Source organism: Peribacillus sp. B-H-3 (genome assembly GCF_048572925.1).
In the GTDB taxonomy this organism is placed as follows: Bacteria; Bacillota; Bacilli; order Bacillales; family DSM-1321; genus Peribacillus.
In genome coordinates, this window is record NZ_CP183879.1 from 3,583,046 (window position 1) to 4,044,418 (window position 461,373).

At 40.3% G+C, this 461,373-nt stretch carries 461 protein-coding genes, 1 other RNA gene, 23 pseudogenes, 5 riboswitches and 1 other annotated feature (2 of these 491 only partly in view); of the genes and pseudogenes, 101 read left to right on the forward strand and 384 right to left on the reverse strand.

The features are described 5' to 3' along the window. From ACN6MY_RS17825 to ACN6MY_RS17840, 4 genes are all read right to left on the reverse strand, one after another. Nucleotides 1–971: the 5' portion of a M14 family metallopeptidase gene (locus ACN6MY_RS17825; protein ID WP_419881383.1), read on the reverse strand. Its footprint begins 190 nt before the window's first position; the window shows 971 of its 1,161 coding nt (coding positions 1–971); it begins with the start codon at nt 969–971; its stop codon lies beyond the left edge, outside the window. Between the two features lie 77 nt (nt 972–1,048). Next, the gene (locus tag ACN6MY_RS17830) at nt 1,049–2,890 is read right to left on the reverse strand and encodes an LTA synthase family protein (RefSeq protein ID WP_419881384.1); all 1,842 of its coding nucleotides are present in this window, start codon (nt 2,888–2,890) and stop codon (nt 1,049–1,051) included. 154 nt (nt 2,891–3,044) lie between these two features. Further along, nucleotides 3,045–4,013 carry an ROK family glucokinase gene (locus ACN6MY_RS17835; protein WP_419881385.1) on the reverse strand — a complete coding sequence of 323 codons (969 nt, stop codon included), beginning with the start codon at nt 4,011–4,013 and terminating at the stop codon, nt 3,045–3,047. Between the two features lie 11 nt (nt 4,014–4,024). Continuing rightward, the gene (locus ACN6MY_RS17840) at nt 4,025–4,231 is read right to left on the reverse strand and encodes a YqgQ family protein (RefSeq protein ID WP_419881386.1); all 207 of its coding nucleotides are present in this window, start codon (nt 4,229–4,231) and stop codon (nt 4,025–4,027) included. Nucleotides 4,232–4,399: 168 nt separating this feature from the next. Between ACN6MY_RS17840 and ACN6MY_RS17845 the strand changes: the two genes are divergently transcribed. After that, nucleotides 4,400–5,269 carry a hypothetical protein gene (locus ACN6MY_RS17845; RefSeq protein ID WP_419881387.1) on the forward strand — a complete coding sequence of 290 codons (870 nt, stop codon included), beginning with the start codon at nt 4,400–4,402 and terminating at the stop codon, nt 5,267–5,269. Here ACN6MY_RS17845 and ACN6MY_RS17850 read toward each other — a convergent pair. From ACN6MY_RS17850 to ACN6MY_RS17890, 9 genes are all read right to left on the reverse strand, one after another. Beyond that, nucleotides 5,248–6,912, reverse strand: coding sequence for a rhomboid family intramembrane serine protease (locus ACN6MY_RS17850; protein ID WP_419881388.1), 1,665 nt, complete (start codon nt 6,910–6,912; stop codon nt 5,248–5,250). The genes ACN6MY_RS17845 and ACN6MY_RS17850 overlap by 22 nt on opposite strands. A gap of 300 nt (nt 6,913–7,212) precedes the next feature. Next, nucleotides 7,213–9,552 (reverse strand): EAL domain-containing protein, encoded by a 2,340-nt coding sequence (locus ACN6MY_RS17855; protein WP_419881389.1) that lies wholly within the window; start codon nt 9,550–9,552, stop codon nt 7,213–7,215. A gap of 270 nt (nt 9,553–9,822) precedes the next feature. Further along, complete coding sequence (locus ACN6MY_RS17860) at nt 9,823–11,445, reverse strand: methyl-accepting chemotaxis protein (protein WP_419881390.1); 1,623 nt, start codon at nt 11,443–11,445, stop codon at nt 9,823–9,825. Then, nucleotides 11,415–11,900 (reverse strand): hypothetical protein, encoded by a 486-nt coding sequence (locus ACN6MY_RS17865; RefSeq protein ID WP_419881391.1) that lies wholly within the window; start codon nt 11,898–11,900, stop codon nt 11,415–11,417. The genes ACN6MY_RS17860 and ACN6MY_RS17865 overlap by 31 nt, the downstream gene beginning before the upstream one ends. A 325-nt stretch (nt 11,901–12,225) precedes the next feature. Beyond that, on the reverse strand, nt 12,226–12,411 hold the full coding sequence (locus ACN6MY_RS17870) for a hypothetical protein (protein ID WP_419881392.1): 186 nt from the start codon (nt 12,409–12,411) through the stop codon (nt 12,226–12,228). A gap of 311 nt (nt 12,412–12,722) precedes the next feature. Then, nucleotides 12,723–13,517 (reverse strand): DUF92 domain-containing protein, encoded by a 795-nt coding sequence (locus tag ACN6MY_RS17875; protein ID WP_419881393.1) that lies wholly within the window; start codon nt 13,515–13,517, stop codon nt 12,723–12,725. Further along, nucleotides 13,507–14,079 (reverse strand): 5-formyltetrahydrofolate cyclo-ligase, encoded by a 573-nt coding sequence (locus tag ACN6MY_RS17880; protein ID WP_419881394.1) that lies wholly within the window; start codon nt 14,077–14,079, stop codon nt 13,507–13,509. The genes ACN6MY_RS17875 and ACN6MY_RS17880 overlap by 11 nt, the downstream gene beginning before the upstream one ends. Nucleotides 14,080–14,181: 102 nt before the next feature. Then, a complete protein-coding gene (rpmG, locus tag ACN6MY_RS17885; RefSeq protein WP_071351274.1) occupies nt 14,182–14,331 on the reverse strand; it encodes a 50S ribosomal protein L33 in 150 nt (49 codons plus the stop codon). Nucleotides 14,332–14,776: 445 nt separating this feature from the next. Next, a complete protein-coding gene (locus ACN6MY_RS17890; protein ID WP_419881395.1) occupies nt 14,777–15,370 on the reverse strand; it encodes a hypothetical protein in 594 nt (197 codons plus the stop codon). A 388-nt stretch (nt 15,371–15,758) separates the two neighbouring features. Here ACN6MY_RS17890 and ACN6MY_RS17895 point away from each other — a divergent pair, with 388 nt between their 5' ends. The 4 genes from ACN6MY_RS17895 to ACN6MY_RS17910 all read left to right on the forward strand — a co-directional run bounded on the left by ACN6MY_RS17895 (nt 15,759) and on the right by ACN6MY_RS17910 (nt 17,811). Next, nucleotides 15,759–16,148, forward strand: a complete 390-nt coding sequence (locus tag ACN6MY_RS17895) for a hypothetical protein (RefSeq protein WP_419881396.1) — start codon at nt 15,759–15,761, stop codon at nt 16,146–16,148. Continuing rightward, entirely contained in the window at nt 16,141–16,608 is a 468-nt protein-coding gene (locus tag ACN6MY_RS17900; RefSeq protein ID WP_419881397.1) for a hypothetical protein, read from the forward strand. The genes ACN6MY_RS17895 and ACN6MY_RS17900 overlap by 8 nt, the downstream gene beginning before the upstream one ends. 252 nt (nt 16,609–16,860) lie before the next feature. Beyond that, nucleotides 16,861–17,331: a DUF4362 domain-containing protein gene (locus tag ACN6MY_RS17905; RefSeq protein WP_419881398.1), complete on the forward strand. Its 471-nt coding sequence runs from the start codon at nt 16,861–16,863 to the stop codon at nt 17,329–17,331. Between the two features lie 102 nt (nt 17,332–17,433). Then, nucleotides 17,434–17,811, forward strand: a complete 378-nt coding sequence (locus tag ACN6MY_RS17910) for a ribonuclease HI family protein (RefSeq protein WP_419884205.1) — start codon at nt 17,434–17,436, stop codon at nt 17,809–17,811. 441 nt (nt 17,812–18,252) lie between these two features. Here the strand turns inward: ACN6MY_RS17910 and phoU are convergent, their stop codons facing one another. Then, the gene (phoU, locus tag ACN6MY_RS17915; protein ID WP_071351270.1) at nt 18,253–18,903 is read right to left on the reverse strand and encodes a phosphate signaling complex protein PhoU; all 651 of its coding nucleotides are present in this window, start codon (nt 18,901–18,903) and stop codon (nt 18,253–18,255) included. Nucleotides 18,904–18,927: 24 nt separating this feature from the next. Beyond that, nucleotides 18,928–19,755, reverse strand: coding sequence for a phosphate ABC transporter ATP-binding protein PstB (gene pstB, locus ACN6MY_RS17920; RefSeq protein WP_419881399.1), 828 nt, complete (start codon nt 19,753–19,755; stop codon nt 18,928–18,930). Between the two features lie 368 nt (nt 19,756–20,123). Between pstB and ACN6MY_RS17925 the strand changes: the two genes are divergently transcribed. Both ACN6MY_RS17925 and ACN6MY_RS17930 read left to right on the forward strand, forming a co-directional pair. Then, complete coding sequence (locus ACN6MY_RS17925) at nt 20,124–20,414, forward strand: hypothetical protein (protein ID WP_419881400.1); 291 nt, start codon at nt 20,124–20,126, stop codon at nt 20,412–20,414. Next, nucleotides 20,398–20,604 carry a hypothetical protein gene (locus ACN6MY_RS17930; protein ID WP_419881401.1) on the forward strand — a complete coding sequence of 69 codons (207 nt, stop codon included), beginning with the start codon at nt 20,398–20,400 and terminating at the stop codon, nt 20,602–20,604. The genes ACN6MY_RS17925 and ACN6MY_RS17930 overlap by 17 nt, the downstream gene beginning before the upstream one ends. Nucleotides 20,605–20,706: 102 nt before the next feature. On the opposite strand, the gene ACN6MY_RS17935 is transcribed toward ACN6MY_RS17930, so the two are convergent. The 6 genes from ACN6MY_RS17935 to ACN6MY_RS17960 all read right to left on the reverse strand — a co-directional run bounded on the left by ACN6MY_RS17935 (nt 20,707) and on the right by ACN6MY_RS17960 (nt 27,085). Further along, nucleotides 20,707–22,887, reverse strand: a complete 2,181-nt coding sequence (locus ACN6MY_RS17935; protein ID WP_419881402.1) for a peptidoglycan D,D-transpeptidase FtsI family protein — start codon at nt 22,885–22,887, stop codon at nt 20,707–20,709. A gap of 624 nt (nt 22,888–23,511) precedes the next feature. Next, nucleotides 23,512–23,742 (reverse strand): hypothetical protein, encoded by a 231-nt coding sequence (locus ACN6MY_RS17940; RefSeq protein WP_419881403.1) that lies wholly within the window; start codon nt 23,740–23,742, stop codon nt 23,512–23,514. A 113-nt stretch (nt 23,743–23,855) separates the two neighbouring features. Next, nucleotides 23,856–24,008: a hypothetical protein gene (locus tag ACN6MY_RS17945; RefSeq protein ID WP_419881404.1), complete on the reverse strand. Its 153-nt coding sequence runs from the start codon at nt 24,006–24,008 to the stop codon at nt 23,856–23,858. A gap of 405 nt (nt 24,009–24,413) precedes the next feature. Next, nucleotides 24,414–25,637, reverse strand: a complete 1,224-nt coding sequence (locus ACN6MY_RS17950) for an MFS transporter (protein ID WP_419881405.1) — start codon at nt 25,635–25,637, stop codon at nt 24,414–24,416. 164 nt (nt 25,638–25,801) lie between these two features. After that, nucleotides 25,802–26,410: a superoxide dismutase gene (locus ACN6MY_RS17955; protein ID WP_090989129.1), complete on the reverse strand. Its 609-nt coding sequence runs from the start codon at nt 26,408–26,410 to the stop codon at nt 25,802–25,804. 189 nt (nt 26,411–26,599) lie between these two features. Then, nucleotides 26,600–27,085 (reverse strand): DUF456 domain-containing protein, encoded by a 486-nt coding sequence (locus tag ACN6MY_RS17960; RefSeq protein WP_419881406.1) that lies wholly within the window; start codon nt 27,083–27,085, stop codon nt 26,600–26,602. A 241-nt stretch (nt 27,086–27,326) separates the two neighbouring features. Between ACN6MY_RS17960 and ACN6MY_RS17965 the strand changes: the two genes are divergently transcribed. The 3 genes from ACN6MY_RS17965 (at nt 27,327) to ispG (ending at nt 29,895) form a co-directional block, all read left to right on the forward strand. Continuing rightward, nucleotides 27,327–28,100, forward strand: a complete 774-nt coding sequence (locus ACN6MY_RS17965) for a DUF1189 domain-containing protein (RefSeq protein WP_419881407.1) — start codon at nt 27,327–27,329, stop codon at nt 28,098–28,100. A 155-nt stretch (nt 28,101–28,255) separates the two neighbouring features. Continuing rightward, nucleotides 28,256–28,603, forward strand: a complete 348-nt coding sequence (locus ACN6MY_RS17970) for a LysM peptidoglycan-binding domain-containing protein (RefSeq protein ID WP_419881408.1) — start codon at nt 28,256–28,258, stop codon at nt 28,601–28,603. Nucleotides 28,604–28,782: 179 nt separating this feature from the next. Further along, entirely contained in the window at nt 28,783–29,895 is a 1,113-nt protein-coding gene (ispG, locus tag ACN6MY_RS17975) for a flavodoxin-dependent (E)-4-hydroxy-3-methylbut-2-enyl-diphosphate synthase (RefSeq protein WP_419884206.1), read from the forward strand. 58 nt (nt 29,896–29,953) lie between these two features. Here the strand turns inward: ispG and ACN6MY_RS17980 are convergent, their stop codons facing one another. Further along, entirely contained in the window at nt 29,954–30,514 is a 561-nt protein-coding gene (locus ACN6MY_RS17980; protein ID WP_419884207.1) for a DUF4190 domain-containing protein, read from the reverse strand. A 158-nt stretch (nt 30,515–30,672) separates the two neighbouring features. On the opposite strand from ACN6MY_RS17980, the gene ACN6MY_RS17985 reads away from it, so the two are divergent. After that, a complete protein-coding gene (locus ACN6MY_RS17985; RefSeq protein ID WP_419881409.1) occupies nt 30,673–31,245 on the forward strand; it encodes a 5' nucleotidase, NT5C type in 573 nt (190 codons plus the stop codon). A gap of 56 nt (nt 31,246–31,301) precedes the next feature. On the opposite strand, the gene ACN6MY_RS17990 is transcribed toward ACN6MY_RS17985, so the two are convergent. From ACN6MY_RS17990 to ACN6MY_RS18000, 3 genes are read right to left on the reverse strand one after another with little or no spacing between them, the layout of a single operon-like run. After that, on the reverse strand, nt 31,302–31,715 hold the full coding sequence (locus tag ACN6MY_RS17990; protein ID WP_419881410.1) for a Fur family transcriptional regulator: 414 nt from the start codon (nt 31,713–31,715) through the stop codon (nt 31,302–31,304). A 16-nt stretch (nt 31,716–31,731) separates the two neighbouring features. After that, entirely contained in the window at nt 31,732–32,571 is an 840-nt protein-coding gene (locus ACN6MY_RS17995; RefSeq protein WP_419881411.1) for a metal ABC transporter permease, read from the reverse strand. Nucleotides 32,572–32,589: 18 nt separating this feature from the next. Further along, nucleotides 32,590–33,351, reverse strand: coding sequence for a metal ABC transporter ATP-binding protein (locus tag ACN6MY_RS18000; RefSeq protein WP_419881412.1), 762 nt, complete (start codon nt 33,349–33,351; stop codon nt 32,590–32,592). A 640-nt stretch (nt 33,352–33,991) separates the two neighbouring features. Here ACN6MY_RS18000 and ACN6MY_RS18005 point away from each other — a divergent pair. After that, entirely contained in the window at nt 33,992–34,249 is a 258-nt protein-coding gene (locus ACN6MY_RS18005; RefSeq protein WP_090989121.1) for a DUF2624 family protein, read from the forward strand. A gap of 79 nt (nt 34,250–34,328) precedes the next feature. Here the strand turns inward: ACN6MY_RS18005 and ACN6MY_RS18010 are convergent, their stop codons facing one another. Together ACN6MY_RS18010 and ACN6MY_RS18015 are read right to left on the reverse strand one after the other, a co-directional pair. Further along, nucleotides 34,329–35,222: a deoxyribonuclease IV gene (locus ACN6MY_RS18010; protein WP_419881413.1), complete on the reverse strand. Its 894-nt coding sequence runs from the start codon at nt 35,220–35,222 to the stop codon at nt 34,329–34,331. A gap of 200 nt (nt 35,223–35,422) precedes the next feature. Next, nucleotides 35,423–36,748, reverse strand: coding sequence for a DEAD/DEAH box helicase (locus ACN6MY_RS18015; RefSeq protein WP_419881414.1), 1,326 nt, complete (start codon nt 36,746–36,748; stop codon nt 35,423–35,425). 344 nt (nt 36,749–37,092) lie between these two features. Here ACN6MY_RS18015 and vrrA point away from each other — a divergent pair, with 344 nt between their 5' ends. Both vrrA and ACN6MY_RS18025 read left to right on the forward strand, forming a co-directional pair. Continuing rightward, nucleotides 37,093–37,749 (forward strand): VrrA/YqfQ family protein, encoded by a 657-nt coding sequence (gene vrrA / locus ACN6MY_RS18020; protein WP_419881415.1) that lies wholly within the window; start codon nt 37,093–37,095, stop codon nt 37,747–37,749. Between the two features lie 182 nt (nt 37,750–37,931). Then, the gene (locus ACN6MY_RS18025; RefSeq protein ID WP_419881416.1) at nt 37,932–38,891 is read left to right on the forward strand and encodes a 4-hydroxy-3-methylbut-2-enyl diphosphate reductase; all 960 of its coding nucleotides are present in this window, start codon (nt 37,932–37,934) and stop codon (nt 38,889–38,891) included. 78 nt (nt 38,892–38,969) lie between these two features. Here the strand turns inward: ACN6MY_RS18025 and ACN6MY_RS18030 are convergent, their stop codons facing one another. The 26 genes from ACN6MY_RS18030 to rpsU form a co-directional block, all read right to left on the reverse strand. After that, entirely contained in the window at nt 38,970–40,088 is a 1,119-nt protein-coding gene (locus ACN6MY_RS18030; RefSeq protein ID WP_419881417.1) for a Nif3-like dinuclear metal center hexameric protein, read from the reverse strand. Continuing rightward, a complete protein-coding gene (locus tag ACN6MY_RS18035; protein WP_419881418.1) occupies nt 40,085–40,795 on the reverse strand; it encodes a tRNA (adenine(22)-N(1))-methyltransferase in 711 nt (236 codons plus the stop codon). The genes ACN6MY_RS18030 and ACN6MY_RS18035 overlap by 4 nt, the downstream gene beginning before the upstream one ends. 200 nt (nt 40,796–40,995) lie before the next feature. After that, a complete protein-coding gene (cccA, locus tag ACN6MY_RS18040) occupies nt 40,996–41,364 on the reverse strand; it encodes a cytochrome c550 (RefSeq protein WP_419881419.1) in 369 nt (122 codons plus the stop codon). A 186-nt stretch (nt 41,365–41,550) separates the two neighbouring features. Continuing rightward, entirely contained in the window at nt 41,551–42,090 is a 540-nt protein-coding gene (locus tag ACN6MY_RS18045) for a hypothetical protein (RefSeq protein ID WP_419881420.1), read from the reverse strand. Nucleotides 42,091–42,293: 203 nt separating this feature from the next. Next, entirely contained in the window at nt 42,294–43,430 is a 1,137-nt protein-coding gene (gene rpoD, locus ACN6MY_RS18050; protein ID WP_071353052.1) for an RNA polymerase sigma factor RpoD, read from the reverse strand. Nucleotides 43,431–43,463: 33 nt separating this feature from the next. Continuing rightward, on the reverse strand, nt 43,464–45,269 hold the full coding sequence (dnaG, locus tag ACN6MY_RS18055) for a DNA primase (RefSeq protein ID WP_419881421.1): 1,806 nt from the start codon (nt 45,267–45,269) through the stop codon (nt 43,464–43,466). A gap of 28 nt (nt 45,270–45,297) precedes the next feature. Continuing rightward, a complete protein-coding gene (locus ACN6MY_RS18060) occupies nt 45,298–45,801 on the reverse strand; it encodes a YaiI/YqxD family protein (RefSeq protein WP_256213030.1) in 504 nt (167 codons plus the stop codon). A 772-nt stretch (nt 45,802–46,573) separates the two neighbouring features. After that, nucleotides 46,574–47,383 carry a pyruvate, water dikinase regulatory protein gene (locus ACN6MY_RS18065; protein WP_419881422.1) on the reverse strand — a complete coding sequence of 270 codons (810 nt, stop codon included), beginning with the start codon at nt 47,381–47,383 and terminating at the stop codon, nt 46,574–46,576. Nucleotides 47,384–47,413: 30 nt separating this feature from the next. Then, on the reverse strand, nt 47,414–48,043 hold the full coding sequence (locus tag ACN6MY_RS18070) for a helix-turn-helix transcriptional regulator (RefSeq protein WP_083392035.1): 630 nt from the start codon (nt 48,041–48,043) through the stop codon (nt 47,414–47,416). Nucleotides 48,044–48,223: 180 nt separating this feature from the next. Beyond that, the gene (glyS, locus tag ACN6MY_RS18075; RefSeq protein ID WP_419881423.1) at nt 48,224–50,293 is read right to left on the reverse strand and encodes a glycine--tRNA ligase subunit beta; all 2,070 of its coding nucleotides are present in this window, start codon (nt 50,291–50,293) and stop codon (nt 48,224–48,226) included. Then, nucleotides 50,293–51,177, reverse strand: a complete 885-nt coding sequence (gene glyQ, locus ACN6MY_RS18080) for a glycine--tRNA ligase subunit alpha (protein WP_419884208.1) — start codon at nt 51,175–51,177, stop codon at nt 50,293–50,295. The genes glyS and glyQ overlap by 1 nt, the downstream gene beginning before the upstream one ends. Nucleotides 51,178–51,499: 322 nt before the next feature. Next, on the reverse strand, nt 51,500–52,252 hold the full coding sequence (gene recO, locus ACN6MY_RS18085) for a DNA repair protein RecO (protein ID WP_071350113.1): 753 nt from the start codon (nt 52,250–52,252) through the stop codon (nt 51,500–51,502). Between the two features lie 36 nt (nt 52,253–52,288). Next, nucleotides 52,289–52,432 carry a YqzL family protein gene (locus ACN6MY_RS18090; protein ID WP_071350114.1) on the reverse strand — a complete coding sequence of 48 codons (144 nt, stop codon included), beginning with the start codon at nt 52,430–52,432 and terminating at the stop codon, nt 52,289–52,291. A 101-nt stretch (nt 52,433–52,533) separates the two neighbouring features. After that, complete coding sequence (gene era, locus ACN6MY_RS18095) at nt 52,534–53,463, reverse strand: GTPase Era (protein WP_419881424.1); 930 nt, start codon at nt 53,461–53,463, stop codon at nt 52,534–52,536. Further along, nucleotides 53,456–53,854, reverse strand: coding sequence for a cytidine deaminase (locus tag ACN6MY_RS18100; protein ID WP_419881425.1), 399 nt, complete (start codon nt 53,852–53,854; stop codon nt 53,456–53,458). Before ACN6MY_RS18100 ends, era begins: the two co-directional genes overlap by 8 nt. Before the next feature lie 171 nt (nt 53,855–54,025). After that, a complete protein-coding gene (locus tag ACN6MY_RS18105; protein ID WP_419881426.1) occupies nt 54,026–54,412 on the reverse strand; it encodes a diacylglycerol kinase family protein in 387 nt (128 codons plus the stop codon). Continuing rightward, entirely contained in the window at nt 54,384–54,860 is a 477-nt protein-coding gene (ybeY, locus tag ACN6MY_RS18110) for an rRNA maturation RNase YbeY (protein WP_419881427.1), read from the reverse strand. Before ybeY ends, ACN6MY_RS18105 begins: the two co-directional genes overlap by 29 nt. Before the next feature lie 4 nt (nt 54,861–54,864). Continuing rightward, entirely contained in the window at nt 54,865–57,030 is a 2,166-nt protein-coding gene (locus tag ACN6MY_RS18115) for an HD family phosphohydrolase (RefSeq protein ID WP_419881428.1), read from the reverse strand. Between the two features lie 673 nt (nt 57,031–57,703). Then, on the reverse strand, nt 57,704–58,666 hold the full coding sequence (locus ACN6MY_RS18120; RefSeq protein ID WP_419881429.1) for a PhoH family protein: 963 nt from the start codon (nt 58,664–58,666) through the stop codon (nt 57,704–57,706). 3 nt (nt 58,667–58,669) lie between these two features. After that, nucleotides 58,670–59,857, reverse strand: coding sequence for a sporulation protein YqfD (gene yqfD, locus ACN6MY_RS18125; RefSeq protein WP_419881430.1), 1,188 nt, complete (start codon nt 59,855–59,857; stop codon nt 58,670–58,672). An 18-nt stretch (nt 59,858–59,875) separates the two neighbouring features. Next, complete coding sequence (gene yqfC, locus ACN6MY_RS18130) at nt 59,876–60,160, reverse strand: sporulation protein YqfC (protein WP_419881431.1); 285 nt, start codon at nt 60,158–60,160, stop codon at nt 59,876–59,878. Between the two features lie 62 nt (nt 60,161–60,222). Further along, a complete protein-coding gene (locus ACN6MY_RS18135; protein ID WP_419881432.1) occupies nt 60,223–60,705 on the reverse strand; it encodes a hypothetical protein in 483 nt (160 codons plus the stop codon). Nucleotides 60,706–60,718: 13 nt separating this feature from the next. Then, nucleotides 60,719–61,705, reverse strand: coding sequence for a flotillin-like protein FloA (floA, locus tag ACN6MY_RS18140; protein ID WP_419884209.1), 987 nt, complete (start codon nt 61,703–61,705; stop codon nt 60,719–60,721). 43 nt (nt 61,706–61,748) lie between these two features. Continuing rightward, a complete protein-coding gene (locus ACN6MY_RS18145; protein WP_419881433.1) occupies nt 61,749–63,041 on the reverse strand; it encodes an NfeD family protein in 1,293 nt (430 codons plus the stop codon). A gap of 653 nt (nt 63,042–63,694) precedes the next feature. After that, entirely contained in the window at nt 63,695–64,141 is a 447-nt protein-coding gene (locus ACN6MY_RS18150; protein ID WP_419881434.1) for a GatB/YqeY domain-containing protein, read from the reverse strand. 14 nt (nt 64,142–64,155) lie between these two features. Beyond that, a complete protein-coding gene (gene rpsU, locus ACN6MY_RS18155; protein ID WP_028391853.1) occupies nt 64,156–64,329 on the reverse strand; it encodes a 30S ribosomal protein S21 in 174 nt (57 codons plus the stop codon). A 215-nt stretch (nt 64,330–64,544) separates the two neighbouring features. Between rpsU and ACN6MY_RS18160 the strand changes: the two genes are divergently transcribed. Beyond that, nucleotides 64,545–65,471 carry a Na/Pi symporter gene (locus ACN6MY_RS18160; protein WP_419881435.1) on the forward strand — a complete coding sequence of 309 codons (927 nt, stop codon included), beginning with the start codon at nt 64,545–64,547 and terminating at the stop codon, nt 65,469–65,471. A 136-nt stretch (nt 65,472–65,607) separates the two neighbouring features. Here the strand turns inward: ACN6MY_RS18160 and deoC are convergent, their stop codons facing one another. The 13 genes from deoC to gpr form a co-directional block, all read right to left on the reverse strand. Then, a complete protein-coding gene (gene deoC / locus ACN6MY_RS18165; protein WP_071350719.1) occupies nt 65,608–66,279 on the reverse strand; it encodes a deoxyribose-phosphate aldolase in 672 nt (223 codons plus the stop codon). 210 nt (nt 66,280–66,489) lie between these two features. Next, nucleotides 66,490–67,842, reverse strand: coding sequence for a tRNA (N(6)-L-threonylcarbamoyladenosine(37)-C(2))-methylthiotransferase MtaB (mtaB, locus tag ACN6MY_RS18170; RefSeq protein ID WP_419881436.1), 1,353 nt, complete (start codon nt 67,840–67,842; stop codon nt 66,490–66,492). A 5-nt stretch (nt 67,843–67,847) separates the two neighbouring features. Continuing rightward, nucleotides 67,848–68,597, reverse strand: coding sequence for a 16S rRNA (uracil(1498)-N(3))-methyltransferase (locus ACN6MY_RS18175; RefSeq protein ID WP_419881437.1), 750 nt, complete (start codon nt 68,595–68,597; stop codon nt 67,848–67,850). 63 nt (nt 68,598–68,660) lie between these two features. Beyond that, nucleotides 68,661–69,602 carry a 50S ribosomal protein L11 methyltransferase gene (gene prmA, locus ACN6MY_RS18180; protein WP_419881438.1) on the reverse strand — a complete coding sequence of 314 codons (942 nt, stop codon included), beginning with the start codon at nt 69,600–69,602 and terminating at the stop codon, nt 68,661–68,663. A 17-nt stretch (nt 69,603–69,619) separates the two neighbouring features. After that, nucleotides 69,620–70,759: a molecular chaperone DnaJ gene (dnaJ, locus tag ACN6MY_RS18185; RefSeq protein ID WP_419881439.1), complete on the reverse strand. Its 1,140-nt coding sequence runs from the start codon at nt 70,757–70,759 to the stop codon at nt 69,620–69,622. A gap of 360 nt (nt 70,760–71,119) precedes the next feature. Next, entirely contained in the window at nt 71,120–72,955 is a 1,836-nt protein-coding gene (gene dnaK / locus ACN6MY_RS18190; protein ID WP_419881440.1) for a molecular chaperone DnaK, read from the reverse strand. A gap of 47 nt (nt 72,956–73,002) precedes the next feature. Then, nucleotides 73,003–73,584 carry a nucleotide exchange factor GrpE gene (grpE, locus tag ACN6MY_RS18195; RefSeq protein ID WP_419881441.1) on the reverse strand — a complete coding sequence of 194 codons (582 nt, stop codon included), beginning with the start codon at nt 73,582–73,584 and terminating at the stop codon, nt 73,003–73,005. 84 nt (nt 73,585–73,668) lie between these two features. Further along, the gene (hrcA, locus tag ACN6MY_RS18200) at nt 73,669–74,700 is read right to left on the reverse strand and encodes a heat-inducible transcriptional repressor HrcA (protein ID WP_419881442.1); all 1,032 of its coding nucleotides are present in this window, start codon (nt 74,698–74,700) and stop codon (nt 73,669–73,671) included. Between the two features lie 102 nt (nt 74,701–74,802). Beyond that, nucleotides 74,803–75,933 carry a radical SAM family heme chaperone HemW gene (gene hemW, locus ACN6MY_RS18205; protein ID WP_419881443.1) on the reverse strand — a complete coding sequence of 377 codons (1,131 nt, stop codon included), beginning with the start codon at nt 75,931–75,933 and terminating at the stop codon, nt 74,803–74,805. Between the two features lie 87 nt (nt 75,934–76,020). After that, nucleotides 76,021–77,856 (reverse strand): translation elongation factor 4, encoded by a 1,836-nt coding sequence (gene lepA / locus ACN6MY_RS18210; RefSeq protein ID WP_419881444.1) that lies wholly within the window; start codon nt 77,854–77,856, stop codon nt 76,021–76,023. Between the two features lie 713 nt (nt 77,857–78,569). Beyond that, the gene (locus ACN6MY_RS18215; protein ID WP_090989086.1) at nt 78,570–78,905 is read right to left on the reverse strand and encodes a YqxA family protein; all 336 of its coding nucleotides are present in this window, start codon (nt 78,903–78,905) and stop codon (nt 78,570–78,572) included. 21 nt (nt 78,906–78,926) lie between these two features. Continuing rightward, entirely contained in the window at nt 78,927–80,126 is a 1,200-nt protein-coding gene (gene spoIIP / locus ACN6MY_RS18220) for a stage II sporulation protein P (RefSeq protein ID WP_419881445.1), read from the reverse strand. 93 nt (nt 80,127–80,219) lie between these two features. Next, nucleotides 80,220–81,338: a GPR endopeptidase gene (gpr, locus tag ACN6MY_RS18225; protein ID WP_419881446.1), complete on the reverse strand. Its 1,119-nt coding sequence runs from the start codon at nt 81,336–81,338 to the stop codon at nt 80,220–80,222. A 279-nt stretch (nt 81,339–81,617) separates the two neighbouring features. Here gpr and rpsT point away from each other — a divergent pair, with 279 nt between their 5' ends. Together rpsT and ACN6MY_RS18235 are read left to right on the forward strand one after the other, a co-directional pair. After that, the gene (gene rpsT, locus ACN6MY_RS18230; protein ID WP_419881447.1) at nt 81,618–81,881 is read left to right on the forward strand and encodes a 30S ribosomal protein S20; all 264 of its coding nucleotides are present in this window, start codon (nt 81,618–81,620) and stop codon (nt 81,879–81,881) included. A 318-nt stretch (nt 81,882–82,199) separates the two neighbouring features. Continuing rightward, nucleotides 82,200–82,666 (forward strand): annotated as a pseudogene (locus ACN6MY_RS18235) (DUF2691 family protein). A 281-nt stretch (nt 82,667–82,947) separates the two neighbouring features. On the opposite strand, the gene holA reads toward ACN6MY_RS18235, so the two are convergent. Beyond that, nucleotides 82,948–83,961 (reverse strand): DNA polymerase III subunit delta, encoded by a 1,014-nt coding sequence (holA, locus tag ACN6MY_RS18240; protein WP_419881448.1) that lies wholly within the window; start codon nt 83,959–83,961, stop codon nt 82,948–82,950. A 337-nt stretch (nt 83,962–84,298) separates the two neighbouring features. Between holA and ACN6MY_RS18245 the strand changes: the two genes are divergently transcribed. Continuing rightward, entirely contained in the window at nt 84,299–84,433 is a 135-nt protein-coding gene (locus ACN6MY_RS18245; RefSeq protein ID WP_071350737.1) for a YqzM family protein, read from the forward strand. Between the two features lie 118 nt (nt 84,434–84,551). On the opposite strand, the gene ACN6MY_RS18250 is transcribed toward ACN6MY_RS18245, so the two are convergent. From ACN6MY_RS18250 to ACN6MY_RS18260, 3 genes are all read right to left on the reverse strand, one after another. Beyond that, the gene (locus ACN6MY_RS18250; protein ID WP_419881449.1) at nt 84,552–86,852 is read right to left on the reverse strand and encodes a DNA internalization-related competence protein ComEC/Rec2; all 2,301 of its coding nucleotides are present in this window, start codon (nt 86,850–86,852) and stop codon (nt 84,552–84,554) included. A gap of 12 nt (nt 86,853–86,864) precedes the next feature. Continuing rightward, nucleotides 86,865–87,428 carry a ComE operon protein 2 gene (locus ACN6MY_RS18255; RefSeq protein WP_090989079.1) on the reverse strand — a complete coding sequence of 188 codons (564 nt, stop codon included), beginning with the start codon at nt 87,426–87,428 and terminating at the stop codon, nt 86,865–86,867. An 84-nt stretch (nt 87,429–87,512) separates the two neighbouring features. Continuing rightward, the gene (locus ACN6MY_RS18260) at nt 87,513–88,196 is read right to left on the reverse strand and encodes a helix-hairpin-helix domain-containing protein (protein ID WP_419881450.1); all 684 of its coding nucleotides are present in this window, start codon (nt 88,194–88,196) and stop codon (nt 87,513–87,515) included. 91 nt (nt 88,197–88,287) lie between these two features. On the opposite strand from ACN6MY_RS18260, the gene comER reads away from it, so the two are divergent. Then, nucleotides 88,288–89,115 carry a late competence protein ComER gene (comER, locus tag ACN6MY_RS18265; protein WP_419881451.1) on the forward strand — a complete coding sequence of 276 codons (828 nt, stop codon included), beginning with the start codon at nt 88,288–88,290 and terminating at the stop codon, nt 89,113–89,115. A 78-nt stretch (nt 89,116–89,193) separates the two neighbouring features. On the opposite strand, the gene ACN6MY_RS18270 is transcribed toward comER, so the two are convergent. The 8 genes from ACN6MY_RS18270 to ACN6MY_RS18305 are packed head-to-tail and all read right to left on the reverse strand — an operon-like array spanning nt 89,194 to nt 94,210. After that, nucleotides 89,194–89,940, reverse strand: a complete 747-nt coding sequence (locus ACN6MY_RS18270; RefSeq protein WP_419881452.1) for a class I SAM-dependent DNA methyltransferase — start codon at nt 89,938–89,940, stop codon at nt 89,194–89,196. Further along, complete coding sequence (gene rsfS, locus ACN6MY_RS18275; protein ID WP_419881453.1) at nt 89,937–90,293, reverse strand: ribosome silencing factor; 357 nt, start codon at nt 90,291–90,293, stop codon at nt 89,937–89,939. Before rsfS ends, ACN6MY_RS18270 begins: the two co-directional genes overlap by 4 nt. Further along, on the reverse strand, nt 90,293–90,865 hold the full coding sequence (gene yqeK, locus ACN6MY_RS18280) for a bis(5'-nucleosyl)-tetraphosphatase (symmetrical) YqeK (RefSeq protein WP_419881454.1): 573 nt from the start codon (nt 90,863–90,865) through the stop codon (nt 90,293–90,295). Before yqeK ends, rsfS begins: the two co-directional genes overlap by 1 nt. Continuing rightward, nucleotides 90,855–91,424: a nicotinate-nucleotide adenylyltransferase gene (locus ACN6MY_RS18285; RefSeq protein WP_419884210.1), complete on the reverse strand. Its 570-nt coding sequence runs from the start codon at nt 91,422–91,424 to the stop codon at nt 90,855–90,857. Before ACN6MY_RS18285 ends, yqeK begins: the two co-directional genes overlap by 11 nt. An 11-nt stretch (nt 91,425–91,435) precedes the next feature. Next, entirely contained in the window at nt 91,436–91,729 is a 294-nt protein-coding gene (gene yhbY / locus ACN6MY_RS18290; RefSeq protein ID WP_419881455.1) for a ribosome assembly RNA-binding protein YhbY, read from the reverse strand. After that, the gene (gene aroE, locus ACN6MY_RS18295) at nt 91,723–92,565 is read right to left on the reverse strand and encodes a shikimate dehydrogenase (protein WP_419881456.1); all 843 of its coding nucleotides are present in this window, start codon (nt 92,563–92,565) and stop codon (nt 91,723–91,725) included. The genes yhbY and aroE overlap by 7 nt, the downstream gene beginning before the upstream one ends. 17 nt (nt 92,566–92,582) lie before the next feature. Then, on the reverse strand, nt 92,583–93,674 hold the full coding sequence (yqeH, locus tag ACN6MY_RS18300) for a ribosome biogenesis GTPase YqeH (protein WP_419884211.1): 1,092 nt from the start codon (nt 93,672–93,674) through the stop codon (nt 92,583–92,585). A 14-nt stretch (nt 93,675–93,688) separates the two neighbouring features. Beyond that, a complete protein-coding gene (locus ACN6MY_RS18305; RefSeq protein WP_071350749.1) occupies nt 93,689–94,210 on the reverse strand; it encodes a YqeG family HAD IIIA-type phosphatase in 522 nt (173 codons plus the stop codon). Between the two features lie 656 nt (nt 94,211–94,866). Between ACN6MY_RS18305 and ACN6MY_RS18310 the strand changes: the two genes are divergently transcribed. Beyond that, nucleotides 94,867–95,007 (forward strand): sporulation histidine kinase inhibitor Sda, encoded by a 141-nt coding sequence (locus tag ACN6MY_RS18310; protein ID WP_071353594.1) that lies wholly within the window; start codon nt 94,867–94,869, stop codon nt 95,005–95,007. Between the two features lie 46 nt (nt 95,008–95,053). Here ACN6MY_RS18310 and ACN6MY_RS18315 read toward each other — a convergent pair whose 3' ends face one another. After that, on the reverse strand, nt 95,054–95,857 hold the full coding sequence (locus tag ACN6MY_RS18315; RefSeq protein ID WP_419884212.1) for a phosphatidylserine decarboxylase: 804 nt from the start codon (nt 95,855–95,857) through the stop codon (nt 95,054–95,056). Nucleotides 95,858–95,968: 111 nt separating this feature from the next. Here ACN6MY_RS18315 and pssA point away from each other — a divergent pair, with 111 nt between their 5' ends. After that, nucleotides 95,969–96,508 (forward strand): CDP-diacylglycerol--serine O-phosphatidyltransferase, encoded by a 540-nt coding sequence (pssA, locus tag ACN6MY_RS18320; RefSeq protein ID WP_419881457.1) that lies wholly within the window; start codon nt 95,969–95,971, stop codon nt 96,506–96,508. Between the two features lie 82 nt (nt 96,509–96,590). Here the strand turns inward: pssA and ACN6MY_RS18325 are convergent, their stop codons facing one another. Continuing rightward, complete coding sequence (locus ACN6MY_RS18325) at nt 96,591–98,399, reverse strand: M3 family oligoendopeptidase (RefSeq protein WP_419881458.1); 1,809 nt, start codon at nt 98,397–98,399, stop codon at nt 96,591–96,593. Between the two features lie 154 nt (nt 98,400–98,553). Between ACN6MY_RS18325 and ACN6MY_RS18330 the strand changes: the two genes are divergently transcribed. Beyond that, a complete protein-coding gene (locus ACN6MY_RS18330) occupies nt 98,554–98,895 on the forward strand; it encodes a hypothetical protein (protein WP_419881459.1) in 342 nt (113 codons plus the stop codon). 269 nt (nt 98,896–99,164) lie between these two features. Here ACN6MY_RS18330 and sigK read toward each other — a convergent pair whose 3' ends face one another. The 16 genes and pseudogenes from sigK to ACN6MY_RS18410 all read right to left on the reverse strand — a co-directional run bounded on the left by sigK (nt 99,165) and on the right by ACN6MY_RS18410 (nt 113,707). After that, the gene (gene sigK, locus ACN6MY_RS18335; protein ID WP_071350542.1) at nt 99,165–99,878 is read right to left on the reverse strand and encodes an RNA polymerase sporulation sigma factor SigK; all 714 of its coding nucleotides are present in this window, start codon (nt 99,876–99,878) and stop codon (nt 99,165–99,167) included. A 166-nt stretch (nt 99,879–100,044) separates the two neighbouring features. Continuing rightward, nucleotides 100,045–100,660 (reverse strand): annotated as a pseudogene (gene wrbA / locus ACN6MY_RS18340) (NAD(P)H:quinone oxidoreductase). 379 nt (nt 100,661–101,039) lie between these two features. Continuing rightward, a complete protein-coding gene (locus ACN6MY_RS18345; RefSeq protein WP_419881460.1) occupies nt 101,040–101,579 on the reverse strand; it encodes a PadR family transcriptional regulator in 540 nt (179 codons plus the stop codon). Nucleotides 101,580–101,628: 49 nt separating this feature from the next. Next, nucleotides 101,629–102,822 carry a YhgE/Pip domain-containing protein gene (locus ACN6MY_RS18350; RefSeq protein ID WP_419881461.1) on the reverse strand — a complete coding sequence of 398 codons (1,194 nt, stop codon included), beginning with the start codon at nt 102,820–102,822 and terminating at the stop codon, nt 101,629–101,631. A 728-nt stretch (nt 102,823–103,550) separates the two neighbouring features. Next, a complete protein-coding gene (locus tag ACN6MY_RS18355; protein WP_419881462.1) occupies nt 103,551–103,685 on the reverse strand; it encodes a YrzI family small protein in 135 nt (44 codons plus the stop codon). Nucleotides 103,686–103,787: 102 nt separating this feature from the next. Beyond that, nucleotides 103,788–103,928, reverse strand: a complete 141-nt coding sequence (locus tag ACN6MY_RS18360) for a YrzI family small protein (RefSeq protein ID WP_419881463.1) — start codon at nt 103,926–103,928, stop codon at nt 103,788–103,790. Nucleotides 103,929–103,992: 64 nt separating this feature from the next. Next, nucleotides 103,993–104,130, reverse strand: coding sequence for a YrzI family small protein (locus ACN6MY_RS18365; protein WP_419881464.1), 138 nt, complete (start codon nt 104,128–104,130; stop codon nt 103,993–103,995). 417 nt (nt 104,131–104,547) lie between these two features. Continuing rightward, nucleotides 104,548–104,787, reverse strand: a complete 240-nt coding sequence (locus ACN6MY_RS18370) for a YrhC family protein (RefSeq protein ID WP_419881465.1) — start codon at nt 104,785–104,787, stop codon at nt 104,548–104,550. A gap of 351 nt (nt 104,788–105,138) precedes the next feature. After that, nucleotides 105,139–106,107 carry a sugar phosphate isomerase/epimerase family protein gene (locus ACN6MY_RS18375; protein ID WP_419881466.1) on the reverse strand — a complete coding sequence of 323 codons (969 nt, stop codon included), beginning with the start codon at nt 106,105–106,107 and terminating at the stop codon, nt 105,139–105,141. 20 nt (nt 106,108–106,127) lie between these two features. Continuing rightward, on the reverse strand, nt 106,128–107,168 hold the full coding sequence (locus ACN6MY_RS18380; RefSeq protein WP_419881467.1) for a Gfo/Idh/MocA family protein: 1,041 nt from the start codon (nt 107,166–107,168) through the stop codon (nt 106,128–106,130). A 23-nt stretch (nt 107,169–107,191) separates the two neighbouring features. After that, nucleotides 107,192–108,220 carry a Gfo/Idh/MocA family protein gene (locus ACN6MY_RS18385; RefSeq protein WP_419881468.1) on the reverse strand — a complete coding sequence of 343 codons (1,029 nt, stop codon included), beginning with the start codon at nt 108,218–108,220 and terminating at the stop codon, nt 107,192–107,194. A 36-nt stretch (nt 108,221–108,256) separates the two neighbouring features. Further along, a complete protein-coding gene (locus ACN6MY_RS18390; protein WP_419881469.1) occupies nt 108,257–108,982 on the reverse strand; it encodes a ThuA domain-containing protein in 726 nt (241 codons plus the stop codon). A gap of 52 nt (nt 108,983–109,034) precedes the next feature. Continuing rightward, nucleotides 109,035–109,862, reverse strand: a complete 828-nt coding sequence (locus ACN6MY_RS18395; protein WP_419881470.1) for a carbohydrate ABC transporter permease — start codon at nt 109,860–109,862, stop codon at nt 109,035–109,037. 26 nt (nt 109,863–109,888) lie between these two features. Further along, on the reverse strand, nt 109,889–111,169 hold the full coding sequence (locus tag ACN6MY_RS18400) for an ABC transporter permease subunit (RefSeq protein WP_419884213.1): 1,281 nt from the start codon (nt 111,167–111,169) through the stop codon (nt 109,889–109,891). 203 nt (nt 111,170–111,372) lie between these two features. After that, nucleotides 111,373–112,686: an ABC transporter substrate-binding protein gene (locus tag ACN6MY_RS18405; RefSeq protein WP_419881471.1), complete on the reverse strand. Its 1,314-nt coding sequence runs from the start codon at nt 112,684–112,686 to the stop codon at nt 111,373–111,375. 31 nt (nt 112,687–112,717) lie between these two features. Beyond that, nucleotides 112,718–113,707 carry a LacI family DNA-binding transcriptional regulator gene (locus ACN6MY_RS18410; protein WP_419881472.1) on the reverse strand — a complete coding sequence of 330 codons (990 nt, stop codon included), beginning with the start codon at nt 113,705–113,707 and terminating at the stop codon, nt 112,718–112,720. A 290-nt stretch (nt 113,708–113,997) separates the two neighbouring features. Between ACN6MY_RS18410 and ACN6MY_RS18415 the strand changes: the two genes are divergently transcribed. Beyond that, nucleotides 113,998–114,780 (forward strand): putative protein N(5)-glutamine methyltransferase, encoded by a 783-nt coding sequence (locus ACN6MY_RS18415; protein ID WP_419884214.1) that lies wholly within the window; start codon nt 113,998–114,000, stop codon nt 114,778–114,780. A gap of 96 nt (nt 114,781–114,876) precedes the next feature. On the opposite strand, the gene ACN6MY_RS18420 is transcribed toward ACN6MY_RS18415, so the two are convergent. The 4 genes from ACN6MY_RS18420 to ACN6MY_RS18435 form a co-directional block, all read right to left on the reverse strand. Next, nucleotides 114,877–116,010, reverse strand: a complete 1,134-nt coding sequence (locus ACN6MY_RS18420; RefSeq protein WP_419881473.1) for a bifunctional cystathionine gamma-lyase/homocysteine desulfhydrase — start codon at nt 116,008–116,010, stop codon at nt 114,877–114,879. 2 nt (nt 116,011–116,012) lie between these two features. Next, nucleotides 116,013–116,936 (reverse strand): PLP-dependent cysteine synthase family protein, encoded by a 924-nt coding sequence (locus ACN6MY_RS18425; protein WP_419881474.1) that lies wholly within the window; start codon nt 116,934–116,936, stop codon nt 116,013–116,015. A gap of 92 nt (nt 116,937–117,028) precedes the next feature. After that, nucleotides 117,029–117,724, reverse strand: a complete 696-nt coding sequence (mtnN, locus tag ACN6MY_RS18430) for a 5'-methylthioadenosine/S-adenosylhomocysteine nucleosidase (RefSeq protein ID WP_419881475.1) — start codon at nt 117,722–117,724, stop codon at nt 117,029–117,031. 14 nt (nt 117,725–117,738) lie between these two features. Then, complete coding sequence (locus ACN6MY_RS18435) at nt 117,739–118,377, reverse strand: class I SAM-dependent DNA methyltransferase (protein WP_419881476.1); 639 nt, start codon at nt 118,375–118,377, stop codon at nt 117,739–117,741. Between the two features lie 243 nt (nt 118,378–118,620). Here ACN6MY_RS18435 and ACN6MY_RS18440 point away from each other — a divergent pair, with 243 nt between their 5' ends. Beyond that, nucleotides 118,621–118,827, forward strand: a complete 207-nt coding sequence (locus ACN6MY_RS18440) for a DUF2536 family protein (RefSeq protein ID WP_071350559.1) — start codon at nt 118,621–118,623, stop codon at nt 118,825–118,827. A 63-nt stretch (nt 118,828–118,890) separates the two neighbouring features. Here ACN6MY_RS18440 and ACN6MY_RS18445 read toward each other — a convergent pair whose 3' ends face one another. From ACN6MY_RS18445 to cymR, 20 genes are all read right to left on the reverse strand, one after another. Continuing rightward, a complete protein-coding gene (locus ACN6MY_RS18445; protein ID WP_419881477.1) occupies nt 118,891–119,574 on the reverse strand; it encodes a YrrS family protein in 684 nt (227 codons plus the stop codon). A 97-nt stretch (nt 119,575–119,671) separates the two neighbouring features. Further along, nucleotides 119,672–121,432, reverse strand: coding sequence for a peptidoglycan D,D-transpeptidase FtsI family protein (locus tag ACN6MY_RS18450; protein WP_419881478.1), 1,761 nt, complete (start codon nt 121,430–121,432; stop codon nt 119,672–119,674). An 83-nt stretch (nt 121,433–121,515) separates the two neighbouring features. Further along, nucleotides 121,516–122,067 carry a hypothetical protein gene (locus ACN6MY_RS18455; RefSeq protein ID WP_419881479.1) on the reverse strand — a complete coding sequence of 184 codons (552 nt, stop codon included), beginning with the start codon at nt 122,065–122,067 and terminating at the stop codon, nt 121,516–121,518. Between the two features lie 364 nt (nt 122,068–122,431). Then, nucleotides 122,432–122,908 carry a transcription elongation factor GreA gene (gene greA, locus ACN6MY_RS18460; RefSeq protein WP_090989045.1) on the reverse strand — a complete coding sequence of 159 codons (477 nt, stop codon included), beginning with the start codon at nt 122,906–122,908 and terminating at the stop codon, nt 122,432–122,434. Between the two features lie 324 nt (nt 122,909–123,232). Continuing rightward, on the reverse strand, nt 123,233–123,868 hold the full coding sequence (gene udk, locus ACN6MY_RS18465; protein WP_419881480.1) for a uridine kinase: 636 nt from the start codon (nt 123,866–123,868) through the stop codon (nt 123,233–123,235). A gap of 291 nt (nt 123,869–124,159) precedes the next feature. Further along, nucleotides 124,160–124,798 carry an O-methyltransferase gene (locus ACN6MY_RS18470; RefSeq protein ID WP_419881481.1) on the reverse strand — a complete coding sequence of 213 codons (639 nt, stop codon included), beginning with the start codon at nt 124,796–124,798 and terminating at the stop codon, nt 124,160–124,162. A gap of 155 nt (nt 124,799–124,953) precedes the next feature. Further along, nucleotides 124,954–126,096: an endolytic transglycosylase MltG gene (gene mltG, locus ACN6MY_RS18475; protein WP_419881482.1), complete on the reverse strand. Its 1,143-nt coding sequence runs from the start codon at nt 126,094–126,096 to the stop codon at nt 124,954–124,956. 269 nt (nt 126,097–126,365) lie between these two features. Then, a complete protein-coding gene (locus ACN6MY_RS18480; protein ID WP_071350569.1) occupies nt 126,366–126,650 on the reverse strand; it encodes a DUF1292 domain-containing protein in 285 nt (94 codons plus the stop codon). 10 nt (nt 126,651–126,660) lie between these two features. Then, on the reverse strand, nt 126,661–127,086 hold the full coding sequence (gene ruvX / locus ACN6MY_RS18485; protein WP_071350570.1) for a Holliday junction resolvase RuvX: 426 nt from the start codon (nt 127,084–127,086) through the stop codon (nt 126,661–126,663). 3 nt (nt 127,087–127,089) lie between these two features. Beyond that, nucleotides 127,090–127,359: an IreB family regulatory phosphoprotein gene (locus ACN6MY_RS18490; protein WP_419881483.1), complete on the reverse strand. Its 270-nt coding sequence runs from the start codon at nt 127,357–127,359 to the stop codon at nt 127,090–127,092. Between the two features lie 78 nt (nt 127,360–127,437). After that, nucleotides 127,438–130,077 carry an alanine--tRNA ligase gene (gene alaS, locus ACN6MY_RS18495; protein ID WP_419884215.1) on the reverse strand — a complete coding sequence of 880 codons (2,640 nt, stop codon included), beginning with the start codon at nt 130,075–130,077 and terminating at the stop codon, nt 127,438–127,440. Nucleotides 130,078–130,447: 370 nt separating this feature from the next. Then, the gene (locus ACN6MY_RS18500; RefSeq protein ID WP_419881484.1) at nt 130,448–131,539 is read right to left on the reverse strand and encodes an AI-2E family transporter; all 1,092 of its coding nucleotides are present in this window, start codon (nt 131,537–131,539) and stop codon (nt 130,448–130,450) included. 117 nt (nt 131,540–131,656) lie between these two features. Then, a complete protein-coding gene (locus tag ACN6MY_RS18505) occupies nt 131,657–131,845 on the reverse strand; it encodes a hypothetical protein (RefSeq protein WP_419884216.1) in 189 nt (62 codons plus the stop codon). Nucleotides 131,846–131,861: 16 nt separating this feature from the next. Further along, on the reverse strand, nt 131,862–132,341 hold the full coding sequence (locus tag ACN6MY_RS18510) for a PRC-barrel domain-containing protein (protein ID WP_419881485.1): 480 nt from the start codon (nt 132,339–132,341) through the stop codon (nt 131,862–131,864). A 288-nt stretch (nt 132,342–132,629) separates the two neighbouring features. Next, complete coding sequence (locus tag ACN6MY_RS18515; RefSeq protein WP_419881486.1) at nt 132,630–135,044, reverse strand: ATP-dependent RecD-like DNA helicase; 2,415 nt, start codon at nt 135,042–135,044, stop codon at nt 132,630–132,632. Nucleotides 135,045–135,072: 28 nt separating this feature from the next. Then, complete coding sequence (locus ACN6MY_RS18520; RefSeq protein ID WP_419881487.1) at nt 135,073–135,744, reverse strand: tetratricopeptide repeat protein; 672 nt, start codon at nt 135,742–135,744, stop codon at nt 135,073–135,075. Between the two features lie 322 nt (nt 135,745–136,066). Continuing rightward, nucleotides 136,067–136,249, reverse strand: a complete 183-nt coding sequence (locus ACN6MY_RS18525) for a hypothetical protein (RefSeq protein WP_419881488.1) — start codon at nt 136,247–136,249, stop codon at nt 136,067–136,069. Nucleotides 136,250–136,496: 247 nt separating this feature from the next. Beyond that, complete coding sequence (gene mnmA, locus ACN6MY_RS18530; protein ID WP_419881489.1) at nt 136,497–137,612, reverse strand: tRNA 2-thiouridine(34) synthase MnmA; 1,116 nt, start codon at nt 137,610–137,612, stop codon at nt 136,497–136,499. A gap of 20 nt (nt 137,613–137,632) precedes the next feature. Beyond that, nucleotides 137,633–138,775, reverse strand: coding sequence for a cysteine desulfurase family protein (locus tag ACN6MY_RS18535; protein WP_419881490.1), 1,143 nt, complete (start codon nt 138,773–138,775; stop codon nt 137,633–137,635). A gap of 66 nt (nt 138,776–138,841) precedes the next feature. Further along, entirely contained in the window at nt 138,842–139,261 is a 420-nt protein-coding gene (gene cymR / locus ACN6MY_RS18540; RefSeq protein WP_419881491.1) for a cysteine metabolism transcriptional regulator CymR, read from the reverse strand. 179 nt (nt 139,262–139,440) lie between these two features. Here cymR and ACN6MY_RS18545 point away from each other — a divergent pair, with 179 nt between their 5' ends. Further along, entirely contained in the window at nt 139,441–140,727 is a 1,287-nt protein-coding gene (locus ACN6MY_RS18545) for a replication-associated recombination protein A (protein WP_419881492.1), read from the forward strand. Between the two features lie 42 nt (nt 140,728–140,769). On the opposite strand, the gene ACN6MY_RS18550 is transcribed toward ACN6MY_RS18545, so the two are convergent. Beyond that, complete coding sequence (locus tag ACN6MY_RS18550; RefSeq protein WP_419881493.1) at nt 140,770–141,690, reverse strand: DMT family transporter; 921 nt, start codon at nt 141,688–141,690, stop codon at nt 140,770–140,772. Continuing rightward, nucleotides 141,687–142,100, reverse strand: a complete 414-nt coding sequence (locus ACN6MY_RS18555) for a MerR family transcriptional regulator (protein WP_419881494.1) — start codon at nt 142,098–142,100, stop codon at nt 141,687–141,689. The genes ACN6MY_RS18550 and ACN6MY_RS18555 overlap by 4 nt, the downstream gene beginning before the upstream one ends. 627 nt (nt 142,101–142,727) lie before the next feature. On the opposite strand from ACN6MY_RS18555, the gene ACN6MY_RS18560 reads away from it, so the two are divergent. Then, nucleotides 142,728–142,976: a hypothetical protein gene (locus ACN6MY_RS18560; protein ID WP_419881495.1), complete on the forward strand. Its 249-nt coding sequence runs from the start codon at nt 142,728–142,730 to the stop codon at nt 142,974–142,976. Between the two features lie 262 nt (nt 142,977–143,238). Here ACN6MY_RS18560 and ACN6MY_RS18565 read toward each other — a convergent pair whose 3' ends face one another. The 4 genes from ACN6MY_RS18565 to ACN6MY_RS18580 all read right to left on the reverse strand — a co-directional run bounded on the left by ACN6MY_RS18565 (nt 143,239) and on the right by ACN6MY_RS18580 (nt 145,025). Beyond that, nucleotides 143,239–143,790 carry a hypothetical protein gene (locus tag ACN6MY_RS18565; RefSeq protein WP_419881496.1) on the reverse strand — a complete coding sequence of 184 codons (552 nt, stop codon included), beginning with the start codon at nt 143,788–143,790 and terminating at the stop codon, nt 143,239–143,241. A 97-nt stretch (nt 143,791–143,887) separates the two neighbouring features. Further along, nucleotides 143,888–144,058 carry a hypothetical protein gene (locus tag ACN6MY_RS18570; RefSeq protein WP_419881497.1) on the reverse strand — a complete coding sequence of 57 codons (171 nt, stop codon included), beginning with the start codon at nt 144,056–144,058 and terminating at the stop codon, nt 143,888–143,890. After that, nucleotides 144,055–144,240 (reverse strand): T7SS effector LXG polymorphic toxin, encoded by a 186-nt coding sequence (locus ACN6MY_RS18575; protein ID WP_419881498.1) that lies wholly within the window; start codon nt 144,238–144,240, stop codon nt 144,055–144,057. The genes ACN6MY_RS18570 and ACN6MY_RS18575 overlap by 4 nt, the downstream gene beginning before the upstream one ends. Before the next feature lie 422 nt (nt 144,241–144,662). Next, nucleotides 144,663–145,025, reverse strand: coding sequence for a DUF5412 family protein (locus ACN6MY_RS18580; RefSeq protein ID WP_419881499.1), 363 nt, complete (start codon nt 145,023–145,025; stop codon nt 144,663–144,665). 145 nt (nt 145,026–145,170) lie between these two features. Here ACN6MY_RS18580 and ACN6MY_RS18585 point away from each other — a divergent pair, with 145 nt between their 5' ends. The 3 genes from ACN6MY_RS18585 to ACN6MY_RS18595 all read left to right on the forward strand — a co-directional run bounded on the left by ACN6MY_RS18585 (nt 145,171) and on the right by ACN6MY_RS18595 (nt 148,137). Continuing rightward, a complete protein-coding gene (locus ACN6MY_RS18585) occupies nt 145,171–145,899 on the forward strand; it encodes a ZIP family metal transporter (protein ID WP_419881500.1) in 729 nt (242 codons plus the stop codon). Between the two features lie 312 nt (nt 145,900–146,211). Further along, complete coding sequence (locus ACN6MY_RS18590) at nt 146,212–146,952, forward strand: class I SAM-dependent DNA methyltransferase (protein WP_419881501.1); 741 nt, start codon at nt 146,212–146,214, stop codon at nt 146,950–146,952. A gap of 201 nt (nt 146,953–147,153) precedes the next feature. Beyond that, nucleotides 147,154–148,137 (forward strand): DUF3231 family protein, encoded by a 984-nt coding sequence (locus ACN6MY_RS18595; protein ID WP_419881502.1) that lies wholly within the window; start codon nt 147,154–147,156, stop codon nt 148,135–148,137. 94 nt (nt 148,138–148,231) lie between these two features. On the opposite strand, the gene ACN6MY_RS18600 is transcribed toward ACN6MY_RS18595, so the two are convergent. The 7 genes from ACN6MY_RS18600 to ACN6MY_RS18630 all read right to left on the reverse strand — a co-directional run bounded on the left by ACN6MY_RS18600 (nt 148,232) and on the right by ACN6MY_RS18630 (nt 155,877). Then, complete coding sequence (locus ACN6MY_RS18600) at nt 148,232–148,594, reverse strand: VOC family protein (RefSeq protein ID WP_419881503.1); 363 nt, start codon at nt 148,592–148,594, stop codon at nt 148,232–148,234. Nucleotides 148,595–148,765: 171 nt separating this feature from the next. Beyond that, complete coding sequence (locus ACN6MY_RS18605; protein WP_419881504.1) at nt 148,766–149,293, reverse strand: YitT family protein; 528 nt, start codon at nt 149,291–149,293, stop codon at nt 148,766–148,768. A 523-nt stretch (nt 149,294–149,816) separates the two neighbouring features. Next, nucleotides 149,817–151,259 carry a glycoside hydrolase family 1 protein gene (locus ACN6MY_RS18610; protein WP_419881505.1) on the reverse strand — a complete coding sequence of 481 codons (1,443 nt, stop codon included), beginning with the start codon at nt 151,257–151,259 and terminating at the stop codon, nt 149,817–149,819. Nucleotides 151,260–151,339: 80 nt separating this feature from the next. Further along, the gene (locus tag ACN6MY_RS18615; protein WP_419881506.1) at nt 151,340–153,178 is read right to left on the reverse strand and encodes a beta-glucoside-specific PTS transporter subunit IIABC; all 1,839 of its coding nucleotides are present in this window, start codon (nt 153,176–153,178) and stop codon (nt 151,340–151,342) included. A 135-nt stretch (nt 153,179–153,313) separates the two neighbouring features. Then, nucleotides 153,314–154,153: a BglG family transcription antiterminator LicT gene (gene licT / locus ACN6MY_RS18620; RefSeq protein WP_419881507.1), complete on the reverse strand. Its 840-nt coding sequence runs from the start codon at nt 154,151–154,153 to the stop codon at nt 153,314–153,316. A 358-nt stretch (nt 154,154–154,511) separates the two neighbouring features. Further along, complete coding sequence (locus ACN6MY_RS18625; RefSeq protein WP_419881508.1) at nt 154,512–155,603, reverse strand: NAD(P)-dependent alcohol dehydrogenase; 1,092 nt, start codon at nt 155,601–155,603, stop codon at nt 154,512–154,514. 25 nt (nt 155,604–155,628) lie between these two features. Continuing rightward, nucleotides 155,629–155,877: a DUF2798 domain-containing protein gene (locus ACN6MY_RS18630; RefSeq protein WP_419881509.1), complete on the reverse strand. Its 249-nt coding sequence runs from the start codon at nt 155,875–155,877 to the stop codon at nt 155,629–155,631. 274 nt (nt 155,878–156,151) lie between these two features. Between ACN6MY_RS18630 and ACN6MY_RS18635 the strand changes: the two genes are divergently transcribed. Further along, entirely contained in the window at nt 156,152–157,036 is an 885-nt protein-coding gene (locus ACN6MY_RS18635) for a LysR family transcriptional regulator (protein WP_419881510.1), read from the forward strand. Between the two features lie 304 nt (nt 157,037–157,340). Further along, nucleotides 157,341–157,874, forward strand: coding sequence for a hypothetical protein (locus ACN6MY_RS18640; RefSeq protein WP_419881511.1), 534 nt, complete (start codon nt 157,341–157,343; stop codon nt 157,872–157,874). 428 nt (nt 157,875–158,302) lie between these two features. Here ACN6MY_RS18640 and ACN6MY_RS18645 read toward each other — a convergent pair whose 3' ends face one another. From ACN6MY_RS18645 to hmpA, 10 genes are all read right to left on the reverse strand, one after another. Continuing rightward, entirely contained in the window at nt 158,303–158,905 is a 603-nt protein-coding gene (locus ACN6MY_RS18645; protein WP_419881512.1) for a cysteine hydrolase, read from the reverse strand. A gap of 132 nt (nt 158,906–159,037) precedes the next feature. Then, nucleotides 159,038–159,871 carry a radical SAM protein gene (locus ACN6MY_RS18650; RefSeq protein ID WP_419881513.1) on the reverse strand — a complete coding sequence of 278 codons (834 nt, stop codon included), beginning with the start codon at nt 159,869–159,871 and terminating at the stop codon, nt 159,038–159,040. A 175-nt stretch (nt 159,872–160,046) separates the two neighbouring features. Next, nucleotides 160,047–160,925 carry a zinc-binding dehydrogenase gene (locus ACN6MY_RS18655; protein WP_419881514.1) on the reverse strand — a complete coding sequence of 293 codons (879 nt, stop codon included), beginning with the start codon at nt 160,923–160,925 and terminating at the stop codon, nt 160,047–160,049. Nucleotides 160,926–161,037: 112 nt separating this feature from the next. Next, nucleotides 161,038–162,564: an osmoprotectant update ABC transporter permease/substrate-binding subunit OpuFB gene (opuFB, locus tag ACN6MY_RS18660; RefSeq protein ID WP_419881515.1), complete on the reverse strand. Its 1,527-nt coding sequence runs from the start codon at nt 162,562–162,564 to the stop codon at nt 161,038–161,040. A 4-nt stretch (nt 162,565–162,568) separates the two neighbouring features. Next, a complete protein-coding gene (gene opuFA, locus ACN6MY_RS18665) occupies nt 162,569–163,513 on the reverse strand; it encodes an osmoprotectant update ABC transporter ATP-binding subunit OpuFA (RefSeq protein WP_419881516.1) in 945 nt (314 codons plus the stop codon). Nucleotides 163,514–163,607: 94 nt separating this feature from the next. Further along, nucleotides 163,608–164,030, reverse strand: a complete 423-nt coding sequence (locus tag ACN6MY_RS18670) for a MarR family winged helix-turn-helix transcriptional regulator (protein WP_419881517.1) — start codon at nt 164,028–164,030, stop codon at nt 163,608–163,610. A gap of 448 nt (nt 164,031–164,478) precedes the next feature. Next, a complete protein-coding gene (locus ACN6MY_RS18675; RefSeq protein WP_419881518.1) occupies nt 164,479–165,723 on the reverse strand; it encodes a TrkH family potassium uptake protein in 1,245 nt (414 codons plus the stop codon). A gap of 928 nt (nt 165,724–166,651) precedes the next feature. Further along, nucleotides 166,652–166,846, reverse strand: a complete 195-nt coding sequence (locus ACN6MY_RS18680) for a hypothetical protein (RefSeq protein ID WP_419881519.1) — start codon at nt 166,844–166,846, stop codon at nt 166,652–166,654. 229 nt (nt 166,847–167,075) lie between these two features. Continuing rightward, complete coding sequence (locus ACN6MY_RS18685; protein WP_419881520.1) at nt 167,076–167,264, reverse strand: hypothetical protein; 189 nt, start codon at nt 167,262–167,264, stop codon at nt 167,076–167,078. Between the two features lie 91 nt (nt 167,265–167,355). Further along, complete coding sequence (gene hmpA / locus ACN6MY_RS18690; protein WP_419881521.1) at nt 167,356–168,576, reverse strand: NO-inducible flavohemoprotein; 1,221 nt, start codon at nt 168,574–168,576, stop codon at nt 167,356–167,358. 444 nt (nt 168,577–169,020) lie between these two features. Here hmpA and ACN6MY_RS18695 point away from each other — a divergent pair, with 444 nt between their 5' ends. Both ACN6MY_RS18695 and ACN6MY_RS18700 read left to right on the forward strand, forming a co-directional pair. Beyond that, nucleotides 169,021–169,560: an MEDS domain-containing protein gene (locus ACN6MY_RS18695; RefSeq protein ID WP_419881522.1), complete on the forward strand. Its 540-nt coding sequence runs from the start codon at nt 169,021–169,023 to the stop codon at nt 169,558–169,560. Nucleotides 169,561–169,912: 352 nt separating this feature from the next. Then, nucleotides 169,913–170,065: a hypothetical protein gene (locus tag ACN6MY_RS18700; RefSeq protein WP_419881523.1), complete on the forward strand. Its 153-nt coding sequence runs from the start codon at nt 169,913–169,915 to the stop codon at nt 170,063–170,065. 41 nt (nt 170,066–170,106) lie between these two features. Here ACN6MY_RS18700 and ACN6MY_RS18705 read toward each other — a convergent pair whose 3' ends face one another. The 12 genes from ACN6MY_RS18705 to ACN6MY_RS18760 all read right to left on the reverse strand — a co-directional run bounded on the left by ACN6MY_RS18705 (nt 170,107) and on the right by ACN6MY_RS18760 (nt 184,611). Then, a complete protein-coding gene (locus tag ACN6MY_RS18705; protein ID WP_419881524.1) occupies nt 170,107–170,421 on the reverse strand; it encodes a hypothetical protein in 315 nt (104 codons plus the stop codon). A 504-nt stretch (nt 170,422–170,925) separates the two neighbouring features. Continuing rightward, complete coding sequence (manA, locus tag ACN6MY_RS18710) at nt 170,926–171,870, reverse strand: mannose-6-phosphate isomerase, class I (protein ID WP_419881525.1); 945 nt, start codon at nt 171,868–171,870, stop codon at nt 170,926–170,928. 15 nt (nt 171,871–171,885) lie between these two features. After that, on the reverse strand, nt 171,886–172,758 hold the full coding sequence (locus ACN6MY_RS18715) for an ROK family protein (protein WP_419881526.1): 873 nt from the start codon (nt 172,756–172,758) through the stop codon (nt 171,886–171,888). A 330-nt stretch (nt 172,759–173,088) separates the two neighbouring features. Continuing rightward, nucleotides 173,089–174,309, reverse strand: a complete 1,221-nt coding sequence (locus ACN6MY_RS18720) for an MFS transporter (RefSeq protein ID WP_419881527.1) — start codon at nt 174,307–174,309, stop codon at nt 173,089–173,091. Between the two features lie 82 nt (nt 174,310–174,391). Next, on the reverse strand, nt 174,392–175,384 hold the full coding sequence (locus tag ACN6MY_RS18725) for a zinc-dependent alcohol dehydrogenase family protein (RefSeq protein WP_419881528.1): 993 nt from the start codon (nt 175,382–175,384) through the stop codon (nt 174,392–174,394). Between the two features lie 5 nt (nt 175,385–175,389). Then, nucleotides 175,390–177,903, reverse strand: coding sequence for a beta-mannosidase (locus ACN6MY_RS18730; protein ID WP_419881529.1), 2,514 nt, complete (start codon nt 177,901–177,903; stop codon nt 175,390–175,392). 70 nt (nt 177,904–177,973) lie between these two features. After that, entirely contained in the window at nt 177,974–179,035 is a 1,062-nt protein-coding gene (locus tag ACN6MY_RS18735) for a glycoside hydrolase family 130 protein (protein ID WP_419881530.1), read from the reverse strand. Nucleotides 179,036–179,048: 13 nt separating this feature from the next. After that, on the reverse strand, nt 179,049–179,987 hold the full coding sequence (locus ACN6MY_RS18740) for an MTP-1 family protein (protein WP_419881531.1): 939 nt from the start codon (nt 179,985–179,987) through the stop codon (nt 179,049–179,051). Beyond that, complete coding sequence (locus tag ACN6MY_RS18745; protein WP_419881532.1) at nt 179,988–181,571, reverse strand: alpha-glucosidase; 1,584 nt, start codon at nt 181,569–181,571, stop codon at nt 179,988–179,990. It abuts the gene before it with no gap. A 22-nt stretch (nt 181,572–181,593) separates the two neighbouring features. Further along, complete coding sequence (locus ACN6MY_RS18750; protein ID WP_419881533.1) at nt 181,594–182,424, reverse strand: carbohydrate ABC transporter permease; 831 nt, start codon at nt 182,422–182,424, stop codon at nt 181,594–181,596. Further along, on the reverse strand, nt 182,411–183,289 hold the full coding sequence (locus tag ACN6MY_RS18755; protein WP_419881534.1) for a carbohydrate ABC transporter permease: 879 nt from the start codon (nt 183,287–183,289) through the stop codon (nt 182,411–182,413). Before ACN6MY_RS18755 ends, ACN6MY_RS18750 begins: the two co-directional genes overlap by 14 nt. Then, nucleotides 183,289–184,611, reverse strand: coding sequence for an extracellular solute-binding protein (locus ACN6MY_RS18760; protein ID WP_419884217.1), 1,323 nt, complete (start codon nt 184,609–184,611; stop codon nt 183,289–183,291). Before ACN6MY_RS18760 ends, ACN6MY_RS18755 begins: the two co-directional genes overlap by 1 nt. A 416-nt stretch (nt 184,612–185,027) precedes the next feature. Between ACN6MY_RS18760 and ACN6MY_RS18765 the strand changes: the two genes are divergently transcribed. Continuing rightward, entirely contained in the window at nt 185,028–186,068 is a 1,041-nt protein-coding gene (locus ACN6MY_RS18765; protein ID WP_419881535.1) for a LacI family DNA-binding transcriptional regulator, read from the forward strand. 832 nt (nt 186,069–186,900) lie between these two features. On the opposite strand, the gene ACN6MY_RS18770 is transcribed toward ACN6MY_RS18765, so the two are convergent. After that, nucleotides 186,901–187,455 (reverse strand): histidine phosphatase family protein, encoded by a 555-nt coding sequence (locus ACN6MY_RS18770; protein WP_419881536.1) that lies wholly within the window; start codon nt 187,453–187,455, stop codon nt 186,901–186,903. A 268-nt stretch (nt 187,456–187,723) separates the two neighbouring features. Then, nucleotides 187,724–188,416 (reverse strand): alpha/beta hydrolase, encoded by a 693-nt coding sequence (locus ACN6MY_RS18775; RefSeq protein ID WP_419881537.1) that lies wholly within the window; start codon nt 188,414–188,416, stop codon nt 187,724–187,726. Between the two features lie 276 nt (nt 188,417–188,692). On the opposite strand from ACN6MY_RS18775, the gene ACN6MY_RS18780 reads away from it, so the two are divergent. The 7 genes from ACN6MY_RS18780 to ACN6MY_RS18810 all read left to right on the forward strand — a co-directional run bounded on the left by ACN6MY_RS18780 (nt 188,693) and on the right by ACN6MY_RS18810 (nt 195,621). Then, nucleotides 188,693–189,001, forward strand: coding sequence for a transposase (locus ACN6MY_RS18780; RefSeq protein ID WP_419881538.1), 309 nt, complete (start codon nt 188,693–188,695; stop codon nt 188,999–189,001). After that, a complete protein-coding gene (locus ACN6MY_RS18785; RefSeq protein ID WP_419884218.1) occupies nt 188,938–189,909 on the forward strand; it encodes an IS3 family transposase in 972 nt (323 codons plus the stop codon). Before ACN6MY_RS18780 ends, ACN6MY_RS18785 begins: the two co-directional genes overlap by 64 nt. A 288-nt stretch (nt 189,910–190,197) precedes the next feature. Continuing rightward, nucleotides 190,198–191,715, forward strand: a complete 1,518-nt coding sequence (locus ACN6MY_RS18790) for a spore germination protein (RefSeq protein WP_419881539.1) — start codon at nt 190,198–190,200, stop codon at nt 191,713–191,715. A 21-nt stretch (nt 191,716–191,736) separates the two neighbouring features. Further along, nucleotides 191,737–192,822: a GerAB/ArcD/ProY family transporter gene (locus ACN6MY_RS18795; RefSeq protein WP_419881540.1), complete on the forward strand. Its 1,086-nt coding sequence runs from the start codon at nt 191,737–191,739 to the stop codon at nt 192,820–192,822. Beyond that, the gene (locus ACN6MY_RS18800; protein ID WP_419881541.1) at nt 192,815–193,903 is read left to right on the forward strand and encodes a Ger(x)C family spore germination protein; all 1,089 of its coding nucleotides are present in this window, start codon (nt 192,815–192,817) and stop codon (nt 193,901–193,903) included. The genes ACN6MY_RS18795 and ACN6MY_RS18800 overlap by 8 nt, the downstream gene beginning before the upstream one ends. A 45-nt stretch (nt 193,904–193,948) precedes the next feature. Beyond that, nucleotides 193,949–194,989 (forward strand): tetraprenyl-beta-curcumene synthase family protein, encoded by a 1,041-nt coding sequence (locus ACN6MY_RS18805; protein ID WP_419884219.1) that lies wholly within the window; start codon nt 193,949–193,951, stop codon nt 194,987–194,989. Nucleotides 194,990–195,171: 182 nt separating this feature from the next. Next, on the forward strand, nt 195,172–195,621 hold the full coding sequence (locus ACN6MY_RS18810; RefSeq protein ID WP_419881542.1) for a hypothetical protein: 450 nt from the start codon (nt 195,172–195,174) through the stop codon (nt 195,619–195,621). 1,014 nt (nt 195,622–196,635) lie between these two features. Here ACN6MY_RS18810 and ACN6MY_RS18815 read toward each other — a convergent pair. From ACN6MY_RS18815 to copZ, 5 genes are all read right to left on the reverse strand, one after another. After that, nucleotides 196,636–197,127, reverse strand: a complete 492-nt coding sequence (locus tag ACN6MY_RS18815) for a DUF2716 domain-containing protein (protein WP_419881543.1) — start codon at nt 197,125–197,127, stop codon at nt 196,636–196,638. 103 nt (nt 197,128–197,230) lie between these two features. Continuing rightward, nucleotides 197,231–198,526 (reverse strand): VTT domain-containing protein, encoded by a 1,296-nt coding sequence (locus tag ACN6MY_RS18820; RefSeq protein ID WP_419881544.1) that lies wholly within the window; start codon nt 198,524–198,526, stop codon nt 197,231–197,233. Between the two features lie 399 nt (nt 198,527–198,925). After that, a complete protein-coding gene (locus ACN6MY_RS18825) occupies nt 198,926–199,795 on the reverse strand; it encodes an STAS domain-containing protein (protein ID WP_419881545.1) in 870 nt (289 codons plus the stop codon). A gap of 160 nt (nt 199,796–199,955) precedes the next feature. After that, complete coding sequence (locus tag ACN6MY_RS18830; protein ID WP_419881546.1) at nt 199,956–202,394, reverse strand: heavy metal translocating P-type ATPase; 2,439 nt, start codon at nt 202,392–202,394, stop codon at nt 199,956–199,958. Between the two features lie 130 nt (nt 202,395–202,524). After that, nucleotides 202,525–202,731 carry a copper chaperone CopZ gene (gene copZ, locus ACN6MY_RS18835; RefSeq protein WP_419881547.1) on the reverse strand — a complete coding sequence of 69 codons (207 nt, stop codon included), beginning with the start codon at nt 202,729–202,731 and terminating at the stop codon, nt 202,525–202,527. A 333-nt stretch (nt 202,732–203,064) separates the two neighbouring features. On the opposite strand from copZ, the pseudogene ACN6MY_RS18840 reads away from it, so the two are divergent. Further along, nucleotides 203,065–203,245 (forward strand): annotated as a pseudogene (locus tag ACN6MY_RS18840) (winged helix-turn-helix domain-containing protein); the annotation flags it as partial. Nucleotides 203,246–203,278: 33 nt separating this feature from the next. Here the strand turns inward: ACN6MY_RS18840 and ACN6MY_RS18845 are convergent. Then, nucleotides 203,279–203,821 carry a YdhK family protein gene (locus tag ACN6MY_RS18845; protein ID WP_419881548.1) on the reverse strand — a complete coding sequence of 181 codons (543 nt, stop codon included), beginning with the start codon at nt 203,819–203,821 and terminating at the stop codon, nt 203,279–203,281. Between the two features lie 358 nt (nt 203,822–204,179). On the opposite strand from ACN6MY_RS18845, the gene lepB reads away from it, so the two are divergent. After that, nucleotides 204,180–204,725, forward strand: coding sequence for a signal peptidase I (gene lepB / locus ACN6MY_RS18850; protein WP_419881549.1), 546 nt, complete (start codon nt 204,180–204,182; stop codon nt 204,723–204,725). Nucleotides 204,726–204,890: 165 nt separating this feature from the next. On the opposite strand, the gene ACN6MY_RS18855 is transcribed toward lepB, so the two are convergent. Then, entirely contained in the window at nt 204,891–205,115 is a 225-nt protein-coding gene (locus ACN6MY_RS18855; RefSeq protein ID WP_419881550.1) for a DUF2188 domain-containing protein, read from the reverse strand. Between the two features lie 167 nt (nt 205,116–205,282). Here ACN6MY_RS18855 and ACN6MY_RS18860 point away from each other — a divergent pair, with 167 nt between their 5' ends. After that, nucleotides 205,283–205,693, forward strand: a complete 411-nt coding sequence (locus tag ACN6MY_RS18860; protein WP_419881551.1) for a hypothetical protein — start codon at nt 205,283–205,285, stop codon at nt 205,691–205,693. A gap of 120 nt (nt 205,694–205,813) precedes the next feature. Here ACN6MY_RS18860 and ACN6MY_RS18865 read toward each other — a convergent pair whose 3' ends face one another. The 15 genes from ACN6MY_RS18865 to ACN6MY_RS18935 all read right to left on the reverse strand — a co-directional run bounded on the left by ACN6MY_RS18865 (nt 205,814) and on the right by ACN6MY_RS18935 (nt 216,380). Beyond that, nucleotides 205,814–206,881 carry a PD-(D/E)XK nuclease family protein gene (locus tag ACN6MY_RS18865; protein ID WP_419881552.1) on the reverse strand — a complete coding sequence of 356 codons (1,068 nt, stop codon included), beginning with the start codon at nt 206,879–206,881 and terminating at the stop codon, nt 205,814–205,816. Nucleotides 206,882–207,812: 931 nt separating this feature from the next. Continuing rightward, nucleotides 207,813–208,463: an HAD family hydrolase gene (locus tag ACN6MY_RS18870; RefSeq protein WP_419884220.1), complete on the reverse strand. Its 651-nt coding sequence runs from the start codon at nt 208,461–208,463 to the stop codon at nt 207,813–207,815. Nucleotides 208,464–208,621: 158 nt separating this feature from the next. After that, nucleotides 208,622–209,074, reverse strand: a complete 453-nt coding sequence (locus ACN6MY_RS18875) for a GNAT family N-acetyltransferase (protein WP_419884221.1) — start codon at nt 209,072–209,074, stop codon at nt 208,622–208,624. 31 nt (nt 209,075–209,105) lie between these two features. Beyond that, nucleotides 209,106–209,546 carry a hypothetical protein gene (locus tag ACN6MY_RS18880; protein ID WP_419881553.1) on the reverse strand — a complete coding sequence of 147 codons (441 nt, stop codon included), beginning with the start codon at nt 209,544–209,546 and terminating at the stop codon, nt 209,106–209,108. 52 nt (nt 209,547–209,598) lie between these two features. Then, the gene (locus tag ACN6MY_RS18885) at nt 209,599–209,952 is read right to left on the reverse strand and encodes a VOC family protein (protein ID WP_419881554.1); all 354 of its coding nucleotides are present in this window, start codon (nt 209,950–209,952) and stop codon (nt 209,599–209,601) included. A gap of 143 nt (nt 209,953–210,095) precedes the next feature. Beyond that, complete coding sequence (locus ACN6MY_RS18890; RefSeq protein ID WP_419881555.1) at nt 210,096–210,614, reverse strand: DinB family protein; 519 nt, start codon at nt 210,612–210,614, stop codon at nt 210,096–210,098. A 234-nt stretch (nt 210,615–210,848) separates the two neighbouring features. Then, nucleotides 210,849–211,196, reverse strand: coding sequence for a hypothetical protein (locus tag ACN6MY_RS18895; protein ID WP_419881556.1), 348 nt, complete (start codon nt 211,194–211,196; stop codon nt 210,849–210,851). Between the two features lie 320 nt (nt 211,197–211,516). After that, nucleotides 211,517–211,936, reverse strand: a complete 420-nt coding sequence (arsC, locus tag ACN6MY_RS18900) for an arsenate reductase (thioredoxin) (RefSeq protein WP_419881557.1) — start codon at nt 211,934–211,936, stop codon at nt 211,517–211,519. Between the two features lie 24 nt (nt 211,937–211,960). Continuing rightward, nucleotides 211,961–213,259 (reverse strand): arsenic transporter, encoded by a 1,299-nt coding sequence (locus ACN6MY_RS18905; RefSeq protein ID WP_419881558.1) that lies wholly within the window; start codon nt 213,257–213,259, stop codon nt 211,961–211,963. 13 nt (nt 213,260–213,272) lie between these two features. Further along, nucleotides 213,273–213,623, reverse strand: coding sequence for an ArsR/SmtB family transcription factor (locus ACN6MY_RS18910; protein WP_419881559.1), 351 nt, complete (start codon nt 213,621–213,623; stop codon nt 213,273–213,275). A 214-nt stretch (nt 213,624–213,837) separates the two neighbouring features. Further along, nucleotides 213,838–214,251 (reverse strand): ArsI/CadI family heavy metal resistance metalloenzyme, encoded by a 414-nt coding sequence (locus ACN6MY_RS18915; RefSeq protein ID WP_419881560.1) that lies wholly within the window; start codon nt 214,249–214,251, stop codon nt 213,838–213,840. Between the two features lie 47 nt (nt 214,252–214,298). Further along, nucleotides 214,299–214,472: a hypothetical protein gene (locus ACN6MY_RS18920; protein WP_419881561.1), complete on the reverse strand. Its 174-nt coding sequence runs from the start codon at nt 214,470–214,472 to the stop codon at nt 214,299–214,301. 105 nt (nt 214,473–214,577) lie between these two features. Next, on the reverse strand, nt 214,578–215,030 hold the full coding sequence (locus ACN6MY_RS18925; protein ID WP_419881562.1) for a MarR family winged helix-turn-helix transcriptional regulator: 453 nt from the start codon (nt 215,028–215,030) through the stop codon (nt 214,578–214,580). A gap of 51 nt (nt 215,031–215,081) precedes the next feature. Further along, entirely contained in the window at nt 215,082–215,294 is a 213-nt protein-coding gene (locus tag ACN6MY_RS18930; RefSeq protein ID WP_419881563.1) for a hypothetical protein, read from the reverse strand. Nucleotides 215,295–215,426: 132 nt separating this feature from the next. Next, nucleotides 215,427–216,380, reverse strand: coding sequence for an NAD(P)-dependent alcohol dehydrogenase (locus ACN6MY_RS18935; RefSeq protein ID WP_419881564.1), 954 nt, complete (start codon nt 216,378–216,380; stop codon nt 215,427–215,429). Nucleotides 216,381–216,705: 325 nt separating this feature from the next. Between ACN6MY_RS18935 and ACN6MY_RS18940 the strand changes: the two genes are divergently transcribed. Beyond that, complete coding sequence (locus ACN6MY_RS18940) at nt 216,706–217,002, forward strand: hypothetical protein (protein WP_419881565.1); 297 nt, start codon at nt 216,706–216,708, stop codon at nt 217,000–217,002. Nucleotides 217,003–217,056: 54 nt separating this feature from the next. On the opposite strand, the gene ACN6MY_RS18945 is transcribed toward ACN6MY_RS18940, so the two are convergent. Then, nucleotides 217,057–217,905, reverse strand: a complete 849-nt coding sequence (locus tag ACN6MY_RS18945; RefSeq protein ID WP_419884222.1) for an alpha/beta fold hydrolase — start codon at nt 217,903–217,905, stop codon at nt 217,057–217,059. A 268-nt stretch (nt 217,906–218,173) separates the two neighbouring features. Here ACN6MY_RS18945 and ACN6MY_RS18950 point away from each other — a divergent pair, with 268 nt between their 5' ends. After that, the gene (locus tag ACN6MY_RS18950; protein ID WP_419881566.1) at nt 218,174–219,631 is read left to right on the forward strand and encodes a SulP family inorganic anion transporter; all 1,458 of its coding nucleotides are present in this window, start codon (nt 218,174–218,176) and stop codon (nt 219,629–219,631) included. 46 nt (nt 219,632–219,677) lie between these two features. Here the strand turns inward: ACN6MY_RS18950 and ACN6MY_RS18955 are convergent, their stop codons facing one another. The 3 genes from ACN6MY_RS18955 to ACN6MY_RS18965 all read right to left on the reverse strand — a co-directional run bounded on the left by ACN6MY_RS18955 (nt 219,678) and on the right by ACN6MY_RS18965 (nt 222,234). Beyond that, complete coding sequence (locus ACN6MY_RS18955) at nt 219,678–220,781, reverse strand: threonine aldolase family protein (protein ID WP_419881567.1); 1,104 nt, start codon at nt 220,779–220,781, stop codon at nt 219,678–219,680. Between the two features lie 230 nt (nt 220,782–221,011). Next, nucleotides 221,012–221,656 (reverse strand): Type 1 glutamine amidotransferase-like domain-containing protein, encoded by a 645-nt coding sequence (locus tag ACN6MY_RS18960; RefSeq protein ID WP_419881568.1) that lies wholly within the window; start codon nt 221,654–221,656, stop codon nt 221,012–221,014. A 14-nt stretch (nt 221,657–221,670) separates the two neighbouring features. Next, nucleotides 221,671–222,234, reverse strand: a complete 564-nt coding sequence (locus ACN6MY_RS18965; protein ID WP_419881569.1) for a GNAT family N-acetyltransferase — start codon at nt 222,232–222,234, stop codon at nt 221,671–221,673. Between the two features lie 916 nt (nt 222,235–223,150). Here ACN6MY_RS18965 and ACN6MY_RS18970 point away from each other — a divergent pair. Next, nucleotides 223,151–223,384: pseudogene (locus tag ACN6MY_RS18970) on the forward strand (AraC family transcriptional regulator); the annotation flags it as partial. A gap of 139 nt (nt 223,385–223,523) precedes the next feature. Here ACN6MY_RS18970 and ACN6MY_RS18975 read toward each other — a convergent pair. From ACN6MY_RS18975 to ACN6MY_RS19010, 8 genes are all read right to left on the reverse strand, one after another. Next, entirely contained in the window at nt 223,524–224,324 is an 801-nt protein-coding gene (locus ACN6MY_RS18975) for an aminoglycoside adenylyltransferase domain-containing protein (RefSeq protein WP_419881570.1), read from the reverse strand. 25 nt (nt 224,325–224,349) lie between these two features. Beyond that, complete coding sequence (gene maa, locus ACN6MY_RS18980; protein ID WP_419881571.1) at nt 224,350–224,910, reverse strand: maltose O-acetyltransferase; 561 nt, start codon at nt 224,908–224,910, stop codon at nt 224,350–224,352. Between the two features lie 33 nt (nt 224,911–224,943). Then, nucleotides 224,944–226,149, reverse strand: a complete 1,206-nt coding sequence (locus tag ACN6MY_RS18985; RefSeq protein ID WP_419881572.1) for an MFS transporter — start codon at nt 226,147–226,149, stop codon at nt 224,944–224,946. Nucleotides 226,150–226,166: 17 nt separating this feature from the next. Next, on the reverse strand, nt 226,167–227,129 hold the full coding sequence (locus ACN6MY_RS18990) for an ROK family protein (protein ID WP_419884223.1): 963 nt from the start codon (nt 227,127–227,129) through the stop codon (nt 226,167–226,169). 264 nt (nt 227,130–227,393) lie between these two features. Then, nucleotides 227,394–227,993 carry a hypothetical protein gene (locus ACN6MY_RS18995; RefSeq protein WP_419881573.1) on the reverse strand — a complete coding sequence of 200 codons (600 nt, stop codon included), beginning with the start codon at nt 227,991–227,993 and terminating at the stop codon, nt 227,394–227,396. 54 nt (nt 227,994–228,047) lie between these two features. Then, nucleotides 228,048–228,860, reverse strand: coding sequence for a hypothetical protein (locus ACN6MY_RS19000; protein ID WP_419881574.1), 813 nt, complete (start codon nt 228,858–228,860; stop codon nt 228,048–228,050). Between the two features lie 181 nt (nt 228,861–229,041). Then, nucleotides 229,042–229,569 carry an AAA family ATPase gene (locus ACN6MY_RS19005; RefSeq protein WP_419881575.1) on the reverse strand — a complete coding sequence of 176 codons (528 nt, stop codon included), beginning with the start codon at nt 229,567–229,569 and terminating at the stop codon, nt 229,042–229,044. Between the two features lie 325 nt (nt 229,570–229,894). Next, nucleotides 229,895–230,059 (reverse strand): hypothetical protein, encoded by a 165-nt coding sequence (locus ACN6MY_RS19010; protein WP_419881576.1) that lies wholly within the window; start codon nt 230,057–230,059, stop codon nt 229,895–229,897. Nucleotides 230,060–230,684: 625 nt separating this feature from the next. Here ACN6MY_RS19010 and ACN6MY_RS19015 point away from each other — a divergent pair. Both ACN6MY_RS19015 and ACN6MY_RS19020 read left to right on the forward strand, forming a co-directional pair. Next, nucleotides 230,685–231,470, forward strand: coding sequence for a GNAT family N-acetyltransferase (locus tag ACN6MY_RS19015; RefSeq protein WP_419881577.1), 786 nt, complete (start codon nt 230,685–230,687; stop codon nt 231,468–231,470). Between the two features lie 107 nt (nt 231,471–231,577). After that, nucleotides 231,578–231,709: pseudogene (locus ACN6MY_RS19020) on the forward strand (cytidine deaminase); the annotation flags it as partial. A gap of 220 nt (nt 231,710–231,929) precedes the next feature. Here ACN6MY_RS19020 and ACN6MY_RS19025 read toward each other — a convergent pair. The 5 genes and pseudogenes from ACN6MY_RS19025 to ACN6MY_RS19045 all read right to left on the reverse strand — a co-directional run. Next, nucleotides 231,930–232,196, reverse strand: coding sequence for a hypothetical protein (locus tag ACN6MY_RS19025; protein ID WP_419881578.1), 267 nt, complete (start codon nt 232,194–232,196; stop codon nt 231,930–231,932). Between the two features lie 84 nt (nt 232,197–232,280). Continuing rightward, nucleotides 232,281–232,703, reverse strand: coding sequence for an SMI1/KNR4 family protein (locus ACN6MY_RS19030; protein WP_419881579.1), 423 nt, complete (start codon nt 232,701–232,703; stop codon nt 232,281–232,283). A 104-nt stretch (nt 232,704–232,807) separates the two neighbouring features. Further along, nucleotides 232,808–233,518 (reverse strand): VOC family protein, encoded by a 711-nt coding sequence (locus ACN6MY_RS19035; RefSeq protein WP_419881580.1) that lies wholly within the window; start codon nt 233,516–233,518, stop codon nt 232,808–232,810. A gap of 115 nt (nt 233,519–233,633) precedes the next feature. Next, nucleotides 233,634–234,405 (reverse strand): annotated as a pseudogene (locus ACN6MY_RS19040) (Cof-type HAD-IIB family hydrolase). Between the two features lie 702 nt (nt 234,406–235,107). Then, nucleotides 235,108–235,359, reverse strand: a pseudogene (locus ACN6MY_RS19045) (carboxymuconolactone decarboxylase family protein); the annotation flags it as partial. Here ACN6MY_RS19045 and ACN6MY_RS19050 point away from each other — a divergent pair. Continuing rightward, nucleotides 235,355–235,636: pseudogene (locus ACN6MY_RS19050) on the forward strand (Lrp/AsnC family transcriptional regulator); the annotation flags it as partial. The pseudogenes ACN6MY_RS19045 and ACN6MY_RS19050 overlap by 5 nt on opposite strands. Nucleotides 235,637–235,806: 170 nt before the next feature. On the opposite strand, the gene ACN6MY_RS19055 reads toward ACN6MY_RS19050, so the two are convergent. Both ACN6MY_RS19055 and ACN6MY_RS19060 read right to left on the reverse strand, forming a co-directional pair. Next, the gene (locus ACN6MY_RS19055) at nt 235,807–236,427 is read right to left on the reverse strand and encodes a hypothetical protein (RefSeq protein ID WP_419881581.1); all 621 of its coding nucleotides are present in this window, start codon (nt 236,425–236,427) and stop codon (nt 235,807–235,809) included. Between the two features lie 272 nt (nt 236,428–236,699). Next, a complete protein-coding gene (locus ACN6MY_RS19060; RefSeq protein ID WP_419881582.1) occupies nt 236,700–237,038 on the reverse strand; it encodes a hypothetical protein in 339 nt (112 codons plus the stop codon). Nucleotides 237,039–237,604: 566 nt separating this feature from the next. On the opposite strand from ACN6MY_RS19060, the pseudogene ACN6MY_RS19065 reads away from it, so the two are divergent. Then, nucleotides 237,605–238,186: pseudogene (locus tag ACN6MY_RS19065) on the forward strand (transposase); the annotation flags it as partial. Between the two features lie 168 nt (nt 238,187–238,354). Here the strand turns inward: ACN6MY_RS19065 and ACN6MY_RS19070 are convergent. After that, nucleotides 238,355–238,900, reverse strand: coding sequence for a GNAT family N-acetyltransferase (locus tag ACN6MY_RS19070; RefSeq protein ID WP_419881583.1), 546 nt, complete (start codon nt 238,898–238,900; stop codon nt 238,355–238,357). Between the two features lie 251 nt (nt 238,901–239,151). Further along, a complete protein-coding gene (locus ACN6MY_RS19075; RefSeq protein ID WP_419881584.1) occupies nt 239,152–240,015 on the reverse strand; it encodes an SDR family oxidoreductase in 864 nt (287 codons plus the stop codon). 203 nt (nt 240,016–240,218) lie between these two features. Here ACN6MY_RS19075 and ACN6MY_RS19080 point away from each other — a divergent pair, with 203 nt between their 5' ends. After that, on the forward strand, nt 240,219–240,653 hold the full coding sequence (locus ACN6MY_RS19080) for an Rrf2 family transcriptional regulator (RefSeq protein ID WP_419881585.1): 435 nt from the start codon (nt 240,219–240,221) through the stop codon (nt 240,651–240,653). A gap of 55 nt (nt 240,654–240,708) precedes the next feature. Here ACN6MY_RS19080 and ACN6MY_RS19085 read toward each other — a convergent pair whose 3' ends face one another. The 30 genes and pseudogenes from ACN6MY_RS19085 to ACN6MY_RS19230 all read right to left on the reverse strand — a co-directional run bounded on the left by ACN6MY_RS19085 (nt 240,709) and on the right by ACN6MY_RS19230 (nt 267,932). After that, complete coding sequence (locus ACN6MY_RS19085; protein WP_419881586.1) at nt 240,709–242,142, reverse strand: DHA2 family efflux MFS transporter permease subunit; 1,434 nt, start codon at nt 242,140–242,142, stop codon at nt 240,709–240,711. A gap of 691 nt (nt 242,143–242,833) precedes the next feature. Further along, the gene (locus tag ACN6MY_RS19090; protein ID WP_419881587.1) at nt 242,834–243,259 is read right to left on the reverse strand and encodes a MarR family winged helix-turn-helix transcriptional regulator; all 426 of its coding nucleotides are present in this window, start codon (nt 243,257–243,259) and stop codon (nt 242,834–242,836) included. A 197-nt stretch (nt 243,260–243,456) separates the two neighbouring features. Continuing rightward, on the reverse strand, nt 243,457–244,026 hold the full coding sequence (locus tag ACN6MY_RS19095; RefSeq protein WP_419881588.1) for a GNAT family N-acetyltransferase: 570 nt from the start codon (nt 244,024–244,026) through the stop codon (nt 243,457–243,459). A gap of 438 nt (nt 244,027–244,464) precedes the next feature. Further along, nucleotides 244,465–245,136 (reverse strand): DNA alkylation repair protein, encoded by a 672-nt coding sequence (locus ACN6MY_RS19100; RefSeq protein ID WP_419881589.1) that lies wholly within the window; start codon nt 245,134–245,136, stop codon nt 244,465–244,467. A gap of 150 nt (nt 245,137–245,286) precedes the next feature. Further along, complete coding sequence (locus ACN6MY_RS19105) at nt 245,287–245,964, reverse strand: DUF3885 domain-containing protein (RefSeq protein WP_419881590.1); 678 nt, start codon at nt 245,962–245,964, stop codon at nt 245,287–245,289. A gap of 165 nt (nt 245,965–246,129) precedes the next feature. After that, a complete protein-coding gene (locus ACN6MY_RS19110; RefSeq protein WP_419881591.1) occupies nt 246,130–246,546 on the reverse strand; it encodes a hypothetical protein in 417 nt (138 codons plus the stop codon). Between the two features lie 95 nt (nt 246,547–246,641). Further along, nucleotides 246,642–246,827 (reverse strand): hypothetical protein, encoded by a 186-nt coding sequence (locus ACN6MY_RS19115; RefSeq protein ID WP_419881592.1) that lies wholly within the window; start codon nt 246,825–246,827, stop codon nt 246,642–246,644. Between the two features lie 51 nt (nt 246,828–246,878). Beyond that, nucleotides 246,879–247,031, reverse strand: a complete 153-nt coding sequence (locus ACN6MY_RS19120; RefSeq protein ID WP_419881593.1) for a hypothetical protein — start codon at nt 247,029–247,031, stop codon at nt 246,879–246,881. Between the two features lie 128 nt (nt 247,032–247,159). Next, nucleotides 247,160–247,900, reverse strand: a complete 741-nt coding sequence (locus ACN6MY_RS19125; protein WP_419881594.1) for a class I SAM-dependent methyltransferase — start codon at nt 247,898–247,900, stop codon at nt 247,160–247,162. Nucleotides 247,901–248,271: 371 nt separating this feature from the next. Continuing rightward, nucleotides 248,272–248,685, reverse strand: a complete 414-nt coding sequence (locus ACN6MY_RS19130; RefSeq protein WP_419881595.1) for a MarR family winged helix-turn-helix transcriptional regulator — start codon at nt 248,683–248,685, stop codon at nt 248,272–248,274. A 46-nt stretch (nt 248,686–248,731) separates the two neighbouring features. Continuing rightward, a complete protein-coding gene (locus tag ACN6MY_RS19135; protein ID WP_419884224.1) occupies nt 248,732–249,811 on the reverse strand; it encodes an RNA-guided endonuclease TnpB family protein in 1,080 nt (359 codons plus the stop codon). Nucleotides 249,812–249,817: 6 nt separating this feature from the next. Beyond that, nucleotides 249,818–250,215: pseudogene (gene tnpA / locus ACN6MY_RS19140) on the reverse strand (IS200/IS605 family transposase); the annotation flags it as partial. Between the two features lie 67 nt (nt 250,216–250,282). Next, entirely contained in the window at nt 250,283–250,408 is a 126-nt protein-coding gene (locus tag ACN6MY_RS19145) for a hypothetical protein (RefSeq protein ID WP_419881596.1), read from the reverse strand. A gap of 59 nt (nt 250,409–250,467) precedes the next feature. Further along, nucleotides 250,468–250,971, reverse strand: a complete 504-nt coding sequence (locus ACN6MY_RS19150; protein WP_419884225.1) for a GNAT family N-acetyltransferase — start codon at nt 250,969–250,971, stop codon at nt 250,468–250,470. A 738-nt stretch (nt 250,972–251,709) separates the two neighbouring features. After that, nucleotides 251,710–251,955 carry a hypothetical protein gene (locus ACN6MY_RS19155; protein WP_419881597.1) on the reverse strand — a complete coding sequence of 82 codons (246 nt, stop codon included), beginning with the start codon at nt 251,953–251,955 and terminating at the stop codon, nt 251,710–251,712. A gap of 143 nt (nt 251,956–252,098) precedes the next feature. After that, nucleotides 252,099–252,503 carry a VOC family protein gene (locus ACN6MY_RS19160; protein ID WP_419881598.1) on the reverse strand — a complete coding sequence of 135 codons (405 nt, stop codon included), beginning with the start codon at nt 252,501–252,503 and terminating at the stop codon, nt 252,099–252,101. 186 nt (nt 252,504–252,689) lie between these two features. Next, nucleotides 252,690–253,637: a helix-turn-helix transcriptional regulator gene (locus ACN6MY_RS19165; protein WP_419881599.1), complete on the reverse strand. Its 948-nt coding sequence runs from the start codon at nt 253,635–253,637 to the stop codon at nt 252,690–252,692. 388 nt (nt 253,638–254,025) lie between these two features. Then, nucleotides 254,026–254,643, reverse strand: coding sequence for a TetR/AcrR family transcriptional regulator (locus tag ACN6MY_RS19170; RefSeq protein WP_419881600.1), 618 nt, complete (start codon nt 254,641–254,643; stop codon nt 254,026–254,028). Beyond that, the gene (locus ACN6MY_RS19175; protein WP_419881601.1) at nt 254,597–255,868 is read right to left on the reverse strand and encodes an MFS transporter; all 1,272 of its coding nucleotides are present in this window, start codon (nt 255,866–255,868) and stop codon (nt 254,597–254,599) included. The genes ACN6MY_RS19170 and ACN6MY_RS19175 overlap by 47 nt, the downstream gene beginning before the upstream one ends. A 305-nt stretch (nt 255,869–256,173) precedes the next feature. Next, nucleotides 256,174–256,641 (reverse strand): hypothetical protein, encoded by a 468-nt coding sequence (locus ACN6MY_RS19180; RefSeq protein ID WP_419881602.1) that lies wholly within the window; start codon nt 256,639–256,641, stop codon nt 256,174–256,176. Between the two features lie 389 nt (nt 256,642–257,030). After that, nucleotides 257,031–258,275: a DUF4153 domain-containing protein gene (locus ACN6MY_RS19185; protein ID WP_419881603.1), complete on the reverse strand. Its 1,245-nt coding sequence runs from the start codon at nt 258,273–258,275 to the stop codon at nt 257,031–257,033. A gap of 48 nt (nt 258,276–258,323) precedes the next feature. After that, nucleotides 258,324–258,539 carry a helix-turn-helix domain-containing protein gene (locus tag ACN6MY_RS19190; protein ID WP_017153334.1) on the reverse strand — a complete coding sequence of 72 codons (216 nt, stop codon included), beginning with the start codon at nt 258,537–258,539 and terminating at the stop codon, nt 258,324–258,326. A gap of 11 nt (nt 258,540–258,550) precedes the next feature. Then, on the reverse strand, nt 258,551–259,033 hold the full coding sequence (locus tag ACN6MY_RS19195; protein WP_419881604.1) for a DUF2975 domain-containing protein: 483 nt from the start codon (nt 259,031–259,033) through the stop codon (nt 258,551–258,553). Between the two features lie 277 nt (nt 259,034–259,310). After that, nucleotides 259,311–260,639: a group II intron reverse transcriptase/maturase gene (ltrA, locus tag ACN6MY_RS19200; protein WP_419881605.1), complete on the reverse strand. Its 1,329-nt coding sequence runs from the start codon at nt 260,637–260,639 to the stop codon at nt 259,311–259,313. Between the two features lie 1,377 nt (nt 260,640–262,016). Next, the gene (locus tag ACN6MY_RS19205; protein ID WP_419881606.1) at nt 262,017–262,673 is read right to left on the reverse strand and encodes a GNAT family N-acetyltransferase; all 657 of its coding nucleotides are present in this window, start codon (nt 262,671–262,673) and stop codon (nt 262,017–262,019) included. A 76-nt stretch (nt 262,674–262,749) separates the two neighbouring features. Next, nucleotides 262,750–263,976: an MFS transporter gene (locus ACN6MY_RS19210; RefSeq protein ID WP_419881607.1), complete on the reverse strand. Its 1,227-nt coding sequence runs from the start codon at nt 263,974–263,976 to the stop codon at nt 262,750–262,752. After that, complete coding sequence (locus ACN6MY_RS19215) at nt 263,973–265,019, reverse strand: helix-turn-helix domain-containing protein (RefSeq protein WP_419881608.1); 1,047 nt, start codon at nt 265,017–265,019, stop codon at nt 263,973–263,975. The genes ACN6MY_RS19210 and ACN6MY_RS19215 overlap by 4 nt, the downstream gene beginning before the upstream one ends. Nucleotides 265,020–265,217: 198 nt before the next feature. Beyond that, on the reverse strand, nt 265,218–266,228 hold the full coding sequence (locus ACN6MY_RS19220) for an aldo/keto reductase (RefSeq protein WP_419884226.1): 1,011 nt from the start codon (nt 266,226–266,228) through the stop codon (nt 265,218–265,220). A 373-nt stretch (nt 266,229–266,601) separates the two neighbouring features. Then, complete coding sequence (locus ACN6MY_RS19225) at nt 266,602–266,904, reverse strand: ArsR/SmtB family transcription factor (protein WP_419881609.1); 303 nt, start codon at nt 266,902–266,904, stop codon at nt 266,602–266,604. A gap of 185 nt (nt 266,905–267,089) precedes the next feature. Continuing rightward, a complete protein-coding gene (locus ACN6MY_RS19230) occupies nt 267,090–267,932 on the reverse strand; it encodes an alpha/beta fold hydrolase (RefSeq protein ID WP_419881610.1) in 843 nt (280 codons plus the stop codon). Nucleotides 267,933–268,578: 646 nt separating this feature from the next. Between ACN6MY_RS19230 and ACN6MY_RS19235 the strand changes: the two genes are divergently transcribed. Both ACN6MY_RS19235 and ACN6MY_RS19240 read left to right on the forward strand, forming a co-directional pair. Then, nucleotides 268,579–269,373 (forward strand): hypothetical protein, encoded by a 795-nt coding sequence (locus tag ACN6MY_RS19235; RefSeq protein WP_419881611.1) that lies wholly within the window; start codon nt 268,579–268,581, stop codon nt 269,371–269,373. Nucleotides 269,374–269,467: 94 nt separating this feature from the next. Further along, nucleotides 269,468–269,968, forward strand: coding sequence for a hypothetical protein (locus ACN6MY_RS19240; RefSeq protein WP_419881612.1), 501 nt, complete (start codon nt 269,468–269,470; stop codon nt 269,966–269,968). 235 nt (nt 269,969–270,203) lie between these two features. Here the strand turns inward: ACN6MY_RS19240 and ACN6MY_RS19245 are convergent, their stop codons facing one another. Next, the gene (locus ACN6MY_RS19245) at nt 270,204–270,851 is read right to left on the reverse strand and encodes a 2OG-Fe(II) oxygenase (RefSeq protein ID WP_419881613.1); all 648 of its coding nucleotides are present in this window, start codon (nt 270,849–270,851) and stop codon (nt 270,204–270,206) included. A 142-nt stretch (nt 270,852–270,993) separates the two neighbouring features. Next, on the reverse strand, nt 270,994–271,191 hold the full coding sequence (locus ACN6MY_RS19250) for a JAB domain-containing protein (RefSeq protein WP_419881614.1): 198 nt from the start codon (nt 271,189–271,191) through the stop codon (nt 270,994–270,996). A gap of 687 nt (nt 271,192–271,878) precedes the next feature. Here ACN6MY_RS19250 and ACN6MY_RS19255 point away from each other — a divergent pair. Continuing rightward, nucleotides 271,879–272,577 (forward strand): VIT1/CCC1 transporter family protein, encoded by a 699-nt coding sequence (locus tag ACN6MY_RS19255; protein WP_419881615.1) that lies wholly within the window; start codon nt 271,879–271,881, stop codon nt 272,575–272,577. 236 nt (nt 272,578–272,813) lie between these two features. Here ACN6MY_RS19255 and ACN6MY_RS19260 read toward each other — a convergent pair whose 3' ends face one another. Continuing rightward, a complete protein-coding gene (locus ACN6MY_RS19260; RefSeq protein WP_419881616.1) occupies nt 272,814–273,359 on the reverse strand; it encodes a response regulator in 546 nt (181 codons plus the stop codon). Between the two features lie 310 nt (nt 273,360–273,669). Beyond that, nucleotides 273,670–274,701, reverse strand: a complete 1,032-nt coding sequence (locus tag ACN6MY_RS19265; RefSeq protein ID WP_419881617.1) for a fatty acid desaturase — start codon at nt 274,699–274,701, stop codon at nt 273,670–273,672. 276 nt (nt 274,702–274,977) lie between these two features. Between ACN6MY_RS19265 and ACN6MY_RS19270 the strand changes: the two genes are divergently transcribed. Continuing rightward, nucleotides 274,978–275,178 (forward strand): cold-shock protein, encoded by a 201-nt coding sequence (locus tag ACN6MY_RS19270; RefSeq protein ID WP_090991097.1) that lies wholly within the window; start codon nt 274,978–274,980, stop codon nt 275,176–275,178. Between the two features lie 434 nt (nt 275,179–275,612). On the opposite strand, the gene ACN6MY_RS19275 is transcribed toward ACN6MY_RS19270, so the two are convergent. Both ACN6MY_RS19275 and ACN6MY_RS19280 read right to left on the reverse strand, forming a co-directional pair. After that, nucleotides 275,613–276,137 (reverse strand): cysteine hydrolase family protein, encoded by a 525-nt coding sequence (locus tag ACN6MY_RS19275; protein WP_419884227.1) that lies wholly within the window; start codon nt 276,135–276,137, stop codon nt 275,613–275,615. Nucleotides 276,138–276,273: 136 nt separating this feature from the next. Then, on the reverse strand, nt 276,274–276,528 hold the full coding sequence (locus ACN6MY_RS19280; RefSeq protein ID WP_419881618.1) for a hypothetical protein: 255 nt from the start codon (nt 276,526–276,528) through the stop codon (nt 276,274–276,276). A gap of 261 nt (nt 276,529–276,789) precedes the next feature. Here ACN6MY_RS19280 and ACN6MY_RS19285 point away from each other — a divergent pair, with 261 nt between their 5' ends. Next, the gene (locus ACN6MY_RS19285; RefSeq protein ID WP_419881619.1) at nt 276,790–277,239 is read left to right on the forward strand and encodes a YfmQ family protein; all 450 of its coding nucleotides are present in this window, start codon (nt 276,790–276,792) and stop codon (nt 277,237–277,239) included. 101 nt (nt 277,240–277,340) lie between these two features. On the opposite strand, the gene ACN6MY_RS19290 is transcribed toward ACN6MY_RS19285, so the two are convergent. Together ACN6MY_RS19290 and ACN6MY_RS19295 are read right to left on the reverse strand one after the other, a co-directional pair. After that, nucleotides 277,341–278,210, reverse strand: a complete 870-nt coding sequence (locus tag ACN6MY_RS19290) for a permease prefix domain 1-containing protein (protein WP_419881620.1) — start codon at nt 278,208–278,210, stop codon at nt 277,341–277,343. A gap of 2 nt (nt 278,211–278,212) precedes the next feature. Beyond that, nucleotides 278,213–278,548: a PadR family transcriptional regulator gene (locus tag ACN6MY_RS19295; RefSeq protein WP_419881621.1), complete on the reverse strand. Its 336-nt coding sequence runs from the start codon at nt 278,546–278,548 to the stop codon at nt 278,213–278,215. A 173-nt stretch (nt 278,549–278,721) separates the two neighbouring features. After that, a riboswitch (TPP riboswitch) is annotated at nt 278,722–278,824 on the forward strand. A 151-nt stretch (nt 278,825–278,975) separates the two neighbouring features. On the opposite strand from ACN6MY_RS19295, the gene thiW reads away from it, so the two are divergent. Further along, entirely contained in the window at nt 278,976–279,464 is a 489-nt protein-coding gene (gene thiW / locus ACN6MY_RS19300) for an energy coupling factor transporter S component ThiW (protein WP_419884228.1), read from the forward strand. Nucleotides 279,465–279,686: 222 nt separating this feature from the next. On the opposite strand, the gene ACN6MY_RS19305 is transcribed toward thiW, so the two are convergent. The 5 genes from ACN6MY_RS19305 to ACN6MY_RS19325 are packed head-to-tail and all read right to left on the reverse strand — an operon-like array spanning nt 279,687 to nt 283,425. Next, complete coding sequence (locus tag ACN6MY_RS19305; protein WP_419884229.1) at nt 279,687–280,634, reverse strand: ABC transporter permease; 948 nt, start codon at nt 280,632–280,634, stop codon at nt 279,687–279,689. Next, nucleotides 280,631–281,548: an ABC transporter ATP-binding protein gene (locus tag ACN6MY_RS19310; RefSeq protein WP_419881622.1), complete on the reverse strand. Its 918-nt coding sequence runs from the start codon at nt 281,546–281,548 to the stop codon at nt 280,631–280,633. The genes ACN6MY_RS19305 and ACN6MY_RS19310 overlap by 4 nt, the downstream gene beginning before the upstream one ends. After that, a complete protein-coding gene (locus ACN6MY_RS19315) occupies nt 281,549–282,259 on the reverse strand; it encodes an ABC transporter ATP-binding protein (RefSeq protein ID WP_419881623.1) in 711 nt (236 codons plus the stop codon). Continuing rightward, nucleotides 282,256–282,636, reverse strand: coding sequence for a GntR family transcriptional regulator (locus ACN6MY_RS19320; protein WP_419881624.1), 381 nt, complete (start codon nt 282,634–282,636; stop codon nt 282,256–282,258). The genes ACN6MY_RS19315 and ACN6MY_RS19320 overlap by 4 nt, the downstream gene beginning before the upstream one ends. A gap of 3 nt (nt 282,637–282,639) precedes the next feature. Then, nucleotides 282,640–283,425 (reverse strand): hypothetical protein, encoded by a 786-nt coding sequence (locus ACN6MY_RS19325; protein ID WP_419881625.1) that lies wholly within the window; start codon nt 283,423–283,425, stop codon nt 282,640–282,642. Nucleotides 283,426–283,636: 211 nt separating this feature from the next. Here ACN6MY_RS19325 and ACN6MY_RS19330 point away from each other — a divergent pair, with 211 nt between their 5' ends. Continuing rightward, nucleotides 283,637–284,569, forward strand: a complete 933-nt coding sequence (locus ACN6MY_RS19330) for a LytR family transcriptional regulator (protein WP_419881626.1) — start codon at nt 283,637–283,639, stop codon at nt 284,567–284,569. A gap of 287 nt (nt 284,570–284,856) precedes the next feature. Here the strand turns inward: ACN6MY_RS19330 and ACN6MY_RS19335 are convergent, their stop codons facing one another. The 7 genes and pseudogenes from ACN6MY_RS19335 to ACN6MY_RS19365 all read right to left on the reverse strand — a co-directional run bounded on the left by ACN6MY_RS19335 (nt 284,857) and on the right by ACN6MY_RS19365 (nt 288,693). Continuing rightward, on the reverse strand, nt 284,857–285,402 hold the full coding sequence (locus tag ACN6MY_RS19335; RefSeq protein WP_419881627.1) for an SMI1/KNR4 family protein: 546 nt from the start codon (nt 285,400–285,402) through the stop codon (nt 284,857–284,859). Between the two features lie 98 nt (nt 285,403–285,500). Next, nucleotides 285,501–285,899, reverse strand: a complete 399-nt coding sequence (locus ACN6MY_RS19340; protein ID WP_419881628.1) for a YybH family protein — start codon at nt 285,897–285,899, stop codon at nt 285,501–285,503. Between the two features lie 186 nt (nt 285,900–286,085). Continuing rightward, nucleotides 286,086–286,295: pseudogene (locus ACN6MY_RS19345) on the reverse strand (response regulator transcription factor); the annotation flags it as partial. A 28-nt stretch (nt 286,296–286,323) separates the two neighbouring features. Next, a complete protein-coding gene (locus ACN6MY_RS19350; RefSeq protein WP_419881629.1) occupies nt 286,324–286,848 on the reverse strand; it encodes a DinB family protein in 525 nt (174 codons plus the stop codon). A 425-nt stretch (nt 286,849–287,273) separates the two neighbouring features. Then, the gene (locus ACN6MY_RS19355) at nt 287,274–287,492 is read right to left on the reverse strand and encodes a helix-turn-helix domain-containing protein (RefSeq protein ID WP_419881630.1); all 219 of its coding nucleotides are present in this window, start codon (nt 287,490–287,492) and stop codon (nt 287,274–287,276) included. Nucleotides 287,493–287,502: 10 nt separating this feature from the next. Continuing rightward, nucleotides 287,503–287,988, reverse strand: a complete 486-nt coding sequence (locus ACN6MY_RS19360) for a DUF2975 domain-containing protein (RefSeq protein ID WP_419881631.1) — start codon at nt 287,986–287,988, stop codon at nt 287,503–287,505. A 357-nt stretch (nt 287,989–288,345) separates the two neighbouring features. Next, nucleotides 288,346–288,693 carry a hypothetical protein gene (locus ACN6MY_RS19365; RefSeq protein ID WP_419881632.1) on the reverse strand — a complete coding sequence of 116 codons (348 nt, stop codon included), beginning with the start codon at nt 288,691–288,693 and terminating at the stop codon, nt 288,346–288,348. Between the two features lie 369 nt (nt 288,694–289,062). Between ACN6MY_RS19365 and ACN6MY_RS19370 the strand changes: the two genes are divergently transcribed. Both ACN6MY_RS19370 and ACN6MY_RS19375 read left to right on the forward strand, forming a co-directional pair. Next, complete coding sequence (locus ACN6MY_RS19370) at nt 289,063–289,497, forward strand: N-acetyltransferase family protein (protein WP_419881633.1); 435 nt, start codon at nt 289,063–289,065, stop codon at nt 289,495–289,497. Between the two features lie 208 nt (nt 289,498–289,705). Continuing rightward, on the forward strand, nt 289,706–289,900 hold the full coding sequence (locus ACN6MY_RS19375; protein ID WP_419881634.1) for a hypothetical protein: 195 nt from the start codon (nt 289,706–289,708) through the stop codon (nt 289,898–289,900). A gap of 180 nt (nt 289,901–290,080) precedes the next feature. On the opposite strand, the gene ACN6MY_RS19380 is transcribed toward ACN6MY_RS19375, so the two are convergent. Together ACN6MY_RS19380 and ACN6MY_RS19385 are read right to left on the reverse strand one after the other, a co-directional pair. Beyond that, complete coding sequence (locus ACN6MY_RS19380) at nt 290,081–290,293, reverse strand: DUF3006 domain-containing protein (protein ID WP_419881635.1); 213 nt, start codon at nt 290,291–290,293, stop codon at nt 290,081–290,083. Between the two features lie 12 nt (nt 290,294–290,305). Further along, a complete protein-coding gene (locus ACN6MY_RS19385) occupies nt 290,306–291,646 on the reverse strand; it encodes a ComEC/Rec2 family competence protein (protein WP_419881636.1) in 1,341 nt (446 codons plus the stop codon). A gap of 332 nt (nt 291,647–291,978) precedes the next feature. Between ACN6MY_RS19385 and ACN6MY_RS19390 the strand changes: the two genes are divergently transcribed. Beyond that, nucleotides 291,979–293,208: an MFS transporter gene (locus ACN6MY_RS19390; RefSeq protein WP_419881637.1), complete on the forward strand. Its 1,230-nt coding sequence runs from the start codon at nt 291,979–291,981 to the stop codon at nt 293,206–293,208. A gap of 255 nt (nt 293,209–293,463) precedes the next feature. Here ACN6MY_RS19390 and ACN6MY_RS19395 read toward each other — a convergent pair whose 3' ends face one another. The 15 genes and pseudogenes from ACN6MY_RS19395 to ACN6MY_RS19465 form a co-directional block, all read right to left on the reverse strand. Continuing rightward, a complete protein-coding gene (locus tag ACN6MY_RS19395; protein WP_177201283.1) occupies nt 293,464–293,610 on the reverse strand; it encodes a hypothetical protein in 147 nt (48 codons plus the stop codon). Nucleotides 293,611–293,729: 119 nt separating this feature from the next. Then, nucleotides 293,730–293,914, reverse strand: a riboswitch (Lysine riboswitch). A 366-nt stretch (nt 293,915–294,280) separates the two neighbouring features. Then, nucleotides 294,281–295,035, reverse strand: a pseudogene (locus tag ACN6MY_RS19400) (transposase); the annotation flags it as partial. Nucleotides 295,036–295,118: 83 nt separating this feature from the next. Then, complete coding sequence (locus ACN6MY_RS19405) at nt 295,119–295,442, reverse strand: hypothetical protein (RefSeq protein ID WP_419881638.1); 324 nt, start codon at nt 295,440–295,442, stop codon at nt 295,119–295,121. A 90-nt stretch (nt 295,443–295,532) separates the two neighbouring features. Next, nucleotides 295,533–296,072 carry a GNAT family N-acetyltransferase gene (locus tag ACN6MY_RS19410; protein WP_419881639.1) on the reverse strand — a complete coding sequence of 180 codons (540 nt, stop codon included), beginning with the start codon at nt 296,070–296,072 and terminating at the stop codon, nt 295,533–295,535. 415 nt (nt 296,073–296,487) lie between these two features. After that, complete coding sequence (locus tag ACN6MY_RS19415; RefSeq protein WP_419881640.1) at nt 296,488–297,306, reverse strand: carbohydrate ABC transporter permease; 819 nt, start codon at nt 297,304–297,306, stop codon at nt 296,488–296,490. Next, on the reverse strand, nt 297,306–298,169 hold the full coding sequence (locus tag ACN6MY_RS19420; RefSeq protein WP_419881641.1) for a carbohydrate ABC transporter permease: 864 nt from the start codon (nt 298,167–298,169) through the stop codon (nt 297,306–297,308). The genes ACN6MY_RS19415 and ACN6MY_RS19420 overlap by 1 nt, the downstream gene beginning before the upstream one ends. Before the next feature lie 70 nt (nt 298,170–298,239). Beyond that, nucleotides 298,240–299,481, reverse strand: coding sequence for an ABC transporter substrate-binding protein (locus ACN6MY_RS19425; RefSeq protein ID WP_419881642.1), 1,242 nt, complete (start codon nt 299,479–299,481; stop codon nt 298,240–298,242). Nucleotides 299,482–299,498: 17 nt separating this feature from the next. Next, nucleotides 299,499–301,178, reverse strand: a complete 1,680-nt coding sequence (locus ACN6MY_RS19430; RefSeq protein WP_419881643.1) for a glycoside hydrolase family 13 protein — start codon at nt 301,176–301,178, stop codon at nt 299,499–299,501. Nucleotides 301,179–301,255: 77 nt separating this feature from the next. Further along, nucleotides 301,256–302,266 (reverse strand): LacI family DNA-binding transcriptional regulator, encoded by a 1,011-nt coding sequence (locus ACN6MY_RS19435; protein WP_419881644.1) that lies wholly within the window; start codon nt 302,264–302,266, stop codon nt 301,256–301,258. A 425-nt stretch (nt 302,267–302,691) separates the two neighbouring features. After that, the gene (locus tag ACN6MY_RS19440) at nt 302,692–303,246 is read right to left on the reverse strand and encodes an MEDS domain-containing protein (protein ID WP_419881645.1); all 555 of its coding nucleotides are present in this window, start codon (nt 303,244–303,246) and stop codon (nt 302,692–302,694) included. Nucleotides 303,247–303,630: 384 nt separating this feature from the next. Then, the gene (locus tag ACN6MY_RS19445; protein WP_419881646.1) at nt 303,631–304,899 is read right to left on the reverse strand and encodes a PTS ascorbate transporter subunit IIC; all 1,269 of its coding nucleotides are present in this window, start codon (nt 304,897–304,899) and stop codon (nt 303,631–303,633) included. 24 nt (nt 304,900–304,923) lie between these two features. Beyond that, on the reverse strand, nt 304,924–305,193 hold the full coding sequence (locus ACN6MY_RS19450; protein ID WP_071352060.1) for a PTS sugar transporter subunit IIB: 270 nt from the start codon (nt 305,191–305,193) through the stop codon (nt 304,924–304,926). A gap of 15 nt (nt 305,194–305,208) precedes the next feature. After that, the gene (locus tag ACN6MY_RS19455) at nt 305,209–305,475 is read right to left on the reverse strand and encodes a PTS sugar transporter subunit IIB (RefSeq protein ID WP_090991063.1); all 267 of its coding nucleotides are present in this window, start codon (nt 305,473–305,475) and stop codon (nt 305,209–305,211) included. After that, entirely contained in the window at nt 305,472–307,538 is a 2,067-nt protein-coding gene (locus ACN6MY_RS19460) for a BglG family transcription antiterminator (RefSeq protein WP_419881647.1), read from the reverse strand. The genes ACN6MY_RS19455 and ACN6MY_RS19460 overlap by 4 nt, the downstream gene beginning before the upstream one ends. Before the next feature lie 813 nt (nt 307,539–308,351). Further along, a complete protein-coding gene (locus ACN6MY_RS19465; protein ID WP_419881648.1) occupies nt 308,352–308,768 on the reverse strand; it encodes a hypothetical protein in 417 nt (138 codons plus the stop codon). An 84-nt stretch (nt 308,769–308,852) separates the two neighbouring features. Between ACN6MY_RS19465 and ACN6MY_RS19470 the strand changes: the two genes are divergently transcribed. Further along, a complete protein-coding gene (locus tag ACN6MY_RS19470; RefSeq protein WP_419881649.1) occupies nt 308,853–309,266 on the forward strand; it encodes a transposase in 414 nt (137 codons plus the stop codon). A gap of 656 nt (nt 309,267–309,922) precedes the next feature. Here ACN6MY_RS19470 and ACN6MY_RS19475 read toward each other — a convergent pair. The 3 genes from ACN6MY_RS19475 to ACN6MY_RS19485 form a co-directional block, all read right to left on the reverse strand. Then, on the reverse strand, nt 309,923–310,396 hold the full coding sequence (locus ACN6MY_RS19475; protein ID WP_419881650.1) for a hypothetical protein: 474 nt from the start codon (nt 310,394–310,396) through the stop codon (nt 309,923–309,925). Between the two features lie 23 nt (nt 310,397–310,419). Then, entirely contained in the window at nt 310,420–310,923 is a 504-nt protein-coding gene (locus ACN6MY_RS19480) for a hypothetical protein (protein ID WP_419881651.1), read from the reverse strand. Between the two features lie 61 nt (nt 310,924–310,984). After that, the gene (locus tag ACN6MY_RS19485) at nt 310,985–311,902 is read right to left on the reverse strand and encodes a DUF2935 domain-containing protein (RefSeq protein ID WP_419881652.1); all 918 of its coding nucleotides are present in this window, start codon (nt 311,900–311,902) and stop codon (nt 310,985–310,987) included. A gap of 227 nt (nt 311,903–312,129) precedes the next feature. On the opposite strand from ACN6MY_RS19485, the gene ACN6MY_RS19490 reads away from it, so the two are divergent. After that, a complete protein-coding gene (locus ACN6MY_RS19490) occupies nt 312,130–312,999 on the forward strand; it encodes an STAS domain-containing protein (RefSeq protein WP_419881653.1) in 870 nt (289 codons plus the stop codon). A gap of 72 nt (nt 313,000–313,071) precedes the next feature. Here the strand turns inward: ACN6MY_RS19490 and ACN6MY_RS19495 are convergent, their stop codons facing one another. Both ACN6MY_RS19495 and ACN6MY_RS19500 read right to left on the reverse strand, forming a co-directional pair. Further along, entirely contained in the window at nt 313,072–313,986 is a 915-nt protein-coding gene (locus ACN6MY_RS19495) for a VOC family protein (protein WP_419881654.1), read from the reverse strand. A gap of 249 nt (nt 313,987–314,235) precedes the next feature. Continuing rightward, nucleotides 314,236–314,745, reverse strand: a complete 510-nt coding sequence (locus ACN6MY_RS19500; protein ID WP_419881655.1) for an N-acetyltransferase family protein — start codon at nt 314,743–314,745, stop codon at nt 314,236–314,238. Between the two features lie 735 nt (nt 314,746–315,480). On the opposite strand from ACN6MY_RS19500, the gene ACN6MY_RS19505 reads away from it, so the two are divergent. Both ACN6MY_RS19505 and ACN6MY_RS19510 read left to right on the forward strand, forming a co-directional pair. Next, nucleotides 315,481–315,621: an immunoglobulin-like domain-containing protein gene (locus ACN6MY_RS19505; RefSeq protein ID WP_419881656.1), complete on the forward strand. Its 141-nt coding sequence runs from the start codon at nt 315,481–315,483 to the stop codon at nt 315,619–315,621. A 56-nt stretch (nt 315,622–315,677) separates the two neighbouring features. Next, a complete protein-coding gene (locus tag ACN6MY_RS19510; protein ID WP_419881657.1) occupies nt 315,678–315,911 on the forward strand; it encodes an immunoglobulin-like domain-containing protein in 234 nt (77 codons plus the stop codon). 17 nt (nt 315,912–315,928) lie between these two features. Here ACN6MY_RS19510 and ACN6MY_RS19515 read toward each other — a convergent pair whose 3' ends face one another. After that, the gene (locus ACN6MY_RS19515) at nt 315,929–316,132 is read right to left on the reverse strand and encodes a DUF1272 domain-containing protein (RefSeq protein ID WP_419884230.1); all 204 of its coding nucleotides are present in this window, start codon (nt 316,130–316,132) and stop codon (nt 315,929–315,931) included. Next, nucleotides 316,122–316,696 (reverse strand): annotated as a pseudogene (locus ACN6MY_RS19520) (cysteine hydrolase family protein). Before ACN6MY_RS19520 ends, ACN6MY_RS19515 begins: the two are co-directional and overlap by 11 nt. 149 nt (nt 316,697–316,845) lie before the next feature. On the opposite strand from ACN6MY_RS19520, the pseudogene ACN6MY_RS19525 reads away from it, so the two are divergent. Next, a pseudogene (locus ACN6MY_RS19525) lies at nt 316,846–317,132 on the forward strand (Lrp/AsnC family transcriptional regulator); the annotation flags it as partial. 795 nt (nt 317,133–317,927) lie between these two features. Here ACN6MY_RS19525 and ACN6MY_RS19530 read toward each other — a convergent pair. Together ACN6MY_RS19530 and ACN6MY_RS19535 are read right to left on the reverse strand one after the other, a co-directional pair. After that, nucleotides 317,928–321,038 carry an efflux RND transporter permease subunit gene (locus ACN6MY_RS19530; RefSeq protein WP_419881658.1) on the reverse strand — a complete coding sequence of 1,037 codons (3,111 nt, stop codon included), beginning with the start codon at nt 321,036–321,038 and terminating at the stop codon, nt 317,928–317,930. Between the two features lie 317 nt (nt 321,039–321,355). Further along, complete coding sequence (locus ACN6MY_RS19535) at nt 321,356–324,109, reverse strand: alkaline phosphatase family protein (RefSeq protein ID WP_419881659.1); 2,754 nt, start codon at nt 324,107–324,109, stop codon at nt 321,356–321,358. Nucleotides 324,110–324,612: 503 nt separating this feature from the next. On the opposite strand from ACN6MY_RS19535, the gene ACN6MY_RS19540 reads away from it, so the two are divergent. Further along, nucleotides 324,613–324,825 carry a DUF5316 family protein gene (locus ACN6MY_RS19540; protein ID WP_419881660.1) on the forward strand — a complete coding sequence of 71 codons (213 nt, stop codon included), beginning with the start codon at nt 324,613–324,615 and terminating at the stop codon, nt 324,823–324,825. A gap of 198 nt (nt 324,826–325,023) precedes the next feature. Further along, entirely contained in the window at nt 325,024–325,779 is a 756-nt protein-coding gene (locus tag ACN6MY_RS19545; RefSeq protein ID WP_419881661.1) for a hypothetical protein, read from the forward strand. 366 nt (nt 325,780–326,145) lie between these two features. Here ACN6MY_RS19545 and ACN6MY_RS19550 read toward each other — a convergent pair whose 3' ends face one another. Then, the gene (locus tag ACN6MY_RS19550) at nt 326,146–327,693 is read right to left on the reverse strand and encodes a phospholipase C (protein ID WP_419881662.1); all 1,548 of its coding nucleotides are present in this window, start codon (nt 327,691–327,693) and stop codon (nt 326,146–326,148) included. Nucleotides 327,694–327,959: 266 nt separating this feature from the next. Here ACN6MY_RS19550 and ACN6MY_RS19555 point away from each other — a divergent pair, with 266 nt between their 5' ends. Continuing rightward, nucleotides 327,960–329,645 carry a glycoside hydrolase family 13 protein gene (locus ACN6MY_RS19555; protein ID WP_419881663.1) on the forward strand — a complete coding sequence of 562 codons (1,686 nt, stop codon included), beginning with the start codon at nt 327,960–327,962 and terminating at the stop codon, nt 329,643–329,645. A 683-nt stretch (nt 329,646–330,328) separates the two neighbouring features. Continuing rightward, nucleotides 330,329–330,411, reverse strand: a riboswitch (cyclic di-GMP riboswitch). Between the two features lie 366 nt (nt 330,412–330,777). On the opposite strand, the gene ACN6MY_RS19560 is transcribed toward ACN6MY_RS19555, so the two are convergent. After that, on the reverse strand, nt 330,778–331,044 hold the full coding sequence (locus ACN6MY_RS19560) for a phage holin (protein ID WP_071352079.1): 267 nt from the start codon (nt 331,042–331,044) through the stop codon (nt 330,778–330,780). 494 nt (nt 331,045–331,538) lie between these two features. Between ACN6MY_RS19560 and ACN6MY_RS19565 the strand changes: the two genes are divergently transcribed. Next, complete coding sequence (locus ACN6MY_RS19565) at nt 331,539–332,189, forward strand: C40 family peptidase (RefSeq protein WP_419881664.1); 651 nt, start codon at nt 331,539–331,541, stop codon at nt 332,187–332,189. Nucleotides 332,190–333,703: 1,514 nt separating this feature from the next. On the opposite strand, the gene ACN6MY_RS19570 is transcribed toward ACN6MY_RS19565, so the two are convergent. Together ACN6MY_RS19570 and ACN6MY_RS19575 are read right to left on the reverse strand one after the other, a co-directional pair. Next, nucleotides 333,704–334,087 carry a VOC family protein gene (locus ACN6MY_RS19570; protein ID WP_419881665.1) on the reverse strand — a complete coding sequence of 128 codons (384 nt, stop codon included), beginning with the start codon at nt 334,085–334,087 and terminating at the stop codon, nt 333,704–333,706. A 24-nt stretch (nt 334,088–334,111) separates the two neighbouring features. Next, nucleotides 334,112–334,783 carry an AlkZ-related protein gene (locus ACN6MY_RS19575; RefSeq protein WP_419884231.1) on the reverse strand — a complete coding sequence of 224 codons (672 nt, stop codon included), beginning with the start codon at nt 334,781–334,783 and terminating at the stop codon, nt 334,112–334,114. A gap of 442 nt (nt 334,784–335,225) precedes the next feature. Here ACN6MY_RS19575 and ACN6MY_RS19580 point away from each other — a divergent pair, with 442 nt between their 5' ends. Both ACN6MY_RS19580 and ACN6MY_RS19585 read left to right on the forward strand, forming a co-directional pair. Then, on the forward strand, nt 335,226–336,296 hold the full coding sequence (locus tag ACN6MY_RS19580; protein ID WP_419881666.1) for a beta-carotene 15,15'-monooxygenase: 1,071 nt from the start codon (nt 335,226–335,228) through the stop codon (nt 336,294–336,296). After that, nucleotides 336,289–336,450 (forward strand): hypothetical protein, encoded by a 162-nt coding sequence (locus ACN6MY_RS19585; protein ID WP_419881667.1) that lies wholly within the window; start codon nt 336,289–336,291, stop codon nt 336,448–336,450. The genes ACN6MY_RS19580 and ACN6MY_RS19585 overlap by 8 nt, the downstream gene beginning before the upstream one ends. A gap of 296 nt (nt 336,451–336,746) precedes the next feature. Here ACN6MY_RS19585 and ACN6MY_RS19590 read toward each other — a convergent pair whose 3' ends face one another. Together ACN6MY_RS19590 and argH are read right to left on the reverse strand one after the other, a co-directional pair. Continuing rightward, a complete protein-coding gene (locus tag ACN6MY_RS19590) occupies nt 336,747–337,205 on the reverse strand; it encodes a VanZ family protein (RefSeq protein WP_419881668.1) in 459 nt (152 codons plus the stop codon). A 103-nt stretch (nt 337,206–337,308) separates the two neighbouring features. Then, a complete protein-coding gene (argH, locus tag ACN6MY_RS19595; RefSeq protein ID WP_419881669.1) occupies nt 337,309–338,799 on the reverse strand; it encodes an argininosuccinate lyase in 1,491 nt (496 codons plus the stop codon). Between the two features lie 169 nt (nt 338,800–338,968). Between argH and ACN6MY_RS19600 the strand changes: the two genes are divergently transcribed. The 4 genes from ACN6MY_RS19600 (at nt 338,969) to ACN6MY_RS19615 (ending at nt 341,776) form a co-directional block, all read left to right on the forward strand. Further along, nucleotides 338,969–339,850 (forward strand): PdaC/SigV domain-containing protein, encoded by an 882-nt coding sequence (locus ACN6MY_RS19600; protein WP_419881670.1) that lies wholly within the window; start codon nt 338,969–338,971, stop codon nt 339,848–339,850. A 97-nt stretch (nt 339,851–339,947) separates the two neighbouring features. Beyond that, the gene (locus ACN6MY_RS19605) at nt 339,948–340,412 is read left to right on the forward strand and encodes an SAM-dependent methyltransferase (RefSeq protein ID WP_419881671.1); all 465 of its coding nucleotides are present in this window, start codon (nt 339,948–339,950) and stop codon (nt 340,410–340,412) included. A gap of 317 nt (nt 340,413–340,729) precedes the next feature. Next, nucleotides 340,730–340,912, forward strand: a complete 183-nt coding sequence (locus ACN6MY_RS19610) for a hypothetical protein (RefSeq protein WP_419881672.1) — start codon at nt 340,730–340,732, stop codon at nt 340,910–340,912. A gap of 324 nt (nt 340,913–341,236) precedes the next feature. Beyond that, a complete protein-coding gene (locus ACN6MY_RS19615) occupies nt 341,237–341,776 on the forward strand; it encodes a GNAT family N-acetyltransferase (RefSeq protein ID WP_419881673.1) in 540 nt (179 codons plus the stop codon). A gap of 227 nt (nt 341,777–342,003) precedes the next feature. On the opposite strand, the gene ACN6MY_RS19620 is transcribed toward ACN6MY_RS19615, so the two are convergent. After that, entirely contained in the window at nt 342,004–342,348 is a 345-nt protein-coding gene (locus tag ACN6MY_RS19620; protein ID WP_419881674.1) for a DUF6176 family protein, read from the reverse strand. Nucleotides 342,349–342,541: 193 nt separating this feature from the next. Here ACN6MY_RS19620 and ACN6MY_RS19625 point away from each other — a divergent pair, with 193 nt between their 5' ends. Continuing rightward, nucleotides 342,542–343,501 carry an aldo/keto reductase gene (locus tag ACN6MY_RS19625; protein WP_419881675.1) on the forward strand — a complete coding sequence of 320 codons (960 nt, stop codon included), beginning with the start codon at nt 342,542–342,544 and terminating at the stop codon, nt 343,499–343,501. A 169-nt stretch (nt 343,502–343,670) separates the two neighbouring features. Here the strand turns inward: ACN6MY_RS19625 and ACN6MY_RS19630 are convergent, their stop codons facing one another. Together ACN6MY_RS19630 and ACN6MY_RS19635 are read right to left on the reverse strand one after the other, a co-directional pair. Further along, entirely contained in the window at nt 343,671–344,723 is a 1,053-nt protein-coding gene (locus ACN6MY_RS19630; protein WP_419881676.1) for a serine hydrolase domain-containing protein, read from the reverse strand. 32 nt (nt 344,724–344,755) lie between these two features. After that, a pseudogene (locus tag ACN6MY_RS19635) lies at nt 344,756–345,198 on the reverse strand (IS1595 family transposase); the annotation flags it as partial. Between the two features lie 272 nt (nt 345,199–345,470). Here ACN6MY_RS19635 and ACN6MY_RS19640 point away from each other — a divergent pair. Beyond that, on the forward strand, nt 345,471–345,887 hold the full coding sequence (locus tag ACN6MY_RS19640) for a DUF1284 domain-containing protein (protein ID WP_419881677.1): 417 nt from the start codon (nt 345,471–345,473) through the stop codon (nt 345,885–345,887). A 55-nt stretch (nt 345,888–345,942) separates the two neighbouring features. Here the strand turns inward: ACN6MY_RS19640 and ACN6MY_RS19645 are convergent, their stop codons facing one another. Beyond that, nucleotides 345,943–347,136: a YhgE/Pip domain-containing protein gene (locus ACN6MY_RS19645; protein WP_419881678.1), complete on the reverse strand. Its 1,194-nt coding sequence runs from the start codon at nt 347,134–347,136 to the stop codon at nt 345,943–345,945. Between the two features lie 168 nt (nt 347,137–347,304). Between ACN6MY_RS19645 and ACN6MY_RS19650 the strand changes: the two genes are divergently transcribed. Continuing rightward, nucleotides 347,305–347,922, forward strand: coding sequence for a TetR/AcrR family transcriptional regulator (locus ACN6MY_RS19650; protein ID WP_419881679.1), 618 nt, complete (start codon nt 347,305–347,307; stop codon nt 347,920–347,922). Between the two features lie 328 nt (nt 347,923–348,250). On the opposite strand, the gene ACN6MY_RS19655 is transcribed toward ACN6MY_RS19650, so the two are convergent. The 9 genes from ACN6MY_RS19655 to ACN6MY_RS19695 form a co-directional block, all read right to left on the reverse strand. Beyond that, complete coding sequence (locus ACN6MY_RS19655) at nt 348,251–348,712, reverse strand: GNAT family N-acetyltransferase (protein ID WP_419881680.1); 462 nt, start codon at nt 348,710–348,712, stop codon at nt 348,251–348,253. Nucleotides 348,713–349,073: 361 nt separating this feature from the next. Beyond that, nucleotides 349,074–349,493, reverse strand: coding sequence for a VOC family protein (locus ACN6MY_RS19660; RefSeq protein WP_419881681.1), 420 nt, complete (start codon nt 349,491–349,493; stop codon nt 349,074–349,076). A 104-nt stretch (nt 349,494–349,597) separates the two neighbouring features. Beyond that, nucleotides 349,598–349,987, reverse strand: a complete 390-nt coding sequence (locus ACN6MY_RS19665; protein ID WP_419881682.1) for a hypothetical protein — start codon at nt 349,985–349,987, stop codon at nt 349,598–349,600. Between the two features lie 224 nt (nt 349,988–350,211). Continuing rightward, entirely contained in the window at nt 350,212–350,409 is a 198-nt protein-coding gene (locus tag ACN6MY_RS19670; protein WP_419881683.1) for a hypothetical protein, read from the reverse strand. A gap of 78 nt (nt 350,410–350,487) precedes the next feature. Further along, nucleotides 350,488–350,946 (reverse strand): GNAT family N-acetyltransferase, encoded by a 459-nt coding sequence (locus tag ACN6MY_RS19675; RefSeq protein WP_419881684.1) that lies wholly within the window; start codon nt 350,944–350,946, stop codon nt 350,488–350,490. A 39-nt stretch (nt 350,947–350,985) separates the two neighbouring features. Next, nucleotides 350,986–351,675 carry an HAD family hydrolase gene (locus ACN6MY_RS19680; protein WP_419881685.1) on the reverse strand — a complete coding sequence of 230 codons (690 nt, stop codon included), beginning with the start codon at nt 351,673–351,675 and terminating at the stop codon, nt 350,986–350,988. A 41-nt stretch (nt 351,676–351,716) separates the two neighbouring features. Continuing rightward, nucleotides 351,717–352,490 carry a hypothetical protein gene (locus ACN6MY_RS19685; RefSeq protein ID WP_419881686.1) on the reverse strand — a complete coding sequence of 258 codons (774 nt, stop codon included), beginning with the start codon at nt 352,488–352,490 and terminating at the stop codon, nt 351,717–351,719. Between the two features lie 75 nt (nt 352,491–352,565). Continuing rightward, nucleotides 352,566–352,784 (reverse strand): DUF2922 domain-containing protein, encoded by a 219-nt coding sequence (locus ACN6MY_RS19690; protein WP_419881687.1) that lies wholly within the window; start codon nt 352,782–352,784, stop codon nt 352,566–352,568. A gap of 33 nt (nt 352,785–352,817) precedes the next feature. Further along, on the reverse strand, nt 352,818–353,033 hold the full coding sequence (locus ACN6MY_RS19695) for a DUF1659 domain-containing protein (protein WP_419881688.1): 216 nt from the start codon (nt 353,031–353,033) through the stop codon (nt 352,818–352,820). 386 nt (nt 353,034–353,419) lie between these two features. On the opposite strand from ACN6MY_RS19695, the gene ACN6MY_RS19700 reads away from it, so the two are divergent. After that, entirely contained in the window at nt 353,420–354,577 is a 1,158-nt protein-coding gene (locus ACN6MY_RS19700; protein ID WP_419881689.1) for a M20 metallopeptidase family protein, read from the forward strand. A 349-nt stretch (nt 354,578–354,926) separates the two neighbouring features. Then, nucleotides 354,927–355,009, reverse strand: a riboswitch (cyclic di-GMP riboswitch). A gap of 422 nt (nt 355,010–355,431) precedes the next feature. Here the strand turns inward: ACN6MY_RS19700 and ACN6MY_RS19705 are convergent. The 3 genes and pseudogenes from ACN6MY_RS19705 to shc form a co-directional block, all read right to left on the reverse strand. After that, a pseudogene (locus ACN6MY_RS19705) lies at nt 355,432–355,795 on the reverse strand (IS110 family transposase); the annotation flags it as partial. A 248-nt stretch (nt 355,796–356,043) separates the two neighbouring features. Then, nucleotides 356,044–356,589, reverse strand: coding sequence for an HXXEE domain-containing protein (locus ACN6MY_RS19710; protein WP_419881690.1), 546 nt, complete (start codon nt 356,587–356,589; stop codon nt 356,044–356,046). 137 nt (nt 356,590–356,726) lie between these two features. After that, on the reverse strand, nt 356,727–358,631 hold the full coding sequence (gene shc / locus ACN6MY_RS19715) for a squalene--hopene cyclase (RefSeq protein WP_419881691.1): 1,905 nt from the start codon (nt 358,629–358,631) through the stop codon (nt 356,727–356,729). Nucleotides 358,632–358,747: 116 nt separating this feature from the next. Here shc and ACN6MY_RS19720 point away from each other — a divergent pair, with 116 nt between their 5' ends. Next, the gene (locus ACN6MY_RS19720; protein WP_419884232.1) at nt 358,748–359,884 is read left to right on the forward strand and encodes a DUF2515 family protein; all 1,137 of its coding nucleotides are present in this window, start codon (nt 358,748–358,750) and stop codon (nt 359,882–359,884) included. Nucleotides 359,885–360,408: 524 nt separating this feature from the next. Here the strand turns inward: ACN6MY_RS19720 and plsY are convergent. Further along, on the reverse strand, nt 360,409–361,032 hold the full coding sequence (plsY, locus tag ACN6MY_RS19725) for a glycerol-3-phosphate 1-O-acyltransferase PlsY (protein WP_419881692.1): 624 nt from the start codon (nt 361,030–361,032) through the stop codon (nt 360,409–360,411). 136 nt (nt 361,033–361,168) lie between these two features. Between plsY and ACN6MY_RS19730 the strand changes: the two are divergent. Together ACN6MY_RS19730 and ACN6MY_RS19735 are read left to right on the forward strand one after the other, a co-directional pair. Next, nucleotides 361,169–361,731 (forward strand): annotated as a pseudogene (locus ACN6MY_RS19730) (recombinase family protein). Between the two features lie 118 nt (nt 361,732–361,849). After that, nucleotides 361,850–362,003 (forward strand): annotated as a pseudogene (locus ACN6MY_RS19735) (IS110 family transposase); the annotation flags it as partial. Between the two features lie 230 nt (nt 362,004–362,233). Here ACN6MY_RS19735 and ACN6MY_RS19740 read toward each other — a convergent pair. The 4 genes from ACN6MY_RS19740 to ACN6MY_RS19755 all read right to left on the reverse strand — a co-directional run bounded on the left by ACN6MY_RS19740 (nt 362,234) and on the right by ACN6MY_RS19755 (nt 365,292). Then, nucleotides 362,234–363,010 carry an SDR family oxidoreductase gene (locus tag ACN6MY_RS19740; RefSeq protein ID WP_419884233.1) on the reverse strand — a complete coding sequence of 259 codons (777 nt, stop codon included), beginning with the start codon at nt 363,008–363,010 and terminating at the stop codon, nt 362,234–362,236. 43 nt (nt 363,011–363,053) lie between these two features. Next, a complete protein-coding gene (locus ACN6MY_RS19745; RefSeq protein ID WP_419881693.1) occupies nt 363,054–363,254 on the reverse strand; it encodes a hypothetical protein in 201 nt (66 codons plus the stop codon). A gap of 42 nt (nt 363,255–363,296) precedes the next feature. After that, a complete protein-coding gene (locus tag ACN6MY_RS19750; RefSeq protein ID WP_419881694.1) occupies nt 363,297–364,661 on the reverse strand; it encodes a cytochrome P450 in 1,365 nt (454 codons plus the stop codon). A gap of 493 nt (nt 364,662–365,154) precedes the next feature. Then, nucleotides 365,155–365,292: a DUF5348 domain-containing protein gene (locus tag ACN6MY_RS19755; RefSeq protein WP_419881695.1), complete on the reverse strand. Its 138-nt coding sequence runs from the start codon at nt 365,290–365,292 to the stop codon at nt 365,155–365,157. Between the two features lie 471 nt (nt 365,293–365,763). On the opposite strand from ACN6MY_RS19755, the gene ACN6MY_RS19760 reads away from it, so the two are divergent. Next, entirely contained in the window at nt 365,764–366,069 is a 306-nt protein-coding gene (locus ACN6MY_RS19760; RefSeq protein ID WP_419881696.1) for a hypothetical protein, read from the forward strand. On the opposite strand, the gene ACN6MY_RS19765 is transcribed toward ACN6MY_RS19760, so the two are convergent. The 16 genes and pseudogenes from ACN6MY_RS19765 to istA all read right to left on the reverse strand — a co-directional run bounded on the left by ACN6MY_RS19765 (nt 366,060) and on the right by istA (nt 380,562). Further along, the gene (locus tag ACN6MY_RS19765; protein ID WP_419881697.1) at nt 366,060–366,287 is read right to left on the reverse strand and encodes a hypothetical protein; all 228 of its coding nucleotides are present in this window, start codon (nt 366,285–366,287) and stop codon (nt 366,060–366,062) included. The genes ACN6MY_RS19760 and ACN6MY_RS19765 overlap by 10 nt on opposite strands. A 232-nt stretch (nt 366,288–366,519) precedes the next feature. Then, nucleotides 366,520–366,845, reverse strand: a pseudogene (locus ACN6MY_RS19770) (GNAT family N-acetyltransferase). A 286-nt stretch (nt 366,846–367,131) separates the two neighbouring features. Continuing rightward, nucleotides 367,132–367,905: an alpha/beta fold hydrolase gene (locus tag ACN6MY_RS19775; RefSeq protein ID WP_419881698.1), complete on the reverse strand. Its 774-nt coding sequence runs from the start codon at nt 367,903–367,905 to the stop codon at nt 367,132–367,134. A 369-nt stretch (nt 367,906–368,274) separates the two neighbouring features. Further along, nucleotides 368,275–368,409, reverse strand: a pseudogene (locus ACN6MY_RS19780) (VOC family protein); the annotation flags it as partial. Beyond that, nucleotides 368,396–368,905 (reverse strand): VanZ family protein, encoded by a 510-nt coding sequence (locus ACN6MY_RS19785; RefSeq protein ID WP_419881699.1) that lies wholly within the window; start codon nt 368,903–368,905, stop codon nt 368,396–368,398. The pseudogene ACN6MY_RS19780 and the gene ACN6MY_RS19785, both read right to left, overlap by 14 nt. A 181-nt stretch (nt 368,906–369,086) precedes the next feature. Continuing rightward, the gene (locus ACN6MY_RS19790) at nt 369,087–369,965 is read right to left on the reverse strand and encodes a DUF4352 domain-containing protein (RefSeq protein ID WP_419881700.1); all 879 of its coding nucleotides are present in this window, start codon (nt 369,963–369,965) and stop codon (nt 369,087–369,089) included. A gap of 273 nt (nt 369,966–370,238) precedes the next feature. Beyond that, a complete protein-coding gene (locus ACN6MY_RS19795; RefSeq protein ID WP_419881701.1) occupies nt 370,239–370,385 on the reverse strand; it encodes a hypothetical protein in 147 nt (48 codons plus the stop codon). 172 nt (nt 370,386–370,557) lie between these two features. Further along, entirely contained in the window at nt 370,558–372,357 is a 1,800-nt protein-coding gene (locus tag ACN6MY_RS19800; protein ID WP_419881702.1) for an ABC transporter ATP-binding protein, read from the reverse strand. A gap of 156 nt (nt 372,358–372,513) precedes the next feature. Next, entirely contained in the window at nt 372,514–372,981 is a 468-nt protein-coding gene (locus ACN6MY_RS19805) for a lasso peptide biosynthesis B2 protein (RefSeq protein ID WP_419881703.1), read from the reverse strand. Between the two features lie 35 nt (nt 372,982–373,016). Next, nucleotides 373,017–373,316, reverse strand: coding sequence for a lasso peptide biosynthesis PqqD family chaperone (locus ACN6MY_RS19810; RefSeq protein WP_419881704.1), 300 nt, complete (start codon nt 373,314–373,316; stop codon nt 373,017–373,019). Further along, nucleotides 373,313–374,251, reverse strand: coding sequence for an HPr kinase/phosphorylase (locus ACN6MY_RS19815; protein WP_419881705.1), 939 nt, complete (start codon nt 374,249–374,251; stop codon nt 373,313–373,315). Before ACN6MY_RS19815 ends, ACN6MY_RS19810 begins: the two co-directional genes overlap by 4 nt. Nucleotides 374,252–374,410: 159 nt before the next feature. After that, nucleotides 374,411–374,545, reverse strand: a complete 135-nt coding sequence (locus ACN6MY_RS19820; protein ID WP_419881706.1) for a paeninodin family lasso peptide — start codon at nt 374,543–374,545, stop codon at nt 374,411–374,413. 15 nt (nt 374,546–374,560) lie between these two features. Then, entirely contained in the window at nt 374,561–376,501 is a 1,941-nt protein-coding gene (locus ACN6MY_RS19825) for a lasso peptide isopeptide bond-forming cyclase (protein ID WP_419881707.1), read from the reverse strand. 281 nt (nt 376,502–376,782) lie between these two features. Beyond that, nucleotides 376,783–377,955, reverse strand: coding sequence for a nucleotidyltransferase family protein (locus ACN6MY_RS19830; protein ID WP_419881708.1), 1,173 nt, complete (start codon nt 377,953–377,955; stop codon nt 376,783–376,785). A gap of 592 nt (nt 377,956–378,547) precedes the next feature. Then, nucleotides 378,548–379,309, reverse strand: coding sequence for an IS21-like element helper ATPase IstB (gene istB / locus ACN6MY_RS19835; RefSeq protein ID WP_419880522.1), 762 nt, complete (start codon nt 379,307–379,309; stop codon nt 378,548–378,550). Beyond that, complete coding sequence (gene istA, locus ACN6MY_RS19840; protein ID WP_419884159.1) at nt 379,306–380,562, reverse strand: IS21 family transposase; 1,257 nt, start codon at nt 380,560–380,562, stop codon at nt 379,306–379,308. Before istA ends, istB begins: the two co-directional genes overlap by 4 nt. Before the next feature lie 186 nt (nt 380,563–380,748). Here istA and ACN6MY_RS19845 point away from each other — a divergent pair, with 186 nt between their 5' ends. Further along, nucleotides 380,749–380,943, forward strand: a complete 195-nt coding sequence (locus ACN6MY_RS19845; RefSeq protein ID WP_419881709.1) for a hypothetical protein — start codon at nt 380,749–380,751, stop codon at nt 380,941–380,943. Nucleotides 380,944–380,980: 37 nt separating this feature from the next. Continuing rightward, complete coding sequence (tnpB, locus tag ACN6MY_RS19850) at nt 380,981–381,280, forward strand: IS66 family insertion sequence element accessory protein TnpB (protein WP_419881710.1); 300 nt, start codon at nt 380,981–380,983, stop codon at nt 381,278–381,280. Between the two features lie 962 nt (nt 381,281–382,242). Here the strand turns inward: tnpB and rfbB are convergent. The 21 genes from rfbB to ACN6MY_RS19955 all read right to left on the reverse strand — a co-directional run bounded on the left by rfbB (nt 382,243) and on the right by ACN6MY_RS19955 (nt 405,365). Beyond that, complete coding sequence (gene rfbB, locus ACN6MY_RS19855) at nt 382,243–383,262, reverse strand: dTDP-glucose 4,6-dehydratase (protein WP_419881711.1); 1,020 nt, start codon at nt 383,260–383,262, stop codon at nt 382,243–382,245. A gap of 1 nt (nt 383,263) precedes the next feature. Continuing rightward, nucleotides 383,264–384,118: a dTDP-4-dehydrorhamnose reductase gene (gene rfbD, locus ACN6MY_RS19860; protein ID WP_419881712.1), complete on the reverse strand. Its 855-nt coding sequence runs from the start codon at nt 384,116–384,118 to the stop codon at nt 383,264–383,266. A 4-nt stretch (nt 384,119–384,122) separates the two neighbouring features. Next, nucleotides 384,123–384,683 (reverse strand): dTDP-4-dehydrorhamnose 3,5-epimerase, encoded by a 561-nt coding sequence (gene rfbC / locus ACN6MY_RS19865; protein ID WP_419881713.1) that lies wholly within the window; start codon nt 384,681–384,683, stop codon nt 384,123–384,125. Between the two features lie 24 nt (nt 384,684–384,707). After that, nucleotides 384,708–385,586, reverse strand: coding sequence for a glucose-1-phosphate thymidylyltransferase RfbA (gene rfbA / locus ACN6MY_RS19870; protein WP_419881714.1), 879 nt, complete (start codon nt 385,584–385,586; stop codon nt 384,708–384,710). A gap of 150 nt (nt 385,587–385,736) precedes the next feature. Next, nucleotides 385,737–387,257, reverse strand: coding sequence for a lipopolysaccharide biosynthesis protein (locus tag ACN6MY_RS19875; protein ID WP_419881715.1), 1,521 nt, complete (start codon nt 387,255–387,257; stop codon nt 385,737–385,739). Between the two features lie 156 nt (nt 387,258–387,413). Further along, nucleotides 387,414–388,445 (reverse strand): glycosyltransferase family 2 protein, encoded by a 1,032-nt coding sequence (locus ACN6MY_RS19880; protein WP_419881716.1) that lies wholly within the window; start codon nt 388,443–388,445, stop codon nt 387,414–387,416. Nucleotides 388,446–388,616: 171 nt separating this feature from the next. Then, the gene (locus tag ACN6MY_RS19885) at nt 388,617–389,723 is read right to left on the reverse strand and encodes a glycosyltransferase family 4 protein (RefSeq protein ID WP_419881717.1); all 1,107 of its coding nucleotides are present in this window, start codon (nt 389,721–389,723) and stop codon (nt 388,617–388,619) included. 62 nt (nt 389,724–389,785) lie between these two features. Then, the gene (locus ACN6MY_RS19890) at nt 389,786–391,060 is read right to left on the reverse strand and encodes an O-antigen ligase family protein (RefSeq protein WP_419881718.1); all 1,275 of its coding nucleotides are present in this window, start codon (nt 391,058–391,060) and stop codon (nt 389,786–389,788) included. A gap of 259 nt (nt 391,061–391,319) precedes the next feature. Beyond that, the gene (locus ACN6MY_RS19895; RefSeq protein ID WP_419881719.1) at nt 391,320–392,195 is read right to left on the reverse strand and encodes a glycosyltransferase family 2 protein; all 876 of its coding nucleotides are present in this window, start codon (nt 392,193–392,195) and stop codon (nt 391,320–391,322) included. Between the two features lie 63 nt (nt 392,196–392,258). Then, on the reverse strand, nt 392,259–393,380 hold the full coding sequence (locus ACN6MY_RS19900) for a glycosyltransferase (RefSeq protein WP_419881720.1): 1,122 nt from the start codon (nt 393,378–393,380) through the stop codon (nt 392,259–392,261). A gap of 23 nt (nt 393,381–393,403) precedes the next feature. Continuing rightward, nucleotides 393,404–394,381, reverse strand: coding sequence for an SDR family oxidoreductase (locus tag ACN6MY_RS19905; protein WP_419881721.1), 978 nt, complete (start codon nt 394,379–394,381; stop codon nt 393,404–393,406). Nucleotides 394,382–394,383: 2 nt separating this feature from the next. Then, nucleotides 394,384–395,763 (reverse strand): nucleotide sugar dehydrogenase, encoded by a 1,380-nt coding sequence (locus ACN6MY_RS19910; protein WP_419881722.1) that lies wholly within the window; start codon nt 395,761–395,763, stop codon nt 394,384–394,386. Further along, entirely contained in the window at nt 395,738–396,865 is a 1,128-nt protein-coding gene (locus tag ACN6MY_RS19915; RefSeq protein WP_419881723.1) for a glycosyltransferase family 4 protein, read from the reverse strand. Before ACN6MY_RS19915 ends, ACN6MY_RS19910 begins: the two co-directional genes overlap by 26 nt. A 4-nt stretch (nt 396,866–396,869) precedes the next feature. Further along, the gene (locus tag ACN6MY_RS19920) at nt 396,870–397,487 is read right to left on the reverse strand and encodes an acetyltransferase (RefSeq protein ID WP_419881724.1); all 618 of its coding nucleotides are present in this window, start codon (nt 397,485–397,487) and stop codon (nt 396,870–396,872) included. Further along, nucleotides 397,484–398,128 (reverse strand): sugar transferase, encoded by a 645-nt coding sequence (locus tag ACN6MY_RS19925; RefSeq protein ID WP_419881725.1) that lies wholly within the window; start codon nt 398,126–398,128, stop codon nt 397,484–397,486. Before ACN6MY_RS19925 ends, ACN6MY_RS19920 begins: the two co-directional genes overlap by 4 nt. Continuing rightward, nucleotides 398,128–399,243: a DegT/DnrJ/EryC1/StrS family aminotransferase gene (locus ACN6MY_RS19930; RefSeq protein ID WP_419884234.1), complete on the reverse strand. Its 1,116-nt coding sequence runs from the start codon at nt 399,241–399,243 to the stop codon at nt 398,128–398,130. Before ACN6MY_RS19930 ends, ACN6MY_RS19925 begins: the two co-directional genes overlap by 1 nt. An 838-nt stretch (nt 399,244–400,081) precedes the next feature. Beyond that, nucleotides 400,082–401,917 (reverse strand): polysaccharide biosynthesis protein, encoded by a 1,836-nt coding sequence (locus ACN6MY_RS19935; RefSeq protein WP_419881726.1) that lies wholly within the window; start codon nt 401,915–401,917, stop codon nt 400,082–400,084. Nucleotides 401,918–401,935: 18 nt separating this feature from the next. Continuing rightward, nucleotides 401,936–402,823 carry a UTP--glucose-1-phosphate uridylyltransferase GalU gene (gene galU, locus ACN6MY_RS19940; RefSeq protein WP_419881727.1) on the reverse strand — a complete coding sequence of 296 codons (888 nt, stop codon included), beginning with the start codon at nt 402,821–402,823 and terminating at the stop codon, nt 401,936–401,938. Nucleotides 402,824–403,089: 266 nt separating this feature from the next. Then, nucleotides 403,090–403,857: a tyrosine-protein phosphatase gene (locus ACN6MY_RS19945; protein WP_419881728.1), complete on the reverse strand. Its 768-nt coding sequence runs from the start codon at nt 403,855–403,857 to the stop codon at nt 403,090–403,092. 85 nt (nt 403,858–403,942) lie between these two features. Beyond that, nucleotides 403,943–404,635 carry a CpsD/CapB family tyrosine-protein kinase gene (locus tag ACN6MY_RS19950; protein WP_419881729.1) on the reverse strand — a complete coding sequence of 231 codons (693 nt, stop codon included), beginning with the start codon at nt 404,633–404,635 and terminating at the stop codon, nt 403,943–403,945. After that, nucleotides 404,625–405,365, reverse strand: a complete 741-nt coding sequence (locus ACN6MY_RS19955) for a YveK family protein (RefSeq protein ID WP_419881730.1) — start codon at nt 405,363–405,365, stop codon at nt 404,625–404,627. The genes ACN6MY_RS19950 and ACN6MY_RS19955 overlap by 11 nt, the downstream gene beginning before the upstream one ends. 207 nt (nt 405,366–405,572) lie before the next feature. Between ACN6MY_RS19955 and ACN6MY_RS19960 the strand changes: the two genes are divergently transcribed. Continuing rightward, nucleotides 405,573–406,331: an SGNH/GDSL hydrolase family protein gene (locus ACN6MY_RS19960; protein ID WP_419881731.1), complete on the forward strand. Its 759-nt coding sequence runs from the start codon at nt 405,573–405,575 to the stop codon at nt 406,329–406,331. Between the two features lie 43 nt (nt 406,332–406,374). Here the strand turns inward: ACN6MY_RS19960 and ACN6MY_RS19965 are convergent, their stop codons facing one another. After that, entirely contained in the window at nt 406,375–406,509 is a 135-nt protein-coding gene (locus ACN6MY_RS19965; protein ID WP_419881732.1) for a hypothetical protein, read from the reverse strand. 22 nt (nt 406,510–406,531) lie between these two features. Then, nucleotides 406,532–406,619, reverse strand: a riboswitch (cyclic di-GMP riboswitch). A gap of 539 nt (nt 406,620–407,158) precedes the next feature. On the opposite strand from ACN6MY_RS19965, the gene ACN6MY_RS19970 reads away from it, so the two are divergent. Together ACN6MY_RS19970 and ACN6MY_RS19975 are read left to right on the forward strand one after the other, a co-directional pair. Beyond that, nucleotides 407,159–407,920, forward strand: a complete 762-nt coding sequence (locus tag ACN6MY_RS19970) for a tyrosine-protein phosphatase (protein ID WP_419881733.1) — start codon at nt 407,159–407,161, stop codon at nt 407,918–407,920. Nucleotides 407,921–408,416: 496 nt separating this feature from the next. Continuing rightward, entirely contained in the window at nt 408,417–409,598 is a 1,182-nt protein-coding gene (locus ACN6MY_RS19975) for an MFS transporter (RefSeq protein ID WP_419881734.1), read from the forward strand. 294 nt (nt 409,599–409,892) lie between these two features. Here the strand turns inward: ACN6MY_RS19975 and ACN6MY_RS19980 are convergent, their stop codons facing one another. The 9 genes and pseudogenes from ACN6MY_RS19980 to ACN6MY_RS20020 all read right to left on the reverse strand — a co-directional run bounded on the left by ACN6MY_RS19980 (nt 409,893) and on the right by ACN6MY_RS20020 (nt 418,538). Continuing rightward, nucleotides 409,893–410,207, reverse strand: a complete 315-nt coding sequence (locus ACN6MY_RS19980; protein WP_419881735.1) for a hypothetical protein — start codon at nt 410,205–410,207, stop codon at nt 409,893–409,895. Between the two features lie 499 nt (nt 410,208–410,706). Further along, nucleotides 410,707–411,570 carry an aminoglycoside phosphotransferase family protein gene (locus tag ACN6MY_RS19985; RefSeq protein ID WP_419881736.1) on the reverse strand — a complete coding sequence of 288 codons (864 nt, stop codon included), beginning with the start codon at nt 411,568–411,570 and terminating at the stop codon, nt 410,707–410,709. Nucleotides 411,571–411,667: 97 nt separating this feature from the next. Next, nucleotides 411,668–412,165 carry a GNAT family N-acetyltransferase gene (locus ACN6MY_RS19990; protein WP_419881737.1) on the reverse strand — a complete coding sequence of 166 codons (498 nt, stop codon included), beginning with the start codon at nt 412,163–412,165 and terminating at the stop codon, nt 411,668–411,670. A 146-nt stretch (nt 412,166–412,311) separates the two neighbouring features. Next, entirely contained in the window at nt 412,312–412,818 is a 507-nt protein-coding gene (locus ACN6MY_RS19995) for a MarR family winged helix-turn-helix transcriptional regulator (RefSeq protein WP_419881738.1), read from the reverse strand. A 414-nt stretch (nt 412,819–413,232) separates the two neighbouring features. After that, nucleotides 413,233–414,698: pseudogene (locus ACN6MY_RS20000) on the reverse strand (amidase family protein). Between the two features lie 167 nt (nt 414,699–414,865). Next, nucleotides 414,866–415,567, reverse strand: a pseudogene (locus tag ACN6MY_RS20005) (tyrosine-type recombinase/integrase). A gap of 574 nt (nt 415,568–416,141) precedes the next feature. Next, nucleotides 416,142–416,957, reverse strand: a complete 816-nt coding sequence (locus ACN6MY_RS20010) for a hypothetical protein (RefSeq protein WP_419881739.1) — start codon at nt 416,955–416,957, stop codon at nt 416,142–416,144. Further along, on the reverse strand, nt 416,947–417,471 hold the full coding sequence (locus ACN6MY_RS20015; RefSeq protein WP_419881740.1) for a sigma-70 family RNA polymerase sigma factor: 525 nt from the start codon (nt 417,469–417,471) through the stop codon (nt 416,947–416,949). Before ACN6MY_RS20015 ends, ACN6MY_RS20010 begins: the two co-directional genes overlap by 11 nt. Nucleotides 417,472–417,821: 350 nt before the next feature. Then, on the reverse strand, nt 417,822–418,538 hold the full coding sequence (locus ACN6MY_RS20020) for a GNAT family N-acetyltransferase (RefSeq protein WP_419881741.1): 717 nt from the start codon (nt 418,536–418,538) through the stop codon (nt 417,822–417,824). A 565-nt stretch (nt 418,539–419,103) separates the two neighbouring features. On the opposite strand from ACN6MY_RS20020, the gene ACN6MY_RS20025 reads away from it, so the two are divergent. Beyond that, nucleotides 419,104–420,342: an IS110 family transposase gene (locus tag ACN6MY_RS20025; RefSeq protein ID WP_419880509.1), complete on the forward strand. Its 1,239-nt coding sequence runs from the start codon at nt 419,104–419,106 to the stop codon at nt 420,340–420,342. A gap of 167 nt (nt 420,343–420,509) precedes the next feature. Here the strand turns inward: ACN6MY_RS20025 and ACN6MY_RS20030 are convergent, their stop codons facing one another. Together ACN6MY_RS20030 and ACN6MY_RS20035 are read right to left on the reverse strand one after the other, a co-directional pair. Further along, nucleotides 420,510–420,713 carry a GrpB family protein gene (locus ACN6MY_RS20030; protein WP_419884235.1) on the reverse strand — a complete coding sequence of 68 codons (204 nt, stop codon included), beginning with the start codon at nt 420,711–420,713 and terminating at the stop codon, nt 420,510–420,512. Between the two features lie 330 nt (nt 420,714–421,043). After that, nucleotides 421,044–421,430, reverse strand: a complete 387-nt coding sequence (locus ACN6MY_RS20035; RefSeq protein ID WP_419881742.1) for a hypothetical protein — start codon at nt 421,428–421,430, stop codon at nt 421,044–421,046. 406 nt (nt 421,431–421,836) lie between these two features. On the opposite strand from ACN6MY_RS20035, the gene ACN6MY_RS20040 reads away from it, so the two are divergent. Beyond that, nucleotides 421,837–422,712, forward strand: a complete 876-nt coding sequence (locus ACN6MY_RS20040) for a DMT family transporter (protein WP_419881743.1) — start codon at nt 421,837–421,839, stop codon at nt 422,710–422,712. 429 nt (nt 422,713–423,141) lie between these two features. Here the strand turns inward: ACN6MY_RS20040 and ACN6MY_RS20045 are convergent, their stop codons facing one another. Then, nucleotides 423,142–423,597 (reverse strand): GNAT family N-acetyltransferase, encoded by a 456-nt coding sequence (locus tag ACN6MY_RS20045; protein ID WP_419881744.1) that lies wholly within the window; start codon nt 423,595–423,597, stop codon nt 423,142–423,144. Between the two features lie 226 nt (nt 423,598–423,823). On the opposite strand from ACN6MY_RS20045, the gene ACN6MY_RS20050 reads away from it, so the two are divergent. Continuing rightward, complete coding sequence (locus ACN6MY_RS20050) at nt 423,824–424,054, forward strand: phosphatidylinositol alpha-mannosyltransferase (protein WP_419881745.1); 231 nt, start codon at nt 423,824–423,826, stop codon at nt 424,052–424,054. A 117-nt stretch (nt 424,055–424,171) separates the two neighbouring features. On the opposite strand, the gene ACN6MY_RS20055 is transcribed toward ACN6MY_RS20050, so the two are convergent. Beyond that, nucleotides 424,172–424,411, reverse strand: coding sequence for a hypothetical protein (locus ACN6MY_RS20055; protein ID WP_419881746.1), 240 nt, complete (start codon nt 424,409–424,411; stop codon nt 424,172–424,174). Between the two features lie 109 nt (nt 424,412–424,520). On the opposite strand from ACN6MY_RS20055, the gene ACN6MY_RS20060 reads away from it, so the two are divergent. Both ACN6MY_RS20060 and ACN6MY_RS20065 read left to right on the forward strand, forming a co-directional pair. Next, nucleotides 424,521–425,006 (forward strand): Hsp20/alpha crystallin family protein, encoded by a 486-nt coding sequence (locus tag ACN6MY_RS20060; protein WP_419881747.1) that lies wholly within the window; start codon nt 424,521–424,523, stop codon nt 425,004–425,006. 28 nt (nt 425,007–425,034) lie between these two features. Then, nucleotides 425,035–425,799 (forward strand): hypothetical protein, encoded by a 765-nt coding sequence (locus ACN6MY_RS20065; protein ID WP_419881748.1) that lies wholly within the window; start codon nt 425,035–425,037, stop codon nt 425,797–425,799. A gap of 226 nt (nt 425,800–426,025) precedes the next feature. Here the strand turns inward: ACN6MY_RS20065 and ACN6MY_RS20070 are convergent, their stop codons facing one another. The 5 genes and pseudogenes from ACN6MY_RS20070 to ACN6MY_RS20090 form a co-directional block, all read right to left on the reverse strand. Then, entirely contained in the window at nt 426,026–426,844 is an 819-nt protein-coding gene (locus ACN6MY_RS20070; protein ID WP_419881749.1) for an MBL fold metallo-hydrolase, read from the reverse strand. A 903-nt stretch (nt 426,845–427,747) separates the two neighbouring features. Then, nucleotides 427,748–428,350 carry a class D sortase gene (locus ACN6MY_RS20075; RefSeq protein WP_419881750.1) on the reverse strand — a complete coding sequence of 201 codons (603 nt, stop codon included), beginning with the start codon at nt 428,348–428,350 and terminating at the stop codon, nt 427,748–427,750. Continuing rightward, nucleotides 428,350–429,503: pseudogene (locus ACN6MY_RS20080) on the reverse strand (processed acidic surface protein). The gene ACN6MY_RS20075 and the pseudogene ACN6MY_RS20080 overlap by 1 nt, the downstream one beginning before the upstream one ends. A gap of 163 nt (nt 429,504–429,666) precedes the next feature. Then, the gene (locus ACN6MY_RS20085) at nt 429,667–429,867 is read right to left on the reverse strand and encodes a hypothetical protein (RefSeq protein WP_419881751.1); all 201 of its coding nucleotides are present in this window, start codon (nt 429,865–429,867) and stop codon (nt 429,667–429,669) included. Between the two features lie 124 nt (nt 429,868–429,991). Continuing rightward, entirely contained in the window at nt 429,992–430,699 is a 708-nt protein-coding gene (locus ACN6MY_RS20090; RefSeq protein ID WP_419881752.1) for an MgtC/SapB family protein, read from the reverse strand. A gap of 242 nt (nt 430,700–430,941) precedes the next feature. On the opposite strand from ACN6MY_RS20090, the gene ACN6MY_RS20095 reads away from it, so the two are divergent. Continuing rightward, nucleotides 430,942–431,097 (forward strand): hypothetical protein, encoded by a 156-nt coding sequence (locus ACN6MY_RS20095; protein WP_170846174.1) that lies wholly within the window; start codon nt 430,942–430,944, stop codon nt 431,095–431,097. 78 nt (nt 431,098–431,175) lie between these two features. Here ACN6MY_RS20095 and ACN6MY_RS20100 read toward each other — a convergent pair whose 3' ends face one another. Further along, nucleotides 431,176–431,427: a hypothetical protein gene (locus tag ACN6MY_RS20100; RefSeq protein ID WP_419881753.1), complete on the reverse strand. Its 252-nt coding sequence runs from the start codon at nt 431,425–431,427 to the stop codon at nt 431,176–431,178. Nucleotides 431,428–431,480: 53 nt separating this feature from the next. Then, nucleotides 431,481–432,746: a sugar efflux transporter gene (locus tag ACN6MY_RS20105; protein ID WP_419881754.1), complete on the reverse strand. Its 1,266-nt coding sequence runs from the start codon at nt 432,744–432,746 to the stop codon at nt 431,481–431,483. A 403-nt stretch (nt 432,747–433,149) separates the two neighbouring features. Between ACN6MY_RS20105 and ACN6MY_RS20110 the strand changes: the two genes are divergently transcribed. Further along, nucleotides 433,150–433,593, forward strand: coding sequence for a DUF7662 domain-containing protein (locus ACN6MY_RS20110; protein ID WP_419881755.1), 444 nt, complete (start codon nt 433,150–433,152; stop codon nt 433,591–433,593). Between the two features lie 84 nt (nt 433,594–433,677). Here ACN6MY_RS20110 and ACN6MY_RS20115 read toward each other — a convergent pair whose 3' ends face one another. From ACN6MY_RS20115 to ACN6MY_RS20175, 13 genes are all read right to left on the reverse strand, one after another. After that, on the reverse strand, nt 433,678–434,385 hold the full coding sequence (locus tag ACN6MY_RS20115) for an ABC transporter ATP-binding protein (protein WP_071352463.1): 708 nt from the start codon (nt 434,383–434,385) through the stop codon (nt 433,678–433,680). Then, nucleotides 434,385–435,164 carry an ABC transporter ATP-binding protein gene (locus ACN6MY_RS20120; protein WP_419881756.1) on the reverse strand — a complete coding sequence of 260 codons (780 nt, stop codon included), beginning with the start codon at nt 435,162–435,164 and terminating at the stop codon, nt 434,385–434,387. The genes ACN6MY_RS20115 and ACN6MY_RS20120 overlap by 1 nt, the downstream gene beginning before the upstream one ends. Further along, a complete protein-coding gene (locus tag ACN6MY_RS20125; protein ID WP_419881757.1) occupies nt 435,139–436,113 on the reverse strand; it encodes a branched-chain amino acid ABC transporter permease in 975 nt (324 codons plus the stop codon). Before ACN6MY_RS20125 ends, ACN6MY_RS20120 begins: the two co-directional genes overlap by 26 nt. A gap of 13 nt (nt 436,114–436,126) precedes the next feature. After that, nucleotides 436,127–437,005, reverse strand: coding sequence for a branched-chain amino acid ABC transporter permease (locus tag ACN6MY_RS20130; protein WP_071352466.1), 879 nt, complete (start codon nt 437,003–437,005; stop codon nt 436,127–436,129). A 486-nt stretch (nt 437,006–437,491) separates the two neighbouring features. After that, nucleotides 437,492–438,661 (reverse strand): ABC transporter substrate-binding protein, encoded by a 1,170-nt coding sequence (locus ACN6MY_RS20135; protein ID WP_419881758.1) that lies wholly within the window; start codon nt 438,659–438,661, stop codon nt 437,492–437,494. 370 nt (nt 438,662–439,031) lie between these two features. Continuing rightward, nucleotides 439,032–439,793 (reverse strand): tRNA threonylcarbamoyladenosine dehydratase, encoded by a 762-nt coding sequence (locus ACN6MY_RS20140; protein WP_071350007.1) that lies wholly within the window; start codon nt 439,791–439,793, stop codon nt 439,032–439,034. A 695-nt stretch (nt 439,794–440,488) separates the two neighbouring features. Further along, nucleotides 440,489–440,950, reverse strand: coding sequence for a VOC family protein (locus tag ACN6MY_RS20145; protein ID WP_419881759.1), 462 nt, complete (start codon nt 440,948–440,950; stop codon nt 440,489–440,491). Nucleotides 440,951–440,974: 24 nt separating this feature from the next. Next, nucleotides 440,975–441,328: a DUF3147 family protein gene (locus ACN6MY_RS20150; protein ID WP_419881760.1), complete on the reverse strand. Its 354-nt coding sequence runs from the start codon at nt 441,326–441,328 to the stop codon at nt 440,975–440,977. Next, nucleotides 441,319–441,735, reverse strand: coding sequence for a MarR family winged helix-turn-helix transcriptional regulator (locus ACN6MY_RS20155; RefSeq protein WP_419881761.1), 417 nt, complete (start codon nt 441,733–441,735; stop codon nt 441,319–441,321). The genes ACN6MY_RS20150 and ACN6MY_RS20155 overlap by 10 nt, the downstream gene beginning before the upstream one ends. Before the next feature lie 167 nt (nt 441,736–441,902). Further along, nucleotides 441,903–442,089: non-coding RNA, 6S RNA (ssrS, locus tag ACN6MY_RS20160), on the reverse strand. Nucleotides 442,090–442,150: 61 nt separating this feature from the next. Then, entirely contained in the window at nt 442,151–443,926 is a 1,776-nt protein-coding gene (aspS, locus tag ACN6MY_RS20165) for an aspartate--tRNA ligase (protein WP_419881762.1), read from the reverse strand. A gap of 12 nt (nt 443,927–443,938) precedes the next feature. Next, nucleotides 443,939–445,219, reverse strand: a complete 1,281-nt coding sequence (hisS, locus tag ACN6MY_RS20170) for a histidine--tRNA ligase (protein WP_419881763.1) — start codon at nt 445,217–445,219, stop codon at nt 443,939–443,941. Between the two features lie 67 nt (nt 445,220–445,286). After that, nucleotides 445,287–445,523: a binding site (T-box leader), on the reverse strand. 72 nt (nt 445,524–445,595) lie between these two features. After that, nucleotides 445,596–445,763 (reverse strand): hypothetical protein, encoded by a 168-nt coding sequence (locus tag ACN6MY_RS20175; RefSeq protein ID WP_419881764.1) that lies wholly within the window; start codon nt 445,761–445,763, stop codon nt 445,596–445,598. A 145-nt stretch (nt 445,764–445,908) separates the two neighbouring features. On the opposite strand from ACN6MY_RS20175, the gene ACN6MY_RS20180 reads away from it, so the two are divergent. Continuing rightward, nucleotides 445,909–447,651, forward strand: coding sequence for an SH3 domain-containing protein (locus ACN6MY_RS20180; protein WP_419881765.1), 1,743 nt, complete (start codon nt 445,909–445,911; stop codon nt 447,649–447,651). Nucleotides 447,652–447,756: 105 nt separating this feature from the next. Here ACN6MY_RS20180 and dtd read toward each other — a convergent pair whose 3' ends face one another. The 7 genes from dtd to ACN6MY_RS20215 all read right to left on the reverse strand — a co-directional run bounded on the left by dtd (nt 447,757) and on the right by ACN6MY_RS20215 (nt 457,517). Further along, nucleotides 447,757–448,206 (reverse strand): D-aminoacyl-tRNA deacylase, encoded by a 450-nt coding sequence (dtd, locus tag ACN6MY_RS20185; RefSeq protein WP_419881766.1) that lies wholly within the window; start codon nt 448,204–448,206, stop codon nt 447,757–447,759. A gap of 13 nt (nt 448,207–448,219) precedes the next feature. Further along, complete coding sequence (locus ACN6MY_RS20190; protein ID WP_419881767.1) at nt 448,220–450,415, reverse strand: RelA/SpoT family protein; 2,196 nt, start codon at nt 450,413–450,415, stop codon at nt 448,220–448,222. A gap of 714 nt (nt 450,416–451,129) precedes the next feature. Further along, the gene (locus ACN6MY_RS20195) at nt 451,130–451,642 is read right to left on the reverse strand and encodes an adenine phosphoribosyltransferase (RefSeq protein WP_419881768.1); all 513 of its coding nucleotides are present in this window, start codon (nt 451,640–451,642) and stop codon (nt 451,130–451,132) included. Continuing rightward, complete coding sequence (recJ, locus tag ACN6MY_RS20200) at nt 451,633–454,002, reverse strand: single-stranded-DNA-specific exonuclease RecJ (RefSeq protein ID WP_419881769.1); 2,370 nt, start codon at nt 454,000–454,002, stop codon at nt 451,633–451,635. The genes ACN6MY_RS20195 and recJ overlap by 10 nt, the downstream gene beginning before the upstream one ends. Nucleotides 454,003–454,058: 56 nt before the next feature. After that, complete coding sequence (locus tag ACN6MY_RS20205) at nt 454,059–454,394, reverse strand: LapA family protein (RefSeq protein ID WP_419881770.1); 336 nt, start codon at nt 454,392–454,394, stop codon at nt 454,059–454,061. A gap of 77 nt (nt 454,395–454,471) precedes the next feature. Next, the gene (gene secDF, locus ACN6MY_RS20210; protein WP_419881771.1) at nt 454,472–456,718 is read right to left on the reverse strand and encodes a protein translocase subunit SecDF; all 2,247 of its coding nucleotides are present in this window, start codon (nt 456,716–456,718) and stop codon (nt 454,472–454,474) included. A gap of 496 nt (nt 456,719–457,214) precedes the next feature. After that, a complete protein-coding gene (locus ACN6MY_RS20215; RefSeq protein ID WP_419881772.1) occupies nt 457,215–457,517 on the reverse strand; it encodes a post-transcriptional regulator in 303 nt (100 codons plus the stop codon). 131 nt (nt 457,518–457,648) lie between these two features. On the opposite strand from ACN6MY_RS20215, the gene spoVB reads away from it, so the two are divergent. Beyond that, complete coding sequence (gene spoVB / locus ACN6MY_RS20220) at nt 457,649–459,211, forward strand: stage V sporulation protein B (protein ID WP_419881773.1); 1,563 nt, start codon at nt 457,649–457,651, stop codon at nt 459,209–459,211. Here the strand turns inward: spoVB and ACN6MY_RS20225 are convergent. Then, nucleotides 459,205–459,858: a DUF421 domain-containing protein gene (locus tag ACN6MY_RS20225; protein WP_419881774.1), complete on the reverse strand. Its 654-nt coding sequence runs from the start codon at nt 459,856–459,858 to the stop codon at nt 459,205–459,207. The two genes, spoVB and ACN6MY_RS20225, sit on opposite strands and share 7 nt — an antisense overlap. 194 nt (nt 459,859–460,052) lie before the next feature. Between ACN6MY_RS20225 and ACN6MY_RS20230 the strand changes: the two genes are divergently transcribed. Together ACN6MY_RS20230 and ACN6MY_RS20235 are read left to right on the forward strand one after the other, a co-directional pair. Then, nucleotides 460,053–460,418: a TIGR04086 family membrane protein gene (locus tag ACN6MY_RS20230; protein WP_419881775.1), complete on the forward strand. Its 366-nt coding sequence runs from the start codon at nt 460,053–460,055 to the stop codon at nt 460,416–460,418. Nucleotides 460,419–460,439: 21 nt separating this feature from the next. Further along, on the forward strand, nt 460,440–460,589 hold the full coding sequence (locus ACN6MY_RS20235; protein ID WP_419881776.1) for a hypothetical protein: 150 nt from the start codon (nt 460,440–460,442) through the stop codon (nt 460,587–460,589). A 183-nt stretch (nt 460,590–460,772) separates the two neighbouring features. Here the strand turns inward: ACN6MY_RS20235 and yajC are convergent, their stop codons facing one another. After that, a complete protein-coding gene (gene yajC, locus ACN6MY_RS20240; RefSeq protein ID WP_071350028.1) occupies nt 460,773–461,060 on the reverse strand; it encodes a preprotein translocase subunit YajC in 288 nt (95 codons plus the stop codon). A 32-nt stretch (nt 461,061–461,092) separates the two neighbouring features. Continuing rightward, nucleotides 461,093–461,373 carry the 3' portion of a tRNA guanosine(34) transglycosylase Tgt gene (gene tgt, locus ACN6MY_RS20245; protein ID WP_090989575.1) on the reverse strand. Its footprint extends 859 nt past the window's final position, so the window shows 281 of its 1,140 coding nt (coding positions 860–1,140); its start codon lies off the right edge, out of view — the gene reads right to left on this strand; the stop codon is at nt 461,093–461,095.

Consider the following 461,373-nt stretch of genomic DNA (forward strand, 5'->3'; position numbering starts at 1 on the left):
CGCTCGAACTCACTGGCAATGCAATAAGAGTAATCCGGCTCTTTCGATTCATAGCCCCAGTAAAACTCCTTTCCCTGGGTGTGCAGCGCGATAACCTTGTCAAAGCTGCTTTCCTTGGCCAGTTTCCACATTGCCACGGCTTCAGGTTCCGTTAAGAAGCGATCTCCCGGATAATCGCGGAATGAAGGGGCCTGCGGGGCATTGCGGACCTTTTCAATATCCCAGCCTGCCGGGAACTGATTATTCAAATCAACCCCCCGGATATTTGACTTCCATGCCAAATATTCCCCTGATCCTTTATTCATGGCAGCTACATCATATTTGCCCTCGGCTGCGGTTTCTCCTTTATGGACGAGTTCTACTCCATCGGGATTAACCATTGGCACGATGGAGATTGTTACGTCATCATAAAAGGGAAGGGACCGCAAACCAAAAAGCGGAGTGTTATTCGCCATGGACAGGAGAAGCTCGTTCAGCCACTTCATAAGTATGGCAGATGTAATCCACTCGTTGGCATGAAAAGCCCCGTTATAGTGGATGACCTTAGGCCCCCTGCCCAGGCGGACTTCGAATATTTCACGCTTCAGCACACTTTTCCCAATGGCCTTTATTTTAAGAAAAGGATAGAGCTCCTTCAATGCTTTTAAGTCTGATATCAAAAGCTCATAATCATAAGGTTTTTTGGTCATGATTGCAGGTTCCCTGATTCTTTCGGGAATGTATATGCCAGCTTCTTTTTTCCCTTCATTCACAGCGAGCAGCGCATCAAGTGAAAGCTGATTAGCGGCTGCTGCCTCCCTCATGCTTTGACTGGCAGTCCTTCTCACTGTATAGCCCGGAATGACCAGGCCATCTCTAGAGGAGCCGCCGTCTCCAAGCCCCGGATTGGCATCTTCAATTAATTGTGCAGGAACTCCAAAAAGGAGCTGATAATACTCTGACGCATCGTCTGGCCTTCCCATGATTTTCATGAATATCCCCTCCGCTTTTCCTTAATAACATATGAAACAGGAAAGCGAAAAATGTTGGAACAGGCCTGGCATAGCAGCTATTGATCAAAACGCAGCAGATCGCCGTAAATGATCCTGTCTGAATACTGCAGCTCCTGCTTTGCTTTGTCTTCAAATAGCCCGCAGTCATCATGCTTTAAAACTCCGCCGCTGCTTCTGTCATAGCAGATATCCTTTGTAAACACGTATCGGTCCGTAATGAAACTGCTGTCGCGGAGGATTGCCATCCTTCCATCATGATTAGCTGAAAACAAGTCATTTCCAAATGAGATATTATGATTTGTTTCAATGCCCAAAAGGTGCAAAAGAGTAGGCTGAATATCAATTTGCCCGGCAATGGCATCCATGATTTTCCCTTCTTTTCCTGGTATGCGGATAAGCAATGGCACCCTCTGCAGCTGGATGGACTCATATGGTGTGATTTCCCGGCCAAGAAACTGTTTCATGGCTGCACGGTGATTCTGTGAAATCCCATAATGGTCACCGTATAATATGATCAGCGATTTATCATACAGTCCCGAGGCCTTCAGGTCTGTTATAAACTGGCGGAGAGCTTCATCCGCATAGCGGACAGACATGATATAGCGATTAAGGGTTTTCGAATCTGTCCCGATATCACCGATGGATTGATCCTCTTTCCCGAGTGTAAAAGGATAATGGTTGGTCAGCGTGATGAATTTTGCATAAAAGGGCTGCGGCATTCCTTTCAGATGCGGTATGGACTGCTTGAAGAATTCCTTATCCTTCAGGCCCCAGTTGACAGAATTAGCATCATTGATCACATAATCCCGGCTATGATAAAACCGCTGGTAGCCTAAAGATTTATACATGATATCGCGATTCCAGAAGCTCTTATTATTAGGATGCAAAGAAGCGGTGTAATATCCGTTATGGTTCAGAATGGACGGAGCTGCTTTATAGGTGTTCTGTGAATTGGTAAAAAAAACTGCTCCTCTGCCCAGCGGATACAGAGAATTTTCTGCGATAAATTCTGAATCAGAGGTTTTTCCCTGGCCAGTCTGGTGATAAAAATTATTGAAATAGTAGCTTTCCTTGATGAATTGATTAAGGAAAGGGGTGATTTCCTCTCCATTCGCCTTTTCATTGATCACAAAGCTTTGCAGGGACTCCATTGAAACGCAGATGACATTTTTTCCTTTCGCAATCCCGAAAAAATCCTGGCTGCTCTTCTTTCTATTTGCATCAAGGTAATTTTTGACTTCAGCCAGCTCACTGCCATCTGCAAGTGCCCGCTGTGCGGAGGACTTAGACTGAAGATACACATCATATAAATGGTAATTATAGGTTCCAATGTTCTTAACGAGGATTTTTCTGTCAAATGTTCTTGAAAGCAGCTGCGGACGCTCTGTTTCAGCAAGAATTAAATTCAAAGCACTAATCGACAATGCAAAAACCAAGTAGCTCTTTCCGGTCATCGCCGGGAATTTCAAAATAGCAGATACTTTGTACTTTTTCATCACAGCAAAAAATATAATATCCAAAAAATATAGTAAATCCCAAGGTTCGGCAAGTTCAGTAACACTGCCGCCAAGATCGCTCATATTGCTTGTTTGAAATAACACCGGAAGTGTTAGGAAGTCATTAAAAAAACGATAAAAAACAATATTGGCCAGTAAAATCCCTGTCACGGCCACATTCATCAGAAGCAGATATATGTTCTTCCTTTTATCTTTTAAAAAGAAACTTGCCCCGGCAGCAAGCAGCAGAAAGCTCAAAGGATTAATAAGTAAAATGAATTCCTGAATCATGCTGTCAATATCGATATTAAAGCTGGTTTTATAGGCAATATATGTTTTTATCCATAAAGTGAAAACAGTGAGCCATAAAAACGATGAATAGCGCATAATGAAATTCTTCATGGATGCCTCCTCCTTTCTGTTGCACTTATTGAAACAAGGCTTCTTCCCTTTTTTTCGATTCCAGGTTTACTGAGGGCCATAAACAAAAACAAAGAAGCTTTCCATATTAACGGAAAGCTTCTTTATTATTTTCTCCTTATAGCGGAGCTCTATTCTATTCAATATAAGCATTTTTGACGAGCCAGGCAGCACCGATCACTCCTGCATCATTGCCAAGGGTAGCCGTAGTAATCTCCGCCGATTCACGCACCCTTGTAAAGGCATGGCGCTTGAAGGCTTCTCTTACAGGCGCGATCAGCACTTCACCAGCTTTCGAAACACCGCCGCCAATCACAATTTTCTCAGGGTTCAGCACATTGGCTACATTAGCAAGAGCCAGTCCAAGATAGCCTGCTACTTTATCCACCACCGCAAGGCTAAGCTGATCTCCTTTTTCTGCACAATCGAAAATTAATTTAGATGAAAGGATTTCGCCATTTTTAATTTTTTCTGCAGCCAGAGATGTTCCGTCTGATGCTTTAATTGCTTCTGCTGCAAGACGGACAATGCCTGTTGCGGAAGTAACGGTTTCCAGGCATCCTGTTTTGCCGCAATTACAAGGTGCGCCACCATCAGGAACAACTGTAATATGCCCGATCTCGCCTGCAGCTCCTGAAATCCCGTGGATCAGCATGCCATTGGCGATTACTCCGCCGCCCACTCCCGTTCCCAGAGTGACACAGACAATGTCCTTGGCGCCTTTCCCGGCACCCTTCCACATCTCGCCGACCGCTGCCAGGTTTGCATCGTTATCGATCACAGCCGGCAGGGAGGTTTCAACCTCGAGCAGGTCCTTCAGCGGATAATCTGTCCAGCCGAGATTGACTGCTTCATAAATGGAGCCTGTCACATAGTTTACAGGTCCAGGGGCACCCATGCCGATTCCCACAACTTTACTCTTAGACTCGCCCAGTTCACTGAGCTTATCGTCAATCGCTTTGGCAATATCTATTGTGATGTGTTTTCCATTTTCAGATATATCCGTAGGAATTTCCCATTTGTGAACGATTTCACCATATACGCTGATGAATGCAAGCTTTATTGTCGTACCGCCTAAGTCTATCCCCATAATCCACTTGTTCATTTCCTTCACCCCTATTGTTTCTCTTTGTCTCTTTCAATCTGGATCTGCTGCCTGAGCAGCAGGAGAGCCATTTGGTAATCTTTTGTGTCCATCATCTGAGACCGGTAAATTTCCCTGATTTCCGTCTCCATCAGTTCAAGCTCTGCCACTCTATTTCCTATATAAATAAAGGTGCCAAACCTTTTTAAAAACTGCTGAATATCATAAATTGTTTTCATAAAATCCCTCTTTGCTTCTAGCGATTTCCTCTTAAAAGTATATCGGAACACTCTATAACTCACAAGTCTAGATAACGATATTCTTTTTTTTAGCGAAAATTCAAATTCCAACATACTTGTCCCTCTGTACTCATACATATCAATATCTCTTGTAAACGGAGGATTTCTATGAAAAGACAGCTAAAAACCGCAGCATTCATCCTGATGGCTTCGCTTTTTTCAGTCCTTTATCTTTTTCATAGCCAGCAGGCAAAGGAAACGATTCTATTTTTCCCGATCGATCCTTCGCTGAGCTTTGATTATGCAGGTACACATCTCCTATCTGAAAAAGCCGGAAAAAGCTCCTTCACTGTCCGGCTGAAATCTTCCTCCCAATTAAATCATTCAGCCTATATAAGGCAGGATGTCTCCCTGCTTTATCGGAATGGCAGGCTTCAGGGAGTGCTCAAGGAGTGGAGGCAAAATAAAAAAACCTTAGATCAGGAGGGCACCTGGAAGGAAAAAGATAGTTCCCTATTGCAGGCGATTACCTTTCATTATGCCGAGGTGCATAAGGGTTCAGACTATAGAAGCGCCCAGGAAATGAGCCATAGCAGCCTATATGTAATACTGCCTCCATTCGCAGGATATCAATATTTCGAAAAGCCATTATCATCAAAACAGGTCCGGTGGAAGGACACACTGGATAAAGCTGCATACATGGAAGCAGAAAAAAACCTGAATCAAAATCTAAAGGCTTTCCATATCAATGAAAATCTCTATACAACATTATCCCTAACCGATCTGCCGCAGCAAAAAAATGTCTTTTTCTCCGCTTTTCCTTCCTCCAAACGGGAAGAAATAATCGGAAAGCTATGGGAAGGCATTTATAAAAATATTGCCCTCGGAATAAAAAAAGAGGATGGCACTGTTATCAGCCCTGAAGGCAGCACCATTCCCCAATTGCTTCTTTCTAAAAATAAAAGTGAATTGCTTGTTTTATTGACTGCCCCCGACGGAACACCAGTACTTCTCCGTCAGGAATTATCAAGCAGATGATCGATATTTTCTTCAAGCTTCTTATAGGAAGCTTCCGAAGGCTTCCTTTCAACTGCTTTTCCGGCAGCTTTTTTTGCTTCCTGAAATTGATTTAATTTGGTATAGCTAAGCGCCAGGTTATAGTAAGCCTCAGACATATCAGGGTTCTGCTGTGCCGCTTTGAGGTATTCTTTCTTTGCTGCTTCATAATTCCCTTTGCCAAAGCTTATGTTGCCCAGCATAAAATGGGAATATGGAGCCTCATCATAGCTATTCACATAGCCTTCCAGCAGCTTTTTCGCTTCTGTTTCATTTCCTTTTTTCACTTTATCGCTTGCCATCTGTACAGCTGCCATGTCATTCTCAGGAGAACTTTCCTGATGCTGGTATCCATATTGAAGAAGGAAATAAATCAGCCATGCAGCTGCCGCGGCAAATAATATCTGCCTAAGCGGCTGCTTATCCTTTGGCAGGTGAACTATGCCTGCCGCAAAAAAGCCGCCGATCAAACCGCCGATATGTGCTGCATTATCAATGCCTTCATTTGAAAACCCGTAGCCAAGATTGATAATGATTAAAATGAAAACATTAAGCCCCATTGTCCTGAAAAACAGTCTTGGGTTGCTGATGCCAAAATAAAGAAGAGCACCGAACAAACCAAATATGGCTCCGCTTGCACCTGCAGATAAAGCAGGGTTAAGCAAAAAGCTGCCCAGCGTCCCAGAGAAACCAGCTAATAAATAGATGAACAAAAATCTGCTGCTTCCATACATTTTCTCAACAGCAGGACCGATTAAATAAAGTGAAATAGTGTTCATGATCAAGTGAATCATTCCGATATGGATAACCATTGGCGTAAAAAAACGCCACCACTCCCCCTGCAGAATAAGAGGTGAGTACTTGGCACCAAAATCAATCAATGTATCAGTCCTGGTGCTTGAACCCGCCCACTCCATCAAAAAGTATACAGCAATTCCAATTGCTATAAAAATGTAAGTGAAAACAGGTTTTCCCCGCTCAAATATCATTTGCTCTTCTTTGGCCTTTTTGACCGCTTCTGCCAGAGCACTCTGCTTTATGGAAGAAATGTCATCTTCTTCAGCTGCCGCCATTTTTGGTTCCTCGATATCCAGATGCATGCCAGTCAGCTCTTCAAGCTGCCTCCATCTATCTCCAAAAGAATCCGTATTCAAAATAAACGTTTCCGCTTCTGTTTTACGGTGCACAAATGGTTTACCTGCAAAGTCATAATCATCCACAGGAACATGTGATGTGATATAGATATTCAAAACCTTAAGAGGCTTATGATACAGCTTCTTCCTGATTTGCTCCCCATTCAGCACGGTCCGTTCAATATCCCTTTTCAGCCAGCTCGCCCAGTCCAATTCACGGAGCATAAGCCTGATGACAGGATAATTTTTTTCTTTCGAATTTTCGAGCCAGATTTCCTGATGATTGTCAGAGATGGTGATAACCCGATAGTTATATTGAGACGAAAGATTTTTAACCGCGGACCAAAATAAATAATCCTCTTGAAATCCCAATACCTTCCCCACTTTCTTCTTTACAGCTGTAAATAGTAAATAGCCTGCCATGCAGACTTTACGGAATGCCTGTATGAACATAAACAGGGTAGTATCCTGTTTTTTAATAAATGAATGCATTAAAACTGCGCCGCCTGGCTTTCCTGTCTAGCTAAGTGTATCCGATTATCTGATCTTTTTCCAAACTTTATTTACATGTAACGCTCTCAGTATCGGTCGAATTTGGCTGATTTAACAATAAAATTATTAAAAGAAAAGAGCTTAAATAAAAAAGCCAGAAGCACGTCTGCAGGCAGCTATATCAGTCCTTCAAGAAGGATATGTGTACTTAAAAGCCTTTATTCTCATTTTCCCAATTCTTCTATGTCACATTTTCCCTTATTCCTATGTTTAAAACACAAAAGCAGGCCGCAGCCTGCTTTAATGAAAATAAGACGATTCGAAATCTTTCAAGGGGATAGGCGGAGAATAATAGTAGCCTTGAACATCTTCACAGCCGAGTTCCTTAAGCAGCTGAATCTGTTTCTTGGTTTCGACTCCCTCAGCAATCACTTTCATTTTCAGGCTTTTCGCAAGGAAGATGATTGCTGTAATAACTTCCCGGTTGCTTTCAATATTTCTGATAAAGGACTGATCAATTTTCAGGATATCTACATTTAATTTATCAATATAGCTTAGAGAACTGTAGCCTGTCCCAAAATCATCAATGCTGATATGTATGCCTTTTTCCCTTAGCGTTTGCAGGATACAGTTCACATCCTCCTCATTTTTCATCACAATTCTTTCAGTGATTTCAAGCTCGAGGAAATGTCCTTCTATCTTGTAATCCTCCAGTGTGTTAATGATATAGGAAGCAAAATCTTCCTGCAAAATGGAAATCAAGGATATATTTATCGAAACTCTCTTAATATCCTTTCCGCTTTCCTTCCATCCCGAAAGAACCTTGCACACCTCATTAAAGACAAACTTTTCCAAAAAGACAATCATCCCGCTTTCCTCTGCAATAGGAATAAACACATTAGGAGGGATAAAGCCCTTTTCTGGATGATTCCACCGAAGCAAAACCTCTGAACCTGTCAACTTGTCTTCCGCAGTATGAACCTTTGGCTGAAAATAAAGCAGAAGCTCCCTGTTTTCCAAAGCTTTTTGCAAATCGGACTCCAGGCCAAGTTTATTCAGGGTCTCTTCAGCCATTTCTTCATTATAAACAGAGAAGCTATTAGCACCATTCTCTTTGGAATGATACATGGCAATGTCGGCAAATTTGTAGAGATCATTAGGATTTTTCGAATGCTCAGGATAGGAAGCAATTCCCATGCTTGCTGTTAGCAGGACTTCATAGCCATTAACAGAAAGTGGACTTCTAAAGGTCTCGATAATTTGCTCTGCCAGGGTTTTCACATCAGTAGCCGGAATCAGGATTAAAAATTCATCTCCCCCTAGCCTTGATGTGATTCCAGATTCATTGATGATATTCTGAAGTTTTTTGCTGACCTCAATCAATAGCTTATCGCCAAAAGAATGCCCAAATGTGTCATTAATTCGTTTAAATCTGTCGAAATCAAGAAGCATGATGCAAAAAGCACTATGTTTTACTGTGAATTCCTTCATAAGCATCCTTATTCTTCTTCTGTTAGGCAAATTAGTCAATTCATCATGGTAGGCCATATATTGAACCTGAAGCTCAGCTTTTTTTCTGTCAGTGATATCTTCTAAAACGCCGAAAACTCCGATGAGCTTGTTATTTATATGGGTTCTGACTGCTGTGATTCTGACGTACCTATATGTTCCCTCTTTGCCAAGTATCTGTGTTTCTATATTAGAAACATTTCCCTGCAGGACATTTTGCAGATATTCAAGCACCGCTGACTTTTCAGCGTCACTGAAAAATATCCGGATATGCTTACCCTTCAATTCTTCCTTACTGTAACCGGTAATTTCCGTGGCCACAAGGTTGGTGTCCAGGATGTTCCCCTCCAGATCAACGGAAAAAACAGCCGCGGGATTGTTATTAAAAAGCGAGGTATATGACTGTATATTGTTCAGCAGGATTTGACTTCCAAATAGGTTTGGCACCAGCATCATAATGATATTTGCAATCATTACTATGAGAAATGGAAGAATTTCCTCGAAAAATGATGGATCGTACGCATCAAAGCTTAACATAGATACAATTGTGATATATGGAATGCCTGAAAATGAAATACCGGCCACAGCCGAGCCTATATACTTCCATTTTCTCGGGAGATTAAACGAATCTTCATGAGTGATTTGAATCAGAAAACGAAAAATAGATAAAGATACATTGATAGTTAAAATTAATGTTATCACAAAGAACACTGGTTTGATATCGACTAAATCCCCGAATAGCACAAGGAATCCGCTGATATTTGCACTCAAAATCACGATGGCAATAAATAAGCCGCCCAAAATATGCTGTATTTCATTCTCAATGCGGAATTGTGCCATTTTCAAAGCAATGAGAGAACCTATAAAACATATCAAAAAATTCAAAGCAACATAAAGCTGGTAATTATCTACGGAAAATGGCAAATCTACCGATACAGAAACAAAGAAATGGGTTAGCCAAAAAGAAACAGCCAGCAATACAGAACACGCAGCGAGGGTTCTCCAGTTCATTCCTTCCTTCCGGATTTTCCTGCTCGCCTCTATTCCGATAATACAGCTGATGACCGAAAATAGGACAGTCATCAAAAGATATCGATAATCAAATAAACCAAAACTTGAAAAAGAATACACAGCTTCCTCCTGTCTGCCCTAGATGAGGGTTTTTATTGCCTGTTCATACCACTGATTTTGCAGTGGTCTTATTTAATGTATTTTGGTGATATATATTGTATCGGCCTTATGTCCCGATACTTTATACTCATATTACGGCGTAATAAAATTTCCGTATATATGTTCCTTGACGGATTTATTTCTTATCAAAAGCCCGCAAAGAAAAAAATACAGCCCATGTTATGCCGAATCAGGAACGGCATGATTATGAACTGTATTTTAATATGGATATTAAGAATGTATTTTGAACTCAACCATGGCATTTTCCAGATTTTCCAGGAGCTCTGCCAAATTAACCGTGTACTGTGCCAGATCATTAGATGATGCTGCCTGTTCTTCCATAGAGGAAGCAATTTCTTCTGCTGATGCGGCCGTTTGCTGGGATATGGCTGAAATTTCTTCCATTGTTTGAAGCACATTTTCTTTTTGGCCCCGGATGTTTTCAATGGACTTTGCTTCAAGATTCATGGCAGCTATTACTTCTTTCATAGATCCGTCCATCTCTGTCATCGATTTGCTGACGGATGAGACTGCACCATGCTGCTCTTTGGAGATTTCATTGGTTTCTTCCATGGTCTTAACAAGCTTGTCTGTGTCTATCAGTACGCTGTTAATGATTTCCTGGATATTTAAGGCTGCTACTTTGGAATCGTCTGCCAGGTGTCTAACTTCATTTGCCACAACAGCAAAACCCTTTCCGTGTTCTCCTGCCCTGGCTGCTTCAATAGAAGCATTTAATGACAAAAGATTCGTTTGTTCAGCAATATTGGCAATGGCTTGCGTGACATTCGCTATGTTTTTCGACTTATCTGCAAGGCTTGCTATCATACTTGTCACTTTCCGGAATGCCTCTTCTAGCTGAGAATATGAATCTTTCAATTGATCCACCTGATCCATTCCTGCTTTTGCCTCATCAGAAGCTTTACCGAGTTTAGCTTGGCTGCTGCTTGATTGCTGCAGAAGTTCATCAATCTCCATGCTTAATTTTCGAGTGGCATCAGCACCTGTTTCTACCTGAAAAGTTTGATTTGATGCACCGCCTGCTATTTCTTCAATCGCACTAGATACTTCTGAAATAGATGTATTATTTTCTGCCGCAATAACGGTCAGACCCTTGACCGCTGTATTTACACTCGCTACATTGCCCTTGACCGTTTCAATCAGCTGCCGCAATTTGGCGAGCATTGTGTTATAACTCTTAGAAAGGTCACCGATTTCGTCATTGGATGAAACAGAAATTCCGCTGACAAGATCTCCTTTGGCAGTTTTTGCAAGAACAGCCTGAAGGGAACCAATGATTTTATTTAGCTTTCCAACCAGGAAGATGGCACAGCACGCACCAATTAATAATCCGATTATCGCTGAAATAATCGCCCTGTTTGCAATATCCTTCAGTTTTGATTGCAGATGCTCATTGGGCGTAAAAGACAGCACCTTCCAATTCAGCTTCTTAATGTTTGCTGCTTCTCCTGTATACGGCTGCCCGCTATAATCCAGAGACTGGGAAGAAAAATACTTATCCTGATACAATTCTCCAACCCAGTTGAATTTCTTATTAAATTGGCTTTTGTTTGCGACTAGATCACTTACACCTTCTTCAACATGGCTTTTTGCCGGATTCATGTTTTTTCCATCAGCATTTTTCATAAAAGAACTGACAACAAATCCTTGTGAGTCGAGGATAATGAGTTTGCTGTTTGAGTAATGCTCAATACTTTTTCTTATCTCTCCAATGGAGGACAGATCGATATCATATCCCAGTGCTCCAGTCATAACCCCTTTAGTAAAAACAGGCGTGACAACTGAAGTCATAATTTTCACTGTCACACTGTCCCGGTATACACATCCATCCATTGTGTTTTGGGGCTCGCAGTCAAATCCTTGTAAGTCATGGTATCCCGTACGTCTTTGTCAAATGCCATTTTCGGGAATATATGGAGCTTTCCGCTATGCCCGTCCATATAATAGGCTGAAAGCAAGTTTCCATTTTGTTTTTTTACTGTTTCCAGGTTCTTTTCAACTTCCGTCATTGATTTTCTTCCAGCAAGCTCGATGGATACTAGAGATGATAGCTGTTCAAGGGATCCTTCATAATTTTTCAGTTCAGCCTGAATTTGGCCTGAAGCGTTTTTTGAACTTATTTTATTTGAGGCTGTGTTATCTTTTTCAATAATCTTTGCAACAGTGCTATTCATCGAAATCGCTGTGACTGCAATTGCAATCAGGACTGCTGTACATATAAACAGCATCCATTTGACCTTTAAAGAAATTCTCCATTTCACCTTATTTTTTTCTTCAGAATTCTTCATATTTTATACAGCTCCCTTGGACATTTTTGCAGGTATCTTTTGGTGTTTAGAACTGGTAATTTTGTTGCCCCGGCACATCTCCCTTAAAACATTTTGGTGAATTTGGACTCGTATGAACTCAGTCTTTCATACCAGACCAATTTATCTATCTATCGGATACTTTTTTTAGTTTTACAGCGGTAAATTGCGGAAAAACCGATAAAAGAAAAGTAAATGAATTAAAAATAATCATTCTATTTATGCTGGCGGATTAGGAAGGAATCTTCAGGACACCTTTTCTTTTGTGCATAGAAAAAACCTTGCCGGATGACAAGGCTTTTTCCTATTATTTAGTTCGGCCAAACATGTTCTGCATCATTTTCTCACGCATGCCAGGCATATTCAATGAGCTAGAAACAAGGAACTTCCTGAGAAAACTGTTTGAAAGAAACACATTCAATAAACGGTAGCGATACTGAAAACCCAGGTAAATGACTGAGCCTATGGCAATAATCCGTATTAATAATTTCATGGCTATCCCTCCTTTTGTTAGTTTGCTGACAAAAGGAGAATTTATGAATATTCTTTTTAAAAAAATAGCTGTTTTCGTAAACTTCTGCTTTGGAACAAGGTGATTGATTTCCGCTCCAGGATGCTCGCATTCCGCTGGGCGGGCGGTGAGCCTCTCTGTTGCGCCTGTGGGGTCTCCCCTGTTCCGCTAATCCCGCAGGAGTCTCGCACCTTACACTCCAATAACCTGGCTTAACAATGGGATTGCCTCGCAGAACTTATTAAAAAACAACAATCTATAAAAAAGAGCCTTAAGAAAAGAGCCACAATAATTCACACCGCGATACGCGTGCTGATAATAAAAAGGCATAAAGCCGCAATCATGACAGATGCTGCATTAACCACATCATTATTCACCCAGGAAATCCCCTTATCTAGAATAGTCTTTTCTCCGCAATGGAACGTTTTTTCCGTCCTGCCCCCGCATTCATGGCAAATATACTCTGCCTGGACCGCTCCTCCAAGCAAGGTATCTGCCAGACATCCGATAAAGCCTGATAGAGCTATCTTAAGCGTCTGATCTATCATCAGTTCTTTAAACAGCACTATTGAGAGTAAGGCAATAAAAAGAGACCCTGACATAGCTGCAATAGTTCCAGGCAAGGATACTGCACCGGAAGTTCCACGTTCAGCCTTTTTAAAATTCAGCAGATGCCAGGGACGTTTTTTGCTTAATACGCCTATTTCTGAGGCCCATGTATCCGAATTGGCCGCTGCCAGACAAACGATAAACAAAAGCAAAAACAGCTGTGACGGATGCAGCCAATACAATAAGGAAAAAACAGCCGAAGCCCCGCCATTCGCCAGGACCTGTACAGCGTCTCTCCTGCTCCCTTTTTCCGATATTTCTTCTGCTTTTCTCTTTTTCTTAGATTTAATTTTGGAAAGAAGGCTTGAGCTGACAAAAAAAGCCCCAAGCAAAAGCAGCCCGGGCAAATGAAATCCAAGCTCAACAGAAATTCCGACAGCAATCGCTGCAATCATGCCTGATTTTGACAAGGCGGCAGCGGCGCATGCCGCTATAGCTGCTGCTGCAATGCCAGCCATATATATAAGATCAATCAGCATGGCAGTCTATTTTTCCAGACGGGGTAATCAGCATCTTGACGGGTATGTCATGTGTCTCTGCCGGGAGCTGCCCCCTGACCTGGAATTGGAAAGCAAGAGAAATTGAAAGACCTTTATAACCAATAAGAAAACGGTCATAATACCCGCCGCCGACGCCTAAGCGATTACCGGTTTTTGTAAAAGCCAGTCCCGGCACAATCAGCAGATTAATATCAGAAGGCTGAACGGCCCTGGTGCTTTCTACAGGTTCCTGGAGTCCAAAGTAGACGGTCTCAAGCTGGGAGAAGGAGCTGATTTCTTTAAAGACCATGCTTTTAGTATCAGGAATACATTTAGGCACAGCCACCTTTTTGCCTTCCTGCCATGCCCTCTCAATGATTTTCTTTGTATCTATTTCAGGGTAAATGGAGATGGTTATTCCAATCGTCCCGGCACTTTTCCATTCATCCATTTCAAACAGGGCGCCAGCAATTTGGCCGGAAAGGATTTCATGCTCCACTCCGTCAAGCTGCGCAAGTCTGCTCCTTACTTCCCTTCGCAGATTAATCTTTTCTTCAAGCATATGTATTCACCCCTGAGTTCCTTTCTGTATCAGAAAAGGAAGATACCAAAATATTATATTATTTTTAGATATAAAAAAAACAACAGGAAAAACTCCTGTTGCTTACTTTGTTTCACGGTGAGCTGTGCTGCGTTTTTCTCTTGGGCAGTACTTTTTAAGCTCAAGACGATCTGGATTGTTACGTTTATTTTTTTTAGAAATATAGTTACGGTCTCCACATTCAGTGCAAGCTAACGTAATATTCACGCGCATGTGTATTTCCCTCCAAACATATTGACTTTTTCACATAGGACTTTTCTATAATAGCACTATTCACTACTAAATGCTAGTCCGATTTCGGGGGAAATTTAAGAAAAAAAGCGTAAGCTCCTGTTCAGCTTGCGAAGCAAATAGGGTTTTGGCCTTGGAAGGTGCTCTTTGCCTTCTGAGGACAAAACCTCTTTTGCACAGCAAGCTAGGCGCTGGTGCTGGATTAGAAAAAAAGCGCAAGCGCCTGTTCAGCCTCAACTAGCATAAGGCGCGTAAGAATTGAAGGCGCTCTTTGCCTTCTCTTCTTGCGTGACTTATGACCTCGAGAGGCTAGGCGCTGGTGCTGGATTAAAAAAGCGCAAGCGCCAGAATGTGGAACAAAGACGCTGCGTCCTTCCGCAGCGTCTTTGTAAATCATCCTTCCGGAAAGTGCATCTTCTGAGGCGTGCTACAGCGTTCTCAGAAGGCCTTCATTCAATCCCCGAGCTTCTTCCTTTGTCGGCGTATGGATAACCCATGCCATGGCTTCTGCGCATTCTCCTGGGCCTATTTCGGCTTCAAGAGAGAATATGCTGCTCACTTCTCCCTTTGCCAAAGGAGAATACGACAGAATTCCATCCTTAAGGGATTTGAAACACCCATTCTTATATAAGTTTCCTTTTCCCTGGATGCAGTACTGAGAGATTCCCTGCCCTTTTAACGTGCCGCCAAGCAACGAGATGGAGCCTTGGGACATATGCAGAATGGCACGCTCTGGAGGGCTATAAAAGGCCACAGCCTGTCTCTCTAATATATTTTCATATTGGAATACAAATTTAGGATATTTGAAAGCCCTTCCATTATTCTTGATGGTGCATGTCACAAATGATACTTGGCTTTTGGTAAAGGATTGAATAAGTGTGCGAACCTCTCCAGCATGATTTGTAAAAGAATCCTGCTCCGAATGCCAATCAAACGTGCCATCCATCCATACCCCTGCCTTCAAGCCCTTACGCGGACCCTCTTGGACTGCATGCGGTTTATATGCCGACATTGTATTCATAAATATCCTCCCTTTTTAGATGCTTCTCTTTTTATAAATGGCACATGGACGGCTGCTCTTCGTTTATACGTATTTTTAAAAACCGGGTATTCCTTTTCTTCTATTTTAGCTATTCTTATCGTAGCATTGAATGGGCACATGGACAATAAACGCATTTTGTCGATATGTGCCAGCCTTATCAGACAGGGCTAAAAGAGTGAAAAATAATTTTGCTGACTTTATTTACAGTCTGAATTTTCAGATAATATATCTGGTCAAGTATTTATTTTAGACAAATCTCGTTTTTGTTTTTAAAAACTCCATATAAGATGCAGGAATTTCAACCATATTTTTTAAAAAATGTGTATAGTAGAAATATATGCAGAAATTTAGTTTTCGAGGTGAAATCATGGAATATACCATCATAGGACTTTTAGCACTTTCGATCATGTTTATCGTTTTATCCTTCTTTAAACGCGATCGCGTCTCGAAGCTTGAGGATGATCTTGAACAAATGACCCTGTCACATATGCAGGATATGTATGTATTGAAAAAGAAGATAAAAGTCCTGGAAGAGGAGCTTCTGCTCCAGGATCCGCCTGCAGCCATGCTGAAGCCCTCCGCTCCAGCAGCTTCTAAACGCAGTTTGCCCATAAATGAAATCCTGAGGAGCCAGGTTCTCTCACTCTTCCAGCAGGGACTTTCCCTAGAACAGATTGAAAGGCAGTCTGCCCTTTCCAGAGAAGACATCATGACTGTAATTGAGGAACAGGGATCGAGGGGTTACTTACATGAGTAGAATAGCACTCAGGGCATTTGCAGCAGGAATCATCTTTGCATGTGCTGTCCTCTCTGGAGCTTATTACCTTTTTGATCAAAAGGAAGCAAGAGGAACCGGCACACAAGAGACGGCGAAACTTCCTGAGAAAAATGGCAATGCAGAAATACGGAAGCCGGATAAAAAGCAAGCAAGTTCTGTAAAGCCCGTTACTCCAGGCAAAGGGAAAGAAACAAAAAAACAGGCTCATGACCCAATTCAGGACAAAACCAGCCCTTCTTCCTACTCGCTTGAAATCAAATCAGGCATGACGACAGAGGACATCTCCAACCTTTTAGCTGCAAATAAGATAATAAAAGACAAAAAGCAATTTGAAGACTATATGGAAAAAAATCATTTGAGCGGGCGCATCCAAATTGGCACCTATGTACTGACAAGCGTCATGCAGCTCTCACAGGTTGCCAAAACGATTACAAACTAACCGGGGCTATTATTTGCGCCCGGTTTGTATGACCATGTAATGATAAAAAATGATAAGACTGATAAAATAATCCCAAGGACGGTAACGGGCAACCACCGATAATGCAAATAGGAGACTGTTCATCTTCTCTTTTGGGAAGAACCTATTGCCTTTGAAACATTCCGTAAGAATGTCCCAATTAATATTGTCGAAGATATTCTTCGAGTTGAATAAATCTCTTTAACTGTGCATGTATGAATGGGAGGTTAATATGTGAGAAAAGTTATTTGTCTATCTTTTATTGGGATCATGGTATTATCGGGATGCACGAAGCCAGAAGAAGAATCATTAGGCTCAGGCTATAACTCAGAAGAAGCTACTAAAAGAGGCGATGTTGTTTTTACGCCATCGGGAATTAAGAACTTTAATCGATTTCAAGATTTCTTAGATAACATGAAAATTCATCAAAAAGATAAAGTCCGGATAACTGCTTACACAAAAGAAGGCGACCCAATCTTTAGTGACTTAGATTATGACGGGAAGAACATAAAATACAGTCATGACAGCTCGAATGACAAGTTTGGCGGTGACCCCAGTGTTTTTACAAACACCTGCTCAAAGGTAATTACAAAAGAAACAGTTGATAATGGTATCGATTACCACTTAAGTGATTGTGTAAAAGCCCCCGAAGATGCTATTGTGGAATTAGGTGAAGAACCTTATCTATTTACAAAGAATAAGTAGTGTGAAAAATAAATAATAGTAGGGAGAAATACACACATACGAAAATTAATCCTCAAGTTTGATGGAAGCTGTACGGATACTAAACACGATGGTGATTTAGGAATTGGTGTTCATGCTTTCTATGAAGACACTCCGGAAACAAACATCTTTGAAATCTCCGAAAGTGCTGGAATCGGCACCAATAATGAAGCTGAATACTTTGCCCTGTTAAAAGGAATGAACACCCTTATCAAACTTGGTTTGACTGAGAATGTTGAAATTATGGGTGACAGTCAAGTCGTGATAAAACAGATGACAAAAGAATATAAGTGTAAGGATTTCCATTTACAGCGACTTTATGTAGATGCTCATAAACTGGCAACAAAATTCACAAACCTTAAATTTATCCACGTAAAAAGAGAGTACAATGAGTTGGCGGATGAACTGAGTAAGCGAAATGTGAAGCGCACATTGGTTGATTATTATAACTACAAATTTTAACTCTTAAGTTTATCGACAGTGGCTCTAATGTTAAAATTAGCATGGACATTGACGAAATAGATTCAGAACACTTCAAGGTTGAATCTTAATTGATTCAACCTCTTTTTATGTCATAACGAAACACAAGAAAAATCTCCTCAAATTAAATTATAAAATTTTTGGTATATTCTATTAAATAAGAATGAGGAGAGAATAGTTTGGGACAATCTCTAAATATTGGAACTGTTGTCGGTAATTACTCAGAATTTGTGATTGAATGCAAAGAATTAAACCATCAGGAAATAACCAATAAATTTGCTTTTCTCTATAATATCAATCAGGTAAAGAGACAATTCCATACGACATCTTGAAAGATGAATGGATAAAAGATGAAATTGAAATGGTAACTGTCAAATGAATGAACAAAGAAATCCCGGACTGTAAGCATCCGGGATTTCTTTGTTATTCATTTAAGTCGAGATGGCGGCCGCGCACTAAATAATAAATATTTTCAGCAATATTCGTCGTATGATCTGCCGTTCTTTCAAGATAGCGGGCAACGAAAGAAAGCTGTGTGACCTGCTGCAGGTTTTCGTTTGATAGCTGGAGCAGGCTTTTAATACTTTCTCCGTACAAGCGGTCCACTTCATCATCCATTAATGCAATTTGCCGTGCCAAAACGATATCATCTTCTTCAAATGCCTTCATGGATAGCTCAATCATCTCAAGAGCTATGGAATGCATGTTTTTAAAGTGTGTAAGCGGCACAATGAAAGGCTTCTCGCCAATCCTGATGGCAGACTTTGCAATGTTCACTCCGAAGTCCGCAATTCTTTCAATATCAGAGGCAATCTTAATGGCAGCGACTATCCGGCGCAAGTCGATGGCAACCGGCTGCTGTTTCGCTATGAGCAGGATCGCAAAATCGTTAATTTCTTCTTCAAGCATATCTGCTCTCGTATCTTCTTCAATAATTTCAACTGCAAGTTCAAGATCTTGGTTCTCGAGAGCCGCAAACGATTTTGAAATGGCCAGTGAGGCATATTCTGAAAGCTGTATCAGTTTACTTTTAAGTTCTTTTAACTCCAGTTCGAATTTCTCGCGTACAACCATCTTTATTCACCCTTTCCTGAAGTATTATCCAAAACGGCCGGTAATGTAGTCTTCTGTACGCTGATCGGCTGGATTTGAAAAGATTGTATTTGTTTCTTTATATTCAATAACCTCTCCATTCAGGAAGAAAGCCGTTTTATCCGAAATCCTTGCAGCCTGCTGCATGTTATGGGTCACAATAATGATGCTGAACTGCTTCTTCAGTTCTTGCACCAATTCTTCCACTTTCAGTGTGGATATTGGATCAAGTGCAGAAGTCGGCTCATCCATCAAGATTACATCAGGCTCAATAGCAAGACAGCGTGCAATGCAAAGACGCTGCTGCTGACCCCCCGATAGCCCATAGGCGCTTTCATGGAGCCGGTCTTTGACTTCATCCCACAAAGCTGCTCCGCGCAAGCTCTTTTCAATAAGTTCATTCAGCTCTTTTTTATTTTTGATTCCGTGAAGCTTAGGTCCATATGCGACATTTTCATAAATGGATTTAGGAAATGGATTAGGCTTTTGGAAAACCATGCCTACATGTGTGCGCAATTCCTCCACTGCATACGATTTATCAAGGATATTTGTGCCCCTGTATTTAATTTCGCCAGATGTTTTCACACCCGGGACAAGTTCAATCATACGGTTAAGGGTTTTAATATACGTAGACTTCCCGCAGCCTGAAGGACCGATAATGGCTGTAACCTCGTTTTGGAAAATATCCAGATTGATATTTTTCAGGGCATGATTTTCCCCATACCACAAGTTAAGCTGTGATGATTGGTAAACCAATGGCTGACTTGGCTGGGAATTAATGTCTCGTGCTTCTTTTTCTATATTCGGCTGCTGCTTCATCACTGTAAGATTCACTAAGTATTCCTCCTTGTTTCGTATCAGGGAACAAGCATATATTAAAGCGCCCATCCATACACGGCACCTTGTCCTTAAATTCGGGCAATCGCTAAAGTTTGTGCTGACTAGTTGTTTTGTCCTGCATATTCAGATTAAACTCCTACTGTAAATGCTGTTTTAACCTTTTGTAAATTTTGCGTTAAGACCTGTTGGAGTATTGTAAAATTCTTTATCATTATTCTGTATTTCCTGAAGCTATCATACAAACCACATTTAATTTCCCTCATCTTGCTTCAGAAATGATAGCCTCCCCTGTCCATATCACAGCACTGCTCCCTGGCAGTATGTATTGTTATAATGAATATTAACAGGAGGAGTATTATTTAATGAATGATCAACAAAGAAATAGATTCGCTGAATTATTGCAAAAACAAAAACAGAAAAGTGAAAAGCAAAAACGTCATTGGTTGGAGGCTGAGCTATTAAATATATTTGACATAAGGCAGGATGTCTTTTGTTTAAGTAAAACAGAGGAAGAACTTATTATGGATGAATTTGTTTCAGCCTTTCCCGTCACAGAGTGGGGCAGAATGGATTGGAAACAAATTAAAAACAAGTGCTTTATTGAGAATGGGCAGACAAACTTAATCATGGATGTTGGTGGCAGCAGGGCTTGAGATTTCACACGATGTTTATGTATTGTTCGGATATGGAGATTACCCCTCCATTCGCACCAATATAAAAAGAATTCTGGTCAATATAGAAGAACTGAGCTGGATGGGCAGCGATTTTTTCATCTTTTGTCCAGCTTCAAGGTATGCGGTAGAATACTTTCATAATGGAGACATTACAATCAGCTGGTATTAGCGTATCGGCTTATAAAGTAAAAATACATCTAAAGCTGTGATACAATTCGCCTTACTTACAAAAAAGACCAAATCACAAGTGATTTGGTCTTTTGCCGTGCTATTAATTTCCTGTTTTTTGGCTTTTTCTGATGGCAGCCTGCTCTTTTTTAATAGCAGGGCTGTTTGCGATTCGTTCGTCAGTCGCTGTATCAGCTTTCTTGCCTTGGGCCTTTTCACGTTCTTTCTTCAATTTAAAGTACGTATCAAGAACCTTTTCTGCAATTTCCTTATTCATTGTATGTCCGGTATGCCCTTGGTAAGCCCAAGGAACAACAGTAGCAAATGCTACCTCTGGATGGTTGTATGGTGCGTATCCTACCAGTGTGATGTTCATGGTATCCACCGGTTTAGAATACTTGGCACGGTCAGGCCCGTCATAGAAAGACTGGGCGGTACCGGTTTTACCTGCAGGCTTATAGCTTTTGTGTGCAAAGAATGGGGCAGCTGTTCCCCCATTTTCCTGCATAACTCTTCTGAAGCCTTCATGCACCCTGTCAATCCAGCTGGATTTCATATCAATCCTGTTCATCACTGTTGGAACGATTTCTTTCACAACCGGTCCAAGCTGATCATTATTATTTACCGGGTCGTGAATCTCTTTAACGAGATGCGGCTTCATCCTGTTACCGCCATTTGCAATGGTGGAAACATATTGCGCCATTTGCATAGGCGTGTAGGTATCATACTGCCCGATAGCAAGATCAAGCAGTTTACCAGGTGTAGTTTCGGAGCCTTTAAAACCGACCATTTCATTTGGCAAATCGATGCCTGTGCGGACACCAAGGCCGAATTGCGCGAAAGAATCACGAATGGTTGAAAATGCTTTAGGATTAAGATCCAATGGTCCATTATACACATAATGTCCGCCGCCGATATTGATTGCTGTACGGAACATATAAACGTTCGATGAATGCTTTAAGGCATCCAGGTCATTCAGCCAGCCATAATTATGGGAAGATCCCTTCGGCTTTGTTCCTTTGAATTTGAGCTTCGTATCAAAGAAGGTAGTTCCCGGCTGGATAGCCCCTGTCTGGTATCCGGTCAGAACTGTTGCTCCCTTAACCGCAGATCCCATATTATAAGAGGTTGTAATATTTCCAAGTGCAAAATCCTCAACGGTATGTTTGCCGGTCTTTTTATCTTTTACATATCTTTTGCCCGCCATTGTCAGGATTTCCCCTGTATTCGGGTCCATGACTACCATGAAGGCACGGTCAAGAAGGGCTGTGTTTGGCATGCTTTTGTATTTCAGCAGCTCTTCTTCAATAATTTTTTCAGTGGCAAGCTGCAGGTCCATATCAATGGTCAGAACAAGGTCTTTACCCCGCTGCCCTTCCGTAATCACCTTAGAATCCACGATATTACCTGATTTATCTGTTACGTTTTTCACTTTTGCCTTTTGTCCATGCAGGACATCTTCATATTCTTTTTCAAGATAGCTTTTTCCTACCCTGTCATTCCGGCTGTAATCGCGTGCCAGGTAATAATCGAGCTGCTCGCTGGGCAGTCCCTCATCTGATGAAGATACTTTCCCAAGCACTGTCTGAAGTGTTTTGTTGTAAGGATAAGCCCTGTCCCAGTCAGTTGTAATATTGACACCAGGCAGTGAGCTAAGATTCTCGCTCACCTTGGCAAATTCAGCCTTTGTCACACCTTTATTTTTTACGGTTTGCGGTGTCAGCGCATAACCGCCGGTGAATTGCCTGAAAATTGCCAGCACCTTCAAATCATGAGGGCTGAATGAGTTCAGCTCCTGATCGGTAATTCTGTCTAATTGAAGTTTGTATAAATCTTTTTCTTCCAATTTCTTCTGCTCTACAAGCTTCCTGTCATGAGCTGTAATTTTCTTTTCTGCCAGCTTTGGATGCTTGAGAATCCAAAAATCTTTTTTATCACGCTCTGTAATTTTCTTTGGGCTCACAGTGATCAGCTTTGATAATTTTTCTGCGGTATCAAGCATCTCCTGCGGCTTAGTGGATTGATATCTTGTATAGGTAATTGCGTCAAGAGGCACGTTATCCACCATTACCTTTAAATTCCTGTCATACATCTTTCCGCGCGGGACCGGGTTATTGACCGTTACATCCTCTGTCCTTGCAATTTCACGGCGATAATCGTCTCCATATACAATTTGGACAAAGCCCAATCGCAAAATCAATATAGAAAACAACACAAACACGAAAAAGAAAAGAAAATTAAGCCGAAAAGGAACGTGCGTCTTTTTCTTTTTTCCTTTTTTCACTGAAGCTACACACCCTTTATCATTTCTCAAAAACACTCTAGTCCTCATTTTATAGAAGATTGCCCTTTTTTTCTACATTTGTGTTCTCTTTTTTTAAAAAATCTATGTTAATGAATGATGTCGTTTTTATATTAGAAAAAGGGAATTCCTTAATTCAAAAAAGTTCCCTTTTAATAAGCACTATTTATATAATCATTTAATATTGGCAAATCAGGTGAATTAATATTCTGAGGAAGTTTATTTAATTTAGGCTCTGTTAAACTTATCTGTTGATTTCCGCTCCAGCCGCTTGCTTTCCGGGGGCGTTCGCCGAGCCTCCTCGTCGCTATCGCTCCTGTGGGGTCTCGCCTGTAACGCAAATCCCCCAGGAGTCAAGCGGCTTCCGCTCCAATCAACCTGGCTTAACAATGGGATCGCCTCGCAGAACTTATTAAAAAACAATAATCTTTACTATAAAATTTCACTTAAGATAACAAAATATTGCTATTCCTACGATTAATGATATTGCAAATTGTATTTTGGGAATCTTTTTCTTTTTTTTGAAAGTAAGGACTAGGACACTAATAGTAAGCAACTTAATATTGAATTAATCATTAGTAAATTCAATATTCCCACCTCCTTTTTTTATTGAGGCTCCATGTTAAAGAATGCAGCATAAGTAATTCCTACATATATTCCTTTTCCTTCATTGTTAGAATAAGCTTGAGATGACATTAATGCTGCATACCCACCAATAACTCCTCCAGCAATACCAACTACAGTGAACCAGTATGCAGCTACCAGACCTCCTGTTCCATAACCAGCTGCAACAGATGCTAAGTCTGCTCCGAATTTATTTGCTTCGCAGTTATTCATATAATGGCTAATCCCCCCCACCAATGATAAGCTAATTTAGTATTCTTTTCTGCACATTTAGATAAGGTTAAGGACACGTTATCGGTTGTAGGAGATTCATCTAATGAGATAATTTATAAATTGCTTTCTGTCTTTAGTTTACCATATTTCAACAAATACTCTTCTTGCATTTTAACTAATTCTTCATTTTGGCCATCATTTATAGCTGAATTTGAGCCCAAATTAAATAAGCCATTTTCAATGGAAATATAAGGCTCTAATTCCATAATATCTTCAAAGGCAAATTCACTAGCTTCTAGTGACAGTTTGCCATTATCTTGGAGTACTTTTAGTACTTAAAAGCGTTCTAACACCTTTCTCCCTTTTTAATTTTGGTTCTTTTCTCAAATATGGTTGTTTTTTAATTTGTTCTGTGAGGCGATTCCATTGTAAATTCAGGTTGATTGGAGCGCAAGGTGTGAGACTCCTGCGAGATTAGCGGGAAGAGAGCATCCTGGAGCGGAAATCAACACCTGTTTCATCGCAACGAAGTTTACGAAAATAGCCTTATTTTTCACTTAAATCTGGGTTGATTTTGATATCAACAGATAATTAACATTTCTTTTTAATAAAGCGTAAATGCCTATTATTCGAAGCCAGAACCACAAAAAAGGAGATTCATTCCATCTCCTTTAAGCGGTTTTCTCATCCAGATTTATTTTCCTGACAAACAGGTAAATACAGGTGTGTCCTATTCCCACAATCATCAGGAAGATGGGGAGGCTTTGAGAGGGATTGAAAAATGACACGGAGAAGATGAAGCCGGCAATCGATATAATTCTGCCAGTATGTATAAACACTTCCCGGACTACAATATATTCAATCCTCATTTCTGCTGCATTCCATGACTGTCCAATTACATCATATGTCAGTGAAACGTAAGGCACCAATAATATCGGATAGGCAAGTGCAATGGTCGCTGCGTACAAAAGAAGCTTTCCATAGGTTACATCAAATGTGATCAGAAACACGCCCGCGTACAGCAGCAGGCCGCCAATCAATATGGCCTTTTTCCGCATAGGCTTCTTAATGAATCTGGATGCTATAAGGTAGGCAACGAAGGATACCGCTGCATTAAGCAGGCCGAAGTTTCCGATGGCCATTTCACTTCCTGTCTTGATAAAGACAAAAATGGAAATGACAAACATAAATGTCCCTTCCCTCAGTCCCTGAAAAATGTGGGCATTGGTAATGAGCCTCCAATTAACATTCTTTTTTCTTTCTTTCAATATGGCCGGGAAGAAATATTTTCCGTGTGCAGGCCGTCTCTTTATGGAAAAGCTTAGAAAAACGGCAACCGAAAATAAAAAAAGTGATAACCCGAAAACGATGGGATATCCTGATGATTTTTCAAGTCTTGAAATAATGAATCCTGCCAAAATGGGTCCGACCATTCCTCCAAAAGAAGATAGAAGGCCCATAAACCCATTAAAGAAATCCCTTGTCTCAGGCTCCGTGATTTCGAAGGTGAGCACATTAAAAGCCAGCCAGTAAAAACCGTAGCCGATCCCGAGAAGCCCTCCTAATACCATTAAGAAATCTGTCGCTCTCCCTCCGGCAAAGAGGACACTCAAGTAAAACATTGACAAAAAAATAACACCAAGCCTCAGAACGATAATGCGGTCGACCTTTTTGGCAAGCCTCCCTGCGAATATGAAGGTCAGAGGCTGAATAACAACCACAGATAGGTTATAAATACCGATATCCAGGAACTTACCCGATTGTTTCCATAGAAATATGTTCACAAATGTATTGGATAAACCGACACTGATGCTGTATAAACCGCCAATCAGCAAAAGAAACCGCAAATCCTTGTTGATTTCCATATCCCCAGTCCATTTTTTTAACATACTCATTGTTCTCTCTCCTTTATAATCTCTTCTAGTGTTTGAAAAAACAATGCCATTTATGTAATGGATGGAAAATGCCAGCGGTTTCCACAGAAAAACGGCCATTATAGCAAAAAAAAGCAGAAACCCCATTTCGAGGGTTTCTGCTTTTTAACAAGAAAATAATAAGATTATTTAGCTTGGCTGTAACGTTTTGATACTTCATCCCAGTTAACTACATTCCAGAAAGAGTTGATGTATTCTGGACGGCGGTTCTGGTAGTTAAGGTAGTAAGCGTGCTCCCAAACATCAAGGCCAAGAAGAGGCGTTTTGCCTTCCATGATTGGAGAGTCCTGGTTAGGAGTGCTTGTAACTTCAAGGCTGCCATTGTTAACAGCAAGCCATGCCCAGCCAGATCCAAATCGAGTTGTTGCAGCTTTAGCGAATTCTTCTTTAAAGCTGTCAAAGCTGCCGAATTTTGAAGTGATGGCATCAGCCAATTCGCCAGTAGGCTGTCCGCCGCCGTTTGGTGAAAGGATTTGCCAGAACAATGAATGGTTAGCATGTCCGCCGCCATTGTTGCGTACTGCTGTACGTGCAGATTCTGGAACTGCATCAAGGTTTGCAATTACTTCTTCAACGCTTTTTCCTGAAAGCTCTTCATTTCCTTCAAGAGCTGCGTTTAAGTTTGTAACATAAGTATTGTGATGCTTAGTGTGGTGGATATTCATTGTTTCCTTGTCGATATGAGGCTCCAATGCGTCGTATGCGTACGGTAATTGTGGAAGTTCAAATGCCATAATAAATTTCCTCCCTATGTAAATTAGTTTTTACAGGCCTAAGAGGCAATTGCCATTCTTTGGCTCGTTATTTTAAGATTATCAGAGTTCAACTCTCGTTTCAAACGTTATGCTTTGTAATTGCCAATTTTATATTCATTATTTTTAAAAAAAAGGAAAAATTTTGCAGCAGCTGCGAGAATCGCCATGCTAATGCAGCACAACAATCAGAAAATAGCCGATCATCCCAAGCTGGATGACTGCTTTAGTTATTACGCTGCTGATAAAGCCGACGACTGATCCCAGCCCAATTTTCATGGCAGTTTTAAAATCCTTTCGATGAAAAAGGATTTCTGCCAAGGCAGCACCGATAAAGGGGCCAACCAGAATTCCTGCAAAAGGAATGACAAATGGGCCAATAATCAGTCCAAGGGTGCTTCCCCAAATCCCAGCCTTTGAGCCGCCGTACTTCTTTACTCCAAACATATTGGCGGCATAATCTGCAGTAAACAGCAGGATCACGAATAAAATCTGAATTGTCCAAAACACCCAGTTAAATGGCTCGAATGAATAAAAAACCCCATATAATAATATTCCGCCAATAATGAACAAGACACTTGGGACAACGGGGAAAACCAGCCCGATAAATGCGATAATAAATAACAGGATAATGACGCTCCAATAAATGGCCTCCACAGATTTTCCTCCTTTCAAAATAAAATCGATCCTTCCTGCTATAAGAATTCCCTTTAACATAAAAAAAAAACACTGCCAAAAGTCCCTGTATGGCACCCAGGCTGCCGAATTCGGTTTTTAATGGCCCCCATCCCGGGAAATCCTGATAAAGGTTGTTTTCTTCGGCAGGGATAGATAAAATAAAATAGATATTTCCGCAGGAACCGATAATTACCATAAAAATCTAAAGGGTGCTGAACCGATGAATATTTTCAAACAACTAATTACAAGCCTATATTCTCCGAAGGATATTGCCACTTTCCGGAATCAGGGCTTCGGCAAAACCATTTTATATGTGTTTATGCTCATGCTCCTCACAATCATTCCAACATCCATCTATTTCGGCAGCTTCATTACACATGCTTTTCAATCCGTCGAGCAGGCTGTGGCAAATGAAATGCCTTCTTTTCAAATAAAGGACGGCGAGCTAAGCGTCAAAGGAAAGCAGCCGCTAGTTTTGGATAAAGATACATTCCAGATTTACCTGGATGATTCGGGCAAACTGTCTCCTGATGATGTAAGCAGCCAGTCTAACGGCGCAATTGCCCTGCTTCAACATGATTTCGTAATAGTTGCGGGCGGCGAGACGCAAACGACTCCCTACAGCGTTTTAAGCAGCACGCCTATTACTAAGGATGATCTTGCCAATGTACTGAAATCTGCCGACTCTATTCTGCCAATTGCCATAACCATCCTTGTGCTTTTGATGTATATCTTCGCACTTGTGACAGCATTTATTAAAATTTCCATCCTGGCCCTCATCGGGATTGCCATTAAAGGCTCTCTCGGCAGAAACCTTTCTTACCGCCAAACATGGAAATTAGCAGCCTACAGCATCACACTTCCGGCCATTTTCTTTACAATCATGGAAGCCTTCCAGACTGCAGTTCCATTTAGCACGCTGGTCAGCTGGTTTACAGCGCTGATTATCCTTTACCTATCCATTAAGGAAGTAAGGTCTTACGAGGAAATATAGGAAGTTCGCAGGAAGCAGGTTACACTGCTTCCTTTTTTCGCGATCAAAAGAAGCATGACAAATTCGGTACTCTCAAAAAAAGTGCCGAATTCTTGGCATATAATAAAATCCCCCGCCATATATATAGATTAAGCCAAGCCCAGGGGGATGTTTTTATGAAGAGATTAGTCGCTTTTATTGTAGTTATATTTATTGCATTCATTATTTATTTCGACCTGACAACCGGAACAATCCCCGCTGACGCAGGTGCCAGAGGGCCGGCAGAAGCTGCAGCAGGTGCCGTCTATACCGGCGGGACAGCAGAAAAAGTGGACACAAGTACCGCCCCCTTTGTGGAATCAGTCATCAAACCTGGAGATACCCTTCTTTCGCTTCTAGAGCAAAACGAAAATAAATCGTATTCCATTGAAACGGCAATTGCAGACTTTCAAAAACTGAATAATGGAATAAAACCAGAAAACATTCAAATCGGTAAAACCTATAAAATTCCCGTTTATAAATAAGGCTGCGCTTTCAGGGAAAAATATAGAGGAGAAAACCCCGCGATTTTAACAATATAGGGTAAAAACTATGCATTTCCTTGTCAATTACCCTTTAAAATTGATACAATATTTCTGTGATCTAAAAGGATCATGAAAGAAAATCGGTTTTTTCCTAAAGGAGAGAATTCCACGTGAGTGAAATTATACATCGCACCAAAACACGCCCCATTAAAGTTGGAAACTTGACAATTGGCGGCAGTAATGAAGTAATCGTCCAAAGCATGACAACAACAAAAACGCATGATGTGGAAGCTACCGTTGCTGAAATCAAGCGGCTCGAAGAAGCAGGATGCCAGATCGTACGTGTTGCATGTCCCGATGAAAGGGCAGCAAATGCCATTTCCGAAATAAAAAAACGGATTAACATTCCGCTTGTAGTGGATATTCATTTTGACTATAAACTGGCATTAAAGGCTATTGAAGGCGGAGCAGATAAAATCCGCATCAATCCAGGCAATATCGGCCGCCGCGAAAAGGTTGAGGCGGTTGTCAGAGCTGCCAAGGCAAAAGGGATCCCTATCCGTATTGGCGTAAATGCCGGATCTCTGGAAAAGAAAATCATCGAGAAATACGGTTTCCCGACTGCGGACGGCATGGTTGAAAGTGCCCTTCATCACATCAAGATTCTGGAGGACCTGGATTTTCATGATATTATCGTCTCCATGAAAGCATCCGACGTTACCCTGGCCATTGAAGCATATGAAAAAGCAGCCAAAGCTTTTGATTACCCGCTTCACCTTGGGATCACAGAATCCGGAACTCTGTTTTCCGGCACCGTTAAAAGTGCTGCCGGCCTTGGAGCCATCCTCAGCAAAGGCATCGGAAATACCGTGCGCGTCTCCCTGAGCGCCGATCCTGTTGAAGAGGTCAAAGTCGCACGCGAAATTCTGAAATCATATGGACTGGCTTCCAATATGGCCACATTGATTTCCTGCCCGACATGCGGCAGAATCGAGATTGACTTAATCAGCATCGCCAATGAAGTTGAAGAATACATTCAAACCATTAAAGCGCCGATCAAGGTTTCTGTTTTAGGCTGTGCCGTAAACGGTCCTGGAGAAGCAAGGGAAGCTGATATTGGAATTGCCGGAGCACGCGGTGAAGGACTCCTGTTCAGAAAAGGGCAAATCGTCCGCAAGGTTCCTGAAGAAACAATGGTAGAAGAACTTAAAAAAGAAATCGATAAAGTGGCAGAAGAATATTTTGCCAAGCAAGCAGCAGAAGCAGCTGCCGCCCCTGCTCCTACAGTATAAAAAGAAATGACATACAAAAAGAGCTTGGTTCCAATCGGAGCCAAGCTCTTTTGCATGTCTAGAAAAACGGCATGATAAAAATGCCGATGATGATGGAAAGTGCCCCGATTCCAATTGACCAGGCACCAAGACTTAGCGCACCTTTTCTTTGGGCAATGAACCCCAGGATGATTCCTGCTGCCCCGAAAAGAATCGGCATGGTAAACAGCGAGAGAAGCGACAAAACCAAGGCAGCTATTCCTATGCCTGTGCCCGCTGTTACACTGTCGCTGTCTGTATCCTCAACAGGCACGCCAGCATCAACTGTTCTCCTGAAGGGAGTGGGAGGAGCGATTTCAGCAGCTGTTTCCTCTTTATAAACATCTGAAGCTTCAGCATCTCCATATATAGCCGCAGAAGGAGTGATTTCAGCCGAGGTTTCCTCATTATACCTAATGGAGGCTCCACGGTCTCCTTCTCGGGAATCTGCCTTAGAGGCACCGGCATCTCCATAAACAGCCGCTGTAGTTTCTCCGTTATCATAACCCACCTTTTGTTCTTCAGGCTTATGCTTCGGTGTAATCATCATTTCATCATCCACACTTGAATAGCGGTCATCATCCATTCCTGCATCCCTCACTTTCAAAATAGGAGCCTCTTTAGTGTATGTAAAAATCAAAAAAACACGTGAGAAAGAATTTGCGCAGAATGGATAATTTATCCGTTTAACGGAATTTTTTTAAACAACTTTTATATGGTACACTTAAAAATGGATTCTTAATTAGGAGCTGTACCCTTATGAAAAAACGTTTTGGCATTGATATTGACGGAACTGTCACAAGGCCGGATGCTATGGTTCCATTTATCAATAAGGATTTTCAGATGAACTTGGCATATGAAGATATAACAGAGTATGATTTAACCCCCTTTGTGCATGTTCCACCAGAAGATTTCTCAAAGTGGTTCAGTGAAAATGAACCGCTCATATATGCAGAATCACCGATTGCAGAAGGGGCCAAGAAGGTTCTTGGCGAGTGGATGCATTCTGCAGATCTTTATTTTATCAGCGCACGGCATAGCAAATTGCTTCAGATTACAGAAGAGTGGTTCAAAGCCCAAGGTCTTGGCTATCATCAAATAGAACTGATCGGCTCTCATGATAAAGTTGAAACGGCCAAAAGATGCAAAGTGGATTTATTTTTGGAAGATAAACACGATAATGCTGTTGCCATTTCGGAACAATGCAAAATTCCGGTGATTTTATTCGATACGCCTTATAACAGGCTCCCAGTCCCGGATTCTGTCATCCGGGTACACACTTGGCTTGAAGCGGAACAATGGGTGAAAAATTGGATGAAGCAATCCTGCTGAGAAAGTATCCGAATAGACAAAAAAACCATTGCGCAGTGCGGCAATGGTTTTATCTTTCAGTGCAGGCAATCCGGACAGTGTCCGTACACCTCGAATTTATGTCCTGATATATCATAGTTCTCCAGGTTTTCTTCAATGCCAGCCATCGGACAGGCCTTGATTTCTTTGGTTTTCCCGCATTTCATGCAGATAAAGTGATGATGGTGGCTATCATGCCCGCATGTAAAGCGGAAATGCTTCTCTCCTGCCAGTTCAGTGCTTTCAAATATGCCGAGCTCAGCAAATAGAGAAAGGTTCCGGTATATGGTATCAAAGCTTAACCCGGGGTAGTTATTCTTCATGTTTTCCAAAACATCTTTCGCAGTTAAATATTTTTCGCTCGAGGAAAAAAGCTGGAGCATTTCTTCTCTTTTCCCTGTATGCTTAAATCCATTTTCCTTCAACAGCTTCATTGCGGCTGAAACGTTCAAAGTATCACCTCTCCCCTCACGCAAAGCGAGACTTAATTTTATCCTTCAAAATAGACAGAATTAATATGATAACAGCGATCATGACAATGGTTCCGCCTGGCGCCAAATTAAGATAATAGGAAAAAAATAATCCCCCTACAACAGATATTTCGCCAAACAAAATGGAAAAAGAAATCATTTGCTTGAATCCCTTTGCAAACCGCAGGCTCGCTGCCACTGGTATGGTCATCAAAGAGGAGACAAGCAGAATACCGACAATCCTCATAGAAGCAGCAATGACCAGCGCCACCATAACAATGAATACAAAATGAATGAATTTAGCAGGAATCCCGGAAGCTTTAGCATGCTCCTCATCGAATGACAGAAGGAAAAGCTCTTTAAACAAAAGAAGCAGAACAATAATAACAACGAGCCCCACTGCTATTATCAGCCATAGATCCATCCGGCTGACCGCACTGACGCTTCCGAACAAGTAGCCATACAGATCAGCATTAAAGCCATTGGCAACCGAAATAAAGATTACACTTAAACCGATTCCTCCAGAAAGGATAATCGGAATGGCCAGCTCCTGATAATGCTTGTACACATTTCTCAGTTTTTCAATGAACAGAGAACCGAATACAGAGAAAGCCATCCCCATATACATGGGATTGAGACCGGCAAGCGCTGCGAATTTTTTTTCAAGAAGCAGGCTGAAAGCAATTCCCGCAAGCGCAACATGGCTCAGTGCATCGGCAATCATCGACATTCTCCTTACCACAACAAACACACCTAGCAGCGGTGCCAGGACACCGATGATGATGCCCGTAAGAAAGGCATTTTGTAAAAACTCAAATTGAAATATACCCGAAATCATGGGTTATCCTCCACAACATTAATGATTATGATTTAACATTTGTACGCCCGGCCCATACACGTCTGAGAGTTCTTCTTCATTTAGCGCCTGATATTCCCCCGCATTTCCATGAAAATGCAGTTTTTTATTCAGGCATGCCACATGGGTGACTTTGTCAGTGACTGTACCAACATCATGCGTGACTAAAAGAAGGGTAATTCCCAAATCCTTATTCAGCATTTCCAGCATCTCATAAAACTGGTGGACATTTTGAGCATCCACACCGACAGTCGGCTCATCGAGAATCAGCATATCCGGTTCACTGACAAGGGCGCGGGCAATGAATACCCTTTGCTGCTGCCCTCCGGACAATTCACCAATGTTTCTCTGCTGAAAAGACAGCATTCCTACGGAGTCCAGTGCTTCTAATGCCCTTTTTTTATGCTCGCTTTTTGCAAATCTAAAGAGGCCGATTTTTTTGGTCAATCCGCTCAGCACAACTTCCAGCACGGTTGCAGGAAATCCTGAGTTGAAGGAATTGGCTTTTTGGGATACAAAACCCACCCTTTGCCAGTCCCTGAAATTCCTGATATCCTGGCCAAAAAGCTCAATCGATCCTTTTTGGAGCTTTAGCAGTCCCAGCAGGAGTTTCAATAGTGTAGACTTTCCCGACCCATTAGGTCCGACAATAGACAAAAAGGCGCCTTGCGGAACGGACAGGGTTACATCCTCTAGTACAGTATCTTTTGCATATTTATAAGAAAGATCTGTGACCTTGATAACCGGTTCTTTTTTCATCATTTCCAAAGATATCACCTATTTTATAAGAATCATTACGATTTACCTTTCGTAGTATAAAGGAATTATATTCAATTGTAAAGAAAACGCTCTGTTCTTTTTAAGGGCACTGAAAACATTCTTTACAGGATAGTGTTTGATAAATTGAGCGGAGAACAGTTGACTCTCGTTCCAGGATGATTCCCTTTCCGCAGGGGCTAGAGGTGACTCGCACCTTACATCCCAACCCTCCTTAGTGCGATTAAACCAACTTCTGGGGAGGGAATCCATTTTAAAACGACTCTTTTCTTTTGGCTCTTTTTTTAAGGCTCTTTTCTTAAAGATTGTTGTTTTTTTAATTTGTTATGTGAGGCGTTCCCATTGTCAAGTCAGGTTGATTGGAGCGTAAGGTGCGAGACTCCTGCGGGATTAGCAGAACAGATGAGACCCCGCAGGCGCAGCCGAGGAGGCTCACCGCCTGCCCGCGGAAAGCGAGAATCCTGGAGCGGAAATCAACCACCCTGTTCCATAGCAGCAAAGTTTATGAAAACAGCTTTTTAAATATTTATAATGGAGGCCATCTTTTCTTTCTTCGATCAATCTTTTCATTTTACCTGTTCACATACCCATATTTTCCTCATATGTTACATTGAGGAGGAATGGCATGAAACTATTAGAAATGATGGTCAACCATAAGATTAACAACATGAACCCGGACGATTTAATTTCCATAGGCAGGCAGTATGGAGTTCAGCTGAACCAAACCCAGGCTAAAGGAATCACTCAGCTGCTGGCCGGGAAAAACATCAATATCTTTGATCTATCTCAAAGGCAGCAGGTCCTGCAGCAAATCTCCGCAATTACTGGTACCGAAACTTCAAAAAAAATCGAATCTATATTCAAGCAGCTGACAAACAGCTGACAGTCTTGCTTAAGCTATCATTCATAGGAAAAACGCCGGCCTGATTCAGGACGGCGTTTTTCTGATTAAAACTGACTATTCAGCTGCCAAGAATTTTATCCAGCAGATTGCTGTCGAATTCTTTGCTTTTCAGCATGTCAATTTCATGTTTATACGGGGCTTTCTTGTTGTTCTTATCTTCGCCGACAAATGGGGTTTCAAGGATTTTCGGTACATCCATTAACTGAGGGTGGTGAATGATATAGCTTAATGCATCAAACCCAATGTATCCGAAACCGATATTCTCGTGGCGGTCCTTCCTCATGCCCCTGTCATTTTTACTGTCATTAATATGAAGAACCTTGATCCGGTCGATCCCGACAATTTTGTCGAACTCATTGAGCACTCCATCGAAATCTTCCTTGATATTGTAGCCAGCATCATGTGTGTGGCAAGTATCAAAGCAAACGGAAAGCTTATCGCTTAAATTCACACCATCTATAATCATGGCTAACTCTTCAAAGCTTTTTCCGCATTCAGAGCCTTTGCCGGCCATCGTTTCAAGTGCAATCTGCACATCCTGTTCTTCTGTCAGCACTTCATTTAAGCCTTCGATAATTCTCTTGATTCCTGCCTCAGTCCCTGCCCCCACATGTGCACCAGGGTGAAGGACAATCTGCCTTGAACCCAGCGCAGCTGTCCGTTCAATTTCACTGCGTAAAAAATTCACGCCAAGTTCGAATGTATTGGGATTTTCAGTATTGCCGATGTTTATGATATAAGGAGCATGCACTATGATTTCATCAATGCCATTTTCCTGCATATGCAGCAAACCTGATTCTATATTCAAATCCTCGATTTTTTTCCTTCTGGTGTTTTGAGGCGCACCCGTATACACCATAAACGTATTAGCGCCATAAGAAACAGCTTCCCTGCTAGAAGCAAGCAGCATATCCTTGCCGCTCATCGAAACATGTGACCCAATCTTAAGCAAACTCCTCAACTCCTATCTGAAATGCGTAATCGCCCTGAAAGCCTCGACCAGCATAATACAGCATGCAAAAGAGAGCGATCTTCCTCTCTATTGCAGGATGGCTTATGACCTCGAGAGGCTGGGCGATGCAGCTGGACAACCTGAAATGCGTAATCGCCCTTTTAATAACGAAAGACTAAGAACGCCGCGTCCTGCGGGCCTTATTTAGATTTATTTTTCAAACGGCGCTCGCGTTTTTTAATGTCTTCCACTTGACGCTGAAATTTCTTTTTATAGCCTGGCTTGACTTTGGCATGTTTCTTATTTGTTGAAGCGAGGCTTTTCGCTTTTGTATCAATGGATGATTCTTGTCTTTTGCGATTTTTCCGTTTGTTCCGCTCATCGATTTCCATCCATTCCCCGTTTTGCAAATCCACGTCTTTAAATACAACGCCCATCTTTTCCAAACGGTTTAAAGCATCTTCGTCTGAAATATCATAAATGGTAGCCGCAATGCCAGAATAGCCAGCCCGTGCTGTTCTTCCTGTTCTGTGGATGTAAAAATCAAGATCTGATGGAAGCTCGTAGTTGATGATATGGCTGACACCTTCAATATCGATTCCCCTTGCAGCAAGGTCTGTTGCTACAATATATTGATAATCAAGACTATTGATCTGCTTCATCATTTTTTTACGGTCACGCGGGCTTAAATCGCCGTGTATGCGTCCCACACGCAGTCCCTTTTCAATCAGTGCGTCTGCAACCTTATCGGCCATCTTCTTTGTGTTAGTGAAAATGATGGCTAAATAAGGATTGTACTGTACAGCCAAGTCATGAAGAAGCTGGATTTTATCACGGTGGCGAAGCGGCACAAGAACATGCTCAATGTTTACAGCAGTTGCCTGTTTAGGATCCACATGCACATGTTTAGGATTTTCCATATACTTTTTCAAAAATGGCTTAAGCTTCTCAGGAATGGTTGCAGAAAATACAAGCATCTGAATGTGCTGGGCCATACGTGAAGCAAATTTATCAACATCTTCTATGAATCCCATATCAAGCATAAGATCTGCTTCATCTACCACAAGAACAGTTGCGCTAAATACCTGCAATGCCCCATCTTCCACAAGGTCCTTAATCCGCCCAGGCGTACCGATTACAAGCTGCGGCTGTGATTTTAATTTATCAATGACTCTTTGCTTGTCTGTTCCGCCGATATAACAGCGGACATTGAGCGGATTTTCCTTTGGGAAATGCTCAGCAATCTTTAAAGCTTCTTTATAAATTTGATTAGCCAGTTCTCTGGTGGGTGCTGAAATAATGGCCTGAACCTCATCTTTTGAGGCATCGAGCTTATTCATGATCGGCAAAAGGTATGAGTGTGTTTTGCCTGTTCCGGTTTGTGATTGTCCGATAAGGCTCGTCCCTTTTAATACAGAAGGAAGCACTCTCTCCTGTATTTCGGTTGGCTTATCAAACCCCAGTGATTTAACTGCATCTATAATATAGTCATTTAACTGAAAACGTTCAAAATTGTTTTGCTTCATCGATTATCCATTATCTCCTTTATCCAGTCAGGCTATCGAAGGCGGACGATCGCAGCCATAGACATGTCCTGTTATTATAATAAACAATAGCTCATTTGCGCAAGAGCCTCAAACAGCCAGTATAGCAGATTAAACTGGCAATATCACGATAATTCAATAAAAAGGAGGGCTTTATCAACCTTCACTCCTTTCCCTCCCTTCTGCCAAAAAGTCTGTATAAACACTTGCCCAGGGGCACAGCGGAATTTTTTGTCTGCGTCTTTCAGGGTTAAACCTTTTTGGCAGTACTGCATATTTTATAGTGTCAGCATATACACTATATTTTTTTAAAGAGGAGGGAAAATATGCCCCCAGGAAGAAATTTTCCGCCCGGACAGGGATTTGGCATGGGCTTCCCCAGGCAACAGGGAGGAAGCATGGCCCGCCCGCAAATCCCGAGAGGCCCGGCCAGTACACCATCACCAGGAAGGCAGCCCGGCAATAATGGTTTCAGCCCTTTCGGCGGTTTTCAAAACAGCCGCGGAGCGCAGTCTGCTCCGCCAGTACAAAAACAAGGACTTCTTTCAAAAATCCTTGGCGGGAGCCGGCAAAGCACTAATATGTTTGCCCCGCCGCAGGCAGCAGGTGCAGCAGCCGCAAAAAGCGGAGGGATTCTGGCAGCCATAAAAAATCCAACCGGAATTACATCCATGCTCAACAATACTCAAAAAGTACTCCAGGCAGCAGAACAATTCGGCCCCATGGTGCAGCAATACGGTCCTATGGTAAAGAATATTCCATCGATATGGAAAATTTATAAAAGCTTAAAATCCACAAATACAGATGACAGCAGCAGGGACACAGAAAAAATGGAAATCTTGACGGACACTTCCGAGGATAAACAGGATACTAAGACAAAAACAGCAGACACAGCAGAGGCAGCGGAGAAAAAAACAGCTGAACCCAGCAGGAAGAGCAGCCAAAAGCAAAAAGGCGGTTCATCTCCAAAGCTATACATTTAACGGAAGTATGAGAATGCATGATGTCTTGCATTCTTTTTTCTTTTACCAATTAAAAGCTGCGAAACTTTCTTACACTTCAGGCCCGCGCCAGCCCTTCTGAAGGATTCTTTGAAATATCATTGAACCCCTTGTATAATAAGGAAGAACAGACATAGAGCGATATGTCCTGAAGGAGGAAATATATGAAAGTCATGAAGATATCTCCGCGCGGATATTGCTATGGTGTGGTCGATGCCATGGTAATAGCCAGAAATGCGGCTTTAGATAAAACATTGCCACGCCCGATATATATTTTAGGGATGATTGTTCATAACAAGCATGTAACTGACGCTTTCGAAGAGGAAGGCATCATTACACTTGACGGAAGCAACCGCAAAGAAATCCTGGAACAGGTTGAAAGCGGCACAGTCATTTTTACAGCTCATGGCGTTTCTCCGGAGATCAGGGAGATTGCTAAGCAGAAAGGGCTTGTATCCATTGATGCGACCTGCCCGGATGTTACATCCACACATAATCTGATTGTCCAGAAAAAAGCAGAGGGCTATCAGATTATATATATCGGCAAAAAAGGCCATCCTGAACCGGAAGGCGCGGTTGGTGTAGCACCAGATGTGGTTCACTTGGTGCAATCAGCCAGTGAAGTTGAAGAACTGGCACTAGAAAGCGACCGTATTATCGTAACCAACCAGACAACCATGAGCCAGTGGGATGTTGCGGAAATCATCGAAAAGGTCAAGGGAAAATATCCTCATGCTGAAGTTCATAAAGAAATCTGCCTTGCTACACAGGTCCGGCAGGAAGCAGTAGCAAACCAGGCCGGAGAAGCAGATGTACTGATTGTTGTCGGAGATCCCAAGAGCAATAACTCCAACCGGCTTGCACAGGTATCACAGGAAATTGCCCACACAAAGGCATTCAGAATCGCAGATATTTCCGAATTGAAGCGGGAATGGCTTAAAGGCGCTGAAACAGTCGCAGTAACAGCAGGAGCTTCTACTCCAACGCCTATCACCAAAGAGGTCATTGCTTTTCTTGAGAAATTCGATCACCAGGATGAGACAACCTGGAATACGGAAAAGAAAGTTCCTTTAAATAAGATACTCCCGAAAATCAAAGCACCAAAACCTTCAAAGACCATTTAATAGACAAAAAAAGAACAGCCGGAGGAATTCCAGCTGTTCTTTTTTTGTCATCTTTCAGGTTTTGTCCATTTAATAGGATTATAGAAAAATAAATGGATCTGTATTCAATTCAGAAGCAATATATTCGACATCATATTTTTTCTTTATAGAAGAAGCAGCCATTACCTTCGCAACACCTTTTTTCATAACCTTTTCGACATTGTGCCCAGGATCCACAATATTCAGGCCTGTCATCATGGCATCATGTGCTGTGTGATAATACATATCTCCAGTAACATACACATCTGCACCTTTATAATTAGCAGCCGTGTAATATTTATTTCCGTCACCGCCAAGAACAGCTACCTTCCTGACTGTGCTTTCCAGGTCGCCCACTGCACGCACGCCTCTCACGTCCAAAGTTGCCTTGACATGCTCAGCAAACTCCCTCAGTGTCATAGCCTGCTCTAAGGTACCAACTCTCCCCAGTCCCAGTGCTTCGCCTTTATTTTCAAGCGCATAAATGTCATAAGCTGGTTCTTCATAAGGATGAGCCTTCAGCATAGCTGACAGAACTCTTTTTTCCAAGTCTTCAGGGAAGATTGTTTCAATCCTGACTTCATGAACAGATTCTAAAACTCCCTGCTGCCCAATGGCCGGATTTGTTCCATTTCCCGGCAAAAACCTGCCGACACCTTCACCTGTAAATGAACATTCGCTATATTCTCCTATGGCTCCGGCACCTGCTTGCGCCAGGACATTTCGGACATCACTTTCTGCATCTTTCGGGGCGTACACAACAAGCCTCTTCAGCTGTGTTTGATAGGTAGGTGAAAGAACCTCAGTATTCTGCAGGCCAAGCGCTTCAGCAAGCAGGTCATTTACACCGTCTTTCGCAACATCCAAATTTGTGTGTGCTGCATACACAGCAATATCATGTTTAATTAATTTATCAATGATTCTGCCTGCCGGGGTATTCGTGATGATTTTTGCAAGAGGGCGGAATATAAGAGGATGATGGGCAATAATCAGCTCCACGCCCTTTTCTATCGCTTCATCCACAACACTTTCCAGCACATCAAGCGCAATGAGGACCTTTGTGACAGGCTTATTTAAATGGCCGACCTGCAGGCCGATTGGATCTCCCTCCATTGCATACTTCTTAGGGGAAAACTGTTCAAAAAGCTCAATCACTTCCCAGCCATTCGGTGTTTTCATATTCCTAATGCCTCCTCTGCCATTTTTATTCTCGCAAGCAGCACATTTCTTCTTTCCTCTGTTTCCGGATTAGGGGCAACTGCAGAAAGCTGTCCGGAAATCTTTTTCCAATGCTCTTTTTCCAATGTCCACCTTTTGATAAAAGCATCATTTTTTTCTTTCATAAGGAATGGGCCGAACAGCAGGCCTGATTCCTTTTCTTCACCGTACGGTTTTAATGGGTCACCAGGTTCAGCAGCAAGTATTTCATAAATTTTCCCGTCTTCTTCAAGGATTTCTTCATCAACCAATTCCCAGCCGTTTTCTATTAGCCACATACGAACATGGTTTGCCCCCACATTGGGCTGGAGAATAAGTTTTTTTACATTGCTCAGCTTGGTTTTCCCATTTTCCAGGATGCTTGAAATAAGCGCGCCTCCCATGCCGGCTATGCTGATAGCTGTAGCTTCGCCTGGTGACAGCACCTCAAGGCCGTCTCCCTTTCTGACAGCAATGTGTTCCCCAAGTCCTGTTTCACTTACTTTATTGCAGGCAGATTGATAGGGTCCCTCACTGACTTCTCCTGCTATAGCCTTTTTCACAAGGCCCTTTTTCACTGCATAACAAGGCAAATAAGCATGATCGGACCCGATATCAGCCAATATGCTGCCTTCCGGGATATGTATAGCAACACGCTCAAGGCGCAGTGATAATTTTTCGTGGTTCATGATATCAACTCTCTTAATTAAATTTACTTGATACAGATCTGCCAATCTCCGTATGGTCCGGAAAATCTGCAGGAATTACAAATTATATTATACCCTGAAACCACTAGGAATCCATAGCCTGTATATCAATACGAAAAATGAAACGTTTACAAAAAAATGGCTGACTGGTTTATATAGAAAACCATCAGCCATTTTTTATATTATTTGAGTCCGTGGATAAATTTAGCCATCTTATCGATGCTGCCAGCTTCCACCAAACCAGCAGGCATTGCCCCGCGGCCATTTGTAATGACATTCTTGACCTGTTCTTCAGACAAATGCTCTCCTACCCCTTTTAATTTCGGCCCTACCTTGCCCTGATACTGATCTCCATGGCAGGTAATGCAGGTTGTTTTATAAATTTCTTCCGGACTGGCTGATGCAGTTTGCCCAGTCTTTTCTTTTCCCCCGTTTTTCTGTTCGTCAGCCGCCTGCTTTGCGTCACCAAGGCCTTTAAAAGAAAGCATAAACATAAGACCGATACCTAAAACCATGATAAGCAAAAACGGGATAAGTGGATTGCGATTCATAGATTTACCTCCCCTATGTATAACCTGTTCTGTTCAATTAACCATAATATTCATGCAACTTTTATTTTACTTGAAAATGGAAGACAGGAAAAGCCCTAAAGCTTAAGTAATTAAATAAATTTGAAAATTCGTCAAATTCCATGACTTTTTTGAATATAATAATTTACAATTAAATATTTTTTATTTTCAAAATATACTGTATAATTTACTTATAAAGAATAAGACCACGCAAGCCCCCAGAATCCCTGCGATGATGAAATAAGGCAGTTTCAGCTTCCTGCCTGCAAACACCCAAATCATGCACTGAAGCAGCAGGAGAATATATAAGATTCCGTGTTTATGTGATGACAGCTGCCCTGCCACTGTAACCGTTTCCAAGAGAAGCAAGAAGGCACATCCAATTAGCGGAACCTGAAATAGGGTCTTTTTATTAAAAAGTAAATAGGCTATAGCTGCTAACAGGAGCACAGAAAAAGTTAAAAGGGAAATTTGCAATCCCTCTGGGAATTCAGTAAAATAATTCAAAAATAGATTTAGGGCAACCAGCAGGCCCACTATGATGCACAGCCATAGCTTTATGTAAGACTTTCTCGGTTTGGGCTGGACAGATTCTGCACCCTCGCTGTAGAGGGCAAGAAGGTAGTCACAATATGTATCTGGAAGCATCCTGTTTTTCTTCCAGTAGCTGATTTCGTGAATGATAATTTTCTTTCGCTGCTGATCCATTTCACCGGCACATCCTAAAATAAAATCATTTCTGTTTATATCGGCCATTTAACCTTAAGGTTTGAGGCAGTCATAAAAAATGCCTCCAAAAATCATATGAAATCAAGCCGCAAAAAAGGAACAGCTCCATACTGAGGCCGAACCTTTTATGCGGTAATCCATATCATTTTTATTGGAGGCTGAGGCAGTCATTCTAGCTTATTCTACTCCAGGAAATCCTTAAGACGCTTGCTGCGGCTGGGATGCCTAAGCTTGCGAAGCGCTTTTGCTTCGATTTGGCGGATACGCTCACGGGTAACGCCAAAGACCTTGCCGACTTCTTCCAGAGTGCGTGTGCGGCCGTCATCTAAACCGAAACGCAGCCTTAAAACATTTTCTTCACGGTCAGTCAGTGTATCAAGAACATCCTCAAGCTGTTCCTTGAGCAGTTCGTATGCAGCATGTTCTGACGGAGAAGTTGCATCCTGGTCTTCAATAAAGTCTCCAAGATGTGAGTCATCTTCTTCACCAATCGGTGTTTCAAGGGAGACCGGCTCTTGAGCAATTTTCAGGATTTCCCTAACCTTTTCAGGAGTCAGATCCATATCCTCAGCAATTTCTTCCGGTGAAGGTTCACGGCCAAGATCCTGAAGAAGCTGTCTTTGCACACGAATCAATTTATTAATGGTTTCAACCATATGCACAGGAATACGGATTGTTCTTGCCTGGTCAGCAATCGCACGGGTAATTGCCTGGCGGATCCACCATGTGGCATAGGTACTGAATTTATATCCCTTGCGGTAATCGAACTTTTCAACAGCTTTGATAAGACCCATATTTCCTTCTTGAATCAAATCCAAGAACAGCATTCCCCGTCCAACATAGCGTTTTGCGATACTTACTACAAGACGCAGGTTCGCTTCTGCCAAACGTCGCTTGGCTTCCTCGTCACCCTCTTCAATCCGCTTTGCAAGTGATATCTCTTCTTCAGCAGACAAAAGATCAACACGCCCGATTTCCTTAAGGTACATACGGACAGGGTCATTTATTTTAACACCTGGAGGAACACTTAGGTCATTCAGGTCAAATTCTTCTTCTTTTTCCAGCTGCTGTACGTTTGGATCGTCATCGTCCTCTTCTTCATCTTCGCTTTCAGTCAGGACTTCAACCCCGTTATCACCTAATAATTCATAGAACTCATCCATTTGATCAGAATCTAATTCAAAGCTGCCAATGCGCTCTGCAATTTTTTCCAGCGTTAGAGAACCCCGCTTTTTGCCAAGCTCCAATAACTGCTCTTTCACCTGATCAAGATTTAATTCATTATCAACTTCTTTGGAACGTGCTGGTTTCTCAGCCATGTGTTCCCCTCCTTCCAAGACTTACACCCTACACTAAAGTAACTTGCGCATTTTAATGATTTCCATGGCAATCTGTGCTGCCCTGATATAATCACTGCGCCGCTCTGCTTCCTTTTCTTCGGCCTCTTTTTCTTTTATCTTTAACAATTTTTCATATTTCAACACTTGATTTATATAATCAGTCAGTTCTTTATCGGTAACTTCCTCATTTACTGACATCATTTCTATTTCAGAAACAATTCTTCTCAAGTTTTGATCAGGCAAATAGGTTAGAAAAAAGCTGGTGTCAGCTTCATGACCGTCTTCATAAAATCCATATAAATAAGTAATGATTGCCTGATGCGCATCTAAGTTGAGAACAGTGCTGCCGAGCATCTGCTGAATTTTTGCTGCAGTTTCTTTACTTTTCAGCATATGTGCAATCAGCTTAATTTCAGCATTATGATAAGCAGGCTTTAATTTATTCTCATATTGAAGGGTTATCCTTTTTTCTGAAGGAACCGGCACATTTCCCTTTTTCCTTTCAGAGAAAAAGACCTGCCTTTGCTGGTTTTCAAGCGCATCCAGAGACAATGAAAATTCCGAAGACAATTGGCGGAGGTAGTGATCCCTTTCCACCGCATTTTGCAATCTGGAAATCTCCTTTAATATCTCTTCAATATACTGAATGCGATCTCCTTCATTATTAAGGTTTTTTCCCTTTCTTAAATAATGCATTTTAAAGGCCATGTATGTTAAACTAGCCCCTATTACTTCAGAAACAAAGCTTTTTTCACCATATTTCTTTATGTAGTCATCGGGGTCAAGGCCATCCGGCATTTGTGCAACCTTAACCTGAAATCCATTCTCGTTAAGCATGATGGATGCCCTGTTTGCTGCGTGAAGACCGGCAGAATCGGAATCATAGCATATTAATACCTGGTCTGTATTTCTTTTAAGCAATTGAATATGCTGATCTGTTAAGGAGGTCCCCATCGTTGCAACGGAGTTTTCAACTCCTGCACGTACAGCCGAAATGCAGTCGGCGAATCCTTCAAAAATTACAGCCTGTTCTTTTTTTCGGATATGCGGACGTGCCTGATGGAAATTATATAAAATTTTGCTTTTATTAAAGATTGGCGTTTCAGGGCTATTTAAATATTTGGGCTCATCGTCCCCCATTGCTCTCCCGGAAAACGCAATCGTATTCCCCTGATGGTCGGTGATCGGAAACATGATCCTGTTTCTGAACCGATCAAAGTAGGTTTGATCTCTTTCCCTTTGAATCGTAAGGCCAGCCTTTTCCAGAATATCCTCTGTATAACCTCTTTTTGTTAAAAATTTATAGACAAAGTCCCATGAGTCAAGAGAATATCCAATCTGGAATTTTGTGATTGTTTCTTCGGTAAAGCCCCTGTTCAGCAGATATTCAAGAGCCTCTTGGCCTTCTTTTGTATTTACAAGCAAATGATGATAGAATTTCTTCAAAAGGTCATGCGCTTCAATCATCTGCTGTGATCCAGGCGGCATATTCGATCTAGCAGAACCTTTATTTATTTCAACATCCAGGGGAACATTCCCTTTTTCGGCCAAGATTTTTGCCGCTTCCAGAAAACTGCAGCCATCTATGTCCATTAAAAATGTAAAAACGTTTCCGCCTGCCCCGCACCCAAAGCAATGGAAGATCTGCTTATCAGAAGAAACTGAAAAAGACGGGGAATTTTCACCATGAAAAGGACAAAGGCCGAAATAATTCCGCCCTTGTTTTTTTAGCTGGACATATTCGCCGATAAAGTCGACAATGTCTACAGCTTCACGAATTTGATTAATTTTTTCATCTTCTAGTCGGGCATTGGCCATATTTTCACCTTGCGATCCGGTGTTAGTATTATTTCGATAAAGAATCATGAATTCCTGCAAAGTTCGACAAAATATTCATAAGTGCACTGGTAAAATGATTTCTGTCTTCTTTTGTAAAAGCCTTAGGCCCTTTGGAATGCTTTCCCTGCCTTCTGAGCTTTGCAGATAGATAGCGCATATCAAGAAGCGCAGAAATGTTATCTTCTGTATACTCCATTCCCCGGGGCGAAAGAACATAAACTCCTTTTGGAAGCAGTGTCCCAGCTAATCCGATATCGGCTGTAACGACCAAATCGCCTCTTTTCGAAGAATTGACAATTCGAAGGTCTGCCGCTTCTTTATCTGCATCGACATACACCCATCGCCCGCCAGAAGGATTATTCATCATATTTTTATATGACGCCACAAAACAGACACTGATATCGTACACCTCTGCACATTTTAAGATCTCTTCTTTTACAGGACATGCATCCGCATCCACATAAATCGATGGATTAATATCCATATTTTTAAATTCTACATCTTTCTGCATTATCCTTTTTTTCTCCTCGCATTTGTTAGGGATACTACCGCAAGCTGTCGAATTATTTTATGGAGGAAACCTTGACTTCTCGCTATTTATAGTTTATTCCGTAATAATTAACTCTAAACCTCAAGAATACATTTTTCACAATTTTTTATTATAGTACATTTCCCCCAAAGAAGCCAACAAAAAAACTTGGGAATAAAAAGCGCAAGCGCCTGGTCAGCCTCGACTAGCATAAGACGCGTAAGAATAGAAGGCGCTCTTTGCCTTCTCTTCTTGCGTGACTTATGACCTCGAGAGGCTAGGCGCTGGAGCTGGATTACATAAAAAAAGCGGATGCGCCTTGACCAAGGATCAAAGACTAAGAACGCCGCGTCCTGCGGCAACGTCTTTGTGACCCCCATCCTGGGGGCCTAAGCAAATAGGGTTTTGGACTTGGAAGGCGTTCTTTGCCTTCTGAGGCCAAAACATCTTTTAAGGACCGAAGGCTAAATCCTCTGCATCCTGCAGAAACGCCTTCATGACCTGCTTCCTGCAGGCCTCAGCAAGCTAGGCGCTGAAGCTGGATTACATAAAAAGCGCAATATGCGGTGCAGAAAAAGAAAAATGCAGAAAAAGAAAAGGAGCCGCACATACGGGAACGGGCTCGCATTCTGGAACTCCATTTTCCATCTGGAAATTCCAAGTATCTTGATTATTTATGTGATTTTTATATCTGTTATGTATCCGGAAAATACTGTGTTCATCCGCTATACATTTTGCTCTGCAGCCAACTCCATTATATGCTGCGGTTTTGTATGATATTAATAATTGTATTGGCCATTTCTTCGACAGCTTTATTCGTCACGTCAATGATCGGGCAGTTCAGCCGGTCCATGATTTCATCAAAGTAAATTAATTCTTCTTTAATTCTTTCCATGTTGGCATAGATGGCATGATCATTCAGGCCAAGTGATTTTAACCGCTCCCTGCGGATGAAATTCAGTTTCTCGGGACTGATTTTCAGCCCAATGCATTTTTCCGGCGGAACCAGGAACAGCTCTTCCGGAGGGTCCACCTCAGGCACAAGAGGCACATTGGCTACTTTGAATCTTTTATGGGCCAAATACTGTGAAAGCGGGGTCTTGGACGTCCGTGAAACGCCGACAAGTACAATGTCAGCCCTCAATATGCCTCTTGGATCGCGTCCGTCATCATATTTCACTGCAAATTCAATGGCTTCAACCCTTTTGAAATAATCATCATCAAGCCTTCGGACCATGCCGGGTTCATTAAACGGCATAGATTCTGCTTTTTTCTGCAAAATACTAAGAAGCGGACCGAGAATGTCATAGTAAAGGATATTTTCTTTTCTCGCACGATTAATCATATATTCCCTGATATTCGGTTTAACAAGCGTAAAAGCAATGATTGCATTATTCATCTTTGCCAGCGAGATGACATCTTCAATATTTTGCACATCATCTACATAGGGAATCCTTTTGATGGTGAAAGTTGCTGCTATAAATTGGCTCGCCGCCGCTTTGGTTACTAATTCCGCTGTTTCCCCTACTGAATCAGATACAACATAAATCATAGAACCCTTCATAGGATCTCCCATTCCCCCAGATAAGCCCTCTTAGTAGCTGCTATCAGCCAATGACAAGAAAGCTTTGGTAATATTCGTTTTGGTAATTCTTCCGGTTACTTCAAACCCATTATCCGTTTCTCTGACAACCGGCAAAGCATCAATTTGCTTTTCGATTAATTTTTTAGCAACATCCATTAAAAGATCCTCTTTCGTGCACATTGTAATATTGGGCATCCTTGTCATGATGACATTAACAGGTACAGAAGAGAGCTCCTGTTTCCCTATACTTGCCCGCAGTAAATCCTTGCGCGACAAAACCCCGACAAGAAGGGAGTTTTTATCTACCACAAATAGCGTACCGACATCTTCAAGAAACATCGTGACGATTGCATCGTAAACAGATATGCTTTCTGTTACAACGACAGGAATGGACTGATAGTCTTTAATAATTAGGCTGTTCAGACTATCCGTCAAAAGCTGGCTCCCTGATTTTCCTGTGTAAAAATATCCGACCCGGGGACGTGCATCCAAAAATCCGGACATCGTCAAAATAGCGAGATCCGGCCTTAGTGTAGCCCTGGTTAAGTTCAGCTGTTCTGCAATATGTTCTCCCGTGATGGGTCCATTGTCTTTAACGATTTGTAAAATGCGCTCCTGGCGCTTGTTCAGCTCGATCATATTCACCGCCCCCCTGCTCTAGCAGAGAAAAGTAATAGGTTATACTATATGTAATTATTATATACTATATATTTCAAATGAAAAGGGCTTCTCACCATACTCCGACCGAAACCATACAAAAATAAACGGACACCTTGCCCTTAATGCTCTGCGAGGCGTCCGTTTATCAAAAGCCTTATATCATCCGGCAATAATTTTATTCATGGCCGCAAATTGTGAAATGGTGCTGCTGATTTCTTTCATAAGAGACAATCGGTTATTCCTCAAGTCTGCTTGATCAGCCATGACCATAGTATTGTCAAAGTATTGTTCAATTTCCGGTCTTAATGACAACAGCAAATCAATGCGGACCGTTTCATCTGATGCGGCTGCATATTCAGCAGACACAGACTGGTATTTTTCATATAAAGCTTTTTCTTGTTCATTTTCAAACAAAGAAGAATCTACAGGCACTTGTTGTTCGCATTTAACCGCAATATTCATTACGCGGCTCAGCGCTTCCAAACCTTCTTTAAAGCCTTCCTCGCCGTTTTTGCTTTCCAGTGCCTCAGCACGTTCTGCAATAGATGAAATCCTGCCGATTTTATCGAACAGCAAAGCATCGATCAAATCATAGCGGATGCCTTTTTCATTCAATAAATGTTTGACCCGGGCTTTGAAGAAAGTCAATAAGTCACTCTTGACCTCAGAAGCTTCGCGCTTTAGAATGCCCTTTCCTTCAATAGAAGCCAAAGCAAGGTCCATAATTTGCTCTGCTGTCAGGTCCCACTTCTTTTCGAGCAAAATCTGAACGATTCCGCTCGCCTGCCTTCTTAGGGCATAAGGATCCTGGGAGCCTGTCGGAATAACGCCAATGGCAAAGAAGGATGCAATCGTGTCCATTTTTTCAGCAACGCTCAGCACTGCTCCGATGCTGGATGATGGAACACTGTCATCTGCATGCCTCGGCATATAATGTTCGTTGATCGCCTGTGCAACTTCGCTTTTTTCTCCTTTGATCAAGGCATATTTTTCTCCCATATACCCTTGAAGCTCCGGAAATTCATAAACCATATGTGTCACAAGATCAAATTTCGCAATCTCAGCCGCACGCAATGCAGAAGCCTTTTGATCGCCAAGTTTCAAAGCATCAGCCAAATCTCCAGTCAGTGCCCCCACACGTGCAGTTTTTTCAGCAAGTGTTCCAATTTCTTCATGATAGACTATAGAATCCAGCTTTTTGAGCAAATCGGAAATCTCTTTTTTCTGATCTTCCTTGTAGAAAAAGTTTGCATCCGATAATCGTGCGCGAAGAACCTTCTCATTGCCTCGTGCAACCGTGTCAAGGTGCTGATCATTTCCGTTCCTTACGGTAACAAAGTAAGGCAGCAGCTTGCCGTCCTTGCTTTTAACCGGAAAATAGCGCTGATGCTCTTTCATCGAGGTAATTAGGACCTCAGCGGGCAGCTCAAGAAACTCTTCTTCAAAATGGCCAAATAAAACCGTAGGAAATTCGACCAGGTTATTTACTTCTTCAAGCAATTCCTCATCAACCGGAATCACCCAATTTTGTTTTTCTTCGAGCTTTGCAATCTGATTGCGGATCGTATTTTTACGAAGTTCCGGTTCGGCCACAACAAACTGTTCTTTCAGAGATTCTGCATAGCCGGACGGGGAATCAATCGTGATATCTTCTCCCAAAAAGCGATGGCCTCGTGTCGTGCGGCCTGTTTCTACATCTGCGATAGCAAACGGAATGATTTCTTCTCCGAACAATGCGGCAATCCATTTAATTGGACGGACGAAACGAAGATCCTGGTTAGCCCAGCGCATGTTTTTCGGGAAAGTCATTCCAGAGATAATGTCTTTAAGGTCATGAAGCAGCTCATAGGTTGCTTTGCCTTTTGTAAATTTATTAATGTGCACATATTCAATGCCATTAATCTCTTTAAAGTAAATATCATCAACAGTAACGCCTTGTCCTCTTGTAAATCCGGCTGCCGCTTTGGACCAATTGCCGTTTTCATCCAATGCGATCTTTTTCGCAGGACCCTTCGCTTCTTCTTCTTTATCATGCTGGGATTCTGCTACATCCCTGATCAAAAGTGCCAGTCTCCGGGGTGTGGAGTACATGGTTGCTTCGCCAAAATCAATCGCTTTTTCGGCAAGCCATGATTTCACTTTTTCTGCCAGCTGTTCCATCGAGGATGTGACAAAACGGGCAGGCATTTCTTCTAGGCCAATTTCAAGCAATAAATCACGCTTGTTCATTAAAGAACCTCTCCCTTCTGCTTCAAAATCGGGAAGCCGAGCTTTTCCCGCTCATCATAAAATGTTCTTGCGATTTTCCTTGCTAAATTCCGGCAGCGTGCGATATAGCCAGTTCTCTCCGTAACCGAAATCGCGCCCTTGGCATCAAGCAGATTGAAAACATGAGAGCATTTCAGCACATAATCATAAGCAGGGTGTACAAGCCCTTCTTCCATTTGGCGGTCTGCTTCTTTTTCATACATATTAAAAAGCTTGAAAAGCATATCTAAATCAGAGGTTTCAAACGTATATTTCGAATGCTCATATTCCGGCTGTCCGTATATATCGCGGACAGTGAATCCATCCGTCCATTCAAGTTCAAATACATTTTCCTTATCCTGAATGTACGAAGCAAGGCGTTCGATTCCGTAAGTGATTTCCACAGATACAGGCTTGCATTCAAGGCCGCCTACCTGCTGGAAATAAGTAAATTGGGTGATTTCCATCCCATCAAGCCAAACTTCCCAGCCAAGGCCAGCACAGCCAAGGGAAGGATTTTCCCAGTTATCTTCAACAAAACGGATGTCATGTTTAAGCGGATCGATTCCAAGGGCACGCAGGGATTCCAAATATAGCTCCTGAATGTTGTCAGGCGACGGCTTCATAATCACCTGGAACTGGTGATGCTGATACAAGCGGTTCGGATTTTCCCCGTAACGTCCGTCAGCAGGGCGCCTGGAAGGCTCTACATAGGCAACACTCCATGGTTCTGGCCCAATTGCACGCAGAAACGTATACGGACTCATTGTGCCTGCCCCTTTTTCAACATCGTATGCCTGCATCAGGATGCATCCTTGTTCAGACCAATGCTTTTGCAAAGTTAAAATCATGTTTTGAATATTCATCATGCACCTCCAAATTATTTGCACTTCTTAAGGCAAATGGCAGAAAACACAAAAAACTCCCGCCACTATGCCTTGTAAGCATAGGGACGAGAGTTACCCGCGGTTCCACCCTATTTGCCGTGAAGTCACGGCCTCTTTTCTGCAACATGCAGCACGTAATGCTCCGGAATGCCTTCGCTGATTATCCATACCCCGGCTTGCACGGTCCCGGGTTCGCTATTATGGAGGGAATCAGGTACTACTTTCCATCAACGCAGCTTAACTATCAGTACTGAAAATTTTAACGAATGTATGAGCCATTGTCAACTGCAGGGTTCAACTTTTAAAACATGTCTTTCATGTTGTCCATTTGTTTTAAAAACCTTTTGGATTTAAGGTGGATGCCTGAGTATTCTTCATAATAGGCATCTATGACTTTTTCAAGCTCTTTTTTTGTTTCAGGCTTAACCGATATATTACCGAGCCGGGATAAATCAAAATAATAAAACAGTCTCAGCAATTTTAGGGCTTGCTGTGAAATTTTAATATGATAAGGGTCTTTATCCAGGCACCGGTGGCAGATAAAACCGCCTTCCCGAATGGAAAAAGAAAATTCCCCTTCGGTTTCACCGCATATTGCACACTGGTTAAGGGTCGGATTCAATCCATTGACCGGAAGCATTTTCATTTCAAAAATGAACTTGAGGACCTCAGCATCATAGCCTTCGTTTATGTAATGAAGGGTTTGGTAGAGCAATTCAAACAAAAAGGGATTCGGGTTTTTATCGTCTGTGCTTTTATCAAGCAGCTCGACGATATATGAGGCATATGCAGTTGAAAACAAGTCTTCCCTGATCGACCTCATCGAATCAATCGTTTCCCCCTGCTGAAGGCTTCCCAGCCCGCTTGATGTCTGGACGAGAAAATAACCGTAGTAAAATAACTGAGTGACAGAGGAGAGCCTGCTTGTTGATTTATGGGCTCCCCTTGCCATTACTCCGATTTTCCCTAATTCACGTGTATATAAGGTAATTATTTTATTGCTTTCTCCATAATCCATCCGGCGTATGACAATGCCTTCACACTTTTTAAGCAAGACAAGTCACCATCCCATTCATATGGCAAGAAAAATCTAGAATATAGGAAAATCAGCATCTGCTAGTTCTGCATCTGTACTTTCGGGTCTTTCCTGTCTTTCCACCTCTATTTCTTTAAAAAGAAGATAGGTGTCAACATTACCTGTCTGAGAGAAAACCTTCCAGGTAAAATCCAACATAATAAAGCCCACCTTTCGTGTACTAGCATTTTAATATTTTGCCCTATAAGATTATCTTGGCCTTTATGCACATTTTCATGTGACGTAAAAATTGCTAATTTTTAATACTCATCTTCATTGAAGCCATAGTCCCTAAGCTGGGACATTTTGTTGCGCCAATCCTTTTGGACCTTAACCCACAGCTCAAGGAAAACCTTGGATCCCAGCAGATTTTCAATATCTACTCTTGCCCGGCTCCCGACTTCCTTCAGCATTTTCCCCTGTTTGCCAATGACGATGCCCTTCTGCGAATCCCGCTCAACAACAATTGTGGCCATTACATTAATCGTTTCACTATTGTCCATCTTCTTAATGGAATCAATGACTACAGCCACGGAATGCGGAATTTCCTCACGTGTCAAATGAAGGACCTTTTCACGGATCAGCTCTGAAATGATAAAGCGTTCAGGATGGTCTGTGACCTGGTCGGCCGGGTAAAATTGCGGTCCTTCCGGAAGATGCTTTTTGATTTGATCCAGAAGCGTCTCCACGTTATTCCCTTCAAGTGCTGAAATAGGAACTACCGATTCAAAAGGATATAGCGCCTGGTATTTTTCAATCAGCGGAAACAGTTCATCCGGGTGTACCTGATCAATTTTGTTAATCACAAGAAAAACGGGTGTTTTTACCGTTTTCAGCTTTTCAATGATGAACTCATCACCGCGTCCCAGACCCTCTTCTGCATTGATCATGAAAAGAATTAAGTCGACTTCCTTCAGCGTGTTTGTAGCGACCTTCATCATAAAGTCGCCCAGCTTATGCTTTGGCTTATGGATTCCCGGCGTGTCTATAAAAATCATCTGGGCATCCTGCTGGGTAAGCACTCCCTGCACTTTATTTCTTGTTGTTTGCGGCTTGTCGCTCATAATGGCGATTTTCTGGCCGATTACCCTGTTCAAAAACGTGCTTTTTCCTACATTCGGCCGTCCAATGATGGATATAAAACCTGATTTGTAGCCTTTCGCCTGTGTATCATCAATTAAGTTATTCATTTAAATCCTCCGGTGAAAAAGCTCCTGGCAGCAATTCCTCTACTGTTAATTCTTTAATATCCCCATTCAGGTTGGTTAAAATTACTTTCATTTCTCTCGGGCACAGCTCTGATATGACCTGCCTGCATGCTCCGCATGGGGGCACAGGCCTTTTGGTGTCTGCCACTACCGCTAGTACCTTATAATCCCTATCTCCTTCAGACAGCGCCTTAAAAATTGCTGTGCGCTCTGCACAATTGCACATGCTATATGCTGCATTTTCGATATTGCAGCCATGATACACCTTGCCGCCTTCTGTAAGAAGGGCAGCTCCCACTGCAAATTTAGAGTAAGGCACATAAGCTCGTTCCCTTGCTTTCTTCGCCTCTTCCATTAACATTTCCAGTTCCATTTTCATCTTCCTTTCAAGCATAAGCCCCCGATATAATTTCGCTCATCTTTTATAAAAATAATAGAATGTCTATTTTAATCAACGTTTTATATCCTTATTTTAGCCTATCTGCCCTTGTCTTGGAAATAGTGTTACATAAGTGTAACACTTCCGTTATCTTAACCTTTTTCCTCACCATTCCACAAGCTTTGGCAAAAAAATGATCAACCCGATAATAACTGAAAAGATGGCAAACACCAGTACTGCGCCTGCTGCAAAATCCTTTGCCTGCTTGGCAAGCGGATGGGTCTCACTTGTGGCAAGATCCACAACCCGTTCAATTGCAGAATTCACCAATTCCAATGAAATCACGCCAAAAATGCAGATCAAAATCAGCATCCATTCCAGCTTCGAAAGCGCAACATACCAGCCCAGGCATAACACTGCAGCCGCTGCTGCAAAATGAATTCTCATATTTCGTTCAGACTTTAAAGCAGCCCATATTCCCTCAAAAGCAAAAAGAAAACTTTTATAAAATGGCTGTCTTTTCTTACGCTTCCCTGGAAAGGCCATACGCATCTAATATTTCCCTTTGTTTTGTGAACATCTGTTTTTCATCTTCCTCGTTCATATGATCATAGCCTAGCAAATGAAGAAATCCATGCAATGCTAAAAACCCAAGTTCACGTTCAAAGGTGTGGCCGTATTCTTCCGCCTGTTCCCTTGTCCTGTCAATGGAGATAATAATATCCCCCAGCACTCTCGGCATTTCCCCCCCGATAATTTCGACTTCATCCTCGCCCACTTCTTCAAGGGCAAACGATATTACATCTGTAGCCGAGTCTTTATGCCGGTATTCTTTATTAATTTCCTGGATTCTTTCATTGTCCACGAATGTAACGGACAGCTCGCTTCCTTTATCTATCTCTTCCTTTTCCGCCGCAAATTGCAGCACCTTCTCAACCAATTCGACTGACTTTTCGTCCAATTGTCCTGTTTCGTCCATAAAATCTATTTCTAAATTCATTTTGTCACCTTCTTTGTAAATTTGGCAGTTCCGGGTACTCGATCCTTGAATGAAAGATCCCGTTCAGTGTCTCGCATAATGAGTGCTGCACAATTTTTAATTCTTTCATAGTAATATCGCACTCATCAAATTGATGGTCATGTATCCGGTCGTCGATAATATGGATGACAAGCTCTTCTATTTTTTCGGGTGTAGGATGGTTCATGGACCGAACAGCTGCTTCCACGCTGTCAGCAATTCCGATAACTGCCGCTTCTTTTGATTGGGCTTTTGGGCCAGGGTAACGGTATTCAGCTTCTATGGTCCCTTCATCCTCCTTCATTGCCTTGTAGTAGAAAAATTTCAGCAGGCTTGTCCCGTGATGCTGTGCAGCAATATCAATAATTTCAGGCGGAAATTTGTGTGCTGACAGCATTTCCGCTCCATCAACGGCATGAGCGATGATAATATTTTTGCTCGTTGCCGGCGGCAGCTGGTCATGCGGGTTTTTGATATTCATCTGGTTTTCAATAAAAAACTGCGGCCGTTTCGTTTTGCCTATATCATGATAATAGCAGCCAACTCTGGCAAGAAGACCATTTGCCCCGATTGCCTCACACGCTCCCTCAGCAAGGTTTGCCACCATTACACTATGATGATAGGTTCCCGGTGCCTCGGTAAGGATCTTCCGAAGCAGAGGATGATTCGGATTTGAAAGCTCAATCAGCTTCATGGATGACAAAAATCCAAAGCCCAGCTCAAAGAACGGCAGGAGCCCTATTGTCAATACCGAGGATGCCAATCCCGACACAATGGCAGCAATGGTATAAAACAGATATTCCATTTTAGTATAATGCCCGTCCGTAATGAACAAAAGAGAAAAAACCAAAACAATATTCACAAGCGCCAGCAGCAATCCAGCCTGAAGGATTTTCGTCTTAAAGTTTTTCCTCGAAAGGATGATGATTGCTGCAATCCCGCTGAATAAAAAGTACATCCCTTTTGCAAAATCCATATTCCCCGGGGAATCTCCATTAAAAATCAATGTGCCATATGCACCAATGATAATGGAGATGGCCACTCCAAAGCGGTCATTCAGAAGGGTTTTAATCAGCATCGCTGACATGGCTGCCGGAAAAAAGTAGCCAAGATCCGTGAATCTGAAGCCTGTAAACAGGCTGATGATTTTCATTAGGGACAATGCAAGCACATAAACAAGGCTAAATATGAGCAGCTGATTATTTCTATGCTCTCCCTCGGTTTTGGATGATTTTACATAATAATAAAAAGTGCTTAAAATCAAAAAGATAAATAAAAACAGCCCGACAAAAGGCAGGATTGTTTTATCCGTGCTGAGAAAGCCGGCAAGTTCCAGCTGCCTGTATATTTCACGGTCTATCAGCTGGCCTTCCTCGACAATAATCTGCCCCTGCAGAATCCTGACAGGATCCACATTTTCCTGCGCAATTTTTCTTTGCTCCTCTGTCTTGTCCTTATCATAAAAAACATTTTGAATGATCGCAGAGCGTGCAAGCGTAGTGGCCGCTTCTCTCATTTCAGTATGTAAACTCGACGATCGTAATTCCTGTTCAGCCTTGTTTCGCGCCATCTCCACATCTACAGCGGTGACCCTGGAATTCATAACCTTGTTGACCGCAGTTATTACAGAGTCCTTCGCAATATTAAGCTCAGTGGCATCCGCGTTGGCCAGTGCTTCAAACACCTGATCCGGTATGTCCTTATTAACTTCATCTGTCAGCTTGCTCTTCAGCAGCGAAACCTTTTCCTGGACTGTTTTCACAGGAGATGTTTTGGAGCCGTCCGGATCCGCTTTATCCGCACTCAAAGAAGGAGCGGTTTCTTTTTGGACCTCAAGAGCCGAATCAAATATAGAGGATATTAAATCCACTTTATTTTGGGCATACTCCTTCTTCAGAGTATATATATCTGAAACCTGCTTAATGCTGTCCTCTACCTGTTCCTTCGTCTTGACGGGATCCTCAACCGTCTTGGTAGCCCGGATCGTTTGCTCCGCTGGCTTAAAAAGCTCTATATGAACTTTCTCCGGCTTAACATTCGTATACATCATTAAATAGGAAAACACGCCTAATACCACAAACAGCAGCAACTGAAATGACCGGCTGTCCATCAGCACCCTCACTCTTTTCACAAACCGCTGAAACCCGCCCAAAAAACCACCTCCGTAAATAGAAAAGCATTAAGTGCCCGTTCAGGCTCCAAAGCAAATAGGGATTGAACCGCGAAGCCGCACTTTGGCTTCCCGGGGCAATCATCTTTTGCACAGGAGACTGGGCACTAAGCTAGACATAGAAAAGCATTAAGTGCCCGTTCAGGCTCCAAAGCAAATAGGGATTGAACCGTGAAGCCGCCCTTTGGCTTCCCGGGGCAATCATCTTTTGCACAGGAGACTGGGCACTAAGCTAGACATAGAAAAGCATTAAGTGCCCGTTCAGGCTCCAAAGCAAATAGGGATTGAACCGTGAAGCCGCCCTTTGGCTTCCCGGGGCAATCATCTTTTGCACAGGAGACTGGGCACTAAGCTAGACATAGAAAAGCATTAAGTGCCCGTTCAGGCTCCAAAGCAAATAGGGATTGAACCGTGAAGCCGCCCTTTGGCTTCCCGGGGCAATCATCTTTTGCACAGGAGACTGGGCACTGAGCTAGACATAAAAAAGCATTAAGTGCCCGCATAAGCACAGGTCACAGCAAAGCATGGTTTATATTATCTTTCGCTGTCAAAATCTGATTATGTAAAATCATAACAGTTTTAAGAATTTATTTCATCCTACTTATGCCGGGAAAGAAAAATCCGCCAGCATATTATGTGCGGCGGATTTCCCTTTTTATTCGTTTGCTTCGTCATAGGCGGTGATGATTTTCGCAACAAGCGGGTGCCGAACAACATCGCTTTGTTCCAGGTAGGTGAAGGAAAGTCCTTTAACACCCTTTAAAATTTCCTCGACCCGTTTTAAGCCTGATTTTACGCCTTTGGGCAGGTCAATCTGTGTTCTGTCGCCAGTGATGACCATTTTTGATCCAAAGCCAAGCCGCGTCAGGAACATTTTCATTTGAGCCTGGGTGGTATTCTGTGCTTCATCCAGGATGACAAATGCATCATCCAGCGTTCTTCCCCTCATATATGCAAGGGGAGCAATTTCAATGGTTCCCCGTTCAATCATTCTTTGGGTCTGCTCCATGCCTAAAAAGTCATGAAGGGCATCATATAACGGACGGAGATAGGGATCTACCTTTTCCTTTAGGTCACCTGGCAGAAAACCGAGGCTCTCGCCCGCCTCCACTGCCGGCCTTGTTAAAATAATCCGTTTAACCTGGCCATTTTTCAAGGCATTGACCGCCATTACGACAGCTAAGTAGGTTTTCCCCGTTCCGGCTGGTCCGATTCCGAATACTAAATCCTGCTTTTTGATTGCATGCACATAATGCCTTTGGCCGATGGTTTTGACTCTGATGGATTTGCCTTTGGCCGTTTTTGCAATTTCTTCTTCGTAAAGATCGCCAAAGTATTCAAGCGTTCCTTTTTTTGACAGCTCAATGGCATAAATAACATCCCGCGAGCTGACGGAAATCCCTTTGCGGATAACTAAGAGCAAAGCGTTCAGGATATCGCCGGCAACAAGCGCCCGTTCTTCCTCTCCTGCAATCATGATGCCGCCGCCGCGGGTAATGACCGATACATTAAACTCTTCTTCAAGCACTTTTAAATTAGAATCAGCATTTCCCAGTAAAGCCTGGGCTTCATTAGGCGATTCGAGCTCTAGGTTTATTACTTTTACATCTTCTGGCATTCGTTAGTCTCCTTGAATGATTGGTTGTCCAGCTGCAATATTTTCAATTACCTGGTAATGTATAGATAATTTTACTTTACCATTCTCTATGCTTTCATGCAAAATTTTCTCTCCAGTTATCCTGGCATCATCAGGCAGCTTTTTCTCCAAATGTTTTTTTGCATCTGCCATTGCTTTTGCCACTGCTTCTTTTTCCGTATAAATGCGGGTAATTTCCTCTTTGCTCCGCTTTGTTTTTACTTTATAGGAAAAAGGAAGTTCCCATTGGAGGAAATGAAAAGGCTTGACTGTTTCTTCTTCTACATACTTCTTATATCCGGGATTTTTAAATCCCCAGACAGGAATGGACATATTCCAAAGCTTCAGATAGTGCCGGACATTTTCATCTCCGTTATATACGGAGAATTTAGTTGCCAAAGGAACCTCTGCTGTAGCTCTATACCACGTTTCACCCATGATTACTCCTTTTGCCGGAACAATCTTCGGACTTTCAGGGTTTCCGATGAAGCCGGAGACCAGCAGCTGTCCCTTGCCCACATAATCATGCACTTTAACCATAGATTGTCCCTTTTCCACAAACATATAAGTAATAACAGCTTTTTTTGAGGCAATCAGGTTTTGCGGAGAAGTTTTTTTCACAGCTTTAGGCTGTTTCTTTTCTACAACCTGGAAATGGAAGGTTGTCCCCTTCAGCTCCACCCCCACCCATGTCAAGGCACTGATACGGTCCGATAATTTGCGCTGGATCGTCTCCGGATCATCCACAAAAAATTGCACCTTGCCGATCTTGACTCCCATCCTGTCCAGCTCTTTGCGGATGGCATGCTCGGTCTGGGGCTTAGCATTATGAATCTGTATGCCCCAAACCATATTCGACAGCATGAAAATGCAAAACAAAAAAGCAAAAAGGCCTGCAACGAATCCGCTGTTTTTTCTCATGCGTTTCAGAAAAAACGGCCCTCCGAATCCTCCTTCGAACTTTACCTTGCAGTCACTTTTCCTTACCGCCTGCCTGAGCCGGGAAATCTCCCTGAATTCCATCAAAAAAAGGATTTCATCTGTTCCCGAGCGCCTGACATTCCATATCGGAATGCCCTGTTTGGTCAGCGTATTAATAAGACGCTCTATCCCCCGGCCATACGCTTTCACCTTGACATAGCCCTTATACTTGTTTGTCCATTGATTTTTCATGGGTCTCCTCCCCCAAGCTCACTCATTGATAAAATAAACCTTATCTATCGTTCCTTGAAGCATGATTTCTTCAGGCAAAATCGTTTTAATAACAAAGGCATTTCCTTTTATCAAAAGCTGCCCCTTTTTCAGCATCAGCCTTACTTCTGAATCTGTAAAAGTCAGGAGTCCTCTGTGATTTTCTATATAAATATGTAATTGGCCAATAATTGTAATGCGCGGCAGGTCCATCATGACATCTTGCGGTAGGTCCATGGTCTGCACCATTAGCCGTTTAAGTTTCTGCCCCCATTTTCGCGCCATAAAAAAAGAACCCCCTTTCATCTCAATGTATGAAATGAAAAGCGGTTCTAGCACATTTTTTTCTATCCTCGCCGGCCACGACCAGCAGTACCGCGCACCTGCTGAAGCGTACGCTTCGATCTCGGCGGACCCAGTACTTCGGCAAGTATGATCCCTTCCGCGAGTTTCTCCCTTGTGAAGGCTAAATCCTGCCTATACACCGGGCTGGATTCATCTCTGATTGCTGACGGGCGCACAGACATCATATTCTCCGCCCTTCGCCTTTGGCGTATTGCAGCGTCCTGCTGAGAAAGTCTTACAAGTTCTTCCCGGGCGCTTTCTTCCCTTAATGCTTCAGAAAGGGGTTTTTGCACCTGTTGTTTCTCGTGTACTTCTTCCCGCTTCCCTGCAGGTTCTTTCCTGCTTATTTGCTTCCGGTTATTATGCCCTCCAGCCGAATGCTTTTCTGTGCTTTTTTTTATTTTTCCAGCTGCAGAAGAAATGATTCCAATCAGAACAATAATGCTCCAAATGTTATTGAAGATCAAATCGGTCAAGGAATGCATCTAAACGCCTCCCTTACTTTTTATCTTTTGGATCTTTAGTCCCGTTGCTGATTGAATTTCTCATATCTGTATCTGCAGAAAGATTTTGATAGTTCATATAATCCATGATGCCAATGTTTCCATTCTTTAATGCGTCAGACATAGCTAACGGCACCTCAGCTTCTGATTCCACAACTTTCGCCCTCATTTCCTGCACGCGGGCAAGCATCTCCTGTTCAAGTGCCACAGCCATAGCGCGGCGCTCCTCTGCTTTTGCTTGAGCAATTTTTTTATCCGCCTCTGCCTGGTCTGTCTGCAGGATGGCACCGATATTTTTGCCGATTTCAACATCAGCAATATCAATGGACAAAATTTCGAATGCCGTACCGGAATCCAGTCCTTTCGAAAGAACGGTCCTTGAAATGATGTCAGGGTTTTCCAGTACCTTTTTATGACTTTCAGAAGAACCTATGGTTGACACAATGCCTTCACCGACACGGGCAATGACGGTTTCCTCACCCGCACCCCCTACCAGCCTGTCAATATTCGCACGTACAGTGATCCGTGCAATCGCCTTTACTTCAATTCCGTCCATCGCCACCCCTGCTATGAATGGAGTCGTGATTACCTTAGGATTAACACTCATTTGTACAGCCTGCAATACATCACGGCCGGCCAGGTCAATGGCAGCGCTCCGCTCAAAAGGAAGCTCGATATTCGCGCGTTGGGCAGCAATAAGTGCATTTACTACCCGGTCTACGTTCCCTCCCGCAAGATAATGGCTTTCCAGCTGGTTTGTCGTTACACTAAGCCCCGCTTTATGAGCCTTGATCAGAGGATTAACCACCCTGCTTGGAATAACACGGCGCAGCCTCATTCCCACAAGCGTGAATATGCTGATTTTCACTCCTGCCGCAAGGGCCGAGATCCAGAGCATAACTGGCACAAAAGTAAGCAGAACAGCTAAAACAATAACTGCAGCCACAATAATCAGTAATAAAAAAATAGTTCCAGAAGTCATTTCCAACGTCTTCATCCTTCCTGTTAGTCAAAGATTATTTATTTTATATCTCTCTTACAACAATTCGTGATCCTTCTGTTTTAACGACCCTGACAGCCGAGTTTTTTGAAATATACCCGCCTTCTGTCACCACATCTACCCTTTCCTCATGGATAAGTACAGTGCCGGCAGGGCGCAGATCTGTAAGGGTCATGCCCGTTTGGCCGAGAAGGTCGGAGCGGTCCGGACTTGAAACATATCCTTGTTCTGTATTCGTTGAATCAGTCAAAATGATTTTTTTGAAAAATTTCATTTCTTTACCAAACACCTTTACAAATAGTATGGCTGCAATAACGGATACCGCCAGTGCAATTAATAGTGAAATGGCCATGGCAACAGCACTTTCTGCGGCCAAAAATAAGCTGCCGACGATAGCGGCCAGTCCAAAGGCGCCAATGACCCCTCCTGGCACAAACAGCTCGAGAAGCACAAGGACGATTCCCGCTGCAAATAAGCCGATAGATTCATAACCAGCCATCCCGGCAACAAGATGGCCATAGAAAAACAGCACAATGGAGATTGTTCCAATGATGCCAGGAATGCCAAATCCCGGCGTAAACAATTCAATTACAATGCCAAGTAAAGCAATAGTCAAAAGAATCGGGACTACGACCGGATTGGTGATGAATCTCGCCAGTTTATCACCAACATTTTCATCGATTGGTCTCACATCTGCAGCAGTGATATCCAATTTTTCATATAGTTCATTTTTTCCTGAAACAGTCCCTTCACTATAGCCAGCTTTTTCAGCCTGTGACGAGGTAAAGGTGAGAAGTTTTCCTTTTCCAGCCCCAAATTCAGGCAAATCAACATTCTCATCTGCCATCGCCTGAGCGTAGAGAGGGTTGCGCCCATTTTGTTCAGCAGCCGTTTTCATGGCCGCAAGCCAGTAGGACTGCGCCTTTTTTCCTGCTGTATTCCCAGCAGAATCGATAACAGCCGCTGCCCCCATAACTGCACTTGGAACCATATAAATTTGATCCGCATTAAGCGCAATATAGGCGCCAGCCGATAATGCACGGTTATTCACATATGCAACGGTTTTAAGAGGCGTATTTCCCAGAATTTTCGCTATTTTCCCGGCAGAATCCACCAGACCTCCGGGCGTATTGATTTCAAAGATTACAAGACTGGCATGATCCTTTTCCGCCTTATCCAGAGCACGGGACAAAAAGGCATACAAACCGTCTTCAACAGTATTTTCGATAGGGACAATATAAACCGGCTTGCCTTTAGCCTCAGCTTGATGTGAAGAAAAATATGAGGGGATTAGAATGAACAGAAATAAAAAGAACACCAACGCCTTTTTCAGAAGCAGCTCCTCCTTTCACTTTTCCTGACTATCTACTTATTACGTATGTAAAACAAAAAAGTTTCATGAATAAAAATGCGTAAGCGCCTGGCAGTGGAACAAAGACTAAGAACGCCGCGTCCTGCGGCAACGTCTTTGTGACCCCCATCCTGGGGGCCTCCGCTAGCATAAGACGCATCAGAATAGAAGGCGCTTTTTGCCTTCAATTCTGATGTGGCTTATGACCTCGAGGGGCTAGGCGCTGGAGCTGGATTAATAAAAAGCGCAAGCGCCTTGTTCATAGGATCAAAGACTAAGATCGCCGCGTCCTGCGGCAACGTCTTTGTGACCCCCATCCTGGGGGCCTAAGCAAATAGGGTTTTGGACTTGGAAGGCGCTCTTTGCCTTCTGAGGCCAAAGCATCTTTCAAGGAGCGAAGGCTAAATGCTCTGCATCCTGCAGAAACGCCTTCATGACCTGCATCCTGCAGGCCTCAGCAAGCTAGGCGCTGGAGCTGGATTACAAAAAAAGCGCAAGCGCCTGTTCAGAGGAACCAAGCCACATCCAAAGCAGCCAAGTAAATGAATAGCAATTCATTTCGATTTACTAAAAAACCGCAGACAATTTGCATTGCCTGCGGTTTATAGTCAGGTATGAAATTATGAAAGGCGTTCAAGCACCAGTTTATTAACGATTGAACCATCCGCTTTGCCTTTTAATTTCGGCATAAGCGCTCCCATAACTTTACCCATATCAGCTTTAGATGATGCGTTAACTTCTTCAATTGTTGATGCAACAATTGAAGAAATTTCATCTTCTGAAAGTTGCTCTGGCATATATGCCTCAACGTATCCTATTTCGGTTCGGACTTTATCCACGAGATCGATTCGACCTGCATTTTCAAACTCTTGGAGGGAGTCTTTGCGTTGTTTTAATTCGCGAGAGAGCACTGTCAATTCATCTTCTGCTGTCATTTCCTGCTTGCCAAGCTTAATTCCTTCGTTTTGAAGGGAAGCTTTAACCATGCGGATGACAGAGAGTTTATCCTTTTCCTTGTCCTTCATCGCTTGTTTCATATCATTATTTAAACGCTCGAGAAGACTCATAATTCCACCCTCTCTTAGAATTTACGTTTTCTGGCAGCTTCAGACTTTTTCTTACGTTTTACGCTTGGCTTTTCATAAAATTCGCGCTTCCGTGCTTCCTGAAGCGATCCTGCTTTAGATACAGTACGTTTGAAACGACGAAGAGCATCTTCAAGCGATTCGTTTTTACGAACGACGGTTTTAGACATCTCTTTCCCTCCCTCCGAGAACAACACAATAAATCATAGTTGTCAACATGCTATAACATGTACTAAACCATTATAATATAAGCCCAAAGGCAGGTCAACTGAAATTGTGAAACTTCTTCGCTGTCCGGCAAAATGTTCCCTGTTTTACAGCGTGTTAAAAACCAGTCATTGGAAGATCAACTTGTCCATACACTGGTTATAAGAGGTGAGGCGGCTTGCGTATTTTACTGCTTTTTTCCCTATATATCGGTATGTTTCTGTTAGGGATGCTTGTGCTGAGAAAGGGTTTATTTCAGCTTTCCGGAGATAAATTAAAAGAATTTCTATCCAAAGTCACGGATGCTCCCTGGAAAGGTTTTTTGTCAGGAACCATTATTACAGGCATCCTTCAAAGCAGTTCCGCCGTCATGGTCATGACGGTTGGTCTCGTATCTGCAGGAAGCCTGACGTTTCCGCAGACAATCGGCATTATACTTGGAACTAATATAGGATCTACGGCTACCGCTGAATTCATGTCCTTTTCACTTGACCGCATTATCGTTCCCGGAATAGTTTTAGGCACTATGCTCCTGTTCATCCCAAAATCACTGACCCGGAGCCTTGGCATGGCCTTCATCGGGATATCTTCCATCTTTGCCGCTATGAGCGGTTTTAAAATGCTTTCGAGTAACCTTACAGCTTATCCCGCTGTAAATCTGGTATTGGTGGCCATGGAAAAAAACCTGTTTTTGGCCCTGCTGATCGGGATGGCCCTCACAGCGCTTATACATTCAGGCTCAGCCACAATAGGAATTGCCATGAGCTTTTTGATGGGAAATCAGCTGAATGTTGATACAGCCATCGCCATCATGCTGGGTTCAAATATCGGGACATGCATTACTGGATATATGGCAAGCATCGGATCAGGAAAGGAAGCAGCTTTTACGGCTTACGCACATATCTGGCTCAATGTTATCGGCGTGCTTGCATTTTTTCCTTTTATTCACCAGCTTCAGCAGGCTGCAGCATACCTTACAGATGCCAAGGAAACACAGCTGGCCCATGCAAGCGTCCTGTTTAATGCAGCAACTTCAATAATTGTGCTTCCCTTTTCGCACCACTATGCCCGTTTTATTTTATTTCTTCATAAGCCCCGTACTTAGAAAGTAAGCATCTTGACTCGCGGGGACAGAGAGGCTAGGCTCCAAGGGGTTTATCATCTGTGGAGAAAATCAAGTCGAACAAAAAAAAGCGTGCGGCAGGCAGAATACCCCCGTTCACGCTTTTCCTATCGTTATTTTAGTAGTCAGAATCAGAAGTAAGCCCTTTAATGATAGCAATGCCTGCACTTGCACCAATTCTGGTTGCTCCTGCTTCGATTACTTTATTGGCATCTTCTGTATTGCGGACGCCGCCTGAAGCTTTGACGCCGATATCCGGTCCTACTGTTTTTCTCATTAATGCGATATCCTCCGGAGTGGCTCCGCCAGTTGAGAAACCAGTCGAGGTTTTCACGTAGTCAGTACCTGCTTCAACGGCAATTTCACAAGCACGGACTTTTTCTTCTTCAGTAAGCAAAGAAGTTTCGATGATAACCTTTGTCAGTGCTTTGCCGGTTGCAGCTGCAACCACTGCCTGGATATCTTTTTTCACAGCTTCATTGTCTTTATCTTTTAGTGCGCCGATATTAATGACCATATCAACCTCATGTGCACCGTTTTCAATTGCATTTTTCGTTTCAAACGCTTTCGTTTCAGGTGTGTTGGCTCCTAAAGGGAAACCGATTACAGTACAAACCTTAACGTCTGAACCCTGAAGCAATTCGCTTGCATATTTGACCCATGTCGGGTTTACGCAGACAGAAAAGAAATGATGCTCTTTAGCTTCCTCGCACAGAATTCTTACTTGTTCTTTTGTTGCTTCTGCCTTTAACAGCGTGTGATCTATTAGGCCTGCTACATTTTGGCTCATAGTGAAACTCCTTTCAAAAACAGCTATTGAGATGTACGTACCTCTCAACTATAACATGTTTAAGATAAATTGACGAGGCTCTTTACATATTACCCAAAAAATAATATTAAACACGCTTTCACTAAAATTCATTTGTCCAAAGCAAAAACCCCCATCAGGATTGTATGCGGTTCATTCAATCCTGATGGGGGTTATCATATAGGTTATCTCTTAGCCAACGATTGCTTCTTTTAAAGGACTGTTCTCGATAACTGTAACAAATTGGCCCTCGCTGTGAGGATATCCAGCCTTTGTCACCTTGACCTTTACAATTTTGCCGACCATTTCTTCCGATGCCGGGAAAACCACTTTCAGGTAGTTATCCGAATAGCCTTCGTATAATCCGCTCTCAGGAGCTTCTTTAAAGCGTTCTTCAGGAATCACTTCCAGTACTTCACCTTCAAAGCGTGAAGCATACTCCTTTGCAAGCTGATCAGAAAGGGCAATCAAACGATGAACACGCTCATTTTTCACTTCTTCATCAATTTGGTCTTCCATTCTTGCTGCCGGCGTACCGGTACGTTTGGAGTAAGGAAAAACATGAAGCTCAGAAAATTTCTGTTCTTCAATAAAAGAAAATGTCTCCATGAATTCTTCTTCCGTTTCTCCAGGGAATCCTACAATGACATCCGATGTAATGGCAAGCCCAGGTAAGGCCTGTCTAAGCTTTTCTAAACGGTCCGCAAAGAATTCCATCGTATATTTCCGTCTCATCCGTTTAAGGACAGTATCGGAACCCGATTGGATCGGGATATGCAGATGGCGGACAACTTTATCGGATTTTGCCAGCACTTCAATCACTTCGTCAGTAATTTGGCTTGCTTCTATAGAAGAAATCCTTATCCGCTTTAATCCTTCCACCTGTTCTTCCATATCACGGAGAAGCATGGCTAGATTATAATCTTTCATGTCTTCACCATAGCCTCCCGTATGAATGCCGGTAAGCACAATTTCCTTATACCCTGCATCAACAAGCTGCTGCGCCTGGCGGATGACTTCCTTAGGATCGCGTGAACGCATAAGGCCGCGTGCCCAAGGAATGATGCAGAATGTGCAGAAGTTATTGCAGCCTTCCTGGATTTTAAGGGACGCACGGGTGCGGTCAGTAAAAGCAGGAACATCCAATTCTTCATAAACCCGATTTTTCATTATGTTGCCTACTCCATTGATCGGCTGGCGCTCTTGTTTATATTGCTCGATGTATTGAAGCATCTTGGTCCTGTCCTGTGTGCCGACAACAACATCAACGCCCGGGATTGCCATGATTTCAGCAGGTGAAGTCTGCGCATAGCAGCCGGTCACCGTGATAACGGCATCCGGATTTTTTCTGATGGCACGGCGGATGACCTGACGGCTCTTTTTATCACCGGTGTTGGTAACCGTGCATGTATTGATTACATAAACATCTGCAGGAGACTCAAATTCCACACGGTCATAGCCCTGTGTTTTGAATAGCTGCCAAATGGCTTCTGTTTCATAATGGTTTACTTTGCAGCCCAATGTATGGAAAGCGACAGTTGCCATTTTCATCACCTCAATAATTCTAAATGATAAGATACAGCCGCTAAAGCATATAGCGGTGCTGTTTCTGTCCTTAATATCCTTGGCCCAAGCCCGCAAGAAATAAACCCTGCAGCGCTTAGCTTTTCAATTTCAGCCTCTGACAAGCCGCCCTCAGGACCAAAGACAAATAAAATCCTCTGTCCGGGCACTGCCTTGCCAAGCAAAGATGCTAATATGCTGGTTTCTCCCCGCTTTGCTTCTTCTTCAAATGCTATCAGCTTCACATGGAAACCAGAAAGGTTTGCAAGCTCCGTCAGGGAAACTGGTTCTTGAACATTCGGCAAAATTGTGCGGTGGGACTGTTCAGCCGCTTCCTTTGCAATCTTCTGCAGGCGCTCTGTTTTTTTGCCGGCTTTTTTTTGGTCCCATTTTACGACGGAACGGGCCGCAATAAAAGGGATAAATTCTGCTGCACCAAGTTCAGTGCCTTTTTGGACAATATACTCCAATTTATCCCCTTTAGGTAGACCGCTCGCAATGGTTACAGAAACAGGAAGTTCTTTTTCTTCATGCTTCCATTCTATAACGTTACCGATCACCGAATCGCTGGAAATATCTGTTATTTCACAAACGCCTGCTTGTCCATCCTCTGTAACCGTAATGATTTTTGAGCCTGATTCCATTCTCATGACACGGGTAATATGATGAAAATCATCTCCGGAAATGGTTACAGTATTTCCTTCAACATCACATTTCCTCAAAAAATAACGCTGCATGCTGGCACCCGCTTTTTTAGTAATAGAATTTCCCGATTATCGAAAAAAAGCCGGAGCTGCGCTTTAATGATTTCTCTTGGCAATCAGCGCAACCCAGTCTTCCATTAGAATCGTTTCCTCAATGGTAAATCCGGAGGCGCTAATTGCATCCTTTACATCCTGTTTTTTAGCCTGAATGATTCCTGATGCGATAAAATATCCGCCAGGTTTTACTGCTTTAGCGACATCATCAGTAAATCTCATGATGACTTCTGCCAAAATATTGGCAACCACCACATCAGCGGCTTCATCGACGCCATCAAGCAAATTGTTTTGGGTGACAGAAACAATATCCTGTACCTTATTGAGCTTCACATTCAGCTTTGCTGAAGTAACAGCAACGATATCGAGATCCAGCGCCTGCACCTCTTGGGCTTCAAGCATAGCCGCCGCAATACTCAGAACACCAGAGCCTGTGCCGACATCTACAACCTTATCATGAGGCTTTACTGTGCGCTCAAGTGCCTGGATGCACATGACAGTCGTAGGGTGTGTGCCTGTTCCAAAAGCCATTCCCGGATCAAGCTCGATGATAAGTTCGTCGCTCTTGACTGGTGTATATTCTTCCCATGTCGGAACGATTGTAAATCTTTCCGAAATTTTCACGGGATTATAATACTTTTTCCAGGCAGTTGCCCACTCTTCTTCATTCACTTCGCTGATTGAAATAGAGTTTCTTCCAAGGTCGATATCAAAAAGGAGAAGATTATTGATTGCGTCCTTGATTTCCTCTACCGTTTCACCAAGAAAGCTGTTGACAGGCAGATAGGCTTTCAGGATTACACCTTCCTGCGGATAGTCCGCAGGATTGAGCTGGTAAATTTCACCGAATACATTTTCCCGTTCTTTTACCAAATCAGCAGGGTCCTCAATGACGACCCCGCTGGCACCTGCTTCATGCAGAATATTGGAAACCGGTTCTACTGCTTCATTTGTTGTGTGGATTGTTAGTTCTGACCACTTCATATTGAAAAACTCTCCTCTTATTCGCCTTTAAAGGCACGCTTTACTTTTGAAAAGAAGCCGTCTTCGTGTTCATCAGGTGCAGATTGACCGCTGATTTCAGAGAACTCCCTAAGCAATTGCTTTTGTTTATCAGTTAATTTTTTCGGTGTAACAATCAAAATGACCACATGCTGGTCTCCCTGGCCATAGCCCCTGACATTGGAAACACCTTTACCTTTCAGGCGGAAACGAGTGCCTGTTTGCGTGCCGGCAGGAACTTTGAGCTTTACCTTGCCGTGCAGGGTCGGTACTTCTATTTCGTCACCCAAAGCTGCTTGAGTAAAGGTAATTGGCATCTCACAATAAATATCGTCGCCGTCACGCTCGAAGAATTCATGGCCGCGAACATTGAATACGACGTATAAATCTCCTGCAGGACCGCCGTTTGCACCTGGTTCGCCCTGGCCTGAAACGCGCAGCTGCTGGCCATCATCGATACCGGCCGGAACCTTCACGCTGATTTTTTTGCGTTTTTGAACCTTGCCTGCTCCGTGGCATGTTGAACATTTATTCGGAATGATCTTTCCAGTTCCCTGACAATGATGACAGGTGCGGCGATTCACAATCCGCCCGATTGGTGTATTTTGTTCTACATTTAGCTGCCCTGTTCCGTGGCAGTGCGAACATGTCTCAACCTTAGTGCCAGGCTTTGCGCCTGTACCGTGGCAAGTATCGCAATTTTCTTCACGCGGGATTTCAATTTCCGTATCTTTTCCGAAAACAGCTTCTTCAAAAGAAAGTGTCATTGTGTATTGAAGGTCTGAACCCTGCCTTGGTGCATTCGGATCTCTCCTTCTGCCGCCACCGCCGCCGCCAAAGAACGTGCTGAAGATATCTTCAAACCCGCCAAAACCGCCGCCGCCAAAGTCCTGGCCGCCAAAACCGCCAAAGCCCTGATTAGGGTCTGTATGCCCAAACTGGTCGTAATGGGCTTTCTTTTGTTCATCGCTCAATACTTCATAAGCTTCCTTGATTTCCTTGAACTTGTCTGCCGCATCTGCTTCTTTATTAATATCAGGATGATATTGTTTGGAAAGCTTGCGGTATGCTTTCTTTATTTCATCTTTGGAAGCACTTTTCGACACTCCCAATACCTCGTAAAAATCACGTTTGCTCATAGATTAATCCACTCCCGATCCGTTTCACATAAAGATAATATTATCATTTTTCAAAGTTAAAGTGCAAGGTAAAAAGTAAGCCCGGCAAATGACTGCGCCCATCATTTAACGCAGGACCCTATATCATATGCATACAGCTTCATCCATTTCTCGTGAATGGGAAAATTAACCATATTTCCAATTACATCTTCCCGCCATTAAGAATACCATTTTCAGACCAGGGGACTTTGGCCGGCAGCCCACCCTTGGAATCCCGCACCTGCAGAGATAAGCAATAGGTCTCATTTAAAAAAAGCCAAAGCCAAGAAACCCTGACTTTGACTTTTTTAATGGTAGCCAATTCAGCCATTTTAGGCTGAATTATTTTTTATCGTCGTCGTTAACTTCTGTGTACTCAGCGTCCACTACGTTATCGTCGCCATTTCCCTGCTGGTCAGCTCCGCCTTGAGCAGCCTGCTGGGCTTTTGCAGCTTCTTCATAAAGCTTCACGGAAAGATTAGTCACGATTTCCTGAAGTGCATCTTTCTTTTCACGGATATCGCTGATTTCATTTTTCTCGATGGCTTCTTTCAAAGCATCCTTCGCTTCGTTTGCTTTAGCAACTTCTGCTTCATCCACTTTGCCTTCAAGATCTTTTAACGTCTTTTCAGTTGTGAATACAAGCTGATCTGCTTCGTTGCGAAGCTCAACTTCTTCTTTGCGGTTTTTGTCTGCTTCCGCATTTTCTTCCGCTTCGCGTACCATGCGGTCGATTTCTTCATCAGAAAGGCCTGATGATGATTTGATTGTGATGGCCTGCTCTTTGTTTGTGCCAAGATCTTTAGCGCGAACATTTACAATGCCGTTTTTATCAATATCAAATGTAACCTCAACCTGAGGGATTCCGCGTGGTGCCGGCGGGATATCGCTCAATTGGAAACGGCCAAGTGTTTTGTTGTCGGCAGCCATTGGGCGCTCACCCTGAAGCACATGGATGTCAACAGCAGTCTGGTTATCTGCAGCAGTTGAGAATACCTGTGACTTGCTTGTAGGAATCGTTGTATTGCGGTCGATTAATTTTGTGAACACTCCGCCCATTGTTTCAATTCCAAGTGAAAGAGGTGTTACATCAAGAAGAACAACATCCTTCACATCGCCTGTAAGCACTCCGCCCTGGATTGCAGCACCCATTGCTACTACTTCATCAGGGTTTACGCCTTTATGCGGCTCTTTTCCTGTTTCTTTACGGATCGCTTCCACAACAGCCGGAATACGGGTAGATCCGCCGACAAGGATAACCTTATCGATATCAGATGGTGAAAGGCCTGCATCTTTAAGTGCCTGGCGAGTAGGTCCCATTGTGCGTTCTACAAGGCTTGAAGAAAGTTCATCAAATTTCGCTCTTGTAAGATTCACGTCAAGGTGAAGAGGTCCTGATTCTCCAGCTGTGATGAAAGGAAGTGAAATTTGTGTTGAAGTAACGCCTGAAAGATCTTTTTTCGCTTTTTCAGCAGCATCTTTTAAACGCTGAAGAGCCATTTTATCTTTAGAAAGATCAATGCCGTTTTCTTTTTTGAATTCAGCAGCCAGATAGTCGATGATGACCTGATCAAAGTCGTCTCCGCCCAATCTGTTATCCCCTGCAGTCGCTTTTACTTCAAATACGCCATCGCCAAGCTCCATGATGGAAACGTCGAAAGTACCGCCGCCAAGGTCAAAAACAAGGATTGTCTGGTCTTCTTCTGTTTTGTCCAAACCGTATGCAAGTGCAGCTGCAGTCGGCTCATTGATGATGCGCTCAACTTCAAGTCCGGCAATCTGCCCTGCATCCTTAGTTGCCTGGCGCTCAGCGTCATTGAAGTAAGCAGGAACCGTAATGACCGCTTTTGTAACTTTTTCGCCAAGATATTCCTCAGCATATGATTTTAAATACTGAAGGATGATTGCAGAAACTTCTTGAGGAGAATATTCTTTTCCTTCTGCCTCTACCTTATGAGCTGTACCCATATGGCGTTTGATGGAAATGATTGTATTAGGATTTGTGATCGATTGGCGTTTTGCAACTTCACCGACCTGTCTTTCCCCATTTTTGAACGCAACAACTGAAGGAGTTGTGCGGTTGCCTTCCGGATTCGGAATTACTTTAGGCTCGCCGCCTTCCAGTACAGCGACACAAGAGTTCGTTGTACCTAAGTCAATACCAATAATCTTGCTCATTTTTCCATTACCTCCCGTTTTCGTATGTAAACAACGTTATAATCGGATTATCCGTTCACTTTGACCATAGCAGGGCGAAGGACCCGATCTTTTAGCATGTATCCTTTTTGGAACTCTTCCACAACCACATTGGATTCGAAATTTTCATCCTCAACCTGCATTACAGCCTGGTGCAAGTGGGGGTCAAATTCTTTTCCAACTGATTCAATCGGCTCCACGCCTTCTTTTTTAAGTGCAGCTAAAATGCCTTTATGCACCATATCCATGCCTTGGAGCAAGGATTTAGTCTGCTCATTATCCGCTTCCACCTTAATGGCTCTTTCAAAGTTATCAAGGGCCTGAAGGAGTTCAGAAGCAAGATGTTGAGCTCTATATTTTTGAGCCGCTTCAAAATCCAATTTCGAACGGCGCCGTGAATTGTCAAAATCAGCCTGAAGGCGAAGGTATCGATTCTCCATTTCCTCTATCTTCGCTTCCAATTCAGCGATTTTAGCGGATGAATCCGTCGTTTCTTCAGATGCTTGGGAATTTTCATCCTGAACATCACCTTCTGCAAATATTGCATCAGCCTCAGTTTCTGCAGCTGTCTCATTTTCAACAGTTGATTCGTTCTTTCTTTCTTCTGTCACAATTTCACCTCCCTAAAAGGGTTGTTTATATGCTAGGAATATAAAGCAGGGAGGATATTCATCCCCCTACCAATATTGCCTTTGCTAATGGTTTTGATACAATCTTGTCAAAAGTGCGGTCATGTCGTTCGAGAAAAATTCCAATAAACTGATCACACGTGAATACTGCATTCTTGTAGGTCCCAGGATTGCAATTGTGCCAACCTGCTCCTCGCCCACTGAGTAAGTGGCAGTAATCAGGCTGCAGTCATCAAGTACCGTGTTGTTATTTTCCCGGCCGATTTTAACATGGATGCCAGCAGGGTTTTGTTTGATCAAATCATACATTCCCTGTTCCTGCTCAATCATCGAAAGCAGTGATGTCACTTTTTCGATATCATGAAATTCAGGCTGCTTCAGCATATTCGTTTTGCCGCCAAAAAAGATCTTCCCGGCTTCAGAAACCGCAAAGGTATCTGCCAGAGACGATACAATTGTACCGTAATTATGGATATGCTGCCTCAAAAGCACGGCAACTTCTTTATAAATTTTGTCCTTCAGCTCTGCAAGCGGCACTCCAGCCAGCCTGTCATTCAGGATGTTCGCCATCTTTTCAATTTCATTCAAATCAAAGGACGGCGGCAGGGAAATCATTTTGTTTTCCACATGCCCGGTATCCGTTATGATGATGGCAATAGCCGTATCCGGGCTGATAGGGACAATCTGGATTTTCCGGAGCTTATTATCCTTCACTTTCGGGCCCAGTACGATGCTTGTATAGCTTGTCAATTCAGAAAGGATCTTTGCAGATTTCTGGACAATTTTCTCCAGTTCATAAATCCGCTCGGCAAATATGGACTGCAGCATTGCCCTGTCATCCTTCTTAAGCCTCTGCGGATGAAGAAGATGATCCACGTAGTATCTATACCCTTGTTCAGACGGAATACGCCCTGATGAAGTATGGGTTTTTTCAATAAAGCCCAATTCTTCAAGATCCGACATTTCATTGCGGATTGTCGCTGAACTAAAGGTGATTTCTTCTTTTTTTGACAAGCTTCGCGAGCCTACCGGCTGAGCATTTCTGATAAAGTCATCGATAATAACCTTCAGGATCAGCAATTGACGATCAGTTAACATGTTTGATCACCTCTGTTAGCACTCTATACCACTGAGTGCTAATACTACTAATAAATTAACAAATGAAGTCAATGATGTCAACGGATAAACATTTCTTTTTTCTTATAAAAATGATTGAAAGACTTCATTGCCCAGCAGCTTTCCCTGTTGAGTCAGACGAACGGTACCGGCTCTTTCTTCAAGCAGCCCCTTTGAGAATTGTTCTTCGAGCGGTTTCCCGAAAATCTCCTTCATTTCTACAGAAAACTTTTCCCTGAAATGCGCAAGTGAAACTCCCTCTGCTTTTCGGAGTCCTAAAAACATTTCTTCTTCCATTTTTTCTTTTATAGAAACAGTATGCTCCTCCATAGCAGGCAATTCTCCCTCTGAAATAGGGGTCATGTATTTTTTCAGGGGTCCGTAATTGGCAATTCTTTTCCCTGATGTATAGCTGTGCGCCCCTGCCCCAAAACCGAAATACTCTTCATTATTCCAGTATGTTAGATTATGCCTGCTTTCAAAACCAGGCTTAGCAAAATTCGAAATTTCATATTGGCGGAGGCCATGCTTGCCCATCGTTTCCATCAGCACCTCATACATCTGTGCTTCCAATTCCTGCGGCGGCAGGTTGAGCTTTCCTTTTTGCATAAGGTTGTAAAAAACAGTTTTTGGCTCAACAATCAATGAATATCCAGAAAAGTGAGGAAGCGAAAGCTCCATCGCCTTATTCAGAGTATCTTTGAAGTCTTCCATTTCCTGCCCTGGAAGACCGTATATTAAATCAATGCTGATATTGGAAAAACCAGCCGCCCTGGCTTTTTCAAGTGTTTCATAAACATCCGAAGCCCTGTGTGTTCTGCCAATCTTCTTTAATAGCTCATCATTAAAGCTCTGCACCCCAAAGCTTAGCCTGTTTACACCTGAGTCAAAAAGCACCTTCAGCTTCTCAGCCGATAAATCTCCGGGATTGGCTTCAAAGGTGTATTCAGTATTTTCGTTAAAAGGAAGGGTTTCTTTAATAGATGCACACAGATATTCCAGCTGTTTTTCATCTAAGGAAGTCGGTGTCCCTCCTCCGACGAAAATAGTGTCCAGATTGCCGGCCGTGTATTTGCGGAGGGAGAGCTCCATTTCTTTTTTCATGCTCTTCAGATATTCATCTACAGGCTGCCCCTGCAGGAAAACTTTATTAAAATCGCAGTAATGGCAAATATGCTCACAAAACGGAATGTGAAGATATGCACTTTTAATCATTGTTATCACACCTTTTAGTCTGGTTTACAAGATAGAAAAAGAGGCTAGATGTCAGTTGTGACCGGTCTAACCTCTTTTTTGGCTTATTTATTTTTTCGGAGTCGTGTCGTCCATTTTCAGAACCGCCATGAAAGCTTCCTGCGGCACTTCTACGGAACCAACCTGCTTCATCCGCTTTTTACCTTCTTTTTGCTTTTCAAGCAATTTACGTTTACGGGAAATATCTCCGCCATAACATTTTGCCAGCACGTTTTTACGCATGGCACTGATTGTTGAACGTGCAACAATTTTTTGCCCGATGGCAGCCTGTATCGGCACCTCGAATTGCTGTCTTGGAATCAATGCTTTCAGTTTGTCAACGATCAGCTTGCCGCGTTCATAGGCGAAATCGTTATGGACAATAAAGCTCAAGGCATCAACTGTTTCTGCATTCAGAAGGATATCCATTTTCACAAGCTTGGACGTTTTATAGCCGATCATTTCATAATCAAATGAAGCGTATCCCCTTGTATTGGACTTCAATTGATCAAAGAAGTCATATACAATTTCAGAAAGCGGAACTTCATAAACAATGCTGACGCGGTTTTCATCCATATACTGCATATCGATGAAATTTCCCCGTTTGTTCTGGCAAAGCTCCATAATCGCCCCAACAAATTCATTGGGTGCCATCATTGTCGCTTTTACATAAGGTTCTTCCACACGGTCTATTTTCTGGGGATCCGGCATATTGGAAGGGTTATCAACCTTCAGCTGCGTACCATCCGTTAAGATGACATCGTAAATTACACTTGGAGCTGTTGTAATAAGATCAATTTTAAATTCACGTTCAATACGCTCCTGGATGATTTCCATATGAAGAAGTCCAAGGAATCCGCAGCGGAAGCCAAAGCCAAGGGCCTGGGAGGTTTCCGGTTCGAACTGAAGCGCAGAATCATTCAATTCAAGCTTTTCCAGCGCATCTCTTAAATCGTTGAAACGGGCTGAATCAATCGGATACAAACCGCAGTATACCATCGGGTTCAATTTCCGGTAGCCAGGCAGTGCTTCAGCAGCACTATTCTTAGCACCTGTAATCGTATCACCCACATGTGTATCGCCGACATTTTTAATGGCAGCCGTCAGGAAACCTACATCTCCCACAGTTAATTCATCCAGCTGCTTAGCTTTAGGTGTGAACACACCGAGTTCGATGACTTCGAATTCTTTTCCCGTTGCCATCATTTTAATTTTATCGCCGACTTTGACAGAGCCTTCGACTACACGGATGTAAGCAACAACTCCGCGGTAAGCATCATACAAGCTGTCAAAAATCAGTGCCTTTAAAGGTGCTTCCGGATCGCCTTGCGGTGCAGGAACAAGTTCCACGACCTGCTCAAGGATATCTTCAATTCCAATTCCTGCTTTTGCAGAGGCAAGAACCGCATCGCTCGCATCCAGCCCGATTACATCTTCAATTTCGCCGCGGACCCGCTCAGGATCGGCACTTGGCAAATCAATCTTATTGATAACCGGAATAATCTCCAGGTTATTATCCAAAGCCAGATACACATTGGCCAGAGTCTGCGCCTCAATTCCCTGGGCAGCATCCACTACTAGGACCGCTCCTTCACAGGCAGCAAGGCTTCGCGATACTTCATAAGTGAAGTCGACATGCCCTGGTGTATCAATCAAATGGAAAATGTACTCTTCTCCATCCTTGGCTGTATATCTTAATTGAACAGCATTTAATTTAATCGTAATTCCCCGTTCACGCTCAAGGTCCATCGAATCCAAAAGCTGGCTTTTCATCTCGCGCTGAGCCAAAGCGTTCGTCTTTTCTAAAATACGATCCGCCAATGTGGATTTACCATGGTCAATATGAGCAATAATCGAAAAGTTACGAATTTTAGATTGCCTCTTTAATTTTTCTTCTCTATTCATAACATTCACTCCTACTTGTCGACACAATGCACTATTTTTGATTATAGCAGTACAAAAAGAGAGATTCAACAAGAAAAGCGGAAGCGCCTGTCCAGCTTGCGAAGCAAATAGGCGCATGGGACTGGAAGGCTGCTCTTTGCCTTCCTGGCACAGGCGGTCTTTTGCACAGCAAGCTAGGCGCTGAAGAAAGGGGCTAACAGGAACAAGAGCATCCTGAAGCAGAAATCAGCCCCTTGTTCAGCGCACAGTTTACGAAAACAGCCTTCTTGAAAATTGATATATTTAATAAGTTTTGTAAGGTGCTCACATTGTTAAACAGAGCTGATTGGAGTGTAAGGTGCGAGACTCCTGCGGGATCAGCAGGAACGTGAGACCCCGCAGGCAAAGACGAGGAGGCTCACCGCCTGCCCCGCGTAAAGCGAAGCATCCTGAAGCGGAAATCAGCCCCTTATTCAGCGCACAGTTTACGAAAACAGCCTTCTTGAAAATTGATGTATTTAATAAGTTTTGTAAGGCAATCACATTGTTAAACAGAGCTGATTGGAGCGTAAGGTGCGAGACTCCTGCGGGATCAGCAGGAAGTGAGACCCCGCAGGCAAAGACGAGGAGGCTCACCGCCTGCCCCGCGGAAAGCGAAGCATCCTGAAGCGGAAATCAGCCCCTTAAAAAAAAAGAAACCAACATCACAAGTGGTTTCCGATTCCATGCTTATTTCAGCGGGTGCCGCCTATTTTATCAGCCGTTTTTTCAAAGAGACTGGTTAATGATTGTGACAGCTGCTTTCCTGCTGATGAAAAAACATTGTAGGCTTTAAGCTGCTGCAGCTTTTCTTTCTTTTTTTCAAGGTCGTGGCTGGTTACTTTTTCGCCGAGAATGGCTGCTTCCATATTGCCCTTTTTGGATTCCTTCACTGTGAATGCACTGTACAGCTTAGGGTCATTGAAGCCTTTCATCGTTTTCATTCCCTGATTGGCATACTGCATGCCGATCAGGACCCCAAGGAATAAGATAAGTGTTACGCCTAGACATTTCATTGAAAACCGAAACATGGAAACAGCTCCTTTCTGCGGTTATTTTGCTGCCGGGCTGCCTGATGATCCGCTTACGGATTTAGCATCCCAGTAAATTTCACTGAATGCATCTGCAAAGGCATTAATTGTCCTGTACATTTCATCAAAATTATTATCCACTCCGCCAACTTCAATAAGCATGGCATTCGAGGAAAGATCCTGGTTATACACACCATTGTCGCCCTTGTCTTTTTTCAGCAGTACTCCCCTTGATAATCCAGGATATTTTTTATCAAGCGCTTTATGCATCTTGCTTGCGAGTGCAGCGTTTTTTTCATAATTGGCATTTTTCCCTCCAATTACAAAAGCAATCTTGGCATAGCTTTTTCCGTTCAGCACAATAGTCGTGTCTTTTTTGCGCCTCGAGTCCCGGTGGATATCGACAAAATACTGAAGATTCTTATTGGAGACGATCGTCGTCTGCAAGACGCCTCTTTCCTCCTGATAGGACCTGGAATATTTCAGACCTTTTTGATTCAGCCTTGCAAGGATATCTGTCTTGCTGGCCTGGGATCCTATCCCCTTATCATTAAGATCCTGTACAAGCTTATCAGTTAGCTTGGTTACATTGATTTTTGAATGGCTCGCAAGATTCGGATCTGTCACACCTTTGAGATAAGGCAGAAAGGATTCCCTGTTGTGCGAATTATATATCAAAACCACTTTTCGCCCGCCTGTGGTCATCTTAGGATCCTGGGAGGCCTGCTTTTGCGGTTCTTTTATTTGATCCACATTCTGGAGTGCAGCATCCTTTCCATTTTCCGCTACATCACCTGGAGGCGATGATTCATAAGGCATATTGGTATAGTTTGTCCCTTTTCCTGCCACGAGGATTTCCGTATCAAATATCGAGAACCCTGGCAGCTCCCTGCCTAGAAGGCTTCTGGGATCATCCATGGAAATATTGGTTGTCAGCTTTAAAAGCTGGGGAGTCACGCTAACTGCAGGCTCTCCTCCTGGGAGTGCGTTAAAAAAGTAATGATTTTCGCTCGCCAGCATGGAGAAGAGCATTTTCCCTGAAAATTGGTTGGCAACCGAATTGACCGAACCGGATGAAATCCTATATTCTGGCTTCAGAGATGTGAGAACCCCGCTCGCCGAAAAAATGAAAAGAAGCAGAACCAGAATCGAAAGAAAACCCTTAATAATCGTTGAGCCATTGATAACTGTGATCATACCTGTATGCCGGTTTCTTCGCATCTTTTCTTTGTCACCCTTTCTAAAGCTTGTCTAGTAATGATTATGAAGATACTAGAAGAAGTAGAACGGGTTTTGTGAAAAAAGCTAGTCTCTTTAGCGCGTATAGTAGCCAGTATTCCCCTGGTTGATGGCTTCATGGAGGGCTGCATTCAATCCGTTTGCTAGTAAATTGGCCATATCCTCTATGAATACATCCACTTCCTTAGGCGTCACCATCAGATTATGCCCGATAGGCGAAAGCACTTCATGGATGAGTTTCCTTTTTTCATCTTCCCTAAGGGTGCCAATGATGCCCAAAAAGGTCTGCCTGTGCTGTTCATCAGGCAAATCTTCATCAGTCAGTTTTTTCTTTTTCCCAAAACTGAACCCTGCAGGGGCGAGTGCCCTCGATGGCTTGTCACCCTCTTTTAGCTCGCTGCCAAAATGCTTCAAGATATAGTCAATCGTATCACTCGTAATCGTAACCGCGTCCACTACAGTTGGCACACCTACAGCAATGACCGGAATCCCCAGCGATTCTTTACTCAGTTCTTTTCTTTTATTTCCAACTCCGGAGCCTGGATGGATGCCTGTATCTGAAATCTGGATTGTGGCATTGACTCTCTCAAGAGAGCGTGCGGCGAGCGCATCCACCACAATGAGAAAGTCCGGCTTGCTTTTTTCAATCACCCCAAGGATGATGTCACTGGTCTCGATGCCGGTAATTCCCATAACTCCAGGAGCAATGCCGCTTACTGGCCTGTATCCCTCCTCAACGGATTCAGGCTGAAGCTGAAATAAATGCCTAGTAACCACAAGATTTTCCACTACTGCCGGCCCTAAAGCATCAGGAGTCACATTCCAGTTCCCGAGTCCGACTACTAGGCAGCTGCTGTCTTTTGTGATGCCCATTCCCTTTATAAAACTGCCAAGCTCACTAGCAAATACCTGCTCTACCTTATGCTGGGTTTCCGTATTTTGCTGCCGGATTCCCTGTACTTCAATCGTTAAATAGCTGCCTGGCTTTTTGCCGATATGCTTTTCGCCTTCTGCTGTTACCTCTATCAAAGAAATTTTCAGGTCTTCAACATCCTTTTCCTTAATGATGACACCTTCAATATGAGAAACATCTTTTTCACCCGCTACTCCATTGTTGTCCATGACAAGCTCCCTTGCCTCAACAGCAAGATCTGTCCGTACTGAATATTGGCTAACATCCAATTTCTTTTTCATCGCAGCTTTTGTTCTCCCATCTGTAAAAGTATATAATCTAGTATTCTCCATACTTTCTTATAAACATTCTTCCGATATTGCTTTTTTATTCCGGATTCTTTTGATACAATGATATGTAACGAGATAAAGCTTGGTCTTAAAAAATAATTCCTTTTCGATTCTGATTCAGAGTATTGCATTATAGGGAGCAGTCTGATAAAATATCACTTGTGCTATTTGGTATAGATTTGAAAAGTCGAGTTCATATAATCTCGATTTCTTGTGTAGGAGGTGAACGGAATGCCAAACATTAAATCTGCAATTAAACGCGTAAAAACAAGCGATACTAACCGCGCTCAAAACGCAACTGTAAAGTCTAACATGCGCTCTTCAGTGAAAAACGCTGAAACTGCATTAGCTAACAGTGCAGACAATGCAAAAGAAGCTCTATTAACTGCTTCTAAAAAATTAGACAAGGCTGCATCTAAAGGATTAATCCATAAAAATGCGGCAGCCCGTAAAAAATCTCGTTTAACGAAAAGACTTAACTCTTTAAACGCTTAATGAATGCTCAATGAACGATCCACCCGGGTCGTTTTTTTCACGCTGCAAAAAGGTGACGGCCAAATGGCTGTCACCTTTTTGCATTATTCATCATTAACAAGCATTGCGGCCGCTATTCAAAAATAGATTTGTCAGGTTCACAGTCCTATTTTTGCCCAGCCAGTTTCATTATTTCTTGATGGTATTTGAACATGTGAATGGAATCAATTGCCTTTCTGCCATTACTTTGGCAATACGTATCCTCACATATTATATATTAGGATGACGTCATAGTTATAACGTTGCTTTTCCTTGTTAGATAAAGGAAGGAGATGAAAAATGCAACGAGGTATAACTTTCGAAATTCCCAATGAATATGGAAGTTTTCTTTGGAAGGTATTAATGTCCTTTGAAATTACTGAATTCGCTTGGGCAAGTGGTGACGAAGAATCCTATTTAGTGGAGGATGAAGAGTTACGGGAACCTCTTTTCTCGGAAGAGATAAACGAAATGGGTGGCTTATTTCTTAGAGAACTTTTGGAAGAAAATAAATATTATCTCATCTTTGTAAATTTACAAGCCTATCCGAAAGGGAAGAATTCATTACTTATTGAAACGTATGAGGAATATGTAAAGAGCAATTGTCAGCTCATGCTTTTAGTTGTTGACTCTATATATGTGACAATTTATTGTAAAGCAAGGCTAAACTCGAAGGCTTATATCAAAATGCGAAATTAAAAGGTTTTAATAGCCTCAACTATATTACAGATAAAAACGATACAAGAACAAGGCTATCAGTGTGGTAACAACAGGTTTTAGCTTAACTTAGGATTTTATTCTTATTGAATAACCACAATATTATTTACAAGAGCCAAATTTAAAAGCCAGATTCCCTAAGACATAAGGGATCTGGCTTTGTGAATACTGGTTACTCTTCAAAAAGCAATAGGCGGATTGGAGCACGCCCCGCGGAAAGCGAAACACCTGCAGCGGAAATCTGCCGGCCAATTTACCAAAGGCTATCCTTTAAAGACTGCTTCAATAGCCTGTCCGTAATGGTGATTGGTTCAGCAAACCCTCAGCAGGATTACCTCATTTTCAAGAGCAGCAGTTCCAGTGTGAGTGCTTTTTCAGCCTGGCCCGTTTTTATTTTATAATCGGCTTCGGCAAGATCTTTCACAATGGCCAGGAGTTCTTTTTCCTGAAATGTGTTTGTTTTTGCGGCAGCGAGCTTCACACGGTAAGGATGGACCTTAAGCGCTGAAGCAATTTTTTGCTGGCTGTAGCCCTGCCTTGACAGCTCCTTCACCTGGTAAAGCATGCGGATTTGTCCTGCAATTACGCTAAGGATTTTAATCGGTTCTTCATTTTGCCGCAGAAGGTCACGATAAATGGTTATCGCTCCCTCAATGTTCCGCTGCAGAACATAATCTACAAGCGTGAAAATATTTTGTTCCAGAGATTTAGCAACAAGCTTTTCAACAACCAGGGTATCTATCCTTTTTTCGTCATCCGCATACAAAGCCATTTTATCAATTTCGCTTGTGAGCTGCATAAGGTTAGTTCCAGTAAGTTCGAGTAATAAATCGATGGCATTTTCATCAATCTGCACATGCGAAATGGCTGCCCTTTCCCTGATCCATGCCTTCAGTTCATGATCATTCAGTTTTTTCGCTTCGACAAGTACTGCCTTCCTTTTAAGCTCTTTAGTGATTTTTTTCCGCTCATCCAGCTTTTCGTAAGGAGCCGTTAGCACAACAATGGAATAAGGGGCAGGATTCGATAAATATTCCTCAAGCCTTTTCACCTGATGCTCAATCTTAGATTTTGTTTTCTCCGCAGTCAAAAAGAATGGGTTCTGCATGAAAACAAGACGCCGATCTCCCATAAAAGGGAGTGTTTCAACGTCTTCAAGGGCTGTTTCTATAGGAGTTTCTTCTAAATCAAACTGAGCAAAGTTAAAATCAATCTCCTCTTCTGTAAGGGCATGCTGCAAAAAAAGCTGCTTTGTTTCGTTTATCAGGTAAGCTTCTGTCCCATATATCAGGTACACAGGGGCAAACTGCTTTGCTTTAATACTTTTCCAAATATCTAATACCAATGAAAACCGCCTCTTTGCTATGTATTCTTATTATAATGGTATAGATAAGAAAGCATTTTGACAAGCTATTAACGGGAATCGGCCTAATAGGCCAATCCCCGATTTATATAAACGCTGCCAAGAAAGTTCCGGATTACTTTCTTATACAGCGGTATTAGATATGAGATGAGTATGTCCGCTACCTGATTTAGAAGCTCAACCTGCTTCATATAATTATTGTTGCCCCTCACGGCTAAAGTATTTGTGACAACTCTTGTCAGTATAGGAAATCAAAATGGAACTGTAGATTTTTATTTTGTAATCGCTTATACTAAAAGTGAAATAGGAGGGGTTAGCCATGAACGAATTCGAAAAAAATGTCCAATCGAAACGTAATGATGCAGTTGACGCCGGAGTTGGATTTGGTGTTTCATTTGCATTTTTTGCCGTGTTGTTCATCATTGCTACCGTAATTCATACGATAGGTTCTTAAGTACACTATCCGGCAAAAATGAATGCGTTAACAAGGAAAAAATGGAAGAATTCCCGCCCGACGGAGGCCGCTTTTCTTTAGGGTCTCTTTCTTCATTTGCTCTTCCTTTACTGACATACTATGGCAAACTGGTTGAAAAGGTTCCCCTTCTCCCTAAAAAGCGGTAAGTGACTGCCCCCTGTTCATCTGTCCTGAATACCCTGATATGAAGCATGGATAATGCTTTGAGCGTTTCCTGGTGCGGATGGCCGTAGCGGTTGTTTTTTCCTGCAGAAATGACGGCTGCCATTGGCGAAATGCCATTCAGGAATTCTGCTGAAGAAGACGTTTTGCTGCCATGATGGCCTGCTTTTAGAATATCTGCTGAAAGCCCCGGATAGGTGCGCAGCAGCTCTCCTTCGCTTTTCACACCAAAGTCGCCTGTAAACAGCCAGGTAAGTCCCCCCATTTTTGCAAACAGCACGATTGATAATTCATTTGTTTCCTCTTCCCTTCGATAGGGATTCAGCACAAAAAATTCTGCTTCTCCTGCCTTCCAGCGATCCCCTCTTTTCACCTCTGCAACCGGTATCCCCTTCCTTGCTGCAGTCTGTATAAAATCCTTCTCCCTATATTTCTGTTCATTACCCGCCCCTAAAACAATCTGTTTTACCCCAATGCCGTCAAGGATTTTATCTGCACTCCCTATATGATCAGTATCCGGATGCGTCAGAATCAGCTTATCCAGGCTATGGATCCCCTTGCTTTTCAGCAGCGGAATAATTGTACCGCTGCCCGTATCAAAAACTTTTCTTCGCTCTTTCCACTTTTCTTGATGAAACATCAGATGCCCGCCTGTATCGATGAGATAATTACCCCTGCTGTAAGGCAGCTGTATTAAAATCGAATCACCCTGCCCTACATCAAGGAATGTCACTTCTCCAAAAGGGGAAAATTTATTAATATGATATTGAACAAGAAGAACTGCAGCAAGAAGGAATACCGCTTTACGGCACTTTGCAAGCGAGGTTCTTTCCCATTGTATAAATAAGATTAATATGATGAATGAAAGAAGCAGCATGGTCCAATAAGCGGGTTTTCCAAATGTCAGGTAAGATAGAGGGATTTTTGATATCCTTTCTGCAAACCAGCTGCAGAACCGGAATGAAAGATCCAGCAGCACAATCAGCGGTTCCGACAGCTGAGGCAAAAAAATCGAAAAAGCCAGGGCTATCATTGAAAAAGGAAGAAACAGGATGGAATATAGCGGGACGTATAGTACGTTCAAGAAAATGCCGAGCACGGAGACCTCATAAAAGTGATACAGAAGGACTGGTATGGCCGCCAATTGGCAAATGATGCTCATTATTAAAAGCTGATGAAGATGGTTTGGGTATTTTTTTAGAATGGGGGATGATAAAACGATGGAAAATGAAACAAGAAAAGATAGCTGAAAGCCGATATTAAATAACATATATGGACGGTAAAGAAGCAGAAAAAGAAATACACAAGCCATGCTTGCAGTAATAGCCTGCTTTTTTCTGCAAAGTGAAAGGAAAAAATACAGCATGGCCATAAGGCAAGACCGCAAAACAGATGGACTGCCTCCTGAAAGGGTCATATATGCGGGCAATAAAATTAGGATGATCATGCTCATTTTTTCTCTGGTGATGCCCATGCGGATTCCCAGATAAAATAGAATGCCTGTTAAAAAACTGACGTGAAGTCCGGAAATGGCCAGCAAGTGGACGATGCCAAGTCTCTGATAGGCCAGATAGTCTTCTTCACCGATCTCCTTCCCATCTCCAAAAATCAATGCAGAGACAAAGCCTTTTGAAGTTTCCGGAAAGTGCACCGAGATATAAGAGATTCCTTTTGCCCTGAGTGAGGAAATCATGAATGCGGGGTTTTTTGGGTTGTGGCGGCATCTATCTAACGATAAAGTCTTAGCTCGGAGGATCCACGAAATGTTTTTCTGTATCAAAAATTTTTTATAATCAAATCCATTCTCATTTCGTGCAGCTTCAGGCTTCTCAAGCTTGCCGGAAATCAAGCAGGAAAGCCCAGGGTCCATGTATTGCTGCAATGCAGATTTCTCTTCTTCAGTTCCTATGCTGTAAAATAGCTGAAGGCTTTCATTCCGGCTTTTTACTGGACTTTTCAAGAGGCTGCCATCAAAGTCCGGCATTTCTGAAAAGGTGATGAGAAAGGTAGATTCCCTGCCTGTAAATACCGTTTTTTGCCGGATTGCCGCTATGTTTGCAGATGAAAAAAATAAAGCAGCAGCCGCACATTGAAGAAGCAGATTTCTAAATCCTGCTGTCATATATAGAAATATAAAATACAGAAGCAGGATGAACAGAATCTTCCCGCTTCGTGAAAAATAGTAGGACGTGCCAAGTGCCGCTGATACGGCTGTGAAAATGAGTTTTTTATCCACTTAACTCCCCCGTTAAACAGTAGGATTGAATATTGATTCTGCCTGTTTCCGCAATTCCGCGATTTCTTCTGGAGTTCTTCCTGAATGTCCGAGTTCTGTCAGCAGAGACATAACAAAATCCTGTTTTTCTTTTTCGCCTTGTGCAGGTGATTCCGCCCTGACATGCTCAACTTTCACTCCTGCCTGCTCAAACAGCTCAATGGCATAAGGATGGTTTTTATAGTCCTTGGCATAATAAACTGCTTTTATGCCTGCCTGAATGATGGATTTACAGCATTGAAGACATGGAAAATGTGTCACATATATTTCAGCTTCTCCTGTAGGCACCCCGAATTTGGCACATTGCAGAATGGCATTCATTTCCGCATGGATGGTACGGACACAATGATGGTCAATGACATAGCAGCCTTCATCAATACAATGTGTGCCTCCGGCAATGGAACCATTATAACCTCCGGCAATGATGCGCTTGTCGCGCACTATGGTGGCTCCTACCGTCAGTCGTGTGCAAGTGCTTCTTAGAGCTAATAAATGGCTTTGTGCCATAAAATATTGATCCCAGCTGATACGTTTCATGATTTGTCTCTCCCTCATGCAGTAATGGTTTCTCCACCATTCTACCTTTTAAGCCTATCATTGTGTAGATGAAGCTCTAGGAATTCATTGCACAAAAATGGAATCCTTTAATTTTTCAAAGGTTTTGTCGCCGATTCCCGGTACATTCTTTAAATCTTCAGCCGATTTGAAGCTGCCGCCATTTTTATCCCGGTATTCCAGAATGGCCTGGGCCTTTGACGGGCCGATGCCAGTCAATGTCTCAAGATCCGCCTCTGCAGCCGTATTCAAATTTACCTTTCCATCCCCTCCACCTCCACCCGATCCTTGGGAAACAGCTGGTCCTTGTGATACAGAAACTGCTCCTGAGGATGGTGCCGAAGTTCCTTCCATCCCTGGTGCTTCACCTTTTTCTGGCACATAAATGACCATCTGATCCTGCACAAGCTGAGCAAGGTTCACTTTATCTTTATCTGCATCTCGGGAAAAACTTCCCGCAGCTGCAATCAAATCTATCACACGGTCTCCTTCTTTTGCATTAAACACTCCTGGAGCTTTAACAGCCCCTTTCACATCCACCTTTATAACAGACGGCTTCTTTTCGGCTGGAGCCTTTTTTTCCCCGGCAGCTAAGGGATCCGCAGAAAGAGCATTTTCCGCTTGGGAAGGGAAAATATTCATTTGATCTTCCGGGTCGCTTTTTGTTTCCTGATAATAATAAAATCCTACGGCAGCAAGGATGACTGCTCCAAAAACGGCCGCTATTTTCTTTTTTAATAAAATATCCATGAAAACTAACATCCTTTCATATTGATTATATGGAAGTCATAAGACAAGGAGGGAGTATCATACTCTTTAGGAGAAACGAGGGGGTGGCAGGATGAAAATTGGTTTTATCGGGACAGGAAATATGGGAACCATTTTAATAGAAGCTTTTCTTGGGTCTGGAGCTGTAAAACCCGAGGAGATTTCAGTCACGAACAGGACACTTTCAAAGGCTTATGCGCTGCAGGAGAGATGCGGGGCAATATCCGTGGCAGAAACAGCAGAGGAAACGGCAAGGAGCGCTGACCTGATCTTCCTTTGTGTAAAGCCTCTTCAGTTTGCTGAAGTGATTGCAAAAATAAAACCGGCCGTTATACAGGAACAGTGTGTCGTGTCGATTACTAGCCCCATTTCAGTGGCCCAGCTGGAATCACAGCTGAACTGCCACTGTGCACGATTCATTCCAAGCATCACAAACCGTGCGCTATCAGGGGTTTCTCTGCTGACTTTTGGAGAAGCTTGCAGCAGTGAATGGCAGGAAAAAATTTCAGAGTTGGCCAAATCCATCTCCGCTCCTGTCTCTATACCAAATGAAATTACAAGGGCAGCTTCTGATATTGTCAGCTGCGGACCGGCTTTTTTCAGCTTTCTGGCAAGGGCATTCATTGATGGAGCCTGCCAGGCAACGAAAATTGATGAAGCAACCGCAACGATTCTGACACAGAATATGCTGGCGGGATTAGGTGAGTTATTAAGCCAGGAAATTTATTCTCTTCCGTCACTGCAAGAAAAGGTCTGCGTAAAAGGCGGGATTACAGGAGAAGGAATCAAGGTGCTCGAAGGGGCAATCGGTGATATGTTTCCGCGGCTCTTTGAGGCAACACAGGCAAAATTCGAGGAAGATCTGGAGCAAATCGAAGAAGATCTTGGGCATAAATACTAGATTCTCCGCTTAAGGGCATTTTCCTGCTTACATCAAAAAAAAAGTTGAACAGAGAATTGTATGCTCTGTTCAACTTTTTTATTTTTTCCTGCAGATATATAAAATTCTTTCCGTTGTACCGCTTGGGGGCTCTTCATTTAAATCAGCAAGAACCTCCAAAACTTCAAAGCCTGCATCGTTTAGCCAGCGTTCATAGGTTTCTGTCTGATAGGTGCGCTGGTAATGCCATTCATCGAAGCGGTCATATAACCCGGATTCTTCATCACGGACAAAGAAACTCAAATCGTGTTCAACACTATAAGGCTCTTCACCAGGAAAGCAATCCCAGATATATGATACATCTTCATCATTGACAGCAAACGTGTGATTCTGGAAAATTTGCTCCATTTTATAAACAGAGTGCACATCGAACATGAATAACCCGCCAGAATGAAGATGCTCATTCACGCCCCTGAAGGCAGCCTGAACATCATTCTCCGTTTTGAGGTAATTCAGAGAGTCGCAAAAAATTGTGACCCCATCATACACGCCGAGTCCCTCTAGACCGGCCATGTCCTGCTGGTAAAATGGAATCTGCCATCCCAGAAGGCTTGCCTTTTCATTGGCAACAGAAAGCATTTCCTCAGACAAATCGACACCGGCTACTTCAAAACCGCACCTGGCTAGCTCAACAGTGAATTCTCCTGTTCCGCAGGCAAGGTCAAGAATTTTCTTTCCGCTTACATCATACTTTCCCCACTTATCAAGCAAAAGCTGCAGCCACTTCTCGTAGGGAGCATTCTTCATCAATGCATCGTAAACGTAGGCAAAGCGCTCATAGCTCATAGACTCAATTCGCTTTGAAGGTCCTCTGAAGGTGCATCTCCCCATAGGCGTTCTAAGTTGTAGTAGCTTCTTTCGTCACGGTGGAAGATATGTGCAACAACATCGCCAAGGTCAACAAGAATCCATTTTGCTTCGTCAAACCCTTCCATGCGCTTGACTTCAATGCCATTTTCTTCGGCTTTTTCCTTCATTTCACGTGCAATAGCCTGCACTTGCTTGTCAGAATTGCCGTGGCAGATTAAAAAATAATCTGAAATAAGGGAAATTCCCTTCATATTAAGTACAACAATATCCTCGGCTCTTTTATCATCTGCCGCCTTAGCAGCCGTTACTAGCAATTCGCGCTCTGTCATTAAATCTTCTCCTTCGTGTTCTTGATAAGATCATTGTACGTAAATAGGGTATCAGGATATACAGTCTGTTTTCTGCTCATTAAAAAAGCGACCGTATTCCTCAACGCTTCGATGACAGCAAGATCCAAGTTCTTCTTCGCCGTTTCGCGGACCTCGTCCACTCCGGGGAAAGCACGCCCCGGTTCTATATAATCTGCAAGATATACAATCTTCTCAAGCAATGTCATACCAGGTCTTCCTGAAGTATGGTAAGCAATTGCATCAAGGATGTCCCAATCGGTGATGCCTGCTTCCTTTTCAACCAGATATGCCCCGACAGGCGCATGCCATAGCTCGGAGTGATATTCCAGCAAATCAGGGGCCATCTTTTGGGAAACGATGATTTCCTTCATTTCATCCTTGGGACGAAATTTGGCATAGTCGTGAAAAATGGCCGCAAGCTCAGCCTTTTTTATATCAGCTCCATAGCGTTTTGCAAGGTCAATCGCAGCTTCTGTAACACCCAGGGTATGGATGTATCGCTGCTCTGTGATTTGCGCCTTTACTAATTGTAAAGCTTCTTCACGATTCATATAAACCATTCTCCTTAATGTAGCTCACCACAGAATCAGGAAGCAAATATTGGATGGGCGAGCCCTTTTTTATTTTTCCCCTGATGAGAGATGAGGAAATAAACATTTGCGGAATTTCCACCATGGTTACCGGATATGACGTAGCTTCGCTGTAACCTGGCCTTTTCACCCCGACAAAAGTGACCATCTCTAAAAGTTCCCTGATTCTATGCCATTTAGGGAGGTATTCAATCATATCTCCGCCAATGATAAAATAAAATTCACACTCGGGCTCCTTTTCTATAAGAAGCTTGATTGTATCATACGTGTAGGAAGTCCCTTTTCTTTTCATTTCAATTTCCTCGACCGAAAAGAAGGGATTTCCGCTTATTGCATGATGCAGCATGGAGAGCCGGTCTTCATCAGATACTTCATGTGTTTTCACTTTATGGGGCGGTATATGATTCGGCATGAACCTGACTTCATCAAGAGACAGTGCATGCAGCACTTCATTTGCCACAATCAGATGGCTGATATGCGGCGGATCGAAGGTGCCTCCAAGGATACCTATCTTCTTCATCATATTCTTCCTTACGATGGCAGTTGAAGCTGTTTATTTTCTTTTGATTCTTTATATAACACGATCGTATTGCCGATAATCTGTACAAGTTCTGCCTTCGCGCCTTTGTATAGCTCCTCTGCAACGGTGCCGCGTTCTTCATCACAGTTTTGCAGGATGCTTACCTTCAATAGCTCGCGGGCTTCTAAAGCTTCTCCGACTTGTTTTACAAGATTTTCATTTACTCCGCCTTTTCCAACCTGAAAAATCGGCTGTAAATGATGTGCCTTTGATCGTAAAAATCGTTTTTGTTTACCTGTCAGCATGTGTGACCTCCTAGTTTGTTCAAAACAATTTGCTGCATTCTTTCTGTATCAGGAGCTTGGCCAGTCCAAAGCTCAAAAGCCAGCGCTGCTTGATTCACAAACATGCCAAGCCCATTTTCAATACGGGCTCCAAGTGCAGCTGCATCTTTTAAAAACGCTGTCTCTAGCGGATTATAAATGATGTCAGCGGCGTATGCTTGTTCTTTTATAATGGAAAGATTAATCGGTTTTTCACTGATATTTGGACTCATTCCTGAAGAAGTTGTCTGTATGATCAAGTCATAATCAGCAAGCCTTTCTTCTGCTTCAGGGATGGACAGGGCCAAAGATTCCTTGCTATAAGGGCAATCGTCAATCAGCCCCCTGGCCCGGCCCGCCGTGCGGTTGGCGATATCAGCCTTTTTCATGCCCTGCTTCACTAACGTAAAATAAATGCCTCTTGCGGCACCGCCGGCTCCAATGATCAATGTTTTCTTATGTGACAGCTCTCCAGTGATCCATTCGGTGAGGAAACGGTAAAAGCCCATCCCATCAGTATTATATCCCTTAAAACGCCCGTTTTCCCGGACAACTGTGTTTACTGCCCCAATTGCCAAAGCAGCTTCATCCACTTCATCAAGAAAAGGGATGATGGCCTCTTTATGGGGAACCGTGACATTAAAGCCTGCGAAGCCAATTGCTTTCATTCCCTTGACCGCAGCCTCCAGGTCATCCGGAACCACATGAAGGTGATGATAAACTGCTTCGATACCCAGTTTGTCAAAAGCATCATTATGAATTTCCGGTGACATGGAGTGTGCAATCGGGTCTCCGATTACACCATACAATTTCATCATTTGCACCACCACATTTATTAAATTAATGACTTGCGGATGATAACATTGACCCCTTTAGGCACATGTGCCGTAATTTTTGCTCCAGGTTCGTTTACCGTCACCCATCCTAAGCCTGAAAATACAATATCCATTTTGCCTTCTTTAACTGTAAATTCATGAGGAACCAATTTCGGGAATTCATCCATCTGATCTCTGCGGGGAGGCGTAAGCAGTTCACCAGCATGATTTTCATATAATTCATCCGCTTTTTCAAGCTTGGTTCTGTGAATATTCAAGTCGTTGGACAAGTAGCATGTCAGGGACCTTCTGCCTCCTGATACATAATCAAGTCGCGCCAATCCGCCGAAATACAAGGTTTGGCCTTCATTCAGCTGATAAATCTTCGGCTTGATTTCTTTCTTTGGCGTGATGAATTTCAAGTCTCTTTTATCGACATAGTGGGCCATCTGATGATGATTGATGATTCCCGGTGTGTCAACCAAGGCCTGTCCATCATCGAGCGGAATTTCAATTGTATCAAGTGTGGTTCCAGGGAAATGGGAAGTCGTGATGACATCACCTTCGCCGCTCACTTCCTTGATAAGGCGATTAATGAATGTAGATTTCCCGACATTCGTACAGCCTACAACATATACATCCTTCCCGTTCCGGTAATGCTCGATCGCTTCGGCCGCTTCATGGATGTGTTTTCCCTTTTCAGCGCTGACAAGCAGAACATCTACCGGATTCAGGCCTAATTCACGCGCAGATTCTTTCATCCAGTGAATCAGCTTATTGTGCTTCACACTCTTTGGAAGAAGATCTGCTTTATTGCCGATTAAAAGAACATCGTTTCCTCCGACAAAGCGGTGAAGCCCAGGAAGCCAGCTTCCATTGAAATCAAAGATGTCAACGATTTTGACAATTAGGGAGTCGGTTTCGCCGACCTTGTTCAATATTTTCAAAAAGTCATCATCCGTTAAAGATACGTCCTGGACTTCATTATAATGTTTAAGCCTGAAACAGCGCTGGCAGATAATTGTTTCCTTTTCAAGCGCAGATTTCGGGGCATATCCAAGCTTGGAAGGATCTTCAGTCTGAACCTTGACCCCGCAGCCTATACAAACCATTTCTTCTTGATTACTCAATTGCTGTCCTCCCATTCTATCATCCCTTTTCGTTTGAAAAACGCGAGTATCCGTCTTTCAATTTTGCGGTTCAGTTTTGTCGCAAAGCCATCATTGGAAGCGACTGGCACCACGAGAATTGTATGAAAGCCCCCGCGGTTTCCGCCTAGCACATCTGTTAAAAGCTGATCTCCGATTACCACGGTTTCTTCCCGTTTCAATCCCATGCTGGCAATAGCGCGGCTGAATGCGCGCCTCATTGGCTTTCTCGCCTGAAAGATGAAGGGAATATGAAGCGGATCCGAAAAAGCCCGCACTCTGTTTTCCTTATTATTAGAAACAATCGTCACTAAAATTCCGTGATCTCTCATATTGTCAAACCATTTAATAAGCTTAGGTGTAGCCGTAGGCCGGTCCCATTCCACAAGTGTATTATCAAGGTCTGTAATGATTCCCTTTATTCCTTTTTCCTTTAGCTGCTCGGGCGTTATGTCAAAAATGCTTTTTACATGTTCGCTGGGCAAGAATATTTCAAGCATGTCTGCACCTCAATATTTTTCATGACTTTACCGTTTCCATCATATCGGATTTCCCTCAAATTTTCAAAAAAGCAAGTGAAAACCATGTACTTCAAAATTCCATCATAATATACAACGAAAGGAAAGGAAAGAAAAAAAGAAAAATCTCCCCTTTAAACGAACCTTCCAGTGCAAAGCTGTACGATCAGTTTTGACTGTATTTCACTCTAAAACAGCGAGCAATCCCTGCCATTATAGAAAATGATGTTTTTTCCATAATGGCAGGGATTGCCCAGTGCTGCCTTTCTCACTATGTATGTTTTAATTTCGCAGCACTAAGACCTTTAGCTCCTTGCCTGCTGTAAGAGAGTCCAAATAGAAGCAGGCAGGATGAACAGAGCTAAAAACGAAATAATTTTCGACAAATTTCTCCATTTCTACTTTTGTGGATAACCTTATTCACATTTTACCCTTTGTTTCACGCATAGAACTTCCAATTATAAACAAGTTAAACACAGGTTATCCACCAAATCCTGTGGATATCGGAACGGTTGTTCTTAACAATCTAATTTGATAAAGTGGGTATACACCAGGTTAACTTGTCAATATATGCACAGGATACACCGTTTATGCCTGATTGATATAATATGGAGGTGAGTGGCCGCTCTGGCAAAGTTATGAATAAATTAACTGATGATTTACTGATTGAATCTTATTTTAAGGCAAGAAAATTAGAATTGAGCAGAGACTTTATCCGTCTTATTGAAACGGAAATTCACCGCAGATCCCTCACACATAAAATTAGAATAACACTGTAAAAAAGCTACAAAGGCTGACATCGGGATCAGCCTTTTTCCTTTATGGTCATTCCTGCTCCGCGTCTGTAAGGACACCCAGCTTTTCTCCGACTCTGACATCTGAAGGCACTGGTTTCTGTATGTCTTTTTGAAAAATTCCTTTTTCAAACAATAGCACCACTGTCGAACCAAAGCTGAAATAGGCAAACTCCTGTCCTTTAACCAGCTTGTCCGATTGCTCGGTGATTTCAATTGAATTCACGAACATTGCTCCAACTTTCACAATGGCTACCATCCCTTTTTCATGTTCAACCTCGGTTATATTCCGGTAGTTCTTAGAAAGTGGTGCCCGCCCGTATTTCATTCCTAATTTATTGACCGGATACGATTTTTTCCCGAGCACCCACCTTTTTTTGACGGTGCCGGATACAGGTGCATGAATCCGGTGATAATGGCTTGGGCTTAAATACAGCACCATAAATGATCCACCAAGATATTTCTGGAGTGAGTCAGGGTCTTCCAGCATTTCTTCAATCGAGTATGTCCGTCCCTTTACAATGATGCTTTTTTCCAGAGTGATTTCCCCATAATCCTCCAAAACTCCATCCACGGGACTGACAACCGCAGAAGGATCCGCCGCTATGACTCTGGCATTTTCCTTAAGCTGCCTGGTAAATAAGGAATGCAGGTTTTCATACTCATCAAGCTTCCGGCTGCTTTCAACCAGATTGATGTTATAAACCCTAGCATAAGAAGGGATAAGGTGCTTTGAGAGACTTGAACTGCTGAACCTTTTCAGAATATGGGAGCTCCATTTTCCGTTTGTCAATTCTATAAGTGACCGATAAAAAAATTGGTACAAATATTCCACCACCAAATGTAAAATAATTCAAAAATATCTTGCATAATTTGTACGGTATAAAATATTATTATATAATAAGCATTTAGGATGTAAATTATCCAGTCCAAGAGGAGTGAAAACATGTTAATATCTGACGTACTGGACCTTACTGTCAAGAAGCTGAAAACACAGACCGCAAACATCATAACCTTAACCAATTTATCCCTTGGCGGATTTGCGATAATTGCTGGCATGAATCATGAGTTAAACCTTAGTTTACTATTAATCTTTCTAGCCGCACTTGCCGACCGGTTCGATGGCATGGCAGCCAGGAAATTCAATTGTGAATCCGAGCTTGGCAAGCAGCTGGATTCCATGTGCGACATTATTTCATTCGGAATAGCGCCTGCTCTATTATTATATCAGGGTGTTCTTGAAGATTTTGGCGCCCCCGGCACATTCTTCACGGTATTTTACATTGGCTGCGGTGCATTCCGCCTCGCCAAATTCAATATTTCGGAAAGCAATGGCTATTTCACCGGATTGCCGATTACTGCGGCTGGATGCCTGGCTACCCTGAGCTTTCTGGCCATCGGACATGTCCATCCTGTCATTCTGCTGTCCCTTATGATTATATTATCTTTCTTAATGGTCAGTCCATTCAAACTTAAGAAAGTTTAATAATTTTGCTGCACTTATCTTATCCCATTATAATAAAAAAATGCCGCCTGATTTCACTCAGGCGGCATTTTTTTATACTTTATTATGCCTGTTTAACAAGAGGATTGGTAAGGTCAAGAAACTCTTCAATATCCTTCAGGCAAGCGCCTACCGCATCCTCCCAGAATCCGCTTGACGCCAGGTCAACGTTCAGGTGCTTTTTGGCAAGGTCCTCCACCTTCATGCTTCCTGTATCGCGAAGCAGGGCGATATACTTTTCTTCAAAACCTTCTTCCTCCTTCAAAGCCTGGGCATAGATTCCCAGGGAGAACAGGTATCCAAATGTATACGGGAAGTTATAGAAAGGCACACCGGTAATGTAAAAATGCAGCTTTGATGCCCAGAATGACGGATGATACTCGCTAAGTGCTTCTCCATAGGCTTCTTTTTGTGCTTCTTCCATCAATTCATTCAGGCGTCCGGCACTGACCATTCCTTGTTTTCTTTCTTCATAGAATCTTGTTTCAAATAAAAAGCGGGCATGGATATTCATCAAAAGTGCGACAGATCGCTGAATTTTGTCCTCAAGAAGTGCCAGCCTTTCCTCATCATTTTTCGCTTCCTTAACAGCAGCATCCGATACAATCATTTCAGCCAGGGTGGATGCTGTTTCAGCCACATTCATTGCATAGCCGCGGTTAAGGGGATGCGTCTCCTTCAGAGCATAAGAATGAAAGGCATGCCCTAGTTCATGGGCAAGCGTTGATACATTGGAAGGTGTCCCGGAATAAGTCATGAAGATCCTTGATTGCCCGCTGATAGGAAAACCTGTGCAAAATCCTCCAGGCCTCTTGCCTGGACGGTCTTCCGCTTCGATCCAGCTGTCCTCGAAAGCCTTTTCAGTAAAAGACGCAAGCTTTTTGCCGAATTTGCTGAAATGCTTGAGAATGAAAGCCGCTCCTTGCTGATAATCCATTACCTTTGCTTCTCCTGAGGAAGAAAGCGGCGCATCCAAATCAGACCAGCTTAATTTCTCAACTCCAAGAAGCTCCGCCTTTCGGTTCAGAAATTTAACCAAAGGTTCTTTTTGGCTGGCAATGGCCCCCCACATGCTGTCCAGGGTCTCTTTTTGCATTCTGTTGATATCAAGCGGCTCCTTTAGCACATCCTTCCATCCGCGCTTTTCGTAAACACTCAGCCGGAAGCCTGCAAGATGGTTCAGCGTTTTAGCCAAAAGATCGCTCTTTTCCTGCCATGCCTGCTCCCACGCCTTGAAAATGCTGCTTCTTACCTTAGGGTCAGGATCAGAGAATTTATTTGCTGCCTGCCCAACAGACAGCTCCTGTTTCTCACCGTTTTCTTCAAAAGGAATCCGGATGGAGCCGACAATTGTATCATAAAGCTGTCCCCAGCCATGATATCCATCCACTTCAAGCTGGTTGATCAATGATTCTTCCTCAACAGACAGCATGCTGCCGGCCTGTTCTCTGCGTTCATTCAGTATGTACTTCAATTCCTTTAAGGGTTCTTGCTTAAGTATGGACTGGAAAAATTCCTCATCAAGCTGCACCAGCTTTTGATCAAGCTTTGTCAGGGCATTTTGAAATGCTGCAAAATCTTGGGTGATTGCCGAGCGAAGTTCATGTGCTTTTTCATCATTCATATCCTGGGCTTCCAGACAGCTGACAAAAGCGCCGGCCTGGCTTATTTTCATGCGGGTTTTCTCAAAAAGCTCCATAGCATTGATCAGGAGATGCTGATCTTTTTCTTCGGACTTGACTCTCCATCCGCTGACAAGGCTGTCTAATTCCTGTATATGCTTTTTCACCTCCTGCAGAAATTGCTGAAATTCTTCTGATGAGCTTCCGCCTTTAAAAAACACCTCTAAGTCCCAAGTTAACGAATATGTCATGAATTTGTTCCCCTTTCTGTTCTATATTTCTATTATAGGGGTTTTTGCGGATTTTTCAATTTAATCGAACGATTCTGAAATTTAAACTTTTTCCTTATTGTATTTTTTTAAAAAGGTGGTATGATGGGATTACTTCTTAAAGGGAGGGATCAGGTTGAAGAGCAAAGCGCTAATCACACAGTTATTGCTGATAGTTTTTGCAGCCTATGCGGCGCTGCACATGTTCACCGGATTTACCGTGCATCACTCTTCCGGAGACCACAGGATCCTCAGTACCTTTGAAGATGATAAGGTTCAATACTCAGCAGATGAACAGGATAAAAAAGTTCCATTGCCTGCTATTGTTCCTCCGGTATCAGAAATCAGTTTCGTTATTGTATTGATCTTGTTTATATACAGCCTTTCATCCGTTAAACTGATCCGGCGCTTTCTATTTTTGGATCCGGTGCATTACAGCTCCAAGTATGTGGCTAATTTCCTGAATTTTAAAGGGTAAAAAACTTTAAAACGAAGGAGTGGTATCCATGTGGATCCGTTTTCTAATGGTGGGCGTTTTTTCAGCAACAGCTTCAAGTCTATTAACCTTTCAGGGAATTGAAATTTACCATGCATTTTTAGATATGATAAAAGGCAAATATTAATCTATATGTGAAACTTCCTGAATGCGGAGAGAAAACAGCTGTTTTCTCTCCGCATTTTTTGTTTTTTTTATTTCATGAAGCATCAAAAAAGCTGCCTGGTTCCTTAACCTGGCAGCTGGGTGGTTCAGCTCTTCTTTTTCTCTTTTTCTTCCCGGTAAAATTCATGGAACATTTTCATAAGGGCCCTTTTTTCAATCCGAGAGACATAGCTTCTTGAAATGCCGAGCTCCTTGGCGATTTCGCGCTGTGTTTTTTCCTTTTTCAAATCCAGTCCGAATCTTCCTACGATCACTTCTTTTTCCCGGTCGTCGAGGATGTCAATATATTTCTTCACTTTCTCAATTTCCATATTGAGCTGAATCGTATCAATAACGTCCTCTGATTCAGATTTCAGTACATCAATCAATGAAATTTCATTGCCCTCTTTATCCTGGCCAATCGGATCATGCAGCGAAACATCCTTTTTCGTCTTCTTTGTAGCTCTTAAATGCATAAGTATTTCATTTTCGATACAACGCGCCGCATATGTGGCAAGCTTCGTCCCCTTGCCCTCTGAATAGCTTTCAATCGCTTTGATCAATCCGATTGTACCGATAGAAATCAAGTCCTCTGTATCTTCCCCGGTGTTTTCGAACTTCTTGACAATATGCGCAACCAGCCGCAAGTTGTGCTCGATCAGAATGTTTCTTGCATCACCGTCACCCTGGGCCATGAGCTGCAGATATTTCCTTTCGTCCTTTGCTGATAGCGGCTGGGGGAAAGCATTGTTTTTTACATAAGAAACTAATAAGTAAAATTCTTTGACCAGGTAGCCAATTGCTGTCAGTATGTCTGGCATGTTTCTACCTCCCCTAATTCATTGGGCCTTTGCCTATGTTTCATACCTATGCGGACGGCAGCCTGTTTGTGTCTGTACCAATGAATTTAGGGAGGTAATTATTTTACTGCAATATATTTTTCAGTAATCTGGTTTGCAGCCTTTTCATGCAAACAAGGCGATTGTTTTACTGATTGCCTTTTTTCACCCATTCAGCCAATGTAATGGTCCGTTTCGCCTGATACTTGACTGCCGCTTCAACGTCTTCCAGCATGTTTCCATTTTGATCCACTGACACACTTGTTCCATATGGGTTGCCTCCTGCCCCGAATAAAACAGGATCCGAGTAGCCTGGCGCTGCCACAATTGCTCCCCAATGAAACATGGTTGTGTATAGCGACAGAATGGTGGATTCCTGTCCGCCATGAGGATTTTGTGCAGAGGTCATTGCGCTCACAACCTTGTTGACCAGCTTGCCTTTACTCCAAAGCCCGCCGGTTGTATCAAGAAATTGCTTCATCTGCGAAGGCATATTTCCATACCTCGTCGGGACACTGAAAATAATTGCATCTGCCCACTCAAGATCTTCCAAAGTGACTTCAGGCACATGCTCCGTCGCTTCTAAGTGAGCTTTCCAAGCAGGATTTCCTTCAATCACGGAACTTGGTGCCAGCCAGTTCTGGCACCTTCAATACCTTCACTTCAGCCCCCGCTTCTTTCGCACCTTCCTCGGCCCAGCGCGACAGCTGATAGTTCGTTCCGCTCATGCTGTAATAAATAACAGCTAAATTAATGTTTGTCATGACTTCCTCTCCCCTTTATCTTGGAATTTTCTATATTCTAATTACATACCCCCAATAAGCGTCTTAAAAGCATGGGATACGGACTAGAAATGGGCCGCAGCTGAAAAAACGGAATACAATTAAAAAAAAGGCTCTGTAACATTGGCCCGTCGATTTCTACTGCAGATATAAGATTCACGGAATTCTTCCTAGAATCCTTACAACTTGTCTCCAGTTAGCTCTCTCTTTAGCGATAATACCCCGTCACGTTTCGCCCCAGCCAACAAAGTACAGATGAAATGTACTTTAACAAGGGCTGTCGTTCAATTACTGGTCTGTCTAATGAAAGCAGAAAAAGCCAGTTTCCCTTCCAAGGAAAACTGGCTCATCTGATACACTATTAAATGGCGCCTTGATTAATCTTTTTAATTAACTCCTCAAGCCAATATATGGTATGTTCGGTTTTAGTCGAAACATAGCCTGCCATAAATTCTACAAACGCCTCGTTTTCTTTGTCTATCTTAACCTTATCTTCATACCCGCTTATTTGCTCCCAGCGTGTTTTAATATTCCTTAATTTTTTTTCGAGTATTGCTGTTACCCTGTCACGATCCACATAGTTGATATTTGCTAAGCCAACTACCATATCTTTAATTTCATCCTCATTTTCAAACAGCTTATAGATTAATTTCGGCAATTCTTCCCGGCCTTTAGCTGTAATTGCAAATACCTGCTTATCCGGCCGATGTTCTTCTTTTATGATTTCAACTGCCTCAATTAATCCTTTTTTCGCTAACGAATCAAAATTGTAGTACAGTTTACTTTCTGTCAGCCCGCCCAGTTCATCCAATGGAATAGGCTCAGATAGCTGTTTTTTTAATTTATAAGGATAATTGTCATCCTCCATCAGCTTGCTCAATATAAAAATTTGAATGGACATCCGCATTGCTCCTTGTAAGAAGAGAGTTATCTTCTTATTTTAACAAAAACTAAGCTGTAATTTCAGCAGCATTCTTTACACTTTCCGTTTCAGCCTTCATTTCCTTACTCTCAATCGGCATTGGTTTATGAATAAACGCGACAATAGCCATATTGATTACCATAGCACCTGCACCAATTGCTGCCATTGACCAAATGTATGGACTTGGACTAATGCTGCCAAATAGATTTGCAAAGTATGCCTGTACTGAGTAATACATCGGTGAAATATGGCTCATCCACTCATAAGGCAAGTACATCATATCACGAGTAATGGTGGAACCATTTGCTAATGTTTGGATCAATAAAATCGGTAAGTTTAAAATCATGCCAGCATCGCCCATTAAAAAGATAACAATTGCTGTAAAGTTGAAACACACCATATAGTTTAGAACTTGTTGCCCTGCTAAACTTAAGAACAGGTCACCACTGGGCTTATTGACTAGATATGCTATACCTAAAGCCACCAATGATGATACTACTGAAATCATTAAGGCAGTTATTTGTACATATGTGAATAAGCGTTTTTTACTTGCTTTTCCGCGGCTTTCTCTAAAAGCACTTACTAATTGCATCGCTCCGATCATCGCACCCGTATAACCAGCCATAGTCAAGAACATTGGCAGCATATTATTGTTCATGCCGTCTGGTACTTCGTTAATTGTTACTACGTTTCCTGAATAAGTTGTTTCAATCTTTTTAGCTAATTGAGCAGCTTGTTCCTTTGGCACATTAAAGTTCATTAACACGCCTTCAGCTGTCTGCTGGGAGAATTGTGTGCTTAACTGGCTGTTGATTTCAGTAACCACAGATTTCATTGTGGAGGAAACAGTTTGTGCCCCTGCTTCATTAATCGTAAAGTCGATGCTTGATGACACTTCACCTTTTTGCAGATTCTCAGAGAACTTTTTCGGTATGTGTACTACTAATGCTAAATCGTTATGTTCTAATTCATTTAAGGCTTTTTTATTTGTTAAATCCGTCTCAATTTCTTTAAAGGGCAGATTTTTTTGTAATTGGCCTGCAATTTTCTCCCCATATTCACCTGCATCCTGATTGACAATAGCAATGGGTAATTTATCGATATTTCCTGGTACTGCTGAATAGCCAGGCAAGAAAATTCCTAACATTGCAATGGCGTAGAATATCCCCATAAAGATTGCCGCACTTGCACCTTTTGTTTTTAAAAATTGAGTAAACTTCATTCGTTCGCTTCCTTTCCCAAGTTAAAATGGACTATTTTTATTTAGTTTAATTAAACTACTATTTTAAAAGTACTTTAATCAAAGTACTTTTATAGTTTATTTTACTTTACCATCAGAGTCAATAAAAAAAACTGTTTTCGTTAACTTTGTTGCTATTGAACAAGTGGTTGATTTCCGAATCAGGAGGCTCGCAAATTATGCTCCAATCAACCAGATTGAACAATGCGTACGCCTTTCAGAACTCATTAAAAAACAACAATCTTTAAGAATAGAGCCATAAAAAAAAGAGCCATTTCTATGGAACTCGTTTTCAACAGAGATATATGCATGCAGAAATCTCCCATGTATTTTCACGAAGCCAAATAAAAAAATGCTTACAGCAAAAAGCCATAAGCATTTCCATTTTACATGTCGAGTAATACTTCTGTTGCTATTACTATTCCAATGATCGTGGCAACAACCAAGGATATCACAATTGTAAACATAAACTGTGCACTCCTTTATTTAATCCTTCATAAAAGGTAACATGCTTTATATGCTAACAATTCCTTGAAATTTGAACATTTTTCATACAAATTATGTCAAGAATGTGAAATCTCCTTTTCTTCTTACAAAATAATACGTTAGCCGGTATCCTTCTGATGCCAAATGCACCCTTTGGTTTCCATTCCTGCTGCTCCATTTCTATTCATATTACTTCATCCTCTCTCCAATTATTTTTATCATTGTTAATTTCTGTGCATTAAACCGCGGACGATATATTCTTCACGCAATTTTTTCATTTCTTCACGATGTTTAAACTCTTCAGCCGTTATGTTCTTTCGCTTGATGATAATTGTAAAAAACAGCATATTCAATATCATATGTTTTCACCCCCTTACAGGCAGTCATTTCCCTTTCCATTCCCCGGCCATAACCTTACTTTTCTATGATTTATCAGCATCACATTCTCCCCTTTAGTAAAATTAATTGATGTTTCCATGCATGATCCCGCGGTTTCTGTAGTGGTCCCTCAGACTGCGTATATTTTCCTGGTGTATAGATTCTTCCTTGGTTAAATTGCTTTTTTTAATTGTAATTGTGAGAAAAATAATATTTAATTTCATTCTTTGTCACCTCTTTTTGCTTCTTTCTGCTTTCATTGTGCTTTCATTGTGCTTTAGCCGATTTTTACATTCTTCGATGCATGAGGGCACGATCGATATGTTCCTTGCGGATCTTCATAGAGCGATCTTCCTGGATACATTGCTGTGCCGTTTTTTTGTATTTTTGAATCGTTACCGTAAAAAACAGGATATTCAGTGTCATGGTATCACCTCCGATTTTGGACAGAAAAAGGCCGCAGAAAGATTAGGCCTCCTGCGGCTGTTTTAGGCATAAAAAGGCCGCAGGATAACGAATCCTCCTGCGGCCGGGATTATCTGCATCATTCATTAAAAGCAAAATATTGCCTTAAGAAAATTCTGCTCCGTACAGGTCGAATTCATTTTTAAATTGTGTTGTTGCACAGGAAAACTTTGCAGCTGTAAATTCAGCAATGATATAAGTCATTTCCTTCGACCTCCTTTAGCAGTTTTTATCTTACATTGGTAAGTATATCCAAAAAATACTGTTTTGTAAACCTGTTATTTGCCTAAATTTCATAATTTATTGCATAAAAAATCCTGCACCACACTAAACATCACTTGTTCAGTATATGGTGCAGGATTCAATTTAGACTATACATTATCCGATTTCATCTAAATGCCGTTTATATGTTTTAGCTTTCATAAAAAAGAGAACAGACACAAGCAGGCTTGCTGTGCTGGTTATCATGTAAGCATAAGTATTAGCCATAGTTATATTTGGGTTAGGAAGGATGGTTCCTATATAAAAGAACGAACCAATACAAAGCAGTATCATCGCAAATCGTTTAAAATCATGCATTTTTGCCATAAGCACCTTCGTTTGTTCCTTCGACTTCATACAGACACCTCCAGGATTCTCACAATCTATCACTAGTCCTATTCTACCATACAAAAGACAGCATTCCCGATTGTAAATTATGTAAAAAGCATAAGCGCCTGTTCAGCCCTGACAAGCATAAGGCGCGTAAGAAGAGAAGGCGCCTTTTGCCTTCACTTCTTACGTGACTTATGACCTCGAAGGGCTAGGCGCTGAAGCTGGATTATGTAAAAAGCGCAAGCGCCTGTTCAGTCTTGACCAGCATAAGACGCATCAGAATAGAAGGCGCTCTTTGCCTTCTAAGGACAAAACATCATTACTCTGTGCCAGCCAAAAGAAAAGAGGACTCAGTTTGGAGTCCCCGGATTTTCATTATAGCCACCACATGGAGGATGGGTTTTCATTGATTAATACGGATTGCAGGTTTTTCACTGCACGCATGAAGCCTTCGTTAATTGACATCAGCGGGTCTTCGTGTTCGATGGATACTGCATAATCATATCCAAATGTGCGAAGCGCGCTCATCATGTCAGACCATTCCTGCAAGCCATGGCCGCAGCCTACAGAACGGAAGGACCATGCCCGAGTCCTTACACTGTCATATGGCTGCATGTCTGTAAGGCCATACATGTTTACATTTTCCTGGTCGATGTATGTATCCTTTGCATGAAAATGGTGGATCGCGTTTTCCTTGCCAAGTATCTTAATGGCTGCGACCGGATCGATTCCCTGCCACCAAAGATGGCTTGGATCCAGGTTGGCGCCGATTGCATTGCAGGTTTTCTCCCTAAGCTTCAAAAGAGTGTACGGGGTATGGACAAGAAATCCTCCGTGAAGTTCAAGGCCGATTTTCACATTTTTTTCTTCTGCAAATTTCCCCCACTGCTTCCAGTAAGGGATGAGCTTTTCTTCCCATTGCCATGTCAGCACATCTCCATATTCATTCGGCCATGGAGCAACAGGCCAGTTTGGATGCTTGGCATCTTCCTGATCCCCGGCTACACCGGAAAAGCAGTTTACCACAGGTACATCCAGGAGTGATGCAAGCTCTACGGTTTTAACAAATGTATCATGGGAAACTGCAGCAAATTCCTTATCCGGAGACAGCGGATTGCCATGGCAGCTGAAAGCGCTGATGATCAGGCCCCTTGAAGTCACTTGCTTCAGGTAATCCTCCCGCTTTTCTTTGCTTTCCAGAAGTTCATCCAACGGACAGTGGGCATTGCCCGGATAATTGCCTGTCCCTATTTCTACCGCATGAAGGCCGGCTTCCTTGACGGTATCCAGCATTTCTTCAAAAGATTTATCTGCAAATAATACAGTAAATACTCCTAGTTTCATTCTTATCCGCCCTTCCTGATTTATATCCTCACACTGCAGCCTTTGCTGCTGCTTTCATATATCGCCTCAATAATCTGTGTCACCTGCAGGGCTTCCTCTGCTTTTACAACCTGCTCAGCCGTTCCAAGGCAGGAAAGAACAAAGTTTTCCGCCTGCGGGAGGCTTGGATCATCCGCACCCGGCAGCCATTCGGCACTGCTGTTGAACAACATGCCATGCTTTGCGTAATTGAGGCTGAACGGGAAAACCTCAAGCCCTCCCTTATCACCGGAGATGCTTACGTTTTCGACTACATCTTCTTTTATATTGCTGCTCCAGGAGGTTTCAAGCAGCAGGGATGCTCCATTTTGAAAACGGATATACCCTGATACATGGTCATCCACCCCAAAGGTTTGATGGTCGAAAGAGCCCCATTGATTGACCTGACCTGGAATCCTGCTCAATACGTCATAGGTTGTTCCGCTAATTTCGGCCGGCTTTGGATTTCCGATCAGCCAAAGTGCCAAATCAAGCAGATGGCAGCCATAATCCATCAAGCTTCCGCCTCCCTGAAGCTCCTTGTTGATGAATACTCCCCACCCGGGAACCTTCCGCCTGCGAAGCGCCTGTACCCGGATCACAAGCGGAGTGCCGATTTCGCCTTCATTAATGACTTTTTTGGCGGCAATTGCTTCCTTCATAAACCGGTAATGATAGGCAATGGACAAAATCTTGCCTGCCCTGACAGAAGCGGCAATCATTTCTTTCCCTTCTTCTGCAGACAATGCCATCGGTTTTTCGCACAGTACATGGCATCCGGCATTCAAGGCTTCGATTGCCAGCTCTGAATGAAATTTGTTTGGCGTGCAAATGACAACAGCATCCGCGAATTCAAACAGTTCTGCATGAGTTTGGGCAACCTGCGGGATATCCAGTTCAGCCGCCACTTGCCTCGCTTTTTCAAAATCTGTGTCATACAGGGCGCATATTGAAACCTTGTCAGCTAATTTCAGAAACGTAGGGATATGCCGGTTTTGGGCAATCCCCCCAACCCCGATAATGCCAACTTTAAGAATTGTCATAACAAAACCTCCTGATTAAGAACCTATCCGACTCGAACAATGCTCTTTGTTTCGTTCGATTTCAAAGCGGCAAGGACTACCATCAGCGACTTCATGCCTTCTGCTCCGCTTACAGCTGGCTCTTTGCCAGAAAGAATACTTCCGATAAATTTTTCAATGACTCCAGAGCTATTTTGGCCGCCTACACCATTGGATTGGATTTGGCCAAGTTCATAATTTACTGTTTCCCCTGATTTATATTGAACAATCAATGAGTATTCCGGATGATCTTCAATTCTCACAATGGCATGCTCGCCGTAAAGGATTGTAGAATTATCCTCCTTCGCTGTGTAAGACCAGCTTGCAGCCAGTGTACCGATAATTCCGCTTTCTGTTTTTAAAATACATACAGCATTATCATCCACATCGCTGTTTTCTTTGGCAGAGCCTTCTACAAAGCTTCCAACCTCCGTAATTTCTTCATTCAGCAGATAGCGGAGCAGATCGGTTTTATGTACACCGAGGTCGCCCATGGCACCGATGAATGCCTGGCTTTTCTTAAAGAACCAGCTATTCGTGCCGTCAGCACTCCAGCCTTCAGGGCCTCCGTGGCCAAACGCCGTTCTGAAGCTGAACAGCTTTCCGATTTTTCCGCTTTCAATCAGCTCTCTGGCTTTCACATGTGAAGGTACAAAACGCTGATTATGGGCAATCATTAACTTTTTGCCGCTTTCCTCAGCTGCTTTAATCATCGCTTCTGCATCTTCCTTGGAGGTTGCCATCGGCTTTTCGCACAGCACATGCTTTCCTGCCTTCAGTGCAGCAATCGTGATTGGTGCATGGAGATAATTCGGCGTACATACAGAAACTGCATCAATCGAATCATCGGCAAGGAGCTCCTCATAGCTTGTATAAGGCTTTGCCTGATATAGAGATGCTTTTTCTTCTGCACGTTCTTTCACAATATCGCACACTGCTGCAATTTCAGCCTCCGGATTCGCCGCATACTCCCGCAAATGCCTGTGTGTGGCTATACTTCCGCAGCCTATTACGCCAATTCTCAACTTCCTCATCCCTACAGCTCCTTTAATCTATGTTTTTTCTATGTTTTATTTACGTGCGCCGATCGCTTCTAACGGCTTTGCATTTCCATAAACAGGACGCTTGCGCAAAACAGGCTTAGCCCAGTTTACAGCATTGACGATAACCTTCTGGATATCCTGATTATGATAAGTTGGATATGTTTCATGGCCAGGGCGGAAATAAAAGATTCTTCCATTTCCCCGATTATACGTGCAGCCGCTTCTGAATACTTCTCCGCCTTCAAACCAGCTGACAAAAACAAGCTCGTCCGGAACAGGGATATCAAAATGCTCGCCGTACATTTCTTCCTTTTCAAGCTCAATGCTTTCTCCAATGCCTTCTGCAATCGGATGGCCAGGGTCAACTACCCAAAGCCTTTCTTTTTCATCCGCTTCTCTCCACTTCAAATCACATGAGGTGCCCATCAGCTTTTTGAACAGCTTTGAAAAATGGCCGGAGTGAAGTACGATTAACCCCATTCCATCCAGTACTCTCTGTGTGACGCGTTCTACGATTTCATCGCTGACCTCATCGTGTGCGATATGCCCCCACCAAAGAAGGACATCGGTATCTGCCAATATATCCTCAGTCAGGCCATGTTCCGGATCGTCAAGGGTGGCAGTCCGGACATTGAACGATTCCTCCCTTAAGAAGCTTGCCAGCTGGCCGTGGATTCCTTCGGGATATACTTCCCTTACCTTGGGATTTTTCTGTTCATGGCGATTTTCATTCCAAACGGTTACATTCAACATATTAGTTAATCTCCTTTTCTATTCTTTTACAGATTCTATTCTTTTACAGATTCTATTCTTTTACAGATCCAGATGTTAAGCCTGAAACAATGCGGCGCTGGAAGATAAGAACCATAATGACGAGCGGTATGGTCACAACAACGGTCGCTGCTGAGATTTCTCCCCACGGAATTGTGAATTGTCCCTGGAACATCGCGATGCCTGTTGGAACAGTTTTAAATTTTTCATCTGTATTGATGGTCAAAGAGAAGAGGAATTCATTCCATGCTGCGATGAATACCAGGATTGCAGTAGTGAAAATCCCAGGTACCGCAAGCGGCAAAATAACCTTCCAGTATGTCTGCATTAAAGTCGCTCCATCAATTTTTGCAGCCTCTTCCAGATCAAAAGGAATCTTGCGGAAGAAGGTTACAAGCAGCCAGATGGATAATGGCAGCGTAAAGGTAGTATAAGGAATGATTAATCCCAGATAGGAATTCGTTAAACCGAGATTTTTCAAGATAATATATATCGGAGAAATAGTTGCGATTTGAGGAAACATCGTAACCGACAAAACCAGCCCCAGGATGAATGTTTTCCCCCTGAACTGAAGCCTTGCAATCGCGTAGGCCGCAAAGGATGCGACCAATACGGTATAAACCGTTGTAATGGTGGCAACAACCGTACTATTCCATAAGTATCGCAAAAATGGATAATTCACGAATACAGAAACAAAGTTCTTAAAGGTCGGGTGCTCCGAATATGGCGTAAAGGCTTTGTCCCCAAATAGCTCGGAAGCCGGTTTGATTGAGCTGATCAGCATCCACAGAAACGGAAACATCACGAGGAATACAAACACGGCTAGAAACACATAAAATAACGGGCTTGCTTTTTTCTGCATGGTGCAAACACTCCTTTCACGGCTCTTTATCTGCCTGATCCCTCACCTAAGAGATCTTTTCCCAAAAATTTAATGTAAATCATTGAAATGACCGCTACACAGATAAAGACAATTACCGATAAGGCCGAGCCGTTTCCGAAGTTAGTCTGGGAGAACATGACCTTATACGCAAGAATCGAGATGGTTTCCGTCGAATTGGCAGGACCGCCTCCCGTTAATACGTAAACAAGGTCAAAGACCCGGAATGCATCAAGCGTTCTGAATAAAAGCGCAACAAGAATGCTTGATTTCAGCAGCGGAAGAGTAATGGAAACAAACTGGCGCCATTTTCCCGCTCCATCGATCGCGGCAGCTTCATACAGGGAGGACGGAATGGTCTGTAGCCCTGCAAGCAGCAATAGTGACATATATGGAGTTGTCTTCCAGACGTCTGCAAAGATGACCGAGAACATTGCGCCGGTATCCGTCACGAGCAGGTTTTCCATTTTATCGACAATGCCGATTGATGAAAACAATTTGGCAATGATCCCGTTTTGCCCGTCATACAGGAACTTCCACATCATGGCCGAAACGGCTGTCGGAATTGCCCAGGGAATCAGGATGCTTGCTCTGATGAGCCCCCTGCCGACAAATGCTTTATTAATTAATAGAGCAATTGCGAGCCCTATCACAAATTCCAGGACCACCGAGACTACGGTAAATGTCAGCGTGTTGCCCATGGCTTTCCACATTCTGCTATTTGTTAAATCATCTTTATAATGCTGGAAACCCACGAAGTTCGGCTGCTGCACCACTTCTTTATAGCCTGCGGCAAGCCCAAGAATTTTCTTTTCCTGAGTTAGCTTCGTTTCTTTTGAAATCGATTTCAGTTTCTTGTTAATGGATTCCCCCGTTTTTCCAAAATCCTCAGCAATGCTGTTATCAATTTTTGCAATGCTTTCTTTGTTTCCTACTTGTTCGAAATTCATGAGCTTATCGTTTACTGACTGATATTTCTCTTTTAGGGCTGAATCATTTTGCAGCTTTTTATCCATATCTTCAAGCTCTGTTTTTACCTCTTGAAGCTGATTCTTTTCACTGCTGGTTTTCATTTCGCTGTCAATTGCGCCAACGAGGAATGGATAGTTGTTCAGGTAACGGTCGAGATCGATATTATGGCTTAAATGGACCTCGGACCTCGTAGGATCATTCAGCTTCAGGTCAAACAAGCTGAAGTAAAAGGATTGCATGACAGGCCAGATGGCAATCACGAAGATCAAAAGCAGGGACGGAGCTACAAGCAGATAGCCTATCTTTTTTTCGGACATTTGCTTTTTAGGCTTCTTATCTTTTTTAGCCGAGGGTGCAGGGACACCTCTTCTTGGTTCATTCTCTACTCCAACTGAGCCATTTTTCATATATCATTCTCCTATACTATGAAAAAATCGAAGATGACCCATAGAATTCTCTGCTTGTATAATTCACAGATTCCTTCACAGAGTCATCTTCTTCTTGCTTGTGTGAACGAAACTTAGGATTTAAGCTTTGCTTTCATTTCTTTTTCCATGTTTTGTACAGCCTGTTCAACTGTTTCCTGGCCTGCAATTGCTTTGGAAACGTGGATTTGAATGATTTCTGAGATTTCCGGATAGTTAGGAGCAACCGGGCGTGAAACCGCAGCCTTTAAGCCATCCTGGAAGCCTTTGTCTGCAAATGTAGGGTTTGCTTTGATAACGTCCTGGTCATTGTAAAGGCTAAGAATTGTCGGTGCGTGCCCGCCGTAAATGGCATCGATTTTCTGCCCTTCAGGTCCAGCCATGAATTTCAGGAATTCCCATGCTTCTTTTGGATGCTTGGAGTTTTTGTTGATTCCAGCCATCCAGCCGCCAAGTGCAGCGCCTGATCCTTTGTCACCAGCAGGAAGCGGAGCGATTCCGACTTTGCCGGCAATTTTTGATTTTTCTTTATCATTGGCACTTGCGTATTCATACGGCCAGTTGCGAAGGAATGGAGTCTGGCCTTCGATGAACGCCTGGTCGCTTTCAATTTCAGTGAATGTTGTTACGTTGCCCGGCACTACTGATGATTTTGCCACTTCAACCAGTTTCTTTAAGCCTTTGATGGTTTGCGGGCTGTTTACAGTTACTTCATTTTTTTCGTTGATGAATTGGCCGCCGTAAGCAGAAACAAATTCAACAGCGTTACATACAAGGCCTTCGTATTGCTTCGCCTGCATGATATATCCAAATTTAGTGCCGCCTTTTCCTTTCAATGCTTTTGCCTGTTTAAGCAGGTCATCCCATGTTTTAGGGACATCACTGTCCTTTACAAGATCTTTGCGGTAGAAAAGAAGGCCTGCATCAATGAATTTTGGAAGCGCCCACTGTTTCCCGTTGAACTGGGATGCAGCAAGTGCGCCCTGGTTGTACCCGTTCAGGTCAATATGGTCAGCCTGGATGAAGCGGTCAAGCGGAAGCACATAGTCTGCCTGCGCGAATTCCGCCGGCCAAATTACGTCCATATCGATGACGTCAATTTCAGATGACTTGGCGTTGAATGCCGTAATGTATTGGTCATGCTGCTGCCCAGTGTCAGCAGGCATCTGTTTGAAGTTGATTTTGATGTTTGGATGGGATTTTTCAAACGCCTCCACCATCTTGGTCGTGCCCTGCGTCACGTCCTTGCCGCGGGCATATGTCAAGGTTACTTTTTCATCTTTTCCCTTGCTGGAATCCTTCTCCCCGCCCTTGTCTGTAGAGCTAGTATCGCTTGAGCTGCATGCTGTCAGTGCTAGTGAGAGTGTTGCAAAAACCGTGAGCCATTTCATTTTCATGGACTTTTTCATGTATGATCCCCCAATAATTTTATAGTCGGTTTCATTTTGTCGAGCCTCGCACAACCAATTCAAATGGCAATAAAGTATGCTGCACCGCGTAGTCTTTTTTTCCATTTATTGCGTCGATGATCTTTTCCATGGCGATCCGGCCCATTTCCTCGACCGGCTGTTTTATAGTTGTAAGCTCCGGATCCATTGCCCTGGATATCGGCTGGTCATCGAAGCCCATCACGGCAAAATCCTTCGGGATGGAGATGCCGCTTTTTTTTGCTTCAACCAGCATGCCCGTAGCTACCTGGTCACTTCCTGTGAATACAGCTGTCGGCTTGTCTGGAAGGTTCTGCAGATAATGGAATACCCTGCACCCGTCTTCCATGTTAAAGACGTTTGAGACACGCCATTCCTGGCGTACATGGATACCGTATTCATTCAGCGCCATTTGGATTCCGCGGTCCCTGTCCCTTGCCAGGCTGCTTTTACCGCCGCTCGTGATGGCGATTTTCTTATGTCCCATTTTCAGTAAATGCTTTGTGCCTAAGTATCCTGCCTCGAGCTGGTTCAGCCGGACAGTCGGAATGTTTGCGCGCTTGTCATATTCATTGCATAAAACCATAGGTCCGCATGAGGTATACTCCTCAATTACTTCCCAGTCATTTTCAATGGATGTCAAAATCAGGCCATCAACCTGCTTCGTTTTGAGCAATTGCAGAAATTTGAGTTCTTTCTTTTTGTCGTACCTCGTCTGGCAAACAAGGAGCTGCAGATTGTTCTGTGTTGCAACAGTATCTATTGCCTCAAGAAGATAGGCAAAAAAAGGATTAGTCAATATTGGAATTAAGATGGCAATAGTATCTGTTTTTTGGTTCCGCAGCCGCTGGGCTGATGAATTAGGATAATAATTAAGTGCCTCCATCGCTTCCCTGACCTTTTGTTTTTTTTCTTCAGTCACATTGGGATGATTATTAATCACACGCGATACAGTCGCATTGGAAAGCCCTGCCAGACTGGCTACATCCGCAATCGTTGTCAAAAAAACGCCTCCTTTTCCCTCCTTATAAAAAATTTGGACCGCTTCGGTGTAAACGATTTCTGAAATCGTTTACAATTACACTTTAAAACAAAATTTCACAATTTTCAACCATTTTTCCAAAAATATTTTATAGTTTTATAGACTTGATTAAAGGCTCTGTTAATCAATCAATATGTATCAGCAGAAGTTGTTGATAGCGCAGATTATGCTGCAGGATTTTTCGCCATTTTAACGAATTACTTAACATACACAATAGAAGCCATGAAAAGCGGTGAGATATGATTATTAATATTGACGAAGAAACAGAAGAGGCAATCGTAGCGAGACTTCGCCATGCTGGCTGTGTTTTTGCAGAGGATGAAGCCAAATTGCTTGTCTCAGAGGCACGGTCACTGGAATCTCTTAAAGCCATGGCAGATAGGAGGGCATCTGGTTTACCGCTTGAATACGTTCTTGGCTGGGCTGATTTCTGCGGAATCCGGATAGCAGTGGATCCAGGAGTCTTCGTTCCCCGCCGGCGTACTGAATTTTTAGTTAAACAGGCGGCCCACTACGGCATGCAGGGGGCAGTTGTTGCAGACATTTGCTGCGGTACAGGTGCAGTAGGCGCGGCACTGGCCAAAGCACTGGGTGAGATTGAACTATACGCAGCAGACATCGACCCAGTCTCCGTGCAGTGTGCAAGGAGAAACCTCGCTTCTTTGGACGGCCTGGTTTTCGAAGGAGATCTCTGCAAGCCCCTGCCTGCAAGTCTGCGGGGACGTGTCGATATAATTGCTGCCAATGCGCCCTACGTACCTGCTAGGGCAATCCGGCTTTTACCCCGGGAGTCCCGCAATCATGAATCCCTGGCTTCGCTTTGCGGCGGCAGGGATGGGCTGGATTTCCATCGCAGGATAGCTGCAGAGGCTTTGCACTGGCTGGCTCCACTTGGCCATGTCGTGGTAGAAACAAGCAGGAAACAGGCATGTCAGACCACAGAAATATTTTCTCAAAAAGGCCTCATACCCCAGGCTGTACATGACAGTGAACTTGATGCTGCTGTCGTAATAGGGACAAAGCGCGCCCTCTGACACGCTGGATTGCGATGTGTGAGGCTGACTGTACTAAGCGGACATGCAAAAAAACAGGACTCCTCCGTTAAGGAAGAATCCTGTTTGACTTACTTTTTAAGCTAATGCAGACTTTAAGTCTTCGATCAGGTCTTCGGCATCTTCAAGACCCACAGAAATCCGGATCAAGCCATCAGTGATGCCAAGCTCTGAACGGCGCTCCTGCGGGATGGAGGCATGCGTCATAAGAGCCGGAATTGAAATTAAGCTTTCTACTGCCCCAAGGCTTTCAGCAATGGTAAAGTATTTAACCTTGCTTAGCACCTCTGCTGCTTTTTCCGCGCTTCCGACATCAAACGAAACCATTCCGCCAAAACCGCGGGATTGCTTTTTGGCAATATCATGGTTTGGATGGCTTTCAATGCCAGGGTAATACACTTTTTTCACAGTTTCATGCTGAAGCAAAAAGTCCACGATTTCTCCCGTGTTCTTTTCATGCTCTTCCATGCGCACACCTAGTGTTTTGATGCCTCGCATCAGCAGCCAGGAATCTTGCGGCCCAAGAACCCCTCCTGTAGAGTTTTGCACGAAATGAAGATCTTCCCCGAGCTTTTCGTCATTTACAATGGCAAGTCCTGCTACAACATCGCTATGGCCGCCAATGTACTTCGTTGCGCTATGCAGTACAATATCTGCACCAAATGTCAGCGGATTCTGCCAATAAGGCGTAGAGAATGTATTATCAACAATCGTTAGCAGACCGTGTTTTTTGGCGATCTTCGCTGTTTCTTCAATATCTGTGATTTTTAATGTTGGATTTGTCGGCGTTTCCAGGAATAAAGCTTTTGTGTTTTCTTTGATTTCCTTTTCAATGCCTGATAAGTCGCTTGTATTGATGAATGTAGCTTCAAGGCCAAAACGGTTCAGCACTTTAGTGATTACGCGGTAAGAGCCGCCGTATACATCATCAGTCAGCAAAATGTGGTCTCCCTGGCTGAACAGCATCATGACAGCTGTCATAGCAGCCATACCGGAACCAAAAGCAAAGCCGCGCTTTCCACCTTCGAGATCTTTAATTAGTTCTTCTAATGCGTGGCGTGTTGGATTTCCGGTTCTGGAATACTCATAGCCCCGGTGATTTCCTGGACCATCCTGTTTGTAGGTGCTTACCTGGTAAATCGGCACAGACACTGCACCTGTTTTTTCATCGCCAAAAATCCCGCCATGTATCAGCTGTGTTTTCTTTTTCATTGTTAAATGCCCCCTTGATAAATTTTCTTGCTTAAATATCGTTCGCTCGAATCTGGGAAAATTACGGCTATATTCGTCCCAGGTTTGGCTGTTTTTGCTTCCTCTAAGGCTGCATATAATGCAGATCCCGATGAACTTCCTGCAAGCAGCCCTTCCTTGCGAGCCAATTCACTGACAAGGAAAAATGCATGTTCATCCGATACGGTATGGATGCTGTCAAAGTATGATTCATCCATATAAGAAGGCAGGAATTCCATGCCCGTTCCCTCTGTCTTATGAGGTCCAGCTTCTCCTCCATTCAAAATGGAGCCTTCAGGTTCAACAATTACGGTTTTCACTTCAGGATTTTGTTCCTTCAGATATCTCGCTGTACCCATGAATGTTCCGCCTGTCCCTGCTCCAGCCACGAAAACATCGATCTTACCGTCAAGCTGGTCATAGATTTCAGGTCCCAGTGTTTTATAATAGGTGTCAGGATTCGATGGGTTCGCAAACTGCTGCGGACAATAGGAGTCCGGGATTTCCTTCAAAAGCTGCTGGGCCTTTTCTATAGCTCCCTTCATCCCGTCCTTTGTCGGAGTATTGATGACTTTAGCTCCAAGTGCCCTCATTAGCTCCTGCTTTTCCGCACTGAACTTTTCCGGCACACAAAAAATAACATCAATTCCTTTATTAATGGCAGCAAGTGCAAGTCCGATTCCTGTATTGCCGGCAGTCGGTTCAATGACAGTGCCGCCTTGCTTCAGCTCCCCGCTTTTAAAGGCTGCTTCAAGAAGCTCTACTCCAAGGCGATCCTTCACACTTCCCCCAGGATTGAAATACTCAAGCTTAGCAAATATCCGTACGCCCTCTGGAAGAGGAAATTGAGTGATTTGAACCATTGGCGTATGGCCAATCAATTCATGAACGCTACCATAAACCTTCATTTCGCAACGCACCTTTCACGGCTGATTCATATCCCAAGCCGCTGTGTCTTATATAACAGGGGGGCGTTTGATGCTTTTTTGCCCCCAGCTTATTACTTCATCCGCTTTATCATGTGTAAAATAAGCTCCGTGGAATTAAGGGCAGCCGTTTCTAAAAACTGCTCAAAGGAAATATTTGATTCCTTTCCTGCAATATCAGAAAGTGACCGGATAATCACACAAGGTACACCAAACTGGTACGCCACCTGGGCAATGGCCGCTGCCTCCATTTCCACTGCTGCAAGGTCAGTGAACTGGCTGCGGACAAATTCAACACGCTCAGGATCATGCATAAAAGAATCACCTGTAACAATCAGGCCTTTTGCCACTTGGATATCACTTATTTCCTTTGCAGCTTCTTCAGCAATCTTCAGAAGAGCCGGATCGGAAGTAAATGCTGCCGGCATTTGAGGGACTTGCCCATACTCATATCCAAAGATGGTTACATCCACATCGTGATGGCGCACTTCAGTTGAGATGACCACGTCACCTACATTTAATGAAGGAAGATATCCGCCTGCAGATCCAGTATTGATCACTGCATCGGGCTTGAACTTTTCAAGCAGGATGGCCGTTGACATCGCCGCGTTTACCTTGCCAATTCCTGATTTTAATAGAATTACTTCTACACCGTCCAGCATTCCTGTATTGAATTCGCTGCCTGCGATTGTTACCTGTTCAAGATTTTCCAGCTTATCACGTAAAATAGTTACTTCTTCTTCCATTGCTCCAATTATGGCTGCTTTCATTATTAAACCTCTTCCTATAATTTTTCCGCTTCCATAATCCAGACAAATTGGTTGCATCGGTCAAAGCTTACTTCAAAGCCGTTTGCTTCTAATACAGATTCAAAAAACGGAATGGTTGTATAGTACTCTGTCTGCAAATCATTTGCCAAATTATGAAATCCTGCTTCCTGTGCTTCGCGTATAGCTTGGCTGTAAGCTTCTTTGGATTGATACATAGTATCTGCAAACACTATTTTACCACCACTTTTCAGTAATTTTCCATAGTCGGCCAAAGCTTTTTTCTTTTCGTCATCTGTCAGATGATGAAATGCATATGTGCTGACGATGGTATCCACCTTTTCCGGCCGGATGAAGTCAATAAAATCTCCATCCTGGATGTCTGTTCCAGCAGGAAGCTTCTCAATCGCTTTTTCCCTCATAGCAGGAGAAGGCTCCACACAGGTTACACTCAGACCTGCCTGCAGCAGCTTTTCAGTAAGATTTCCTGTTCCGGCCCCAAACTCAATAACATGGCCATGTGCCCGCTTGGCCACGCTTTCTAGGATCAGTTCGTAATTTTTAAATACTTCCTGATATTCAATATCTTTTCCAATCACTGTATCATCATACGATTTCGACCATTCTTCAAATAAATCCAGAAATTCTCTTCCCATTATAATCACCTTTTTTATTATAAAATAAAGTAAATAATTCCTATGAGTATAGTGTGTTTTAGCGTGAAACTGTCCTAAATTTATCACATGACGAAGATTCCATCAAGTACTTCGCGTTTCTCCACAGCATATTTTTGATAATTATAGAGAGAGCGATTCCCCATAAACATGATACACTTATCTGTGAAGTATCCTATGCATCTCGCATAGCGTGTGTGATGAACAGATTACGGAGGGATAGATATGAATTTTCAGCTGGACTTCATTCAGGATAAAGTAGAATTCTTTGAAGCAGAAAGCCTGAAAGATCTGGAGAAAAAAGTAGAAGCACAAATAGAAGTGAACAAGGCCATTTTGCTTGGTGTACATGCTGTTTCCCATCAAATGCATGTAACGGAAGAAGGCAGAAGATTTTACAGCGCTGTCGTACATTTTAAAGCGAAAGCCTGATATAATACGCCAGGCAGGAAACAGAGAAAAAACCCGGGTCAATGCCCGGGCTTTTTTAGAAAATTATTTTTTATCGTTGCTTTTCAGTTTTTCAATCTTAACCGGCTTCCAGCCCGAGCCATCTTCCCACTGAAGATACACACGGTAGGATTGCGGATCATTTTTGGCTGAAACCGTTCCGACTGCCGTATTCGGGGAGCCTCCGTTTTGAAGCCACCATGTTGTCATATTGCTTTCATCAATTCCAGCACCGTAGGCAAGAGCCTTCGTCATCTCTTTCCAGTCTGCAGAGCCTTTGTCAAAGGAAGTAGTATGCTGCCCGGTCTGGGTGGTGCCTACTGTTTTCCAGTCTTTGCTTTCATAGGCTTTGTCGACATTTGAATCGCTCTTATCCTGCACTTCTTTTAAATCGGCTTTCTGGTTTTCATCCGCTGTATCCCCGGAATCATCCGTGCTGTCATCTGCAGCAGCGCTATCTGTTTCTTCCGCTGAAGCCTGGACGGAGGAATCATCCTTGTTTTCCTTTGCAGGGCTTTCCTTTTTTGTTGTGCTATTTTTATCTTTGGCTGCGCTCGGGGCTTTCTCAGGTGCAGCGCTTTGATCTTTGTTTCCAATGAAAATGGTAGCTCCTACAACAATGATTAATAAGGACACAACCACAATCAAAACGTTGTATATTCGATTCATCTTTTTTTGCTTCACTTTGCTGAGTCTTGAATTATTCTGTATGGGCTTAAAATCACTCAATTCACATATCCCCCTAACTTATTGCGTACAGCTCCATTTTAGCATGTTCTCTTTAGAGTTTGAAGTGAATCCTATCCCAGCTTGTTTTCTCCGTTCTTCATTCTTTAGTCCTGTCATTTTCTTGTTTTTGGTCTTCTTTATAGACTTCTTTCACAATATCGCCGAATAACGGGGTCATTGTTTCGCTTTTTTCATCCGTATCCAGGCTTACCGCGACAAGTGCATATTTCGGATTTTTATATGGAAAATATCCCGCAAACCATTTATTCAGCCTTTTCTTCTTGATATCAGTCTGTGCAGTGCCAGACTTTCCAGCTACCTCATATGGCAGATCAGCAAGGGGTGCTCCCGTTCCTTTCGGGCTTGTGACAACACCGCGCAGCAGCTGCTGAAGCTTCAGAGCTGTATAAGGCGAAATTGGTTTTCCGCTTATTTTCATATCAGGAAATGAAACGATGGAGGTCCCGTTATTGAACTCGACTTTCTTCACGGCTTTCACCATTTCCTTTTCCCCTCCCCGGGCTATAGTCGCCATCATATTAGCAATGGCAAGAGGGGTAGCCTGCACATCCTGCTGTCCGATCGAGCTTTTTGCCACCATCCTTGGATCTTTTTTGAGCTTTTCATCTTGCCAGATCTTCCCTTTATCCTCCTGATCCAGCTGTCCAATCGGGGTATGGTAGACATTCCCTTTCCACCCTGAGCCTCCAATCACATTCAGCTTCTCGGCATATTGCTTTAAAAAGTCCGGATTCTTTGCAGAAATCTCCTGGCCAAGCTCGGCAAATGCCCTATTGCAGCTTTGAGCAAAGCTATTTTCAAAGTTCAATGGTCCGTAATCATGCTTTTTATCTTTTTTTCCTTCAATGGTCAAGCTGCAGTTAAAGGTCTTGTTTTTTGAAGCCTGATAATCAATGGCAGCGGCAGCGACGACGGTTTTAAAAACAGAGCCGGGCGCTGCCTGCCTGAACATGAGGTTCACAGAGCCTTCGGCATCCGGATTTCTCTTTTCCATGCTTGGCCGTGAAACAATCGCCCGGATTTCACTTGATGCAATATCAATCAGGACGATCCCGCCTTTTTTTATACCATGCTCATCAACAAGCTTTTCCGCCTTTTCCTGAAGCCCTTTATCAAGTGTTGTGAGTACCTTGACAGGGTATAAGGGGTTGGCAGGTTCGACATATTTAACATCGACCCCGAACATCGGTCCCCCATTGGCATCCACATGGTACACAAGCTTGGAGTCGCCGCCTGAAAGCAGGAATTCATCAAATGTCCGCTGCAGCCCCCGGTAGCCTACCCTAGTTTCAGCTGACAGCTTTTGATCTGGATATCTCGGCACCTTCAGTGAACCGTACATGACAGTTGAGCCAATCAATTGAGCAGCCGGTATGCTGTTTTGGTTGAATTTTTCTTTCACGGCAAATACACCTGGTATTTTCAATGAATTGATGGCTGCTGTCTGCTCATCTGTTAAGATAATCGGTTTTTTCCCTCCAAAAGCAAATGGCTCCTTTGCCATCTGGACGGCATTCTTTAATACATCTGCATCTCTTCCGATAATCCCCGCAACTTTATCCGCAGGCCAATCCATTTTTTTCAAAAAAGGAAAAAGCACCAGTGTAGGAACTTCTTCATGTGCAAGCGGCACACCCTTCACGTCATAAAATTTCCCTCTTCCATCATCGAGCGTAACCGTCTGGGTTCTCTGCTTCACACTTGCTTCTATTAAATTCACATGATGTGCGGAAAAAGACTCTGTACTGATAAGCTGGATTTGCACAAGCCTTGCGGCAAGCAGGACCAAAAGCAGCATGAGAAAACATGCAAGAAAGGCTATTCTTTTTTTCATCATATAAAAACACCTCATCACCATTGTTGACGAGGCATCACTTTTTAATCCCGGGTGCAGACTATTTTTCGAAAGTTCCAACAATTTTACTGCATATTGCTGTGCCTGCTCTCTGCTGATACCTGTTTCCCGTTCGGAAGCATGGCGTTTTCTTCATAATAAATGGTGATATTCTGCGTTTTATTCGATTTTATGTAACTGAAAAATCTGTGGTCTGCATTTCCTTTATACGTGAACGTGTTTTTAGCATAATAAAGCGTTTTTTCACCATCATCGATTTTTTTAAATTCACCTTGATAATCGACATAACTGGAAAGCTGGGCTAAATTAGCCTCAATATTTCTTGAAACAGCTCTATTATCAAACGTGATTTTATATTCATTCATGATGTTTGACTCTTTGCTGGATTCACTAAATTCATAGGTTTCAAAAAAGTCGCCATTTATTTCTGTACTTGATTCTGAGATCGAGGCATCTGCTGGAAAAAGCATCGTATAGCCATTGGTTTTTGACTGAAGCTGATAAAATCCTTTTTCTTTTTCTTTTTGGGACATCAAATACTTTTGTGTATAGGCGTCGCTTAAAGCCTTTTCTTTTGGCAATGCTTTTTTTCCGGCTCCATCGTCACTCCGATTCATCCCGCAGCCTCCTAACGCAAGTAAAATTAATATGAGGATCCACCTATGTATGCTTTTTTTCAAGATAGCGTCCCCTTTCAAGAATATGAAAAGCTCACATTCCATTACTACCACATATCCCCACGGGAACACAATGAAAAACATAACATTCTGATAATATCAAAACTTATTACCCAGAAGAAAAAATCGGAAAGCGGGCATCCTGGAGCGGAAATCAACTACCTTGTTTTAGCAACAAAGTTTACGAAAACAGCCTTTACAAAAAGCAAAGAGTCTTCCTTTCATAATTATCAATCACAAAAGGGCCTTCAAGGGATTCAGGCAGAAAAAAACGGAGCAATCTGGCATCGCTCCGCTTTTCACCTTATTTAATTGTAACGATTTTCACTGTCATATCTCCGCCTGGAGTCATGACTGTAACCGTGTCGCCTACTTTTTTGCCCATAAGGCTTGCAGCGATTGGAGAGTCGTTTGAAATTTTGCCTTCAAACGGATCTGCTTCTGCACTTCCGACGATTGAATAGGTTTCTTCGTCGCCATTAGGAAGCTCAACAAATGTGACCGTCTTGCCAAGTGTTACTGTATCTGAATTCGTATCGCTCTCTTCAATGATCTTTGCATTGCGGATCATGTTTTCTAAAGTGGTGATACGGCCTTCAACAAAAGCCTGCTCGTCTTTTGCAGAATCGTACTCAGAGTTCTCGGAAAGATCGCCAAAGCTTCTTGCGATTTTAATTCTTTCCACAACTTCTTTCCTTTTTACCGTCTTTAAGTTTTCAAGCTCCTGCTCCAGTTTCTCTTTTCCTTCTTTTGTCATGGGAAATACTTTTTCTATAGCCAAAACCCTTCACTCCTTCAAGTCCTCCGCATCCCGCCTGGGCAGCATGCGAAATATTATGTAGTCAGCTGCCTGAGCAGCCATTAATCGTCCGGACGCGTAAAGCATCAGGTCCAAACAGCGGAGAATACATAAGTGCGCGTCCTTACTGAAGGGCGCGCATTGACTAAGGAAATACCTTAGTTTATCAGCTGCATCTTTTAACATGCAGACAGCTTAATGATTCTGTTTCTTAAGATAGAGTATTTCCTTTTCCGGAATTTGTCCAGTATTTAACAGAAAATAAATAAATAAAAAATATCTCTTATCTTTATCTATGCCATGTTATTACAAAAATGACTTTTGTTCAAGGATGGTTTGAATTTTAGTCACCATCAGGTCAATGGCAACATGGTTATGGCCGCCTTCTGGAATGATGATATCAGCATACCGCTTTGTAGGCTCGATGAATTGGTTGTGCATCGGACGCACCACGTTCACGTATTGGTCAATGACAGAATCCATTGATCTGCCGCGTTCCTTAATATCACGGGACATTCTGCGGATAATGCGCAGGTCGGCATCTGTATCGACAAACAGCTTGATATCCATTAAATCGCGGAGACGCTCATCCTCTAAAATGAGAATGCCCTCAAGGATAATAACTTCTTTTGGGTCTACCGTGATAATTTCTTCTGCCCGTGTATGGATGGAATAATCATATACAGGCTTTTCAATGGGCTCATACTTCAAAAGCTTATGGATATGTTCGATCAATAAGTCGTTATCAAACGCAAGCGGATGGTCATAATTCGTTTTAAGGCGCTCTTCATATGGAAGGTCGCTTTGATCTTTATAATAATAATCCTGTTCAATCATCAAAATGGAATGCCCTTTAAAGCTTTCAAAAATTGCTCGTGTTACACTTGTTTTACCAGAACCCGATCCCCCGGCTACACCGATTACTACAGGTTTATTCCCCATGTTCGTTCTCCTTCCGATTCTCTCCAGGCTTGTCTTTCCAAAGGAATCTCTGTCCTGTTCCTTTTTAAGCACCTGATCTGCATGTTGGGCACAGTGTTCAATTCCACTTCATCACCCGTCTAATATGCAACACGGTCATGGATCCTGTACGAACCCTTATTGGGTAAGGATTCTACTTGCGAAATCGAAACGAGTCTTTTTGCTAGGGTTCCCAAACATGGATGAATTATACTCCCGGGATTCCAAGTAAAAAAACTGTTCTTCCTTCGTTTTCCACTGCCGAACTTACCTTTATTTACGCTTTGAGATGGCCACTCCGTCTCCAATAGGAAGAATCACTGTATGATATTCCGGATGATTCATAAGCCACACGTTATAATCCTTTATTTTACGGACTAAATTGCGAATCCGTTTTGGTTCGATTTCTTCTTCATTCGCAGCAACCAGGCCTTTAAAGAGAACATTGTCCGTAATAATGATGCCATCACGGTTTAGAAATGCTTCATAAAGTTCAAAAAAACGCTTATATTGCCCTTTAGCTGCATCAATGAAGATGGCGTCATACATATGGGTGCCTGCTTCTTCACCCGTCTCAAGCGCGTCGCCTTCAATAAGCGTGATATCTTCCTGCTTGCTCATTTTTTTGATATTTTCACGTGCAAGCTGAGCACGTTCTCCGTCTCTTTCAATGGTCACGATTTTCGTGCCAGGAAGGGCGTCTGACATCCTGAGTGCTGAATATCCTATGGCTGCCCCTACTTCAAGAATCCTTTCAGGCTTTTGCAGCCTTAGTATCTGCAGCAAGGCCTCCATGCCTTCAGGCTCCATGATCGGTACTTGATGTTCTTTTGCGTACTCCTCCATTTCGGCAAATTCGCCGTTTCTGGCCGGCAGCAGGGAATGAAGATATTCCTCCAGGTTCTCCTTCAAGCTGATTCCTCCTTGGCTTATGTAACACTCTTTCTTTCTATCGCAGAAAAACCCGGCAGCGGCCGAGCAGGACATTATTCTGAAAAAATTCACTTTGACTATTTTACCACAAAAAGAGGGAGAAAGTGAATATCTCTCCCCCAAAAGACTAATGATTAATTTTTGTCAGTAATATGCTCCGCCTTTAAACGATTATGTTCAGCAAGAGTTTTCGAATAAAGGACCCTTCCGTCTCCTGTTGCAAGGAAATACAGATAATCTGTTTTAGCAGGCTTTAAAGCTGCCTCAATGGATATCTTTCCTGCATTTGAAATCGGCCCGGGAGGCAATCCCTTATTTTTATAGGTGTTATAAGGAGACAGAACTTTAAGGTCTTTGTAAAATACCTTTTTCTGATGCTGGCCTTTTGCATATAACACTGTCGGATCAGTCTGCAGAGGCATGCCTTCTTTAAGGCGATTATAAAAAACAGAAGCTATCTTGCTGCGGTCAACCTGCTCCGTTGCTTCTTCCTCTATTAATGAAGAAATCGTCAAAAGCTTATGCGGTGTGAATTTTCTTGCCGCTATTTCACTTTGATAAGGACGAAGAGATTCATCTGTTTTCTTAAGCATTTGGGAAACAATTTCATCCAGTGAAGGATTTGTTTTGTAAAATTCGTATGTGGCTGGATACAGATAGCCCTCTAACGGATACATCACGTTTTTATTGTAGATTTCATCCTTCAGCAAATTCGGATATTTTTCCCTCATTTTCAGTACGAATGCTTTATTGTTCATCTCTTTAAATACTGTATCCGGCTGCCTCCCTGTTTTATCGGCAATGATTCCCGCAATCTGCACCAGCTGCTTGCCTTCTGGAATCGTAATTTTCAGCGCAGCTTGCTTCATGACCTTCCCGGTTTTGATGCTGCTGACAATTTCCTTGAAATTCATGGAAGGTGATAGCTTATACTTCCCTGCCTGAAATCCGGCTTCGTTCCGGAACTTGATATAGTACTTAAATACGCGCGCGTTTTTAATGATACCTTTGCTTTCAAGTATCTCTGAAATCCCTCCGATTGAAGAATTGATCGGGATTTCAACCACTTTGACGCTCTTATCATCAGGATCTGCCGGCTTAAGCGCCGAACTGACGTAAAAGTATCCTCCAATGCCGAAAGCGGCTCCAAGAAGCACAATCACAGCAATGACGATCAAAATGACCTTCCTCACCACACGCGCCTCACTCTGGCGCTCCAGCAAGCCTTCCCGTATGTATTGCTTCTTCGTTATCTTATTTTTCTCTTTATCATCCATTCCAAATACCCCCTGCACGTCCAAACATTCACGCACCTGCAGTCCTTCTGACAGGAAGCCTGCTCGATTATTATACTAAAAACAGCCAAAAAATACATACAAATCACAAAATAACAGTAAATCCAGCAAATTTCACTCCTCTATTAATGACAAACAACCCCACACTTTGTCAAGAAAACGTTTTATATGCGGGGTCAGACCCCCAAAAATAGTACAAATTTGCGCATGAAAAAAGCAGGCTCTTTTGTGAGCCTGCTTTTTCTGCTTTGTTACTCGCCTTCTTCTTCTTCAAGGTAAGTGTTCAGCATTTCTTCAATCATGTCCCATTCTTCGTCCGTTTCAACTGGAGATAGCTCTCCGTCTTTGTTGTCTTCGCTTGGTACGAATGATGATGCGTGAATTTCGATTTCTTCTTCATCGTCGTCAGCAGAGATCGGGTAGTATAGTACATAAGATTTTTTGAATTCGTCAGAGTCAAATGTGAAAAGAACCTCACAAAGCTGTTCGTTTCCGTTATCGTCTACAATTGTAATATTATTTTCGCCATGTTCCATATTATTCACCTCATAAAGTATTGGCTTGTCTGTCAAGGAATCCCTGAAGAATCATGACAGCCGCCATTTTATCAATTACTTTCTTACGCTTGCTTCTGCTGACATCCGCTTCTAACAGCACCCGTTCAGCAGCCATTGTCGTAAGGCGCTCGTCCCAGAGGAAGACAGGAAGCTTGAATTTTTTCTCCAGGAGCTTGCTGAACTCCTGGCTTGCTTCCGCCCGCGGGCCCTCTGTTCCGTTCATATTCTTAGGAAGGCCGACAACGATTTTGGATACCTCATGCTCTTTGATGATTTCTCCTAATCGCTTAATGCCGAAATTCCTTTGATCTGCATCAATCTTCACGGTTTCTATACCCTGTGCAGTCCAGCCCATCGCGTCGCTTACCGCAACGCCGATGGTTTTTGAACCTAAATCAAGTCCCATAGTGCGCATGTATTATTTTCCCTCTCGATGGTGCTTCAAATACGATTTAACCAATTCCTCGATGATTTCATCCCGTTCCAGCTTGCGGATGATGTTTCTGGCATCCTGGTGGCGCGGAATATATGCCGGGTCACCTGACAAAAGATACCCTACAATCTGATTGATGGGATTATAGCCTTTTTCCTGAAGGGCATTATGCACCTGGATAAGGACCTCTTTTACATCTTGTTCAAACGGTTCTTCGGGAAAATTGAATTTCATCGTTTTATCAAAGGAACTCATATAATGCACCTCTCTTTTTGCGTTCAACAGCAAGAACGGGTTCGGTCTCCTGATTCAATTGTACAACACTTCATATGCTTATGATATGGATTTTACCCATTCCTCAACAAAATTAAGCGCTGCATCCAATTTTTCGGGATCTTTTCCGCCTGCCTGAGCCATATCCGGACGGCCGCCGCCTCCACCGCCGCAGCGGGAAGCCACTTCTTTGATCAATTTGCCGGCATGATAGCCTTTTTCGATATAATCCTTTGTAACTCCTGCAATAAGATTTACTTTATCTCCTTGTGCAGAGCCTAGTACTATAATGACAGAATTCAGCTTCTGCTTCAAATCATCAGCCATTGCACGTAGATTATTCATGTCTGTTCCCTGTACGTTAGCTACAAGTACCTGAACACCGTTGATTTCCTTCACGTTGGATACAAGATTAGCTGCTTCAATGTTGCTTAGCTTTGAAGACAGGCTTTCATTTTCCCGCTGAAGGTCCTTCATTTCGCCAAGGATGCCGTCAATGCGGACAGAAAGATCTCTCGGGTTCGCCTTCAATTTTGCACTGGCTTCCTTAAGCAGGGAGATTTGATCGGCCATTTGCTTATAAGCAGATGCTCCAGTCACAGCCTCAATTCGGCGTGTGCCTGCACCAATTCCGCTTTCTGAGACAATTTTGAACAGCCCGATTACAGCCGTATTTGGCACATGGCATCCGCCGCAAAGCTCAAGGCTGTAATCCCCGATGCGGACTACCCGCACGATCTTGCCGTACTTTTCGCCGAACAGTGCCATGGCGCCCATGGCTTTTGCTTCCTCGATGTCTTTATAATTTATGTTCACATCAAGGCTTTGCCAGATTTTCTGGTTGACGATTTCCTCGATTTGATCTAACTCCTCAGGCTTAATTTGGCCAAAATGAGAAAAATCGAAACGCAGACGGTCATTTTCAACCAAAGATCCTGCCTGATTGACATGTGTGCCTAAAACATCCTTCAAAGCCTGATGCAGAAGATGTGTGGCTGTATGATTTTTCACTATGCCGCCTCTGTTTACCTGATCCACAACAGAAATGATTGTATCATCCTGCTTCAAAGTTCCAGCTGCAACACTGACTCTATGAAGATTTTGGCCATTTGGCGCTTTGTGGACATCAAGGACATTGAGCTTTACATCTTCGTTTACCATTGTGCCTTTATCTGCAATCTGTCCGCCGCTTTCCGCATAGAAAGGCGTTTCGCTCAAGATGACCTGAACCTCTTCCCCTTCATGAGCCTCAGTGACAAGCTCGCCGTTTTTAATAATGGCTGCCACGGTTCCTTCTGCTTCAAGCTTATCGTATCCGACAAATGTGCTTTCTACCTTCACATCGCCTAACACTCCGCCCTGAATCTGCATCGAGTCCACATCCTGGCGTGCTGCACGCGCCCGCTCACGCTGTGCTTCCATTTCACGCTCAAAGCCCTTTTGGTCGATCGTCATACCGCCTTCTTCTTCAGCATACTCCTCTGTTAATTCAACAGGAAAGCCATAAGTGTCATAAAGGCGGAAAACGTCTGCACCCTGAATGATGGTGCTTCCTTTTTCTTTTTCCTTTTTCATCACGTCAAAAAGGATAGCCAGTCCATCATGAAGTGTTTCGTGGAATCGTTCTTCTTCATTTTTTACTACTTTAGCAATAAATTCGGCTTTATCCTTCACCTCAGGATAGAAATCATACATGATTTCGCCGACAACCGGAACCAATTCATACATAAACGGCCGGTTGATGCCGATTTGCTTAGCATAGCGGACAGCGCGGCGCAGCAGGCGGCGCAGTACATAGCCCCGTCCTTCATTTGAAGGGAGAGCACCGTCTCCTACAGCAAAGGTAACAGTACGGATATGGTCAGCAATGACTTTGAACGCCGTATCTTTTTCATTCTCCACGCGATACTTTTCGCCTGAAATCCCTTCAACAGCATGAATGATCGGCATGAACAAATCTGTATCGAAGTTTGTCGGAACATCCTGCACAACAGATGCCATGCGCTCTAGTCCCATACCTGTATCAATGTTTTTCTTTGGCAGCGGAGTGTAAGAACCGTCCGGATTGTGATTAAACTGTGAGAACACCAGGTTCCAAACTTCAAGGTGGCGCTCATTTTCTCCGCCAGGATAAAGCTCGGGATCGTTAGGGTCATCGCCGTAAGCAGGTCCGCGGTCATAGAAGATTTCTGTATTCGGACCGCTTGGGCCTTCGCCGATATCCCAGAAGTTTTCTTCCAATCGGATAATCCGCTCAGCAGGAAGGCCGATTTTTTTGTTCCAAAGCTCAAACGCTTCTTCATCTTCCGGGTGAATCGTTACAGCAAGCTTCTCCGGATCAAAGCCGATCCATTTTTCATCAGTCAAAAATTCCCATGCCCATGTGATGGCTTCTTCTTTGAAGTAATCGCCGATTGAGAAATTTCCCAGCATTTCAAAAAATGTATGGTGGCGTGCCGTTTTTCCGACATTTTCAATATCGTTTGTACGGATTGCTTTTTGTGCATTTGTAATTCTTGGATTTTCCGGAATGACCCGGCCGTCAAAATATTTCTTCAGTGTTGCGACACCTGAATTGATCCAAAGCAAAGATGGATCATCATGCGGAACAAGCGGAGCACTTGGCTCAACATTGTGGCCTTTTTCTTTAAAGAAATCCAGATACATTTGGCGTATTTGTGCGCCTGTCAGCTTCTTCATCATTTTATCCTCCCTAAAATAGACACGTTGGCGTCCCGTCCGGGCATGGGGTTTAATGCAAAAAACCGCAAACAAAAAACTCCCATCCCCTGACAGGGACGAGAGTTAGCTCGCGGTACCACCCTGATTATGAGTCTAATTACAGCACTCATCACCTTCATCATAGCCTTAACGCGGCGTAACGGCAGGTTTTAGCTGCACTCCGGACTAGCTTTCTGCTGTTCTTCATCTGGAATTCCTCTCAGCCATGGAAATTCCTCTCTTATGTGCAGGGCACGAAGATGGTCTACAGCATACTCGATCCTTCAACGATTTTTCATTCTTATGTATTGGATTATATTCACAACAAACCGCTTTGTCAACACTGCAGTTAATTTCCCCTGCTTCCTGCCGGTCCATACTTTGTGCGCTGCATAAAATGGTATCTTGCATGCAGCACAAACACTTTGATCACGGCCAGGATCGGCACAGCCAGAATCATGCCGAAAACCCCTGATATTTCTCCTCCAATAAGCAATGCAACCATAATGAAGATTGGATGCATATGAAGACTTTTCCCGACAATAAGGGGCGAGAGGATATTTCCCTCCAAAAACTGAAGCACAAGCACGATCAGGATGACGAAAATCATCATCTTTACTGACATCGATGCTGCAATAAGCACGGCCGGCACTGCCCCGAAAATTGGCCCAAAATAAGGAATGACGTTAGTAATCCCAATAATGATCCCAAGCAGAAGCGGATATTTTATCCCAACCAGCCAAAACAGGAGCGCTGAAATAGCGCCAATGCTTATGCAAACAAGAATTTGGCCCCTGATATAGCCTCCAAGTGACACATCGACATCCCTCAGGAAAGCCATTCCCTGTTTCCGCCATTTTTTCGGAGTCAAATACCAGGCCATTTTTTTTATCAGGGCAAAGTCCTTTAAAATATAAAAAGCAATAAAAGGTATCAGAGATAAAAGCACGATAAAATCAAATATTCTCATCAAATATCCCATCACAACGCTCATCAAGTCATTCAGACGGCTTTCGAGCAGCTTCACACTATCCTCAAGGCGCTCATGAAAGCCAAATGGCCAGGAAGCTGTCTTTTTCTCCAAAAGATCCATTAAGTAGCGATACTGCCTGATCACATCCGGCGCACTGTCTGACAGCTCGCGAATCTGCGTGGTCATTGCAGGTATGCCTTTATATAGAGCAAGTCCCAGACCTCCGAAAAAAATCAGGTAAATGATCACAATCGACCATCCCCTCTTCATGCCCCGATGATGCAGGATCTCAACGACAGGATGAAGCAAATAGGAAATAAATGCCCCGATAAACAACGGCAAAAGCACAGTGAAACCTACCGTCACAACAGGCTTCCAGATCGGCTCAAGCTTCATGAAAATATAAAGTACAATAAATAATAGCAGCAGAAAACCAAGCCGGTAAAACCACTTAAGCCGAATATCCATTGAATCCGCCTCCTTGTGGTAGTTTTCGTGACTTTCCGGATTTTCATGCAAACCTTGAGCACTAAAAAACTCTTGTTGCTGAATATCTAAAAAACCCTGCCATGTGACAGAGTTTTTTTACATGCCAAACATCCGGTCATTTTCTTCAAATAAGTCATCAAGAGAGCTTAAGCTGCCATCCTCTTCTACCTGATGAGTATTGATCATTCCATCTGCCACGGACAGTTCTATAAAACAATTCCAGCAATAATACTGATTTACGCCAATTTTCCCGATATCCTTGCTTCTGCAATTCGGACATTTCATTTCCAAAGAAAACACCTCACAGATCATAGACAGAAACAATAATGGCGTCCTTGCCTAGAGCTGGAGGAAGGCCGCATTCGACCATGCGCCTGCCCTCCGAAATTTCCGAAAAGAAACCATCTGTTGTTTCATATGCTACAATCGTGCCCATTTTTTCCTGGAAATATACGTCATGTAAAAGGCCCAGTTCTTCTCCCTTTTGGGACATGAGCATTTTCCCAAACAAATGATCTCCGCTGAACTTTTGCAGATTCTGCGGACATTTAATCTGCCGGAGTGATGAATCATAATCCTCAATCACAACTCCGTGCTCTCCAAAGGAATAAACCTGCCCGAGCGGGATATAATAGGTTTTCTTAAAAAAAGCCTGCTGATGGACAATCACACCCGCTACATGCCCGTCTCCTGATATGGCCAGATCACATATCATGCCAACCCGCTCTCCATCCTTGGAATACACTGGCAGCCCCTTAATTAAAGAAAATGTGCACATCATCCCGCCTCCGTTCAAGTTTTTTTCTGTTACATCGTTCCTAATCGCGCCTCTCTAAGAGCTATACCATGATAGTATCCGTGATTTGCCTGCAAGAAATAAGGTGAAAGGTTTTCCATAGGGGCTTGCACGAGTATTTTTTTCCATATAAATGGATAATAACTGCCGAATCTACCCCTATTCGAGCCAAATTCATCATGATTAGACGAAATCAAGCATGAATCGAGCGAATTCAGCCCTCATTCGAGCCCGTTCAAAATAGACACCATATGCACAAAAAAAATGCCCCGCCTACATAAAGTCATAAGGCGTGACATTTTTCATTCCGATCATTGGATCTGTTTTCATAAGCGCTGCTGCGTAATCTTCAGCTGTTTCTGCTGAAATCTCAGCAGGTATGCTTTCGTTATCAGCGTCCTCATTTTCATTCATGCTTTCCTGGAGCCGTGTGAGCAGTGTTGTTTTTCTTATTTCATTATTCCGCTCCACGCCCATGCGAAGGGCATCTTCTTCACCGCAAAGGATAAGGAATTCCTTACTCCGGGTGATTCCTGTATAAATCAGATTGCGCCGCAGCATTCGGTAATAGCTTTTTACAACAGGAAGAATGACGATCGGGAATTCGCTTCCCTGTGATTTATGGATCGAACAGCAATACGCGTGAGTAATCTGCGAAAGCTCCTGTTTGGTGTAGCTGACCTCAATTCCTTCAAAGGAAATAATGGCCTTATCCACAGAATCTGTATTTTCCTTGGCAAAAAGGATAGAAACGATTTCTCCCATATCACCATTAAACACTCCGTTCTCCGGCTGGTTCACAAGCTGAAGGACTTTGTCACCTGTCCGGAAAATCACATCGCCAAACTTTAATTCTCTGCGCTTTTCATTTTCATTGCTGTTAAATACTTCCTGGAGCATTTTGTTTAAAGCGTCAATTCCGGCAGGCCCCTTGTACATCGGAGCCAAAACCTGAATGTCCCTTGCTGTGTATCCTTTTTTACGGGCATTCTGTACAACCTTTTCTATTACCTGTGAAATCTGGCCTGTACTGCATTTTAGAAACGAACGGTCTCCCTGCTGCTTTTCCACATCAGGAGGAAGGCTGCCGCGCTTGATATCATGGGCAAGCTCAATGATGGAGGAACCTTCTTCTTGGCGGTAGATATGCTCAAGAGCCACTGTCGGCACACAATTTGACCCAAGCAGATCCTTCAGCACCTGGCCTGGTCCGACAGAAGGCAGCTGGTCTTCATCCCCGACAAGAATCAGCTGGACATCATCAGGAAGGGCCTTGAACAGCTGCTGTGCAAGCCAGGTGTCGACCATGGAGGTTTCGTCGATGATGACAATCCGGCCATTGATCGGGTTGTCTTCATCATGGGAAAATCCCTCGCTTCCATTCCATCCAAGCAGGCGGTGAATTGTGACAGCAGGCAGCCCTGTCGATTCTGCCATCCTTTTGGCCGCCCGCCCTGTTGGAGCAGCAAGCACAAAAGGAAATGGATCATCTTCTTTTATGTAATCTTTTATTTCCATGGACACTCCATGAAGCTCACTGTATAGCTCAACAATCCCTTTAATGACCGTAGTTTTCCCTGTACCGGGCCCTCCAGTCAAAATGAGCATCGGAGACTGTAGCGCCGTCTGGATCGCTTCCTTTTGCGCAGGTGCATAGTCTACACCAAGCCGCTCTTCAAGCTTTCCAAGGGCAAGCAGAAATTCAGACTCCGGAAACTGATCCTGATATTGGGTTTGCCCGAGAATCCGTTTAATATTGGTTACAATCCCTTTTTCAGAATAATAAAGAGATGGAAGGTAAACCCGCACGCCTTCCGTGATAATCTTTCCTTCTTCTCCCAGTTTGACGATTTCCGAGGAAATATCAGTAAATTCTATACGATCCCGTTTATTTTCTTCCAAAAGTTTTTTGACGCTTTCCAGGAGTGCCTCCGCTTCAAGATATGTATTGCCTTCCTGAAGACACTGCGATTCAAGGGTATATAAACAGGCCGCCTTAATTCTGTCCGGATGGGAACCAGCTATTCCAAGCTGATATCCAAGCTCGTCTGCACGCCCGAAACCAATCCCCTCAATATCTTCTACAAGCTTGTAGGGATTGCTTTGAAGCATGGAAACAGTGTCCTGCTTGTACATCTGATAAATCTTCATCGACAGCTGCGGGCCAAATCCGTATTGATTCAGGGCAATCATCACCTGTTCGAGCCCCTGATGCTCAATCAGCGTGTCATAAAATGCCTTCGCCTTTTCACCGGATAGCTTTGGGATTCCGTCCAGCAGGGAAGGCTGTGCAAGGATTTTTGAAATTGCGTTCTCCCCGACAGCCTCCACGATGCTTTCGGCTGTTTTTTTTCCGATTCCCTTAAAGAGATCGCTTGATAAATAATTAATGATTCCTTCTTTCGACTGCGGCATTTCTTTCCGGAAATGCTCGACATGAAACTGCATCCCGAAACGAGGATGCTCTTTTAAAATCCCATAAAAAGTATAGGTCTCATCTTCATGAATACGAGGGAAGTAGCCAGTCACAACTGCTTCCTTTTCATCATAGTTCAGATTGGTCTCATCAACACGGATCCGCACAACCGAGTACATATTGCCTTCATTATGAAAAATAGTGACAAGCTGGCGTCCCTTCATAAACGGTTTTTCCTCTGAGAACAAATCCAGCGAATCCTGCTGTCCCATAGCGCTTCCCTCCTTTCATGAGGATAAATTAATTTTCTTCTGTATCAGAAAGCGACTTAATCAGCTTCACACCGTGTGCTGCAAGCATATGGTCAGGCTGAACCTCAAGCGCTTTTTCAAAATACTCCAAAGCCTTCTCGGCATTTTCAAAATATCCGGCATAAGCAACTCCCAGATTATAATAGGCATCACCATGATTAGGATCCTGCTCTACAATTTGTTTCAGCTGATTAACCAGCTCATCATAAAGCTCAAGACCTGCCAGGCTTAATGCAAACTGAAATCTTGCGTCAACATCGGCCGGATTCAATTCAACGGCACGCTGCAGGTAGGGCATGGCCAGTTTCTGCTGATCCAAAGCCATCAGCGAAAGTCCCAGCATAAAGTATGCATCACTGTTATCCAAGCCGTTTGAAACCGCCTTTTGAAACATTTCAGATGCCGCTTGAAACTTCTCTGTATCATAATATAAATTGCCAAGCGAATAATAAGCAGCCGCAGCTTTCTCATCAAGGCCGATAGCCTTTTGGTAAAAATTCTCCGCTTTATCAAGCTCACCTACTGCGGTAAGCACATTCCCGAAATTAATATATGCCACAGGATCCTTCGGGCTTTCTTCAATCGCCTCTGAAAATACCTTTACAGCTTCTTCATACTTGCCTTCTTGCATAAACTGAATTCCTTGCTGATTTTTATCCATAATATCTCACGCTCCAATTTTTCTACATTAAATTATATCATAAAATTAAAAAACAAAGCTCCCTGGAAGATGTGCTTCCTGAATATAAAAGGACACATATAAGGTCCATTCATCAAAAATCTCATTCTGATTTTAGCTCACTGAAAATCTTGCATTTTTTGATTTCCTGGTGACTTTCATATATTCTGACACAAAAAAAGAATAAAAATATAGACTCTTTAGAGGCTGTTCAGGAACTCCAAATCGAAAAAAGATCGGTAATTTACTTATTCTAAGAGAATCGCGCTTGTTATTTTCCAGTTAATTGGATAACCACTCCTAATTATGCTTTGATTAGAGCCAGCTCTACTTCCATTAGAGCGAAATCCAGTCCCATTCGAGCCAGATTCCCAAGGATTCGAGCCAAACCGAAATTCCGTCCTGAAATGAGAAACCCATAGAAAATTTTTTCTCCTGTTTTTACTGCAAACAGCTGCATCATATCCGGATAGTGAATCGGCCTCATTGAAATCCTATTCCGGACAGATCATTTCCATTAAATAACAAAAAAGTCAAATCCCTCAAGTAAGGAATTTGACTTTTTTAATGCAATAGACTGATTGGAGCCTGTTTGCAAGACTCCTGCTGGCTCAACGCACGCCCCGCGGAAAGCGGAGCATCCCTTAGCCTCAATCAACCTGTCAATGTAAAAAAGGCTAATCTTTAAAGACTTTTTCAGCGGCCTCTGATTTCACTCAGGAGTTTGCCCGATATTAACCCACATAGGTTAATTTTTTACCGTCTTTAAAGATTTCATCGATCGTTCCGCCGCCAAGGCATACATCACCATCGTAAAAAACGACAGCTTGACCTGGAGTGACTGCACGGATTGGCTCGAAGAAAATCACTTCCACATCTCCGTCCTCTTTCACCTTGACAGTTACCTTGCTGTCCGGCTGGCGGTAGCGGAATTTGGCAGTGCATGTGAATTCTTTAGCAGGTGCATGGTCCGCCACCCAGCTTACATTCACTGCGTTAATGGAATCCGAGTAAAGTTTTTCATTGTCAAAGCCTTGTCCTACATACAAGATGTTTTTCTTAAGATCTTTTCCAATGACAAACCATGGTTCCCCGCTTCCGCCGATTCCAAGTCCGTGGCGCTGGCCGATTGTGTGGTACATCAATCCGTCATGACGGCCCATGACTACACCATCCAGAGTTTCCATATTGCCTGGCTGTGCTGGAAGATAGCCGCTGAGAAATCCCTTGAAGTTTCTTTCGCCGATAAAACAGATTCCTGTTGAATCTTTTTTGGCGGCAGTGGCAAGGCCTGCTTCCTGGGCCATTTTACGGACTTCTTTCTTATCGATACCTCCAAGCGGGAACATCACTTTTTCCAGCTGGCTTTGAGTTAATTGGTTCAAGAAATACGTCTGGTCTTTATTTTCGTCCACACCGCGGAGCATTTTGTAGTCTCCATCGCGGAATTCCACCTGGGCATAATGGCCGGTAGCCAGATAATCCGCACCAAGGCTGACTGCATGTTCAAGGAAAGCCTTGAATTTGATTTCCTTGTTGCACATTACATCAGGGTTTGGTGTTCTTCCTGCTTTGTATTCATCCAAAAAGTAGGTAAACACTTTGTCCCAGTATTGTTTTTCGAAATTTACTGCGTAATATGGTATGCCGATCTGGTTGCAGACGGCAATTACATCGTTGTAATCTTCTGTTGCGGTGCACACACCGTTTTCATCGGTATCGTCCCAGTTTTTCATGAAAATCCCTACTACATCATAGCCCTGGTTTTTCAGCATGAGAGCTGCAACAGAAGAATCGACTCCACCAGACATGCCGACTACGACACGGGTGTCTTTTGGCGCTTTATTCATCTTTCTGCTCCTTTAAAACTTTATTTTAACAATCTGCGAATGATTTTTGCGGTTTCCTCCGCTGCCTGCCTTACTTGTTCTTCCGTATTATTCAAACCGAAGCTGAACCGGATTGAGTTTTTCGTGCGTTCGGAGTTTTTCCCGAACATCGCTACAAGAACATGTGAAGGCTCAATCGAACCGGCTGTACAAGCAGATCCGCTGGATACTGCGACACCTGCCAAATCCAGGTTGACGAGCATCGATTCGACATTTGTTCCCGGAAAGCTGAAGTTGATTACATGCGGCAGCGTGTTTTCCAGTGAGCCATTCAGCTCATACCGGACGCCATGTTCATTCATGACAGAAAGCATAATGTTCTTAAATTCTTTGTACTGCTTAGCCTTTTCTTCTCTTGAAGCTTGGGCAATGGAAGCTGCTTTTGCAAACCCTGCGATCGCCGGCACACTTTCTGTGCCCGCTCTACGCTTGCGTTCCTGATCGCCGCCATAAAGATGCGGCTGATGTTTGACACCATTTTTCACGTATAAAAAACCGATTCCCTTAGGGCCATTGATCTTATGCGCCGAAACAGAAAGCAAATCCACTCCGAGTTCGTTCACATCCAAATCCGCCAATCCATAAGCCTGTACAGCATCAGTATGGAAATAGGCTTGATGGTTCTTTAGAATCCGGCCTATTTCGCCGATAGGCTGCACTGCGCCGGTTTCATTATTGGCATACATTATGGAAACAAGGATCGTATCATCTCTTAAAGCCTTCTTTAAGTCGTCTGGAGAAACGATTCCTTCCTCGCCGACGGGCAGATACGTGACCTCAAACCCTGATTTCTCGAGAAAATGGCATGTATGAAGAATAGCATGATGTTCAATTTCAGTGGTAATAATGTGCTTGCCCCTCGCTTGGCTGCTAAAGGCAATTCCGGTCAGTGCGGTGTTATCTGCTTCCGTGCCGCCACTTGTAAAAATGATTTCATTTTGCCCGGCACCAATGCTGCCTGCAATCACAGCACGTGATTCATCCAGAATATGCCGTGCTTGCCTGCCAAATGAATGGATGCTGGACGGATTCCCAAAGTCTGCTTCCATCACCTTCATCATTGTACGAATGACTTCCGGATGCATAGGAGAGGTTGCCGCATGATCCAAATAAATTTTTTTCACTTTTTTCCGCCTCCAATAAGAAAACCAGCCAGCACCCTGAAAAATCAAGCGCTGGCAGGTGTAGAATTAGATATAATACATATACGAATCTTCCTCGCCGCTGTCATTATAATTGGCAAGGTCATCAAGCGTTGTGCTGTCCAGAACATCCTTGACAGCGTCTCTGATGCGGATCCAAAGCTGGCGCTTGACCGGCTCTTCATCCTCAATTCCCTCAACAGGGGTAATCGGACCTTCAAGCACCCGGATAATATCTCCGGATGTGATTTCCTTTGGGTCGCGTCCAAGCACATATCCGCCATAAGCTCCGCGGATACTGCGGACAAGCCCTGCATTTCTAAGAGGTGCAATCAGCTGCTCCAGGTAGTGCTCGGACAAATCATGCGCATTGGCAATCGATTTCAGTGAAGTCGGGCCATCTCCATGTTTTTTTGCAAGCTCAATCATAATAGTCAAGCCGTAACGGCCTTTTGTTGAGATTCTCATAGTTTTTACACCTCAATTTTTTTTGATGCTTTAAATCTATATATGTGATTCTTGGTTTAGTGTTTTAAAACCGCAGTCGGCACAAGAAATTATAGCACACAACCGCCACAAATGCATTTCCCCTTCATTATATAGTATGATAAGGACAGAAACCTACTTGATTTCCAGGAGAGGTGCTTATGAATATTAAACCGCTCGCTTTCCGTATGCGTCCCCATTCGATTGAAGATATCATCGGACAGGACCATCTGACAGGCGATGGAAAAATTATCAGCCGCATGGTCAAAGCCAAACAGCTTTCCTCCATGATTCTATATGGTCCGCCCGGCGTCGGAAAAACATCGATTGCAAGTGCGATAGCTGGCAGCACCAAATTTGCTTTCCGCACACTGAATGCCGTTACCAATAATAAAAAAGATATGGAAATCGTCGCAGCGGAGGCGAAAATGTCAGGCAGGGTCATCCTTTTGCTCGATGAAGTCCACCGTCTCGATAAGGCCAAACAGGACTTCCTGCTGCCATATCTTGAAAATGGAATGATTACGCTCATCGGTGCCACCACAAGCAATCCGTATCATGCAATCAACCCCGCTATCCGGAGCCGCTGCCAGATTTTTGAATTAAAACCGCTTGAAACAGATGATATTGTGACAGCACTGGTGCGGGCCCTTGAGGACAGCGAACACGGTCTTGGCACTTATAAGACTAATGTCAGCAAAGAGGCACTCACACATCTTGCACAGGCATCGAACGGAGATGTCCGCAGTGCGCTGAATGCACTGGAGCTTGCTGTCATTTCAACGGAACCTGATGAAGACGGGACAATTGCGGTAGATCTAAAAACCGCTGAAGAATGCATCCAGAAAAAGAGTTTTTCACACGACAAAGACGGAGATGCCCATTATGATGTGCTCTCCGCTTTCCAGAAGTCCATCCGCGGCAGCGATGTGAACGCAGCCCTGCATTATCTGGGCCGTCTTGCTGAAGCAGGCGATCTTGTCTCGATTGCCCGCCGCCTGGCCGTGATTGCTTATGAAGACATCGGCCTCGCGAGCCCGCAGGCCGGAGCGAGGACGCTTGCCGCGATTGAAACGGCCGAACGCCTCGGTTTTCCTGAAGCGCGGATTCCGCTCGCCAATGCCGTCATCGAGCTCTGCTTATCGCCAAAATCAAATTCCGCCATCATGGCCATCGATTCGGCCCTGGCAGACATCAGAGCAGGCAAAAGCGGTGATGTTCCAGATCACTTGAAGGACGCCCATTATAAAGGGGCAAAAGAGCTCGGCCGAGGAATTGACTACCTTTATCCGCACAATTATGAAAATGGATGGGTCAAACAGCAGTATCTGCCAAACAAACTCCGCGGCAAACAATACTACCAGCCCAAAAAAAGCGGTAAATTCGAGCAGGCTCTCAGTGCCGTATACGAAAAAATTGAAAAAGCCCCCCAGCCCGGCAAACGCTGACCGGAATCGGGGGCTTTTTGCATATAATGTTTTTTTCCAGTACTAGCTTTGAAGCGACGTTTTTCCTGATCGTTTTTCTTTACGCTGTAGAATTCCCGATGCAGAAGCAACTCCTATGATAACCAGGCAGGCTCCGAGCAGCTCGGCCAGTGTAATGTGTGTACCAGTGAAAAATGAAATCAGCATAGTGACGACCGGGACGATGTTAAAGAAAAGGGATGTTTTTGCTGCACCAATTTCTTTCATTCCTTTATTCCACCACAAATAGCCCAGCACGGTTGTGAAGATGCTCATACATGCAACCGCGATCCATACACCAATTGGGATAGAAGGAAAATGAATAGATTCAGAGCTTGCCAGGGACACAGCTATCAGGCAGACAGCACCGATTAACATGCTGTATGCGGCAGTTGCTAAAGGAGTGCTGCTTTTCACAAAGCGGCGGCCATATACACCGTAAAACGCCCAGCAGATATTTCCGCCTAAAATAATAAAATCACCTGCTGAAAACGACAAACTGGTCATCATTTTAATGGAGCCCTGAGTGAGAACAAAGATGACACCCGCAAGCGCAATACCCATTCCGGCCGCTTGCTGGAAATGAATTGTTTCCTTCAGGATAATCCGTGCTAAAATGGCTGTCACTAAGGGATTGGTAGCCATGATCAGCGCACCGTTTAATGGGGATGTGAACTTCAGCCCTATAAAGAAAAGTGCATTGAATCCAAAGACCCCAACCACTCCGAGCACTGAATAAGACATGAAGTTACCCTTGATTTGCAAAGGTTTAATGCCCTCCCGGAACCCAAGGATAACCAGCATGATTGCAGCAGCCAAACCAAATCGGCACGCTGCAGCAAATGAAGCTGGAATATAAGCAATGGTGTATTTAGCCAAATTGAATGTGGCTCCTGTAAAAAGGGAAAAACCGAGTAACAGGAGATAAATTTTTGCATGCTTCATGATTTTTCCACCTCCCCATCCATAAGGGAGTGATAAATCTCAAGTTTGGATTTTGTCATCAAGATAATAGTATCCAGCTCTTTTCTTTGCTGCTCCATCTTTTCTAGATGCTTCGATAACAGCCTGATCCGCAAATTCAGCGAGGGCATGATTTCTTCTTTTGGCAGTGACTCAGTTTTCTCCAAAATACATCCATCCTGAACAAATTCCTGGATATCCGCCAGTGTCATCCCCGTTTGCTTTAAGCTTTTTAAAAACTTCAGAAACGCAATATCCCCATCTGTATAAAAACGCTTATTGCCCTGTCTTCTTTTAGGAGGCGGAAGGATCCCGGCCTTTTCATAATATCTTATTGTGTATGCACTGATTCCTGCCCGCTCTGCAGCTTCACTGATACTGAACAATTTCATCCCTGCTTTCCAATATTCTTACAATTAATCTACTACTTAGAGCAAACTCTAAGTCAATAGGTTTTTATGAAAATGGGCTCTATTGATTTTAATTTGGGGGTTTAGCTGATTCTTACACGGTTTTGTGCTGGTGTAAGGGTGCTTTTAACAGAATCATGAGGCATTGATGATTATTATGCAGCTTTTTTTGAAGGATAATCTCATTAAAAAATAGGCTGTTTTCGTAAACTTTGTTGCTATTCAACAAGTGGTTGATTTCCGCTCCAGGATGCTCGCTTTCCGCGGGGCGGGCGGTGAGCCTCCTCAGCTACGCTTGCGGGGTCTCACCTTCCCGCTAATCCCGCAGGAGTCTCGCACCTTACGCTCCAATCAACCTGATTTAACAATATGATTGCCTCACAGAACTCATTAAAAAACAACAATCTTTAAGAAAAGAGCCTAAAAATAAAACAAACTTCCCAATTATTATTGAGATCAATTATCGTACTTAAATCAAACCATAATGTGACAGAATACGACTGTCATATTATGGTTTTTTTAGGAGAAATGCATAAAAAAATAACTGGTTAAATCATCCATATGATAAAATTTGGTTAGAGAATAACTTTACTATAGAGGAGGGTAATTGTGACAAGACGGGGTGCTGGTGTTGTATTTATAGCTGTTTCTGCTTTTTTAATATCCGCAAAATATATATGTGCTGCCATATTCTGTTCAAATGTGACAACTTGGAACGATACCATATTTGAGAACTTATTAATGTTTATTGGAAAACCACTAAGTACTTTAAGTATTGGAGCTTTAATTTTAGGAGTCTTGTATCTTGTTTGGGGAGAATATGATGCCATAATGAGTAAAAAATCTAAAGGTGAATAAAAAATAGTAAATCATTAGACGTGTATTGTTTATTCTATAGACAGGGTTTTGATACACAGGCTTATTGCAAATTTTACTTATCAGGGATCACTCCTTCTTTTTGTACTAATCTCATATAAATCTCCATGTTAATGTCCACATATGCAGGGACTCCATAGTCAAAAAAGACTTTCGCCCCGTATCGATCTTCTTCTTTGCCTCAGCATATTGCACGCCCGGGAAAGAAGCCCTTCCACAAAGAAGGGCCTACCATACAAATATATCAATGCGCCAATTCAGATTTGATTAATTCACCAGTTACAGTATCTATGCTGAAATGCCAGGTGTTTCTTCCATACTTGTCTGCTTGTGCCGGACTGCCCTCACAGACAACGGTTGGCTTTTTATCAACAGATGATAAATAGGAAAGCTTATATTCTGGAGGAGCGGCTGTTTCAAAAGCCAGTGCCCCATCTAAACGCCAGCCCAGTAACTTTGTATTTCCCTGTCCGTCAGCGGCAATGGCGAGTACAAGAGATTCCATCGTATACAATCTCGCATTTTCCAGGTGTTCACATTGAACCTCGATCATCTTACCGTCATATTCCCAGGTGATCGAACCTGATGTTTTGTCAAAGGCCAGAATTTCTTTTCCGTCAAATGTCAGGTAATGAATGTTATTTTCGGAAAAATTTTTGCCGCATACAATGTATATATAGTTCTCTTCCGCATCTAAGTTGGCAAAGTTAATATTGGATAGTGCAACATGTACTTCTTTTCCCTCATATGTCCAGCCGGCACTTTCTAAATCCCAGGAAAAATCTATAATTTCCATACTCAAACTCCTTTATTTAATGGCTCTATTCATCTTGTCTATCGATTTTCTCTCCCATGCATAGGGGGTTCAAACTGGCATGGAGTTTTAACAGAGCCTATTTATTAGGGCGAACTGAAACGATTTCGAGATACTTCATCTTGTCTTCTTTCCAGTCAAGCATGATTTGCAGCTGTGTGCCCCCGCCGGGCAGATATTTATCTGCTGCAAGGTCAATTTGCGGGCCAACCGGTCCTTTTAATACCGGCAGCTCCACTCCTTGTTTCACTCTGTATGTGACAACCTTGAAATGGCCGCTGCACCGTTCCCCTTTAGCTCATCATCCAGTTCAACAATGCCGCTGAATCCTTTTTTCAGTTCATTAAACTGCTCTTTCAAATCGCTATATTGTTTGGAACGTTCCCCTGCAGCATTAATAAGTGCCTTTGCATCATAGATTTTCATTGACATCACGGAAAGTCCTTTCCAGTTTTTCGGCCGGTTATCTTAAAAAGGAGAATTATTTCAATGAGTGGATTTTCATAGCTCTGTTAATCTTGTCTGCTGAATTCTGATGCAGGTGCTCTCTATCAATCCATTAAGGGTAAAATCACCTGGACCTTGAACAGAATTAAAATTTTTGTAATTTTATAGCACATTAAAATCTTAGAAAAGATTTACCATTTTTGCAAGAATATAAAAGTGTTACCCAAATATTCAGGCATATTAAACCAAATTTTTTACTTATAAATCCATATTTTGTCACTGATTCCCATTACCTGAAAATGGTACTAAGGAGTTGAGCAGAAAAAGCCTGAAACGCTCGACAAATGACGTTTCCGGCTTTTTATTTTGTGTTTCACCCTAATAATACGGCCTCCATATTATAGAGTTTATTTTTTCCGAAAATCATAGGTGCTTTTTATGCTAATACTATCCCCATTTATCTGCAGATGCTCATTATCCAGCCAAGATAGTTTATATTTTTCTCCAGGGAGTATAAATATCAGACTCTTACTATGATTCTTACGATCTTCTATTTGTCCGATATAAGTATAATCTGTTCTCCCGAAAATACCTCCTCCGAGATAAATACTTAATTTTTTATCTTTACTAGGCGAAACCAGCATATCTACTTTTTCAAGTTGTGATACATCGTATTTTGATAAATCTTTATTGCAGTAAGAGTTTATAAAGTACCAGGTGATTGCGATTGTACATACCAATAAAACCCCAAAACATGTATGCCTCTTCATTATTTTCGGCTCCTAATATTTAACAGTAATTTTTATAAAGATTATATCATTAGTTAAATACGTTTTAATACATCTTCCCCTGAACTCATTCAACGTTTATCAAAAACGGTTTTGGGTAGTAGTTTTTAAGAAAGGGGTGACGTTTATGTGGTCTGCCGCGATGTGGGGCGGGATATCAGGATCTGCAGTGCTTTTAGGTGCTCTCGTTTCCATGTTCTTGCCCATCAAAACAAAAATAATCGGATACATAATGGCGTTTGGTACAGGTGTCTTAATGGGGGCAGCATCGTATGAGCTTCTCGGCGATGCGGTGCATGATGGCGGAATTAAACCGACTATTATCGGGTTTATAGCAGGTGCCGCTGTTTTTACTTTATTTGATTACCTGGTTTCCAAAAAAGGCGCCTCCCAAAGAAAGAGATCAGGACAGAAAGCGGCTGCAGGCGGCGGCATTGCCATTTTTATCGGCACGGTGATGGATGCCATTCCAGAGTCGATCATGATTGGATCCAGCCTGCTCGAAAAAGCGTCGGTCAGCTTTTTGTTAGTAGTCGCCATATTCATCAGCAATATTCCAGAGGGGCTTTCAAGCACTGCCGGCATGAAGAACAGCGGCTACTCGAAAACCAAAATTATGCTGCTTTGGATTGCTGTGTTAGCCATTTCAACCTTTGCTTCATGGGGCGGATACTTTTTCCTTGATCACGCTTCAGGTTCCATTATGTCAGGGATTGGCGCTTTTGCAGGCGGAGGAATTATCGCGATGATTGCCTCAACAATGATGCCAGAAGCCTATGAAGACAGCGGCCCTCTGACAGGACTGATTGCTGCACTCGGATTGCTGGCTTCCCTTCTGCTCGATCACTATTCATAAAAAAGCTTTACATCATCAGAATTCAGGAGGGGTGCAAATGCCCCCCTGACATTTTAGTTTACCCCGCCCTTTTCTGCTTTTCTTCAGCCTTCTCCTTGCATCTAGAGCTTTAAAGAAAGAAGTGTATAGCTCCATCAAATACGGCCGAATGAGCAATACCTTATCCTTCTCCAGAAAAATTTTCCTTAAAAAACCTATCTCTTCCATTATTTCCTATGCTACACTGTCATTTAGGATAACTCTTTTTATCCTATACCAGGATTTTCCTGCGATTATTTTTTGGTTTCATATAACAATACTCAGGAGGGTTTTATGGAATTCAGAGGTTCAAGTGTATACGATGAAGCGGATTTTTTCACAAGCTATATAAAAAGAAGGGAAAGAACAGACAGCCCCAATACTGCGATTGAGGGGCCATTGATGTATGAACTGATTGGCAGCTTTAAAGGCAAAAGAATTTTGGATTTAGGCTGCGGAGATGCATCGTTTGGCAGGGATCTGCTTAATGGGGGCGCGGCTTTTTATGCAGGTGTGGAGGGATCCCGGAATATGGCAGCCCGGGCATTTTCTAATCTGGATGGAGTCAATGGGACGCTCTTCAATGAAACGATGGAAACCTATTCTTTCCCGCCAAACCAGTTTGATCTTGTGACCTCCCGCTTTGCCATTCATTATGTGTCAGATATAAACCAGTTATTCCAAAACGTCCGGGCATCCCTAACAGAGGCGGGAAGATTCATTTTCAGTGTTCAGCACCCGCTTACTACCGCTTCATTTATCAGCAGGCAATCGGGAGAACTGCGCGGAAATTGGGTGGTGGATGATTATTTTCTGGATGGAGAGAGAAAGGAACCGTGGATTGGACAGGTTGTCGTGAAGTACCACCGGACTATTGAGCACTATTTCCATGCACTTACCCAATCGGGATTTACCGTCACTGACCTTCGGGAAGGCACGCCAAAACGCGAACATTTCAGCAATGAGAGTGAGTTCAAACGAAGACAAAGAATTCCTTTAGTCCTTGCATTTTCTTGTGTAAAAAGTCAGATGTAATACATCAATTTCAACCCGGCAATAAATTTCCGATACTCCTTTCCCCGCTCAATGTGCATTCTTCATTCGCTGCCTCGGCAGCCTTTTTTTCTTTGGCAGGCACATTCTCCTAAATAAACTGCACAGCGAACTTTACTTGCATATATTTACAAACACACCACATACTACTTTTAAACAAACAAAACAAAGGAGATATCAAAATTGCACAAACAAAATAAAATGAGTTCAGCCGAGCTTGGGATATTGTGGATGACTTATCACAAAAAAACAATGATTCTCCGGATGGCGGAATATTTTATAGAGAAATCCGATGATCAAAAAGCTAAGGCCCTAATGCAGGGGATGGTAAAAAAACTAAATCCAACGGTGGATGAAATAACAAGCATGCTTCAAAATGACGGTGCAGCAGTTCCAATCGGTTTTACGAAGGAAGACGTTAATCTCGAAGCTCCAAAACTGTATGAACATGGATTTGACATCATGTTCTGCCGAATATTAAAGGAAATCAGCATGGGCATGTATGTTTTACATACTACATTATCTTATCGTGAAGATATTATCATGTTTTATAAAAAACTTACTGACCTCACGCAAACCTATTATAATTTGTTTACCCAATATCTGCTTGAAAACAGGCTCCTTCCAACTCCAAACTATACAGAAATGCCAAAATCCAATGAGTACATTACTGACAAAAGCTACATGAAGGGAACAAATCTTTTTGGCCATAAAAGACCATTAAATACGGTTGAATTTGGATTATTATTTCATTCTTTAGAAACCAATATAATTGGTATGCAGCTGATGAAGAGCTTTGCACAGTGCGCAACGGACGCGGAAGCCAAAAAGTATTTTACAAAAGGGGAAAACCTAACGAAGGAAATAATAAAAGGTACCGAGAATATCCTTCTTGAAAATAATATCCATCCGGCTGCCACGTCCGGGGGAGAGGTAACTACATCAACTATAGCTCCTTTTTCCGATAAGATGATGTTATTCTGCACCAATCTTTTGGGAGGGTTCAGCCTTGGAAGCCAAGGATTTGCCAATGCTTTTGTCCTGCGCAATGATATTATTGCTAAATCAGGGATCTATGCGAAAGATGTTTATGAATTCGGTCTTGAAGGCGCAAAACTAATGATGTCAAAAGGCTGGATGGCAGAACCGCCTAAAATGAACTCTTAATAACATGAAGGGTATCGAAAAATTCTGCAATAGTAAAAATACTGCACATTCAGGTTCAGGATAAGCTGATAATGAATGTGCATTTCTTTTTAAACTATATTTCTTGAATCATCTCGACCCTATTTCCGAAAGGGTCCCTGAACTCGAATCGCTCGTAATTTGATATTGGCACTGAATCTAATATAACCACGCCATTTTGCTGGAGCCGGTTTCTCCAATAAGAAATATCCTCCACCAGATAAGCGATATGCGCTTTTGTTTTTAGCCTTTCAAAACCATCCTCTGTACCAACATGCACATCCATATTACCGGTTTTTATCCAAAAACCTCCCCGCCCCTTTAGCGGTTTAGGCTTTTCAATTTCCGGCAGGCCCAGCATGCCGCAGTAAAATTTCTTTCCCTCTTCGTCAGCGCCCTTAGGAATCGTAATCTGCGCGTGATGCACACCAAGAATCATACTGCTTCCCCCTATCCATTTTTCATTGCTCTCCATAATAAAAGTATAGCTGGATTAAGCCATTAAGATAAATACCGATAAATTATGCCTTTTAATAACCATTTCTTATAACCGCAAAAAACAAGCATTCTTTCTCCACAACAAAAGAGCCGCGAAGTGCAGCCCTCTGATTTACACATAAATGTTCACATTCCTGATTCCAGTTATAAGGGATGCCATTGTTCCGACAATCCCAATGATCAGCATGGAATATAATAAGCTCGCATCTTTTAATATCAAAATTCCCGTTAAAATAATGATCGCATCTATGTCTAGTATGATAATCCCGACATTGACCGAAAAAACTTTTGCGATGATCAGCGCCAATAAGTCCATTCCTCCAGGGCTGATGTGTTCCTTCAGCATGCAGCCGACCCCGATACCGATCAGTGTTCCTCCAATCAGCACACTATATAAAACAGGCAGATGAATCAAAGTCTGAAAAGGCTTAAGCAAATCAATCACGGTGCTCGATATGACCACTCCAGCCATCCCGTTTACAAAATAGGCTTTGTCATAGAAGCTGGCCGCTAAAAAAATCGGGGCATTTAAGCAGATGAATACAAGAGCCACATTATAATTCATGACATAATGCAATATCAGACTGACTCCCCATATACCTCCATTCAAAAGATGGTACGGTATAACGAATCCATTCAAGCCTACTCCTATGCAAATACTTGATAATAGAACTATACAAATTTTCCGGATCATGCCATCATCCCTTGTCCCTTGCTATAGACAATATATGTCATGGTGGAGTAATTATTCCTGAGTCTTTTTTATTTCGTATTAAATAACGTTCCTATACCCTATCGTTTTCAAATGGTTTCCCTCATCCCCACAATGGCTGATTCAGCAGATTTTACTGTGCAAGTTCCCGGGCACCATTTTCACTTTGCTCAAATTCAACTTAAAGCTATAATAAAGACAAACATCGCTTATAATAAACTGATATTATACATATTTACCAATTAATTAATCGTCAATTATAAGGAATAGTAAAAATGAATAGCTACCAGTTAAACATAGATGATAATGACTTATAGGATTATTACCATCTTTAAAAAAGCGGGTTAGAACTGCTATTAATTCTAGTACAAATATAAAGGGTCTGTAATGCCGTTACAAATATAAAAGAGCTACCTCAGTAGCCCTTTTAATAATGTGATTAAAAATATAATTACAGGTGCTCACCGTTTGTAGCAATAACATTTTGATACCAGAAGAATGACTTTTTTTTCTTGCGTTCCAGGGTTCCAGAACCATCATCGTGCTTGTCTACATAAATATAGCCGTACCGCTTACTCATCTCACCTGTTGATGCACTGACTAAATCAATGCATCCCCATGAAGTATAACCCATCAATTCTACTCCATCCTGAATCGCTTCACCCATAGCTTTGATGTGTTCGCGAAGATAGTCAATTCTGTATTCGTCGTTAATCGAACCGTCCTCTTCTACTTTGTCATAGGCTCCAAAGCCGTTTTCCACAACGAATATTGGCTTTTGGTACCGATCATACAATTGATTTAATGAAATTTGGAGCCCAATCGGATCGATTTCCCATCCCCATTCACTGGCCTTTAAAAATGAGTTTTTAATTCCGCCCAGGATATTCCCGTGTCCAACTTCTTCAGGTGTTTTGTCCTTCTTCTCTGTCCGGGACATATAGTAGCTGATAGAGATATAATCAACGGTATTTTCTTTAATCAGTTCAAGATCGCCTTCTTGTATTTCAAGCTCTATTTTATGCTCTTTCCAGTATCTATTAATGAACGCTGGATACTCGCCGCGTACTTGTACATCGCCGCAGAAGTAGTTAAACAACTGTTCTTCCTTCAATGCATAAAGAACATTTTCAGGATTGGAGTCAACAGAATAAGTCGGAAGATATACAATCATACATCCGATTTGAGCGTCAGGGATCATCTCATGGCAAAGCTGGACCGCCTTGGCGCTTGCGACGAATTGATGATGATACGCTTGGAAAGTGGGCTGATAATGATCTTCCTCTTTTTGAATCGCAAATCCTAGTCCTAAAATCGGCATATGAAGACTACTGTTGATTTCATTAAAAGTCATCCAGTACTTCACTTTATCTTTATACCGATTAAAGATGGCTGTTACATATCTTTCAAAAAATACTACCAATTCACGGTTTCTCCATCCCCCATATTCTTTTACAAGGTGAACCGGCAATTCGTAGTGAGAAATCGTGACAACTGGTTCAATATTATATTTATGAAGTTCATCAAACACCCGATCATAAAATGCAAGACCTTCCTCATTAGGAGTTGATTCATTCCCATTCGGAAAGATTCGTGACCATGAAATCGACAAACGGAAAGCTTTAAATCCCATCTCTGCAAATAGTGCTATATCTTCTTTGTAACGGTGATAAAAATCAATGGCTTCATGATTTGGATACGTATACTTATCTAAATTCAATTCAAAATCAAATCCAGGATCTTTTAGTACTTTTAGCCTTACTTTGCCGCCTGGTAAAACATCAGGTGTATTTAATCCTTTGCCACCTTCAAGATACGCTCCTTCTAATTGATTGGCCGCGGTTGCCCCTCCCCATAGGAAGCCTTCTGGAAATTTTTTATCTTGAAAATTCATAACTTTTTCCTCCTTAATTATCATTTAGAATAATAGTAGGAATCAATAATGACCCTCCATCATATTTACAAAAGAGACAGTTAAATGACTAGTGTCAATAAACCTTCTTTAGCATGAATCATTTCATCACTGGTTTCAATAACATCCACATACCGGTTTGTATTTGTAATAATAACAGGGGTAGTGACTGGATAACCGGCTTCTTTAATTTTTTCGATATCAAAGTTAACTAATAAATCACCTTGTTTTACCCGATCCCCTTGTTTAATCACTGGCGAATAATATTTTCCTTCTAATTGGACAGTATTGATTCCAATATGTATTAATATCTCTGCCCCTTCGTCAGACGTGATGCCTATTGCGTGCCCTGTCGGAAAAACAGTCGTAACAATACCATTGACAGGCGAGACTGCCTGACCAACCGTAGGCTCAATCGCAATTCCTCTTCCCATCGCTTCAGATGCAAACACTTGATCGTCTACTTTTGCCAATGGTTTAACTATTCCTGTCAGCGGACTAACAATTGCTTCTTTTTTTACAAGAGGCTGACCGGCTTCTACCTTGTTATCAGTCAACAACGTCTTTTCCTTTTTATCTTCAAAACCTAGTAATAATGTCAATATTGCTGCAGAGGCAAAAGCAATTCCAATCGCGATGATGTGTATTCCCATTGGTGCAAAGGCAGGGATGGACAATGCGCTTGGGAAGGCATACACCATTGCTTTTACTCCAGACAATCCGTTTATTGCACCGCCAATAGCAGCAGAAATCACAACATACGGAATGGTTCTTTTATAACGCAGCATTAAACCGTAAAGAATTGGTTCAGTAACACCGGATAGCAAACCAGGCACTAATGTTGAACCGCTAAGTGTTTTTAAGGATTTGTCCTTTGTTCTCAGAAATACACCTAATGCCAAACCTGCTTGGGCGAGCGGGGCAGCTGCAAGCATAGCAAATATTGGGCTGCCTCCGTGAGCAAGCTGATCTAAAAGAATTGGAACGAGTCCCCAATGAATCCCAAGAAGTGTCAAAAATGTCCATCCAGCACCTACAACAGCACCCGTCAAAATTCCGCTCTTTGCGCTTAAAAAGTCAATTCCAGCACCAATCCCATTTCCAACATACACCCCAAATGGTCCAAACGCAATGACAGTAAGCGGAACGATAATCGCTAATGATAACATGGGAACTAAAAACATCTGTAAATCTTTATGAATCGCTTTCTTGAGGATTTTTTCAAAAATAGCATAGATACTAACTGCGATAAATACCGGAAAAACAGATGAAGAATAATTCATAAGAACAACTGGAATCCCTAGAAAACTAGACATATCACTAGTCTTTGTCAGTAGTCCTGTAAAATTGGGTTCAAGCAAAGCTGCTCCGATGGTGCCGCCTACATAAGGGTTTGCTCCTAGTTTAGTCGCAAGTGTAATCCCTAAAAAGATTGGCAAGAAGTAAAAGACAGCGTTCCCAGCAGCAGATAAAATAAGGTACGTTCCGCTTTCTGGTGATAATAGTCCAGCCATAGTTAAAATAGTTAACAGCGCTTTTAACATCCCCGCCCCTGCCATTGCTCCCAGCAATGGAGAAAAACTGCGCGAGATGACTTCAAAGATTCGTGCTCCAATACTTCCCTTTGGTTCGTTTGAGGGGTTTGCAGCTGCACCCACATTAACAATTTTACTAATCTCTTTATAAACCTCTGGAACATGACTTCCTACAACTACTTGAAATTGTCCACCGCTCTCGACAACGCTTAGAACTCCCTCTAAGTTTTGAAGGGCAGTCTTACTTGCTTTGTTTCTATCATTTAATTTAAAACGTAAGCGAGTCGCACAATGTACAACGCTAGATATGTTTTTTTCTCCGCCGACTAATGCGACTATATTTTTTGCCAAGTTGTTATAACTCATGTTTTTCACTCCTTTTTAAGTATTACCATCTCGATAGTTATTGCTATTTCTGGGAAAATGGATATAAAAAAACCTAAACCAAACAATCAATTCTGATAGTTTGATTTAGGTTTTGCCCGTTAGGTTACAACCCTATTATCTTGAATTATTTTTAACGACTCTTTCAATATGAATGGTTAAATAAATGATTTCTTCATCAGTTAATTCATAGGTGTAGCTGTTCTCAATAAATTTTTTTATCTTCAGCGAACAACTAAAACCATCCGGATACTTATTCTTAATTACATGATATAAGTCCTCATCAGTAGAACTGTTATAATGATTGCCTTTGACTAGCCGTTGTGCGAAAAACTTTAGATGTGTAATAAAACGATAGTACGCTAATGAATCTTCATTAAACTCAATCTTAAAATGATATCTCACTATCGTTAGTATTTCTTGCATCACTTTAGTCATGCTTTGTACTACAGGCATCTCTTCACCCAGCTCAGCATTAACAAAATGAAGGGCTAAAAAACCTGCTTCATCCTCTGGCAAAATGACACCAAATTGTTCACATATCATATTTAATGCTTCCAATCCAATCTCATATTCATCTTTGTACAATTGTTTGGTTTCCCAAAGCAGCCCGTTTTTAATAGGCATATTTTTTTTAAATCGTTCGATTGCAAAGTGAATATGATCCGTTAAATGAATATAAATGCTATCATTTAACTTCTTTCCCAACTTGATTTTTGCATATGAAATTATGTTTTCCGATAACTCCATATATTCAATCGGCATATTAGAAATTAAGGTTTTAAACTTTTTCATTATATCTTCGTTTTCTAAAGTGAAAATTTTATCAATCTGTTGTTCGTTAATATCCTCACCAACACGTTTATTAAAAGCAATTCCACGACCGACAATGATAGTTTCCTGATTGTCTTTCACCGATATCACTGCATTATTGTTTAATATTTTTCCGATTTTCACTTTATTACCTCCGACATAGAAAAAGACAAAACCCTACCTTTTTCTAAGGTAATCGGTTTTGCCTGATTTAACAGTCACAATCCGTTCTGAATACGCTTACTTTATATTATCATAATATTTTTTGATTTTCAATTAATTTTTCAAGTCATTTTTATTATTTTTTATTTAATAAAATGTTTAACACTTCTACAGTCACTAGAAGACTTGGATAAGCATTTTCGATATATGGCAACATAGTATTTTGATAACTAATTATATTGGTTCAGGGAGCTTCAATCGGCCAAAAAATAGCACTTGATGAGGGTTCATCAAATGCTAGATCAGTTTTTCAAACACCAATTAAACAAATTCCAAAGTTTTACTTAGCAATCTTGAGGATTGGTTTGATTGCAACACCAGATTTTGATTCCTCGAATGCCTTATTAATGTCTTCAAAATCATAAAATTTTACCAATTTATCAAATGGGAATTTTCCTTCTTTATAAAATTGTACTAGGCGCGGAATATGTAACTGTGGAACGGAATCTCCTTGAACCGTACCAACTACACGTTTACCTTCCATTAAGATGTCATTTGTGAAGTTTAATGTAACATCTCCACCCATACCAACGATGGCTACTGTACCGGAAACCCGTAAAGCGTGAATAGACTGCTTGATTACTGGAGTTGCACCAGTTGTCTCAATAGCATAATGAACACCACCGTCAGTGATTTCTTTAATTTCCTTAACGACATCCACTTCTTTACCATTTAATACGTGAGTTGCACCAAGTTCTTTAGCAAGTTCTAAACGACTTTGGTGAATATTGACGACAATAATATGTTTAAGGCCAATAATCTTTGCAGCCATCACAGCACTTAAACCAACTGCACCTCCACCAAAAATTGCAATTGATGAGCCAGATTCCGGTTTTAAGCTATTCATTACAGTACCGCTTCCAGTTTGAATACCGCATCCTAATGGCCCTAATAAAGCTATATCTACGTCTTTATCCACTTTTACTACATTATTTTTATTTGCAATAGAATATGTTGCAAAGGAAGATTGCCCAAAGAATGTTGAAACAGAATGGTCGTGTTGATGAATGCGATGAGTCCCATCTTTTGATTTTCCGCCAAAGTTCAGCTCTACTGTTCTTTCACATAAATTCTGATGTCCGGTTAAACACTGACTACATTCTCCACAGTATGAATAAGAAAGAACCACATGATCTCCAGGCTGAACAGTCGTAACGCTTGATCCAACTTTTTCTACAATTCCAGATCCTTCGTGACCTAATACAGCTGGGAAAGGAGCCCCGTTACCCTTTAATGATTCAGCATCTGTATGGCAGACACCTGAAGCTACAATTTTAATTAAAACTTCGTCTTCTCCCGGTTCCATTAATTGGACTTCTTCAATTACTAATTCATCTCCAACATTATGTGCAACAGCAGCTTTAACTTTCATTCCAAATAACCTCCAAGTTGACCACTTAAAATGATTCAGAACTATTGTTTTGTTCTTTGACTAACAATTTTTCTTTATTAAAAAGTGGTTTTTCTATAAAATTTATTTTTCTCATTATTTGATGTATCACCATCGGAAAAAAGTAAGCACCAAAGAAAGCACAAATAAAAGCTTGTGACCATGTTTTCAGCCAAACAGGTAAAAAAGTTTGATCATAACCTCTATTTATTGAAACTAATATAAATGAAATAAAACATGACATACTAAAAGCCATTAAAAATGCAAAAATAGCATTTCTATATCTAACATTAATATTTATTTTTTCCCCACTCCTTAGTGTTGCTGCATTTCTTTTAGGATTTTCTTAAGTAGCTCGTATTACAATACGGATGGTCCACCTAAGCGGCTTATATCAGTCCGATTGTTTGTTGTAACACTATTATCTAGCACTATTAAGAATAGTTTTATATTATCAGGCGGATTTACATTAGTAAAACGAATATTTATAATAGATTTATAAGATTTTCTAATACAAAGGAGATTAGATTGTGAAAACATATTATGCTTTTATTAAAGCCATAGAAACAGGCAGTTTTACTAAAGCTGCTGAAGAACTTGGCTATACCCAATCTGCTATTAGTCAAATGGTGCATTCATTAGAAGAAGAACTTTCTGCGACTCTTATTTTACGTTCACGAAAGGGTATTACTTTGACACCGGATGGCGAAGAATTTTTACCTTATATCAAAAGGGTATGTAATTCGCATAGGGAACTGACAGAAAAACGCAAAGAGATGGAAGGTTTACAAAGCGGACTCATTCGAATTGGAACGTTCTCCAGTGTTACATGCCATTGGCTGCCTGGACTGATAAAAGAATTCAAGGAACATTACCCCACTGTTCATTTCGAATTACAGCAGGGTCATTATACAGATATTTCCAATTGGATTCATGAAGGAACCGTCGATTTTGGCTTTGTAAATTCTAATGCTGTATCAGGTCTCTCTACATTTCCCCTAAAAGAAGATGAAATGATGGCCGTTTTGCCAGCAAATCACCCTTTAGCCTCTTCCGACGATGTCCCTTTGAATGAATTAGCAAATGGACCTTATATACTTTTGGATGAAGGAGCAGTTCACGATCCATTAATGATATTTGACCAAAATGGTCTTAAGCCCAATTTACAATATCGTGTATATGATCCATATGCGATTATATCCATGGTTGAACAAGGTCTTGGATTATCCATTCTACCAAAACTTGTATTAAACAGGTGTCCTTATAATATTGTAATAAAACCGATTTCCCCATCTATTATTCGAACAATTAGCCTTGCTTATAGGGATAAGAAGGTATTACCAATAGCAAGCAGATATTTCATTGACTTTATCATTGATAGACTAGGTCAATTAACTAATAATGAGACTAGTTGAGACACCTTATCTTATCTCTAAATATAAAGGCTTAAATGGCTATTAAAAGTACATTACTTACAGGTAAGAAAGCAGTTCCTTACCTGTACTATGTCTTCCACATATTGGCTTAACAACTTTCATTTAAGTCCATCATTGATACATTAAGAACCCCTTCTCAACATGATGCTTATTTATTTAATAGGCTTTGTTAAATAATTCTGTTGATTTTGATTAAAACGATGAATGTTCCATCATATATAAGAACATTCCTTTTGAAATGTACTATTTAAACCAGTACCTAATATAAGAAAGCAGGAGGAATATGAGCAAAAAACGAATTGCTTTAAGAATCAGCATTTTATTAATAGGAGTTTTGGTTTTTAATTCTTTTTCATCATATTCAGAGAAATTGACGAAATCTACAAACCTTTCCAATGAGTCTATTGGAGGAGTAAAAATCCACGAAAGCATAAATAATAGTAGTTTTATAACCCAGTATGACAAACCATTAAGTAAAGAAGATAATGACTTATATGATTATTACCATTGGAAAGGCGGATTAAAAACTGCTTCTATTAATTCTGGTAGTGATAAAGATTCTATAATGCGGTTAATAATAACTGGTACGGATAAAAAACCATTTGATAATCCTCTCCACACCAAAAAAGGAATTAAATTAGGTGATACAAAAGAAAAAGTTCTTTCTTTGTATGGAAACAAATATTACAAAAGTAATGAGCAAGGAACTGACATTATCGGATATATTGACCACAAACAAGAGATAACTTTAGAGTTTTGGTGTATCAATAGTGGTAAAGTTGCTGAAATTCGGTTAGATGATTCAATTGTTAAGTAAAAACATACCATTGTTGCATTTAAAAATTGTTTGAGACAGGGGATTCTGTCTCTTTTTGATTTTCTATTTTTAAAATGGGTACTTACTGTCTCACTTATTAGCGAGACTAATACAACACTAATCTTTAACAGAGCCATTTAATAAACATGCCTATTAATAAAAATGAGCAGTTTTATTGAAATCATGCTTCTTTTTATTTGGCTCTTTTTAAGATTGTTGTTTTTAATAAGTTCTGTGAGGCAATCCACTGTTAAATTGGGTTGATTGGAGCGTAAGGTACGAGACTCCTGCGGGATTAGCGGTAAAGGTGAGACCCCGCAAGCGCGCAGCTGAAGGAGGCTCGCCGCCCTCCCTGCGGAAAGCGGGCATCCTGGAAATCAACCACCCTGGTCCATAGCAACAAAGTTTACGAAAACAGCCTTTTATTTTTAATTCAAATTCTTAATTATCTCATCTGAAGTCATTTTTATTGCTATGTTATTCATTGCATAGTTTAAAGCGGCTTCTTGCCATTCGTCATTAATTGTTGAAGTTCCATCAGTCGAAATTACTACATGATATCCAAAATCTGCACCATCTCTACATGTATGCTCAACAGCCATATTAGTCCATACACCTGTCACGATTATGGTTTCAATGCCTAATCCTCTTAATAAAGTATCTAATTGAGTGCCATTAAATGCACTCATACGAGATTTTTCAATTACAAAATCCTCCGTTTTAGGCTCTACACCATCAACTGGTGCAGCGCCCCAGGTTCCTCTAACTATACTTCCTGTTTCAGCTATGGCTCTAAATATTGGGGCTCTATTACCAATGCCCTTTGCATCCTTTTCAACTACAAAATGATTATGGAATACAGGGATTCCTGCCTCTCTGGCCTTTTCAGCAATCGCTCTTATATTCTCAACGACATTTTGTTTCTTAGCATGCTCTACTGCACCTGAATTCTCAAACTTACCACCTTTTATCAAATTATCATTCTGTAGATCAATAATTAATAAAGCTGTTTTATTAGTATCAAATTTCAATTTCTGGTCATCCCTTCGGTTTATAAAATCAGTTTAAAAGGCCAGCCACTTTCGAAGCCTTTTTCGTTTCAATTTAAAGTGTGTTTAAAAATTTCCGACAATAGATGAACAATGACTATTTTATATAGCTTTCTATATTGGAAAAGCATCATTTTTAGAAACACGTAACATGTGTCCAGGAAAATATTTATTAAAATATTTTTCCACCCTATCATGGAGATTTTTTTCATACCACCGTGATTGTCCATGTTTTGCGAATAATGCTGGCATTCCCAATCTCTCTGAACGTTTCCCCATTGCACCATCCCCAATAGCTAAGGTATCAATCCAAATATGGTCACAAATCCCCTTTAATACTTTCGGAAAATCTGGGGTAAAGGGCAAAACGGGCGAGATAGAAGCTTGGGTCATTATTCCAGCTTCATGAACTTCTGTTAAGGCTTTTATCCGTAATTTAATTCCAGGTGCATATGGAGAAAATATTTGCTTAATATCTTCTCTGTCTGTTTCGATTGTCATGGATACAATCACATCGCATTTTTCTTTTAATTTTAATAATAAGTCAATATCTCTCGAAATCATTGGTCCTCGTGTTTGAATTTGAAGAAAATCAGGAGGATTATCAATCATTTCTTCTAATATCCCTCTTGTAATTTCTGCTTTATATTCAATCGGTTGGTAAGGATCTGTTGCGGAGGACATAAAAATGTTCAAGGGACTTTTTTTCTTTCGTAGTTTAATGATTTCATTGCGGCAGGTTTCTACCGCGTTTGTTTTAATGTCCAACCATTCTCCCCAGGGGATTTCTTTGAATCTTTGAATTGGCATTTCTCTTACATAGCAATACTTGCAAGCAAAGGCACAACCACTATAAGGATTCAATGAATGTGTAAAGCCCACATCCAAATATCCTTTTGCTTCAGTAAGAATTTTCTTTGCAAGTATTCCCTTTATTTCCATCCCCATTTCTGAACTCGCCTCTCTTTGTAATCTACTTCACTAAACACATTGAATATGATTTTTTGTATGGATTTGAATGTGTATTTTACAATCATTAACTGTCTGTATAACATGTAGGACGCATCCGTTTTTGGAACTCCTTACACACCAGTTGGAATCGCGGCGGCATAACTCAAACACATTATAAAGGATTAACTACAACAATCTTTCCATTGGCCTCATTGCTTTCCATCAAGCGATGTGCTTTACCGATTTCATCCAGAGGAAAAACATTTGCAATTGGAACATTAATTTCATGTTTTTCGATATGGTTTAATAGTTCAATGAACAATTGCTGTTTAAAATTTATACCGCTGTCAAACTGGGTAAAATATGCTCCAGATGGAATATCTATCATGGGCTCAAAGTTGTCCAATATCCATTCACCGCCCAAGATGCCCGTCATACACACAATTCCATGTTCTGACAGTAATTTCAGTGAATGTTTAACCGTCGCCGTGCCAACCAGTTCTAAAACTTTATTCACACCATTTGGAAAGAGAGAGAAAAGGTGGTCGGTTAACCTTTCATCATCAAGCAGTACAAAATCAGCACCCTTCTCTTTTAAAACTTCCAGCTTATTGACCTTTCGGGTAGTTGAAATTACCGTCGCACCTGCACTTTTAGCAAGTTGCAGTGCAGCTAAGCCAACAGAGCTTGTACCTCCGCGTATTAGCAGAGATTCCCCTTTAGCAAGCCGGAGTGTGTCAAAAAGGGAAGCAAATGCCGTATAATACATTTCGGGAATGGCAGCTAATTTAACCCAGTCCATATCGTTATTAATCGGATATACCTGAGAGGAAGGAATAAGGGCATATTCCGCATAGCTACCATCAAACTCACGTCCCAGACCACCCATCAGGGATACAACCCGTTGACCTTTTTCAAAAGAGCTATCTGACGGATCTTCAATTTCCCCGGCACACTCGATTCCAATAATTCGAGGGAGTTTTACGGAAGGAGAATCCCCTTGTCTTGTAAAAATCTCCGACCGGTTGATACCAAAAGCCTTAATTTTCACAAGCACCCACCCCGGCTTCACCTTAGGAATAGGTACATCCTTTACAGTTAATTCATATGCTGTACAGGGCTTTTCCAATATAACTGCTTTCATTTTAAGTCCTCCTTTTTCATTACTTTGTTATGAGACCTTCCTTTGTTAAGAAGTCTCTTGCCACATCTTCGGCTTTCTTTCCTTTCACACCAACTTCATAGTTCATTTTTTGCATTTGACGTTCGGTAATCTTTCCGGAAAGTTTGTTCAATGCTGGTACAATCTCAGGGTATTTATTTACCGTTTCTTTCCGCAATAAAGGTGACCCTTGATAGGGCGGGAAGAAATGTTTATCATCTTCAAGAACAACCAGGTGATATTTCTGCAGTTCACCATCCGTTGAATAGGCATTCATCAAATTTACTTTGCCTGTTTGAATGGCATGATACCTTACAGACGGATCCATTGTAACAATTTTAAAATGCAAACCATATTTCTGAGCCAAGCCTGGATATCCATCTTTGATGTCGGCAAACTCCGGATCAAAGCCGGCTGTTACATACTGTTCTACTTTTACGAGGTCAGAAATCTTTTTTAGATTATACTTTTTTGCAAAATCTTCTGGGATTGCTATCGCATAGGTATCGTTAAATTTCATTGGAGATAACAATGCCATATTATATTTTTTTGCCATGCCTTCTTTTGCTTGTGTGTAGACTTCTTTACTGTTTGTACTTTGAGGGTTCTCTTTTAGTAAGTTGGCAATCGCTGTCCCCGCAAATTCAGGATACATATCCACATCCTTCGATTTTAATGCATTAAAAACAAAGGTCGTATCGCCTAATCCTGTTCTTAGCTGCACCTTCAAATCTGTATTATCTTCTATCAGTAACTTATACATATTATCTAGTATTTCCGGCTCTGGACCGAATTTACCAGAGACAATAATCTCCTTTTGCTCTTTGTGAAAAAGTGTCGGACCAATTAGAGAACCAACGATTAGAATGATGATCAGCACAAAAGCACCAGAGGCGACCATTATCTTTTTGAAGGAAATTTTTTCGAGTCTTCGGAGCAGCAGATCAAAAATAATCGCTAAAAGTGCGGATTGCACAGCACCGAGAGTAATAAGTGAATAGTCATTACGGGATATTCCAAGTAGAATAATATCCCCTAATCCACCAGCTCCGATAAGTGAAGCAATCGTTGCAGTTCCTATTATAAAAATGGTAGCTGTTCTGATACCTGCCATGATGACAGGCATAGCTAGAGGAAGCTCGACTTTAAGCAATCTTTTTCGTGTATTCATCCCCATGGCGCTTGCAGCTTCCAATAAAGAGGGATCTATCTCTTTAATTCCTGTGTAGGTATTGCGTAACAGCGGAAGAAGCGCATAAGCAATTAGAGCTACCACAGCAGGAACGGTGCCGATTCCAAAAATCGGAATCAAAAGTCCTAACAAAGCTAAAGAAGGAATGGTCTGCAGCACTCCAGTAATCCCGATTATATATTCCGCTATCTTTTGTTTTTTTGTTAAAAAAATACCTAATGGAATGGCAATAATCAATGAGAAAAAAAGAGCGATTAACGATATTTCTATATGTTGTAAAAGAGCGTTCAAAATCTGAGAATTTCGATCTATTAATACACTTAACAAATTACTCATTCATTCACCCTCTTTCTTTTACATATTGGGAAAGGATTTTAAGTGCCTGTTGTCGGCGGATCATCCCAATTGTTTTTCCATTGTCCTCAACAAAAATTTGTTCGAAAGATGCTAAATACTCTATTACCTCATCTAACGGAGTTGATAAGGAAATATGCTTCGTACCAGATAAAAAACCTCCCTCTGCTGGAACAGGAATAATAAACTCCTTCAAATTAATCGATAATTTACGGCTGCCAACAAAATCACGCACAAAATCATTCACAGGATTGGATAAGAATTCATGAGGAGTACCAACCTGAACAATTTCTCCATCTTTCATCAGACAAATACGATCTCCCAACTTCAGCGCCTCTTGCATGTCATGAGTAACAAAAACAATCGTCTTTTTAAGTTTTCGTTGAATTTCCAGCATATCATCCTGCAATTTTTCCCGGCTAAATGGATCAAGTGCACTAAACGGTTCGTCCATCAAAATGATTTCAGGGTCTGCAGCTAAAGCCCTTATCACACCTATTCGCTGCTGCTGTCCGCCGGAAAGTTCACTTGGTCTTCGATTTCGATATTCTTTTGGATCTAGACCTACCATATTAAGCAATTCTTCAACGCGGGCACCAATCTTTTCTTTGTCCCAATTTACTAGTTCCGGTACAACGGCAATATTTTCAGCAATTGTCATATGTGGAAAAAGCGCAATTTGCTGAAGGACATAACCAATATTCCAGCGAAGTTCATTAATATCATAATCGCTTATTTTCTTCCCATTAATCCTGACCCAACCTTTTGATAGCTCTATGAGGCGATTAATCATCTTTAATGTGGTTGTTTTACCAGAACCACTGGGTCCGATTAAAACAAAAAATTCCCCTTTCTTTATTTCAAAATCTAAAGACTTAACGGCAAAGGTCCCATTTGGGAATTGCTTCATTACTTGTTCAAACCGAATCATTTTACCTCTCCTTTTTTGGATAATAGATAACTCTATTTCGTTTATAAAATGGACATATAATTACATAGACATCTATGTATTATATTAAAAAAAATTAAAACCTATTAAGGATTTTTTCTAATAAATGCTCGACCTGTTCTTTTTCAGAATCCGTAAATCCTCCATAAATCATTGTGTTCAATTTTTTTGAAATCTCATGAAAAATTGGTTCTAACTGAATACCTTTTTCAGTTAGATTAATTAAAGTTACTCTGCTATCCTCCCAACTCTTTATTCTCTCTACATAACCTAATTTTTGTAACTTATCAATTAAAACTGTTACTGTCGGCTGCGTGCGATGGATTTTTTTAACCAGTTCCTTCACGGATAATCCATTTTTTTCGTAAAGACACACTAAAATATCCCCATGGGAAGGGGAGATTCCATTCACACCGTGTTTGTTTAGTTCCGAAACAATTGTATTGTTTACTGCATCTCTAATCTTGCCAACCATAGAAGCTGTATTATATTTAATCATGCCACTATTATACATAGATATCTATGTTTTTTCAAGTTACATTAAACGGGCGCAAAGATGGACATTAAATAGCATCCTTAGTCAATAAGAAAATAAGCGGTCCCACTGCTTCCTTCTTCAATGAATCCGATAGTTAAATCGTCTAGTTTTGTGCAAAGGACGACTTACCCCATATGATCAATCTCACATTTACAATTTTTCAGCTATTGCCTATGAAGAGATATTATACTAATCCGTACTGTTCCAATCTATTGCATGTGAAGATTTATTAAAAGATGATGTTACCCTAATTTAAGAACCCATCTTTAACGAAAGGCCAGCTCGTATTCATTGCCGCAATGTAAAGTTGCAATATCTTACTGCAGCAAGTCTTTTACGAGCTAACCAATCGTTACCTTTGGAAGTAGTTTTCATTCTTTCATTTAGCACTATGACTTTTATCCATACCTCATCCAATTAATATTTTTTCCTCTGCATATCTAATTTTGGTACCATTACGTTTAGACATCCAGGCAAAAGCCATCGTTAAAGGCCCTATTCTTCCAATAAACATCATGATTGTGATAAGAATTCTTCCTGCAGGGGATAAGTCACTCGTTAATCCTGCTGACAATCCTACTGTCCCAAAGGCAGAAATCGTTTCAAAAAGAATTTTCTCCATATTTGCATGCTCTGTATATGTAAGTAAGAAGAAAATAATAAAGATAAAAATGACAGCACTGACGCTAATTGATAATGATTTATTTACCAACTGCCATGATATTCGTCTCTTAAAAATATTCACATCACCTTTATTAGATAAAAATGTCCAAAGAGTCAATAAAATAATGACAAAAGTGGTTACTTTAATCCCTCCGCCGGTAGAGCCAGAAGAAGCTCCAATAAACATTAGTACCATCATGAAGACCTGAGAGGGTAAGGTCATATGTCCGATATCAATTGTATTGAATCCTGCTGTACGAGTAACAACGCCCTGAAAATAAGATGCCCACACTTTATCTTCTAACCCCAATTTCCCTATAGTAGCAGAGTTATGATATTCCGAAGCAAAAATGATAAAAGTGGCAACGATATTAAGAATTAATGAGAACAATAAAACGACTTTGGAATGAAGAGTTAACTTTCTCCAAGATTTTTTTTGCCAAATATCCAATATTACGGTATAACCTATCCCGCCTATAATAAATAAAAACGTGATAACCAAATTAATTGCTGGATCTCCAACCCATTTACTTAAATTGTCTGGTTCAAGTCCAAATCCAGCATTGTTGAAAGCTGAAATCGAATGGAAAACACCATAATAAGCAGCTTTCCCCCATGTCATCTCATGAGACCAACGTACCGCTAAAACGATAGCACCCGCAATTTCTACAATTAGTGTAATGCGAATAATCTTTAAAACAAGTTTCACTACACCTGAAAGAGTAAATAAATTCAAGGAATCTTGAAGCAGCAATCTTTCTTTTATTCCTATTTTCTTTCCCAGGATGATGAACATAAATATACCTAAAGTCATAAAACCCGATCCGCCAATTTGGATTAAAAACAAAAGAACGATTTGTCCAAATACAGTAAACGTCGTGCCTGTATCCACCACTGCCAGTCCTGTTACACATACTGCAGAGGTCGCTTCAAACAAAGCATCGATTATGCCTAGTCCATTTCCTTCTTCCGTCGAAATAGGCAGCATCAATAGAAGCGTACCTATTATTATAAGGATGGAAAATCCTATTACAAGAATCTGTGCGGGATGTAGTTTAATTATTTTCCCCTTTTTTTAAAACAATTTCACTGATGTCTTTTCCCTTCTATACATTAAACGGTTAATGCGCGTATTCTTATAAAATTTAACGTTAATAGCTCGTTTCCTTTTGTGTATTTGCTTTAAATTGTCATTCTCCATTTGAAGCTGCTTATTTTCTCCCTAATTGGAGTCTTTTCATCCGGAAAGATGGATCCTTTTCCTTGAACTCACCGGACTTCTGACTTTGACTCACCCGCTTATCTAAGAAAGAAGGGGTAGTTATATTCCAGAATCAGATCCTTTCTTGGTTTCATTTTGATCAAGCGGTACGATCTGATGCTTGAATTCTGCAGTAAATGTCCGGCGTCTTTTTTAGTCATTATAGAACCTCATCTAGTATGATATCTGTTGTCTACTTGACCTTAATTTTTCTGTCCAACTTAGTGTAGCATATCCACTCATTTATTAAATAATGGTGCCTTCTTGAAGTTACTCACTTACAAAATGACTTAAAAACCCTTCACAATGGTCAAATCATGCCTAAAGAGAAAGCACATTCTCTAAAATAAGAGCATGTGCTTTGTATATGCATATGAATTTATATTTTTTGCCTATATGGCATATAGGGCTGAAGCGGAACATTGATGATCGATAATGGTATTTCCAAGGTATCACCAATTTGTATGCTATAAGGGTTTTGCAATTGATTTGCTTCTATTAAACCATCTGCAGTTAAACCATACTGTTCAGCTATATATTCAATAGTCTCCCCGGTTTCTATTCTATGTTCCCGGCCCGGCGTATTTTTTCAATCTTGCAAGCAGATTGTATGTTCTCCCCAATAAATGAATGGTCAATTTTACCGCTTTTTAATACCTCATTCATTGATCCATTGAGCATGGGCACATTCGTTCCATGGATAGAGCTGCAGATGCAAATCTGCTTCCTTTGCCGTCAGGGTGTTTCTTGGATCTACGGCAATCATATAGGGTTTGCCTGTTTTCTTCTTCCGTTCCATAATCTGCTCGAATAAAACGGTTCCAGTTTCCGCTAGGTTATGGCCAAAAAGCATATGGACTTCTGTTTCATCACATCATCAAGGGAGGCCGGGGTTCCATCTGCCCCAAAAGACTGAAGGAGGCAAAATTCTGTTGTAGCCGTTTTCAACAATAAGGTTCATAGCTTCATCCCAGGATGACGGCACCATCCCAGGATGACGGCACCATCCTTCCTCGGCATTCTTAATTAGGGGTGTTTTCAGCCGATCAGGGGGATTATTTGCATGCTACTGGTTTTCGCCTTTAGGCCCAAATCTTCCTCTTGTTGATCGGATGCTGCCCCTTCCCTTTAATCCTGGAAATCTTTCCGTCACTTACCGCAATGTAGCAGCCGCAGCCCACTGAACAGATGTTGCAGGTACTGTACACCCATTTATCTATTTCGCCTTGGCTGTAAATATTCTGGTCAATACGCTCCTTTTCCCATGCCACTGTGAAAACCTCCTAATTCGCGGGAGTGAAGATTTCACTATTTTTATTCCCTTGAAACAATCAGGGAAAAATCGTGGATTCTAACGATCGGCTACTCTTCTCCTAATATGGCGACAGGGCTGAAGGATTCATAGTGTACGTGTTCTTTTGATACTCCCCATTCATCCAAGGCTTTTATGATTGTCTCCATAAAAGGAAGAGAACCGCAAAGATAAAATTGGGCATCCATAGTGCCAGCATTAGCTTTTAGGAAGTTTAAATCAATGTAACCTTCTCTATCAAAGTTTTGGGAGGTCCTGTCCTCCTCTGTCGGCACGTCATAACAAACCAAGGACGTTATATTGCTGTGTTGACCGGCCAATTGCTTTAAATCCTTCCGGAAAGCATGGGTATTACTATTACGCGAGGAATGGATAAAGGTGATTTTCCTCGCTGTTTTTTCATTTGCAAGAGTTTGCAGCATACTGAATACCGGAGTAATCCCGATACCTCCGCTAATAAACACCACAGGCAAATCACCCTGCTCAAGGACAAAGTCACCTGCAGGAGCTGAAAACGGAAGTAAATCACTGGTTTGGATGTGGTTATGTAAAAAATTCGACACAATACCTTCCGGCGATATATCATGTTCGTCCTCCCGTTTCACGCTGATCCGGTAGTAATCCTTTCCTGCTGCTTCCGAAAGGCTATAATGGCGGATATGGGTATATTCTTCTCCAGGGACTTTAGCCTTAATGGTAAGATACTGTCCGGCTTTATAACCCGCGATTTCTTTCCCATCTTCTGGCCTCAGGTAAAAGGAAGTCACTTCGTCGCTTTCTTTCACCTTTTTCTCCACAATAAAGCTGCGGTAGCCTTCCCATCCCCCTGTTTGGCTTTTAGTTTCTGCATAAAGTTTCTTTTCAAGTTCAATAAAAGCATCGGAAATATAGCCATAAGCTTTCCCCCAAGCTTCTATGATTTCATCTGTAGCAGCATCTCCCAGAACATCTTTTACAGCGTCAAGCAGCGTCTCACCCACTACGGGATATTGTTCTGCTTTAATTCCAATTGCCCTGTGTTTTTGTGATATTCTCTCTATAACTGGCTTGATTGCATCGAGATTTGTTATATGCTCTCCAGCAGCATATACAGCGTATCCCAATGCTTCCTGCTGAAGTCCTCTTTTTTGGTTAGTCTGATTGAAGATATTATAAAGATCAGGAGATTTTTCAAATAATAATTTATAAAATCTTTTCCCAATTTCTTTACTATGTTCCTTTAATACCGGGGCAGTTGCCTGAACAATACTAATTGTTTTTTCATCAATCATATAAACACACCCTCCATTTAAATACTTTAAATAGTATCCTCTTTTTTAGGGACCAAAATACCTGCCTGGCATCCTTAGCAAATTATTTTTAAGAACATAGTATTATCCTTTGTTGTGTTCATTAAACACTAATCAGAAATGTTCCAAATGACGCCGGGGGAATCCATTTTATATTCAATGCAGAGATATGAGCGTATGAAACAGCGAATGGCTAAATTCTTACTCGACGGGAATCACACCCGCTATATGATACGGCCTAGGCTCAGCCGCACACGCACTCTATATGTTAAGTACATTCCCTCACAATATTTGTATTTTAAGACTTTTTCATTTTCAATAATTAAACTATTCAGGGGATTTTCAATAGCAAAACCCATTTTTAATATCAATGTATGATAAACTTTATTTACAGGCGTTATATGTCTATATCAATGGGGTGGACATTTGGAAAGTACGCATTTAATAGAAGTTAAAGAGATTCAGAACCTTACCAAGGGTCATGTATTATATTTTTTCGAGAATCAGGATCAGTATGTTTCAAATGTCGTAGACTTTATCATTTCCGGTTTAGAACTGAGTGAATATTGTATTATTGTAGAAAATGATCGATTTGTACCGTTGATAAATAAAAGGCTTAAAGTGTTAGTGAATGAAAGCCGTTTAAAGAAAGTGGTGTTCGTCAATAATTATGATTTCTATTTTGCCACGGGAGACTTTAGAATTAATTCTATTTTCGATTATCTTCCGAACTTAATTGGAGGTTATTCAGAACCCGATTTAGCTGTCCGCAGCTGGGCTCATGTAGAATGGCGGGATGAGCGGGAGATAAGTGAAAAATTATTGGATTCTGAAAATGAAGCGGATAAAATTGTTATGGAAACAAAAATTCTTTCTGTATGTGCCTACGATTCAGAAAGAGTTAGTAAAGAATTTAAGGAAAGCCTTCAAAATTGCCATAACTTTATTATAAACGAGGAGGGGTAAAGCAATAGGACAAACAGATTATTTCGCAGACCATATGTACACTTTCAGAATAATGACTAGTTATGAAAACATGTCCTGCAAAAAGTACCATTTGGAAACTACTGTATATTCCCGCTGGTGAATATACCTCTCATAAAGCTTATTTATTTTTTTACTCAGGGTGGATTCAGCAATTATATTTTTCATTTTGGATACAATATTGATTCGGAACTTACACTTTCTCCAAAGCCTTTCAGGAAATACGAACTAAGGAATCTGAACACTTTTCGACCTTGGTATCATTGTAATTAAATGGATATAGTGTTAGCCTTAGTGTGCATAGGTTGTTTCCTATGTAAAGGAGAGTAATACTATGTACAACAAGCCTGTGCATTTACTCTTTATTAAGGAACTTGGACGTTTACTAATTGAATTTAACAATTGTGGCGATGACCAAGTAAAGGATATAATCCATCAAGATATTTTTTTACTTCGAGATGCATTGCATTTGACTGCTATTGAATAGTGGTCTTTTTTAGTCCGCTTAATGGATCAACTACGAAAAAATCACTCAAGATAAGCTGCCAGAACATCTATCTGTCTCTCCAAGCTGGATAGGTGTTCCTGGTATTGCAGAAGCATATTGATGTACATATCCAAACTGAACAAATGGCTTTCATACACACCTTGTTGGAAAGGATTCCGCTTAGCCGAAACCATTAATTTGTCAGCCTTTTCCATCATCCAACTTGTGGATCGTTTAATACGCATTTCCTCAATATGCTCCAATATCTTTGCTTTACCTGCTTTTTCTTTTAAGGTCCAATAAATTGATAGATTAGCGACGATAGAGAGATTTTGATCAACGTTTTTTTTAATCATTAATAGTATTTACTTAATTAACATGATTTACAAATAAACCCTTGCTTTAATCAGGCAAGGTTTATTTTAATATTTTCAAGAACAACTTCGACATCCTTAAAATACCGTGACGCTTTTCTTTTTAGTGAAGCAGAGATCACACCATCTTCTCACTCAAAAAAGGAAAACAAAGATATGTTTTTTGAAAAAATAATTACCTAAATCTATTCCATAGCAAGTTCTACTATCATTACTTGGACCCGAATCCATGATGCAGAATTGGCAGGTAAAGCAATACATGCTCTTAGTAAGCTAGGAAACTTGAAAAAGGGCTGTTCGTCCGAACAGGACAACAAATAACGAGAAGTTGTTAAGTAAGATCAGTTAAACCCATGATCTTAAATCGTAGGCAGGTTAATAGGGACCGACTGGCAAACACAGAAAGATATGTACTAAAAACAAGTAAAGACCTAAGTCATGAAAAATTTTAAAAAATCATGACTTGGGTCTTTGATTGCTTCAGTATTACGTGTGGGAAACAATAATCTCGTATTCCCCATCTATCTCAAACTCTCCAAACCCAGATGGAATAATAAGATGTGTTCCTTTTGCCAAGGAATAGGACTCTCTATCATGAAGCAGTGTCCCTTCCCCCTTAATAACACTCAACAGCAAATATTGGTCATAAAACGAAAACAAAGCCTTTCCTTCGACAGTCCACTTATACACAGAGAAAAATTCAGATTTAACATAGGTTGTAATTGTGACATTTTCCAACTCTTCAACCATCGAATTGGTCAAAATATCTTGATGTGGAACTGTAGTCACATTAATTGCTTTTTCAAGGTGAAGGTCACGGAGATTTCCTTTGTCATCCCGGCGGTCGTAATCATAAACACGATAAGTTGTATCAGAGCTTTGCTGTGTTTCGAGTACCAGAGTTCCTTCGCATAAAGCGTGGACTGTACCGCTTGGAACATAGAAGAAGTCTCCCGGCTTTATCTTTACACGACGGAGCAGGTCGTTCCACTTTCCTTCATTAATCATGTTAATTAATTCTTCTGTTGTTTGTGCATTGTGGCCGAAAATCATATCGGCATCTTCTTTACAGTCAATGATATACCAGCATTCGGTTTTTCCTAGTTCGCCATTTTCATTAACTTTGGCATAGGCGTTATTTGGATGGACCTGAACGGATAAATCCATGTTTGCATCCAGTATTTTTGTTAAAAGAGGAAAAATCTCTTCTTTCGGATTTCCAAAAATCTCAGGATGCTCCCGCCAAAGATCGTTCAGAGCCGTTCCTGCATACTCACCATTTTCAACAACGGACGGCCCGTTTGGATGGGAAGAAATAGCCCAACACTCGCCTGTTTTATTATTGGGAATATCATAACCGAATTGTTTTTCCAAAGCAGTACCGCCCCAAATACGTTCTTTAAATACTGGTTTTAAAAATAATGGTTCCACTTATACACTACCTCCTCAAATAAGTTTTTTCACTTGAAGCGCCTGGCGGGCAAGCAGCAGCGAGCCAGTAATTCCAGCATTGTCCCCTAAACCGGGCCGTACAATATACTCGGATAACGGTGGCAGGGTAATATATCCGTTAAGTTGTTCGTCCAAATACTTATATATCGAAGAGAACACCTGGGTTTGATTCATAACCCCGCCACCAAGAATGATTTTTTTGGGTGAAACAATCAAAATATACTGCATGAGAGCCTGGGCGATATAGCATCCTTCCATATCCCAAACCTCTGCACGGTCTACAAGATTAATACCTTTTTCTCCCCAGCGTTCTTCAATTGCCGGGCCGGCAGCCAGACCTTCCAGGCAGTCATCATGATAAGGACATTTGCCCTTGTATACATCGTTCGGATGGCGTCTGACCAAGATATGCCCCATTTCCGGATGAGAATGTCCCTGAAGCAGCCTCCCTTGAACAACCGCACCTGCTCCAATACCCGTGCCAACTGTTAGGTACAAGCAGCTGTCCAGTCCTCTTGCCGCTCCGTAAGCAGCTTCTCCTAACGCAGCAGCATTTACATCGGTATTAAATCCAACCGGAACCGGAAATGCCTCGTTTACTGCTTTTACAAAAGGATAATCCCTCCACCCTTTCTTGGGTGTAGAGGTAATATTTCCGTAAGTCGGGCTTTCCGGATTCACATCAATCGGGCCGAACGAACCGATCCCAATTGCCTCAATATCATACTGCTTAAAAAACTCAAATACTTGCGGCATGGTTTCCTCCGGCACTGTTGTCGGAATCTGAACCCGGGCAGCAATATTGCCTTTTTCATCTCCAACAGCACAAACAAATTTCGTACCGCCCGCTTCTATGGCACCTAACATTGGTAGGCCCTCCTAAAAATTAAAATTTCAATAGATAAAATCCATATTTGCGCATAATATTCTGAAATCGGTGCGTAAGAGGTAGGATTCCGCGCATAAGTCATAGAAATCCGCCCTTAAGATACACATCAATCCACCTGCAAAATCTTGATTGGCGGAATTTTCCTCATTTAGGGGGGGATTCTTCACACAATTGGCTGAATAATTCTCTCTTGATCATAACCCAACCATTTAGGGTTGGACTCATTAGCTCTACACTTCACTTTATTAGGCTGGCACTTACCAAACTTATCTGGCCACCTCTTTTTTTAGCAGCAGTTGGAATCCCCCCTATTTCTCAGCAGTCATTACACGCCGCGGTTTTTTCCAAACCATATATAATGTCGGTATCATCAGTACATAGACTATTGGAAAAAGACTGAAGGATATCGGTAAAAGATTATCGCTATTAAGATATTTCCTCATAATCAGGAACAAAGTTACACCTATGATTCTTCCAATTCCAAGTGGAATCTCCCGAATAATAATATAATCCAGACGTCTGTTTTTGTAATCCGGGTCTCTTTCAATTGAAGCATAAATCATCGCGTTCATTGAGGTGTTTATCATATTCCCAGCCACAGGCTGGATAACGGCATAGATAATCAAGGAAATCAACACAGGAAATGAAGATAACAAAACGGAACCTAGTAATATCCCAACCGATCCGATCGCAAAAATCCTAATCCTATAGTCAGGATTCGAAAATTTAGCAAGCATCATGAAAGCGAGTATCGATACGACCTCTGCAGCCGTATTAAAAACACCAAGGTTTAGTTCTCCACCAGCCACTTTGAAGGTTATCATCGTAACTAAAAAGGTCCAGTATACTCCAGATACGATTCCATCGGCAAACATTACGGAGTACATTTTTTTCCACTCACGCGACGGATCTTTAATAACATCCCAAAAGTAGCTTTGGGATGAAATTGGACTCCCCTTCACCTTCAGAGAAATTAAAAATGCTATGAAAAAGAAAACACAGGTTGCGATAAACACAACATAATACCCAATCATTCCATTGAATTGCGAGATTAAAATTCCTGCCAGAAGCGGGGCAGCGACCCCTCCAACCGTATTTAATACTCCCTGTATATATAAAAATGAATCCCGTTTGTCATTTGTAGTTAAATCCAAAACGGCCATATGGACACCTACATAATAGAGGCTCATTGCTAGGCCCGTGGTTCCTCCCAGCAGCATGATATGGTCCTGCAGGTTGTTATGAAAAATAAGCATAATCAAGTACGTAAACAGATAAAAAAGAAATCCAAAACGCATCGTAATCATCGGGCTTGTTTTTCTGGCAATCCAGGAGCACACGACAAAACTGATAATAATGGAGGCTGACCAATATAAGCTATAATAGGCCAGCAAGGAATAGGTTTTATCCATTTTCCACAAGAAAACGCTTTGAAAAACTCCTGACAGGGCACCGCCAAAGCAAAAAAAGACGTTCATAATTAAATAAAACTTCAATTCGGTGGAAAAGGACTTAAATACTTCAAACATTATTTATTCTCCTTTTAGGGAAAGAACCCGGCCCATAAATGAATACCGAACCCTCCCCTTAAACTGCCGGGTACTTCTAAGACTAGTAGGTAATAACTGCTTTAGAAACTTTAAGATTAGGAAAATTGGCCATTGCCTCAGGCAGCTCTTCGATTGTAAACCGGTGGGAAATCAACATCCCAGCATCCACTGCCTTTTTGGCAATTAAAGCAATCGCTTCTTCCTGGGTGTACGGGTTAATAAATGATCCCTTAATCGTGAGTTCCTTTGAAAAAATTTCAAACGGCGAAACGGAGATGGCTGTTTCAGGTGCAGCTACTCCAAAAAACAGTACTTGGCCGCCCTTTCCAGCCGATTTAACAGCGAGTTCCATGCTTTCCGGCCGGCCCACGCATTCAATCACAACATCAGCCTCCACCGCAGAAATACCATTTGGATGAACCACTTCATCAGCACCAAGCTTATAAAGAAGCTCTTTTTTATTTTCAACCGGCTCGCTTACCATAATAGAAGAGACCTCTTGTCTCTTCACTAATTGCAAAAATAACTGGCCAATAAAACCGCCGCCAATAATAAGTACCTTACTTAACGGAGAAAACTTTATTTTTTTAAAGCCGTGCAGCACACAGCCCAAAGGCTCAACCAAAGCCGCCTCTTCAAACGTCATCCCCTCGGGTATTAAATAACAATTTGCAGCAGGCACCAGGCAATATTCGGCCATGCCGCCATCTCTTGTTACTCCAACCGCCTGAAGATTACTGCACAAATGAGCCCGGTTGCTGCGGCAATAATCACACACACCGCAATAGATGTTAGGGTCGATCGACACCCGATCACCCGTACGGAAGCCTTTAACTTCTGAACCAACCTCCACTACTTCACCAGCCAGTTCATGACCGAGAACGATAGGCGGATGCACTTCAGCCGAGCCGGGATGGCCATGGTAAATATGCTGGTCCGTCCCGCAAATCCCGCAGCTTTTTACTTTAATAATGACCTTTTGTGAGGAAGGTGCCGGATATTGCCATTCCTGCACCTCTATCTGCTTAATTCCCTGCAAAACCGCTGCTTTCATCGGCATCATCCCTCCGCCAAATTCGAATTTTTACTATTAATTGCTTTTACTCTTAGTGAATCCCATGGAATCTCTTTTCCTTGTGCCTGCGAAATCTTTACTTTTTTCATACCGCCAGGCAGCAGGTCAAAGAAGTTATCATCCATTACGAGCTGCTCGACATCCATTTCGATTGTTACCATGCGGGCTGCCACATCAGTTGAAATGGTAAGTTCCCGATTCTCCTGGTCAATCTCTACCTTCAATTCAGCCTCTCCGAATTTTATATCCTTCTGGTCGCAGAAATAATAGATATTTTCATAGTCTTTTGAGCGGATGACCATTACTGCCTCTTCAGGCGGCAGTCCGGCCAACACGTCGCCTTCACTTAAGGTAGCCAGCTGCTTTGCCACATTGGCTTCTATCCCAGCCTGCCACTCACGTGAAAATACTTTTTCTCCTATTAAACTGTAAATAGCAAGTTCAATATCATCTTGATAAGGTTCTAACTTGTCGTTTACAACCCACACTTTAATCTCCCCGCCAGGCTCATTATCAAGCGTTAACAGTACCGGGCTGAAAAATTTCCTTGCATAATGATAGGAAGCCTTCGGCAATAAATAATAATCGATAACCGACCAGCTTGTACCAGGCCAGCAGTCATTCAGTTGCCAAAATAATGCCCCGCTTGTATGCGGCTTATTGCGGCGGTAATGCTCAATGCCAAACTTCAATCCTTCCGCCTGTGTCAGCATGGAAAAAGAAATGTACTCGTCGAGATCCTTCGGCACTCCGGTGTACCCTTCCATTAACAAAATTCCTTTTGGATGGTGGATATCTTTGTTGCGGTATGCCATCTCTTCGCTTCCCCAGAAAAATTGATCCTTGGGAATGTTCTGTTCCAATGTATAACGGTTGGAGGAAGCATGCATTCCAAACTCACTGGCAAAGAGGGTAGTATCATTTTTAAAATTCTTAAAAGACAATCCTTCAATGCTGTAGTTCACAGTTTGCGGCTCGCCAAACACACGAGGCTCAATATTTCCATGCCAAACCTGCCAGTTGTGCGTGTCACCCTCTTCCCTGGAGTTATGGTCATTTCCGCCAAACGGGGAACTTGGCCAGAACAGCCGGGTTGGGTCCAGTTCCTCCAGCAAATCCGGCATCATTTCATGGTAGATTTTTTCACCGTAAAAAGGGTGTGGAATTTCACCAGAAGAAGCCAAGGCTTCATACAGCCAGTCATTTTCGTTGTTTCCGCACCAAATTGCCAGGGACGGATGATTGCGGAGACGTTTTACAACAGAGATAATTTCCTCGCGCACATTGGCCATAAAGTTTTTATTGTAGTCCGGATAAAGGGCGCATGAAAACATGAAATCCTGCCAAACCAGTATTCCAAGCCGATTGCACTCTTCGTAAAATACCTCTTTTTCATAAATGCCGCCGCCCCAGACGCGAAGCATATTCATGTTGGCATCCTTGCCCATTTTGATTAAATGCCTGTAGCGGGAATCCGGTACGGCTCCTATGAAGCTATCAATCGGAATCCAGTTGGCACCCTTCGCAAATACCTTATGTCCATTTAAAACAAAGGTAAAGCTGTTGTTACCCGCCTCATCCTTGCGCATAACTTCAATGGTCCGGATGCCAAAATCCTCGCGACTCTCATCAACCTTTTCGCCATCGGCAATCAATTCTACCTTTAACTCATAAAGATTCGGTGTGCCAATATCATGCGTCCACCAAAGCTCCGGATTACTCACTCCCAGCACTACAGCAGCCTTTTGACCGGACACTTTTGCACGTGATGAAAAACGATCGTCCCCCCGAACCAGAGAAACCTCAGCCTCATAACTCCTCTCTCTATCAAACTTCTCAATTGCAACATCTACTTCGACAACTGCCTTGTCATCACCAATAGATATTGTCCTGGCAAAAACGTGGTCAATTTTCGCTAACGTGCTTTTTTCCAGTCGAACGTCCTTCCAGATTCCAGCTGCGACCAAGCGCGGACCCCAATCCCAGCCATAATGGCTTTGTGCCTTTCGTGTCCAAATTCGTTTTTTACTAAAGCCTGACCAGTAATATTGAACCTTTTCCTTCGCATGAACATGAACAGGATCAAATTTTACCGCGAGAACATTTTTCCCTTTTTTCAGCTCACGTGCCACTTCAAACGTGTGGCTGATAAACATATTTTCTGTTGAGCCAAGCTCCACACCGTTCAGGTAAACCGTCGCAAAGGTATCAAGTCCTTCAAAAATGAGTTCGTACCGGTCTCCCTTTTGAATATCATCGTGGAATTCAAAGGTACTGCGATACCACCAAACCTTTTCCTCGACCCACTGGCATTTCAAATCGTTATGTCCATAAAAAGGATCCTTAATCAGCTTTCTGTCAATCAAAGTGGAATGGACATCACCAGGCACGCTGGCAGTCATCCAGAAATAATCAATATACTCAGGAGAAGCCACTTCAAGGTCCCGGGGGGTCCCTACATCGAATTGCCGAATTTTCCAGTTGTCATTCAGTTTCATTTATAGTCACCCTCCAGTAAGTTAAAAGGCCAAAATCACCTTGCGATTTTGGCACTCTATTGGTTCTTTATTATAGATAAGTCAATGAATCAAGAATTTCCTGTACGCTTAATTCGGCACAAGCCATGGAGGTATCGGCAACACCGTAGTACATTTTCACAACGTCGCCTTCCACTACTGCGCCGCAGGAAAATACAACATTACCAAAGAAACCTTCCACTTCATATGGAGCTTCCGGTTCAAGAATCGGTTTGTCTGTTCGGGCAAGGACCTTGGTTGGATCCTCCAAATCCAGCAATACAGCTCCCATGCAATAACGGTCATCCTTGGATGCACCATGATAAAGCTCAAGCCAGCCTTTTTCTGTTTTGAATGGCACTGCTCCTCCGCCCATGCGGCCACTGTCCCACATTCCGTCACGCAATCCAAGCAGGAATTTATGATTTCCCCAGTGTACAAGATTGGTAGATTCAGCTATCCACATTTCAGGGTTTCCTGTGCTTTTTGGCACTGGACGGTGAATCGCATAATACTTGCCGTTAATTTTTTCTGGTAAAATTAATACGTCCTTATTTTCCGGTGCAAAAATCATTCCAAGTTGCACTTTTGTAAGAAAATCTTTAGTCGCAACCAGAGATTCCCCAACACCTACAGGTGAAACAGCGCTAAAATAGATATAATATGTATCTTCTATTTTTGTAATCCGCGGGTCTTCGATTCCATAGGTTTCAAGTTCATTGGAAGGGTAAATGAACGGATCTTCATCAACTGTGAAGTTGTGGCCATCCTTGCTACGCGCAATACGCAAATAGGACAGGGAAGTCAAATACTTAAAGCCCTGTGATGAGCCGTTTTCCCTGATTACACGCGGATCAGAAAAATCATAGGCAGGGTCATTAAGGTTAAATCCTAAAATCTCGAGTTCATTTGTCTGCGGGTTATAAAATGGGGCTTTTACAATTGTAGGATTCTCGCTGATCGGGCGCTCTGCCACGCGAAGAAGCATGATCGTTTCGCCATTATAAGTGGTAACCCCTGCATTAAATGCCCCAATAACTTCAAAATTCTCATGGTACGGCTTTACATCTGCCGGAGTGACCAATGGGTTCTGTTCATATCTGTATACATTCATTTTTTTATCCCCTTTAGCTTTCAAATTTTAAAAATGGATCAACGATCGTTATTTTCTGTGCTTCTGCATCACTTATTCCCGCATACATATCTGCGGTTCCATCGGATTTCCGTACTATACCGCCGCTAAACACGACATCAACGAGGTCAGGGCGCTTGGATGGACCAGGAAGGAAATTGCTTCTGGTGGAGATTAATTCGATATCCGAAATTTCCCGCGTTTCAGGATTAAGGGCAAATACCATAGGATAATAATGACGATTTCTTTCACCATCAAAATTGGCGATATGGCCAAGCACTCCGACAAGTCCATTTACCAGCAAATGAGGTTCGTTCGCTCCGCCCCACTCTTCATCAATGAACTGGCCTTCCAATAATGGCGCCTGGTCGATCACATCGATGGTCAGTTCATCCAGTGAGGGAATCCTTGTCCAGCCAATTTTTCCTCTGCCTCCTTTTTCGCCCTGAGGCCTTGTCAATATACCGATGCTTCCATCCTGCAATTCCACAAGGCGCAGATCCTTCATTCCGTCTGGACCCTTAGCAAACTCTTGTAAACCAGAAATAGATTTCCCTTTATAAAACACAGTGCGCCAGCCAAGTGCTCCTTCAGTGATTGGGTGAGGAAAAATCTGCACTCCTCCCAAAATAAGTTCTTCTCCTATTCTTGTAAAAAAAGGATCTTGCAGCTCGAGTACAGGTGCATTTTCTCTTGGAATCCACTCACCGTTTCGTTCTACGAAAAAGTGTACATTGGAGCGCTCACTGTCCCGAGACTCAACACGCCCTGCAATCACCTTTTCACCGTCATCTTCAAACGGTGCAGAGATATTATAAACATCTCTCTCACCAATCCCAGACAATACGATTTTCTCTGGATTAGCAGGTTTTCCCGTGAACTCTTCTAAAAGCTGTTCGCAGGTTTTCACCTTCCCTTTTGTTAAAACAGCCATTCATAATCCCTCCTTTATCAGCATGGCTTCATTTGCCAAGATCCTTCCGCTCTCCGGGCTTTCCTGCTTTGTCGCAAGCAGCAGCACGGCATCGTTTCCTACATTCAGCACTCGTTCCTGATTACTGAAATTCAACAAAACTCGTATTCTCTCAGAATGGTCCTTTTTAATGTAACTGATCATGCCCTCGTCATAACGCAATTCCTCATATTCTCCCAGCCTTAGTGCCGAATGTTCCTTACGAAGATGCAATAATTTTTTATAAAAAGAAAGCATGGATGCCGGATCGTTTTCCTGTTCCGCTACATTAACCTTCATTGCATCATTGGGAATCGTTATCCACGGCTCCGCATCTGAAAAACCGACATTGCCTGAAGCGTTCCACCTCATCGGAGTCCGTGACTTATCACGGCTTTTTTCATTAGCAATGGCCAGCGCTTCCTCAGCGGTCTTTCCTGCCTCCAGGGCAAGCTTATATCCCATCAGCCCCTGAACATCCTTCATTTTTTCAATATCATCTGTAATCCAGTCCCTCATGCCGATTTCGTCTCCAAAATATAGGAACGGAACACCTTTTGCCGTCAGCATTAAAGCTGCCACAGCCTTGGCACGGTCCTCATCACCGCCAAAGCGGGATATAAAACGGGACATATCATGGCTGGAAAAGAATAAGGTAGGAACCTGATGTTCGTCATAAGCCTTTTCCGTCTCAGACAGCTGCTCAAAAAGCCGTCCAGCATCAAACTTTTCAATGCTTCCAATGTTAAAGTTAAACACTACATCCAGCTTGCCAAGACCGGAAAATTGCTTTAGAATTCCGATGTCCTCTGAACCAACCTCGCCAACAAGGAATTTATCAGGATATTGATGGACAAACTCAGCGATCTGTTCAATAATCGTTAAAATTCCCTCTTGGTCTTTATCATACAAATGGTTTTGTTCATTTTTATCCGCATCAAATGGATTATCGATAAACCTATCATTAACCTTTAAAAAGTTAATAACATCAAGCCGGAAGCCGTCGACTCCTTTCTCAAGCCAGAACTTCATGACATCGAACATAGCCTCTTTGACATCCGGATTGGCCCAGTTTAAGTCAACCTGTTCTTTGGCAAAAGCATGGTAATAATACTGGTTCGTCACCTGATCATATTCCCATGCCGTGTCGCCAAAGAAGGATTCCCAATTATTTGGCTCGTCCCGCCAGATATACCAGTCGCGCTTCGGGTGATCCTTATTGGACCTTGACTCCTTAAACCACTTATGTTCAGAAGAGGTATGGTTCAGCACCAAATCAGCAATCACCTTGATACCACCTTGATGGGCTTCTTTTATAAGAAGCTCAAAATCTTCCATTGTTCCGTAATCGGAGTCAATTTCATAATAGTCGGCAATATCATAACCGTTATCAACCTTGGGTGAAGGATAAAAGGGTGTCAGCCACAGGCCGTCAATCCCCAGCTCTTTAAGGTAATCAAGCTTGGAGGTGATTCCGGAAAAGTCGCCGATTCCGTCTCCATTTCCATCTTTAAAGCTTGGCATATAGATTTCGTAAAAAACCGATTGTTTCCACCATTCAACCATATATAAGGACTCCCAGCTTCTATTATTTAAGCGTAAACTGCATGCCTTCCTGGAATTTCTTTGAGAAAAGAAGGAAGATAATGATGATTGGAAGTGTCAATATTACAGATGCCGCGTACATCGGGCCAGGATAGCCTCCGTATGGTCCGAACATTTGGCTCAACAGGACGTTCAGCGTCAGCATGCCATCGCTCTTTATAACGATCATGTCCCATAGCAGCTCAGTCCATCTTTCCATAAACAGGAACAGGAAGATTACCGTTGTAATGGATTTCGACATCGGCAGAACGATTTTAAACAGGATTTGCAAATCCGTTGCACCATCAAGCTTAGCCGCTTCAATAAATGTATCCGGAATTCCCTTAAAGAAGTTGGTATACATAAAAATCGCCCACAGGCTCAGTGCTTTCGGCAAGATCATTCCCCAGTAAGAGTCGTACATTCCAAGCTTTTGAATGACAAGGAAGGTTGGAATTAACAGAATGATCGCCGGGAAGAACATCTGGAATAAAATCACATTGTTAACCGTATCTCTTCCTTTAAAATTAATTTTTGCCAGTGCATAGGCAACCATTACGCCCGTCACCATCATCAGCAATGTTGAAGCTGCAGAAACGACAAAGCTGTTAAAAAAGGCATGAAGCCAAGGCCTTGGAATAACCGCTTCTCCCCCGCCCAGCAGCCATTGATAGGATTTCAGGCTGAAGTGGGTTGGAAAGAGCTTTTTATCCACCTGGTCCCAATCCGCAAAGGAGCTTAGCACCATATAAATATAGGGAAAAATCATAATCAGCAAGAGAACAATGGCCAGCAGGTAGCGAAATAATAATCCTTTTTTCTTAGTTCCACCCATTTCGTTTCCCCCACATTTCCAGCAGTTTTCGAATGATAAAGATCGTTATAAACGTCACAATTGAAGCAATTATCGCAATGGCTGATGCATACCCTGCCTGAAGGTTTGTAAAGGCACGGGCGAAGATTTCCATCTGCCATGTATTTGTCGCAAAGTTAGGTCCCCCGCCTGTCAATTGGTATACCTCGGTAAAGATACCGAATGTTACACCGATTGATAAAATCAGCACAGTAAACAATGCCGGATAAAGGAGAGGAAGCGTTATTTTCCAAAAACGCTGCCATGGTGTTACTCCATCAATCATGGCTGCTTCATATACTTCGGTACTAATGCTTTCAAAACCTGATGTTAAAATAAGAGCATAATAGCCGGTGAATTTCCACGCAATAATCATAGCAACCACAAACAGTGCAGCAAACGGTGATCCAAGCCAGTCAATATCGAGGCCGAAGGATTTCCGTAAAAATTCATTAATCGGACTGTTGTAAGACAAGAGGCCTTTCACAATCAGCGAGGCAACAACGCCGGACGCCAAATATGGAAGGAAGAATCCGATTAAAAACAGTCCTTTAAATTTTGGCAGCCCATGAATAATGAGGGCTACAATAATTGAAGAAGCAATAACCAAAGGTACAAATACAAACATAAATTTAAAAGTAACGAAAAATGCTGCCTGTACCCCCGGGCTGTGTAAAGCATCCATATAATTTTTGATACCAACGAAATTAAACGTTGGGGCAATCAGATTCCAGTCTGTCATTGACAGAAATAGTGACCACACGAGCGGAATCAGAAAAAAAACGAGTGCATATATAAGATAGGGACTGGCAAAAAGCCAGCCCAACCTTCCGTCCCTGGTTCTCATTACTTGAGAGCCCCCTCAATTGCCTGTTGCATATCCTTCCAAGCAGCTTTCGGATCCTTTTCACCCTTAACCACTGGATTGAATGCCTGTTGGCCGATTAGAGTTTGAAGATCATTATATTCCGAATTGTCCATTGGAGGAATTGCGTTTGGTACGGCTGCTGCATAAGGCTGCAAGGCCGGATTTTCCTCAAAGAACGACTTAAAGGAATCATTGCTTGTCAAATCATCACGTGCAGGCGGCAAGCTAGTTTTTTCAAGCCATTTCAAATCATTATCAGGATTCGAGTATACCCAGTTGATAAACTTCATCGCTGCTTTTTGCTGTTCTTTTGTAGCAGAAGCGTAAACGACCAAACCTTTTGTATCAGCAAATGTATGCACATTCTTTGTATCCATACCATCTGGTACCGGAGGCAATGCCAATGTATAAGTTTCATTCAATTTCATGTTAGGGAATTTATCTTTCCAGTATCCAATTGTCCAAGGGCCGATATCAGAGAAAATTCCAAGGCCGCTTTCAAATGGGTCCTTTGCCTGTCTTGTTAATAGAGCCTTTTCCTTACGAAGGTCGTCAACAAAAGCAAGTGCTTTTTCCCCTGCTTCAGCGTCCCCAGTGAACTTGGTGCCTTCTACAAACTTGTTGCCGTTTGATGCTGCATCATAAAGCATAAAGAAGTCGAACCATCTTTTCCAGGCAGTTGGGTCAGCAAGGTCTGCTTTTGCCCAGACATATTTGTCAGGATATTTTGCTTTCAGTTTTTTCGCAACATCGAGCATTTCGCTATAGGTTTTTGGCGGCTCGTTATAGCCAAGTTCTTTCAAAATATCGAGTCTCCAGCCAAATAACATCGCATTGGAGTAGATTGGCAATACATATTGATGGCCGTCAGCAAACTTCCAGCCCTTCATTGTATCTTCCATATTGCGTTCTTTTTTAACATTATCCCAGCCATCTAATGTATCGAGTGGAACAAGCGCTTTACTTTCTGCTAATTGTGCCGCAAAACCGCGGTTGATATTTTCAGACATCGTTGGAGCACTTTTTCCAGCGATAGCTGATTGAATGCTTGCCTCTGAGGTTGGGCTTTCCTTCATCGGGCTGACATTTACTTTGATCTTCGGATTCTCTTTTGTAAACTCATCCGCGATTTCCTTCCAATAAACCTGTTGAGTTGGGTTTGGTGCTGCCCAAAACTCAATTGTTGTTACACCGTTTTTAGCACTGCTCGCTGTTTTTGTATCTGTGTTTCCTGTTGAGCAGGCTGCAAGGCCGGAAATAGTTAGTGTAGCTGCAAATAAGGCAGGCACCATTTTTGTCATTTTCATCCTTAATCCCTCCAATTATAAGTAACTTTCAACGTCTTAGCTGAAGAAGTAAATTCTAGAAGATGATAAGAATCTACGAAATAGGAGCAACATCTGATAGCGCTATCATTTAATTCGAAATTTAATATATAGTGATATGATAGAAGTACAGATTGCTTTATATCCCTTTACAAAAATCCGCTTTTACATTACAAATTGATTATGTAATGTGAAATTATTAATTACAACTACATTATTACACCTTGTTTTTTTAATGTCAATCCATTTAACGAATAATTTATAAGATTTGCAAAATACTAGAATGTTTTTTTGTGTATTGTAATGTTCCACTTGTCACGTTACAATAGAATTACAAAAAAAACAATTACAAAATCTACATCTGATGAATGTTTATAAAAGGGAGAGTCTCTATGGAAAAGAAAGTGTCAATGCAGGATATAGCCGACGTCCTTCACATATCGAAGAATTCAGTTTCCCAGGCATTATCCGGAAAATCAGGGGTGAGCGAAGAAACCAGAAGACTAGTTCAGAAGGCAGCGGACGAATTAGGCTATCAATACTCAGCCAGCCGTACACAGAAGCAATTAATCAAAAATGCTACAAAAAATATTGCCTTGATCGCCTCTGATTATGCTTTCTCTTTAAAAAGCTTTTTCGGGGAAATTTATTTAAGTATAGAAAAAGAATTGCGTAAACGGGGAATGAATTTATTCATTGAATCCATCAGCAGTGAGGCAAAAGAGAAATTAATACTGCCCTCACTATTAACAAATCACGAAATCGAAGGGATTTTAATTCTTTCTCATATCAGTACCGATTATATTGCCAAAATAATAGATACTGGAATACCGACTATTCTGATTGATCACCATTCACCTTATTTACAGGCGGATTCTATCTTAACGAATAATCGCTTTGGTGCCTATACGGCTGTTGAGCATTTAATTACATTGGGACATCGTGACATTGCCTTTGTTGGCGATGTGAAGTTCTCTCCAAGCTACGAGGAAAGGTATGAGGGGTACATGCTTGCCTTAAACAAATATGGCATAGAGCCTAACCCGGAAATTATTTTCACGAGTGCACATGAGACCCAGGAAGAAATAGCCGGTTATGTTGGAAATTTTCAAACCCCGCCTTCCGCATGGTTTTGCGTCAATGACGGCCATGGTTTTAATGTCATATCCATTCTGCAGCAAAAAGGCTTTAATGTACCTGAAGACGCATCTGTCTGCAGCTTTGACAATGGACAGCTATCTCAAATAGCAACTCCCAAAGTCACTACCATGGATATTGATTTAAAGTACTATGGCAAAAAAGCAGTCGAGCAGCTTTGCTGGAGAATAGATAACAAAGATGAACCTATTCATGAGATTCTTCTGCCAACCAGGTTGATCGTAAGAGAATCCACAGCACAGCGAAAATTGGGGTTAATTAATAAAGTTCAATAATAGCCAGAGTAAAGAAAAGTTCCTAATCTTGAATGGCGCCTGGAACTTTTCTTCGACCTTGGGACTGTGTAGTTAATTAACACAGGAAAAGGTAACAGTTGTAAAGATGTTATATGTAATAATTTCAACAAAGATAAAAAATAAAATTTCCAATAATTCGTCTATCTTTTTTCAATCCACAACAGACACTCGAATAATATTATTGAAAAAGAATCCGTACGTTATATCTGTTAGTTCAAAAGGAATCACTATTCAGAGGAGTTTAAACGCCACTTTATTATTCCAAGAGAGCTCTTTGAAGCACCGGGATTTGACGTTGATATCATTGGAAGGAAAAGATTCCCTTTATCTGCAGATCGGTGGAGAAAAGCATACCAAGAAGAAGGAGTTTTAGGCCTTAGAGTCAGCCGGCAGGACAGTTCGGGGAGGCCAGAGCTATCCCTTGTGGAAAAATACGCTAGGCTGGAAGCAAAAATGAATTTGTTAAAGGCGATTGATGATGGATTAATCAAAGATAAAAAAAGTATAAAATTTCTATTCCTTGTTAAACCATCCTTTCATCAAGAAAGACCTTTTAGAATTATATCGCATTCAAGCCGTTTATTTATTGGCAGGACAAGTATATTACAGATGAATTTTCAAGAGTATCGAAACTGATTGTTTTGACACTCTTACTTTTATAAATTTATTTGTAAATGGCTCTTTTTGTATTGATTGTTGCTATTTTGACCATCTTTCTGAAAGGTATAATTTACTCTTTCGGGCGAATGCGAGAAGACGTTTATGCCAATTTTTCAGAAACTGGCAAATCAAGCTTTTTAATCTATTAATCCTAGCTCCAAATTCTATTTACTACTTTCAATTCTGATTTATCAAAAGTAAGCTTATAAATATCAGGCATATTGAGTTCTTTCCAAAAATCAAAGCCGTAATTAGTATCAAAGTAATTCATAATAAGAACCATTATATTGCCGTGTGTACCTATTACAATGTTTTTACCTTCATATCTTTCTAAGACTTTTAAAGTAGATTCAACTCCCCGTTTCTGAGCAAATACATTAGATTCTCCGCCTTCCCAATAAAATGATGGCTCTTTCCAGACTTTTGTGATAGCTAACTGAAAATCTCCAACACGCTGCGAAGACAATTGCCTCTCTTTGAATGCATCCACAATAATAACTTCTTTTTCAATACCCTTTGCTACACCTTCTACTGTTTGAACTGCACGCAGATAAGGACTTGAAATAACATAATCAATACTTTCTTTGGCAAGCAGTTGATTAACTTTTTTTGCGTCACGTAAACCTTTTTTGGATAAAGGTCTTTTAAGTTCTTCTGTAGAATATTCGGAATGAGCGTGTCTTACAAAGTACAGATTTGTTAACAAACTGTCCTCTCCTTAAGCATGATTGTCATCACAAATGTATTTGATCAGTAAAATAAAAACTTCTATTTAAATGGATAATCGAATCTAATTCTAATTCTACTGCCATTCAAACCAATTCCAATGAGATTAGAGCCAATTCAAAGTGCATTCGAGCCAAAGGCCAGAATGCGGTGCTTCTTTCTTGATTAATTGGAATCTTCTTCAAATAAAAATTCAAAAATTGCCGGAACTCTTTCTCTCCACGCCTGCTCATTATGGACAGCTCCATCTATGATGGGCGCAGATTTGTTATTTTATTTTTCAATATATAGTGAACGCTTTCGCTTGAGTCCACGTAACGCTGGCTTCCTATGCTTTGTGTATCTTCGTTTGTGCCAATGTCCATGTAAAACTTTTCGATGCTGGAAAGATCACTGTTTTCAATGAAGTTCTCAATTTCCTTCTGATTGAACCAGTAGGCCGAGGAAACGGAGGCGATTCTTTTAAAGATATCAGGGTACGCACAGGCTGCGTAAGTAGAAATTAACCCTCCCATCGAGCTTCCGGCCATGGAGGTTTCTTCTGTTTTTGTTCTATATGTATCATCAATCATCGGCTTTAGCTCTTGAACGATATAATCAATATATGCCTTGCCTTCTCCGCCTATTGAATCTTCGTTCACAGGAAAGACCCTGCTCATTTCTTTGCTTGGCCACGGCCCATATTCATCAAGGCGCTTGTAGCCTTCATGATTGCAATCAAGTCCCACTACAATCATTTTCCTGCCGCTTGCGGCCAGGTAATCTGAAATTCCCCAGGATACACCATAATTCGCATCTTCATCTTTAAAAAGATTTTGGCCATCATGCATATAAAGAACAGGATACCTTGAATCATTTTGATAATAATCCTCAGGCAAGTACACTCTTGCTGTTCTTTTTCTGTTAAACGGTGTAATCATCACTTCAAATTGCTCAATCATAAAATACTCCTCCTCCCAATCTTCTTCTATTATAGCTAAACATTTCCATATAGGCTCTAGGAATGAATAAACCTATCAGTCTTTCCGCAGACCAACAGGTTTTCACGATATTCATGCAGCTTTTTTCTGTAATCATGCGGATTTTCCCCATAATCGTGCAGCTTTTTACAGAAATCATGCGACTTTCTGGGATAATCTGAAGTTAGTATAAAAAGTGGACACAGGTAGTGGCGTCATGTTTAACTCTATACAACTACAAAAAGGGTGTGTATAAGCATGGCAAAAGATCAGAAAAAGTACCCGGCAGAATTTAGAGAATATGTGTGTAAATTAATCCATTTAGATGGACGGAAACTCGTGGATGTAAGCAGTGAACTCGACATTTCGTATAGCACACTTCAGAAGTGGATCGGCGCCTATCGTAAAAAGCAGAATCAGATAGAAAAAGAGAAACAAAGCCCTTATCTAACTGCTTCTGAATACAAAGAATTGTATGAAGCTGAAAAGGCGAAAAAATTAGAATTGGAAGAGGAAAACGATATTTTAAAAAAGGCTATGCACATCTTCACGCAAGAAAAGAAGTAAGATTTCGGTTTATATATCAAAATAAAAACGATCATACTGTCGTGAAGATGTGCGAAGTCTTGAATGTATCCACTTCTGGCTATTATGCCTGGGAACATCGATTGGACAAGGAGGAAACGGAAAGGCAGCGATGGAGACGCCATCTTGATGAGCAAATCCGCTATCATTTCCACGACAACCTTGGTACGTATGGAAGCCCGAGAATCTATCAAAAACTAATCGAGGTGGATGACATTCAAGTCTCACTTAAAACGGTAACGAACCGCATGAGAGAGATGGGCTTATATGCCACTCCGCCAACTCGATACATTCAGACCACTGATTCGGATCACCAGCAGCTTGTGTTCAAGAATGAGCTGAATCGTAAATTTAAGCCTAATGAACCAAACCGTGTTTGGGCAACAGACATCACCTATATTCATACAGGGGAAGGATTTCTCTATTTAAATCCTGTTTTAGATCTGTTTTCTCGCCGGGTGATCAGCTATAGAATGGGTGACCGCATGGATGCCGAATTGCCGTTAAAAGCATTAAAAGAAGCGCTTGAAATTCGCCAGCCCGCTGAGGGATGGATTCACCATTCAGACCAGGGAAGCGTGTACTGTTCAAAAAAATATACCGAAGCCCTGAAGGGGGCCAAAGCGACCATTAGTATGAGCCGGAAAGCAACTCCTTATGATAACGCTTGTGTAGAATCGTTTTTTGCCTCCCTGAAAAAAGAGTATTTGTACAAGTTTGTGTTTAAGACAAAAGCAGAAGCCATGGGCGCCATCCAGTTTTATATTCAGTTTTATAATCGTAAAAGGATCCACTCGACATTAGAATACACCACTCCGATTGAGTACGAAAAGGCGTACAAAGAGGCACAGCGTTTAAACGCCACTGAGGAAAAATCGCCCTCTGCCTGAAGGATTCATTGTTTTTCAAATGATTCCTTCAGGCAGAGGCCTCCAAGCGGAGTGAAAACGAAGCGCGGAAGAAAAAAGTACGCCTCTACCTGGCATATAAGTGTCTACTTTATTGACAGAAGTCCAAATCATGCAGTTTTTTACAAAAATCATGCAACTCCCAATTCCGGATAGCTTCTCCTATAACCCAGCACCTAAAAAACATTCAGGAATAAATACCGGCAATTGTAGAAAAATATTGAAAGTGTACAAGCGATATTCCAAAGATGCAGAAAGGAGAGGAAATACATGATGAACTGGCGAAAGAAATCCGGCAAAAAGAATTCATCCGATGGCCAGATGAATACACAATATCATTCACTCAAGGATCTTCTTGATACATGCCATAACTCAGCAGATTTTATGAGGTTTCAGCAGAATAAGCATAATTTTTTATGTGTTTCTTATTTTAAGACTCTCGTCTCCCCCGAAATTTTGCATCGGGATATCTTTCTGTATCTTCAGGATAAGAAATTCAAGACATATGATGAACTGAAAAACTCTCTGCCGTTTGAGAATATTATTGTTACAAATGATGTTTCCGAAATTCAGAAAAAGCTGTTTGCCGGTTTTATCATGATTCAGCTGCATGAAGATGATACATCTGCCATGCTGCTGAATGCATTGACAGAAGAAAAACGGGCCATTTCCATTCCTGAGCAGGAATATAGCGTAATTGGGCCTAAAGAAGCTTTCGTGGAATCTTTGGATATTAATATAAACAGGATCCGGAAAAGACTGCCTATTCCTGAATTAACCTTTAAAGAAATCATTGTGGGTAATTTGTCCAAAACGAGAGTGTGTGTGGCCTATATTGACGGAGTGGCCAATGAAGAAAACGTAAATACTGTTATCCAAAGAATTAAAAATATAGAATATGACGAAATTGTGGATTCCTCCTTTATTACGCAGATGATTTCAGATAATAGGAATTCGCCATTTCCGCAGCTGATTGATACAGAACGGCCAGACAGGACAGCAAGTGTTTTGGCTGAGGGCAAAATTGCCATTTTAACAGACGGCTCCCCATCTGTTTTAACCGGGCCAACGACTTTGGTAGAGTTTTTCTCTGCTTTTGAGGATTACTTCCTGACGTGGCATATTGCATCAGCTTTTCGTTTGATCCGTTTGTTTTCAGTCATGTTTTCGGTTTTATCCACTCCGCTTTATGTGGCGATTCTGACGTATCATTATGAATTGATTCCTCAGGATTTATTAAATAAACTTGTTGCATCAAGAAGCGGTATTCCATTTCCGCCGGTAATGGAAGCGATTATTTTAGAATTGACGATCGAGCTTCTGCGGGAAGCTGGCGCACGTCTGCCAACAAAGGTAGGCCAGACAATCGGTATCGTTGGCGGTATCGTTATTGGAACTGCAGCTGTTGATGCAGGGCTGACAAGCAATGTGCTCTTGATTGTTGTGGCATTGGCTGCTCTTTCATCCTTTACCACCCCAGTCTACCAGATGAGCAATACCATCCGTTTGATTCGTTTTCCGTTTATTTTATTTGCCCAATTTTTAGGGCTTCTTGGCATTTCTGTATGCTTCTCATTTGTTTTGGCCCATTTGCTTAGCCTGACTTCGCTTGGAAGGCCCTATATCGCACCTATCTATCCGCTCAGGATACATGATTTAAAGGATGCCCTATTCAGGCTGCCATTTTCTCACCAGAGATTGCGCCCTATGCAAGTAAGATCCCAAAATCCAGTCAGATTTAAAGACAAACCCAAGAAGAAGAAGAAAAATCCGGATATTGAAGAATAATCTGCAGAGGTAGGATAAATCATGGTAAAAGAAAACCGCCAAGTCTCGCCGTTTTTCACCTTTTATTTAATACACACCGTACAAATAGGTGTGGGCATTCTTGGATTTCAGCGCTATATCGCGAAGGATGCAGGGCACGATGGCTGGATTTCCATACTCATCTCCGGATTTTCCATAAACATCATTTTATGGATATCATATAAAATTCTGAATAAAGGCAAAAGTGATATAACCGTCATACACAAACAGCTCTTCGGCAAGGTCATTGGAAATACTCTCTCACTCGCTTTCATTGTATATCTGCTGGCATTGACGGTAACCATTGCCCGCACATATTTAGAGGTCATCCAAATCTGGATCTTTCCGCAGCTCAATACCTGGTATATGATCATGATTATAATGTCCATCACCTATGTCTTCGTCATCAAGGGGTTCAGAATCGTGACCGGCATAGCATTTTTAAGTGTCCTTTACGGGATCCCCGTCATCTTCATGAATTGGTTTCCCCTTCAGGAAGGTCACATTACAAGGATACTACCCATCATGGACCATTCTGTTGGAGAAATTTTATTAGGCGCAAAAACCATGACACTCAATTTTTTGGGTTTTGAAACGCTGTTCTTTTTTTATCCATTTATCAAAAAAGCAGAAAAGTCGCAAAAGTGGTCACATCTGGGCGTTTTTTTCAGCATATTCCTCTATTTTCTCAGTGCCTTTGTTGCTTTTGTGTACTTTAGCCAAAGCCACCTGAAAGATACCATTTGGGCAACCTTGACATTATGGAAAATCGTTAACTTGCCGTTTATTGAAAGGTTCGAATATACCGGCATAGTGATATGGCTGTTTGTCATCATTCCAAACCTTTGTATTCTTATATGGTCAGCAAGCTGGGGCTTGAAACAGGTTACTCACCTAAAGCAAAACAAAGGAGTGATCCTTTTATTAATCATTACCTTCGTTAGCTGCGTATTGTTTTCGAACCGTGTTGAAATCGATCTGCTAAATACATACACAGGAAAAGCAGGCTTTATATTGATCTACTTTTACATTCCATTTCTTTATGCTTTTCAACTTATACGATTGAAGGCAGGTAAAAAAAATGAATAACAACCCGCTTCAAATTATATGGTGGACCATCTTTACCATACTATTGGTCGCCGGCTACAGCATAAAGCCCCGGATTCTTGAGGATATCCAGCTTATCACCGCGTTTGGATATGATTATATTGATGAGATGTATGTAAAGGGCACTGCTGTCACACCGATCAGTTCAAATGAAGAAACAGCCCCGCCTAAAAACAGCTATTTCTCTGCAAAAGGGCATACAAGCAAAAATATCCGCCAAATCATTCAGTCAGAGTCTCCAAAAACGCTCATGATCGGAAGGGCGGATGTGGTTTTATATAATAAAGAACTCGCAGAGCACGGAATAGGCTACTATATTAAAACGCTCAGCAGGGATCCTGAAATCGGGAGGAATATTTATCTGGCTGTTGTCGATGGCTCTGTTGAAAAGATGCTCAAAAAAAACTATACGGTGTCAGAGACCCCTTCCCGGTACCTTTCTGATCTCTTTAATTCCAATATGAACTTAAATCTGCCTAAAACAAATTTGCATTCATTTTTAAATACTTACAAAGAAGAAGGCCAGGATCCCATCATGCCGCTGCTGGATAACTATCAAAATAAAATCAGGATTAAGGGAGTTGCCCTTTTTAAAAAAGATAAATATGCAGGATCCGTTTCGGAAGAAGACTCGTTTCTCTTTAAAACAGTTTATGAAAATTTCGAAAACGGGCTGCAAGAAATCAAGTTAAAAGACGGTTCTTTTTTAACCATAGAAAACCTTAACTCAAAGGTGAAATACCAAATGACAGAGGGTGATTTTTCAAAAGCGGAGGTGCAGATATCCATGAAAGGCAGAGTGGCTGATGCCGGGCGTGTTACCTTCACTGACCCAAATGCTCTTCATGCAGTGGAAAAGGATTTCAGTGGGGTTTCCTCCAAAAAACTAAATAAAATGATGAAGAAGTTCCAGAAATTGCATGTCGATCCATTAGGACTTGGCGAAAAAATGAGAAGTAAAACCCGCAATTTCGACTTTAAAGAGTGGAAGGAAAAATACCCTAAAATGGATATTACGGTCAAAATGGATGTGGAGCTGAGCCAGTCAGGGATTGTAGACTAAAAAAGGGAAAGGAGAGGTTATGTGTATTCGAATTCATTTGCTTTAATGATAGACATTTTCTATAAAATCTTTCCTTTCGTTGACAAGGAGCTGGCCCACTGGAGAAAAAGAGCGGAGCAGATCCCAGATCCTGAACTAAAAAAACAGGCGTTATCAAGCATCGGCAGCAAGGCTTTTCACTGCCAGGGTGGTGCCATTTTTGCCCTGCTTGCAGATAACAAATTGAACCGCGCAGAAACCATCAAGTTTATCGTGGGGTACCAAACCATGAGTGATTATCTGGACAATCTGTGCGACAGGAGCACGTCTTTAGATCCTAAGGACTTTTCTGCCTTGCATGAAGCCATGCAGCACTCTATTGACCCAGGTTTAGAAAAGACAGATTACTACCGTTTCAGAACCGAAAATAATGATGGCGGATACTTGCATGAGCTAGTCGATGTCTGCCAGTCGGTCCTGCGCGGCATCCGGCATTACAGTATCATCCTTCCATACATCGGGGCATTAAATTCCTATTATTGCGAGCTGCAAGTGCATAAGCATGTTACTGAAGAAGAAAGAGCGGCGCGCCTGATGGATTGGGCCAAAACCAGGAATTCTGACTTTCCTGCCCTTGCCTGGTATGAATTTTCTGCCTGTGCCGGATCTACACTGGGCATATTTTGTCTTTGTGCATACAGCATCCAGAAAGACTTTAGTGAAGAAAAAGCTATTTCTATATTCAATGGCTATTTTCCATACATACAGGGCCTGCATATATTATTGGATTACTTTATTGATCAGGAAGAAGATAAAAAGGAGGGTGATCTGAATTTTTGCAGCTACTACCGGGGTGATGATGAGTTAATGGCCTCCTTTGCAAGCTTTATTTCTAAGTCCTTGGATACAGCAGCAAATATCCCTGATACACGCTTCCATCAATTAATCCTGAAGGGCCTGCTTGGCCTATATTTATCCGACAGCAAAATCAAGTCTCAAAAAAATGTCCGCCAGCTTGTAAGAAAAGTCATTAAATTAGGAGGCAGGCAAACGTATTTCTTTTATGGAATGGGAAGGGTTTACAATATGCTGAGAGCCAAGGCATGAATAAATCATGGAGCCGAATTTTAATTGACTATATGGGAAAATTAAAATTGAAGATAATCAGGAGGTTAATACAATGGAAAATCATCACAAAGGAAGCACCCAAAGTGTACTATGGAGTTCCTATTCCGCCTGCATAGATGTAAGGAAGTCTTTGCGTTTTCCCCCCAGGGATTTCTCTATTAGTGGATGCTAAAGAGACGATTTTTTGGAGTGCAGCATTTCCCGGCTTTGGACAGATACTGAATGGCAAATTAATAAAAGGATTTATATTTATTGGCCTCGAGGTTTTAATTAATGTGCAGGGGAACTTTAATTCAGCTATTATATACAGCTTTCAGGGCGAAATTCAAAAAGCCATTCAAGTGACAAACCATCAATGGCTGATGTTTTACCCCTGCTTATACTTTTTTTCCATGTGGGATGCATACCGGGATGCCGGAGGCGGAAAAAAACCATGGTCTTCCCTGCCGTTTGTCTTTTCAGCCTACTTCGTTACGCTTGGGCTGTTTTATTCCTCGAAATTAAACATATTCGGTATGCTGCTCGGCCCTGTATGGCTTCCTATGCTATTTCTTATACCCGGTATATTGAGCGGGTTTATCATCCGCCGCATTGTGCTTTATTTTAAATAATGTATCTGGAAGAAGATAAAAATCCGAAGGGAAAATTCAGGAAGCCTTGGTTTTGCAAAAAATTTTCAGTGCCTCCCATGAATATCCGGTCCTATACTTTCGGAATCATGCAAGTTTATCACAGAATCATGCAACTTTCGGTGTTAATCGTGCAAGTTTATCCCGGAATCATGCAACTTTCGGTGTTAATCGTGCAGCTTTATCCCGAAATCATGCAACTCCCTATTACCAGGGTAAACCTCTGTAGGGTTCCCCTCATTCTTATGACCTGAAGTCCTTTGGGTCAAGTGTTTATGCGAGACCGTGAAAAAACATGGCCCATTAGCTTGACTCAGTTATTGACCACTTTAATCCTGCGCAAATCCAGCATAAAAAGGGCTGCCCGATCCCTGAAAAGGGTGAGTAACCCGTGTGCCTCTATATAATTGTCCATATAACGCATTGAATTTTGACAGAAACAGTACTTTAATGTTTTATTGGCTTCTAATAAGAAGTTTTACAGCTTCCTCCACAGCCTCTGAATGGTCTGTCCCCTGTGGGTATCAAGTCAACCGATAAATTTGAAGAATTAGCCCTGTTAATAATAATGCTGATTTTCTCTTTATAAGGCTCTGTTTAATTTTAATGTGATGATTAATAAAATGAAGGAAAGCCAAATGGGGTTTCAAGTTCTATTAAACAACTGTGATTTTGAGTGAAATTGACACAAATTGAGTCTTTATCTTCACTTTTTCGTTTTAGAAAATCGTTCCCGCCATAAAACTACAATAATAGTAAAGGCAGCTCCAAGAAAAAATAAGAGCATAAACAGTAAAGTTAGTAAAAAAGCATTCTTTGATAGAAGTTCAATATTTGTTCGAACAGTGAAATAATTCGTTTACAATTTTGCTAATCACTAACATTAGAATTACCCCAAGAGTACACACGATAGAAGATTTCAAAAACTCACCCCTTCTTAATATCATCCTTTTTTAAAAAAGGGACCCACTGGAGGCCTATAATAAAAATTAAGAATTAGCCCTGCCTTAAAATCTTACGAAACATTCTTGGCTTTTGTTTATCAAATGCCTCCATTAACTTTTTTCCAAATATAGTAATACTTTTTCCCCAAGGGTGCCCTAAGTAGCCCCACTTAAAATCCTTCTGGATAAAGAAATAGTAATCACCATTCGGAAAGATTGGTATTGTCCATTCTCCGAATTCATCTCTTTCGAATTCTAAGCGCGGATTTACCCAATAACATTCGTGCTGCCAATCGAATGCCAATATATATTCGTCAGCTAATGTGCTCTCTTTAAATGCATCTAACGCTTTTTCTTCAAGATCATCATAAGCATCTAAATCTGCTGACTCCCCGAAAAAACCGGAAATATCATAAGTTATAAAAGGATGTGGCACCTTAAATGACGGAAATTTAGAAATACTTGGTTTAAATTTAAAATCTCTATGTATCTTGTCCCAAATTTGGTCCGACTCTTGGTCAGAAAAGGGAATCCAGTTCTTCATTCAGTAACCACCTATCTTATTTAAGTGTAATCGGCTATAGCAGACTTCAATTAGCTCGAAAAAGGGCAGCTCTCTTCATGGGAGAAACTGCCCTTAGGTGGGATTAATCGATTTTTCGGATACTTTCTTTTATCAGGTTCAAGAAGCGGAACATTTCCATAGAGAGGATGGCTCCGCTTACCAGTACAGCACTGAAGACGTAACAGGCCAGAATGTCGCTTGGAAGCGACTGATGAAGATAAATGGAACTGACCGAGTAGGCTGCCAGACAGAAAATAAAGAAGACGAACAATCCCGCTGCTGATAAAAACCGGGATTTATGGCGGATCAGCATGAACCAGAGCAGACCATATACAGTCATGAAAAGCATGGACTTCTCATCAGCAAAATTCTCACTTATGCTCTTTGCGCCAAGCAAGAAATGAAACAGCCAGCGTACGCCAATGGAAAATAAATACGTTCCAATCATAGCCGAAGCATAAAAGATACATTCAAGCCAGATATTCTTCCTGTTAAAAAAGATCGCCGCCAGTGTAAATAAAGAAAACATCCCAAGAACCGGCCAGGAAGAAAGATGCTGCAGCACATGCATCAAGCCGTTCCAATGAACATTGAACAAAGAATCCAGGACGGTTTTGGCCACTTCATTGAATTGGACAAATTCATTTGAAATGACGCTTTTAATATAAAGAACCATCAAGGTAATAAACGAAACAAACAGCAGAGAAACACCTAAAATAATAATTTTTATTTTGCGGAAACTATGAAAGCGCTGAAATACATTCTCAAAAATAAGGATTATGGCTTCTTTAATATATTCCTTGTTTGTTTTTATGACAAAATAACATAATCCAATGATTCCAATAAGAATGGCTGCAAGGACAAGCCATTTTTTAATTTCTCCTTCAAACTGATCCCACTTTGGCCCCATTAAATCTCCTAGCCAAATAAAGGTTCCTGTCCATAAAAAGACACCAATATATGAAAAGATGGCGAAAGTCCGGAATGGAAGCTTGATAATGCCAGAAATGATGCTGGCGATATGCCTTACACCCGGAATGAAATAAGAAATGAGCAAGAGCACCTTCCCGTATTTCCCATACCAGACGGACATCTTCTCTATTTTCTCCGGCCCCATGTGGATAAATCGGCCGAATTTGCGGAAAAAGGGCTCGCCAAGCTTATAGCCGATCCAATAGGAAACCGTCACCCCTGCCACACCGCCCAATCCAGCAGATAAGACAGACAGAAACAAATTCATCTTTCCCTGATAGCAAAGCACACCCACATAGCTCATTAAGGCTTCATTAGGTATCGGGACAATAATCAGCTCAAGCATTAATGATAAAAATAATACGATATATCCATATTCATTTAATAAATGTATAATTTGGTCCACTAATTTATTTACCTCCTGATGAGAGCGTAGCACTACTTAATGATACCTCATTGCCCGCATAAATAAAATTAAGAGAAGATTAAAATGAAGATGAAATGGTGGTTTAAAGCTGGCAAATTACCCAGTGAGGAAAATAATTCAAAATCAGACCCCTAAAAACACGGAATATTTCCATTCAAATGGTAAATCGAACACAAATCCATCCTGATTCGAGCCAAATATACCCTGATTAGAGCGAATTTCTGCTTCATTATAGCGAAATTCCGTTTGATTCGAGCGAATACCATAAACAAACAGTTATTAGAGGTCAGAGAAGAAATTCTCCAAGCAATTTGACTAAGCGGAAATAAATAAAGCCGCCCGAAAATGGCAGCCAGAATTCTAATTATGCTTTATGATTTAGCTTCCAGCCGGGTCTATAAGCTGCCTTTTGCTGTGTAAACCCATGCTAAGGATGGCTTGCTGTACGGTGCCGAACGTTTCTAGAGCTGTAAAATCAATTCCAGCGGCAATGATACTTGTTGCTAAATCCGGCCGGATTCCAGTAAATATAGTATGTATCCCTAATAATGCCAGGGCCTTATTTATGTGAAAAATTCTGCCGGCCACCTCATTATCAATTGTAACCAATCCAGAGAAATCAATAATAAGACACTCAATTTTCAAATTACTAATTCTCGGTAAAACCCTATCCATAATATGTTCGCTTCTATTTAAATCAAATTCTCCAATTAAGGGGAGAACCGCTATGCCATTTTGTATGGGCACGATCGGTGATGATAACTCAGTTATTACTTTTTGATTTTTTACATTGGTTTCATTTGCTAACCGTTCCCGTTCAAGGATAGATTGAGTAATACTTAAATCGAGCAGGTAGCTTGTACGGTTATTTACAAAAACAACCTCTTCTGCAGACAGGCCCTGCTTAATGGATGTTTTGGCAAGCATATTTATTAGCTGGAGCTTAGTTTCCGCATATGGCTTTATAAGGCTGGAGATGTCTTCAAAACTAAACTGACGGGATTCAGCTTGAGATTTTTCCAGATGTTTTTTATGCCATTGAAGAAACATTTCTGTCACTGCTTCATCCGCGGAATTTAACGAATTCCCAACAAACTCCAAAAATTCACGGTTAGTGGTTATGGACTTTTCGATAATCTCACCTGGAAGCTCTATTTCTAATTTCCCTAAATTATATTCAACGATTTCTCTGCTTATTGACTCAGCGTTTTGAATTAAAAATATTGCGAATTTTTCAATTGCGCTCACTATTTTGCCCCCTAGTACCCTGCATATCTTTATCTGATTATGTTAAAAACACTGCTATGCAGCTTCTTACATTATAACATTATACTTTCTACAAAACCTGTAATAAATGAGGGGAAAGTAATGTAGAATAGAGACCCCGAAACGGGATCTCTATTCCCATCTATTTTCCCCTGCCCGCGATCCTTACCCGCTGCAGGCGCAGTGCATTCAGTACTACCGACACTGAGCTGAATGCCATGGCAGCTCCGGCCAGCCACGGGGCGAGCAGGCCAAGGGCGGCAATTGGAATGCCGATAACGTTGTAGGCAAATGCCCAAAATAGGTTTTGCTTGATGTTGCGGATGGTTTTTTTACTCATCAAAATGGCATCTGCAATGTTGTTTAAGTCTCCGCTGATGAGTGTGATATCAGCTGCTTCCATCGCAATGTCTGTACCCGTTCCAAGGGCCATGCCGATATCGGCGGCAGCCAGAGCTGGAGCATCATTGATCCCGTCGCCAACCATGGCCACTTTTCTTCCCTGCTGCTGAAGCTTTTGAACTTCCGCCGCTTTTCCTTCTGGAAGGACCCCAGCTATCACTTCATCTATGCCCGCTTCCTTGGCAATGGCTTTGGCCGTCCGCTCGTTATCTCCGGTGATCAAAAGCACCCTGATGTCCAGATCCTTTAACCGGCGGACTGCTTCCTTTGAAGTATCCTTGATCGAATCTGCCACGGCAATCATACCGGCATATTTCCCGTCAACTGCAGCCAGCATCACTGTTTTTCCGTTATCTTCGAGACCTTCCATATTGGACAGCACATATGGAGCTATACTGATATTCTCCTGTTCCATAAGCTTTCTTGTCCCGATAGCAACGGATTTATGATCAACTGCTGCTTTTATGCCATAGCCTGGCAGCGCTTCGAACTGCTGCACAGCTTTTAAAGGAATATTACTCTTTTTCACACCTTCAGCAATCGCTTGTGCAAGAGGATGTTCGGATTGATTTTCGGCTGAACCGATCAATGATAGAAACTCATTTTCCTCGAATTCATGCGCCATCACATCTGTTAATTGCGGAGCACCTTTTGTGACGGTTCCTGTTTTATCTAAAATCACTGCTTCAATTCCGTGGGCAGCCTCCAGATGTTCTCCGCCTTTAAAGAGGATACCGAACTCTGCAGCACGGCCAGATCCTACCATAATGGAGGTTGGTGTCGCAAGGCCAAGCGCGCATGGACAGGCAATCACTAAAACAGCGATCAGTTTTTCCAATGCATCGGCAAAATTCCAGGGATTTATAGCTAAAAACCATATCAAGAAGGTGATAACGGCAATCCCCACAACAATCGGCACAAATACCCCGGAAATTTTATCAGCAAGGCGCTGGATAGGCGCCTTTGAACCCTGGGCCTCTTCAACTACCTTAATGATGCGGGATAGAGCCGTATCTTTTCCTACTTTTAGCGCTTCAATTTTTAAAAATCCATTTTTATTGATCGTTGCCCCAATGACAGAATCTCCTGGTTGTTTATCAGCAGGCACACTCTCCCCTGTTATCATCGATTCATCCACCGCGGAATTCCCTTCAAGGATCACGCCATCCACCGGCACTTTTTCTCCTGGTTTTATGAAGACCACATCGCCAGTTTCCACCTCTTCAAGCGGAATTTCTTTCTCCATTCCGTTTCTTATGACAATCGCCGTTTTAGCCTGAAGGCCCATCAGCTTCTTAATCGCTTCAGAAGAACGCCCCTTTGCCCTTGCTTCAAACAATTTCCCGAGAAGAATTAATGTAATGAGGATGGCACTTGTTTCATAATACAGCTCCGGCATGTGCCCGCCAGATCCCGCAACAATCGTCATATACAAGCTGTAAAAGTACGCTGCCGATGTTCCAAGGGCTACAAGTACATCCATATTTGCGCTTTTATTGCTCAGCGCTTTATAAGCGCCTATATAAAACTGGCGGCCGATAATAAACTGGACTGGTGTAGCAAACGCGAATTGAACCCAAGGATTCATAAGCGCTTCTGGCAGATAAATTCCAGAAGTAAAGGAAAAATGGCTGACCATTGCCCAAAGCAATGGAAGAGATAGAACGGCAGAAATAATGAATTTTGTTTGCTGTTTTTTAACTTCTTTGAGTCGGTAATCTGCCGTATTTTCATTTTCTTCTTTGGCAATCGCGTTATACCCGAGCTTTTGGACGCGGCTCACAATATCTTCAGGGTCTACTAATGACGGATTAAATTCTACGCTTGCGCTTTCTAGGGCAAGATTCACTGTTGCGCTTGCTATTCCGTCCATTTTATTCAAGACCTTCTCAATCCTGGCTGAACAGGCAGCACAGGTCATACCGGTAATATCGAATTCCTTTTTATCCATCACCACATCATATCCAAGATTTTTGATTTTCTTTTGAAAATCCTCCTCTGAAACAATGCTTGGATCATAAGTGATTCTTGATTTTTCCAGGGCCAAATTGACATTTGCCTCTTGGACACCCTCCATTTTCTTCAAGCCTTTTTCGATTCTTCCGGCACAGGCTGCACATGTCATGCCTGTTATTTGATAGTTCGCTTCTTTCATTTTTGCTATTCCAGATTCACTCATACAGCAGCACCTCCAAGACGTTGCAGGGTATAATGGTATTACAGAAATCCCCCATGTTCCGCCCCTTTGCATTCGTAGCCCTTAAAAAAAGAGAACGTGCCGGATAGCACGCTGCTCTTGTCCCTGCTATTTAAACCACATCGTAGCCTTGATCATCAATCGTTTCTTTAATTTCACTTAATGATACTTCTGAAGGATTGAATTCTACATCGACTTTTTCTTCTTTTAAATGGACGGTAACAGATGAAACACCAGATAATTCGCTAACGCTTCCTTCAACAGCTTTCACACAATGTCCGCAAGTCATGCCTTTTACGTTTAAAGTTGTTTTTTCCATGTACACTCTCTCCTTTTTCCTATCATTTATACGTTTACTGAACATGCAATTTTTTCTTTACACCCTTAGTATATTATACCCCCCTACCCTATGTAAAGAATATTGCTAAGGCTCTCTGGTTAAATGCAATCTAGACATTATTAATTTGTGCAGTTTTTATGGAGTTTTACAAATACGTTAATTACATATCATTCCGGGTACCTGAAGAAGGAAATACTTTTTAAGGAAATGAAATATGAACGATGCGCAAAAGCAAGAATGCATAGTGTTGATATCTACGGCTTTGCGGCAAGGCCCATGCAATCAAACAGTCCATTTGTACTCGAGATCTGCTTCTCCCGGGATCATCTGCTGTCGGCCATTTGGAGACTTTCTTCAGAAACAGAAGACCGGACCGTCGATTCACATATCCGGACCATAAGAGAAAAATTTGCGCCAGGCGGAATTTCCCATTGATCAGCATCGGAAAACCGTTTGGGGTGTCGGCTATAAATGGAGCACAAATAACGAATGAAAGGAGCCCATCCGCTTTGGATGAGCTCCTTTTCTATTTCGCAGACAATTCATCTTCTGTTACCCATTTATGGTTTTTCACTTCTTTTTCTCCTGAAGCAGGAGTGTAATCCACCATATACACGACCGTTTTCTCTGAAGACACAATTTCAGCTTCTGCACCCTTCATGCCCTCCATATGGTCTGCTTCGAGCGTCACTTTTGCGCCAGGGGACAGTTCCTTATTTTGAGCATCTTTGATTTCTTCCTTGATGACCCATTTATGGTTTCTTACTTTTTTTCCGTCATTTGAAGGAGTATAGTCCACCACATATGCTGTTGTATCATATGCCCCTTTAACTGTTGCTTTTGCCCCGTTCATTCCTTTCATATGGTCTGCTTTAAGAATAACCTCGCTGCCAGGTTTATAAGCCGGATGCTGGGCTGTCTTTAAACCATCCGGAACTCCGCCTGAGCTGATGTGATTCATGCTGGAATGATCCATATTTTGGCCTTTATCGGCTGAATGATCACTGCATTCAGACAGCGCAAAAATAAACATGACTGCCATCATTAGCATAGCTATTTTTTTACCCATAATAATCCTCCTCTGAAATAAAATATATAAGAAGAGGATAGCTGATAGATTTGCAGAAATTATGCATGACAGTGCTGGACTCCTCATAGCCGGAAATTCTTTCAGGAAAAGGCTATTTTCAGATAGATTGTTTTTTTACCCATGCGGATTGGACCTTGCTATAATGCATCCTTAAGAGGCGGTATAAATGGAGGAAATGCAAATGCCTTTCAATATTTCCTGGAACTAAATCAGAACAATTTAGCGGGTTCCTGGAGCGGAAATCAGCCACCTTGTTTATCAGAAAAATAACAAATACTAAAACACATATGGTAATATAAGGATATTGATACAAACGAATATTAAGGGAGATTGAGTAATGGCTAAAAAGAAAAGTGAAATGATCGGATGGTTTAAACCCATTATGGCTGCAATTGTTTTAGTATTTATTATGCGTTCTTTTTTCTTTACCCCTATTGTTGTTGACGGTGAATCAATGAACCCCACTCTACAGGACAAGGAACGTATGGTTGTAACTAAAATTGGAGAACCCAAAAGATTTGATATTGTTGTGTTTCACGCCCCTGACGGCAGAGATTACATTAAACGTGTAATTGGACTCCCTGGTGATAGAATCGAGTATAAAAATGATGTTTTATATATCAATGGAAAGACATATAAAGAACCATACTTAGAAAAGTATAAGAAAAGACTAAATGAAGGAAACCTGACAGAATCCTTCACTTTAAAGGAAACCGCAGTAGGCAGTGATACTGTTCCAAAAGATTGTTTATTTGTAATGGGAGATAACAGAAGGATCAGCGAAGACAGCCGCCGTATTGGAGCGATACCAATGAAAAAGATAATAGGGACAACAAATATTGTTTATTATCTGTTAAAAGAAGTTAAAATTGTAAATAACTAATTTCTGCTTATGCATCATAAAGAGAAAGCTTTAGTTTAATAAGAAATTATTAATATAACAAAGAAAACCCGCATTAAAACATTGGCGGGTTTTCTTTGTGAATCATCATTATAGATTAGGAACCGAATATAGCCTTAAAATAGAAAAAGCCAGCCCGCAAACCGGCTAGCCCCTTGGCGGAAACGGATCATGTCCATGGCTGTCCCTGGACTGTATTTTTCCGTCTTTCCCGTGAATAAATAATTCAGATTTCTCATCTTTGGAAATCTCTCTCGCAATATCCACAGCCTCCTTTTTTGTATCCGTGATCTCCGAAGGCCTTTTGTCTCCTTCAGCTTTCACCTGCCAGCCTCCGCCGTGATGCGGTGCAGCATGCTGATTCTTGCCCATTCTCTCACCTCATCGAGTAAACTATTTTTATCAATAAATACCCTTAAGACCTGAACAGAAAACCTGGTGAAAGTGAGTCTTTACTCTAATGAAATATGGTTAAATATGTTAATCTTATATTAACGAAGCAGGGCCCAATTTATACTGGCTGCAGAAGGAGTGGTACTTTGAAAAAGTTCTTAATTGGCATCACGCTTATAAGTATGACCCTTGCAGGAGCGGCCTTTTTTTACATAAGTCAGCACGGATTGGATATCAGAGTGCAAAATGAGACCAACAAGGAAATAGCCGGCCTGTATGTGACCTACAATCATATTAAAAAGGATATCAAAATCCCGCCGGTTTCAGCAAAATCTTCATACAAATTTCATGTAGACCCTGTCAAAAATTCCACGGCTGATTTCAATGAAGGCGCATTGAATATTCAATATAAAGATTCAAAAGGAAATGTGCACAGCGAAACTGTAATTGGATACTTTGAAAGAAGCTATTCCGGGGATGCTGTGTTTAAAATAAAGTCTGTTGATAAAGATGGTGTGCTTGCTGTTAAGACAAATGAACGTGTTTCTTTGTATTGAGTTTGAACTTAATGAGGCCTACTGTCATAATTTCTATAAATTATGTTGCTGTGAAATTTAGACCACTTGAAATTAATTATTATAAAAAAAGTATAGCTGATTAGCCATACTAATAATTTTTTAACCGCGAGATTCCCACTTTAATTCTGAAAATCGTGATTTAAGAGTATGTAATTTTGATAATTCCTTTATAATATATTCCTGAATGCTATCAATGTGATCGGCTTCTGATAAAAAGGTTAATATCGATATATCACGATAGACGATAAAACTATCTTTATCGTCTTCTGGTCCTTCTAGAATCCACTCTTCATTTTCATCAAGAAAAGTATTGATCGCTTGGATGACTTCTTCTTTACTTTTACAGTTTGATGTAACTTCAAGGAATACTGAAATCTCCGGGTAATCTTCTTCTGTAAACCAAAAACCGCACCCAATGAATTTCCAATCACTTTGATCGCTGATTAATACATAGCGATTAAAATTCCTAAGTTGATTAGCTCTATTCGACCATTGCATAGGCTTGCCAAATAATCTTTCAAATACTTCTTTCAGCTTTCCATCCAAAGTTTCGTCCAGCATAGATTGTATTTTTTTGAGATTTTGCAGGGCATTTATGTCACCCGGAGTAAACTTTCTGCTTCTATTCAATCCATTGACCTCCATATATTTACACACTTCATTAACATATAAATTATCTTCAAGAGTTTTTAACCAATCATAAACTTGAAACCATTGAAGCTGATTAAAGCGCACTCCTTCATTAGAGTAGTAGCTTTTTTCCTTAGGGTCATACTTCTTAGTAATATAAAACAAGGAAGTTTGATAACCTCTTTTCGCATGATACTTAAGATGGTCAAAATATCTTTTAAGCTGAAAAGCTCCTTCTTCAGAACCTAGTTTATTTTCTATGAAAATCAACTGCTTAACACATTTACTTTCAAAAGAAATGACTAAATCTGGCCGGCTATCTCTATCATGATCAAATATTTTAGAATATGTTTTTTGAGTAGAAACTCGAATATTAGAAATGGCTTCAAAATGTTTCCCTGTAAATTTGTAAAGAAAGCTAGATAAAATTTCACCTTCACTAAAAATCGGGGCAATAATTTCAGTTAAGCAATCTTCGAGTGGGTTAGACATGGAATATTTAACTAAATTGAATAAACTTTGAAAAGCAGACTGCATTATACCACCTTCTAATTTAAATATATTACTATATTTTACCACAACCAAACAATTTATTATTTAATTGTTTGGTTGTGGATTTTAGCCGTTCTTTTGTAAATAATTCAAACATTCGGTGAGCCCACAAATATTCTGATCCACAAACATTCAGATTAAAAAATATCAGTATTTTAGCTGCTTTACTATTTGGGAGTTTAGGAGTGCTGGGCTTTAACTGGCTTATGGGACAGGGAAAAGGCCGCATCATTATTGAGTTTGATGACCGTTACACTGACTTTGATAATATATCAAAGCAATATTGAAGGAGCTTACCCGGCAGGGCCATATGGTTTCGTATGCAGGATACCGGAAGTTCTTGATGGAAAGAAGTATGATTTCATGGAAAGAAACGTTTCAATTGGAGGGATTCCTTTACAGCGGACCGTTCTCATTCCAGAAAATTTGTGCTGACGACAAATCAAAAAGCTAAGTAAACGTGCTGCACCATACAACAGATAGTATTATTTACATTTTAACGAAAGAGTTCATACGTATACCCTGGCTAACAAGAAACGCTGAAAAAAAAGCTACTCAGCATCAGCAGCTGCCATTTTTATCATTTATGCAATAGACGCATTCAGTCTGCTTTCATTCTTTTTGAAAGGCTCTTTTCTTAAAGAATGTTGTTTTTTAATAAGTTCTGTAAGGCGATCTCATTGTTAAATCAGGTTGATTGGAGCGTAAGGTGCGAGACTCCTGCGGGATGAGCGGAACAGGTGAGACCCCGTAGGCGCAGCCGAGGCGGCTCACCGCCCGCCCCGCGGAAAGCGAGCATCCTGAAGCGGAAATCAACCACCTTGTTCCATAGTAACAAAGTTTACGAAAACAGCCTTTTGAAAAAACTAATTTGATATCCAAGAATCAATTCCCAGTCATTATTTGATTAAGCTGCTTATGTAATATAATTCAATAAACGATCAAAAGAATCAATCTCGGCATATGGTTTTATTTCGGTATCATTCTTTTTCATTTGAGGATTGAACCATATGCCTTTTATATTTGCATTTTGACAACCGCCAATATCTAATACTAAGTCATCTCCAACAAATAATATGGCTTCCGGCAGCACATTCAGTGTATTTATTGCTAATTCAAATATGCGTTTGTCGGGTTTACTAAATCCCGCCTCTTCTGAAATAATAATTATATCAAAACAATTATTTAACTTTGTTTTAAGTATTTTAGCTTTTTGTCTCTGCGATGCGCCGTTTGTTATAATGCCAATTTTCACGTGCATCTTTATAGCATTTACGATATTTGCAGTATTCTGGTCTATAGAAAAACAATTTGGAAAATTACGATTCCAATAATCCTGAATATCATTGCGGGGCAATCTATATTTTGGTGGAAATTCATCAAAAAATGATTCCAGGACTTTTGTTTTATCATTACAACCATAGCTTCTTTTATCATATTCCTTAAATTTTTGCAGCATTATTGCAGAATGTTTAACACCGGGATAACACTTTTCTAAAATCAATAAAAACATATTATCTACTGCATGATCCCTATTAAGCAGGGTATCATCTAAATCAAATAGCATTGCTTCATATCTTCTCAAATAACTTTACACCCCTTTCACAATAGGCCGTCAGTTATACAACATACCAGAGTATGTAGGCAAGGCCTCTGGAAAACGACTTTCACAAATAAGTAAAAGTCTCCTTAATCTGACGGGAACAACAAATTTGTTTTTTTATTCTATAAATCCTGGGATAGCCGAACCATATCTCTGCAACGGATGCCATTTTCATAGATTTCTTCATGATAATGCTTAATAAAAAAGTCTTTATCAATACCATTCATTCTAAAGCCGCATTTTTGATAGAATGCAAGCTGATCTATACTTGAATTTCCTGTCCCAACTTCAATGGTTTTAAAGCCTTTCTCCTTAGCCGACATTACCGCATGCATAACCAGCTCTTTGCCAATCCCCTTGCCGCGCTTTTCTTTTGCGACTGCGACATTCACCAGCTCCGCTGTCTCCGGCCTTGTGGGAAGCAGCACATAAACTCCTGCAATTTGCCGCTCGTCCCAAGCTGTGTAACATTCGCCTCTAGTGAGATATTCTTTAACAATTTCTTCTGAAGGATCAGCCTCAAGCAGAAGATTCATCGGATATTTTTCACCATTATGAAGTTTTCTGATTTCCATCATGATCCCCCTTATCCAGCAATAAAGCAACTCAGCTCCGGGCCTTAATTGAACGAAAAGCATAAATCAGCAGGACAACGATTACAAAAATAATTAAACCTGTTTCAATATAACGGATAGGTGCTACTTTTTTCCCTTCATATTTTCCTCTTCTGTCCGCCTTTTTGTAATGGCCCTGATCGGCAACTGCTATGGCTTTATCTGTGCTGATGCCTTTAATAGAATAATATTTTGTCCCTTTGTGAAATTCATTAGAAAAGTTGCCAGAGTACGTGCCTTCATAATCTGAATACTTCGTGACTTCCCCTATTTCCTTACCGATATCTGTTACAGATTCTTCACTCAATACATAGGTATAGCCATCATAGACTACAAAAGGATAAGCCCATTTGGCTAAAGATTGTTTTGGAAGCAACAGCGAAAAAAGTATAGCAAAACATAAGATGAGTACCGATGCTTTTTTTACATTCATATGCTCCCTCCCCAATCAGTAAAATTCTTTCCTTTAAGCACTAACTGCTTTATCAGCACTTACACACCATAAGATGATTTCCATCAGGATCTTCAAAGTTAAAATAATGATCATGCTGGATTTCAGATAACAAATTGACGTTCTTTTCTTTCATATATTGATAGGCTTCTTCAATGTTATGTGTATTGAAATGAAATAGGGGGGGGTTCACTATATTTTCTTTTGAGAAAATCTTGCTGTCTAATACAATCCCCGTCCCATCCATGGGGATGACATAAATATGGCCAAACTGTATTTCTCCATCTGCCTTCAGACCCAAAAGGCCGCAATACCAATCCCTTGCTTTTTCTATGCTGCTTACTGGAATGAATACCGTTCCGATTTGATTTAAAATAGGATTTTCCACAAAAAAACACCTCCGGATTATTTTCTACACTATTACATTCAATTTTTCATATAAATATCCTCCATTAGCTAAATGCATCAGCCCGTTTTGCGGATTTTGGGTATCTGCCGAATTTAGACCCAGAAGAAAGCCTTTTATTACGCTTATACCAAATATTTTTCTTTAATGATTTTCACATGATGGAGCTCATGGCCGGCAATTATGTAAGCAAGGGCCCTGACAGTTATCTCGCCATTGTTGGCGAACCCCTTTCTTACCTCTGCCCCGTGAGGCAAACCGTTCAATAGAGATATAGTCGAGTTCCTTACTGTTTTATAGTCTTCGAGTAAACTAGAAAGAGTGCGTGTGTGGAACAATGACTCTTTCACATATTGTTCATCGTCATATCCGGCAAGCGGAGTTTGGTCTCCTCTTGATATTCTTAGCAGCCTATAACTCATAATCCTTTCAACATCTGTTATATGGCCAATTACTTCTTTTAAAGTCCACTTTCCCTGTGCATAACGGTAGTTTGCCTCTGTTTCTGAAACACCTGATAACAATGAAAGGTTGTCCTCAAGCTGTCTGGCCAGAACATCCTTTACGTCCCCTTCTGGAACTAAATCAATATATGCTTGATAATAAGCGGGGTATTCTCCATTTGATTGCGGCTTTGGCATCATAAGTCCTCCTCTATCAGCAAATAATTTATCATTCTATGGATATATTGATTGCTAAAACACCATTTTTTCTAAAGCTTAAAACGTGATATTCAGTCTTTTTTTCATTTCATGAAGAATGTCAGGATGTTTTTCTTTTGAGAAGTACATCAGCTTCTGTCCTGCACCATTTGCTGCTTGCTTCTTTCCATTGGGTTCCTGGAACAGGACCCTTCCATCACTGAAAAAATCAATTGTTTATACTTTGTTGTCCATTGTTTTTTTATCGGACAATACAAAAATATAATTTCCTTTTTTATTTAATTCTTTAATCTTATCAGCTATCTCCTTGCCTGATGGCTGCTCAACCTCCATTTTGTCCATTTTCCTGATAAAAGCTTGTAATTGATTATGATCTGTAATGAAGGAAGTTGCTGACTCGGAAGATACACCATTTTTATCAACACCCTGCACAAATAAAGTGTTATATTGGTCTATATTTGGTATATTCAAAACCTGACTTTTTGTTTTTGCAGCATCAGTACTGCAGGCATTCAAAATTAAAATCGTGACTAGGCAAACAGATAACATGTACAAGTATCTCAAATATCTCTCCTCCAGCCCCTCATGTATGTCTCCTTCTCAATAAGCTGATGATTTAGCTTCCTTATTACACATTACCATAAAATGGGTTTATAAAAAAGGCGGTCCATGCCGGCCGCCTTCCCCTGATTTTCTATTAACTCTTACTCTTTAATAAATTGATGATAATATTATGTATTGCCATAGAAATTAAACAGCTTAAACGAAAGTTGCCTCATAGAAAGCAAATGGCATTTATAAATCATAAGAGAGTATCCTTCTTGCAACCTTCAATGAAACAAAAAAAGGCCAAGAGTGATTATCCTCTTAGCCCCTTCTTTTGGTTATTGACCGCTTTCAGCAAAACGGCGGATGCGTTCCCCGATTTCATCACGCACACGCTGGAAAACAGTCCATTTTTCTTCATCTGTTCCTTGTGCTTTTGCAGGATCATCAAAGCCCCAGTGTTCACGCCTTATATGCGGCGGTGTCATTGGGCATTTGTCTGCAGCATCACCGCATAGGGTGACAATCATGTCTGCAGAATTCAGTATTTCGTTATTAATAATATCCGATGTTTGGCCGGAAATATCGATGCCCGCTTCATTCATTGCCCTAACAGCTTTTGGATTCAATCCATGCGCTTCAATGCCTGCGCTTAGGACTCTCCATCCGTTGCCAAGATATTTTTTTCCAAAGCCTTCTGCCATTTGGCTGCGGCAGGAGTTCCCTGTACATAAGAAATAAATCGTTTTTTCAGCCATGTTGATTGCTCCTTTTATAGTGGGTTAGTGGATAATAGTCAGCCAAATACATAAACCGGCCAGCGTAATGAATAAAGTAGGAATGGTTAAAATAATTCCTGTTTTAAAATACGAACCCCAGGATATCCTTACTCCTTTTTGCGATAGCACATGAAGCCATAATAAAGTAGCAAGAGAACCGATCGGTGTAATTTTCGGCCCCAAATCAGAACCAATGACATTGGCGTAAATAAGCCCTTCTTTTATAACGCCTGAAGCATGTGTATGGGAAATGGCCAGGGCATCAATCATGACGGTCGGCATATTGTTCATGATGGAAGAAAGAATCGCCGCAATGAAGCCCATTGAAAGAGTACCAATGAACAAGCCGTGATTTGCCGCTGAATTTATCACATCTCCGAGAACATTTGTCAGCCCTGCATTTCTTAATCCGTATACGACGACATACATGCCGATGGAAAAGAACACAATGGCCCATGGAGCTCCCTTTACAATACTTTTGACTCTAACCGCTTTACTCCTTTTTGCCATTAACAAAAAGAAAATGGCGATAATCCCCGCTATGAACGAAACGGGCACGTTCCATATCTCACTAATAAAGTATCCAATTAATAGAACAGCTAAAACAATCCAGGACAACCGAAACATCCCCTGATCTTTTATGGCTTCAGCAGGCTTTTTGATGGTATCAGGATTATATTGTTTAGGGATGCTTTTCCTGAAATATAAAAACAGCACCAAGATACTGGCTGCCAGAGAAAACAGGTTTGGAATAATCATCCTTGAAGCATATTGTATAAACCCGATTCCAAAAAAATCAGCAGAAACAATATTCACCAGATTGCTCACGACAAGCGGCAGTGAAGTGGTATCGGCTATAAATCCGCTCGCCATAATAAATGGAAAAATCATCTTATCATCGAGTTTCAAGTTCCGGACCATCGCCAGAACAATCGGTGTCAATATGAGAGCTGCTCCGTCATTGGCAAATAGTGCCGAAACTAACGCCCCCAGCAAACTGACATATACAAACATCTTTATTCCGTTTCCCTTTGCAGCTCTTGCCATATGCAAAGCCGCCCATTCAAAGAAACCAATTTCATCTAAAACCAGGGAAATAATAATAATCGCAATAAAAGCAAGCGTCGCATTCCATACAATGTGTGTAACGCTTATGACATCATGAAAATCCACAACTCCTGCTATTAGAGCAAGAATCGCACCTCCGCAGGCTGACCAGCCAATGGATAAGTTCTTCGGCTGCCAGATGACAAGAGTTAAGGTAATAATAAAAATTAAACAAGCTAATATAACCGTGATCAACCAGGAATCCCCCTTATTTGCAGCAGGTAATTCTTTTCCCCTGCTTTTCTAATTTATCTAATTTATCGCTTTGTTTCGGCAAATCCCTGATGATATTTGAAATGAATCCATAATAAGGGAAATCCTGATTTAACGAATAAAAGATCCATTGTCCCCTGCGCGCTTCACTCACAGCGCCCGCATCCTTTAATTTTCTCAGGTGCTGGCTGATTGCAGGCTGGCTCATATCAAATAGATCTGTAAATTCACAAACACAGCATTCATGCTCAGACATAATCTTTACCATGGTCAGACGTGTTTTATCACCCAGCAGCTTTAAAAGCTGGGCTGCTGTTTCGATATCCATTTCCTCGTTTGGCTGCATATGTACCTCCTCTGATATTAGCAGATAAGAAATTTCTTATATAAAAAATAGTATATAAGTAAATACTTATAAAAGTCTATCATTTTTAAAATAAACGAAAAAAGGCACCCTCCTTTGGAAGATGCTGATTTGATATAAGCTTCCCTGATGTTGTCTTTTAGTTTTAACTTAAATTCAGAATCAACTAGTGCACATTCAGGGAATAGTATTTACTTCAGTTCCGCTTTTCAGTGCAGCATGAACTATCCGCAGCATCCGCATTTTCTGCATCACCTTTTGTAAAGAAAAATTCCCATTCATTTCCGTCAGGATCTGTTACCCAGAATTTATCCTGTGTGGCATAGCAGCAGGTAACATCCATTTCTTCGCGGGCAAAAAATCCTTCTTTTTCTAAACGTGTTTTATGGTGCAGGACTTCTTTAGAATCCTTCACCTGAAAGCCAAAGTGCCCTAGCTGATTTCCCGAAACACTTTCTTTTACATTGAGAGTGAAATTCAGCCCTGGATCATTCAATAAAAACTTCGCATAATCCTTTTTTACTTTTACAGGCTTTTCGTTAAACACCTTTTGGTAAAACTCGATGGATTTCACGAGATTGGTTACATTGATTCCAACATGCATATTCATTGTATCGCTCCTCTATTCATCTATTTGTTTTTGCATATGAAAGCTATTCATGCACAGTAGCAATCGATAATGGTGTTACGATTTCCCCTGTACAGCACCTTTTTGATCCAGTAGGGCAGTAAGTAACTTTCCCTTCTAATGCGGGAGATTCTGTTAATATACTTCTCATGCTCTTCCATTTTCGCTTTCACCATGATTTCAGCTTCAAATTCATTAAACATGATTTCTCCTCCCCTTCTTAAACTAGATTCATTACGTTCATATCACCCACCTTCAAAGCTATTATTTGCATTTTGCAACTATCGAGATATTAAACTCCTTTTTGGCTAAAAAGGAGCGATGCAGCATACCGAAGAATTTTTCATGCGATCATTTAACAGTGTCAAAGAACGAATGACTGTTTCTTTTTCAAATTCATTCATTGTAGAAAAAATTTCATTCAAATAGTCATTCATCTGCTGTTCAATTGTTTCGTTGATTTCCTTTCCTTTTTCCGTTAATGAAAGGATGGAAATTCTCCGGTCATTGAGGTCCGGCGTCTTTTGTACTAGCTCCATTTTAATGAGTGATTGGATTTGTCTGCTGAACGTCGTGATGTCTGTTCCCAATGTTTCGGCAATTTGCTGAATCGACGGCTGGTGCTGACGCTGTATTTCATAAAGGATATGGCTTTGGACAAGCGTAACCTCCATCCCTCCAGCGCTGCAGCAATTTTTATTTAACAGTCCAAAACGCCTTGTCAAAAGCTGAAAGAGACCTCGCAGGTTTTCTGTTTCCATTATTTTCACCTCACTTTATTTACACTCCATATATTTGCATTTTGCAAGTAATTATTTTTCGAAATTTTCTTCTTTTATTTTCTTGTACGCTTCCATAAAAAGCTGACTTGTTTGTTCTCCAAATGATAAAAGATTGCCGTTAAAAAAATAACTCTCTATATATTCCTTTGCCTCATCAGGCTGATACTTGGATGACGCCATGACCAATTTAAAATATACTTCCAAATATTGTGGAGACAAATCACCTGAACGATTTACTGTCATAATATCACCTGCTCCCTATGAAGAAGTTTCACTGTCTTTATTTTACAATTATTTGCGTTTTGCAAATATTATTCAAAAAAATTGTAATAATTTATCTCTTCCATCAACTGTTTTATTTGTTTATTTATAGAGTCACATGATTTTTAGAACAACCTTTCCCTTTGTCCGGCCGCTTTCAACGTGCCTATGCGCTTCAGCAATTTCATCTAAACCAAAGCATTTTTCAATTTTAGGTTTTATTTCTTCTTTTTCTACAAGCTCCCGCAATAGGTCCAAATCACTGTCAGCTGGTTTTGCAAGATGAATCTTAGCCTTCTTGCGGCCAATCAGGGAACCTATCATCAATTGAATGGGGTGATACTTAGGGTAGAGTGCGTGTTCCGTTATATACATACCATTTTCCGCAAGAGAACGCCAACAGCTGAAAAAGGTCCTCTTTCCGACAGCATCAAGTATGATATTATACTTTTCTCCATTATGAGAAAAGTCTTCTTCCGTATAATCAATTACATGATGGGCCCCTAAGTCTTTAACCCAGCCCATATTTGAGCCGCTGCAAACGGCGGTAACCTCAGCTCCGAAGTATCTGGCAAGCTGAACGGCAAAGTGGCCGACACCGCCTGATGCACCGTAGATTAATACCTTATCACCCTCTTTTATATGTGCTGTATCCCGCAATGCTTGCAAGGCAGTCTGCGCAGCACACGGGATTGCGGCTGCCTCTTCAAAGGCTGCGTTATCAGGCATTTGGCTTAAAACACTTTGCCGCGGGCAGACATATTCTGCGTGGGAGCCAACACAGCTTCCGAAAACACGGTCGCCAACCTTGAATTTCTGAACCTCTTTTCCTACTGCTTCAACGGTCCCCGCAACATCTATCCCCAGAATGGGTGTTTTTGGCTTTGTAAAACCATTTTCTAATCTAGTAGGAAGATACCCTTTTCTATACAAAGTATCATACTGATTCACAGAAGCGGCAGCCACTTTGATTAATACCCTATCTTCATCCTTGAGGGCTGGCTTATCAACATCCCTTATCTGCAAGACTTCGGGAGAACCATAGGAATGATAAATGGCTGCTTTCAACTGGGATAACCTCCTTAAATTTGAAGGATGATAGATTTCAAAAATTGAACCCGCAGTTATTTATTTAAAAATTTTATTTCCGTTTAAATGACTTGAATCCAATGATAACAACAGCAATAATTACGGCAAACCATACATACCATTCCATACGGTTTCCTCCTAAATTGTTTACCCTTTATGCGCAGCACAAAAATGTACCCTTCTAAGAATATTGCCCTTATACCCAAATTATTCATTGCACCTTTAAAGCTAATGAGCATCTTTGTAAAAAAATGACATTTATTATATAATTTAGAAAATTACACAAAAGATGAGGAGGCCGGATTTGAATTTAAAAAACCTTTCGTTTAAAAAAAGCCAATTTAACGTAAGCGGCCTGATTACTAATTGCCTTGGCCTTTTGGTTGGTGTCTATTTGTCATCAGCCTATTTTGACAGAAAATGGACCTATACAACTGTATTATTAATTATTCTTTTACTCTTAATAAGCGGTTTATTATTCAGTTACATAGAAATTGTACTAAGCAGGCTGCTTGGAAAGAAAAATATTGCTGTAGGCCCAGGCTGGCATTTTTTCATTATATTTTGCATAATGTTTTTGTATTATTTTATCGCCCAATAAAAAGCCATTCTATTTCTTGTCAGAGATTAATATAACAGCCTATATGTTCAATGATTACCTAAGAAACTCCTGGATCATACTGATTTGTTCTTCTGTATTTAATGCCGGGGCATGTCCGAGTTTTGGAATCGTGCGCATTTCACAGTTTTGCTTCTGCTCCATTTTCTGCGCAACATCAAGCGGCAGAACATCAGATATCTCACCGCGGATGAGCAGAATATCCGCTTTGATTTTATCCCAGTGTCCCCATAAATCCAGGTCTTCTGTATGCTGAAATTGAAGAGAAATATTTGGGTCATAATCTGGGCTGATCCTGCCATCATCTCTTCGTCTTTGCGAATTCCTGGTGAAATCTGTCCATTCCTGATCATTTGAAAGACCAAATGTCCTGTAAATACTTTTATAATAATTTTTTAATTCTGTGAAAGTCTTGAATGCAGGAGGAGCTCCAACATAGCTGATTATCCTGCTTATGCCTTCAATATCCTCTACGCGGTTTTCTGAAGCACCTGCCCCAATATCATTTAACACCAGATGGGTAATCCGATGCTGATGGGCAGGTGTGCCGCTGATACGGATGCCGATTGCGCCTCCCATCGAGGTTCCCACCCAGCGGACTTTTTCAATCCCCAAATGATTCAATAACCCGATGGCAAGATTGCTGTACGTTCCAAAGCAGTAATCTCTTTCAGGGTCCGTGCTCCATTCGCTTTGTCCGCGCCCGATGGTATCAGGGCAAATCACATAATACCTGTCAGCTAAATTCCTTGCCAGGATATCAAAGTCCCGCCCATTCCGGGTCAGTCCATGCCAGCAAACCATAGCAGGGTTCCCCGGGTCTCCCCATTCCGTAAAATGAACTTCCATACCACTAATTGTTTCAAATCTTGATTTCGGCTCCATCACTAAGAATACCCCTTTTCTTAAATTCTGTTTAATCTAATTATTCAAGATAACCAAAGATATCCCCTTCTTTCATCTAAGAACCTTCGATATAAAACTTGTTTGATAGATACGTATCAAAGAGCTAGTTTAAGAAAAGCTAACATGTTTTCGTTTACATGATGTTTAACAAATATGCAGCAATCGGGTATAATAGCAACTGTCTAAAACGGCCCCGGCTTTCATGAGAGTTGAAAGTCAAACAAATTAATAGAAGAGGTGTATTTGGTTGGATTTGCAAAAAATTAAATATGAATGGTTTGGGAATATCAGGGGTGATATTCTTTCTGGTCTGGTCGTGGCGTTTGCATTGGTTCCGGAAGCGATTGGTTTTTCTATCATTGCAGGAGTCAATCCGATGGTTGGTTTGTATGCTTCCTTTTGCATCGCCCTTGTCATTGCCTTTGTAGGCGGCAGGCCCGCGATGATTTCAGCAGCCACTGGTGCAACGGCCTTACTGATGGGCGGTTTGGTGAAAGGACATGGTCTGCAATATTTGCTTGCAGCCACGATTCTGACAGGAATTATCCAGATTATACTCGGATCTTTGAAAATAGCCCGTTTGATGAAGTTCATTCCCCGGTCTGTAATGACGGGTTTTGTGAATTCACTGGCCATCCTGATATTCATGGCACAATTGACCCACTTTCAAGGTGCAACATGGGTGATGTATGCGATGGTTGCCGGAGGTTTGGCGATTATTTATTTGTTCCCGCGAATTACGAAGGCTGTGCCTTCTCCGCTGGTTGCAATCATTGTGATCACCATTATCGCCGTTGCAACAGGAGCGCATGTGCGCACCATCGGAGATTTGGGCAATTTAAGCCAGTCTCTGCCGACGTTTTTTATCCCGGATGTACCGTTTAACCTGGAGACATTCCGCATCATTTTTCCATATTCACTGGGAATTGCTCTGGTTGGGCTGATTGAATCCCTTTTGACTGCACAAATCGTGGATGACCTGACAGATACATCAAGTGACAAAAACAAGGAAGCACGCGGCCAGGGAATTGCCAATATCGCTTCAGGGTTATTCGGCGGCATGGCAGGCTGTGCGATGATCGGCCAATCTGGCATAAACGTCAGATCCGGCGGCCGGGGAAGGCTATCCACCTTTGTCGCAGCTGTCTTTTTAATGATTTTAATCGTTGCTTTAAACGATGTTCTTGTAAAAATTCCAATGGCTGCATTAGTGGCTGTCATGATTATGGTTTGTATCGGAACCTTCGACTGGTCATCTCTAAGGAAATTGCCAATCATGCCAATTACAGATACAATCGTGATGGTCGTTACCGTGATTACAGTTGTCGCAACGGACAACCTGTCCATCGGAGTGGTAACGGGTGTGATTTTAAGCGCCATTTTCTTTGCTTCCAAAATGTCCAAGGTTGAAGTAAAAACTCTTACGGGTGCAGATTCAAATAAGAAAACCTATCAAGTGTACGGACAGCTTTTCTTTGCTTCTGTTACTGATTTTGTGGATCAATTTGATTTTAAGGAAGAAATCTCTGAAGTTGATCTCGACTTATCCAACACACATCTTTGGGATGATTCAGCCGTAGGCGCCATCGATAAAGTCGTGTTAAAGTACAGGCAAAATGGCGTAAAAGTGAATATTAAAGGATTGAATTCTGCCAGTACCAAGCTGATGGATAAACTGGCTGTCATCAATGCTGCTGCTAAGTAAAAACCTGAAGCAAAAAACCACGTTCATATGAGCGTGGTTTTTTGTGTTACCGAGACATACTGGCAGCTTTTAATTTTTCATTCAGCAGCCTGAAGGTTTCTGTGACTTTTTCTTTTGGCACCTTTTCAAATGAATCACCCAAACTGATTTCAAAATAACAAGAGTTCTCACCACTACTGTTCAAATAGCTTGTTAGGCCGATACCGGTTTCCTGCTGCAGTTCTGACAGCACTTTTTCAGCATGTTCTGCAGGGAGCTGGAAATACACGTGAAACATATTGGAAACAGGCACCTGAGGAAGTGTTGATATATGTTCACAGGAATTGAAGTGCTCAGCAAGCATCTTCGCCTGCTCATAATACAATGGCATTTTTTCAAAGCGCTGATTGAAATAATAATCCGAGGAAATGATGTAAGGATACAGGCTGATCAAATCACCGCCATAGCGTCTTTTCCAAATTTTCGATTCTGCAATGAAAGATTCACTTCCAGCAAGGATCGCCCCGGCAATCCCGCCGATTCCTTTATAAAATGACATATACACACTGTCAAAAAGAGAACAAACCTCTGCAGCAGATTTCCCGTAATATGGAAGCACCTCAGGCAAACGTGCTCCGTCCAGATGAAGCCGTATCTTCTTTTCCTGACAGAAGGCTGAGATTTTCTCCAATGTTTCAAAGCTTGGCAGCTGGCCGCCAATTTCCCGCTGAGGCAGCTCAAGCAGCACACACGAAACCTCATCTTCCATGTTAACGATATCTTCAAGCTCAATTACCCGGGTTTTGTCTGCGAGCAGAATAGTTTCAATGTTGTGCAGCTTTTTCAGGCCATCTTGTTCATGAATTTCAAGGTGGCTCAACGGATGATAGGCAACTTTCTTTATACCCTTTTCATCAGACCAGATCCTGAGTGCAATCTGCTGGGCCATCGTTCCGCTCGGAAAAAAGACCGCCGCTTCCTTGCCCAATAATGCAGCCATCTTATCCTGGAAATCCTCAATGACCTTCCCTTTCCCGTAAATATCGCTTTCCTGCGTTCCTTCGATATTCTGGAAAGCCTCTTTAAGTACACCAGCATTGCGTTTGCCATGGCCGCCAAGCAGATAGCTGCTGTTGCCAAATGACTCTTTTAATGAAATAGTTTCCTTCATTATGCATGCGCCTGCCTTTTTTCTGAATATTTTAATGATATATTCACTATAACATGTAACTATCTATTAAAACTCTTTAAAAATTGAGACGCTGCACCAGGAATCATGCAGCTTTGTTGGATAATCGTGCAGGTTTATTGATAATCGTGCAGGTTTCTGACAAAATCATGCGACTTTTCCGAGGAATCGTGCGACTTTACCTATTAATCATGCAACTTTTAAATCCCCTGCTAAATAGCAGAATTGCTGCCTATTAACTGTTTATTTCCGTCATTAAAATGATATATATCATGAATATACTCCGTTATTTTGCCATCACAAAGGATTGCACTTCCATTTGGTATGGCGTAGATGTCTCTATTTTGTGATAAAGGAATAAGCTCTTCATCATTGTTTGCATCGTAATGAACTTCAACGCTGTAATCCAAAATTCCCAAGCCTTTTATAAAATGAGTTTCTGGATAGTCATCGTCTTTTGTGATCAAACAGTCTTTACAGAAGATGAGTGCGCCTGCACTGACACCAATCATCATGCCGGAGAATTTTTGCAAAGAATGCAGCAGATTTTTTTCTAACAATCTTTCCATTAACAGCACCGGTCTTCCTCCAGTAAAATATAGGATTTCGCATGTCCCAATCTCCTGCTGCATTTCGGTACTTGTTAACGAATCATCAAGCAGGGAAATCTCCTCATTTCCCATTTCAGCAAATAATGTTTTTGCTGATTGAACCCATCTATCCCGTTTTGATACCTCCGTTGCAAAGGGAATAATTAATACTTTATTTCTGGCATTTGTATATCGGGACACAGCATCCATCACATCGTCAAGCTCTCCTGCAGAGGGATTTCCTCCTCCGATTAAACATACTTTCATAAACATTCTCCTCATTATTTAATTACAGAATAAATGCAAGTGTCAGTGAGTCTGTTTCCGTCTGCGGATAAATCTTCATTCCTAAGGGTCCCTTCTAAGCTGAATCCCAGTTTTTCAGGAATCGCACGGCTCTTTCTGTTTTCACTTTCACATCTGATTTCAACTCTTCTGCAAGAAATCGTATTCAGGGCCAGGTTTGTTAATTCCTGTACCGCTTCTGTCATATATCCTTTTCCGGTGAATGCTGTATTCATCCAGTAACCGATTTGACAGCTTGGAATATCCCAATCTATGTCCTGAAGGCTTGCTGTTCCTATGAATTCATTTGTTTCTTTTTCAAAAAGCAGAAAGCGGAAAGCCTCTCGTTTTAAAAATTTCACATGAGCCATTCTGAGATTAATTTCTGTTTCTTCCGCTTCAGGAATAGTTTGAGCAAATGGCAGCCATGCTTTCAGTTCAGGAAAAGACTCCCTTATTGCCTTGTTCACAACGCTTCCATCACCAGTCTGCCGGGGAGCTCTAAGAATTAACCGGCTTGTTTCTAATTGCAATGGTATATCCAGTAAAATTGGGTTCACTGCCTTTCCCTCCTTTTCTTTTAAAAAATCGAAAAAACTCCCGCCTTCAAGACAACAGTCTTGAGGGCGAGAGTTATAGATAGCTTCGCGGTACCACCTCAGTTTGCTGATACATCACTATACCAGCCTTTTCGGGTAAAGTACCCTATCTTGATACCTGAAGAAACCGTCCTGTTATCCCCATTCATACTGGGCCAGAAAAACTCCAAGTCTTTATTCGCTAAGCAGATTATTGCTCCCTTTCAGCAAGGCAGGAGCTCTCTGTGAACAACTCTTACTCAGCTACTCATCTCTTCATCGTTATTTATATGCAATTTTTTACATCCTACCAGTTATTCACTGACTTTTCAATTTATTTTTCACGAATTAGAAATTAAGATATTAATACAATGCTTGAAGCCTCAATAATTACGGGACTTTATAACTTTCATGTAAAATCGTGCAACTTTCTCGAGGAATCGTGCGACTTTCACATAAAATCATGCGACTTTCTCACGGAATCATGAGACTTTCACATAAAATCATGCTACTTTCACGAAAAATCGTGCAACTCCAAAATTCCCATGCTAAATACGAGAAAAGTTAGAGAATACCGCTTGTACTCGTCAACCTTAAATGGTTATATTTATTATTAATGGGATTATATATAAAAATTTTCTGCATTTTAATAGAAAATTATTTTGTAAAGCTGTTTCGTTAATATTGCTGCTATGGAACAAGGTGGTTGCTTTCCGCAGGTCAGGCGGTGAGCCTCCTCAGCTGCGTCTGCGTGGTTTCATCTGTTCCGTCTCGTACCTTACGTTCCAATCAACCTGACTTAACAATAAGATCGCCTCACAGAATTACAAAAAAAAACAAAAAAATGATCCTCAGAAAATATGATTAAATTACGAAAATATCTCACCAATGATTCAATAAGGAAGACAGCGGAATGGAGTTTAGAATTAAAAATGTAGAATTTGAAATGAAACTTTCAGGCAAAAGTAACATGGTAAAAACAAACAGGGCCTTTAAAAGTATTCCAGCGCTTTGGAGCAAGGCGAAAAAAGAAGGTTTTATGCAAGAATTAAAAGATATGTCCTGGGAGAATCCCAAATGTTCACTACAAGGAATTTTATGCGTATGCGGAAATGAAGCAGCTATTGAATAATGAATACAGCCATTACATCATAGAATGGCTTCTCACGCAATGAAATCTGAGGGCACCTTAGCACCATGTAATTGAGGATAACGAATTACTTAATGTACGCTGGTATTCTATAAATATATTCTTTGCATTAAAAGCTAATTTAATTTTTAAAGAGCCGATTGCACTCCTCTATTATATACTCCATATACCCCAGAGCATCTCTTCGCCTCTCAAAAATAGATTTGTAGGAGGATTTCTTGATGCCTTTCCTAAGCCTTAGTGATTCATGAATAATTTTATGCCACTTATCAGGCACAGTTTGCAGTGCATATTCACCCCCACCTGCCTTGGAGGTAATGTCGTGTTCTCTAAAAGTAAAATAAAGACGTGAAATTCCTAATACTCCCCATTCAATACAGCTCAGACTAGCTAGCGAATATATGTATCGGGCTGATGGGAATTTCCTGCACCCGCAAACCCAGTTCACCCAATAGGTGTTAAGGTTATTCCTCATATTTTTCAATAGTATATCCCAGTCTACCTCTAGTCCAGCTTGCTCCATGCTTGGCCCTTTTACAGCGATTCCGTATTTTTTCAATTGATAGGCATCAATTGAGTTTTTATCAAACATGATTTCACCATAAAACTTGCCTTCATTAAAGCGGAGTGCGGGAATTTCAGATTTGTCCCTGCAGCCAAGATCTTCCTGTATGACATACCATCCATCCAAAGGCGTTTTGGAATTAATTTTTTGCATAAGCTGATGAAGCCTTTTTAATAATTGAATATCTTCATCAGCTGCTTTTTTCTTGATAGCCGCAATGAAATCAATATCACTGCGGCCTTCCTGATACGCGCCGAGCGATGATGAGCCATAAAGATAGAAAGCCTCAAGATTATCTGGCATCTCTTTTTCAAGATTATCAAAATATGAATCCAGCAGATTGTTCACGCTGTCCATAGCCCCTACCCCCATCTATCAAGTTTTACAATTCAATTTCCTTAATGATTCTTGCAGGATTTCCTCCAACAACCACGTTATCCGGCACATCCTTTGTCACCACTGCTCCTGAAGCGATAACGGCATTATTCCCGATGGTTACGCCCGGGTTGATGACAGCTCTTCCGCCTATCCAGACGTTATTTCCGATAGTGACCGGCTTGCCATATTCTAAACCGGAATTCCGTTCTGCCGGGTTAAGGGGATGTGTGGCTGTGTAAATATGCACCCCTGGGGCAAGAAAACAATTGTCACCCATTTTGACTTCACATACATCCAGAATGACGCAATCAAAGTTTGCATAAAAATTTTCTCCGACAAAGATGTTATAGCCATAATCACACCGGAAATTCGGTTCTATGTATAAGCCATTGCCTGTGGAACCGAATAGCTCCTTCAATAATACTGTCCGTTTATCGATCTCCGTTTCCAGTGTTTCATTAAAAATCCTGACCTGGCGGCGGGCACTTACGCGGCCTTCTGCCAATTCAGGATCAGCGGGATTATACATTTCTCCAAGTATCATTTTCTCTTTTTCTGTTTTCATTGCACTCTCTCCTTAAAGGTTAGCAGGATCCATTCACCCTGCAATATTTTGCTGCACCCTGATTTTCATGATTTTATTAATTTTTTCAGATGTAAAAAGCATCCCAATCATGTAAGCGGCGGCAAGGAACGGAAATATGCCAATGGACGTATGTGAAGCAAGGATTCCGAGAAATGGCGGCAAAAAGGTCGTGCCCGTGTAGGCAGCCGCCATCTGAAAGCCAATGATGGACTGCGAATGATGCTTGCCAAACCGTATTGGCGTTTCATGAATCATGCATGGAAAAATAGGGGCCAAGCCGAGTCCCGCCAAAATCAGGCCAGGAAGTGACATAAAAGCGGGCAGAGGCAGAATCAGGATCACTGCGCCAATAAGCGCAATGATCTGCCCCGTCCGAATCAGCATTTTGCTGCTTACTTTTAGGGTAATGAACCCAGTGATAAGCCTTCCTATTGTAATTCCGGCATAATACAGCGATATCCACTGAGCTGCACCGGCTGCTGATATTCCTTTGCTTTGAACAAGAAAACTGCTCCCCCACAGACCGACCGTTGATTCGGCACCACAGTAAAAAAAGAATGAAACAAGCGCAAACTTGACTCCATTGATTGAAAGCGGTCTTGTTTTCCCATTTTCAGGGACGGCAGGCTCCATATGATTGGATGCTTCAGCTTTGCTTTCCGAAATTTTTGATACTCTCGACCACAACGGCAGCACTAATAAGAGGACAAACGCTAAGCTAAATTGCAAAATTGATATGGTAAAATAGCCAGCTCTCCATGATCCTTGAGCCGTAATGTAATGTGACATAATAATAGGCCCTGTGCTTGCCCCCACTCCCCAAAAACAATGCAGCCAGCTCATATGATGGGCTTTATAATGGAGGGCGACATAGTTGTTTAACACTGAGTCAATCGCACCTGCACCAAGGCCGAGCGGCACTGCAAAGAGAATAAGCCAGACGAGGGACGATGAATAGGAATAGCCTAGAAGAGCCGCCGCCGTCAATATCACACTGGCAAATGTAACGTTCCCGGTTCCTAAGCGTCTATACAGCCAGCCGCTGGCTAAACTTGAAACAATGGTGCCGGACGCAATCGCCATAAAAATATAACCGGCTGTATCAAGGGACTGCCCAAATTCCGGCTGCATCACAGGCCAGGCTGAACCCAGTAAAGAATCAGGAAGCCCGAGACTGATGAATGCCAGATAAATCGCTATCAATAATAATGTCGCCAATCATTCTCACTCCTTCTCTAGCTCCTCAGTATCCGTTTCAATGCAAGATATTGCAGCCCGTGAAGATAATCCTCGCGCCAGTCGCTTAATGCCAGATCAGGGAGATGCTCTGTTGGCACATATTTTGCACTTTCTTTTTTAAGGTTTTCAATTTGTGAAACATGGAATTCCTTGTTATTAAGAATAATTTCATGAGGGTTGATAATCGCCGCAAGTGACGCAATCAGCCTGCTGATGGCCTTCAAATTCACAATCCCTTTTCTGTCTTTTTCCTGCTGCATCGCCTGAAGGAAGTTGTGCTCATCATAAAGCGGGACAAATGAAACCTCTCCCGCAAAGAACGTGCTCCCCTGGACTACATTTCCGTTAACAAGCAAACCGGCGCCAGGACCATTTTTCCCAGTATAGATATAGGCAGCGGAATAATCAGGATCCTTTCCTGTTCGGTCATGATAACCAAGCACGGCCGCATTCATATCATTCTCCACAATTGCGGGAATGCCGAATCTCCCCTCAAAAATGCCCTGCAGATCCAGATTTTGAAATTCCTCATAATCAGGAATAAAAAAGATTCGCCCCTTCTCAACAGAACCCGGCACACCAAAAGCAGCTCCGCTGATTTTTGGAAACCTGGCCAGCACTTCTCCGATCCACGCCATTAAAGCACCTTTGCCATCTTGAAGAAAGCCTTTGCATGACCCATGCTCCTTTACTTCCCCGAGGCAATTAAATACCGTGTAAACCGTTTCATTTTTTTCTAAAAAAACAGACAGCCCAAGCATGTAATCCGGATTATACACATAACGCTGTGCCCGCCTTCCCCCGCTGGATTCATCAAGGCCTGCAGCAAACACCTCTCCGCTCTTTTCCATACGTGAAATCATCTTGCTCACCGTAGGAAAACTAATGCCTGCCCTATCGCAAAGAGTTGCCTTCGTAGCACTGCCCATCTGCAAAAGAGCAACCCGGATACCATGCATAATCTGTAATTCCCTTTCCTTTGAAGAAGACCATTTCTCGCCCAATACACTCACCCGCTTAAAAAAATGCACATTGATTATGAAACCGATAACCACTTATTAAACGCGTTTAATAAGTACCCGGAAAGTATATCATAAATCCTGATTTTTTTGAAAATTTTTTAATCCTATTATTGGAGGTTCACCCTTCACTTTGCCGTCCTTTGATAGTCCGACCCTCTACGTTAGCTTCCGGTGGAACGTTCAAAGGCTTCATGTCCATTATTATTTAGTCGAAACTAGTTTACTGCGCATTAACGACTTGATATTCTCTTCTTCGCCGGCCCAAGATAGATATTCTTCTAGCAATCCCAATCCTTTTTCAATATTACCAAGCTTTGCTTCAATAAATGCTTGTACATACATTGGGCTTGGATAACGAAAGAATATATCTTCTTCCTTTAGTTGCGTATATACAATGTTTCGCAGTTCCTCAAGAGAAGGGACTTTTTTAAACCAAACTTCGATATTATTCATGTCCCTCATTATCGCCTTCGTAATGGAGTGCTTCACATTATCATTAGTCCACTGTGAAATCTCCTGCCCACCACAGACCCATACATGTTTCTTGACACTTTTTTCTGTTTTAAAGTATCTAAGTTTGTTTCCAGACTTAAGCGGAACGAAATCAAGGCAAACCCCATATGATAACCAGCCTATACCGCCTTTTGACGGGCCATAGGAAACAACTTTTCTCATGGATTTATTGTTTTCACCAATCCAAAAATAATCCCCTCTCCACTTTAACCCTAATGGCGTGAGAAAGGGGGTAACAACCTCATTTAGCAACTCTTTTAACTTTTCACCTTGTATTAAATCATTCATAACTTACCTCCCGCTTAACTTTATCGGTTAAATCAATAACTCCTTCCAAAACAATCATTTTTTTAAACACTCTTCTTCAGGCTTCATATTCACCTGTTCCCAATTCTCATCGCCGCTCTTGCGAAATTGAGCAATTTCTAAATCAGTACCATTCGTTAAGGTGAAAAATATAAAAGAATAATCGGCACCATCTTTACCATGAAAAGATATCGTCTTTACATAATCCTTTTTTACTGCAGGATATCTCTTCTCAATTAGCTTGCACCAGCTTCCATACTTCACATCAACAATACTTTCCGCGTCTTGATCCCAGCCGTGGTAAGGTGCACACAGGAAATCCTCCGCAGTCTGATTGATATCTGAAATTCGATACCCGTTTTTTTGGGATGCAAGCTGTATAAATCCGTAATAATATCCAAAGTATTCAGCGCTTTTATTCTCAATTGCTTCAATCGTCTCCAATTCGTAAAAAAACCTGATTTTCTTTTTCATATCCGGCACCCGGCAAAGCTTGATTAAAGTTGTGTGACCCCTCCCGGCAAAAGAGTGCAAATATTCTTCATAACTGATCTTCTGTTGATAGCCCTCCGATAGAAAATTGTAGGCAATCGGAAAAGGGACCTTTGCATCCCCAATGCTTCCGCAGCTCCTCACACCGATGTTTTCCGCTTCACGAAGGATGCTGAAATAGTTAAGAAGCGTGTCTTCAGGCGTATTGGCCAATTCAGCAGGAATCACAATTTCATTAGGCTTTTTATTAAAATAAGGCTGAAAAAAATCAAACGATGCAACCCTTAAATTTAAGGCGGGCGAACATGATGGACGGAAATATTTTTGATAATAAGCAGATTGGCTGATATTATTCACTTTCTTCACCTCACCTACAGAATATGGGCAACGGTAAGATACGTGAAAATACATTGGCTAATTATTCTAAAACCCAAGGACTGGTTTATATATGATAAGCAGGATATTAGAGCAGATTTTTTTAGTTGTTCAACTCTCCCAAGAACAAGTTAATGCTCTATGTACTAGTTTGCTCAACAAATTAGCTAATTCTATAATTTTGATTGCTTAAAATTTGTTCTATTATAAACTCAATTGTTTTTTCGCTCGTATCCAAGATATATCTATCGTCAAGCCCTGACCTCATAAATTCATTCATTAGAACGGAACAACGTTCACCCATCCTATCTTCTGAATTTCTTAGTTGATCTCTCTTTAGCAATGTATCTTTATCACTCCATAGAACTGCATAATATACAGAAACATCCATACTATTTAAGTTCTCTTTTAACCATTTGACCTCTGTTGGAAAGGTGACATAATCAATAACTACATCATTATTAAAATCAAGGAAATTTTGTGTAAGGCTTAAAATATTTGTCCAAATTAAAGAAGTTTCCCATTTGCTTTCCCAAGGTATTTCACGTCCGTTTATGTGCATATGACTTACGTAATCTCCTGAAATATAAGCGCTTTGATTTAATTTCCTCACGAGTTTTTTTGAGACAGTTGATTTACCAACCCCTGCTGGTCCAGATATGATGTAAACTTTTTTTGATTTATTACTCATTTGGAATTCCTCCCCTATTGATCCAAAGTCAACTGAACAGTAAAGTATAATAGAAAAATAAATAATGTTTATACAGGACAATTTACTGCTCCGAGGGTCTTTTTTTTATTATTTTGCTGCCAACCATATGATTAATAAAATAATAGCAATGCTGCCCCAAAAGATTGTTTGTTTATTTTTCAGCTCAGCACCTCCCCTTAATAGGCTTTAGTTTCCGGACTAAATAAAAAAAACGGGTAAACCCGCGGAATTTTGAACCAACCGAAGAATTCATTCCGATGTTAAAAAGCGCTAAAAAACCCTTTATGGTCTCTACGAGTACAAGTTATTTTTTAAGTTCATTAACTCGAGATGCAATAATATTTAGACTTTCTTGAATTTCCTGTAACACGTCAATTTGACTTGCAGTTTTCCAGGCAATAATGGCTAAACTTATTGCCATTACAATTAAACTGGCAGCCTTGATGTATTCCAATATGTCTTTTTTCATTTACATATCTCCTTTTTATGGGAAGACTTCATCAAGATTCACCATTCCATTAACTTTGCAAAACCTAATTCTGCTTTCAAAATCCCCTGTCTCACCTCCCTGCAGTTTCTGCCTTTATTTCAATCTACTCAATGGAACTTTTTCTTACTCAAAAAGCACTCCATATAAAAATTCCTATTTGAAATATTCTCTTTTAAAAAAACAAATTCCTCCTTCAACAAACTGCTTCATTAATTCTCCAAATAAAATAGCCGCCTAGAAAGACAGCAGTATCTCAAGCCTTCTTATAGTCAAGTCCCGTACAAACATTATGCCATAGACAGAATGAGAGATACCCTGATCGGTTTATTGGTTACAGGAATCATTCAGTTGATATGGTTCCGTCTAATTTTAAGGAGTACACGAAAAATTCCTAATTTCAAGTAGAAGCTTTTATTGAATCCAGTGGTGAGGGCTTTACCTTGATTCAATATCTTTATCTTTTGATTAAAGGTTCATTATAAAAAAAGAATAGAAATTACTCATTAATGTTAACCCGGCAGATTAGCGGACCAAGGAACCGGAAAACAATATGGTATAATTTAGTTAATATTTAATAAATTCAAGAAATTATAGGAGTATTTATATGACCAGTCCGCAAGATCTTTTAGTGCTTGATATATCGTACTACGAAACCTTTACTAACCGAATCGATACCGCGTGGGGTACAATGTTTTGTAATGAAAACCAGCCAAATTGGTATGACTCAAATCATGCACATATAATTAATGCGTGCCTAGATCCACAGTCAGTAATACATGAAGTAATCAGTTATTATCAATCTCGAAAAATCATACCAAGATTCTATATATATAACTTAGACATCCAGCAAGATCTGCTCTCGGAATTAAAAAACAGGAATTTCGGCTACGAAGAATTAATTAGCCCCGTTCAATTATGGAATAACCGAGTGATTGACATTGATAATAACAGCAGAGTTACTATTGAAAAAGTAACAAAAGAAAATTACCAGGAAGCATTGAATATAGAGGGCAGCATTAAGGAATTTGGTGGAAAAGAAGCAATTGAAAAGGTTTATGAAGATCAATTTAATCATCATTCCTTCACACATTATCTTCTTCGGTACAATGGAATAGCCTGTTCCACCGCCTGTATTTTTGTAGATGGAAACCAGGCTCGCATGGAAAGCGTAGCTACAATTGAAGCATTCAGAGGAAAAGGCTTAATCGGTGAAATGATTCAGTTTATACAAAAAGAAGTGCTAAATAGAGACATAAAAAAGCTATGGGTTTTTCCAATAAATGAATCAGTAGAAAAAGTATATCAAAAATATGGTTTTCAAACAGTAGATAAACTTATACAAGGACATGCATTTTTGAGTGGAAAAAGCATCAAAGAAATCCGGGAATAGGATAAAGAACGGCTTTTAACTCTTATTGAGCTACGATGGAAGGACCATAACTTCAAATAAATTGTATATTTGAAGAAAAATAAAGGTAGGAGTATTGAACAAAAGTTATATATCAAGCAGCGAAAGAACTTATTGAAAAAAGATACCCTACTGGCTGGGGTGGAGCAGCAGCAATGCACACTAACAATGGAGAAATATTAACAAGTGTATCTCCAGAGGTCATAAATGCTTCAACAGAGGCTCCCATATTTTATCTATTGGGCTTCTGCTGATGCTTCTACAGCTCCTTAATCCGTTGTATTCGGTATACGATGAAATTATTCTTGATGTTAAATCAGTTGGGATGATTATATTGACCCTTACTTGTCTTAAAATCCAACTTATGGTTAAATTTAACATGTTGGTTGAATATGCTAAAAAAAGCGACGTGGCTATACACGTTGCTTTTTTTGAAGCTTATTAAGGCTGATTCCAAAAAAGTGTAGAAACAGCAGGTACAACGACAGACAACAAAAGAATAAGTAAATTGCCAGTGAAACCAATAAATTTAAGAGCACCTTTATTACTTATAAGCGCTGCCAATAAACCAATGATCGGAAGGATTATACAAATCGCTATCATTACTGGGCCTGGAAATGGATCACCACTAGCAGTAAATAAAGATGAAGCTGTCACTATAACTGAAACTATAAAAGCAACAACAGATATAAGACCTGATTTTTTCATAATTGCACCATTCCTTTTATGTCAAATATTAACATATTCGTCAAAATAAATAAGGGATTTTTCAACAAACAAGATATATCCTAATTAGTCCTCATCTAATCCTTTAGAACACGAAATAATAAATTCTCTTAGGTTTGGAGCTAATTCTTCAAATTCTCTTGTTTCGTGATACCAAATATAAACTTTGATATCAACTGTCTTATCTGTAACCCGATAACATAACTTATCTCCTGTTCCATCTTCACCAATGGATATCAGCTCATTTGCCATTCCTTCATCTCTTACTTCTTTATTTTGCCTTACTATGTCATCCCAAGTTCTCTTTACATTTTTCGGGTCTTTGATAGGGAAAAGCGTCCATTCACCAATTTCGGCATTGTTAGATAGCTTGAAAAGTTCCTTGTATTGTTTTGGCAAGGCTACATTTAATTCTTTTTCTGCTAAATTTATATCGGAATCAGTAACTCCTGGTTTTTTTGAATCAATTAAGTCGATTATGTCATTCATTCACAAAACTCCCCCTCCTACTTTTAGCCAAATTAACATCCGGTTGCTCAAATGCACACGTTACTTCTTTTGAATTCTACTGAAAATTAGTATTCTAACAGATATTACGTTTCAGAAAATAACTCTCTCTTCTCCCCATCCTGATATATCTGAAATTCATAATCGGAATTGATAATGATTTTATTGTTATTTATGAATGTAATCTCAAGAGGAAATATAGCAGATATTTTATCGGAAAAGATCCATCTTCTCCCCGGCTGAGCTAATATAATAAATATTCCGCTGCTTCTTTCTCCCATAAAATTAAGCGATGTTCTGCTAATTGCATCATTGTCACGCTCGGTCAAACCAATTTCATTTAATTTTTCACTTACACTTATAGTGTCCTTTACGACTAAACCTATTTCACTTATGTTTAAAATACTTTTAACAGAAAAAGGCTCATTACTATTTTCAGCAATTTCATACCTTGAAATAAATTCTACTATATTCCCAGAAGGATCATAGAAATAAAGAGCATGGGCAGGAAAATGAGCAAAATGTACTTCATCTAATCCATCTTCAACAAGTAAGCATACTCTTTCTTTTGCCCATGATTTTGCTTCATTAAATTTGTTAGCTGGTATGTTAAAAGCAAAGTGATAATAGGGGCTATCTGCTGCTTCTTTTGTTGTAAACTCAAATTCACCAGTACCAACAGCAAATCGAAAGCTATTTTTATCCTCATTAATTAGGGAAAAACCCAATGTATTAATATAGAAATTTTTCATTTCCATTAAACTGTTTGTCTGTAAAACCATCGATTTAATTTCCATTGATAATAACACCTTCCCTGTATATCTAATTATGTAGTAAGTCCATTTCTTAAACATATCCTTATTCTGGTTATTGCCAGAAACACTAATTATATCTCTCACAGCCTTAAACTATTTAAAGAATGCCGTACTTTTTTAATGCATAATGAATACCATCTTCACTGGACTTTTTCGTAACAAAATCCGCAGCATTTTTTAATTTTTCACTTCCGTTACCCATCGCTATACCTAGACCTGCGAGTTCCAGCATATCAATATCATTTTCACCATCTCCAAAGGCAATTGCTTCTGATTTATTGATATTAAAAAATTCCAAAGTTTTTATGATTGCCAGAGATTTTGAAACATCATCCTGTAAAACATTTAAGACATACGGGTGCCATCGTCTAAACGTTAGAAGCGGAAACCTTTGTATGTACTTCTCAACGGTTTCATCATTTGCAAATAAACATAATAAAAATACTTCTTCACTGGGAGTTTGAAGATGGGTTTTAGGATACTCATTGAGACAAAGTTTCCTTTAAAGCAGTTAAGATTTTCTGCTCTGTTACACCATTCATACTAAATTCTTCTGTATAGAATGACAAACCGTTATTTTCTAATTCCGCAAATTCCATAACTTCTTTAATTATACCTTTATCCATTGGTACTTTATGAATAACTTCCTGTAAGTGTTTCACGTACCCGCCATTTGCTGTTATAAAGGTTTCTATACCTAATTCCTTCAGTTCCTTACACATTGAAAGTGGTCTTCCTGTTGCTGCCACAACCTTTATCCCTTTTCTTTTCAACTCTTCTATTGCTTTAACTGTAGAGATAGGAATACTGCCATCTTCGTGATTTGTAATAGTCCCATCAACATCGAAAAACACAATACGATAACTCATTATTATCCCCCTGAATAGCTTCAATAAACCATACAATTTTTTTTATATTCGCATTCAAACAGGCATCCATTTTTACCCTTTCAACTTTCTTTTGTCTTCCACATATACAAATTATAGATAAGTGAAATAGCAAAAATAACAAGGATAAATAATACAAAAAGTGATTTTCCTAGCATACTTAAGTCTATGAAATGATAAATAATGATAACTGCCAAAACTATTATAGGAGAACTTATTAATGTTCTAATCACCTTCCTCCTATAAGATAAGCCAAAGTAATTTAATTGAAAACCTTTATCCACTTTTGATTTGCTTTTATAAACAACCGAGAAAATGATCACTACAAGCAGGGAACTCATAACGGGAATCTAAAAAGTTATCACAAGCAATCCTTCATGAATAAAAAATGAATACGATAATATTGCCTAATTATACTTTACCATTAAATCCCATAATTTTCTGTATTAATGTATAAATCAATACCAGTCTTACTCTATTATGTGAACGGGTCCGTTAGTCGAAGAAGATTTAACATAGTGAATAAGCGGCCATTTTTAAATTTTATTACACTTTTAAATAATAGAAGTTACGGATTACCCCTCAATTTTATGTCCTTTACCCATTCCTTGATATCGATTTTTCTCCAGAACAAAAAGGCTGCTATTTAGCAGCCTTTAGTGGAACAAATAGAGAAAGACTGTATTAAGTTGTCACAGCTTCTAATTTCATAATGGCACCAAAATACTGTGAAGCAGTAGTAAACGTAATAAATGAACAAAGTTCACTAATTTCTGCATCAGAAAGATACTCTCTTAATATATTAAATTGAGCTTCTGATATATTCCCTTTTTGTTTTATAAAAACCTCTCCAAAGCCTGCTGCAATAGACATTTTCTCATCGAACAAATGAGGTTCAGGTGTTCCTTTTGCCTTGCAATACTCACAGCCATTAGAAGTGGATTATGCTAAATTAGGCGCTCCTATTCAATGCATGATAGAAGCAACCGTTAAAAATGGAGATTATACTTCTTTTAAGAGATATATTGAAGAACTTCCAAATGTTGAATTTTGTTACCGAATCGCTGGAAACGCCTGTTATATGCTTAAAATGCAGTTCGATACATTTGCCAAAGCAGAAGAATTTATTGAAGAGGTAAATCCTTATGCTCAAACGGTAACGCATTTTATTTTTTCTAAAGTTCAGACGAGTATAAGATTTGGTTCAGACTGAATTCTTGTTCAGCTAACATGTTTTTTAGATAAAACAAAAAAACTGCCGCAGCAGCAAATTCATCTTCAGCTAACGGGTGCGTGAGCTGAATAAAATTATTGACCCCTTCAGAAATGAACGATTGCGGCAAGTTATATACATTGTTCAAGAACAATGACCTTGCTCAAATCTTAGTACCTTTCTGAAGTTCTTTTCAGCAGTTTGATTCCTGTAAGCCAAAGGGCAGCTCCGGTTCCCCACAAAATCAGGGCTGAACCAAATCCGAGAGTTGCCCACCATACCTCAAGTTGATGATGCTCTATGGTAACTCTGACAGGTAATGTCAGTAATGTAACGATAGCAAGCAAGCAAAGGAGTGTGCCTGCAATATAATGGATTCTAACCCTAAAGAGGCGGGCTAGAGGAAAGAAGTGAGCACCCACAATAAGGGCCATCACAGGGACAAACAAATCTAAATGGTTGGCAGCCCTGCATATTGCACTGGCGGCGGCAATAAACACACCTTCTAAACCAAAAATAATACCGAACATGATACTCATTCTTTTTGAATGACGGGCAGAATTCCCTTCCATTATTACGTTTGATAGCATTTTTGACTTCTTTATTAGTTTGATTCCACCTATAAGGAGGAAGACACCAATCAACAGGGATACCATCAAAAACCAAATAAATCCCCATCCCTGCAAACCTCTTATACCAATTCCTGCCCAAAGAGTACCGAAAAATGCCATGAAAAGAACTCCGGCTGCCGTCCCGCGCACAGCAGCACCGTGAATGATTGTTTGCGGCATATAATAACTCCACCTCTTTCCATTGCATTCTGAAAAATGTAACAGCTAAACTGGTTTTGGATCAGATAAAATCATCCCAAGGATGCTTTCACTTTCTTATTGATCCTGATGTCCTGGAGTTGTGGATAGCAGCAAGTCCTGCCTCACCACTCATGTTGCAGCTTGAAAAATATAAATTTCGAGGCTTGTGTACTTCAAATGATTATAGAAAAATGACTATTTGAATCAGTGTCAAATAGCCTGTCTTTGTATAAGGTTAGTCCTTTTAATTGCTACCGTCTATGATGGCTAAAGTAGAAATAAGCCTGCTCCAAATAAAAGGAAATCCAGCTTCCTGAAAGAGAAAGCAGCTTTCTGCTGGCCTTAACCAGTGTCAGTTTTTCAACCGGTGATACTTGGTCCACAGTCTGATAGATAAAGAAGAAAACAATCAGGAAAAACCCTGAAAGTATGATTTCTAGAGATTTGTCCAGGACAATATCCAGGCGGTAGGCCTCTACTCCATAATGCCTAATCCAATGGGTCAGGCAAAGCATATACAGTGCTTCATTCATACAGTAGGCAAAGGTGATCAGCTTAAACAGCTTGAAGGCTTTTTTTTCAAAAAACAATTCCTTTGTAATGCTCCTTTTATGCCCCCTCATTTCCATTAAATCGAGGGTGAAATAAAGATGAAGCGGCTTTCCGGCGGCAAGGCTGGCTGCGTATATAAGGAACAGGCTGGCCGAGTAGAGGACATTATTCCATAAAAGCTGAAGGGCTGAACCTGACAGAGATCCACCACGAGTCCTGCTAATAAATTAGTCAGTACAAAAATCCCCGTATAGTTCAGCCTGCCATTTTGATTGAACCTGTACAGGCTATATAAGATGCCAGGGAGTGTAGAAAGCAGCATGGCCGGATATTCCCCGATTATCTCTCTGCTGACCTCCCAGAAAGCCAGAGGAAACAGAAAAAAAAGTATTAAATCAGCGACCAGCAATAAGTTCACCCGCATATCATTCTCCTGTCCTTCCCACGTTCATTGAATTATATGGGTTTAGCCAGGAAATAAGAACAAGCTTCATAAACACATTTTTTCAAACCATTATGACTTTATGGTTAGTTATTAAGATTTGGCGAAATTGTTGTAATAAAACGACCTCCTGGATAAGATGATTGGAGAACACATGGACAAAGTGAGGATGAGTTAATTAATACAATCAATGAGTTATGTAAAAGCTGTTCTTTAAAGTGGGCAATTGATAAGGCTAGGATTCTTAAAGCCGCGGCAGCACGCAATCCATTTGAAAAGACCATCTATCAAAGCCATATCTTAAGCCTTAACATGTATATTGATATGCTTTTTCAATACAAAGAGCACCTATCCAAGTTGGAAGCTGAAATAGATGCCCTTGCAAAAGAAATTGAAGAATATAACATCATCAAAACTATCCCAGGTATTGGAGAGAAGATCGCTGCAACGATCATTTCCGAAATTGGTGAGATAGATCGATTCACTAATCCCAAAAAGCTCATGGCCTTCGCAGGCGTTGACCCTAGTGTCTTTGAATCAGGTAAGTTTAGAGCTACACAAAATCGTATTACCAAACGAGGTTCTAGCAGGCTAAGACATGCTTTAAATATGGCAGTCAGTGCAGCTATACGGGATAAGCGTAAAGCAAGAACAGATGAATTACTCCTCCCTCGAAACAAGAGATTAAGAGAGTTTTACGATAAAAAACGAGAGGAAGGTAAACCCTTTAAAGTCGCTGTGATTGTCTGACCTTTACCTGAGTATTGTGACCAATCCCAATTTAAGCCAGAAACATTTCGCACAACTACACTGCTCCGTTAGCACAATACAAAATGGGCATCGCCACAGCGATCCCCATTCCTCAATTATGTCATCCATTTATTATAAAAAGCCATTACTGCTTAGAAACTATCACTTCTGCTTTAAATTGTCACTGATAATACCTTTATCTTTCCTTTTTAAATCAAAGTAAAGTAAGTTCTCCTTAAGTTCTATATTCTCCTTAAAACCGAGCTTTCTCATTAAATTAATTGATCGCTGGTTTTTAGAATCAACCGTTGCATCTATTATATCCAACCCCATCTGGGAAAAACCAAATGAAATTACTTCTTTCATTGCTTCAGACATTAATCCCTTATCCCAGTAATCTTTGCATAAATCGAATCCCACTTCTGCTATAAAATCTTCATTTCTTCTTAAATAATGAAATCCAATTGTTCCAATGAACTTTTCGCTGTTTCTATCATACATCCCCCACCTGCACCCTGAATCCTCCATATGATATTGTATAATTTCTTCAGCTTCCTTTATATGTTTACAAGGTTCTATATCCATAAACATAGTTACATTAATATCTGAGAAATGCATAAAAACTTCTTCCGCATTATCAAGGGTTAATATTCGAAATTTAATCCTCTCAGTTTCCAATGGAGGATACTCAACAATTTTAGTGTTCATATCTTTTATTCCACCTCTTAGTTTAAGCTGTTCCAGTAAGGATTCTATACTGTATCAAAAAATACCTTTTTGAACTAACCTTAAGTATATTTTTTCACAATCTTTGTTTTACTGTCGTTACCTTCCTTGCCTCTTCTATCTGTTACTGATAACTACTTTTCATGGGAACCTCCTTTTTATAATTGCAATTGTATAATTCTGCAAAAAAAAAGCCGACTTAAGAGTCGGTTTTTTTGTTCATTTTATTTTGTTTATAATGTTGCATTAACAAGTTGGGTCAGTGCCTCATTGATCGGTGTAACTGGACGACCAAGAACTTTTTCAAAATCGTTGCTTTCCACGTCTAGCGAACCGTTCCGAATACTTTCTTGAATTCCTACTATAATCGGAATCACAAAATCAGGTAAACCTAAGCCTTTCATGATCTCTGCATATTTTTCATCACTAACTTGTTGTACAGGTATTTCTTTACCCACTACATTACTTAGAGCAGATACCATTTCTTCTTGAGTTAAAAGAGGACCAGAAAGTTCATACACTGTATTTTCGTGACCGTTTCCAACAAGAACTGCTGCCGCTGCATCTGCGTAATCTTGTTGTAGTGCCCAGCCTACTTTACCTTCTCCAGCAGAAGTTACCCATGGGGCTCCTGCCATGGCACCTTGAATGCTTCCGATTTCGTTTTCCAAATACCAATTGTTACGCAAGAAAGAATATGGGATACCAGTCTTAATGATGGCTGCTTCTGTCGCTACATGAGGAGGAGCCATCAAATTTTTACTTTCTGTTGCATTGGCTATACTTGTGTAAGCAATAAATTTTACCCCTGCACGCTCAGCTGCTTGTACAGCATTAGTATGTTGATGAATTCTTGTTTCATTGTCACCATCAGCAGAGATAATTAATAAGCGGTCAATCCCTGAAAAAGCATTATCCAATGTTTCTGGACGATCAAAATCTCCTTGACGAATTTCCACTCCACGAACACGAAGTCCTTCGGCTTTCTCTGGATTTCGAACACTTACCGCCAGATCACTTGCAGGTATAGATTTCAATAATGATTCCACAACCTTTGAACCTAATTTCCCTGTTGCTCCTGTAACTAATATTTTCATTTTGTATTCCTCCCATTTGATTTTACCTGTAACAAAACTGAATACATGTACTTATTGTAGTTACCTGTATTTGTTTTGTCAACAGGATAAATGCTATTTATACTATTGTTCATAATTTGGTATAATAAACATGTAATCGAATTAATTACATGATCAAGAAAAAAATTTATATAGCGGAATATTAGTAAAGGTGGTAACTGAGCATGTCTATTAGCAGCCGATTTGCTGTCGGAATTCATATATTGACTCTAATTGAATTAAATAAAGAAGGAGTGACATCTTCGGAATTTTTAGCCTCAAGTGTTAAAACGAACCCAGCCGTGATAAGAAAACTAATGGGAATGCTAAAAAAAGCTGGTTTGATTGAGGTACACCCAGGTATTGCAGGGGCTAAACTCGCAAAGGAATTATCTGAAATTACACTGTTCGATGTTTATAAGGCAGTGAATGTTGTAAAGGAAAAAGAATTATTTAGCATACATGAAAATCCAAATCCTGATTGTCCTGTAGGCAGGAACATCCAGAATATAATTGAACCATTATTTACAACAGCCCAATTGGCAATGGAGAAGGTTTTAAGAAATGTTACTTTAGAAGATGTTGTGAAGGATATTGCGGTTAAAGAAAATATATGTTAGAAAAGACATTCAAAATGAATGTCTTTTCTCTTTGTTCTTCAAAAGTTTTATTTCTTTAGTTTTCATTTACCGCCTCGCTGCTGACTACGACGCGGCGGATGAAGAGCGCTATGACCACTCCTATCAGTGCTATAATCATCGTAAACAAGAACACGTTTTGTGAACCTGCCGTCATCGCCTTTGCAATTTCGGCCTGATTGGTCGGAGCGGAGGAGCCGTGCAAGTATTTCTCCATACCGCCCGTAAGGATACTGATTGCGACCGCTGTTCCAATTGCGCCCACGACCTGCTGCAGTGTGTTCATGACTGCCGTGCCGTGCGGGTATAACTCTGGCGGCAATTGATTTAGCCCGTTCGTTTGAGCAGGCATCCATATCATGCCTACCCCAACCATGAGCCCAATATGCAAAGCCACGATAAAGGCCACTGAAGAAGCAGGGGAAAGGGCAGTAAAGAACCATAACATGACTGCAACGATCACGAGTCCGGGAATAACGAGCCATTTCGGCCCATATTTATCGAACAGGCTCCCCATACGCGGGGAGAGGATACCGTTCAGCGCGCTGCCCGGCAAAAGCATGAGTCCAGTAGTGAACACAGACAGCCCTGTACCCGTCTGCAGAAACATCGGCAGAATAATCATGCTCGACATAATGATCAACATACACGACATTACCAGGAGCAGCCCAACGACATACATTGGGTACTTGAAAACGCTCAGATTCATCATCGGATTGTGCATAACGTTCTGCCGCAGTATGAACAGCACCAGCGCGATGAGCCCAACCACGATTGAAGTAACCACGACTGCACTGCTCCAGCCTTCAGATCCTTCGCCTGCCTTACTGAAGCCGAAGACAACTCCTCCAAAGCCGATTGTTGATAACGCGACAGACAGCAGATCTATCCGGGGCTTCGTGACATCGGTGACATTTTCCAAATACTTCAGCCCTATCAACAACCCAATAATCAGGAATGGCAGCGAAAACCAGAAGATATAATGCCATGTTAAATACTCGATTAATAGACCGCCTATGGTCGGGCCGGTTGCTGGCGCAAACATGATAACAAGTCCAACGAAACCCATCGCCGCCCCCCGCTTTTCCGGCGGATATATGACAAGAATGGTGTTGAACATGAGGGGAAGCAACAACCCCATACCTACTGCCTGTAAAACTCGGGCAAACATCAACATTTCAAAATTGAATCCGAGTGCCGCAATCGATGTGCCGACGATTAAGCTTATGAGCGAACCTGTGAACAGCTGCCTCGTCGTAAACATTTGCAGCAGCAGCCCGCTCATCGGCATTAAAATGCCAAGAGTAAGCAAGAACCCGGTTGTTAACCACTGTGCGGTTGCAGCCGAAATTTGGAACACTTCCATTAAATTAGTCATTGCTATGTTTAGAGCGGTTTCGCTAAACATGCCCACAAAACCGCAGATAAGCAGCGATGCCAAGATGGCACGCGTATTGTATTGCTTCTTCATTTCTATATCTCCTTATCAATCAATTTAATTAATAACAGTTTACTTTTTAGCAGAACCTGGTTTGTTTAAATACTCAAGCATGAAGGACTGGTCTTCTAATTCATTTAAGATTGATAGGCAAAATTTTGTCCATGCCGGCAAAATTTCCTCCTTCTGCATCTAACGTCGAAGCGGCTGATTCCCAATTCCCCCACAATGCTTGTACAATTTGGATGGCTTCATGAGCCATGTCATCTCATGCTTTGCGACTGGCATTCTGATCATTAAGATTTGCTGCCATTACTGAAGGGGCTGAACGTTTCAATAGATATAAAAACAAAAAATAATATTTAGCCTACTAACTAATTTATGTTGATTATTCGGCAAATACAGTTTTTCCTTTAGTTTCCTTACTAAATTGTTGCATATAATACTTATATGCCCAGCTTTTGAACGTCCTAGTTGTAAATGGCTGGTACAGTGGTTCTTTAAAATCCTGGCCAAGCGCATCTAAAAAACAGGGTTTCCTTACGTCTTTAGAAATATTCCTATGAGATTATGCAAAAGCATTTTATCAAGTACGGATATCATTGTGTCGGCTAGACGCATCCTAAGTGGATTCCCATACCCTTTTTCAAATAAACGATATAGAACTATACTATATTTAGATTGCTAAACAATTTAGCCTGCTAAATATCAACACGGAGAAAACTTAGAACAAGTTTCTCTCCATTCGCTTCATAAGTTCCCTTAAGATTATGCGTTCTTCCGGTAAGATTGAATGGAGTAACCTTTCTTGCTGCTGCTTCCATTTGAAATCAACCGGTTTCTCTAATTCTTCACCTTTGTCCGTTAGATAAATTCGCATAACCCTTGCATCTTCTTCATCACGTTTACGGAATATAAACCCATTTTGCTCCAGCGATTTAACCATATTTGTTACCGTAGGCGGCTCACATTTTAAATGTTCACATAGTTGCATTTGTGTTACTCCATCACCTAACCACAAACGAGCGAGTAGTCTATCCTGGCCTACATATAGATTAAGTTCTCTTAGATTTTCGCTATAATCTCGACGCATTTTGGATGAAATTTTATCTAATGACTCACGAATATCGCATCCAACCTTATCGTTCATAGATATGCCTCCACTACTAAAATGTACTTAGCAAGCTAACTATATCACTGTTAAAAATTTAGTTGCCATTTATCTTTAGTGACCTGCTCTCATTTTATCAGGCTATATTTATCTAAAACGGAGGGCAAAAGTATTTTTTTATTCTCTAACTTTCATATGTTAACATTACTAAAATTGCGCCTAAATGATTACCTATTCTATTGTTCCTTTTTTTCGGTATTCAAATACTCGTCTTTTAATATCGAATAATATGCGCTATCTACTAGTGAACCTTTTATCATTTCGCTTTTACGAAGAATCCCTTCACATTTCATGCCTAAGCGACTCAATACTTTTCCAGAAGCCCTATTCTTTACCTCATGTCCTGCATATACTCGCTCTAACCCCAGTACATCGAAGGCTAATCCTAGTATGAGTTTCCCGGCTTCTGTCATGTAGCCATTACCCCAAAAATGTCTATTTAATGTAAAACCTAGTTCTCCACTTTTGTTCCATTCATGCACCCTGAACTCGATAGCGCCGACCATTTTGTTGCTTTCTTTCAACACAATTGCGTATTTACCTATAGGCTCTTTTACAAAATAATTCGCAATTACATTTTTAGTTTGGTCCAAATCTTTATGTTGCTCATAAATAAAACGTGTAGTTTCTTCATCAGATGTATATTCATACATATCTTCAGCATCATCAAGCGAAATCGGCCGTAATATGATACGCTCACTTTCCATTTGTGTGTGCTTAACTATTAAAAGGTTTAAATTACTCATGTTCTCTCTCCAATTCATTTATCCTAAGTTACTCTTTTTATATTAAATTATTATAACATATAAATTATTCATACAGTGATTATAATTCCAAATATTGAAAAACATTGGGGGGCATATTGTAATTCTTGTTACACTAAAGCCCCGTACTTTAACTGTCCCCAACCATGCAAATGACTTCGAAGCTATGTAATAACCGATCTAAAATTGCTGCGGTGATTCCTTGATCTGCCATCACATCACCCACTCCTCAATGTAAAATCCTTTTATAACTAACCTGCCCATTAGCACAACAAGAAAAGATACAACTGGTGTTCAGATAAATCTTCAACTCTTGTAGCCTTTAGTTTAAGTAATATTCATCGCAATTTTTTTAAGTAAAGGGCTGCCCAGCAACACTCCATTAGTTCTCTTGTCAGCGTAATATCGTTAAGCATAAAGTTACAGATTTTTCAATGCCTCACGTCTGCTAAGTGATTTTAAATCATTTAATGAAACAAACTCTTTTACAGCCAAAGGGTTCGTTTTTGCGTATTCTCTCAATGCCCAGCCTATGGCTTTTTGAACAAAAAATTCTTCACTAGCAGCCCTATTAAGAATATATTGAAATAAGCGTTTTTCATCGGTTCTATTTTTATAATAAAGTTGATATAGCAACGCTGATCTTTGCAGCCAAAAATTCTCATCTGAAATCCATTGATCTGCATATTGAGAAGTTAGTTTTGGATAGGCTGTAAACATATACCCCATTATATGAGGGGAAAGCACATCCACAGTATCCCACCATGACTTATTAACTAATAAAGAACTTAACCATGGCATATCTTCTGGAGTTAGATCAATTTTTACTTTGTTAAGGATATCGAGTGCTGCTTTTTGGTATTCTCTTTCTGAACGTTCCCACAATGTAAGAATGACATCTTTTAGGTAATCTTTTTTCGGGACACCAAATTCATGTAAAAATTGCTTTGTCAGTTTTCGACGTATTGGTGTTCGAATGCCTAAAAAATCAAACTGGTTCCTCAAGTAGCTTTTAGACCAGTTAGCATAATCTATATCAATATGTTGGGTATATAGTTTAGCAAGTCCTTCAACGTAACTGTTTATTTGCATATCTTAGCACCACGTTTTGGAATTGCATTATATTTTAAGCTGTTCTTCAATTTCTTCCCCTCTTATTCCAAGGTGTATAACCTTTTATTCTGTGATACACACACGTAATTCCTGCATCAGCTCTTTTAAGAAGTCTTAATATATCCTTATTCACTTAAAAAGTTTATTAATATTATCCTCACAGTAGGAGCAAATCCAATCTCTATATTTATCATATAATGGGCGAAGGGTTTCTAAAGAATTAGATATGACTTCACAGCCAGTATCATCATGCATATAGAATATTACATTTTTAGAGACATTAACGAAAAATACATCATACTGCATTCCACATTCATCTGACAATCTCGGTTTTAAAGATGGAAAATCCCTATTAGTTAGTGCTTTTAAAATTAAACGGGTTTGAATGTCCCGTTTTGTACAATTTAAGGAATATTGAATGGTATGAGCCTTCAATGGTTCCTCCTCTTCTTCTTCAGAAAACGGGTAGGGCAAGGTATTTTGCTGTAAATGATATCTCACATTTTTATTTGAAATATAATTAAGGTATAATCCTAATTTTGATTTATACTTGATATCATTCTCCCTATAGACATTTACTATCAGGAAAACTTGATCATCATCTGAAAAAATGCTGTTAAAGATAGACGATGCCTGAAAATACACTTCCTCAAAGTATTTTGGATTAAAATCTTCTGAACCATCGATAAATTGATAAAGGTCTCTTGCGAATTCAAAGTCCAAATTAATTTTCCATTGGTCTGTTAGACTTGGACCCAAAGTAATTCCCGGAAAAACACTATTTAAATATTCATTAATATTGAACATTCTAATTTCCTTTCTTTACAATACAATATATAAATAAGCCAATTCCATTATCCTGTCCGTTTAGAGCCTTGCTGTTCCTTTCTACATAAATAAGCTCAAAATCGATATTAAAGGATGTTCGGATTCATTAACTAGACAAATGCAAGCTGGTATATAATCAACAATTCACTTGGGTAAATTTAGATTTCCCCAACCTCCAATTGCCTTTATAAATTTGGGATTTTCTTTAAAGTTGGGATCTTTTGCATGAATCTCAATTCCTTCAATCAACTCATCTTCTGTGATTTCGCCATAATAATAGGTTAGGAAAATCATATCTATATAATCATAAATGGAAGTATTGTCAATGTCATACTTAGGCATCCCAAGGTTATAGGCGATCTCATATTGAAAATCCATTTGCTTAAATTCCATAGCTTCAAGAAAAATAGCAGCGAATCTACTAGAGTGGTCATCATTTTTGCTGTTAGTCTTCTTTGGAATCTTTAAGTAACCTTCTTCTTGTAATGTTGAAAACATATTATATGGTGTGTTATCGATAGCTTTTAAAAATCCCAGTAATTCTTTTAGGCTAATTTCCATTTTCGGTTCACCATTTTCACCTCAACAATAATTTTCCCTACTATCTTGATGGAACAAAAAAAAATTCTCCAAACATATTCCCCATACAACTTAGTTTAAAGTAGTCTTCTAATATTATTCCATCCATATACAAGTTCATTGAGTTTCTTCCTAGAAATGCTAACCTCAATGATGTCTATTTTTTCACCCCCAAGAGTCTCGAAAAAAAGACGGGAGCTATTATCTTCCAGCACTAAAACAATCATTGAAAAAAATTTCTTTTGCTTTAGTTTTGGTTTCACTAATAATCTCCCTAGCCCTTTTCTTTGATACTCTTCTAAAATATATATAGCTTATATTTCACCACTGTAATCAGGGTATTTACCGGATTTTTCTTTACCGCCAGAAGAAAAACCAACAATTTCTCCTTCTTCGTTTTCTGCTACAAATACATCGTTATTAGGAATGTTTCCTTTCCATAATTGCTCTCGTCCTTCATAATTCAAATTATTTAAGTATTCAGCTGGAATGGTATTTGCATATGTGGTTTTCCAACTATTAACGTGTACTTTGGCTATTCCTTTGGCATTTGCTTAACACAGCTTTTCTTATCCTCATTTAGCTACCTCTTTTTTTAATAAACTTTCTTTGCCCTGATAATCATAAAAGACGGTTTTTTCATCTCATTAATTAGCCTTGGCAAACTATTCAATGCCTTATTATTGGGTATAGGCTCAATTACTTGCTCAATCTGAAAGCCATTTAAGATTAGTTCATTTATTACAGTAGAAAAAGTACGGTGATATTTCACAACACCATCTATATACCAATGCTGCTGCCTTTCACCTTCTTCCTGATAATGATCCACTGCGTAATGAGAGGTGTTATTTTTTTCATCAACTATCCAATTATCCATATCTTTTCTTGCAGTTACAATCGGATGTTCAATGGAGAATACAAAAACCCCCGTTTGCTTTAAACTAGAATGAATTTTTTTAATAACAGCATCATAGTCCCGTATATAATGCAGTGCCAGTGAACTAACCGCAACATCAAATTCATTTTGTTTTAACTGAATATCTTCTAAGGCAGTATTTACATAGTGAATATGTTCATGGGGATTTTTTTGCTGAGCAACTTCAATCATTTTCTTCGAGATGTCTATCGCCACGACCTCCCGAGCCTGCTCTTTTACACAATACATAGCAAAGTCTCCCATTCCGCAGCCTACATCCAATACATTTTTATGTTTTAATTCAGGCAGCATATCTCTTAATGCCGGCTGTTCTAATAAATCATTGTAATTCAATTCAGACTCACGCAGGGTCTTGTAGCTCTGGAAGAATTCCGGATGATCATAAATGTTTTGTTTCACGTTCAAACCGCCTCTTTCTCAGGAGAATTTTTCATTGATACTATCATAATTTTTCCATATTTTTTATTTAAAAAATAGACTTATAATTATGTTTTTGGTAAGATTTAGATTGAATCATGCCTAAAAATCAATAAAAGATTTCAATTATAAAAGGAGAATCCTTACACAGGGATTCTCCTTTTGAGTCTTTTAATGAATGCTTTATTATTCAAAATTAGACACTTTATTCTTCTCCATTAAACTACGCCGTTGACTCATTAAGAAGCTATGATAAGATTTTGAATATTGTTCTGGAGAAACACATAGCTGTATATCGAAATCACCCATTGTAAGGCGCAGACGTACCACTTAGTTTAAGAACAGTACTGGTTTTAGTAACCACTTTCGATTAAATTGTTTAATAGTTCTTTTTGAATACGAAGTAATGTTTGAATATCATCATCAGCCATATTTTCTATTGCAGAAAGCATTGCCCTATAAGATATTGAATTCTTACTGGATTTTTTGGACACTTCTTCACCTTTAATAGTTACCTTTAACTTTACTTCTCTCCGGTCTTCGTCAAAAAATCCCCTTTCAGCCAGGCCCATATTAACTAATTTATCAACCCCAACGCTTATTGTACTTTTTGATGAAATAAGCCTTTCAGCCAGCTCTTGCTGCGTTAATTCTGGAACTGCATATAAAGTATTGAGTATGGATAATTGCTTTGAGACTCCCACATTTAATAGGATTCTTGAATGACTAAGCGTTCTCAGTCCATTTCTGTTTTGAACAGCCTTCAAGATTAGGATATCTCATTACCCCTCCTAAGACAGTGCGTATAGCATCTTAGGCTGATTGACTCTTACCATCAATCACAGGTGCATATCGTATGTTCATGGCACCCAAAACATCTCGGTGTGTTATAAATCCACATGGACACTCGTATTTTCTGTCTTGTGCCTTATTCTTTTCAGTACATTTTGGACACGTTTGACTTGTGTATGCGGGATTCACATATTCTACCTTAATACCAGCTAATACTGCTTTATACTCGATGAATTGTGCCAGACGATAGAATGACCAAGTGTGTAGATTTTTTTCGTTTTTACGGCTTGTTCGTGCCGTCTGCCTAATATTCGATAGTTGCTCTAATCGAATGACAGAAATACTGTTATCAGTTGCAAAATTAACAATTGCACGACTCACTTTATGGTCTTGGTCTTGCATCCATCGTTGTTCTTTATCATCTAGTTGTCGAATGGCATTTACTTTCTTGATTTTGCCTAACTTCTTCCGAATACTACGAAACTTCCGCTTCATATATTTGTTTTGTCTGCCTTTTCCAAAGAAACGGACCCTATTATCGTCTGTGATGGCTACCGCAGGGACTTTAAGACCTAAATCAACACCCATGATTTTAGTTCCCGTTTCCACATTTATAGGAATGGTGACAGATATTTGAGCCATCCACTTACCGGATTTCTTCGTGATACGAAGTGTGCCTAACTTGTGCTTCAATAAATTAAAGCTGCGGTTCTCTTTATCTACTAACAACGCTCTAACCTTTAACCGGGTTGATTTTCCATTCACCATAAACGGTATGGAAATGTGCGTAAGGTCAAATGAATAGTTTTGGTTGTTCCATACACAAACAAGTTTTTTTAGAATGGGGACGATTTTGTATTTACTTTTTTTCACTTTTGTTGAAAACACACTTTTAGCATCTTTAATTGCTTGATTTTTGACTGCACTTGGGATATTGGCTTCAATATCTTTTGTACTTTTCTTTGTGCTTTTCTTTTCATTAACCATTTCTGATACAAGTGTGTTAATGACTTTGATATACTCACGGCTACTTTGTTCCAATAATTGAATTTGTTCTTTGGTTGGAAGCAATTTAATCTTGACTGTGATAGTTTGCGACATGGATTCACCCCCTTGTTTTTGTTGTTCTACATATCGCTTAATCGTTTCACTCGAAACATTTCCTGCGGTAGAAACAAAATAGGAACGTGTCCACAGACTTGGCAAATGCTGAAGATGAGGAAACTCCTCTCTAAGCTTTTTAGATGTCACTCCTTTAATCTTTGCCATTGTATCAGCAGGACTAAGTGATGGTAGTGTATTTAAGAACAAGTGAACGTGGTCTTTATCACATTCCATTGCGCCAATAACAATATCCTGTTCATCACATATGTCTTGCACCAACTCTTTGAAACGTTCTTCTACTTTTGTGTCAAGGAATATCTTTCTTCTGTACGTGGACAAAATACGAAGTGATAGTTAATGAACGATACGGTTGTTTTGGTTCTCCTATAATCATTTATCATATGTACATTGTATCAGTATATTTATATAACCGCACCGAAAAATGGAATATAATAACATTTTAGATACTTAAAGCAACCCAAAGCTTTCAGCATTCTTTTTCGTAAATTCAGCTGTGGTCTTGTTAATAGCCCAAAATGATTGGTAAACTTCCTGTACTTGCTTAACTTTTGGATCTTTGAAATTCAAGTCCATGTCAATCACTCCTAAATAAAAGAATGTTAGAACCATCTTATCTTTTTCCCCAGGGACAATTAATAGAGAACCTTCTTTTTAGCAGAAGAAGCATTAACATATTTTTTATAGTGAACAAGCGTCGCTTTTTCATTTAAGCTATGTTTCCAGTCTTCACGTCTATATCCCATTTTTTCATATAAATAGCAGTTACGTTCTTCTTGTGAAATAGTCCTCAATTCCCAAGTTTCTGCTTGAGGGAATAACCCCTCAATTAGACGTATCGCTTTCTGTGCTATACCCCTCCCTTGATATTCAGGTAAAATAAACATGGGACTTATCCAAAATTGCGTCTCTTCTTTCCACAATACACAAATAGCACCCGCAAGCACATCATCGGCTAGTATTTTATAAAATCCTCCATCTGGTTTATTTATCCTTTCCAACACTTTTTCAATTGTTTCATTAGCAGGATTTGTATCGTAATCTTTATATTCATCCAATAACGGATTAAAAGCCTTTACTTGAATATCAAAAATAGACTTTGCATCCATTTCTGCCGCTTTCTCCAAACTGATTTCCATGAACATACACCACCCACCTAAAATATTTTCTTTTACAGAACATATTACTTCTTCTAATAAAAAATTTATGTATTTACTGATTTACATTGAAGTAACGATCGTTGCCAAAGCAAATAGGCCGAGTATAGGTATACCTAAAAAAACAGGTGACTAAGGAAAAAAGAAAAATGCAATATCGGGAACTCTGTATTTAATAAAGACATAAATTCCAAGTGAAATACCAAAAAGACCTGCTGTGATCCAGTATAAATCAGCAATTCCCAGACTTAGTTAATTCATCTTTCATCCAATATGTATATAAGAAACTAAACTGATAAAGCAACGATGTCACCGAAAGCCCTGCAAGTACTTTTCCCTTCATTACCTCACCCTTCCTTAGTTTCAATCTAACCTATTTTTGAATATATTTCCATAAAAAAAAGGAGCTGCCTTAGCAGCCGAATAATCTTCCACTCACGCACCCTTTCGTTAAGTAAGACTAATCATTTGAATTTTCAGATATTTTTTTGGGAGCTGCAAAGTTTTCCTACTGCACTTTAAGGACAAATCCATATGAAGCGTCTCCGTGGGACAAGTGCTTATCTTTTTCATCCATCCACCAAACGCTATAGGTATAATCGTATATTCCTGTATTCCTCGGTACTTTGAAATGTCCATTTTCCACAGGTACTTCTATTTCTTTTTTACCATTTACCTGTGAAAGATGAACCTCGTTTGGCTGAGGGTCATAATCAATCTTCAGTTCAATGTCAACACCTGGTTGAACAGAAATAGGCTGAACAGCAAGAGGCCTTTTGCCTTTGGTCCATACTGAATCAACGCATACACTCTTATCTTCATCTTCCCAACAGTAGGAACAGTTTTATAGTGCTTGCCATCTGTTATAATCTCAGCTTTTGGCGGGCGGCTCTCTTTTACATGATTGTTTGTACAGCCAGCTAGAATGGCTGTGATTAAACATAATAAGGACATCCATCTTTTCACACAATCCCTCCTCTTACCGCAATAGTCGTAATAAATCGATCCTACGTTACAACTAAGCCGCAAAAGTTGCCGAAGTCATACTTACTAAACTAACCCCCCCCTTTACTTTAAGTGTAATTCGCCTCACTCACTTCAACTGTCCTTCAACCCCTTCCGCTGAACCGCTTTATAGCTTCCTCGGTCACCGGTTCGAAGAGGTTAACGAGGTTTCCGTCCGGATCACGGAACAACATAGCACGGTTCCCCCACGGCATCGTGGTCGGTTCCTTTACCCACTTGTCAACAAACGGTTTCAAGCGCTCGTATTCGGCATCGACATTGCGGACGCGGAACTCGATGATGACAGTGTGATTATCGGCCGCCACTGCGGAACCAGTGCCAAACAGTGGCACCGTCTGCGAGTGGCCAATCGCAAGGGTGCACGTTGGAACAATGAATTCGGCAAAGACTGGCACGGGGCGTTCTGCCGTAACACCCATGACTTTTTCATAGAACTTAACAAGACGATCCACGTCGTCGGTAATGATGCGTACAGAAGCAAAATTCACGAGATATCATCCTTCCTATAATAAACTGACACCATATCGTTTCATGTCATTTTGGGCCAGAACCAGTGAAAACTTCGTAAAGACCCGATTTAATCAGAAACTGAAGCAAGACATACTTAGCACTTTCTCTCACGCCTTTATGTTTACTTACTCCAATTATAAAATGACGCTACTGACAACAGTATGTCAGTAGCGTTTAAACATTTTTTGGACTTCCTCGCGAATCCGATTTCGGAATGATTCAGGCTCCAATACAATCACAGCAGCTCCCCAGCCAAGCACCCATTGCACCAATTCGTCGAGTTGACGAACGCGTAAGACCACATGCAATCCATCTTGATGCTTTTCCATATTCTCTATGTAATGATAGTTCGATTCTTTCACCTTATCTGCGATATCATGGATAAATTGAAGGCGAACTAGCAAGTGTCGATTATCCTGAGGGGTATAGTCTCTTAAGTTAAAATGTATGGGTAGTTCGAATCGTTCTCCCAGATTGATAAGTTCCGTCATTCGGGACAAGCGGAAATGGCGAATATCTTGGCGCAGATCACAGCGGGCCACGAGCATCCATAATCCTTGAATGAGCACCAATCCATAGGGAGCAACGGTGCGAACACTACTGCGATTCCCCTCGGAATCTGTAAGTCTTTTTGTATAATGAAAGCTGATCTTTCTCTCGTCTAATATCGCTCCACGGATTTTTCCTAGATATTCTTTTTCTTTTGACTGCTTAACCTGTTTATCAGAAATGAGCAAACGCATAGTCTTGCTTACTCGAGATGTTTCATTTCGAACTCTCTCCGGTAGAATGGCCTCAATTTTGCCGCGGGCAGCTTGAGACCTGACACGATAATCGTCATCAAATTGTTGTTCGATAAATTCCGTTCCAATCAACAAGCTCACGGCTTCTGGTACCGTGAAACTGATCGGCGGCAGGAAATAGCCTTCCATCAGGGAATATCCTGTCCCAGGGGCTCCTATAATCGGCACGCCCGCTTCGCTCAGCGCCTGGATGTCGCGGTAGATGGTGCGCACGCTAGTTTCAAATAAGGCCGCCAAATCATCAGCCCGTACAACCTCTTTACGTTGCAGCTCCAGCACGATGGCTAACAAACGGTCTGTTTTGTTCATTGGTTACCCCCTTGAATATTTACTGCAAATAAACATACCACATCTAAATGTAGAAAATAATTTAGTGAATCTGGAATTGTTGGACATGAATATGTATTAACATCTATGAAGGAATCTCTACAACATAAGGAAAGGGCTCTAAATTAATGGAGAACCCCTTCATTTTTTTCTTTATGCATTTGGAAATTAAAAAAGTTTTTACGGCAGTATGCTTTTTGAATAGCAATCAAGACTTTATATACAAGTTATGCATAAAAACTTGTATATAAAGCCTTATTTAAAATACATACATATTTAATTAAAATACCGATTCCGGAAAAGCAAATTTATGAATCATGCTATGAATCTCATTGTAAAAATGTAGACAGCAGCATCACTTCATTTCTATCTACTTTACTCCAAGTGTAATTTTTAAATTTTCCACGAACAACATTGATTGCTCCTTCATCTTTAGATCTTCTGTTGGAAGTATAGCATGGCCAAGTGCCAGCCCATCAATAAATGTAACAATAGTTCGGGCTAAGATATTACTATCATGTACATTGCTGAATTCTCCGCTTTCTTGTCCTGCTCTAATAATATCCGTATATAGTTTAATACCATAATTATATCGTTCTTTACCATACTTTCTTCTGCGCTTATCATTTCTCCCTGTGATGAAAAATTCTAAATTACTTGGTGCTAATGGATCCATCTTATCATCTGGCTCTCGATCTTCACCAAACAGCCTCAATAGCAGTAAATCCCAATAAGAATTATTTTTTTCTTTAAGTAATTCCTTAGTTTCGAGTATTCTTCGAGATAGATTTTCTTCTAATATAGCTTCATATAAGTCTTCTTTATTAGAGAAATATTGATATAATCCACCCCTGCTCACGTTAGCTGCGTCCATTACGTGCTTCATAGTCGTTCGTTCGTACCCATTTTCGATAAATACTTGTATGGCTGCTTCTAAGATTTTAGCCCGACGTTGCTTTATGTGTTCCTCGCTGACTTTCGGAGACATCTTTCTTACTCCTCTCTATTTTACTTTTTGTGAAAAATCCTATTAAAGATACCAAGACCAAGAGAGATGCTGTAATCATAAACGTTGGAACAACCCCTAGAATTGTTGAGAGCCAGCCTCCCAGCAAAGGTCCGATAATGGTTGCTGTTGTTGTTACACTATTTATGACTCCAAATACCCTCCCAGTCATATTAACAGGGGTTTCAATTTGGACCGATGCTTGAAATGGAACAAACACTAAGCTTGCTGAAAATCCTGCAAACAGTCCTAGTAAAGGACCCCAAATGATAGAAAAACGCACATCAAAATGAGTTAATACTGCTATGATACCAAAGCTAAGTCCAATTCCACAAACACCAATAAGCATTAAAGTAAAGGCGTTATAATTGGATTTCTTCGTTAAAAGCAGCCCTGATAAAAACATACCAATACCCGATGATGTCACTAAATAACCAAAAAGATCCGGTGATGCTGCAGTGAGCTCTCTAATTAAGACAATGATTTGTGAGTCCGAAAGCTGTAAGATCAAGAGGCTAAAACCTAATAAAAACATTCCTGCAAGTATATTTGTTTTGGATTTAATAAAAGTAAGGCCTGCTAAAAATTCTTTTTTGAATGAAGAATCTGTTCTATCCTCATTGCCATTCTCTTTTTCAAAAGACTGGACCACTCCTGGTAAAAACAGAATTAAAAGCGCAGATATAAAAAAAGTGGCAGAGTCGATATAAAACACAGGCTTTGTACTAAATGCCGTTACTAATACCCCGCTCATTAAAGGGCCCATCACCTTCGTACCGGAGTCAATCATAGACGTTATGGACATAGCAACTTTCATATCATCATGAGCAATCAATTCCTTTAATTTCCCGTTTTTCGCTGGAATAAATACAGCTGAAAACACGCCGATTGTAAACAAACATATATACACAACCCATATTGTATCAGCTGCAGTAAGAACAAGAATCAGCCCTGCACGAACAAGGTCAGATGTTATCATTAAAGTCTTTCGACTAAACCGGTCTGCGACAGTCCCAGCTACAGGACCTAACAGCGCCATAGGAATGGCTAGACACAAAATGATAAACGATACTTCCATCGGCGAAGCATTCCATTTCAAACCTACAAGAGTAATAATCGCCACTATACTAAGCCAATCTCCAATACTTGATATTGCCTGGGCAAGCATTAGTATTAAATATCCTTTATTTTTCATTAATCCATTCATCACTGTTACCCTCCTTTCAAAAATGACACTAGTGTCTTTTTAATTAATTTTATTATAACGACACCGTTGTCTTTTTACAACCTTATTTTTCCAATTTTCTAAATTTTATTTTTGTTTTTAAGAAACATAAAAAAAGCTGTCAACAAAGTTGACAGACTAACTCAATACTTTCATTTAATACTAAATACTATTTCCTTGTGTTGAAAACCTTAACAAAACTTAATGCCTTAATATGCAGGAGAATATCAAAAAGACGCCTTCTTTCATTTAAACCCCCAGTATTTTTTGAAGGCTGCAAAGTTTTCCTACTGCACGTTAAGGTCAAATTCATATGAAGCGTCTCCGTGGGACAAGTGCTTATCCTTTTCATCCATCCACCAAACGCTATAGGTATAATTATATGTTCCTGTATTCCTCGGTGCTTTGAAATGTCCCTTTTCCACAGGCAGTACTATTTCTTTTTTACCATTTACCTGTGAAAGATGAATTTCGTTTGGCTGAGGGTCATAATCAATCTTCACTTCAATGTCAGCACCTGGTTGAACAGCAATAGGCGGAACAGCAAGAGGCCTTTTTCCGCCTTTGGTCCATACTGAATCAACGCATACACCCTTATCTCCATCTTCCCAACAGTAGGAACCGAGTACAGTTTTATAGTGCTTGCCACCTGTTACAATTTCAGCTTTTGGTGGGCGGCTCTCTTTTTCATGGCTGTTTGTACAGCCAGCTAGAATGGCTATGATTAAACATAATAAGGACATCCATCTTTTCACACAATCCCTCCTCCTACCGCAATAGTCGTATTAAGCCGGTAATACGTTACAACTATGCCGCAAAAAAAAAGCGGCCGAAGAAGCCATGTTTATTAAACTAACGCACTCTTTTGTTGAGGCACATCTTTCGTCTAGCTTATCAAATACGTTTCATGTTTAAATGCTCTTTTCTTAAAGATTGTTGTTTTTTTATATGTTTTGTGAAGCGATTCCGTTGTTAAACCGGGTTGATTGGAGTGTAAGGTGCGAGACTCCTGCTTAGATTAGCGGGAAGGTGAGACCCCGCAAGCATTGCTTGTGAGGCTCACCGCCCGCCCCGCGGAAAGCGAGCATCCTGGAGCGGAAATCAACCACCCTGTTTCAAAGCAACAAAGTTTACGAAAACAGCCTTAAAAAAATACAGGAAAAGTAAATGTAACGAAGGCTGCCCAAATTCCATAGATCGGCAAATACTTAGTAACGGCATCTTGGATAGTTGAAGGTCCGGATTTGTTTTGCAGAAAACGCATGTAGGAGAGCATAATCCAACATAGATTTGCCCAGATAAGGATGTTCACTCCTAAAACAGCCAGTCTATTAGGCGTAATCCCATAAGAAGAAAGTCTAAACACGATGGCTGACAAAGCCACAGTGTCAATGATAAGCGCAAGAACAATTAAGGCAAAATTTATATAATCTGAAATGTTCTTTTTCTCGTCTGAGTCGCTCTCGGTAATGGAAAATATGGTAACGGCCAATACACCAAGGAGAATTCCGTTGAAGGCTATCAGGAAATTGCGGTCCAAGAATGGATCTTTTCCGACCCATATAACCGTTATGAGATAGACCAACAATGTGACCAGGACAAGAGGACTAAAAATTTTAGCTATATATGGCGTAATATTCTTAGCAAGTTTAAGATTCATTGATACCAGGTATGCAGCCACAATAGAGAGAGCGGCAGCACCAAATAAAACGACATTACTAAAATAGAAGTCTTTTATATCCAAACCAACAAAGTTAAATAACTGCATGGTTAACGCCGCTAGTATCATTCCGCTAACCGCCATGCTGGCGTAGAGAATACAATATTCCAAATTAAATGTAATATAGGCTAATCTTGTACTGCCTTTTGAATAGTCATTTCCTGCAAATGCAAGCCCTGCCAATACCCATAAGAATATGGGAAGGTGTAAATAAGCAAGGATAATACTGTCTTTATCATTTAATGGCAGCATATTGAGATATATCCCGGAAATTAGGAACAGCGCAGCAAGGGAATAAATAACACTTTTTTTCGGAGTATTCTTGTAAACAAAATAGGCAGCAATAAAGGGAATTATACCAAAAGCCAGGTTAATTGGAGCAATTGCTTCCTGTTCGACAAAATGGAAAATGATCCTGGTGCATATCCCGGCCAGTATGGATAAAAGGCCCATGAATAAGAAATCTTTTTGAAGGAAGGAAGATTTTTCTGTATTTGCCGTCTCCTTGAAATGCAATCTTTCATACCAAACACCAAGAACCTGAGAATCAGGATTTTGTTCCCATGCGTGTGAGAATGACTTTTTAAAAGCTTTCGGGTCTTTTCTATATAATCTCTCCAGCTCATGAGGGGCAGCAATATTTTCAATAATCAAATTGGTCATGTCCATAGTTATACCTCTCCTAATAATTGTGATATGAAGTTTCGTCCAAAATGTTTAACTGTCTTCATCACTTTTGTATTCTAAAATATCTCCAGGCTGACATTCCAAGGCCTTACAAATTGCCTCTAAAGTGGATAATCGAATCGCTTTTGCCTTTCCATTTTTCAATATAGAAAGGTTCGCCATTGTTATTCCAACCTTCTCCGAAAGCTCTGTTACGCTCATTTTCCTTTTTGCTAACATCACATCAATATTGATTATAATTGCCATTGTTATTCACCTCAGACCGTTAAATCATTTTCTAATTTGATAGTAATTGCTTCTTGTAAAAGTTTTTGGAGAACAGCTGCAAAGACTGCGATAACCATCGAAGCAAAAGGAACAGCCAATCCGACAAAGATAACTCCTGGTGCGTCGTCTGCTTCCGCAAAGATATAGAAGAGCGGCCAAACTAGCACATGCAAAATACTGATTATGATGGCACAGTATTTGATTTTCTTTAAAGCTTTTACAGATAAATCGGAGAAAGCTTTATTTTTGTCAATATAGCGTAAGAGTTTGAAAGCCTGATACAAAGCAAAGTAAAAAGGTATCGCCGATGCATCAAAAATGATGAAAACGAGATATTTTATAAAAGCAAACTTCGGAAGCAATTTTACTGCAAGATTCGCCATCTCAGGCACCAAAAAGATGCACAAAGCAAGAACTGGGACTCCTAAAAGAATAACAGCTATTTTTAAAAACAACGTTGTCACTTTTCCCATAAAAAGCACCTCACATATTTATTCTGATTTTGATTTTAATCTTCATTTTATCGTTTTACAATATATTTTTATTAATTAAGATGATATTTTTATTGTATATTTTTGTTTTAAGCAAAATAAAAAGCATTCCTCATTCAAAGAAATGCTCTATAAATTTATAACTTGTACAGCTAGTCGAGTAGAAGGGAGCCTTTCTACCTTGCGGTAAATTGTACTCCTCCCCCCTCACAGAACCGTGCTTGCGCTATTAACGCACACGGCTCCTCCAAATTATCATTTACAGAATGTAGCTAATTTCTTTTCTTAAATCATAAATATTCACTTTGATTTTCGGTGAAGGTAGTGGATATTTATTAAGAAATAGCCTGAATTTATCCCAAGTAAAGGATTTCCTTTGGCTTCTTCTGTTTAGCCATTTAAATAGTAAGCTCTCGATTTTCTCTTTAAAGTTGTTAACAGTTTGGGTATTATCTGTGATGCAATAATAGTTGTAATAACCTATTAGTGAGCGTTTAAATCTATCCATAATCATATGAATATCTTTATTCCTATTATTCTTCAGCCATTCTTTAGTTTCTCTTAGTTTGCCTTGGACTTTCCTCCTGCTGGTTTTCCGCTTTACTCGGAACTTCCCGTGCTTACTTACCCCACAATAGTGTGTAAACCCGAGGAAATCAAAGGTATCCGGTTTGCCAGTCCCGTCACGTTTTGCATTCTTTTCCGCAAATCGTCCGAAGGGAATTATTTTAGTTTTATCCTCGGCTATTTCCAAGTTAAATTTCTTTAATCTCGCTTTTAATGAATGGAAGAATTGCTGGGCTTCACTTTTATTCTGAAAACAACAAACAAAGTCATCTGCGTATCTTACTATATATGCCTGGCCTTTACATTGTTTCCTAACCACTTTTTCAAACCATAAATCAAGAACGTAATGGAGATAGACATTGGCTAATATGGGAGATATCACTCCACCTTGCGGTGTGCCATTGTCTGTCTTGTATTTCTTACCTTCCTCCATATATCCACCTTTAAGAAACCTGCTGATTATTCTCAGTAGGTTAGTGTCAGTGATTCGGAGTTTCAAGAATTCCATCAACCATTTGTGGTTAACGTTATCAAAGAAGCCTTTAATATCTACATCTACTACATAACTTACTGCTCTCTTCTCAATATACTGATTCAGTATTTTCAGCGCATCGTGGCAGTTTCTATTTGGACGGAACCCAAATGAGCAGTCTAGAAAGTCATTTTCATAGATGGCATTTAGTATTTTCGTAATGCCTTTTTGAACAATTTTATCTTCATGTTCCGGTATTCCCAATGGTCTCATCTTGTTTGAGTTGAGTTTTGGGATATACATTCGTCTTACTGGAACAGGACGATAACTTTTGCTTTTAAGCCTACTTACTAAGTCCTCTATGTTTTCTTCCAAGCTGTCACTGTATTGTTCTTTTGTCGTTCCGTTGATACCAGTTGCCTTTTTATTAGGCAATTCATGATGACACTGAGTTAGGTATTGCTCATTCAATAAATGCGCAAGAGATGTGAAATTCATTTTAGGCTCGGATTTTGCTAACTCTGCTATCCTTAGTAGTTTTGTTTCCATTTATTATTCCTACCTCTGTGTGTAGTAAATGTGTCCCTAGTAAGGGTGATAACTGGTAGCTAGCCTTCCCTCCATCGGCATTACCCAACTTCATTGGTACTACGCTGCTATCCGACTCCCTACAATCGGCATTTGGTTTCCTTGCTTGTTATCGCTTGTAGACTATACTCTTCAATAGAAAAAAAGACCGGTAGGGTCTCCCGAGTTGCCGTATCATATCAATGTGTAACGTGCCAAGGTCTCTGACTCCAGAGAGGTTTTACCCTTCTTGCCTTTGACGAAGGATAAAATGTAGCTTTCTGAACGCAGGTAAGTCATCAGCCCTCTCGATTTACTAACGTTTATGGAGCTCAATCCCTTCAACCATTTGGCTTTCGGCCCGCCACCTAACTGTCTACGCTTAAAGGCTAAAGTTACCTTTAGCCCTCCAAGACTCGCTACGAGCGAATGGCTAGTTCTTACTCGACGGGAATCCCACCCGCTATATGATACGACCTAGGCTCGGCCGCACACCTGCCTCGTTAGTGCCATAAGAAAAGGGCTGTCGCAGCAACCCCTGTTAATGAACTAGTCGAGTAGAAGGGAACCTCTCTACCTTACGGTAGATTGTGTTCCTCCCCCCTCACAGAACCGTGCTTGCGCTATTTACGCACACGGCTCCTCCAAATCATCATTCACAAAAGGTTAATTTTTGCTATCCTTAATAGTTTAGTTTACATTTAAATTTCTACCTCAGTGTGTAGTAAATGTGTCCCTAGTAAGGGTGATAACTTGGTAGCAGCCTTTCCTCCATCGGCATTACCCAACTTCATTGGTACTACGCTGCTATCCGACCCCCTACAACGGCATTTGGTTTCCTTGCTTATTATCACTTGTACACCATACTCTTCTATAAGAAGAGACCAGTAGGGTCTCCCGAGTTGCCATATCATATCAATGTCTGACGTGCCAAGGTCTCTGACTCCAGAGAGGTTTTATCCTTCTTGCCTTTAACGACGGATAAAATGTAGCTTTCTGCTGTGCTTAAGGCATCAGCCCTCTCGATTTACTAACATTATGGAGCTCAATCCCTTCAACCATATGGCTTTCGGCCCGCCATCTAACTGTCTACGCCTAATGGCTAATGTTGCCAGTAGCCCTCCAAGACTCGCTACGAGTGAATGGCTAGTTCTTTCTCGACGGGAATCCCACCCGCTATATGATACGACCTAGGCTCGGCCGCACAAGCACCCAATAGTTGAAGTACAATTCGTCAAAAACTTTTTGCGGATATGCTCCGCCTGTAGTCTAATTAACGGGGTATCAATTTCGACTAACCATTTGTTAGCTGCCTAATTGATCGCTCTAATCCTATGCTATGCACTGAAACCTGCTGCCTTAACTCATATGCAAATTCATCCCATATTGATAAAGATTTAATTTCTTAGCTATTGCCTGTGAGCGGAAATTATCCCAAGCTGTACTGTAAAGAGCATGACATCCTTTTTTATGTATTTCCTTTGCCCAAGCAATAGTACATTCCATCGCATATCCCTTCCCTCTATATTCTTCTAGTGTTTCAACACTTGCCTCTGCTGCTTTTTCATTCATTCTCGCACTGCAGCATACAGAAACCGCTTTACCATTTTCTATGGTGGCAAAAATAGGCTGTCTCCATTCAAATTGGATTAATAAGTTTGGAAAATGTGATAGTAATGCTCCCTTATTTTCATTTGTTATTTTAGTGGCACTGGAAATCCTATTAAAATCTTCAGGAAATATGTATGCAGGACCCATCCAGATGTTACTTATGTCGTTTACTTTATTTATACAACTTACTATTTTTCCAATATCAGGGTTTTCTGAATTTTGATTAACCATTTTTATTACTTCATTAAGTATGATTTTAGGAAAAGACACGCTGAATCGAAGAATGCTGCCCTCTCTAGTACGGCCCAGAAAAAATAATGGTGCGGGACTGAATATTGGCTCATTTAATTCTGTCATTCTTCCAGAGTTGTCTTTTTTAAATAATACATCTGCCTGGATTTCCATCAGCTCGATATCTCGCACAAATATATCCCCCTTAATGTTTAGATACCTTCTTATTCAACTTGTGCCTTCTGTTTTATTAACTGAGTTTTTGCGTTTTCGCATCAAGGAGATTGTTATTCTTTTCTCTAAACGAAGTAATTAAATAAAATAAACCAGGTCCTGCAATTAGGGTTCCGACAATCAAATAAATTTCTCTGCTGCTGAAATGGATAAAATGTGATGAGGCAAAAAGTATTCCTAATGGTGTGGTGATTCTAAAAAACATTAATCTGACAGCACTTAATTGAGATAACCGCTCCCTTGGTGCTTCTTTTTGAAAAATAGCTGCACTCTGTGCATTGAAAAGCGGAAAGAGCATCCCGCCAAACAATTCACATAACCAGGCAAGTGGAGTTAGATTGACAAAAAAGAGCAGTATAAATGATACACCTCCGCCAATTAACCCCAAATACATAACTTGATTATTCCGTGGCAGCTTACGAAGTAATAACGTTCCTATTGCGTAACCAACTGAAAAGCAACCTGAGAAAATGGCATATACCCATGTCTCTCCCTTTAGTTCGCCTCTGATAAATGGAACACTCAGTACCATCGAAGCCCCGACGGCAAATTGAACTAAAGAGGATAGAAAGGTCAGGCGTACTAGCTTTGGTTTTTGAAAGAAGGTTTTATAACCAAGCTTCATTTCTGCCCACCAAAACTTTTTAGTCCAAGTAGGGACTAGTTGTTTCAACTTCACTTGAATATGGGATAAGGAAAGAAAACTTATAAAGAACATCATTGCCGAAATCACATGGATGTATTGCATAGGCATAACAATCAAAAGCAAAGAAGTCACTCCAGGTGCAATAAAGCCCATCAGTCTTAGTGTCCCATCAAGCAATCCATTTGCTTCGACAAGCTCATCCTCCTTGCAAATATCAGGTAGCAGAGAGAAAGATAGGCTGGCATAAATTGGCTGCACTAATCCCAATATGCATTGTAATAATACAAGTCCGGTGATTGTCCCTGTATTTGAGCCAGCCAAATAGCCTAAAAGTGGCAGCGTATAGGAGATTGAACGGATTAACTGAATGTTCTTTAGCATTTTCCCTTTTTCAATATGGTTAAGAAATGGGGAACTGACCATCTGAAGCAGTAAAGAAGGGATATAGTACACGAGCCACAGTATTCCCATCCATTCTTTAGAACCGGTTATTTCATATAATAAAAGACCGTTAATAATAGCTCCTGCCGCTCCTCCAAACTCTGATACTATTTCTCCAGCCCATAACGCTCGAAACGCCCCAGAGAATTTTTTCATATCTGACCTCCAAGATATTCTGTCAGCAGGCCTGAAAAAGTCTGGATTTGATTAATATTGGCATAATATATTCCTTTTTCTGCCTTAACAAATTTCGCTGCCCTCAATAATGACAACTGATGATGCAGCGTAGTTTTTGAAACGTTGAATTGGCTGCTTAAATCTTGGAGTGATAGCGGACCCTTTACCAATTGATAGAGCAATCTTAAGCGGAGGTCATCGCCTAAAGCCTTATGCCCCTTAATTAAATGACTTGAAGGAACACCAGTGTCCAGAAGGCAGTCTTCGTTTATTGGGTAAAAAAAGATCTTGGTTTCCGATGATCTAATTGATAGTACCCATGGCCGGTATGAGACATGAGGAACTAATTTAACTTTCCATACAGACGGTTCTGGAGCATAGATAATTCCATTTGTAATTTGTTCAATCTGTTCGATAGGATTATCCACTTTTAAGGATCGGTATTGTTTTTGTTCAAATTCAAGAGCCTGTATCCATTTTTCCCATCCCTCCCTTTGACTTACCCATTGGTACCACCCATTCAAGACCTCTATTAGCAGATCACAGATTTCTTCAAATGAATATTTGCCAAGAAAGCGTATATATTCTCCTAGATATTCATGATCTTTAAAAAAAGCTGCATATTTTTCAAGAGATTCAGGATCATGAAAATTCCTCACAGTTTCCCTTCTCAGGAGTTCACACTCCCGATTCTTGTAAGGCAGCAGTATTTCATAGAATTCAGATGCAGTCATGTCAGCGAGACTGTACGAAAAATCTTGAATAGTAGGTGACGAAAAGTCATTTTGAAGCATAATAAGTGCGTACCAAAAATTTGTTATTTCTATCGTTTTTAAATGTCCCCTTAAGGCTTCCGACATTTTAGCTTCCTCTGAAACCCACTGTTCATCTAAAATAAATGTATGTCTAAGTTTTGCGTGTGTAAAACCTGAAATTCCAATTATAGTTTCCCATACGGTCGAAAATTCAACTGATAGATTTACTTTTTCAATAACTTCCAACGATTGGTAAAGCTGTTTCACATCGATTCCTCCAAAATACTGATTTACTAAATTCTAATATATAAGAACTTTCTATTCAATATTTTTTGAATTATTAAACAACTGTTGTTATCTTCTTAACTTTTTATTTTTTTACTAACAAAATGTCCAGTATGTAAAAATAAAAAAGGAGTGTCTCTAAATGGAACCATGAGACACTCCTTTTACTTTACTCTTCTTTTATTTTACGCTGAGTGGCAGCGGTGCATGAGATGCTATCAGTTTTTGTTCACGCATTTCTTCCCAGAATGCTGCTGGGATTACAGTGTTCAATGCAGCTTTATCTTCTGCAATTCGCTCAGGTCGGCTAGCTCCGGGAATGACAGCAGCAACTGCTGGATTAGCCAATGAAAATTGTAAAGCAGCAGCCTTAATGCTGATTTGGTGACGATCTGCAATGTTCTTGATTTTCTCTACTTTTGCCATGATTTCCGGTGACGCTTTTTGATACTCGAAGTGAGTACCTCCAGCAAGTACACCTGAACTGTATGGACCGCCGACAACAATGTCCATCTTATGTTTTACTGCATCAGGCATTACCCGCTGTAACGCACGTTCATGGTCCAATAATGTGTAACGCCCAGCCAGCAAGGATACATCTGGCTTTGCTTCTTCCAAATCCAGCATTAGTTCAATCGATTCTGCCCGGTTCACTCCGAGTCCCCAGCCCTTAATTACTCCTTCTTCACGTAAACGTGTGAGTGCACGGAATGCACCTGTCCGGGCAATTTCAAATTGAGAAATCCAATCATCACCATAGAAATCCTGTGCTACATCATGAATATAAACAAAGTCCAGATAATCTGTTTTTAAACGTTTCAAACTATCCTCGATAGAGCGAAGGGTTGCATCCGCGCTATAGTCATTGATGATTTTATTCTTACGGCCGAATTCAAAGAGTCCCCCTTTTTCTCCCAAATCACGTGAAGACGGCTCTTCCAATTCATCTGAAATAATCCGGCCCACTTTTGTACTTAAGATGTAATCATCACGGTTTTTTTTCGACAGTGCTTCACCAAGACGAATCTCTGCCAATCCATATCCATAAAGTGGAGCTGTGTCAAAGTAACGAATGCCGCTTTCCCAAGCAGCTTCCACTGTTGTGATTGCTTCTTCGTCTGGAATATCACGATACATATTGCCTAGTGGCGCAGAACCAAAACCAAGTTTACCCTTCAAAATGTTTTTCATTTGCATATTAATTACCCCTTTTTATATTAGATTAGAGTGCTTTTATAATGGAGAACAATACCTATTTATTTAAACAAAAGTTTATTGTTAGTATGCATTCATTTCTTTAAAAACGTTACATTGTACTCACCTCCTTTATTTGCCTGAAAAACGATAAAAGAAGTGGATTTTATATGAAGTCATTTCATGAAATAACGATTCAATGGCATAAAAAAGGCATTTGATTTCTTCTATTCTATTTACCATTACAGGTTTTAATAAACACAAATCGTCATTTCGTATAATGACGATATGTTATTTCAAAAAAAGAAATCATGCAAGGAACTTATGAATTACAGAAAAACATTGAACATGCTATATGCGTCATCAGCTCTTATATTTCATGTTCAATGATTTCTTTAAGCTGGTTAAAAGCTTCTTCATTCCTTTTATAATATGTCCATTTTCCGTGACGTTTTATTGTCACAAGTCCAGCACGATAAAGAATGGAAAGATGTTGAGAAGCCGTTGATTGTGTAACATTCAATTTTTCATGGAACTGTGTCACACACACTCCCACATCTTGAAAATCCCTCATTTCCTGGGAAGTAAAATGCTTTTCTGGCTCTTTTAACCATTCTAAAATTTGCAGTCTTGTTTCATTTGATAATGCTTTAAAAATGTCAATTGGTTTCATGTCTTTTATTATATCGTCCTATCACGAAATGTAAAGTTATATAAAATCCTACCTTTGAATGATCTTCTAATTCGTAATTGGTATGAATTTAAATTTATTTTACATAGCAGATAAATTATTTACAGATAGCGTCTAATGATAAATAATCGGCGGGCACAAACTTATTACGAGCCTGAGTTGGCTGATTAAATGACTTCTTTGATAAAGGTTTTTATTTCAGCACTAAATCGGTCAGGCTCTTCTAAAAACGGATAATGATTGCTCTTTGTAAATATAATTAAAGTGGCACTCGGGATTAACTCATTCATTTCTAACGAATATGTTAAAGGGCATTGCACGTCATACTTGCCGCAAATAATCAATGTGGGTACTGAAATGAGTTGTAGCTTTCTAGTTACATCAAATACTTGAAGCTCTCTGCTAAAGTAATTCAATCTAATTGACGACATTTTTTTATGTACAGTAAACGGAAAAATTTCGTCATATCTCTCAGGTTGAAATAAGGATAGTTTTGTTCGCTCCTTAGTCAGTTCCCTTCTTGTCTGTAAGGGTAAATCAGAACGCTTCAGCTCTTCAATCAGCTTTTGCATTTTATTGAAATGAGGATGTTCTTCATTATAAATACACTCCGGAGAAAATGTCATATATTCTCTTGCAGCCGCACCAACAATAACGCTGAATGTTAATTTTCCTGAGTAGTAAATGCCGTAAACAACCCCTAGCATTCCTCCTGTTGAATGACCTGCAAATCCCCATTTACGAAGCCCTAATGCTTCACGAATAGCTTCTAAGTCCAATACAGTTTCCAGTAAGCTTAAATCGTATGGCTGTGATGATTTTACTGAATTTCCTGCTTCTCTAAGATTAACTAAGATCACTTTATTTGTACGTATAAAAGTTTCCGCGAAGTAATCGCCTGTCTCATTAAATTCCGAATAGAAATGAGTGACACAAAGCGGCTCTCCTTCACCTTGAGTAAAGATTTCAAATCTTCCTCTCGCTGTTTCTACAAATACCTGTTTCCACATATCCTCTTCACCTATACTTTTTAGAAGTTTATATTAAGTTTTTCAATATATTGGCGAATTACCGCTCCTTTCACCAACAGAAACTTTTTATATGAGAGGAAGATCACAAACCGTAATCCTTTGTTTACCGGGTTGATTGGAGCGCAATATGCGAGACTCCCGCGGAAAGCGAGATTCCTGGAGCGAAAATCAACCGCCTTGTGCCAAACTTGATTACTAAATTGAAATCACTTCGAATCTTTTAATATTTCAATATAAAATCCGTATCAAAGCCAAGATTTATAAACCTATCACCTTTTTTATATACGATATTGGCCCCTTCAATTTTTATCTGCTTCCACCCACTCCTCTTGATAATTAAACGATATACCAAAGGCACCTCTGTACCTGTAGGTGGTTCCCACATATGGTTTCGCTGAACTGAATAACACGTCATCAATATTAATAAAAATTTAAGTTAATTTTAATTGTGTTTTAATTGAGGTTTAATGTATAGCTGACAAGTATGTAATATAGTTGACTAGCATCAACTTAACTGAACAAGAAATGAAAAATCGCAGAAGCAATAAAAAAAACGAGCCGCTCCAGATCGAACTGTGGCGGCAACAACAAGAAAGATTTACAGCTTGGAAGGAGGTCCTAAAACATGAACAAATCTTTATCGGTTACCGGTAATTGGAAAGAGGTGTTTGCCAAAGTTCCGGAAATCACCCTTTACTTTTGGATGACTAAGCTGCTGACGACCGGAATGGGTGAGGTGGCGTCCGATTATTTATTCGAGAATCTAAATCCGCTTATTTCAGCACCGCTAAGTGTTCTAATTTTTGTAGCCGCAATGATATTACAGTTCAAAGTACGCCGTTATATACCGAAGATCTACTGGTTAGTTGTCATTATGGTTAGTATATTTGGCACAATGGCTGCAGATGTGGTTCGTGTAGGACTGGGCATACCCTACGTCGCTTCCACCATTTTCTTTATTGCGGCACTCTCCGCTGTTCTATTAGCTTGGTTTTCGAAAGAAAAAACTTTGTCTGTACACAGCATTTTCACCCGGCGCCGCGAGGTCTTTTACTGGCTCACCGTACTAGTTACATTCGCACTTGGTACCGCAGCAGGAGATATGACCGCGTCAAGCATGCACCTGGGCTACTTTTCTTCCGGTATATTATTTACTGTTTTGCTTGTTATTCCAGCTCTGGGTTACCGATTATTTGGTTTTAATGAAATTTTTTCTTTCTGGTTCGCTTATATCATGACACGTCCAGTAGGTGCCTCGTTCTCGGATTGGTTAGCAGCGTCTCATAGCCACGGCGGTCTGGGGATAGACAAAGGGATAGTCAGCCTTGTTTTACTGATTTTTATTATCCTCCTAGTCACCTTTCGGGGAGGCTCACCCGCAAAAAGCGCAGAATTAGATGACACCGAAAGAGCATCTTAGTCTTTACTAGGTATCTAGAGTGATAAATAGCGGGAAACCACCCTAAAGGAAGGAAATTATAAATGGAAAATCACTCGGAACAACCGTTACGAGTGTGATTTTTCTTATCGCTATATTAACAATCATCATTTTCCTTGCCGTTTCAAAAATTGATACGAATGCTGCAAGTGATATAGCGGAAATAGACCAAAAAAAGGCGAGTAAGAAACATGTGCAAACACAAACGATTGTTGTACTCGTACTTTTCTTAGCTGCTGGCATAGGCGGTTATAACTGGCGCAGTAACAACATTGCATCACAAGGACAAGCTACATTAGCTGGCCAATTAAACGATTTTGTTAAAGTTGAAAATGATATGCTAAATGCTGTAAATAAAAACGACAATTCTTCAGCAAAAAAAGGTGCTGATCATTTGGAAAATCAGTGGGATACACAAGAACCTAAGCTTCGAAATATTGATAGCACAGCATGGACAAAAATTGACGGAACAATTGACTCTGTGCTAGCAGTGGTCCGTTCTTCAAAACCTGATATAACCAAGTGTAAAAAAGCACTTCACAACTCTATTGACACTATAAACAGAGCAAATAAATAATAAGCTTAGGAACCGCCTTCGCGGTTCCTTTTTATAATGGGACTTATATAGGATATGTTTAACAAAGACAAACGTCACAGACCGTTATATCTGCTTGCCATCCTTTCTTTCTCTATAGCCGCCGCATATTCAGAAGCATGTTATTCCTTTTAAGAGATTCTATTGTTGTGAGTTTTGGTTCGGAAATGTTTGGAGGTCCTGGAGTTATATCAATCGGTACGGAATTTATAGTTTGCTACCTTATTTTTTGTCGTCTCATCCATTGGGTGGCCACCCATTTTTCACCTTGTATTACTGGTGCTCCTCCATGGAGAGTCCGTTCGTTTAGTGTTTGATCATTGTAGAAATACTCAAAATAGACGGCCAGTCCCTTTTGAGGTGTTACAGAAAAGTTCAAGTTAGGGAAAAATGTTTCCCCTCCTTCTTCCACGTCATTTAAGTAGATTATAAGTGTACTAATCCTGTTGTTTTGAGCGGCTTTGCTAGTGGAGGAAAAAAAATCGTAATGGGGTTTATATTCTTGCCCAGGCTTATAGTTCAGGATTTGAATGCCGTCGCTATTTTCATTGGGGATGCCCATGATGGATGTTATTCTCTTTTCAACCTTATTAATGATATCGCTTTCATTCCTCTCGAAAAACATACCGCTGCTTGTCCGTATTTCATTTATATTGCTATCAGCACCTATTTTTGAGCGCTGAATTCTGGCTTTCGATAACTGGATGAGTTCATCGCATTCTTCGTAACTCAGGACATTTCCCAAAACGACAACCAATGGTTCCTCAAATCTGGCAAGGATATGGATTTCTCTGTCTTCCGTTTGAATTCTGTTTCCTGTATGGCCAAAAATGGTCTGCTCTTTCGTATTAGTATCCGTTGTCACTTTAACAGCTCCTAGTTTCTAAAGGTTAATTGTGGACATTATACCATATATAATATAAAAATAGAGTTCTACAATTCTCAACTTCACTAAATCTCTATATTCTCTGTTTCACAAAACCATTAATTTACTTCCTCATTTCCTTCTATAACCCCTTTAGGCTGACATGCTTACCTGTATGGCTGACAATCACATGGTCAAGTACATCAACACCTAAAATCCACCCTCCTGCTGCAAGTCTTTTAGTGACCTCAATATCTTCTTTGCTTGGTGTCGAGTCTCCGCTAGGGTACTGGTGGCTAACAATAATGACTCCCGCATTATTGCGAATAGCGCATTTCATTACCTCTAAGGAACCTACAGACCGTGGTTATCGGTCGATGTAGTGCCAAAGCGACACGTACCGAATGACAGAAAGACGCTTTTCCTTTCTGATCAGTCCCCGTAGTGCTGCCGCCCACAGTCTTTCTCTAAGGTATAAATCGATATTTTAAAGCCTTATTTCCGAAGAAAAATTTCAGCCTTAAGGCTGCGTTGGTTAGCAATTGAATGTAGTTATATCCCTTACATGATAAGAACAAACACTCCGTATTTGGCAAATAAATAATACTGTTTACCCCATTATGTCTTTTGAATGAAAAAAGCTGAAAATATGCATCATAAGAATAAAAACTTGCATATTTTCAGCTTATGGATAATTTGGGATAATTGACAAACCTATACTCTCAGCGTTACGATTCATAAAAAAGTTCAGGAGGTCCAGCTGGTGCTTTCACTGGCTTCATTGAATTGGTTGATGACCTTGTTAAAAAGTTTGAATTATACAAACTAGCGGATCAATTAAGCCTGCACTTAGAAGGTTTTCTTCATATTGTCGATGCTGTTCAATTAATTTGGTTTGCAACATTTTAACAAGGTGATAGAGATTTAACAGCCATTGGTCATAAATTTGCAGATGCAAGTGTACTTGAACCAGAAGAAGTGGCAGCTGAATGATTTATTGATAAACAGTTAAATTGGAGGTGAAAAAATGGCTCAACACCTGCATCACATAGAAGAACATTTTTCTGGTTCTGACTTCATTCGAGATGTTGTCATTGGTATGTCAGACGGATTAACCGTACCCTTTGCATTAGCTGCTGGTTTGTCTGGTGCTGTTGATACAACAACATTAATTCTCACTGCCGGAGGAGCTGAAATTGCAGCAGGGTCAATTGCAATGGGACTTGGCGGATATTTGGCAGGCAAAACAGATGCGGAACATTACGAAACTGAACTTGCCCGTGAACGGCGCGAAGTAATAGAACTACCAGAGTGTGAAGAAGAGGAAGTATCTGATATTTTCAAGGAATATGGGCTTGAAGAAGACCAAATCAAATCGATTACTGAAACCATTAAAAAGAACCCTGAAAAATGGGTGGATTTTATGATGAAATTTGAATTGGGTCTAGAAAAGCCGGAGCCGACAAGAGCGAGAAACAGTGCAATTGCCATTGCTATTTCTTATATTGTCGGAGGTTTGATCCCTTTATTTCCATATTTTATCTTTCATAAACCTGCAACAGCATTAATTGTTTCTGTAATTGCCACACTTATTGCATTACTGATTTTTGGATATGTAAAAGGAAGGTTTACAGGTACTTCTCCGGTAAAGAGTGCTTTTCAAACAATGATTACTGGAGGACTTGCTGCAGCAGTTGCATTCGGTCTAGCAAGAATTCTCACCTGACCGCCTGATTTTCGTAAGTGGTAAACGATAAATACATGCATCCCTGCCTAATGGTGGGGGTCATTTTGTCTGGATGTAATGGATATTTGCAAAGAAGATGTATAACCTGGAAAATTACCCTATCTTACATTAAAGATGCATATAAACTCCTTCCCGAACTAAATGAGTTCTAATATATGTTATAAATATCAATCGCAGGTCCTAAGCTGATCCTCTTTGTGATTTTAAAAATATTTCTACCCGGTTGGTAATTTCATTTTACCTTTGATGGCAGAAAGATATTTTCTTACCGTACCAATCGTGTTATTTTGCTGATTAGAGGCTTCATTTGTGTGAATGCTCTCTTCCATCAGTCCTAACACTTCCATTTCGCGTTCGTTTTTATCGGAGGCATCATCCATAAGTTCGGGCGAGTAAATTCTCTTTCCGTCCATGATGCCACGTATGGAGCTTGCTAACACGTCGCTCGGGCTATCTTTCAATAAATAACCTCTTACATCAGCTTTTAAAGCACGCTGAAAATAACCATTCCTTCTAAACGTTGTCAAAATGATGACCCTGTATTCAAATGGCTTTAAAGCTTCTGCTGCCTCAATTCCGCTCTTTTCAGGCATCTCTATATCCATCATGCATATATCCGGCTGCAATTCGTGCACCATAGACAGTGCTTCTTCCCCATTACTCGCTAGCCCGACAACTTCTATATCTTCTTCAAAATTGAGTAGAGAACTAATTGCCTCTAACAGCATTTTCTGATCCTCTGCAATTACAATTCGTATCAATTTAGGTCTCTCCTTATCGGTCAGCTTATATTAAAAGGCTCTTTTATTATAGATTGTGTTATTTAATGAGTTCTGTGAGGCGATCCCATTTTTATATCAGGGTGATTGGAGAGTAAGGTGCGAGACTCCTGCTTAGATTTGCGGGACAGGTGAGTCCCCTCCGGCGCAGCTGAGGAGGCTCACCGCTTGCGTGGAAAGCGAGCATCCTGGAACGGAAATCAGCCACCTTGTTCCATAGCAACAAAGTTTACGAAAACAGCCTATTAAAAAGACTCCCCTAAATACGAATGATTAAGGGGAGTCTGGCCCATTATACTTCAGGTTTTACTTGAACAGTAACACTTTTTTTCGTTAAATATTTTACTTCTTTAAAGCCGATGAAATTCTTGTTTTTCTCATCCCATAGACGGAAACGGATCGACCGCAAGCTTGTAGCAAGAGTAATTGTCGGTACGTTCTTTAAAGGAAGCGTATTATTGTGTGCCTCTTCTAATTTATAGTTAGGGACCCTTGGACTTAAATGATGAACATGATGGTATCCGATATTACCAGTAAGGAATTGCATCAATTTTGGAAGCTTATAAAAAGAACTTCCTTCCACTGCAGCTAATACATATTCCCAGTCTTTATTTTCTTCAAAATAAGAATCCTCAAAAGTATGCTGTACGTAAAACAGCCAGATACCCACTGAACCTGATATTAAGAATATGGAACCTTGTACTAAAAGGAATGATTGCCAGCCAACTGCCAAGCAAAGTACTCCTGCTAAAACAACAATTAGTACATTCGTCAAATAGGTATTCATTTTTTCCTTCTTTCTAGCACCTTTTCTGTTAAATCTATTTTTAAGAAGGAAAACATATATTGGACCTATTCCAAACATAACCAATGGATTGCGATAAAAACGATAGGCTAAACGAATTTTAAGCGGTGCTGCCAGATATTCATCCACTGTAAGAGTCCAAATATCTCCTGTTCCCCGCTTATCTAAATTACCGCTTGTAGCGTGATGAACAGAATGCTCATGTCCCCATTGATCAAACGGGAATAAAGTTAGAACACCCATTACTGTACCCACTATCCTATTGACACGGCGGTTTTTAAAAAAGGAATGATGCGTACAATCATGAAAAATAATGAAAATACGAGTCAAGAATCCAGCAGCTATTATAGCTGGAACTAATGTTAACCAATAAGAAACGGACAGGCTCATATATGCCAGGTACCATAAGATAATAAATGGCCCGAGCGTATTAATAATCTGCCATATACTTTCCTTCGTCGTCGATTGTTCAAATGGTGCAATTTGTTTTTTCAAGTTTTTTGTATTTTGTAAGGTCATTGTTCAAATGCACTTCCTTTTATTTTCGCTTTACTGTACTTCCTATTATAAAGGAAGGATAAGGACATTATTAGTACCAGATGTCATGTCTAGTACATGATAAATGTCATGTACTAATTTTTATTCAAGCTGCAAATTTGCAATATCTTCAATAAGCTGTTATGATAAAAAGAAATATTTTTGTTCGGTGTAATGAAATAGTATGAATGTGGACTTTTCTTCTCGTGGGCAAGAATATTAATTTATTGTGTTTTAACGCACTAGGAGGCAATATAAATGGAACAAGGTACAGTAAAATGGTTTAACGCAGACAAAGGCTTCGGATTCATCGAACGCGAAGATGGAGACGACGTATTCGTACATTTCTCTGCTATTCAATCTGAAGGATTCAAATCTTTAGACGAAGGTCAAAAAGTTACTTTTGACGTTGAGCAAGGTCAACGCGGACCACAAGCGACTAACGTTCAAAAAGCTTAATTCCATATGAATGACACAAACAAGTTCTTTGTTAAAGAGCTTGTTTTTTTATATTCTCCTGATAACGCCTATTAAAAAACCCTGCTCATGTTTCGAGCAGGGAGATGGTACAGGTAATATAAAAAGGTTTAAAGTTCCAAAGGTTTGTAAATATTATAACATATTGGATTGACAATATGGGGATATATAGATTTATACAATCTCACGCCACCCATCTGAACGGAAAACCACATCGGGAACGCATCGATAATTAGCCAGAGCGATTTCCACACCAATTCCCACGATTTCTTATCTTTTACTCTGAGGGTAAACTCCTGATAGAAAGGAGAAATTTTTATCTGGAATACTTCATTATCATTTTCAAAACTGTAAACACAGTTGCACTACTTCTTTAACAAACGCACCAAATAGATAAAGCTCTTTTTCGGATTCAGTTATGTATTAAATATAATCTCAGTGCTAGGAATAACAGTTGCAAACCAGCGTAATACGGAATTGTGATGGTTAATAATTTGTTGAGCGGTAATTTCATCCGAACTCCATGTACTATGTGTATCAGAAGCTAAAGTGACTTGAAATCCAGCACTAAACGCCCTCCTGCATGTTGTATCAACACACGCCTCTGTTTGAATGCCCGTTATAATTAAATGCTCTATTCCATGTATTTTTAATTCCTTTTCTAAAGTGGTGTTAAAAAACGAATCCGGAGTTGTTTTTTGTATAATAACATCTCGATTTTGCGGAGAAATCTTAGGATGAATTTCCCATCCATTTGTTCCATATTCCAAAGGATGTCCAACAGGTCCATTGTGTTGGATATAAAAAATAGATGTATGTGCAGAACGCGCTTGATTTATTAATTCGTTTAAGTTTTCAAGTAGATTAACACTTCTATATACTTCATTACCTTCAGTAAACATTCCATTTTGTACATCAATAATTAATAATGCTTTCTTCATCATTCTCTTCCCCTTAATAGAACTCTATTAATTAAAAATGGCTGCCACAGCCCGCTCTTTCTTCAACTAACGAATGTTGCATCATCTAATCCGGCTGCCCGCTACATTTCAAATAATCACCCTCTAAAGCATCGTGTCACGAAGATCTAATTTTTGACAGTATGTTATGCGCCTTGTGCTGATCTTCTTTATTTACATAAAAATCATATATGGCTGTAGTGCTTGTGTCATTTATATAATGCTGGCCCAGTGCAGGGCGATTGCCTGAATTGCTTTTAACTTTGTAGCGCAAGCCTTCGCTTTGAAAACTCTGAGCTGTTTTGAAGTATTGCTCATCGCCTACTGCTGTATAAACGAGTACCTTGTTAAATAAAAAATCGAATATCCCCACACTCACACTTCCCTCTGAAAATTAGTCAGCTAATAATGGTGTACATATACTATTCTTTTCTCACAATAATAATTCCTTTTTTTAACAAGTTACTTCTAATCTCTGTAACCTATTCAGCCCTTTCCTTCAGCCTCTTCCAATTTGCCTTCATGAACTTTTTGTGACAAATTTCACATTTTATTGTATTACAAAAATGGTAGGCATATTATAAATAGGACATGATGTATATATCAATTTAAAACATTACGGAGATGATAAAGTATGACTGGACTTGCTTTGGTTCTGACCATTCTCTTTGGACTATTAAAAATATTGATTTCCTGTCTTCCTTCCGATTCAGTGAAATGGATTATAGGCAAGTATGAAATGCATGCAAAGCTTAATGCTGAAAATACTGTCGTGACCTATGAAGGTAAACGCATTGAAGATGAAGAGGCAAATCAAATCATTGATACTTTTAACAAAGGTATATTTTTAGAACAATATTATATCTTTCCAGGAAATGAACAAATGTTTTTGCATCCGGAAAACGGCGGAACTCCATTAGTCATTGACACCAAACAAGGCAAAAAAGATGTAAAGCTGTTTTTGTACAGCTACAGTGACCATGTGGATGTAGTCAAACAGTACAAAAAGAAAGTAATGTCGTATAGCCTGCGTTCCGCTCAGCTCCAAGATCGTTCTATAGCATTAGCAGCGGAAATCCTTTAATAGAAATATGAATGGCCGTCTTTTTTGATTAAAATATCACAAGAAATAGCAGCTGAATTGATCAGCTGCTATTTTTAGTTTTCGAATGTATAAATCTTTGCTTAATTCATTACATCTTTTAACTGTCTATTTTGTTTCCTCAAGCTCAACGAAACCACACCAAGAACGATAAATAAAGAAAAGAATAAAATTGGCAGCTGGTAAAAAGTCCAAATGCTAGGTCCATAATATTTTAATTGATGATACTTTTCAATCGTCTTTTCATAAGATTTTTTATATTCATATTGAACAATCCATTGTCCACTCGCCTCGATAACTGATCCTAAATCATACTCGCTCGGCACAATTTGTTCTTTATTTTTAACAACATTATCATTTCCAATTACAATAGCAGCTTTTGAATATTCGATTGGGAAGTGTGAGTCAGGTCCTTCTTTCACTTCTTCATTATCTTTTAACCAACTTCCTAAATCAGAGGCAGGAAAGACGGCTAATAAATTCAGCTTATCTTGGTGCTTTTTAAAAACATTTAGTAACTGTTCCTTTTCTTTTTCGGTCACTTTATTTGAAGTATCCAATACATCGAATACATCATTCATGATCGTTTCTTTTTCTTGATTAACCACTTTAATATTTTTTATATCTTCGTTATGTTCCTTTACTCCTGAGAATGGAGTAGTGAGAAAGAAAATACCCAACACTAAAAAGATAAGTGCAAATGATAAAACATAATTAGTAAATTTCTTTTGAACTTTGAAAAACTCGGATAACCCTTTTACAATTTGGTTTTTACCTCCGAAATTTTCAATTGCTATACGGATTGCATCTTCTTCAGTTTGTCCTTCTGCTTTTAACTCTTCAACAGCTTCTAATAAATGTGAACGCATTTCTTGCTTTAAACCTTCGATATCTTGTTTATCACCAGTAACATCTTTATAGATTGAATTTACATATTTATCTATCTGTTTCAAGGCTATTCTCCCCCTTCAATAAAGGTATCAATAATTTTTTTTACAAATTGCCATTCCTTACGCTTTTCTTTAAATCCTTCTTCACCTAATGGTGTAAGTTTATAATATTTTCTTCTTCCGCCCGGTCCTTGTTCATCGCCCCAGTAAGAAGAAATCCATTTGTTATTTTCTAATCGCTTTAATGACAAATACAGTGTAGCTTCTTTAAGTTCAAACTGTTCCTCACTTTTTTCACGAACTAATTTTGCTACTTCATATCCGTACATATCCCTGTTATGTAATAACGATAAAATTAATGTATCAATATGACCTTTTAAAACCTCTCTATTAATCTCCAAACTTTTCCACCTCCTTAATTATTTATAAAATATATTACCTAATAATACAAGGTATTCTTAAAAATTTTATAAAAAAGCATCCTTTTCTAGGATGCTTTTTTTCAAGGTATAAGCCTTGCTGAAATGTTCCCATTTATCCTCTCGCATGATATGATGCTAATAATTGGATAGCAAGTTTATGCTAGGGGAGCCTTTTCGGCTGAGATTGAACACTGTTCTAAACCCTTTGAACCTGAACCGGGTCATGCCGGCGGAGGAAAGCGGATTGCCGATTTAAGGATGAATCGTACCCTGCTTTTTTCAAAGCGGGGTTTTTTACTTGTTTTAATATCATGTCTCCTCTCAGTGCCCTGCTGAAACTTGCTAGACAAATATTTAAAGGGAGAGGATTTCATTGAACAATATTAAAAAGATTACACTTACAGCCATGATTACAGCATTAACGGCGGCCAGCAGCTCATTCATTTATATCCCTGCCGGTGCAGCACGAATTTTCCCGATTCAGCATCTGGCCAATGTTCTCACTGCCGTCATGCTGGGGCCAGCTTATGCGGTTGCCGGGGCATTTACCGTTTCCCTGCTGCGCAACCTGACAGGAACAGGTTCGATTTTTGCTTTTCCGGGCAGCATGATTGGCGCCCTTCTTGCCTCCATTTTGTATAAAAAAACGAAGGCTGTTGCTTTTGCCTGCCTCGGGGAGGTCATAGGCACCGGTGTCATCGGGGCTCTCTGCTGCTACCCGATCGCCCTTTTGTTTCTCGGCAAAAAAATTGCTCTATTAGGATTTCTGCCTGCGTTCATACTCAGCTCCTTCACTGGCGCCATCATTGCTTTTATTCTATTAAAAGTACTTTTGAAAAACAGCTACTTGAAGAAAACGATATTTCAGAACGACATGGTAAACCGCAGGATGTAATTAGAGCGAATAAAACTGGATTAGGCTCTAATCAGGCCTGAATTGGCTCTAATCATAGAGAATTTCTCTAATCAAACGGGAATCGGTATCAATTTTCCAGTTATCTGGAAAATACAAGTTATGTTTCTCTGTAAAATGGCGCGTTTCTCTACCAAAAATATATCTAACAAAAAAAAAGCTTCAGATCCAGCCCAAACATGGGCGAGATCTGAAGCTTTCATTTTATGCCGCGATATCTCTCTTCACAAATGCAAGGAAGGCGACAACATGGAAGATAATAAAATAAATGAGCAGCATGACGAGCGAGAATGATAGAGTCATACCATCGATCATAGCATTGCCGTCAAAGTATGGAGTTAAATCCACGTTTGCAAACAGCAGGTATTTTGCCCAATCGAATTTTATGGCAAGCAGGTTTGTAATGGATGCTCCTGATAAAAGCAGGAAAATGGATACTCCGATTGCGAGCGAGCTATTGCGGAATGCTGCTGAAATCATGAATGCCATTGTGGTGTACATCAGCATCGATACAGAAGAAATCCCATAAGACCCAATCAGATGCAAAACCTGGTTTCTTTCGACAATGTGGCCGTCACTATAAGCCAGATATGGAGACGTTTCTCCAAACCCGAAGAAAATGGCGCCAAAAATGAGGCTTAGCACAAACAGGACAACAAGATTTAAAAGTGCATAGCCGATGACCGTCACATACTTGCTCAATAGGATTTTTACACGGCTGATCGGACGGATCATGAGCAGTTTAATGGTACCCCAGCTGAATTCATTTGCCACGATGCCAGCTGCTATGATAATAGTAAAGAGTGCAACGAGAGGGATGACGTTCCGCATATCATCCATAAAACTCCAAGCCGTATAATGGTTATCTTTCGGAAGATTATGTTCAATGCGGTAGTTATTTTCAGCAATGCTTTGTTTCATATAGTTCTTGCCTGTATCACCGGGAACATGTTTCATATCATTCTCTGTCTGCTTGTTTTCTGCCTTAAGCTCTGTTTTCCAATTAGGATTCAGCTTTGCATCATCATGCTTGTTGATGATATTAAGAGTGATAGCCCCTCCAAGTACCATCAGCACGAGCAGACCCAGCATGATTAATGTTGCTTTTCTTTTGAAAATTTTCACCCATTCGTTTACAATCAAACCCATTATGCGACTCCTCCTTCACCGGTGATTTCGAGGAATTTATCTTCCAGTGAAACATGTACAGGAGAAGCCTCAAAAATTTCACACTCGTTTTCTACTAATTTTTTAATAGCCTGCGGGACGGGGATCTGGACGGCATCAATTTCCAGATTATTGCCAGATACTGTAATATCCGCTTCAGGGTATGACTCGCGCAGAACGTCTTGTGCCTTTTGCAGAGGCTTCACGCGGATATGATAGGTGCGTTTTTCTTCCTTCATAATTTCGCGGACATTTTGCACATCGACCATTTTCCCTTTCTGGATGATGCCGATTCTGTCGCACATCATTTCCATTTCAGAAAGAAGATGGCTCGACACAATGATTGCGATATTCTCCTCGCGGGCGAGCTTTTTCATATAATCTCTCATTTCGCGGATTCCTGCCGGGTCAAGGCCGTTTGTCGGCTCATCCAGAATCAATACCTTTGGGCGATGCAGCAGGGCTTGAGCAAGGCCAAGTCTCTGCCTCATCCCAAGGGAGTAGGTTTTTACCTTTTCCTTTAAGCGGTCCTTCAGCCCGACAAGCTCTGCCACCTCGTCTATTCTTTCCTTAGTAATGCTTTTATTCATCCTGGCATAATGCTTCAGATTATCATAGCCTGACATGAATTTATACATTTCCGGATTTTCGACGATGGCGCCTACATTCTTGACGGCATCTTCAAAATTCGTCTTTACACTGTGCCCGGAAATATAGATATCTCCCGAGGTAATCTGCATAAGGCCTACAAGCATCCTTATTGTAGTCGTCTTTCCGGCGCCGTTAGGACCGAGAAACCCGAATACTTCTCCTGCATATACTTCAAAGCTGATGTCGTCAATGATGGTTTTGTTTTTAATTTTCTTCGTTACATTGGTTAATGAAACAACGGTTTCCACTCAAACACTCTCCTTTTTGCTTTCAAAACAACTCTTCATCCATCCTAGCACAGATTTACCATGAAGCTCCCTGATGCTTTCTACTTCTTCTTTGGCAATAATATGTCCTGCATCAATCAAAATCACTTCATCGAGGATGGTTTCAATTTCGTCAATTTCATGTGTAGCGATAATGACTGTCTGCTGCTCAAAATCGATAAATGAAAGCATGCTTGCGACCAATGAATCCCGGACCATGGGATCCAGTCCAGAAAAAGGCTCATCCAGCAGTATGACCGGTGCCGTACGGGACAGGGCCAAAACCAGCTTAACCCTTCCACGATTACCCTTTGACAGGGAAGCGACGCGCGACATGGAAGCAATTCCCATAAATTCTAGCATTTCATCTGCCTTCTGTCTATGGAAATCCGGAAATTGGGAGGTATGGAAATCAATCAGCTCTGCTACGGTAAACTGCCCATATACAATATCAATTTCCGGTAAATAGGCCACCTTTGAGGCGATCCTCCTGCGAGGCTTCTCCCCGTCGACCCTGATTTCACCATCTGAGGGTCTTGCCAAACCGGAAATCAATTTTAACAGTGTTGATTTTCCGCTGCCGTTGGAACCAAGCAAGCCGTATATCTTTCCTTTTTCAAAGGAAAGCGAAACATCCTTTAATGCATATGTCCCCCCGTAATACTTGATTACGTTATTTAAGCTGACACTCATTCTGCATGGCCTCCTTTTTCCATGAAGTAACGCTGCACACCTTCAACCATTTCGTCCGCCGTCAGCCCAAGCTCCCTCATGTTCCCCACAAACGCTTCAATCTGCTCTTTTTTCATGCGGTTTTGCAGGGAAGAGACGATTCCCGGATCATCTTTGACAAATGTCCCCTGGCCCCTCTTCGTTTCCACAATGCCTTCCCTCTCAATCTCAGCGTATGTCCGCTGTATTGTATTCGGATTCACACCCATATTCACAGCCATTTCCCTCACAGACGGAAGCTTATCTCCATGTGAAATCTCGCCCCGTACAATCGAGGAATAAATCCTGTCTGCCACCTGCAGATATATGGGCTTTGAAGAATGAAATTCCTCTGTCATGTTTTACACCTCAATCTTTCGGTCAAAAAGCCGTGCTGATAGCCAAAAAGCAAAAACGAAGAAGATGACCCTTAAAGCGAGAATCATAATGGAAGAACTGTTTTCGGCTGCTGAAAAGCTTACAGAATGGGCGGTAATTTCAAACTTGCCTGCCGTATGGAAATGAAAACTTCCGATGCTCTCCATTTTTTTATAAAAAGCAAATGTTGTCATCCAGTTCCATAAAACAGTAATTGCAGCAAAACCCAGAAATGCAGCAAGCCAGCGGACCTTTCTCACGAGCCTGACCCTTGCAAGTGAATGATAAAGAGTCCACAGCAAGAGGACGATGCTTCCTATAAATAAGCTTGAGGCCGTAACGGTGACTGCGAGCGCCAGCAAATCGCCAAGTGCAGGCTCATCGATGACTTTCGCTGCACCTCTGAAAATATCTTCACTAAAATGCAGGACCACATATGCAAGAAAACAGGCGGCTAGGATGGACAGGAAATGAAAAACCAGGCTCATGATAAGCTTAGCGCCAAGCAAAAGCCACGAGGAATTCGGATTATGCAGCCATAGCTGCGATTTCCCGTCAGCCGACAGCAAATAGCACAAAAATGCCGGTATTCCTCCCATATGAAATAAAATCATGACAAACATCATCAGGGTAAACACGCTTGAGCTGCGGAAATACCAGGACGAGGCATATCCTATCACAAAAAAGGCAGCCTGCAGAAACAGCAGCACATACAGCATCTTTTTTCCAATGAGCCACTCCTTTTTCAGCAATCCTTTAAACGCAAACATACGTATCAGCACCTCCACTGTATTTTTTTGTTATATTAGTGTTCTAGTTAAATAGTACACTGGGACAAACAGAAGTGTCAAACCCATTTTTCAAAAAAAAGCGTTCTTTGTAAAAAAATACAATTTTCGATAAAAAATTCTATTCAACTGCTCTGCGCTATCCTATAATTATCTAGATACAGATTGATATGAAACAAGAAGGGAAACGATCATGAGCAAAGAAAAAAGAAGAAGAAAGAAAAGGAAATGGCCAAAAGTACTTGGCATCATTGTCCTATTACTTGTTTTAGCCGCTGGCGCTTACGCATACTCTGTTTATCACTCTTTAACTGCTGCCGTCGATACGATGCACAGACCCATTGACCGGGATAAATCCGAAAAACGCTCTAAACCGGTAGCACTGGCGAAGAAAGATCCATTCTCCGTCCTTATGCTTGGCGTGGATGAGCGCAAAGGAGATCACGGCCGCTCTGACACCATGATTGTACTGACCGTCAATCCGAACAATAATTCCGTTAAAATGCTCAGCATTCCGCGTGATACCCGAACAGAAATTGTCGGCCATAACACCGTAGACAAAATCAATCATGCCTACGCTTTTGGCGGAGTGAAAATGTCGATGGAAACAGTCGAAAAATTTCTTGATATCCCGGTGGATTATTATATGAAAATCAATATGGAAGGCTTTAAGGATATCGTCGATGCCGTTGGCGGAATCACGGTTTACAATGATCTGGATTTCACTTCTGATGGCACCCACTTCCCTAAAGGTAATGTTACTTTGAACGGAGAAAGAGCATTAAAATTCTCGCGGATGAGGCACGAAGATCCGCGCGGAGACTTCGGCCGCCAGCTGAGACAGCGTGAAATCATCCAGCAGGTCATCAATGAAGGTGCAAGCGTATCAACCCTTGCCAACTACGGAGATATCTTCAAAGCCTTGAGTACAAACGTCCAAACCAATCTAACATTCAAGGAAATGATCGATATCCAGAAAAACTACAAAGCAGCCGGCAGCAACATCCAGCAAATGAGCATCAAAGAAACCGGCACCATGATTAACAAAATCTACTACGGACTCGTAGCAGACGATGAAAAGCAGCGCATCCAAAAAGAAATGAAAACACAATTAGAACTGAACTAAATAGGAAAAGCTGTTTGGAAACTATATCCGAACAGCTTTTTTTGATAGAGTTTGAGAGAAGTTCCTTTAAAGCGCTGCATATACAGCTTCGCATGAAATCAGTTCAGGAATCGTGCAAGTTTTGGACAAAATCATGCAAGTTTCCAAGAAAATCATGCAACTTGTAACGGAATCGTGCAGCTTCAAGCGGAATCATGCAAGTCCTCAATTTCACCGCAAAAAAAAAGACCAAAACAAAAAATTGCCCCGGTCTCATAATCTTATTTATTTTGAAGAAAACCATACAGTCAGTCTAATAGAACCGTTTCGGCATTCCATTCCCAATACATGTCGCCCTGTACACGTATCATCCGATCGAGCCAGGTTTTAAAATCGCAATTCAAGTCCTTGATTTCTGCGCCTAAAATAAGAATATGCTCGCTTCCCTGATTCCCGAGCTTGCTGTAATCCATCACAATCGGGCCAACGTCTGTTAAATAGCCAATCGGAAAGCAATGATTCCGGAGATATTCAGCAGCAGACAGAGAAACATGGGTTAAAGTAAGCACCATCAATTCAAAGTTGAACCGCAATTCTTCTATGGAAAATATCTGAAAAGCAGGTCCATATTCATTTGTAAAAAAGTCTGCACCATTATGCATCAGCAGAAAATGTTTAAAATCCTCCGGTATATGCCAGCCAGTTTCGGCAATGACCATGTCTAAAGCTTCAGCATCCCCTGGCTCCTTAAACACACATTTGCATTTCCCGCTCAAATTGCTGCTCAGCATGCTGCCCTCAGTGAGTTTACTCTTTAAATCTTCTACCATACTTTGAATGGAAAGTCCTCTCATAACTCTCTACACCCCTTTTTCCGGATAAAGATTACTTTCGACATAAAGTAAAAAATTCCCTTCTCGAAACTCATTGGAAATCAACTTTTGTTTAAAAGCTAAAGTGCCGGGCTATCGATGAGATCTGTGCCATAGGAGTTGTCTATCACGCAAAGCCAAGCTCCTTGTGCATTTCTTTTAAACACATATGTAGCTCTTCTATCCATGGAAAATTCGGTTTCCTCTTTATCGGCCTGAAGCAGCGTCTGGGATAGAACCAGTGCAGTATCGCCTGCTTTCAAAATGACCATTTCGCCTTGTGCCGGCACCAAGCTGTTCTTAAAATAGGCGGCGATGCTAATGAAGGCTTGTTTGATTTCCTCTTTGCCCCGCGCTATGCGGCCGGGCTTTACAACCAAAATAGCGTCATCACTATAGTAGTTCATCAGCGTATCGAAATCTTCCTTCTTGATGGCGGTATCACATATTTTGATAACCTCTTTTAATTCGTGTTCCATACCTCTCCTCCTTCATGCCGTTACTTTTACATTCCCTGGTTACTATGGAATTCCCTGCATCAATTCTACCGGCATCTTAAGAAACTTTGCAATTCGCTTGAATCATTAACGATCTGGCTCGAATGAAAAGGTATTCGTGTTCGATTATCCAATTAAATGAAAAATATTTATTTGGGTCTATCCAGCGATCAGCTTTGCTGCCTCCACCCCGTTCATTACAGGCATGCGTACATCAAGCAAGATGACATCCACCTGATTATCACGGCAATATTCAAATGCTTCCTGTCCGTTGTTCACAGTATCCAGAACAACTAATTCTTCATATGTCTGCAGAATAATTTTCAGGCCCTCCCGGATAAAAGAGTTATCATCTGCAATAAGCACTTTAATCTTCACCTTTTCCCCTCCAGGTAAAGCATTACTGCTAACTTTGACCACTCTGCAGTTTTCTTAGCAGGTGAACAATCTGTCCTCTATGATGCGATTCATGTTCAATCAAATGGTACACAACCCATTCAGGTGTCACATCATAACGCTCCAGCACCCTCGCTCTCTGCCAGTCCGCCAAATCCATCGGGCGAAAATGCGAAAGAAACACTTCACGCACCATGTTAAGGCGTCCAATATGTTCTCCCAAGCTTTGTCCTTCGACATGTGTCAGTCTGCCATCCTCCGTACTGAACTCAAAAGGAAATAACGACTGAATCTCTGGATCCCACTCAGACTCCAGTACTTCTGTATACAGCCAATCCGCCTCCACCAGCGCAATATGATAAAGCAGCGAGCCAATACTCTGCCTTTCATCAACCTTCCCGTCAAGCATACGCTGGCTGATTCCGTCTATTTCCTTCAAAAGAGTATAACGGACATCCTCCAGGCACCATAGCCACCGGCCAATTTCAGCTTCATATCCTGGCAGCGACATGACCCTCAATACTTCCCTTTTCAATGAAATCACACTCCTCTGATAAAAAGTACTTCTATCCAAAGAGGGTGTTTTCCTTTTTTTGTAAGACCAAGCATATCACATGCTAGGAATGATACAGGAAATTATATGATTTTATTGTACAAAAAAAGAGCTTCATGCTGAAAGTAAAGGGTTCAACTTCGGGGGACAAAAGTTATAAAAAGGAACTAAAGTAGCACTGAATTCAGCAATGAAATATCAATAGAAATAACAAAAATGAGTAACGAATCAACAGACATTTTGGCAATATAATTAACGACAAAAGGAGCTTGGACAAAATTCTAACGGGTACCCTTTCGAGGTGGAAACATTGCAAATCACATCAATAAACGCGAAGGGATAGCAATTAAGCTATCCCTTTAATTCTCTATCGACTCCTGTTAGTAAAACAAATTTGTTGTCTGTTTTTATTTAGTGTCTTCGTCGCTTTTATACTCCAATATATCACCTGGCTGACAATCCAAAGTCTTACATATCGCTTCTAATGTTGAAAAACGAACCGCTTTTGCTTTCCCATTTTTCAGAATGGAAAGATTCGCCATAGTAATTCCAACGCTCTCCGAAAGCTCCGTTACGCTCATTTTTCGTTTTGCTAACATCACATCAATATTAATAATAATTGCCATATCATCCACCTCAGACCGTCAAATCATTTTCTGATTTTATGTTAATCGCTTCTTGTAAAAGCCGTTGGAGGATAGCAGCAAAAACGGCGATAACCAACGAAGCAAAAATGATGATGAGTCCCATTAATCCAATGGGAGGGTCAACTTTCTTCGCTATAAAACGAAAGAGCGGCAAACCTAATACATACAAACCACTGATTGTAATCGCACAGCACTTTATGTTCTGTAATGCCTTTACAGATAATTCCGAGAACGCTGTGTTCTCGTCAATGTACCGTAAAAGATTGAAAGCCTGATAGAGAGCAAAGTAAAAAGGCACAGCCGCTCCATACATCACGATGAAAACAAGATATTTCATTGGGACAATATTTGGATACAATTTTGCTGCGAAATTCGCCATATGGGGCACTAAAAATATACATAAAGCAAGCACTGCAATTCCAGCCAGAAAAATAATTACCTTTAAGAAAGTGGTTGAACCTCGTTTAACATTCATATTAAGCACCTCACTTATTTAATGACAATATGAATTTTAACATATTATTTATCGTTTTACAATAAATCCATATTGTTATTTATTATATTATTATTGTTATTTAAATATCCCTTTAATTTCGACAAAAATAAAAAGCATTTCTCATTACAAAGAAATGCTCTTACTTTAAAATGTTAAATTTACAACTTGTTCAACAAAACTTCCACATAGTTTCTTCTGTTTTAATACCCATTTCTTTAAACTTTTTATCTTCACGAATGCAGTTTAAATATTACTCCACAACTTCATTCTCGGTGTAATCTGCGTAGGCTTCGACTAAATCAATGGTCAAGCTGATAGCAGAGCTCTTTTCTCCAGTTATTGCTTTACTTTCGATAAAATCTCGTCCTTCACATTCTCCGGTCCATCGGTCTCAAATATGACCTTCGAAAATCCCTGATCATCCAGTTCCATGATGACCAAATTACTGTTTTTCTCATATGAAACAAAGCACCATTTTCCGTCAACAAGGAATCTTCCTTCCCGCACCCCGAAGCCTGAAGTGCCTACCCGGAAGTTCAGCAAAGGGATGTCAAAGCTTCCAACGCTCACATTTTTAATGGCTGTATAAGGAACCTCCAGTATACTTTTCAAAGCGGCAACACTCGTCATCCCCGTAAAATGAATCACCAATTGATCTTCTTGAAAATCCAGCTTTCTTGCCATGTTATTCCTCCTTTTTTTATTTAACAATATATGATGGGAGGGTTTTCATCAATTCATCGTGTTTTGAGCCCTATTAATTATACTTCATGTCCTTTCGCCCAATTAGAGATAAGAAAAAGCGTGTCATTTACATGGTTACTGTAAAATGATTTCCATTTTACTGGATAATCGATTCCAAATCACAGCGAAATGCATCTTCATTAGAGCCAAATCTGCCTCCATTAGAACCAAAACACGGACCATTCGAGCGAATTGCCATTTTTCCATTAAGAAGCAGCTTTTTTGGGTAAAAATGGTACAAAACTGTGTTATTTTAGAGATAGGAAAAGAATGTATACACGCTGGAACCAAACGAAGGGAATGAGTACTATGGAAATCAGAAAACCATCCGAAAATGAGCTTGAAGAAATTATGAGACTTTCACCGCAAGCTATGTTTGAAGGAACATTAGGCAGTGTCATGCCGAATGATGAGAAAATCAAGCAGCTAGTTCAACCTCTGTTGCAAAAGGGCTGTTATTATTTAATAGCTTCCGAGGAGGATCAGTTGATGGGGTGGGTTTTATTAGGTCAAAGTAAAGACTCGTTTACGGATGAAGCAATTGGCTTTATCTACGAACTTTATGTAAAACAAGAATTCAGGGGCAAAGGAATTTCCAAGCAGCTAATGAGCAGCGGAATCGACAGTCTAAAAAAAGAGAGAAACCGGGAAATACGTCTCAATGTATTCTCAGAAAATCAGGCTATTGAACTTTACAAAAAAATGGGATTTTCAATAAGGAATTTAACAATGAGTTTAGCTTAATATCAAATTAATGAAGAAAAACAGGTGAAATACCATTTCGCCTGTTTTTTTATCTTTTATCCATGATGTTGAGTGCTGGGCAGACACCCAGGTGTATTTCTATAAAAATAGGGTATTTACTAAGTAAGCAAGTTAGCATTTCTCTTTAATACCTTGTACTAAGGTTTCTTTGTTTCACAGCAAAGAGGGCTTGGCGGGAGGTGATTAAATGAGAAAAGCCATTGGCATCAAGAGCTTAATCAAATATCTTCATTCAGTTAGTTATCCGCTGACTGAAGAAGAAATCCTTGAGCTTATACTTAATAAAAGCATTCCGCATCTTAGACCGCTGTCCGACATGATTGTTTTTAATTTAGATCATGTTGATTCCTGGCTTAGCCAGCAGCAGCAGCTAAAGGATTGAGTTATTGAGGCCCTGCATGTTTGCAGGGCCTTATCCATGTGGGGATTTCCTATAGTCCCCCTATGTGCATGCTATGCAGGACTCTATGATACCTTTTGAAGAATCCATTTCATCCTGAAAAAAAGCGGCCGCCTTCCCCCATCAGCAGAGCCAAAAAAAGAACAATGATTTCTCATGGCTCTATTCAAATAGCTCATTGGCTAATGAATCAATATAGGCTTTGCGCTCTTTCTTCCCGGATTTGTCAATTCGTGCTTTTCCGTTCTCCATGATCACTACGTCTCCCGCCTGTACACCTGCAGGTAGCTCTTTTAGCGGGATATCTTCTGTGGATCTGTCTTCTTTTTCACAAACTGCCAGTTCGCCTTCGATACGGTCAACAATATATTTCATTACTAGGCCTCCTTATTGCGGGATAAATGAAGTTTGAGTGGTATAGGTTTTGCCATTGGATGTAGCTTCAACGTCTATATTTACTTCATACCCTGCAGCAGCCCTGCTTATTCTTACCTCGAGCGGAGTTCCTACTGTCCCCTCATAGACGGTATCTTTGCTTTTATAATGAAAGGTTGCGGTATACTTGGCTCCTGTTATGCCTGTGACCATTAAATGGACATCATGATATTGCTGCGGCGTTTTGTTATCAAGCGCTGCCTTTATTGTGCCGGCTTGCGGCTGTGTTTGTTTCGTAACTGGCGGAATAGCCGTTTTCGGCATAGCTGGTTTTTTAATTGGCGGCGGTGCTATGGCTGCGGTTCTGCTGCCCGAATGATTTGGCGTTAAAGCTGAAACCGATTTAAACTGAATTTCATTTCCGTCCGTTGTCGCTAAAATGGTTTTGCTTTCATCCGTACGGAAGATTTTTATATCATTTGCTTTTAACAGATTCAATACTTCTTCAGTCGGATGTCCGTAGCTATTGCCTTTGCCTACTGAAATAACGGCATATTTAGGCTTCACCGCATTCAAAAATTCCTGGCCCGTTGCCGTTTTGGCACCATGATGGCCGACCTTCAGCACTTGTGCCGAAATATCCTGATTTGACGCTATCATGTCATCTTCTGAACGGAATGGAGCATCCCCGGTAAACAGGAAGGTTCCTTTTTTGCCGTACGTCAATTTGGCAACAGCTGACCAGTCGTTCATCTCGGATCCATAATCCCTGACCGGTGCAACAAGCTTCATAGTTGCGCCTTTTAGACCAAGGTCGACTCCCGCTTTTGCCTGTTTCAGTTTAAGTCCCTGATTTTTTACGGCTAATAAAAAGTCTTCATATGTTCTCGTATCATGAGTAACACGCGGAGTGTATACGTTTTTAACTTTTACGTTATCCAGGACAGTGTCCAGCCCGCCAATATGATCTGAATCCGGATGGGTAGCAATCATATCATCCAGTTCATTTACATGCAGCTGGTGCAGGTAGCGGACCACATCGTCCCCTTTATCATTGTTTCCGCCATCTATTAATATATTTTCACCCTTAGGCGTCTGAATTAATGTGCTGTCACCTTGTCCTACGTCAAAAAAGTACACCTTTAACACACCTGCAGGAGGTGCAGTATTCGGTGAAGATTGTGCAGGTTCTTCCTTCGTCTTTTGAGTATTCCCTGTCACTTGGGTGCTGCTGTCTGCTGGCTTCCCTGTATGTGCCGGTTTGCTTGCTGGTGTTTCTGCTCCGCTGCAGCCTGCTCCGAACAAAGCAATAGATGCAGTTAGCCCTAGTGCGGCCATCCAATTCTTTTTCATGATGTTTCCCCTCTTTTTTCTAAGTTGCTGTTATGCTGAACTTCTTAATTTTAACGCAAGAGGGAATTTTTCTCTAATTTCTTTTTTCCTATTTATATAGCTTTAACGCCCGGCGGTGAACTTGTGATGCTCCTCTTCGATTAGCTTTATGAATTTATCTTTTTCGTCATCTGTGTAGAGATAATAAAGTTGTTAAATTTACAAAAAAGTCATTTAAAAAATAATAAAGGTGTTTAACCTTATGTCACTAAAGGGGCAGGTTAGTGAAAGAAGGGATTTCCAAAAAATGTACAGAATAAAATAAAAAGAGATAAAGTCTATAGCTAAAGGTGATGATTAACATTCGCTGGAGGAACCAATTGTGCTTAATAACAGGAATAGGTATCTCAAACTTAGGAAACTGGATATATTTAATTGCTTTGAATATTTCAATCCTGCAATTAACAGGGTCTCCTGCTGCGGTAGCTGGACTTTTTATCATTCGGCCTATCGCTGTTTTAATTACAAATATTTGGGCTGGAAGCATTATAGACCGGGTGAATAAAAGAAAATTAATGATAGGAATTGATATCATTAGAGGAATATTAGTTTTTGTGATTCCCTTTATAGGTTCTATTTGGATTGTTTATTTATTACTTCTTATTATTAATATGGTAGGCTCGTTTTTCGGACCTAGTTCATCTATTGTCATTACAAAATTGGTTTCAACCGAAAATCGTACACGATTTAATTCAGTAATGAGTATGACAAACTCGGGTGCATTCCTTCTTGGACCGGCAGTAGCAGGGTTCTTAATTATGACTGTGGAAACCCAAATTTGTATTATCATTAATTCAATTTCGTTCTTCATTTGTGCATTGTTTATCTATTTTCTTCCCGATACAGATGAAGCTGTTGACAGTATTCGAGAGCCTTTACACTGGAAAATATTTTTAGGCGACTTTATCGCCGTTAAAAATGCCGTAAAGAAATTGAAATTTTTCATTACCGTGTATTTATTGTTTCAAGGTGCAATGTTAATAGGATTTGCTTTAGATTCACAAGAAGTTACATATATCAAGCAAAGCTTAGCATTATCAGATAAAGATTATGGACTCATTGTGAGTTTTACAGGAGCCGGTTCATTACTTGGAGCGTTTGTAGCTTCCCTCCTTTCTAAAAAGTTTAAACTACGTTTATATTTAGGAGTGGGTACGCTTTTGACCTCGATAGGATATGTTTTATTTTATCTGTCATTCAACTTTTTAACAGCTACTGCAGCATTTGTTTTCTTAGGGTTTTTCGTAGCATTTGCCAATACCGGATACGCTACTTTTTTTCAAAATAGCATACCGATAGATATAATGGGGAGATTCGGAAGCATAACCGATATGGCACAAGGAATAATACAAATTGGCTTCACTCTTATTTTGGGTTTTTTTGCAGAATTCTTCTCACTTCAGAATATTTGTATCGTATTCTCGATTGTTGGTGCCATTTTCGCTTTGTTTCTTTTTATCATTTCGGTTCAATCTTCAAAAGCAAATTATTTTGAAGAAGGTTCAAATACTTTTAATACTTAGTTTCATCAAATTGCTATGGAAACTCTATTCTTGTGAAGTTTGTGAGGATTTGTACTTAAACAAACGGGTGCAATAGTTGGAGGATCACACTTTTCACATCCTTTTCTTTTTGTATGGCTTGAGTTAGCGTTTGATTACAAAAATGGTTTCTGTATTTCTTGTCATTTGATAGGCTATAATCTCGTTATTGTACAAATCTCAACAACACAAAAAACAGTCTGAGAAACCTCAGACTGCTTTACATCTTGCCTCTACTCATACTGCCACAGATTCTACAATAGTAATATCAGCTTTAGATACTATTATTACTCCTCCTGCCTCTAGCTCAATCTCATATATCCAACCATAGTCTCCTACAATCTTACCTTTAATCTCTTCTGTATTTTTGAATAGAATTTTCATCAATTAGATTCTCCTTTTTGAAAATAAGTTATTAAGAATGCATTAGCTATAAGGAAGGAAAACAAAATAGAAAAAGCCGTCGAAGAAGATCGACGGCTAAAAGCATATTCCGAATCAAACCTTCCGAAAGCTCCTCACGTTTCTTGGTCAAGAAACGTGATAATGCTGTACCTATTCGATAACAGCCCCAATATGCTTTAAAAGAGAGTTAAAGCATATTTCGGCAACTTTTCCTTTCAAACGCAGTCTATGATATCTCTTATCTCGTGCGTTTTACTAATAAAAGTTGCAACCTTTACTCAATCGGTTAAGAGGAAATATTTTATTATTCTAATATTGTATATGAACTCTTATATAAAGACAAATGCTAAATTTTGGTTTTTAGTAAACTTCTTTTTCTTGCTCCTCTCTTCTTCCCCAAGAATCTGAAATGTGAGATGAATGTCATATTTTAATAGCTGTTGTACTAGAGAGGTGGTTATTTTACTCCCTTTTTTAATTCTAATTACAAGATTGTGAAGAAGTGTACTTAAACTAAACCAGCTAATAGTTTGTCAACATTTTTCAATAATAATTTGGAATCTCTAATGTTATACTAAAAAGGACATACCAAATAACCTTCCACCATATAGTTTTGGAAGGTTTTTCATTATTTAGTTAGACATAAGATTCAAGCTATATCTTTGAAAGTTGAGTTACTTTTTAAAAGAGCATAAACCCATTGTAAAAGTTTATTAGCACAGGCTATAACCGCTACTTTAAAGGGTTTTCCTTCTTCACGTTTCTTATCGTAAAATTCACGTAGTCTTTTATTGCGAGGGATAACCTCGTCGTTTGTTTTCTTTTTGCGACAGTCACGAATGGCACAGCGAACAGCCATATAAAGGGCGTGTCAAAGCCTGCTCGATCCTCTTTTGGTTATCCTGTTTACAGTGCCTTTAAATCTGCGGATTCAAATATTCTAGGATCAATTCCGGCGAAAGCCACTAGTTGCTTCGGGTGATTAAACCGATCAATCTCTCCAATTTCAGAAATGATTGTTGCCGCGATTTTTCCACCGATACCAGGGATTGATTGGATAATGCCAAAACAACTATCTCGTCTTCTAATCTCATAGGTGTTTTTGATATTCTAAAAGCAAGCATTTTAATATACATTTCCAACATTGTAAGAACGCTTTCAAATAAGGTGTTTCTGAAAGGGATTCCGTTCTGCCGCAGCTACCAGTTTTTTAGCTTGTATTTGAGCCCCCCTGCTAGAACGGCTTTTACAGAGTCCATTAATAGTATTGGCTAGGGTTTCCTCATCTGTTTCTAAAACGTCCCTAGACGTTGGACACTCTTTTAAAGTAAGCAAAGAGACGAATGAATACAAATCACCAAAAACACATCTGTATTCAGGAAATACTTGATCTAAGATGGCCTTTTACAGCAAAACTTACGATGTTGAGATCTTGATTTTAGCAAAAAAAGCCGCCGAAGCAGCCTCCTATTCATTTTCCATGTGTTTTAGAAATAACTTCTATAATGAATAAACGTAACCAATACGGATAATCCGGTATAAGCTATTCCTGTGTAAAAAACAGCACCTGGAGAAAAGGAATATTCCTTATTGCTATGTTCCATTCGTTCAGTGGTCGTAGCTTGGGTATATCCCTCTGCCATTTTTGCAGAGACTCCGCCTTTGGAGGTAAAAAATTTAATTATAACCGTAAGAAGCAGACCCACGATGAAAGAGTAATCTATAAAGCTGCCTTTAACTGCTTTACTAACAAAATAGTTAATCGCTAAAAACGCAAGTAAAGTAAGAAAAACACTAAATATTTTTTTCATTCCACGCCCCCTATAATTTCCATTATATACTAATTTTCAGGAGATTCATACAGCATGATGGAAAATATGGGAATTATCTGAAAAATACCATCAAAAAAGATATCCTAATAAATCAAGTTCACCTTCATCCCAATTGGCTATGCCCGCTTTCTTAATCATTAATCCATCGATGTGTTCGGTGCCTATTCCCTTTGTTGTATGTGTTTCCACATTGATTTTTAGCCACTTACATACATTATTAACTGGCTGATATCCATTTTTTACATACAGGTTCATCTTATCTGCAAATAAAAGGATAAAATCAATATTGCGCCCCTCGGTAAACGCATCTATTTCAAGCAATAACCTCGATCCAACACCTTGGGAACGTGTATTTCCCGCAACACATAAATCAATAACGCCCAGTATTCTTAAAGGCTTTCCGTTTACATTCATCACTCTGTAATCCAGGCCAGCATGTCCAATGAGCCGATTTTCCTGATCAAAGGCAAGGAATCTAAAATGCGGAAGCTGCTTAAAATAAATTCTATTCTTAGGATAAATTTCGGGGAAACTGTCATTTAATAATTCTTGTATATTTGCAGATAATTCATTACTGATATCATATTCATGCACGATATCTATCTTCATGTTACCACTCCTGTTCCTTCTGCTATATCCAGCTTTACACAAAGCCGATATCCCATTCCCCTATTATTCTAGAAATATATCAGAAACCCCTCCCCCAATCAAAAAAGGCTCTTTTACTAAAGAGTTTTGTTTTTATGAGTTCTGTGTGACAAGCCCATTGTTAACTCAGGCTGATTGAAACGGAAGGGGCGAGACTCCTGCGGGATCAGCGGAACAGGTGAGACCCCGCATGCGCAGCCGAGGAGGCTCACGTCCGCCCCGCGGAAAGCGAAGCATCCCTACGTTCCAATCAGCCGGCCAATATCGGAGAGTAAAATCTGAAGATAGTTCATTAATGTTTTCCGCCTATTATTCAAGAGACAAACCAGGAACCCCTCCGCCAATCAAAAAAAAGAAACCGGAAAAATCCGGTTTCTCATTTGATGGCCCCTTTTGTGACTCCGTTGATGATCCACTTTTGCGCGAACAGGTAAACAACGACCATTGGCGCAAGAGCCATGATATAGGAAGCAAAAGCCAGGTTGTAGTTTGTGCTGAATTGTCCCTGGAATACATATTGTACCAAAGGCAATGTAGCTGAATTTTGATCCAACAATACGAGAGGAAGCATAAAATCATTCCACGCCCACAGAGCAGTCAGTATGGCAACTGTTGCATTGATAGGTGTCAATAGAGGGAAAATCACTTTCCAGAACACTCCCCACGTACTGGCTCCGTCCATGATAGCCGCTTCTTCCAGCTCCTTTGGTATCGACTTAATATATCCGACATATACGAAAATGTTGAATGAAAGGCCGTAAACCACATACAGGAGAATAAGCCCGACCATATTATCCAGTCCCCAGTCACTCATTTGCTTCACAATAGGAAGCATGATAATCGGAAACGGGATGAACATGGCGCTGACAAGAAAATAGTATAAGATATTAAAGAAACGTTTATGCATGTTTCTGGCAATTGCATAGGCAACCATTGAATTCGTCAGCAGCGTTAAAATCACTACACTGACTGTAATGATGGCACTGTTTCCAAAGGCAGCCCAGAAGTTAGTCATTTGAATGGCCTCGGAAAAGTTTTCAAAGTGTAGTTTATCGGGCCATGCAAGTACAGATTGTGCCAGCTGCTGCGGATTCTTTAAGGCAATGGTGATGGTCAAATATAAGGGAACCAGCACGAACAATGCACCAAGCGCGATCAGGATTTGCACCGTCCAATTTGTTTTTGTTTTATTCATTACATGTCAACCTCCCGTTTTTGCAGGAATCTAAGCTGAAGAACGGAAATAACCACAATCACAATGAAATAAATAACCGCATTGGCAGATTGGTAGGCAAAATCTCCTCCCTGGAAGCCGCCTTTATAGATCAGATACGAAATTGATTCTGTAGACTGGCCTGGTCCCCCGCCTGTCATCGCCACAATTTGGTCGAACACCATTAAAAAGTTTTTTAAAGAAAGCACCATATTAATCGTAAAGAATGGGGCGATCAGCGGGAAAGTAATACTCCAGAATTCCCGCCATTTCCCTGTCCCGTCAATAGCCGCAGCTTCATAAATATCCGATGAAATCGTCTGCAGGCCAGCCAGATAAAGGATGGTATTAAAAGCAATGGACTGCCATGATGCGACAATGACCACACCGATCCAGGCAAGATTAGGGTCTCCGAGGATATTTCTTGATAATACATCCAAATGCAGAGCGTCCCCGATTTGCGGCAGCATATGGGCAAATATGTAGTTAAAAATAAAACCTACAATCAAAACACTGAGAATATTGGGCAGAAAGTAAACTCCCCTGAAAAAGCTCCTTGCCTTAATTTTGGAGTTAAGGCCAATCGCAATTAATAGACTTAACACATTTACGATAATGGTCGAAACAATCGCAAATTTAAAGGTGAATAAATAGGCATGCAGCGCCCGGTCATCCTTAAACACATTCAGATAATTCTTTATGCCGACAAAGTTCCAGTCCCCGTAACCCTTCCAGTCTGTAAAACTATAAAAAATCCCTTTTAAAACCGGAAAAGTATGAAAGATGAAGAACAATAAAACACCGGGCAATACCATAAACAGATAGGCATAATTGCGCTTTTTCATCAATAACCACCCCTTAGATAGAGAATGGGCATCCAGATGGATACCCTATTTGCTCCATTGCCTTCATTTATTATTTTCGGTTTGCTACCTTATCCCATTCCTTGTCCATTTTTGTGAGGAAGGCATCTTTATTTTTCTTGATAAAGAAGTCCTGTACAATGTTAGGAGCATTTAAGCTGGCTGGGAAGAAGTGGTCAGCATAGCCCGCAATATTTCCGTTTGCAAAACTGTCCTTGTAGCCGGCAAGCGTCGGATCGTCCTGTGTTACGCCGTTAACCGCAGAGAATGATTTTTGCTCTTTTGTATAAGTTTGGGCTGAATCCTGGCTTGCCAAAAATTCAATGAACTTATCCGCTTCTTTTTGGTGCTTAGTGGCTTTTGTTTCAGAAAACAGTACATCAATTCCTGATACAAGCTTGTTTTGCTTCACGTCATTTGTAGCAGGGAAAGGGAATACGCCAAGCTTCGCATCAGGATTTGCTTTCAGGATTTCTGGAATAGCCCAGTTTCCCTGAAGATAGAACACGCCCTTGCCCTGTGCAAACGCAGTATTTCCATCACCATAAGCAACGCCCAAATTGTCTTTGTGTCCATACTTTTCAAGTGTCACCAACTTGTCGGCAACCTCACTGTAGCTTTTCTTGAAAGTTGTTTTTCCGTCCGTTTTATCTTTTGCAAACTGATCTGCCCCGACTGGCGAAGCAACAGAGTTAAGTGCGACCATTCCAGTCCATGCATCCTTAAGTGTAAAGTAAATCGGAATCTCGCCTGCCGCTTTTGCTTTATCCAAATCAGCGATAAACTCATCCCATGTTTTTGGCGTTTCATTGATGCCAAGCTTTTCAAATTTGTCTTTGTTGTAAATTACACCGTTCCCGTTTGTTGCATATGGAATACCGTAAAGTGCACTGCTTTTTTTGTAATCTTTTTTAACCATATCGATGAATGCCGGCTGGATATTATCCTTGAAGCTTTTATTAGATAGATCCAAAAGCTCTCCGGAATCTGCCAGATTCGTAAAGGTAGTGTCATCACCTGAAGCAATAATATCCGGCAAATCGTTCTTGGTTAAACGAGTCTTTATAACTGTACCGGCATCCGGCGGTGAAGTAAGATCGATTGCAATCTTAGGGTTCTTTTTCTCAAAATCCTTAATCAGTTCTTTGTATGTGTTTGAGTTTTCTACTTTTGTTGAGAAAAATTCGATATGCGTTTTTCCGTCATCCTTTGATCCTCCAGTAGAACATCCTGCCAGTAATGAAGCTCCCAGAGATAACGCTGCAACTGTACCTACTAATTTCTTATTCTTCATTTTCATTTCCGCCCCTTTTATGAAAGTTTGTATACGCGTGCTTCATATGGCTTTAATTCAATATGCTGAATATCATTGCTGTCTGTGTGATAGTTTTGGATCAATAACACGGTTTCGGTATATGAAATATGTTCAGGCAAGTCGAACTGTGCTGTTTCACCCGTAAAGTTGCAGATTACAAGAAGCTTTTCATTATCCGTGCTTCGTGTATAAGCATAAATATTCTCGCTATCTTCTAAAATCAGATCGTAGGTACCCTCGACAATGATGCCGTGTTTCTTGCGAAGGCTAATTAGTTTTTGATAATAGTAGAAAATAGAATCCTGGTCTTCCATCGCCTTTTCTGCATTGATCTCCGTATAGTTTGGATTAACATCAATCCATGGCTGTCCGGATGTAAAGCCTGCATACTTCGTGGAATCCCACTGGACCGGTGTCCGGGCATTATCCCTGCTGCGGGCATAGATGGCTGACATCATATCATCCTTGCTCATCTTCCCTTCCCCAACAAGCTCCTTGTAGGCATTCAGCGTTTCGATGTCCCGGTACTCTTCAATGGTATCGAATGCAACATTTGTCATCCCAATCTCTTCACCCTGGTAAATATAAGGAGTTCCCTGCATCATATGAAGAAGGGTTGCAAGCATCTTGGCGCTCTCCACACGGTATTCCTGATCGTTTCCAAATCGTGAGACGACTCGGGGCTGATCATGATTATTCCAGTAAAGACTGTTCCAGCCATCCTCTTCCAGACCCTTTTGCCACCTGGTCAAAATACGCTTAAGCTCCGTCAGCTTCCAAGGACCATTGCTCCATTTGCCTTCAGGGCCATCACCCAAGCCCATATGCTCAAATTGGAAGACCATGTTCAGTTCATTTCTGTCCCTGCCGGTATATAATTTCGCTTCCTCAGGAGTGACTCCCGGTGTCTCCCCAACGGTAATAATGTCGTACTTGGAAAGAACCTCCTGATTCATTTCCTGGAAAAATTCATGGATACGCGGGCCGTTCATGAAATACGGGCTTCCATTTCCATATTGCTTCCCGGGCTGTACCTCTCCATCAGGATAGCTTGTATCCTTGGAGATAAAGTTGATTACATCCATACGGAAACCATCGATCCCTTTATCCAGCCACCATTTCATCATGTTATACACTTCGCTGCGGAGTTTCGGGTTTTCCCAGTTCAAATCCGGCTGCTTTTTGCTGAAAAGATGAAGAAAATATTCGTCTGTAGCTTCATCATATTCCCATACAGAGCCTTTAAAAGCCGCTTCCCAGTTTGTTGGTGGTGCCCCGTCTTTGCCCTGCTTCCAAATATAATAATCGCGTTTTGGATTATCTTTTGAAGAACGTGATTCAACAAACCATTGATGCTCATCTGATGAATGATTCACCACCAGGTCCATCATGATTTTAATGCCCCGGTCATGGGCAGCACCCAAAAGCTCATCAAAATCCTCCATTGTGCCAAACTCGTCCATGATATCCTGATAGTCACTGATATCATAGCCATTGTCATCATTTGGAGATTTGTATACAGGAGACAGCCAGATAATATCGATGCCGAGTTTATGTAAGTAATCCAGCTTGGAAATAATCCCTTGAATATCCCCTATTCCATCACCATTGCTGTCTTTAAAACTTCTTGGATAAATCTGATACACAACGCTATCTTTCCACCACTGTTTTTCCATGGTTTTCCCTCCTGTTTTAAGGAAAACGTTTACGTAATTTAGTAAACGTTTACGTTTTTTTAAAAAAAAGATACTAGTTAACAAAGTATCTCTTTAACTGTTTCTCTTTCAATCACTTTATGCTGCATGATTCTGCTTTCAGATCTTTCACCAGTCTCCATCATGTTGAACAGCATTTCTGCCGACTTGTTTCCCATATCATATAGAGGCTGTGCAACCGTTGTTAACGGAGGAAACGACATTTCAGCCAATGGAGTATTGTCATAGCCAATGATCGACAAGTCATCTGGTATTGAAATTCCTTTTTTATAAGCGACAGACATGGCTCCTACTGCCAGTTCATCACTGCATGCAAAGACCGACGTGACATCCAGTCCCCTTTCAAGTATTTGCTCCATCCCGCGCTTACCGTCACCGTGCCTATAACCGCCAGTGGATATAATAAAGCGGTCATCCGGAGTTAGTCCTGCAGACTTCAGGGCAGATTTAAATCCTTCAATTCGGGGTATCCCTGCAACAGGGTCGGTCTGTTCTCCTGCTATCATGGCAATTTTCTTATGCCCTTTTTGAATAAGATACTGCGTGGCACTGAAGGCCGCATGATAGTCGTCGACTTTTACATATGGAAGCTGAAACTCATAAGAAATGGTCGAAACCAGGATAATGGGTATCTTCATATCCGCCATCATCCTGTAATAGTCTTCCTCGAGCAATTGACTGACAAAGATGATGCCGTCTACCCGCTTTTCACCAAGGAACTGCAGATATTTCATTGTCCGGTCTCTACTGTTATCCGTATTGCAGACAATAACACTAGAACCCCGTTCATGTGCATACTTATCAATACCTTCCAACACTTTTGAAGCAAACATATCCAGCAGCCGAGGCATCATTACACCAATGGTTTCTGTTTTCCCATTAATCAATCCCCTTGCAATAGCATTAGGCTGATAACCGAGCTCTTCAATAACCTCTAAAACTCTTTCCTTGGTTTTCAGGGAGAAACCTGGTTTATTATTTAAAATCCTGGATACTGTAGCTATTGAAACATTCGCTTTTTTCGCAACATGCTTAATCGTAGGGTCCATAATTTCCCTCTTTTTTCATTGATTAAATAATTTACGTAAACGGTTACTCAATTTGATTACGCTTTCATAATACTCCTTGAAAAAACCTTCGTCAACAGAAATTCCTTAAAATTGATAATATTTTGCCTCTGTAATATTCCTGCCTTTTCCTCTATAGCACTCGCCAAGAATAAAATCATTCGACATATATTATGGAAAAAATCAGTAAAGGGAGAAGATGTCATTGAAGGAGCAAATTTTGAAGCTGGTGCCATTGATCCTGTCTTTTGCATGACCCGGGAGAAGACCATATCATCAAATTGGCGGATGCCCTGAGCAGCGGCATCATCAAACAATTCCCAAAAAAGTTTCAAAACTGAAATAATCGGCAGATAAAAGGCGCACAGCAAAATGTGCGCCTTTTATCTGCCGCAAAGAGCTTTCACTTATTCCAAAAATCTGAATTCTTTATCCGTTAATAACACTCCATGGCATTCCATTAATAGCTTTTTTAAAGATTCAGGAGTTCTTCTGGCATCATATGCACAAACTGAAATGACTCCATTATGAAGAATATATTGATTTAATTTACTCTTATATTCTGCAATCTCATTGTGAATTTCCTGATCATTCCCCCATTCAATCAGGCCCCATGTGCATATGGAAGCACCGGCTTCATGATATGGAGCGATATTCGTTAAAAAGTAATTAAGAACGGTATGAGGGTGGAAGTTCCCGTTAGAATAATAAAAATCAAAATTATTCATGATATGTACTTTAGCCAATTCATCATGGCTTAACTGCTTTTTCAGCATTTTATTGATGTGAAGGAGATTTCTATCATTTTCAACAAACATAACATGATCACCGTTCTTCACCGCAGTTACAATAAAAGAAATAGCATTGCTAAGATAGCTTTCTACGTTACCATAGGGGTAAAATATATGGCCGCCATTTGTTTGTTTTAAGTTTTTCATCAATTCCGGCACTAATTCCATCATGGACAACTCCCTACCTTCATATCAGCAGAAAGTATTTTCGGACTGTTGTAAAAGGCATTATAAGATATGTGATGCATAACCACTGGTGTTAATATGAGCAGCCATCATTTTCATAGCCAATTTCATATCCATAAAATAGTAATCTGCCAATACTTTTCTTAATTACAATTCCCTTTTTCTTTTAATTCCAAACTTATATTTTAGCAGAATTGTATTTTATTTGTATAGACGCATGTATGACGAAACTATTAAAATAAATCGACCTTTTTAGACAAAAACCTTATACTTTTCTGATAGCTGCGATTTCTTTTTTCCAGCATCCGCTTGCGTCAGGACCGGAAATAAAAAAAAGAAGGGAACAGATAGTCCCTCCTTCTATGTACCTTAAGATAATCCTAAAAATTTCAGGATGCTTATAATGATGATTCCGACGATACCAAAATCCGAGTCGCCGAATGTCGCTCCTTCAAATCCGACATTCCCCATAAAGACTAAAAGAATGGCTGGAATGAAGCTAATAATGAGTCCATTGGCAAACGAACCAAACATCGCGCCGCGCCTTCCGCCTGTCACATTCCCGAATACCCCTGCCGCTGCACCTGTAAAGAAGTGCGGAACAAGTCCTGGAACAATGATTTTCAAACCGATGGCCGGAAGAATGAACATGGATAACAAGCCGGCAAGAAAGCTGAATAAAAATCCGATAATGACTGCATTTGGCGCAAACGGGAAGACCGTCGGGCAATCCAGTGCAGGTTTCGTATTTGGTGCGATTTTTTCTGCAATTCCTTTAAATGCGGGAACAATTTCAGCAATCAGCATACGTACACCAGCCAGTATGATATAAACACCAGCAGCAAATGTGATCGCTTGCATTAATGAAAAGACGATGAAATTCGAACCGCCGGAAAGCTTCGATTCAATATATCCCTGCCCGGCGAACAAGGCTACGATGACAAAGAAAATGGTCATTGTCAGAGAAACCGCTACGGATGTATCTCGCAGAAATCCCAATGACTTTGGAACATTGATTTGTTCCGTCGTTTTTTCCTTGTTGCCAAACCATTTCCCGACCTTTGCAGAAGTAAAATATCCGATTGAGCCAAAATGGCCGACTGCAAAATCATCGCTGCCTGTAATCTGGCGGACATATGGCTGCAGCAACGCAGGAAAGAGTACCATACATAACCCTAAAAGAATCGAACCTGCCAGGATAAGCGGAAATCCTTTCAATCCGCCAACCGATAATGTAACAGCCAGCAAGCATGCCATAAATAACGTGTGATGGCCTGTTAAGAAGATATATTTAAAACGGGTAAAACGAGCAAGAATGATATTGACGATCATTCCAAATACCATGATAAGCGCTGTTGAGGCTCCGAACTTGCCCTGTGCAGCCGCTACAACCGCTTCATTTGTCGGAATCACACCCTGAACATGGAAGGCGTGGACAAACATTTTGCTAAAAATGGTCAGTGCACCTGTCAAAACAGTTGCACCTGCTCCTATAATAATGAAGCCCATCACCGTTTTTAGCGTGCCGGATACTACCTCAGCCGCAGATTTGCGCTGCAGCAGCAAACCGATAAGAGCGAAAAGCCCGACTAATATAGAAGGCGTTCCGAGAATATCATTCATTAAAAGATCTAACATAGCTTTTATCTCCTTTTGCTCATATTATTCTAAAACGGAACCTAACTTTGATGTGATCTCCGGAATGCTCATCATGTTTTCCAGGGTAACAACCGTGCGTTTTCCATCATCCAGCTGGCCCATGATATCTGCTGCCCCTATGAAAATATCAGCCTGGACCGTTCTTGCGGACGTTAAATCTGTATGATCCACTTCTGCTGTTTTCCCCATTTCAGTGAGTGCCTTTTTCACGTTAAGCTCCATAATAAAGCTGCTTCCTAATCCATTTCCGCATACTACCATGATTTTCTTCATGCTATTTCCTCCTTATTACGCTAAATGCGATTCTAGTTTAGATTTGATTTCCGGAATGCTCATCATATTTTCCAGGGTAACAACCGTGCGCTTCCCATCATCCAGCTGGCCCATGATATCAGCCGCTCCTATGAAAATATCAGCCTGGACCGTTCTTGCGGACGTTAAATCTGTATGATCCACTTCTGCTGTTTTCCCCATTTCAGTGAGTGCCTTTTTCACGTTAAGCTCCATAATAAAGCTGCTTCCTAATCCATTTCCACATACCACCATGATTTTCATACCGTTTCCTCCTTTGAATATTTATGAATATAGTTCAGTAGAACGCTTTTATCCGTACTTTGCAGTATATCTTCTATGTTCGATGGCTCACCAAGCAATTGTGTCAGCTGGACCAATGCCCGCAAATGCGATTCGCTGTCCGCTGCTGCAAGCACAATGATCAGGCGAACCGGTTTACCCGGCGCAAAATCTACAGCTTCATCGAGCTTTAATAGACTCATAGATAATGACCGCACGCCAGCTTCGGGCCTTGAATGGGGAATAGCAACACCTGGAGTAATGATGACATATGGCCCGTTTTCCTCAATGGATGAAATCATGCTGTCTACGTATCTTTCTTCTATCGTCCCTAAATCAACCAGGGGCTGTGAAGCGGCTTTAATGCCTTCCTTCCAATCAGATACAGACGATTTTAATTGAATGGTTTGTGATGTTAATAATTCTTCCAGCACAGGTTTCTCTGCCTCCTCTATTGAATGCTTGTTCATCTTCTGTGTCCCGGCAAAAATGTGGGATGAAAGAGCTGCCTCAAGCTGCTCATAATCACGAATGTTCGCATATTGTGCAATAACCTTCAAAAGTGCACCGGCATCAAGGCTTTGCCCTGAATAACCGTAAAGCTTTTGCATCACCTGCTGTCGGAGTTTTTGCTTATCTGCAATCTCCAAAATCGGCGGCACTATAAATAAGGCGGCATCCGTCCTAAGATGGACTGTGGAAAAAACGAGATCATATGATAACGGGTAATTCACCATATCTCTGATTGATAATGCATCTAAAAACAATACATCAGGAAATAATTCTCTAAGCGTATACATCAGGATGCTTGAGATGCCTATTCCATTCGGGCAAACCACAATCGCACGCTTCCTGTCATCAAGCGCCGTGCCCTGCCTGCGGAGCCAGCCGCCGAAATGAATCGTAAAATACGCTGCTTCATCTTCCGGGACTTTGCAGCCTATTGCCTGCTCCAGGGGGCTCATCGCTTTTCGGGTCAAATGGTGCAGCTCCGGATAAACCCGCTGAATCCGCTCTGCCATGCTATTTGCATGTGAAATGCGGTACTGCATGCGATAATATGCCGGCCTAAAATGAATATAAAGCTGATTTAAAAGCAATTCCTTATCCTGCAGATGCAGGCATGCCAGCCTCTCAAATTCCTCAACAATGTTATTCAAAAGCTGCTGTATGACATGATCCTCCTGCAGGGGAGACACATCCCTTGTCCGGTTCATGCTTAATAAATGCAGTGTTCCATAAAGTATGTCGGTTTCATTCCATTTTGATAGAAATCCATCCATTTTTACCATGTCTTCAACAAGCTTACATTCCTTCGCAGCTGTAAGCTCTTTCCAGCTGTCAATCGATTCCAGCGGATCTCCTTTTGCAATCAGCGCATCTGCCGTCAAAAACAAATACGTCAATTCCTGGAGCCGCTCATCTGTAAAAGTAATGCCAAGCTTACGTTCAATGGTTTCGAGCTCATGCTGGATGGAATGAATCTGGTCAGCTGCATGTCCCCATACACATTCAATGATGAGGGAGCTGTTTGCACTATGGAGAACCTCATGTACCAGCTGTTCCGCCACATATCTTTTTGCTGTGCCCGACCCTTTTACAAGGTAGCCGTCCTGCTTGGAATATCTAATTGTAAGATCTGCCTGCCTCATTTTTTCCTTTAATCGCTGCAGATCCTTTAATACTGTATTTCGGGAAACCCCTGACATATATTGAAAGTGATAAAGAGACAATACCTCCCTGCTAAGCAGAAGCGTCAGAGAAAAAACCTTCTCACGGTCTCCCTCGGAAAACAAATATGTACGCGTAGTCAGATTCACCTGCAAATCCTCAGCAAGAATGCTGTCTGATAAGTAATAACCTGCTTTACGTTCATAGCCGATAGGCTTGTAATCATGATATTGAAGCCAATCATTTGCTTTCCCTATCCCATATTGCACCTGTCTTCGGGTCAAATTGGTCTGCGCTTCAAGCTCATCCATCTTTAAAGGAGACGACTGCTGCAATATCCGCAGTAAGTGAGCACTTCGTTCATCTAATTGCATCTTTCATCCTCCTATGTATTAACCATACAGCACCTCAAGCCAAAACTGTACGGTTTTTGGGTCCGTTTATTGTCACATGCACTGCACAACAATATACTTTATCTTCTGCACAATGATACTATTACAGGCTGAAAACACAATACAAATCCTGTTCAGCAGGCGATCATCCACCAGCACCAGTGCTAGGTGTCTAAGATAAAAAAAACAAAAAGAGTTGAGCTCACTCTTCTTGTTTTATGTTTTCATTTTTTCATTCAAAGCCATGAAAGTGTCCCTTCCAAAAAAGGCCTGTGCTTTTTCTTCTATTTCTATTAAGTATTTGTCATTTTCCACTAAGGCCTCTTCAAGCTGGATGATAATTTGTTGAGCATGCGCACCGGCAACGTTTGCTTTCACATGCTTCAGAAGTACTTTTTATCAAGTCAATGATTCCCTGGCTTCCATTCGAGCGAATTTGCCTGAAGCCATAAAAAAATAGCCACCTTAAAGGCAGCTGCTTGTCATGTGATCTTCCACTTCCTTAACCTTATCAGCATGTGATGGAGCATTTCCTTAACTAGTGCTGTTGAAACCTCGGTATTTTTCAACATGCTTAACCCCAGGGGTCATAACTTCCAATGTATCACATTAAAGTTCCATAATATGGTATAATAATCAAAATGAATATTCACTCTTTTAAGGAGATGACCAACTTGGATTTCAAAAAAATTTTATTATATCTTATTGGTATCGCTACATTGATTACCGGATTTTTTATCTATCGGTCAACTTATACTTTTATAATTGGTTTAATCGTTTATTTTATTGTCTACTTTACGGTAAAATCAAAACCAAAAAAAACAGACACCCATATTTATTAACTTTATAACAAGGCATATTGCTTAGGTCGGACTGAAGGGTGAATGGATCACGAATGGAATCATAGTAACCAATATTACATGTAAATTTATCATCACTATGCTTATCTTTGAAGGATACATCTAACATAATGTTCCCATTTAACTCTAAATCTAAAGCAATTTTTAATTCATTACTTTCGGACTTAAAGGAGGCTTTATTATCCTCCATAACTATTAGTTTTTTTATGGCATTATAAAATTGTTTTAAAGTATGATTGTCAAAACAAAATTCCTCAACTTTAGCATAAAATCCATTGGAGTAAACTTCTAACCAACCTGTATAATAGGCACCCCCAAAATAAGGATCACCCTCGGCTGTAAAATCCTTCATATAAAGACTGACGGAATATTCTCCAGTGAGGGAGTGCACGCCCCAAAAATTCAGGCACTTCAATCCCTAAGGGGATTGGCACTCGTGACTGCAGCAAGCATGGTAGCTGAAATTGGTTCTTTTAAACGTTTTACCACACCTAGACAATTCATGGCTTATGTCGGGTTAATACCGAGTGAACAATCGAGTGGAGAAAGCAGGAGACAAGGAAATATAACCAAGACAGGCAATCGGCACGTACGTCGTTTACTGGTGGAGTCTGCATGGAGTTACCGGTATCAGCCAGCTGTTAAAGGGGAACTGGCAAGAAGGCAAAAAGGTCAGTCCCCAACGATCCAAGCCATATCCTGGAAGGCTCAGAATCGTCTTCACAAGAAATATTTTCGTTTATTATCCAAAGGGAAAGAAAGCAGTAAGGCAATAACAGCGATTGCGAGAGAATTGGCAGGTTTTATTTGGGCTGTTATGCAAGAAGTAGAAGATGTTCCACAAGCTTAAAAGAGTACTTTCCTGTTCATCAGTCACGGAGTAATAAAATAGAAAATGAGAATAGGGCTCGAAAGCAAAGAGTAAAACCGGAAAGGAAAATCCACGTGCCTCCTCTGTGCTATATCCAATTCGATTAACGCACGTTCCGAGTTAGTGGACAAGTCCTTTATACGGAAAGATAAAATGTGAAAACCCACGAATATCAGAGTGCTAACCGCAGTTGAAATTTTTGCTTTCGTGCCGTGTTCTTACCTTCTATAACAAGAATAAAAAGGAGGAAAGATCACTCCTTCTTTAGCTTAGACGAGGGTATTATCTCTCCCTATACGTGTCAAGGAAAGCACTTGACACGTATAGGGAGAGATAATGAGTGGTCTGTAAGCTAAAGAAGGATCTAGTCTAGCCAAATGGCTGAATATCTTACCGGGCAAAGAAGCTAAGTATTGCTTCTCTTCTTAAGATTGCCCAAAAACAAAACCTAGTATCAGGAAGAGTGGGAGCCTTGACAGTTTCGTTCATATCAGGAGGCTCACCGCCCGCCCCGCGGAAAGCGAGCATCCTGGAGCGGAAATCAACCACTTTGTTTTATAGCAACAAATTATACGAAGACAGCCATTAAAAAAGACAAGAAGAGTGTGATTTTACTCTTCTTGCCTATTTAGCTTTTATGATTTCATTTTCTCATTCAAAGTCATGAATGTGTCCCTTCCAAAAAAAGCATTTGCTTTATCTTCTATTTCTATTAAAAATCGGTCATTTTCCATTAAGGTCTCTTCAAGATAACTGATAATTTGTTTAGCATGCTCACCGGCAACGTTTGCTTTCACATGCTTCAAAAGTACTTTTGTATCAGCTGAAAATTTCTGTGCAAAGCTATGGCACCTTGCCATATTGATTCTCAATGCTTCTCCATACTCGTTTGTAAACGCGCGCCTGATGCATCCCCTTACTCCTGCATAGCCGTATGACACCTCGGAAGCAGCTCTGTATAGCAAAATCATTCCGACGGCATGGCTTGATTCCGGATGCAGCCGGAGCTCAGTCATTAATGACATCAGTCTTCGCACCACCGGTTTTGACTCCTCCATCGTCTTCCACCAATCCAGCAGGCGCTCTTTTTCATCATGAGCCATTAACATATATATTCCTTTCCTCCTTACAGTTAGAGGCGCGGAATGGCTTGAATCGGTTCAGCCTGCGACAAAATCACATCCCACTCAGATCCAAGCAGCTCTTTGCCCAGAACATTCGCCTCCCGAATTCTCACGGCAATTTGCTGGTTTAATTTCCTGCTGTAATCAACTAAAGTATAAACATCAGGAGGTGCATTTTTTACAGCTAATTCAAAGTTAGGACTCAGCTGCTGCTCAGAGATTCTTAATGTATCCAGATCAAAAACAAGCATGGCCACCTTATTGGAGGACACACCTTTTCGTATCCGGTCAATCGTTCCCTGCACGGCATCAAACCCATAGCCGATATCCGCAACAGAAGCATGATATGGATTAAGGCCAGGCTGAATTCGCAATGTTTTAACTGAACGAAAACCTGTTGTAATCGAGCACACTACTTCCTTGGCAGCCATCCCTTTTTCAATAGCGGTATATATGGCATCAAGATAGGCGTTCCTCTGATTGTCATCAATCATGTGATAATCGCTCGTCATATGTTTCTCCCAATCTTGTCTTTTTTCCATAATCCTTTTCATATCCAGTTAACACGTATATTTACCTCTGCTGTTCTTCCGCCTTTTTCTTATTTAAACGTTCTTCCAAAACATGAATCATATAAATGAAATGGTCAGCCTCCCGAAGCACATGATCAGCAAGCAGCGGATTAATCACATTACGGATTTGGCAGGTTTTTATAAGCTCCAGGCCAGCCGCCTTAAAATTTCTGATTTCAGCTGCAGCATTTTCACTATCCTTGTTCATTTTGCCTATGATTGGATAGGTGGGCTGTTTATGATAAAGCATGGACTCCACATCTCTTGCCTGATTTAAAAGCGTTTCAAAATCATCACCGAATTTAAGCGAAGCCCTCACTAAGTTTCTTTCAGATTGATCCAGCAATGAGGCAATAAAACGTGAATGTTCCATCATGATTCTTAACCAAAACACATTTTCGTTGATAATTGCGTCCTGAATAGGTTCTAATATCCCTTTATTAAACTTCTTTAACGTTCTCATAAAATATTCGGCTTCACGTGCAACATGATCAACAAGCAAAGGAAAATTAAATCCGCTTACTTTACAATTAATAATCAAAATCAATAAATTTCTTTTGAAATTCCGGAATCCCTGCACAAGCTCGATGCTTTCTTCATTTAGCTTTCTGACCATGGAAGCATTATTAGGCACCTGGTATGCCTTTTTCTCCTGCTGCTCAAAATAATGATAAAATCTGTCGGTTTGTTGAATCAGATTAGTGTCTTTCCGGTTAAAACCTTCCCCTAAAAATAAAGCGTGTTCCTTCATGATCCTCAGCCAAAATTTATTTTCAGTTAAGGAACGTTCAATAAACAGCTGTTCAGTCAGCGACTCCGGTTTGGAAGCAAACAATTCCGGCGGGGATAGCATTTGGTTAAACTGTTCGATACTTACATGGCCTGGAAGCTGAGCTTGCGGCTGAGACTGATTGTTCATGAGATTCCCCCTCCTGAGAAGCTTTTATAATGATTGTATTTACTTGATTAGAGATATATATTTTGTACAAAAAAATTAATAAACAGCTTGAGGACGGTCTTCTGAACAAAGGATTGCGGCTGCACTATAAAATATCATTATTTTTTTATTAATGATAAAATAGATAGACTATATTATGAAGAAAGAAAAACACTTTTGCGGATCCATTAAGATTTGGAGGAAGTACATTGAATAATGAATTGAACTTATTAGGGGAAATGATTTTAGAAAAGAAGGATGAAATTGCCGCCAACATACATGAAGACAGGATGGCTGGAGTGCCAATGTCTGAAAGTGAAAAAAGGGAATTTCAGCAAATAGAAGCACATATTTTGGAGATTCGGGCTAATTTCATCGGTTTATTTGGAGAAGCGTTAATCGAACATATGGACAAAGAAAGAGCCTATGAAAAAATATTTAATTGGGGAAGAGAAACCGGCGAATACTTTTATAAGCTTGGAGTACCGCTGGACGAAGCGTTGAAAGATACGAGCTATTACCGGACCTATATTTGGAAAGCTATCGAAAAGGAAACAGCAGCCAAAAATATGGCTGCCTCCACTGTATTTGATGTCATTCATATTATTGATCCCCTGTTAGATCGGGCGGTTTATAGTTTTAGCCTCTCTTATGTGGAATTTCATCAAAAAACCCTTGAAAATGCGAAAAATGCATTTATGGAGCTTTCCGTGCCTGTTGTTCCGCTGACAAAAGGGGTAGGCATTCTTCCGTTAATTGGAAACTTAGATACTGATAGAGCGCATTTACTCATGGAAACTACATTGAACCGTTCGGTTGAACTTAAGCTCTCCCATCTTATCTTAGATGTGTCAGGTGTGATGATTGTTGATACGATGGTGGCCAATCAGCTTTTTAAGGTAATTGATGCTTTATCCTTAACCGGTGTACAGACCATTATCACAGGAATTCGTCCAGAGGTGGCACAAACCATGGTCAGCCTTGGATTGAACCTTGCTGAGATCAAAACAATGGCAAACCTTCAGCAAGCATTCGATGACATACAATTAATGAAAATATCTAAACATGCAAAAGGGTGAATAAATCACCCTTTTTTATGTTAGGTATATATCAGGGTCCCTGCGTGAAAAGAAGAAGCTCTCAAAGTCTGATTATCCCTTGTATGCTTGCCGTAATTTCTCCAGATCAAATTTCTTCATTTTAAGAAAAGCATTCGTCAGGCGTGCACGCTGATCCGGTGTGGCATTGCTCATCATCTCATTCATCTCGCTTGGCACAACCTGCCAGGATATACCGAACTTATCTTTCAGCCAGCCGCATTGTTCTGCTTCAGGAACTGCAGATAGCCTTTCCCAGTAGTGATCAATCTCTTCTTGTGTGTCACAATACACCATGAATGATATGGCCTCATTAAAATTGAATTGATGCTCATGTGCGCTATCCATTGCGGAAAACCACAGGTCTTCCAGCATAAAATCAGAGAACATGATGGTTCCTTCTTTATCAGGTGCCATGCCTTGAGGATAGCGGGTGAGAAGTCCCTGTTTTGCGTTCTTAAATACAGATAAATAAAAATGAATCGCCTCTTCGGTCATGCCGCATTTTTCGCCGACAAACAAAAGTGATGGAACGATAGCAGGCCGTTCTTCACCTTCTGGATTGGTAAGCATTAATTGCCAGGACAATCCATATTTATCCTGAATCCACCCAAACCTCTCACTGAAGGGATACTTATCAAGCGGCATTAACGCTGTGCCGCCTTCCGACAATTTGTTCCATACCTCATCTATTTTTTCTCGCGCATCATTTTCTCTCGATGGATCGAAATTAACTATGAATGAGATCGACGGATTAATTTTGAAATAAGGTCCAGCACTGATTGCCATGAACTTCTGTCCCCATAGCTCAAATGAGACAATCTCGGAGTCGCCTGATGGTGTGTCCTTGATGGTTGTGACATTAGTGATTTCTGAGTCCGGGAATATGGAAGCGTAAAACTCGGCAGCTTCTTTTGCCCCCTTTTCATACCATAAATGTGGAACGATTTTTTGTTTTGATTTTGACATATTCATTCCTCCATGATTTTGAGTCGGCAAGAATGCCACCAAAGCATTTTAGTGGATAGAATGCCGTTCGAATTCATATTTAGCCAAGCCAGCCCTCTTGTGTATTCTCCTTTTACCCTTCCAAGGATCAAAACTGCCTCACATTTTTTCTTCTAATGTAACTGTTCCATCGTATAATACTGCAATAAAAAATTCACTAGTGATTCATTAATCTGATGTGACGAAGCATCTTCCCTATAAATGTTTAATTTAGAGCAGTGTTCTAATATTATCCCATCCATATACAAGTTCATTGAGTTTCTTCCCGGAAATGTTAACCTCAATGGTGTCTATTTTTTTACCACCAAGAGTCTCATAAAAAAGACGAGAACTATTATCTGCAAGCACTAAAACTATCATTGAGGAAAAATTATTTTGTTGCATTTCTTCAATTATTGCTTTAACCAATAATTTCCCCAGCCCATTTCCTTGATACTCTTTTAAAATATAAATAGCATATAATTCACCTGTGTAATCAGGGTATTTACCATATTTTTCTTTACCTCCAGAAGAAAATCCAACAATTTTCCCTTCCTCGTTTTCTGCTACAAATACTTCGCTATTAGGAATGTTTTCTTTCCATAATTTTTCTCGTCCTTCATAAACCAAATTATTTAAGTATTCGTCTGGGATGATATCTGCATATGTGGTTTTCCAACTATTAACGTGTACCTTAGCTATTTCTTTGGCATCGGTTAACTCAGCTTTTCTTATCCTCATTTAACCACCTATCTTTTTCAATTTTTTAACATTTATGATTTTTTATCTTTACTAAATAATTTCGAAAAAAGATTGCTGATACGAGAACTGCATTAACTCATATGCAAATCCATCTCATATTTATAAAGATTTAAATTCTTAGCTATTGCCTGTGAATGGAAGTTATCCCAAGCTGTACTATCCAGATATTTCTTATTTCGTTTACTTTATTTATAATCAGCCGCAGTAGCCCTGTTTTCTTCCATGTTTAGTTTAAGTATATTTTTTCAAAATTTATCGGGGTTTTTCCCAAGTTATAATTTCTGCATTGTTAATATCTACTTCTCCAAGACTTAATACATGTGGAATATAAGGAAACAATCCAAATCTATTCCCTTTTCTACTTTCTTCTTTGTAATATCCAATGGTATTTGGAACTTGTTTACTAAGTAGTTTGGGTCTTTCTGGATGGTCAAAATACTTTTTAGTATATTTCTCATACAGTTGAGGATAAGGATGCTTTAAAGAATTTAACGTATCAATTTGTCCCCTCTCATCTCACTCGGTACCATATTATATACATACTGTTTCATAAGCACACCTCCAATTTCATTCAAATTCTACATTCAGCCTTTATTTCCCTTCCTTCCTTTATCAAACTAAACTGCATTGGTTAGTTGAATAGCCTTCCGGCGATTAGTCAAAAAAAAAAAAGGTGTCACGGCGACGGATAATGTTAATGGTTACATCACCTGTTTGATCGTCATTTCAGGTAAGGTAAATACAAAAAAAACCTGGAAATACACGCTGACATACAAAGTGAACGACAGAGCGAAAAATTCCGCTATAGTTAAGCGGATTGTTACCGTCAAAAAAAGACAACCACTCCAGTTATAACTGGAGCGACTATTAAAACAGCCTATCTTGGATATTATTTTGACACGAAATCAGGTGTGAAGGCGACGGATAACGCAGATGTCACCATTACTTCTAAAGTCAAGATTACCGGACAGGTTAACACAAAAAAAGAAGGAACTTTTAAACTGAAATATTCAGTGACCGACAAAAGCAAGAATACAAGAACGGTCACTCGTGTGATTACGATTAAGAAGTTAGAGAAAAACCAAAAATCACAGGATCCATCAATAAATCTGTTTACAAGGGATATTCATTTGACTCAAAAATAGGAATAACAGGTAGTATGTTAAGATTCAATTCTGGTAATTGGACAAACCCCGCCTGCTCTCGGCCTTTGCACCAGCTCGCCTCCGCAATTCGGACAAACGCGGTTCATTTCAGCTGTACAATCATGGCAAAAAGTACATTCATGGATACAAATGTATGCGAGAGATTGGTTATCCAAAGGATTTTCGCATTTCTCACAATTTGTTCTCATTTCAAGTCCCATCATTCATGCCCCTCTCTCTTCTCAATACTTCTTCTGTTGTCCATATTTCCGCAAATTCTTCGTGAAGATTCACTAGGGTCATTTGGTGAATCTCCTCTGCCCTATATGATTTTCCATAAGGACCGGTCCTATCAAAAGCGGCAGCAGCATCTGACACTAGGATGGGGTCAAAACCGAGATTTCCCGCCATTCTAGTGGTCGTTTCCACACAATGATTCGTAGTTAATCCGCAAATGATCAACCTCTCACATTCAAGTTTATGAAGAATCGACTCTAAATTCGTTCCGATAAAAGCACTGTTAACAGACTTCTCTATGATGATTTCATCCGATTCAGGTAAAACGATTTCTTTTATTCTGCTCGAATCGCTTTCTCTAAAAAATAAGGATTGAGGATGATCGGATATATGCGAAACATGGATAACCGGCCATCCCGATTTTCTCCATGAAAGTAGTAATCTCTGGCAATGTTCCTTTCTGCATTTTCGTTGTTTCTTCTACCCCAGCTTGGGTCATTAAAAGCATTCTGAACATCAATAATCAGCAACGGCGTTCGTCTATTCAACAGCTTATCCCTCCTATCTACTTGCCCTTTTATTGTATTTCTAATTGGAATCATTTAACATATATTTTATGAGGTAATTACATAAGAAAACATTATTTTTTACGTTATTTATGCTTCATAGACTAATATTTTAAGGAGGCTCTTTTTGAATCGATCTATTGGATCAAAAAATAATATATCAACTGCAGGAGGACGCACGGATTTCCATGACGGAGCTTGGCCACAGGATCAATTTGTCCGTACCTGCTGTAAAGGAACTAGTTAAAAAGCTGGAGGATAAAGGAGTCATTACCGGCTACCGAGCCGTGATTAACCCGGAAAAAATCCATAAATATGTGACCGCTTTTATCTTGTTTGATTCCAAAAGATGCAAAGCCTTCCGTGAATCTGCAGTGGTCATCCGGAAGTGATGGAATGCCACCGGCTGGCCGGACAGTGATGTCTTTACTGCCGGTTTTGTTTTTTGCTCCGAATGCTGCGGGGAAGATTCCGCTTCCACATCGGTCGCTTTTCCACATCCAGAAAGCACTGCCCCAAAAAGAACTACCCAAACCACTATTCTCTTTATCACTTACATTCCCCCTTTTTAAAAAAATCCCTCCCTTATTTTAACATTTTATAGTTTGCCTCAATTGTGTGTTATAGGCAAAAGGTATCTTAAAATGCGAAATAAATATTCGGTGCATTGGAAAATGGTAAACTCAAACTGTATTTCATGATAAAACCTCTTTTTCAGATATAGTCAGTAAAACCAGCCATTTGCTGCAGGATGTTTATATTCCTAAAACCCACCAGGCTTTAAGGTGTTTTACTGTATATGTTTTGACATCCAAATCACTGTATTTATATGTATTGTTTTTTGCATAAGCTCTTTTTCTATAGTTCTATGAGGCGATCTCATGATTAAACCAGGCTGATTGGAGCGCAGGTGCGAGACTCCTGCGGGATTTGCGGGAAGGCGAGACCCCGCAGGCATTGCTGAGAAGACTCGACCGCCCCGCGGAAAGTGAGCATCCTTAAGCGGAAATCAACCACCTTGTACAATAGCAGCAAAGAGAATCGCGCTCACATCAATCTGTCTGCATATAAAATACCCATGTCTAACTTATTTATGGGTCACAACAGCATTTTGATGATAAGAGGCGGCCATATAACTTTGCCGCCCTTGTTCAATATCCAATTCACTTCACTAAAAACAGCATCACCTAAAAAAGTGATGCTGCTGCAACTTTCACCGTGCCTGCTTTAATTCAGTTTTAGAGGAGGAAATCACCGATGTTTTACCTCTCCGGTGCATCCATGTATAACAAATAGGAATCATAAATAAGCTTATGCATGTCGAACTGATCAGCCCTCCGACTACAGTGACCCCAAGGGTTTGGGAAATGACCGTATCTGTCCTTGATGACAAGGCAAGCGGCGTTAGAGTCAGGATCGTTGTGAAGGCAGTTGCCAGGATTGGACGTACACGGGAGATGGTTCCCTGCAAAATGGCCTCTTCTGTGTGCACCCCAGCTGCTATGTTTCTCTCAATTTTATCAACGAGGACAATTCCGTTCGTCACCACGATCCCCGTCAGCATCATAAGTCCAACCAGTGCCGCAAGATTCCATTCCATCCTAAAAAGAAACATCCCGATGACCGATCCAATAAAGGCCAATGGAAGACACATTAAAACAGACAGAGGCGCTTTCCATCCCCGAAAAACAGCGCTTATGATTAAGAGAACAAGCAAAATGGAAAAGAATAAAGCAATCGCCATTTCATAAATCATTTCATACACCTGCTGAGGGGCACCCGCTAAAGAGTACTGTATTCCCTCCGGCAGCGAAATTTCCCCAAGGGCACTTTTAACCTGCTTCGTCACCCCTCCAATATCCCTTGAAACAATGTTTGCCGTCACTGCGGCATAAGGCTGCCCGTCCTTCTCTTCAATAACCGGCGTACCTGATGGCATAAGGAGGGCAAGCTGATCCAATCTTACTTTCTTTCCTTCTTTATTCAAAAAGGTCTCCCCGCCCATTAAAGAAAAAATATCCCTGGCTGAGCCTATGCCGGCAGCATTTGCATCTCTTTGCAAATCGGTATGAAGGACAAGGGGATATATGTTTTGGTTAATAGAAATTACACCCTTTGATCCTTCAGCGGTATAGTCCCCAATCACATGTAAAATGTCTTTCTCTTTAATACCGTTATATTCAATCGCCTTCCGGTTAAGCTCTATCCGATACTGGGTGATATGATCCCCTTCATCCGCCGTACCCTGCACAGCTAGCCCGGGCACCAGCTTAAGCTTGTTTCGGATGATTTGGGCCGCAGATTCAAGTGCATCGCTATCAGCTCCTGTGATATTAATCTTCAGCTGCGAATCATCACCCGCTATGCTGGAATTCGAAACCGTGAAGACCGCCTTGCTTGAGAATGCCTGTAATTGTTTCTGCAGCTGACGCATTAAGGCATCAGGATGTTCACCTTTTTTAACCGTAATGGACAGATTGGCAATATTCGGTTTCTGGATCCATCCCCCTCCTGAATCGAATACATCATCTGACTGCGGGGTAAAAGAAGAACCGAGACCTGAAGAAAAGGAGTCCACCTCAGGATTTTTTTTAAGGATGTTTTCTACTCTTTGCACTTCACGATCCACTTCTGCAAGTGAAGCAGTACTTGGCATTTCAACTTGCACACCGATTTGGCCAGCCTGATTGGAAGCCGGCAAAAAATTAACCGGAAGAAGAGGTGCAGCTGCCGCAGTAATGATAAATAAAGCCAGAAAAACAGCCGCCACCTTGCCCTTTCGCTGAAATACCCAGGTAAGCATCCGGCGGGCGATCGGCTCTATAGGATCAGCGGAAGCAAGCGGCTTTTCCTTCCAAAAAAGATGATAAAGAGCCGGCACAATCAAAATGGAAACAAATAGCGAAATAACGAGTGCAATCACAACCGACCAGGCGAATCCCGAAAAGGCTGCACTCACCATGCCGCCAATGATGGCAATTGGAACGTAAACAGCAATGGTCGTTGCGGTAGATGAGACAATCGCAGGAATCATCTCCGACACGGCTCCTGTTAACAGCCAAGCATGGCTTTTTTTAGCTTCATGCACCTTTCTGTTCATATTATCAAGGATGACGATCGAGTCATCGACCACTCTGCCCATCGCCACAATGAGCCCTGAAACGGTAAGAATATTCAAGCTGATTCCCATTGTTTTTAAAATGCCCGTTGTCAGCAGTAAGCAGATTGGCAGAGAAATAGCGATCAATAAGGTAGAACGGACCTTACGGAAAAACAGGAACACACAAATCATAGAAAATAAACAGCCTAACAAGCCCTCTTTTAAAAGACCCTTTAAAGACGCATTTACCTGCTCACCCTGATTAAATACGATGGAAAGCTTCACATCCTTATTTTTCAAGGCGGGAAGTTCCTTCATTTTATTCTTAACCCGCTCTGAAACATCCGTAATATTGGAGGAAGGTGTTTTGAGCACATCCAGCAAAACGTCAGGAACCCCATTTGTCCTTGAAATAGTCTCCAGATTCACGATGGAGTTAGAAATATCCGCTACATCTGACAAAGGGACAGTTTTTTTATTTTCACCATGAATCGGCAGTTTCAGCAGATCCTGCTGATTGATTTCCCAGCCTGAAACCTCAATAGGTACCGAAATGTGTTTGTTTGATACATTTCCATACAGTTCAGTTGTGTCATTTTCTGCAAGAGACCGTTTGACATCCCCTGTGGTTAATCCCGCTTTTTTCAGATCTGCGGTTCGGATGCTGACGGCATATCCGGCACTTCCCCCGCCTGAAACCCGCACATCCTTTACACCTGGCACTGTTTTCAGCCGATTGACAGCATCTCCTTGTATCGCCGTCCGTAGCGTATCCTCCGTAAGATTTCCAGAAGAACTCAAGCTCATCCTGATGATAGGCATGGAGTGCGTACTTAGCCTGGTTACGGACGGATCCTGGATTCCCGCAGGCATCTTAACATCATCAAGGGCCTTTGATACCTGTTCTTCAGCCTGCTTCATATCAAAGCTCATCGGAAAGTTCAAGCTGACCAAGGTCCCTCCATTAAAGGAATTCGTTTCCACATCCAGCAGCCCGTCCACCGTCCGGACTGCCTGCTGGATGGGTTCTGTTATCCTTGTTTTAATCTGTTCTGCCTGCAGATTGTCAGCACGAACAGTCACCATCAAAGTGGGATTGCTGATTTCCGGCAGATAATCCCGCTGAATATGTATCGCAGAAATACCGCCCCAAACGAGGATCAGGACAATTAATGTCACAATAAGAATGGAGCGCTTCATCGCCGCCTCTATTAATCGTTTCATATATGTATCCAGGCATGAAAGAACCCGGAATCCCTCCAATCATATGAATTTTTTTCAAAAAAAGAGACGATTAGCAGGGAATTTACTTGTATCATGTTTTTTGCTGGATATTCACTGGTTCGTGCCGTGATATTTTCCAGTTATTTGGATAATAAATCCAAATCCGCTGTGATTCGAGCCAATTACAAGGGCATTAGAGCCAAATCCAGCTCCAATCGAGCGAAATCCCACTTCATTCGAGCGAATTTGCTTCGAGTAATAAACAAGCAGCTACCTTTAACGGAAGCTGCTTGTTATGTCTCCTTCTTTTCTAAAGATCAGTCATTGTCAGCAGGTGAAGGAGCACTGCTTTCAGGCTGCTTCTCTACTTCAGCAGGTGTATGGGCCTTTTTATCGCCAGGATATGGTTTATCAAAGCCTTTTGTCGCGTACCATACGGAATGATTCAGCATGTTTGCGTTCACTTCATCCGGTGAAGCATTTTTGCCGGTAAACAGTTTTTTGTTTTTGTTAGACCATTCCGTCCACTGCCTGGAAAGTTCCTCTGTTTGCTTTGTCACTTTATCTGTGCTTGCAAGTGAAGCTGTATTGGAATCCGGCTGTCCGTTTAGAGTATCAAGCGGGATTTGATTCTGTTCGAAGCTGTACGGTGCAAAGTCCGGTTTATTGGTAAAAAGCTCGCTCATCGGCTCAGCAGCTGCGTCGTTTTGGTTCATAGCAGGAAGACCCAGAATTTGTTCGATGCTGCGAACCATGTTGATGACCGTCCAATAGTGGCTATTGGTGATTCCCTTTTTCACCCAGGGGCTGATCACATGGGCAGGCTCACGGTGGCCATCCACATGATCCAATCCATTTTGCGCATCATCTTCCGTAATGAAGATAACGGAATCTTTCCAGTAAGGGCTGTGTGAGATCAGGTCCACGATTTTGCCGACTGCCAAGTCATTGTCCGCTACCATGGCCTGCGGTGTAGGAGATCCAGTTGCATTTCCGGCTGTATGGTCATCCATCACCCACATTGTGTTCAGAGCTGGCAGGTCATGATTTTTCACATGCTTTTCAAACTGCTCTTTGAAAATTTCAAAACGGTACTGATCCGGGATATTTGTATCGAATGTCGGGAACGGCTTATAAGTAATCGGCCCAAGTGATGGAATATCATAGGTTGCCTGGTAGCTGCCAACCGGAACATGAAGGTCGCCTTGCTGCTGTCCTGAAAGGATCTGATAATCTTTATACCAGTCCTTCCAGGTGCCGAATGGTTCCTGTCCCGTAAAGCCTGTCGTATCTTCCCCGAAGTTCTCGACGGAAACGCCATATTTCCCTGCCTGATCCCACAGATGGCCGGTTGGTGCATAGGCCATGGCATCTCCGGCACCTCCCGGATAGCTTTTCACATTGCCTGTATCCGTTTCTTTATCTTCATAATCGGTATTGGTTCCCTGCATCACCCATTGATGACCGCTTGCTGACTGAATGCCTGACGTATACATATTGTCCAAAAGCGGGTATGTGTTTGCCAGTTTATGCAGGTTTGGAGTGACCTGCTGCGGGAACTGGGTTAAAGCTGGTTCGCCGTTCCCTTTTCCAAGATCGCCCAATACCTGGTCGTATGTCCGATTTTCTTTGATAATATAGAACACATGTTTAATCGTTGACGGCTCACCGGCACGCTCGGGCATGGCAACAGGTTTTTTATGCTTTCGCGGCTTGGCATTTAAATGCTTCAAACCATACCAGTTGTTGTTCTCATATACCTGCTTTGTTCCCTTAACCAAATCTTTGGCGCTTGGAAATGGAATCAAGGAAAGAGAGCCAACTTGAGCATAAGAAGAGCGGCCTGAAACGGTGATTCCCTGAATCGTTAAATTGCGAGCTGGCCCTCTTGAGCCAATTCCGTCTGCATTTGCAACAACGAGATTTTTATTTTCATTATCAATAGCAATATCTACCGGGAACCACGCTGTTGGCAAAAGTCCCTGTAATTCAGGTTTCTTTTTTGGTCCTTTCCAGTCATATACAGCAATTGCGTTATCACGGCCAAGACTGACCATTAATTTACCATCCGCTATCTTCACGGCATTTGGTGCTGATCCCTTGTGGCTGTTCGGATATGGTTTGATGTCTATTGTTTGAACCACATTTTTTGTCTCACTATCAATGACTGAGACGCTGTCACTGTTAGTGTTGGCTACGAAGATGTATGGGCCCGATTGTGTCATTCGTTCAGGCTGTACGCCAACTTCAATATTTTTAATAACCGTATTTGTTTTAAGGTCAATAACTGATACAGATCCGGTATTAGTCGCGCCGGTTTTAGCATCAACCACAACCTGCGTGCCTGAAGAATCGACCGTCACATCCCCTGCTTTGGCCGTTCTCCCGCCCTGATTGGTTACATAGGCGGTATCTCCGTCAACTAATACACTCGAAGGGGCATTTTCAACCGGAATCTCAGCAGTTAATACACCTGTTTTTGGATCCATCACACCAAGGCTGTTATCCCGGTTTAGTGCTACGAGCAGCTGTCCCTGCGGCCCTACCGCTAAGTCAAGCGGGTTGATATTTCCTCCGGCAGCCGTTTTTGGAAGATTATAAGTCTTTTGGATGCTCGGGGTTCCGTCCCCAGCAATAGACATGACAACGACCTTGCCTGTCCCGCTTTTAGAGCCGGTTGCATAAAGCTGGCTTCCGTCCTTTGAATAAGCTAATCCCCACATGCTTGTGAGACCCAATGAGAAGTTTTCCTTAATCAGTTTTCCTGTTGAAAGGTCTGCAACGTTAATTCCATTGCCGCCGTAATTATTCCGGCCAATCATGGTGACAGCCGTTTTTCCATTTGGGTTCACAGCAGCCGAAATAGGGTTTCCCCCGAATTCAATCTGCTTTCCGGCAGGTGTGATCAGCTGGTTAACAGGAGTCTGAACAGAACCATCCGCTTGCTGTCCGACAAGATTGCTTCCAAATGCGCCCTCATGTGCAGCATAAGCACCCGCTGAGCCAATAAGTGCAGTGCTGAAGGCAAGGCCATAAAGAAGCCTTTTCTTTTTCTTAAGTTTTTTTAGCATCACTTTCACTCCTGCCTTTTATTTGTTAATTGATTACTTTTATAGACTACTTCCAATTTATGTAGCTTCCATGAAATTTTTGTAAAATAGAAATATACCTTTTATCAACTTTTTATCCAGAACCATATAACTAGTATCACATTCAAGGCTCATGCCATAGTCCAAAGTACACACAAGCGTTGTGCTAAGAAAAATGGATGGGATATGCAGAGAAACCTCAAGACAGTCCAGGTTTCTCTATTTTCTATCATGGTATAATTTTTGCCTGTTACCTAAACTAGCTCCCAAAGTCATGAGTAAATAGACATTTTAAAAGAACAGTGAATGATAAAAGTTTGTAAATGTTATCACATGATAATTTTTCATATATTTAACATTGAACCTAAGATGGTTTCCTTTTTACATGCTGAAAAGGACCTGATACTCTGTAAAACTAAGGGGATATAAATAGATGTCCTTAAAGCGTATGTATTAATAAGGCGGTGAAAAAGGGGGACATTTTATTGATTCAGTTTTTTCTAATTGTAGGGGTAGTAGGTATCATTATTTCAGGTGTTTTTATCGGGGCTTGGGTTGATGGAGACCGTCAAAGAGGAAATTTTTATTCAGAAACCCCAGAAGGCAGAAATTCCAGAACGAAAATAGCATTAATATCTGGTTTCGTAGGCATAATTTCTTTATTAATTTCTGGGTTAATTTATTTCATATTTCAATAACAGATTCTAAAGTGCATACTTTAAAAAGAGAATAAAGCTTTTTTCTTGTTGCTAAATGGCAGGTTTGTTTAATAAGTTCCCTAGATTTATATTGTACTTTTCCATATTTTTAACAATATGCATAATGACCCCAAAAAGATAAACTATGCATATAGCACTCTGAATAAAAACACCCTAATAGAAAAGAGTCGGTATTTCATGGACATAAATTGGCAATTAGATATTCTAAGTGCTTTGGATGGGAAAATAAGCGATATTAGTGAAACCAAAAATGGCTTTTTACTAACAGTGGATACTAGTACCTTTGAACCTTATTACTCGCACTCTGTTTTTAAATGTGAATTAAATAATTGTAAAGAACTCCTTCTGAAGTTAAACAGAAGCATAAATATTCAGGATATAGATGAGTTCAAGAAGTATGAGATAGAAATCAATAATACAGAATTTAAAAACAATAAACTTGTTGTTAATTGTCTAATAAATGAGAGATGGTCTGAAATTCACATTGAGACAGAGACTATAAAGGTGTACGACGAATTCAATAAAGAAATTTCACCTTTAGACTTTTTAATTATGAAGAATGGATTATGCAGCACAGGGATAGGGATTGATTTTCAAATTGAAAACTCCATAGAGGATATCTACGAAGAAAGTGTAAAATTTGACGAAGAGGTGCTTGTTTATCTTCGGGACCAGGAACAATATTGGCAGAGATATAAGAACAGGGGTCCAAAAAAAGATATTGATTTACTCATTGGTTTAGATGAGTATGGAGATAAAATTTTTACAATGGATGAAATAAATGTGTTGATAAAAATATGCGACAATTTATGCAGTAAATACAAAACAGATAATCTAATCGACCTAAAAATTAGATATTTTGCCATGAAACTAAAGGAGACGTGTGAAGAAGCGAACCTAAAAAATCGGGGAATAATAGCAGTTGGTGATTAAAGTTTTTTATCCCTTCTATAATGTTTTCTTATTGAACTAGCGTGTGCTTTAGTAAAAAATGGATATCAAAGAAAAATGAGCTTGGAGATAAATTTCCCAGCTCATTTTTTATGTGTATTTTTAAATCAACCTTTACCTTTAACATAGCCTAAATTTAATATGTTGTAGCAGTAAATGAGGTCATATGTGGTACTAAAAAAAGATAGATAAAGCGGATTATAAATGCTTTTACCTATCCTTTTCTTTTACCTCATATAATGTGGAATATTATATTAAAAACCAATAGCTCCAATGACTAAAAACACCTTTATGTGTATTTTACAAAACTTCTGCCAGGTCCTTTTGCTTCCGTTATTGAATTCTCATTTAATGGTCATGATGATCTTCAGAATGATGTCTATGCTCCGTTTTCTCTTCTTTCCCTTTTACAGGCTGTCCTGTTTCTTCATTAAGGAACAGCTTTTTATTGCTAGGCTTGTTTTTGAAATCAAACATATTCTCCAGGCTTCCTGCTTTTGCATCAAGAGATTCCCCGCCGATGCGGCCTAAGCTCCAGTTGTCCTCGATAAACCTGAGAATAGACGTTTGATCGGTTAATGTATGGTCCACGTAATTACTCTTGGCATAAGGCGAGACGACCAAAAGCGGCAATCTTGGGCCATATCCAGCCTTGCCTGATTCTACGGTCTGTCCATTGTCAGGTGCATACACATGATCATACCAGCCGTCTGAATCATCATAAGCAACCACAACAGCCGTATCCTTCCACTCTGGTGTCTTTTGAAGATGATTGATGGTATTCACAATAAACTGCTGTTCATCCAGCGGATCTGAATACCCGGCATGTCCATCCTGATACATCGGTGCTTTCAAATAGCTTACGCTCGGCATCTTCCCTGCATCGACCGTTTTCCAGAAATCCTTCATATCGTATTGGTGATTCGCCTGGTCACTCTTGCCGATCATGTCAGGAGAGCTTGGTGCCTTATGGTCTGGATTAGCGGTTGATTTATAATATTGGAATGGCTCGTGATGCGGGCTGTAGTCTGTTACATCTGCACCGCCGATATTTTTATGTTTGGCTGCAGGATCAGCAAATCCTCCCTGGAACCAGCCCCAGGTAACTCCCTTTTCATTAAGCAAATCGCCTGCGTTTTTATTGGTCTCGTCCATTTGGGCTGTCACACCCGTTGAGGCTGTGTCCAAATGCGGATTAGGATCGCCCGTTACTGTCCTGTTTTCATACTCATTCAGGATATCCGTTTTGACCTCTTTGCCCGTTTTGTCAAATAGAGATGCACCGTGGGTTTCACCGGAAATAAGGTTCAGCGCGCCAGGTGTGGATGGGCCGTAGCCCGTTCCGAATGAATTATCGCTCATCGCGAAGTTTTGGGCGTAATTCCATAAAGCCGTAACCGTATTTCCATCATAATAGTCCATTACCTGGCGGGATCCTTTTCCTGTCCCGCTGACAAAGTTGTCCATTTTACCAGCATTTGCTGCTGCGATTTCATCATGATAATTATGATCCATATCAGCCGTCATCGCTTGAGAACGATCTAAACGGGCAGGATTCGAAGTATTAGGATTATCTGTCATCAAATTGATTTTAGAAATATCCGGCTGAGTTTTATTATAATCTTTAGGTGTTAATAAGTTATTTACATCAGGCGTATTTGCCTTAGGGGTAAATTTAGGCTCCCCTTTCACGTTCAGCGCATAAGGGTAGGTGCCAAAATAATGGTCAAAAGACACATTTTCTCCAAATATGACAACAACATGCTTAATCGGTGTTTTTGTCTCCCCTTTAGAATTCTTCTCTTCTGCATGAACAGCCGGCGACATTGCAAGCATGGTCCCCAAAGCAGCTGCACTCATTACATTGATAGCTTTAACAAACTGAAATCGTTTCATATGGAAGCCTCCTCGGGATATTCGTTCACTGCATACTCTACTCCCTTACTGTTAAACGTTTATGAAAGTAATATTAAGAAAGTATTACATCTTTTTATTGCAAGGTAAAAGGACTACACGGATCGGGGTTGCATCTGAAGCGGATCAGCAGCTAAATTCATTTAAAATTCGTAAAAAGAGTCCGCACGAACCCGCAGAGCGTTTCCTTCATAAAGGGAAAGGGTAAAAAAATAGAGAGGATTGACCAAAGGAGGGCTCACAGAAACATGAACAGAAAATGGTGGAAAGAAAGTGTGGTTTATCAGATTTACCCCGCTTCATTCATGGATTCCGATGGAGACGGAATCGGAGATCTTCAGGGGATTATCTCCAAACTCCCTTACATAAAAGAACTTGGAATCGATGTGGTCTGGCTTTGTCCCATTTACACCTCTCCCAATCATGATAACGGCTATGATATCAGTGACTATCGCGGAATCATGAAGCAATTTGGAACAATGGAGGATTTTGATGAGCTGCTGAATAAGGCACATGATATGGACATCAAGATTATTATGGATCTTGTGGTTAACCATACCTCCGACGAGCATCCCTGGTTTATCGAGTCCCGCTCTTCCGCAGACAATCCAAAGCGGGATTATTATATTTGGAAAAAAGGAAAAAACGGAGGCCCTCCAAACAACTGGGAGTCCTATTTCAGCGGCTCCGTGTGGAAATACGATAAAACAACGGATGAATACTACATGCACCTGTATACCGAGCATCAGCCTGACCTTAATTGGAAAAATGAACAAATGATCAGTGAAATTGATGAAATGGTCCGCTGGTGGCTGGATAAAGGAATTGACGGCTTCAGGTTTGATGCAATCGCACATATTGTAAAAGCAGAGGGGCTGCCTGACGCTCCGGATCCAAACCACCTTCCATATGTAAGGGCCTATACCCTGTTCTCCAATCTGGAAAAAGTGCATACACTCCTTCATAACTTAAATGAGGCTGTGCTGGAGGACTATGACATCATGACCGTCGGAGAAACGTCAGGACTCGGGCCGGAGCAGGCCTTGAATTATATCGGGGACAAGCGCAAGGAACTGAACATGGTGTTTCAGTTCGAGCATATGCAGCTCGATTCTGCAGCCGGCGGGACAGGAAAATGGAAGCTGATGTCCTGGAACCTCTTGGATTTAAAAAACGTGATGAGCAAATGGCAAACCGTACTCCACGGAAAAGGGTGGAATGCGAATTATCTCTGCAACCACGACCAGCCGCGTTCTGTTACCCGTTTTGGCAATGACAGGGAGTATCGAGTGGAATCCGCCAAAATGCTGGCTGCCTTTTTACTGACCCTTGAAGGAACTCCCTACATTTTTCAGGGAGAAGAAATCGGCATGACCAACCCGCAATTTCCATCCATCAAGGAATACCGGGATGTCGAAACCCTTAATTATTACAAGCAGGCATTGGAAAGCAGCACCCCTTTGAATGCCATCATGGAATCGATATGGAAAAAAAGCCGTGACAATTCACGCACACCCATGCAATGGGACGACACACCTAACGCGGGCTTTACAGAAGGCGAGCCGTGGCTTGGAGTCAACTCCAATTACCCGGAAGTAAATGTCCAACATGCCATCAGGGACGAGCATTCTATTCTGCACTTCTACCGGAACCTGATTTCCCTCAGAAAGCAGCACGACGTTTTCGTATACGGAGCATACAAGCTGCTGCTTCCGCTCGATCCGGACCTTTATGTGTACACACGAACACTTGAGGATGAAAAGCTGCTCGTAATCCTGAACTTCTTCGGGAGAACACCTGTCTTTGAACTGCCAGAAGAGCTTAGGGCTCATACGCCTGAACTATTGCTGTCCAATTACGAAGTGGATCATGATGATATAAACTCTTTCACCTTGCGTCCATACGAAGCTAGGATTTATAGAATGAAAAAGTAATAATATGAAAAGCTGTCTGAAGCAGCAGCCGGACAGCTTTTCATATATTTAAAGCCCCAATACCCACTAGTCCACACAAAAAAAATACTCTCTCAAGAGTACTTCTACCAGTGTAAACTCCAATAAACCTATTTTTTCAAAAAACCCATAAAAAAACATTCGACGTTTTTAGTGTTTTCGCACATATTCCTCATCAAAACCATACAGCATTCATCCAAGAATGCTAAAAAGCTTCAGCACCAAGAGTAAAATCAGGTCTATTGCTGAGGAAAGCTGATGTAATTTGTGTTGTTTGTTTTACAAGAATTGGCGGTATACTGAGAGTATAAATGATAAATAATGGCAGTTTAACATAAAAAACTAGCGAAGGAGAGATTATTATGAAAATCAAAGCCGGAACATGGAACTTGCTAACAGCGCAGGAAAAAAGATTTGTTTTAGAAGCGGTCAGCTATTATCGTTCACATGTTAACTTAAAGAAAACGTCATAATGGCAGATTCGGGATGAAAGGACACAGCCTTTCGTCCCCTCCCCTATTTAATAATATCTTCCCTGCTCATCGCCGCGCTTTGCCGCGTACATGAGGCTCATTACAAATAACATTAGAAATGACCCGGAGAATAACCCTCCAAGAAAAAGCAGCATCATGCTGTCCCCCTCGCAATCCGCAGTAAGAGAAGAATCCGGCAGCTGGCTGGCATAGCAGATGCGTTAGCCCCTATAGCTTTGCGCCATCACTTTTCAATGATTTTGCCCCTTATACGAATGTATTAGTTTTTATATACCCCAATAACTTTAGGGGAAACAGGTCTATTGTACCGAATCCTACTTATTTTTAACAAAAATGATTGAATCTCCTATTCCTTAAGTAAATTTCCTTATCTGTAATAAATGCCTTTATCATCCAGTAAGACTCACTTACTGCATAAGGTTTCCTTCTGTAAAATGTAAAAGGCTACAAATAAAGGAGCGATCATTCATGAGCAAAATTAAATCTCTATTATGCTTATTCCACCGTAATCACAAATACAGCTATTATACAGATGTTTGCGTGCGCTGCGGGAAATCGAAAGAGCAGCATTAAAAACATACATACGTAACGAAGCCCCGCTGTCAGCAGCCGGGCTTTTTTTATCTTGGATGCTCGTAGTCCTTCGCCTGGCTGCTGTCACTATATCCTTTTGTAGTAGGATCCTGAATATTCGTGACTGTGGACAAAAGTGCCGCAACAGCATTTACAAGGGACAGCACCCACCCTTTTATATCCTCTGTCAGCTTAAAATCAGTAAGGCCAATCGCATGCGCCCCCACCAGCAGGATTTCAATGACTATGAAAAGCTGTGACAGAAAACCTGTAAGCCACAGCCTATTTTTAAATCGGACTTTCCAGTTTATCATGCAGAAACCTCCCATACTATAGATTCTCTATATCCTATGTAAAAGCTGGAGGAAGTTGTCCGCATTTCACTCTATATCTTCTGATTTACGACAATCATTTTCATGCCATTCGTCCGCCGTATGACAGTTTCCTTATCTGCGGCATTTATAATAAAAGAACAGCCCGTGTTTTTCATAGTCTGCAAAAAACCTGTGGGGGGAGTGTGGTTTATGAAAGAGGAGACCGGCGGCTTTTCAAGGGGATTTGTTTGGGATGTTTTTTTAAGCATCCCTCTGTGGGTGTCTGCAATTTGATGGGCGAGGATTGTTTACAGCTGGTTCTGCTAGCTAAATGTAAAAAGTACCAATAATTACTATATTGCTATCAAGCTTGCTATATCAGCGTTTTCATAGACTTATATGCAACGTAATTATTTTGTAATATACCTGTGATGTTTTTGTTATCTCATTTGTATATATTGAGTTTAGCAAATATGATTCGGGGGTAAATTACATTGTTAAAGAAATTGTTATCGTTAGTTTTACTTGCATCAAGTATTTCAGTGGTCGCACCTACTTTAAGTGAAGCCGCTACAAGCAAATATGTGAAAGTCAGTTCAGGAACGCTAAACGTACGGAAAAGCGCTTCTACTAGAGCATCCATCGTTGCTAAATTAAAAAAAGGCACAAAGGTTACGGTTTACTCAACTTCAAAAGGCTGGGCTAAAATCAAAGCAAGTTCAAAATCAGGATATGTAAGTTCAAAATATCTTGGTTCATATTCAGCTCCTAAAAGCACGGCGTACCATACAAAAGCAATTAAGGTTGCTAAAAGCAACTTAGGCGTCAAATATAGATACGGCGGCACTACACCAAGCGGATTCGATTGCTCAGGACTTGTGAAATATTCATATGCTAAAGCCGGCAAAACATTGCCTCGCACAGCAGCGGATATGTACCAAAAAGGAAGCCGCGTCAGCTCAAGCTCATTAAAAACAGGCGACTTAATGTTCTTTGCTCCAAACCGCGCATCCCGCCCTACTCACGTATCCATCTACATGGGAAGCGGAAAAATGATCCAAGCTGCTACATCAAAAGGAGTATCCATTGCTGCAACAAGCAATACATACTGGAAGCCTAAATTTATCGGTGCGAAACGTATATAAACTTAGCAAAAAAAGAAGGCCCAATCGGGTCTTCTTTTTTTGCACTGCAATCTATTAGAAGCATTATTCGAATCAATGAAAGTATTCTTAAATCACTAAATCTAACATTAAAACCTCCCTCAGATTGTATACTGATTTCAGCTTCCATTTCATAACCAATATTTTCGCAGGAGATTCTCTGAAACTGCTCATCATTGCTCTATATCGTGCAGCATCTGCTTTAATATAGCAGCAACCTTAGCTTTTGGAAGGTCATAATGCTTCTCGTACTTGCACATTTTGCACGAGCAATGCACCTTGTTTTTCGCATACTATCCAAGATCGAACGACATTTGCTCATTGCCCCAGATTCCCTGAATAATAAAGACCTTCTTGCGTATGGCCCTTCTTCGCTGATGGCGGTAATACGCCCGATTTCTTTTTACTGACATACTGATATGCCCCCTCGAGAGAAATCAATCCGCCTGCAGGGCTGTCTCAAGGAACAAAAGCTTCATTCCCTGCAGGCAGATTGTTTTCAGCATATCAAGCTGTAAAACACTCATTAGTATTCACCCCTCCTGATCGGTGACATTAAAGTTGTTTAGTTTCAATGCTATAAACTCTCATAACACCGTCCGTAAATATGGGCGGTGTTAAATAAAGTTGTTTAATTTTCATGTAAAACACTTTTTCTATACCAAAAATAAAACAAAAAAGTCGTTTAAATCTAGAGGTTATACAACAATCGCGCCCGATTGCTGAAGATCGTTTTTGGATTAGTCGAGTAGAAGGGAACCTCTCTACCTTACGGTAGATTGTGTTCCTCCCCCCTCACAGAACCGTGCTTGCGCTATTTACGCACACGGCTCCTCCAAATCATCATTCACAAAAGCTTAATTTTTGCTATCCTTAATAGTTTAGTTTACATTTATAATTTCTACCTCAGTGTGTAGTAAATGTGTCCCTAGTAAGGGTGATAACTTGGTAGCAGCCTTTCCTCCATCGGCATTACCCAACTTCATTGGTACTACGCTGCTATCCGACCCCCTACAACGGCATTTGGTTTCCTTGCTTATTATCACTTGTACACCATACTCTTCTATAAGAAGAGACCGGTAGGGTCTCCCGAGTTGCCATATCATATCAATGTCTGACGTGCCAAGGTCTCTGACTCCAGAGAGGTTTTATCCTTCTTGCCTTTAACGACGGATAAAATGTAGCTTTCTGCTGTGCTTAAGGCATCAGCCCTCTCGATTTACTAACATTATGGAGCTCAATCCCTTCAACCATATGGCTTTCGGCCCGCCATCTAACTGTCTACGCTTAAAGGCTAATGTTGCCAGTAGCCCTCCAAGACTCGCTACGAGTGAATGGCTAGTTCTTTCTCGACGGGAATCCCACCCGCTATATGATACGACCTAGGCTCGGCCGCACAAGCACCTTGTTAGTTGAAGTGTATTTTTTCAAAAACTGCCTGAATTTTAGATCAAGAAAAAGACGATACCCTCTAAAAGAATCGCATCGTTTTAAAATTATCCAATACTCTCATAGATTTCGATTAGTGAACCATCAGGATCTCTAAAATGAGCTACTTTAATTCCCCATCCTTCTTGTGCAGTAGGCTTTGTTATGAATTCCACCTTTTCTTTTAATTCCTTATATTTCTCTTCAACAGTATCGACCTTGAAAATTAAAGCAATTCTATCAGACTTATGAATATAAGATACACTCTCTGCACCTATAGCTTCAAGCATTTGTTTTCGTTCAAATAGTCCTAAAGTACAACCACTGAACTTGAAATCTGCATATAAAGTTTCTTCGTCTCCCCACGATACTTCGAAACCTAAAACATCTCTGTAAAATAAGAAACATTCTTTATAATTGTCTACTAATAAACGTGTGTGTGTTAGCTCCAAACGAATTCACTCCATTTCATCTCATTACTTGAATATTTTTTCAAGTTTCTTTACCGATTCATTACTGCATAAATTTGAAAAATGAGCTATAAGAAATTTCTTTGCTTCTTCTTTATCTGTCTTAAAAGTGTCAATTTTATTCCTCCTTGCCCAAGAATCATAAGTCTCAAAAGCTGTACTGCTCCAACCGTTCTTTTCACCGTCGTCATTTTTTTTCTCCTGTATGCCTGAAATTACAATATCCATTGATCCTTGTAATTCTAATAATGCGTTCTCAAATATCCTTTTTTTATCACTTTCCTTTAGTCCTGCTTTTATTCTTAATGCCCTTGTGTCTATCCCTTCCTCTTGGCTAATTAGTTTGTATATATCAAATGCTTCTTTCGATATGTTTCCATTAAAATAGCGTTCCTCAACGGACTCAGAATAGCCTAAAACCCTTTTTACATATGGAAGAAGCTGACGGGAAACCAATACCGATTTTTTCTTAATGAATTTACCGTATCCCGCAACCCCGTCAGTTGAAAATTTTGTCCTCCAAATCCAAGGATCAAACTCTGTTTCTGAATGCCAGTACTCTGATAAAGTAATGGTATTTAAAGAAGGGAAATCAGGTATTAATGGGGCTAGAGGAAGTAAACCAATCTCTTCTATTACATCTATGGCTTCCTCATATGTTTTCACTTTATATTCCATCAATTTGTTATCTCCTTTATAAAAATAGACATATACCTAATTTCTATATATAACCAATATCTTCCTCCTTTAATAAAACTGCCTCGTTACTTTAAGTACAATCCTAGACAATACCCATATCTGTATAAATATCAAGTATTTGTTTGAAAGTCTTATTCAATTAAATTGCCCGATTGTTGAATAGCATAACTGACGTTTAGTTTTAAATGACTTTATTATTTTTTAAACGACTTTAATATGATTTAAACAACTTTATTATCACGAAACACCTCCCTTGAAAAATCATCCTTTGCATTTAACTATGCCATGTTTCCAGAGGCCTCTTTCTCCATTTAGCACAATACATTATCAGACGCATGAAAAGTTTTGAAAAATCGTCAAAAATTTACTGAAGGAAATATTTTCAAACACACTATAATGAGGGTATAAGGGAGATGATGAGATGCTAGTGTGGAAGCTTGATGATAAAAGCTATATCTGGAAGGTCCTGTTAATACTGGTGCTCGGATCAAACGTATTATTATACCGCTCGCCCCTTTCACCTATATTCCTGCCGGAAGAAGCAAATTGGATCGTGCTTGGCTCCATCCTTGATTTGGCAATAGTTTCTCCCCTGCTGCTGCTCGTGATAAACAGGAATAAGAAAGGCCATGTGAAGCGTCTGATCCTATCAATCGCCGGCGGCATCATTTTGGCACGATTTCTTATCCCGCAAGAATATTTCCAGCCTTACAAGGTTCTTTCATATGGAGGTTTTGCTGTAGAAGGGCTGCTTCTATTCTTGGAGCTGGCACTGCTGTTACTTTTCATGCGCAATCTTCCTGCCATTATAGAGGAAGTCCGCCAAAGCCCGGAAAGCCTGCTGTTTTCCTTTCCGGCTGCAGTCGCAAAGAAAACTGGCAAGCACCCAATCGTGAAAGCCGCGGCTTCTGATGTCCTGATGTTTTACTATGCATTCCTGTCATGGAGAAAAAAGCCATCTTCTGAAGAAGGCAGCTTCACACTGCATAAAAACACGAGCGTGATTGCTTTTCAGGTTATGCTGCTTCACGCAATTGTGATTGAAACGATCGGCATACACTGGTGGCTTCATAACCATTTTGCCGTCCTGTCACTGGTGCCTCTCATCCTAAACATCTGCACGGTCATATTTTTCGCGGGCGATATCCAGGCTATCATGCTGAATCCGGTTAAACTGTCAAGCAGCACCTTGTACCTCTCTCTTGGGTTGGCAAAAAAAATGGCACTTCCCCTTGATAACATCGCAGACATTACCATAGATTCAAAACAGCTTGAGAAAAAAACCGACAGTACCACAACAATCGAATTTATAGCCAAAGACTTCGAGGCGCTGCACCCTCACATCATTTTGGAATTAAAAGAACCACAGCGTGCTGCACTTTTTTTCGGAATTGAAAAAACATACAGCAGAGTAGCTATATGCTTGGACAATCCGGCAAAATTTATAGAGCAATTAAAAATAAAAATACAAACGGGGCCCAAACATGATTGAAAAATTGCTGCTTTCCCTTTCCATGATTTTTGTTGCCATCATCCTTACATGGTCGATGGATGACATAATCGTGACAATTACCATATGGATCGTTAATGCTTTATCCATTTATTTCTTATTTTTCGATAAAGAGGATGAAAAACCTGCGAAATAACCTCTTACTCTTGCAGCTTCTAATAAAAAAACTCATTCCATGGCGTCTGTGGCCTCATTTTTGTCTTGTGGCCGGACTATCAGCCATAAAAATGCGAAAAGGGCCCCATTTTCTTCACTAAACAGAGCTCTTTTGCTCATTAATTTCCATTTTTATGGAAAATAACACCAAATCAGCTCTGATTCGAGCGAAATCCCCCTGCATTAGAGCCAAATTTCCGATGATTCGAGCCAAACTCCCTCCGATTCGAGCGAAAGCATAAAAAAAGACAAATCCCTAAAGATTTGCCCCTCAAACTACCCGTGTACCTTACGCCCAAACACACTAAGCAAAAAGGATACAAACAAGATGCCCAGCGTGTCAATGCCAAGGTCATATAAGCGCCCGTCCCTGCCGAAGAACAGCTGAAAAAACTCCGTAAAAAACGCAAAGGCAAATGAAATCAAAATCGCCCGCTTATGATTTTTAAAGAGCCAATACAGCAAAAGGTCCATCACGGCAAAACCCAAGAAATGCCCAAGCTTCACTATGAAGAAGTCTTGATGTATCAATGTTAAATCATAAAAATAAAAAAAGGATACAAAATCCGGAGAAGGATTCCAGGTAAAACCCAGCGATTTAAAATCAAGAAATTGCTCAAGGCTTTTTGTCCATGTGTTCACGCAGAGTACAAAGCCCCAAGCCATAATCACCAAAATTTTAAACAGCTTTTTATCTTTACGTGCTACCGTCTCATTCGTTTGCGGCTGATTCATTACATTCATCCTAACCCATTTATTCTTAGTACCCTATCATACAATAAATGGCTGGACAATCACAAATTCATGATACTAAAAAAACCGGGAGCTCTCTCCCGGTTCAGCCTCTGAACGTAAAGGCCAGCAGCACAGCCCGTTTTTGCTTCAATATATTCATCACTTTTTCCCAGTCACACTTAGCCTTCAAAAGACCTTCTTTCCGCTGTAAAACCATCCTCTCAACTTCATCAGGATTCGGTCCGCCCTGCACCTTCCTTATTTCTACAAAATATTCCGGGGAAATAATTTTCTGCCATTCCTCTTTTGTGAGTGTGACTGAGACAGTCTCCTGCAGCATATTGTTTATATCCTGGATATTCCATTCATATAATTCCTTATCCTGCTGCTTTGTTTTTTTGGCAATAGAACTTGCAGCGGAGTGGGCAAGGCGGAAGGAAATCCCGTAGTCCCGTGATAATGTATCCGCCAGTTCGGTGATTGTAATGCTTGATTTCCCGGCCATTTTTTTCATATGCCCCTCATTGACTTTCAGGGTGGAAATGACGGCATACATCAGCTTCAGAACACGGTTTGCCTTATTAAATGACCGGTACAGATGCGGCTGCAGATCATCCTCTGTATCCACAATATCGCCAAACGGTGTATTATGAATCATGTTCACTGCAGCCATCGCGTCCCCGAAAGAGCTGCTTGCAAGAGCCCTCGCATGCTCAATGGAAACCGGATTTCGTTTTTGCGGCATAATGCTGCTTACCTGCACATAAGGATCGGCCACAGTAAAGGAGCCAAACTCCCTTGTTACATGCTGCAAAAAATCCTGGATCCACCGGCCCGAATCCACCATTAACGTCATAATGGCAGAAGCCGTTTCAAGCAGATAATCTGCACCCGCAATCGAGTCATAGGAGTTCTCAATCACCCCGTCAAAGCCCAGCAAGTCGCATGTTCGGCTGCGGGAGATTGGAAAACCTGTAGTAGTCAGGGCGGCCGCTCCAAGAGGTGACCTGTTGACCGTTTCATAAGCAGTCTGCAGCCTTTTGGCATCTCTTTGCAGCACATCATAAACAGCGAGCAGATAATGTCCAAGCGTTGTCGGCTGGGCCGGCTGTGTATGCGTATAGCCGGTCATCACCGTATTTTTATGATTCTCTGCCTGATAAAGCAAAGCCTCGCTCAAGGAATGAACATAGCCAATGGTTTCCAGGAGGTGCTGTCTCAGCACGAGCCGGTACATCGCCACCCCCATATCATTCCGGCTCCTGGCAATATGGATCTTGCCGGCGAGCTCAGCGCCTATTTCCTCACCAATCCTTGCCTCCATCATAAAAAACAAATCCTCAAACTCCGGCTCATAACGCAGCAGAGAAGGATCCGCAGCTGCAGCCTTATTGATTCCCCTGAGCATGACCTCCGCTTCAGACTTTTCAATAATCCCCGCTTCTGCAAGCATAATCACATGCGCCCGGTGAATATCAAACATCACATGAAACAGAAAATCTCTTTGATCATTAAATACAGGCCTCAGCAATTGCTCCACATAGGTTTTCCCGGGAAAGACTGTGCCTTCGCTTTTGATGAATTCCTCAAACATCCCATCATCCCTTTTCAGCCTTCTGCATTCTGAATTATTTATACTGTACTTTATGAGATCAAAAAGTAACCGCTACACAGGTTTTTGCTAAACTTTTCCAAATAATTCTTTTTCTCCATGTTTTGTTCTTATATAATAGCAAGGTACCTTAAATAATCGGAGGGATACTATGAAAATACAAAAAGTCTTAAAGACCCTGCTTGTTTTATCACTTTTCGTTTCCTTACTCTTCACTGCCAACGGAGCAAATGCAGCTTCGCCCAAGACAGCCTATGTGAATACTCAAACTACATTAAATGTCAGGAGTGCTCCGAACACAAAGGCGAAAATTGTTGGTTCATTATCAAGTGGTGCAACTGTTAATGTATATGCAAAGCTAAATTCCGGCTGGTCGGAAATTTTCTATAAAAATAAAAAAGCCTATGTTTCTACCAGATACCTGAAATTCTACACAACCATCAAGGTAACTAAGCACACATATAAAGGACTGAGCGATCTTAGTTATGCACAGGTTTCCGGCATGAAAAATAAAACTGCTGAAAAGAAAATCAACCAAATCTTATTGAATGAAGCCCAAAGATCTTATAAGTCTTATTTAGCAATTCAAGCGGATGAAAAGAGAGACAAAGGAGAAACGTGGTGCACTGAATTTACTTGTGACTATGAATACATCACTTCTTATAAAGTTAAATACAATGACGGGGAAAGACTAAGTTTACTTGTTTACGATTACACATATGAAGGCGGAGCTCACGGAATGAGCTATGCAGAAGGCTTTAATTTTAACAGCAGCGGCAGCCGGGTAAAAATTAGCAACATTCTTACATCAAAAGCAAAAATGGAAAAAGTCAGAACTTATGCCTACAACTACCTAAGCAAGCATGAGCCAACCCGCGACTTCGTCCAAAAAAGAAGCGATGTCCCAATGAACAGCAACTCCCAATTTTACTTTGCCCACGGAGGCATTTACTTAATCTATCAGGAATATGATGTGGCAGCCTATGCTGCTGGAAATCCAGTTTTAAAGATTCCAAGTTCGATATATAACTGATGTAAAAAGGTGTGAGACTCTATCCTCATGCCTTTATTTTGGATACAAATTAGTCAATTCTCCATCCAAATTTCATAAATAAGGAGGCTGATTTGAAATGAATATGTTTAATCTCAAAGCTATTGGAACCGTTTATAATGAGCGAAAAACTCCTGAGGATGATTATTGGGGAAACATCTCTTCTTTGATTGAGCTTGGCGAGGAATGGGATGAAAGCTGCCTGGACGGAATTGAAGCGTTCAGCCATGCTGAAATTCATTATATATTTCACCTCGTTTTGGACGAAAATATTCAGAACGCTGCAAGGCATCCTAGAAATAATCCTGCTTATCCTAAAGTGGGCATTTTTGCCCAGCGGGGCAAGAATCGCCCGAATAAGATGGGTTCAACGATAGCTGAGGTAATCAAAAGAGAAGGACGGTCTTTATGGGTCAGGGGATTAGACGCAATTGACGGCACACCCATCATCGATATAAAGCCAGTTATGAAGGAATTTTTGCCAAAAGGAGAAATTAGGCAGCCCACGTGGTCTTCTGAGTTAATGAAAAATTATTGGGAGTAGCAAATACAGCCTCTAATAAGCACTTTTTATTAAAAAAATCCTCGTTAAACAAGAATTGTTTTGTTTAACTAGGATTTTTAACAGAAACAGCCTCAAAGGCAGAACTCATTTTCCAGTTAAATGGATAATCGCGCCAAATCTGCTTCCATTTGAGCCAATTCCTCTCTGATTAGAGCGAGATTAGGCTTCATTAGAGCCAGATTCAGCTCCATTCAAGCGAACTGAAATCATCCCTCCTCCAGAATCCAGAATAATACAAGGCTCCCCGCACATAGGGTATAGAAATACACCGCCACATGATGAGGAGCCTGGCTGATATGAAAAGAAATAAAAACATGCCTTTAATCCTTTTATCGTGTTTCATTTTATTGATATTTTTGTTTGTCAATATGATCAGCCACATTACTGTATATTTTGTGTATAGTTCAGGGATTGGGACTTTTATTATGTTCGGGCTGATCGTTGCCGTTATAATCGTTTTATATGTAAAAGGAATGTAAAACAAATATGTACGTGACTGCCTGCTCCCTATGCAGGCTTTTTTCAGTGCCATCTCATCCAAAAAATTTATAAACCAAAAACATAATTAGGGCCCACAGCGGGATTGACAAAAGCACTCCCCAAAAGCACCCTTTAAAAAAATTATTTTCACTTCCTAAATTCTCCATACGATAACCACCTAACCTGCTAACCAATCTGCCCAATTTTCCAGGAACCTATGCGTTTGTACCGCTTTTAAAAAACTGTCCCAATAAAACCATGGTAAAATAAGGTTAAGCTTTCATTCTATTAAATGTCCTTTGTGACGAAGAAAGGCGGACAAAATGTTACGTAGCGAAGAGATTTACATAAAACCACTTACTGAAGCTGATGCCGGTGCACTGCTAGATTTACAAGTCAAAAATAAAAGCTTTTTTGAGAAATTCTCCAGTGAACGCCCCAAGGACTACTATACTTTAGTAACTCAAAAAAAGTTAATCAATTCCTGGGAACAACATTCAAAAGATGATCAAGCATATCATTTTGGCATTTTCCTTGCTGAAAATAATACACTCATAGGAAATATCGACCTTTTTCAGGTCCTCCGGAGCTCACTGCAAAGTGCGTTCATCGGATACTCTCTCGATAAGGATCATAATGGAAAAGGCTACACAACAATTGCTGCCAAGCTTGTGGTCCATTATGCTTTTACGGAACTTCAATTACATAGAATTGAAGCTGGTGTGATGCCGCACAATATCGGTTCCATCCGGGTGCTTGAGAAGGCTGGTTTTCATAAGGAAGGAATCGCTATCAAGAATGTAAAAATAAACGGAAACTGGGAAGATCATCAGGTGCTTGCCATCATTAATCCTAACGATTAATCAGGTACAATGAATACCCACCCTAACAGGCAGCGGATATGAAAACCCTCATATCCATATAAAGATGAAGGATCTGTACGTTTTCGTATAGATTGTTGCTTTCTTGAAACCTCCGAAACACGTTGCTGAATAGATTTCGGAGGTTTTTGATTTTAAAAAATTTGATTGTGCAACAAGTGAAATACTATGGAGTACATAAGAAAAACCTCTATGCAGAGGTCTAAGTATTAAATCATACTGTTTTTTACAGTTGGGAGTATCATAACAACTTCAGTCTTCAAGTCAATCAACTTAAAAGTTTCGTCAATACATTCGTTCCAGAATTCAATATGTTTTTTATCAATCCAATGTTCAGATGGCTCTACTTCTTGTCCGCCTTCACCTTGGACTGAATACCAATACAAGTACTCATGACCGTTTAGATTCTCTCTGAAAATGGTCTCAACATACATTTTTTCACCCTCTAAGGTCATAAGAACAGCTTTCATATTATCATTCAAGAACTTTAACCATTCATTAACTCGCTCTGATTTACCTTTTTTTACCTTAAACCTTGTTAATTCAACTTTCATATTCCCCTCCTGCTAATCATTTAAATCTATTTAAATACAATTTTAACAGAATATTGAAGTCTTTTAATGTCATAACAAATAATCTTTTAATAAACAGCTTAAAAATGAACCATCCTTCCCCGACCCTAATTTCTTGAATCTCCCATTTAAAAGGACTATGCTTGTTAAAAATGCAATGAAAGCTGGTGGGATCATGCAGTATAAAAAGCTTGGAAAAACCGGTTTGGAAGTCTCGAATTTATGCTTAGGCACGATGGCATTTGGCAGATGGATTGATGAAGATGCCTCACATAGCATTCTGGATACGGCTCTTGAAAGCGGCATTAATTTTGTGGATACAGCCAATTTTTACGGAAAAGGCCAAGATGAGGAATTCAAGCATGGCACGGGTGAAAGTGAAGAAATCATCGGGCGTTACTTGAAAGGAAAACGTGATCAGGTGGTTTTGGCAACGAAGGTCGGCATCCAGATGGGACGCGGCAAAAATGAACGCGGCCTTTCAAGGGTACATATCTTGAACGAAATCGACAACTCCCTGCGCCGTTTGCAGACTGATTATATTGATTTATATCAGGTCCATATATTCGATGAAAACACCCCTCTAGAAGAAACGCTTCGCACACTCGATGACATCGTCCGTCAAGGCAAGGTGCGATATATTGGCTGTTCCAACTATGCAGCTTGGCAGATTGCCAAATCCCATGGGATCAGCGACAGACTGAACCTGGAGAAGTATGTGTCTGTTCAGCCGCAATATAACCTGCTTTCACGGGAAATCGAACAGGAGCTTCTGCCATTTTCACAATCAGAAGGCGTCGGAGTCATGGTTTACAGCCCGATGGCAAGAGGCATGTTATCCGGCAAATACCAAAGCCCGGAAGATGCCCCAGCCGAAAGCCGCGCAGCTCACGGAGAACAACTATTGAAAAAGTACTTTACAGCAGAAAACTTCAAAAAAGTTGAACAATACCGGGAAATCGCCGAGAAAAATGAAGTCAGCCTGTCACAGCTCGCCCTTTCCTGGGTACTAAACCAAAACGCTGTCACCTCCGCGATCATCGGTGCAAGCAAAATCCACCATGTAACAGAAGCTGCGGAAATCAGCGACTGGAAATGGGATCAGGATATGCTCGATGAAATCAATCATGCCTAAAAAAAGAAGCAGGGAAACCTGTTTCTTTTTTTAGGCTGTTTTCGTAAATATTGCTGCTATTTTTTAAGGTGGTTTTTTAAATTGGCTCTGTTGTAGAATATTGTTGATATTAAATATAAAATCAAGACTATAGCTTAAATAAGGTCCTGGTTTTATATTCTTATTAAAGCTAAGCAAGATTTAACAAAGGTTTTAGGGAATGATAAACTTCACCAATTATACCTTTTAATTGATGAACTCCTAAATCTGTATTTGTCATTATAATTATGCCGTTTCCTAAATGAGGATAGGCTACCATCATACATTGAAATCCTAATCCCCAACCAAGTGATGATATTTCAATTTCTTTTTCTGAACCGTCCAAAAACACCCCAAGTCCAGTCCAGCTTTTACAACCTTGTGAGTTTATCATTTCTTTTACTTTATTTGCAGAAATTCCAATCTTACTTTTATTATTGAGTTCATCCATTAATTCAAGAATTAATTGAGATAAGTCAGAAGTAGTTGTCCATAGCCCAGAAGCTGCGGGATAAGGATATATTGGGTATTTTCCATCTACTAATTTACCTTCTTTGTTATGACCAGAAGAAAAATCCCCATCTATCTCTTCAGAAATATTTTGTAAAAATGTGCTATTTGTCATTTTTAGTGGATGAAATATTAGTTCCTTTACGACTTTTTTAAAAGGTTTCCCAGTCACATCCTCTATTAGTTGTTGTATAATACAAAATCCTGCGTCTGAATATTGAAAGTCGCTCTCTGGTTCATACTTTACTTCAATAGGTGCTTTACAATATGGTGTAGTTCCCTCGAATATTTCTACCATTGAAGGGATACCTATATTGGGGTTTAGTTCCAAAAAACTTTCTTCAGGGTCTATAAATCCAGATTGATGGCTCAGCAAGTTTCGTAATGTTATTACTTTTTTATCGGTTAAATTATTATGGGGGATTTTCCACGATTTTAATCTTTTGTTAACATCCTCATCTAAATCGAGAATACCTTGTTCTGTTAACTTCAAAACTAGTAATGCCGTTAAAAACTTACTGATTGAACAAGCACTAAAAATAGAATTATTGTCTACTTTTTTGTTGGTTCCTACTTCTAGCAAACCGTAATTTTCAATTCGACTAATTTGACCACTATTAATTAAAGAAACGCTTAAACCAATAACATTATGATGCTTCATACAATCTTTAATATTTATATGTGTTTGAAACATAAAAACCCTCCCGCTTTTTGATAAAATCAATACTATAACTTAAATGTCATTGTTCTTAATCTTTCATAAGTAACACTGTTAGATAATATGCAACTATCAATAACCATTTTGCTTTCCGCTGTATAATCATTACGGAATCTGATTACATCCAGGAATTGAAACCAGCTCAAGTAATAGTCGAGGTATTTAGCTGCAACGCCATTAAACCTGTCCATCCATCCTTTAGACGGCTATGATAGTTATTGACATTTTGAATATGATAAAGCCCTTTGACTCATTCCTTTACATACGATTTGAATGGGTAATGTTCTAACCCTTTATCTTTTGCATAGGTTTTGAAAGCCCGCCACGCATTAGTACAAAGGATATTCGATTTGGATAATTTGGACCCGATAGCTTTATCTAAACGGGATTTCACAATACGTCCTTGCCCTATCACTCTTGAAAAAGTCACTTTTTGACGGTCGCTTGCTAACCCAATCCACACAAGTGCAGATACAGAAGAATTCGAAGTTAATCCTTTTCCGAAGAAGAATAATCCCTATTCTATTAAGTGATGAGATAATTATCCGTTATTTTTAGAGAATTTTAAACTGTTGATATTGGGTACTTTAGCCCCGATGACGACAATACAAAAAAGTTCCCAATTGTACGGGTGTGATATGTTAAGATGAATAATATATGTTAACCAATAATCATTTTAGTTAACACTTAAAATCAATTGAAGTTGGGAACTGGGGGAGAAATATGTATAAGCTGCGGGGTCATCATCTTTTTTGCCTTCTGGGCTATCGGGGAATGGGGTATTCCGAAGAATACGTGGAAAATATGACACGTTTGCATCAAACCTTGAGAGATAAACCCCAAACGTTAATTTTGCTTGTAAAGGGACCTGATCAATTGTGTGAAAAATACCCCAACTCAGGTAAATACCACTGTCAAGACGACAATATTTATGAAAAAGATGCCATTATTTTAGAGAAAATGGGGCTTAAAATCGGACAAATTCTAAGTTGGATGGACATAGAGTCCTCGATCCGAAAGTTTGTCGTCCCCTCCGATATTCAAATTGTGTGTAAAACTTGTTCCTGGCGTTCATATGGAGTTTGTGAGGAAGGCATTCAAGAGATTCATGAAGGGAAGCGCTTAAGGAAACTTAAATAAGCCCTCCCCCTTGCTTAATCAAGCCGTTTCCCCATTGGAAACGGCTTGATTATTGTTATCCCTCTAATGTTTCGTTTTGTGTTTTATTTTTTCCCCAACTATATTTTAAGGCAGAAGCTAGTATGATCACAGTGCTTGCTAACCCAATCCATACAAGTGCAGAGACAGGTGAGCTCCAAGTTAATCCTTTTCCGAAGAAGAACATTTCCCGCAAACCTTGGATCATAAATCTCATCGGCAGCCAAGAATAAACCCAATCTCGATAAAATGGGGACATCATTTCTGGGGCCATTGAAAGCAGTGGCGCACCAAAGAATAACATTAATCCAAATAGAGCTAAACTTCTGATCCCCAGCAGGGACAGTACCGCTGAAATCATGAGGAAAAAGCTAAAAGAAGTAATCGATAGGAATAAAGCTGTATCCGTAAACTGCGGAATATGAAGTCCCGCCAGCCCATCTGCGAACCAAGTTAAACCAAATCCAACGACAAGTGAAATAATTGACCCTATTAAAATTTGCCCTAGCTTTGCGATAAGGTTCTCTTTCCGATTTGTGATGTTTAAGTTACTGACAGCCATAAAAATAATTGCAGCACTTGCCAAGCTGCCTATCCATAATGGCTGAAATAAGGAAACAGGAGAATTTCCGTTTGCACTATTTTTACCAATTTCATTAACATTTGTAACTTTTTTTGATATAGGAGCCGCTAAGCTTGCAGCTTGTTTTGTTGTTAATGTTGCTCCTTGTGCTTCAAATCCTTGAAGGAGCTGGGTACGGATGGTGTTGTTCATATTATCAACCACGCCATTCAGAATCTGGCCCGCCATTGTTGAGGCAGCTGTATTCATTCCCTGATTGATATATATTTGAACTTGGGGTGAAGTAGGTGCTGGTGTCCTTAATGATGCCTGATTAGCACTAAAATCTTTCGGAATTACCAATGCTGCATAATATTTTTGATCATCCATTCCTTTTTGTGCTTGCTCTGCTGTTTTTACTTCAACCCATTTTACAGCAGGGTCTTCTCCGTTTGTTGCTTTTGAATTCCTTTCCATTGTTTCAACGATAGTTTTACCCATATTCATTTTTGGCCGATTAGGAATTTGCACACCACTATCCCCATTTACGATGGCAATAGGCAGATTTTTGGGTTTCGGCTGAACTGATGGAAATAATGTTAGCGAAAAAATAAAAATAACGGTTAATGCAATGATCGGTGACAGCAATACCAGTTTGTTTTTGAACATTTTTATTATCCTCCTTGGTTTCATGTTACAATAATGAACAACCTGTTGTTTATTATTTTCAGATTATAAAGGGAAGACAAGTTCTGGTTCAATAATCAAAAATGGCAGATGTGTTGGGTACGGAACATTTTTTATAAATGTGTTGGATAAAATTAAGGAGGAAATAGCTTGCGGGATAGTAATACGGATTTACGGGTCATTCGGACAAAAGAATCGATACGGAATGCATTAGTTGAATTGATAAATGAAAAAGGTTTTGAAGCCATTACTGTTAAGGACATAACAACTAGAGCAAAAATCAACAGGGGTACATTTTATGCACACTATCAAGACAAATTTGATTTAATCACAAAATGCGAAGAAGAGATTATGCTTGAGATGTCCAGACTCGCAAAACAGAACTTCCCAGGTGTTATTGCCGCACTTAAAACCAACCCTTCGGCTGCAACGCCATTTGCCCTTGCTGTTTCAATATTTGAGTACCTTAATGAAAACAGTGGTTTTATGAAAGCTGTGTTAGGTCCGAAAGGTGATGTATCTTTTCAGACAAGACTGAAAGAGTTCATGTGGAAAACGCTATTTGGAAATGATTCAAACGCACTCCTTAAGGAGGAACATTTACTTGTTCCAGGACAATACTTAGCTTCTTACGTTGCTTCTGCACATATTGGAGTCATTCAACAATGGTTAGATAGCGGCAGGAAAGAATCTCCGCAAGAAATGGCTCGAATTCTTTCAACAATCACAGTAAATGGACCCTTCTTTGCATTCGGGTTAAATAAATAGTTCAGTAAAAGGGACAGTACCTTAGAAAAAACGGTACTGTCCCTATTTCAATTAAAGTTTATCAAAATTGCTGTACACAAAGAGACCATTTACGCTCACCGTATCGAAAATAACCGCTGAGCATCGATATTGAGTCTAATTCATTAAAGAACGCGCCTCATAATTTCCATTTAAATGGATAATAAGTTCAAATCACCCCTGATTCGAGCGAAATCCCTATTGATTAGAGTGAAATTCTGCCTCATTAGAGCCAATTCGCCTCCCATTCGAGCGAATTCATAATTAGGAGCCGCTCCACCTAAAAATGCCTGGATAACCAGGCACCCTCTTACAATACCTTCTCAAACTCTAATAAAGTCAAACTATCATTCACCTTGCTCGCCCCCACAATTTCATAGCCAAGTTTCTCATAAAAATGGCGGTTGCGCTGGTTATCCTGCGGCGTATTCAAGCTCCACATCACTGCATTGGGAAATTTTCCTTCAGCTAATTTCATTACCTTTGCGCCAAGACCCTGATTTTGAAAAGCAGTGCTCAGGAAAATCCGGAACAGCCGGTAATGATGCTCCGTTATCTTCATAATGTCGATGCCGCCAGCAATCAGGCCATCCGCAAAAACCGTATAATGATTAGAAAATCTGATTCTATGGGCAAGCATCTGCCTTGTTTCCGCCGCCGGACTGGTAGAAAAATCCCTGTATTTCAGCAAATCATTCCGAAAAGCTTCTTTTTGGATTTTAAGAAGCACACCCGTTTCTTCAATCTTCGTTCTGTGTAATTGCAAATCCACTGAATACACCGCCTCATAACTCCATTTGAATATGTTATGAAGCTGAGTGGATCCATGACTATTTTTTAGATACTCATTTTCGGGAAAATATATTCCGAATCATGTATACAACAGTTCCGAGACTAGCTCCTTATTTTGTCGTTGCGGTATGACTTTCGGTTTTCTACTCCTTATTAGTTACCGCACAATAGAATCCGGGTGCGACATAATAAAAACCGCAAGTAAACGATCTCATCTTGTCAACAAACGCACAGTTTTGTGGAATTGGCTGTAACAATTTGTCATAGAACTGTAAAAAAGATACAATCCTATTGAAGATATTCTGATATCCCTTACTTTTTATTTGAGTGCAGTATTTATTTTAATTTCCTATGCCTGGCGAATTCATTAATACAATTCTCCAACCGTCTGGATCTTCAATTGTAACACCCGTCTTTTCCCAATATGGATTTTCTGGAGATACTGAATCATAACCCATAGCTTTCAACCTATTTGTAATTTCTTCAATTGTTTTCCTTTCAGGAATATAAAAGACCAGTAGATTGTCCTTTGTTGGAGCAGGACAGGGACTTCCATCTTTATGTTGAGTAAATTCTAAATGATAGTTGGAATCAGGAAGCCCAATCATTATACCGTCATATCCCTCATGCCCTTCAAAAGATCCGATCTTTTTCAAACCTAATCCCTCACAATAGAAGTTGACAACCTTTTTTAGTTGATCAGTAGGACGTGCCACTCGGATTTGCGCCACTTTTATTTCTTTTGGCCATTCGCTTTCCATTGTTTCATCCCTCTTCCCTAGTAAACTCTAATTACATGAAATACTAAATAAATAATATCAAATTAATTAGTGTAAAACCTTCAGTATTTGGGATAAATCTTCTGTTATTCCATACCTCCCCTCGGGTCTTTTCTACTTCTCAACTTAATTTGTGTTCCTAATACGGTTACAGTAAAAGTCGCTCCAACTTGTGTTGTATAGTAAAAAGGGGGAGAAGCCGTATTAAATGTTCCTGTTTGTGTACTAGCGTCTGCTTGATTGGATAACTGATATGCACTCATATCACCAACAAAACATTTTCCCAATTTAATGAAATCGTCATTGGTATCTTTGATAAATCCATAAGTAACATATTTTGAACCGTTATCTATACAGACTTCATAAGTATTTACCGAACCACTTGGTTTCTTAAACCTTGCTCGATTGAACTTAGAAAAACTCTTAATCAGTTCCACAAAATCGGCTTGCCCATCGTAAGTCGCTTTTTCCGCCAATTGTGCGGTATTCCCTTCAACTCCAATCCTATTTCATATTGCTAAAGACATTGTATGAGTTTCCCGTAACATAGTAGGTAGAATCTACTGATAAGCTACATTGCTGTTTACAACATTCAGTCCCGGAGTAAAGCTTAATGGGACAACCAACAATAATCCAATAATCGCCGCTTTGACACTAAAACACAAAGAACCTCACCAAAAAGGCAAGGTTCATTACACAGCTATAATTTTAAAGACGAACCATTTTCTATGTATTCATCTTCTAACAACGCAATTTCCATATATCTTTCATGATGATACTGAATTTTTTTCTTTAACTTAGCTCTGAATCTCTCATCCAGGCAGCCTTCTAAAAGCGTCTCATTATAACTTTTTAAATACAGATGCCACTTCGGAAGAAATCTGGTTGTTAGGTTCATTAGAACTCTCCTTTATAATGGTTTGTATTTATTATATTCCCCAAGAAAACACTAATATACTAAGCCTTTCGTTTCATTTTATCGAATTTTCAGCCTTTTTTCTAAAATAGCAATAAAAACCCCGGGTGCGACTTCAGCGTCCTTCACTTTTTCGAATCCAAAACTTTGATAAAGATTCAAAGCCGGCACATTCTTCTTGCCTGTACTAACAATTACCTTGTTATTTCCCGCTATCTCCAAAACATGCTCCAGCAGTTCCCTTGCTATCCCTTTTCTGAAATGTGCAGGATCCACCACCAGCCGGCAGATATCGATAGCTCCATCTTCAACGGTATATGAAATAAAACCAAGCAGCTCATCTCCTGAAGTATATCCGACAAACGTTTCCCTGCATTCCGTAATATCACGGACCGTATCCTTTAATTGAGGGATGCCTTCAAAACCAATAATTTTGGCTTCAATCTGATATGCCGGCAGCTGTACATTCAAAATCTTTTCTGCCATAACACTGTTTTTGTTATCAAGCTTTACAATCATCCTATCTCTCCAATCAAAATTAATAACATAACTGCCAAATCACGAATCTATTCCTTCTCCTATCTCACGCACGACATCCACAAGCTCAGAAATCGCAGAAATCTTCACATCCGCATCACTGATTTCTTCCTCATCTCCAAAACCATATGTACACCCAACCGTCATCATCCCACTATTCGTCCCCGCTTCCATATCAGAATGGCGGTCGCCGACCATGACCCCCTGCCCTTTGTAACCATGATCCTTCATCAAAGCCTGCACCAAGTCACTTTTCGTCTTGGTCCCCTGTCCGCCTGCACTGAACACACCCTCAAAAAATCTATCAATCCCAAAATCCCGAAGCACAAAATCCACATATTCCTTGCTGCCATTACTCGCGATAAACAGCGGATATCCTTGGTTCCCGAGCGCTGCAAGCGTCTCCTCCACACCCTGAAACAGCTTTCCTGCCTTCGGAATCAGCTCTTCTTCAACTTCTATTAAAATCTGTTCCGCTTCATTCACAATCTCACGGCCTGCATGCGGCAATATCTCAGCAAAAATATCCTCCGTCACTGTGCCAAGGAACCTTTCATACTTCTGGAAGCGTTTGATCTCAAGCTTCTCCCCGTACTTTGTCTCAAGCCTCTCAATGACAAGCGGAAATGTCTGATTCGTAAGCTCCTTACAGTCAAATAAAGTCCCATCCAAATCAAATACAATCGGAAATTCCTGTTTCTTCACCATCATCACTGCCTTTTTTCCTTCATTATACCTCTAAATAAGAGGAGCTAAAACCCCAGTTCAAACAGCTCGCTGAAGTACAATTCATCCAGCTTCTTCTGCAAAATGCCCCAGTAATACGCAAACTTATTCCGCCGAAGTGTTTTCTTCTTGATCGCCCGCACCGTCTGCTTAAACGAAGCAACCGACATCTCAAGCTTCGTCTCACTGCAGTAATCCAGCCCCTTAAAAGCAAATCCCGTCATTCTCCAAAACTCCTCAATCACACTGCAGTCATCAAAAATGCATGAAACAATTTTCGTAAATGCTGCTGGAACTCTTTCACTTGTGAAAGACGCATCAAGAATCTCTGGAACAGGAGGCGAGGTGTTACGTTCTTTTTCTTTTATGTTGTTAGTTTCAAAAGATTGATAGTTTTCTGGGCGGTCCAATTGTTCGCCTGCGGGTGGTTCAGCGCACTGTGACAAAGAAATACGGCTGAAAACATAAAGATTGGCGGTCTGCGATCCGTTCTTCCGCTCCATCTCATGAATCGTCAGCACCCCCAGATCCTTGGCCTTCAAAACCGCTCTTTTAAACGTCGACCTTGATATCCCCATTTCCCCGTCTTTATGTGTCGCCGCTACAATCGTCCCTATTTTGGCCAAACAAACACCTGGTATTTTGGCGGCATACCGAATAAGCCTCTTAATGGCAATACTTTCACTTTTCGTAAACGTCTCCTTCAGCTCAAGCATCTGCTGTTCAATGCTATTGTTAAACTCTTTTAGTGATGAAAAATTAGATAAATAAGCAAATTCCTCAATATGTGCTACCTTCACAACTTCGCCCCATTTCTATATATAAACGCACAGGAAAGACCTCCCCCACTAAGTGGAGAAGCCTTTCCTTCCTTATTAAAAAGAATAATTTGTAGTCGTTTTTTCTACGATGCGCGCTTCCTTTTTACTTGTGTATGTGCCGGTTTTGGTAATGAAAATGCCTGAAGAGAGCATCTCATTCATGGCTGCACTGATAGCTTGCGAATCCAGATTATCAATCGGATCCTCGACTGATACCTTGGCCGTCTTTCCGTCAGAAGTCACAAAGTATAGTTCCAATACTTTTTCCATCATGTTTTCCTCCTTTCATAGCTTCATAGAAATCGATTACTCGATATCCCATGTATCCAGACGCTTCACATTCACAACAGCATGCTTTTGAAGTCCGGCAAGTGCATCCGCTCCTTTTTTCAAAGAAGCTGCATCCGCCTTTTTGTCGATGTTAGAAAGAGTTTTGCGCTTAATCACCGGCTCACCCTTTTCATTCACACCAGACTCAAGCTCAATCTGCAAACGAGTCAGTTCCAAAATTTGATTTTCCATGTTCTCACCTCCCTTTCACTGTCTATATATCTTTTACTAAAGAAAAAGGAGCATAGCGGCAAAATTTTTCTTTCGTTCTGTAAGACAGTCTCATTATTAAGTAGGGTTGATTGGAGTGAAAGGTGCGAGACTCCTGCTTAGATTAGCGGGAAGGTGAGACCCCGCAGGAGCGACAGCGACGAGGAGGCTTAACGCCCGCCTCGCGGAAAGCGGGCATCCTGAAAACGGAAATCAGCCATTTTGTTCCATAGCAGTAGCTCTTACAAAAATAGCCAGAATAAAAAAACAGCATCCCCGAATAGGGTGCTGCGGAATAAAATTAAATTGAATATTAATTCAATATTATATATAATTATTCACACATAGACAGAAACGGGGGAACCATCATGTTAACAGCAGTATTAGTAGATTCAGAGTTAAAGGCCTGGGCCATTGAGCAGCGCAGACATCTGCATATGCATCCAGAGCTTTCAGGACAGGAATATGGGACAGCCGCTTTTGTAAAAGAAAAGCTGGCCCAGTTCGGAATTCCGCTTGAATCGCAATTTTCCGCGCCAAGCGTTGTGGCCTTTTTTAAAGGAACAGAAGGAAAGAAAACCATTGCCCTGAGAGCGGATATGGACGCCCTTCCTATCCAAGAAGAAATAGAAAAACCTTATAAATCTACCGTCCCAGGTGTGATGCATGCCTGCGGACATGACGGGCATACCGCCATTTTGCTTAGCGTGTCTAAATGGCTGAGCGAGAATCCCGGGTTAGTAAAAAATAATATCCGCCTCATTTTCCAAAGCTCTGAAGAAGCCTCGCCAAGCGGCGCTCAAAAGCTTGTTCGTGAAGGGGTACTGGAGGGAGTGGATGAAATCTACGGGATCCATTTAATGTCAAGCCTTGCTCTTGGAAAAATCGGGTTTGCAGTTGGAGCATCTCGTGCTTCCTGCAATGACTTTGATATAACGATTGAAGGGGTAGGAGGACATGCGGGCCAGCCGCACCTGGCAGTTGATCCTGTTTACGTGGCCACACATTTGATTCAGGCCTTCCAATCTATCATCAGCCGCAATCTTTCGCCTCAGGAAGCAGGCGTCATCTCAATCGGCGGGCTGCAGGCAGGAAATTCCTACAATGTCATCCCATCAGAAGCAAGACTGCAAGGAACCATGAGGGCCATGACGTACGAAGCAGCCGACCTGCTTCAAACCAAAACCAGGCAGCTGACAGAAATGCTTTGCGCAAGCTTTGGTGCAAAAGGACACTACGAATATATCGAAGGAACCATCCCGCTATACAATCATCCGGAAGCATGCGAATTTGCACAAAAAGTCATAGAAGAAACCTTCGGGGCTGACACCTTCGTTACCGTGGAACCATCAACAGGCGCAGAGGATTTCTCTTACTATTTAAAGGAAATAAAAGGCGCCTTCATTGATGTGGGCATGCAGAGTGAAAAGAGCCAATACCCGCACCACCACCCTCGTTTTGATATTGACGAGGACGCCATGCCTAAAGCGATTGAGTTGATGATACAGCTGGCGTTAAATGCCTGAGATAAAAGTACACTCTTAGGGGTGTGCTTTTTCTGATTTAGACAGCATCATTCTTTTAAAACATTAAATAACCAGGCACCCACAGGCATCTGGCTATTTAGTACAACCTATACAAAAGAGCACCGAAACATCAAAGATTGTTCTGCCTCTCAATTTTAAGTTCTTGATTAAGAACGATAATGCAAAAAAATTTATTAAAACTTTAGCGCATGATTTTCCTGCGGGGCTTACTTAAAAACTTGATATAAAGAACTTCATCATCCGCCCTATAAAATCTGATTCCTATAACCTTTAATGGCGTCCATATTTCTTTCATATAAAACAATGGCACAAAATCCTTCATCCTTTTTGAGGCAACCCAGCCATCGTAGCAACTGCCTTAGACCTGTGGTTTTGCGCCCTAACCTTTCGGAAAGTTTGCTTTTCTCTAGAATTAGAGTGATTGCTTAATAAATCGTTATATAACTATATTAAGAATAATTCGTTCTTTATATAGAATATTATGGTCTAAATTTACTATTATTTATTAGCCATGTCAAGACTTATTAGAAAAAAATTCAAATGCTTCCAACTGGTGCTTTATGTAATCCTACATCCAACTAAATTGAAAAAAACCAGACACCTGTTGGCATCTGGTCATGTACTCCTTATCACTGATACATATCGCCTCTTTTAGCTGCAAACATTAGACTCATTATGAACAGCATGAAAAAGGATCCGGCAAATACCCCTATCAAAAAGTTAATCATACATTCCCTCCCAAATTCCATAATTCGCTGGAAGGTAGTGTCGGCAGCTGGCTGGCTTAATGAATAACAATGAAGCCCCTTTAGCTTTGCGTCACCACTTTTCGCGATGACACGAAGCATGTCCTTCGCAGAAACACCCATGATATCGGAAACCACCGACCCGAGTTTAATATTCGCTCCTTCAAGCACCTTTTGGATCCGATTGTGCTGCCGGGCACGTTCCTCGATAATGCTTCGGCGATAACGAACAAGTTCCCTTAGTTCCCGCTGGGTCCGATTGGGGATGAAGCTGGCTCTTAATAATCCATGCCTCAAAAGTTGGGCTATCCATTCTGCATCCTTTACATCGGTCTTGCGACCCGGAAGGGACTTCATGTGCCGGGCATTGATGACAGAATTCTACCTCTTCAGCTTCCAATAGGCTAACCACAGGCTTCCAGTAAACGCTAGTGCTTTCCATCGCGACGCCATCTGCCCCAACACTCTAGGTAGAAAAAATTGGCTCTTTAGGGTTAGAAATGCTGGTGCAAGAGCGAACCCCATTTGTTTAAGTATGGGAGAAACAGCGAAAAGTAATTGCGTTAATTTCTACGAATACATAAAGATACTATTGTTGGATCTACCGAATCAGAATCCATTAAAACCCTGAAACTTTAGATCAATACATGCACTGGTCAAAAATAATTCAGGCAGAATGTAGCAAATATCTGGGGCTAGTTATCGAACAAAATAACGGCCTAAAAGATTGCCAACTAGGAAAACCAGGATCAAAATCAAACTAACCGGAAGACTGGTGAATATCAAATGCCAGTCCAACTTTCCATATTCGACTAAAAAATAATATGTAACGAGGCAGTAAGGGGTAAGGAGGAACAGTGACGTTATGATGCCAGGCGTGTAGCTCCTGAACATGATGGTTTGAACAATATGCATCATTGCCTGCAAAACAAATAAATTAAGAATGGCTGTAAATAAAAGAACCCCCCCTCCGTTAGATGAAAAATGGGCGGTCATCACTGTAGTGAATGATATAATCAGTAAAATCCAAGTAGCCGAAACAGCAAGCTGGGCAGCGGTCGAACCTAGTTTTTCCCTCATTCTTAATGTTAGTTCAACGAAGTTAGTTTTCGGATAGTTGTCTTTGTTTGCAGCCATAGAAGATTCAATGGTTATGATCTCTTCTAAGTCATGGAATATAAAAATGATGGGAAACAACCAAATTAATGTTTTAAGATCTAAAAATTGGTGGAGCGCCCCTAGCATCTTTTGTCTGCCTCCTTTTAGTTGGTAAGATTTCTTTTTTCTCGATGACTGCCGTCTATTGTGGTTTGTTCATTTTATAGGACAGGATATAAAAGTATGCCAAAGGTCACTCAAGAGATTTTTGAATACACAAATCCTTAATCAATATCCTTGTGTGACAATCCCGTTAGGAGCTGCCCACCAGTTAATTTTTGATAATGGGCCAGGGAAATCAATGGAAAAACATATTCATAACAATGATAATTGAGATAAAAGGATCCTGCCATTCCCCGTCCTTTAGGGTAGGTCGTCGTCCAATCTTTTTCCTTCTTATCCACTAAAAAAGCCGCACCGTTTTCAATTTCAGGCGTAACTCCAGTTGCGGCCGAGATGAGTGTGTCAAGGGCCCAAGCGGTATGAGTGCGGGTACTTTCGCCCAACGGCACATAACAATTTTTGATATCACTTTTACAGGATTCTCCCCAACCCCCGTCGGGATTCTGAATTTTCCGCAACCAAGTTAGAGCGTTTTGAATAGCTGGATGATTCGTGGGAACCCCAACTGCAACCATTCCCGTTACGGCCGCCCATGTGCCATAAATATACACGCCCCATCGCCCCAACCATGAACCATCTGAATTTTGATGTCGTAACAGCCAACGAATTCCACCTTTCACCATCGGATGGTGAAGATCCAAATGGGTATAGTTTCCGAAGAACTCTAAAGTCCTTCCCGTCAAATCAGCCGTCGACGGATCAATCAATAAATCTTTTCCACCCTCTATCGGTAACAAGTTTAATACTTTCTTGTCCACATTCTTTTCGAATGCCGCCCAACCGCCGTCATTGTTTTGCATGGAAATGAGCCAGTTTACTCCACGATCCCATGCTTGCCGGCAATCCACTTGCTCTATGGCCAAAGTACGTATCGCTCTCAGTGCAGCAGTTGTGTCGTCAATATCTGGTTGGATCGTGTTACTGTCCCCAAACCCCCAACCTCCCGGTAACAGGTTCGGTTCATGAATGACCCAATCCCCGTATTTGAGATGCTGACGGGAGAGAATGTAATGATTTGCTTTTTTAATAGTGTTGGATGAATAGGGAACTCCTGATTCTTGCAGAGCATAATTGATTAAAGTCGTATTCCAGACCGAAGCCGTCGTGTATTGGCAGTGAAGTTCTCCGTCAATCCGGCAGGTCATCGCTTTTAAACCTTGCACGGCACGAGTAATCACTGGATGTGTATTGGAATACCCCCTCGCCAGTAAGGCAAAAATCATTAGAATAGTTGAGCTGAAATAATTACAAAGGGTGCCGTCCGGTTCGATTCGGTCCAGCATATATTTTTCGGCGCGATATAATGACAATTCGCGAAGGTTTCCAGGGTTTTTCAGAGCCTGAATCCCCTGTTTAATCAAATTGATCACCGAGCGGGCCTCTTCTGATGGATTCTCTGTAAAAAAACGAACTTCTCTTTTTTGAAACAAATCGGAGAGATCGGGCGATCTTTGCGTTCTCCTACGATAATTCAAATTGGCGAGAATTAAAAAAGGGATAATGTTGGCTCTTCCGTGCACGGAGAGGTCAAAAAGATTGATTAGAAAGGAGTCTGGTAAAAGCATCACTTCAATATTAATGGGGAAGTGCGGCCACTCACATTGTCCTGTTATGGCCAACATAATTTTCAAAAACATATGGACCTCCGTAGCCCCTCCGTTGGCCATAATAAACTGTCTGGCTGCCAGGATTTCCTGGTCTTTTCGATCCCGGTAACCAGAATAAAGAAGGGCATAATAAGCTTCCACAGTAGCTGTTAGATTCCCTTTTTCCTCATCATGAAACAGCTTCCAAGACCCATCTTCCTGCTGTTTTCCGGCGATACGTTTCACCAATTCTTTTATGAACTCCTCATCATTTATCTCCAATGTCCGTAATAAGATAATCATACTGCAGTCCGTAGCGATCCCGGTCTCGAAAGGATAATGCCAGGCTCCGTCCTCTGATTGGTCTTGGACGAACTGGTTGGCGATTCTGTTAATTTCCTTATATACCCGATGCCTCATATTTCCCATCCTCTCTCAAATATCCATCATTGTATTCATATTCCGTGTGCAATATGAATATGCATTCCTTTGAAGGGGATGACCGATACAGTCAAAATGAACTTTGATAAGGGATGATGCCGTTTTTGCTGGATTCTTTCTCAGATGTAAAAAAAGAATTAAAAAAAAAGATGAAAAAGAAATCTTCCGACCTTCTGCCCTGTTTATCAGACTATGAGAAACAATGTATTCACCTTATAAGAGAACAGACGAGACAACTTAACCAAAACAATGTAACACGGACGCAAGCTTATTTTCAGTTTTACCTTCAGCACCCTGAAATACATTGGGCCCTTCTCGGACATATGGTATCGCGAAACGTCGGATGGAACATGACGGATTTAAAAGGGGAATTGCTGACAAAACTTCTGCCTGAAAGAGATCAGAAAGCTTTTTTTTCTTTTTTGGAACGCGGCAGTTGGTTGATTTTTCAAGATGTGTTTCCCCAATTTTTGGTTTATGACCTGAGTGTGAGGAGTAGCCAAGAAATGTTCCATCTTTTACCTTTTTTTTACACTTCCACCTTCATGGAAACGATGTGGCGTTATTTTTGGCGCAGCGAGGATATCTATACGTTGGCAATTGCGATGGTGATAAATGAACAAAACTATTTGGAAAAAGGATTGATTCAAAATAATCATTTCAAAAAAACCGTAACCGGTACGGTCAGCTTCAAAGCGTATGATTTTTTGCGTCTCAATAACATTATTTTTCCCTACTGGGCAGGGGAAAAAAGGGAGAAAACTTCACTTGCCGGCGCCACCTCACGGTATTTCACTTCGCTCCACGAAAGAATTTTATTCGGAAAAAAATTGTATTCCCTTCTTTTTCAGCGTGAAAAGATTCTGGCGGGGGTATTGAAATGGGCGCATGAACGCCCCCACACGGGCTCACGGAAAGATTATTGGCCTGATTTGTTTAATGATGTAAATGAATCTTTTCCCCGATCCCTTTATAAGCGACGGGTCAAGAATTGCGTGTTGAGAAAGGGCGCCGAGCGGCTGTACAGCCCGCCTTTAAAATACGCCTGGCCGAATACCCCTCATGAAGATGCGAAGAGCAAAGATTGGTTTCAAGATTGGCATGTTCTGGATTATATTCATAAAGAAGTCAGTTTGAATGGAGAGATATTAAATAATTATTGCAAAACCATTGAAACAATTGAACTTGCGGTTATGGCGAAGGAAGCCCTTCTGTTACGAGAAGAAGAATAATCATTAACGAGCGGTGGTCCTGACACTGTTCAAATGTCTCCAATGTAATGTGGAATGATTATTGTAATTTTCATAAAAAATCCACCTAATATCTATTATAAGTTTTGTTGCCACTCTGGTTTGTACCTTTGTAATTAGGATAGCTGGTTCGAAACAATTGTGAACTTTTGTACTTAAACAAACGGGTGCGTATGCGGCCGAGCCTAGGTCGTATCATATAGCGGGTGGGATTCCCGTCGAGTAAGAACTAGCCATTCTCTCGTAGCGAGTCTTGGAGGGTAAAGGTAACTTTAGTCTTTAAGGGGTACTGCCGACAAAACGCGGATATTATACGCCAATACATTATTTGGAAATAAAAACCCTGATTTTTCTACGTTAAGCAGAAGAATCAGGGTTTAATATTTTCTTCTTATTCTTTCGATTTCGTGATTTCCAAATAATGTCATGTTAAACTAACGCTTCCTTTAGTTGAACATGCTATGCAAATCAATAAACGATGTGATGGTGCTAAAATCCTCAAACAGTTAAAAAGTAAGTCTATTTTCTGTTCCTGAAATCAGTCTTTGTATATTTTTCATATGCCTAAAAATAACCATACACACCATTAGGCACGCAAATATATTAAAATATAAGGTATGTCTAAAAACAGGAATAAATGAAATAGCCGCAAAAAGCATTGTAGCTAATATTGTGCCTAATGAAACATAACGAGTTAAAGCTACTATTATCACAAAAAAACCAAGGCATATAAGAGCCATAACCCAATTAACCATAAACAGCACAGACACTGCCGTAAGTGCTCCTTTGCCCCCTTTAAACCCAAAATATATCGGATAGTTATGCCCTATAACCGCTCCTACTCCTGCCACTAAAAGGCTTACGCAATCTTTAGCATCACCCGAATAAAAGTGAACGCTTAGGAACAAGCCTATCAAACAGGCGATTACTCCTTTTAATATATCGCCCGCAAGAACATACGCCGCAGCAGATTTCCCAAGTACCCTCAAAGTATTGGTAAGACCTGCACTTTTACTACCGTGACTTCTTATGTCCTTGCCATATACTTTCCCTACAATTACCGCTGTATTAAGGCTGCCTAAAAGGTAGCCCAAAGCTAATGCTGCAATAAGCTTTAAAATATCAATCATCACTTTTCTCCCTTATAATTATTCTAATTTTCTTTTATTCCAACACAGAGGGTTATCCGATGTCAAAACAATATCCTCTTCCACTAACCTGAACCTATAGTTTAAGTGCAAATCTTCACAATCAGAGGAATGTGAATTGAAATTTGGATATGCTCGGGTGAGCACACAAGACCAATCTTTGTCTTTACAGTAGATGCCTTGAATCAATTTAAAGTTGACCAAGTTTTTGAAGAAAAAGAATCAGGTAAAAAGAAAAGCCGTCCCCAATTGGATGAACTATTAAAAGTTTTACATAAGGGAGATACCGTTGTTGCCTATAAATTAGATCGTATTAGCCGTAGCACTAAACATTTAATCGAGCTAATGGATCATTTTGAAGCAAATGGGATTCATTTTGTGTCCATCCAAGACAATATAGACACCACAACGGCTATGGGCAGGTTCTTTTTTAGAATGCTTGCCAGCATTGCAGAATTAGAACGAGATATCATAAGCGAACGAACTAGAGATGGTTTAAAGGCAGCTAGAGGAAGAAAGGGTGGCCGACCGAAGGTAGAGTCAAAAAAGATTGACCTAGCCTTGAAAATGTATGCTAGTAGGGATTATTCTTTATCTCAAATTAAAGAAGCGACTAATGTTGGACCAACCACGCTATATCGTTATTTAGAAAAGATGAAATCCGCTAGAATAGAGGTGTAGTATGAGAGGGAAAGAATTGCTCACAACTGAGCAACGTACTTCATATATGTCTATTCCAGATGACATGCTTGAACGCGAACTAGAAAAACATTATACCTTTACCATTGCAGATGAATTACTCCTCCCTCGAAACAAGAGATTAAGAGAGTTTTACGATAAAAAACGAGAGGAAGGTAAACCCTTTAAAGTCGCTGTGATTGCTTGTGTAAATAAGCTTTTACACTGGATTTATGCCTTTTAAAAAGCAAAACAGCCTCCGAGATTTAGCCTAATTACTATATTAAACAAAATAACACAAAACCTTCCAAAAAGGATTCAATGGAAGGTTATTTGGTATGTTCTTTTTTAGTATACCATGTATGTTTTAAGTGTTTTATTGAAAAATGTTGACAAACTATTAGCTGGTTTCGTATTACTATTTCGTGACTATGGACGCAATTGGGCATAATTCGCTTAAAGAAAAATCCGATTTTTGATGGTCAGGACGTTGAAAAATGTCGTTTTATACACTTGCTGTTATGCCCCCGTCCACGTTCAAGATTTGCCCCGTCATGTAATCGGAGGCATGGGAAGCCAGTAAGACGGTCACACCCTTCAAATCGGTATCACTGCCATATCGCCCAATTGGTATATGCGACTCGATTTTCAGATGGGGTTTTTCCAATACTGCTTGTGACATCTCTGTTGGAAAAAATCCTGGGGCAATGGCATTCACCTGTATTCCGTACCTAGCGAGTTTGACACTCAGGTCTTTCGTCAAGGTAATGACGGCACCTTTGCTCGTATTATATGGGACAGCCTGCATAACGGCTGGCGACGAACCGCCATAACCTGCTATAGAGGCTATATTGACGATCTTGCCGTAACCTTGCTTAATCATGACCCTGGCGGCTGCCTGTGAAAATAAGAACGCTCCCAGGACGTTTACATCCATTACGTTTTTCCATTGCTGCTCCGTTATCTCCAACACTGGGGCAATAAAGGCTGTCCCGCTGTTATTGATCAGGATATCAACCTTGCCGAATGTTTCCAATGTTTGGTCGATTACATCTTCTATATCGGCCTTTTTGCTTACATCACATTGGCAGGCAATAGAGTTGACCCCTATTTCCTTCAATTGTCGGCTCACTTCCATACATGCTTTCACATTTCGTGAACACACAACGATGTTTGCACCAGCTTCCGCCAGTGCCATCGCCATTTGCTTCCCCAGTCCTCTTCCGCCCCCAGTGACAATGGCGGTTTTGCCGCTTAAATCAAATAATTGCTTGATATTAATGTTGAGCCCCCCCAGTCGGTTCACTTCTCCACAAAAATGAAATCTATCCGTGGTCCTTATTAAAATATTGACCTCTCATCCTTTTAATGGCCATTCTCATCGCTGTCTCTATCGATTCCCCGATTCTTCTTTGGTATCCTTCTGTGAAATCCATGTTGAACATAGTTTTACAGATAATCCTAAGTGTTGTGTTCATCATGTCCTCAGTGATGATCCTTTCTTCCCCGTGTTTCCACTTAGACAAATAATCGGTTGTTAAATCCCTTTTATAACGTTGCTGCTTGGATTATTCTGTATCTCCTGCAATTTGTTTTCTCTCCTCTACCACCATTCTTAACCCGCCCTTTGGCCTTAAAGTTATTGAAGGAAAAGGTTTCACTATTTGCCCTGGAGAAAGCACTAATTTATACTTTTGAAGTATGGCCGCAAGAACAAGAACGGCCTCCATTAAGGCAAAGTGATTTCCAATGCAGACCCTTGGCCCGCCGCCAAATGGAAAATAAGCAAAGGATGGAATCGTCCTAAGGTAGTTATTTTCAAACCTTTCAGGGATAAATTTTTCCGGCTCCGGAAAGAATTCGCTTTTTCGGTGCATAATATATTGGCTTGTAAGCACCATATCGTTTTTCTTGAATTTATAGCCATTTATTTCGATATCTTTTTCAACTTTTCGGCCAGTAAAAAACCCAGGCGGATACATTCTTAAGGATTCCCAAACAACATTTTGAGTGTATGTCAGCTTCATAAAGTCCTCGGGTCTCGGGCTTTTGTCCCCTAACAATTCATCAATCTCCCTGTACAGTTTCCCTTCTGCCTCTGGGTTTTGTGAGAGTAAATATAATGTCCACGATAAGGCGTTGGCAGTCGTTTCATGCCCGGCAAGAAATATCGTCATCAACTCATCACGGACCTGCGTGTCCGTCATGCCAATTCCATCCTCTGACCTGGCAGCCAAAAGTATCTCCAGCATATCCTTTTTGCTACCCTTACCTTCTCTTCTTTCTCCAATCAGGCTGTATAGGACGTTATCAAGTTGTTTTACTGCTTTTTTAAATTTGCGATTGTTTTTGGTTGGAATCCATAATGGTAGGCTAAATAAATTTCTCATTCTTTTAATAGCCATTCGCATAGAAGTTTCTATTGAATCACCAATAATCTGATAGCCATCTTCGAACTCTTTGCTGAACATGGTTTTTGATACAATGGCAAGAGTAAGATCCATCATATCGTGAGTGATGATCCGCTCCTCTCCACCTTTCCAGGCTGATGTATAGCTTTTAGCAATGTCTATCATATCCTGGCCGTACTTCATGATATCAGTCTTTTTAAACGAGGGCTGAATCATTCTTCTCTGACGTAAGTGAAATTCTTTTTCGCTTGTCAGTAACCCCTCACCTACAATAGGTTTCATCGACTTAAAATCGTCTGACTTAACAAAATGATTTTGCTTAGTGACAAGTACTTCTTTAATCATCTCTGGATTTGAAATAAAGTACACCTTCTGAGATGGGCCAAAACGGAATTTGGCTACCTCGCCATACTCAGCAGCCAGGTCAGACATGAATCCCAGTGGATCAGCCTGGAACATTTTTGTATGGCCTGTAAAGAACTTTCCTTTAGGACCCAGAGCCTTCTTTTCTGCATTGTCCAATTTTGTAATTCACCCCTGATTTTTGTATGTAATCCTATCATATGGGGGAAAGAAACTATTGCTTGTACTTTTCGCAGAAAAATTTGCATCTCCCAATATTAATTAAGCCTTCCCCTTCCTATGGAAATATCAAGGAAGGATGCATGCCATTATCGGGACATTTAATTTCAAAGCGACACCTACATTTTCTTAAAATGAGTATTTTACGCAAAGATAAATTGTTAGTAAAAAATTCTATTCCTTATAATAAGAAATGATTCTCCTTCTCTCCTATCTCCTTCGTGCAAGTGTTTCAAGCATCTTGATTAATGAAATGAGTGCATGGAATACTCAAAGTAAAGGAATGTTACCAGAGGATTTATTAAAGTATATATCCATTAGTGTTAATGACGTTCTACAATGTCCAGAAATTGTCGCTCTTAATTGTCCTAAAACTGACGGATTCACTGTCCAAAAATGAAAGGGAAGCAGTTCACATGCTTCCCAAACCATTTTACAAATCAACTTGATACGTCTCATTTTTCTTAAGATAGAATTTAACGTCATTTCGGCCGGTAAGGATATACCAATCTCTGCCCAGTTCCAGACGACAGGAAAGGGTTCGTCCATTTCCTGGATGTGTTTCTGGCAATTAACTGATGTATGTTTTGGCAGTATGTTTATAAATCTTTATTAATCATAATTGAAGTGTATGTTTGTATAAACACTTATATTTATTCATGATTGTGAAGAGTTGCTTACTGCACTAATGGGGCAGTAATGTTATAGAAAAAGCTGGACACAACGCTCTTGCTATTACTGATACCGCAAATAAAGAAACCGAATTCATTGACTTACGGAGTATTGCAGGTAGAAAAGCTATTTACATTGTTAACACACATAATCAACCAATGAATATAACTCTATTAGGCTATACTGCAGATAAAGGTGGAGTTAGTGGTTTAGGGACAAAGCAAGTAATCGCTGGGTTCGCAGGATATGTAACTTCAGTTGATATAGTTAACTTAGACCAACCTATTCATTGGTTGAAAATTAGAGTCTCGGCTCCAATTGCACCTACAAGCGGTTCAATTTCGACTTGGGTTCTCGGGAGGTATATATAATGCCAGAAGAAACAAAAGTTGCAGTGGAATATGCTTTGACACAAACTTACACTGACTCAATTGGAGATTCCTGCCCTATTACAAAAGAGTCAGTTCAACTATTGGTAGATAAAGTGAGAGAATATTTTAACACTAATGAAATTAGTTACTCAGCATTTTCTTATGCTGATTTAGAACATATTTGTAATTGGACATACGGAAGTCTTATCAACAAGATGAGGAAACTGGCGATTGGATTAAAGTGGATCAGTAGTCTAAAAAGGGGAATCCTCATTTTGAGAATGCTCTTTTTTAGTTATTGCTGAATATTAGGATCACTATATAAAAAAGCATCCAATATAAATGGATGCTTAACAAAAAAGTTTGATATCTTATTTAACACTTTAATAGTATTCACGGAAAAAGCGATCATCCCAATAACGATGTGAGTAACGGTTGTCCCAATGGTGAAAATGGTGATGGATATGGCGATGTTCATGATGGAACCTACGGCGGCGACATTCGAATTCACGTTCAAATTCATGTTCAAAATCACGTTCTAATTCAGACATAGAATCACCTCCTTGGAAATTTATACTGTATATTATTCGGAGGTTAATTTTCTGTTTGGACAAGCATATAAGGCAGCAACACATTTTATTCTTATTTTGAGAAAATAGTTATGTGTACGCAGCAAGGCTACTGATTCAATCAATGGACGTCTTATGTTAAAGAAGCAAAAAAATAGGAAAATGGCATATAACCATTCCCTTACATTATAGTTTTCTTTGAATTTTGAAACCATTATCTATTTTTTCAAACCCAATGTGCGGATAGTATTCCATTGCAATTGGAGACGAAAGAAGCAATAAAGCCCCTCATCCCCGATTTTCTCTTGTAGTATATTAACTAATTTTGTTCCGATTCCTTTATTTTGATACTCTTTATTAACAGCTAAGTCTGATAAATAACAGCAGTAGCTAAAATCTGTAATCGCTCTTGCGGTACCAACCAGCTTATCATTATCCCAGGCTGAAATAGTAATATCAGCATAGTCTATCATTCTTTGGAGCCTATGTAGGTCATCAGACGGTCTTTTTATTCCAGATGTTTTGAATAGATTTTATAGCTCTTGAGGTTGGACGGTTGCGTCAGTTTTATAAGATATTTTAGTGATGTTTTCCATAACTACTATCCCCCTTAAATAATGTAACAATGATACCATATTAGCTTAGTTAATAACTGAAAATTTAGTTAGTTATTTTTTCAACTTTTTCAATTATGAGTGTGGACCGTCATCTTAGGTGATTTATTAAATTGTGAAAATTTGCATTTAAACTAACGAATTCTTTAACATAACAAGGTTTTATTTTGCTTATTCCTTGATGTTATTTTAAAAAATCTGTAATTGTAGCCATAAAACGGTCCGGCTCTTCAACATTTGGGCTATGTCCCGACTTTTCAAATTCTATAAAAGTTGAGTTTGGAATTAGATTTGCTATTTCTCGCCCATCCTCCGATGGATTTAATCCATCATATTTCCCACTTATTACAAGGGTTTCCACATTAATTTTATGTAATTCTGGACGGAAATCGAACCCTTCTAAAGCTTTGTTAGCCGACGCTTGTTGTTCAGGCGTTAACATTATACTGTTTTCACCTAATTCTTTCATCGATTTTCCAACCGCATCCAAGTTGTGGAAAATATATTGGGATAGGTAATTGACTTTTTCAATTTGGTTGAGTCCTTCGAGTTCTGATTGATACTGTGTAAAAAGCCTCGCCAATGATGATGTTTTTCCGTGTGACTTTGCAGAAACAAGTATTAGTTTTTCAACTCGTTCAGGGGATTTAATAGCTACTCCTTGTGCAATATAGCTCCCCATTGATATACCCATGATATTGGCTTTTTTTATGTCAAGGTAGTCCATTAGGGCAATCACATCCTGAACGTGGTCTTTCAGGGTATAGTCAGATGTTTTTTCGGATTTACCATGTCCCCTTGAGTCTAACGCAATGACATGAAAATTGTTTTTCAATTGAGCTATTTCATTTTTATACATCAACATGCTAGCAGTTAATCCATGAAGCAGTAACAACGGTGTTCCATTTCCTTCTTCTCTGTAATATAGTTTAACGTCATTTAGTAAAGCTTCCGGCATATTCTCCACTCCAATATAATAAGATAGTGTATTATTCTATATTGAGAGAGTATTTCCTGCTTTTTGTCACTTGCATCGCTTTTTCCACATAAAAGATTGTTAAATATTGCACTTAAACTAAAGGGGTGCGATAGAAGAAGACAATTAATCGATCCTAAGCATGAGGCCATATCAGGTTATTCCGTTAAAGGGCGCGTTTATGGAAGATCATAAGCCTAATTCCTCAATAAAAAACATGGAGGGAGTAGGCTTTTTTATATTTCAAAATCATTGAATTTATCCTATTGGTGAACGCGTTTGCAGAAACGGTACATTTAATGGGAACTTCTGGTAAAAAACATGGCAGAGGTGGTACATTTTATTGGCTGTAATCATATACGACTGTCTTTCCTTTCTGTATACTTCTCGAATGGGTTTTAATCCAAGAACTCTGATATAGAAATCCTTGGACTTTTCATAATCAGAACAAATGATGGCAATATGATGGATGTTATTTAGCTTCATACTTTCTTCCAGACCTCCTTTTTATCACAAATCCAAATAATAGATAAATTAGAATGGCTAGAATCATCCCTGCTGAATCGAATGTATACACATCAATAAAATGCCCGGTCCTTTCGGGTACAAAGGATTGGTGATATTCATCAGTGCAGGCAAAAACAAACGAGCATAAAAAACTAATAACAATAACTAATCCTTTTCGCAGCCTGGTGCTGCTCCATAACGCTAAGAAAATAAGTGTAAGCACAGTATACTCAAAAATATGGCTGCATTTCCTGATTACAAACTCAATAAAATCATAAGGAAGTTTTGACGACACTTCTTCATGATCATACGAAAAAGAAAGGTCAGGCAGTGAATGCGGTGTAAGAGTGATAAGACTCTTCAATTGTGGTTTGATATCCTGCTGGTGATAAGGAGTATTGGAGGCGCGGAACATAAAGCCCATACAAATCAGCAATATGATTGCGATTAGAGATATTATGGTTTTGTTATTCATTCTTTTCATCTGCTTTCGTGTAAAAATATTACTGCTTCTATCCAATAACTATTATAACTTAGAAAGCTCGGAGATAATTACAGATAAACATAGCAGAAAGAGAAATACAAAAAAAGGAGAGTATCCACTAATAACAGTGAAAACTCTCCCTTTCCCATGATTCAATTACAATAGAAACTAATCAGTTCCTGCCGGTAAAGGTAATTGCTTTAATTTTATTGAAGTTCCTGTCGTACTGATAGTTATCAAATACCAGCTTTAAATTAAAGCCCGGATCCGTTTCATAGTAAACATATCCGCTTGTCATAGACCCTGGATGCAGGGTACCCATGATTGTATTGTCATGATAGAGCGGGTAATATGGATGCTGATATACACTGCCGCTATACAAATTCAAGTCGGTATTACCATCAACGTACTGGGTATCTTTCCCGATATTTTTCACTATCACATAAAATTGGACAACGTTATTTACACCAGAATAATCATCCTCAAATGCATAATACGGATCGACATTTTTCGGCAAACCTACCTTTATTTCCAGACTGCCGAAACGGACACTTTGTCCGAACGCATGCCCTGAAGCTGCTGGCTTTTGGGAAGACAGGCCGCTTTTATACACATATCCGGTTTTCCCCTTGTACGTGACTTTATACATAGTGGAAGAAAGCGGACTTCTTGTAGTCAGCGCTGTTCCCACTGTAATAGAAGTGATTTTCTTCTTTTTAGAACTAGTGGAAGTATACAGATTCGAAGTTGTTTTTACATATCTGGTAACAGCTGTGGTTCCTGTGGATAAATATGATTTATACACATACCCTGTTTTCCCCCCGTATGCAACTTTGAACATAGAAGCTGTTCTTTTTGAATAGGTTGTTAGCTTCACATTAATATCAAGGGTTTTCAATTTAACCTTTGAACTTTTTGTTGAGCTATACAAATAAGCTGTTTTGTGGACATAGTACGTATACTTGCTGCTCGCTGAAGCAGAATGTGATAGTATGCCAAACAAAAAGATAAAAACAGCAATCACAGCCAATAACTTTTTCAGACTTCCCACGCTAGATGAGCCCCTCTTTCCTTTTCCAGAAAATAATAATTACCCCTCAATATCCACACCTACCCACTATTAGTGGATAGTGGAAATTACTAGGCAAGTAATTATAACATCAGAAAGAGAATCCTTTAATACTCCAACTTATGGAAGATTACTAGGACAATAGCATATTGAAGTTTCCTAAGGACTAGCTGAAAAAGCCCGCTAGTCTGGAAGATTAGCGGGCTTTTGGGTATTTACGTATATTTAGAAGCAGGTAAAATGAATAAAGGACTTTTAAGATCCCTTAATTATCATCAATAACTTTGCTGACAAATCTTCGACAAATTCATTGATAGGTACACATACTTCACTCTCGCCCTTTTCAAATGCGTCCCTAAGAATGGTATAAAATTCTTCATTTGATGTCTTTGTTGTATTCAAATTAATCTTCCTTCATTTTTTTAATTTGTATAACCATTTCACGTTGATTAATAAATTTTACCATTAAAAGTAAAAAAAATAAGGGTTTATCTTTAATATTTCGAATTTTTTTCTAACGCTAATAGATCAATAACCTTCTAATTAAGCAGATTTTTACTATACGCTTTCCACTTCACATAGTAGATTCCACTTGTACACCAAGCATCCCGCTGAACATCCCTCTTTTCTCTTTTTCCAGCACCTGGTATTCTCCCATTTGGATCACCTTTCCCCCATCCATGACCAGCACCTGATCTGCATTGCGGATGGTGGTTAACCTGTGGGCAATGACAATGATGGTCATGGTCCCCTTCAATTTATCGATGGCACCTTGTATTTTCGCTTCATTTTCTGTATCGAGCGCACTTGTTGCTTCATCTAGTATAAGTATCGATGGTTTCCTGAGAATAGCCCGGGCCAGTACGATCCGCTGCCTTTCTCCTCCAGACAGCCTGATCCCCCGGTCACCAATTAATGTATCAAGACCATTAGGCAGCTTTTTGACAAAATCAGCTGCTGCAGCAAATTCCAATGCTTCCCATATGCTTTCTTCGCTGGCATCATCTTTGATGATCATTAAATTTTCCCGCAGTGTCGCATTAAACAGAAACGGATCCTGAGGGATGTAACTCATGGCTTTTCTTAATGACACTATCCGTTCACCGCTAAGCGGGATTCCATCAATGCTAACAAATCCGCTTTCTGGCTTGTTCAATCCCATAAGCAAATCAATCAGCGTACTCTTTCCGGCTCCTGAACGTCCTACAACAGCTGACATACGGTTCGCCGGAATCGTGATGTTAATATCCTGGAGAGCATAGATGTTTTCTTTTTGGCTGTATCTAAAAAACACATGATGGCAGCTAAAGCCCTGTTCCATTTTAATAGGACGTACAGTTTTATTATGATACTCTTCAAGCTCCCTCGCTTCCACGCACTCATTTTGCAGATCTGCTACTGCTTTGAAAGAAGGGATAATTGCCCCTATCATTTCAAGGTTAGACTGAATGCCTGTAATACTTGGCCATAGTCTTGAAAAAATGACCGTAATCAGCATGAGCTGTGCAGTTTGAGCCATGAACATCTTTATCGATACAAATACAAAAATGGCAATTAAACAGGCAGAGAAAATCTTGAAGGTCATTTGAGACGTTGAATTCACCGTTGTTGATTGAATTCTGTTTTTCTCCATTTTTTCATTTAACGAATGAAACCAGTTCACATGAACCTCTTCCAGGGAATTGCTTTTGATATCCTTGATTCCATTAAAATGATCGGTTATGCCAGCTAAGTATGTTTGCGTTAGCAGAACTTGTTCCTTTCCAAGTGATTGCGATTTTCTAATGAAGGTTTTCGAAAAAGCAATCAGCAACACACCAAAAAATAAAAGGAAACCCGTCATTTTAGCAGATAAATAAAATGCGATTCCTACTTGAATAAACGTAAACACAAAGGATGATAAAAACTGCAGGAATAAATTAATGCCAGCACTTACATGAAATGTTTCATTTGTCATGATGTTAATAATATCGGATTTCCTTTTTTTAAGAAAAAATCCCCAATTTGCTCCCAGCAAGCTTTTATAGGTCTCATCTCTTACATGCTTGATAAAATTCTGCTGAATTTTTGCGCCTAATATGGTCTGCTGCCGCTTGAAAATGCTTTGCCCGATCATTAACAAAACATAAGCACCCAAAATAATCACAAGGCTTACCGTTTCAGGCATGGACTGAAAGAAGGTATTTACAGTCTTGAATAAAGGAAGCTTCCCTGTGCTGATATTCAGAATGCCCGTTAAGCCTATTAAAGGAATCAATAAAAAAATCCCTGCACTCTCAATCAATCCTATGAACATCATGCATAGCAGATTAATATAAAGTACCCTGCCGGAGTAACGGCAGATTTGCTTGGTAAAATACCAAAGATGGCTCAAACCCTATCCTCCCTTCCCAGTGAACATACGGCAGAGAATGTTGAAAAGATAGAAGATGATACAAATTCACTTGAAAAACGATGAACATACAGCTTCACTTATATAATCACTATCCTTTCAAAAAGGAGAATACAAGCCACAACAATGGCACAATCCTTAACATGGCCCGTTCAAAATGGGTTCATTAGCAAATCGGGCTACAACAGTAAATCTTTCCATGACCTCGGCACCTGTCAGATAAAAAGGGCCGCTCCTAAGCCAGGCGTGTGCGATAAGCTCACCCTGCTCATCCTTAGCCGTGCCTAAATAAAGCGTGCTTTCAATGTTTCTTTTCTCCAGCATCTTCATCCCCGCTATAGCCTTAACAAGGCACTGGCTTTCCCAAAATGTATACCGGCTCATAATATGAATGGCTTTAGAAATACGGGCTAAAACCTCTTTGTCTAGCGTTTCGGCTTTAAATGATGTCTCCTTTAGCGCCACTCCTAAAGTTGGTGCCACCTTTGAAAAAGGTATGCTTTTAAGATACCGGGCCCTGCCTAACTGAATGAAAGCTTCCATCAACAGAAGCTTTGTTTCCTTGTCGAATTTTATGAACGATTTTGCCTTTCTGTATATGTTCATGATTTTCCTCCTGCAGCCAGAAAATGATGAAACGATTAATTGATTCCCTTAATGTGTATTAATTCTTCTTCCAGCATTTGATTTAAAAAGGCAGTGACTTGATGTTCACAATCTTCCGGGGCTACATTATACTGGGAAGTTAGATGACTGCATAAATCCTGAAGGGCTATTGGCTCCTTTATACAATCCCAAATTTCCCCGCCTAATACCCCAAGATTATAATACTTGCCCTTGTCAATGCTTAACATCACTTTTTCTCCATCCATATTGCTGACAATGTTCCCTGGACTTTGAACAACCATACTTTCTTTAGTGAATGATTGAGTACGGATCATGATCTTTTCCCTCCATCATGTATTGTTTTTATTATCATGTCTGCTAAGTCTTTCGCCGTGAATCGGTTAACTGGCCTCCGCAGCTGATAAAAGCCGAATTGATTAATCATTTTTGTACAAAGATTAAAATGCCACTCCATTAAACCGGAACGCTGAATAAAGAAATTCCGATACGTATGATAAAACAGTTTATAAAATCGCTCTAAACCTACAAACTGCTGGATTTCTATCGTATCGCTGTCATCCGTAACCAATTCAAACACACCACCAAGCGGCAGAGACTCAGCAGCAAACTGTGAGGAAACAGGAACTGCAAATTTATCTTCCCTGACGATAAGCGGCTGAAACTGGGTGGATTTCATGCCAAAATGCTGCAGGCTATCAAGCCATAATTTCTGCTGCGGATAGGAAGGTGTGACAATTGGCTGATGATCATCATTCAATGTGACCGGAATCACATCATCACTCAGCAAGCGATATCCTCTCTTCATCAAGGCGGACGCGGTAGTAGATTTCCCTGCACCTGAATCACCGACAATCGCATAGGCCTTTCCGTCTATATCAATTGCACTTCCGTGAACAGGCATGATTTCCCGCTGCAATAAAATGGCCCCCATACAGGTTCCAAGCAGGTACAGACGGATCTCCCGCTCATGACTGCCTTCAAATGGGGAAAAGAAAATCTTTTTTCCATCCTGAATTAAAAAAATACCTTTGCCGGATAAATAAAACATAATCGAATTTTGCTTGATAACAAAATCTTCTCCTGGTTCAGAATACGTACACCACATGTTATACAGCTGAGCTTCTTCAATGACGACATCTGGTTCATCTTCACTATTTAAATTACATACAGGTAATTCAGGCAGGTGAATATCACTTGAAACGGTTAATCCGAAAGCTTTATAAATGGTTTTCGGTGCAGTACTGATCATAACTAACTCGCTCCATTCGAATTGAAAATCATCTAAAAGAACTGTTGAAATTTTTGTAAAACCCCTATATGAAATAGGGGCCCGTTACGATTATTTGATTATTTCAAGGTTCAAATAAAATAAAAACAGATTTCACATGAAAAAATTAACCTTTTTTAACTAACTGCCATAAGTTAAATCTCCTCTGGGAGTATGTGTTGGAAAAGCATTATCAGTGTAATCACCTTTCACACCTAGCATGGTCTTATTAACATCCAAGACTTCCAATACAGGTTTTGTCCAAACCTTTTTCATTGCAATCACCTCCTTTTAATCAAACCTTTTTAGAAACCGTCTGACTATTAAACTGCGCATTAAAAATTTAAGATTCGAATCTGTTGCAGCTTCGGGTCTTGGTACTCCTTCCAGCTTTAACAAGGCTATCTTAATGGCTTGGCCATTTAAATACTCTAATGCACAATCATCAGAGCCAAGCTGCTGAAGTTCATTTTTGATCAAATTCCACTTGGGAATCATCCGATGTACCCAATCAGCACCTTGTACCCCCCGAATGCGCTGATTCATTCTAATTTTGTCCGGTAAATAATTTTCTGTACCCCTTCTAATCAGTGCCCGGTCTATACCGTTTTGAACATATTGGTTTTCTGGAAGTGATAAACAGAAGCGGATGACACGCAAATCATTGGTGGGATCTCGTTTCCATAACGAGTATCGCAAGGAAAGTTTTGATGTTAGTGTGTTTCCTGCATTCCACTGGAAAATGTCTTCAAAGTGTTTTTTTCTTTCAAAAAAGATGTTTGTATTTGAATACCAGCCTGATTGATCTATTCCATATTCGTTAAATTTAGAATAAACTTTTGTTCTTTCAGCAAATGCAGGATTAATTAATGAAGGTATTTTGATGGATGTACCATCAGGAATGACCCGATCTATTATCGGAAAAGCAATCCTCGCAATATATTGCAGATTCCGCTTTCTGGAACCGCCGACACTTCTTTGATACTGAAGCAATTCTTGATTAAGGCGGAACCACTTCAATCTTTTTAAAAGAATAGAATAATATTCTAAGGGAAACCCCCAGGAGACGGAGAAGTTGCCCCGGTCACCATTCAGTAAAACCCCTATGTTTTCCTGAAAAGCGTTTTCAAACATGCCTTTTAACCAAAATGAGTTTTCGAAGAATTTATAAGGCATTTCCATAACGTCAAGAAAATCATCAATTTCTGAGTAGGAATCCTTCCCCATAAAGTTATCATAATGATCGGTAAGGCCTCCCACATACTCGACAGTAGATTTGATATATGGTCTTTCATCTGCCAATAAGTATTTGGGTGTAAAGTCTTTAAAATCATCGGGAGGAAAATAACTAAATGTATGCAGCGGTTTCCTCTCACTCTGCAGCTTTTTAGCTGCAAAGGCGACAACAGCACCAGAATCTAAACCCCCGCTTAGCTGTGACCCAACATTTCGATTTGTTCTTAACCGCGAATTTATCGCTTCCTGAAAAACACTTTGAAAGGCTTCGACATATTCTCCGTCAGAATTTAGCTTTAGCCTCTTTCCTTGAGTTGAATAAAAATATCGTTTCACAGACGCTTTATTATTTTCTATTGTAATACTGTGTGAAGGAGGTACTTGTTGTATCGTTTGATAAGGGGTCAGGGAAGAATCGACAGCATCTATCATGCCAGAAACCGCCAAATAATCAGCAAGCCAATCTTCATTCAGTTTTTTTTGCACAAATGGAAGTGAAAGTAATGGTTCTATCGTAGAACAAAAGGCGAAATTTTCAGAATTAATGTGATAGTAAAGGGTTCTGCTTCCCGAAAAATCTCTGGCACCAAAAAGCCTATTATTCTTCTGATCCCATATCATAAAAGCAAAATCACCGACCAAAAACTTCGGAGCACCTTCTCCCCATTTATAGTAAGAAAGAAGAAGAATTTCACTATCTGTCATGTATTTTCGCTGCGATGCTTCTATCTGCAGCCTTTCAAACAACTCAATTCTGTTATCGATAATAGCATCGGCAGTAATGGCACACTTCCTTTCAAAATCATAAAACGGCAGCTGCTCACACGCAGACTCAGGAGTAATCCACTGAGCATGGCAGCCCAGAAATACCTTGTCAGAATGCCAAGTCTGGATTCGATCGGCAGGATATTTTAAAAAACCCCTCATTAACACATGGCCATATTGATCATTCAAAACCCCCTTGCCTAAATGAAAGACACCTGTAATGGCACTCATCTTATCCTCCAATTTAACAACATAAGATTTTATGACTTTGTCGAAAAGCTATAATGTTCTCTCAATACGAATTTATAGTTCTCAATAAAGAACCTCATGATATAAAAATACTCTAATTTAAGAATCGTGTCAATATTTAACAACAAAAGGGGTGAATTAAGATATCTTTTGTAGTATTTTGCTGTAATTATCTTGGTTAATATTTTTTAGTAGTACACCTTAAACTCTTTAGTAATCAGATTTAATTTCAATTAGAAGTATTCCGCACAAAATATGATCTTTTAATTTTGAGAAATTCCCGGTTTTACTCTTGTTTTTCTAAATACCCATAAAAATGGACGCAACGGGAAATATAAAAAATGAAGGGATTTGGGTAACCTCAATGTCATTGCATCAGCAGAATTAGGATAAAACAATAACATAAATGAATATATTTTCTGCAGATTGGTTGAATTTAAGGATAAACAATAATGTTTATAGTAATTAGTATCTAAGAGGCACCTATCTTTTATAACAAATAGTGCCTTATGCGCTAATTCCTTTGAACGACTTTTTACATTCAAGAGTTTCATCTCTTCATTAATTGGAGTTTTTAATAGCTGCGAAGCTAAAATGAGTGCTTGTCCAACAAGATGAATACTTTGATAGTTTTTTAAAAGTAAGTTTACTTCGTTAAGATTGATTCCGCTTCTTACGATCTTATCAATATCTAACAGCCAGCGCAGACGGGACCAAGCATGTCTGGAACCATGAGAAATAAGAAAGAAAAATAAATCCTCTTTTCCTAAAAAATAAACAGGATAGCTAGTTATCGTACTTACTCTTTTTCTTTCCCAAAGCTCGTTAAAGCCCGGTTCACTCGAAGGAAGAGGCTGGAGCCTCCAATGAATTTCAAGCTGGATATTCCTTTCAGGGTGGAAATAAACGATGTGGTGTGTTCTCCATTTCCATTCATTTAAAATATACGGTCCTGTAGTTTTTCCAAATCCAAAACTTAGAAGAAGTTTATCTGCTTTATGAAGGGTATTCATTGGAACAAGGATATCTAAATCCTTAGAGGTTCTTAAAGAAATATCTCCATATATATCAGCAGCGATTACTGGACCTTTTAAGAAAAGGATAGGAATGTGGTTCTCCGTAAATAAGTTACTTATTTGTTCCATCTCTCTGCATAGCGCAAGCATGCTATATGTGTTTTTCTGGTATTCTTTGTACAGAGTTAGAATCACAAATTGGGGAATAATTTTTTCATCTAGCGTTTTTAACTTTAAGTAAATTATGGGATAAACACGATGATGCATAACTAATTGAAGGAATAACTTCCAATCAATTTCCCTAAAAGAGTAATTTGAAAAGTAATCGTATTCTTCTTCTTTTTCAATAGCTAAAATTTCAAGTAATAATTTTAATTCATTAGGAAATAATTCATTTTCTAGATTAAAATTATTTTCCATCGTTCTTCTCCTTATATTCTTATTTTTATAGTCTTATAATTAAATGTTTTTCAATGTACAGAATAGAAGATGTAGGTGACGAAAATTTTAGATGGGCTTCAAAAAGTTAAAATTTTATTGTAAAAACTCTGTTCTTTATAAAGAACCATATTAATAACTTAACTTAACTTCCTTAATATGTCAATGCTAAAAGTCTGTACATATGAGACTGCTAAACTAAAATGGTTCTTCGTAAAATTGATGATAGCATTTCTAACTGCTCTTATGGTGTTGAAGTTATCCATACCATGATGATTCTGAGAAGCTTTATGACTTCCTAATGTTTTTTCAACTATGTTCATACCTGGTTCGTATGGAACAGAATAAAACATCTTTCAACAGACATGTGGTAATCCGGCCGTACTTTTGCCGTCTTCCATTCGGATATCTTGTAGGGCATCTCTGAAAAAGGGGAAAGCGCAATTTTCTCCTCTTCTTCAAATGCAAAATAACGACATCCTTCTTTTCGAGTAAATGGGCGATGATTAGTAAGTGTCAACGTCGGTTTATTTTTCCCCATTGTCATCGGAATAAAAGTCCCCATTTATATCGGTTACTCAGTTACTTTGGCTGGGAACATTCCAGCCTTTTTCTTTTCTTTGAGGCGATAGGACTCTCCTTTGATATTAAAAGTGACAGAGTGATGAAGGAGTCGATCTAGAATCGCTGTAGCTAAAACATCATCCCCAAATACTTTTCCCCATTCAATAAATGATTTATTAGATGTTAAGATCATTGCCCCATTTTCATATCGTTTGGACACCACCTGAAAAAAGATATTGGCTGTTAGTTCATCAAATGGAAAATATCCTACCTCATCGATGAGGAGTAAATTGGGGCGGCTCCATTTGTTAACTAAGCGATGGAGAGTTCCTTTTGATTCTGCCTTTCGGCATTCTGATACCAATTCATCAGCCGTTAAAAATAACGCAGTGTATCCTTGTGTAATAGCTTCTACGGCAAAGGATATCGCTAAATGGGTTTTTCCTACACCTGGTGGACCTAATAGAATCCTATTTTCCCCGTTTGCGATGTACCTACAAGTCAAGGTTTCCTTCACACGCTGTTCACTTACACTAGGCTGAAACGTATACTCAAAATCATGGATGTTCTTCATGTAAGGAAGCTTGGCGCTCTTCATCCTCTTGGACAAGAGATTCCCCTGTCTAGCTTCAGTTTCTCTCAAAACAAGAGTGTGCAAAAAATCAAAATATGATACATTATTTCTAGAAGCGTTCTCTAAAAGATCATCTAATTGGTTGGCTATTTCCTGCCAACCAAGATTCTCTAGCTGCTCTTCGAGTTGGTTTTTCATATTGAATCACCTTCTTCCAGAGCAGCATAAGAAGCTAGAGAACGTGTTTCAACAATAGGAGTAGGGACATTTCCAGAATCTTTGGCCGCCAAACCAGTGGGATTCTGATGTTCCTGCTCTTTTCCTGTTTTGTGTAATCCTTCATAATGCTCTAGCTTCACATGAACACTCGTTTTACCCGTTAAAATAGGGTGTTGAGCCACGCACTCCTTCTCATCATAGATTTCAATTTGATGATCCAAGGTTACTTTAACCTTTACTTTGTGGCCCGCATACCGGAAAGGGACAGAATACTTTTTGCCTAAATAAGAGATGAAACAATCCCGGCTTACTTCACGTATCTCCCAATGACTAGTCGGGAAGAGGGGTTTTGTTCCCCAAGTCTGAAGAAACCTTTGTTCGTGTTGTAGGCGTTGAACCGGTGGTTCATTAGTTGTTTGATTCTTCTTTTGATTCGCTGTTTGATCAAGCCATATACGGATATCATGATTTAAGGCGTATATTGTAGGTTCATGTTTTCTTTGGAAGAAATTATTCTTTACATATAGAACCGTTCTTTCCACTTTCCCCTTGGTTTGTGGACGATGAGGTTTACATGCTTTTGGGATGATTCCATAATAGGCTAGAAAATCTTCAAACGTTCTATTAAATCGAATCTCTACTGGACTATGCTTCGTGACGACTGTTTTCATATTGTCATAGAGAATCTGTTCCGGTAGACCGTTAAAGTATGCAAAGGCATTCATGTGACATTTCATCAGTGTTTCTAATTTCATATCTGTTGTAAACTCCACATATTTCATTCTGGAATAACTTAAAACCATGATGAATGCATAAACTTTTTGAAGCTTACCATCTACTTCATACATACCTACATCCGCCCAATCCATCTGAGCTTGTTTTCCTGGTGCTGTTTCAAATCGTACAGTGGCTTGTTTTTTCGGTTGAACCCGATAGGGTTTTATAAACTCTCGGAGGATAGTTGTTTTCCCCTCGTATCCCATGGCTTGAATTTCCTCAAATAGAACCATGCAATTTGTCGTTCCTTCTTGAATCCTTTGAAGAAGATAAGGCTTAAATGTTTCTAATTTACTCTCCCTAACCTTACGCTTAGATGATTGAGGTAATTGATCTTGATTTATGTATTTACTTACTGTTTTACGATCAAACCCTGTCTCTTCAGCTATAGCTGTTTTTGTCCATCCTTTTTGATGTAATTCTCTTATCATAAAAAATTCCCCAGTCTTCAGCATCGTCTCAAACACTCCAACCCTCTTAAGTGATGAGACAATTATCTGTTATTATTGGGGAATTTTAAACCGCTGATATTGGGTATTTTAGCACCGTTGATGACAGTAAGCCCCAATTAAATAACACATATAAACACGCAGCACCTCCTGGTACGATGAATGTATCCATTTAAGGAGGTGCTTTTTCACATGTCGCAACAAAAACATACAATAGTCTCCGTCACATTACATTCCGAAAATAAAGGTTTATATTCATCCACTTTATCTTCAACCTCTTTCCATAACGCTTGTACAATCATAACGGCAAACGTAGAATTCTCTTTCACTAACAGCGTGGATGAGCACGTCATCCAAACGGTTATGAGGGAGCTGAAATATCCTTGAAGTACGACCATACGAGTGTGAAAAATATTTACATCATTTGCGTAAAGGCATTGATGGATTAGCTGCACTCATCCAAGATTCTTTTGAACTGAATCCATATGGTGATTCCATTTTCTTATTTGCAGGGTGGAGTAAAGATCGCTATAAATGTTTGTATTTCGATGGGGATGGATTCGCCATGCTTTATAAACGTTTGGATAATAACGGAAAATTGCAATGGCCAAAAGATGAAAAGGAAGTACGAAATCTTTCACAACAGGAGCTTCGCTGGTTGCTTGAAGGGTTAGCGATCCAGCAGCCAAAGGCGATTCATCCTTCATCAAAAGGGGTGTTCTAAATTTGTTAAGATGTTAATTTTATCTTATTACGCTGTTGGAACTAGTTATAATAAGAAGAAAGAAACCTCACGAAAAGTGGTGTATGATGTGACGAACGCTTCTTCTAAGAATGTAAATCAAAACGAGAAATTAATTCGGTTCCTCGAAGAGCAAATGGCTCGTTCGAATCGACAAAACAAAGACTTATCGAAACAGATTGAAGCGTTAACCGATCAAGTGCGCCATTTAACCAAGCTTTTATATGGATCAAAAACCAAAAAACCGAAATATAACGCATCAGTCGGACAAGGCTCTTTGTTTGATGATCTCTTTGTTTGGTGATGATTCGTCTTTTAGTGAATCTGAGCACACAGAAGAACAAAGCCAACAGACCATTTCTTATACTGTTGTATTGAGAAGAAAAAACGAAATGATTTATTACGGGATGATATCGAAGTAGAGGCAGTTCATTATCATCCAGAAAATAAGCAATGTGAATGTTGTCAAGGACAAATGATTCCATCATACGCGAAGAAGCAACATTTATTCCAGCAAAAATGAAAAAAATTCAACACGTTGAACACGCGTATGAATGTAAAAATTACAAAGGTAATGCATGTCAAGAGGCCCAAATTAATCGTGGCAAAGCACCACAGCCTCCTATTCAACGCAGTATGGCAAGTCCTAGGGTACTTGCCATACTATTTAAAATCACAAATTAATGACATGGAATCATCCTTAAAATTAAATATAGAAAACGATTAAATTATAGAAATAGCCAGTAACTCGCTATTTCTATAATAAAACTTTAATTAAGCTCTCTAGGAAAACTCAAGAAAGGCACTTTTTATTTCCAGAAAGTATATTCTTAGAGCAAAAGTTGCAATTTGAGAATTATTAAAGATTGTTGAATAGATAAATCATTTGTGTTTCCAAGTTTTAATTTTAAAAGTATCCACTTAAAGGCCTTTTTTAGAGACATTTAAAACGGATACTGTTGTTCAAAATAATTCTTGTATTCTCCATTAATAATTTGCTCCCACCATTCTTTGTTTTCAAGGTACCATTGAATGGTTTGAGCAATACCTGTTTCAAATGTATAGTTTGGTTTCCATCCTAACTGCTCTAACTTAGTAGGATCAATTGCATAACGCTTATCATGTCCTAATCGATCTTTAACAAAGTCAATTAAATGTTCTGATTTCCCTAGACTCTTAATAATAGTCTTAACAACTTCTAAATTGGTCCGCTCATTGTGTCCACCAACATTATAAACTTCACCATTCACACCTTCGTGTAGTACTAAATCTATTGCAGCACAATGATCAATAACATGTAACCAGTCACGTATGTTTTTTCCATCACCATATACAGGTACATTTTGCTCATTCAATACACGGGAAATTGTTAATGGAATTAACTTCTCCGGGAAGTGGTATGGCCCATAATTATTTGAGCAGCGCGTGATATTTATTGGCAAGTCATACGTTTCATGATAAGCACGTACTAATAAATCAGACGATGCTTTACTTGCACTATATGGACTGTTTGGTTGTAATGGACTTTCTTCAGTGAAAAATGTTGTCGGGTCAAAGTCCAGTTCCCCATAAACTTCATCAGTTGATACATGAACAAATTTTGTAAATCCAACTCGCTTTGAGGCATCTAATAATACTTGAGTTCCAAGTACATTAGTCCGGACGAATATTACAGGATCTGTGATTGAACGGTCAACATGGCTTTCTGCAGCAAAATGAACTACATAATCAAATTTCTCTTTTTCAAAAAGAGGTACTATTGTATCTCGATCTGCAATATCTGCTTTTATAAAATAATAGTTTTCCTTTGTTTCAATATCACGGTGTTTAGTTAAATCCCCAGCATATGTTAATAAATCCAAATTAAATATATCATAATCAGGATATTTATTAATCATGTATTGGACAAAATTCCCACCAATGAAACCTGCACCACCAGTAACAAGTACTTTCTTCTTTGTCATTCTATTTCACCTCTTGTGTTAATTTCTTTAAGTATCTCTCAACTGCATCCTGCCATCTAGGTAATGGATTAAACCCATTATCCATCAGTTTTTGTTTTGACATTCGTGAATTCTTTGGTCGTACAGCTCGTGTAGGGTATTCCTCTGTTGAAATAGAATTCACTTTCACTTGAATATTAGCTTTTCTAAATATTTCTTGTGCAAAGTCGGCCCAACTGCAAAAACCTTCATTGGAAGCATGATAAATTCCATATTTATCAGTATTAATCATATCAATTAATAATTTAGCCAAATCTGATGTATAAGTTGGCGAACCAAACTGATCACCAACAACATTTAATTCATTTCGAGTTTCTGCTAATCTTAGCAATGTCTTAACAAAGTTGTTACCATTGATGCCAAAAACCCAAGAAATACGAACAATAAACCATTTATCCGACAGTTGTTTTACTACTTCTTCACCTTGAAACTTTGTTCGCCCATATTGACCTATTGGTCTAGGTTCATCAGTTTCCTTTAATGGCGCTTCTCCCTCTCCACTAAACACATAGTCTGTACTGATATACATAAACACGGCATTAATTTCTTTTGCTACTTCAACCAAATTATTTGTACCATCAACATTGACATGTTGGCATGTATCTTTATCATCTTCAGCCTTATCAACAGCTGTAAATGCTGCGCAATGAATAATTGCATCTGGTTTCACTTTTTTAACATACTGAGAAACAGCCTCTTTATTCGTTATATCTAAATCCTTTGATCCTATTCCCACCATGTTTAAACCTAGTTGCAATCCATGGTGAACAACATCATAACCAAGTTGACCTGTATATCCAGTTACTAAAATTTTCATAACACTACTCTCCATAAATGAAATTATTTTCAGCACCCTGTAGTAATGGTGCCTTTTCATCTTTTGCTGATAATATAGGCTTAACATCAATTGGCCATTCGATTGCAATTTCAGGATCATTCCAAATGATACCTCTGTCACACTCAGGAGCATAAAGCTCGTCCACTTTATATTGAACTTCTACATCTTCAGTTAAAGTCATAAAACCATGTGCGAACCCTTTTGCAATTAGTAATTGCCTTTTATTTTCCTCAGTCAATTCTAATCCAAACCATTTTCCAAATGTTGAACTACCTTTTCGTATATCAACTGCAACATCATAAATTGCTCCCTTAGTACAACGCACCAACTTTGTCTGTGCTTTCGGGTTTAATTGATAATGCAATCCTCTTAGAGTACCTTTTGCTGCCGAGAAAGATTGATTATCCTGAACAAATTCTACATTTATCCCTGCTTCGGAAAAATTCAACTCATTATATGTTTCCATAAACCAGCCACGATGATCTCCAAGTACTTTTGGTTCAACGATAATTACACCCTCTAAGTTAGTTTTAGTAAATTTCATTCTTCGATTCACTTCTTTCCATGCTTAATATTGTATATCTCCATTTGCTACTTTCATTAAATATTGGCCATACCCGGTTTTACTAAGTTTTTCACCACATTCCCATAACTGTTTCTTAGTAATCCAACCATTAATAAATGCAACTTCTTCAGGAGCAGCAATCTTTATTCCTTGATGATCTTCAACTGTCTTAACAAAATTTGTTGCCTCTACTAAACTTTGATGTGTTCCAGTATCCAACCAAGTAAACCCTCTACCTAATAACTCCACTTCTAAATCTCCCATTTTTAAATAAGCTTCATTTATTGAGGTGATTTCAAGTTCACCACGGGCAGAAGGTTGAATATTTTTAGCAATATCAACAACACTATTATCATAAAAATATAACCCAGTAATAGCATAATTAGATTTTGGTACTTCAGGCTTTTCTTCAACACTAATAACTTTCCCATTCTCATTGAACTCTACAACCCCGAAACGTTGAGGATCTTGTACATGATATCCAAATACGGTAGCACCATTTTCTTTTTTTGCTGCACGTTGAAGTATTTTTCTCATACCACTCCCATAATAGATGTTATCTCCTAGGATCATGGCAACAGAGTCATCTCCAATAAACTCTTCACCAATTAAAAAAGCCTGAGCTAATCCATCAGGGCTTGGCTGAACTTTATATTGCAGATTTAATCCGAATTGTGAACCGTTACCTAACAAAACTTCAAAGCGTGGTGTATCCTCTGGGGTTGAAATAATCAAAATATCCCTGATACCCGCTAGCATTAAAGTTGATAAAGGGTAGAAAATCATTGGCTTATCATAAATCGGCAATAATTGTTTACTAGTCACCATGGTTAAGGGATATAAACGAGTTCCACTACCACCTGCCAAAATAATACCTTTCATTCAAATCACATCTCCCTTTTCAGAAAAAATATTAAACATTTTTTATACAAACTTAGTAAAATTATATCTCGTAAAAATATACTTTTTAGATAAATACCTTGGGCAATCTTATTTAATATGCCTCTAAATCTATTTTAAAACCAAAGTAAATCACTTCTTTAATGTTAATAAACTTTTAATAGGTCCTAAGAGTAAGTCCTTTTCAAATTTATTCATCCCTATTTTTAATAATATAGTAATATAAGCTATTAAATAGAGTACTAATTTAATTAATAATGATATTAATTGGGAATCAAGACTAATTTTTCTAATAAGTAATCCAACCACAAAAGCAACAATTAAAGGAATACTTAACTTGCCAATTTCTTTCCAGAATCCAACTATATCCAAATATACTTTTCTATAATAATAAATATTCATTATTAATCCATTACCAATAAGATAAGAAATTCCTGTTGCTGTAGCAGCCCCAATCCCCCCATAATATATTGCAAGCGGAATTGAAAAAGCTATATTTAATAATGCCATCCCAAAAAACACAATCGCTCTAAATGAATACATATTTTTCGCTTGAAGTATTGTTAATCCAATATTTTGAATTAAATCTATTGTAAATGGGATAATAATTATTAAAGTTATATAGTAAGCTTGGCTATAATTATCACCTACCCAAATAGAAATAAATTCTTTACCAAATAAAATAAACCCAGTTAGAACTGCTCCTAATAAAATATATTGTAACCTACCCACTTTTATAAAAATACTCGTTAACTCACTATTAGAAGCATTTTCAGTTACCCTTTTGGTGATATTAGGAAGGAAAACTCCAGACATCGCTGTTGACATAGTCATAAAATATGTAACTATTTGTGAGCCAATCGAATAAACCGCTATTGAAGCAGTTCCCACTACAATACCCAATATCACCTGATCAGCTCTCCAAAAAATTTGATCCATAAGAGCAGTCACAAATATAAAAAATGAATACCGACACATTTCCTTTAATAGAGGTATATCCCAAAAATGAAATTTAACCTTCACTCGAAGTTTTTTATATGAATAGTATATTTTCAAAGCTATACCTAGAATAATAATAATAGCTTGTATTATCACTACTATCAAAGCACTAGATTCTACAGTAAATACTGCTAAAACAACAATTGGTCGTATAATAGTTTGCACTATTGAAAGACCCTTTAAGAATACAAACTTCTCGTGTGAAGTTATAATTGAATTAAATATAGATGTTGAAATTGTTATTGCAGCCGTGATCAAAATTATGATATACATTTTCTTGGCTGTTTCAACTTCAGAATTCGTGAGAGAATTAACAAAAATATCATCAAGGTAAAAATAAAAAGTAATTCCTGCAATTATTAATATTAATGTTAAGGATAAAAAAATAACAGAAGATAAAGCAAGCAGATTCTCTTTACCTTTTTCATCTTTTAATGCAATGTATTTTGAATAATATCTAGTTACGGTATTGGACAATCCAAAATCAAATAAGCCTAAATAAATTAGAAAAGAGCCCATTAATTGATATAGACCGTATTCGTTTTGTCCCAAAAAATATATTAAAAGAGGAATATATATAAATCCAACAACTGCGTTAGTTCCAGTTAGTAAATATGAAAGCAACACACCTGCTTTTCTTTGATTAATTTTCAAAATAATAACCTCAACCCCTAAATATTTTTAAAAAAATTAACTCCCTATGCTGCGTTTTAGAGCTTATTTAGCTCCACCTTGTTTCTTAAAATCCTACTGGCAAACTCGAATTAAATATATTGATTATATACACTAAAAGTTACCCCATTTAATTCCTTATTCTTTTATTTTTCTTACAATCCTTTTCAATCTATAATAAAAATAAATTGAATATATCAATCTATTTTTAATCAGCCAACCAATATAACGTTTTTTTACATTACCTTTATTAAAATATTCATTTTTTTCTCTCACTCTCTCATCGTTAATAATTGCTTTTATCTCCTCTTTTCGTTCTAAAAATGTTAAATCATTATTCTTGTGGAATAAGTTGTTAAAGCAGTTTATTATACTATCTGTATAATAAGTTTCGATTATTTTTTCGTTATCGGCTGTGTAACTGTTATAGTCACATAAAAATATTCGAACTTTTTCAAATAAAAATTTCTGGTTTTCAAATAGACCATTTTTGAAATTTAACGTTAATGAATTATCGTTGAGTTTTAAATAGTTATATAAGTTATCACCTATAATACTAATATTATTACAGTAACGCATGTAGCTAAGATTAAAAATAAAATCTTCTCCCATATTAATGTCATTATTAAATTGCAAATTATTTTTTTTGATAATTTCAGTTACATATAGTTTGTTACATGGTGAATTAATAAGATTGTTCTTATAATATTTACCAAAGTACTTTAAGAATTCTTGAAATTGAAATACGCCTTCTTTTTGAGGAGAAATTTTTTGAACTACTGATGTTTTCTTTTTATTAGAAATTAACTTATATCCACAAATCACCATTTCGTTATACAAATTTATTTCATGAACAAGCTTTTCTGTTATATTTAGTTCAACAGTATCGTCAGAATCAATAAACTGTATAAATTTACCTTTAGCGGAATTGAGGCCAATATTTCTAGCTTGCGAAGGACCCAGATTATTTTGATGTATAACTTTAATACGAGTATCCAGGTTAGAATATTCTTCACAAATACAACCGCTCTTGTCAACGGAACCATCATTCACTAATATTACTTCTATATTCTTATATGTTTGGTTTAGAATGGTGTCTATACATCTAGCCAAATAATTTTCTGCATTATAAACAGGAACAATTATGCTTACAAGACCATTTAAACTCACATGGCATCAACCTCTAAAAAATATATTTTTTCTTCATTAAAAATAACCCATAGATACTATCCTATTCATGAAAAAATAGCCCAAACTGAATTAACCCATACTTTTAATTCCTATGATGAGTGTACTTGTTTGTGAAAGCATAACTACCCGCTAAAAGTAGCTGAAATTATTCTAGTCAAATAATTTTACTATAGATTTTACATAATTATCAAAATGAAAATTTCGTATTATCTTTGTTCTATTATTGTATGAAATTTTCTCATATAGTTCTTTGTCATTTAACATCAAATTAAGAAAATTAAGTATCTCATCTCTCTTATTAATATCCATAACAAATCCATTTTCTTTTGAAATTATTTCTTGAGCTCCTCCTGTATCTTTAAAGGCAATAACAGGTATGCCCGATGCCATTGCTTCAAGCACGACAGATGGGAATGGATCTTCTATTGATGATAGAAAAAACAAATTACTCATATAAAAGTATTTATATATTTGAGAAGATGACACTTTATCAATCAAAGTTATATTAGCTGGAATAGATTGTGGAAAGTCTCTTACAGTTCCAATCCATAAAAATTTGATTCTCTTGTTATCAATCTTATTTGCAATTTCTACAAAGTAATCAAATCCTTTTCTTTTCCAATCAGATCCTGAACCCATCACAATAAAATCATTAATTTTAAATTTTAATTTATAGCGGAGATTTAGGTTAATAACATTTTTATTAGAATAATTTTCTATTATTGATTTATTATATAATCCTTGTTTAAGATTGATATATTCATATGGCACTGAGCTCATCGACTCAAAATCACGATTTACTAATTTAGCTGAAAATATTATTTTCTTTGAGTTCTGAATAATCATATCGATTTTATTTCCAAAATTTAACTTCTGAATTACATCTTTCATTTCATGTATTAAAGTAATAGTTTCTCCACCATTTTTTTTAATACTTTCGCAAATAATCGCACTAACAACTGAGTTACACATATATTTTTTGTAACCTTTTTTTACAAGATTCGAAATCAATTTGTCAGATACATTATTCATACCTGTCCCGGAAATATTTATTACTTTTGATTCCCTTTTCATCACCGATTTCAGTTGTCCACCAGACATTGTTATGATAATAATGTTATCATGAGTTTTATTTAACGACTTTGCTATCTCAAGTGATAAAAGTGGTGCTCCAGTAAGCGTTGCTGACGGTGCGACAATAACATATCCTTCTTCAACTTTTTTTAATGTAAATACTTTTAAATAATTAATATACAACCATAATCCTCTCATTAATTTACTGATTCTTTTTTTAATAATAATAATCTCCCTTCAATAATCTATTTATCATTTATTTTAATTTTTATTTTGTCATTACTATAGTAGTTGATAATCCCAAGTGGTATAAAAACAGCCCAGAGTCCATCAAACCTAACTAAATATGGATTTGTTGCAGAAGCTATTAATAAACTTATTAATCCTGTTATAAAAGGTAATACAATTTTATAGTTTGTATCTATTTTCTTTAATATCTTTATTCCTCTATAAATGATAAAAAGAAAAAAGGAAACGTAAATCACAAAACCTATAAGTCCTGTTTGAAACAATAATGCGTTATAGTATAATTCATAAGTCCAAGGCATATCTATTGATCTAATTATTTCATCAGAAAATGAACCATGTCCATGCCCAATCAGAAATGTTAATGGGTTTTCTAGCCAACCTTTCAACAACTTTACAAATTGAATATTTCTCAATTCATTACCAACCTCAACGCTATCAAATGAACTTAATCCAAAATTATAAACACTTCTTATATCAAAATAAGAATTATTTAAATAAAAGATTGTAACGCTAATAATAGCAAAGAGTGATACTATTACCCCAAAAGAATTTCTCTTTTTTGCATTAATAACTTTAATATTATAAATAAGAATAAACATTGTTATTAAGATAAGAAAATACACTCGTCTTCCAGAAATAAATGTAAATAAAATTAAACCAAGTATTTGAATAATGGCTATGGTTCTATTTTTTCCAGCTAGTAAGTTAGTATAAATAATCCCTAAGATAAAACCTATACCATATGCCATACTATTTATCCCAGGATATCGCATTTGAATTACCCAACCATCTTTAGTAATTGCTTCTTCGAATGATGGAAAATCAAATGAAAAAGGGAAATTGATTATCCCAAGGAAATTTAAGGTCTTCATAAAACCATATAGTATTATAAAATATACTGAAAATAAAATAATCTTTCTAATTTTGTTATATTCACTAATTTTATTAAAGCTAAAACAAATTAATATATATACAACTGGCCAAAAAATATATAGTTGCGCTTGTTTTAATGCTCCAGGAGTTTGTAGTAGCAAACCATGAAGTGAGGAAAAAATACTAAACGATATAAATATCAATACCATTATTGCCGTACGCTTATCTATTATTAAGTTTTTTTTATTTATGTAACCATCTATCATTACTAGTAAAAGAATAATAAAAAATATAAATGCTTTAATATACAAAAGTTCTGTTGTCATGGGGAAAACTATCATCAGAAAAAGTAGTAACAAAAAAGTATTTAATTTGGCTTTTTGAACAAGTATCTCCAATTTAATAACCACCCTCCTCCAATACCACATAATATCATTCAAATTCACATTATTGCACAAAATACTAACATATACTAACCAAGGAAAATAGGAAATCCAAATATTATAAGAACATTTTAATCTCCCTTTATCCTTAGTAATTTTTGAACGTTCAATCAATAAAACTCTGTTTTTTGTAATTGTAAGATTCCTTTCCAATGCATCAGAATAACTAGTATAAAGTTAATTATTTTGCCTTCATATTATTAGGTTAGGAAACTTATCTAGTAATTCCATCCCGTACCCCATTAACTATACTAAGAATCTTTTCTGTTTTCATTTTTTCAGAAAGTATAATTTTAAACGGTCTATACAGTAATCTCAAACCTTGTTGTTTAAACCAAATTTTAACTTCCTTATCACTCTTTATTAATGTTAAATACCTTTTTCTAATTATTAAATAATTCCTGTAGATATAATATAACCTCTTTGATGAATGGTTCGTGGTCAAATATTTAAATCCCATTATTTTACTTTCAGCTATTCTACCAAGTTCATGAATTATATTGGAACTATTTAATCGAAAAGTGAAATAACCTGATGCTCTCAGTTTTAGACATAAATCATAATCTATTTGATCGATAAACAAATCATTATCAAATCCCCCACAATCAATACTTGCATTTACATTAGTAAATGCCCCTGATGTGATACACGTAACTAAATTAGTGCATTTTTCCTCGTTTGCGATATATGTTTGTGGGCTCACATTGTTAATATTTCTATCAATAACTACCGGTGAAATAATACCGATATTTTTATCTGAATTATTAACTATTATATTTTTACATTCATCCACATAGTTTCTACTTATAACACTATCTTGGTCCATTGTTAGCAGCCATTGGCATTTGTTTTCTAAAGCAACTTTCAAAGCGTTATTTAAGGCATATGCTAGGCCTTTATTACACTTGTATTTTATCAAGATCACTTTATTATACGAATACTGATGCAGACTTTTTTCAATTGCCTCTATATTTTCAGAATTATTATCTATGATAACTAATAAATTAACTTGCGATATAAGAGCATCAATATTCTCCTTTAATCTTAAAATTTCAGGATTATAAGTCACTATACTACCTGCAGTTCTCATAAAATAACTCCATTCCAAATGTAAATTTATAGGTTTTAAACTGCTTTAATGATTGTTTAAAATTCACCCTAAACTTACAATTTCTCTCCACACTTTTAGATTTTCATCATACGAAAAGCATTTTTTCCATTTATTATAAGCAGCATAACTATATTTTTCCCATTCATCATATGAATGACTTAAATTTAAAATTGCATTAACCCAATCATCGTTTGTCTCTTGATCATCAACTAGTATTCCATTATTCTCATCAACAACCTCTTCATTAAACCCCACTTTTGAAGCTACCACAGGTAAACCTGTTGATATATACTGAACGAGCTTAAATCCACCTTTTCCAAGTGAGTAATCATTTAATATCAATGGCATTATTCCTATATGAGCTGCAAAAATCTCCTCCATAGCTCTTCTTCTTGTCCACTCTATATTTTTGATTGTTAAATGTTGAACTTCTATTTTGATAGGTTCATTACAAATTACAGTGAGAACCAATTCTTTATTCTGTCTTTCTTTTAATAAAGCTGCAGTCTTATCTAATACATCAATAACTTTTAATAAATTGGGAATATTTCCTGCAGTTGCAACCCAAACTAATTTTATTTCATGACCAAAAGTAGATCCTCTTTTTTCCATCAAATCAGATTCATTAAACCCTTGGAAATCACCATCAGTAGTTGGTAATATTATTACTTTACTCTGATATTTTAAGCTAATTTTAGATTTTAAAAATTTACTAGTAACAACAATAAATTTACTATTTTTTTCTAAAATATCAGCTTGCTTTTTTGATATTTCTCCACTGATAAAAATATAGTCATCAAAATCCCATATCAACTGTGAGTGTTTAGCTACCTTTTCTAACAAAAAATTAAGTATTAAAGGTGAATATCTAGGGCAAAATGTCTTTGATACAATAACAAGTTTGGGCTTAAGAATATAATCAATCATTAGATAATACAAAACCCTAACAACCATTACCATGTAGTATAGACTTCCGATAGATAGTCTTATAATTTTAAGACTTTTATTTGAGTTTAAATGGATTTTATATAATTTTTTTGGAGCAATATTTCTTACAGTGACAATACCTGTAAAGCGTTTAGAGTATTGAATTATTCTATAATAACTGGAAGGTGTAATATCTTCATTACGTACATAAATTGATATATTTTTCTTACTTTCCATTTACTAACCTCCCCTAAATCTTGTTACATTAAATTCTCCTTATACCACTCAATTGCTGCATCAATTCCTCTTTCAAAGCTCCAATCTGGATTATAACCTAACATTTCTTTTGCTTTATTAATATCAGCATTACTATGCTTAATATCACCTTTCCGCTCTGGACCAAAAATCGGCTGAATATCCTTTCCTAATGCATTCTGTAACTGCATATAAATATCAATTAAAAACTCTCTTCCCCCATAAGCTATATTAAAAGCCTGTCCTGCAGCTTCATGAGAAGCATTACAAGCCTTAATATTTGCTTCAATCACATTTTCTATATAAGTAAAGTCACGACTCTGCTTTCCATCACCATTAATTGTTGGTTGCTCATCATTAAGCATTTGTTTAATAAATTTTGGTATAACCGCAGCATAAGCACCATTCGGGTTCTGCCTTCTGCCAAATACATTAAAGTAACGTAAGCCATAAGTATCAAGACCGTATAACTTGGTATAAAGCTTTCCATACTCCTCATCTACTTTTTTAGTCAAAGCATAGGGTGACAATACATTTCCCTCTCTACCTTCTTTTTTAGGGAGATTAGGCTCGTCACCATAAACAGATGAGCTTGAAGCATAAACAAATTTCATCACACCATTTTGTCTAGCCGCCTCCATCATATTTAAAGTGCCCTTTATATTAATCTCTTCGTATAACAAAGGCATCTCTATACTTCTTGGAACGTTCCCCCACGCTGCTTGATTTAAAACATAATCGATATCTTTACAAGACTCCATGCATGTGTCAAGATCACGAATATCCCCTTCAATAAATTCATAGTTAGGATTGCCTATAAACTCTTCTACATTTTCTTTTTTACCAGTTGAAAAATTATCAAGTCCTCTAACTTGATAACCTAGCTTAAGAATGGCTTCTACTAAATTGGAGCCAATAAACCCTGCTGAGCCAGTAACTAAAAATTTACTACCCTCTAGAAACTTTATATTTTCATATCCCATTTTTATAACCTCCAATATAAGAAGCCCGCACTTTCAGCTTCATTTCTATTAAACATTCCTTTAATGTCCACTAATACACTATCTTTTCTATCAACTGCTATATTAAACTCGGATGTTGCCGCTACTTCAATCATAGCTTTTAAATTATATTCTTTTGGTTCAAACATTCTTTTTACATCTACTAATTGAATGGTTTTAAACTCATCATGTGGAACTGCGAAGATAACAGCGTCAATACCTTTTATTTCTTCAATATTGCTAAGTGTTATTCTATACTCATTCCATATGTCTATTTTATCCGCTGCAGGATCTACAACTTTGACGTCTATTCCGTACTCTTCTAATTCTCTAATTACATCAACTACTTTTGTATTTCTTACATCCGGACAGTTCTCTTTAAATGTAACACCAAAGATAGCTACTTTTGCCCCATTTATTTGTTTATTTGCCTTTATCATTTTCTTTACGGTACTTTCAGCTACATATTTACCCATATCATCATTTATTTTTCTTCCTGAAAGAATGATTTGAGAATGGTAACCCATTTGCTCAGCTTTATACGTTAGGTAGTATGGATCCACCCCTATACAGTGCCCACCAACCAGCCCTGGTGAGAAATTAAGGAAGTTCCATTTCGTTCCAGCCGCTTCAAGTACTGCTTTTGTATCAATCCCCATTTTATTGAATATGATGGAAAGCTCATTCATAAAAGCAATATTAATATCACGTTGGGAATTCTCTATGACCTTAGCAGCTTCAGCCACTTTAATACTTGCTGCTTTATGCACACCAGCTTCAACAACTAGTTCATACACTTTTGCAACAGTATCTAACGTTTCTTCATCTTGGCCTGATACAACTTTTATAATGGTCTCTAGTCTATGAACTTTATCACCAGGATTGATTCTTTCTGGTGAATAACCAACTTTAAAATCCACTCCACACTTTAGACTTGATTCCTTTTCTAAAATTGGAACGCAGATGTCTTCAGTTACACCTGGATAAACAGTGGATTCAAAGACAACTATTGAACCTTTTGTTAAGTTTCTACCCAAGGTACGACTTGCAGATTCTACTGGCGTTAAATCAGGTGTATGATCATCTCTTACAGGTGTAGGTACTGCAACAATATGAAACTTTGCTTCTCTTAGTCTTGTTTCATCTGAAGTAAAATCAACTGTTGTATTATTAATTACTTCATTTCCCACTTCTTTTGTAGGATCTACACCATTTATATAAAGTTCAATTTTTTGTTTATTTACATCAAAGCCAATTACATCAGCCTTTTTTGCAAAGGAAACGGCAATTGGCATCCCAACATAACCTAATCCAATTAGAGATATTTTCTCTTCTTTGTTAACTAATTTTTCGTACAAGTTCATTACTATTCTCCTCGTTAATTGTCATTCTTATTTCATCCATATAAGCCTTTATAACAATATTCCTATCAAATTCATTTTCCATTTTTCTTCGTCCAGCCATTCCCATTTCTCTTTTTTGTTCATAGGGTAAGTTAATGAATCTTAATACTGCTTTAACTAAGCTTTCAACCTCCCTAACCTCAAAATCAAAACCTGTTACTCCATCTTCAAACGTTTCGACACAACCAGGTACTCTCGAAGCCAACACTGGGCGACCGGAAGATGCAGATTCCAGAAGGACATTAGCTAATCCTTCATGATAAGAAGGGAGAATTATTGCGTGTGATTTTTTAATAAACGAATGTACGTCATCTTGCTGCCCGTGGTATTTAATTACATCTTGTCTTTCTAATTCATCTAATTTTTCATTATAATTTTCTTCACTACCACCAATTAAATGAAATTGTATGTTTGGATATTTGGCTTTCACCAATTTGGCTGCTTCTAGTAATTCTTCTATTCCCTTCGCTTTCATAATTCGCCCAATAAAGAGGAATTGCACTACCTCATCACTCATCGGATATTCTTCATATTTATGTTGTTCTAAATTCACCCCTGAGCCCGGAATTAACCTTGTCTTACTCTCAACGATTCTATTGTCTTTGAAAAACATTCGATTTGTTCTATTTTGAAAAAATACACATGACGCTTTCTTTAATCCTAGCTTATAAAGCATTAGTGTAATTTTCTGAATTACTCCCTTATTTTCAACAGAAGTACCAAGACCTGTTATATTTGTAATATATGGAGTTTTAGTTATTGCACATGCAATACCTCCATAAACATTTGGCTTAATTGTATATGTTAAAACGACATCCGGTTTAATTCGTTTTATTATTCTAATATAATCAAGCAATAACTTAAAATCCTTTACTGGATTTGTCCCCCTTCTTTCTAAATGGGTATCTACAAACTTACAACCTATTTTTTCTAACTTAGATACATACTCATCATCAGGCAAAGAAATGTAAACTTCATTATTCTCCTTAATTAATTCCTCTAATAACTCTTTTCTAAAGTTATATAACCCCATTCCAAAATTAGCCAATACAAGTATTTTCATATTCCTATACTCTCCTAACTGGAACACCAACATAAACCCCCGGTTCAGTTATATCCTTAACCACTACAGAACCAGCACCCACTTTACATCCGTTGGTGATTTTTATATTATTACTAATTACACTACCAATCCCTAACCATGACCCTTGTCCAACTTTAACCGTCCCTGCTAAATGAGCTCCCGGTGATATATGAACAAAATCCTCAATACAATTATCATGGTCTATTGTAGAACCAGTGTTGATAATGCAACCTTTACCTATTTTCGTGCAGCAATTAATGATTGCTCCCGCCATGACAGTAGTCCCAATTCCAATTTCCACTTGCTCTCCAACTACTGCATTAGGGTGAATTAAAACCGGAATACTGGCACCTACTGTTTCAAGCATCTTATGAATCCTTTGTCTAGAAGCATTATTACCTATACCAACAAATATTTGGTACTCTTCTATGTGCTCAAAAACTTTATCTGAGCTCCCAATGACTTCTATTCCCATTGACGATTTAATGTTTTCTTCATCATCTAAAAAAGCAACACATTGCCATATATTCATTTTTAATGCAATGTCTGCAACTACTTTGCCGTGTCCACTGGCACCTATTATAAGAAGTTTGTTTTTCATAGTTCCATTCTTTCCTTTTTAGTTCCCTTAAAAGGCTCCATTGTAGAAGCGGTTTCCGAATTGATACCTTCTCTAACAAACACTTTCTTTATGGTCATTAAAATAATCTTCCAATCACCTATGAAGCTTACATTATCAACATATTCAACATCGAGATTAAATTTATCTTCCCAACTGATTGCATTTCTACCACTAATTTGAGACAAGCCAGATAGTCCCGGTCTTACTTCATGACGTCGTTTTTGATAATCGTTATACAATGGTAGATACTGTACCAATAGTGGCCTAGGGCCGATAATAGACATATCACCCTTAAAGATATTAAAAAGCTCCGGTAGTTCATCAAGAGATGTAGAACGTAGCAATTTGCCAAACTTAGTCAACCTAATACTATCAGTATGTAGATTTCCATTTTCATCTCTCTCATCCGTCATAGTCCTAAACTTATACATCATAAAAATCTCTTCGTTAAACCCAGGTCTTTTTTGTTTAAAAAGCACTGGGCTACCCAGTTTCGTTCTCACAAGAATAGCAACCACTAGAAATATCGGACTAAGAACAATAATTGCAATCAATGATAGTATGAAATCCATGGGTCTTTTTATGAATCTTCTATAAATACCACCTTTGGAATTCCTCATTAATTTAACCACAACCTTTTAATAATCTTTACAACTCTTTCTAAATCCTCATCTGTCATCTTCGTATCAGACGGCAGACAAACACCATTCTCAAATAACCTCACTGATACACCTTCACCAACAAAATCATACTTTTCAAAAAATGGTTGAATATGCATAGGCTTCCAAACTGGCCTTGACTCAATATTCTCTTTTTCAAGGACCTCCATAATATCAATCGGTCTGATCTTGCCATTTAAAGTCATAGAACTTAACCAATAGTTCGGTTCATTCCACTCATTACTTGGCATGAACTCCACACCCTCAAGTTCACCAAGTTCTCTCTTATAAAATTCAAAAATATATCTTTTTTTCTCAACTCTCCGATCCAACACCTTAAGCTGCCCTCTACCAATCCCAGCAACAACATTACTCATCCGATAATTAAATCCTAATTCACTATGTTGATAATGCCTTGCTTGATCGCGGGATTGAGTGGCCCAAAATCTTGCCTTAGCAATTCTCTCTTCATTATTAGAAACAAGCATTCCACCCCCAGAAGTTGTTATAATCTTGTTTCCATTGAAAGAGAAGATGCCATAGTCACCTAAAGTTCCAGTATGTTTACCTTTATAGTAAGTACCCAGAGACTCAGCAGCATCTTCAATAACCGCTACGTTATGTTTCTTACAAATCTCCAGAATTTTGTCCATATCTGCCGACAAACCATATAGATGAACAACCAGTACCGCCTTTACTTCTGGATACTTTTCAAATGCTTCTTCTAATGCTTTTGGGCTCATATTCCAAGTTTCATAATCACTATCAATAAATACAGGAATAGCATTTTGATAGATGATTGGATTTGCAGTAGCAGAGAAAGTAAGTGTTGGACAGAATACAATATCTCCTTCTCCGACTCCTGCTGCTTTAAGAGCTAGATGAATAGCAGCTGTTCCTGAAGATAGTGCAGCAGCAGCCTTGGAACCAACCTTCTCAGCCAACTCTCTTTCAAATCCATTTACGTTTTCACCAAGGGGTGCAATCCAGTTTGTATCAAAAGCTTCCATAACATATTGCATTTCAAAACCCTCATCACTCATGTGTGGTGAAGAGAGGAATATTCTTTCTTTCACTTTTGTCGACTCCATCTTCTAGACTTCCTTCCCCTGTTAAAGTAAATATTTTTAGTAGATTAGGACTTAATAAGAACGCCTTTCATTCCAACCAACTACTAAACCACTAAATCAATCTACTTCTCATAGCCACCTCGTAATATCTATTCAATCTGCAAGCAAATACGAAATAGGTTTTCAACCTAAATCACCTTTAACCGAGTTTCTTACTATTATATATACCATTCAATAATCTATAACTCTCACTAAAAATGCCTCAACCCCCTTATCTGGCAGGGCTTCTAGCGTTCAATCTATGTACGACACTCAGTTCCTATTCAACATTCAATCCTTTATACCTCAGTACTTTTTCTAAGCGAAAACTAATTAGTAGAAAGAAATTTGCCATTCACAATCTTCTTCCTCCTCATCGTTGCCTCCAATAATGTCATTCTTCCTAAAATAAAACCTACATTGAACATTCCCACCAATATAGACAATAAGTACATAAGTTGGGATACATTACTTTTTATACTCCTGTAAGTAATGAACAACCACACCCTAAGCATATCGACGTTGCTTTCTATTAGTAACTGCGAGTAAACTTCTTTGAAAATTGAATTGAATATTCTCATACATGATTTTATCTTTTTCTGTATAAGCAGGTTTCCTATAAGGAGGCTAAGCAAAAAGAGTAATATTAACAAGTCTCGATTATACCAAATGCCTATATTATGAATTTTATTCAAAACACGTTTGTTATGGGAAGTGAACAAAATTGTTACCTAACATAACAAACGTCTCGTATCCAACAAACTGACTTATAATATTTGTAAGATTAATCAAGCTTAAGGGTTCCTTATGAAAAGCTAACTGCTTCCCTCATTACCTCTCTTAACCCATCCTTCGTATTCGCAATCTCTACCAACAGCTTCTTCAAAGTCACGTTATCTTTATCAATCAAGCTGGCAATAAACTCATAAAAGATTGGATCTTCGACAACAGCTGCTTTTCCAATGTGTATCTTTGGAAACACCTGCTCCGGATGGACTTCATTTTCGTTGAGTAGTTCTTCATACATCTTCTCCCCTGGCCTGATTCCTGAGAATTCAATGCCGATTTCTTCTATAGAATATCCTGACAGTGTGATCAGGTTTTGGGCAAGATCAACGATTTTGACTGGCTCTCCCATATCAAGTACAAAGATTTCCCCGCCTTTTGCCAATGACCCAGCTTGAATGACCAGCCTTGATGCTTCCGGAATAGTCATGAAGTAGCGGGTCATATCCGGATGGGTAACTGTGACCGGACCGCCTGCCTGGATTTGTTTTTTAAACAAGGGAATAACGGATCCCCTGCTGCCGAGAACGTTCCCGAAGCGCACAGCAACAAAGTTCGTTTGGCTTTTTTTATCAATCAATTGAATGACCATTTCAGCCACACGTTTGGTCGCCCCCATCACATTCGTTGGGTTAACAGCTTTATCAGAAGAAATGAGCACAAATTTTTTCACGCCAAAAGTATCAGCCGCTTCAGAAACATTTTTGGTGCCAAAAATATTGTTTTTCACAGCCTCTAATGGATTATATTCCATTAACGGGACATGTTTGTGTGCAGCAGCATGATAGACAACATGGGGCAGATGCTCTTGAAAAACTTCAAACATTCTTAATCGATCCTGCACATCACCAATCACAGGAATAATTTGAATGGCATCTTTGTACTGATTTTTTAATTCCATGTCAATTTGATAGATGCTGTTCTCTCCATGACCAACTAATATAATTTTACTTGGTGAGAATCTGCATATTTGCCGGCAAATTTCAGAACCAATTGATCCTCCTGCTCCCGTTACTAGTACAGTTTTATTCGTAATATATTCAGAAATACTATCAATATCTAATTCAACCGGTTCCCTTCCCAGCAGATCCTCGACTTGCACATCCCTTAATTGATTGACGGATACTTTTCCAAGCATGATGTCTTCAATCATGGGCATAATTTGTGTTTTTGCATTCGTCTTTGAGCATTCCTCAAAAATACGCTTTAGTTCCTTTTTACCTAGGGAGGGTATTGCAATCACAATATTTTCTATTTCCATTTTATCCACTATTTGAACGATTGTTTTAGAATTTCCTACCACCGGAATCCCAAAATATTGCAGTTTGTTTTTCTTTGGATCATCATCAATATAAGCCACTGGTTCCAGTTCTGAATCGTGGTTACGTAATAACTGTCTCACGACCATAGTTCCCGCTGATCCAGCTCCAATAATTAAAGTTCGTTTTTTATTAGGGGATGAGATAACATGACGATCGCGAAAAACTCTCCAGGAAAACCGCGACCCTCCAATTAATATAATATGCATCATCCATGTTAAGCCTAGTACCCTAAAATATATGTCGTGGTTGATTATCAATTGGACAAATGAGGTTGTTAAAGCTGAAAAGGTAACTGCCTTTGCAATGGCTAACAGTTCACCTATACTTGCATATTCCCATGCCTTTTGGTATAAACGATAAGCTGAAGCGAATAAATGATGGCTGAATAATAGGGTAATCGAACTCACCCATAGCATTGGGATAGTATAAACATCCATATAAGGATTCAGGACAAAATAACCTACAAAAATAGAAAATAAAACAATAATTGAATCTAGTAACACTAACAGTGGTAACCTACGTCTATAAGCCACGCGCAACCTCCTCTTTAACTAGGAATTTTTCACTCTATATATTGTTAAGCTCTGCTCTAGAAATGAAAGAATTTCATCTTTAATCTCTTCATTTTGAAGGGCGAATTCAATTGTTGTCTTTACGAAACCAGCTTTCTCCCCTACGTCATATCTCTTGCCTTCAAAATCATAGGCAAATACTCTTTGAATTTGGTTTAATTGCTGAATGGCATCTGTCAGCTGTATTTCACCGCCTGCTCCTTTTTCCTGGCGATCAAGGAACCTGAATATTTCGGGTGTGAGAATATATCGTCCCATGATGGCTAGGTTAGACGGCGCTGTACCCATACTCGGTTTTTCCACAAAATTATTCACTTGATAGCGGCGTCCTTCCTGTGCTGCAGGATCAATGATCCCATAGCGATGTGTTTCTTCATTAGGCACTGTCTGTACACCAATGACAGACGATAGTGTTTCATCATATTGGTCCAATAATTGCCGCAAACATGGTGTTTCACTTTGGACAATATCGTCTCCAAGTAACACAGCAAAAGGTTCATCGCCAATAAAGTTTCGCGCACACCATACCGCATGGCCAAGTCCTTTAGGCTCTTTCTGTCTTATATAGTGAATATCTGCAAGATTGCTTGAATAGCGGACTTTCTCTAAAATATCCAGCTTATCTTTTTCTAGCAGATTTTGTTCAAGCTCCCATGCGTGATCGAAATGATCCTCTATCGCCCGTTTTCCCTTGCCCGTCACGATAATAATTTCTTCTATTCCAGAAGCAACTGCTTCTTCCACGATGTATTGGATGGTTGGTTTATCTACAATCGGAAGCATTTCCTTTGGCATTGCTTTTGTTGCCGGCAAGAATCTGGTCCCTAACCCGGCTGCCGGTATGATGGCTTTTTTGACCTTCCGCAAAATCTTTTCCTCCTTAACGTATAAAAGCAGTTGTCACAAAAATAAATATCTAATGATAATGCACGTGTCTTGACATGTCCTATCATCAGATATTTATAAGAGTGAAATAATTAATTAAAAATGGGCATCAAACCCGTCCTCACATCATGCTACTGACGACACACGCGTCTAAGGAAAAAAGCTTTCCCACAGCACAACCGAGTGCTTTCCTGGATAACGGACAGAAAGCATCGCCGGTCAGGGTTTTCCTGACAGTTATTATGTTTTTAAAATAATCCTAAAAATTTCTTTTTTGTGATTCTTTCTGGAACTTCTTTATAAACAGCATGTCCCTGAATTAAAAGCTCAGCATTTTCCTGGAAGAAATAAATCATGTCAACACCGTACTGCTTTTCAATTTCATCCAATGCCTCGATAATTTTAAAGCTGCGGTTCGTGATATTGTGGGCATCTGATGAAACGAAATGAGTTAAATTTGCTTTAATAAGCTGATGGGAGAATTTTTTAATGATTTTTCCGAAGTAACCGACAAGGCTGGAGGCTGTGACTTGAGTTAATGCACCGTTCTTCACTAGCTGGTACAGGATATCCGGGTTTTGAATCAGCTCCTGATTTCTTTCTGGATGGACAATGATTGGAGTTAATCCCTTATTCTGTACATCGTACAGCAAGCGTTCGGTATAGCGCGGTACATGGCCTGAAGGCAGCTCAATGAATAGGTAGGTGCTGCTGATATTCAAAGGAAGAATTTCACCAGCTTCATAATCTTCAAGAATTTCACCGTAAATTCTTGTTTCCTGGCCAGGCAGGATGGTGAGAGGGATAAATGCATTTTTCAATACTTCGTTTAGCTCTTTTACTTTGCTTAAAATATCTGTTTTTGTATTATCGTAGCTTCCGTTTTTGTGATGCGGAGTGGCAATAATTGACGTGATGCCTTCTTGTACGGCAAGCTTGGCCATTTCTAAGCTGTCTTGGATTGTCTTTGCCCCATCATCAATTCCAGGCAGTATATGACAATGTATGTCAATCATTGCGCCATCTCCCATCTTTTCCATATTATTTCTAATTAATCTATCATATTACCTATATTTTCGGAAGTTATTTGCATAATATATTTTACTTTCCGCCATAATAATAGTAATACTGACCTTCTTTTACCTTTTTATTATTCAATACAACGCCCAAGATGGTTGCATTCACGGAAGTAAGGGCTTCTTTTGCCTTAACTGCTGCATCTGTTTCCGTTCTTCCGCTTGAAACTACTAATATCGTGCCATCACTGCGGTTTGCAAGCACCTGGGCATCGGTAACGGTTAGTAATGGCGGTGTATCAAACAAAATGATGTCGAACTCTTCCTTCACTGTTTCCATGAACTCTTCCATTGCTTTTGAGCCGAGAAGTTCAGCCGGATTAGGCGGAATCGGACCGCTTGTTAAAATGAACAGGTTCTTTTCCTCTGTCTTTACTGCTGCGTCCCTTAATTCCATTTGCTTCGTTAAAACAGTTGTTAATCCAAAGGTATTGGTTAAATTGAATGTATAATGTGCCGTCGGCTTTCTGAGATCCGCATCAATCAGCAGTACAGACTTGCCCTGCTGCGCAAACACGACTGCCAGATTGGCCACCGTTGTTGATTTTCCTTCTGTCGGTCCTGATGAAGTCACGACGAGTGTCCGGATTTCCTTATCAACCGAGGAAAACTGGATATTTGTCCTGATGGTCCGGTATTGCTCGGAAATCGGGGACTTTGGATTTAGTCTTGTGACAAGCTTTCTTTTATGTTCAAACATTTTCTTTTTAGGAGCCAATGCTTTCACCTCGTCCTTTTGCCGTTCTGCCAGTTCTTGAATTCATATCTTCTTGCTCATTAATCGTTGTAATGACTCCCAGTACAGGAAGTTCCAATAGTTTTTCAATATCCTGCTCGGTCTTAATTGTGTTATCCAAGTATTCCAGCAAGAATGTCAGCCCAATTGCTGCCAACAGACCCACGATCAGTGCTATTGCAATGTTCAGCAGCGGCTTTGGCTTAACAGGAGATGGATAGTCTGCAACATCTGCTTTTGACAGGATTTTTACGTTATCCACTTTCATGATGCTAACAACTTGCTTTTGGAAAACTTCTGCCGTGTTGTTGGCAATTTCCGCTGCCGTTACCGGGTTGGGATCATCCACTGTAATGTTTACAACCTGTGAATTTTGTTCACTGGCTACGGTAATCTTATTACTGAGCCCTCTTCCGGTCCCATCGAGATTTAAGTTGCTGACAACCTTATCCAGAATAACAGGACTTTTGATAATCACGTTATATGTATTGATTAATTGTAAGTTGGTCTGCACTTCATTGGGGTTGTATACCGCGTTTTTATCCTTGGTTTGGTTGACGAGAATTTGCGTTGATGCCTCATATATGGGGGTTAGAAAAAAATAACTGACTACCGCACTGGCCATGGCTGCCAGCACTGTGATGATCAGGATCAAGCTTAAACGTTTCCGGATTGTGCTGAATAACTCTTTTAAACTAATTGTCTCTTCCATTGTTTCCTCCCGCTTCAATAAATGTAAAAACCTTGAAGTATTATATCATAGTCTATTGTCAAAATATCAATTGTTTGTAATAATTTTAATAGATTTGGTGAATCCTGTAATTCATTAAATAACAAAACCAAGTAACACGCTACATATTTTTCATTTTTGGAATTAATTACATGATTAAAATATTTGAAAAAGGGTAAGGAGTGTCTTATGAAAATTTTCACCACGATCTTCACCATTCTTGCTTGTATCGCCATTATCTTTCTTGGCAACATGCACTGGAAAGATGAAATTAGCAAAGCCGCTGGTTCAGGAAAAATACGAGATATCGCTGTACAGGAACCTGTGGAGGAGGAAAAAAATCAAGATTTAGTAAAAGTACCGGGAAACTGGCCGGAAGAAAGCGCAGCTCTTTATAAAAAGAAAGCAGAAGCAAACCAGAAGTTTAAGATTGTATTCGCCGGTCCAGATGCAAAAGGATGGTCGAAAGAAGCCATATCGAAAGTGAAAGAAGCATACGGAGATACGATTATTACTAGTGTTGTGCAGACTGAAGGCAGCAGCTTGGAATATGTGAGGAGTGATCAGCCCAAAAAGCTGATGGATGAACAAGGAGATATGATTATCCTTGAATCCTTTACACTTGCTGACAACAGCCATGTTGCTCTCAAAGATTCTTTTTATACACTGACGAAAATCATCGATGATGTGAAGAAAAATAAAAAAGATACACAATTCGTTCTGCAGCCGCCAAACCCGATCTACGGAGCCAAATATTATCCCGGACAGGTGAATGAGCTCAAAAAGTATGCGAAGGAAAATAAAATTTCCTACATCAACCACTGGGCGGCATGGCCAGAACCGTCGACTGCTGCAATAAAAGAAGATTTAACAACTGAACAATCCCCCAACGATAAAGGATATAAGCTCTGGGGAGATTATGTTGCCGATTATCTTACAGGTTCATAAACGAAAGAAACGCCCTGGATGTTTTCCAGGGCGTTTCTTTCGTTTATATTTGATTGGCCATGATGGTGATGAGTGCGCTTAAAACCATGGCACCAATAATAGCTGCGGCAAGGATAAGCTTTTTTCTTCTTTCTTTTCTCTTAATCATAACTTCCGGGGTCATCCAATATTTTGACATCAACTGTTCTCCTTTAATGTTTGATGGCAGCTGGCTGATCTTGTCGATTCCTGACAGAGATCCCTATAGCTTTGCGTCATCACTTTTCAGTGATTTTGCCCTTAACCTCTTATTGAGGGTATCGGAGGCTTTAACAAATGTTTAATAGTTAACTTAAATTTATAATATTCCAAAAAAACTAAACGAGCAAAAGCTAGATATAATACAGAAGTTTTAAAGCTTCAAGCAGAAGTAATATAATAAGAAGAAACACGGTTTTTGGATTGCTTGATTGGCAGCCAGGGTTAGTTTTTGGAATACTATCAGTCCCAAGGCCAATGCCCTACACAGCGGGATCATGTCTAATTTTAAAACTGCAATACCCGGTCATTTTCCCGCCAAATTGCCAAGAAACGGGAATGTCGAAAAACCGAGAATTTGGGCTGCAATTCCTGCAATCATCCACCAAATACAGCAATAAAACTACCGATCAACAAAAATACTCTCCCTTGTTAAAGTATACCCACCTCCAAATTATTTGTAAAATTCTTTCAGTTATATTTTCTGTATAATGCCGTCGAAATTATAAGAAAAGTATTGGTTCTGCGTCTAATAGCTCTATGGTAGGATTAAACTACCAGTTTATTACTTTAACAGGAGGATTATACGTATGATCGATATCAGTACACATATATTGCCAGGATGCGGCGATGGTCCTGAAAGTATGTCCCCTAGCGTGGAGATGGCCAGAAAATTTTCTGCCGCAGGCATTTCTGCAGTGTTTGCTACCCCGCATCATAAAAATGGGAAATACGATAATTTCAAGCAAGATATCCTCTTGAATACAGAGCGTTTGAATGCGGAACTGCAGCAGGAGGACATTCCACTGACAGTCTATCCGGGGCAGAAAACGAAAATATACGGAGATCTTATTGCCGATATAGATAACGGTGAAATCTTGCCGCTGAATGACGGAAAGTATTTGCTTTTGGAGCTTCCTTATGATCATGTGCCTAAGTATACCGAGCAGCTTTTGTACGATTTGCAGATAAAAGGGCTGATTCCGATACTTGCTGGACTGGAGCACAACCCGCAGATTATGGAGCAGCCGGATTTGCTGTATGAGCTTGTCAGGAGGGGCGCACTGACCATGATAGGCACGTCGAGCATCATGGGCGACCACAAACGTAATATCCAAAGATTTTCCCTGCAAATGATTGACAGCAACCTTGCCCATTTCATCTCAACTAACCATAACGGCAGCAGGGAGGCTCTTCAATTATCCAAGGCATACGATATAATCGAAAAAAAATTAGGAAAAGACACGGAATTCCTTTTTCGCGAAAATCCGCAGTATGTCATTGAAGGCACTTCCATCCTGAAAGATGCACCACAGCGCATTAAAAAGAAAAAATCACTCGGCATATTTTGAATGCTTTTATCTATATATAGAGCCATCTCCACTCCTGATATCAATATGTAAGGAAAATGAGATCATGGTTCTTTTTTCTTGGCCAATGGTACAAAATTTGTAGCAAATTCGGGTGTTTCATTTACATAAAATGGCGGTATAAGACATTAAAGGCAGCTTCTGGTTTTACAATTTCCTAAAAAATATAAGGAGTGAAACAGAATGAGTATTAAAGCCGGTATTTGGAGGATTCTTGCGTCACAGGACAAAATATATATACTGCAATCACTTAGCAATGATTCGCGGATTATGAAGAACGAAGAATGATAGGTGACATATGATTTTGAATAGAAAATGAAGGAATGGACTTAACAGCGGCTGTTTTAAAAAGTTCATTCCTTTTGCATGCCCCGAAAATATTTCAGTTTCCGTAAGTTTTATGATGTTAAACAATAGCCTGCTATGTATTTTTCCTGTAAAATATAGTCATCATTAGTATATAGAGGGTGAAACCAGCATGAGTGAACCATTAGTTAAAGAAGCTTTACAGCGCAAGGAAAGAATTTGGACACACGATTTTATCCTGATTTGCCTGGCCAATTTTTTTATTTTTCTCGGCTTTCAGATGACATTACCGACCATCCCCTTGTTTGTCGAGCATCTGGGAGGCAATGATCAGCTGATCGGTTTTGTGGTCGGAATCTTCACATTCTCAGCCCTTTTGACCCGTCCCTTTGCCGGACATGCGCTGGAGTCAAAAGGCAGACGATTTGTATACATACTTGGCTTGGCGATTTTTGTTGTTTCCGTCGGATCCTTTGGATTTCTGGTCAGCATATTCATGCTGTTTGCAATGCGGATTGTCCAGGGAGTGGGCTGGGGATACTCAACCACCGCCTCCGGTACGATTGCAACTGACCTGATCCCGGTAACACGCCGCGGAGAAGGGATGGGATATTTCGGTTTATCCGGAAACCTGGCTTTAGCTTTCGGCCCGTCGCTTGGCCTCGCCCTATCCGGAACACTTCCTTTTAAGGAATTGTTCTTTATCTGTGCAGGACTTGGGCTCATGGCCATGCTGCTTTCTTCTCAAATACGCTTTAAACAGGTGGAAAAGGCTTCGGTTGATACCGTAACCGTTAAGTGGGACTTTTACGAAAAAAGCGCGCTTAAGCCGTCCCTGCTTCTCTTTTTCATCACCGTTACCTTCGGCGGCATTGCAGCCTTTCTGCCTCTGTACACAGCGGAAAAAGGCATCTCCGGGATTCAATGGTACTTCCTTGTATATGCCATTGCCCTGCTTTTGACCCGGACCTTTGCAGGAAGATTATATGACGCGAGAGGCCACCGCGCCGTGTTCATTCCGGCCACTGCGCTGATTGTCATCGCCATGATCCTCCTTGCCTGGCTGCCCAACACAACCATTCTTTTAATCGCAGCCTTTTTGTACGGCTTCGGATTCGGTTCGGTTCAGCCGGCGCTTCAAGCCTGGAGCATCGAAAACGCCGAACGCAACCGAAAAGGAATGGCCAACGCCACCTTCTTCTCCTTCTTCGACCTCGGAGTCGGCGTCGGCGCGATGGCCTTTGGCCAAATCAGCCACATTTTCGGGTACAGCAGCATCTATATCACAGCTGCCATCTCGGTTGTGCTCGCGATGGTTGTTTATTTGATGATTACTAGGAAAAGAACAGTGTAAGCTGCGGGATTTGATCCTGCAGCTTTTTATAACTTACCATTTCTTTTTTAATAAAAAAAATATGGATAGATAATTATCTCCTGGAAATGCAGGGAAAATAATCACATTCCAGTGCCCATTGTAATGGAACAAAAACCTGTTACTATTTCTTTTTCTGTTGTGTAATCAAGTGCTGAAGTAGCGTCAAGCATCAACTAAAAAGAGCCAAAATGCTGGTCAACACCAAAACTAGCAAAGCCGATCGATACATTGCCTACCCCAAAGTAGATATAAAGTACTAGGAGGAATTTTAAATTAAATTTTTTCGTAAATTCCCTTATTAAACCCTTTCACAGGGTTAATGAAATCATGGTAAGGTTGATCATATGGATCCTTAATTCCCCAGCCTCTTGCTTTGTTTTCAACATGCGCACACCAATGCCATCCTATGAACCATGGTTCGTTGATAAGCGAACTGATTGATTCAATATAGTCACGAGCCCGATCAGCTTGAGTCTTTAAATCACTCACTCTATTTGATTTCATTTTTGTTTGGCACCAGTTACCAATATCAGCATTAATGACTGGCTTATCCATCAAAGCTTGCCATTTGGTTAAATATTCCTTCATTTGTTGATAACCTTCTTCGTTATTACTTGGAAAGTATTGAACATATAACACATCAACATATGGTTTGGCAGCCTCGAGTACTTCGGTTGGGATTCCCTTATTTCCGTTATAACGATCGCCTAAGATTACAGTAGTAATGGCAAAATGGGAGAAACAATATGATATTAAAAAAGGCAGTCACCTTCTATTGCCAAACAAAGAAGTAAGTTAGTCGTAAAAAAGGGTATTCTTTCTCTAAAACTATGAGTCTAACAGAGAGGCAGCGATCCCAGGCGGGCGCTGCTTTTTTGTATCTTAAAGATTTGGCCATGATCGGTGACAATACAGTTGTTTAATTTCAATGCTATAAACTCTCATAACACCGTCCGTAAATATGGGCGGTGTTAAATAAAGTTGTTTAATTTTCATGTAAAACACTTTTTCTATACCAAAAATAAAACAAAAAAGTCGTTTAAATCTAGAGGTTATACAACAATCGTGCTCTTTAGCTGAATAACTATTATGTTTCTTTGATTATATCCTTCCAGTAAATCCAAGCTTTTAGATAGTCATTTAAATCATTTGGATGATGTCTAATACAGGTTGCTAACCTGAGATATAATCCAATAAGTACTTTCTCATATAATAATTGTTCACTTATGTTTTCTTTAATTAGTAAGTGACTCGCTGCTGAAATGATCGTTTCTTTAGATAAATCATCTGGTGAAGAACAAAATGCATAGATTAAATCATAAAGGGGGTCTCCGATAACAGGAGTCGGGTCAATCACACCAATTAAACGTCCATCATTATAGATGAAATTGTGCACTCCACAATCCCCGTGCAATAAAAATGGTTCTCTGTCTAGGTTATTTATTTTTGAACTTTTGACAAGGTTAAGCACAAAGGTAAACTCATCTTTTTCTAGGTATGAATCTAAAATCTTATTTGCTTCAATAATTTCATTCAAAAGAAAACTTTGCCAAGAATCTGTTAATTCATCCGCCCATCCCCAACCAATATCATTTGGCACGGCCTTATACTGGTTAATAAGCCCTTGCACAAGTGCTTTTAGCACTTCCTGTTTATTTTTTCTTACATAATTTGTAGAACCAGTAATGAATGCATAAACTATGTAATTATCTGATGGTTCAACAAAGAGAAGACGAGGTAATAGATATAAATCCTTGTAAAAGGTAAGAAAATTCGCCTCAGATTGAAGAACTTGCGGTTCATTCAACTTAACGACATATCTTGCACCATCATTGGTACTCAGGAGATACAAGTCACTTACAGTGCCTCCATTTAATTGTTCATACTCAACGGCACTCGAATGGATTATTTCTTTATTATTTAATTCTTTAATTACCTCTTGAATGTCCATATTTTTCCTCTTTCATTAGAATGTTACTTAATTAATTTGCTCTCTTTCAAAAAAGCGCATCTTATTCGAGAATAGCGCCCGATTACGGAATAAAGAATCATTTCATCCCTTTTCTTAATTTGACCATGTTATACCAGTTTACTCCACCATGTTTTGATTCAGACATACCATGGTTAACAAATCCAAACCTTTCATAAAAAGAAACTAATTCTTGTTTACATGTTAAAGTGATTCCTTCTCTTTCATTTTCTTCTACAAGCTCTTCCATTTTCTCAATTAAAATCTTTGCAATTCCTTGATTTCTAGCCTGTTTGGACACTGCTAACCCTAAAATACTCTGATATCCCCCTCTTTTCGGATTCTCTTTGATTTCCTTAAAAAGATTATCCGTTATATAAGGTTGATTAATAATAGGGCCATTAATATAACCAAGTATCTCCCCCTCCTTTTCTGCCACAATAAAGGTATCAGCTATCAACTGAATCCTCTCCACAAACGCTTCTTTTGTGGCAGCTTCTTCTATTGAAAAGCCTTCATTCTCAATTAATAACAGCTGTTCTAAATCTGTAGTTTGAACATTTCTTAAAGAAATCATCTTATTAACACCTTTCCTAACTGGATTGACCTAAAAACATTATTAGTAATGATTTTATGGGCTAAAACAAAAAATGTTTAGAACTTAAACATTAATAGTTTAGGTTCTAAACAATAATTTGTCAATAAAGCTTAATTTATGTATGATTACTTCTCATTTTTTTCTACATCACGCATATCCAACAACTCAGTATACTTTTGCATAACTTTATAAAAAACATTAATTTCTTCAGTAGTAAAACTATTACGCAATGTTTTATCAGCCCGAGTGAGTTCTTTAATATCATAATCCTTATGTGCTATACTTAGAAGTTTTCCCTTATCAGTAACATACAAATGTACGTTCTTGGCATTTCCAGCTTCTTTTTTTCGTATTATCAAATCTCGCTTTTCTAGTTTGGTAATAATCTGTGATACAGCACCTTTTGTACGATTCCACTCCAATGCTACCTCAGTAACAGTGATTCCTGGATTCTCTTCAATAAGAGTAAGAGTATGTACTTCAACCATATTAATGATTTCCCCTGTACCATAATCACGAGCTGTTTTTATATAATCATTGTAATTCATAACAAATTTATAGATAATATTCGCATTTGCATCTAACTCATGGTACTTAGCATTTGTTTGAATCACATTTTCAAAATGTTCCATTTCGCCTCAAAACCTTTCGACTATAGCAGTTCTGCATTGAAAATTCCTTCTTAAACCTGCTTGTACATTAAACACCTCAAAATTTTACAATACATTCTAAAGTATAACCTAAATATCTTGGTGTTGTTCCACAATCTGGCCCGATTGTTGAATAGCATAACTGACGTTTAGTTTTAAATGACTTTATTATTTTTTAAACGACTTTAATATATATGTTATCAAGACCTAAATTATAAAAATCCTTAAAAATAAAGAAGAGCACATATTAGTTATGTATAATATATGCTCTTCTTTTATTCAATTAAAGCGCCCATTTGTTGAAGATCACATGCCTTAGAATGAATCATTTTTCTTGTAGATAAGCACCCTTTAGTTTTGATTAAAAGTGATTTAAAAAAAGAGAGTATAAGTATATCAATATGTTATGTTTGGGCTTCTACGATGCTTTGTAGCCTGCTCAAAGGCATAAGCGACTTTTATTAAAACACCTTCATTAAAAGCAGTACTTGCCAAAGTGAAACCAAAAGGTCTTCCACTTTTCATATATCCAGCAGGTATAGCTATGGAAGGATAACCAGCTTTCGCACATATTGTTGAACCTATATACGAAGGGACACATCAAGACCATACGTCTTTAAGGCAAAATCAATGCCTTGTTCCTGGGAAAAATACAAATCTTCTAATTTTGCATTCAAATATTCAGGATTTCTTAATGTATTAGGAAAACTTTCTCTTAGCTCCAACTTATTTTGACCGTACTTTAATGCTTTTGCTTCGATATTTTTGTTAAACTGAATTAATTCAGCAATAGAATGTACAGGTGTATTCGATGGTAATTTTGAAAGATAATTTTCTAAGCTATGTTTCAATTCATATAATGACACTCCCCAGCTCCATTCTCTATGAAAAGAGGGAATCTCTATATTTTCAAAGACCTGTGCGCCTTCATTTTTTAGTGTTTGAATGACATTATTAAACAATTCCTCATCGTACTCTTCAGATTCATAATAATCATTAGAAGCTTTGTTGAATACTCCAATTTTAGCATCCTTAAGACCCATAGAATCTAAATAAACTGTATAATCCTGTTGTAACCTTCCTTCATTTTTATGTGTAGCAGGATCAAGCTTATCAACTCCAGTTAAAGTTCCTAATAAAATTGCTGCGTCTGTAACAGTTCTTGCGAATGGTCCTGCTGTATCTTGAGAATATGTAAAGGGAATAATCCCACTGCGACTAACTAAACCAACAGTAGGTTTAATACCAACCACAGAGTTTGTAACAGCTGGACTAAGAATAGAAGCATCTGTCTCAGTACCTACTGATAATACGGTAAAATTTGCAGCAACCGCCACTGCTGATCCTGAGCTTGAACCACCAACAAAAAGATCAACATCCCCATATGGATTTAATACTTGTCCGCCTCTCGAACTGTAGCCAGCCCACATTTCAAAAGACATCCCATTAGCTAATTCTGTCATATTCGTCTTACCTAAGATAACTGCGCCTGCTTTACGGAGTTTTTTAACAAGAAATGCATCTTTACCACTAATATTATTCTCAAGTGCAATTGTTCCTGCACTTGTATGCATTGAATCATTTGTTTCAATATTGTCTTTAATAAAGACAGGAATACCATGTAAAGGTCCTCTAACACCTTTTGTTACTCTTTCATAATCTAATGCTTCAGCAATGAATATTGCGTCAGGGTTTATTTCAAGAATAGAATTTATTTTCGGGCCGTCTTGGTCATACTTTGCTATTCTAGACAGGTAATACATTACCAACTCTTTTGAAGATACTTCTCCATTTTCCATCGCTTTTTGTATGTCATTAATCGTTAACTCATCTCTGAAAAATTTATTAAAATTAATTCCCATTAAACTCTCCTTGTACTATCAAATTTAAATTGATTTATATTTAGATCTATAATTCTATTCTATATATAAATTCAGTAATCCTTCTTCAACTATCTGGCCCTATACAAAAAGACACGCATTTATCTATGCTTGCGTCTATTTCGATTAAATATTATTTTTAGTAGCTTTCAAAAATATTTACTATATAAATCATGTCTCAACTTTCCGCTGAGCTGCGCATATATTTTTGTAGTTTCACTCTTCTCATGACCACGTAAGCTTTGGATTACTTCAAGAGGTGCTCCGTTGTTGATCATGTGAGTCGGATAGCTATGTCGTAATTGATGCGGATGAATACGCTTTTTTATTTCCGCATGACTTGAAATACGCTTGATGATATATCTCATAAGGTCGATACTCATACGTCTTTTGGGTCTTCTTTCGGTGATAAACTGGCATGGATCCTCATCGTCTCGTTCGTCTAAGTATCTATTTAGCCATAAAGAGCAGCGAGTATTGAAGTACACTTCTCTTTCCTTATCGCCTTTTCCATGTACAATAACAGAATTTGTCGAGAAGTTAATATCATCTCGATTGAGTTTTACAACTTCTCCAATACGACAACCGGTAGAATAAATAAATTCAAATAATGCATTTTCCATGGGGATTTGGCACGCTTCCCTAAGATGTTCTATTTCAAGTTCTGAAAGGAATTTTGGGATTCTTTTGCCCAACTTTGGTTCCTTTAATTGTAAATTCATTCATTTCAATATCGCCAAAAAATCTTAATAACAGATTATATTGAAAGCAATAGGTTTTCAATGTTAGAGCTGAATATCCCTCTATCTTCTTATCTAATGATACTTCTCCCATGCTTCAGATAATAACATTTAACTTCACTCTCCTAGGTTATGAACCATTTAATTTAGATTCTATTATGTCAAATGGAGAAAAATTCATACTAAAGTTATTCAACAATCTAGGAGTTACTATTTTCTAGAAACTCTCATAACCCTTGGGAGACGTAAAAAAGACGCTTTTCTTATTTCGGAAAAGCGCCCTTTACTTGAATAACTTAAATACTTATGTCAGTTGCATCCTCTGTGGGATGCCCCTAACTATATATAAAATTCAAAAATAAATATTTCTTAATCCAAAAATTGTCTTTACATATAAAATTCGCAGTATATTTACAACGTAAAGGAAATGCTAATATAAAAAGCCAAAAGAAATTTGGCTTTTTTATTAATACATCTAAGAGGTATTCTGTAGATAGTAATAAATTCAATATTGAACCACTATTTCTAATTATGTTTACGCTACCTGCTAGGCCCTTCCTAAACTGCACTGCTTTATAAACTAAATAAAAATTAAGCTAAAATGTGTTAAAAAATACATTACGATGCTTCTGCACTTTCAAAATAGAGTCGATTATTTAAATGAATACTTAATTATTGAAAAGCATTAATATATATTGCCATATTTGTTGCAATTAAATTCAATAGTAAATACTTTTTCGAATGATAAATTGTTGAGTGTGAAAATCCCTTCAATCTGAATACTAAATTTTTTTCCACCGTCTACCAAAGTTGTTCGAACGGAGGTCTGCTTCCACTTACCAGTATTACCAGTCGAACTGGCTAATTGTGTTAAAACATTGTCTACTGATACAAATACTTGACGGTCAAGTTCTGAACTATATTGTGTATCAAATTTAGCTGTAACTTCAATTTTTCTTAAAATATCGGGAAAGTATAAATATGTTGATTTAGTCGTTTCTCCATTTATATTAGTCACTGCTGGTTTAAGAGAAGAAGACATCTCAGCTATTTCTTCACGTTCCGTTGCCAAGTGTTGGTGGATCATATTTTGAACCATTTTTTCATATTCTTTTGGTGCAACCCACTCTGATTCTTTAAACTCCTTAATTGGTTGCACACCAATTTCTATCCCCGTTTTCAGTTTCATCGCTTGATCTACGATCTTTAAATACTGTTTATAGTATTGTTGTTTCTGTTCTTCTGTAAATGGATTAGGTATTTGATTTTTATCATAAATGTTCATTTGACTTGTGGGATTTTCTTCTTGTTTTTTCGTTTGAATACTCGGTAACACTAAAAATACTGCTATTATAATTGCGAGAACAGAAACAAATAACGAGTGCATATGAAATCTGGATGTAGGAGATTGACGTACACGATATCGAATCATTTCCTTTTCTTTTTCAGTTAATTTCATATTTGCCGGAATAGATTTTTCTAGTTCATTTTTAAAATTCATACTCTCCCTCACCCTCCTCAATCGTTATTTTCGCTAATTTTCTTCCCCTCGCTAATCGTGTTTTTACCGTATTAACTGAACAGTTTAAAACATCGGCGATTTCCATTACAGATAATTCCACATAGTAATACAACCATATGACTTCTCGATATTTAACAGGTAGGCTACTAACTAATACTGCAATATTTTGAGTTTGTTCCTTTTGTATGCATTCCCCTTCAACTGAACCGGGATTTTTCCATATTTTAATCCTATCTGTAACTACTAACTTTCTATAATGCCAGCTTTTCAAATAATTTTGACACTCATTTACTGCAATACGATATAAATAAGTTTTAATAGTAGAACGACCCTCAAAATGTTCAAGATTTTTGTAATATTTAATAAAAACATCTTGTACGATATCCTCTGTTTTCTGAATATCTTTTACATATGTAAAAATTAAGCGTTTTAAATAATCACCATGTTGTTCCATTGCTTCATTTAAGTGACGCTCCTTCTCATCAACAGTCAAAAGATAACCTCCTCTCTATAATCTTAGACAAAGCTGTAAGTTAATCAGTTTCATTTTAAAAATAAAAAGCTATAAAATCCTCAACGAACTTATAGCGTAGTTAATTTTATTGTTAATGAAAGAAATCTGCTCCCATAGTGAGTATTAATAAAATTTAGAATCTATCTCAGAGAGATTAGGTACAATCTTTCACAAATACCATACTATCACTGTCATAAGTATTCATTTTTTCTTGATATTTTTCCTCCATTAAATGGCCCTATACATTAAGAAAGAGCGCAATTCTCATTCTGGAATTGCGCCTGATATTTGAAAATCCGCTATAAATTTGAATAGTTATTGAAACAAAATTATTCGCCTTTATCAAAATCTAAATGAACAGAATCTGCAATCCTTTCATAGCCAATTTCCCTATAAATCTTATTTGATGTAGGATTCATCAAATCTGTGTATAGTACGCAAAAATCGAAATCTTTGAGTAGTTCTCTTGAAACCGCCGCAACAAGCGCCCTAGCATATCCATTTTTGCGCTTTTCCTTTGGCGTAAATACCAAAGTAACGGTTACACCGTTCTTTGTCGGACGTGACTTCTTCATCATAGATACAATCTTTCCTTTATCCTCCCAAAGAAAAACCTCACGTTCCTTTAAAAACATTGCGACACGTTTTTTCACGTGTTCGATTGGTGAAATCGGCATTCCGGTATCAATTTCGAATAAGTTGAACCACTTTTCGATACGTGAAGAATCATTTTCTTCTGCATAGCGCCAATTACCAGGACTATGTTCAAGCGTTTCATTTACCTTATTTAATCGATACAATCCCTGATCCATAAGTAGTCGATGAGTCATATCGGTTTTAATTTCCCACTTCTTCGCGACTTTGTATGCCCACGGTTTCAAACTGATAATCGAACGAAAGTTAATGTCATGTTCGAGCATATTTTTTATGAAGAACTCTATTATTTCTTCTAAACGGATTTCATCGACAAAAATTAGATTTAACGGATGCGGGGGAGTCATTTGAAAAAGGGCTAATATTTTTCCGTCCTCTTCAATTGTCGCCATAAATGGATTCTCATAATTACCAGCTTTAATCGCTTGTAGCACACCAAAAAACAGACTGAATATATCTTCCTTTTCCAATAAAATCGGCTCTATCTTTCTCAAAATCATGAGCATTATCGTAAACTTTAAATTTCATTTTCAATCCCCCATTCTTAATCAGATAATATCGAAGGCACCGATTTAGAAACACTATTTTATCCGGAAATCTGGCCCGTTTGACGCAAAGTCTTTACCCAGCAAATGCGCCCTTTAACGGAATAACCTGATATGGCCTCATGCTTAGGATCGATTAATTGTTCTTCTTCTATCGCACCCGTTCGTAATATAAGGTTAGCCAGATTTTTCTGGTTGACCTTTTTTCATATGGTCTTAATATAACGGTAGTCGGGGTAGAACGTCGCACCCGTGGGATTTAATCCCGTCAGCTAAACTGTTCACCCCCTACTTGTATAAGCATGTTTCAGGCTGGTTGGGACAACGATCCCGTTTAACAAGCGAACCTATGACATTACAAGAAGCCTTAGGGGATACCGACTAATATTGTATTTCTAGGAGGAGATAAAGTATGAATCCAGTCATTGGTCTGGACGTATCAAAAGGAGAAAGTCAGGTACAGGCATTTTTAGATAAGGGTAAACCATATCGTAAGAGCTTTAGTATTAAACACGATCTTGAAGGTTTAGGGAGTTTATTAGAATTCCTTCATGAGGTGGAGAGAGCAGCTGGCGGTTATCAACCTTCGGTTGTTTTAGAATCAACTGGGCACTACCATACTCCCGTTATTCAGTTTTTAGAGGAACAAAAATATGTTTTTATTATTGTTAATCCTCTTATCTCACACAGAGCTAAGAGCTCAAGCCTACGAAAGGTGAAAACAGATGCAATTGATGCTTATCACCTTTGTGAACTGTATTACAAAGAGGAGTTAGAGCCTTACAAGAAGCGTGGAATTCAACTCTTAAACCTTCGTAATCTAACAAGACAACAAGAGAGTATTGCAGAAATATCAGCGAAAACAAAGTTACAGCTGCATTCTCTGATCGATCAGGTATTTCCTGAGTATCGAGGGGTGTTTGGAAGCCTCTATTCAAAGGTATCGTTGCTTACTTTACTAGCATTCCCTACTTCAAAGGCAGTATTAAGTGTGAGTGATAAAGAGTTAACGGATAAAATAGCTTCATTATGTACAAGTCGTTCGGAGTCTTGGGCAAAGGAAAAGGCACAGAAGTTGCGAGAAGCAGCCCTTCGTAATCCTTTTCAAGACAATCTCTACCAAAGTCATATCTTTAACCTTGAGATCTTAGTTAAGATTGTTCTTCAATACCAAGAGCATCTATCCAAGATTGCGGATGAAATAGATGCTCTCGCTAAGGGAATTGAAGAATATGAGATCCTACAATCTATCCCTGGTATTGGAGAAAAAATCGCTGGAACGATTATTTCTGAAATCGGAGAGATAGATCGGTTTAATGATGCCAAGAAGTTAGTTGCATTCGCTGGAATAGATCCTAGTGTGTACTCTTCTGGAAAGTTTACTGCATCCGTAAATCGAATTACCAAACGTGGCTCATGTAGACTTCGCCATGCCCTGTATATGGCTGTTCAAAGTGGTATTCGGGATGCCCGTAAAAAGAAAACGACTGATGAAATCATTCCACGGAATAGAAGACTACGAGAGTTTTACGACAAGAAACGAGAAGAAGGAAAACCCTTCAGAGTAGCAATCATTGCCTGTGCAAATAAGCTCTTACATTGGATTTACGCATTATTAAAAAGTAGATCCACTTTCCAAGATATGTTTTAAAACCTATCTCTAACTAAATACGTCAAAACCTTCCAATAAGAGCATAAAGGAAGGTTATTTGGCATGAACATTTTTAGTATATCATGAGGTTATTAAACTTTTTATTGAAAAATGTTGACAAACTATTAGCTGGTTTAGCTTAAGTACAGTTATTCACAATCTTACGTTTAAAAGTTATTAAATTCAGAAGAGTTCATTATTTTTTGAAAAAATTCGTTTTTAGCCTGCCTATAATCATCCATTTTTCTTCCGTCAAACTTTCTTTTTAACTCATCATATTCTCCCCTGTAAGCATCATTTAATAATAAAACATCTCGAAATTTCCAAAAGAAATCATATTCCGAATCTATGATAGTTAATTGAACTCCAATAGGGGGGACTGTTGAATCGTCTTTAAATGCTCTGAACCAGTCTGTTTTTCCACTGCCTTCATTAAGCTCATAAACTGCTGTAAGTGTCTGAACTGCCTTTAGGAATTGTTCTGGAGAAACACGTGCCTGTGTACTAAGAAAGCTTTCTCAGCCTTTTCATAAACATGCCTATATTCAAAAAAACTGACATGTTCCATATTACCCCCCCATAGGATATACTTAATGGTTAATTTTACCATATTATTCAGCTATACTGCCAAGTTGGCGAAAGCTTTCTAAGGAGCCATTCCTTCTTAAAACTAACTGACCTGTTTGCTGCATAGTGAAAGGTTATTCACATAAGGATTCTACTTGTTTATCAAATTTTACATTTCTCTTGTAGTACACACCATTTAATTTTAACAGTATAAAGTCACCAACTTCTTTTTCGTTTCGGTAAGCTTTGACTAAGCAACCTTCGTATGTTAAAAGCAGCTCTCTTTCTTCTTGATTCTGGTCACGGATAAACTTTATTTTTTCAGCCCTTTCTATCCATTTGTTGATATCTTCAAGCCTGGTTATTTCTTTACGTTTACCGTTTTTTTCTTTAATTTCAATTTTTGTTATATAGTTAGCGGGATAGATTTCCCCAAAAAGCATTTCGCCTTCTTTTTTTTGACAAGACATTAGACTTGCTATTAAAACAACTAAACAAGTGTACAAAAGAATGCTTCTCAAGAAACCATTCCTCCTAATATCACAGAGCAATTTTGCTACTTATATTCTATTTATGGTTCATACAGTCCTTCTCTTATTCAAAATAAAGACTGTTGGAGTAATAAAAAAGGCTGCCATAGCAGCCAAATCTTTGTTCAACTAACTCACCCGTTACTTTAAGTACACTTTTTCACAATCTCTCTGAGTATCATAAATTCTTAAGAATCTCTAAAACACTGGCTTAATATTGTTTGCTATAATAAAACATAGATAATTGTAATCTAAGAGGTGAATCAAAATGTATTGGACTCCATTATTTGAAAACGATGTACCAGTAGCACACTTCTGCTCTTAGTGGAGTGAAGGTGACTACATCTCTCCGTTAGGGGCATTGTCGACCTAATCAAAAAAACGGAGGGTACAAAAAATGAAAAATACCTTAATAGGTTCTTTATATTTAATACTAGCTTCAAGTATTTGGGGCGGAATGTACGTTGTTGTTAAAGTTGTAGTATCGGTCATACCTCCACTGGAACTTGTGTGGATGCGATATGTAGTAGCTATTGTTGCACTTCTCATTATCGGCTTTATAACAAAACAAAAATGGCGAATCGAAAAACGTTATTTCTTAATTATCATAGCCATTGGAATCATTGGTAATGCCATTTCAATCGTTGCTCAGGAAACTGGTACTATGCTATCCACAGCACAAATGGGAGCCATTATAACTTCTTCAACACCAGCATTTATGGTTATTTTTGCTCGCTTAATCCTTAAAGAACGGATGACGTTAAGAAAGGGAATCTCCGTTTGTTTAGCGACAATTGGAGTATTTCTCATTGTTGGAATTGGCGATGTGAATATGTCCGGTACACTTGGAGGTATTGCACTTCTTATTGCAGCTTTAACCTGGGCACTCATGTCTGTACTTGTAAAGCTTTTGCCTAGTGATTACTCACAAATTGTAGTAACCACTTATTCTATCTTGGTAGCATTAATTGTGCTGACTCCTTTTGTTTTGCCAAGGTTACACGAAATTAATATCTCTCAACTGACTCACCCGACCATTTGGAGTGGACTCTTGTATTTGGGTATTGTTTCAACAGCAGGTGGATTTCTACTTTGGAATCGTGGATTACAAATGCTTAACGCCTCAAGTGGAGGAATATTTTTCTTTTTTCAACCCGTGGTTGGAACATTACTTGGATGGCTTATACTAGGAGAGAACATAGGTTTAACGTTTTGGATCGGCTCTATCCTAATTCTCACAGGTGTTTTATTCGTTATCAACGAGAAAAAATAGTATTTAGAACCCCTTCAAATTGTATTTGAAGGGGGTTTTGCTTGTTTAACAGCATTAATCATAAATTCGGCTTATTAAACTAAACTGCCCTGTTAGTTTAAGTGAAAATCTTCACAGTTTCTTCCTTCTTACCAATTTTTCTTTAAAAGTGATGTTCAACAATCTGGCCCTTTAATGCAAAAAAGCACAGATCCATACTCTGGAAATACGTTCTTTAATTGAATAACTAATATCTAATTTCACTAAAGTCACCTTTAGTGAATTAGATAATTGATATTTCCTGATTTTACTTCTCATTTAATGTCTTAATAAATCCAATAAACTTATCTATTTGTTAATATTTAAGAAAAATAGAACCCCCATAAACTTGGAAGTTCTATTGGCTTTATTGTCTTATTAAACTAACGCCCCTTTTTGTTGATTAACACTTTAACTTTTAAACTCCATAAAGTGACTTGAATGTGGATAAAGATTCCCTTTTGTAAATCCGATAGAGGAATAAAATTTATCAGCTTGTTCGGTATCTGTATGAAGCACCAAAATTTTATAATATCTTTTTGCTTCTTCAATTATCTTTTTGACCAAAAGGCTTCCTACACCGTTTCTTCTATACTCTTTATCGACATAAAACCTTCTTAACCTACCAATATATTGTTCATTGGAAAATGGGTCTTTATTTAATCCACCAATAGCAACAATTACACCTTCTTCATTAAACACACCAAATAAACCTTCGCCAAAATGGTTAAAAGTATTACTCCCAATTTTATAATCATTTATTAATCTTTCTACAAAACGAAACCCATCTTCTTTGCTTTGCTTGACTAAACTATCCAAATTAAAATTCAACAAATTATTTATATGCTTTACCACATACTTCTCCATTTTTGTCCCCTTCAATTAAGTAATTCTTGTTGAACTATACTGCCTCGTTAGTTGATTAAAGAAATAACTTTTACACAGTAAACTTAGATAATCTAAGTGTATCATACGTTTCCTTGTTTGGAATTAAATTCCATTTCTTTTTTTAATTCCCGGATTAGGAGAAACATTACGGATAAATGGTAAAGCTTATATTTGCCGTGACCCTGAGCTTCTTGAAAGATGCACAGTGAATGGAAAATATCCTTTATTTGGAGTTTTGGTGGAAGTAAAAGAATGCTCTGCCCACTGTGCTAATGCAATTATACGATCTCAGCTGTGGAAATCTGATTCATGGTTAGCGAAAGAAGAACTCCCGTCAGTTCCTAAAATGCTGGTAGCTCACTCAAAAATCCCAAATGTTACTGCTGATCAAGTAGAAAAGGAATTAAATGAAGGATACACCAACCGATTTTATTGAATTTATTTTATGATGCTTTAGGATATTATCAGGTTTAACACTCCCTGTTTTAGGGAGTGTTTTTGTTTGAACTAATCTCTTTGCAGCCAGGTTAATGCCGAATTTTATGTAATTAATTCAAGGAAGCGGAATTTTTTGAAAAGATGATGGACTGTCAATGAGGTCTCTGTCATCGACTGCGCTTCTTGTGCCGATAAATCCGCTGTCGTCTCCGAAGTTTTGGCCGAATCCCTGTGTTTTTTTATCGGCATTGTTCCAGTCTGCCAATAAATTTTGTCCGATGTTGACCGCTGAAGCATTTTCAAAGGAATTAATTTTCAATAAAAAAATATTAATATTAATAGAAGCACCTGTCACGGTAGTCCCCCCTTTTTTCAATTTATATTCAGGGATTTGATTTTTATCACGCAATAAAAGGGCTTAAAGCCTATAAGCCCCTAGAGTGGCTAGGCAAGGAGGCGGCAGCATGGACTTTAATAAGCTGATGCAATGGATGGAGCTCGCCCAGAAATACCAGACGACGGATTTTTGGAATGGTGTTTTTGAACAGACCTCCTTTAACCAATTTATGAAGGAAAATATGGACATGAGTTCCCCGCAGGGTCCCGCGCCTGATGGGGGTGCAGCACCCATGCCGCGCAGTGATTTTCCAGCCGTTGATATTTATGTGACAGACACGGAAGTTATTATCCTTGCCGATCTTGCGGGGTACACGAAGGAGAATATTCAGGTATCTGTTTCCGGGGCAAGGCTTTTGCTGAGAGGAAGCATGAATTCAATGATTGCCGGCCAGGCCTTTTTAAAGGAAAGAACGCAGGATGAATTCCGGAGGATCATCGACTTGCCCGAGCCTGCTGAATCGAACCAAATCACTGCTAAATTCGAACACGGACTTCTTCGTTTAACATATAACAGACAATATATGGAGGAAGAGCGGGTCAATATTGAGTAAGCTCCGGAACAGAAAGCGAGGATGAAACATGCCCTTATTCAGCCAAAAAAAGAACGGAGAAGACACACCAGATTTCGAAACACAAATACGGAGAATCAATACCCTCGAAGTCCATGTAGACCGGTTATTAAAGCTGGAAAACAGGGTATCTCCCCTGCTGATGGGAGCAAAAAAGCCTGCTGAGAAGAAGACTGAAACAGGCGGCATAATTGGCAGTGGGGACCGGGCATTTCAGGAAATGAACAAGAGACTTCAGCGCCTTGAACAATCACCCCGGGAATGGGCCAGTAAACTGAATGCGATCGAGCAGCGGGTAAAAATGGAACAAGCCTCAAGGAATTATGATGAATATCTGAATGAAATGGATGAGCGAATTTTTGCCATGGAAGAGAAAATGATACAGATGCACGGCACCCAGCTAGAAATCCTTTCCCGCCTTGATGAGATGTGCGGGGAACTGGCAGATTATAAAAAGCAGGCTCCCGAAAAAGATAAACAGCAGGTAATCGTCAAAGAGATTAACATTGAAAAGTTTTACCTCGATAAATACGAGCAAAACAATAACTTTGCCCAGCTTGGCATCAAGGAATTAAGCGGAGCACTAAATATCGGGGCAACCTATGGCACTGGAGTGGTTCCTGAAGCGCTCACACAGCAAATGAAGGACGATATGGCTGAGCTTCAGGCAGCAAAGGATGACTTGCCGGACAAGCAGGTGACACCGGAAAATGCAGAGATGAAAGTTGAGGAAGAGTTTTATTCAGAGGTTTCTATTGATGATGAGTCGAGTTAGATGGTATATACGATCTTTTGTTGTTCAGGTTGAGGGCACATTCAATGTTTAATAAGTTTAGTGGTGGCAGATTTTGAAGACAGGCGGAGAAATTCCCGGATTCGAGGGGCAGTTATAACATGGCCAAAGTCAAAAAATGATTCACTCCTAAAGAAAGAGCATGTTTATATATCATGCCCCAAACTTATCTATTTATTTTTTTAATGATGTGTACAGGCATTGAACATTATGTATTAAAAAGCGTTCCCTGCAGTGCTTTTATGTAACGATCTGCTGACTTCTGAACAGCAAGGTCCGCATGCTCTGACACGACTCGGTGAAAAGCATTATAAATACGGTTGAATGGCAGCCCCTTTACTTTATCCGCCATCTCTCTTACTTTACTGGCAGGGAGTGGAATCAGATTAGGATAACTGTACATGAAACTCACCCACTGGCGGTCGGCGGCCACTTGAATAACATCACCTGTTAGCAGAATACCCTTTTTATGGTTTCCTCCTTCCCAGTGTAAAACAGTTCCTCCTTTAAAATGGCCTCCAAGACGATTTATAGTAATACCATTTGTTAATTCCAAAGACTCACCTGACCAAAAAATTATTTTGTTACTTGGGCGTGTTACCCATTCCTTATCGTCTTCATGGATGTATATAGGTGCATTGAATGTCTCAGCCCATTCAACTTGTGCAGAATAATAATGCGGATGAGATAGGGCAATTGCTTGAATTCCACCCAAACCATTAATTTTTTCGATGGTCTTTTCATCTAAATATGTAATACAATCCCATAGCACATTAAAACGTTGATTTTGAATAAGGTAGGCTGTTTGACCAATCGCAAATTCGGGTTTTGTTGTTATACTATATAAATGTTCCTCTTCATGCAAAATGTTGTTTGAATATACCTCACGCATAGCTTCTAATGTTGTCCAAGACTGTCCCGCAGGATTTATGTATTGTCTCTCTTCATTACAAATCAGACAGCTTTTAATTTCTCCCAGATTTTGAAGGTATTGAACACCGCATGTTGTACAAATAGAATATGGCATCGTTTTTTACACCCCTCTTAATAATTGATTGACTAAATCTATTAACAGATAAATTCAAAATAATTGCTTAATTTACCATATCTTGAGTATACAATAAATAAGCCATCCGCCTATTACTAAAATTAAAGAGAAAAATATGTTGAGAGAAAAACTGAAACAGGCGGCAAAGGATGACTTACCGGACAAGCAGGCAGCAACGGAAGATGGGGATTATGAAACTCCTCCTGAAAATCAGCTCTTTTGTTTCCAGAATTATGGATGTCCAAAGCGCCTCTCATTCAAGCGAAATGTCCCCTGATTAGAGCGAAATCCTAATCCATTAGAGCCAAATCCGGCATGATTCGAGCCAAATGCCGAAACACACAAAATTGAGCATTTTTCAACATGCTAAAGATTTGATACCCTCTTTTGGTAAAACACTATTGAACGGGTATTCTATCTTCAAAAATTCCTCCTCTATCACTGTGTTTCACCAAAAATGACTCGCTTTGATCTTAAATTCCTTAAGGAGCTTCAGCCTCTTTATTAACAGGGACAAGATTTGATACTCTCTTCTGGTAAAACACTCTTGAACGAGCATTCTATCTTAAGAAAATCCTCCTCTATCACTGTGTTTCACCATAAATGACTCACTTCCTCTTAAACTCCTTAAGAATCTGGAACTTTTTTATTATCGGGCTAAACATTAGATACTCTTTTCTTGTAAAACACTCTCTAAGAGGGTCAACTCTCTTAAAAACGATTCCTTTCCCAATAGTGAATTTCCATTTATCTGGATAATAAATCAAAATCCCTCTCGATTAGAGCGAAATTACACGTAATTAGAGCCAAATCCCCCATGATTAGAGCCAACCTTCTCCCCCGCTCCTAACCGCAAAAAAACACCTCAAAATTTGAGGTGCATCAATTATGCAACAGATAAGCAATCAAAATATAACGCTGCGGCGCTGATCCTATATAAGAAAATGGGTAGCAGGTGCTGACTGTCAGTGTGGCCCTGGGCTTTGGCACAATTACGGTCCGGTCATTTTTATCTACAATTCTCACCTTCCGCACCTTATAGGTGAACTTGCCGGCAGAGGTTTTTACAGTTAATAAATCGCCGACACCCACTTCGCCAAGTCTGCGGAAAACGGTATCGCGGTGGCCGGAGAGCACTGAATTGTCGTTTTCGCCGGGAAGGACACTTTTCGCGTAATGCCCGACTCCCTTCTTCAGTTCATCCTCGTCAGTTCCGTGGTAAATTGGCAGGCTTGCCTTCAGCTTAGGAATGTACAGTGTGCCCATCTCTTCCCCTTGCTTCGGCCGCACGGGGTAAAGCTCTGGGGGTGCATCCTGTTTCACGGAAGCTGCAGGTGCCGCTGACGGCTTACTCACAGGCTCATCCTTGCTGTCCAGCTTGTATAGAAAATATCCTTTTGCAAACGTATAAGCATTGGTTGAGGTAAAAGCAATCCCTAACACAATCAGCAGCAGCGCAGCAATCAGGAGTCCTTTCTTTTTCATCAAGCAGACCTTCTGTATGTTCTGTAAAGCATGAAGCCAGATAGAATCATGGCTAATCCAAGGATTATGTTAGAAACATAGTTTCCAGCTGTTTTAGGCAGTTTTCCGCCTTTTTCGGTATGCATGACAGCCGATTTTAGCTTCTTCGCTTTCTTAGAAGCTGTTTTCTTAGACTCTGCCTTCTTAGGCTCTGCCTTCACAGCTTCTTTTACTTTAACGGCTGCTGTTGAGACATCTTTCCCGATATCCTTTACTTTTTTTGAATCTACCATATCACCGGTGATAACCAGGTCAGCCAAAAGCTTTCCGGAAAGGTCATAAATATTCACTTTTAAATTGGCATTCGTCAATTCGTCCATATTTAACAATCCCAAAGAGTTAAAGGAGTTTCTTTTCCGCCCTTCACAAGGTGGAAATCTGCCTTCAGCTCAAGCATTGAAAACATTTCATCATAAATGGAAAGGAATTCTTTAACCTGCTGCGGAGAAAGCTGGTCCAATGATTCGAACTGGGCGAACTCTTCCATCCTTGTTCCAAAATCTTCAAACTTCGCAGTTGCTTCAGGAGTAGACAGCTTCTCATCGAGTGCCGCAAAATGCTCGCTAATATTTTGAAGCTCTCCGTCTGTTAAGCCGATTTCATCCTTCATGGACGCAAGAATTTCTTTGAAAAATGCCTCGTCCATTTCGGGGCCATCTTCAGAATCTCCATAAAAGGAAACTGCATCATCCAAGTCGCTGATAAATACATAATCATCGAGACTTTCTCCGTTTTCCTTCAAAAGGGATTTCAGCTCATCCATCGTTAAGTCATAATCGCTCAGTAATCCAGTGAGATTGCTGTAATCAGCGGCAATCGCCTCACCCTGATAATCCTTCAATTCTGCAATATTTTTAAAATCTGCAAGCTCTTCATCATATTGTGACAGAGACATTTCGATATCTTCTTTTGTCACATCAAATCCCCGGACAGCAGACAATTCTTTTAAATAGGCATTCAGGTCTGACTCAAAATTCTGATCTTGTGCGGCAAATGATAGATTTGGCGAGAAAGACAGCGCGATCAAAATGGCCAGCAATAGCAGTGAAAATTTCTTCATTAAGTAACCCCGTTTCTGATTTATCATACGCCTTTGATTATATGACACTAGCATAATTAAGCACAATCGGTTTATTTTGGTAATTTTTAATTAGATAAACATCTGCCTTTTGTAGGCCGTACTGAAATTTAAAATTGGGGATGGAGTTAAATATGGCGGAGCGATTGTTTTCACATAAAAAAAAGCCGTTCACAAAATAGAACGGCGTTTACCCAGCTTATTCTTTTCCCTCTGCACTTGCCTTTAAAAGCGCATTCACACTTTCATTGATTGATTTCCGGATATCTTTGCTCACGTACATGTATGATCGTTCGTTATCCCACGAAATTGCTTTACTCATATATTTACCGTTCGGGAGCTTTTCTACATCTATATCAATGAATTCCTCATTATGAATGAAAAATTGTCTTTTTCTCAATTTATCTCCCCCATATAATTTAAATAAATCCTGTTTATGATGGAATCCCCAACAAATCAGCATTTGTATAATTAATGGTAGCACATATCTCCGCATTTGTTCTGTTTTAAGGTCTAATTAAGATTTAAAAACTCTCTATTTCTGCCTGATCGACACCCTTCAGGCTTTTCATGTCATAATAAATGTCGGTCGTGTACACATCATTAGTCGAAACGACCACGCAGCTTAATGCCACATGTTCCCTCTCTTCCTTGACCTTCACTTTCCTTACTTTCAGGTTCTTGCTTTTAAGTTCTTTCAGTAAATCCGTCAAATTTTGTTCTTTTTGAACCTCAAGCTTGACCCTCACCCTCTTTTCCTTTAAACGCGTAGGCCCAATTTTGTTCAGTACAGGCGGGATGATTTCTACGGCAATCAAAATGAAAATTAGAGCGACAATTGCTTCTTCATAAAATCCGGCCCCAATCGATATCCCAATGCCCCCAGCCACCCAGATAATGGCTGCGGTCGTGATGCCTGATATCACATCATTGTTCCGGTGGAGAATGACGCCTCCTCCCAAGAACCCGATCCCTGAAACAATCTGGGCAGCAAGCCTGAGCGGATCCATCGGCTTGGAATAGGGTTCGCTGTACAGAGCAGCTGAATGGATGCTCACAATGGTGAGCAGGCAGCTTCCCACAGTCAGAACCATGGTCGTTTTGATGCCTGCCGGCTTTTGCTTTAATTCCCTTTCCAAACCGATAATGATGCCGACAATTGCCGCAATGCCAAGCTTGATGACAGTATCGTTATATAAATAAGGCAGCAGCACGTCCTTTAATGTATGCATGTTTTTCCCCCTTTTTCTCTATCTTATATTTTAGCTATTTTTAAAAGGATTGATGCTCACTTAAAAAAATAAGTGCTGCAGAGTGATGAAATGAATGTAAAAGGGGTGATGAAACTACAATGAGTTTGTGCGCCTGAAGCAGAAATCGGGTAAGATTTTCTCAAAAAACTTTCCCAAAAATATATGTATTATGCTATCATTCTTTTCAATCAGCGTTACATACTTACCGAGGAGGTGATTATATGAACGAATATAAAGTTACGGTCAAAAATGGCAGCAGCATAATACTTTCTGAGATTGTGAAAGCTGAGGATGAAAGAGACGTTCTTGGCGCACTCCTCATTAACAGTGAATTATTTAATCAGTCCTTTACCGACATAAAGATATTAGAACGCTGAATGTACGAAAGGGTTTCGCGCCCCTCTTTCATTCACTGCAAGAAACAGCACTTAGTGGTACCAGTGCTGTTTTTTTCTTTAAATAATTTCCTGAAACTTCACTCGATAGAGAAATAGTGTACTTTTGCTTAATTCAATAATGTTCTCTATTTCTATTTCAAAGGGAAGCCCCATATTCGTTCCTTCATATTGCCGGTTTATAGCTTCAACAATTTTCCCGGTGCAAACCTCCTGGACAGAAAAAAGCCTCTCAGCATTTAATTCAACACTGTCTGTCGCACATATGAATTGAGTTTGCGATGTTCTTTTGACACTGATATCATTCATCATTCAATCATCCTTTGTCCGTACATATTTGCTGCAATTATACCTCAAAACATCCTTCATTTGTATGATGATGGAGGACTTTCGGCAGCCTTTTTATTTCTATTTGAACCTGCTCGTCTTTCTTTTCCGTAGACCGTGATGAATAAGCAGCCGATTCCGGCAAAAACGGTATAAATGGTAATCAGCTGTCCATAACTGATCAGGGATGAAATGAAGCCGAAAAGCAGATAACCGGCTGTAGAGCCAATTTGTGTGACATTCATATAAAGCGTTGTTGCTGTACCCGGTGCTTCAGGGATGAAATCCTGAAAATAAGAGATGGCGATTCCTGCTGTAATTGATACTTGGGCTGCGCTTAAAATCTGGAGCGGATAAATCTGCTGGGGTTCTGAGACGAATCCGAAGATCAAAAAATAAAAAAAGGCCAGGAAGTAGCCGACTTTTATTAATACGGAATTATCCATTTTGGTTGCCATCATCCCTACAATGATCATCAAAGGCACTTCAAAAATTGGCGCTACACTAAATATAATTCCAACTTGCATTTCCGTTCCGTGCAAGGTCTTTGTTACAAATTGAGGCACATTCAGCATGTGTATGGAAGATGCCGAGTATAGCAGGAAGGCTGCAGCAAGATTTGCAAGTATATGGGGTCTGCTGACATATTTTTTTACCTTTATGCTTTCTTGATTCGGAACTTCCTGACGGGCAATTTCTTTTAATAGAAAAATAGCTGTTAGTGAACCCAATAAATAACACGCTGCCACAAAAAAGAACAAACCCTTGAAATCCAGCATCATCACAAGCCAGGCTCCAAGCGCCGGACCGCCTATCCATGATAAAGCAAAAAACATCCGGAAAATATTCATGATGAGCGGCGTTTCTTCACTGGGAACTTTAGCAGCAGTCAGGGCATCCCTCGCATATGCCCATAGCTGCGGAACGGTCGCAGCCGCACTGCCAAGCACGAAAAATCCTGTTAAACACAGCGCAAAATAATTACGCAGATAGGCAAAAAGGATATAGCCGGCCGCTCCGGCTAATGACGAATAAATCAATATTCTCCGGCGGCTGAGCGTTGTATCAGACTTCTTTGCTATATAACTGCTGATCACCACACCACCGACCGCCATTATGGTCATAAATATCCCAAATCCAATATTGCTCATCCCTGCTTCATCAATGCCAAATAGGGAAGAAAAAGGGGCAAAAAAAGACATCCCCAATCCATAAATGATATTTAGCAAAAATAAAACCGGCAATCCGGGAATCCTCCAAATATAAAGCAATTTATCTCTCAAACCCGTAATCTTATTTACCATGTGCCGCACTCCTGACTATTTAGCAATTTTTAAATTAGTTAGCCTTCAAGGAATTAATAGTTTCCTTGTATTCATGTGCAAAAAAGGCTTAAATTCCGTCTGATAAGGGAAAAACCGATAGTGAAACATATCTTGGTCTCTTTAGACTAGTAGGAATTATAGGAGAAAACAATTGGCAAATCCTTTTGTATCTTATGCTTGTTTCAATCTTATCATTCTCCTTCCTCAAATGGTTACCTAACGGAAGAAAAATGTTTAGTCCATAGTGCTCAAGAATTCCCTTTTTGCAGGCTTAACTCTTCCTTTTCGCTTTACATATATACTGAAGTGCCGATAGAAGAAATATGAATAAAAAATAAAGTTAATAGAGGAAAAGCAATATATGAAAAAAGGAGAACGCATCATGAAAAATCAAAAAGGAGTTGACATTCAGGGGAGCATCTTTGCGGGTAATGGAGATGTTTTTCCGAGTGAGTTCCTTGAAATGTTCAAAAAGTTCATCCGACAGCAGGGCTGGCAATTCGAAGGAAACGCTATTGCCATTGAAGAAAACGGAGACTTTGTGAAAGAGTATGCAGCTTATCACGGTAAATATATTAAGCTTTATGACTACCTTTTACAAAAAAGAAGATGCTATTCTGTTTTAACACTATCATTTCAGGAGCTGGAAAATATCCTTCAGTTCCAACTTCCGAAATCCGCCTATAAATACGGGGCATGGTGGTCGAATGAATCTAGCGGAACTCATTCTCATGCGTATTCCTGGCTTAACTCCGGATGGAAAACAACCAGAATCATCCTGGGAGAAAGTGTCGACTTTATCAGAAACGAACCAGCCCCTGAATAATAAGGAAACTCCTTTTGACGGTGGCATAAATAAAAAACAGCCAGTGCGCATCGATTGGAATTCGATGTGCACTGGCTGTTTCAATTAATGTCCGCCAAGATAGGCCATTTTAATCTGCTCACTCGAAGTCAATTCTTCGGCATTTCCGGAAAGGACAATGCGGCCTGTTTCCATAACATACGCACGGTCTGCAATGGATAACGCAAGGTTGGCATTTTGTTCTACCAGCAGAATTGTAGTTCCGGCAGCGTTGATTTCCTCAATGATCCGGAAAATAGTTTTTACAAGCAGTGGTGCAAGACCCATTGACGGTTCATCCAGCAGCAGCAATTTTGGTTTGGCCATCAAGGCCCTTCCCATGGCGAGCATCTGCTGTTCCCCGCCGGATAATGTGCCGGCCTGCTGCTTGAGGCGTTCAAGCAGCCGAGGAAATAATTCGTATATTTTATCCATGTCTTCACGGATGCCGCTTTTATCCTTCCTCAGGTAAGCACCCAGCTGCAGATTTTCTTCCACTGTCATATTGGCAAAAACGCGGCGGCCTTCAGGAACATGTGAAATGCCCTGCTTCACGATGGTTTGTGCCGCTTTTCCGCCAATCGAATTGCCTTCATATACGATCTTGCCCTGCTTCGGCTTCAGAAGGCCTGAGATGGTCTTCAATAGCGTACTCTTGCCGGCTCCATTCGCACCAATCAGGGTCACGATTTCACCTTCATGTATTTCCAGGGAAACTCCCTTGATTGCCTGGATGTTTCCGTAATAGACGTTAATATTTTCTGCTTTCAGCATTATGAAACCTCCTCGCCGAGATACGCTTCGATGACTTTTGGATTGTTCCGGATTTCTTCAGGTGTGCCGTTAGCGATCAGCTGTCCGTGATCCAGCACATAAATCCTTTCGCAGACACCCATAACGAGCGGCATATCATGCTCAATCAGCAGAACCGTCAGATTGAACTTTTCACGGATTAGCGCAATCAGTTCCATCAGCTCTTTTGTTTCTTTAGGATTCATACCGGCTGCCGGCTCGTCCAATAAAAGCAGCTTAGGATTGGCTGCAAGGGCCCTCGCAATTTCGAGGCGTCTTTGCTTTCCATATGGGAGGTTTTTGGCTTTTTCATCCTTATATTGATCAAGATCAAAAATCTTAAGGAACTCCAGCGCTTTTTCATCCATATCCTTTTCACCGCCAAAATGTCCTGGCAGGCGAAGGATCGAACTTACAATGGTATGCTTGGCAAGCGAATGATACGCTACCTTTACATTGTCGATCACCGACAGCTCGCTGAACAGGCGGATATTCTGGAAGGTCCGGCTGATGCCTTTTCTGGTAATTTTATAAGGAGGCAGCTTGTTCAGCTTTTCACCATTCAGGGATATGCTTCCTTCTGTCGGAACATAAACCCCTGTCAGCAGATTGAAAAATGTGGTCTTGCCTGCTCCGTTTGGCCCAATCAGGCCAACCAGTTCTCCCGGATACAGCTCTACATTCACATCAGAAACGGCTTTTAACCCGCCAAAACGGATGCCGGCTTGATCTACCTTAAGCAATGGTTTGCTGCTTGCCATCTTTAGGACCTCCTCCGATGTCTTTTCGCTTTTTGAAATATGAAGTCAATTCCCTAGTACCCATTAAGCCCTGCGGACGGTACAGCATCATAATGATCAATACAAGGCTGTAAATGATCATCCTTGTTTCCGGGTAATCCTGCAGGAAGGTGGAAATGATGGTCAATAGAATGGCCGCAATCACTGCACCTGACAAGCTGCCAAGTCCTCCAAGAACAACGAAAATCAGGATATCAAAGGATTTCAGGAATCCAAAGTTTGAAGGCTGGATAATATAGAAATTATGTGCCCATAATGCGCCGGCAATTCCGGCAAAAAAAGAGCCGATGACAAAGGCAATAACCTTATAATAGGTTGTGTTGATCCCCATCGCATCGGCTGCTGTTTCATCTTCACGGACAGATATACAGGCCCGGCCATGAGTGGAGTTCGTGAAGTTTCGGATCACGATGATGGTCACAAGCACACATCCGAATACCCATGGCCATGTGGTGTAATGGGCAACCTGCATGCCGCTTGCTCCGCCAATGTAATCAATGTTCAAAAAGATAATCCGGACGATTTCCCCAAACCCGAGTGTCGCGATTGCCAGGTAATCTCCTTTAAGCCGCAAGCTCGGAATTCCAATGATCATTCCGGCAAGCGCTGCTACAAGCCCGCCAATAATCAGTGCTGCAAAAAACGGCATTTCAAGCTTCATGCTTATAACCGCAGATCCGTAAGCACCAACTGCAAGAAAACCTGCATGTCCAATTGAAAATTGTCCGGTAATGCCTATGATCAAATGAAGGCTGACTGCTAAAATAATATTGATTCCCATAAATACCAGCATATTGACGTAAAAGGGATTAAGTGAGCCTCCGTTAATCATGATCTGGACGACCCCGAAAAATACAGCCGATAGCAATATTGAGAGCCAAAAACCTTTTGTCTGCTTCAGTTTAGTCATCGCTTTGTCTCCCTTACACTTTTTCTCTTTTATTTTTTCCGAATAAGCCCTGAGGAAGGAATATCAAAATCAGAATCAGGACCACAAAGGCCACTCCGTCCCTCCATAGAGAATATCCTGCAGCGCTTACCAGCGACTCGATTACCCCAAGCAAAAGCCCGCCGACCATTGCTCCGGGAATAATCCCGATTCCGCCAAGAACGGCGGCAACGAATGCTTTCAAGCCTGGAAGAATGCCCATCAATGGCTCGATCTTGCTGTAGTATGTACCAAAGATTACACCAGCAGCTCCTGCTAGTGCTGAGCCGATTGCAAATGTGGCAGAAATCGTATTGTTCACATTGATCCCCATCAGCTTTGCAGCTTCTGCATCAAAGGAAACTGCACGCATTGCTTTACCGATTTTCGTTTTATGTACAACGAACTGCAGAATGATCATAAGTACCACGGAAACCACAAAAATCATAATCGACTGGCTGTTTACAGATACACCGAACAGATTGATTTTATCCTGAGGCAAAAAGTTGCTTGGATATGCTTCAGGCTGTGCGCCCCGAATATAAATGACACCATATTCAATTAATAGGGAAACGCCGATAGCCGTGATTAAAGCAGCAATTCTTGTGGCATTCCTCAGCGGTTTATAGGCGATTCTTTCAATGATCACCCCAAAGGCCGCACATACAATCATCGTTAATAACAAAGCAGGAAAAAAGGATAAGTGCAGAAATTTAATCGAATAAAAACCGACAAACGATCCGACCATGAAAACATCTCCATGTGCGAAATTAATCAGTTTCACGATTCCATAAACCATTGTGTAGCCGAGAGCGATCAGAGCATATATGCTGCCAAGAGAAATACCGTTAATAATCTGCTGTATCAGTTCCATAGTTCGCCTCTCCTCAACCATTCTGTTTAAATTTCGAATAGGGGGACTATGCCCCCTATCCTCTTTTAATTTAGCATTAGCAACTGGGCCCCCAGGATGGGGGTCGCAAAGACGTTGCCGCAGGCGGCGGCGTTCTAGTCTTTGTTCCTTTGAACAGGCGCTTCCGCTTTATATTTAATCCAGCTCCAGCGCCTAGCCTCTCGAGGTCATAAGTCACGCAAGAATTGAAGGCAAAGAGCGCCTTCTATTCTTGCGCGCCTTATGCTTGACGGGGGCCCCCAGGATGGGGGTCACAAAGACGTTGCCGCAGGACGCGGCGTTCTTAGTCTTTGGTCCTCTGAACAGGCACTTCCGCTTTTTACCTAATCCAGCTCCAGCGCCTAGCCTCTCGAGGTCATAAGTCACGCAAGAATTGAAGGCAAAGAGCGCCTTCTATTCTTACGCGCCTTATGCTTGTCGAGGCTGAACAGGCGCTTCCGCTTTATATTATGGGTTTACCTTTGTTTCATATGTTTGTTTGCCGTCGACGTATTTCAGGATAACGGCTGATTTGATTGGGTTGTGTTCTTTGTCCAGGGTAAGCTTTCCGGATACAAGGGAAAGATCCTTAGTTTCTTCAAGCGCTTTTTTGATTTTTTCAGGGCTGGCATCTTTGGAGCGTTTGATGGCATCTGCAAGGAAGTATGCTGTGTCATAGCCAAGCGCTGCGAATGCATCTGGGTCCTCGTTATATTTTTTGTGGTACGCAGAAACGAATTTTTGAACCTTTTCGTCCTTGTCGCCTGCAGAATAGTGATTAGTGATGAACGTGTTTTTCAAAGGATCAGCACCGGCAATTTCCGTAAGTTTAGGAGAATCCCAGCCGTCTCCGCCCATGAATGGCACTTCAATTCCAGCCTGGCGGGCCTGCTTCAGAATCAGGCCGACTTCTTCATAGTAGCCTGGAAGGAAGATGAATTCAGGCTTCTTGGCTTTAAGGCGTGTAAGTGTGGCACGGAAATCTGTATCCTTCGCCTGGTAAGCTTCTTCACCTACGATAGTGCCGCCTTTTTCCGTGAATGCTTTTTTGAATGCAGCAGCAAGTCCTTTAGAATAGTCACTTGCACTGTCAATGTAAATGGCTGCCGTCTTGACTTTCAGAGTATCGATGGCATAGTTTGCAGCAACAGTTCCCTGGAATGGATCGATAAAGCATGTCCTGAATACATAATCATTTACCTTTCCGCCTTTAGAAGTAATATCCGGGTTTGTTCCTGTTGGTGTGATTAGCGGTACTTTATTGGTATCTGCAATCTGGACCTGTGCCAGCGTGTTCGTGCTTGTAGCAGCGCCAATGACTGCAGCAACCTTATCCTGGCTGACGAGTTTGATCGAGCCGTTAGTTGCTTCTGCAGCTTCTGATTTGTTATCCACTGCGACCAGCTTCAGCTTTTTGCCGTTTATTTTCTTTTTGTTAATTTCTTCGAACGCAAGCTTTACCCCTTTGTTTACGGATTGGCCGTATGAAGCAACCCCGCCTGAGAGCTCAAGGTTTCCGCCAATCTTAATGGTATCTCCCCCGCCTGAACCGCCTGTAGTGGCAGCTCCGCATCCGGACAGCACGCCTGCCGCCAGTGAAAATGATAATACCATTCCTGCAAGCTTTTTCTTTTTCATCTAAAAACCCCCTTAGTAATAGTTCCTATGTACTACCTGAAAAAAGTTAAAACATAATAGCGTGAATAAAAATAATATTCTGAAAATATTTTATCTCATAAATACGAATTCGTCTAGATACTATTTTTCATGTTAAAAAAAGCGAACGTTTGCACAGTCCGCATGAGCTTAGAAGAAAAACTATTCTGTCCAAATGGTTACCCTTTTGCTTGTTATACAAAGGATTGTCGTGTTTCATGGATTTTGCCAAGAGGGAGCGGATAAGCTTAATACTTCCAGGTGAAGAAATAGTAGCGTGGAGATGTTATTTTAAAAGAATAAAAAAGAAACTGATCCCTTTAGGAAACAGTTTCAAAATTTCTAGTAATTTTTAATCATTCACACGGGAAATCGGGATATCTTTTAAGATTTCGCGCATGACCCAGCTAGCGGCAATCAGTCCGGCAACAGACGGAACGAACGCATTTGAGGAAGGCGGCATTTGTGCTTTGCGGATTTTTGCCGCATCGTTGCCGACTTCTTTCCGTACTTCTTCTTTGATGACGATAGGGCTTTCGTCAGAGAAAATGACTGGAATCCCCTTTTTGATGCCTTCCTTGCGCAGCCTTGTGCGGATTACCTTGGCAATCGGGTCGGTGTGTGTTTTGGAGATATCTGCAATCTGGAATCTTGTCGGATCCATCTTGTTGGCAGCTCCCATGCTTGAGATCATCGGGATGTTGCGCTTAAGGCATTCCTTCATTAAATGGAGCTTATACATGATCGTATCAGAAGCATCCACTACATAATCAAGGCCATAGCTGAAAAATTCTTCGTATGTTTCTTCTGTATAAAACATTTTCAGTGAAATGACTTCACAATCCGGATTGATATCTTTGATTCGTTCCTTCATTAAATCTGCCTTTGGCTGTCCGACAGTTGAAAGCAGGGCAATGACCTGGCGATTGACGTTTGTGATATCTACATCATCTTTGTCCACCAAAATCAAGCGTCCAACGCCGGAACGTGCCAGCGCCTCCGCAGCAAATGAACCTACTCCGCCGATGCCAAGAACGGCAACCGTTGTATTTTTTACAGTCTCAAGACCATCTTTTCCTATAGCTAACTCATTACGCGAAAATTGATGCAGCATAGTCAGTTCAACTCCATATAATTGTCTTAAACTTTATAATTCCCATAGATGAATATATCATAAACCTCGCTAAAAACAAGCAAATCCCTCGGAATTAAATGGGCGGGCAGGATGGGGGTTTCTTTGGGTTTGGTTACTCTTTTTTTGAAAAGCTTTTTTCGTAAACTTTGCTGCTATGGAACAAGGTGGTTGATTTCCGCTTCAGGATGCTCGCTTTCCGCGGGGCGTGCGGTGAGCCTCCTCGACGCTCACGTCTGCGGGGTCTCACCTGTCACGCTGATCCCGCTGGAGTCTCGCACCTTACACTCCAATCAACCCGATTTAACAATGGGATCGCCTTACAGAACTCATTAAAAAACAACAATCTTTAAAAAGAGAGCTTTTTGAAAAAAGTCATGTGGCTCCAATCCAATCCCATTTGATTTCGCTCTAATCAAGGGATATTTCTCTCAAATAGAGTGAAATTTGGAACCGTCATTTACTTTAATTGGAAATTAACCAAGTGAAAACCTCAAATTTACTTCCATCCATCAATGGTAGATCTCCTTATAACGTGTGTTTTTCTAAAAAAGCGTATTAAATGTTTGTCCAGAGTTTAAAACCAGCCTAGTTTCTTACAGAATTCAACTTCCATGCGACTTCTTTTCGAAAAAATCCGGTGAGCTAGGATACCAACTCTATGATATTGAGAAAAATTAAGAGGTACTGCGTTTCAGCCACTCTTCAAATGTCATCATTTCAAAATCTTCTTCTGTATCTAATCGTATTGGAGTTATCAGTTCAATTGAGTTTCCATCTGGATCATCAAAGTAGATGGCAGCATGTGCTTGAGGATTATTAGGCAATACAAGCGGCTGGCGATGTTCATCAAAACCAAAAGCTGTACGAATTGCTATCCCTTTTTCATTTAGCCATTGTTTTGCATGTAAAATATCCGCTTTATCTACATTAAATGCTATGTGGCGTAATGAAGGATGATAAGGCACCTGTACCCGTTCAGTTTCCCACAATCCCAGCCAGCTCTCCCCTTTTGCAATCCAGAAAAATACTAACTTTTCTTGCTTATAGGCAATTTCCAATCCTAACTTTTTGTAAAATGAAATCGATACTTCTAAATTACTTACTGGCAAATGTGCTTCATATAACCCTTTTATCAACAAAAACACCTCTTTATCTCAGTATTAGTTGAAGAATAGAACTTTTACGTATTTTACGACAAGATCTTGAACCCATAAAAATGCCATCCAGCTTGCCACTCCTAAACCAATTGATGTAAATAAATGAATGGAATTTTGTAAAGCTAGATAAACAGTTACTAACAAAACAGCAGTTGCGGGAAATCCCCAAAGCACTCCTAGTGCAAACTTGCTTAATGTTGATGTTTCTTCTCCTTGAACATACAGCCATATAATGCTAAGTAAGCTGACAAGTGGAAGAGCAGCTATTATTCCTCCATACGAAGGAAACCTTCTTGAAATCTCCGTAACAACACTGATAACGATTGCTGAAGCAATTATTTTTGTTATTACATACATTGTTTTGCCCGCTCACTTAAAATTTTCAAGGCTTGTTCTACTATATTCACTTCATTTTGATCTAGTTGTTTCAAAACATCCTCCAATTTTTCTTCATCTAAACTTGTATTTCTATGTAATACTTCTTTACCAGCATCCGTTAAAAAAAGAATTACTTTTCTTTCATCAAGAGGATCTCTTTCCTTTATTAAATAGTTCTTCTCAATCACTCTTTTAACATGTTCCGAGGCAGTATTATGAGAAACTTGTATGTATGAAGCTACTTCATTTACCCCTATCTCTTTCTGTTTATCTACAAGCTGAAGAATCCGGATCACTTGATGGGAGATTTTTTCTTTATGGGGATAATGTAAATGAAAATATATGTCTGTCCAATATTGGTTTAAGAGTGAAACTTTACTGTTCATTAATACCTCTCCTTTTATATCTTATAATATGATTATATCGTAACATAAGATATAAAATAAAGACTTGGTTCAATAAATTCCTTTTCGAATAACCGCTAATTTCTCTGCTTAAACACAAAAAACCCCCGCACATTCCAGCAAAGGTTTGGTTTAGACAATATAAAGGCAAGAGTCCCGATTATGCCGTTTACGCCTTCGTTTTGAACCCGCTCTCCGCAGGTGGGTGCTCGGTTCTGGGCTTCTGTAAGTCCTCCTCGAGGGAAGGCTTTTACGCAGCCTGGAAACTAGGGGCTCCCGTAACTATAAGTGTTCGGTCAAAACTTATAGGTTAAAGAACGTACACATCAGGACTCTTGCTATTGAATGTATCTTATCATATTGTCAGACTATTTTTCAAGAGATATGTTATAGGACCTTATTCATGTTTTTTTGGTGCTATGCTAAGGGAAAGTTCCTTCAGCTGGCTGTCGCTTACACTGCTTGGAGCCGCTGTTAACAGGTCGCTTGCACTTGCAGTTTTCGGGAATGCAATGGTGTCGCGCAGGTTACTGCGGCCTGCAAGCAGCATGACAAGGCGATCCAGACCAAGCGCAATTCCTCCGTGCGGCGGTGTGCCGTATTCAAAGGCCTCCATCAGGAATCCGAATTGTTCATTTGCTTCTTCAGCAGAGAAACCTAGTACCTCGAACATTTTTTCCTGAATGCCGCGTTCGAATATACGAAGTGACCCTCCGCCAAGCTCGTAGCCATTTAAAACTAGGTCATAGGCTTGTGCGCGGACGCTTGCAGGATCGCTTTCAAGCTTATCCAGGTCTTCACGGAATGGCATTGTGAATGGATGGTGAGCTGCAAAATAACGGCCCATTTCATCGTCATATTCAAGAAGCGGCCAGTCTGTCACCCACAGGAAATTGAACAGGCTTGAGTCAATTAATCCTCTTTCTTTTCCTATTTTAATGCGCAGCGCTCCAAGGGCATCTGCCACAATGCTTTTCTTGTCTGCTACAAACAGCAGAAGGTCGCCGTCTTCGGCTTCAGTGGAGGCAAGAAGTGCTTTTTGTGCTTCTTCGTCAAAGAATTTAGCGATTGGCCCTTTTACAGCGCCCTCTTCAGCTTTAAGCCATGCAAGGCCCTTTGCTCCGTAAACAGCAGCGAATTCGCCAAGAGCATCGATATCTTTGCGGGAATAAGCGGAACCTCCGCCTTTCACATTAATGGCTTTAACCTGTCCGCCATTTGCCACTGCACCAGAGAATACCTTAAATCCGCTGTCTTTTACAAGCTCGGAAAGCTCAATCAATTCCATGGCAAAGCGTGTGTCTGGTTTATCCGATCCATAGCGGCTCATTGCTTCATCATACGTCATTCTTGGGAAAGGAAGGGTTACATCAAGTCCTTTTACTTCGGTCATGACTTTCGCCATCATGTTTTCCGTCATCTTAATGATGTCTTCCTGGCTCAGGAAGCTTGTTTCAATATCGATCTGCGTAAATTCAGGCTGTCTGTCTGCACGCAAATCTTCATCACGGAAACAGCGGGCAATTTGGTAGTATCTTTCTACGCCTGCGACCATCAGCATTTGCTTGAATAGCTGAGGAGACTGCGGCAAGGCGTAAAATTCGCCTTCGTGCACACGGCTTGGCACCAAATAGTCACGCGCGCCTTCTGGAGTGCTTTTCGTCAAGATTGGCGTTTCAATATCAAGGAAGCCTTCGCTGTCCAGATATTCGCGGACTGCTTTCGTTGTCTGGTGGCGCATTTTCAATGTCTCGAACATGGCCGGACGGCGCAGATCCAGGTAACGGTATTTCAGGCGAAGATCCTCAGATACTTCTGTTTTGTCCCCAATTGTAAATGGAGGAGTTTTTGCTTCATTAATAATGCTCACAGAATCAGCAGAAACCTCGATTTTACCAGTGGCGATATTGCTGTTGATGTTGCTTTCGCTCCTTGCAAGCACGGTGCCTGTAATATCAAGCACATATTCAGTACGGATCTTTTCAGCCGTTTCCAGCGCTTCCTTTGAAGCATCCGGATTGAAAACAACCTGGACGATTCCTGAACGGTCTCTAAGATCGATGAAAATCAATCCGCCAAGGTCTCTTCTTTTTTGTACCCAGCCTTTTAATGTAACCTTTTCACCTATTGCTTGTTCAGTGACTTCACCACAGAAATACGATCTCCCAAACATTTCGTTTCCTCCTCAGGATTGCTGCTTTTTAAATTCTTCTACAAATGACTCAAGCGCCATTTCCACTTGTTCGCCTGTTGCCATATTTTTTAAATTAATATTGTCATTTTCAAGCTCATCATCGCCAAGAACAGCCACATATCGGGCTCCAAGACGGTCCGCTGATTTGAATTGCGCCTTTGCTTTGCGGTCGAGATAATCCTTTTCAACAGCAAATCCTGCATTTCTCAGCTGATAGGCAAGCTTAACGGTATAATCTCTGGCAGCATCCCCTAAAGAAACGAGGTAGCAGTCGATGCCCTGTTCGATCGGAAGCTCTACTTTTTCAGCCTCTAATGCCGCAATCAGCCGCTCGATGCTCAATGCAAAGCCGATCCCTGGCGTCCCTGGTGCGTCCGAGCCACCGATTTCTTCAGCAAGGCCATTGTACCGGCCACCGCCGCATAATGTTGTAATGGCGCCGAACCCTTCCGCATCGCTCATGATTTCAAACGCAGTGTGATTATAATAATCAAGCCCGCGGACAAGTGTGGGATCCAGGATATATTCAATGCCCAAATCGTCCAGGTGCTGTTTCACCTTTTCAAAATAAGCCACAGATTCTTCATTCAGATAATCCAAAATGGAAGGAGCTGTTTTCATCAATTCGTGGTCATGATCTTTTTTGCAATCCAGAATGCGCAGCGGATTTTTGTGAAGCCGGTTGTTGCAGTCACTGCAGAATTCATCGATCCGCGGTTCAAAGTGTGCAACAAGCGCATTGCGGTGCGCCGTTCTGCTTTCTTTATCGCCAAGACTGTTCAATACAAGCTTCAGCTTTTTTAAGCCAAGCTCTTTGTACAGGTTCATTGCAAGGGAAAGGACTTCAGCATCAATGGCCGGATCTGCACTTCCCAATGCCTCGATTCCAAATTGGACGAACTGGCGGAAGCGTCCTGCCTGCGGGCGTTCGTAGCGGAACATCGGGCCTACATAATAAAGCTTTACAGGCTGGTTCGCCCAGCCGAACATTTTATGTTCCACATACGATCTTACAGCAGAAGCGGTACCTTCCGGGCGAAGCGTTAAATCACGGTCGCCGCGGTCCTTGAAGGAGTACATTTCCTTTTGCACAATATCCGTCGTATCTCCGACTCCGCGAAGAAAGAGCTCAGTGTGCTCGAAAATCGGTGTCCGTATTTCCTTATACTGATAGCGTCTGCACAGCTCTCTTGCTTTGTTTTCGATATATTGCCAAACCTCCGAAGTGCCAGGCAATATATCCTGGGTGCCTCTTGGTATCTGAATCGACATGATTTTTCCTCCTTGCATTTTTTCATGGTAAAAACAAAAAACTCCCGTCCCGTGTAACATCATCGTTACAAGGGACGAGAGTTTGAATTCCCGTGGTGCCACCCTAGTTGAAGCACAGATTCATGCTTCCTCTTGAAAACAGTTAACGCCTGTCTACGTCCATCTCCTACTAAAGATAACTTTTTCAGAGTGAAGCCTACGGAGTGTTCATTCATTAAGGCAGCATGCGGAAATGTTTTCAGCCTGAGGCATTTCCTCTCTTTTCATGTGGTTCTTAACTACTGTTCTCCATCATTGGTTATTGCTTGATATGTAATATAATGTTCTAATCATAAAGACACCCGGTCTAATTGTCAAGACCGGTTTCCGTGAAAACTTAATTTCCTTTTTTATTTTTCAGTTTTTTAACGGCCCTGACATTCATCCCAAATTCAGAGCTAAACTCCATTCCGCTTTGTTCTTTTTGGGTAAAATCGCGGAAATCCACACCTGCAACCTGATTGGCACCATGCAGGCTCACTTGTCCTTTTTCGCTGAATTTCATGCGTCCATCCTCCTTCACGACTTTCCATTTCCTGCCGATATATAAGCCACAATGACTATTCTTCCCTTTCTCGCGGTTTTTTTGCAGGGAAATTCATTTTTTTATAGAAATTACAGAAGTGGAAAAAGGAGGCCTATATGAACAGATGAAAAAGAACAGAGTGTTAGCTATACTTACAGCCCTCCTGCTTTTAACTATGCTTCTGCCATCGCTGAATGTTAATGGAGAAAGCAGCAAAACCATTTCAGTTCCATCAGGGACCGTGAATGTGCGTCAGGGACCGGGTTTAACGTTTCCGGTAATCACTAAAATCTCCTCCGGTGAAAACTATATGGTGAACGGAGAAGATGGAGACTGGTATAAGATCCATACAAATTCGGGTGACGGCTGGGTCGCAAACTGGCTGGTAACCGCCTCATCTCATGAAGAACAAACGGAAACCACCCTAAGCTCGGGCAAGGGCACCATTACGGCTAGCTCAGTCCGGGTCAGAAAAGGACCAGGCACTGACTTTCAAATCGTTGGCAAAATAAAAAAAGGAACGACGGTCAGCATTATTGAACGCAGCGGAAATTGGGTGTCCATCGCCTCTCAGGCCTATAATGGCTGGATTTCGGCCGATTATATCACTGCTGAGGTGAAGGAAAAAGAGGAGAAGAAGAAAGAAAAGGAACAGTCTTCTTCCGGAAAAACAGGCACCATAATAGGAGATCACATCAATCTTCGCTCAGCACCTTCGCTTAACGGAGGTGTGCTCGGGAAACTTGGCAAAAACGAAATTGTGTCTGTGATCAGTGAAGAAGAGGGCTGGGTGCAGATCCAGGCTGAAAATACTGCCGGCTGGGTTTCACATCAATACATACAAATAAACGGTGCAAAAAAGAAACAATCACATGATGCAGTGGCCAAAATCACGGCAAACGAGCTGATTGTCCACGAAACTCCCTCTCTGTCAGGCAAGGTGAACGGAGTCGTCCATTCCGGAAAAACCTTTCCGATCCTGGATGAGTTAGGAAACATGACGAAAATCAAAATATCTGATTCTAAATCAGGCTGGGTGATGAACTGGTTTACAGTCAGGGAAAACGCGAAAGCCCAAACACCGAAAAAGGATGACTTTAAGAACAGTACAGCTGAAATTATCCACGACGGTACAAGCATCCGCAAAAGCCCGAACACGGATGCTGCCATTGTAAAACGGGCCCATGCCGGTGAGACCTATAAAATACTCGATGTGAAGAAGAACTGGTGCAAAATTCAGCTGTCTTCCGGAAAAACCGCCTATGTCGCAGGCTGGATCATCTCGGTAAAGGGAAGCATGCAGCAAATTGAAAAAGAAGGCGTTGAAAAATATCTTTCCGGCAAAACCATAGTGCTTGATCCGGGACATGGCGGCAGAGATAACGGCACAACCGGGATGAGGGGCACTCTCGAGAAAAACCTCACACTCCGGACAGCCCTCCTGCTCAGCGCAAAGCTTAGGGCAGCTGGTGCCAATGTCATTTTAACGAGAAGCAATGATACATATATCCCTCTTTCTTCCCGTGTTGCAACAGCACATATCCATAATGCCGATGCTTTTGTCTCGATGCATTATGACAGTACACATGATGAGCTTGTCAGCGGGCTGACGACCTATTATTATCATGACTATCAGCAGCAGCTTGCCATGTCTTTAAACAGCGCCCTGCAATCCTCGCTGCAGGTCAAAAACCGAGGCTGGCGCGTTGGAGACTACCATGTAATCCGCGAAAACAAACGTGCCGCCGCTTTGATCGAACTCGGCTACCTGAGCAATCCTGCCGAAGAAGTCATGATTACATCAGACTCCTACCAGGAAACCCTGGCACAAAGCATCTATACGGGGCTGGCGCGGTACTTTAAATGAATTGAGGGCCTGCCTATTTCTAGGCAGGCCTTTTTAAACCTTCACCAATTTCAGCAGCCCCCTAAAATGATTTAAAGCCTGCAGCTTTTCCGCTGCAGGCTTCACTTATTTCTTCTCTTTACTGTCTATAATCAGGGTTACCGGTCCATCGTTTGTAAGCTGAACATCCATCATGGCACCGAATTGTCCTGTTTCAGTGGTGATTCCTTTTTTGCGGAATTCTTCGTTGAAGATTTCATAAATGGTGTTTGCTTCTTCAGGCCTGGCCGCTTCCATGAAGTTTGGGCGCCTGCCTTTTCTACAGTCCCCGTACAGGGTAAATTGGGAAATCGAAAGGACGGCTCCTCCAACATCGATGAGAGAAAAATTCATTTTTTCATTTTCATCTTCAAAGATGCGCAGGTTGGCAATCTTGTCAGCCAGGTATGCGGCATCCTCTGCGGTATCGCCGTGTGTAACTCCTACAAGGAGGACAAGGCCAGATTCGATTTCTCCTATTGTTTCATCATTCACAATCACTCTTGCTGCTTTTGAACGCTGTACGACGACACGCATACTACCAGACTCCTTAGTTCATGATCCTTCTTACGGAATAAATATCAGAAATTTGCTTGATCCGATCGACGACCTTTTGAAGATGGCTGATGTTATGGATCATGATCGACATGTTGATGGTCGCGACTTTATTGCGGTCAGATTTACCTGACACCGCAGAAATATTTGTTTTCGTTTCATTGACCGCCTGCAGCACCTCGTTCAGCAGTCCTCTTCTGTCATAGCCTGAGATTTCGATATCTACGTTATATTCCTTGCGGTCATTTAATGAGCTTTCCCATTCAACAGGAATTAAGCGGTTTTCCGCCTCGTCTGTTTCAAGGTTTGAGCAGTCGGTGCGGTGAACGGATACGCCTCTTCCTTTGGTGATGAAGCCGACAATATCATCGCCAGGAACCGGATTGCAGCATTTGGATAACCGGATCAGCAGGTTATCAATGCCTTGCACACGCACTCCAGACTCCCTTTTCTTGCTTTTGTGGAAGGATTTAAGTTCAGAAACAGCTTCTGTAATGGTCGGTTCCTGTTCCTGCTCTTTTTTCTTCCGCAGCTTTTCAGTCAGGCGGTTTGCAATTTGAAGAGCCGTAATGCCGTTATACCCGACAGCCGCGTACATATCTTCTTCATTTGAAAAATTGAATTTCTCAGAAACGCGTTTGATATTTTCAGCGGTCATGACTTCCTTCAAATCAAAATCCATATTTTTAATTTCTTTTTCAACAAGCTCTTTGCCTTTTTCAATGTTTTCTTCGCGGCGCTGCTTTTTAAAGAACTGGCGAATCTTATTTTTGGCCTGTGAGGTCTGGGTGAGCTTGAGCCAATCCGGACTTGGGCCGTATGAATGCTTGCTTGTCAGAATTTCAATGATATCGCCGGTTTGCAGCTTATGGTCAAGCGGGACCATTTTGCCGTTCACCTTGGCGCCGATCGTTTTATTTCCAATCTCCGAGTGAATGCGATAGGCAAAATCAATCGGATTGGATCCTGACGGCAGTTCTATGACATCGCCTTTTGGCGTGAAAATGAACACCATATCCGAAAACAGATCAATTTTAAGAGATTCCATGAATTCTTCCGCATTTGTGGCATCATCCTGGAACTCAAGAATTTCCCTGAACCATGTCAGCTTATCTTCAAGCGAAGATTGCTCATCGATTTCTTTTCCTTCTTTATAAGCCCAGTGCGCCGCAATCCCGTATTCGGCGATCCGGTGCATTTCGGTAGTCCGGATCTGAACCTCAAGCGGGTCGCCTTTTGGACCGATTACCGTCGTATGAAGAGACTGGTACATGTTCGGTTTCGGCATGGCAATATAATCCTTAAACCTGCCTGGCATCGGCTTCCAGCATGTATGGATAATCCCAAGCACCGCATAGCAGTCCTTGATGCTGTTCACTACAATACGCACGGCAAGCAAATCATAAATTTCGCTGAATTGTTTATTTTGAAGGGCCATTTTGCGGTATATACTGTAGATGTGTTTAGGGCGGCCTGAAATATCAACCTTGATATTGACTTCGTCTACACGGTCACGAACTTCATCAATGACTTCTTCAAGATACTGCTCGCGTTCGGCGCGTTTTTTCTTCATTAAGTTCACAATCCGGTAGTACTGCTGCGGATTTAAGTATCGAAGGGCTGTATCTTCCAGCTCCCATTTGATTGTGCTGATTCCGAGACGATGGGCTAGAGGAGCGAAAATTTCGAGAGTTTCGTTTGAAATCCGGCGCTGCTTTTCATGAGGAAGGTGCTTGAGCGTTCTCATATTATGCAGTCTGTCGGCAAGTTTAATTAAAATGACCCGGATATCCTGGGCCATGGCAACAAACATTTTCCTGTGGTTTTCTGCCTGCTGTTCTTCTTTGGATTTATATTTTATTTTTCCGAGCTTGGTTACTCCATCAACGAGCATTGCCACTTCCTCGCTGAAGCTGTCTGCAAGATCCTTGAGCGTGACGTCCGTATCCTCCACTACATCATGAAGAAATCCTCCGGCAATTGTCGAAGCATCCATTTCAAGGTCAGCCAATATTCCCGCAACCTGGATCGGATGGATGATATACGGTTCGCCAGATTTGCGGAACTGCTCACGGTGAGCATGCTCAGCAAATTTGTATGCCCTGTGAATAAAGGCAGCATCATCTTCTGAAAGGTATCGTTTTGCCCGTTCAACAACCTGCTCGGCTGTCATTATTTGATCATTAGCCATGAAATCACCTTTACCCCTTAACCGGCACCGAAAGTTCTCTATTTATATAAACTGCCGGCTTCAGTCTGTTTAGTTCAACTGCCTATCGTTTGTCGGACTTTTTTGCATAACCTGACAATTTTTGCACTGGCTATCTGCATGAACGAATCCGGCTATGGGATAGAAGTTTCGCATTTTATCCAAAACCTGAGAGTGAAAAAACATTATTATTACTATTATCGAGAAAATAACAAGAGATGTAAAGTGTTAAGGTGCGGTTTTCTGTATTATATGCCGATTTTTTACTGGCAAATCAGTTTTTTTTACAGCAGCCAGCTGCAAACCATACTTTCAGCCCAGTAAATCAAGAAGAAATAACAATTTCGATGTATTTTTAGGAAGGTCCCTCTAAAGCAATTTTCAAGACCGGTTTCTGCCAAATCCAGAATGATTAAAGCGAAATAAAAGTTCTGACTCTCAAAATCGCTGGCGAAGTGCACTCCACTATGTATGTGAGTTTCCATTTTAATGGATAATCGATTCGATTCAGCCCCGATTAGAGCCAGTTTCACGCTGATTAGAGCGAAATCCAGCCTCATTTGAGCCAAATTACCCTTCATTCGAGCGAAATGACCATTTTCTCTCTAAATAAAGTACTCCCTGCAACGAGCGGAGTGGCAGATTTCTATTAAAAAAGGAAAAGCACTCCCCTATGGAAGTGCCTTTTCGTTCTGCTTAGTAGGTCATCAATGTAAAAACATCGTAGCCGTTTAGTTTTTCTTTTCCATCCAGGTACGAAAGCTCGATAAGGAAAGCAATTCCTGCAACTACTCCGCCAAGCTCTTCAACAAGCTTGATTGTTGCCTCGATTGTTCCGCCTGTAGCGAGCAAATCATCTGTAATCAATACGCGCTGTCCTGGCTTGATGGCATCTTTATGGATGGTCAATACGTCCTTGCCGTATTCTAAGCCATAATCCACCTTCTTTGTTTCACGCGGAAGCTTGCCTTCTTTTCTTACAGGTGCGAAACCTATTCCAAGCGAGTAAGCGACCGGACATCCGATAATGAATCCTCGGGCTTCTGGTCCAACGATGACGTCAATGCTTTTATCCCGGGCATAATCAACAATCTGGTCTGTTGCATATCTATATGCATCTCCATCATTCATTAATGGAGTGATGTCTTTAAACTTGATTCCCGGTTTCGGCCAGTCAGGCACGATTGTTACAAATTGCTTTAAATCCATTGCTTTGTTTCCTCCTCAAGGTCTGATGCCTCATGAGCTAATTGACTGAACCAATCGAATAATTGCTGATAAGAAGAATAAACAAGCTCTTTTTCAAGCTCAAATTGCTCTTTCTTTCCTTTAAAAGATTCTGATTCACTCAAATCGCGTTTGCTCGCATTTTGCGCAAGCATAATTAACCCATTCTCTATTGTAACAAAATCCAGCTCAAAAAACACCTTTGAGATAAAATCAATTGTATCCCGCGACCATCCGCGGTATTTGGCGATGTCATCTCCGTACCTTTTAATATCAAGCGGGCCTCTTTTTGATATATATGCATAAAACCATTTAAAATGATCACGGGTAGGCATGGTGCTTAAGAAGTTTTCCTGCTGATGGTAAAAATGGGCATAAATCCGTTCAGGCGATTTGCCGGATATCAGCTTTTCAATCAGGCTCCGCCCCGTGGGCATGTCCATTAACACCAGATAGCTTCCATCAAGCATCAGTTCTTCTGCTTCATGATCTTCTTTAATATGCACCAAATCATCGATTTCCTGCAAAAACGGATAATGTGTTATCGTATCCTCAGAAAAAACAACGGTCTTTCTTGATTCGGCTGGAATTGCACCAAGCCATTTTTCTGCTCCATTCAAGCCCCTGTAATCAAAAAGCTGCCACTGTTCCACAGCAAGATCTGCCAGAAAAATCTGCGGCTTGCGGACATTGTTCCATTCATTCACAGAAAGCTCCCCGATGACAGAGACCTTAGCCAGCGGTGACAAATGGTCGAACTTGTGTCCAAGATTAAAGCCGACTCCATCGAGTGCCGACTCGTTTTTCTTAAGCTGCAGCTTCAGATGGTTTTGATTAGCCCCGATTTTGCGAATGCCTGCAATCTCTGATTTCTCAATCAGGATTTTCGGTTTAGGATTGCCCATTCCAAATGGAGCAAGCAGGTTCATTTCCTCAATTGTCTGGATGCTGATGTCTTCTATCGCAGCAACACCGTCAAGCATGGTGACTGGCATAAAATCCTCTTCTGTCAGCTGTTCTTTGGCAAGCGCATTTAAGCGGCTCCTAAGCTCTGCTACATCCTCGATTTTCAGCGTCATGCCTGCTGCCATCGGGTGGCCGCCAAAATGGGGCAGCAGATCGCGGCATTCAGAGAGATTTTTAAATAAATCAAATCCCATAATGCTACGCGCTGATCCCTTAGCAAGACCCTTTTCCCTGTCAAAGCTCAGCACAATGGCAGGGCGGTAAAAGCGTTCAACAAGCTTTGAAGCTACAATTCCCACAATCCCGGAATTCCATCCTTCCTGGCCGACAATCAGGACACCATTATCCTCGGGCGGATACAGCTCTTCCACCTGCCGTATTGCTTCTTCCGACGTCGTCTGCACAATCGCTTGCCTTTCTTTATTCATCGCATCTATTTCATCGGCAATGCTGTCAGCTGTCTCGGCATCTTCTGCCATAAGCAAATCGACTGCAGGGTCCGCATCTCCAAGCCGGCCGGCTGCATTGATGCGCGGCGCCATTCCAAAACCAATGGATTCTTCATTCAGCTCCTGCTGCTTTGTACCGGACTTCTTGATCAAAGAAACAAGGCCAGGCCGTTTTGTTTCCCTCAAGCCCGCAATTCCGCGCGCTGCAATCAGCCTGTTTTCCCCGAATAAAGGCACCAAGTCGGCAATCGTGCCGATGGCTGCTATCTCCAATAAATCTTCAGGGAGCTCTCCAAGAAGCGCATGTGCAAGCTTAAACGCCACACCTACACCAGCCAGATCCTTGAACGGATAAGGATTTCCCTCAATCTTCGGATGAATAATCGCCAGGGCCTCAGGAAGCTCTGGTCCCGGCTCATGGTGGTCAGTGATGATATAATCCATGCCAAGCTCTTTTGCAATCCTTGCTTCCGCTACTGCAGAAATCCCTGTATCTACCGTGATCATTAATTTTACGCCTTCATTCGCGGCACGGCGGAAGGCCATTTCGTTCGGACCATAGCCTTCTGTGAAACGGTTCGGGATATAAAAATCAGCATTGGCACCCAGACGGTTAAGGGCAGTCATCATGACAGTCGTAGAGCTTACCCCATCCGCATCGTAATCTCCAAATATCCTGATCTTCTCATTATTCGAAATGGCTTTTTTAATTCTGTCTGCTGCAATATTCATATCTTTCATTAAAAACGGATCATGAAAGGAATCTTTATTTGTAAATAAAAAGGACTGTGCTTCTTCAACTGTCTTAAGTCCGCGATTGGCTAACAGCGTCGCAGCCAAAGATGTTAAATGAAGCTGTCCTGCTAATGTTTCAACTATATGGGAATCAGCGCTTTGTACGTTCCAGCGTGTTCTTGGCTTTAACATAAATTCACCCCTCAGCCTACTAATTATACAAAAGGCAGCGAGGGGTTTCAAATACATTATTCATTTAGGGGTGCTTTACCTTCTATCATTCCGTCTTTCACTGGATCCATGTTTGCCTCTTTTTCAAGCGCCCTGATTCTTCTGCGAAGCGTGAAAATCTTCACCATGCTGATCATCCCGACAATGAACCCGCCCATCAGGACAGATCCTAATATCACTAAAATGAGGGGCGATTTTGCCTTGCCGAACAGATAATTCACGGTTACAGAATCTACATTGATAACAGCAAATATTGCAATGATAATAGCAAAAACAAGTGACAGCAAAAACATCCATTGGACCTTCATCACATTCACCCTCTCTAACAGATGATATGTAATATAGCTACCCATTCAGTACTCACCCATAAACAAAAAAAAGAAAGGCCGGCACATTCAATGTGTGCTGGCCTTTCCTCTGATTCCGCTTATTAAACGGTGCCTTCTGTGCTTTGTCTTTTTTCAGGTACTGTTTTCAGTGTGCCTTTTTTCTTCAATTCCTTGATCTTAAGATCGACCCAGAATTGGGAAGCAATGAATAGGGAAGAATACACGCCGCAAATCAGGCCAATCAATAACGCAAGCGAGAAGTTGCGGATCGATTCACTGCCGAAGATGAGAAGTCCAATAACTGTGATAACCACCATCAGCACTGTATTGATTGAACGTGTCAGCGTTTGGCGGATACTGATGTTCACAATATCCTTCAGCTCTTCTGGCGTTTTGATCCTTTTTTTCATTCTTAAGTTCTCGCGGATCCGGTCAAATGTAACGATGGTATCATTGATGGAATATCCGATAATCGTCAGCACGGCAGCAATGAACGTGATGTCCACTTCAATCCTGAATACACTGAACAGCGTGATGATGAAGAATGCATCATGTATCAAGGCCACAACAGCTGGCACAGCCATTCGCCACTCAAATCGGATGGTTACATAAATGATGATTCCAATCGAAGCGATGATAACGGCTTTAATAGCATTTTTCGCCAGTTCCTTGCCGATCGTAGGCGATACTGTGCTTACGTTCGGCTCATCGCCGTAAACTTTTTTCATATTGTCCTTCAGACTGGAGATTTCTGATTTATCCAGAACCCCTTTGATACGGACGATCCAGGTTTTGTTGTTTTTGCCTGCAGAGACGATATCCTCGGTTTTGATATTCATTTTATCAAATTCGCTTTGAATATTTTCAGATGTTACAGCATTTTTGGCAGTGAACTCCACGCGGGAGCCGCTGCTGAAATCTATTCCAAGGTTCAGCTTGAACACGAACAGGAAGATAATCCCGATAATCGTCACACCAATGGAAATCCCATAAAACACTTTGCGGAACTTCACAAAATCCAGCTTATCAAAGTGTGTCGGCATAGCCATCGTATCAATTTTTTCATTTAGGCTGTGAATTTCCTTCTTACGCACGCCAAACCAGCCCGGGCGTTTGTTCACCACTCCGCTGTTCACCCACATGCCAAGGAACCATCTTGTTCCATATACAGCTGTGATGAAGCTCATAAGGATCGAAATGATCAAAGTAGTCGCAAACCCTTTTACAGAGCTTGTACCGTAGAAAAATAATACAGCTGCTGCAAGGATGGTCGTTAAGTTCGCATCAATAATAGTCGCCAGCGAGTGCTTGTTTCCTTCAGCAAAGGCGGATTTGATTGTCCGGCCGATCCTTAGTTCGTCCTTGATCCGCTCGTAGGTGATGATATTGGTATCAACTGCAATACCGACCCCGAGTATCAATGCGGCGATGCCCGGGAGCGTCAGCACAGCATTCATCCAGTCGAACACCAAAAGGGTAAGGAAGATGTAAATTGCAAGCGTAACAACAGCAATGAATCCTGGCAGACGGTAGTACACAAGCATGAACAGGAAAATGGCAGCTATGCCGATAATTCCGGCAAAGACCGTTTCATGCAGGGCCTGCTGTCCGAACTGTGCTCCAACAGATGTGGAATAAGTTTCCTTAAGGTCTACAGGCAATGCACCTGCATTCAATAAGTCAGCAAGATCTTTTGCTTCTTTCAGTGAAAACTGGCCAGTAATCAAAACCGTATTCTGGTTGAAAACCTGGCTTACCCGAGGATCGGAAATCATGTTATCCTGGGTTTCTTTTTTCTTGATTGAATCTTTTCCTTCTTTAAAATCCATCCATATTGCCAGGATATTTGTCGGAACTGGCATAGATGAAATTTTTTGTGTAACCTGCTTAAATTTGTTAGGATCCTTAAGCGTTACTTCTACGACAGGATCGTTATCCTGAAACGATTGCTTCGCGCTTTTAATATCAGCGCCTGCCATCATTTCTTTATCGTTGTAATCACGGAATGACAGCTTTGCCGTTGTTGACAGAATTTTACGTGCATTATTCTGGTCCTTCACGCCCGCCAATTGAACGCGGATTCTGTCATTTCCTTCAATCTGGATGCTTGGCTCGCTGACTCCAAGAACGTCCACACGCTTTCTGAGCGCTGTAGCTGCACTGACCAGCTGCTTTTCATCCGGTTTCTTTCCGTCAAGCGTCTTAACCTGATAAAGCACTTCAAAACCGCCCTGAAGATCAAGCCCAAGCTTGACTTTGTCGAGCAATCCCTTTGTTGTTGTGCCCATCCCTGTGAAAATCAAGATCGCAATCAGGAAAAACGCAACGAGTCTGCTTCTTTTTACCATTATGTAGTAGGCCCCTTTCTTTATACGCCTTATTCTTCCGGTATTTAATGATGGGTAAATCACCACTAAACACCATGATGTTCTGATTAGGACCTGCCTGACCAAACGATAAAAGCGTATCATAAAAAAACAAAATATCTATCCTAATAGCCCGGAAAAACAAGGCTTGTACCACAAATTCTCTTTATTTGCCAAAAAACGCCCGCAACATACTCATTATGATTCAATTTCAAAAGCCTGTCAATTTAAGATTACATAAAAAGCGCAAGCGCCTGTTCATAGGATCAAAGACTAAGAACGCCGCGTCCTGCGGCAACGTCTTTGTGACCCCCATCCTGGGGGCCTCAGCATAAGGAGCGCAGGAATAGAAGGTGCTCTTTGCCTTCAATTCTTGCGTGACTTATGACCTCGAGGAGCAGGCGGAAATAAATGTATAAATCTTCAGAAAAAAGGACTGATAACTGCTGCAGCCTCACCCCTTTTTGGCCTCCAGTCCTTAGTCCCTGAACAGCTCCGCAAGCTCTTCCAGGGAGTTGCCGTCGAGAAGGCTTGGACCTTTGTATGCTTCTATGGTTGTGAAGGTCATGAAGGTGCCTGGGGCCAGGGACAGGATATCATCCATAATTTCATAAATGTGGATGTCTTCAATCGGCTTTTTCCATTTTTTCTTGATCAGACATTGCCAGATATCTTCTTCCTTCACTGCATCGAATCCCAGCAATTGCAATTCCTCTTTTTTATTCTTCAGCGCTGGCAGCATCTGCCCGTAATAAGCCTGATACGGATGCTTTCCTTCCATGACCATACCCTCTTTCATTTTAGGGTGAAAAGCAAGTTTTTTAAGTCAGCTTGTCATGCTTTGTCCAGCTTCCTGCATATAGATAATTGTATATGATATCAGCTTTTTTGAGAAGGCAGGGATTGGATAAGATGTCAAAATTTTTAAAAGGGACGCTGATTCTGCTTTTAGCCAGTTTAATTACTCGGGTATTGGGCTTTATCAATAGAATTGTCATCGCCCGGTTTATTGGTGAAGAAGGCGTTGGCTTATATATGATGGCACTTCCGACTCTGTTTCTTGTCGTGAATATCACCCAGCTTGGCCTGCCTGTCGCCATATCGAAGTTTGTGGCAGAGGCGGATGCCAAGGGCGATGAAAAGAAAATCAAGAAAATACTGATAGTCTCCATTACGTGCACATTTTCTCTTTCGATGATTTTCACTCCAGCCATGCTTATCTTAGCACCAAAGCTGTCCGATACGCTTTTCACTGATTCGCGCACGGTCTGGCCATTAATGGCCATAGCACCGATTGTGCCTATTATTGCGGTATCATCTGTCATCAGGGGATATTTCCAGGGAAAGCAGAACATGAAGCCATTCGCCTTTTCACAGGTGATTGAACAGATCGCCCGGATTACCTTTATTGCTGTTTTAACAAAGGCGTTTCTTCCTTATGGAATTGAATTTGCAGCTGCAGGGGCCATGTTTGCCTCTATTATCGGGGAATTGGTGTCGCTGGTGTATTTAATGACTGCGTTTAAATTAAAGAAGCATTTTAAAGTCAGAAAGAACTTTTTTGGCATGGTGAAATCAGGAAAAGGAACATTCCAGGAATTGATGAGCATCGCCCTTCCCTCAACAGGCAGCAGATTCATCGGATCGCTGGCATGGTTTTTCGAACCGATTGTAGTGGCTCAAAGCCTGGCACTTGCTGGTGTTTCAGCTTCCATGGCAACAAGGCAGTATGGTGAGCTGACCGGATACGCACTTCCGCTTTTGATGCTTCCATCATTCGTGACCACATCACTTGCAACCTCACTCGTACCTGCCGTAAGCGAGGCAAAATCCAGAGGAGATGTTCTGCTTGTCGAGCGCAGGCTTCAGCAGACATTAAGAATTACCTTTGTCACCGGGTGCCTTGCTGTTGTCTCGATGTTTGTTCTGGCAGAGCCGATTCTGCAGGTTATGTACGGATCATCCAGAGCCGCTGTTTTCATAAAATTCCTGGCTCCTTTTTTCATTTTGTTTTATTATCAAATGCCTCTGCAGTCCATGCTTCAGGCAATGAATCTGGCTAAGTCAGCCATGTTCAACAGTCTTGCAGGTGCAATTGTCAAGATTGCCATCATCTGGCTTCTCGCTTCAAAAGAGAACTTCGGGATCATGGGAGCCGCAATAGGAATTGCTGTCGGAACGATTCTGGTCACATTCCTGCACTTTACGACCATTATTAAAATCATTCCCTTCACACTGAAATTCCGTGACTATGCCACACCGCTCGCAATAGCCTTTGCCGCTGGCTGGTGCGGTGATTATACATACCGCACGCTGCTTTATGGAGAACCATTAGTGCCGCGCCTGCTCCTATCGCTCGCTGTCATTACGATCACCTATACCTTTTTATTGCTTTTGACAGGCGGAATCAAAAAGAAGGAACTGAAGCGGATACCTGTTGTCGGAAACATGCTCTCTAAATTAGCCTTTCACTGACTGTCCTGTTCGTCAATATACAGTTTTCCATCAATACAGGTACAAAATGAAACCTGGCTGATAGAATGATAGCCTTGCCTGTTCAGCTGCTGCAAAAGCCATTTTTCATCCTTTTGCAGTCTGGCCAGGCTTTTTTCCTGTATCACCCCGTCCACGATCAATGGAAACGGCGAAACTTTTTCCTGCATTTCCCTCTGCTTCTTTTCAATCACAGAAAGCTGTCCGGACGGCTCCAATATCGCATACTCCACTTCACCGATATTAAGGATATTTTTTTCACGCAGCTGTGAAAGCAAATCATCGAAGTTATAGCGCTGCTTCCTCATCACACGTTCGTCTATTTTCCCCTGGCTGATAATGATCGAAGGTTTCCCGTCGAGCACCTCCCTGAACTTCTGGCTTTTCAGAGAAATCAAAGCCAGGATAATTTGAATAACCATTAAAAGAACCATAGGCAAAATGGACTTTACTATCGGCATATCAGGGTTCTCAATGGAAAGGACAGCCATTTCTCCAATCATGATAAAGACCACTAAATCCAGGATACCTAATTCACCGATTTCCCGTTTTCCCATCAGCCTGAAAATAACCATCATCACGAGATATAAAACAAGGGTCCTTATTACCACACCAGCATATTCTTCCATTTTAAAAAACCCCTCCTCTTTTTGGCATCGATATCATTAGAATGGCTGGTTTTTCAGGAATAATGCTTGTTTAAACTTACCATTCCATTTGTTCTAAAAAAATGCCCCCCTGAATATGCTTGTACAAAGACACATATAGCGTGATGCTCAGAATAGAGGCTTGAAAGGAGAGGAAAATCATCGAAACAAAAAAGATGGGTTCAGCAATTTTATACGGTGCGGGTGTCATCTTCGTCCTCGCAATTATTTCGAGCTTTATCTTCTCGATTCTGCTCCGATTTACAAGCGTGACCGAGACCTCACTCACGTATATCATTATGGCTGCTTCGTTTATTTCCCTGTTTATCGGAGGATTTATATCTGGCGGAAAGGGCAAAAAGCAAGGCTGGATGCTCGGGGGAGGAACTGGGCTGCTTTACCTTTTTATCATCATGCTCTTTAAATATCTTGGACACGACTCCCTCTTTTCACTGAAAGAATGGATTTATCAGGGCTGCTTTATTTTAACGGCCATGATGGGCGGCGTGCTCGGGGTCAACTTGAGCTCCAATTCGAAGTAATTTTTTCGGGTGAAACATCAATTGGCTCGAATGCCGGGGAATTTCGCTCTAATCAAAGCAGATTTGGCTCTAATCATCGCTATTTTCGCTCTAATCAGGGCTGATTTGGATCGATTATCAATAAGACTGAAAAAGCTCTTTACTTTATTGATTGGAGCGAAAGACGCTTGACTCATGGGGGATTAGCGTTACAGGCGAGACCCCGCAGGAGCCAAGCGACGAGGAGGCTCGGCGAACGAGGAGGCTCGGCGAACGCCCCCCGGAAAGCAAGCGTCTGGAGCGGAAATCTACAGACAACCCTTAAAAAAGTATAAAAAAGACGGCATCTTTTCAAAAGATACCGTCTTTTTTATGTTATACCAGTTCCTTTTTTTCCGGAGCGCTCTCCGTTACTTCACGGATAGCTGAGCGATCGTATGTAAGTCTGCTTCCATCTCCGCAAAGAACGACGATTTTAGTTTCGTCAATAGAGTCGATGCTTCCGTGCAATCCGCCGATTGTTACGATTCTGTCGCCCTTTTTCAGGCTGCTTTGCATGTTAGAAACGTTCTTCTGGCGCTTTTGCTGCGGACGGATCAATAAGAAGTAAAACACAACAAACATTAAAATCAAAGGAAGAATTGTGCCTATGCCTCCACCCATCATGTATCTCTCCTTTCAATTATCATTATGAGTTAAAAGTTTTTAGCGTTCGGTTTGTTGAATCCGTAACGTTCAAAAAATTCTTCTCTGAAGTCACCAAGACGGTCCTCACGGATGGCTTGTCTGACCTGTTCCATTAAGTTTAACAGAAAATGCAGATTATGATAAGTCGTAAGTCGAATTCCGAACGTTTCTTCACAGCGAATTAAGTGGCGGATATAGGCGCGGCTGTAGTTTTGGCAAACATGGCAGCTGCAGTTTTCATCAATCGGGCCAAAATCGCGTGCATATTTAGCATTCTTGATGACAAGGC

Coding starts and splice junctions, on each gene's coding strand:
- ACN6MY_RS18705 (WP_419881524.1), bottom strand. CDS start 170,421: ATGATTAAAAAAAACGTTGATCAAAATCTCTCTATCGTCGCTAATCTA.
- ACN6MY_RS19775 (WP_419881698.1), bottom strand. CDS start 367,905: ATGCCGGAAGCTTTACTAAATGACGTTAAACTATATTACAGAGAAGAA.
- ACN6MY_RS18640 (WP_419881511.1), top strand. CDS start 157,341: ATGAGCAAAAAACGAATTGCTTTAAGAATCAGCATTTTATTAATAGGA.
- ACN6MY_RS19225 (WP_419881609.1), bottom strand. CDS start 266,904: ATGAAACCAATTGACATTTTTAAAGCATTATCAAATGAAACAAGACTG.
- ACN6MY_RS18345 (WP_419881460.1), bottom strand. CDS start 101,579: ATGTCCATTCAAATTTTTATATTGAGCAAGCTGATGGAGGATGACAAT.
- ACN6MY_RS18815 (WP_419881543.1), bottom strand. CDS start 197,127: ATGAAGAACTGGATTCCCTTTTCTGACCAAGAGTCGGACCAAATTTGG.
- ACN6MY_RS19590 (WP_419881668.1), bottom strand. CDS start 337,205: ATGAATCAGCCGCAAACGAATGAGACGGTAGCACGTAAAGATAAAAAG.
- ACN6MY_RS18065 (WP_419881422.1), bottom strand. CDS start 47,383: ATGAAGGGTTCTATGATTTATGTTGTATCTGATTCAGTAGGGGAAACA.
- istA (WP_419884159.1), bottom strand. CDS start 380,562: ATGCTGAAGACTGGGGAATTTTTTATGATAAGAGAATTACATCAAAAA.
- ACN6MY_RS19335 (WP_419881627.1), bottom strand. CDS start 285,402: ATGAGAGGACTTTCCATTCAAAGTATGGTAGAAGATTTAAAGAGTAAA.
- ACN6MY_RS18650 (WP_419881513.1), bottom strand. CDS start 159,871: ATGGGGATGGAAATAAAGGGAATACTTGCAAAGAAAATTCTTACTGAA.
- ACN6MY_RS17840 (WP_419881386.1), bottom strand. CDS start 4,231: ATGAAAACAATTTATGATATTCAGCAGTTTTTAAAAAGGTTTGGCACC.
- ACN6MY_RS19075 (WP_419881584.1), bottom strand. CDS start 240,015: ATGAAAATATTAGTTACAGGAGCAACAGGGAAATTAGGTTCAAAGGTT.
- ACN6MY_RS19925 (WP_419881725.1), bottom strand. CDS start 398,128: ATGAGGAATTCCAAAGGTGGTATTTATAGAAGATTCATAAAAAGACCC.
- ACN6MY_RS18060 (WP_256213030.1), bottom strand. CDS start 45,801: ATGCAGAAAGATGTAGAATTTAAAAATATGGATATTAATCCATCGATT.
- ACN6MY_RS20225 (WP_419881774.1), bottom strand. CDS start 459,858: ATGGAAGAATATGCTGGTGTGGTAATAAGGACCCTTGTTTTATATCTC.
- ACN6MY_RS18385 (WP_419881468.1), bottom strand. CDS start 108,220: ATGAGGAAGTTGAGAATTGGCGTAATAGGCTGCGGAAGTATAGCCACA.
- ACN6MY_RS19500 (WP_419881655.1), bottom strand. CDS start 314,745: ATGAGGATAAGAAAAGCTGAGTTAACCGATGCCAAAGAAATAGCTAAG.
- ACN6MY_RS17830 (WP_419881384.1), bottom strand. CDS start 2,890: ATGAAGAATTTCATTATGCGCTATTCATCGTTTTTATGGCTCACTGTT.
- ACN6MY_RS18960 (WP_419881568.1), bottom strand. CDS start 221,656: ATGAAAGTATGTTTAATCGGAGGAGGAAATCCCTCTGCAGGAGAGCTT.
- ACN6MY_RS18270 (WP_419881452.1), bottom strand. CDS start 89,940: ATGAGCTATGAGCGCTTTGCCTACGTTTACGATGCATTGATGAAGAAT.
- ACN6MY_RS18760 (WP_419884217.1), bottom strand. CDS start 184,611: ATGACAAAAATGGTGCCTGCCTTATTTGCAGCTACACTAACTATTTCC.
- maa (WP_419881571.1), bottom strand. CDS start 224,910: ATGAAAACAGAAAAAGAGAAAATGATACTTGGAGAAATGTATAATCCC.
- ACN6MY_RS19645 (WP_419881678.1), bottom strand. CDS start 347,136: ATGTTCAAAAACAAACTGGTATTGCTGTCACCGATCATTGCATTAACC.
- ACN6MY_RS17870 (WP_419881392.1), bottom strand. CDS start 12,411: ATGAAATTATTAATACGGATTATTGCCATAGGCTCAGTCATTTACCTG.
- thiW (WP_419884228.1), top strand. CDS start 278,976: ATGATTACAGCATTAACGGCGGCCAGCAGCTCATTCATTTATATCCCT.
- ACN6MY_RS18925 (WP_419881562.1), bottom strand. CDS start 215,030: ATGGAAACAGAAAACCTGCGAGGTCTCTTTCAGCTTTTGACAAGGCGT.
- ACN6MY_RS19830 (WP_419881708.1), bottom strand. CDS start 377,955: ATGGAAAATAATTTTAATCTAGAAAATGAATTATTTCCTAATGAATTA.
- ACN6MY_RS19545 (WP_419881661.1), top strand. CDS start 325,024: ATGGACATAAATTGGCAATTAGATATTCTAAGTGCTTTGGATGGGAAA.
- ACN6MY_RS18370 (WP_419881465.1), bottom strand. CDS start 104,787: ATGAAGTCGAAGGAACAAACGAAGGTGCTTATGGCAAAAATGCATGAT.
- ACN6MY_RS18070 (WP_083392035.1), bottom strand. CDS start 48,043: ATGATCGAGCTGAACAAGCGCCAGGAGCGCATTTTACAAATCGTTAAA.
- ACN6MY_RS19700 (WP_419881689.1), top strand. CDS start 353,420: ATGTTAACAGCAGTATTAGTAGATTCAGAGTTAAAGGCCTGGGCCATT.
- gpr (WP_419881446.1), bottom strand. CDS start 81,338: ATGAAAAAGAAATTGGATGTTAGCCAATATTCAGTACGGACAGATCTT.
- ACN6MY_RS19495 (WP_419881654.1), bottom strand. CDS start 313,986: ATGTCAAAATCAAAACAAAAAATCGTTCCACATTTATGGTATGAAAAG.
- ACN6MY_RS18420 (WP_419881473.1), bottom strand. CDS start 116,010: ATGAAAAAGAAAACACAGCTGATACATGGCGGGATTTTTGGCGATGAA.
- vrrA (WP_419881415.1), top strand. CDS start 37,093: ATGCCCCCAGGAAGAAATTTTCCGCCCGGACAGGGATTTGGCATGGGC.
- ACN6MY_RS20205 (WP_419881770.1), bottom strand. CDS start 454,394: ATGGGTAGCTATATTACATATCATCTGTTAGAGAGGGTGAATGTGATG.
- ACN6MY_RS18135 (WP_419881432.1), bottom strand. CDS start 60,705: ATGCATTCCTTGACCGATTTGATCTTCAATAACATTTGGAGCATTATT.
- rfbD (WP_419881712.1), bottom strand. CDS start 384,118: ATGAAAATTTTAGTAACTGGATATACAGGTCAACTTGGTTATGATGTT.
- ACN6MY_RS19955 (WP_419881730.1), bottom strand. CDS start 405,365: ATGGAAGAGACAATTAGTTTAAAAGAGTTATTCAGCACAATCCGGAAA.
- ACN6MY_RS18565 (WP_419881496.1), bottom strand. CDS start 143,790: ATGGAAATTATAGATTTTTCCTGGGATTTAGAAAGTGCCGGCTGGACA.
- udk (WP_419881480.1), bottom strand. CDS start 123,868: ATGGGGAATAAACCTGTAGTAATCGGTGTAGCCGGGGGATCGGGTTCT.
- ACN6MY_RS18120 (WP_419881429.1), bottom strand. CDS start 58,666: ATGCCAGAAGATGTAAAAGTAATAAACCTAGAGCTCGAATCGCCTAAT.
- ACN6MY_RS18615 (WP_419881506.1), bottom strand. CDS start 153,178: ATGAGTTATAACAACTTGGCAAAAAATATAGTCGCATTAGTCGGCGGA.
- ACN6MY_RS20110 (WP_419881755.1), top strand. CDS start 433,150: ATGAAAAATCAAAAAGGAGTTGACATTCAGGGGAGCATCTTTGCGGGT.
- ACN6MY_RS18395 (WP_419881470.1), bottom strand. CDS start 109,862: ATGCAGAAAAAAGCAAGCCCGTTATTTTATGTGTTTCTAGCCGTGTTT.
- ACN6MY_RS18325 (WP_419881458.1), bottom strand. CDS start 98,399: ATGACATATTCGTTAACTTGGGACTTAGAGGTGTTTTTTAAAGGCGGA.
- pssA (WP_419881457.1), top strand. CDS start 95,969: ATGTTAATATCTGACGTACTGGACCTTACTGTCAAGAAGCTGAAAACA.
- ACN6MY_RS18350 (WP_419881461.1), bottom strand. CDS start 102,822: ATGAAGTTTACTCAATTTTTAAAAACAAAAGGTGCAAGTGCGGCAATC.
- ACN6MY_RS18375 (WP_419881466.1), bottom strand. CDS start 106,107: ATGAAACTAGGAGTATTTACTGTATTATTTGCAGATAAATCTTTTGAA.
- rpsU (WP_028391853.1), bottom strand. CDS start 64,329: ATGTCTAAAACCGTCGTTCGTAAAAACGAATCGCTTGAAGATGCTCTT.
- ACN6MY_RS18920 (WP_419881561.1), bottom strand. CDS start 214,472: ATGTTTAATGAATTTGAAGCTGAAATCATGGTGAAAGCGAAAATGGAA.
- ACN6MY_RS20215 (WP_419881772.1), bottom strand. CDS start 457,517: ATGGAAGGAAAGCATCCGTATCAGGCTTATTACGGGCAGATGCTGCCA.
- ACN6MY_RS18990 (WP_419884223.1), bottom strand. CDS start 227,129: ATGCATGGTATCCGGGTTGCTCTTTTGCAGATGGGCAGTGCTACGAAG.
- ACN6MY_RS19690 (WP_419881687.1), bottom strand. CDS start 352,784: ATGATGGAAAAAGTATTGGAACTATACTTTGTGACTTCTGACGGAAAG.
- ACN6MY_RS18915 (WP_419881560.1), bottom strand. CDS start 214,251: ATGAATATGCATGTTGGAATCAATGTAACCAATCTCGTGAAATCCATC.
- ACN6MY_RS19275 (WP_419884227.1), bottom strand. CDS start 276,137: ATGAAGAAAGCATTATTAATTATTGATGTACAAAATGGAATGTTTACT.
- ACN6MY_RS19550 (WP_419881662.1), bottom strand. CDS start 327,693: ATGAAACGATTTCAGTTTGTTAAAGCTATCAATGTAATGAGTGCAGCT.
- ACN6MY_RS19175 (WP_419881601.1), bottom strand. CDS start 255,868: ATGAATGGATTAATGAAAAATAAAGGATATTTAATACTAATGCTTGCC.
- ACN6MY_RS19320 (WP_419881624.1), bottom strand. CDS start 282,636: ATGACAGAGGAATTTCATTCTTCAAAGCCCATATATCTGCAGGTGGCA.
- ACN6MY_RS19380 (WP_419881635.1), bottom strand. CDS start 290,293: ATGAAATATATTGTTGACCGTATCGAAGGCGAACTGGCAGTTTGTGAA.
- ACN6MY_RS19695 (WP_419881688.1), bottom strand. CDS start 353,033: ATGGAAAATCAAATTTTGGAACTGACTCGTTTGCAGATTGAGCTTGAG.
- ACN6MY_RS18100 (WP_419881425.1), bottom strand. CDS start 53,854: ATGGAACTGGAAATGTTAATGGAAGAGGCGAAGAAAGCAAGGGAACGA.
- ACN6MY_RS17895 (WP_419881396.1), top strand. CDS start 15,759: ATGGAATATACCATCATAGGACTTTTAGCACTTTCGATCATGTTTATC.
- ACN6MY_RS17860 (WP_419881390.1), bottom strand. CDS start 11,445: ATGGATGGATGTGTATACCGGGACAGTGTGACAGTGAAAATTATGACT.
- ACN6MY_RS20175 (WP_419881764.1), bottom strand. CDS start 445,763: ATGAAATTCAGCGAAAAAGGACAAGTGAGCCTGCATGGTGCCAATCAG.
- ACN6MY_RS18450 (WP_419881478.1), bottom strand. CDS start 121,432: ATGATGAAAAAAAGAATAGCCTTTCTTGCATGTTTTCTCATGCTGCTT.
- ACN6MY_RS20095 (WP_170846174.1), top strand. CDS start 430,942: ATGAACGAATATAAAGTTACGGTCAAAAATGGCAGCAGCATAATACTT.
- ACN6MY_RS20075 (WP_419881750.1), bottom strand. CDS start 428,350: ATGAAAAAGAAAGGACTCCTGATTGCTGCGCTGCTGCTGATTGTGTTA.
- ACN6MY_RS19010 (WP_419881576.1), bottom strand. CDS start 230,059: ATGAAAAAAGACATATTGGAATACATCAAGGCTGCCAGTTTAATTGTA.
- ACN6MY_RS17865 (WP_419881391.1), bottom strand. CDS start 11,900: ATGAAGAATTCTGAAGAAAAAAATAAGGTGAAATGGAGAATTTCTTTA.
- ACN6MY_RS17875 (WP_419881393.1), bottom strand. CDS start 13,517: ATGCTGATTGATCTTATATATATGGCTGGCATTGCAGCAGCAGCTATA.
- ACN6MY_RS19425 (WP_419881642.1), bottom strand. CDS start 299,481: ATGAAGAATAAGAAATTAGTAGGTACAGTTGCAGCGTTATCTCTGGGA.
- ACN6MY_RS17955 (WP_090989129.1), bottom strand. CDS start 26,410: ATGGCATTTGAACTTCCACAATTACCGTACGCATACGACGCATTGGAG.
- ACN6MY_RS19375 (WP_419881634.1), top strand. CDS start 289,706: ATGAGAAAAGCCATTGGCATCAAGAGCTTAATCAAATATCTTCATTCA.
- ACN6MY_RS18630 (WP_419881509.1), bottom strand. CDS start 155,877: ATGGCTTTTAGTATGTCATGTTTTATTTCATTTATATTAGTTTCAATA.
- ACN6MY_RS18305 (WP_071350749.1), bottom strand. CDS start 94,210: ATGCTTGAAATATTCTTGCCCAGCGAACATGTAAAAAGCATTTTTGAC.
- ACN6MY_RS19600 (WP_419881670.1), top strand. CDS start 338,969: ATGAAAATACAAAAAGTCTTAAAGACCCTGCTTGTTTTATCACTTTTC.
- ACN6MY_RS19415 (WP_419881640.1), bottom strand. CDS start 297,306: ATGAATAAAACAAAAACAAATTGGACGGTGCAAATCCTGATCGCGCTT.
- mnmA (WP_419881489.1), bottom strand. CDS start 137,612: ATGAATAAAGCGCCAAAAGACACCCGTGTCGTAGTCGGCATGTCTGGT.
- ACN6MY_RS20010 (WP_419881739.1), bottom strand. CDS start 416,957: ATGAATTTTAAAAATGAACTAGAAAAATCTATTCCGGCAAATATGAAA.
- ACN6MY_RS18580 (WP_419881499.1), bottom strand. CDS start 145,025: ATGAAGAGGCATACATGTTTTGGGGTTTTATTGGTATGTACAATCGCA.
- ACN6MY_RS18260 (WP_419881450.1), bottom strand. CDS start 88,196: ATGGATATTTTATTAAAAAAGAAAATAGCGGCCGTTTTTGGAGCAGTC.
- ACN6MY_RS19190 (WP_017153334.1), bottom strand. CDS start 258,539: ATGGCAATTATAATCAATATTGATGTGATGTTAGCAAAAAGGAAAATG.
- rfbC (WP_419881713.1), bottom strand. CDS start 384,683: ATGAAATTTACTAAAACTAACTTAGAGGGTGTAATTATCGTTGAACCA.
- ACN6MY_RS17900 (WP_419881397.1), top strand. CDS start 16,141: ATGAGTAGAATAGCACTCAGGGCATTTGCAGCAGGAATCATCTTTGCA.
- ACN6MY_RS19110 (WP_419881591.1), bottom strand. CDS start 246,546: ATGGAAATTAGCCTAAAAGAATTACTGGGATTTTTAAAAGCTATCGAT.
- ACN6MY_RS18545 (WP_419881492.1), top strand. CDS start 139,441: ATGAATATTAAACCGCTCGCTTTCCGTATGCGTCCCCATTCGATTGAA.
- rfbB (WP_419881711.1), bottom strand. CDS start 383,262: ATGACAAAGAAGAAAGTACTTGTTACTGGTGGTGCAGGTTTCATTGGT.
- mtaB (WP_419881436.1), bottom strand. CDS start 67,842: ATGGCAACTGTCGCTTTCCATACATTGGGCTGCAAAGTAAACCATTAT.
- ACN6MY_RS19135 (WP_419884224.1), bottom strand. CDS start 249,811: ATGTCGCAAACTATCACAGTCAAGATTAAATTGCTTCCAACCAAAGAA.
- ACN6MY_RS19965 (WP_419881732.1), bottom strand. CDS start 406,509: ATGTCAAAATATTGGATGACCCCGGAAGTTATGATTAAGAGAAAAGAA.
- ACN6MY_RS19560 (WP_071352079.1), bottom strand. CDS start 331,044: ATGATAAACTGGAAAGTCCGATTTAAAAATAGGCTGTGGCTTACAGGT.
- ACN6MY_RS18505 (WP_419884216.1), bottom strand. CDS start 131,845: ATGAAATGTCCGAATTGCAGAAGCAAGGATATCGGGAAAATTGGCGTA.
- ACN6MY_RS19465 (WP_419881648.1), bottom strand. CDS start 308,768: ATGAAGGATTTTACAGCCGAGGGTGATCCTTATTTTGGGGGTGCCTAT.
- hmpA (WP_419881521.1), bottom strand. CDS start 168,576: ATGATTGATGAAAAAACAATTAGTATTGTTCAGGCAACTGCCCCGGTA.
- ACN6MY_RS19975 (WP_419881734.1), top strand. CDS start 408,417: ATGAGTGAACCATTAGTTAAAGAAGCTTTACAGCGCAAGGAAAGAATT.
- plsY (WP_419881692.1), bottom strand. CDS start 361,032: ATGATTGATATTTTAAAGCTTATTGCAGCATTAGCTTTGGGCTACCTT.
- ACN6MY_RS18150 (WP_419881434.1), bottom strand. CDS start 64,141: ATGAGTCTTCTCGAGCGTTTAAATAATGATATGAAACAAGCGATGAAG.
- ACN6MY_RS18585 (WP_419881500.1), top strand. CDS start 145,171: ATGTGGTCTGCCGCGATGTGGGGCGGGATATCAGGATCTGCAGTGCTT.
- cymR (WP_419881491.1), bottom strand. CDS start 139,261: ATGAGAATCTCAACAAAAGGCCGTTACGGCTTGACTATTATGATTGAG.
- ACN6MY_RS19990 (WP_419881737.1), bottom strand. CDS start 412,165: ATGATTTCTTTAAGAAATGTTCAAACTACAGATTTAGAACAGCTGTTA.
- ACN6MY_RS18945 (WP_419884222.1), bottom strand. CDS start 217,905: ATGGAGCCGAAATCAAGATTTGAAACAATTAGTGGTATGGAAGTTCAT.
- ACN6MY_RS18245 (WP_071350737.1), top strand. CDS start 84,299: ATGAACGAATTCGAAAAAAATGTCCAATCGAAACGTAATGATGCAGTT.
- argH (WP_419881669.1), bottom strand. CDS start 338,799: ATGTTTGAGGAATTCATCAAAAGCGAAGGCACAGTCTTTCCCGGGAAA.
- ACN6MY_RS19370 (WP_419881633.1), top strand. CDS start 289,063: ATGGAAATCAGAAAACCATCCGAAAATGAGCTTGAAGAAATTATGAGA.
- ACN6MY_RS18380 (WP_419881467.1), bottom strand. CDS start 107,168: ATGACAATTCTTAAAGTTGGCATTATCGGGGTTGGGGGGATTGCCCAA.
- opuFB (WP_419881515.1), bottom strand. CDS start 162,564: ATGAGTAATTTGTTAAGTGTATTAATAGATCGAAATTCTCAGATTTTG.
- ACN6MY_RS19435 (WP_419881644.1), bottom strand. CDS start 302,266: ATGGACCCTACGATTAAGCATGTTGCGAAAAAAGCGAATGTTTCAATA.
- ACN6MY_RS19535 (WP_419881659.1), bottom strand. CDS start 324,109: ATGCTAAAAAAACTTAAGAAAAAGAAAAGGCTTCTTTATGGCCTTGCC.
- ACN6MY_RS19385 (WP_419881636.1), bottom strand. CDS start 291,646: ATGAAAAAGAATTGGATGGCCGCACTAGGGCTAACTGCATCTATTGCT.
- ACN6MY_RS19825 (WP_419881707.1), bottom strand. CDS start 376,501: ATGAGTGCCATTACAGGTGTCTTTCATTTAGGCAAGGGGGTTTTGAAT.
- ACN6MY_RS19675 (WP_419881684.1), bottom strand. CDS start 350,946: ATGATTGTAAAGCTTGATAACAAAAACAGTGTTATGGCAGAAAAGATT.
- ACN6MY_RS19720 (WP_419884232.1), top strand. CDS start 358,748: ATGCCGTTTTTGCTGGATTCTTTCTCAGATGTAAAAAAAGAATTAAAA.
- ACN6MY_RS19210 (WP_419881607.1), bottom strand. CDS start 263,976: ATGAAAAAATTCTCTGGGGCGTTTCGAGCGTTATGGGCTGGAGAAATA.
- deoC (WP_071350719.1), bottom strand. CDS start 66,279: ATGAGCCAAAATGTAGCAGGCCTAATAGATCACACGCTGTTAAAGGCA.
- aroE (WP_419881456.1), bottom strand. CDS start 92,565: ATGATGAAATTGTATGGTGTAATCGGAGACCCGATTGCACACTCCATG.
- ACN6MY_RS18700 (WP_419881523.1), top strand. CDS start 169,913: ATGTACAACAAGCCTGTGCATTTACTCTTTATTAAGGAACTTGGACGT.
- ACN6MY_RS19575 (WP_419884231.1), bottom strand. CDS start 334,783: ATGGAATATAAAGTGAAAACATATGAGGAAGCCATAGATGTAATAGAA.
- ACN6MY_RS18775 (WP_419881537.1), bottom strand. CDS start 188,416: ATGATTGAGCAATTTGAAGTGATGATTACACCGTTTAACAGAAAAAGA.
- ACN6MY_RS18735 (WP_419881530.1), bottom strand. CDS start 179,035: ATGAATGTATACAGATATGAACAGAACCCATTGGTCACTCCGGCAGAT.
- ACN6MY_RS19360 (WP_419881631.1), bottom strand. CDS start 287,988: ATGAATGTTAAACGAGGTTCAACCACTTTCTTAAAGGTAATTATTTTT.
- ACN6MY_RS19580 (WP_419881666.1), top strand. CDS start 335,226: ATGCTAGTGTGGAAGCTTGATGATAAAAGCTATATCTGGAAGGTCCTG.
- ACN6MY_RS18360 (WP_419881463.1), bottom strand. CDS start 103,928: ATGAAATTAAATATTATTTTTCTCACAATTACAATTAAAAAAAGCAAT.
- ACN6MY_RS20020 (WP_419881741.1), bottom strand. CDS start 418,538: ATGGCGACAATTGAAGAGGACGGAAAAATATTAGCCCTTTTTCAAATG.
- ACN6MY_RS18910 (WP_419881559.1), bottom strand. CDS start 213,623: ATGCAGCCAAACGAGGAAATGGATATCGAAACAGCAGCCCAGCTTTTA.
- ACN6MY_RS18025 (WP_419881416.1), top strand. CDS start 37,932: ATGAAAGTCATGAAGATATCTCCGCGCGGATATTGCTATGGTGTGGTC.
- ACN6MY_RS19680 (WP_419881685.1), bottom strand. CDS start 351,675: ATGATGGTGAAGAAACAGGAATTTCCGATTGTATTTGATTTGGATGGG.
- ACN6MY_RS19250 (WP_419881614.1), bottom strand. CDS start 271,191: ATGAAATGCGCTATTCGCAATAATGCGGGAGTCATTATTGTTAGCCAC.
- ACN6MY_RS19820 (WP_419881706.1), bottom strand. CDS start 374,545: ATGAAAAAGGTTTGGACAAAACCTGTATTGGAAGTCTTGGATGTTAAT.
- ybeY (WP_419881427.1), bottom strand. CDS start 54,860: ATGAATTTAGAAATAGATTTTATGGACGAAACAGGACAATTGGACGAA.
- ACN6MY_RS19920 (WP_419881724.1), bottom strand. CDS start 397,487: ATGAAAAACAAACTTCTTATAATAGGTGCCAGTGGACACGGCAAAGTA.
- ACN6MY_RS19095 (WP_419881588.1), bottom strand. CDS start 244,026: ATGAGTAATTTAAACCTTTTAATAGTTAAGCACACACAAATGGAAAGT.
- ACN6MY_RS18670 (WP_419881517.1), bottom strand. CDS start 164,030: ATGATTAAATATAATACAGCTTCTATGGTTGGCAAGATTAGAGATGCA.
- cccA (WP_419881419.1), bottom strand. CDS start 41,364: ATGAATCGCAATCCACTTATCCCGTTTTTGCTTATCATGGTTTTAGGT.
- ACN6MY_RS19330 (WP_419881626.1), top strand. CDS start 283,637: ATGAGCAAAGAAAAAAGAAGAAGAAAGAAAAGGAAATGGCCAAAAGTA.
- ACN6MY_RS18830 (WP_419881546.1), bottom strand. CDS start 202,394: ATGAGTGAATCTGGAATAGCAAAAATGAAAGAAGCGAACTATCAAATA.
- ACN6MY_RS17845 (WP_419881387.1), top strand. CDS start 4,400: ATGAAAAGACAGCTAAAAACCGCAGCATTCATCCTGATGGCTTCGCTT.
- ACN6MY_RS19485 (WP_419881652.1), bottom strand. CDS start 311,902: ATGAACAATCAGTCTCAGCCGCAAGCTCAGCTTCCAGGCCATGTAAGT.
- ACN6MY_RS19640 (WP_419881677.1), top strand. CDS start 345,471: ATGTATAAGCTGCGGGGTCATCATCTTTTTTGCCTTCTGGGCTATCGG.
- ACN6MY_RS19440 (WP_419881645.1), bottom strand. CDS start 303,246: ATGATGGAATTAGTGCCGGAATTGATGAAAAACTTAAAACAAACAAAT.
- ACN6MY_RS19785 (WP_419881699.1), bottom strand. CDS start 368,905: ATGAATAACAAAACCATAATATCTCTAATCGCAATCATATTGCTGATT.
- ACN6MY_RS18550 (WP_419881493.1), bottom strand. CDS start 141,690: ATGAAGCATGCAAAAATTTATCTCCTGTTACTCGGTTTTTCCCTTTTT.
- ACN6MY_RS20105 (WP_419881754.1), bottom strand. CDS start 432,746: ATGGTAAATAAGATTACGGGTTTGAGAGATAAATTGCTTTATATTTGG.
- ACN6MY_RS20040 (WP_419881743.1), top strand. CDS start 421,837: ATGAAAAATACCTTAATAGGTTCTTTATATTTAATACTAGCTTCAAGT.
- ACN6MY_RS19390 (WP_419881637.1), top strand. CDS start 291,979: ATGATTAACATTCGCTGGAGGAACCAATTGTGCTTAATAACAGGAATA.
- ACN6MY_RS19005 (WP_419881575.1), bottom strand. CDS start 229,569: ATGAGTAATAAATCAAAAAAAGTTTACATCATATCTGGACCAGCAGGG.
- ACN6MY_RS19815 (WP_419881705.1), bottom strand. CDS start 374,251: ATGATCAGTACTGCACCGAAAACCATTTATAAAGCTTTCGGATTAACC.
- hrcA (WP_419881442.1), bottom strand. CDS start 74,700: ATGTTAACTGATCGTCAATTGCTGATCCTGAAGGTTATTATCGATGAC.
- ACN6MY_RS18865 (WP_419881552.1), bottom strand. CDS start 206,881: ATGCAGTCTGCTTTTCAAAGTTTATTCAATTTAGTTAAATATTCCATG.
- ACN6MY_RS18030 (WP_419881417.1), bottom strand. CDS start 40,088: ATGAAAACACCGAATGGCTGGGAAGTGATTGAGCTTTTTGAACAGTTT.
- ACN6MY_RS20120 (WP_419881756.1), bottom strand. CDS start 435,164: ATGGCAAGCAGCAAACCATTGCTTAAGGTAGATCAAGCCGGCATCCGT.
- ACN6MY_RS18745 (WP_419881532.1), bottom strand. CDS start 181,571: ATGGTTGAATGGTGGAAACAATCGGTTTTTTACGAAATCTATATGCCA.
- ACN6MY_RS19230 (WP_419881610.1), bottom strand. CDS start 267,932: ATGTGGAAACAGGTATTTGTAGAAACAGCGAGAGGAAGATTTGAAATC.
- ACN6MY_RS20230 (WP_419881775.1), top strand. CDS start 460,053: ATGGGTTCAGCAATTTTATACGGTGCGGGTGTCATCTTCGTCCTCGCA.
- ACN6MY_RS20115 (WP_071352463.1), bottom strand. CDS start 434,385: ATGCTGAAAGCAGAAAATATTAACGTCTATTACGGAAACATCCAGGCA.
- ACN6MY_RS19365 (WP_419881632.1), bottom strand. CDS start 288,693: ATGGCAAGAAAGCTGGATTTTCAAGAAGATCAATTGGTGATTCATTTT.
- ACN6MY_RS18880 (WP_419881553.1), bottom strand. CDS start 209,546: ATGAATGTAAAAAAAGCATCGGTACTCATCTTATGTTTTGCTATACTT.
- ACN6MY_RS19185 (WP_419881603.1), bottom strand. CDS start 258,275: ATGGACATGACCAATTTGATTATTGAAAATATTGCTGCCCCTCATGAG.
- yqfC (WP_419881431.1), bottom strand. CDS start 60,160: ATGGCGCGAAAATGGGGGCAGAAACTTAAACGGCTAATGGTGCAGACC.
- alaS (WP_419884215.1), bottom strand. CDS start 130,077: ATGAAGAAGCTGACAGGCGCACAAATACGCCAAATGTATCTGGATTTC.
- ACN6MY_RS19515 (WP_419884230.1), bottom strand. CDS start 316,132: ATGGGACTTGAAATGAGAACAAATTGTGAGAAATGCGAAAATCCTTTG.
- rfbA (WP_419881714.1), bottom strand. CDS start 385,586: ATGAAAGGTATTATTTTGGCAGGTGGTAGTGGAACTCGTTTATATCCC.
- ACN6MY_RS18795 (WP_419881540.1), top strand. CDS start 191,737: ATGGTAAAAGAAAACCGCCAAGTCTCGCCGTTTTTCACCTTTTATTTA.
- glyQ (WP_419884208.1), bottom strand. CDS start 51,177: ATGAATATTCAAAACATGATTTTAACTTTGCAAAAGCATTGGTCTGAA.
- ACN6MY_RS20065 (WP_419881748.1), top strand. CDS start 425,035: ATGCCCTTATTCAGCCAAAAAAAGAACGGAGAAGACACACCAGATTTC.
- ACN6MY_RS19070 (WP_419881583.1), bottom strand. CDS start 238,900: ATGAACACTAAAATTGTTGAGTATCCTCCATTGGAAACTGAGAGGATT.
- ACN6MY_RS19340 (WP_419881628.1), bottom strand. CDS start 285,899: ATGGAACACGAATTAAAAGAGGTTATCAAAATATGTGATACCGCCATC.
- ACN6MY_RS20025 (WP_419880509.1), top strand. CDS start 419,104: ATGAATCCAGTCATTGGTCTGGACGTATCAAAAGGAGAAAGTCAGGTA.
- ACN6MY_RS19805 (WP_419881703.1), bottom strand. CDS start 372,981: ATGAACATATACAGAAAGGCAAAATCGTTCATAAAATTCGACAAGGAA.
- ACN6MY_RS19970 (WP_419881733.1), top strand. CDS start 407,159: ATGATCGATATCAGTACACATATATTGCCAGGATGCGGCGATGGTCCT.
- ACN6MY_RS19960 (WP_419881731.1), top strand. CDS start 405,573: ATGAAAATTTTCACCACGATCTTCACCATTCTTGCTTGTATCGCCATT.
- ACN6MY_RS18890 (WP_419881555.1), bottom strand. CDS start 210,614: ATGATGCCAAAGCCGCAATCAAATGGAGAATACCCCGCTTATTATCAA.
- hisS (WP_419881763.1), bottom strand. CDS start 445,219: ATGTCGATTCAGATACCAAGAGGCACCCAGGATATATTGCCTGGCACT.
- ACN6MY_RS19090 (WP_419881587.1), bottom strand. CDS start 243,259: ATGAACGATAAGGTTGGATGCGATATTCGTGAGTCATTAGATAAAATT.
- yqeK (WP_419881454.1), bottom strand. CDS start 90,865: ATGAATCGTGAAGAAGCTTTACAATTAGTAAAGGCGCAAATCACAGAG.
- ACN6MY_RS18600 (WP_419881503.1), bottom strand. CDS start 148,594: ATGATTCTTGGTGTGCATCACGCGCAGATTACGATTCCTAAGGGCGCT.
- ACN6MY_RS18435 (WP_419881476.1), bottom strand. CDS start 118,377: ATGGGAAGAGAATTTCTGGATTTATTTGAAGAATGGTCGAAATCGTAT.
- comER (WP_419881451.1), top strand. CDS start 88,288: ATGAAAATTGGTTTTATCGGGACAGGAAATATGGGAACCATTTTAATA.
- ACN6MY_RS20150 (WP_419881760.1), bottom strand. CDS start 441,328: ATGTATGTAATAACAAAAATAATTGCTTCAGCAATCGTTATCAGTGTT.
- yqeH (WP_419884211.1), bottom strand. CDS start 93,674: ATGGTTTGTATAGGCTGCGGGGTCAAGGTTCAGACTGAAGATCCTTCC.
- ACN6MY_RS18355 (WP_419881462.1), bottom strand. CDS start 103,685: ATGATATTGAATATGCTGTTTTTTACAATTATCATCAAGCGAAAGAAC.
- sigK (WP_071350542.1), bottom strand. CDS start 99,878: ATGCCAGACATACTGACAGCAATTGGCTACCTGGTCAAAGAATTTTAC.
- ACN6MY_RS17925 (WP_419881400.1), top strand. CDS start 20,124: ATGAATGATCAACAAAGAAATAGATTCGCTGAATTATTGCAAAAACAA.
- ACN6MY_RS17995 (WP_419881411.1), bottom strand. CDS start 32,571: ATGATTTCGGGTATATTTCAATTTGAGTTTTTACAAAATGCCTTTCTT.
- lepA (WP_419881444.1), bottom strand. CDS start 77,856: ATGAATAGAGAAGAAAAATTAAAGAGGCAATCTAAAATTCGTAACTTT.
- ACN6MY_RS18995 (WP_419881573.1), bottom strand. CDS start 227,993: ATGAATGATTTAATACAAGGTGAAAAGTTAAAAGAGTTGCTAAATGAG.
- prmA (WP_419881438.1), bottom strand. CDS start 69,602: ATGAAGTGGTCAGAACTAACAATCCACACAACAAATGAAGCAGTAGAA.
- ACN6MY_RS20190 (WP_419881767.1), bottom strand. CDS start 450,415: ATGGCTAATGATCAAATAATGACAGCCGAGCAGGTTGTTGAACGGGCA.
- ACN6MY_RS19270 (WP_090991097.1), top strand. CDS start 274,978: ATGGAACAAGGTACAGTAAAATGGTTTAACGCAGACAAAGGCTTCGGA.
- ACN6MY_RS17835 (WP_419881385.1), bottom strand. CDS start 4,013: ATGAACAAGTGGATTATGGGGATAGACTTAGGCGGTACGACAATAAAG.
- ACN6MY_RS19910 (WP_419881722.1), bottom strand. CDS start 395,763: ATGAACTTGTACGAAAAATTAGTTAACAAAGAAGAGAAAATATCTCTA.
- ACN6MY_RS18035 (WP_419881418.1), bottom strand. CDS start 40,795: ATGAACCACGAAAAATTATCACTGCGCCTTGAGCGTGTTGCTATACAT.
- ACN6MY_RS18715 (WP_419881526.1), bottom strand. CDS start 172,758: ATGTTAGGTGCCATAGAAGCGGGCGGTACGAAATTTGTTTGTGCTGTT.
- ACN6MY_RS18740 (WP_419881531.1), bottom strand. CDS start 179,987: ATGGCTGTTTTAACAAAAGGGAAGGTGAAAACCTGCGAACAGCTTTTA.
- ACN6MY_RS19670 (WP_419881683.1), bottom strand. CDS start 350,409: ATGAACCTAACAACCAGATTTCTTCCGAAGTGGCATCTGTATTTAAAA.
- ACN6MY_RS20155 (WP_419881761.1), bottom strand. CDS start 441,735: ATGAACAGTAAAGTTTCACTCTTAAACCAATATTGGACAGACATATAT.
- era (WP_419881424.1), bottom strand. CDS start 53,463: ATGAATAACTTAATTGATGATACACAGGCGAAAGGCTACAAATCAGGT.
- ACN6MY_RS17965 (WP_419881407.1), top strand. CDS start 27,327: ATGAATATTTTCAAACAACTAATTACAAGCCTATATTCTCCGAAGGAT.
- ACN6MY_RS19430 (WP_419881643.1), bottom strand. CDS start 301,178: ATGGAAAAACAGTGGTGGAAAGATAGCGTTGTGTATCAGATTTATCCA.
- ACN6MY_RS19615 (WP_419881673.1), top strand. CDS start 341,237: ATGTTACGTAGCGAAGAGATTTACATAAAACCACTTACTGAAGCTGAT.
- ACN6MY_RS19610 (WP_419881672.1), top strand. CDS start 340,730: ATGAAAAGAAATAAAAACATGCCTTTAATCCTTTTATCGTGTTTCATT.
- ACN6MY_RS19810 (WP_419881704.1), bottom strand. CDS start 373,316: ATGATCCGTACTCAATCATTCACTAAAGAAAGTATGGTTGTTCAAAGT.
- ACN6MY_RS17940 (WP_419881403.1), bottom strand. CDS start 23,742: ATGAATAACTGCGAAGCAAATAAATTCGGAGCAGACTTAGCATCTGTT.
- arsC (WP_419881557.1), bottom strand. CDS start 211,936: ATGGCTGAAAAAACGATTTATTTCTTATGTACAGGGAACTCCTGCCGC.
- opuFA (WP_419881516.1), bottom strand. CDS start 163,513: ATGATTCGGTTTGAACAAGTAATGAAGCAATTCCCAAATGGGACCTTT.
- ACN6MY_RS19235 (WP_419881611.1), top strand. CDS start 268,579: ATGAACAAATCTTTATCGGTTACCGGTAATTGGAAAGAGGTGTTTGCC.
- ACN6MY_RS20140 (WP_071350007.1), bottom strand. CDS start 439,793: ATGCTGCATCAATTTTCGCGTAATGAGTTAGCTATAGGAAAAGATGGT.
- ACN6MY_RS19080 (WP_419881585.1), top strand. CDS start 240,219: ATGTCTATTAGCAGCCGATTTGCTGTCGGAATTCATATATTGACTCTA.
- dnaJ (WP_419881439.1), bottom strand. CDS start 70,759: ATGAGCAAACGTGATTTTTACGAGGTATTGGGAGTGTCGAAAAGTGCT.
- ACN6MY_RS18870 (WP_419884220.1), bottom strand. CDS start 208,463: ATGCTATTTGATTTAGATGATACCCTGCTTAATAGGGATCATGCAGTA.
- ACN6MY_RS18780 (WP_419881538.1), top strand. CDS start 188,693: ATGGCAAAAGATCAGAAAAAGTACCCGGCAGAATTTAGAGAATATGTG.
- istB (WP_419880522.1), bottom strand. CDS start 379,309: ATGAAAAACCAACTCGAAGAGCAGCTAGAGAATCTTGGTTGGCAGGAA.
- ACN6MY_RS19995 (WP_419881738.1), bottom strand. CDS start 412,818: ATGGAACATTTTGAAAATGTGATTCAAACAAATGCTAAGTACCATGAG.
- ACN6MY_RS18490 (WP_419881483.1), bottom strand. CDS start 127,359: ATGAGTTCCTTTGATAAAACGATGAAATTCAATTTTCCCGAAGAACCG.
- ACN6MY_RS20180 (WP_419881765.1), top strand. CDS start 445,909: ATGAAAAAGAACAGAGTGTTAGCTATACTTACAGCCCTCCTGCTTTTA.
- ACN6MY_RS19445 (WP_419881646.1), bottom strand. CDS start 304,899: ATGTTAGATCTTTTAATGAATGATATTCTCGGAACGCCTTCTATATTA.
- ACN6MY_RS18845 (WP_419881548.1), bottom strand. CDS start 203,821: ATGGGTAAAAAAATAGCTATGCTAATGATGGCAGTCATGTTTATTTTT.
- ACN6MY_RS18800 (WP_419881541.1), top strand. CDS start 192,815: ATGAATAACAACCCGCTTCAAATTATATGGTGGACCATCTTTACCATA.
- ACN6MY_RS18510 (WP_419881485.1), bottom strand. CDS start 132,341: ATGATGTGCACATTTTCTTTAATTAAGGGGCTGCCAGTGTATTCCAAG.
- ACN6MY_RS18975 (WP_419881570.1), bottom strand. CDS start 224,324: ATGGACAGCGTGAACAATCTGCTGGATTCATATTTTGATAATCTTGAA.
- ACN6MY_RS20090 (WP_419881752.1), bottom strand. CDS start 430,699: ATGCATACATTAAAGGACGTGCTGCTGCCTTATTTATATAACGATACT.
- ACN6MY_RS19625 (WP_419881675.1), top strand. CDS start 342,542: ATGCAGTATAAAAAGCTTGGAAAAACCGGTTTGGAAGTCTCGAATTTA.
- ACN6MY_RS18425 (WP_419881474.1), bottom strand. CDS start 116,936: ATGAAGGTTTATGGTAGCGTTCATGAATTGATTGGCCATACGCCAATG.
- ACN6MY_RS18750 (WP_419881533.1), bottom strand. CDS start 182,424: ATGGGTGGAACTAAGAAAAAAGGATTATTATTTCGCTACCTGCTGGCC.
- rpmG (WP_071351274.1), bottom strand. CDS start 14,331: ATGCGCGTGAATATTACGTTAGCTTGCACTGAATGTGGAGACCGTAAC.
- ACN6MY_RS18480 (WP_071350569.1), bottom strand. CDS start 126,650: ATGGAACATGGCGAAAATAATATTACAATTGTAGACGATAACGGAAAC.
- ACN6MY_RS19315 (WP_419881623.1), bottom strand. CDS start 282,259: ATGAGTGTCAGCTTAAATAACGTAATCAAGTATTACGGGGGGACATAT.
- spoIIP (WP_419881445.1), bottom strand. CDS start 80,126: ATGCGAAGAAACCGGCATACAGGTATGATCACAGTTATCAATGGCTCA.
- dnaG (WP_419881421.1), bottom strand. CDS start 45,269: ATGGCCAATGCCCGACTAGAAGATGAAAAAATTAATCAAATTCGTGAA.
- ACN6MY_RS18310 (WP_071353594.1), top strand. CDS start 94,867: ATGAATAAATTAACTGATGATTTACTGATTGAATCTTATTTTAAGGCA.
- ACN6MY_RS18525 (WP_419881488.1), bottom strand. CDS start 136,249: ATGAGGCCGATTCACTATCCGGATATGATGCAGCTGTTTGCAGTAAAA.
- ACN6MY_RS19555 (WP_419881663.1), top strand. CDS start 327,960: ATGAACAGAAAATGGTGGAAAGAAAGTGTGGTTTATCAGATTTACCCC.
- floA (WP_419884209.1), bottom strand. CDS start 61,705: ATGACTTCTGGAACTATTTTTTTATTACTGATTATTGTGGCTGCAGTT.
- ACN6MY_RS19410 (WP_419881639.1), bottom strand. CDS start 296,072: ATGAAGATAGATATCGTGCATGAATATGATATCAGTAATGAATTATCT.
- ACN6MY_RS19945 (WP_419881728.1), bottom strand. CDS start 403,857: ATGATTGACATACATTGTCATATACTGCCTGGAATTGATGATGGGGCA.
- ACN6MY_RS18555 (WP_419881494.1), bottom strand. CDS start 142,100: ATGAAATTGTTCAGTATCAGTGAAGCTGCAGAGCGGGCAGGAATCAGT.
- ACN6MY_RS18720 (WP_419881527.1), bottom strand. CDS start 174,309: ATGTTTGAAGTATTTAAGTCCTTTTCCACCGAATTGAAGTTTTATTTA.
- ACN6MY_RS18730 (WP_419881529.1), bottom strand. CDS start 177,903: ATGAAACTGAATGACAACTGGAAAATTCGGCAATTCGATGTAGGGACC.
- recJ (WP_419881769.1), bottom strand. CDS start 454,002: ATGTTAAAGCCAAGAACACGCTGGAACGTACAAAGCGCTGATTCCCAT.
- copZ (WP_419881547.1), bottom strand. CDS start 202,731: ATGGAAAAAACAACTTTAAACGTAAAAGGCATGACTTGCGGACATTGT.
- ACN6MY_RS19355 (WP_419881630.1), bottom strand. CDS start 287,492: ATGGCAATTATTATTAATATTGATGTGATGTTAGCAAAACGAAAAATG.
- ACN6MY_RS19475 (WP_419881650.1), bottom strand. CDS start 310,396: ATGTTAATGGCTCATGATGAAAAAGAGCGCCTGCTGGATTGGTGGAAG.
- ACN6MY_RS19585 (WP_419881667.1), top strand. CDS start 336,289: ATGATTGAAAAATTGCTGCTTTCCCTTTCCATGATTTTTGTTGCCATC.
- ACN6MY_RS19105 (WP_419881590.1), bottom strand. CDS start 245,964: ATGTTCAATATTAATGAATATTTAAATAGTGTTTTTCCGGGAATTACT.
- ACN6MY_RS20195 (WP_419881768.1), bottom strand. CDS start 451,642: ATGGATTTAAAGCAATTTGTAACAATCGTGCCTGACTGGCCGAAACCG.
- ACN6MY_RS18440 (WP_071350559.1), top strand. CDS start 118,621: ATGAATTTTCAGCTGGACTTCATTCAGGATAAAGTAGAATTCTTTGAA.
- ACN6MY_RS19170 (WP_419881600.1), bottom strand. CDS start 254,643: ATGTCTCCGAAAGTCAGCGAGGAACACATAAAGCAACGTCGGGCTAAA.
- ACN6MY_RS19620 (WP_419881674.1), bottom strand. CDS start 342,348: ATGAAAGTTGAATTAACAAGGTTTAAGGTAAAAAAAGGTAAATCAGAG.
- ACN6MY_RS17945 (WP_419881404.1), bottom strand. CDS start 24,008: ATGGAATTAGAGCCTTATATTTCCATTGAAAATGGCTTATTTAATTTG.
- ACN6MY_RS17850 (WP_419881388.1), bottom strand. CDS start 6,912: ATGCATTCATTTATTAAAAAACAGGATACTACCCTGTTTATGTTCATA.
- ACN6MY_RS18955 (WP_419881567.1), bottom strand. CDS start 220,781: ATGAAGGAAACTATTTCATTAAAAGAGTCATTTGGCAACAGCAGCTAT.
- ACN6MY_RS18765 (WP_419881535.1), top strand. CDS start 185,028: ATGGAAAAGAAAGTGTCAATGCAGGATATAGCCGACGTCCTTCACATA.
- ACN6MY_RS19900 (WP_419881720.1), bottom strand. CDS start 393,380: ATGGAAAGTAAGAAAAATATATCAATTTATGTACGTAATGAAGATATT.
- ACN6MY_RS19025 (WP_419881578.1), bottom strand. CDS start 232,196: ATGAAAAAATCAGGTCTTATATCTGTTGTTGCTTTTATAGTTTCAGTT.
- glyS (WP_419881423.1), bottom strand. CDS start 50,293: ATGAACAAGCGTGATTTATTGCTTGAAATTGGCCTAGAAGAAATGCCT.
- ACN6MY_RS18005 (WP_090989121.1), top strand. CDS start 33,992: ATGAAACTATTAGAAATGATGGTCAACCATAAGATTAACAACATGAAC.
- ltrA (WP_419881605.1), bottom strand. CDS start 260,639: ATGGAAACAAAACTACTAAGGATAGCAGAGTTAGCAAAATCCGAGCCT.
- ACN6MY_RS18520 (WP_419881487.1), bottom strand. CDS start 135,744: ATGGATAAAAATCAGCAAGGAATTCAGTTTATGCAAGAAGGCAAGTAT.
- dnaK (WP_419881440.1), bottom strand. CDS start 72,955: ATGAGCAAGATTATTGGTATTGACTTAGGTACAACGAACTCTTGTGTC.
- ACN6MY_RS19450 (WP_071352060.1), bottom strand. CDS start 305,193: ATGAAGAAAATCATGGTAGTATGCGGAAATGGATTAGGAAGCAGCTTT.
- ACN6MY_RS18455 (WP_419881479.1), bottom strand. CDS start 122,067: ATGAATCGGAGTGACGATGGAGCCGGAAAAAAAGCATTGCCAAAAGAA.
- ACN6MY_RS18625 (WP_419881508.1), bottom strand. CDS start 155,603: ATGAAAGTTAAAGCTGCTGTTGCACATAATGTTGGAGATGAATTAGTA.
- ACN6MY_RS20060 (WP_419881747.1), top strand. CDS start 424,521: ATGGACTTTAATAAGCTGATGCAATGGATGGAGCTCGCCCAGAAATAC.
- ACN6MY_RS20070 (WP_419881749.1), bottom strand. CDS start 426,844: ATGCCATATTCTATTTGTACAACATGCGGTGTTCAATACCTTCAAAAT.
- ACN6MY_RS18400 (WP_419884213.1), bottom strand. CDS start 111,169: ATGTCCGAAAAAAAGATAGGCTATCTGCTTGTAGCTCCGTCCCTGCTT.
- ACN6MY_RS18045 (WP_419881420.1), bottom strand. CDS start 42,090: ATGGATCAGCAGCGAAAGAAAATTATCATTCACGAAATCAGCTACTGG.
- ACN6MY_RS19325 (WP_419881625.1), bottom strand. CDS start 283,425: ATGTTTGCGTTTAAAGGATTGCTGAAAAAGGAGTGGCTCATTGGAAAA.
- rpsT (WP_419881447.1), top strand. CDS start 81,618: ATGCCAAACATTAAATCTGCAATTAAACGCGTAAAAACAAGCGATACT.
- ACN6MY_RS19710 (WP_419881690.1), bottom strand. CDS start 356,589: ATGCTAGGGGCGCTCCACCAATTTTTAGATCTTAAAACATTAATTTGG.
- ACN6MY_RS19195 (WP_419881604.1), bottom strand. CDS start 259,033: ATGGGAAAAGTGACAACGTTGTTTTTAAAAATAGCTGTTATTCTTTTA.
- ACN6MY_RS19905 (WP_419881721.1), bottom strand. CDS start 394,381: ATGGGATATGAAAATATAAAGTTTCTAGAGGGTAGTAAATTTTTAGTT.
- lepB (WP_419881549.1), top strand. CDS start 204,180: ATGGCTAAAAAGAAAAGTGAAATGATCGGATGGTTTAAACCCATTATG.
- rsfS (WP_419881453.1), bottom strand. CDS start 90,293: ATGACAGAGCGCGAATTGCTAGTAACGGCTGCTAAGGCGGCAGATGAT.
- ACN6MY_RS19480 (WP_419881651.1), bottom strand. CDS start 310,923: ATGACGAGCGATTATCACATGATTGATGACAATCAGAGGAACGCCTAT.
- ACN6MY_RS19220 (WP_419884226.1), bottom strand. CDS start 266,228: ATGAAAAACATTTTGAAGGGTAAACTTGGTTTTGGTTCTGCGCCACTA.
- phoU (WP_071351270.1), bottom strand. CDS start 18,903: ATGGTTGTACGCGAGAAATTCGAACTGGAGTTAAAAGAACTTAAAAGT.
- shc (WP_419881691.1), bottom strand. CDS start 358,631: ATGAGGCATCGGGTATATAAGGAAATTAACAGAATCGCCAACCAGTTC.
- ACN6MY_RS19405 (WP_419881638.1), bottom strand. CDS start 295,442: ATGAAAAAAATATTTAGTGTTTTTCTTACTTTACTTGCGTTTTTAGCG.
- ACN6MY_RS18725 (WP_419881528.1), bottom strand. CDS start 175,384: ATGAAAGCAGCGGTTTTGCAGGGAATTAAGCAGATAGAGGTGCAGGAA.
- ACN6MY_RS18000 (WP_419881412.1), bottom strand. CDS start 33,351: ATGATGAAAAAAGAACCGGTTATCAAGGTCACAGATCTTTCTTATAAA.
- ACN6MY_RS19150 (WP_419884225.1), bottom strand. CDS start 250,971: ATGGAAATCAGTTTGGAGAAAGCGGCAGAAATGGATGCAAAGTCTATT.
- ACN6MY_RS19165 (WP_419881599.1), bottom strand. CDS start 253,637: ATGAACAAAACAGACCGTTTGTTAGCCATCGTGCTGGAGCTGCAACGT.
- ACN6MY_RS19605 (WP_419881671.1), top strand. CDS start 339,948: ATGAATATGTTTAATCTCAAAGCTATTGGAACCGTTTATAATGAGCGA.
- ACN6MY_RS19630 (WP_419881676.1), bottom strand. CDS start 344,723: ATGTTTCAAACACATATAAATATTAAAGATTGTATGAAGCATCATAAT.
- ACN6MY_RS19985 (WP_419881736.1), bottom strand. CDS start 411,570: ATGGACATTCAAGAGGTAATTAAAGAATTAAATAATAAAGAAATAATC.
- ACN6MY_RS17970 (WP_419881408.1), top strand. CDS start 28,256: ATGAAGAGATTAGTCGCTTTTATTGTAGTTATATTTATTGCATTCATT.
- ACN6MY_RS19035 (WP_419881580.1), bottom strand. CDS start 233,518: ATGGAAATTAAATCGATGGTTTTACAGACAAACAGTTTAATGGAAATG.
- ACN6MY_RS17985 (WP_419881409.1), top strand. CDS start 30,673: ATGAAAAAACGTTTTGGCATTGATATTGACGGAACTGTCACAAGGCCG.
- yhbY (WP_419881455.1), bottom strand. CDS start 91,729: ATGCTGACAGGTAAACAAAAACGATTTTTACGATCAAAGGCACATCAT.
- yqfD (WP_419881430.1), bottom strand. CDS start 59,857: ATGAAAAATCAATGGACAAACAAGTATAAGGGCTATGTCAAGGTGAAA.
- ACN6MY_RS19395 (WP_177201283.1), bottom strand. CDS start 293,610: ATGAAAATTCTATTCAAAAATACAGAAGAGATTAAAGGTAAGATTGTA.
- ACN6MY_RS18105 (WP_419881426.1), bottom strand. CDS start 54,412: ATGCGTATGGCCTTTCCAGGGAAGCGTAAGAAAAGACAGCCATTTTAT.
- secDF (WP_419881771.1), bottom strand. CDS start 456,718: ATGGTAAAAAGAAGCAGACTCGTTGCGTTTTTCCTGATTGCGATCTTG.
- ACN6MY_RS20135 (WP_419881758.1), bottom strand. CDS start 438,661: ATGAAAAAGAAAAAGCTTGCAGGAATGGTATTATCATTTTCACTGGCG.
- ACN6MY_RS17880 (WP_419881394.1), bottom strand. CDS start 14,079: ATGCTTGAAGAAAAGATTAATCTGCGAAGGGAAGTAAGGAGCAGACTT.
- ACN6MY_RS19285 (WP_419881619.1), top strand. CDS start 276,790: ATGACTGGACTTGCTTTGGTTCTGACCATTCTCTTTGGACTATTAAAA.
- ACN6MY_RS19205 (WP_419881606.1), bottom strand. CDS start 262,673: ATGGAAATCCAGGCAGATGTATTATTTAAAAAAGACAACTCTGGAAGA.
- ACN6MY_RS18365 (WP_419881464.1), bottom strand. CDS start 104,130: ATGACACTGAATATCCTGTTTTTTACGGTAACGATTCAAAAATACAAA.
- ACN6MY_RS19420 (WP_419881641.1), bottom strand. CDS start 298,169: ATGAAAAAGCGCAATTATGCCTATCTGTTTATGGTATTGCCCGGTGTT.
- ACN6MY_RS18015 (WP_419881414.1), bottom strand. CDS start 36,748: ATGAAGCAAAACAATTTTGAACGTTTTCAGTTAAATGACTATATTATA.
- hemW (WP_419881443.1), bottom strand. CDS start 75,933: ATGATTAAAAGTGCATATCTTCACATTCCGTTTTGTGAGCATATTTGC.
- ACN6MY_RS18680 (WP_419881519.1), bottom strand. CDS start 166,846: ATGCTTTTTGGCCATAACCTAGCGGAAACTGGAACCGTTTTATTCGAG.
- dtd (WP_419881766.1), bottom strand. CDS start 448,206: ATGCGTGTCGTCGTACAGCGTTCAAAAGCAGCAAGAGTGATTGTGAAT.
- ACN6MY_RS18175 (WP_419881437.1), bottom strand. CDS start 68,597: ATGCAGCGTTATTTTTTGAGGAAATGTGATGTTGAAGGAAATACTGTA.
- ACN6MY_RS18855 (WP_419881550.1), bottom strand. CDS start 205,115: ATGGGCAAGAATCAGCATGCTGCACCGCATCACGGCGGAGGCTGGCAG.
- ACN6MY_RS19845 (WP_419881709.1), top strand. CDS start 380,749: ATGTCGCAACAAAAACATACAATAGTCTCCGTCACATTACATTCCGAA.
- ACN6MY_RS18930 (WP_419881563.1), bottom strand. CDS start 215,294: ATGACAGTAAATCGTTCAGGTGATTTGTCTCCACAATATTTGGAAGTA.
- ACN6MY_RS18755 (WP_419881534.1), bottom strand. CDS start 183,289: ATGAGAACCAGGGACGGAAGGTTGGGCTGGCTTTTTGCCAGTCCCTAT.
- ACN6MY_RS17950 (WP_419881405.1), bottom strand. CDS start 25,637: ATGAGTATGTTAAAAAAATGGACTGGGGATATGGAAATCAACAAGGAT.
- ACN6MY_RS19030 (WP_419881579.1), bottom strand. CDS start 232,703: ATGAATGACATAATCGACTTAATTGATTCAAAAAAACCAGGAGTTACT.
- rpoD (WP_071353052.1), bottom strand. CDS start 43,430: ATGGCTGAGAAACCAGCACGTTCCAAAGAAGTTGATAATGAATTAAAT.
- ACN6MY_RS18215 (WP_090989086.1), bottom strand. CDS start 78,905: ATGTTTCGGTTTTCAATGAAATGTCTAGGCGTAACACTTATCTTATTC.
- spoVB (WP_419881773.1), top strand. CDS start 457,649: ATGTCAAAATTTTTAAAAGGGACGCTGATTCTGCTTTTAGCCAGTTTA.
- ACN6MY_RS19980 (WP_419881735.1), bottom strand. CDS start 410,207: ATGAAGGAATATTTAACCAAATGGCAAGCTTTGATGGATAAGCCAGTC.
- ACN6MY_RS19055 (WP_419881581.1), bottom strand. CDS start 236,427: ATGCCGCAAACAATCATTCACGGTGCTGCTGTGCGCGGGACGGCAGCC.
- ACN6MY_RS18875 (WP_419884221.1), bottom strand. CDS start 209,074: ATGGAAATCAGAAAACTTCATAATGGTGAAAAATATCCGATGAATCTT.
- ACN6MY_RS18790 (WP_419881539.1), top strand. CDS start 190,198: ATGATGAACTGGCGAAAGAAATCCGGCAAAAAGAATTCATCCGATGGC.
- ACN6MY_RS19255 (WP_419881615.1), top strand. CDS start 271,879: ATGGCTCAACACCTGCATCACATAGAAGAACATTTTTCTGGTTCTGAC.
- ACN6MY_RS19460 (WP_419881647.1), bottom strand. CDS start 307,538: ATGCAATTAGATGAACGAAGTGCTCACTTACTGCGGATATTGCAGCAG.
- ACN6MY_RS17890 (WP_419881395.1), bottom strand. CDS start 15,370: ATGAATACAATGTCGGCATATAAACCGCATGCAGTCCAAGAGGGTCCG.
- yajC (WP_071350028.1), bottom strand. CDS start 461,060: ATGGGTGGAGGCATAGGCACAATTCTTCCTTTGATTTTAATGTTTGTT.
- ACN6MY_RS19145 (WP_419881596.1), bottom strand. CDS start 250,408: ATGGACTTGAATTTCAAAGATCCAAAAGTTAAGCAAGTACAGGAAGTT.
- ACN6MY_RS18255 (WP_090989079.1), bottom strand. CDS start 87,428: ATGAAACGTATCAGCTGGGATCAATATTTTATGGCACAAAGCCATTTA.
- mtnN (WP_419881475.1), bottom strand. CDS start 117,724: ATGAAAGCAGCCATAATTGGAGCAATGGAAGAAGAAGTAACTATTTTA.
- ACN6MY_RS19085 (WP_419881586.1), bottom strand. CDS start 242,142: ATGAAGAAGCAATACAATACGCGTGCCATCTTGGCATCGCTGCTTATC.
- ACN6MY_RS19660 (WP_419881681.1), bottom strand. CDS start 349,493: ATGGAAAGCGAATGGCCAAAAGAAATAAAAGTGGCGCAAATCCGAGTG.
- ACN6MY_RS18090 (WP_071350114.1), bottom strand. CDS start 52,432: ATGTTGGATTTTACCTGGAAGGTTTTCTCTCAGACAGGTAATGTTGAC.
- ACN6MY_RS18610 (WP_419881505.1), bottom strand. CDS start 151,259: ATGAATTTTCAAGATAAAAAATTTCCAGAAGGCTTCCTATGGGGAGGG.
- ACN6MY_RS18390 (WP_419881469.1), bottom strand. CDS start 108,982: ATGTTGAATGTAACCGTTTGGAATGAAAATCGCCATGAACAGAAAAAT.
- ACN6MY_RS19765 (WP_419881697.1), bottom strand. CDS start 366,287: ATGAATTTGAACGTGAATTCGAATGTCGCCGCCGTAGGTTCCATCATG.
- ACN6MY_RS18575 (WP_419881498.1), bottom strand. CDS start 144,240: ATGTCAATGAAAATCTATGATGCAAAGGCACTTATTAATGCTGCAGGG.
- ACN6MY_RS19915 (WP_419881723.1), bottom strand. CDS start 396,865: ATGAAAATACTTGTATTGGCTAATTTTGGAATGGGGTTATATAACTTT.
- ACN6MY_RS19760 (WP_419881696.1), top strand. CDS start 365,764: ATGCCAGAAGAAACAAAAGTTGCAGTGGAATATGCTTTGACACAAACT.
- ACN6MY_RS19455 (WP_090991063.1), bottom strand. CDS start 305,475: ATGAAAATCATGGTGGTATGTGGAAATGGATTAGGAAGCAGCTTTATT.
- ACN6MY_RS19895 (WP_419881719.1), bottom strand. CDS start 392,195: ATGAGAACTGCAGGTAGTATAGTGACTTATAATCCTGAAATTTTAAGA.
- ACN6MY_RS19265 (WP_419881617.1), bottom strand. CDS start 274,701: ATGACCTTACAAAATACAAAAAACTTGAAAAAACAAATTGCACCATTT.
- ACN6MY_RS20045 (WP_419881744.1), bottom strand. CDS start 423,597: ATGGAGAAGTATGTGGTAAAGCATATAAATAATTTGTTGAATTTTAAT.
- ACN6MY_RS20100 (WP_419881753.1), bottom strand. CDS start 431,427: ATGATGAATGATATCAGTGTCAAAAGAACATCGCAAACTCAATTCATA.
- ACN6MY_RS19015 (WP_419881577.1), top strand. CDS start 230,685: ATGACCAGTCCGCAAGATCTTTTAGTGCTTGATATATCGTACTACGAA.
- ACN6MY_RS18590 (WP_419881501.1), top strand. CDS start 146,212: ATGGAATTCAGAGGTTCAAGTGTATACGATGAAGCGGATTTTTTCACA.
- ACN6MY_RS18805 (WP_419884219.1), top strand. CDS start 193,949: ATGATAGACATTTTCTATAAAATCTTTCCTTTCGTTGACAAGGAGCTG.
- ACN6MY_RS20130 (WP_071352466.1), bottom strand. CDS start 437,005: ATGGAACTGATACAGCAGATTATTAACGGTATTTCTCTTGGCAGCATA.
- mltG (WP_419881482.1), bottom strand. CDS start 126,096: ATGGATGATAAAGAGAAAAATAAGATAACGAAGAAGCAATACATACGG.
- ruvX (WP_071350570.1), bottom strand. CDS start 127,086: ATGCGCACTATGGGACTTGATTTAGGTTCAAAAACCATCGGCGTTGCG.
- ACN6MY_RS19530 (WP_419881658.1), bottom strand. CDS start 321,038: ATGAAACGATTAATAGAGGCGGCGATGAAGCGCTCCATTCTTATTGTG.
- ACN6MY_RS19100 (WP_419881589.1), bottom strand. CDS start 245,136: ATGCAAATAAACAGTTACGTTGAAGGACTTGCTAAACTATATACCCAA.
- aspS (WP_419881762.1), bottom strand. CDS start 443,926: ATGTTTGGGAGATCGTATTTCTGTGGTGAAGTCACTGAACAAGCAATA.
- ACN6MY_RS18500 (WP_419881484.1), bottom strand. CDS start 131,539: ATGGATATTCGGCTTAAGTGGTTTTACCGGCTTGGTTTTCTGCTGCTA.
- ACN6MY_RS18405 (WP_419881471.1), bottom strand. CDS start 112,686: ATGAAAAAGTCCATGAAAATGAAATGGCTCACGGTTTTTGCAACACTC.
- ACN6MY_RS18285 (WP_419884210.1), bottom strand. CDS start 91,424: ATGAAGAAGATAGGTATCCTTGGAGGCACCTTCGATCCGCCGCATATC.
- ACN6MY_RS20125 (WP_419881757.1), bottom strand. CDS start 436,113: ATGACTAAACTGAAGCAGACAAAAGGTTTTTGGCTCTCAATATTGCTA.
- ACN6MY_RS18515 (WP_419881486.1), bottom strand. CDS start 135,044: ATGGGACAGCAGGATTCGCTGGATTTGTTCTCAGAGGAAAAACCGTTT.